Source organism: Priestia abyssalis (assembly GCF_002019595.1).
Taxonomy (GTDB): Bacteria; Bacillota; Bacilli; order Bacillales; family Bacillaceae_H; genus Bacillus_BA; species Bacillus_BA abyssalis.
In genome coordinates this window covers 389,143-850,515 of record NZ_KV917369.1, presented here as the reverse complement: position 1 = coordinate 850,515, position 461,373 = coordinate 389,143, and the positions used below count along the sequence as shown (strand labels likewise).

377 protein-coding genes, 17 tRNA genes, 4 rRNA genes, 14 pseudogenes, 2 riboswitches and 1 other annotated feature (1 of these 415 only partly in view) are annotated in these 461,373 nt (G+C 39.9%); of the genes and pseudogenes, 94 read left to right on the top strand and 318 right to left on the bottom strand.

From position 1 onward, the window contains the following. The 5 genes from BK575_RS03990 to xylA (BK575_RS03970) all read right to left on the bottom strand — a co-directional run. Positions 1-580 carry the 5' portion of an aldose epimerase family protein gene (locus tag BK575_RS03990; RefSeq protein WP_078408999.1) on the bottom strand. It extends 467 nt beyond the left edge of the window, so the window shows 580 of its 1,047 coding nt (coding positions 1-580); it begins with the start codon at positions 578-580; its stop codon lies off the left edge, out of view. 91 nt (positions 581-671) lie between these two features. Further along, complete coding sequence (fsa, locus tag BK575_RS03985; protein ID WP_078408998.1) at positions 672-1,316, bottom strand: fructose-6-phosphate aldolase; 645 nt, start codon at positions 1,314-1,316, stop codon at positions 672-674. Between the two features lie 67 nt (positions 1,317-1,383). Beyond that, positions 1,384-3,396 (bottom strand): transketolase, encoded by a 2,013-nt coding sequence (gene tkt / locus BK575_RS03980; protein ID WP_078408997.1) that lies wholly within the window; start codon positions 3,394-3,396, stop codon positions 1,384-1,386. Positions 3,397-3,443: 47 nt separating this feature from the next. After that, on the bottom strand, positions 3,444-4,943 hold the full coding sequence (xylB, locus tag BK575_RS03975) for a xylulokinase (RefSeq protein ID WP_078408996.1): 1,500 nt from the start codon (positions 4,941-4,943) through the stop codon (positions 3,444-3,446). A 260-nt stretch (positions 4,944-5,203) separates the two neighbouring features. After that, complete coding sequence (gene xylA / locus BK575_RS03970) at positions 5,204-6,541, bottom strand: xylose isomerase (protein ID WP_078408995.1); 1,338 nt, start codon at positions 6,539-6,541, stop codon at positions 5,204-5,206. 314 nt (positions 6,542-6,855) lie between these two features. Between xylA (BK575_RS03970) and xylR the strand changes: the two genes are divergently transcribed. Then, a complete protein-coding gene (xylR, locus tag BK575_RS03965) occupies positions 6,856-8,010 on the top strand; it encodes a transcriptional repressor XylR (protein WP_078408994.1) in 1,155 nt (384 codons plus the stop codon). A gap of 396 nt (positions 8,011-8,406) precedes the next feature. Here the strand turns inward: xylR and xynB are convergent, their stop codons facing one another. The 36 genes from xynB to BK575_RS28285 form a co-directional block, all read right to left on the bottom strand. Continuing rightward, on the bottom strand, positions 8,407-10,008 hold the full coding sequence (gene xynB, locus BK575_RS03960) for a xylan 1,4-beta-xylosidase (protein WP_078408993.1): 1,602 nt from the start codon (positions 10,006-10,008) through the stop codon (positions 8,407-8,409). Positions 10,009-10,064: 56 nt separating this feature from the next. Beyond that, complete coding sequence (locus tag BK575_RS03955) at positions 10,065-11,456, bottom strand: MFS transporter (protein WP_078408992.1); 1,392 nt, start codon at positions 11,454-11,456, stop codon at positions 10,065-10,067. A gap of 218 nt (positions 11,457-11,674) precedes the next feature. Continuing rightward, entirely contained in the window at positions 11,675-13,090 is a 1,416-nt protein-coding gene (gene xylE, locus BK575_RS03950) for a D-xylose transporter XylE (protein WP_078408991.1), read from the bottom strand. A gap of 390 nt (positions 13,091-13,480) precedes the next feature. After that, a complete protein-coding gene (xylA, locus tag BK575_RS03945; protein WP_078408990.1) occupies positions 13,481-14,818 on the bottom strand; it encodes a xylose isomerase in 1,338 nt (445 codons plus the stop codon). Positions 14,819-15,515: 697 nt separating this feature from the next. After that, the gene (locus BK575_RS03940) at positions 15,516-16,511 is read right to left on the bottom strand and encodes a Gfo/Idh/MocA family protein (RefSeq protein WP_078408989.1); all 996 of its coding nucleotides are present in this window, start codon (positions 16,509-16,511) and stop codon (positions 15,516-15,518) included. Between the two features lie 287 nt (positions 16,512-16,798). Continuing rightward, positions 16,799-17,782: an aldo/keto reductase gene (locus tag BK575_RS03935; protein ID WP_078414632.1), complete on the bottom strand. Its 984-nt coding sequence runs from the start codon at positions 17,780-17,782 to the stop codon at positions 16,799-16,801. A 14-nt stretch (positions 17,783-17,796) separates the two neighbouring features. Then, a complete protein-coding gene (locus BK575_RS03930; RefSeq protein WP_078408988.1) occupies positions 17,797-19,809 on the bottom strand; it encodes a YjhG/YagF family D-xylonate dehydratase in 2,013 nt (670 codons plus the stop codon). Between the two features lie 32 nt (positions 19,810-19,841). Beyond that, positions 19,842-21,308 (bottom strand): alpha-ketoglutaric semialdehyde dehydrogenase GucD, encoded by a 1,467-nt coding sequence (gucD, locus tag BK575_RS03925; RefSeq protein WP_078408987.1) that lies wholly within the window; start codon positions 21,306-21,308, stop codon positions 19,842-19,844. A gap of 104 nt (positions 21,309-21,412) precedes the next feature. Then, positions 21,413-22,315, bottom strand: coding sequence for a fumarylacetoacetate hydrolase family protein (locus BK575_RS03920; RefSeq protein WP_078408986.1), 903 nt, complete (start codon positions 22,313-22,315; stop codon positions 21,413-21,415). 133 nt (positions 22,316-22,448) lie between these two features. Then, positions 22,449-24,083, bottom strand: coding sequence for a glycoside hydrolase family 43 protein (locus BK575_RS03915; protein ID WP_078414631.1), 1,635 nt, complete (start codon positions 24,081-24,083; stop codon positions 22,449-22,451). A gap of 162 nt (positions 24,084-24,245) precedes the next feature. After that, positions 24,246-25,514 (bottom strand): ABC transporter substrate-binding protein, encoded by a 1,269-nt coding sequence (locus BK575_RS03910; RefSeq protein ID WP_078408985.1) that lies wholly within the window; start codon positions 25,512-25,514, stop codon positions 24,246-24,248. A 217-nt stretch (positions 25,515-25,731) separates the two neighbouring features. Further along, the gene (locus BK575_RS03905; protein ID WP_204524854.1) at positions 25,732-26,835 is read right to left on the bottom strand and encodes a Gfo/Idh/MocA family protein; all 1,104 of its coding nucleotides are present in this window, start codon (positions 26,833-26,835) and stop codon (positions 25,732-25,734) included. Between the two features lie 20 nt (positions 26,836-26,855). Beyond that, positions 26,856-27,479, bottom strand: a complete 624-nt coding sequence (locus BK575_RS03900) for a ThuA domain-containing protein (protein ID WP_139367964.1) — start codon at positions 27,477-27,479, stop codon at positions 26,856-26,858. Between the two features lie 66 nt (positions 27,480-27,545). After that, a complete protein-coding gene (locus BK575_RS03895) occupies positions 27,546-28,712 on the bottom strand; it encodes a Gfo/Idh/MocA family protein (protein ID WP_078414629.1) in 1,167 nt (388 codons plus the stop codon). Between the two features lie 23 nt (positions 28,713-28,735). Next, positions 28,736-29,704: a sugar phosphate isomerase/epimerase family protein gene (locus tag BK575_RS03890; RefSeq protein ID WP_078408984.1), complete on the bottom strand. Its 969-nt coding sequence runs from the start codon at positions 29,702-29,704 to the stop codon at positions 28,736-28,738. Between the two features lie 170 nt (positions 29,705-29,874). Then, on the bottom strand, positions 29,875-31,131 hold the full coding sequence (locus BK575_RS03885; RefSeq protein ID WP_078408983.1) for an ABC transporter substrate-binding protein: 1,257 nt from the start codon (positions 31,129-31,131) through the stop codon (positions 29,875-29,877). 45 nt (positions 31,132-31,176) lie between these two features. Next, the gene (locus BK575_RS03880) at positions 31,177-32,070 is read right to left on the bottom strand and encodes a carbohydrate ABC transporter permease (protein WP_078408982.1); all 894 of its coding nucleotides are present in this window, start codon (positions 32,068-32,070) and stop codon (positions 31,177-31,179) included. Between the two features lie 16 nt (positions 32,071-32,086). Continuing rightward, positions 32,087-32,974: a carbohydrate ABC transporter permease gene (locus BK575_RS03875; protein WP_204524853.1), complete on the bottom strand. Its 888-nt coding sequence runs from the start codon at positions 32,972-32,974 to the stop codon at positions 32,087-32,089. 593 nt (positions 32,975-33,567) lie between these two features. Beyond that, a complete protein-coding gene (locus BK575_RS03870) occupies positions 33,568-34,362 on the bottom strand; it encodes a response regulator transcription factor (RefSeq protein WP_078408980.1) in 795 nt (264 codons plus the stop codon). Between the two features lie 4 nt (positions 34,363-34,366). Further along, complete coding sequence (locus tag BK575_RS03865) at positions 34,367-36,094, bottom strand: cache domain-containing sensor histidine kinase (protein WP_139367963.1); 1,728 nt, start codon at positions 36,092-36,094, stop codon at positions 34,367-34,369. A 339-nt stretch (positions 36,095-36,433) separates the two neighbouring features. Beyond that, positions 36,434-38,395: an S-layer homology domain-containing protein gene (locus tag BK575_RS03860; RefSeq protein WP_139367962.1), complete on the bottom strand. Its 1,962-nt coding sequence runs from the start codon at positions 38,393-38,395 to the stop codon at positions 36,434-36,436. Positions 38,396-38,587: 192 nt separating this feature from the next. Further along, the gene (locus BK575_RS03855; RefSeq protein ID WP_078408977.1) at positions 38,588-41,464 is read right to left on the bottom strand and encodes an ATP-binding protein; all 2,877 of its coding nucleotides are present in this window, start codon (positions 41,462-41,464) and stop codon (positions 38,588-38,590) included. Continuing rightward, positions 41,457-41,825 carry a response regulator gene (locus tag BK575_RS03850; RefSeq protein WP_078408976.1) on the bottom strand — a complete coding sequence of 123 codons (369 nt, stop codon included), beginning with the start codon at positions 41,823-41,825 and terminating at the stop codon, positions 41,457-41,459. The genes BK575_RS03855 and BK575_RS03850 overlap by 8 nt, the downstream gene beginning before the upstream one ends. A gap of 46 nt (positions 41,826-41,871) precedes the next feature. Next, positions 41,872-45,126 (bottom strand): hypothetical protein, encoded by a 3,255-nt coding sequence (locus tag BK575_RS03845; protein ID WP_235867298.1) that lies wholly within the window; start codon positions 45,124-45,126, stop codon positions 41,872-41,874. Beyond that, positions 45,123-46,550 (bottom strand): glycosyltransferase family 2 protein, encoded by a 1,428-nt coding sequence (locus BK575_RS03840; RefSeq protein ID WP_078408975.1) that lies wholly within the window; start codon positions 46,548-46,550, stop codon positions 45,123-45,125. The genes BK575_RS03845 and BK575_RS03840 overlap by 4 nt, the downstream gene beginning before the upstream one ends. Next, positions 46,550-47,581 (bottom strand): HEAT repeat domain-containing protein, encoded by a 1,032-nt coding sequence (locus BK575_RS03835; RefSeq protein WP_078408974.1) that lies wholly within the window; start codon positions 47,579-47,581, stop codon positions 46,550-46,552. Before BK575_RS03835 ends, BK575_RS03840 begins: the two co-directional genes overlap by 1 nt. Before the next feature lie 2 nt (positions 47,582-47,583). Further along, entirely contained in the window at positions 47,584-49,224 is a 1,641-nt protein-coding gene (locus BK575_RS03830) for a GGDEF domain-containing response regulator (RefSeq protein ID WP_169907521.1), read from the bottom strand. Between the two features lie 206 nt (positions 49,225-49,430). Next, positions 49,431-50,147 (bottom strand): trehalose operon repressor, encoded by a 717-nt coding sequence (gene treR, locus BK575_RS03825; protein ID WP_078408972.1) that lies wholly within the window; start codon positions 50,145-50,147, stop codon positions 49,431-49,433. 195 nt (positions 50,148-50,342) lie between these two features. After that, on the bottom strand, positions 50,343-52,028 hold the full coding sequence (treC, locus tag BK575_RS03820) for an alpha,alpha-phosphotrehalase (RefSeq protein ID WP_078408971.1): 1,686 nt from the start codon (positions 52,026-52,028) through the stop codon (positions 50,343-50,345). 224 nt (positions 52,029-52,252) lie between these two features. After that, positions 52,253-53,656, bottom strand: a complete 1,404-nt coding sequence (treP, locus tag BK575_RS03815) for a PTS system trehalose-specific EIIBC component (RefSeq protein WP_078408970.1) — start codon at positions 53,654-53,656, stop codon at positions 52,253-52,255. A gap of 561 nt (positions 53,657-54,217) precedes the next feature. Beyond that, positions 54,218-54,352 (bottom strand): hypothetical protein, encoded by a 135-nt coding sequence (locus BK575_RS29260; protein ID WP_268877699.1) that lies wholly within the window; start codon positions 54,350-54,352, stop codon positions 54,218-54,220. Positions 54,353-54,654: 302 nt separating this feature from the next. Continuing rightward, on the bottom strand, positions 54,655-55,551 hold the full coding sequence (locus BK575_RS03810) for a helix-turn-helix domain-containing protein (protein ID WP_078408969.1): 897 nt from the start codon (positions 55,549-55,551) through the stop codon (positions 54,655-54,657). Positions 55,552-55,906: 355 nt separating this feature from the next. Further along, the gene (locus tag BK575_RS03805) at positions 55,907-57,109 is read right to left on the bottom strand and encodes an MFS transporter (RefSeq protein ID WP_078408968.1); all 1,203 of its coding nucleotides are present in this window, start codon (positions 57,107-57,109) and stop codon (positions 55,907-55,909) included. 415 nt (positions 57,110-57,524) lie between these two features. After that, positions 57,525-59,876 carry an immune inhibitor A domain-containing protein gene (locus BK575_RS03800; protein ID WP_078414627.1) on the bottom strand — a complete coding sequence of 784 codons (2,352 nt, stop codon included), beginning with the start codon at positions 59,874-59,876 and terminating at the stop codon, positions 57,525-57,527. A 518-nt stretch (positions 59,877-60,394) separates the two neighbouring features. Continuing rightward, complete coding sequence (locus tag BK575_RS03795) at positions 60,395-61,675, bottom strand: uracil/xanthine transporter (RefSeq protein ID WP_235867297.1); 1,281 nt, start codon at positions 61,673-61,675, stop codon at positions 60,395-60,397. Between the two features lie 278 nt (positions 61,676-61,953). Next, positions 61,954-62,103, bottom strand: coding sequence for a hypothetical protein (locus tag BK575_RS28285; RefSeq protein WP_169907518.1), 150 nt, complete (start codon positions 62,101-62,103; stop codon positions 61,954-61,956). Between the two features lie 384 nt (positions 62,104-62,487). Between BK575_RS28285 and mreBH the strand changes: the two genes are divergently transcribed. After that, on the top strand, positions 62,488-63,495 hold the full coding sequence (gene mreBH, locus BK575_RS03790; protein WP_078408967.1) for a rod-share determining protein MreBH: 1,008 nt from the start codon (positions 62,488-62,490) through the stop codon (positions 63,493-63,495). A 241-nt stretch (positions 63,496-63,736) separates the two neighbouring features. On the opposite strand, the gene BK575_RS03785 is transcribed toward mreBH, so the two are convergent. The 6 genes from BK575_RS03785 to BK575_RS03760 form a co-directional block, all read right to left on the bottom strand. Next, positions 63,737-64,612 (bottom strand): class II fructose-bisphosphate aldolase, encoded by an 876-nt coding sequence (locus BK575_RS03785; protein ID WP_078408966.1) that lies wholly within the window; start codon positions 64,610-64,612, stop codon positions 63,737-63,739. Positions 64,613-64,826: 214 nt separating this feature from the next. Continuing rightward, complete coding sequence (locus BK575_RS03780) at positions 64,827-65,828, bottom strand: LacI family DNA-binding transcriptional regulator (RefSeq protein WP_078414625.1); 1,002 nt, start codon at positions 65,826-65,828, stop codon at positions 64,827-64,829. Between the two features lie 247 nt (positions 65,829-66,075). Next, entirely contained in the window at positions 66,076-67,098 is a 1,023-nt protein-coding gene (locus BK575_RS03775; protein ID WP_078408965.1) for a Gfo/Idh/MocA family protein, read from the bottom strand. Between the two features lie 161 nt (positions 67,099-67,259). Beyond that, complete coding sequence (locus BK575_RS03770) at positions 67,260-68,219, bottom strand: sugar ABC transporter substrate-binding protein (RefSeq protein ID WP_078408964.1); 960 nt, start codon at positions 68,217-68,219, stop codon at positions 67,260-67,262. Between the two features lie 86 nt (positions 68,220-68,305). Then, positions 68,306-69,298, bottom strand: coding sequence for an ABC transporter permease (locus tag BK575_RS03765; RefSeq protein ID WP_078408963.1), 993 nt, complete (start codon positions 69,296-69,298; stop codon positions 68,306-68,308). 4 nt (positions 69,299-69,302) lie between these two features. Further along, entirely contained in the window at positions 69,303-70,808 is a 1,506-nt protein-coding gene (locus BK575_RS03760) for a sugar ABC transporter ATP-binding protein (protein WP_078408962.1), read from the bottom strand. Between the two features lie 514 nt (positions 70,809-71,322). On the opposite strand from BK575_RS03760, the gene BK575_RS03755 reads away from it, so the two are divergent. Continuing rightward, entirely contained in the window at positions 71,323-71,535 is a 213-nt protein-coding gene (locus BK575_RS03755; protein WP_407984365.1) for a YolD-like family protein, read from the top strand. Positions 71,536-71,775: 240 nt separating this feature from the next. On the opposite strand, the gene BK575_RS03750 is transcribed toward BK575_RS03755, so the two are convergent. From BK575_RS03750 to BK575_RS03670, 17 genes and pseudogenes are all read right to left on the bottom strand, one after another. Next, a complete protein-coding gene (locus BK575_RS03750; protein WP_169907516.1) occupies positions 71,776-72,726 on the bottom strand; it encodes a sugar ABC transporter substrate-binding protein in 951 nt (316 codons plus the stop codon). Between the two features lie 337 nt (positions 72,727-73,063). Next, positions 73,064-74,413, bottom strand: a complete 1,350-nt coding sequence (locus BK575_RS03745) for an MFS transporter (protein ID WP_078408959.1) — start codon at positions 74,411-74,413, stop codon at positions 73,064-73,066. 146 nt (positions 74,414-74,559) lie between these two features. Then, positions 74,560-74,787: pseudogene (locus BK575_RS27925) on the bottom strand (DDE-type integrase/transposase/recombinase); the annotation flags it as partial. A 7-nt stretch (positions 74,788-74,794) separates the two neighbouring features. After that, the gene (locus BK575_RS03740; RefSeq protein WP_078408958.1) at positions 74,795-75,307 is read right to left on the bottom strand and encodes an acyl-CoA thioesterase; all 513 of its coding nucleotides are present in this window, start codon (positions 75,305-75,307) and stop codon (positions 74,795-74,797) included. A gap of 343 nt (positions 75,308-75,650) precedes the next feature. Further along, the gene (locus BK575_RS03735) at positions 75,651-77,723 is read right to left on the bottom strand and encodes a (Fe-S)-binding protein (RefSeq protein WP_078408957.1); all 2,073 of its coding nucleotides are present in this window, start codon (positions 77,721-77,723) and stop codon (positions 75,651-75,653) included. A gap of 387 nt (positions 77,724-78,110) precedes the next feature. Continuing rightward, positions 78,111-79,103 carry an electron transfer flavoprotein subunit alpha/FixB family protein gene (locus tag BK575_RS03725; RefSeq protein WP_078408955.1) on the bottom strand — a complete coding sequence of 331 codons (993 nt, stop codon included), beginning with the start codon at positions 79,101-79,103 and terminating at the stop codon, positions 78,111-78,113. Positions 79,104-79,116: 13 nt separating this feature from the next. After that, on the bottom strand, positions 79,117-79,887 hold the full coding sequence (locus tag BK575_RS03720; RefSeq protein WP_078408954.1) for an electron transfer flavoprotein subunit beta/FixA family protein: 771 nt from the start codon (positions 79,885-79,887) through the stop codon (positions 79,117-79,119). A gap of 148 nt (positions 79,888-80,035) precedes the next feature. Then, on the bottom strand, positions 80,036-80,788 hold the full coding sequence (locus BK575_RS03715; RefSeq protein WP_078408953.1) for an SDR family NAD(P)-dependent oxidoreductase: 753 nt from the start codon (positions 80,786-80,788) through the stop codon (positions 80,036-80,038). Between the two features lie 51 nt (positions 80,789-80,839). Further along, on the bottom strand, positions 80,840-81,619 hold the full coding sequence (locus BK575_RS03710; protein ID WP_078408952.1) for an enoyl-CoA hydratase/isomerase family protein: 780 nt from the start codon (positions 81,617-81,619) through the stop codon (positions 80,840-80,842). A 14-nt stretch (positions 81,620-81,633) separates the two neighbouring features. Continuing rightward, positions 81,634-82,782, bottom strand: a complete 1,149-nt coding sequence (locus tag BK575_RS03705; protein ID WP_078408951.1) for an acyl-CoA dehydrogenase family protein — start codon at positions 82,780-82,782, stop codon at positions 81,634-81,636. Between the two features lie 16 nt (positions 82,783-82,798). After that, complete coding sequence (locus BK575_RS03700; RefSeq protein ID WP_235867456.1) at positions 82,799-83,611, bottom strand: 3-hydroxyacyl-CoA dehydrogenase NAD-binding domain-containing protein; 813 nt, start codon at positions 83,609-83,611, stop codon at positions 82,799-82,801. Between the two features lie 54 nt (positions 83,612-83,665). Further along, on the bottom strand, positions 83,666-84,859 hold the full coding sequence (locus tag BK575_RS03695; protein WP_078408949.1) for a thiolase family protein: 1,194 nt from the start codon (positions 84,857-84,859) through the stop codon (positions 83,666-83,668). A 60-nt stretch (positions 84,860-84,919) separates the two neighbouring features. Further along, entirely contained in the window at positions 84,920-85,669 is a 750-nt protein-coding gene (locus BK575_RS03690; protein WP_078408948.1) for an SDR family NAD(P)-dependent oxidoreductase, read from the bottom strand. Between the two features lie 169 nt (positions 85,670-85,838). Continuing rightward, entirely contained in the window at positions 85,839-87,476 is a 1,638-nt protein-coding gene (locus BK575_RS03685; RefSeq protein WP_078408947.1) for an AMP-binding protein, read from the bottom strand. An 18-nt stretch (positions 87,477-87,494) separates the two neighbouring features. Then, entirely contained in the window at positions 87,495-88,295 is an 801-nt protein-coding gene (menB, locus tag BK575_RS03680) for a 1,4-dihydroxy-2-naphthoyl-CoA synthase (protein ID WP_078414624.1), read from the bottom strand. A gap of 131 nt (positions 88,296-88,426) precedes the next feature. Next, complete coding sequence (locus BK575_RS03675; RefSeq protein WP_078408946.1) at positions 88,427-89,581, bottom strand: acyl-CoA dehydrogenase family protein; 1,155 nt, start codon at positions 89,579-89,581, stop codon at positions 88,427-88,429. A 619-nt stretch (positions 89,582-90,200) separates the two neighbouring features. Then, positions 90,201-90,815, bottom strand: a complete 615-nt coding sequence (locus tag BK575_RS03670) for a TetR/AcrR family transcriptional regulator (RefSeq protein ID WP_078408945.1) — start codon at positions 90,813-90,815, stop codon at positions 90,201-90,203. Between the two features lie 621 nt (positions 90,816-91,436). Between BK575_RS03670 and BK575_RS03665 the strand changes: the two genes are divergently transcribed. Further along, positions 91,437-91,862: a biotin/lipoyl attachment domain-containing protein gene (locus BK575_RS03665; RefSeq protein WP_078408944.1), complete on the top strand. Its 426-nt coding sequence runs from the start codon at positions 91,437-91,439 to the stop codon at positions 91,860-91,862. A gap of 577 nt (positions 91,863-92,439) precedes the next feature. Here the strand turns inward: BK575_RS03665 and BK575_RS03660 are convergent. From BK575_RS03660 to BK575_RS03500, 33 genes and pseudogenes are all read right to left on the bottom strand, one after another. Beyond that, on the bottom strand, positions 92,440-93,711 hold the full coding sequence (locus tag BK575_RS03660; RefSeq protein WP_078408943.1) for an MFS transporter: 1,272 nt from the start codon (positions 93,709-93,711) through the stop codon (positions 92,440-92,442). A 191-nt stretch (positions 93,712-93,902) separates the two neighbouring features. Then, complete coding sequence (locus tag BK575_RS03655) at positions 93,903-94,952, bottom strand: Gfo/Idh/MocA family oxidoreductase (RefSeq protein ID WP_078408942.1); 1,050 nt, start codon at positions 94,950-94,952, stop codon at positions 93,903-93,905. A gap of 62 nt (positions 94,953-95,014) precedes the next feature. Next, entirely contained in the window at positions 95,015-95,911 is an 897-nt protein-coding gene (gene iolE, locus BK575_RS03650; RefSeq protein WP_078408941.1) for a myo-inosose-2 dehydratase, read from the bottom strand. A 188-nt stretch (positions 95,912-96,099) separates the two neighbouring features. Further along, a complete protein-coding gene (gene iolD, locus BK575_RS03645; RefSeq protein WP_078408940.1) occupies positions 96,100-98,034 on the bottom strand; it encodes a 3D-(3,5/4)-trihydroxycyclohexane-1,2-dione acylhydrolase (decyclizing) in 1,935 nt (644 codons plus the stop codon). A 432-nt stretch (positions 98,035-98,466) separates the two neighbouring features. Then, positions 98,467-99,924, bottom strand: a complete 1,458-nt coding sequence (locus BK575_RS03640; protein WP_078408939.1) for a CoA-acylating methylmalonate-semialdehyde dehydrogenase — start codon at positions 99,922-99,924, stop codon at positions 98,467-98,469. A 109-nt stretch (positions 99,925-100,033) separates the two neighbouring features. Next, positions 100,034-101,044, bottom strand: a complete 1,011-nt coding sequence (iolC, locus tag BK575_RS03635; protein ID WP_078408938.1) for a 5-dehydro-2-deoxygluconokinase — start codon at positions 101,042-101,044, stop codon at positions 100,034-100,036. A 317-nt stretch (positions 101,045-101,361) separates the two neighbouring features. Next, entirely contained in the window at positions 101,362-102,363 is a 1,002-nt protein-coding gene (locus BK575_RS03630) for a LacI family DNA-binding transcriptional regulator (RefSeq protein WP_078408937.1), read from the bottom strand. A gap of 100 nt (positions 102,364-102,463) precedes the next feature. Continuing rightward, positions 102,464-103,273, bottom strand: coding sequence for a 5-deoxy-glucuronate isomerase (gene iolB, locus BK575_RS03625; RefSeq protein ID WP_078408936.1), 810 nt, complete (start codon positions 103,271-103,273; stop codon positions 102,464-102,466). Between the two features lie 29 nt (positions 103,274-103,302). Beyond that, positions 103,303-104,340, bottom strand: a complete 1,038-nt coding sequence (iolG, locus tag BK575_RS03620) for an inositol 2-dehydrogenase (RefSeq protein ID WP_078408935.1) — start codon at positions 104,338-104,340, stop codon at positions 103,303-103,305. Positions 104,341-104,534: 194 nt separating this feature from the next. Continuing rightward, positions 104,535-104,924: a tautomerase family protein gene (locus tag BK575_RS03615; protein WP_078408934.1), complete on the bottom strand. Its 390-nt coding sequence runs from the start codon at positions 104,922-104,924 to the stop codon at positions 104,535-104,537. A 260-nt stretch (positions 104,925-105,184) separates the two neighbouring features. Continuing rightward, positions 105,185-106,117: an aldo/keto reductase gene (locus tag BK575_RS03610; protein WP_078408933.1), complete on the bottom strand. Its 933-nt coding sequence runs from the start codon at positions 106,115-106,117 to the stop codon at positions 105,185-105,187. Between the two features lie 54 nt (positions 106,118-106,171). Then, positions 106,172-107,368, bottom strand: coding sequence for an MFS transporter (locus BK575_RS03605; protein ID WP_078408932.1), 1,197 nt, complete (start codon positions 107,366-107,368; stop codon positions 106,172-106,174). Positions 107,369-107,544: 176 nt separating this feature from the next. After that, entirely contained in the window at positions 107,545-108,399 is an 855-nt protein-coding gene (gene fba / locus BK575_RS03600; RefSeq protein WP_078408931.1) for a class II fructose-1,6-bisphosphate aldolase, read from the bottom strand. 34 nt (positions 108,400-108,433) lie between these two features. Further along, positions 108,434-109,279, bottom strand: coding sequence for a 2-keto-myo-inositol isomerase (iolI, locus tag BK575_RS03595; protein WP_078408930.1), 846 nt, complete (start codon positions 109,277-109,279; stop codon positions 108,434-108,436). A gap of 191 nt (positions 109,280-109,470) precedes the next feature. Further along, entirely contained in the window at positions 109,471-110,340 is an 870-nt protein-coding gene (locus BK575_RS03590) for a sugar phosphate isomerase/epimerase family protein (protein WP_078408929.1), read from the bottom strand. 88 nt (positions 110,341-110,428) lie between these two features. Beyond that, positions 110,429-111,469 carry a bifunctional inositol 2-dehydrogenase/D-chiro-inositol 1-dehydrogenase gene (locus tag BK575_RS03585; protein WP_078408928.1) on the bottom strand — a complete coding sequence of 347 codons (1,041 nt, stop codon included), beginning with the start codon at positions 111,467-111,469 and terminating at the stop codon, positions 110,429-110,431. Positions 111,470-111,518: 49 nt separating this feature from the next. Further along, entirely contained in the window at positions 111,519-112,937 is a 1,419-nt protein-coding gene (locus BK575_RS03580) for a sugar porter family MFS transporter (RefSeq protein ID WP_078414623.1), read from the bottom strand. A 26-nt stretch (positions 112,938-112,963) separates the two neighbouring features. Then, positions 112,964-113,857 carry a myo-inosose-2 dehydratase gene (gene iolE / locus BK575_RS03575; RefSeq protein WP_078408927.1) on the bottom strand — a complete coding sequence of 298 codons (894 nt, stop codon included), beginning with the start codon at positions 113,855-113,857 and terminating at the stop codon, positions 112,964-112,966. 16 nt (positions 113,858-113,873) lie between these two features. Then, a complete protein-coding gene (gene iolD / locus BK575_RS03570) occupies positions 113,874-115,787 on the bottom strand; it encodes a 3D-(3,5/4)-trihydroxycyclohexane-1,2-dione acylhydrolase (decyclizing) (RefSeq protein WP_078408926.1) in 1,914 nt (637 codons plus the stop codon). Then, a complete protein-coding gene (gene iolC, locus BK575_RS03565) occupies positions 115,787-116,782 on the bottom strand; it encodes a 5-dehydro-2-deoxygluconokinase (RefSeq protein WP_078408925.1) in 996 nt (331 codons plus the stop codon). The genes iolD (BK575_RS03570) and iolC (BK575_RS03565) overlap by 1 nt, the downstream gene beginning before the upstream one ends. Positions 116,783-116,810: 28 nt before the next feature. Next, positions 116,811-117,626 (bottom strand): 5-deoxy-glucuronate isomerase, encoded by an 816-nt coding sequence (iolB, locus tag BK575_RS03560; RefSeq protein ID WP_078408924.1) that lies wholly within the window; start codon positions 117,624-117,626, stop codon positions 116,811-116,813. A 184-nt stretch (positions 117,627-117,810) separates the two neighbouring features. After that, the gene (iolA, locus tag BK575_RS03555; protein WP_078408923.1) at positions 117,811-119,286 is read right to left on the bottom strand and encodes a methylmalonate-semialdehyde dehydrogenase; all 1,476 of its coding nucleotides are present in this window, start codon (positions 119,284-119,286) and stop codon (positions 117,811-117,813) included. Between the two features lie 504 nt (positions 119,287-119,790). Then, positions 119,791-120,813 carry a LacI family DNA-binding transcriptional regulator gene (locus BK575_RS03550; protein WP_078408922.1) on the bottom strand — a complete coding sequence of 341 codons (1,023 nt, stop codon included), beginning with the start codon at positions 120,811-120,813 and terminating at the stop codon, positions 119,791-119,793. Positions 120,814-121,204: 391 nt separating this feature from the next. Beyond that, positions 121,205-122,218: a LacI family DNA-binding transcriptional regulator gene (locus BK575_RS03545; RefSeq protein ID WP_078408921.1), complete on the bottom strand. Its 1,014-nt coding sequence runs from the start codon at positions 122,216-122,218 to the stop codon at positions 121,205-121,207. A 573-nt stretch (positions 122,219-122,791) separates the two neighbouring features. Further along, positions 122,792-123,670, bottom strand: coding sequence for an ABC transporter permease (locus tag BK575_RS03540; RefSeq protein WP_456238400.1), 879 nt, complete (start codon positions 123,668-123,670; stop codon positions 122,792-122,794). Between the two features lie 143 nt (positions 123,671-123,813). Continuing rightward, positions 123,814-125,280 (bottom strand): sugar ABC transporter ATP-binding protein, encoded by a 1,467-nt coding sequence (locus BK575_RS03535; protein WP_078414622.1) that lies wholly within the window; start codon positions 125,278-125,280, stop codon positions 123,814-123,816. A 134-nt stretch (positions 125,281-125,414) separates the two neighbouring features. Next, positions 125,415-126,386: a sugar ABC transporter substrate-binding protein gene (locus tag BK575_RS03530; RefSeq protein ID WP_078408919.1), complete on the bottom strand. Its 972-nt coding sequence runs from the start codon at positions 126,384-126,386 to the stop codon at positions 125,415-125,417. A 487-nt stretch (positions 126,387-126,873) separates the two neighbouring features. Next, entirely contained in the window at positions 126,874-128,835 is a 1,962-nt protein-coding gene (locus tag BK575_RS03525) for a phospholipase D-like domain-containing protein (protein WP_078408918.1), read from the bottom strand. 230 nt (positions 128,836-129,065) lie between these two features. After that, the gene (locus BK575_RS03520) at positions 129,066-129,608 is read right to left on the bottom strand and encodes a flavodoxin family protein (protein WP_204524891.1); all 543 of its coding nucleotides are present in this window, start codon (positions 129,606-129,608) and stop codon (positions 129,066-129,068) included. A gap of 179 nt (positions 129,609-129,787) precedes the next feature. Then, positions 129,788-130,480 (bottom strand): hypothetical protein, encoded by a 693-nt coding sequence (locus tag BK575_RS03515; protein WP_078408916.1) that lies wholly within the window; start codon positions 130,478-130,480, stop codon positions 129,788-129,790. A 226-nt stretch (positions 130,481-130,706) separates the two neighbouring features. Next, positions 130,707-131,168 (bottom strand): NUDIX domain-containing protein, encoded by a 462-nt coding sequence (locus BK575_RS03510; RefSeq protein WP_078408915.1) that lies wholly within the window; start codon positions 131,166-131,168, stop codon positions 130,707-130,709. Positions 131,169-131,180: 12 nt separating this feature from the next. Then, positions 131,181-132,113 carry a D-2-hydroxyacid dehydrogenase gene (locus BK575_RS03505; protein ID WP_078414621.1) on the bottom strand — a complete coding sequence of 311 codons (933 nt, stop codon included), beginning with the start codon at positions 132,111-132,113 and terminating at the stop codon, positions 131,181-131,183. Between the two features lie 252 nt (positions 132,114-132,365). Continuing rightward, positions 132,366-132,545, bottom strand: a pseudogene (locus tag BK575_RS03500) (MazG nucleotide pyrophosphohydrolase domain-containing protein); the annotation flags it as partial. Between the two features lie 147 nt (positions 132,546-132,692). On the opposite strand from BK575_RS03500, the gene BK575_RS03495 reads away from it, so the two are divergent. From BK575_RS03495 to BK575_RS03475, 5 genes are all read left to right on the top strand, one after another. After that, positions 132,693-133,388, top strand: coding sequence for a response regulator transcription factor (locus BK575_RS03495; protein WP_078414620.1), 696 nt, complete (start codon positions 132,693-132,695; stop codon positions 133,386-133,388). Then, complete coding sequence (locus tag BK575_RS03490; RefSeq protein WP_078408913.1) at positions 133,381-134,385, top strand: sensor histidine kinase; 1,005 nt, start codon at positions 133,381-133,383, stop codon at positions 134,383-134,385. Before BK575_RS03495 ends, BK575_RS03490 begins: the two co-directional genes overlap by 8 nt. 100 nt (positions 134,386-134,485) lie before the next feature. Then, positions 134,486-135,247 (top strand): ABC transporter ATP-binding protein, encoded by a 762-nt coding sequence (locus BK575_RS03485; RefSeq protein ID WP_078408912.1) that lies wholly within the window; start codon positions 134,486-134,488, stop codon positions 135,245-135,247. After that, positions 135,237-137,183: an FtsX-like permease family protein gene (locus tag BK575_RS03480; protein WP_078408911.1), complete on the top strand. Its 1,947-nt coding sequence runs from the start codon at positions 135,237-135,239 to the stop codon at positions 137,181-137,183. The genes BK575_RS03485 and BK575_RS03480 overlap by 11 nt, the downstream gene beginning before the upstream one ends. A gap of 358 nt (positions 137,184-137,541) precedes the next feature. Further along, positions 137,542-138,300, top strand: a complete 759-nt coding sequence (locus BK575_RS03475) for a TrmB family transcriptional regulator (RefSeq protein ID WP_078408910.1) — start codon at positions 137,542-137,544, stop codon at positions 138,298-138,300. Positions 138,301-138,450: 150 nt separating this feature from the next. Here the strand turns inward: BK575_RS03475 and fumC are convergent, their stop codons facing one another. From fumC to BK575_RS03455, 4 genes are all read right to left on the bottom strand, one after another. Beyond that, positions 138,451-139,839 carry a class II fumarate hydratase gene (fumC, locus tag BK575_RS03470; protein ID WP_078408909.1) on the bottom strand — a complete coding sequence of 463 codons (1,389 nt, stop codon included), beginning with the start codon at positions 139,837-139,839 and terminating at the stop codon, positions 138,451-138,453. Positions 139,840-140,232: 393 nt separating this feature from the next. Then, complete coding sequence (locus BK575_RS03465) at positions 140,233-140,430, bottom strand: IDEAL domain-containing protein (RefSeq protein WP_078408908.1); 198 nt, start codon at positions 140,428-140,430, stop codon at positions 140,233-140,235. A 68-nt stretch (positions 140,431-140,498) separates the two neighbouring features. Then, positions 140,499-140,843, bottom strand: a complete 345-nt coding sequence (locus BK575_RS03460; protein ID WP_078408907.1) for a hypothetical protein — start codon at positions 140,841-140,843, stop codon at positions 140,499-140,501. Positions 140,844-141,284: 441 nt separating this feature from the next. Next, positions 141,285-142,112, bottom strand: a complete 828-nt coding sequence (locus BK575_RS03455; RefSeq protein WP_078408906.1) for a DUF2935 domain-containing protein — start codon at positions 142,110-142,112, stop codon at positions 141,285-141,287. A 283-nt stretch (positions 142,113-142,395) separates the two neighbouring features. Between BK575_RS03455 and BK575_RS03450 the strand changes: the two genes are divergently transcribed. Then, positions 142,396-142,875, top strand: a complete 480-nt coding sequence (locus BK575_RS03450; protein WP_078408905.1) for a hypothetical protein — start codon at positions 142,396-142,398, stop codon at positions 142,873-142,875. Positions 142,876-142,945: 70 nt separating this feature from the next. Here BK575_RS03450 and BK575_RS03445 read toward each other — a convergent pair. The 31 genes from BK575_RS03445 to BK575_RS03295 form a co-directional block, all read right to left on the bottom strand. Beyond that, positions 142,946-143,016, bottom strand: a tRNA-Gly gene (locus BK575_RS03445). Between the two features lie 13 nt (positions 143,017-143,029). Further along, positions 143,030-143,105: transfer RNA gene (locus tag BK575_RS03440), tRNA-His, on the bottom strand. A 2-nt stretch (positions 143,106-143,107) separates the two neighbouring features. Continuing rightward, positions 143,108-143,192, bottom strand: a tRNA-Tyr gene (locus BK575_RS03435). Positions 143,193-143,235: 43 nt separating this feature from the next. Further along, positions 143,236-143,312: transfer RNA gene (locus BK575_RS03430), tRNA-Arg, on the bottom strand. 11 nt (positions 143,313-143,323) lie between these two features. After that, positions 143,324-143,408, bottom strand: a tRNA-Leu gene (locus BK575_RS03425). A 16-nt stretch (positions 143,409-143,424) separates the two neighbouring features. After that, a tRNA-Lys gene (locus BK575_RS03420) sits at positions 143,425-143,497 on the bottom strand. Positions 143,498-143,499: 2 nt separating this feature from the next. Further along, positions 143,500-143,574: transfer RNA gene (locus tag BK575_RS03415), tRNA-Gln, on the bottom strand. A 7-nt stretch (positions 143,575-143,581) separates the two neighbouring features. Beyond that, positions 143,582-143,657, bottom strand: a tRNA-Val gene (locus BK575_RS03410). Between the two features lie 7 nt (positions 143,658-143,664). Further along, positions 143,665-143,739 (bottom strand) — tRNA-Glu (locus BK575_RS03405). A 12-nt stretch (positions 143,740-143,751) separates the two neighbouring features. After that, positions 143,752-143,867 (bottom strand): 5S ribosomal RNA (gene rrf, locus BK575_RS03400). A gap of 521 nt (positions 143,868-144,388) precedes the next feature. Then, positions 144,389-144,862, bottom strand: coding sequence for a DinB family protein (locus tag BK575_RS03395; protein WP_078408904.1), 474 nt, complete (start codon positions 144,860-144,862; stop codon positions 144,389-144,391). A gap of 116 nt (positions 144,863-144,978) precedes the next feature. Beyond that, complete coding sequence (locus BK575_RS03390) at positions 144,979-145,617, bottom strand: FusB/FusC family EF-G-binding protein (protein WP_078408903.1); 639 nt, start codon at positions 145,615-145,617, stop codon at positions 144,979-144,981. 166 nt (positions 145,618-145,783) lie between these two features. Further along, positions 145,784-146,047: a CD3324 family protein gene (locus BK575_RS03385; RefSeq protein ID WP_078408902.1), complete on the bottom strand. Its 264-nt coding sequence runs from the start codon at positions 146,045-146,047 to the stop codon at positions 145,784-145,786. 295 nt (positions 146,048-146,342) lie between these two features. Then, positions 146,343-147,512 (bottom strand): glycerate kinase, encoded by a 1,170-nt coding sequence (locus tag BK575_RS03380; RefSeq protein ID WP_078408901.1) that lies wholly within the window; start codon positions 147,510-147,512, stop codon positions 146,343-146,345. A gap of 115 nt (positions 147,513-147,627) precedes the next feature. Then, the gene (locus BK575_RS03375) at positions 147,628-148,716 is read right to left on the bottom strand and encodes a CdaR family transcriptional regulator (protein WP_078408900.1); all 1,089 of its coding nucleotides are present in this window, start codon (positions 148,714-148,716) and stop codon (positions 147,628-147,630) included. Positions 148,717-148,915: 199 nt separating this feature from the next. Further along, positions 148,916-148,989 (bottom strand) — tRNA-Ile (locus tag BK575_RS03370). Between the two features lie 108 nt (positions 148,990-149,097). Further along, a tRNA-Gly gene (locus BK575_RS03365) sits at positions 149,098-149,171 on the bottom strand. A 20-nt stretch (positions 149,172-149,191) separates the two neighbouring features. Further along, a tRNA-Thr gene (locus tag BK575_RS03360) sits at positions 149,192-149,267 on the bottom strand. A 57-nt stretch (positions 149,268-149,324) separates the two neighbouring features. Further along, positions 149,325-149,400 (bottom strand) — tRNA-Ala (locus BK575_RS03355). 28 nt (positions 149,401-149,428) lie between these two features. Next, positions 149,429-149,505 (bottom strand) — tRNA-Arg (locus tag BK575_RS03350). A 137-nt stretch (positions 149,506-149,642) separates the two neighbouring features. Further along, positions 149,643-149,731, bottom strand: a tRNA-Leu gene (locus BK575_RS03345). A gap of 21 nt (positions 149,732-149,752) precedes the next feature. Then, a tRNA-Glu gene (locus BK575_RS03340) sits at positions 149,753-149,824 on the bottom strand. A gap of 10 nt (positions 149,825-149,834) precedes the next feature. Further along, positions 149,835-149,950, bottom strand: a 5S ribosomal RNA gene (gene rrf / locus BK575_RS03335). Positions 149,951-150,221: 271 nt separating this feature from the next. After that, a 23S ribosomal RNA gene (locus BK575_RS03330) occupies positions 150,222-153,153 on the bottom strand. Positions 153,154-153,520: 367 nt separating this feature from the next. Next, positions 153,521-155,070: ribosomal RNA gene (locus BK575_RS03325) — 16S ribosomal RNA — on the bottom strand. Together the 16S, 23S and 5S rRNA genes with 7 tRNA genes alongside form the textbook arrangement of a ribosomal RNA operon. A gap of 479 nt (positions 155,071-155,549) precedes the next feature. Beyond that, complete coding sequence (locus tag BK575_RS03320; RefSeq protein WP_078408899.1) at positions 155,550-156,248, bottom strand: GNAT family N-acetyltransferase; 699 nt, start codon at positions 156,246-156,248, stop codon at positions 155,550-155,552. Positions 156,249-156,326: 78 nt separating this feature from the next. After that, on the bottom strand, positions 156,327-157,745 hold the full coding sequence (gene nhaC, locus BK575_RS03315; RefSeq protein ID WP_078408898.1) for a Na+/H+ antiporter NhaC: 1,419 nt from the start codon (positions 157,743-157,745) through the stop codon (positions 156,327-156,329). Between the two features lie 150 nt (positions 157,746-157,895). Further along, positions 157,896-159,020: a M20 peptidase aminoacylase family protein gene (locus BK575_RS03310; RefSeq protein WP_078408897.1), complete on the bottom strand. Its 1,125-nt coding sequence runs from the start codon at positions 159,018-159,020 to the stop codon at positions 157,896-157,898. An 83-nt stretch (positions 159,021-159,103) separates the two neighbouring features. Beyond that, the gene (locus BK575_RS03305) at positions 159,104-160,234 is read right to left on the bottom strand and encodes a mandelate racemase/muconate lactonizing enzyme family protein (RefSeq protein ID WP_078408896.1); all 1,131 of its coding nucleotides are present in this window, start codon (positions 160,232-160,234) and stop codon (positions 159,104-159,106) included. A gap of 51 nt (positions 160,235-160,285) precedes the next feature. Beyond that, complete coding sequence (locus BK575_RS03300) at positions 160,286-161,644, bottom strand: hypothetical protein (RefSeq protein ID WP_078408895.1); 1,359 nt, start codon at positions 161,642-161,644, stop codon at positions 160,286-160,288. Between the two features lie 285 nt (positions 161,645-161,929). Continuing rightward, on the bottom strand, positions 161,930-163,102 hold the full coding sequence (locus BK575_RS03295; protein ID WP_078408894.1) for an MFS transporter: 1,173 nt from the start codon (positions 163,100-163,102) through the stop codon (positions 161,930-161,932). A gap of 285 nt (positions 163,103-163,387) precedes the next feature. Between BK575_RS03295 and BK575_RS03290 the strand changes: the two genes are divergently transcribed. Continuing rightward, complete coding sequence (locus BK575_RS03290; RefSeq protein WP_078408893.1) at positions 163,388-163,777, top strand: DUF4183 domain-containing protein; 390 nt, start codon at positions 163,388-163,390, stop codon at positions 163,775-163,777. Positions 163,778-163,872: 95 nt separating this feature from the next. Here BK575_RS03290 and BK575_RS03285 read toward each other — a convergent pair whose 3' ends face one another. After that, positions 163,873-164,280, bottom strand: a complete 408-nt coding sequence (locus BK575_RS03285; RefSeq protein WP_235867296.1) for a DUF4183 domain-containing protein — start codon at positions 164,278-164,280, stop codon at positions 163,873-163,875. 846 nt (positions 164,281-165,126) lie between these two features. On the opposite strand from BK575_RS03285, the gene BK575_RS03280 reads away from it, so the two are divergent. Both BK575_RS03280 and BK575_RS03275 read left to right on the top strand, forming a co-directional pair. Continuing rightward, entirely contained in the window at positions 165,127-166,047 is a 921-nt protein-coding gene (locus tag BK575_RS03280; RefSeq protein WP_078408892.1) for an ABC transporter ATP-binding protein, read from the top strand. Next, positions 166,040-166,810, top strand: coding sequence for an ABC transporter permease (locus BK575_RS03275; protein WP_078408891.1), 771 nt, complete (start codon positions 166,040-166,042; stop codon positions 166,808-166,810). Before BK575_RS03280 ends, BK575_RS03275 begins: the two co-directional genes overlap by 8 nt. A 77-nt stretch (positions 166,811-166,887) precedes the next feature. Here BK575_RS03275 and metA read toward each other — a convergent pair whose 3' ends face one another. From metA to BK575_RS03235, 8 genes and pseudogenes are all read right to left on the bottom strand, one after another. Then, positions 166,888-167,796 (bottom strand): homoserine O-acetyltransferase MetA, encoded by a 909-nt coding sequence (gene metA / locus BK575_RS03270; RefSeq protein ID WP_078408890.1) that lies wholly within the window; start codon positions 167,794-167,796, stop codon positions 166,888-166,890. Positions 167,797-167,885: 89 nt separating this feature from the next. Next, positions 167,886-168,000, bottom strand: a riboswitch (SAM riboswitch). Positions 168,001-168,195: 195 nt separating this feature from the next. Continuing rightward, entirely contained in the window at positions 168,196-168,477 is a 282-nt protein-coding gene (locus BK575_RS03265; protein WP_078408889.1) for a hypothetical protein, read from the bottom strand. Further along, positions 168,474-168,680: pseudogene (locus BK575_RS03260) on the bottom strand (SDR family oxidoreductase); the annotation flags it as partial. The pseudogene BK575_RS03260 and the gene BK575_RS03265, both read right to left, overlap by 4 nt. A 231-nt stretch (positions 168,681-168,911) precedes the next feature. Next, the gene (locus tag BK575_RS03255) at positions 168,912-170,372 is read right to left on the bottom strand and encodes a CoA-acylating methylmalonate-semialdehyde dehydrogenase (protein WP_078408888.1); all 1,461 of its coding nucleotides are present in this window, start codon (positions 170,370-170,372) and stop codon (positions 168,912-168,914) included. Between the two features lie 48 nt (positions 170,373-170,420). Beyond that, the gene (locus BK575_RS03250) at positions 170,421-171,773 is read right to left on the bottom strand and encodes a GntP family permease (protein ID WP_078408887.1); all 1,353 of its coding nucleotides are present in this window, start codon (positions 171,771-171,773) and stop codon (positions 170,421-170,423) included. 14 nt (positions 171,774-171,787) lie between these two features. Continuing rightward, a complete protein-coding gene (locus BK575_RS03245) occupies positions 171,788-172,990 on the bottom strand; it encodes an iron-containing alcohol dehydrogenase (RefSeq protein WP_078408886.1) in 1,203 nt (400 codons plus the stop codon). A 197-nt stretch (positions 172,991-173,187) separates the two neighbouring features. Continuing rightward, positions 173,188-174,993, bottom strand: coding sequence for a sigma-54-dependent Fis family transcriptional regulator (locus BK575_RS03240; protein ID WP_169907514.1), 1,806 nt, complete (start codon positions 174,991-174,993; stop codon positions 173,188-173,190). Positions 174,994-175,840: 847 nt separating this feature from the next. Continuing rightward, entirely contained in the window at positions 175,841-176,536 is a 696-nt protein-coding gene (locus BK575_RS03235) for a YjjG family noncanonical pyrimidine nucleotidase (RefSeq protein ID WP_078408885.1), read from the bottom strand. 276 nt (positions 176,537-176,812) lie between these two features. On the opposite strand from BK575_RS03235, the gene BK575_RS03230 reads away from it, so the two are divergent. Genes BK575_RS03230 through BK575_RS03220 form a run of 3 tightly spaced genes read left to right on the top strand, consistent with a single transcriptional unit; the run spans position 176,813 to position 178,153 of the window. Then, positions 176,813-177,154 carry a PadR family transcriptional regulator gene (locus BK575_RS03230; protein ID WP_078408884.1) on the top strand — a complete coding sequence of 114 codons (342 nt, stop codon included), beginning with the start codon at positions 176,813-176,815 and terminating at the stop codon, positions 177,152-177,154. After that, entirely contained in the window at positions 177,147-177,629 is a 483-nt protein-coding gene (locus tag BK575_RS03225; RefSeq protein WP_078408883.1) for a hypothetical protein, read from the top strand. The genes BK575_RS03230 and BK575_RS03225 overlap by 8 nt, the downstream gene beginning before the upstream one ends. Continuing rightward, positions 177,626-178,153 carry a permease gene (locus BK575_RS03220; protein ID WP_078408882.1) on the top strand — a complete coding sequence of 176 codons (528 nt, stop codon included), beginning with the start codon at positions 177,626-177,628 and terminating at the stop codon, positions 178,151-178,153. Before BK575_RS03225 ends, BK575_RS03220 begins: the two co-directional genes overlap by 4 nt. 617 nt (positions 178,154-178,770) lie before the next feature. Here BK575_RS03220 and BK575_RS03215 read toward each other — a convergent pair. The 4 genes from BK575_RS03215 to BK575_RS03200 all read right to left on the bottom strand — a co-directional run bounded on the left by BK575_RS03215 (position 178,771) and on the right by BK575_RS03200 (position 183,421). Continuing rightward, positions 178,771-179,403, bottom strand: a complete 633-nt coding sequence (locus BK575_RS03215) for a response regulator transcription factor (protein ID WP_078408881.1) — start codon at positions 179,401-179,403, stop codon at positions 178,771-178,773. After that, positions 179,396-180,442 (bottom strand): sensor histidine kinase, encoded by a 1,047-nt coding sequence (locus BK575_RS03210; RefSeq protein WP_078408880.1) that lies wholly within the window; start codon positions 180,440-180,442, stop codon positions 179,396-179,398. Before BK575_RS03210 ends, BK575_RS03215 begins: the two co-directional genes overlap by 8 nt. Continuing rightward, positions 180,439-181,179, bottom strand: a complete 741-nt coding sequence (gene liaF / locus BK575_RS03205) for a cell wall-active antibiotics response protein LiaF (protein ID WP_078408879.1) — start codon at positions 181,177-181,179, stop codon at positions 180,439-180,441. Before liaF ends, BK575_RS03210 begins: the two co-directional genes overlap by 4 nt. 394 nt (positions 181,180-181,573) lie before the next feature. Further along, a complete protein-coding gene (locus BK575_RS03200; RefSeq protein WP_204524851.1) occupies positions 181,574-183,421 on the bottom strand; it encodes a cation:proton antiporter in 1,848 nt (615 codons plus the stop codon). A 303-nt stretch (positions 183,422-183,724) separates the two neighbouring features. Here BK575_RS03200 and BK575_RS03195 point away from each other — a divergent pair, with 303 nt between their 5' ends. Together BK575_RS03195 and BK575_RS03190 are read left to right on the top strand one after the other, a co-directional pair. After that, a complete protein-coding gene (locus BK575_RS03195; protein WP_078408878.1) occupies positions 183,725-185,236 on the top strand; it encodes a glycine betaine uptake BCCT transporter in 1,512 nt (503 codons plus the stop codon). A 421-nt stretch (positions 185,237-185,657) separates the two neighbouring features. Then, positions 185,658-187,214, top strand: coding sequence for an ABC-F family ATP-binding cassette domain-containing protein (locus BK575_RS03190; RefSeq protein ID WP_078408877.1), 1,557 nt, complete (start codon positions 185,658-185,660; stop codon positions 187,212-187,214). Between the two features lie 75 nt (positions 187,215-187,289). Here BK575_RS03190 and BK575_RS03185 read toward each other — a convergent pair whose 3' ends face one another. Beyond that, the gene (locus tag BK575_RS03185) at positions 187,290-188,132 is read right to left on the bottom strand and encodes a MurR/RpiR family transcriptional regulator (RefSeq protein ID WP_078408876.1); all 843 of its coding nucleotides are present in this window, start codon (positions 188,130-188,132) and stop codon (positions 187,290-187,292) included. A gap of 283 nt (positions 188,133-188,415) precedes the next feature. Here BK575_RS03185 and BK575_RS03180 point away from each other — a divergent pair, with 283 nt between their 5' ends. Then, positions 188,416-189,759, top strand: a complete 1,344-nt coding sequence (locus tag BK575_RS03180; RefSeq protein WP_078408875.1) for a GntT/GntP/DsdX family permease — start codon at positions 188,416-188,418, stop codon at positions 189,757-189,759. Between the two features lie 560 nt (positions 189,760-190,319). On the opposite strand, the gene BK575_RS03175 is transcribed toward BK575_RS03180, so the two are convergent. Further along, positions 190,320-191,306, bottom strand: coding sequence for a YhdH/YhfP family quinone oxidoreductase (locus BK575_RS03175; RefSeq protein ID WP_078408874.1), 987 nt, complete (start codon positions 191,304-191,306; stop codon positions 190,320-190,322). A 104-nt stretch (positions 191,307-191,410) separates the two neighbouring features. Here BK575_RS03175 and BK575_RS03170 point away from each other — a divergent pair, with 104 nt between their 5' ends. Further along, entirely contained in the window at positions 191,411-191,830 is a 420-nt protein-coding gene (locus BK575_RS03170) for a MarR family winged helix-turn-helix transcriptional regulator (protein WP_078408873.1), read from the top strand. A gap of 262 nt (positions 191,831-192,092) precedes the next feature. Here BK575_RS03170 and BK575_RS03165 read toward each other — a convergent pair whose 3' ends face one another. The 4 genes from BK575_RS03165 to BK575_RS03150 all read right to left on the bottom strand — a co-directional run bounded on the left by BK575_RS03165 (position 192,093) and on the right by BK575_RS03150 (position 198,123). Beyond that, positions 192,093-194,045 carry an insertion element protein gene (locus BK575_RS03165; RefSeq protein ID WP_078408872.1) on the bottom strand — a complete coding sequence of 651 codons (1,953 nt, stop codon included), beginning with the start codon at positions 194,043-194,045 and terminating at the stop codon, positions 192,093-192,095. Then, positions 194,038-194,289, bottom strand: a complete 252-nt coding sequence (locus BK575_RS03160) for a hypothetical protein (RefSeq protein WP_078408871.1) — start codon at positions 194,287-194,289, stop codon at positions 194,038-194,040. The genes BK575_RS03165 and BK575_RS03160 overlap by 8 nt, the downstream gene beginning before the upstream one ends. Positions 194,290-194,630: 341 nt before the next feature. Continuing rightward, on the bottom strand, positions 194,631-197,306 hold the full coding sequence (gene ppdK / locus BK575_RS03155) for a pyruvate, phosphate dikinase (protein WP_078408870.1): 2,676 nt from the start codon (positions 197,304-197,306) through the stop codon (positions 194,631-194,633). Beyond that, a complete protein-coding gene (locus tag BK575_RS03150) occupies positions 197,299-198,123 on the bottom strand; it encodes a pyruvate, water dikinase regulatory protein (protein WP_078408869.1) in 825 nt (274 codons plus the stop codon). Before BK575_RS03150 ends, ppdK begins: the two co-directional genes overlap by 8 nt. Before the next feature lie 861 nt (positions 198,124-198,984). Here BK575_RS03150 and BK575_RS03145 point away from each other — a divergent pair. The 3 genes from BK575_RS03145 to BK575_RS03135 all read left to right on the top strand — a co-directional run bounded on the left by BK575_RS03145 (position 198,985) and on the right by BK575_RS03135 (position 201,263). Next, a complete protein-coding gene (locus BK575_RS03145; protein ID WP_078408868.1) occupies positions 198,985-199,164 on the top strand; it encodes a hypothetical protein in 180 nt (59 codons plus the stop codon). 204 nt (positions 199,165-199,368) lie between these two features. Then, complete coding sequence (locus tag BK575_RS03140; RefSeq protein ID WP_078408867.1) at positions 199,369-200,523, top strand: ParM/StbA family protein; 1,155 nt, start codon at positions 199,369-199,371, stop codon at positions 200,521-200,523. A 17-nt stretch (positions 200,524-200,540) separates the two neighbouring features. Next, the gene (locus BK575_RS03135; protein WP_078408866.1) at positions 200,541-201,263 is read left to right on the top strand and encodes a hypothetical protein; all 723 of its coding nucleotides are present in this window, start codon (positions 200,541-200,543) and stop codon (positions 201,261-201,263) included. A gap of 359 nt (positions 201,264-201,622) precedes the next feature. Here the strand turns inward: BK575_RS03135 and BK575_RS03130 are convergent, their stop codons facing one another. From BK575_RS03130 to glnH, 6 genes are all read right to left on the bottom strand, one after another. Further along, the gene (locus BK575_RS03130; protein WP_078408865.1) at positions 201,623-202,471 is read right to left on the bottom strand and encodes a MurR/RpiR family transcriptional regulator; all 849 of its coding nucleotides are present in this window, start codon (positions 202,469-202,471) and stop codon (positions 201,623-201,625) included. 128 nt (positions 202,472-202,599) lie between these two features. Then, complete coding sequence (locus tag BK575_RS03125; RefSeq protein ID WP_407984335.1) at positions 202,600-203,970, bottom strand: aspartate aminotransferase family protein; 1,371 nt, start codon at positions 203,968-203,970, stop codon at positions 202,600-202,602. A gap of 66 nt (positions 203,971-204,036) precedes the next feature. Beyond that, entirely contained in the window at positions 204,037-204,822 is a 786-nt protein-coding gene (locus tag BK575_RS03120) for a nitrilase-related carbon-nitrogen hydrolase (protein WP_078408863.1), read from the bottom strand. 23 nt (positions 204,823-204,845) lie between these two features. Beyond that, complete coding sequence (locus tag BK575_RS03115; protein ID WP_078408862.1) at positions 204,846-205,571, bottom strand: amino acid ABC transporter ATP-binding protein; 726 nt, start codon at positions 205,569-205,571, stop codon at positions 204,846-204,848. Further along, positions 205,568-206,236: an amino acid ABC transporter permease gene (locus tag BK575_RS03110; RefSeq protein ID WP_235867293.1), complete on the bottom strand. Its 669-nt coding sequence runs from the start codon at positions 206,234-206,236 to the stop codon at positions 205,568-205,570. Before BK575_RS03110 ends, BK575_RS03115 begins: the two co-directional genes overlap by 4 nt. A gap of 76 nt (positions 206,237-206,312) precedes the next feature. Continuing rightward, the gene (gene glnH / locus BK575_RS03105) at positions 206,313-207,134 is read right to left on the bottom strand and encodes a glutamine ABC transporter substrate-binding protein GlnH (RefSeq protein ID WP_078408860.1); all 822 of its coding nucleotides are present in this window, start codon (positions 207,132-207,134) and stop codon (positions 206,313-206,315) included. A gap of 1,838 nt (positions 207,135-208,972) precedes the next feature. Between glnH and BK575_RS03095 the strand changes: the two genes are divergently transcribed. Next, entirely contained in the window at positions 208,973-209,986 is a 1,014-nt protein-coding gene (locus BK575_RS03095; protein WP_078408858.1) for a DUF3231 family protein, read from the top strand. A 52-nt stretch (positions 209,987-210,038) separates the two neighbouring features. Then, positions 210,039-210,497 carry a hypothetical protein gene (locus BK575_RS03090; RefSeq protein ID WP_235867292.1) on the top strand — a complete coding sequence of 153 codons (459 nt, stop codon included), beginning with the start codon at positions 210,039-210,041 and terminating at the stop codon, positions 210,495-210,497. Positions 210,498-210,851: 354 nt separating this feature from the next. Here the strand turns inward: BK575_RS03090 and BK575_RS03085 are convergent, their stop codons facing one another. Both BK575_RS03085 and BK575_RS03080 read right to left on the bottom strand, forming a co-directional pair. Next, positions 210,852-211,463: a recombinase family protein gene (locus BK575_RS03085; protein WP_078408856.1), complete on the bottom strand. Its 612-nt coding sequence runs from the start codon at positions 211,461-211,463 to the stop codon at positions 210,852-210,854. A gap of 336 nt (positions 211,464-211,799) precedes the next feature. Beyond that, on the bottom strand, positions 211,800-213,368 hold the full coding sequence (locus tag BK575_RS03080) for a glycoside hydrolase family 32 protein (protein WP_407984334.1): 1,569 nt from the start codon (positions 213,366-213,368) through the stop codon (positions 211,800-211,802). 294 nt (positions 213,369-213,662) lie between these two features. Here BK575_RS03080 and BK575_RS03075 point away from each other — a divergent pair. Continuing rightward, a pseudogene (locus BK575_RS03075) lies at positions 213,663-213,863 on the top strand (IS6 family transposase); the annotation flags it as partial. A gap of 458 nt (positions 213,864-214,321) precedes the next feature. Here the strand turns inward: BK575_RS03075 and BK575_RS03070 are convergent. Beyond that, positions 214,322-215,755: pseudogene (locus BK575_RS03070) on the bottom strand (IS4 family transposase). Between the two features lie 367 nt (positions 215,756-216,122). Here BK575_RS03070 and BK575_RS03065 point away from each other — a divergent pair. Further along, positions 216,123-216,338, top strand: coding sequence for a hypothetical protein (locus BK575_RS03065; protein WP_078408855.1), 216 nt, complete (start codon positions 216,123-216,125; stop codon positions 216,336-216,338). Between the two features lie 8 nt (positions 216,339-216,346). On the opposite strand, the pseudogene BK575_RS03060 reads toward BK575_RS03065, so the two are convergent. From BK575_RS03060 to BK575_RS02990, 15 genes and pseudogenes are all read right to left on the bottom strand, one after another. Further along, positions 216,347-217,446 (bottom strand): annotated as a pseudogene (locus BK575_RS03060) (GerAB/ArcD/ProY family transporter). Positions 217,447-217,522: 76 nt separating this feature from the next. Then, positions 217,523-218,806, bottom strand: coding sequence for a Ger(x)C family spore germination protein (locus tag BK575_RS03055; RefSeq protein WP_078408853.1), 1,284 nt, complete (start codon positions 218,804-218,806; stop codon positions 217,523-217,525). 6 nt (positions 218,807-218,812) lie between these two features. Then, the gene (locus BK575_RS03050; protein WP_078408852.1) at positions 218,813-220,357 is read right to left on the bottom strand and encodes a spore germination protein; all 1,545 of its coding nucleotides are present in this window, start codon (positions 220,355-220,357) and stop codon (positions 218,813-218,815) included. Between the two features lie 374 nt (positions 220,358-220,731). Beyond that, positions 220,732-221,694 carry a sugar ABC transporter substrate-binding protein gene (locus BK575_RS03045; RefSeq protein WP_169907512.1) on the bottom strand — a complete coding sequence of 321 codons (963 nt, stop codon included), beginning with the start codon at positions 221,692-221,694 and terminating at the stop codon, positions 220,732-220,734. 445 nt (positions 221,695-222,139) lie between these two features. Further along, positions 222,140-222,406: a phosphocarrier protein HPr gene (locus tag BK575_RS03040; RefSeq protein WP_078408850.1), complete on the bottom strand. Its 267-nt coding sequence runs from the start codon at positions 222,404-222,406 to the stop codon at positions 222,140-222,142. A gap of 158 nt (positions 222,407-222,564) precedes the next feature. Further along, entirely contained in the window at positions 222,565-224,046 is a 1,482-nt protein-coding gene (pyk, locus tag BK575_RS03035; RefSeq protein ID WP_078408849.1) for a pyruvate kinase, read from the bottom strand. A gap of 65 nt (positions 224,047-224,111) precedes the next feature. Further along, positions 224,112-225,083 carry a carbohydrate kinase family protein gene (locus BK575_RS03030; protein ID WP_078408848.1) on the bottom strand — a complete coding sequence of 324 codons (972 nt, stop codon included), beginning with the start codon at positions 225,081-225,083 and terminating at the stop codon, positions 224,112-224,114. 229 nt (positions 225,084-225,312) lie between these two features. Next, positions 225,313-226,806, bottom strand: a complete 1,494-nt coding sequence (locus BK575_RS03025; protein ID WP_407984333.1) for a glycoside hydrolase family 32 protein — start codon at positions 226,804-226,806, stop codon at positions 225,313-225,315. 55 nt (positions 226,807-226,861) lie between these two features. Further along, a complete protein-coding gene (locus BK575_RS03020) occupies positions 226,862-228,118 on the bottom strand; it encodes an MFS transporter (protein WP_078408847.1) in 1,257 nt (418 codons plus the stop codon). A gap of 531 nt (positions 228,119-228,649) precedes the next feature. Further along, a complete protein-coding gene (locus BK575_RS03015) occupies positions 228,650-229,909 on the bottom strand; it encodes an ABC transporter substrate-binding protein (protein ID WP_169907509.1) in 1,260 nt (419 codons plus the stop codon). Positions 229,910-229,989: 80 nt separating this feature from the next. Further along, on the bottom strand, positions 229,990-231,201 hold the full coding sequence (locus BK575_RS03010; RefSeq protein WP_078408845.1) for a response regulator: 1,212 nt from the start codon (positions 231,199-231,201) through the stop codon (positions 229,990-229,992). Beyond that, on the bottom strand, positions 231,191-232,951 hold the full coding sequence (locus BK575_RS03005) for a cache domain-containing sensor histidine kinase (RefSeq protein ID WP_078408844.1): 1,761 nt from the start codon (positions 232,949-232,951) through the stop codon (positions 231,191-231,193). The genes BK575_RS03010 and BK575_RS03005 overlap by 11 nt, the downstream gene beginning before the upstream one ends. Positions 232,952-233,412: 461 nt before the next feature. After that, positions 233,413-234,246, bottom strand: a complete 834-nt coding sequence (locus BK575_RS03000; protein ID WP_078408843.1) for a carbohydrate ABC transporter permease — start codon at positions 234,244-234,246, stop codon at positions 233,413-233,415. Then, entirely contained in the window at positions 234,243-235,199 is a 957-nt protein-coding gene (locus BK575_RS02995) for a carbohydrate ABC transporter permease (RefSeq protein ID WP_078408842.1), read from the bottom strand. Before BK575_RS02995 ends, BK575_RS03000 begins: the two co-directional genes overlap by 4 nt. Before the next feature lie 55 nt (positions 235,200-235,254). After that, the gene (locus tag BK575_RS02990; RefSeq protein ID WP_078408841.1) at positions 235,255-236,640 is read right to left on the bottom strand and encodes an ABC transporter substrate-binding protein; all 1,386 of its coding nucleotides are present in this window, start codon (positions 236,638-236,640) and stop codon (positions 235,255-235,257) included. 334 nt (positions 236,641-236,974) lie between these two features. Between BK575_RS02990 and BK575_RS02985 the strand changes: the two are divergent. Next, a pseudogene (locus BK575_RS02985) lies at positions 236,975-237,256 on the top strand (IS6 family transposase); the annotation flags it as partial. An 88-nt stretch (positions 237,257-237,344) separates the two neighbouring features. Here BK575_RS02985 and tnpC read toward each other — a convergent pair. The 3 genes from tnpC to BK575_RS02970 form a co-directional block, all read right to left on the bottom strand. Continuing rightward, positions 237,345-238,940: an IS66 family transposase gene (gene tnpC, locus BK575_RS02980; RefSeq protein WP_078414614.1), complete on the bottom strand. Its 1,596-nt coding sequence runs from the start codon at positions 238,938-238,940 to the stop codon at positions 237,345-237,347. A gap of 90 nt (positions 238,941-239,030) precedes the next feature. Next, the gene (gene tnpB / locus BK575_RS02975) at positions 239,031-239,384 is read right to left on the bottom strand and encodes an IS66 family insertion sequence element accessory protein TnpB (protein ID WP_139367959.1); all 354 of its coding nucleotides are present in this window, start codon (positions 239,382-239,384) and stop codon (positions 239,031-239,033) included. After that, positions 239,381-239,575, bottom strand: coding sequence for a hypothetical protein (locus tag BK575_RS02970; protein WP_078408840.1), 195 nt, complete (start codon positions 239,573-239,575; stop codon positions 239,381-239,383). The genes tnpB and BK575_RS02970 overlap by 4 nt, the downstream gene beginning before the upstream one ends. A gap of 70 nt (positions 239,576-239,645) precedes the next feature. On the opposite strand from BK575_RS02970, the pseudogene BK575_RS02965 reads away from it, so the two are divergent. Both BK575_RS02965 and BK575_RS02955 read left to right on the top strand, forming a co-directional pair. Then, positions 239,646-240,098, top strand: a pseudogene (locus BK575_RS02965) (IS6 family transposase); the annotation flags it as partial. Positions 240,099-240,978: 880 nt separating this feature from the next. Further along, positions 240,979-241,161: a hypothetical protein gene (locus BK575_RS02955; protein ID WP_078408839.1), complete on the top strand. Its 183-nt coding sequence runs from the start codon at positions 240,979-240,981 to the stop codon at positions 241,159-241,161. Between the two features lie 124 nt (positions 241,162-241,285). Here the strand turns inward: BK575_RS02955 and BK575_RS02950 are convergent, their stop codons facing one another. The 4 genes from BK575_RS02950 to BK575_RS02940 form a co-directional block, all read right to left on the bottom strand. Continuing rightward, a complete protein-coding gene (locus BK575_RS02950; RefSeq protein WP_078408838.1) occupies positions 241,286-241,801 on the bottom strand; it encodes a DUF6843 domain-containing protein in 516 nt (171 codons plus the stop codon). A gap of 235 nt (positions 241,802-242,036) precedes the next feature. Next, positions 242,037-242,411, bottom strand: coding sequence for a hypothetical protein (locus BK575_RS02945; protein WP_078414613.1), 375 nt, complete (start codon positions 242,409-242,411; stop codon positions 242,037-242,039). Positions 242,412-242,614: 203 nt separating this feature from the next. Beyond that, positions 242,615-242,788: a hypothetical protein gene (locus tag BK575_RS28280; RefSeq protein ID WP_169907507.1), complete on the bottom strand. Its 174-nt coding sequence runs from the start codon at positions 242,786-242,788 to the stop codon at positions 242,615-242,617. 106 nt (positions 242,789-242,894) lie between these two features. Continuing rightward, entirely contained in the window at positions 242,895-243,101 is a 207-nt protein-coding gene (locus BK575_RS02940) for a DUF5316 family protein (RefSeq protein ID WP_078408837.1), read from the bottom strand. Positions 243,102-243,853: 752 nt separating this feature from the next. Here BK575_RS02940 and guaC (BK575_RS02935) point away from each other — a divergent pair. The 6 genes from guaC (BK575_RS02935) (at position 243,854) to BK575_RS28275 (ending at position 250,862) form a co-directional block, all read left to right on the top strand. Then, a complete protein-coding gene (guaC, locus tag BK575_RS02935; protein WP_078408836.1) occupies positions 243,854-244,843 on the top strand; it encodes a GMP reductase in 990 nt (329 codons plus the stop codon). Positions 244,844-245,067: 224 nt separating this feature from the next. Beyond that, positions 245,068-245,799 (top strand): GntR family transcriptional regulator, encoded by a 732-nt coding sequence (locus BK575_RS02930; protein WP_078408835.1) that lies wholly within the window; start codon positions 245,068-245,070, stop codon positions 245,797-245,799. Then, positions 245,792-247,333: a gluconokinase gene (gene gntK, locus BK575_RS02925; protein WP_078408834.1), complete on the top strand. Its 1,542-nt coding sequence runs from the start codon at positions 245,792-245,794 to the stop codon at positions 247,331-247,333. The genes BK575_RS02930 and gntK overlap by 8 nt, the downstream gene beginning before the upstream one ends. A 22-nt stretch (positions 247,334-247,355) precedes the next feature. After that, entirely contained in the window at positions 247,356-248,702 is a 1,347-nt protein-coding gene (locus BK575_RS02920; protein ID WP_078408833.1) for a GntP family permease, read from the top strand. A 195-nt stretch (positions 248,703-248,897) separates the two neighbouring features. After that, entirely contained in the window at positions 248,898-250,301 is a 1,404-nt protein-coding gene (gnd, locus tag BK575_RS02915) for a decarboxylating NADP(+)-dependent phosphogluconate dehydrogenase (protein WP_078408832.1), read from the top strand. Positions 250,302-250,718: 417 nt separating this feature from the next. Beyond that, on the top strand, positions 250,719-250,862 hold the full coding sequence (locus BK575_RS28275; RefSeq protein WP_169907505.1) for a hypothetical protein: 144 nt from the start codon (positions 250,719-250,721) through the stop codon (positions 250,860-250,862). Between the two features lie 258 nt (positions 250,863-251,120). Here BK575_RS28275 and sstT read toward each other — a convergent pair whose 3' ends face one another. Further along, positions 251,121-252,359: a serine/threonine transporter SstT gene (sstT, locus tag BK575_RS02910; RefSeq protein WP_078408831.1), complete on the bottom strand. Its 1,239-nt coding sequence runs from the start codon at positions 252,357-252,359 to the stop codon at positions 251,121-251,123. Positions 252,360-252,900: 541 nt separating this feature from the next. Here sstT and BK575_RS02905 point away from each other — a divergent pair. The 3 genes from BK575_RS02905 (at position 252,901) to ahpF (ending at position 255,974) form a co-directional block, all read left to right on the top strand. Next, entirely contained in the window at positions 252,901-253,173 is a 273-nt protein-coding gene (locus BK575_RS02905; RefSeq protein ID WP_078408830.1) for an HU family DNA-binding protein, read from the top strand. A 695-nt stretch (positions 253,174-253,868) separates the two neighbouring features. After that, a complete protein-coding gene (gene ahpC, locus BK575_RS02900; protein ID WP_078408829.1) occupies positions 253,869-254,432 on the top strand; it encodes an alkyl hydroperoxide reductase subunit C in 564 nt (187 codons plus the stop codon). 12 nt (positions 254,433-254,444) lie between these two features. Then, positions 254,445-255,974, top strand: coding sequence for an alkyl hydroperoxide reductase subunit F (ahpF, locus tag BK575_RS02895; protein WP_078408828.1), 1,530 nt, complete (start codon positions 254,445-254,447; stop codon positions 255,972-255,974). 410 nt (positions 255,975-256,384) lie between these two features. On the opposite strand, the gene BK575_RS02890 is transcribed toward ahpF, so the two are convergent. The 4 genes from BK575_RS02890 to BK575_RS02875 all read right to left on the bottom strand — a co-directional run bounded on the left by BK575_RS02890 (position 256,385) and on the right by BK575_RS02875 (position 260,309). Further along, positions 256,385-257,632, bottom strand: coding sequence for a DUF4153 domain-containing protein (locus BK575_RS02890; RefSeq protein WP_078408827.1), 1,248 nt, complete (start codon positions 257,630-257,632; stop codon positions 256,385-256,387). 48 nt (positions 257,633-257,680) lie between these two features. Then, positions 257,681-257,896 (bottom strand): helix-turn-helix domain-containing protein, encoded by a 216-nt coding sequence (locus BK575_RS02885; RefSeq protein ID WP_078408826.1) that lies wholly within the window; start codon positions 257,894-257,896, stop codon positions 257,681-257,683. An 11-nt stretch (positions 257,897-257,907) separates the two neighbouring features. Further along, positions 257,908-258,390 carry a DUF2975 domain-containing protein gene (locus BK575_RS02880; protein ID WP_078408825.1) on the bottom strand — a complete coding sequence of 161 codons (483 nt, stop codon included), beginning with the start codon at positions 258,388-258,390 and terminating at the stop codon, positions 257,908-257,910. Between the two features lie 401 nt (positions 258,391-258,791). Further along, positions 258,792-260,309, bottom strand: a complete 1,518-nt coding sequence (locus BK575_RS02875; RefSeq protein ID WP_078408824.1) for a malate:quinone oxidoreductase — start codon at positions 260,307-260,309, stop codon at positions 258,792-258,794. Between the two features lie 474 nt (positions 260,310-260,783). On the opposite strand from BK575_RS02875, the gene BK575_RS02870 reads away from it, so the two are divergent. Beyond that, positions 260,784-261,959, top strand: a complete 1,176-nt coding sequence (locus tag BK575_RS02870; RefSeq protein WP_078408823.1) for a sulfite reductase subunit alpha — start codon at positions 260,784-260,786, stop codon at positions 261,957-261,959. A 306-nt stretch (positions 261,960-262,265) separates the two neighbouring features. Here BK575_RS02870 and BK575_RS02865 read toward each other — a convergent pair whose 3' ends face one another. From BK575_RS02865 to BK575_RS02850, 4 genes are all read right to left on the bottom strand, one after another. After that, positions 262,266-263,753, bottom strand: a complete 1,488-nt coding sequence (locus BK575_RS02865) for a DHA2 family efflux MFS transporter permease subunit (RefSeq protein ID WP_235867291.1) — start codon at positions 263,751-263,753, stop codon at positions 262,266-262,268. A 519-nt stretch (positions 263,754-264,272) separates the two neighbouring features. After that, the gene (locus BK575_RS02860) at positions 264,273-264,839 is read right to left on the bottom strand and encodes a nitroreductase family protein (protein WP_078408822.1); all 567 of its coding nucleotides are present in this window, start codon (positions 264,837-264,839) and stop codon (positions 264,273-264,275) included. A gap of 128 nt (positions 264,840-264,967) precedes the next feature. Beyond that, complete coding sequence (locus tag BK575_RS02855) at positions 264,968-265,951, bottom strand: siderophore ABC transporter substrate-binding protein (protein ID WP_078408821.1); 984 nt, start codon at positions 265,949-265,951, stop codon at positions 264,968-264,970. A 941-nt stretch (positions 265,952-266,892) separates the two neighbouring features. Then, positions 266,893-268,044: an MFS transporter gene (locus BK575_RS02850; protein ID WP_078414611.1), complete on the bottom strand. Its 1,152-nt coding sequence runs from the start codon at positions 268,042-268,044 to the stop codon at positions 266,893-266,895. Between the two features lie 129 nt (positions 268,045-268,173). Here BK575_RS02850 and yeiL point away from each other — a divergent pair, with 129 nt between their 5' ends. Further along, the gene (gene yeiL / locus BK575_RS02845; RefSeq protein WP_078408820.1) at positions 268,174-268,836 is read left to right on the top strand and encodes a transcriptional regulator YeiL; all 663 of its coding nucleotides are present in this window, start codon (positions 268,174-268,176) and stop codon (positions 268,834-268,836) included. Between the two features lie 101 nt (positions 268,837-268,937). Here the strand turns inward: yeiL and BK575_RS02840 are convergent, their stop codons facing one another. The 9 genes from BK575_RS02840 to BK575_RS02800 form a co-directional block, all read right to left on the bottom strand. Then, positions 268,938-269,930, bottom strand: a complete 993-nt coding sequence (locus BK575_RS02840) for an electron transfer flavoprotein subunit alpha/FixB family protein (protein WP_078408819.1) — start codon at positions 269,928-269,930, stop codon at positions 268,938-268,940. 13 nt (positions 269,931-269,943) lie between these two features. Next, positions 269,944-270,714 carry an electron transfer flavoprotein subunit beta/FixA family protein gene (locus tag BK575_RS02835; RefSeq protein WP_078408818.1) on the bottom strand — a complete coding sequence of 257 codons (771 nt, stop codon included), beginning with the start codon at positions 270,712-270,714 and terminating at the stop codon, positions 269,944-269,946. A gap of 120 nt (positions 270,715-270,834) precedes the next feature. Then, the gene (locus BK575_RS02830) at positions 270,835-272,379 is read right to left on the bottom strand and encodes an acyl-CoA carboxylase subunit beta (RefSeq protein WP_078408817.1); all 1,545 of its coding nucleotides are present in this window, start codon (positions 272,377-272,379) and stop codon (positions 270,835-270,837) included. A 31-nt stretch (positions 272,380-272,410) separates the two neighbouring features. Further along, positions 272,411-273,193, bottom strand: coding sequence for an enoyl-CoA hydratase (locus BK575_RS02825; protein WP_078408816.1), 783 nt, complete (start codon positions 273,191-273,193; stop codon positions 272,411-272,413). A 27-nt stretch (positions 273,194-273,220) separates the two neighbouring features. Further along, complete coding sequence (locus BK575_RS02820; protein WP_078408815.1) at positions 273,221-274,123, bottom strand: hydroxymethylglutaryl-CoA lyase; 903 nt, start codon at positions 274,121-274,123, stop codon at positions 273,221-273,223. A 39-nt stretch (positions 274,124-274,162) separates the two neighbouring features. Further along, the gene (locus tag BK575_RS02815; RefSeq protein ID WP_078408814.1) at positions 274,163-274,375 is read right to left on the bottom strand and encodes an acetyl-CoA carboxylase biotin carboxyl carrier protein subunit; all 213 of its coding nucleotides are present in this window, start codon (positions 274,373-274,375) and stop codon (positions 274,163-274,165) included. Between the two features lie 11 nt (positions 274,376-274,386). Next, entirely contained in the window at positions 274,387-275,754 is a 1,368-nt protein-coding gene (locus BK575_RS02810) for an acetyl-CoA carboxylase biotin carboxylase subunit (RefSeq protein WP_078408813.1), read from the bottom strand. A 25-nt stretch (positions 275,755-275,779) separates the two neighbouring features. Then, the gene (locus BK575_RS02805) at positions 275,780-277,435 is read right to left on the bottom strand and encodes an AMP-binding protein (protein WP_078408812.1); all 1,656 of its coding nucleotides are present in this window, start codon (positions 277,433-277,435) and stop codon (positions 275,780-275,782) included. Between the two features lie 45 nt (positions 277,436-277,480). Beyond that, entirely contained in the window at positions 277,481-278,620 is a 1,140-nt protein-coding gene (locus tag BK575_RS02800; RefSeq protein ID WP_078408811.1) for an acyl-CoA dehydrogenase, read from the bottom strand. Between the two features lie 583 nt (positions 278,621-279,203). On the opposite strand from BK575_RS02800, the gene BK575_RS02795 reads away from it, so the two are divergent. After that, positions 279,204-281,015, top strand: a complete 1,812-nt coding sequence (locus BK575_RS02795) for a helix-turn-helix domain-containing protein (protein WP_169907503.1) — start codon at positions 279,204-279,206, stop codon at positions 281,013-281,015. Between the two features lie 377 nt (positions 281,016-281,392). On the opposite strand, the gene BK575_RS02790 is transcribed toward BK575_RS02795, so the two are convergent. The 3 genes from BK575_RS02790 to BK575_RS02780 all read right to left on the bottom strand — a co-directional run bounded on the left by BK575_RS02790 (position 281,393) and on the right by BK575_RS02780 (position 283,387). Next, positions 281,393-282,034: a PspA/IM30 family protein gene (locus tag BK575_RS02790; RefSeq protein ID WP_078408809.1), complete on the bottom strand. Its 642-nt coding sequence runs from the start codon at positions 282,032-282,034 to the stop codon at positions 281,393-281,395. Between the two features lie 167 nt (positions 282,035-282,201). Further along, positions 282,202-282,546, bottom strand: a complete 345-nt coding sequence (locus BK575_RS02785) for a lmo0954 family membrane protein (RefSeq protein ID WP_078408808.1) — start codon at positions 282,544-282,546, stop codon at positions 282,202-282,204. Positions 282,547-282,754: 208 nt separating this feature from the next. Continuing rightward, entirely contained in the window at positions 282,755-283,387 is a 633-nt protein-coding gene (locus tag BK575_RS02780) for a YczE/YyaS/YitT family protein (protein WP_078408807.1), read from the bottom strand. A gap of 420 nt (positions 283,388-283,807) precedes the next feature. On the opposite strand from BK575_RS02780, the gene yhfH reads away from it, so the two are divergent. After that, the gene (gene yhfH, locus BK575_RS02775; RefSeq protein ID WP_078408806.1) at positions 283,808-283,969 is read left to right on the top strand and encodes a protein YhfH; all 162 of its coding nucleotides are present in this window, start codon (positions 283,808-283,810) and stop codon (positions 283,967-283,969) included. 23 nt (positions 283,970-283,992) lie between these two features. Beyond that, complete coding sequence (locus tag BK575_RS02770; RefSeq protein ID WP_078408805.1) at positions 283,993-284,178, top strand: hypothetical protein; 186 nt, start codon at positions 283,993-283,995, stop codon at positions 284,176-284,178. A 315-nt stretch (positions 284,179-284,493) separates the two neighbouring features. On the opposite strand, the gene BK575_RS02765 is transcribed toward BK575_RS02770, so the two are convergent. From BK575_RS02765 to BK575_RS02685, 17 genes are all read right to left on the bottom strand, one after another. Beyond that, a complete protein-coding gene (locus BK575_RS02765; protein ID WP_078408804.1) occupies positions 284,494-285,201 on the bottom strand; it encodes a response regulator in 708 nt (235 codons plus the stop codon). Then, positions 285,182-286,804 carry an ATP-binding protein gene (locus BK575_RS02760; RefSeq protein WP_078408803.1) on the bottom strand — a complete coding sequence of 541 codons (1,623 nt, stop codon included), beginning with the start codon at positions 286,802-286,804 and terminating at the stop codon, positions 285,182-285,184. The genes BK575_RS02765 and BK575_RS02760 overlap by 20 nt, the downstream gene beginning before the upstream one ends. Positions 286,805-286,910: 106 nt before the next feature. Then, positions 286,911-288,437 carry a tripartite tricarboxylate transporter permease gene (locus tag BK575_RS02755; RefSeq protein ID WP_078408802.1) on the bottom strand — a complete coding sequence of 509 codons (1,527 nt, stop codon included), beginning with the start codon at positions 288,435-288,437 and terminating at the stop codon, positions 286,911-286,913. A 15-nt stretch (positions 288,438-288,452) separates the two neighbouring features. Next, positions 288,453-288,911, bottom strand: coding sequence for a tripartite tricarboxylate transporter TctB family protein (locus BK575_RS02750; protein ID WP_078408801.1), 459 nt, complete (start codon positions 288,909-288,911; stop codon positions 288,453-288,455). A 103-nt stretch (positions 288,912-289,014) separates the two neighbouring features. After that, positions 289,015-290,040: a Bug family tripartite tricarboxylate transporter substrate binding protein gene (locus BK575_RS02745; RefSeq protein ID WP_078408800.1), complete on the bottom strand. Its 1,026-nt coding sequence runs from the start codon at positions 290,038-290,040 to the stop codon at positions 289,015-289,017. 410 nt (positions 290,041-290,450) lie between these two features. Then, the gene (locus BK575_RS02740; protein ID WP_078408799.1) at positions 290,451-292,001 is read right to left on the bottom strand and encodes a BCCT family transporter; all 1,551 of its coding nucleotides are present in this window, start codon (positions 291,999-292,001) and stop codon (positions 290,451-290,453) included. Positions 292,002-292,418: 417 nt separating this feature from the next. Then, the gene (locus BK575_RS02735; RefSeq protein ID WP_078408798.1) at positions 292,419-293,852 is read right to left on the bottom strand and encodes an aldehyde dehydrogenase family protein; all 1,434 of its coding nucleotides are present in this window, start codon (positions 293,850-293,852) and stop codon (positions 292,419-292,421) included. A 55-nt stretch (positions 293,853-293,907) separates the two neighbouring features. Next, a complete protein-coding gene (locus BK575_RS02730; RefSeq protein WP_078408797.1) occupies positions 293,908-294,963 on the bottom strand; it encodes a homoserine dehydrogenase in 1,056 nt (351 codons plus the stop codon). Further along, positions 294,953-296,200 carry a M20 metallopeptidase family protein gene (locus tag BK575_RS02725; protein ID WP_078408796.1) on the bottom strand — a complete coding sequence of 416 codons (1,248 nt, stop codon included), beginning with the start codon at positions 296,198-296,200 and terminating at the stop codon, positions 294,953-294,955. Before BK575_RS02725 ends, BK575_RS02730 begins: the two co-directional genes overlap by 11 nt. 259 nt (positions 296,201-296,459) lie before the next feature. Beyond that, on the bottom strand, positions 296,460-297,662 hold the full coding sequence (locus tag BK575_RS02720; RefSeq protein WP_078408795.1) for a cystathionine gamma-synthase family protein: 1,203 nt from the start codon (positions 297,660-297,662) through the stop codon (positions 296,460-296,462). A 14-nt stretch (positions 297,663-297,676) separates the two neighbouring features. After that, positions 297,677-298,681 carry a cyclodeaminase gene (locus BK575_RS02715; RefSeq protein ID WP_078408794.1) on the bottom strand — a complete coding sequence of 335 codons (1,005 nt, stop codon included), beginning with the start codon at positions 298,679-298,681 and terminating at the stop codon, positions 297,677-297,679. A 29-nt stretch (positions 298,682-298,710) separates the two neighbouring features. Beyond that, the gene (locus BK575_RS02710; protein WP_078408793.1) at positions 298,711-299,895 is read right to left on the bottom strand and encodes a M24 family metallopeptidase; all 1,185 of its coding nucleotides are present in this window, start codon (positions 299,893-299,895) and stop codon (positions 298,711-298,713) included. Between the two features lie 461 nt (positions 299,896-300,356). Beyond that, positions 300,357-301,241: a pyridoxal 5'-phosphate synthase lyase subunit PdxS gene (gene pdxS / locus BK575_RS02705; protein ID WP_078408792.1), complete on the bottom strand. Its 885-nt coding sequence runs from the start codon at positions 301,239-301,241 to the stop codon at positions 300,357-300,359. A 23-nt stretch (positions 301,242-301,264) separates the two neighbouring features. Further along, a complete protein-coding gene (locus tag BK575_RS02700) occupies positions 301,265-302,974 on the bottom strand; it encodes a PucR family transcriptional regulator (protein WP_078408791.1) in 1,710 nt (569 codons plus the stop codon). Between the two features lie 203 nt (positions 302,975-303,177). Beyond that, a complete protein-coding gene (aspA, locus tag BK575_RS02695) occupies positions 303,178-304,614 on the bottom strand; it encodes an aspartate ammonia-lyase (protein WP_078408790.1) in 1,437 nt (478 codons plus the stop codon). A gap of 74 nt (positions 304,615-304,688) precedes the next feature. After that, complete coding sequence (gene eutB, locus BK575_RS02690; RefSeq protein WP_078408789.1) at positions 304,689-305,687, bottom strand: hydroxyectoine utilization dehydratase EutB; 999 nt, start codon at positions 305,685-305,687, stop codon at positions 304,689-304,691. 342 nt (positions 305,688-306,029) lie between these two features. Continuing rightward, positions 306,030-306,518 (bottom strand): Lrp/AsnC family transcriptional regulator, encoded by a 489-nt coding sequence (locus BK575_RS02685; protein ID WP_078408788.1) that lies wholly within the window; start codon positions 306,516-306,518, stop codon positions 306,030-306,032. A 257-nt stretch (positions 306,519-306,775) separates the two neighbouring features. Between BK575_RS02685 and BK575_RS02680 the strand changes: the two genes are divergently transcribed. Continuing rightward, positions 306,776-307,711 carry a DMT family transporter gene (locus BK575_RS02680; RefSeq protein ID WP_078408787.1) on the top strand — a complete coding sequence of 312 codons (936 nt, stop codon included), beginning with the start codon at positions 306,776-306,778 and terminating at the stop codon, positions 307,709-307,711. A gap of 126 nt (positions 307,712-307,837) precedes the next feature. On the opposite strand, the gene BK575_RS02675 is transcribed toward BK575_RS02680, so the two are convergent. The 20 genes from BK575_RS02675 to BK575_RS02580 form a co-directional block, all read right to left on the bottom strand. Beyond that, positions 307,838-308,101 (bottom strand): 4-oxalocrotonate tautomerase, encoded by a 264-nt coding sequence (locus BK575_RS02675; protein WP_078408786.1) that lies wholly within the window; start codon positions 308,099-308,101, stop codon positions 307,838-307,840. A 41-nt stretch (positions 308,102-308,142) separates the two neighbouring features. Beyond that, positions 308,143-308,931 carry a 2-keto-4-pentenoate hydratase gene (locus BK575_RS02670; RefSeq protein ID WP_078408785.1) on the bottom strand — a complete coding sequence of 263 codons (789 nt, stop codon included), beginning with the start codon at positions 308,929-308,931 and terminating at the stop codon, positions 308,143-308,145. Positions 308,932-308,933: 2 nt separating this feature from the next. Continuing rightward, entirely contained in the window at positions 308,934-309,959 is a 1,026-nt protein-coding gene (dmpG, locus tag BK575_RS02665) for a 4-hydroxy-2-oxovalerate aldolase (protein ID WP_078408784.1), read from the bottom strand. Then, the gene (locus tag BK575_RS02660) at positions 309,946-310,860 is read right to left on the bottom strand and encodes an acetaldehyde dehydrogenase (acetylating) (RefSeq protein WP_078408783.1); all 915 of its coding nucleotides are present in this window, start codon (positions 310,858-310,860) and stop codon (positions 309,946-309,948) included. Before BK575_RS02660 ends, dmpG begins: the two co-directional genes overlap by 14 nt. A 247-nt stretch (positions 310,861-311,107) precedes the next feature. After that, a complete protein-coding gene (locus tag BK575_RS02655; RefSeq protein WP_078408782.1) occupies positions 311,108-311,887 on the bottom strand; it encodes a 2-keto-4-pentenoate hydratase in 780 nt (259 codons plus the stop codon). A gap of 111 nt (positions 311,888-311,998) precedes the next feature. Next, positions 311,999-313,468: an aldehyde dehydrogenase gene (locus tag BK575_RS02650; protein WP_078408781.1), complete on the bottom strand. Its 1,470-nt coding sequence runs from the start codon at positions 313,466-313,468 to the stop codon at positions 311,999-312,001. Next, on the bottom strand, positions 313,465-313,938 hold the full coding sequence (locus BK575_RS02645) for a RidA family protein (RefSeq protein WP_078408780.1): 474 nt from the start codon (positions 313,936-313,938) through the stop codon (positions 313,465-313,467). Before BK575_RS02645 ends, BK575_RS02650 begins: the two co-directional genes overlap by 4 nt. Beyond that, positions 313,910-314,947, bottom strand: a complete 1,038-nt coding sequence (locus tag BK575_RS02640) for an amidohydrolase family protein (protein ID WP_078408779.1) — start codon at positions 314,945-314,947, stop codon at positions 313,910-313,912. The genes BK575_RS02645 and BK575_RS02640 overlap by 29 nt, the downstream gene beginning before the upstream one ends. Positions 314,948-315,074: 127 nt before the next feature. After that, positions 315,075-315,623: an FAD synthetase family protein gene (locus tag BK575_RS02635; protein ID WP_078408778.1), complete on the bottom strand. Its 549-nt coding sequence runs from the start codon at positions 315,621-315,623 to the stop codon at positions 315,075-315,077. A gap of 305 nt (positions 315,624-315,928) precedes the next feature. Beyond that, complete coding sequence (locus BK575_RS02630) at positions 315,929-316,675, bottom strand: IclR family transcriptional regulator (RefSeq protein ID WP_078408777.1); 747 nt, start codon at positions 316,673-316,675, stop codon at positions 315,929-315,931. A 54-nt stretch (positions 316,676-316,729) separates the two neighbouring features. Next, positions 316,730-318,208, bottom strand: a complete 1,479-nt coding sequence (locus BK575_RS02625) for a 4-hydroxyphenylacetate 3-hydroxylase family protein (protein ID WP_078408776.1) — start codon at positions 318,206-318,208, stop codon at positions 316,730-316,732. A 231-nt stretch (positions 318,209-318,439) separates the two neighbouring features. After that, positions 318,440-319,183: a sulfite exporter TauE/SafE family protein gene (locus BK575_RS02620; RefSeq protein ID WP_078408775.1), complete on the bottom strand. Its 744-nt coding sequence runs from the start codon at positions 319,181-319,183 to the stop codon at positions 318,440-318,442. A 455-nt stretch (positions 319,184-319,638) separates the two neighbouring features. Next, a complete protein-coding gene (locus BK575_RS02615) occupies positions 319,639-321,597 on the bottom strand; it encodes a TRAP transporter permease (protein WP_078408774.1) in 1,959 nt (652 codons plus the stop codon). Positions 321,598-321,620: 23 nt separating this feature from the next. Further along, positions 321,621-322,625 (bottom strand): TAXI family TRAP transporter solute-binding subunit, encoded by a 1,005-nt coding sequence (locus tag BK575_RS02610; RefSeq protein ID WP_078408773.1) that lies wholly within the window; start codon positions 322,623-322,625, stop codon positions 321,621-321,623. Positions 322,626-322,785: 160 nt separating this feature from the next. Continuing rightward, positions 322,786-324,165 carry a sigma-54-dependent transcriptional regulator gene (locus BK575_RS02605; protein WP_078408772.1) on the bottom strand — a complete coding sequence of 460 codons (1,380 nt, stop codon included), beginning with the start codon at positions 324,163-324,165 and terminating at the stop codon, positions 322,786-322,788. 1 nt (position 324,166) lies between these two features. After that, on the bottom strand, positions 324,167-326,185 hold the full coding sequence (locus BK575_RS02600) for a transporter substrate-binding domain-containing protein (protein ID WP_078408771.1): 2,019 nt from the start codon (positions 326,183-326,185) through the stop codon (positions 324,167-324,169). 264 nt (positions 326,186-326,449) lie between these two features. Beyond that, the gene (gene glaH, locus BK575_RS02595) at positions 326,450-327,388 is read right to left on the bottom strand and encodes a glutarate dioxygenase GlaH (RefSeq protein ID WP_078408770.1); all 939 of its coding nucleotides are present in this window, start codon (positions 327,386-327,388) and stop codon (positions 326,450-326,452) included. A gap of 313 nt (positions 327,389-327,701) precedes the next feature. Next, the gene (locus tag BK575_RS02590; protein ID WP_078408769.1) at positions 327,702-328,040 is read right to left on the bottom strand and encodes a DUF3870 domain-containing protein; all 339 of its coding nucleotides are present in this window, start codon (positions 328,038-328,040) and stop codon (positions 327,702-327,704) included. Between the two features lie 29 nt (positions 328,041-328,069). Then, complete coding sequence (lhgO, locus tag BK575_RS02585) at positions 328,070-329,284, bottom strand: L-2-hydroxyglutarate oxidase (protein ID WP_078408768.1); 1,215 nt, start codon at positions 329,282-329,284, stop codon at positions 328,070-328,072. A 16-nt stretch (positions 329,285-329,300) separates the two neighbouring features. Further along, positions 329,301-329,969, bottom strand: coding sequence for a GntR family transcriptional regulator (locus tag BK575_RS02580; RefSeq protein WP_078408767.1), 669 nt, complete (start codon positions 329,967-329,969; stop codon positions 329,301-329,303). A gap of 440 nt (positions 329,970-330,409) precedes the next feature. Between BK575_RS02580 and BK575_RS02575 the strand changes: the two genes are divergently transcribed. Further along, on the top strand, positions 330,410-331,627 hold the full coding sequence (locus BK575_RS02575) for an IS110 family RNA-guided transposase (RefSeq protein WP_078408766.1): 1,218 nt from the start codon (positions 330,410-330,412) through the stop codon (positions 331,625-331,627). Positions 331,628-331,955: 328 nt separating this feature from the next. Here the strand turns inward: BK575_RS02575 and BK575_RS02570 are convergent, their stop codons facing one another. Next, the gene (locus BK575_RS02570; protein WP_078408765.1) at positions 331,956-333,122 is read right to left on the bottom strand and encodes a M20 family metallopeptidase; all 1,167 of its coding nucleotides are present in this window, start codon (positions 333,120-333,122) and stop codon (positions 331,956-331,958) included. A gap of 224 nt (positions 333,123-333,346) precedes the next feature. Here BK575_RS02570 and BK575_RS02565 point away from each other — a divergent pair, with 224 nt between their 5' ends. Further along, positions 333,347-333,916: a 3D domain-containing protein gene (locus BK575_RS02565; RefSeq protein WP_078408764.1), complete on the top strand. Its 570-nt coding sequence runs from the start codon at positions 333,347-333,349 to the stop codon at positions 333,914-333,916. A 119-nt stretch (positions 333,917-334,035) separates the two neighbouring features. On the opposite strand, the gene BK575_RS02560 is transcribed toward BK575_RS02565, so the two are convergent. Further along, entirely contained in the window at positions 334,036-334,587 is a 552-nt protein-coding gene (locus BK575_RS02560) for an HD domain-containing protein (RefSeq protein ID WP_235867289.1), read from the bottom strand. Between the two features lie 48 nt (positions 334,588-334,635). Between BK575_RS02560 and BK575_RS28905 the strand changes: the two are divergent. Further along, a pseudogene (locus BK575_RS28905) lies at positions 334,636-334,794 on the top strand (D-serine ammonia-lyase); the annotation flags it as partial. A gap of 86 nt (positions 334,795-334,880) precedes the next feature. Here BK575_RS28905 and BK575_RS02550 read toward each other — a convergent pair. The 6 genes from BK575_RS02550 to BK575_RS02525 all read right to left on the bottom strand — a co-directional run bounded on the left by BK575_RS02550 (position 334,881) and on the right by BK575_RS02525 (position 343,290). Next, positions 334,881-336,098, bottom strand: coding sequence for an amidohydrolase (locus BK575_RS02550; RefSeq protein WP_078408762.1), 1,218 nt, complete (start codon positions 336,096-336,098; stop codon positions 334,881-334,883). 109 nt (positions 336,099-336,207) lie between these two features. Continuing rightward, positions 336,208-337,887: a M20/M25/M40 family metallo-hydrolase gene (locus BK575_RS02545; protein WP_078414609.1), complete on the bottom strand. Its 1,680-nt coding sequence runs from the start codon at positions 337,885-337,887 to the stop codon at positions 336,208-336,210. A 176-nt stretch (positions 337,888-338,063) separates the two neighbouring features. Then, a complete protein-coding gene (locus BK575_RS02540) occupies positions 338,064-338,801 on the bottom strand; it encodes an IclR family transcriptional regulator (RefSeq protein WP_078408761.1) in 738 nt (245 codons plus the stop codon). Between the two features lie 286 nt (positions 338,802-339,087). Then, the gene (locus BK575_RS02535; protein WP_078408760.1) at positions 339,088-341,637 is read right to left on the bottom strand and encodes an EAL domain-containing protein; all 2,550 of its coding nucleotides are present in this window, start codon (positions 341,635-341,637) and stop codon (positions 339,088-339,090) included. Between the two features lie 18 nt (positions 341,638-341,655). After that, positions 341,656-342,477 (bottom strand): 6-carboxytetrahydropterin synthase, encoded by an 822-nt coding sequence (locus tag BK575_RS02530; RefSeq protein ID WP_078408759.1) that lies wholly within the window; start codon positions 342,475-342,477, stop codon positions 341,656-341,658. A 132-nt stretch (positions 342,478-342,609) separates the two neighbouring features. Beyond that, positions 342,610-343,290, bottom strand: a complete 681-nt coding sequence (locus BK575_RS02525) for an SDR family oxidoreductase (protein WP_078408758.1) — start codon at positions 343,288-343,290, stop codon at positions 342,610-342,612. 549 nt (positions 343,291-343,839) lie between these two features. Here BK575_RS02525 and BK575_RS02520 point away from each other — a divergent pair. The 3 genes from BK575_RS02520 to BK575_RS02510 all read left to right on the top strand — a co-directional run bounded on the left by BK575_RS02520 (position 343,840) and on the right by BK575_RS02510 (position 346,109). After that, entirely contained in the window at positions 343,840-344,367 is a 528-nt protein-coding gene (locus tag BK575_RS02520) for a GNAT family N-acetyltransferase (RefSeq protein ID WP_407984332.1), read from the top strand. A 214-nt stretch (positions 344,368-344,581) separates the two neighbouring features. Next, entirely contained in the window at positions 344,582-345,049 is a 468-nt protein-coding gene (locus BK575_RS02515; protein ID WP_078408756.1) for a hypothetical protein, read from the top strand. A 295-nt stretch (positions 345,050-345,344) separates the two neighbouring features. After that, the gene (locus BK575_RS02510) at positions 345,345-346,109 is read left to right on the top strand and encodes a L,D-transpeptidase family protein (RefSeq protein ID WP_078408755.1); all 765 of its coding nucleotides are present in this window, start codon (positions 345,345-345,347) and stop codon (positions 346,107-346,109) included. Between the two features lie 185 nt (positions 346,110-346,294). Here the strand turns inward: BK575_RS02510 and cobA are convergent, their stop codons facing one another. The 3 genes from cobA to BK575_RS02495 form a co-directional block, all read right to left on the bottom strand. Continuing rightward, on the bottom strand, positions 346,295-347,752 hold the full coding sequence (cobA, locus tag BK575_RS02505; protein WP_235867288.1) for a uroporphyrinogen-III C-methyltransferase: 1,458 nt from the start codon (positions 347,750-347,752) through the stop codon (positions 346,295-346,297). 372 nt (positions 347,753-348,124) lie between these two features. Beyond that, positions 348,125-349,324 carry a 3D domain-containing protein gene (locus BK575_RS02500; RefSeq protein ID WP_078408753.1) on the bottom strand — a complete coding sequence of 400 codons (1,200 nt, stop codon included), beginning with the start codon at positions 349,322-349,324 and terminating at the stop codon, positions 348,125-348,127. A gap of 416 nt (positions 349,325-349,740) precedes the next feature. Further along, positions 349,741-352,515, bottom strand: a complete 2,775-nt coding sequence (locus BK575_RS02495) for a dynamin family protein (protein ID WP_078408752.1) — start codon at positions 352,513-352,515, stop codon at positions 349,741-349,743. A gap of 480 nt (positions 352,516-352,995) precedes the next feature. On the opposite strand from BK575_RS02495, the gene BK575_RS02490 reads away from it, so the two are divergent. Then, positions 352,996-353,334 (top strand): hypothetical protein, encoded by a 339-nt coding sequence (locus BK575_RS02490; protein WP_078408751.1) that lies wholly within the window; start codon positions 352,996-352,998, stop codon positions 353,332-353,334. Positions 353,335-353,737: 403 nt separating this feature from the next. Here BK575_RS02490 and BK575_RS02485 read toward each other — a convergent pair whose 3' ends face one another. After that, the gene (locus tag BK575_RS02485; protein ID WP_078408750.1) at positions 353,738-354,637 is read right to left on the bottom strand and encodes a hypothetical protein; all 900 of its coding nucleotides are present in this window, start codon (positions 354,635-354,637) and stop codon (positions 353,738-353,740) included. A gap of 260 nt (positions 354,638-354,897) precedes the next feature. Between BK575_RS02485 and BK575_RS02480 the strand changes: the two genes are divergently transcribed. The 3 genes from BK575_RS02480 to BK575_RS02470 all read left to right on the top strand — a co-directional run bounded on the left by BK575_RS02480 (position 354,898) and on the right by BK575_RS02470 (position 357,561). Beyond that, positions 354,898-355,524 carry an S-layer homology domain-containing protein gene (locus BK575_RS02480; RefSeq protein WP_078408749.1) on the top strand — a complete coding sequence of 209 codons (627 nt, stop codon included), beginning with the start codon at positions 354,898-354,900 and terminating at the stop codon, positions 355,522-355,524. A gap of 320 nt (positions 355,525-355,844) precedes the next feature. Beyond that, a riboswitch (purine riboswitch) is annotated at positions 355,845-355,944 on the top strand. 84 nt (positions 355,945-356,028) lie between these two features. Then, a complete protein-coding gene (gene guaC / locus BK575_RS02475) occupies positions 356,029-357,012 on the top strand; it encodes a GMP reductase (protein ID WP_078408748.1) in 984 nt (327 codons plus the stop codon). A gap of 108 nt (positions 357,013-357,120) precedes the next feature. Then, a complete protein-coding gene (locus BK575_RS02470) occupies positions 357,121-357,561 on the top strand; it encodes a cell wall hydrolase (RefSeq protein ID WP_078408747.1) in 441 nt (146 codons plus the stop codon). 67 nt (positions 357,562-357,628) lie between these two features. On the opposite strand, the pseudogene BK575_RS27915 reads toward BK575_RS02470, so the two are convergent. Continuing rightward, a pseudogene (locus BK575_RS27915) lies at positions 357,629-357,703 on the bottom strand (DUF4822 domain-containing protein); the annotation flags it as partial. 288 nt (positions 357,704-357,991) lie between these two features. Between BK575_RS27915 and BK575_RS02465 the strand changes: the two are divergent. From BK575_RS02465 to BK575_RS02445, 5 genes and pseudogenes are all read left to right on the top strand, one after another. Further along, positions 357,992-358,432 carry an aspartyl-phosphate phosphatase Spo0E family protein gene (locus tag BK575_RS02465; protein ID WP_078408746.1) on the top strand — a complete coding sequence of 147 codons (441 nt, stop codon included), beginning with the start codon at positions 357,992-357,994 and terminating at the stop codon, positions 358,430-358,432. 181 nt (positions 358,433-358,613) lie between these two features. Beyond that, positions 358,614-358,799: pseudogene (locus BK575_RS02460) on the top strand (HU family DNA-binding protein); the annotation flags it as partial. A 222-nt stretch (positions 358,800-359,021) separates the two neighbouring features. After that, entirely contained in the window at positions 359,022-360,131 is a 1,110-nt protein-coding gene (locus tag BK575_RS02455; protein WP_078408744.1) for a metallophosphoesterase, read from the top strand. Positions 360,132-360,516: 385 nt separating this feature from the next. After that, complete coding sequence (locus BK575_RS02450) at positions 360,517-360,696, top strand: sporulation protein Cse60 (protein WP_078408743.1); 180 nt, start codon at positions 360,517-360,519, stop codon at positions 360,694-360,696. 141 nt (positions 360,697-360,837) lie between these two features. After that, on the top strand, positions 360,838-361,959 hold the full coding sequence (locus BK575_RS02445) for an S-layer homology domain-containing protein (RefSeq protein ID WP_078408742.1): 1,122 nt from the start codon (positions 360,838-360,840) through the stop codon (positions 361,957-361,959). Between the two features lie 170 nt (positions 361,960-362,129). Here the strand turns inward: BK575_RS02445 and BK575_RS02440 are convergent, their stop codons facing one another. Beyond that, positions 362,130-362,495, bottom strand: coding sequence for a pepsin/retropepsin-like aspartic protease family protein (locus BK575_RS02440; protein ID WP_078408741.1), 366 nt, complete (start codon positions 362,493-362,495; stop codon positions 362,130-362,132). Positions 362,496-363,131: 636 nt separating this feature from the next. Between BK575_RS02440 and BK575_RS02435 the strand changes: the two genes are divergently transcribed. Then, positions 363,132-364,694 (top strand): alpha-amylase family glycosyl hydrolase, encoded by a 1,563-nt coding sequence (locus BK575_RS02435; protein ID WP_078408740.1) that lies wholly within the window; start codon positions 363,132-363,134, stop codon positions 364,692-364,694. Between the two features lie 373 nt (positions 364,695-365,067). On the opposite strand, the gene BK575_RS02430 is transcribed toward BK575_RS02435, so the two are convergent. From BK575_RS02430 to BK575_RS02415, 5 genes and pseudogenes are all read right to left on the bottom strand, one after another. Continuing rightward, the gene (locus BK575_RS02430) at positions 365,068-365,388 is read right to left on the bottom strand and encodes a MurR/RpiR family transcriptional regulator (RefSeq protein ID WP_078408739.1); all 321 of its coding nucleotides are present in this window, start codon (positions 365,386-365,388) and stop codon (positions 365,068-365,070) included. A gap of 174 nt (positions 365,389-365,562) precedes the next feature. Continuing rightward, positions 365,563-365,655 (bottom strand): annotated as a pseudogene (locus tag BK575_RS28900) (integrase); the annotation flags it as partial. Between the two features lie 99 nt (positions 365,656-365,754). Further along, entirely contained in the window at positions 365,755-367,230 is a 1,476-nt protein-coding gene (locus BK575_RS02425) for a DHA2 family efflux MFS transporter permease subunit (RefSeq protein WP_078408738.1), read from the bottom strand. Between the two features lie 222 nt (positions 367,231-367,452). Continuing rightward, positions 367,453-369,801, bottom strand: coding sequence for an RNA polymerase recycling motor HelD (gene helD, locus BK575_RS02420; protein WP_078408737.1), 2,349 nt, complete (start codon positions 369,799-369,801; stop codon positions 367,453-367,455). A 467-nt stretch (positions 369,802-370,268) separates the two neighbouring features. Then, entirely contained in the window at positions 370,269-370,790 is a 522-nt protein-coding gene (locus tag BK575_RS02415; RefSeq protein WP_078408736.1) for a YfiT family bacillithiol transferase, read from the bottom strand. A 507-nt stretch (positions 370,791-371,297) separates the two neighbouring features. Here BK575_RS02415 and BK575_RS02405 point away from each other — a divergent pair. Beyond that, entirely contained in the window at positions 371,298-371,795 is a 498-nt protein-coding gene (locus BK575_RS02405) for a DinB family protein (RefSeq protein ID WP_078408734.1), read from the top strand. Positions 371,796-371,936: 141 nt separating this feature from the next. Here the strand turns inward: BK575_RS02405 and BK575_RS02400 are convergent, their stop codons facing one another. The 4 genes from BK575_RS02400 to BK575_RS02390 form a co-directional block, all read right to left on the bottom strand. Then, positions 371,937-372,452, bottom strand: coding sequence for a GrpB family protein (locus tag BK575_RS02400; protein WP_078408733.1), 516 nt, complete (start codon positions 372,450-372,452; stop codon positions 371,937-371,939). A 262-nt stretch (positions 372,453-372,714) separates the two neighbouring features. After that, a complete protein-coding gene (locus tag BK575_RS28270; RefSeq protein ID WP_169907500.1) occupies positions 372,715-372,864 on the bottom strand; it encodes a hypothetical protein in 150 nt (49 codons plus the stop codon). 526 nt (positions 372,865-373,390) lie between these two features. Continuing rightward, a complete protein-coding gene (locus tag BK575_RS02395) occupies positions 373,391-373,603 on the bottom strand; it encodes a hypothetical protein (RefSeq protein WP_078408732.1) in 213 nt (70 codons plus the stop codon). After that, positions 373,596-374,423, bottom strand: a complete 828-nt coding sequence (locus tag BK575_RS02390; RefSeq protein WP_078408731.1) for a phage antirepressor — start codon at positions 374,421-374,423, stop codon at positions 373,596-373,598. The genes BK575_RS02395 and BK575_RS02390 overlap by 8 nt, the downstream gene beginning before the upstream one ends. A gap of 573 nt (positions 374,424-374,996) precedes the next feature. On the opposite strand from BK575_RS02390, the gene BK575_RS02385 reads away from it, so the two are divergent. From BK575_RS02385 to BK575_RS02360, 6 genes are all read left to right on the top strand, one after another. After that, a complete protein-coding gene (locus tag BK575_RS02385) occupies positions 374,997-375,575 on the top strand; it encodes a recombinase family protein (protein ID WP_078408730.1) in 579 nt (192 codons plus the stop codon). A 510-nt stretch (positions 375,576-376,085) separates the two neighbouring features. Then, positions 376,086-376,832, top strand: coding sequence for a sigma-70 RNA polymerase sigma factor region 4 domain-containing protein (locus BK575_RS02380; RefSeq protein WP_078408729.1), 747 nt, complete (start codon positions 376,086-376,088; stop codon positions 376,830-376,832). Between the two features lie 230 nt (positions 376,833-377,062). Next, positions 377,063-377,314 (top strand): hypothetical protein, encoded by a 252-nt coding sequence (locus tag BK575_RS02375; RefSeq protein WP_078408728.1) that lies wholly within the window; start codon positions 377,063-377,065, stop codon positions 377,312-377,314. Positions 377,315-377,320: 6 nt separating this feature from the next. Continuing rightward, positions 377,321-377,743, top strand: coding sequence for a hypothetical protein (locus BK575_RS02370; protein WP_078408727.1), 423 nt, complete (start codon positions 377,321-377,323; stop codon positions 377,741-377,743). Further along, positions 377,736-377,966 carry a hypothetical protein gene (locus BK575_RS02365; RefSeq protein ID WP_078408726.1) on the top strand — a complete coding sequence of 77 codons (231 nt, stop codon included), beginning with the start codon at positions 377,736-377,738 and terminating at the stop codon, positions 377,964-377,966. The genes BK575_RS02370 and BK575_RS02365 overlap by 8 nt, the downstream gene beginning before the upstream one ends. Positions 377,967-377,977: 11 nt before the next feature. Next, complete coding sequence (locus BK575_RS02360; protein ID WP_078408725.1) at positions 377,978-378,637, top strand: hypothetical protein; 660 nt, start codon at positions 377,978-377,980, stop codon at positions 378,635-378,637. 32 nt (positions 378,638-378,669) lie between these two features. Here the strand turns inward: BK575_RS02360 and BK575_RS02355 are convergent, their stop codons facing one another. The 9 genes from BK575_RS02355 to BK575_RS02315 form a co-directional block, all read right to left on the bottom strand. Next, the gene (locus BK575_RS02355; RefSeq protein ID WP_078408724.1) at positions 378,670-378,876 is read right to left on the bottom strand and encodes a hypothetical protein; all 207 of its coding nucleotides are present in this window, start codon (positions 378,874-378,876) and stop codon (positions 378,670-378,672) included. A 366-nt stretch (positions 378,877-379,242) separates the two neighbouring features. Then, complete coding sequence (locus BK575_RS02350) at positions 379,243-379,653, bottom strand: hypothetical protein (RefSeq protein WP_235867287.1); 411 nt, start codon at positions 379,651-379,653, stop codon at positions 379,243-379,245. Between the two features lie 23 nt (positions 379,654-379,676). Then, positions 379,677-380,237, bottom strand: coding sequence for a toll/interleukin-1 receptor domain-containing protein (locus tag BK575_RS02345; RefSeq protein WP_139367958.1), 561 nt, complete (start codon positions 380,235-380,237; stop codon positions 379,677-379,679). A 607-nt stretch (positions 380,238-380,844) separates the two neighbouring features. Next, positions 380,845-382,674, bottom strand: coding sequence for an ATP-binding protein (locus BK575_RS02340; RefSeq protein ID WP_169907498.1), 1,830 nt, complete (start codon positions 382,672-382,674; stop codon positions 380,845-380,847). 492 nt (positions 382,675-383,166) lie between these two features. Beyond that, on the bottom strand, positions 383,167-384,480 hold the full coding sequence (gene dcm / locus BK575_RS02335; RefSeq protein ID WP_078408722.1) for a DNA cytosine methyltransferase: 1,314 nt from the start codon (positions 384,478-384,480) through the stop codon (positions 383,167-383,169). Between the two features lie 15 nt (positions 384,481-384,495). Next, positions 384,496-385,521, bottom strand: coding sequence for a hypothetical protein (locus BK575_RS02330; protein ID WP_078408721.1), 1,026 nt, complete (start codon positions 385,519-385,521; stop codon positions 384,496-384,498). Positions 385,522-385,626: 105 nt separating this feature from the next. Beyond that, a complete protein-coding gene (locus BK575_RS02325; RefSeq protein WP_078408720.1) occupies positions 385,627-386,436 on the bottom strand; it encodes a hypothetical protein in 810 nt (269 codons plus the stop codon). Between the two features lie 215 nt (positions 386,437-386,651). Next, a complete protein-coding gene (locus BK575_RS02320) occupies positions 386,652-387,569 on the bottom strand; it encodes a tyrosine-type recombinase/integrase (protein ID WP_078408719.1) in 918 nt (305 codons plus the stop codon). A 123-nt stretch (positions 387,570-387,692) separates the two neighbouring features. Then, positions 387,693-387,765 (bottom strand) — tRNA-Val (locus BK575_RS02315). A 292-nt stretch (positions 387,766-388,057) separates the two neighbouring features. Between BK575_RS02315 and BK575_RS02310 the strand changes: the two genes are divergently transcribed. Next, positions 388,058-388,807: an arylamine N-acetyltransferase family protein gene (locus BK575_RS02310; protein ID WP_078408718.1), complete on the top strand. Its 750-nt coding sequence runs from the start codon at positions 388,058-388,060 to the stop codon at positions 388,805-388,807. A gap of 185 nt (positions 388,808-388,992) precedes the next feature. Then, complete coding sequence (locus BK575_RS02305) at positions 388,993-389,484, top strand: GNAT family N-acetyltransferase (RefSeq protein ID WP_169907495.1); 492 nt, start codon at positions 388,993-388,995, stop codon at positions 389,482-389,484. 146 nt (positions 389,485-389,630) lie between these two features. Here BK575_RS02305 and BK575_RS02300 read toward each other — a convergent pair whose 3' ends face one another. Further along, complete coding sequence (locus BK575_RS02300) at positions 389,631-390,164, bottom strand: phosphatidylglycerophosphatase A family protein (protein ID WP_078408716.1); 534 nt, start codon at positions 390,162-390,164, stop codon at positions 389,631-389,633. 346 nt (positions 390,165-390,510) lie between these two features. Here BK575_RS02300 and BK575_RS02295 point away from each other — a divergent pair, with 346 nt between their 5' ends. The 4 genes from BK575_RS02295 to BK575_RS02280 all read left to right on the top strand — a co-directional run bounded on the left by BK575_RS02295 (position 390,511) and on the right by BK575_RS02280 (position 393,267). After that, a complete protein-coding gene (locus BK575_RS02295; RefSeq protein WP_078408715.1) occupies positions 390,511-391,239 on the top strand; it encodes an alpha/beta hydrolase in 729 nt (242 codons plus the stop codon). 151 nt (positions 391,240-391,390) lie between these two features. Continuing rightward, positions 391,391-391,903, top strand: coding sequence for a YjcG family protein (locus BK575_RS02290; protein WP_078408714.1), 513 nt, complete (start codon positions 391,391-391,393; stop codon positions 391,901-391,903). A gap of 5 nt (positions 391,904-391,908) precedes the next feature. Beyond that, on the top strand, positions 391,909-392,334 hold the full coding sequence (locus tag BK575_RS02285; RefSeq protein ID WP_078408713.1) for a GNAT family N-acetyltransferase: 426 nt from the start codon (positions 391,909-391,911) through the stop codon (positions 392,332-392,334). Positions 392,335-392,592: 258 nt separating this feature from the next. Further along, positions 392,593-393,267 (top strand): DUF421 domain-containing protein, encoded by a 675-nt coding sequence (locus tag BK575_RS02280; protein WP_078408712.1) that lies wholly within the window; start codon positions 392,593-392,595, stop codon positions 393,265-393,267. 320 nt (positions 393,268-393,587) lie between these two features. On the opposite strand, the gene BK575_RS02275 is transcribed toward BK575_RS02280, so the two are convergent. After that, complete coding sequence (locus BK575_RS02275) at positions 393,588-393,863, bottom strand: hypothetical protein (protein ID WP_078408711.1); 276 nt, start codon at positions 393,861-393,863, stop codon at positions 393,588-393,590. Between the two features lie 265 nt (positions 393,864-394,128). Between BK575_RS02275 and BK575_RS02270 the strand changes: the two genes are divergently transcribed. Next, on the top strand, positions 394,129-396,468 hold the full coding sequence (locus tag BK575_RS02270) for an ATP-dependent helicase (protein ID WP_078414606.1): 2,340 nt from the start codon (positions 394,129-394,131) through the stop codon (positions 396,466-396,468). A 215-nt stretch (positions 396,469-396,683) separates the two neighbouring features. On the opposite strand, the gene BK575_RS02265 is transcribed toward BK575_RS02270, so the two are convergent. The 11 genes and pseudogenes from BK575_RS02265 to BK575_RS02215 all read right to left on the bottom strand — a co-directional run bounded on the left by BK575_RS02265 (position 396,684) and on the right by BK575_RS02215 (position 402,214). Further along, positions 396,684-396,938, bottom strand: a complete 255-nt coding sequence (locus BK575_RS02265; RefSeq protein ID WP_078408710.1) for a sporulation-specific transcription regulator SpoVIF — start codon at positions 396,936-396,938, stop codon at positions 396,684-396,686. Positions 396,939-397,110: 172 nt separating this feature from the next. After that, positions 397,111-397,191 (bottom strand): annotated as a pseudogene (locus BK575_RS28895) (YjcZ family sporulation protein); the annotation flags it as partial. Positions 397,192-397,363: 172 nt separating this feature from the next. Beyond that, positions 397,364-397,552, bottom strand: coding sequence for a hypothetical protein (locus BK575_RS02255; protein WP_139367957.1), 189 nt, complete (start codon positions 397,550-397,552; stop codon positions 397,364-397,366). A 141-nt stretch (positions 397,553-397,693) separates the two neighbouring features. Continuing rightward, positions 397,694-398,557: a DUF421 domain-containing protein gene (locus tag BK575_RS02250; protein WP_078408707.1), complete on the bottom strand. Its 864-nt coding sequence runs from the start codon at positions 398,555-398,557 to the stop codon at positions 397,694-397,696. Positions 398,558-398,575: 18 nt separating this feature from the next. Continuing rightward, positions 398,576-398,785, bottom strand: a complete 210-nt coding sequence (locus BK575_RS02245; protein WP_078408706.1) for a DUF1657 domain-containing protein — start codon at positions 398,783-398,785, stop codon at positions 398,576-398,578. A gap of 6 nt (positions 398,786-398,791) precedes the next feature. Further along, complete coding sequence (gene spoVAE / locus BK575_RS02240) at positions 398,792-399,148, bottom strand: stage V sporulation protein AE (protein ID WP_078408705.1); 357 nt, start codon at positions 399,146-399,148, stop codon at positions 398,792-398,794. Position 399,149: 1 nt separating this feature from the next. Continuing rightward, the gene (spoVAD, locus tag BK575_RS02235) at positions 399,150-400,160 is read right to left on the bottom strand and encodes a stage V sporulation protein AD (protein ID WP_078408704.1); all 1,011 of its coding nucleotides are present in this window, start codon (positions 400,158-400,160) and stop codon (positions 399,150-399,152) included. After that, entirely contained in the window at positions 400,160-400,633 is a 474-nt protein-coding gene (spoVAC, locus tag BK575_RS02230; RefSeq protein ID WP_028398426.1) for a stage V sporulation protein AC, read from the bottom strand. The genes spoVAD and spoVAC overlap by 1 nt, the downstream gene beginning before the upstream one ends. A gap of 12 nt (positions 400,634-400,645) precedes the next feature. Continuing rightward, entirely contained in the window at positions 400,646-401,086 is a 441-nt protein-coding gene (locus tag BK575_RS02225) for a hypothetical protein (RefSeq protein WP_078408703.1), read from the bottom strand. Between the two features lie 184 nt (positions 401,087-401,270). Continuing rightward, positions 401,271-401,465: a hypothetical protein gene (locus BK575_RS02220; protein ID WP_078408702.1), complete on the bottom strand. Its 195-nt coding sequence runs from the start codon at positions 401,463-401,465 to the stop codon at positions 401,271-401,273. 341 nt (positions 401,466-401,806) lie between these two features. Continuing rightward, the gene (locus BK575_RS02215; protein ID WP_078408701.1) at positions 401,807-402,214 is read right to left on the bottom strand and encodes a hypothetical protein; all 408 of its coding nucleotides are present in this window, start codon (positions 402,212-402,214) and stop codon (positions 401,807-401,809) included. Positions 402,215-402,470: 256 nt separating this feature from the next. Between BK575_RS02215 and BK575_RS02210 the strand changes: the two genes are divergently transcribed. Together BK575_RS02210 and BK575_RS02205 are read left to right on the top strand one after the other, a co-directional pair. Next, positions 402,471-403,181 carry a BMQ_0737 family morphogenetic spore coat protein gene (locus tag BK575_RS02210; protein ID WP_078408700.1) on the top strand — a complete coding sequence of 237 codons (711 nt, stop codon included), beginning with the start codon at positions 402,471-402,473 and terminating at the stop codon, positions 403,179-403,181. Between the two features lie 219 nt (positions 403,182-403,400). Beyond that, the gene (locus BK575_RS02205) at positions 403,401-404,210 is read left to right on the top strand and encodes an MICOS complex subunit MIC60 (protein WP_235867286.1); all 810 of its coding nucleotides are present in this window, start codon (positions 403,401-403,403) and stop codon (positions 404,208-404,210) included. 54 nt (positions 404,211-404,264) lie between these two features. Here the strand turns inward: BK575_RS02205 and BK575_RS02200 are convergent, their stop codons facing one another. The 4 genes from BK575_RS02200 to BK575_RS02185 form a co-directional block, all read right to left on the bottom strand. Then, positions 404,265-405,023 (bottom strand): PHP domain-containing protein, encoded by a 759-nt coding sequence (locus BK575_RS02200; protein WP_078408698.1) that lies wholly within the window; start codon positions 405,021-405,023, stop codon positions 404,265-404,267. Positions 405,024-405,254: 231 nt separating this feature from the next. Continuing rightward, positions 405,255-406,079 carry a dTDP-4-dehydrorhamnose reductase gene (gene rfbD, locus BK575_RS02195; protein ID WP_078408697.1) on the bottom strand — a complete coding sequence of 275 codons (825 nt, stop codon included), beginning with the start codon at positions 406,077-406,079 and terminating at the stop codon, positions 405,255-405,257. 65 nt (positions 406,080-406,144) lie between these two features. Continuing rightward, on the bottom strand, positions 406,145-406,480 hold the full coding sequence (locus BK575_RS02190) for a DUF1360 domain-containing protein (protein ID WP_078414605.1): 336 nt from the start codon (positions 406,478-406,480) through the stop codon (positions 406,145-406,147). Between the two features lie 398 nt (positions 406,481-406,878). Then, positions 406,879-407,349, bottom strand: coding sequence for a CotO family spore coat protein (locus tag BK575_RS02185; protein ID WP_078408696.1), 471 nt, complete (start codon positions 407,347-407,349; stop codon positions 406,879-406,881). A 411-nt stretch (positions 407,350-407,760) separates the two neighbouring features. Between BK575_RS02185 and BK575_RS02180 the strand changes: the two genes are divergently transcribed. From BK575_RS02180 to BK575_RS02160, 5 genes and pseudogenes are all read left to right on the top strand, one after another. Next, on the top strand, positions 407,761-408,690 hold the full coding sequence (locus BK575_RS02180; protein WP_078408695.1) for an EAL domain-containing protein: 930 nt from the start codon (positions 407,761-407,763) through the stop codon (positions 408,688-408,690). Positions 408,691-409,335: 645 nt separating this feature from the next. Then, on the top strand, positions 409,336-410,862 hold the full coding sequence (locus tag BK575_RS02175) for an NADH dehydrogenase subunit 5 (RefSeq protein WP_078408694.1): 1,527 nt from the start codon (positions 409,336-409,338) through the stop codon (positions 410,860-410,862). 15 nt (positions 410,863-410,877) lie between these two features. Then, positions 410,878-413,502, top strand: a complete 2,625-nt coding sequence (locus BK575_RS02170; RefSeq protein ID WP_078408693.1) for a DUF2309 domain-containing protein — start codon at positions 410,878-410,880, stop codon at positions 413,500-413,502. A gap of 76 nt (positions 413,503-413,578) precedes the next feature. After that, a pseudogene (locus BK575_RS02165) lies at positions 413,579-414,101 on the top strand (carbonic anhydrase); the annotation flags it as partial. 313 nt (positions 414,102-414,414) lie between these two features. Further along, positions 414,415-414,783, top strand: coding sequence for a Na-translocating system protein MpsC family protein (locus tag BK575_RS02160; RefSeq protein WP_078408692.1), 369 nt, complete (start codon positions 414,415-414,417; stop codon positions 414,781-414,783). A 375-nt stretch (positions 414,784-415,158) separates the two neighbouring features. Here BK575_RS02160 and fabI read toward each other — a convergent pair whose 3' ends face one another. The 3 genes from fabI to mgtE all read right to left on the bottom strand — a co-directional run bounded on the left by fabI (position 415,159) and on the right by mgtE (position 419,527). Continuing rightward, entirely contained in the window at positions 415,159-415,938 is a 780-nt protein-coding gene (gene fabI, locus BK575_RS02155; protein ID WP_078408691.1) for an enoyl-ACP reductase FabI, read from the bottom strand. A gap of 321 nt (positions 415,939-416,259) precedes the next feature. Beyond that, positions 416,260-418,119, bottom strand: coding sequence for a monovalent cation:proton antiporter family protein (locus BK575_RS02150; RefSeq protein WP_078408690.1), 1,860 nt, complete (start codon positions 418,117-418,119; stop codon positions 416,260-416,262). 34 nt (positions 418,120-418,153) lie between these two features. Then, a complete protein-coding gene (gene mgtE / locus BK575_RS02145) occupies positions 418,154-419,527 on the bottom strand; it encodes a magnesium transporter (RefSeq protein WP_078408689.1) in 1,374 nt (457 codons plus the stop codon). Between the two features lie 276 nt (positions 419,528-419,803). Between mgtE and prpE the strand changes: the two genes are divergently transcribed. After that, positions 419,804-420,547 (top strand): bis(5'-nucleosyl)-tetraphosphatase PrpE, encoded by a 744-nt coding sequence (gene prpE, locus BK575_RS02140; RefSeq protein WP_078408688.1) that lies wholly within the window; start codon positions 419,804-419,806, stop codon positions 420,545-420,547. A 68-nt stretch (positions 420,548-420,615) separates the two neighbouring features. Here the strand turns inward: prpE and BK575_RS02135 are convergent, their stop codons facing one another. The 4 genes from BK575_RS02135 to BK575_RS02120 all read right to left on the bottom strand — a co-directional run bounded on the left by BK575_RS02135 (position 420,616) and on the right by BK575_RS02120 (position 423,638). Next, positions 420,616-421,512: an RluA family pseudouridine synthase gene (locus BK575_RS02135; RefSeq protein WP_078408687.1), complete on the bottom strand. Its 897-nt coding sequence runs from the start codon at positions 421,510-421,512 to the stop codon at positions 420,616-420,618. Between the two features lie 148 nt (positions 421,513-421,660). Further along, positions 421,661-422,455: an NAD kinase gene (locus BK575_RS02130; RefSeq protein ID WP_028398414.1), complete on the bottom strand. Its 795-nt coding sequence runs from the start codon at positions 422,453-422,455 to the stop codon at positions 421,661-421,663. Positions 422,456-422,562: 107 nt separating this feature from the next. Beyond that, on the bottom strand, positions 422,563-423,195 hold the full coding sequence (locus tag BK575_RS02125) for a GTP diphosphokinase (RefSeq protein ID WP_028398413.1): 633 nt from the start codon (positions 423,193-423,195) through the stop codon (positions 422,563-422,565). Between the two features lie 53 nt (positions 423,196-423,248). Beyond that, complete coding sequence (locus BK575_RS02120; RefSeq protein WP_078408686.1) at positions 423,249-423,638, bottom strand: UPF0738 family protein; 390 nt, start codon at positions 423,636-423,638, stop codon at positions 423,249-423,251. 105 nt (positions 423,639-423,743) lie between these two features. Between BK575_RS02120 and BK575_RS02115 the strand changes: the two genes are divergently transcribed. The 4 genes from BK575_RS02115 to BK575_RS02100 all read left to right on the top strand — a co-directional run bounded on the left by BK575_RS02115 (position 423,744) and on the right by BK575_RS02100 (position 426,634). Next, entirely contained in the window at positions 423,744-424,334 is a 591-nt protein-coding gene (locus BK575_RS02115; protein ID WP_078408685.1) for a CYTH domain-containing protein, read from the top strand. 2 nt (positions 424,335-424,336) lie between these two features. After that, entirely contained in the window at positions 424,337-424,972 is a 636-nt protein-coding gene (locus BK575_RS02110; RefSeq protein WP_078408684.1) for a lytic transglycosylase domain-containing protein, read from the top strand. A gap of 376 nt (positions 424,973-425,348) precedes the next feature. Continuing rightward, the gene (locus BK575_RS02105) at positions 425,349-425,750 is read left to right on the top strand and encodes a globin domain-containing protein (protein ID WP_078408683.1); all 402 of its coding nucleotides are present in this window, start codon (positions 425,349-425,351) and stop codon (positions 425,748-425,750) included. A 38-nt stretch (positions 425,751-425,788) separates the two neighbouring features. Next, positions 425,789-426,634, top strand: coding sequence for a ClpXP adapter SpxH family protein (locus BK575_RS02100; protein WP_078414604.1), 846 nt, complete (start codon positions 425,789-425,791; stop codon positions 426,632-426,634). A gap of 593 nt (positions 426,635-427,227) precedes the next feature. On the opposite strand, the gene pepF is transcribed toward BK575_RS02100, so the two are convergent. From pepF to mecA, 4 genes are all read right to left on the bottom strand, one after another. Further along, positions 427,228-429,048 carry an oligoendopeptidase F gene (pepF, locus tag BK575_RS02095; protein ID WP_078408682.1) on the bottom strand — a complete coding sequence of 607 codons (1,821 nt, stop codon included), beginning with the start codon at positions 429,046-429,048 and terminating at the stop codon, positions 427,228-427,230. Positions 429,049-429,183: 135 nt separating this feature from the next. After that, entirely contained in the window at positions 429,184-430,368 is a 1,185-nt protein-coding gene (locus BK575_RS02090) for a competence protein CoiA (RefSeq protein ID WP_169907492.1), read from the bottom strand. Positions 430,369-430,514: 146 nt separating this feature from the next. Beyond that, positions 430,515-432,032 carry a cardiolipin synthase gene (cls, locus tag BK575_RS02085; protein WP_078408680.1) on the bottom strand — a complete coding sequence of 506 codons (1,518 nt, stop codon included), beginning with the start codon at positions 432,030-432,032 and terminating at the stop codon, positions 430,515-430,517. A gap of 218 nt (positions 432,033-432,250) precedes the next feature. After that, the gene (gene mecA, locus BK575_RS02080) at positions 432,251-432,925 is read right to left on the bottom strand and encodes an adaptor protein MecA (RefSeq protein WP_078408679.1); all 675 of its coding nucleotides are present in this window, start codon (positions 432,923-432,925) and stop codon (positions 432,251-432,253) included. A gap of 338 nt (positions 432,926-433,263) precedes the next feature. Here mecA and BK575_RS02075 point away from each other — a divergent pair, with 338 nt between their 5' ends. Together BK575_RS02075 and BK575_RS02070 are read left to right on the top strand one after the other, a co-directional pair. Beyond that, complete coding sequence (locus tag BK575_RS02075) at positions 433,264-433,938, top strand: TerC family protein (RefSeq protein ID WP_078408678.1); 675 nt, start codon at positions 433,264-433,266, stop codon at positions 433,936-433,938. Between the two features lie 146 nt (positions 433,939-434,084). After that, a complete protein-coding gene (locus BK575_RS02070; protein ID WP_078408677.1) occupies positions 434,085-435,632 on the top strand; it encodes an IS1182 family transposase in 1,548 nt (515 codons plus the stop codon). Between the two features lie 243 nt (positions 435,633-435,875). Here the strand turns inward: BK575_RS02070 and spxA are convergent, their stop codons facing one another. Next, positions 435,876-436,277, bottom strand: coding sequence for a transcriptional regulator SpxA (gene spxA / locus BK575_RS02065; RefSeq protein WP_078408676.1), 402 nt, complete (start codon positions 436,275-436,277; stop codon positions 435,876-435,878). 366 nt (positions 436,278-436,643) lie between these two features. Here spxA and BK575_RS02060 point away from each other — a divergent pair, with 366 nt between their 5' ends. Both BK575_RS02060 and BK575_RS02055 read left to right on the top strand, forming a co-directional pair. Further along, positions 436,644-437,852, top strand: coding sequence for an efflux RND transporter periplasmic adaptor subunit (locus BK575_RS02060; RefSeq protein WP_078408675.1), 1,209 nt, complete (start codon positions 436,644-436,646; stop codon positions 437,850-437,852). 3 nt (positions 437,853-437,855) lie between these two features. Next, positions 437,856-440,897: an efflux RND transporter permease subunit gene (locus tag BK575_RS02055; protein ID WP_078408674.1), complete on the top strand. Its 3,042-nt coding sequence runs from the start codon at positions 437,856-437,858 to the stop codon at positions 440,895-440,897. 132 nt (positions 440,898-441,029) lie between these two features. Here BK575_RS02055 and BK575_RS02050 read toward each other — a convergent pair whose 3' ends face one another. Continuing rightward, positions 441,030-441,605 carry a GNAT family N-acetyltransferase gene (locus tag BK575_RS02050; RefSeq protein WP_078408673.1) on the bottom strand — a complete coding sequence of 192 codons (576 nt, stop codon included), beginning with the start codon at positions 441,603-441,605 and terminating at the stop codon, positions 441,030-441,032. 317 nt (positions 441,606-441,922) lie between these two features. Here BK575_RS02050 and BK575_RS02045 point away from each other — a divergent pair, with 317 nt between their 5' ends. Further along, positions 441,923-442,105 (top strand): hypothetical protein, encoded by a 183-nt coding sequence (locus BK575_RS02045; protein ID WP_078408672.1) that lies wholly within the window; start codon positions 441,923-441,925, stop codon positions 442,103-442,105. Between the two features lie 190 nt (positions 442,106-442,295). On the opposite strand, the gene BK575_RS02040 is transcribed toward BK575_RS02045, so the two are convergent. The 6 genes from BK575_RS02040 to BK575_RS02015 all read right to left on the bottom strand — a co-directional run bounded on the left by BK575_RS02040 (position 442,296) and on the right by BK575_RS02015 (position 450,095). Further along, positions 442,296-444,053 (bottom strand): alkaline phosphatase D family protein, encoded by a 1,758-nt coding sequence (locus BK575_RS02040; protein ID WP_078408671.1) that lies wholly within the window; start codon positions 444,051-444,053, stop codon positions 442,296-442,298. 396 nt (positions 444,054-444,449) lie between these two features. Further along, entirely contained in the window at positions 444,450-445,388 is a 939-nt protein-coding gene (locus BK575_RS02035; protein WP_078408670.1) for an ABC transporter ATP-binding protein, read from the bottom strand. A gap of 1 nt (position 445,389) precedes the next feature. After that, a complete protein-coding gene (locus BK575_RS02030) occupies positions 445,390-446,457 on the bottom strand; it encodes an ABC transporter ATP-binding protein (protein ID WP_078408669.1) in 1,068 nt (355 codons plus the stop codon). 14 nt (positions 446,458-446,471) lie between these two features. Further along, on the bottom strand, positions 446,472-447,389 hold the full coding sequence (locus BK575_RS02025; RefSeq protein ID WP_078408668.1) for an ABC transporter permease: 918 nt from the start codon (positions 447,387-447,389) through the stop codon (positions 446,472-446,474). Between the two features lie 3 nt (positions 447,390-447,392). After that, entirely contained in the window at positions 447,393-448,328 is a 936-nt protein-coding gene (locus BK575_RS02020; RefSeq protein ID WP_078408667.1) for an ABC transporter permease, read from the bottom strand. A gap of 114 nt (positions 448,329-448,442) precedes the next feature. Continuing rightward, positions 448,443-450,095: a peptide ABC transporter substrate-binding protein gene (locus BK575_RS02015; RefSeq protein ID WP_078408666.1), complete on the bottom strand. Its 1,653-nt coding sequence runs from the start codon at positions 450,093-450,095 to the stop codon at positions 448,443-448,445. Positions 450,096-450,736: 641 nt separating this feature from the next. Continuing rightward, positions 450,737-450,964, top strand: a binding site (T-box leader). A gap of 64 nt (positions 450,965-451,028) precedes the next feature. Between BK575_RS02015 and trpS the strand changes: the two genes are divergently transcribed. Next, a complete protein-coding gene (trpS, locus tag BK575_RS02010) occupies positions 451,029-452,015 on the top strand; it encodes a tryptophan--tRNA ligase (RefSeq protein ID WP_078408665.1) in 987 nt (328 codons plus the stop codon). Between the two features lie 113 nt (positions 452,016-452,128). Here the strand turns inward: trpS and BK575_RS02005 are convergent, their stop codons facing one another. The 5 genes from BK575_RS02005 to BK575_RS01985 all read right to left on the bottom strand — a co-directional run bounded on the left by BK575_RS02005 (position 452,129) and on the right by BK575_RS01985 (position 456,749). Next, on the bottom strand, positions 452,129-452,878 hold the full coding sequence (locus BK575_RS02005; RefSeq protein WP_078408664.1) for a YjbA family protein: 750 nt from the start codon (positions 452,876-452,878) through the stop codon (positions 452,129-452,131). Between the two features lie 74 nt (positions 452,879-452,952). Beyond that, the gene (locus BK575_RS02000; RefSeq protein WP_078408663.1) at positions 452,953-453,174 is read right to left on the bottom strand and encodes a hypothetical protein; all 222 of its coding nucleotides are present in this window, start codon (positions 453,172-453,174) and stop codon (positions 452,953-452,955) included. A gap of 282 nt (positions 453,175-453,456) precedes the next feature. Further along, the gene (locus BK575_RS01995; protein ID WP_078408662.1) at positions 453,457-454,245 is read right to left on the bottom strand and encodes a DUF2268 domain-containing putative Zn-dependent protease; all 789 of its coding nucleotides are present in this window, start codon (positions 454,243-454,245) and stop codon (positions 453,457-453,459) included. Between the two features lie 230 nt (positions 454,246-454,475). Then, entirely contained in the window at positions 454,476-455,717 is a 1,242-nt protein-coding gene (fabF, locus tag BK575_RS01990) for a beta-ketoacyl-ACP synthase II (RefSeq protein ID WP_078408661.1), read from the bottom strand. Between the two features lie 99 nt (positions 455,718-455,816). Beyond that, positions 455,817-456,749, bottom strand: coding sequence for a beta-ketoacyl-ACP synthase III (locus tag BK575_RS01985; RefSeq protein ID WP_078408660.1), 933 nt, complete (start codon positions 456,747-456,749; stop codon positions 455,817-455,819). A gap of 195 nt (positions 456,750-456,944) precedes the next feature. Between BK575_RS01985 and BK575_RS01980 the strand changes: the two genes are divergently transcribed. Further along, entirely contained in the window at positions 456,945-457,163 is a 219-nt protein-coding gene (locus BK575_RS01980; protein ID WP_078408659.1) for a hypothetical protein, read from the top strand. A 322-nt stretch (positions 457,164-457,485) separates the two neighbouring features. On the opposite strand, the gene BK575_RS01975 is transcribed toward BK575_RS01980, so the two are convergent. The 5 genes from BK575_RS01975 to BK575_RS29255 all read right to left on the bottom strand — a co-directional run bounded on the left by BK575_RS01975 (position 457,486) and on the right by BK575_RS29255 (position 460,894). After that, the gene (locus BK575_RS01975; protein WP_028398384.1) at positions 457,486-457,677 is read right to left on the bottom strand and encodes a ComZ family protein; all 192 of its coding nucleotides are present in this window, start codon (positions 457,675-457,677) and stop codon (positions 457,486-457,488) included. Between the two features lie 76 nt (positions 457,678-457,753). Next, positions 457,754-458,707 carry a BMP family ABC transporter substrate-binding protein gene (locus tag BK575_RS01970; RefSeq protein ID WP_078408658.1) on the bottom strand — a complete coding sequence of 318 codons (954 nt, stop codon included), beginning with the start codon at positions 458,705-458,707 and terminating at the stop codon, positions 457,754-457,756. 277 nt (positions 458,708-458,984) lie between these two features. Then, a complete protein-coding gene (locus BK575_RS01965) occupies positions 458,985-459,872 on the bottom strand; it encodes an NAD-dependent epimerase/dehydratase family protein (protein ID WP_078408657.1) in 888 nt (295 codons plus the stop codon). Positions 459,873-459,933: 61 nt separating this feature from the next. Next, positions 459,934-460,668 (bottom strand): alpha/beta hydrolase, encoded by a 735-nt coding sequence (locus BK575_RS01960; protein ID WP_078408656.1) that lies wholly within the window; start codon positions 460,666-460,668, stop codon positions 459,934-459,936. A 97-nt stretch (positions 460,669-460,765) separates the two neighbouring features. Next, positions 460,766-460,894 (bottom strand): hypothetical protein, encoded by a 129-nt coding sequence (locus tag BK575_RS29255; RefSeq protein ID WP_268877698.1) that lies wholly within the window; start codon positions 460,892-460,894, stop codon positions 460,766-460,768. Positions 460,895-461,373: the final 479 nt, after the last annotated feature.

The window sequence follows — 461,373 nt, the reverse complement described above, 5'->3', positions numbered from 1 at the left end:
GTAAAACCGTTCTTTTAAGATTACCGCTTAAATTAAAATAAGAATGGTTTGTAAGATTGACAATTGTTTTTTTATCAGATTTAGCCCTATAGGAAATGATTAACTCATTTGCATTATTGATAGTGTATATGACAGTAACTTGAAGATTACCAGGAAAACCTTCTTCACCATCCGGGCTTGTATAAGAGAAAGTTATATTTATCTCATTTTCCTGGATTTCTATAGATGAATCCCAAATGGCATTATGAAAACCATGCGGTCCGCCATGAAGATTATTTATCCCATCATTCTTAGGCAATTCATATGAAACCCCATCTAACTCAAAGGATGCATTTTCAGTTCTTCCTGCCGTTCTTCCAATGATACAACCGAAATATGGTGAGTAATTTATGTACTCATCCATGGTGTCAAAGCCTAAAACGATATTTTCCAGATTCCCTTCGCGATCCCGCACATTAATTTTAGTAATAATACACCCATAGTCTATACAAGTTAATTCCATTCCATTATCGGTTTTTATGGTATACGATTTTACATTTCTCCCATTTAAAGAGCCAAAAACACCTTCTATAACTTCCATCAGTTTGCCCCTTTATATGAATATGTTAAATTTGTACTGCCTATCTGGAAGACTCTTTTCTCTGATATATAAAACCAACTTATCCTACGATTTAGCTATTTACTTTTGCCCAGTCAAACAAGAATTGTTCTATGCCGCTTTCTGTAAGCGGATGCTTTGTCATCTGTTCAACCACCGCATATGGCATTGTACCAATGTGAGCACCTGCTAATGCTGCTTGTTGTGCATGGAGAGGATGGCGAATGGAAGCCGCAATAATCTCTGTATCAATGTCATGCAGATCAAAAATCTTTCGAATGGTCTTAATTAACTCTATCCCATTATGCCCAATATCATCTAATCTGCCTAAAAAAGGCGAGACATAACTTGCTCCAGCGCGAGCTGCTAATAATGCCTGATTAGGTGAGAAGATTAATGTTACATTCGTCTTAATTCCCATTTTCGTAAATGCGCTAACAGCTTTTAAACCATCTGTCGTCATAGGAACTTTAATCGTAACATTTGGTGCAATTTTAGCTAATTCCTTCCCCTCTTCAATCATCTCTTCTGCATTCAGAGAAAGAACTTCAGCACTTACTGAGCCTTCAGTAATCGTACATATTTCCTTAATACGTTCTTTAAAATCTACCCCTTCTTTAGCTACCAAAGAAGGATTCGTCGTAACCCCTGATAAAACACCTAAATCATGTACTTTTTTTATATCTGATACATTAGCTGTGTCAATAAATATTTTCATTTTGTCTCCTCCACTTCCTGTCCTAATCGTTTCATTCGAATGACAAAAGCTTCATATTTAAACTTTCTTAGCGTTTATTAATGATCTGTTTCATTTTTGAGACAAGATTTTCTACCGTAAAACCATATTCCTCTAAAATTTTCTCACCTGGTGCAGATGCGCCAAATTGATCGATAGCTATTACTTCTCCCTCGTCTCCTACATATTTATTCCACCCAATTGAAGACCCCATCTCAACAGCTAAACGAGCTTTCATATTTGGAGGGATTATTTGGTTCTGATATTCTAAAGATTGTTTTTCAAAACGGTCCCAGCTAGGCATGCTAATAATAGATATAAAGATTCCCTCAGCTTCTAGCTGCTTTTGCGCTTCAATAGCCAATTGTACTTCTGAACCGGTCGCTAGAATAAGACCTTGAGCTTCTCCTTTTGCTTCAGAAATGACATACGCTCCCTTTTTTACACCATCATACGCTCGCTCAGCTGTTGGCACAATGGTCATTAGATCTTGTCGACTTAGCACTAGTACAGTAGGCTCATTTTTGCTTTCAATTGCTACCTTCCAAGCTGCTACTGTTTCATTTCCATCAGCAGGACGAATGATGCTTATATCAGGCATTGCTCTTAGTGAGGCTAGTTGCTCTACAGGCTCATGAGTAGGTCCATCCTCTCCCACAGCTACACTATCATGGGTGAAAACAAATGTAACAGGAAGTTTCATGAGGGCAGATAATCGAATTGCCGGGCGTAAATAATCGGAGAATACAAAGAATGTAGCTCCAAACGGTTTCACTCCTCCGTGTAACGCCATTCCATTCATGATAGCTCCCATTGCAAATTCTCGTACACCGAACCAAATATTTCTTCCACTGTAGTCATCACTGGTAAAATTCTTTTCGCCTTTTAACGTGGTTTTATTTGATGACGCTAAATCCGCTGAACCGCCAATGATAGCCGGTATCTTTTTAGCAAATGCATTCAACGCCTCTCCACCCGATGACCTTGAAGCAATTTTATCCACTCCAGCACGGTAAAAAGGTGCATCGCTTTCCCAGCCGACCGGTAACCTTCCATTAATAGCTGCCTCAAGTTTTTCCCCTAACTCTGGATATTCGCGATTATATTCTTCTACAACAATCTGCCAGCTTTCTTCAAGTTGTTGTCCTCTCATTTTTACCTGTTCAAAATAAACAGCGACTTCTTTAGGAACATGAAATTCTTCCGAAGCGGTCCATCCATAAAATTCCTTCGTAAGCTTTCCTTCTTCTGCACCTAATGGAGCCCCATGTGAAGCCGATTTCCCCGCTTTGTTTGGTGAACCATAACCAATCGTTGTTTTAACCTCAATAAGTGTCGGGCGCTCATCCTCTTTTGCCTTTTCTAACGCTTGGTTAATTTCATTGAAATTATTGCCATCTTCCACACGAAGATATTGCCATCCATAAGCTTTAAATCTATTTTCGGCGCTTTCCGAAAAAGATAAATGAAGATCCCCATCCAGAGAGATATCATTTGAATCGTACAAGACAACTAGACGCCCCAGCTTTAAATGCCCTGCCAATGACGCGGCTTCTGCTGAAACACCCTCCATTAAATCTCCATCTCCACAAACGCAATAAGTATAATGATCGATGATATTATAATCCTTACGATTAAACGTTTCTGCTAAGTGCCTTTCAGTCATCGCCATACCAACTGCCATAGCAACTCCTTGACCCAATGGTCCGGTCGTAGCATCTACCCCGGGAGTATGACCGTATTCGGGATGTCCAGGTGTTTTACTTCCCCATTGACGAAAGTTTTTTAAGTCCTCAATTGTTACGTCATAGCCAGTTAAGTGCAATAGGCTATATAATAGCGCCGAGCCATGTCCTGCTGATAAGACAAAACGGTCTCTATTAAACCACTTAGGATTATTAGGATTATGCTTCATATGATGACTAAATAATGACATAGCCATAGGTGCTGCTCCCATGGGCATTCCTGGATGACCCGAGTTAGCTTTTTCGACAGTATCGATTGACAGTGTTCGAATTGTATTAATCGCTAATTGTTCTATTGTTCGTTGATCTACTGACATAAAAATACATCCTTTCCAAACTGCATTCACTCTATCGTTTATTACGATTAGTTTTTTCGAAAACTCTTCAAACCTGCATTTAGATCCTTTGTTTGGGTGTAAACTTTCTTATATAAATCAAATAATGTTTGATATTTTTCAACATTTTGTTCCTTTGGATAAAATGTTGAAGCCTCACGAATAAACTGCTCTGCACATTCTTCGAGGGACCCAAACCATCCGCTGCCGAAGGCGGCCAGCATAGCGGCCCCCATGGCAGGGCCTTGTTCACTCTCCAGCTTCATCACTTTCGCATTGAAAATATCGGCTTGCATTTGGATCCAAGTTTCATTTTTAGCCCCTCCGCCAATGGAAATAACGGTATCAACTGATTTTCCTTCTTCCCGGAATAAGTTGATAGATTCATGCAAGGAGAATGTAATGCCTTCCATAACAGCCCTCACAAAATGCTCTCTTTTATGAGCTCCATCCATTCCGATAAAGCTTCCACGAATGACAGAATCGGCATGCGGCGTTCTTTCGCCCACCAAATAAGGAGTAAATAACAGTCCGTTCGCTCCGATTGGGACAGATTCCACACCTTGCAGCAGTTGGTCAAACGTTTCGTTTGGAGCGAACGTTTCTTTAAACCAGCTCAAGCTGTAGCCGGCAGCGAGCGTGACCCCCATCGTATAAAAAGCATCCTCTTTTCCATGGTTGAAAAAATGCACTTTTCCTTTAAAGTCTCTCTCTTTGTCTTCCTCGTAGGAAAGGATGACCCCTGATGTTCCGATACTGCATAATGTTTTTCCAGAAGAGAGAATACCCGCACCAATGGCTCCGCATGCATTATCAGCTCCGCCGGCAAATACTTTCGTATTCTCCGATAACCCGGTCTCCGCTGCAATACCTGGAAGCAACGTCCCTACACAATCATGGGATTCAACAAGCGGCGGACAAATATCTGCAGAAATGCCGAACCTCCGGCAAATATCACGGTCCCACTCCTTGCGTGTCACGTGTAAAAGCAAGGTTCCTGCCGCATCCGAAAATTCACTGTGAATGGCACCAGTCATCCGGAATCTGACATAGTCTTTAGGAAGCAGAAAAACAGCCGTTTTTTCAAAGATTTCAGGCTCATGTTCTTTCACCCATAAGATTTTGGGCAATGTAAAACCTTCCAAAACACGGTTTTTTGTCGCAGCCAGCAGTTGTTCGCCAAATTCCTCTGTCATCTTGATACATTGAGGCGTTGTTCTTGTATCATTCCAGAGAATCGCATTACGTAACACACGCTGTTCTTGATCGAGCAGCACTAATCCGTGCATTTGTCCAGAATAACTGATCCCTTCAATATCTCCGGCTTGAACGCCGGATTTAGAGACAAGTTCAGCTAACGCATGAATGGTTTGCTGTACCCAGTCCTCTGGGTTTTGCTCGCTATATCCCGCCTTCTCCTGAATAAGCGGATAACTTTTTGACACCTCTGCACAAACCTCGCCGTTTTGATTGACCAAAATCGTTTTAACCGCACTCGTTCCAAGGTCGATTCCAATCACATACTTCATTTTTTTCACTCCTTCATTTATAAAAATAGTCTCCCTTGCAAGTCTTCAATTAACTTGAAGACTTGTTTTTTATGTAAAGGAAGACTCTAATCATATATTGCTCAATAACTCGGCACATCTTCATTCAATCGAAAGACATCACAATCGGGGATCCAGACTACTTGAATTCACCTGGGCGGATCGCAAGGGGAGGTGTTATCCGCTTAGGCGTAAAGATTTTAACATGGGCGTTCTTTGCCCATGTTAAAATCTTTAGTCTATTAAACTTCTAAAAGGTATTGATTTAAGATGGCTTTCAATCGTTCTTGTCTGCCGGACTCGTTTTTAATGGAGTCATTGTTCATCGCATATTGCTCAAGTGTGCGGAAGTTGGCTCTTCCTTCCACAATATCCAGTCCGATTCCCTCTGTATAGCTGCGGTAACGGTTTTGAATCACATCTTCAAATACACGGTCTTCGATCAATTTATGTGCGACTTTCAATCCTTTTGCGAAGGCATCCATCCCCGCAACATGGGCATACACTAAATCTTCCGGCTCAAAGGAAGCTCTTCTGACCTTCGCATCGAAGTTTAATCCGCCGCTTCCTAATCCGCCGTTTTGCAGGATTTCGTACATCGCTAACGTCGTTGAGTATAAATCCGTTGGGAACTCATCCGTATCCCAGCCTAAAAGCGGATCACCCTGGTTGGCGTCAACGGATCCGAGAAGGCCGTTTACTCTTGCCGTCCGCAATTCATGTTCAAATGTATGCCCCGCTAACGTCGCATGGTTGGCTTCCAGGTTTAATTTGAAATGGTTCTCTAAGCCGTATTGTTTTAAAAAGGCAATCGTTGTCGCCGCATCTGTATCATATTGGTGAGTCGTCGGCTCTTTCGGCTTCGGTTCAATTAAAAACTGTCCTGTATAGCCGATTTCTTTCGCATAATCCACCGCCATATGCATAAATCTGGCCAGGTTATCAAGCTCCAGTTTTAGGTCAGTGTTTAATAAGGTTTCATACCCTTCACGGCCGCCCCAGAACACATAGTTCTCTGAGCCAAGTTCCTTCGCTGTTTCTAACCCTTTTTTCACTTGTGCCGCCGCATATGCAAACACATCCGCATTGCAGGAAGTCGCAGCGCCATGAACGAAACGCGGATTTGTAAACATATTGGCCGTGTTCCACAGTAATTTCACGTTGCTTGTTTTCATATAATCTTTAATCATCCCAACGATGACATCTAAATTTTGGTTCGTTTCTCTTAACGTGCTTCCTTCCGGTGCAATATCCCGGTCATGGAACGCAAAGAACGGAGCACCCAATTTTTCATACAGTTCAAAGGAAGCTTCTACCCTAGCTTTTGCCAAATCCATCCCTGTATAGCGATCCCACGGTCTTTTCATCGTAGCGGCACCGAATGGATCTGTCCCATCTGCCGTAAATGTATGCCAGTAAGCAATCGAAAAACGCAGCTGTTCTTTCATCGTTTTGCCGCCTACTACTTCTTCCGGGTTATAGTATTTAAATGCTAAAGGATTTTTAGAATCCTTTCCTTCATACGCCACTTTGTTTACGCTTCCAAAATAGTTACTTACACCAGTAAAAGATTGAGTCATGTTATTTCCTCCTTAATTTAGGTATGATGCTGAAATATTTAACTTACAAACTAAAATGAAATCATTCATATTCAAAAATAATCTATATCCAAACAACAAATGAACAAATCCTTAAGTTGGTTTGTTGTTCGGATAAACTAACTTGATTTCATCTTATAAAAAATAATCATTTTTTTCAATAGTTTTTTAAGATTTTTTAGGAGTTTTTAGTTATAATAAAAGGAAATATGCATTAATTGCCGCATTTTAAACGAATTTTTTTAGAAGAAAATGCAGCAACTTAATTCGAATATTATACAAAGGAAGTGGAGAAAGTGGATGTTGCTGATCAAACCTTGGTCAAGAAACTAAATCAAAAGTTACTATTAAATGAAATCCTTAAGAATTCACCTATCTCAAGGGCAAAATTATCTGAAATAACAGGATTGAATAAATCAACTGTTTCTTCACAGGTAAACTCGTTAATTGAAACAAATCTTGTGTTTGAAATAGGTCAAGGACAATCAAGCGGCGGAAGAAGGCCCGTCATGCTTGTTTTCAATAAATATGCCGGATATTCTGCAGGAATAGATATAGGCGTTGATTATATTAATGGCATTTTAACGGATCTGGAAGGGAATATAGTTCTTGATCAATACTATGACCTAGAAAATTCTTCTCCCGAAAGGATAAAAGACATTTTATTTACCATTATTAAGTACTTTATTAGTCATATGCCCGATTCTCCATACGGTCTGATTGGCATAGGTATATGTGTACCCGGACTAGTAGATAAAAATCAAAAAATTATTTTTACACCCAACGCCAACTGGAATGATATTGACTTAAAGTCTTTAGTCCAACAGGAGTTCAATGTACCTGTTTTTATTGAAAATGAAGCAAATGCAGGTGCGTATGGAGAAAAGGTATTTGGTGCTGCTAAAAATTACGACAATATCATCTATGTAAGTATCAGTACGGGAATAGGAGTCGGAATTATTATCAATAATGACTTGTACAGAGGGGTTAGCGGTTTTTCTGGTGAAATGGGACATATGACAATCGATTTCAACGGTCCAAAATGCAGCTGCGGCAACCGTGGATGCTGGGAGTTATACGCCTCTGAAAAGGCGTTGCTAAAATCTTTTCAGAACAAAGATCATAAGGTTTCATATCAAGAGATTATTGATCTCGCACATCAGAATGATGTTGAAACCTTAAATTCATTACAAAACTTCGGCTTCTATCTTGGGATAGGCTTGAGCAGTATTCTAAATACATTTAACCCGCAAGCCGCCATTTTAAGAAACAACATAATTGAATCACAGCCTATGGTTTTAAATTCAATTAGAAGTTCAGTCTCGTCCAGAATTTATTCTCAACTGGACAATAGCTATGAATTGTTACCATCTTCTTTAGGAAAGAATGCCCCGGCATTGGGAACATCGTCCATTGTTATTGAACATTTTCTAGATATAGTTCCAGCTTAAAAATATCATTTATGAACTGCACAACAAAAGGCCCTACCGTTGAAGGTAGGGCCTTTTGTTTTTTGTTAAAGTTATTCAAAAACCATGTTGTAGACTATATATTTTACTGTCTTAACTTCTTATTGCTAAGCATCGAGGTCTTTCCGAAAAAACTTTTATATCATATAAAAAAGGAGACTTCAACGAAAATAAAAGTCTCCTTTGCCATATTTATATAAGCCTTACTTATTTCCTAATATTTGATATAGGTCTGCGCTTTTCTGCTCTTCCGTCTAGAATAAGCTCTCAAAGGTTCTCGTATAAGCGGCTGGCAAGAACCCACAAGGGAGCTTGCCAGCCGCTTATACATAGATCACTCGGCACGGGCGTTTTTTCCCATGCCGAGTGATCTATGTATTATTTTTCCTTGTAGCTAAAATATTTAAAATCAGCCGGAATATTTTGACCGCTTGTATCCTGACACTGCATTCCCACAAAAGCTCCTGTGAAGAATCCTCCTCCACGAATATAATCATCTGATAATCTTTTGGACTCTAACATCCTCTCGATTTTGTGCCAATCTTTTTTGTTAAAAGAATAGGAGTAATAATATTTTTCATGTTCAATATTTACCCTTAAATAAACATATTGAATTTCAGAAGGAATGACAATTTTATCTTTTAATGGTTGTGAAAATGAAAAGTTATCACATATTGTTAAATCTAGAATACGTCCAAGATCTTCATCATGCGTGACTTGAAGAGCTGTCCAATTTTCAGTGTTGTAATAATTCACCAATCCCGCTGCTTGTTGGAAACTATCGGGGTAAAATTCAATAGCTGTTTCCGCTTCAAAATCGAGGCTTTGCCAACGTCTTGCTATAAATGCCTGGGTAAATGTGGATGTTAATGATTCATGACCGAATAAGCGTAAATGATTGAGTCTTTCCGTTAACGATCCTAATTCTTCCGTAAATGGGATCCGTAATGTTTGGAAATTAATATTTAATGTTGATTCTTCAAATTCATCAACTTCTGGATATGTCGCTGGAAACTTAGTTTCGGGAATGCTGGGTGCTTCTACCTCAAGGCTGCCTTCTTTTCCACCAACTACATAAGGCCATCCATCTTTCCACTCCAATTTTTGAATAGCTGTTTCTCTACCTAAAGGACAATATCCTCTTTGTTGAATAATGGACTCATCGTCGGGATGAATCGGACGTCCCGTTAAATGAGCTAAATACCATTCATCTGTATGTGTTTGAACAATGGATGCGTGGCCACACTTTTGCAGTGGATTTCTTGGGTCATGCCAAGACGTTAAAATTGGGTTATGCGGATGAATTTCATACGGGCCTTCAATATTTTTTGAACGAGCAATTGTAGCAGCATGCTCGAATCGTGTTCCACCTTCTGCCGTTAATAAATAGTAATAATCTCCGATATGATAAAGGTGAGGTGCTTCTGTTAGTTTGATATCCGTTCCTTTAAAAATGATTTTCGGCTTATCAATTAACTTTTTCTTCTCAGTACAATATTCCTGCATCACAATTCCCCCGAATGGATGTCGATCCATTCGCTGATCCCACAGCATATTTAATAAATACTTTCTTCCATCTGTATCATGGAATAAAGAAGCATCAAATCCAGAACTGTTTAATTTAATCGGCTCTCCCCAATCACCATCAACGGTTTCGCAAGTAACTAAATAGTTATGGCAATCTTTCCAAGCTCCATCCACAACCTTTACATCCGTGTATATGAGCCAAAACTTTCCATCACTATAGCTTAAGCAGGGTGCCCATACTCCTCCTGAATTAGGATTTCCTTTCATATCCAATTGTGAAACTCTCTGTAATGGATGTGCAACTAAATGCCAGTTCACTAAATCTTTTGAATGGTGTATTTGAACACCCGGAAACCATTCGAACGTAGATACAGCAATATAATAATCTTCACCTACTCTACATATACTCGGATCTGGATTGAAACCTTTAAGTACAGGATTGATAATCTTCACCTGAATTCCTCCTCAGATATGGTCATTTAATAGCTTTACAATATACTATCAATTTTCTAATTCCTAAATTCATCAATATTATCTAAATATACTTTATCTCTATTCTCTAATTCGCGTACTATTTTGGCGTATTTTTCTTCATCTAAATTGTAGAAATTAATATCAATGATAGCTAAAATAAGGAAAATAACAGGGACAACTGTTGTCGTAATTAAAATTCCTGTCAATGCCTCGGGAGTTTGTATCTGATTCGCAATATATCCAAATTTGTCCAATACGAGCCCTGGTACAATCCCGCCGAGTGCCATACCAAACTTAAAGAAGAATCCGATAATCGCATAAATCAATCCACCCATTCGTTTTCCTGTCTTATATTCCCCGTATTCAATTGTTTCGGGAATAAGCGCCCACATATACCCCCCGGCTGTAACACTTCCTGCAGCAGCAATTAAACGAAAGAGGAGTACAAGAAACACATTGCTAGGCGGTACCATTAGAAGGGCTAAAAGACCAATAATATTTAGTAATAATGCAAAATTTAATAATGTTTTCTTCCCCAGCCATTTATTAATTCTCGGTATAAACGGTAGAATGATTAAAGCAGGTAAACTTCCCAGCAAACCATACCACTTCACTAAGTCCTCTCTACCTACGTTATACGTAACGTAATAGATTCCAACAGAGTTACTTATTGAGTTGACACCAAAGATAATAATAAAGAAAATGCTTAACACAACTAATGGACGATTAACCCGAAATTGCTCAAAGATATCTAAGAATTTAATTTTCTCCTCAGACTTTTGCAGAGTTACCCGTTCCTTTGTACTTTTAAAACAAAATAGTAATAGACAGGCACCAATTATTCCTAAAATACTCATGGTTAGCTGCCAGCCAAGAGCTGCGTTTCCAGTAGTATCACGTAAATAAGTGGATAATAATGGAACAAAAAAAGCGACTATTAATCCGCCAAGATTCGCAAAAAACATACGAACAGATGTAATACTAACGACTTCCTGATTATTTCTCGTCATCGCAGAAGTTAATGCACCATATGGAACGTTTATAATTGTGTATGTAAGCGACAAGCCAACATACGTAATATATGCATATATTACTTTACCCATATCTGAAAGATCTGGTGTTGTAAAACAGAGTATTGCCAGTATTGCGAACGGAAATGCCCCGAATAAAAGATACGGTCTAAAACGTCCAAATCTGCTATTTGTTCTATCTACTATTGTTCCAATAAAAGGATCAGCAAGAGCGTCAATTATTCTAACAACTAAGAACATCGTACCAGCAGCTGCTGCCGATAAACCAAATACGTCAGTATAGAAAAATAAAAGATATGTGGAAACGGTTGCGTAAATCAAATTACATGCTAAATCCCCAGAAGCATAGCCAACTTTTTCAACCATGCTAACCCTCTTTAAATTTCCACTAGGCATCATCTTTCCTCCTTTATAAGACCATCACTACCCGCCTCAAAGGCGAGAGGAGACAAAGAAGCTTAGACCAGGGGTCAATCCCCATAATCTGGTTGCTGCTCCCAGCTCCTCCTACATGTCACTTTTTCTGTAAGAACCCGAACAAACTTACATCGCCGCATCGTGCGGTTCTAACTAACCATCAGCGTAGATGAACACCTCACTGATGGAAGTTTTCTTTATACTGCTTTATACTGGTCAACGCTAGGTTTTTTCCATGCATCTTCCATTTGCTCAAGGGTCTTTCCTTTCGTTTCAGGGACAAACTTCCAAACAAATACAGCTGAAAGTACACTCATTAGACCGTAGAAACCATAAGTTAAGCCACTGCTATATTCCATCATGATTGGATAGGTAGATGAAATCAAATAGTTAGCAGCCCATTGTGCAGCTACGGCAATAGCCACGGCTTGTCCACGAATTTTGTTAGGGAAAATTTCAGAAATCAATACCCAGCATATCGGGCCCCATGACAACATGAATGAAGCTGTGTATATAATAATGAAGATTAAAGTACTAATGCCAATAATATTTGAAAAGGCCAGCCCTGCTACACCAAACATCCCAATGGCCATACCAATGGAACCTATTATTAATAACGGTTTACGTCCCCACTTATCAACCGTCAAGATGGCAACAATCGTAAAGACAACATTGACTAATCCCATAACAATTGTTTGCAGCATGGAAGCATCTTTCGCAGCTCCCATACTTTCAAAAATGCGCGGGGCATAATACAAAGCAACGTTTATCCCAACAAATTGTTGAAATACTGAGAGCATAATTCCCACAATAATCACTAATTTTCCGTAAGCAAATAGCTTTTCGGAAGAAACATTTACTGTTATTGTTTGCTTAATTTCATTTAAGATAGAATTTGCTTCTGAAGAGCCATTAATTTTAGTAAGAACACTTAGCGCTTTATCATCTTGATTTGTTATTGCTAAGTATCGAGGTGTTTCTGGTACAAAAAGTAAAAATAGACCAAACAATAGAGCTGGAATGGCTTCCGAAGCAAACATATATCTCCAACCTATGTCATTTACCCACTCTAATGATTGTCCATTAGCAATGCCCCAGTTAACAAAGTAAACGACCAACATACCAAAAATGATCATAAATTGATTGAATGATACCAACCGGCCGCGAACATCCGCAGGCGCAATTTCTCCTATATACATCGGAACAACCGCTGAAGCCAAACCAACCCCAACTCCGCCTATAATTCGGTACAGGTTAAACATAATCAATAAAGCGATGGATGGCTCGCCTTTTGTGAAAAATAAAAACTCAGGATATGCAGAGCCTAAAGCTGATATGAAAAAAAGGACAGCTGCTGCGATAAGTGAATTCTTACGGCCAAATTTTGACGCGAAATAACCAGATATTAAGCCTCCAATGATACAACCGATTAATGCGCTTGAAATTGTTGCACCATGCGCTAACGCCCCTAAACCTAAAGGTTTAACTAAATAGGCTTCTATTGACTTTTCAGTCCCGGATATTACAGCAGTATCATACCCAAAAAGTAAGCCGCCAATCGCAGCTACAAGCGTAATGGAAAAAATATAAAGTGAGTTTCGATTTTGTTTCATAATTTATCAAGGACAGATTTCAGTAATAAATATAAAAGCGTTTTCAAAACAGCTTATAATCATTAATATAGTCAAAGATCATTTCTAACAACTTAATTCTTTGTAGTTTGGTTTTCTGAAATCTGTCCTTATCCTCCTTTCTATTTTGAGTGAATAAATTATTCTACTAAAAGACTTTTTAGTTACGGAAAAACTCATCAAGAAGCGGAAAATTTCCCCTCTCACTTCTACAAAAGGAATGGCCTACAGGCCTCCAATCCAACTCACGTGATTTTATGGAAAAGGCCCGTCACTGAATTCCTTGGCTTTGCTAAGTTTTCATGACGGGTCCGAGGGAAAGATTCCAATCGTATCTTTTTATTATGCTTTGGGTCTTTCCCCTTTAATCTTTTACACTTCTAAGATGTATTGATTTAAAATCGCTTTCAATCGCTCTTGTCTGCCGGACTCGTTTTTAATGGAGTCATTGTTCATCGCATATTGCTCAAGTGTGCGGAAGTTGGCTCTTCCTTCCACAATGTCCAGTCCGATTCCCTCTGTATAGCTGCGGTAACGGTTTTGAATCACATCTTCAAATACACGGTCTTCGATCAATTTATGTGCAACTTTCAATCCTTTTGCGAAGGCATCCATCCCCGCAACATGGGCATACACTAAATCTTCCGGCTCAAAGGAAGCTCTTCTGACCTTCGCATCGAAGTTTAATCCGCCGCTTCCTAATCCGCCGTTTTGCAGGATTTCGTACATCGCTAACGTCGTCGAGTATAAATCTGTCGGGAACTCATCCGTATCCCAGCCTAAAAGCGGATCACCCTGGTTGGCGTCAACGGATCCGAGAAGGCCGTTTACTCTTGCCGTCCGCAATTCATGTTCAAATGTATGCCCCGCTAACGTCGCATGGTTGGCTTCCAGGTTTAATTTGAAATGGTTCTCTAAGCCGTATTGTTTTAAAAAGGCAATCGTTGTCGCCGCATCTGTATCATATTGGTGAGTCGTCGGCTCTTTCGGCTTCGGTTCAATTAAAAACTGTCCTGTATAGCCGATTTCTTTCGCATAATCCACCGCCATATGCATAAATCTGGCCAGGTTATCAAGCTCCAGTTTTAGGTCAGTGTTTAATAAGGTTTCATACCCTTCACGGCCGCCCCAGAACACATAGTTCCCTGAGCCAAGTTCCTTCGCTGTTTCTAACCCTTTTTTCACTTGTGCCGCCGCATATGCAAACACATCCGCATTGCAGGAAGTCGCAGCGCCATGAACGAAACGCGGATTTGTAAACATATTGGCCGTGTTCCACAGTAATTTCACGTTGCTTGTTTTCATATAATCTTTAATCATCCCAACGATGACATCTAAATTTTGGTTCGTTTCTCTTAACGTGCTTCCTTCCGGTGCAATATCCCGGTCATGGAACGCAAAGAACGGAGCACCCAATTTTTCATACAGTTCAAAGGAAGCTTCGACTCTCGCTTTTGCCAGATCCATTCCTGTATAGCGATTCCACGGTCTTTGCATGGTTGCTGCACCGAATGGATCCGTCCCATCTGCCGTAAACGTATGCCAGTAAGCAATCGAAAAACGCAGCTGTTCTTTCATCGTTTTGCCGCCTACAACCTCTTCCGGGTTATAGTATTTAAACGCTAAAGGATTTTTCGAATCCTTTCCTTCATACGCCACTTTGTTTACGCTTCCAAAATAGTTTCTTACATCTGTATAAGATTGAGCCATGTTGTTTCCTCCTTCATTTAGATACGATATTGAAACATTTAACTTCTAAATTAAAATGAAATCATTCATATTGAAAAATAATCTATCTCCAAACAATAAACGAAGATTTTTGTTAGTTTGTTGTTTGGATAAACTAACTTGATTTCATCTTATAAAAAATAATCACTTTTTTCAATAGTTTTTTTAAAATTTTCAGGGAATTTTAGTTGTAAATATAAGGAACTGAGAATTATTCACTAAATTCCGAACGAATATTACCTAAAAAACGCCACAACTTAATTTGAAGGTTACACAAAGAAATTCCTAACAAACCAGAATCAATTCTCCTTCTCCAGGCTCTAAACTTACTTGAATCCCCTTGCTTCTCTTGATTTTCTAAACAATAAAAGTACGATTCAAATTAGAACAAGAAACCATCTGGCTTCAAGACGCTTTTTCAGAAAAGCGAAACCATTCTTTAACTCCATTGGAAATTCCGGCAACATTGAAAACAGCTGGTATTGGTGAAGAGCACTTTGGAGAAAGGCCTAAAAGAGGACCATCATATAACTTTGTTAAGTTATAATGATGCAGATGTAGTTCAGATTTTTATTGTAGCTAAGTGGGGAGATAAAACCTCGTTTACATCATTTGCAGCGAGGTTTTACCTTATTGAAAAAAATGCTTATAACGCATGAGTATAGGAATGCTGAATACCTTACAGATTGCATCCTTCATCCGCCTGGAAGACAAGTCCGATTTGTTTTCTTGCTTCGTCCATAAGTTCGGCAGTTATTAACGAGTTGGCATAGGAATTGATAGAAGATTCAAAGTTTCCATTTTGAATTAGTTCGATAAATTCTTTCGTCTCATAATACATCGCATTACTTGCCTGCGGCTCGGTAATATCTTCAACACGACCATCGTTGTAGCGTATTTCCACTTTTTCCGGGGTGTGAATTTTATCTATGATGATGCTGCCATTCTCCCCTTGAATTTCGGCTGGCAAATAAGAGTTTGTTATTTTTGAATACATGACAACCGCATCTTGTTCTTCATATTGAAAAAGAATGCTGCCTTCTCCGTCCGCTCCCGAATCAAGCAAGACTCCAGTTGCTTTGACCGTCTTCGGCTTTCCAAATAATACGACCATCGGGTAGATGCAATAAACCCCAATATCCATTAAAGAACCATTTGAAAGTGCCGGATTAAACGCATTCAAAACGATTCCTTCCTTATAGGCATCGTATCGGGAAGAATATTGACAATAGCTTGCAGCATATCGGCGAATAGTTCCTATTTTATGTAGATGATCCCGAATGCTTTTAAAGTTAGGAAGAAGTGTCGTTTTTAATGCCTCCATTAATAACACGTTGTTTGCTTTTGCAGCCGTAATCATTTCTTGCACTTCCGCTGCATTGGAAGCCATCGGTTTTTCGCATAAAACATGCTTGCCATGATTCATGTACATAATGGCCTGCTCGGCGTGAAAACAGTTCGGGCTGGCAATATAGACCGCATCGATTTCCTTGCTTTTGGCCATGCTTTCTAAATCTGTGAATGTCGTTTGAATATCGAACTTTGCTGCAAATTCTTTTGCCCGTTCTTCTGTCCGCGAATAAACAGCTGTTAAAGCAAAATCCTCTATCTCACTTGCTGCTTGAATGAATCTCTCTGTTATCCAGTTTGTTCCGATGACACCGAATCTGATCATGTATATGTATTCCTCCATTCAATAATGCCCCCGCATTAACGGGCAGTATGACCCCCATAGTATATCACTGATGGGATAGAACACTCCACGTTCAATATTGGGTTTCGTTCTGCAGCGAACTTTCTTTAGCCCCCCCTATCACCATGCCTCTCCTTGGCATTTTTATTAACCCATGATCGATAACATAAAAAATACTCCTTTAAGCGGGAGGGATTAAAGGAGTTTTGATTTTCCACGCCTAAAGGAGTTCCTGTTCATCACTTTCATTTACTATCCATGTGTGAAATTCAATACGCTCCCCGTATATACGGATGAATTTCATTTCTATAAAACTCGGTTAAGCGATCGATTTCTTCTGCACTATATGATGGAACCTCTATCGCTTGTAAATTGTCGTTTACTTGTTTCACTGTCTTAAAACCGGGAATAACACATGTTACCGAGTCATGATCGAGAATCCAGCGCAATGCGGCTCTTGTCATATTTCCTCTATTGCCGGCAATCCATTGGAGCTGTTCACTGAGTTCGACGCCTTTTTGAAATTCAAGGCCTGCAAATGTTTCTCCCACGTTAAACTGCTCCCCATTCCGGTTAAACGAGCGATGGTCATCCGCTTCAAAACTCGTTCGCTTGCTGAATTTCCCTGTTAATAATCCGCTCGCCAGAGGAACACGCGCTAATATACCAACTCCACGTTCCTGTGCTTCCAGGAATAGCTTTTCCAATGGTTTTTGTCTAAAAATATTAAATATTACTTGTAAAGCTTTTACGTTCGGGTTCGTAAGACAAAATAGCCCTTCTTCTACTGTTTCCACACTAACTCCATAGTAGCGAATTTTGCCTTCTTGCTGTAATTTATCGAGGACTTCAAAGACCTGCCCACTTTTTAGTATTTCTAAAGGCGGGCAGTGGATTTGGTAAAGATCAATACACTCCCTGTTTAAACGCTGCAAGCTTGCCTCACAATATGCGCGGACTGTTTCCTCTGAATATGTTTTGGAATCGTATATATCGCCTGTACGGCAGAACTTGGTAGCAATATGAATATCGTCTTCTTTTCCTTTTGTCGCTTTCGCCAATAATTCCTCGCTATGGCCATCCCCGTACACGTCTGCCGTATCAAAGAAATTGACTCCTGCTTCCATAGCCGTATGTAAGCCTCTTAAAGCCTCTTCATCATCTGTCTTTCCCCAAGAGCCTCCTATTGCCCACGTACCGAAACTTATTTCACTAACTTGTAATTCCGTGTTACCTAAACGGCGATATTTCAACTCATTTCCCCCTTTCATTTAACAGTCAAATTACCAGTATCCCCCTGAACTGCTTCGAATTGCAGTGCCTTTTTACCCACTTCTAATACTTTAATGATTTGATCGACATCATAGACGCTTCCTTTCCAGGTGCCACCGCTGACTGACTGCAATGCAGCCCACAAGCGGGTATCATCCGGTAAATCCGGATCTGGTTCTAAATCCGGATGCCGTTCTCGCTCTGCCAGAATCTTCGCGCCTTCTCCCGGAGTGAAGATTCGATTCTCTTCCCCAATAAAATGAAGACTTCCTTCCAGCTTATTGCGGTCTACTATGATTTCAATCACATCTCCAGTCCGCAGCTTGCCGACAGGACCGTCCGCTAATGCCTCAGGACCGATATGTCCTATACACGCACCCGTGGAAACCCCTGAAAATCGCGCATCCGTGATGAGAGAAACATATTTCCCGAACGATAAATGCTTTAGGGCTGAAGTCAGCTGATATGTTTCTTCCATTCCTGATCCGGAAGGGCCGCGCCCCATTACAACCATGATGTCTCCAGCTTCAATCTCTCCCTTTTTAATTGCAGAAATGGCTGCTTTTTCAGATGTAAAGACTTTCGCTTTGCCTGTGTGGCGATACACTCCGTCTTCATCCACAACAGCTGGATCAATCGCAGTAGATTTGATGACCGATCCCTCAGGGGCAATATTTCCAGTTGGGAACGTGACAGTAGACGTTAATCCGCGTGCTTTTGCTCGATCCGGATTCATAATGACATCATCAGGGTCTACTCCATCTGTTTGTTTGAGCCGGTTTCGAATTTCAGCCCGGCGTTCTGATGATTCCCACCAGTCTAATACAGTCCCCAGCTTTTCCCCGGTGACGGTAAGAACAGACTCTTCCAGCACGCCAAATCTGCGGAGATGCAGCATCACTTCCGGCACTCCGCCGGCCATGAATGCTCGAACAGTCGGATGATGTACTGGTCCATTAGGCAAAACGCTTACTAAGCGCGGCACTTCTCTATTAATACGGCTCCAATCCTGAACCGTCGGAATGTTTAACTTAGCGGCATGGGCAATGGCCGGAATATGGAGCAGCAAGTTCGTCGAGCCTCCGAAAGCAGCATGTACAACCATGGCATTTTTAATGGCGGCATCTGTTAAAATATCTCTCATCCGCAAGCCTTTCGATTCCATCGTAATCACCGCCCTGGCAGACTGACGGGCCATCTCCTCCCAAATCGGCTGACCGGATGGGGCTAAAGCGGAATGAGGCAAAGACATTCCTAAAGCCTCAGCTACCACTTGGGAAGTGGCCGCCGTTCCGAGAAACTGACATCCTCCTCCCGGTGTGGCGCAAGCTCTGCATCCTAAATCAGCAGCATCCTCTAAAGACAGTTCGTTTTGAGCATAACGGGCACCAATCGTTTGAATCTTTGCAGCATCTTCCCCATTGGTCGGCGGAAGAGTCACGCCGCCAGGAATAATAATGCAAGGCAAATCGTGCATCGCAGCCAGCGCAAGCATCGTAGCGGGGAGACCTTTATCACAAGTAGCCACACCAATAACAGCCTTGCGTGTTGGCAAGGAGCGAATTAGTCTGCGATAAACGATAGCGGCATCGTTACGGTAAGGGAAGGAGTCGAACATCCCTGTGGTTCCTTGAGACCTTCCATCACACGGGTCACTCACAAAACCGGCAAACGGTACGCCTCCTTTTTCCCTGATTTCTTCTGCAGCCGCCCTCATAAGCAATCCGACTTCCCAGTGCCCTGTGTGGTATCCCAACGCAATCGGGGTGCCATCTTCAGCGCGAATTCCTCCTTGGGTACTGAGAATAAGAACTTGTTTTCCCAACAATTCACCAGGGTTCCACCCCATGCCGACATTTTGGGTTAACCCAAACAAATCCCCGCTTGGAGAATTTAGCAGCATATCCGGCGTTAACGGAAGAGAACCGGAAGGACCGGGAGCATTTGACTGGACCCGGTACAACTCCTCCCTGTCTGCTCCCATAATATAAGTTAACTGCTCACTCATCGTATCCAGCTCCTCGCTTTTTATCTATCTTTTTATGACTTAACGAATACGGTCTTAATGGAAGTGAAAAATTCTTTTGCTGCCTCACCCTGCTCGCGGGAGTGTGAACTGGATTGCTTCATGCCGCCGAATGGAGCCTGCAGCTCTACTCCTGCGCTTTCTGCGTTAATGCGCACAAGGCCTGCATCCATGTCATTGATAAATGAAAGCATATGTCCGATATTCGTAGTGAAAATGGATGCACTTAGTCCATATTGAACATCGTTTGCAATCTCAAGAGCCTCTTTGATGGAATCTACCTTCATGAGGGCAATCACCGGACCAAAAATCTCTTCCTGGGCAATCGCCATGTCTGTGGTTACGTTTTCAAAAATTGTCGGCTGCACGTAAAATCCATGCTCGTAGTCACTCTCTTTCAATTGCTCCCCGCCTAAAAGAAGGGTCGCTCCTTCCTCTACTCCTTTTTCGATATAAGAAAGAACGGTTTTTAATTGATTATCATTCGCGCAAGGCCCCATCCAAATTCCTTCTGTTAAACCATCCCCAATGGTAATTTCGTTTGTTTTAGCCAATAGTTTTTCTTTGAATGCTTCATACACATCGCTTTGGACAATAACTCGGCTGGTAGCCGTACATTTTTGGCCTGTTGAACGGAACGCTCCACTGATGGTCGCTTCCACCGCTAAATCCAGATCAGCATCCGCTGCTACGATAACAGGGTTTTTACCTCCCATCTCCAGCTGGTATTTTGCCCCGCGGGCCAAAGCTGCCTGCCCGATTTTTTTGCCTACACCATTTGAGCCGGTGAACGTAATGCCGTTAATATCAGGGTGATCGGCAATTCCTTGTCCAATAACAGAACCTGAACCTGTCACCATATTGAGTACACCGGCAGGTAACTCGGCCTCTTCAAAGCACTCGACGATTTTAGCACATGTCACGGCCGTTTCTGTGGCCGGTTTAATCACTACAGTGTTTCCGTAAATCAAGGCAGGAGCCATTTTCCAAATCGGAATGGCCACCGGAAAGTTCCATGGTGTAATAACGCCCACTACCCCTAATGGAGTTCTTGTCGTGAACATGAGAGCTTCATTATCCGTAGCAGGAATAACGTCTCCCACTTTTCTCATTCCTTCACCAGCATAATAACGAAGAATGGCAATACCGCGGGTCGTTTCTCCTTTAGCTTCTGCTAACGTTTTGCCCATTTCACGAGTCGCGCACTCCGCAATTTCACCAAGACGCTTTTCCATCGCATTCGCCACATTGTAAAGATATTGTCCTCTCACCGCTCCTGTTAGCTTTTTCCATTCGATTTGTGCCTTTTTCGCAGCTGCAACTGCTAGATCTAAGTCCTCTTTGGAAGAGTTTTGAACATATCCAACGATTTCATTTTTATTGGCTGGATTTATACTCGCAATCACTTGATTGGTTGAAGAAGCCTCCCATTCTCCATTTATATAATTCATAAACGTTTTTGCTTCTGTTGTTACTGTCATTCTTATCCCATCCTTCTTTTAATTGTTCTTGTTAAAATATGGGGGAATCCGTCATATTGTAGATTCCCCCTTCAAGTAAATCAGCCATTTTATTAGCCAAAATGTTAGTTTACGGACAGTAATTGAATAGGTTGAGATTTTACTGGATTGTTAAGGACCCCTATTTGCGAAATTTCAATCTCAATTTCGTCTCCTTCTTCGAGTGTGAACTCATTTGGAGGCACGATGCATGTACCCGTTAGAAGAATCGTGCCATCAAACACTTCGTTATCTTTCACGAGATAAGAAACAAGCTCCTCGAACTTTCTTTTTAATTGTCCTGTGCTTGCCTCTCCTTGAACAGCAAGCTGGCCATCACGATAAATCTTGCATACGATTTGGAAGTCATAAGGATCTTTCACCGTTTCAGCTAAACGAATAGCAGGTCCAATCGAACAAGAATTTCTCCATATTTTCGCCTGCGGCAAATACAACGGATTTTCCCCTTCAATATCCCGGCAGCTCATGTCGTTGCCAATCGTATAACCTAGAATTTCTCCCTCTTTGTCAATGACCAGCCCAAGCTCCGGCTCCGGGATTTGCCAGACAGAATCGCTGCGCAAATAAACAGGGTCATTTGGCCCTACCGTGCGGGCAGAGGTAGATTTCAAGAAGATTTCAGGCCGTTCGGCATCATATACCTTATCATAGAAAGTCGTCGCATCCAGCTTTCCGCCTGTCGCCTCATAGTTTCTAGCATTCTTGCTTCTTTCGTATGTTACTCCAGACGCCCATACCTCTGGAGCATTAATCGGCGTAAAAAGATGCAATTCCTCTATCTTTTCCTCTATCGGAGAGGAAGCGGAAATGATGTCTGTCACTAACGTTAATGGTGTTGTTTGTTTTTGTTCAGCTATATGAACGAGTTCAAGAAAATCCTGATAAGGCAAAGCGTAGATTTGATTCTCATCTGTCACAGCAGCCAGGTTAGAATTCGATTGCTTATTTGAAAAACGAATAATTCGCATACAATAACCTCCTAAATTTCCCATTATATAAATCGATTTAGATAATTCGACGCATAAAAGTAAACACTATTCTGAATTCAATAGACCTAAGCGGCTGATACCCGTCTATTCCACTATCGCTATTCATCGGCTTCTACAAGTCTCCTAATACCGCTTTAGCTACTCCGGCTCCTGCAGCCTCCTTGTGATCCTTATCATTTTCCTTGTAAATAAAATAATCAAAGTCCGCATGCTTTTTTGTACCGCTTAAATCTTGAACACACATGCCTATAAAAGTCCCGGTAAATCGAATATAGTCGCTGCCTTCGTCTGAAAGATGACTGATGTCGATAGGAGTTCCAATCTTATGCCACTCGTCTTCATGAAGAGAGTAGAAGAATTGCAGCCACTCTCTTTCAATAACTGCCTTTAGCTTGCAGCATTCAGCACCGTCAATAGAAATATTCCTCTCCAATAATTCATCATATTGACCGCCTTTAGATTGAATGATTCCAAGGTACTTTCCAAGATTCTCATCGCGGCTGATATACAAATAGACATAATCTTCTGAATCATAATACAAAATAAGGCCTGCCATTTGCTGAAAGTGCTCGGGATCGAACTCCACCTCTGTCTCAGCTTCACAGTAAAAACTTTGTTGTCTCCGAGCTACCATGCTTTGTTTATGCAGTGAACTCATTGACTCTCTTCCTTTTAACCGCAAGTACCCGCGACGTTCAGTCAATGAAAGCCATGTTGGATCCGCAGGAAGTCTTAAGGTACTCCAATGAATATTTAATTCAGTATGTTCAAAATCATCTTTTTCAGGGACAGCTTCAAAAGGATAAGGTTCGATATCCGGTGCCTTGACCTCTACAAGCGGTTCTCTGCCTCCTCCTTCAATCCGCAGCCAGGAATCCTCTGTCCAGCAGCAGCGCTGAATGGCTGTTTCTCTCCCTAAATTGCAGTACTTGTCCTTAACGGGACGGCCGCATAAATGGGCTAAATACCACTCTCCAGTATGGGTTTCAACAAGACTCGCATGCCCCGCTTTTTGAAGCTCCAATTCAGGAGAGCGAGAGGATGTGAGAATGGGATTTTGCGGATCTACTTCATAAGGACCAAAAAGAGTTTTCGATCTTGCCATTGTTACCGCATGGTTATATTCAGTTCCTCCTTCTGCCGTCATTAAGTAGTAATATCCATTCGCTTTATACAAATGTGGTCCTTCTGTTAGTTTCAGTTCCGTACCTTTAAAAATCTTTCTTACTGGACCTATCAATTTTTGCTCTTCAATCGAAAACTCTTGAATGACAATTCCCGCAAATTTGTTCTTCCCTTTGCGATGATCCCAAAGCATATTCACAAGCCACTTTGACCCATCCTCATCATGAAAGAGTGACGGATCAAATCCGCTGCTGTTTAAGTAAATGGGCTCCGACCATGGTCCCATAATATCTTTGGCTGTTATAAGATAATTATGGGTATCCTTAAACGCACCCTGTCTGCTTTTCACGTCCGTGTAAATAAGATAAAAGGTACCGTCCGAATAGCTTAGACATGGGGCCCATACTCCTCCTGAATTGATATTTCCCTCCATATTTACTTGGGATATGCGGGTTAAAGGATAAGTTAACAATCGCCAGTTTACTAGATCCTTTGAATGGTGAATTTGTACGCCGGGAAACCATTCAAACGTAGATGTTGCTATGTAATAGTCCTCCCCTACTCTTAAAATAGAGGGATCGGGATTAAATCCAGGTAAGATTGGATTAGAAATCATTGTCATGCCAGTTCCTCCTCCATTTCCGTAAAGTTCCTTTTGAGAATTTGTTTGAGCTTGCATTAAAGGGGAAGTCCCCTATCTTCAGATTGAAGACTTAGATGCGGGACACTCCCCCAACATGATTCATTTATTGTAAAGAGCTGTGAATAAAGTGCTATAAATCTATCACTTTTGAATGCTTTCCAATTCCTTCTTCACGTTAACATCAGATTTTCCAACAATAGCAGAAGTGATATTCATAAACTGATCTGCACGTTTTGGATCAAGCTGTTGATCGTAGTAGCCAAAGAATCCTTGTGCATTTTCACTAATATATGTTAAATATTCGTACGCTAACGGATTCATATTTGATTGATCCAATTCAACGTTTGCCATTGCGCTCGTTACTCCAAGCTCCTCCGCTATCGGCTTTCTTTCTTCAGCACTACTTAAAAATTTAATCGCTTCGAATGCGGCATCTTGATCCGTTTTGGCTGATATTGCATAACCGTTTCCAAAACCGCCATGATAGATTTGTTGATCGCTGCTTCCGCCCTCTACTGCAGGAAATGGAACAAATCCGACTTTTTTGGCAAATGCCTCATCTTTCACAAATTCAGAAATCGCCCAGTCTCCTTGCAAATACATAGCCGCTTTTCCGCTTGTAAAAATAGATCCGGCAGCAGCATAGTCTAGTCCAAGAAATCCATTCACAAAGCCTTTTTTCTCGATTGCCAACTCTTTCAACTTTTCACCGGCTTCAACAAAACTTCCCTCTGCAAAATTTGTTTCACCCTTTTTCGCCTTGTCGAATGGCTCAGTGCCGCCGATTCGCTGTGCTAAATAAGCATACCAATGAAGAACCGGCCAGCGATCTTTCCCCGCTACTGTAATTGGAGTAATATTTTTCGCGTTTAGCTTATCAACCACTTCTAACAGCTCATCGTACGTCTTTGGCGGTGTTAACCCGTTCTTTTCAAAGATTTCCTTGTTATACCATAATGCAACGGAATTTAAAGAATACGGAATGCCATATGTCTTTCCATCAAATGTATACGCGTCCCAGCCTCCCGGAAGCATGTTGTCCTTAAAAGAAGCATCTTGATTGAGGTATTTTGTTATGTCCCCAACTGCCCCCGCATCCACTAATGTTTTAAATGTCTCTCCACTCCAGTAAGTAAATAAATCCGGCATTTTATTCCCTGCAAGGGCGACCTTCATTTTTGTTTTATATGCCTCATCTTCAAAGAACTCTGCTTTAATTTGGATATCTTTATGAGAAGCATTAAATTTTTCGATTGATTTCTCAACAAATGGCTTTCTGTCTGTTTCAACACTCCATAATGTAAGTTCCTTTACTCCTTCACCGCCGCTGTTAGAGGTAGTGGACTTGCCGCTGCTGCACCCGGCAATGAGAAATGTAAACATCAATAGTAATACAAAATACTTTTTCATCTTTGACTCTCCTTAACATATAGTTGTGTTTGAATTGAGAATAATAAATGATTTGCTTTCAACTAAACGGAACACAGCAGCTTTTAAACATCTCCTTCATCCCGTTTGTATACGGTTACAAAATATACTACCAATCTTTAAAGCATTTGTAATGAGACAATCATTAGCTGTAATAGTTCATCAATTAGAATCAATAGGGATATTTCTGAATCGTGTTTTACCTGATTTCCTCATACTGATTTTCCGCCGGCATTGGAGCAGGGCGTTTGCAAGTGCTTTGCATCATATAATGCCTGCCTTCACGTGCGGCGTCATGGAACCCATGCATCGCCTCTAATACATGATACGCCATATCGCCATGAGCTCGATGCTCGTCCCCTTCGGCGATGGCCCTTGCCAAATCGGCGATACCGATTCCGCGGTTATTATCCGTGTATCCGTGCGTGAACGAGATCTCCTCCCACTCCGTACTCCCGGCTTTGCGAAGCTTGACTGTACCACCGAAATGATTGGGGTCGGGCACAAGAAGCGTACCTTCGCTTCCGTGAATCTCAATATTCGGCAGCGTGCTGCCCGCCATTATGTCAAAGCTCGTAATCAGTGTGCCAACTGCCCCATTCTCAAAATCGATGATACCGGCAATATGTGTTGGTGTTTCCACCAAAATTCTCTTTCCTCGTTTCTTTTCACTTGTGATGGTGCGCTCTGGATACGAAATAACCGCAGACCCTGTCACACGCCGGATTGGACCGAGAAGTGTCACAAAGGCAGTTAAGTAATACGGTCCCATATCAAACATTGGACCGCCGCCAACTTCATAATAAAACTCCGGATCCGGGTGCCAGTGCTCATGTCCGCCGCAAAGCATAAATCCTGCAGCGGAAACCGGGGTGCCAATCGCCCCCTCGTCTATGAGCTTGCGGCATGTCTGAATGCCCCCTCCAAGAAAAGTCTCTGGCGCACTTGCCACACGCAGCCCTTTCTCCCTGGCAAGGCTTAAAATTTCCTGTCCTTCCTCACGGGTCACTGCCAGCGGTTTTTCAACATAAACATGCTTTCCGGCTTGAAGGATACTTTTACATACAAAAGCGTGTGCTTTGGGAATCGTTAAATTAACGGCAATCTCAATTTCAGGATCCGCAAGCATCTCATCCACCGTATAGGCTTTTTCCAAGCCGAATTCCTCTGCACGCATCTTTGCGCGTTCGACATCCAAATCGGCACAAGCCACCAGTTCAACCTCTGGATACTGCTTTAGATTGGTAAAATAAATGCTGCTAATATTACCGCAGCCTATAATCCCGACTTTACTTCTTTTCATGATTAACTCCTCCCCACTTATTAGCGAGCGGCCCATAAAAATCCGCGACGCATCATTTCCGTGACTTGAGGCATGGCTACAATGTCAGCTTGATGGCCGAGGCTATTGTAATACACCTTACCTTGCCCCCATGTTTTTGTCCAAACAACCGGCATTTTCACTTCATCGAAATTTGTGGTTGCATGAACTTTAACAGCAGGATCGATATGCATGTAATATTTCTCAGATTTCACCTCGAAATCGCCAATTCCTTTCGTAAGCAGATTCTCCAGGTCCGTCATGTTGACTTCATATAATACCCCGTCATTGCCAGGATGTGCTACCCATTGCCCTCCGACCATGTACTGGTATTCAACTTCATTGCGAAATGAATCTGCCATCCCGCCGTGGCAGCCGGCAATGCCGCAGCCCGCTTGTACTGTATCGAGCAACGGCCGCAGCTGTTCCTGCGTAATTGTTCCCATCGTCCAGACGGGGACAATCAAATCAAGAGCGGCCATCCTTTCCGCATCTGTAAACGAGTCTAATGTATCGGAAACCGTGACATCAAAGTTTTCTTCCCGCAATATACCTGCAAAAATCTGAGCAACAAGGTCTGGCTGATGACCATCCCATCCACCCCAAACAATTAATGCTTTTTTCATTGGTCTTCTCCTCACATTCTTTATAGACATTATCCCTAGTGCTGCACTCAAGATGCATAAACGTTCCTAAACCACTGTAGATGGCTCTGATTTTTTAAGCAAATCTGAGATCGAAACCCACTGTTTCGTTCGGGAAGATTGCTCGACAGCTTCCAGTACGGCCTGGTTTCTTACACCGTCGGTAAAGTTAGGCAGCGGGCTATAGCCTTTGTCCACGCCGTTTAGTAACTCCACGATCAGATTGATAAACGTATGTTCATATCCGATAATATGACCTGCCGGCCAATAAGCCCCCGCATAAGGATGGATTTCTTCTGTACAATTAATCGTTCGAAACCCCTGCAAACCCGGTTCATCATCATGAAAGTAAACTTGCAAGTTGTTCATATTCTCCATATCCCAACGGATCGAGCCTTTTTCGCCATTAATCTCAATGCGGTTGCCGTTTCGATTCCCGCCTGCAAAACGAGTTGCTTCAAACGTACCGATCGCACCGCTTTCAAACCGGGCGATGAAAACACTCACATCGTCTACATCAACTTCTCCCATTTTGTCACTAGTGGCTTTTCCGCTTAAACCGGAGCTGTCTTCTACAATCGGGCGCTGCTTAATGAACGTTTCTAATATACCGCTAACTTCTTTGAATTCACCGACTAAAAATCTTGCCAGATCAATGCTGTGAGCTGCCAGGTCGCCATGCGAGCCTGAGCCGCATACTTCTTTGCTCAAGCGCCAGACGAGAGGAAACTGCGGATCCATGATCCAGTCCTGCAAATATGTAGCTCTAACATGATAAATCTTGCCTAACCGTCCGCTTTCAATCAGTTTTTTCGCCAATTGAACTGCCGGAGCAAAACGGTAGTTGTGGTTGATCATGTGGATGACACCGTTTTTCTCAACTGCTTCTAACATACGCTTCGATTGCTCAAGTGTCATGGCCAGCGGTTTTTCACAAAACACATGCTTTCCTGCTTCAGCAGCCGCAATCGCAATTTCAGTATGGCTGTTATTAGGGGTCACAATATCAATTAAATCAATATCATCACGCTCAATTAATGCTCTCCAGTCTGTCTCATAGCTTCGCCAGCCCATCTTGGCTGCCGCTTCTTTTACAGCTTCTTCATTTCGGCCGCACACCGCCTGCAAAACAGGCTCAACATTTATTTCAAAATAGAACGATACATCTCTGTAGGCATGAGAATGAGCTTTTCCCATAAACTTGTAGCCGATCATCCCAATTCTTATTTGTTTTTTGTTTACGCCCACCACATCTCAACAGCTCCTTCTTTAATGATTTTGTCCCGTAAAAAAGCGACGGCTTTTCCAAATCCTTCTTCCACACTCATTAATCCATCTTCATGCTCAATGCTGATTGCTCCATCATAGCCGATGGTTTGAAGTGCACTCACGATTTCTCTCCACGTATCTTCGCCATGGCCGTAGCCGACTGTTCTAAAAATCCAGGAGCGGTTGGCAAGGTCGCTGTAACTCTTTGTATCCAGCACTCCATTTAACGGATTATTTTGCCCATCTACTTTTGTGTCCTTGGCATGGAAGTGATATAACGCATTTTCTTTTCCTAATGCCTTAATGCAGGCAACAGGATCCATTCCCTGCCAGAAGTAATGGCTCGGATCGAAGTTAGCCCCAATTTGCCCGCCGCATTCCGCTCTTAAGCGCAGCAATGTTTCCGTGTTATAGACCACAAAGCCTGGATGAGGTTCGATGGCAGCTCTTACGCCATGTTCCTTTAAAAACTCGTTCTGCTCTTTCCAATACGGAATGACCTTTTCATTCCACTGCCAGTTCACTACATCTGAAAAGTCATTTGGCCACGGACATGTGATCCATACAGGATGCAAAGAGTAGTCAGATTCACCCGGACACCCTGAAAACGTAACCACATTTTCAATTCCGAGCTTAGACGCCAATCGTACAGTATCCTGAAATGCTTGATGGTATTCGGCTGCGATGTTTTTGTTCGGATGCAGCGGATTTCCGTGACAGCTTAGCGCACTAATTTGAATTCCGCGGGAATCAAATGCCTGTTTAAATCGTTTTAACTTTTCTTTGTCATGTAAAAGTTCCGATGGCTTACAATGAGCATCTCCTACATAACCGCCTGTACCGATTTCCACTGTATCGAGACCGCTCTCTTTTATGTAATCCAATGCTTCCTCCAGCGGCTTTTTAGAAAATAAAACGGCAAACACACCAAGTTTCAAGAAAACCTCTCCTTTTTATTTTTATATGGAAATTGCTTTGCCAGGTTTTTATGACAGGTCCTTTCAGGTCGGGATGATTCTAGTCGTATGTTTAGGTAAAATTATATCCGCATTCTCTTCAACTGAATGGCATGGCGAGAATGCGGAAGTAGTTAATAGAATCATTGCTATTACTTTATAATCGTTCCTAATTCCTTCTTCACATCAACATCTGGCTTTCCAACAATCGCAGAAGTTACATTTAAAAACTGATCTGCACGTTTTGGATCAAGCTGTTGATCATAATAGCCAAAGAAACCTTTTGCATTTTCCCCAACATATGTCAAATATTCGTACACTAGCGGATTCATTTTCGCTGGATCTAACTCCACATCTTTCATTGCACTTGGAGTGCCGGCTTCCGTTATTTGTTGTCTTTGCTCAGCACTGCTTAAAAATTTGATTGCTTCATATGCTGCTTTTTGATCAGCTTTAGCCGAAATCGCATACCCGAATCCGAAGCCGCCGTGGAATATGTGTTCATCGTCATTTCCTCCTTCTACTTTAGGGAAGGGAATAAATCCTACTTTTTTCGTGAATGCTTCATCTTTTACAAAATCTGCAAGAGCCCAATCACCTTGCAAGTACATGGCCGCTTTTCCGCTCATAAACACCGATCCAGCTGCCGAATTGTCTATACCGAGAAATCCATTGACAAAACCTTTTTTCTCAATCGCCAATTCTTTTAATTTTTCACCCGCATCAACAAAGCTTGCTTCCGTAAAGTCCGTTTCGCCATTTTTTGCTTTTTCAAAAGGTTCGTTACCGCCAATTCGCTGTGCTACATAAGAGTACCAATGAAGTACCGGCCAACGATCCTTACCGGACACTGTAATCGGAGTGATGTTTTTCGCATTCAGCTTATCGATAACTTCCAATAGCTCGTCATATGTTTTGGGAGGTGTTAATCCGTTCTTTTCAAAGATTTCTTTGTTGTACCATAGCTGAACTGAACTTAGTGTGAGTGGAATGCCATATGTCTTTCCATCATAGCTGAATGTTTCTAATCCGCCTGGTAGTACCTTATTTTTAAATTCAGTATCTTGTTCAAGATGCTCAGTTAAATCTCCAACCACTCCCGCATCTACTAATGTTTCAAATGTTGCCCCGCTCCAGTAAGGAAATATATCCGGCAGTTTATTTCCTGCCATAGCTACTTTCATCTTCGTCTTGAATGCTTCATTTTCAATGAATTCCGCTTTAATGTGAATATCCTTATGGGAGCTATTGAATTCTTCAACTGATTTTTGGATTTGCTCTCTTTTTTCCGTTTCGAAGCTCCAAAATATTAATTCCTTCGCCCCATCGCTGGAGCTTGCAGGCTTTCCGCTGTTGCACCCGGCCAGGAATAACACAAACATTAATAGTAATACAAAATACTTTTTCATCTCTTATCCCCCTTTAGCCCATCGTTAGTTGACAATACCTTATGGTCAGCCTTTGACTGAACCGGCTACAACACCTTTTGTAATGTACTTTTGTAAAAACGCGTATAGGATGATGATTGGTGCGGTTGAAATAACAAGCGCTGCGCTTATGGTAGAATAGCTGGCACTAAAATTCCCCTTAAATGCCATAAGACCAAGCGGTAACGTTTTTAATGACTCATCTGAAGTCATGACAAGCGGGAAGATAAACTCATTAAAGATGTTAAAGAATGATAGAATTGTAACCGTTGCCAAAATTGGTTTGGCAAGCGGCAAATAAATACGAAAGAACAGTTGATAAATATTGCAGCCATCCATTACCGCCGCTTCCTCAAGTTCCTTTGGAATTTGAGTGAAAAAACCATATAATAAAAAGACTGCCATTGGAAGACCAAATCCGATGTATGGAAAAAACAGAGCCCAAAACGTATCGTAAAATCCGAATTTGTTTGCTATGTTAAAGATTGGAATAAGTGTACTCTGCACTGGAATCAGCATCGCCAAGAAGAACATACCGAGCAGAACTTTCGAACCTTTAAACGGACGAACAGCCAGGTAAAAGGCGATAAATGACGAAACAATCAACAAGCCGAGTACGGAGAAAACGGTAATATAGGTAGTATTAAAGAAGTAATCGCTGATCCCTTCATTCCATGCTTTTCCGAAGTTTTCAAAGTGCCACTCTGAAGGCAGCCCCCATGGATTGGCGAAATATTCACTATCGCTTTTAAATGAAGAAATCAGCATCCATACGAACGGGTAACCGGTGAACACTAAATGAACGAAGAGAATGAAGTAGATACTGAAACGAACAAGCGTCCTTTTAGTTAAACGTTTTTGTAAGTTTAAAAGGCCGGGTCTCTGAATCGGTTTAACAGTTTCGATCGGTGTACTTTTCACTTTTCTGCTCCTTTCTTTATTGGAATTGGGATGTACCTTTTCCTAACACCTTTGCCAAAATAAAGGCAATAACTAGTCCGAATACAAGCAAGAACGTTGAGATGGCACTTCCATATCCATAATCCATTAAAGTGAAGGCATTTTTCATCATATAGCTTGCCAGTACCTCACTCGAATTGTTTGGTCCGCCTCCTGTCATGATGTAAATAAGATCAAAGTATTTCAATGAATTAATTACACAGTTCAAAATCGTAAACGTGATAACGTGCCAGATGAGCGGAATGCGAATACGGAATAATATTTGCCATTCACTTGCCCCTTCAATTCGTGCTGATTCAAGCACTTCCTCCGGCACATTTTGCAGCGCTGCAAAGTAGACAATGACATAAAACCCGATAAACTGCCAGGCAACAACAGCAATAACTGATGCAAGCGCATATTTTTCCTCACCGAGCCAAGCATGAGTCCAATTCTCAAGACCTAATTTGATTAAAAAATTGTTAATCAATCCAAAATTAGGATCATAAATTTGTCCCCATAAAATTCCAAGTACCGCTGTCGAAAGCATGACAGGTGTAAAATAAACCGTTTTCAAAAAATTGGATCCTTTTAGTTTGTAACTAAGAAGAACAGCTAGAAACAATCCGACGGGAATCTGAATGAACAAGGCACCTAGTGTAAGCAGCGCAGAGTTTTTTAGTGAAGTCCAAACAATTTCATCTGCAAGGAGTCTTTTATAGTTTTCAAGACCGTTAAAAACTTTTGGGCTAATGGCATCCCATTCAAAAAAGCTGTAATAAATACTCATAATGATTGGGACAATAATAATAAATGAAAAAATTGCAAGAGCTGGTCCCATAAAGAACAATCCGCTTGTCCAACGCTGCAGTCCCGTTTCTCTCACCGACAACTCCCCCTTTTTTTTAGAATCAAAAGTCACGCATCCTGAGTGATTAGTTTTGATACAGCACTTATATCCCCCCATCTCCTCCTTCGTTGTATGCGTTTACAAACTTATAATATCAACATTTCCACAGTATGTAATTAGACTCTGATTGGCTAAAATAGCACATTCATTAGATGGTCAGAAAATTCAAATCATTCTAACTCCTTTTATTTGAATCTTCTCGCTAAACCGTATCTATCTCTTAAATTTCCTGCTGATTGCGAGTGCTTTCTATATAAATTCAACTTGATAACTCGATACTTCTCCATTCTATTGAGGCGAGTTCACAAACGGTTGTCTACATACAAATAGAAGACTCCTCTAAAAACAGCCTCCAAACTAAAATAAACCGTTACTAGAACCCTCGATCTTGAACGGTTCTTATAACGGTTCATTCCTTACAATTTCTATACAAATTCATTTTTTAACGGCACCATTGCTTTTCATCCTGTTTACGCTTTTCTATTCTTCTATCTTGAATATACTCACAAAGGTCTAGAACACTCGACATAGGTGCTCTTTGACCATGTTGAATGTTCTAGCTGGATATTTTACACTGATTTTCTTTTCTCTAAAAAACGATCGCGATATTGCTTTGGCGTCATACTTTCATTTTTTTTAAATATTTTGATAAAATAACTGGTTGTTTGATAGCCGATTTGTTCTGAAATTTCGTCAATCCCTAAATCCGTTATAATAAGCAGCTCTTTTGCCTTCTTGAGCCTCAACTTTGTAACAAAGTCGCTGAAAGTGATTCCTTTTTCTTGTTTAAATAAAACACTAAAGTAGCTTGAATTAAGATGAACATGCTGCGCTACGTCTTTAATTGCCAATGTTGTACGTAAATGATCATTAATGTATTTAATGGCGCTATCAATACTGAGATTACTCGATTTCTTTTGATCCGAGAAGAACTCCTGTATTTCTGGATCAATAAGAAGTTCACTTAATTTTGTCCTCTGTTTCTTTTTAGCTGTTTCCAGTGCCTTTTGAGCAGAAGCAATCAGTTTGTCCTGCTGAATGGGCTTTAATAAATAATCAACAGCCCCAAGCTGTAAACCTCTTTTTGCATATTCAAACTCTGCAAAGCCTGTCAATAAGATACTCGTCACGTCTTTATCTTCATTTCTCAATGCTTCCAGCAGCTCAATGCCTGTCATGACAGGCATTTGAATATCCGTCACCAATAAATCATAGTTACGCTCCCTCATGAGTTCGAAAGCCTGAAAGCCATTTTCAGCTACATCTACATCATACTGTCCTTTTGCCCATTTTTGCAGAGTAAGAGAAACTCCCATTCTTGCGTTACGTTCATCATCAACAATTAATATAGCAGGATGATTCATACTATCACCAGCTCCTTGATGGTATTCGTAAAATTACTGTGGTTCCTTTATTTAAAAGACTATCAATCTGTAAACCAAATTCTTGTCCAAAATGCAGTTGAAGAAGTTTATGAATATTAAATAAGCCGATTCCAGTTCCTTTTGCAATGGAATTCATGCTTGTTCCATTTTGCAGGCGTTTTTGAATTTCCTTTAGCCGCTCTCCTTCTACCCCAATACCATTATCTTTAACGATGATTTTAACAATTCCCTCTTCCTCTTTTACCGACAGCTTAACAATGCCGCCGTTGCTCTTTGGTTCAATGCCATGAGTGATCGCATTTTCTAAAATAGGTTGGATGGTTAGTTTGGGGATTTCACACATTGCTGCACGTTGGTCGAAATCTATATCGACTTGGAGACGTTCATCCCAGCGCATCCGCATAATATCAGCATATCGCTTTACCTGTTGCAACTCTTCTTCAATTGTTACGAAACCATCTTTCCGGTTTGGTTGAATGGCATATCGGAATAAATCAGCCAGCGTAACGACAAACTGTGCCAGCTTTTCTTCTTCTTTACTAATAAGCGACCAATAAAGCGAATCCAATGTATTAAATAAAAAGTGCGGGTTAATTTGTGAGTGAAGCGCCTTAATTTCACTTTTGCTTCTAATAATCTCCTTTTCATAAACAGCTTCTATCAAATAATTAATTTGTTTAACCATTTGATTATAGACGGTATTCAACTGGTTGATTTCATGATTAAAATAGTGGTCAGGATTCTCTGCAAGAATACCGCCTTTTGCTTGTTGCATTACCTTTGTCATTTTTTTGATCGAGGACGTAATAAATAAAGAAAGGTAATAAGACAATAATGCAAATAAAATGATGCTAAGAATGCTTGCCCATACTAGCACAGTCTGTAAAAAATCGATTCCTTCTGTTACCTCTTTTTTAGGAACTAAAAGAGCAAGTGTCCAATTCGTTTCTGCTACCCTTTTTTTTACTGTAATGTAATCTTTTTTCTTCTCTTGAATATCGCCAATTGATAAAAGAGGTTTGTTTTTTTCCTCTGTCGAAATATCCGTTTTTTCTGCATCGAGGAGATACATCGTACTTCCGTTCATTTCAGCTATATCTTTACGTGTAAATTCAATAAGGGAGGGCTTAACCCGGATCACTAAATAGCCGCCTTTTTGGTACTTCCTTTTCTCTAAGCGAATTTGCCGAACTGCCACTAAATAATCTGGATTTTCATGGTCGCGACCAATCCACACAAGATTCCCAGCCTTTACCTTTTCATCCGCTTCAGCAACATATGGTTTCCCAATCCTTTCCGTAATCGTTTTATTGACAACAGGGTAAATGCTGTTTGAAAGCGAAAACAATTCAATCTCCTCGATTGCTTGTGAATAGGCACTTGTATTGAGTAATACTTTGCGTATCGCGATTCTCTCATCAAAAGAAGGCTTTGAACCATTTAGTTCATCTATAAGCATCTCTTGGATACGATCATCTGTTGCAAGATGAAGGGTTAGCACATTGACCTCATTTAAAAGGGCCTCTAAACGCCCGCTCATTTGTGCAGCAATTTCATTAACATATTGTTCTGCATTTTCTTTTTGCAATTTTGAAAGCATTAAATAAGAAACACTAATCGTTAACGTCAATACAATAATCATGGCAACTATAAATCCAAAAAATATTTGCCCTCTCGTCCGGTCCATTCGTAGTTTTCTTAGTAGATTCAACACGGCCCTCACCTTTTGGCAGCACTTTTACACTAATGCCTTTATTCTATTTCTTTATACTTACTACTTATGTAACAACTGTAAATTTATTAAGCGTTTACAAAATATTCGTAGTTATTATTATATACATTGAAAGTAGTGCGTCTATACATTTACTATAAAAATATTCAAAATATTTAAAATGCGTTGAGTGAACAGATGCTTTTTCCCAAACTTTAGATATTGTTTAATTTTTATTTGCTATTTTCAAAGATATTTATAAAACGAAAAGCAGGCATTGCTCCATAAGAAAACGCCAACCCGTTTACGTTTGGCGTTTTCTATGTACATGCTGTACGCTTATTTTTGAAGCACCCGATATAAAAAGGCAGCGGCCTGCGCTCTTGTCACATGTTCGTTCGGAGCGAATGTGCCATCCGGTTTTCCGGTCGTGATTCCATTCGCCGCCAGGGCATCGATATACTCGGCAGCCCAATGGCCGGCTTTAATATCTTTGAATGGCTTTGTCGGATGGCCTTTCAATTTGAAGGCCGTTGATAATAATTTTGCCATTTGGGCTCGGGTTAACGGCTCATTCGGCTTGAAGGTACCGTCCTCATATCCCGACAGGATTCCTTGCTGTTTTAAAAAACGTACATACAGCAGGAATTCATGCTTAGCCGGCAAGTCGGTAAACACCGTTTCGTCTGTCACCTTGTCTTCCTTGAAGCCAAGTGCATTGGCCACAATCTTGGCGGCTTGTCCTCTTGTCACCTGTTTGTTTGGCTGGAATGTTCCATCAGGATAACCGTTCACATAGCCTTGTGAAGCGATTTGCTGGATTTCTCTGAAAGCCCAGTAAGACGGGGAAACGTCTGAAAACATCGCATCTTCTAGACTTGGTGTTTTTTCCCCTTTTATCCAATTTGCAAGATCTCCGATAAAGCCTTCCGGTACGTTCGCTGGGATGGCATATTCGGAAAAATTCGGCTCTCCTTCATAGTCGACAAGCAAATGGATTAAGTTAGGGTACAGTTTGTATGTAACATTTTCGCGCTCGGATAATGCCTCTTCCCAATTTTTCAGCTGGGACGGAGGCACTTGCAAGTCTTTCTCCCCCTGCATAATAAAAAGAGGGACATCTTGGGATGCAGCCAATTGTGCCGGTACATAGTCACGCAGCTCATACCACCAATAACCGTTCCCTATCTGAAACTCTTTCGGAATATTCTCTTTTGAATAAGACGGATTGTTAATAAGGGCAATTTGCTGTTCCCAAAATGCGAGATTCGCTTTTAACGCTTCTACCTGTTCAGCAGGCAAACCCTGTTTCTGCGCCCTTTCCACTGCCTGTTGCTGCTGCCATAGCATCAAGTCCTGAAATTTGCCGCTCGGTCCTGCGACGACAATTCCCCCGGCAATTTGTCTGCTTTTATCGGCTTGTAAAATGCGGGGAAGCGCGTATCCTCCCTGGCTGTGTCCCAATACATAGAGCTCATCTTGATTCACTTCGGGGACCGTGTTCAGCCGTTCAATTGCCTTGATCGCATCATTAATCGTTTCTCCTTCAATACTAAGCTTTTGATTCATTGCTGTTTTAATATGATGCTCCCGAGTTACCTTCTCATATCTCAGCACCGCAATGCCTTCGTTCGCCAGGCCGACGGCGATATCGCGAAATGGCTTCGTGGAATAAAGGGCTTCATCTTGATCATTCGGACCTGATCCATGAACGAGAACGACTGCCGGGAATGGTCCCTCTCCCTTTGGCAATGTTAACGTGCCAGGCAGGGCAAAATCCCCTTCTCCAATCTTCACATCTTTTTCCACGTAATTCTCTTTCTTTTCATATGAAGGCTCCTTATACTGGCTTGCAGGCGTATAATAGAAAGGAAGATAAAAATCGTCGATATAACCGTCCTTGTCAAAATTAATCGTGATCTCTACCGGAGATAGTTCTCCTTCATAGGTCATGACGACATTCGTATGAATACTATTCGTTTTCCGCTTGATTGACAATTGTTTTCCCAGTTTCCCAAAAGGAGCCGTTTTCGCCTGCCAAATGTTCGGCAGCATTTCAGCAGGAACCTGCTTTTTAAGAGTTTCATTTAATAGGGCATATGCCCCTTCCCAATTTTCTTTCGAAACCGCTGTCATAAATGTACTTGCCACTTGTTCGAAATTCATCGGCGCAATGGTGTTGGCCGGTTCTTCCGCCTGTACCATTAAATCGTTTGCTGCAGGCATCATGACACCGCTTGTCCCAATAGCAGCTGCCAGTACAACCGGTCCAACTTTCTTCCATTTCTTTTGTTTTTTCACTTTTTTCTCCCCTATCTCTAAAACAAGGAAATATTTTACACTTTTAATAATATAGTAGTTTTCCAATATGCACAATAAATAAGGAGGCCCGGATAAAGAACATCCGGGCCTCCTTATTTATTGTATATAAGATTCTTCACCGATTGAAAGTTTACGTTTCTATGAAAAGGCAAAGGTATTTTGACCCTTTCTTTATTCACTCTCGTTTTTCTCAGGATTCGGAACCATGATTTGGCCTTTTCGTTCGTTTTCCAATAACACTTGTAAAATATGATTGGACAGCTTGCTCGGCTGATACGGCTTCACTAAATAACCGTCTGCCCCTAAATGTTGCCCTTTTTCCTGTTCATCCAGGGCCGTCGAAATGAAAATCGGGATTTTTTCTGTCTTCGAATTTTCCTTGAGCTTTTTAATGACAGCCCAGCCATCTATGCTGTTATCAAGCAAAATATCAACGACGACTGCATCAGGGAGCTGCTCTATAATGGCCGAGACAGCTGTTTCTCCATCAGTAAAATGGCCCACATGGAAGTCATTATCTTTTAATTCTTCATAAAGCAGGTTTGCGAGGCTGCGATCGTCTTCAATGATGACGACATGGGCCTTATATTCCCTGTCAGTCGAATCAACTTGAGGAATCATGGATACATCTTCAACAAGCGGGAAGCTAACCGTAAACGTACTTCCATGCCCAAACTGTGACTGTACATGGATATCTCCATCGTGTGCCTTGACGATTTCTTTGACAATAGCAAGACCTAGACCCGTACCGCCGATTTTTCGACGGTCCGTGTTATCAATTCGATAGAATTTAGTGAACAAATGGGAAATGCTCTCTTCCGGAATGCCCAACCCTTCATCTATTACATCTACTTTTAAATGTGACTGCTCTTCTCTTATTCTTACAATGATCTTTCCGCCATTCGGCGAGTATTTAACCGCGTTGCTCAACAAATTATTAAATACCTGTGACAGCTTATCTTTATCACCTAATATCGTTAATTTTTTTGTTTGAACATCAACAATGAAATCATGGATATTCGTATTGATTTTGTTCATCGTCAGGACATCTTCCACAACGTTTTGAATAGAATAATAGTTTTTATTGTACGTTTGCTTTCCAGATTCCATTCGCTGTACGTCAAGAAAATCATTGATGAGCGCAGTTAGGCGCGATGCTTCCTGCGAGATCGTCATTAAATATTTCCGCTGCCTTTGAGGCGGAAGCTCTTTATTAAGCATCAGTTCTGTAAATCCTAACACACTGGAGAGCGGTGTTCTCAATTCATGGCTGACCGTGCTCACAAACTCTGATTTCATCTGATCGACTTCATATTGCTTCGTAATATCCCGATAGACAAAAATGGTTCCGAATTTGTGGTCCTCCCTATGCAGCGTTTCAGGGTACAGCTGAATAATTTGCGTGGACCCGTTTCTCAATTTAAAAATATATGATGCTTCTTGAGGCTGTTGGTGAATGGCTTTTCGAATAAACTCGATTAACCCTTCCGGCTCTTCGACTTTTTCTTGTATAAGTTCCACCCAGTCATCCGACGACTTTTGCAAGAGGGCTTCGCTCTCTTCTCCCATCATATCGCAAAGCGTTTCATTCACAAGCAAAATTCTTCCCTCTTCATCAAACAATTGAATCCCTTCATGAATCGTGTTCAAAATATCTTGGACGGTTTGACGACTATTCTCTGCTTCCTCATACATATGAAGCTTCTCCAGAGAAAGGGAAATTTGCTGGCAAAAGCCTGTATATTCTTCGATTTCTTTTTCCGCAAAGCCCTCTCCTGAACGGCTCACCATAATGACGGCCAGCAGTTCCTTGTCATCATGGACAATCGGAAGAATCAAATCATAATAATAGTAGGGATCGGTTACATATCCTCGCTCGCTTGATGAGCTCTCTCTTTTGATCATATATGGCTTCATCGACGTTTGCAGCTTGGCGATAATGCTGCTTTCATCCAGCGACTGTAAAAATTGATGTTCTTCTTTTTCGACCAGCCCATGACTCGCATAACTCTTTCCTTCATCCATGAGCACAATGATGCCTTTTGTCGCCTTCGTAAAATGCACCATGCTATCCATCACATTACCCAGCAGCTCGCATTTATTGAGCGTATTCGCAAGCGCACGGATAAATTGGTTACGGCGAAGAAGAGCCTCCTCGTTTTCTTTTGTTTTGGCAAAGGCTTGCTGCAACTTATCCTGCTGTTCATTCAATTCGTCTTGCTGGGCCAAAAGCTCTTCATTTTGCGCCATGAGCTCTTGCTCATTCTGCTGCAAATCTTGAATCATTTTCTCGAGAGAACGGGATAATGCCCCGATCTCATCATCCCTTTTCGTATAATCCAATGAATCGATATACGCTCCATGGCTTATTTGGGAAGCTGTAAACGCCAAGCCTTTTAACGGCAAAATTACTTGACGGATGACAGCAGTAAACAAAGCCAGCAGCACCAGTACCATCATACCCAAAAATAAAAAGAACATCGTTTGGGCAAACGTGGTCTTCTTTTCTTTTTCACTTAACGTTTGCTCATATTTTAACTGAAGTTTTTTATTTTCTTCTTCAAGCAATGCAAGAAAACTATTGACTTTGTCTGTTCCTCCCTCATCATCGGCTACCTTGTCAATCGCCGCTTCGTTCTTTTCTTTTTTATATTGGACTACTTTAGGAAAAGCATCATCAAAGTACCATTGCTTAAACGCCTGAAATTCATTGTAAAGCTGTTGTTCATCGGTTGTATCGATATGATTGAAAAATAATTTCAATTCATCTTCCAGCCTTCGCTCCTGTTCATTGACTTGAGCTATAAATGGGTCTTTGCCAAAAGCTAAGTAACCTCTCCCCTCAAATAAAGCACTATCGGCGATCTGCTCAATATTAAACAGCATCGCTTTATGGGTAGAAATATGGGAGAGCTTTTGATCATATTCATCCTTAATGTGAAGCTGATAACCGCGCAATACGGATATCCCCGCTACTAATATCACAATAAAGGCGACACCCATCCAAATGGATTTCCCTACGAAGCTCTTATTAATTTGTCTATTCACCTAATATCTCCCCTATTTTTTCTACTAAATAAAGAGGACTGAACGGTTTTGAAATAAAGTGGTCTGCCCCTGCCAGCAATACCCGGTCTTGGTCCACCTTTTGGCTCTTGGCCGAAAGCATCAAAATCTTTGTCTCTTTTCTTTCGGGATGCTGCCGGACTTTTTCAATGACTTCCAAGCCTGTCATTCGAGGCATCATATAATCGATGATGACTAAATCATAGTTATTCTGCTCGATTAATTCATACGCTTCTTCTCCATCACAAGCTTCATCAATTTCATAGCCTTCATCTTCTAACGTATCCACTACCAGCATACGCAGCACTTCTTCATCTTCTGCCAATAAAAGCCGTTTTGTCATTCTGGTTCTCCTTCGTTTTTCCTTCATGACTTATCATGAGATTAGTTTATTTATTTTTTAATACGGTATCTCGATACAGTTTTTGGACCGTGTAATAGGATTCCTTCAAACGCTCATGGTAGACCGGCTCTTCCCATGCCTTCCACTTGTATTGATACATTTGGCCAAGCGGCAAATAGCCGTTTTGTGCAGCCGGCATTGTATCCTGTATCGATGTTTGTCCCGAATCTGTTCCTTCATAGTGAATGACAGCAGCATGAAAGCTGCTTGTGTAATGCTGGCTTTTAAGGCCGCTTTTCCAGAGGTCTCCCATTACTTCATGTAAACTTGGATCCTTTACATTGAGAAGCAACCATGGCACACGCAGTTCAACGAAACCTTCTTCTTCGTTCACTTGAACATCCGCCAGGGAATTAAATTCCGGAAGCTTTGGGTTTCCGTTGCCAAATGTAAGTTTCCCCGTTTCATACGCATCAAATGGGACCGTTTTTCCATTAGGAAGGTCAAAGCCTTTATTCAATGCAAGACGAATCGGGTGATACTTGCCATTGTTTTTCTTGGAAGTATACGACTGGTGCTCAATTAATTTCAATACGTGACCATACTGATAGTAGAAATTGTCATAATAACTGTCTATGACAACCTGTGAGTCATCCTTCCCTCTTAACTGGATGACAAAATCAATTTCTGGATCGAACTTGAATGAGTCGCCGCCCGGTAAGGAAGACTGCCCCTGTCCTGAAATAGTGTCGAGCAAAATGTCTGTGTTTAGCTGTCCTGCTTTGATTTTACCTCGGTAATCGATTTTCATGTACACATAAGCAGCATCACTCGTCATTTCCAGTTGTTCCAACTTTCCGGCTGTACCCTTTTGTTTATAAACGTTTTTGTCATCAAGCTTTTCCCAGTCAAACGGCTGGCCGTCCACATAGATGGGCGAATGGAATTTGCCAGGGTCAAAGCTTAACAAACCGAAATGCTGCTCATTCGTCTGCATATTCGACCAAAACGGGCGGCGGTCCGGATTATCATAATCCATCGTGTTCCATGTTCGTTTAAACCACTCATCCTGCCATGTGAACATGAGGCCTCCTGCCATGTCCTCCTCTACGATGGAACGAAACAGCTTGGCGTTGATTTTTCCCTGCTCTTGCTCCGAATGCATCCCTTGATCCATTCCATATACGTTTTTATGCGTCAATCCCCTTGAAGCGGGGACGCCGAACTCCGCTACAAGCAGCGGCATGCGGTGTTCCTTTTTCATATCATGCAAATATCCAGCATAATTGTTTTTCTTTCCTTCATGATCCTCGTAGTTCACGTACTTCGATTCATAATTTAAGAAATCTGGATAATACGGGTAAAAATGATAGGAAGCAAACACTCCGGGATAAAATGAGTCCGTCGTATAAATGCGGTTCGGATCAATGGACACTATGTCTTCTTTTTCTAACGGTTCACTCGGATGTTCCAGTAAGTCCGTTGTCGGCCAGTTCACAAAGCTGATGGGGCGCTGCCACTTATACTTATCGGCTTCATACACGGCGAGTTCATCCATATGAGTTGCCAGCCAATGCTCAAATGGATTGGCTTGCCTCGTATAGATGTAACGCCCGTTATACTCCCCGATTTGCGCATTTTTTCGATTCGTTTCTAATACCGCTGTCGGATCCCACTCGATCCCGATCAGCCAGCCGAGGACATACTTGGAAATATCAGCTGTATACGTCCCGCCTGCATGGCCTGGAATTTTGGCAACCTCGGCATTGCCGTGCACAGCATCAATGATCCGCTTGATCTCACCGCTAAAGTCCTCCATCACTTCATTAGAAAAGGCATTCTCTGTCTTAACAAGCTTTTCTTCTGTCACCCAAACACCGTGAAATACATACAACGGTTTATCAGCCGTTTCGTTATATTCGTAGAGCGCCTCGTAAAAATGAGGAGGATGGAGCGTGTAGACACGAATCGCATTCGCATTCATCTCTCCGATTTTTTGGAACCAGCGCAAATATTCTGTTTTCGTAATGGCTGTTTCCCCTGAAAAATGACCAGGCTTGGCAATTCCCATGTTCACCCCTTTTATGAGAATGTCTTCCCATTTACCATTTTGATAGATTTGCAGATAGTCTTTTCCCGCTTTTCCGTTAAAGGTCATGCCATCTTTATTCATTGTCTCGACTTCGACGGAAGATGAAGGCTCATATTTAGAGGCTAAAATGTCTCTCATGACCGGCACATATGTGTCCCAATAAAAACGATCCTCTTGATTTTTCGAATCAAGCCGCAGCTTCTTCAGCGACGTAAATCCGACTGTTTGGTAAATGCCTGGAAGCTCTGCCTGATCCGCATAGTCACCGGCAAAATAGTATGTTTGAAATTGTCGGTTTTGATGGTGGACAATGGCAGGGAATGTTACAGGAATGCCATAGCTTTCAAGCAGCTGTTTCGCTTCCTGATTCACCTGAAATTCATAGCGGGCCAAAATTTCATTTTCTTGATTCGCCTTGACGACATCAAACCAATATTGATAAGGGGAATCATTCGCTTTCTTCCACCGTTCTTTTCCTTGTTTCGTTAGTTTGACAGTCATCTCTTTTTCAATTTGCTTATCCGGAATAACAAGAATATGATCTTGCTCGTTGACGAAAATGAGTCCTCCTCCTTTGAAGGTCCATTCTTGATCATACTGCTGACGGTAGCGGTCTTTTACCCAAACAGGCACTTCTCCGCTTTGCAGATCAGTGAACACTCTTCCAATCCAACCCGTCCATGTTAAATTGAGCATATCATACATTTTAGTACGAACATCTTCATTTGTCGGGTTGGCAAATGAGTTGAACTCGGCGATAAATGTTCCTCCCTGTTTTAATAGAGCAGAAAATATTGCATCGGCTTCTTCTGATGATAACCCGCCATACAATTGGTCAGAGCGTCTCCCATCTGTCTCTTTTTCGACATCCGCTTCATATATACCATATGTGTCCGCCAAATAAATGACGTCGTGCGGCTTTTCAAGAGACTTCACCACATCATCTGCCCGATACGTATTGTTGCCTGCGGGCTTGACGCCTTCATAGTCAGTTGACAAGCTATACCCCTTGCCGTTTCCTTTTTTATATTTCTCATGATTCAGCAGCCACATCAGTCCATTATGCTCCCGATATGTCTCATCGGGCACTGTTTTATCAATAATGAGCATATCCAGTTGTTTGTCCGGCTTTAGCTGCCACAGGAGAAAAGGACCTGTTAATAGGGCGAGAATGGCAAATAGAACAATAAAAAAATAACTTCTTTTCACGATGAACCTCCTGAAAGACCTTTTCGCTTCATCTCTCCCCACGTGTGTTTACGGCGCAGGAATTGGATGAATCCTTCCAATCGCCAAAAAACAGTAAGAGGACGGTACCAGAACGTTTCGGTTAAGGAATAGAAAAACAGGCGGATGACATCACTCACTTTCGGGTATCGCCGCATACTCCATTCTTCCAGCACTACCGCAAACATCGAGAAAACTGAACCGTAGAGGACAGACAACAGCAACAAAACAATACCGAACTCTATGTATACACCTCCCAAAAAGAGCGACAGAAAAAAGAATAGATATCCTCCCAATTCGACAAGCGGTCCAATCGCTTCAATAAACCAAAAATATGGCAAGGAGACGAATCCGATCGATCCATATTTTGGATTAAAGAGAAGTTTACGATGAGCAAGCAAACTTTCAAACAGCCCACGATGCCAGCGGCTTCGCTGGCGCCGCAAATAAGTCATGTCCTCCGGCGCTTCCGTCCAGCAAACAGGTTCCGGAATATAGACGATTTTCTTGGTTGCTTTTTTCTCTTTTATGAGCCGATGGAGGTGAACGACGAGTTCCATATCCTCGCCGACAGTGTCCCGCTTGTAACCGCCTGCTTCCAGCACCCAGCTTTTAGAGAAAACCCCAAATGCTCCTGACACAATAAGAAGCCAATTGCGATAGCTGAGTCCAATTCTTCCCATTAAAAAAGCACGCAAATATTCAATAACTTGAAGAACGACGAGCGGATTTTTGGATAATCCGATTTCAAGCATCTGCCCGCCTTCGATTTTGCAGCCATTCGCAATTCGGATACTGCCTCCAGAGGCAATGACTTCCCCATTTGAATCAACAATCGGTTTCATCACTTTCAAGAAAGCGTCCTGCTCTAAAATGGAATCTCCGTCCAGCGAGCAAAAATAAGGATAATTGGATAGGTTCAGCCCTGCATTGAGAGCGTCCGCCTTTCCGCCGTTTTCTTTATCGATAACATACAAGTTTTCGAATATTACAGACCGGTACACCCCGTGAACAGGCTGGGTTTGAATATTCGTTTGTACGGCCTTGCGTACTGCTTTCATGTTGAATTTCTCAATCATCACAGCCATCGTATTGTCTTTCGATCCGTCGTTAATGACAATGATTTCAAATTCGGGATAATGGATATTCAGCAATGAGCGAACACTGTCATAAATACCCGCCTCTTCATTATAGGCGGGCACCAAAATGGAAATCGGCTTTGTGGCCCCTTCTGTCATCAGCGCTTCATACATTTCGTATTTGTTTAGGTGCATTTCTTTGCGCAGCTGCCGGAAGGAGAATAAAAGCATCAAGCTATAAAAACAAATCATGAACACCATATATACGAATATAAACCAACCGAAAGCCTCAACAAATCTCAGCCAAGCTTGAATGAATAATTCCATTACGATATCCTCTCCAGCCATTCCAGTGCCATATCTTTTGCATATCGATCCTCCGTTTTTTCTGCAAACTCACGCAAAAGCTGCTTGGCCTGTTTGTATTTGTATAAGGAATGTCCCGCCTCATACCGCACTCTCCAAACGCGGTCTTCAATAAGCCGGTATAAGAGAGGAATTTCTCGTTCTGTACAAAGGCTGCCAATGATTTTAGCCGTCATAAGCCGCTCCTCCCATCTGGAGGAAAGGGCCGTTTCATGCAAAATGGACACATCGCTTATATACCCCAAAAAGGAGATGGCTTTTAATGCGCGAATTCTCTCTTCCCCTTCTTGTCCGCGGGCAACCTGCTCAAGCAGCGGCAAATAATCAAGACGCTTTTCAAAGCCGATTGTTTCAAGCACGGCGAACCGGTATCTTTCTTCCAGTTCATTGTAATGTGATACGATTTCTTGAAAATAACAAATCTCCAATTCTTGCAAAATCGCCCTTAATTCATAGACGGTCAGCGAACGAACATAATGTAATATAATCGGCAGAACGCGAGGGTCTTGAGAATGGGCCAATATGTTACATATCAAAAATATTTCTCGGTCTTCGATGCCTTTTTCCACTAAAAAAACAATATCATCATTTAATTGGGAGATTCGAAAATCCAGAATGCGGTACAGCGTGTTAAGGCGAATGCTTCCATTCCGATGAAAAAGCTGCTTTTTATAATAAGACAAAAAATAAGAGGTGATATATTCCGTCATCCTTGCTTTGACCTCTTCACCTTTAAACAGATCCAAAAAGTTGATAAGCAGCTTCTCCAATGCCATCCGCTCCAAGGTTGTTGCAGGGATAAGCTTCTTGCTCCACTTTCCGTTTTGCAGATAGATAAACAGCACTTGCTGCTTGTTTTTCATTATTTCAGCAATCCGTCTTTCCTTTTGACCGATTAATACCTTACGAATGATGAGATAACCGAGAAGCAAGAAAAGCAAGGTAACTAACAGAATCGTCAAAGACATCAGAAAGATCATTTCGTTTTTCATATTCACTGCATCCTTTGAATCAGCCCTTTAATTCGCGCTTCCAGCTCTGCTGTGCTGAACGGCTTTGTCATATAGTCATCCGCTCCAAGATTCAACGCTCTCACAATATCCGATTCCTGCTTCCTTGCCGTCAACATTAACACTGTGTAGCGGCGGGATTTAGGTAAAGAACGGATACGCTGCAATACTTCCAGCCCATCCATTTGCGGCATCACACCATCTAACAGGACGAGATAAGAATGCTCGGTTTGCGACCATGCATCTTGAAAAAATGAGCGGCCGCCATCAAAAAGTTGGATTTCCAATTCATGTTTTTCCAGGGAAAGTCCATTTAAAAAATAAGAGATCGATTCTCTCATAATCTCTGAATCATCAATAACTGCCACTTTCAATTTAGCGGGCTCATATTGTTCGAGCTCTTGTGTCACATAACACTCCACTTGCTTTCTGCCGTTTTTCTTTGCTTTATATAAAGCGGAGTCAGCAAATTGAACGGCCTTGGCCAAATGCATGTCTGTATCTCTTATTTCATAAAGCCCGGCTGAGAAAGTAATGGATAATTGCTGCTGATCGATCTGGATCGTCTGTGACGAAAAGTCTTGAAGCAGCTGTTCCATCAGTTCTTTCCCTTCATTCGCCTCAGTGTGGGGCAGCAATAAGAGAAACTCCTCCCCTCCATAACGGACGACCCGGTCTTCCGGGCGTGACCGCTCTTTTAAGAATTCTGCGAATCTAGATAAAACCGTATCACCTGCCACATGGCCATACGTATCATTGACACTCTTGAAATGGTCAATGTCCAAAATGGCGAGGCACAGCGGCTTGCTTGAAAGTTGATGCTCAGCTAACACACGTTCATATTCCATCGCTAAAAAGCGCCGATTATACACTTTAGTCAATTCATCCAATAAGAGAGACTCACCGATTAGTAGACGGCGATCCAGATGGCGTTTTAAGCGGACAAGAAATTCCTCCATATCGAAAGGCTTTCCGATAAAATCGTCGGCACCCATCTCAAAACTTTTGATTCTCGTTTCTTTTCGATCATCGACACTCATGACAATGGTAGAAACAAATCTCTTTTTGATTTGTGCTTGAAACTCTTCCATAATGGTCAATCCATTGTCATCCGAAACGAGAACATCCAATACTAAGCAATCTGGATTAAAATCGTAAAATAAAGAAAGGCCCTTGCGGACATCGGAAGCAACAAGAACTAAATATCCTTCTTGCTCCAATCGATCCTTTAAATAAATGAGCAAAGATATATCATCGTCCACAATTAAAATTAACGGAACATCTTTTCGTTTTACAACGGACTGTTCATCAATTTCCAAAGAAGATGGGTCTTTCTGAAGCATATAAGAAGATAACTCAAGCGCTAAAGGAAAAATAAAGTCAAGAGCTTCTTGCTTTGGCCAAACAGAACGAGTATCTTTCTCCACTTTATTCAGAAGCAAACTGGCTACCTGAGAAATGCGTCCCAGATTAATCACTCCTGACGTTCCTTTGACCGAGTGTAAAAATGTGTAGATTTCTTCTCTTACAACCTCTGCACTCTCCATATACTCCCAACTCTTGAGCTGTTGGTGTACATTGTCCAAGAGCTTGCTTTGGTATTTGGCTAAACGATTTTTCCCCATAAAAAATCTCCCTTTTTTCCATAACAGTAACTTAATCATTGCATATCTCTTTACCTAATTCAACGGCGGGTTCGACTAATTTCGACTCGTTCCCTATTCACCAAGAAGCAATACGTTAACATCCACATTCGAAACATGCATGGCTTTGTTAAGGACATGCTTGCCAAAACAAAAAGCATCTGCCTCCTCTTTGGCAGATGCTTTTCTCAATGACTTCTCCTCGCAAAATCGACGAAACGGAACTTATCGAGTCGATGTCTCGATTCCGTATATTCAAATAAGCTGGCATCTTCTAAATATACATAGTTTTTGACGACAACGATATGGTTATAATCTTTTAAATCCAAATACTTCCGGTCTTCTTCTGTCGGCTCATCCACAAAAATTTCTTTTTTCGCAAAGCTGATTTTTAGATCCATTTCCTGTTCAAGGTATTCATAAATGGAACCCTCACAAATTTCCCTTGTAAGAACGGGCACATGTTTTTTATTAAAAAAGTCCTTGTCCAAAATAATCCGCTCGCCATCTATTTCACGGGCCCGCAGCACTTTCCATACATGGTCTTTGTGTGTTACGTTAAGTTGCTGCTGCAAATAATCGTCCGGCTTGACCAAATCAAATTCGTACACAATGGTCTTCCATGGCTTCCCCATTTTTTGCGCCAATTCTTTAAAACTGACGAGGCCTGAAATCGGAAAATCAAATTTTGTCACATCCAGAACAAAAGAACCTTTTCCTTTTATTTTTTGGATATAACCGTTTTGGGACAACATCGTTAACGCTTTTCGGATCGTCTCGCGCGATGTATCGTATTGTTCCACCAGCTCATTTTCCGATGGCAATTTTGTGTTGGGCTTCAATCGGCCTGTTTGAATGTTCTCTGCCAGCTCATTATAAATCGCTAAATATTTATTCTCTCTCATCTTTATCATCACCGCATTTATTTGATCTTGTAAAAAAAGGGGCCCCAACGCATCTAAAATATAGACGTATCGGAACCCCCGCGTTTCTATTTATTTTACCGATAAAGTGAATCTTGTGCCAGTCAGATCTTATTCTCCTCTCATAAGGGGAATAAAATCTTCCGTTAGCAAAAAATGTTTTTTCACAATGAAAGGTTATTTTTTCAAATGATAGACAACCGATTCATATGGACGCAATGCTATCTTATGAATATCGCTGCCGGAGCGTTCATAGTTGGAAAGGATGAGCTCACTCTTATATCCCGCCGCATCCACTTCTATTGGCAATTCAAACGTCGTTTCTTTCCCGTAATAGTTATTCAAAACAAGAAGTTTTTCATTCTCGCCGTTACGAACATACGCAAAAATGTCAGGGTGTTCTGCAAGGATGAGCTGATAATCACCATCCGTGATAATATCGTACTGTTTGCGGAGCTGAATGAGTTTTTGATAATGGTAAAAAACCGAGTCAGTGTCTTTCAACGCCTTTTCTGCATTGATCTCCGGATAGTTGGCTGCTACATTGATCCATGGCGTCCCTGTTGTAAAACCGGCATTCCGTTCATCGTTCCACTGGACAGGCGTACGGGAGTTATCACGTGACTTTTGTTTTAAAATAGCCAAAATCTCTTCTTCGCTCATTCCTTGCTCCCGTTTGATGTTGTAAATGTTCAATGATTCAACATCACGATAATCTTCGATGCGTTCAAACTTCGGATTGGTCATACCGAATTCTTCTCCTTGATAAATATAAGGAGTTCCTTGCATCATATGAATGGAGGTCGCCAGCATTTTCGCCGATTCCACCCGGTACTTTCCATCATCGCCGTAACGGGATACAACTCGGGGCTGATCATGGTTGCACCAAAACAGCGCGTTCCAACCTCCGCCTTTATGCATTTCCGTTTGCCATGTCGACAAAATCCGTTTTAACGCCAGGAAATCAAAGTCAGCTATGGTCCATTTATCTCCGCTCACATAATCGACCTTCAAGTGATGGAAGTTAAAGGTCATGCTTAACTCATGACGTTCGGGATTTGAATAGTTGATGCAGTGATCAATCGTGGTAGACGACATTTCCCCGACCGTCATCGCATCATATTTGGAAAATACCTCACGGTTCGTTTCCCGCAAAAACTCATGCACTCTCGGGCCGTCCGTATAAAACTTTCGTCCGTCTCCCGGAGCCACTGAACCATCGTCGTCAGGAAAGCGCTGATCTTTGGAAATCAAATTGATGACATCCAGTCGGAATCCGTCCACTCCTTTTTCGAACCAGAAGTTCATCATTTCATATACTTTTTGACGGACTTCTTCGTTTTCCCAGTTTAAATCCGCCTGTGTGACATCAAACAGATGCAAGTAATACTGACCTGTTTTCTCATCATATTTCCATGCAGAACCGCCAAATTTCGATTCCCAGTTCGTTGGTTCGCTGCCATCTTCCTTTCCATCGCGCCAAATATAAAAGTCACGATACGGATTGTCCTTTGAAGAAGCTGCCTGCTTGAACCATTCGTGCTCTGTTGATGTATGGTTCACGACAATGTCCATGATGATTTTAATGCCGCGTTTGTGGGCTTCTTCCAATAAACGGTCGAAATCTTCCATCGTGCCGTACTCTTCATGAATATCATAATAATCGCTAATATCGTATCCATTGTCATGCTGCGGAGACTTATAGATTGGAGTCAGCCAAATGACATCAACACCCAATTCATTTAAATAATCCAGCTTTTCAATGATTCCTTGTAAATCCCCTACACCATTACCTTGTGTATCATTAAAGCTTTTCGGATAAATTTGATAGACAACTGCTTTTTTCCACCAAGGATGTTTCATCTCTTCCACCGCCATTTATTATTTAAGTAACTCAATTTATCATTAAAAAGCAAGATACGATACCACACTGAACAAGCTGTATGCTTTTTTGTTCGATGGTATCGTCTTGTTTATTCAATCTTACATCTGCCTTTTTTGACAGATGTTTTTCTTTCCCCCGCATCTCGGAAACCTGACTAACCATCCGCAGGGGATGAAAGATCCCCCAAGGATAGAAATTTTCTTTATTTTTCTTTACGCACTTTTCCAAGAAAAAGTGTTAACACGAATGGAACGATTAACACGATTGCCATGCCGATAAAGAATGATCCCCAGTTTTGCGGGAAGATAGATAAAAATCCAGGGAGACCGCCTACACCGATTGAAGGGGCTTTTACTCCTTGCATGGAAATGAACGCACCTGCAAGGGCTGAACCGATAATCGCTGAAATGAATGCAAAGCGGAAACGCAAGTTCACTCCGAACATCGCCGGCTCTGTAATCCCCAGATAAGCAGAAACAGCTGATGTTGCAGACAGACTCTTCAGTTTTTCATCTTTTAAGATAAGCATCATCGCTAATGCCGCTGTACCCTGAGCAATATTGGACAATGCGACCATCGGCCATAAGAATGTGCCTCCTGTACTCCCAATCAATTGTAAGTCAACCGCCAGGAACGTATGATGCATACCTGTAATAACAAGCGGTGCATAAAGGCCCCCATAAATCAATCCGCCTAAGATAGGTGCTACTTCGAAAATTCCTACAACCGCATCTGTAATAACACTACCGATTGTAAAGGTAATAGGACCAATCGCAATAAATGAGACAAAACCTGTTAATAATAAAGCAATCGGTGCTACAAGCAATAATTGAAATGCATCCGGAATCTTTTTCTTTAAAAAGATTTCAAGCTTCGCTAATACGTAAGACGCTAATAGAACCGGTAATACTTGGCCTTGATAACCTACTTTTTGAACTTCAAGACCGAATAGATTCCATGTTGGAATTTCTTCTGCCGCCCCGTAACCCCAGGCGTTTAAAAGGTCTGGATGAACGAGCATGAGACCAAGAACGATCCCGAGCAATGGATTGCCTCCAAATCGATTAACGGCTGACCATCCAATTAAACCAGGTAAAAATACGAATGCTGTATTCGCGATCAAGTTGACGATGCTTGCAAAGTCTTTCCATTGCGGATATACATCAACCAATGCTTTTTCATCAAAGAAAATGCCGGGACCCGTCAAAATGTTGTTGATCCCCATAAGTAAACCGGCCGTTACGATAGCTGGCAAAATGGGAATGAAGATATCAGCCAATGTTTTAATGGCACGCTGCAGCGGATTTAAATTTTGTGCCGCTGCATCTTTAATCTCTTGTTTTGTCGCCTGGCCAATTCCCGTCATGGCAACCATTTCGTTATATACTTTATCAACCGTTCCCTGGCCAATTACGACCTGGAACTGTCCATTTGTAGAGAATGACCCTTTTACAAGATCAATGCTTTCAAGCGCTTCTTTATCTACTTTACTCTCATCTTTTAAGGCAAAGCGAAGACGTGTTACGCAATGTGTAGCAGCTGCGATATTCTCTTTACCGCCGACAGCCTCAATAATTTGTTCTACAGATTGTTTGTTTACACTCATTTCTCTATCCTCCTGTTACCGTTTACAAATCTAGCAAAATAAACGGATTCTATTCCTCTCCAACAAACCGAGAACGGTTCCTGCTCGTCCATACTTTTTGTCAATATCTTAAATTTTATCCTTTAACTTCTTTAGTCCTTGATACCGCTTTCTTAAAAGACAATAAGTTATATTCGCTAAAACGTTCTCTTCCCGCCAACATGTATATACAAGCTGATGGTAGTTATAGATTAACCTGTATATACATGTTTGTCAACAAAAATCGACATGGCTTTAGAAATCCTTTTCCATTTCTCTTTTTCCCTATTTACATGCAAGAAAACAGGAATATCCCAAAGATTTGCATGTGCAAGACTTTGGAACATTTCCTTTACTAATAGCAGTCTAACTTTCAATTCACCAAAAATTTCCTATTAAGAGTAAAATGATTATGCAAATAAGTGTCATGGACACTAGAAAAATGCACAATCAAAAGAAAAAAGCGCGGTTAAGCAACCGCGCTTTTCTTTCAATAAAGGGCGTTATTTAATTAAAGAAGTGACCATGTTTCGTTCTCTCATCTTAATGCTGGTTCGGCAATCGTTGCTGCGGTTCTTCTTTCACCGCGTATATACTTAAATCAGCAGCAGAACCAACGGATGAAAAGCCCGCCAAAAGGGTTACTGCTAAACAAATACTTGTTAACCATTTTTTCATCTTCATCATCCTTTTCACTAATGTTTTCTTACTAATTGTTACTATTATAACTTGTCTTCTAAAATGATGTAGGAACGTTGTCACGTGTTCTATACGAAAAAACTGCATCAAATGAACGATAAACTTCTGTTTTGTTCCAAACATATAATTATAATAATATTCGGGAAGGATGGGTAGAATACCCATCCTTCCCGAATAGAAAGAGTGGGAGAACCCGTACGGGTTCTCCCACTCTTTCTATTATCTTATTCAAGTTATTTGGCATGGCCATTCTTTGGTCATGTCGAATTTTCTAAATCGATCTACATAGCATTGGTAGGCTTGCCTAATAATTTTTTCATGTGCTGTCTTACTAGTCCGGCAAATTTCTCGTTCTTTTCCAGTTCAAAAATGAAGATGGCTTTTTCTAAGTAGCTTGTTCCCTTCTCTTTTTGCCCCATTTTAATTAAATTGCAGCCGGATTGATAATGCAATTCTCCGAACAAGTAGAGAGACTCACAGCTGATGCATAGATGAATACCTCTCTCGCTGTACATCAACGATTCTCTATACTCTCCCATTTCTGTTAACGTCCGGGCCAATCCATACAAAATGCGAATTTTGATTTTTTCATCTTTGACTTGAGGCAAATATTTCAATTGGGCTAGCGCCATTCTGTAAATCTCTATCGCTTTTGTAAACTCTTTTTCTTCATCGTGAATGATCGCGATGCTGTTTAAAATTTCAATTTCCCGCTCTTTATAATAAGAATCTGACGATTGGGTAAGCTTAATGGCTTCATGAAGTTTGTCTAAGCACATCTCTTTGTTTTTATAAACATAATAATGGCATATCCCCTCATGCCACAATAAAAACTGTTTATTAGCAGGGGTTTGAAAAAGCGGACTATTACTTTCCCGCTGGATGATATGGGCAACTGCTTCATAATCTCTCTTTCGGATATATTGCCTGATCAAATGTTTCACTTCTTCTACATAATCAAGTCTTGGCGTTTCAATGCTATGAAAAAAATAATTCATGTCTACACCAAGGCGCTTTGAAATTTCATATAACGTAATGCTATAAGGATACTCATCCCCGTTTTCCAGCTTACTGATTTGGGCCTGCGTACAAATACCTTCCGCTAATTCTTTTTGTGACAACCCGACCAGTTTGCGCAGATCCCGAATAATGCTGCCGATGCGTACTTGCTGTTCCATCCTTCCTCTCTCCTCATCTGCATAATTTACCCCGTTCTAACGGACAGCATCCTCCACTGATTGAAGGTTTACTCTATATAATACTTTATACAAAGGTAGCTAAAGTTCCTTCTTCTTAGCCTCCATTCCTTGAAACACAAGAAAAGAGTGATGCATTTGCACACCACTCTTTTTGATTTGGGCTATCGGAATTTCTTCTATTTAAGCTTTTCTGTTCTTCTATCTTGAATAAACCCACAAAGGTTCTCGTATAAGCGGCTGCAAGGGTCCGTAAGGGATGTTGTCAGCCGCTTATGCGTAAATAACTGAACATGGATGTTTTTTTATCCATGTTCAGTTATTTATGTGGATTTATTTATTCAAGCTCTATCGCTTTCGTTTCTTTTCCTAATAATAAAACTGCCAAAGCCCCTATTACAATAGCGATACAAAAAATCACAAAAATAGTCGTAATCGATGTCTCCTGTGCAATAAGATACCCGACTAAAAGCGGTCCGAGAATACCGCCGATCCGGCCGAATGAGGCGGCCATCCCAGCCCCTGTTCCGCGAATTTTTGTCGGATACTGCTCCGGCGTGTAGGCATATAAACCGCCCCAGGCTCCCAAGTTGAAGAACGATAGGAAAATACCTGATGTGAGCAATAATGGCAGCGAATCCGCATTTCCGAAAAAATAGGCACTCACTGCGGTTCCGGTTAAATAAGTGATCAGTACAAACTTTCGTCCTGCCCGCTCAATCAGCCAAGCAGCGCTGAAATACCCTGGAAGCTGAGCGAGTGTCATGATCAAGACATATTGGAAACTTTTAATAAGACTGAAGCCCTTCATGACCATAACGCTCGGCAGCCATAAAAACATTCCGTAATAGGAAAAAACGACACAAAACCAAAGAACCCAAAGCATGATGGTTTCACGGCGATATGGTTTAGACCAGACATCAGCAATATTTTGAAACATTGACCTTTTTTCTGTTTGAACCGCTTCAAAGCGCGGTGAATCCGGTAAATTCCAGCGTAAATACAAGGCATAGAACGCCGGAATAGCACTCAACAGCAAGGCTGTTTGCCATCCGAATTTGGGAATAACGAAAAAGGAAATAAGTGCGGCAATCAACCAGCCTCCCGCCCAAAAACTCTCAAGCAGCACCACCACTTTCCCCCGGTCTTTGGCAGATACGGTTTCCGCAACCAATGTAGAGGCAACAGGCAGTTCTCCCCCAAGCCCCATTCCGATGAAAAAGCGGAGCAGTAAAAACATCGCAAGCGTTGTCGTGAAAGCTGATAATCCGCTTCCGATTGAAAACAATAACAGTGTCATAATAAAGACTTGTTTACGTCCGATTTTATCTGCCAACAAACCGAACAACAAGGCACCGACGGCCATTCCAATCGAGTTGACGCTTCCAATCCATCCCATTTGCTGCACGGATAAATTCCAATCTTTCTGCAGTGCAGCTATAATAAAGGACAACATTCCTACATCCATGGCATCAAACAGCCAGCCAAGCCCTGCAATGCCTAGCAGCTTCCGATTTGATATATTTTTAACTTTTGTCATTGGTAACCCCCTGATTTTACATATGTAAACTAAAAACTTGACACTTAACATATTATAAAGAGGCCTTGTTCACAATTCAATGTTTTTTTGACAGGTGTCAAGCTGTAAACTTGACTCGTTTTTCCCTATTGTTTTATTTTGACAAATTCTTCTCCTTTCTATTATTAAATTTTACAGGTTCCTTTACTTTCTCATCCTCTTTATGGGAATAAAAAAAAGAGGCTTTCCTATAAGCCTCTAATCCATCACAAAAACTGATTTGTACTATAATATTGTACTGAATAACTCGACACATACTCATTTAATCCAGAGACATCACAATCGGCAATTCAGACAACTTGAATCTGCCCTCGAAGGTAGAACATTTGACATGGCCGTTCTTTGGTCATGCCAAATGTTCTAAATCAATATATAGTTATTTACGTATCCAAACAGCACCTGCCGAGTTGTCCTTCGCTTCACCGACAACTTGGAATTTTAAGCCGTGGTTTGGAACAAGACGTCCCGCATCGTCGATATCTTGATCCATATAAGAACGAGAATCATCAAAAATGCTTATCCCCGGTAAACTCGTAAAATTGTAAATGCCTCGTACAGGATTGGAAACTGTAAACGCAGGTGTAGCATCCAATGAGAAAGCTGCATCCGCTACTTGATAGCGGGTGCTTTGCGTATATTTTCCTTCCGTATTCGCAACCGCTTCCGGATGGGCATCGACCACACCTAAAAACCCTTCACCCGGATGCATTCCGACCCAGTTGTCTGTAAAGCTTTCATCCCCGTACCATACGACTAATCCCGTATTGTACTTGGCACCGCGTGAATAGGCAAGAGATCGGTCAGCACCCGCATAGTTTCTCCACTCTAAATAGTAATAGTTATTTTTCATATACTTGCCGTTGGATACTTCAAATCCGTCAAGCTCGAATTGCGGCTCACCTTCTGCGTCATCGAAGAAGACCCTTTGTCCATCTACTGTCAGCTCTGCATCATCTAAGGCAAATCCATCCAACGCTAATCCGCCGTCTGTCACATATTCAAATACAAGCTTTACTTTTTGGCCTGCGAATTGGCTTAAATCATATGACTTGTCCACCCACTCGCTTTTTGAAGATTCAGCCCGTGCATCTCCGTCTGTATCATCATCACCAATTGTATCAATCAATGTCTTCTCCCCATTTTCTGTTACAGCGTTTACATATAAATAATCATACTCAAATTCAATATCGTAATACCCCTTGTAATTGAAAGTGGCACTCCTTGCATTCGTCAAGTCAAACTGAGGTGTCACAAGACTTGTATGGAGGTCGTCGCCTTTTGTGCTGTAATAATACTTTTGACCGAAACCAGACTTAATCCCGTCCACTGCTTTTTGCGGTAAATTCACTTTTACAACTCCTGGATTTTTTGACTTTGTTACACTTTGATCGATAAACGCCAATACCCCGGATTTTGTAATATCCTCATAATTGATTTCCGTCATATTAACCCAGTTGCCGCCCATGACCTTTTGGAAAAATTCTTTATTTTGCGGCGAAAAGCTGGATGGTGCCGTACCTGCTACTTTACCGTTCCAGCTGCCTCCGCTCATGATAGACCATGAAGCAACCGGTTCACCCTCTCCTGTGTACTGCGTATCATACTCATCCGGCAAACCCAGGTCATGGCCGAATTCATGCGCAAATACCCCGACAGCGCCATCTTCCGGCTGGATCGTGTAATCGTACGCAGCCATCTGACCGTCCCAATAGTTGACTTTCGCCTCTGTCCCTTCTACTTTATGGACACCATCGAGTGTCCAGCGGTGTGACCAAATCGCGTCATTGCCCAACTTACCGCCGCCAGCCTCTTGACCCGTGCCGGCATGAATAATCATTAAGTGATCCACTAAGCCGTCCGGCTCGTTTTGATTTCCATCTCCATCAATATCATATAAATCAAATTCATCATATTCGGCCAAGTCAATCCCCGATTCAACGGCTGCCTTCAATGCATCTTTCACCAGGTCACGAGGGCCCTTTGGATTTAAATTATCATGGCCGCCATTTGGATTATCGTCACCGTATTCTCTTGCCGTCCCGGGGACCGTCAGCCATTCAGAGACCTTCCCGTCGACCGTATAGCTTCCGCCTGACTGCTCTTCATAATATTGCTTGAAAGTCTGGATTTTTTCACCATTGAATAAAGTAAACTCTTCATCCCCGAACATTAATTTTTCATAATGCGCACTGCTAAAATCTTTCGCATACATATACCCTTCTTCTTGAACGACATTATTATGTTTAAAATCGGAAAATTCAGTTAATAAAACAAGTACTTTATCTGTACGAACTTCTCCGTTATAGCTTGCTTGTTTCGCCGAATCTACCTTAACGATGCCATTTGGCTTTCCTTTTTTTAAGTTCTTATGATTTTTATCTAACTGCTTTGCCCATTTTTCTTTTTGCTTCTTTAAAAGCTTCTTTGCTTTCTGATCCATTTTTTCATCATTATGATGATGTTCTGGAATTATATTTCCGTTCTTTTGTGCAATGTATTGTTTTACTGCTTTTTGAACAGCCTCAGCTGACGCATTTTTTGAAATAATGCCTCGTTCTTGCAGTGCCTTAGCAAGCCGTTCTTCCGGAATAATATTTGTATCAATTGGCGCAGACTCTACTGTGCTGTTTGAAGCTGTCTCAGCTTGTACAGGTGTCGATAAAGTTGAACCAAACAATAAGCTTCCTGCCAGTACAGATCCAGCTGTAACCCTGGCCAATCTGGACATTTCTTTTTTTCTTTTTTCTACAGAACGTCTTAGCTTTCTCATATATACCCCCAAAATAAGTAAGAATAAATATAATTTTCTGAATTCAGATATTGTATTTCGATTATAACTTACTATTTTTTTACAACAATAATCTGATTGACTTATTTTTTTGAAAAATTATCCTATGAAAATTAAAGATTATTAACGAAAGTTAATCGTATAACCATTACTAAATTCATAGTATTTATATAACTTCTGTTATGTAAATTGAACATTATTCTCGGCTATGCTTTTTTATAGTCGATAATTCACATCCCCTATGTAACAAACTATAAACCTTTATACCTATGTATATAGATTAATTTAGAAAGTTCGGCATGGCCAAAGGACAGCCACATCAAATTTTCTAGACCTAAACCTACAAAGGTTCTTATATAAACATTCGAGAAAAAACCGCTAGAGAGCTTCCCAATGCTTATGCGTAACGAAAGGGACACGGATACTCTGCCGTGTCCCTTTCGTTACGTGGATTTGATTTATTCATAGTTCGACCATTTTACCGCCTTCTCGCACAAGATGGCTAATAAAATCCCCATTAACAATCCATTGCTTATAAGAGGTCGAATGTATACAGATATATTACTGAATAGATTTGGAGATATATTCATTAAAGATATCCCCAATAAGGTTGGAAGTGCAATCCGATAAATTGTTTTGGAATTAAACACATATGTTTGAATACTGCGCAAAGCTGTTCCAAACAACTGCAAATAGGCGACAAATAACACCGCATTTCCGACTGTGACCGGCAATGTCGAAAACAAAGTCCCCAGTGCAGGCACAATACCAAGCATGACAAACAAAGCACCTCCAATGTAAAAGGGCTTTTTCTCCAAAATTCTTGTACTTTCCAAAAAGCCGATGGAAGAGGTAAACGGTGCATAAGGAACAAGACCGAATACAGCTGCAATACAAGTGAAAATCCCCGTAATGGTGAATGAATTTCGGTATTGGCGATTTTCTGTCACGGTTCCATGAAGCTTTTCCGATGCCCGAATGGAAGCTAATGTGTTACTCGCATTTAGCATCCCCGCCAAAAAAGCCGTGATGACGATTCCGAACTGAAGCTGCGGTTCTCCCCACGGAAAGAGCGAAAAGGTGAAGTGACTGCTGCTGACAGATTCTGCTGTTGGGAATAACCAAATATACAAAACCCATCCCACCACAATTCCAATTAAAATGGCAAAATTGCTGATTAACCCCTTGCCTTTTATACTGATGATGGTCACAAGAAGCACGATAGCCATAGAAAAAAGGCTGACCGGTAAATCCAGCTGGCCCTCTTCTGTCACCTTTAACATACCTTTAAAGAAAATAAGAATAAGCTGGATAGCTAACAATAACAAGTATACGCTCATTACCATGGGCGTAAAAATCCGTTGTAAAAGCGGAACTAAATTGAATACCCCGATGAGCGCAGTCGCTGCACCTGCCAGCAAAATCCCAAGCGCCAAGCCTCCGCCTACCTCCGCATATGTCATGCCGACAGAAGAAGCAGATGTACATAAACTAAGTATGAGCCCCCACCATATACCCGAGTGCCCTTCCAATAGGGGATAACGGTGTCCAATCCACCCTTGAAGCAAACAGGCGATTCCCGTGACGATAAACGAGCTCCGAACCGCGAACGCAATTTGCTCAGGCGGCAATTGAAACGCGTCCCCAATGGAAATGGGGACAACAACTGTATTGGCAAAAATGAAAAACAGCCACTGAATAGAAGCGAACATCGTGGCCGATGAAGATAATTTACTCACATTTTCTCCTTCTTTCTATCTATTAGGCCCTTTTCTTGAACATTGTTGCCTTTTGCTCAAGATAACATCCTTCCATTAAAATGCGACACCTTCATTATATATGAATCTCACTTAACCTTTTAAAATTTTTCATTCTTTTTTACTTTTTTCACTTTTCTATTCTTTTATCTTTAATTTTCCTTCTGCTCTAATTGTTTTTTATGTATATTCCACTTAATAACTCGACACATCTTCCTCTCATCAAAGGGTACCGCAATCGGTCATCCGGACAACTTGAATCATCCGCATAGGTCTAGAAAATTTGACATGACCGCCCTTTGATCATGCCGAATTTTCCAAATCGATCTATATAGTGCTTTAACTGTTTCATTCAAGTCAATCAGTTCATATAAGATGAAAAAAGCTGCAATTACTCCTAATATTCCCATTAAGTATTCCCCTTTGTTCGTTTGTTTTTTTACTTCTTCGACAAAAATCCCTTAAAACCCTGGACTTTTTTCACGGTTCATTCCTATCCTTTTTTATGTCAATCAGATTACTTTTTTTACATTGCCTATAACTTTCATGCCTTAGCGGCTTCTCCGTTCTCTCCTCTTGATTGGGTTCAACGCTCTTTATATAAGCATTCGACAAGCCGACATATGGCGGCTTTTTGAACCGGTTATACGCCGATCGTGTAACACGGATGCTTTCTCCGCGTTACACGATCGACGTATATTCCATATTTTGCACTATTCCCCTATCCGCAAAATTCGTCATAAACTATAGAATATCTATGTGAGACTGCAACTCTAAAGAAATTGGGTGAAAAGATGTTCTCAAACACTGAGATTGGAATTGATTTAGGGACAGCCAATGTCCTTGTCTATAGCAAAAATAAAGGTATTATTTTAAACGAGCCTTCAGTAGTGGCCATTGATACAGAAACGAAAAATGTATTGGCTGTAGGGGCCGAAGCGAAAAGCATGATTGGGAAAACTCCCGGCAGAATCGTCGCAATGCGTCCGTTAAAAAAAGGAGTTATCGCTGATTTTGATGTCACTACAAACATGCTGAAACATATTATGAAAAAAATTACGAAAACATCCGGGTTCTCTCTTCGTAAACCGACTGTTGTTGTTTGCACACCATCCGGTTCTACTACAGTAGAACGCCGTGCCATCCATGATGCAGTCAAAAACTGCGGGGCGAAAGAAGTCCACTTAATTGAAGAACCTGTAGCAGCTGCCATCGGGGCGGACTTGCCTGTAGAAGAGCCCGTAGCAAACGTCGTTGTAGATATCGGCGGAGGGACAACGGAAGTCGCGATTATTTCCTTCGGAGGAGTTGTTTCTTGCAATTCGATTCGCATCGGCGGAGATAATTTTGATGACGATATCGTCCAGCATATCCGCAAGAAGTACAATTTACTCATCGGGGAACGAACAGCCGAACAGATCAAAATGGAAATCGGCTATGCGCCTATTGAACATGAAGAAAAAACGATGGACGTACGCGGGCGTGATTTAGTAACAGGCTTACCAAAAACGATCAACGTCAATTCTTATGAAATTCAAGGTGCGATTAAAGAATCGCTCCTCCATGTGTTAGAAGCGATTCGCGCGACGCTCGAAGATTGTCCCGCTGAATTAAGCGGTGATATTGTGGACCGTGGTGTCATCATATGTGGAGGCGGTGCCTTATTAAACGGCATGCAAGAGTGGCTGAGTGAAGTAATCGTCGTTCCCGTTAATATCGCACCAAGTCCATTGGAAGCTGTGGCCATCGGAACAGGCCGTTCGTTAACCTTTATTGATAAAATTCAAAAAGCGCTGAAATAAAAAATCCACATAAAGAATGTAGCACGGGCAAAGAACACCCGTGCTACATTCTTTATGCATAAGAGATCGGGAAGCTTCTTCCCTGCCTCTTATACGAAGACCTTTGCGAGTAGGTCAAGATACAAGAAAAAAATCATAAACAGAATAAAAAAGCGATGAAGATGTTAAAAAATTAACAGGTTGCCCCTAAAAAGGAGAAACAAACTCTTTGGAGGCAACCCTTATTAACTTTTCTGCTTATTCAAGTTGTGTGAAAGAATTTCTCTTTTGATTGAACTCTGTTGCAGCTGCCGAATATTTGCATATGATGTTTCACATTTTCATACACTGCATGGATGGAATCTTGATGCAGCGCAAAATAATCGGCATAAGGCGCCGTTTCGACGGATTTGTTGACAGCATGAACAATATTATTAAAAGTAGCGGTGGCAACGTTAATTTTACGAATTCCTTTTTGAATACATGCTTTAAAGTCTTCAGCACTAATACCAGATCCTCCATGCAATACTAATGGAATATCGACTTGCTCATTAATTTCATGCAAACGATTTAGCCGTAAGTTTGGATCACCTTTATACATGCCATGTGCATTTCCAATCGCGATAGCTAACGCATCTATATTCGTTTCCTCTGCAAATCGTTTTGCTTCTTCCGTGCTAGTAAGCAGCATTTCAATATCTTCTGAGCCATCCTCACTGCCGCCGACTCTTCCAATTTCCGCTTCCACTGTTGCTCCATATTGTTTAGCGAGCTCGACCACTTCTTTTGTCTTTTGAATGTTTTCTTCCAGCGAATGGTGCGAGCCGTCATACATAACAGAGCTAAAGCCGATTTCTAACGTTTGTTTAATTTTCTCAAGAGTCATTCCATGATCAAAGTGAACTGCTACAGGAACGTTCGCCTCTTTTGCTGCAGCTACCATTAGCGGACCAATCATATGAAGCGGTGAATGATTGAGTCGAACTTCCGCAATTTGCAGAATTAAAGGAGATTGCAGCTCTTCAGCTGCTTTGATTGCTCCCATCACCATTTCCATATTCGCCACACTAAAAGCGCCCACTCCATAATTATCTCGTTCTGCTTTTGCTAAAATATCTTTCATCTTTACTAGTGCCATTAAATCCTCACCCTTTTCACTATTATATAAATACAATTTAAGTTTTTAACATAACCTTGGCCGTAATTCCTCTTTAGGATTTTGGGGTCTCTGCATCTTGAATAGGCTCTCAAAGGTTCTCAGATAAGCGGCTGACAAGAGCCCTTAATGTCGCTTGGCAGCCGCTTATGCGTAAATAATATGACATGGGCGCTTTTTGCCCATGTTAAATTATTTATGTGGATTTATATATATCTGTCGATTGACGGACAATTAACTCGGGAGAAAGAAGCAGACGCTCTTTATAGCTTTTAGGTTCTTTCATCTCCTCAATTAATAGATCCACCACCTTTGCGCCCATTTCCTTAATTGGCTGGGCAACCGTCGTGAGCATGGGGCTTGTATTGGTCGACAAGATGGTATTATCAAACCCAATGATTGACACATCTTGTGGAATGCTCAAACCCGCTTCCTTAGCTGCCTGTACAACTCCAATCGCCAATAAATCGTTGCAGGCAAAAATAGCGGTAGGTCTCTCTTTCAGCGAGAAAAGCTGTTTAGCACTTTCATAGCCTCTGGTCATCAATGCTTCTGTTTGAATCACATAGCCATCGCGTATCGGAATATTAGCCTCTTCCATCACATCCCTAAAGGCATCCAGACGGGGCTTGTTGCTTCGAACTCCTTCTGCAATAATGGCAATTTTTGTGTGACCCAGGGATAGCAAATACGAAGCAGCAAGGTATCCGCCTTTATAGTCATCAACTGTCACCGTATTAATCGACAGCCTCGGAATTTCTGACGCTACTAGAGTAATAGGGACTTCTTTTGCCACATCTTCCAGCAATCTCGCACACCGAAAAGCCGAGGCTACAATGAGGCCGTCTATTTGCTGGCGAACTAAAAGCGATAAATACCTTTCTTCCTTTTCTTTAAGGTTATCCGTACTGCACATCATTACGTTAAATCCCCGTTCATGGCTCTGATCTTCAATGCTTCTGGCAATTTCAGCGAAGAAAGGGTTTGAAATATCAGGAATCAGAAGACCAATGGTTTTTGTTTGTTTTCCTGTTAAGGCAGACGCTACTACACTGGGACGGTAGTTGAGCTTATCCATCGTTTGGAAGACCTTTTTTCTCGTTTTATCACTTATGCGCCCAGTATGATTAAGTACTTTTGACACAGTGGCAATTGAAACCCCTGCCTCTTTAGCGACATTATAGATAGTCGGTTTCACATAAAACCCCTCCTCTCTCATAAATTGCCCACCTCTTTTTGATGAAGAGAGAATGACCGAAAAGGGCAAAATACAACCCTTTTCGGTCATCCCCCTGCATTGCACCGTTATGAAAACCCAGGAAAACCAAGGAATTCAGTGAGGGACCTTGCAGTAAAAATCAGTTTTTTTGATTTATTAAGGGCTTATGAGACATCTCCATTCATAGCATCCGTTTGCTATTTTGATACTAATAATTTGCATTCTTTTATCTTTCTACTTGAACTGTGCTGCGTTCATAAGTTAAATCTTGTGTTACAGAAGAGTTATATAACGATTGATAACCCTTTTCGATATAGTGCATCACCTGCAAAGAATCCTTAACGGAGTAGTGAGGCTGCTGTCCATTAATGATGCAGTCATGCAAATGTTCAATTTGATTTAAGTATTGATCATCCTCGTATGCTTCGTACAAAACCGTTTGATTATTATGGTCTTTTACAATCACTTTCCCAAAACCATCAGGTGAAACGTCCGGGCGGAAAGATGATTCCACTAAAATCGTTCCCTTTGGACCAATTACTTCGTATCGATTGATGAATGGCAGTTCGACACTTGCTGTCACCTCAGCTGTACGCCCTTTTTCATCCGTAAAAATACAGGTCGATAATGTATCAACGTTATACTCCGGATGAATTTTACCTGCCATCGTTACTTTTGTTGGTTTCAGCCCTATAACCTGACTCATTGCATGGATGCCGTAGCAGCCTACATCACGCATCGCTCCGCCACCAAGCTCCGGTTTTAAGCGAATATCATTCGGATCTTCAAGCATCCAGGAAAAATGGGCCTTTACATGCTGATACTCTCCGATATAACCGGATTCTAATAATTCTCTCACACGCTGATGCTGCTTATGGAATTGATACATAAAAGCTTCCAGGAAGATCACGTTATTTTCCTGTACAGCGTTCTGAATGTCCTCCATTTCTGCAGCGCTAAGTGCAGCCGGCTTCTCAAGCAGAATATGTTTCCCCTTTTTCGCCGCTTTAATGGCCCATTCCGCGTGCAGCGCGTTAGGCAGCGGAATGTAAACCGCTTCAATGGCAGGATCGTCGAGCAATTGCTCATATTCTTTATAGATAGTCGGAATATTGAACCTTTCTGCGCGGCCCTCGCTTTTACTTGCAATCGCCGCTGCTTCAGCACGATCTGAACGTCTTAAAGCCGGTAAGAGCTGATCATAGGCGATATTTGCTGCACTCAAAATTCCCCACCGAATTTTTTTCATATTATCCTCTCCTTCTCTATACTGAAATCAGCCAAACTGCTGCTTCAGCATGAACTATTTGCAAATGAAACAGTTGCTGAACTGTTGGGAACAACCAGAAGCAGCCAGATGCTTTTCGAAAAAAGCTCCTGCTGCTTCCTATATTTTTAAAATCAGTCTTATTATTTAGAGATGCTTTGCAGGAAATCTAACTTCTCTTGCGCATTTTCCTTTGTAATCACATCAATTCCGCTGTCAATACGTCCTTCAATTTTTTCACCTTTCGCTGCTTTTACCGCATTTTCTACACCTTGGTATCCCATGTCATACGGACTTTGGGCAATGGTTCCTGCCAGCTTTCCATCTAGAATAGACTCAACAGCCTCAACCGTACCATCTGTACCGATTACCGGAATCGTTAATCCTTTTGCCTCAAGAGCGCGTAATACACCTATCGCCATGTCGTCATTTGCACTAAACACACCTTTTACATCCGGATTTTTTTGCAAAATATTTTCCATAACCGACATCGCTTTTGTTTTATCGCTGTCAGCCGGCTGTTCAGCTACCACTACCATTCCCGCTTCTTCTAACACTTCTTTTGCCCCTTTAATGCGCTGATCCATCGCTTCATTACCTAACGCACCTGCAAGCAATGCCACTTTATCCCCTTTTTGAAGCATGGAAGCCAGCAATTTACCGCCTTCTTGACCTGCAGTAAAGTTTTCCGTTCCGATAAAGGATGTTTTCCCTTCAAATTCAGCATCCGTATCAATTAATAGGACTGGAAGGTCGCTTTGGGTTGCTTGCTCCAATACAGGCACCACCGTATCTGGCTGTGATGGTGAAACAACAAGAGCGCTAGGAGCCTGGTTAAGAGAGTCCTCAATCATGTTTACCTGCTCCATAATTTGCGATTCAGCGGATGGACCTACAATCGTTACATCCACACCTAAGTCCTCTCCTGCCTTTTTGGCTCCGGCTTCAACGTACTTCCAATACGGGCTGCTCAATGTTTTTAACACAACGGCAACGCTCTCTTCTCCGCCTTCTCCCCCTGTTTTTTCTGAAGATCCCTGGCTGCATCCAACCGCCGATAATAATAAACCTGTTGTTGCTAATACCAATCCAAATTTTCTCATTCTTTTCTCCCCCTGTTTTCTCTATAAAATTTTCACTCAAAGAAAACGCTTAACCAAGACTCCATCATAATACTTTGAGTATTGCATTACCCCTTCTTGCTTTTTCTTTGACGAAGCACATCGACGTACACTGCAGCGATAATAACTAAACCGATCACCGTCATTTGGAAGTCAGCTGATACATTTAGAAGGTTCAGTCCGTTTCTTAATACCGCAATAATCATCGCACCGATCAATGTACCCCAGACTGTCCCAACACCGCCGAAGAAACTAGCCCCACCGATAATAACGGCAGCAATTGCATCCAGCTCATATGATAATCCTGCAAGCGGGAACGCTGAGTTTACTCGCCCTACCATCACTAAACCGGCAAGCCCTGCCATAAATCCGCTGATTGTATAAACGATGACTAATACGCGATTTACATTAATACCGGATAAGTGGGCTGCTTCTTTATTTCCGCCGATTGCATAAATGTATCGGCCTGTTTGCGTTCTTGTTAAGAAGATATGGAAAATGACATACATGACGATAACGAGCAAAAAGCTTACTGGAATTGGACCAACAAATTCTCTCCCTAGAAACTGAATCATGTATGGAAAACCTGCAATCGGTGCTGCTGCTGTAATGATAAGAGCTAGTCCCCTTGCAATGTTCATTGTTCCAAGCGTTGAAATAAACGGATGCGGTAAACGCAGTTTTGTTAACATAATGCCGTTTAGCCAGCCGAAGAAAGCCCCTACCAATAAACAAACGAGTATTCCAATGAATGGACTCATTCCCATATTGACGGTAACAACACCCATTAACATAATGGCTATGGCAAGAATCGATCCTACCGATAAGTCAATTCCGGCCGTTAAAATCGGCAATAGCATTCCTAATGCTAAAATAGCGTTAATCGATGATTGGCGAGCGATATTCATGATATTGTTAACCGTTAGAAATTTGTCTGATAAAACGGTAAGAATCACACTTAATAAGATTAAACCAATTAGAGCACCAAACTTTTCTAAATAATACCGTGCAGATTTACCCTCTTTTGTTGTTTTCGCTTTATCTACAATAACTTCAGCCATTTTTTCAACCTCCTGTAGCCGCTTTCATAATATTCTCTTGTGATGCTTCCGTACGAGACAGATCAGCTGTCAGCTTACCTTCACTCATAACAAGGATACGATCGCACATACCTAAGATTTCTGGTAAATCGGAAGAAATCATTAATACGATAGCTCCGTTTTCTACCAGCTGATTCATTAATCGATATACTTCAACCTTGGCTCCCACATCGATTCCCCTGGTCGGTTCATCAAAGATAAAGACTTTGGCTTGTGTGCAAAGCCATTTAGCAATAACAACCTTTTGCTGATTTCCTCCGCTCAGCTTACGTGCGTTTAACTCGATATTTCCCGGTCGAACCTTTAATTCTTTTATGTAGTCCTCCGCTGTATCTTTAATTCTCTTTAAGTTTATTAATCTGTTATTCTGGAAAGCTTTCATATTCGCCAGTGCAATATTGAAATCAAGCGGCTGATCCAGCAGCAGTCCTTCATTTTTACGATCCTCTGTGATAAAGGCAATCCCCGCATTAATCGCATCACGAGGGGTTTTAATATTGACTTCTTTTCCATCGATAAATATTTTTCCGCCTTCCTTCGGATCCGCTGCGAAAATGGCTCTGGCCAATTCCGTGCGCCCTGCTCCAACAAGTCCTGCAATCCCAACAATCTCACCGTAGCGAATATTAAAAGATAGTGAATGTTTGCTGTCTTTCACTTTCAGATTTTCTACGCGGAAGCCCTCACTGCCAAGCGTGAATGATTGCTTTGGATACTTCTCATCTAATGTGCGTCCTACCATTAGTTCTATCCACTTATCTGTGCTCGTTGTCTTTACTGGAAGGGTCTCGATTTTAAACCCATCACGTAAAATCGTAATTCGATCACCCATTCTTTTAATTTCTTCAAGACGGTGGGATATAAAAACAATGGCAATCCCTTTTTCTGTCAATCCTTCAACCGTCTGATACAGTTGTTCCACTTCCGCTCCACTTAAACTCGCTGTTGGTTCATCCATAATGATGAGTTTCGCATCCAATGTAAGCGCTTTAGCAATTTCGACTAATTGCTGCTGACCAATTCCTAATTCACCTAAATTGCGATCAGCCAACTCTGGACTCTGACCAAGCATTTTTAAGTAATGCTTAGCCTGTTCTTTCATTTGTGTGCGGTCTAGAGTGGATACTTTCCCGCCTTTCTTCAGCTCGCGTCCAAGAAAAATATTCTCGTACACTTTTAGCTGCGGGATAACGTTTAGCTCTTGATAAATCGTTGCAATACCCAAACTCATGGAATCTACAGGAGTGTTGATGTTGACAAGCTGGCCTTCCCAATAAATTTCACCTGCGTCTTTTTCATACGCACCTGTTAGGATTTTAATGAGTGTCGATTTTCCCGCCCCATTTTCCCCAAGCAGTACGTGCACTTCCCCTGGAACGACATCCAGATCAATTCCCTTTAAAACGTGGTTGTTTGAAAAGCTTTTCTTTATGCCTTTCATTAACAACAAACTTTTCTCTTCATTTTTCATTGATGGACTCCTTTCCCGCTTGAATAATATAAGCCCAATAAAAGGTAACTTTTGAGGTAAGCGCTTTCCTTATATTTTTAAATTATATAGAGGTTTTTAAGATTAAGCAATAGCATTTTCAAAAAAAATAAATTATTCTCAATATTTAAAAAATGTTATTTCACTCAATTTACAATCATATATCTTGGGTGTTATAACTATTGGAATGAATGATCATATTAAACTGTTCTAACCCGAATATCCTTGATTTTATAAAGGTAAGGCAAATAAAATGTTATTTTCTATTAGTGTTCTCCTTCAATACATCTCTTTCTATTTTTCTCTTTTAATATAATAAAAACGAAAAACCTCTATAGATTTCTTATTGACAAACAGAAAAATGTAAGCGTATACTTATTTAAAACCATAAGTTAAGCGCTTAACTTATTGACTGGTATTCATTCAATATTTTTATTGTTTATGCCTCAATTTGAAAACGCTCACTATATTGATATGGAACATTTACCAATGAAAAATTAATTACTACTTAGAAGGAGCAAACATAATGATTTTAAAAGAACTAACACAAAAACGCTTAGTGACCATTAACTATTACCAAGACGGGATATTACAAAAATGCAAGGGACGCATTTTTAAGCTTAACCTTGCTGAACAAACGGTCCTTTTAAAGGATCAACAACAGAAAACCTTCTCCATCCGTTTATCCAGGATTATGGAAATTGTTTAAAATCACTTTTCCTACAACGATGTATGATACAAGAATATATATCTATATAGATCGATTTAGAAAATTTGTCATGACCAAAGAACGGCCATGCCAAATTTTCTAGACCAAAGCGAATGGCCCCAATAAGTTTAACTCATGAAGAATAAATACATAGGTAACTATCTCTTGTGGTTGTAAACCAGTGAATTTCTGATGCTCCTTCCACAAGAATTAAAACAGATAATTCAAAAAAACTATTTTTCAATGCAATACTTCTTGTAGAAAATCTAACTTCTCTTTCGCATTATCCTCAGTTATAATGTCAATTCCACTATCAATCTTTTTTTGGATGTTGCCTCCTCTAATTGCTTTTTGTGCTTGTTCTACACTTAGATATCCCATATCATAAGGATTCTGCGCTACAGTAGCGCCTATCTTTCCTGCTTCAACGTATTCCACCATTTCTGTAAGACCATCTGTTCCGACGACAGGGATCTTTAATGCTTTTTCCTCTATTACTTTTAATTCCTCTAAGGCTACTCGATCGGTAGTGGCAACTACGCCTTTAAGATTTGGATAAGTCTGTAAGATCATTTCTATTACTGATTTCGGATTTCCAAAATGGTCGTACCCTGATTGTTCGATGACAATTTCGATTCCGGCATCTTCCAATACTTTCTCTGCACCAGTTTTTCGATCAATCATGACTGGATCATCTACTCTTCCAAGAATGATGGCTACTTGATCCCCTGGTTGCAGCATCGAACCTAATAACTTTCCTGCTGTTTTACCCAATGTAAGGTTATCCGTTCCGATATAAGCAGTTTGGTATTCCCATTTAGCGTCTGTAGTCGTAAGAAACACAGGAATGTTTTTGTGCTTGAATTCCATCAATACAGGATTGACAACCGACGGATAAGTGGGAGATACGATAAGTGCATCAGGATTTTGCTTTAGAACTTTTTTCAATAGATTAGGCTGATTCGTGATGGGATATAGAGAATCAGGAGCTATGACTTTCCCATCTATTCCAAAATCATGAAACGCTTTTTTTGCTCCTGACTCAAACGTTTTCCAATACTCTATATCTAACCTTTGTACAACGACTATAACTTTAGGCTTAACATCATCTTTAAGAAACCGAACTGCATGGCCTATCAAAGCTATAAGGAAAACTGTAAAAACTAATGGAATGATCCACCTCTTTTTCAATATGCATCCCTCCTATAATAAAATGGGTTCTCGTACAAAAAACTTAAGCTGATTGTAATTAATCTATCAAACTTGTACATACTGATACCACTAAAACAAAAAGGATGTGTTCGTGCCATATTGGGATTCAAGTCTTTTCAAGCAGCTACTTCTATTGTAAGTGGTATAGAAAACTTGCATATAATGAAAAAAGGACAGGTTCACCAACAGTAGGAGAAGTCTGCCCAAAATGAAGTTGAGTTTATACTAAGTTGTCTGGATTAGCTTCATAAAGAAGCAATTTAAAGGAAACAGGGAATCCATGTTTCTAATGAGTATTTTTTGCACCAGAACCCCATTACTTGATTGATCCGACTTTCTTTTGAGAAACTTCTGCCAATGGTATAGTCAAAGGAGCCTTTTCTCGTACAATAGCAACAGAGATAGCTGCAATAATTCCCGGGATAGCGAAAGCCATAAAATTAAGTTGTAATGGTAATTGTGCGCTTAGTAGAAATCCACCCATTATTGGACCTACAATACCGCCTATTCGCCCAACCCCAGAAGCCCATCCGAGTCCCGTAGAACGGATCGGCATTGGATAATATTGGGAAACATATGAATATAGAATAATTTGTGTTCCAATTGTTGTTGCCCCTGCAATTGCAACAAGAGTATAAAGAACAAACGTATTAGGGTGCGTTCCGAGTAAAGTTAAAGCGATTCCACCTACAATAAAGTAGAAGATTATAACTTTTTTCGTACTCCAACGGTCTGCTGCCCATCCTCCAATCAACGATCCTAATATGGCCCCAGCATTTAACACTAATAAGAACATTAAACTAGAGCCTAGGGCATAGCCTGCTTGAGCCATTAATTTCGGCAACCATGTATTCAATCCATAAACCATTAATAAACACATGAAAAAGGATACCCAAAATAAGAGAGTGCTTAAAGCTCGACCATCTTCAAATAATTTAGCTACTGTAATGCCCGTTTTTTTAGGAATAACCACTTCATAATGATCGTTTTTCTCAGGTGTGTAGGATGGATCTATTTTGGATAACAATTGACCAATTTCCTTCTTTTTATTCCTAGCTAAAAGAAACCCTAAAGACTCCGGAAGAAATTTGATAATAATTGGTAAAGCGAGTAAAGGAAGAGCGCCAACAAAAAAAACAGACTCCCAACCAAATCTAGGGATGAGGAAGATACCAAGCGCTGCCGCTATAATTCCGCCTACAGAATAACCGCACATCATAATCGTAACTAATCGGTTTTTGAGATGTTTCGGGGCATATTCAGTCATTAATGCTACTGTAATTGGTAGAACGCCCCCTAACCCTAAACCTGATATAAAACGATAGATACCGAATTCAGTAGGACTTTTGGCTAACCCGATTAAACCAGTGCATAAGCTAAATAGTAATACACATAGGATAATAACTTTTTTACGCCCAATCTTATCCGCCAGTGGTGCAAAAACAAAGGCACCGAACATCATACCTATAAGCGCATAGCTCCCTAAGGTACCTGCTTGAACCGCTGTTAATTGCCACTCTTCCATCAGAACAGATACGACCGATCCATAAATTACGAGGTCAAAACCATCACAAATAATAATAAAGGCACATAAAGCTACAACAAGACCATGAAAGCGATTAAAATTTGATTCATCGACGGTACGACTAATATTAATAGAACGCATTTTTCTCCTCCTACACTTTTATTAGCTTCTATAAAGCGCTTACAAATCTATCGCTTACAAATCTATATAGAAATAAAAATGTACCTTTTCAAAAGAAAACAATATATAGTAATTTGCTTGGTGCATTTTTATTGATATATATCATCCTTGAAGAAGCGCTTTACAGCCTTTATGTCTCTTGTTTCACGAGATAAAAATCAATCGTGTTTCCTTCGGAATCTACTGCACAATACAGATACATCATCTATTGACCTTTAACTTTGATATACGTTTCACCCACTCTCCATGAGTCATTAATTTGCTTAATAATGAAGACGAATTCTCTTACTCAACATAGGATCCTGTCGATGAACCCTGCGCATTATAGTTGTATAAGCTGTATCAATCCCAAGGGTGACGCGTTGTTAAATGCACCGCCCATTCCTTACTTTTTTGTTTTCTTTCTTTACGTATTCTTGCTCGCTCTGGTGCGGTTTCATGTAATTTTTTCTCTTCTTCTGTTTCCGGAATGACTTGTGGAACAGATGTTGGACGTTTATGTTGATCAAGTGCGACAAATGTTAAAAGGGCAGTCGCTGCCACTTTACGCTCACCGCTTTTTAAGTCTTCGGCAATAATTTTCACAAACACTTCCATGGATGATGTACCTGCCCATGTTACATACGATTCGAAACAGACCGCGTCTGTCGTTCGAACCGGATGTAAAAAATCAACCGAATCAGTTGAAGCCGTTACACAATCTCTTCGGCTATGCCGCAATGCGGAAATAGAGGCGACTTGGTCCAAATCACTCATTAACCGACCACCAAATAACGTATTATGACTGTTGACATCATTTGGGAATACACGACTTGTTCGCACTACTCGTGATTCTTTACAATATTTTGCTTCCATCCATATCTCTCCCTAAACCATGTAGATCTTTTAGCGTTCTTTTTTATTAATATATAGATCGATTTAGAAATTTCGACATGACCAAAGAACGGCCATGCCAAATTTTCTAGACCTAAGCGGCTGACACTCCCCTTGCGGGGGTGGCGCCATCCGCTTAGGTGTAAATCTTTGAGGGCAAATTCAAGTTGTCTGGATCACTGATTGTGATGCCTCTCGATTGAATGAAGATATGTCCAGCTATTAAGTGAAATATATAGATAAATTCATACATTAGTTATTGAAAATAGCACTATTAACTTTCATTTTACAGTTCATGAAGTTCCAGATTTCTCTCAAATGATTTTTATGCAATAATCGACTTTTCTAATATTTCTACAATATCCAGCGTCTGTACCTGTTCCTCCGCTTCCTTAGCTTTTACGCCATCACTCATCATTGTCAAACAATAAGGACAGTTGCTGCCAATCGTTGTTGGGTTTAATCGGAGAGCCTGTTCAGTTCGCTCAACATTGACACGTTTCCCTTGTGTTTCTTCCTGCCACATCATACCGCCACCAGCACCACAGCACATGGCATTTTCTTTATTCCGTTCCATCTCTAAAATTTTTACGCCAGGAATAGATTTAAGAATTTGGCGTGGGATATCATAGATGTTGTTATAGCGGCCAATATAGCAGGAATCATGATAAGCAATAGCTTCCTTGACTTCTTTCATTGGCTTAATGCGGCCTTCTTGGATCCACTTCCAAATCAGCTCAGTATGGTGATAAACCTCGGCTTCCAAACCAAATTCGGGATATTCATGTTTAAACGTGTTGTAAGCGTGGGGATCGATGGTTATAATTTTCCTCACACCATAAGCCTGAAAGTTAGCAATATTCTCCTGACATAATTGCTGGAATAAAAATTCATTCCCCATTCTGCGTGCCGTATCTCCAGAATTACGCTCTTCATTACCGAGAATGGCAAATCTGATACCAGCCACATTCATAATTTTAGCAAATGATTGCACAATCTTTTGACTTCGTTTATCAAAGGATCCCATGGATCCCACCCAAAACAGATATTCAAATTCTTCTACCTCATTTACGGTCGGAACTTCAATATCATCGCGTTCTTCACGCCACTTGATACGCTCTTTACGGTTAATCCCCCATGGATTGCTCTGCCGCTCAATGTTTTGAAAATAACGGGTAGCTTCGTGAGGCATATTGCCTTCGGTCATAACTAAATAACGTCTCATATCAATGATTTTATCCACATGTTCGTTAGCTACAGGGCACTGGTCTTCACAATTCCGGCATGTCGTACATGCCCATAATTCCTCCTCGGTAATCACATCGCCAATCAAATTTGGCACTTCAACCGTCGCCGCGCTTTCCTGAACAGCTGATTCAGCCGTTAATGAAGGGGATAATGCAGAAGATCCAAAAACAAATCCGGGCATCCACGGGTTACGAGAGGTAACGGCCGCTCCTTTATCTGTCAAATGATTCCTCATCTTCACGATGAGATCCATCGGAGATAACGTTTTTCCGGTTCCTGAAGCCGGACACATATTCGTACAACGACCACATTCCGCGCATGCGTACAGATCGATTAGCTGCTGCTGAGTAAAATCCTCAATTTTCCCGACACCAAATTCTTCAGCTTCTTCATCCTCGAAATCAATCTTCTTCAATTTCCCAACAGGGCCGCTTTTCTTAAAAAAGATATTGACCATGGCAAATAACTCATGAAATTGCTTTGACTGTGGTACAAACACCAAAAATGTGAACACAGTCAACATATGAATCCACCAAAATACGTAGAACAACACGGTTCCTACCGTTGTTCCGATGCCGGAAAACAACAACGCAATAGCACCAGAAAATGGAGCATATACGAGATTTGGTTCATGACTTAACATAATCGTTTCGAATCCCAATGTAAGCAGGATTGATAAAGTTAGAGTAGATAAGGCGATATAAACAAAGGCAGCTTTGCCATCACGCTTCCATTGCAATCGCTTTAACTTTTCACCATAACGGCGGTAAAAGCCATATATGACAGCCAACAGCATAAGGAACGTAGCCCACTCCTGGAGAAGGCTGAAATATTTATGTGCTTCACCAAAGGGAAATTCATAGCCTTTAATAAATCCTTTTATAATCAGCTCAATAAGTCCTACTTGGATGATAAAAAAGGTATAAAATAATACTAAGTGCATCAGACCGCTTTTCTTGTCTTTGAATAGTTTTGACTGACCGAAGCCGTTGATTAATACGAGATTAAGCCGCTCTTTAAGGTTTCGTTCAAACTCAGCTTTTTTGCCAAGCTTTATAAACAAATACCGAGTGTATACAAGATTGACAAACGAATATACTGCATATCCTGTCACGACTAGGAAAGCAAGGAAATTCAGCAATAATACCATCCTGTTCATCCTCCTCTGTCGAGTCTTAGTCAGTTTCCTTATATTCGGACCAAATAATAATAGAAACAATAATTAAATCTTCATGAAAACCACTAGGGAAATGTTCCATTTTTAGATTTAAGATTGTTTAGAAATACTAGATATGAAGCACTATGTCCCCTCCTGTGTTTTTTTTAAAGAGGGGACTGAAATAAACAACATATTGCAACTTACATATCCCGTAACTTGATATTTCACAGGAAACTAGTACTTTTTTAAATTCTTCCGTTAAAAGAGGAACGACTTCAAACAGATCTCCTACAATTCCATAATCCGTGTGTTCATTAACGTTAACATCGACATTTATGTCACTCCCTAGTTCAACTAGCATCTAATTTTTTATCCCTCTTATTTCATGACTTCCTCTTTTACATTCAGAACCTGTTTTAGTTCCTCTGTTAAGATTGGTACTACTTCAAATAAATCTCCCACAATCCCATAATCAGCTACATCAAAAATCGGTGCTTCGGGATCTTTATTAATGGCAACGATGACTTTAGAATTGGACATCCCTGCTAAATGCTGAATCGCACCTGAAATGCCACAAGCAATATAAAGGTCTGGTGTCACAACCTTTCCTGTTTGCCCGATTTGCAATGAGTAGTCACAGTATTCTGCATCACACGCTCCGCGCGATGCACCTACTGCACCGCCTAATACATTTGCAAGCTCTTGTAATGGTTCGAATCCTTCTTTACTTTTCACACCGCGGCCACCTGAAATAATTACTTTTGCCTCAGATAAATCCACACCCGTCGTTACTTTACGAACAACATTTGTTATGATAGTGCGAAGGTCTTTAATTTCGACATTGGCAAACGTAATATCCCCTGTTCTTGCTTCATCTTTCTCAAGCGGTGGAATATTATTCGGACGGATCGTAGCAAATATAATACCTTCTTTCACTTTCTTCTTTTCAAACGCCTTTCCTGAATAAATAGGTCTGGTAAATATGATTTCATCACCATCTTTTTCGACAGCAACAGCGTCTGAAATTAAACCAGTGTTACTCTTCATTGCAATACGTGGTGATAAATCTTTTCCAAGTGCTGTATGTCCTAAAATGATTCCTTCTGGTTTTTCTGAATCGATCACTTGTAATAGTGCTTGTTGATAAGCATCGGTTGTATAACTCTTAAGATCTTCATGATTAACGACAACAACACGATCTGTACCATAATGAAACAAATTGTTTACTAAGTGATTGACATTTTCACCCATAATAACACCAACAACTTCTCCTCCATCTGCAATCAATTTACCTGCTGCAATTGCTTCATAGGATACGTTACGTAATTCCCCATCACGAACTTCGCCCACTACCAATACTTTTTTTGCCATCATTATCCCTCCATTAAATGACTTTTGCTTCAGATATTAAAAGTGATACTAACTCTTTTACTTGACCAGAAACGTCCCCTTCCAGCACTTTTCCCGCTTGTTTGGCTGGCGGAAGAAACACTTGAACGGTCGTTGTCTTTGCTTCTACATCGTCCTCATCTACACCAAGGTCATCTAAATCGACCGTTTCAAGAGGCTTTTTCTTCGCCTTCATAATCCCCGGTAATGATGGGTAACGCGGCTCATTCAATCCCTGCTGCGCCGTAACAAGAACAGGAAGTGACACTTCAATGGTTTCTTCATCTCCTTCTACATCACGGACGATAGTTGCTTTCCCATCCGCCACTTCAAGATTAGTAATCGTTGTGATCTGTGGAATCCCCAATGATTCCGCAAGACGAGGACCAACTTGTCCGGAACCGCCATCTACCGCGACATTTCCTCCTAGAATGATGTCATAGTCCTGCTTTTTCAAATAAGCGGCAAGAAGTGCAGCTGTTGTAAAGGGATCAAGCTCCTCGACATCTTCACTATTGATCAAGACCGCTTGGTCTGCCCCCATCGCAAGAGCGGTACGAAGCTCTTTTTCCGCCTCTTCTTTCCCTACCGTGACGACCGTTACTTCACCGCCATGCTGATCACGAAGAACAATGGCTTCCTCAATGGCATATTCGTCGTAAGGGTTGATGATGAATTCAGCTCCCCCTTCATCAATTCTCCCATTGCTTATCGTAATCTTTTCCTCTGTATCAAACGTGCGCTTCATTATGACAAAAATGTTCATGTATTTTCCTCCTGTTCTTTAGTTTCAGTCAATCTATCTTTTAAAAGTGGGTTTTGCTAAAGTTTGGTGTTAATAATGTTGGTTAACCTATCACAAGTGATGCTCACTAGTACAGGGCCAATTCCCAGGGGTGGACGATAACTTCACCCTACCCCAACATACTATGCCCGCCATTTACCGAGATCACTTGTCCGGTAATCCAATCCGCCGATTCAGATAACAGAAATAAAATCATCCCCGTTACGTCATTCACTTTTCCAAGCCTCTTCAAAGGATATTGCTTCATAAGCTTATCCAATGTTGCTTCATTAAAGCCTAATGCGCCTTGATCAATCAGTCCAAGCGATACCGTGTTACATTGCACATTGTTTCTTCCAACATCCTGCGCCAATGACTTTAGAAAACTAATCGTTCCACTCCTGGCAGCGGCTGAAACAATGAAATGTCGATCCCCTGTCCTCGCTGAATCACCCACGATGTTGATGAACTTCCCTTGATTCTTCCCCATCATTTCAGGCATAAAGGTATGGACCAAATTCAATACCCCGTAAAAACAAACATCCACTTCCTTCTTCCATTCTTTCGGTTCATATTTAAAGAACGATTTCATTTGCGTCCAGCCGGCATTGTTCAAAATAAAGTCAACACTCCCAAATTCCTGATCAAGTGCTTCCTTCATCTGCCTGACATCCTCCAAACTAGCAATATCCCCTTGAACAAGGCTAACCTTCACACCATACTCGCTGATTTCCTGAGCTGTTTGCATAGCCGCCTCTTCAGATTCGTGATAGTGCAACGCAATATTCGCCCCTTCACCGGCAGCCGCCAATGCTATCCCTCGACCGATTCCTTTTGCCGCACCCGTAATCAGGATGTTTTTTCCTTTCAAACCGAGATCCATCTCATCATCCCCTCACGTACAGACCAAGTACAATACGCTCTCGTTCCCGCATTAATTTCCTGTAAAAGAAGGTTGTCTTTTTTCAAGAAAGGCTTGTGTTCCCTCTTCCTTATCATTCGTTCCGTATAAAACGGCTTGTGCTAAACTTTCAAACAGCAATGCCGTATCCATATCGACATCAAATCCCCGATTCACAACGAGCTTTGCCATTTGTACCGCAAGCGGTCCCTTTGCTAATATTCGTTCAGCCTTCTCCCTTACTGTACCCCACAACTCTTCCAAAGGTACGACATCAGAAACTAAACCAATCACTTTCGCCTCACTAGCAGTCATAAATTCTCCTGTTAAGATCATATTCATAGCCCTGCCCTTACCGACAATTCTTGCTAATCGCTGTGTTCCGCCTGCAGCAGGAATGACAGATAAGTTTAATTCCGGCAACCCAATTTTTGCATTTTCTGATGCGATTCGAATATCACAAGACATCGCCAGTTCACACCCTCCACCGAGTGCAAACCCATTAATTGCCGCGATCGTTGCCTTTTTACTATTTTCAATTCGACGATACACTTCAGACATACCGCGTGTTTTTAATGCATCCATTGAATTCCTTCTCATCACTTGGTTAATATCGGCTCCTGCTGCAAAGGACTTTTCCCCTACACCTGTAAAAACAATCACACCTATTTCCTTATCATTCTCTAACTCTTCTAAAGCCGACAGGATCTCAGTCACTGTTTGATCATTTAACGCATTTCGTACTTCAGGTCGATTTAGCTTGATGATGCCAATCTGGTCTTCTCTTTCAAGCAATATATTTTGATATGTCATATTGCACTCCTCCTTTATTGATAGTTCCGATGCATCTGGGCAGCGATAATATTTTTCTGAATTTCCGATGTTCCTTCGTAAATTCTTGTGATTCGTGCATCACGATAAAAACGTTCGATTGGATATTCTGATATATAACCAATCCCTCCATGAATTTGGACGGCTTTGTCCGCAACACGATTATACGTTTCTGAACCGAGTAATTTGACCATCGCCGCTTCTTTAATGACATTCATTTGCTGATCGACCATCCACGCAACACGATAGGTCATTGAACGAAGGGCTTCCGTATCCAACGCCATCTCAGCCAAATAATGTTGGATAATTTGTTGCTCGAAAATTGGTTTGCCAAACTGAATTCTCATATGAGCAAAATCAAGTGACATCTCAAGCAATTTATCGCAAGACCCCAAATTTCGCGCTGCCATTCCTGCGCGTCCATTCGCCAAGATTTTCAATGCATTCACATAACCTTGTCCCTCTTCACCCAATACGTTCTCAACTGGAACTTCACAATCTTCAAAGAAAACTTCTGATGAATGCGACCCATGAAGACCCATCTTCTTTTCAATTTTTCCTAGTTGAAATCCCGGGAAATCTTTTTCTACAATAAAGGAAGTAATCCCTTTCGGTCCTTTAGAAGGATCGGTTACAGCCATGACTGTAAAGATATCAGCGATTGGAGCATTCGTAATGTAATGCTTTGATCCGTTTAAAATATACTTGTCCCCTTTTCGAACCGCCGTCGTTTTGAGGTTGGTCGCATGGGAACCAGCACTCGGTTCCGTTAAAGCAAATGCACCGATTCTTTCACCTGATGCCATGTCCGGTAAATATTTGCGCTTTTGTGCTTCATTTCCCATCTCAACAATTCCAACGCCACCGATTCCCGTATGTCCACCAATGACTGTTGTATAGCCATTATGGGTTCTTCCCAACTCTTCAAGAACGGCACATTTTCCAACCATGCTAAGTCCTAACCCGCCATATTCTTCCGGAACGCTAAGAGCAAATAATCCCATTTCTTTCGATTTTTTCATAATACTCTCTGGAATTTCATTACTTTCTTCTATTAATAAGGCATGCGGATCTACTTCGTTATCGATAAATTCTCGAATTCCTTGTTTTAGAGACTTAATCTCATCAGATAGTTGAAAATTCATACTATACACGTTCCTCTCAGTTATATTTGTAAAATCCCTGGCCTGATTTTCGTCCTAAACGTCCTGCTTTTACATATTTCACAAGCAAAGGGGATGGGCGATATTTCTCTCCTAGACTGTAATAAAGGTACTCCATATTTCGAAGACGGCTGTCCAATCCAACGAGATCAGCCATTTCGAGCGGACCCATCGGGTGATTCAAGCCGAGTTTAATTGCTTTATCGATATCTTCTGCTGATGCCACGCCTTCCATTAGCATATTCATCGCTTCGTTTCCGATTACGCAATTCATGCGGCTCGTCACAAATCCAGGAAACTCATTCACTTCAACCGTTTCTTTTCCCATTTTTTCAGCAACTGATTTAATGACTTCTACCGTTGCATCTGACGTATCGATTCCGCGTATGATCTCAATTAATTTCATGCGATGGACTGGATTGAAAAAATGCATCGCCACAAATTGCTCCGGTCTTTTCGTTGATGCGCCGATTTCAGTCGGGCTCATCGTCGACGTATTCGTTGCCAAAATGGCTTCTGGTGGAGCCAATTCATTAATTTGCTTAAAAATATCAATTTTTAACTCCATCACTTCTAAGACTGCTTCAATCACTAAATCTGTATGCTCCACAGCTTCCTTCAGCTGAGTTGTATACGTAAGATTACGCTTGACAAGATCTCGTTGTTCACTCTGGATGTATCCTTTTTCAACGCTTGTATTTAAAAGAGATCCAATATACGCTCTTGCTTTTTCAATCGCTTGTTCTGAAATATCCTGCAGCGTCACTTCATATCCAGCCAATGCAGCGGTATACGCAATTCCGCGTCCCATTGTTCCACTACCGATTACAGCTATATGATTAACCAACTTTATTCATCCTCCCATCTACGCTTGGCAGTTCTCGACAATCGTTGTAATCCCTTGTCCGCCGCCAATGCACAATGTCACCAATCCATACTTCTCACCTCTTCGTTCCATCTCATGAAGAAGCTTCGTCGTGAGAATAGCTCCTGTCGCTCCTAACGGATGACCAAGCGCAATCGCACCTCCATTGACGTTAACTTTTGATAAATCTAGATTTAGTTCTCTCATAACCGCCAGTGCTTGTGCGGCAAAAGCTTCATTCAACTCAATTAAGCCGATGTCGGCCAATGTTAAACCAGCCTTTTCCAAAGCGATTTGAGTCGCCTTCACGGGGCCAATTCCCATGATTTCGGGTGATACACCCGATGCCGCTTGTGAAATAATTTTCGCTTTTGGCTTTACACCATACCTTTTTACGGCATCTTCTGACATGACCATAAGAGCGGATGCCCCATCATTTCGCCCGCTGCTGTTACCAGCAGTGACCGTTCCATTTTCTTTAAAAACCGCTTTTAAGGTGCTTAACTTTTCCAAACTCGTCAAACGAGGGTGTTCATCAACCGCAAAGGTTTTCACACTCTTACGTTCACGAACTTCATACGGGACAATTTCTTGTTCAAACCGACCGGCGGCTATCGCCTGACTAGCAAGTTCCTGGCTTCTTAATGCAAATTCATCTTGCTCTTCTCGAGAAATATCATATTGAACGGCTAAATTTTCTGCGGTTAGGCCCATCGTCAGATTTCCATATTCCTCGATTGGCTGCGAACGGGGTTGGCTTTCGGTATTGGAATCAATCAATTGAGTATTTCCTGTACCCACTCCATATCGTGCGTTCCGGATATAAAAAGGAGCCGAGCTCATGGATTCAGCTCCACCGGCGATCACAATATCCCCCAGTCCGCACATAATTAGTTGCGCAGCATTATTGATGGCCTGCAATGCGGAGCCACATTGTCTATGTACCGTGTACCCTGGAATATCAACAGGGAGTCCAGCTCGCAGCGAAGCTAAACGAGCAATATTCGGAGCATCTGCACTTTGTTTCACATGGCCGAGAATCACTTCATCGACTGCATTCTTCTCGATTCCAGTTCGTCCAACGATTTCTTCGATTACTTTTGCAGCAAGAAAATCCACTGGAACATCCTTTAATGTTCCGCCCATTTTCCCTACAGCCGTTCGAACAGAATCAACTATATATACAGGTTTCATGTTCCGCCTCCTACAACAAATTTGGATAGAACAGGGGAAGAAAACTCCCCTGTCAAACTATTAGACCATCGTTAATCCGCCATTGACGGAAAGAGTTTGCCCAGTTACATATGCCGCATCGTCAGAAATAAAGTAGGCAACCGCACCGGCGATATCATGCGGCTGGGCCAAACGACGGAATGGAATGGCTTTTTCCAAAGCCCCAGCAATTCCTTCGTTATAAGATCCAATTTCCTGGAATAAAGGCGTGTCGGCTGGACCAGGCGCAATGCAATTGACATTAAGTTTATAGCGAGCCATTTCTCTCGCTAATGTTTTCGTAAATGCAATCACGCCCCCCTTGGCAGCCGAGTATACCGCCTCACCGCTCGAACCAACTCTTGCGGCATCTGAAGCAACATTGACTACCTTCCCGTAACCATTCTCAATCATAATCGGCAAAATTTCTTTGCACGTATGAACTTGTCCAAGTAAATTGATGTCAATAATTCTCTTCCATGTACTCGGCTCACTTTTTAGAAACGGTTCTACTTTGTCCCAGCCTGCATTATTGACCAATATATCAATCTTTTTATAAATACTTACCGATTCCTCTACCGCCCTTTTCACACTTTCCAAATCCGTCACATCACAATAAACGGCAGCGGCTTCATACCCCTCTTTTTCAATTAAAGAAACCGTTTCTTGTGCATTATTAATATTGATATCAGCTACCAAAACTTTCATACCCCGGGAAGATAATGTCTTGGCGATTTCTCTGCCAATCCCGCTTCCTGCCCCTGTAATAAATGCTACTCGTTGAGTCATCATGCATTCCTCCGTTTTCTTTTTTATCTACCAGTCATTGTTTACTCACGTTTTTTAATTCAGTTTGTCGTAAGCGCTTACTAAAAACTTACTACTTCGCCACCTATTGCAAGCGCTTACTACGAACTTATACTTTACTGGTTTTCGAGAATATTTTTAGTCTGCTCTTCTCCTATACCTTGTTGCTTCTCTGCTCGTCTATCATTTCTCTAAGGAGAAATTTCTGAACTTTCCCACTTGCGGTACGTGGGAATTCTTCCATAATTTCAAGATGTTCTGGCCAGTACTGTTTTGCTACACCTTTTCCCTCTAGAAATTCCTTCAACAAATCCATGGTAAGCGGGGATTTACCCGGTTTCATACAGATGCATGCGCAAGCTTTTTCCTGAAGACGAGGATCCGGAACCGCAACGACCTGCACATCCGAAATATCTGGATGTTCGTACAACACATTTTCCACATAAGTGACTGGAATATTTTCACCACCGCGAATGATAATATCTTTATTTCGACCGGCAATTCGGATATATCCATCCTCATCCATCACTGCACGGTCTCCTGTAATGAACCATCCGTCCTGATGCTCAGCAATCGTTTCCTCTAAGCGCTTCAAATACCCGACAAACATGGCAGGACCTCTGGCAAGTAAATCGCCTTCTTCATTAGGAGCACATATCTCTCCTTCAAGATCGACTACTTTCACTTCCATTCCTGGAAAAGGGACACCGTCCGTACTCGTCAGCTTTTCGTCTGAATCTTCGAGCCGCGTCAAGGTCACCAGACCATCTTCGGTTTGTCCCCATCCTGACAATATTTTGAATGAGACTTTTTCGGCAGCTTCTTTTACGAGCTGTCTCGGAATCGGAGCTCCTAAGGCTACAAAAATACGTAACGAACTAATATTGTAATTCTCTATTCCATCCAATTGAACCGTATCTTGCAGGAATGGAGTGGCACCTGCAGTAAAAGTAATTCTCTCCTTCTCAACCAGTTCGATAAATCCTTTTGGATTCCAAATATCTTGATAAACACCTGTTCCTGCATAATGGGTCGGGAGACGTACCCCATATCCAAATCCAGTTTGATGAGCAAAAGTCGATGCTGTGAACATAACATCATCGGGAGTTAAGCGTAATCGGTCAATCCAGTAATCCGTTGAAACACAGAGAGTATTATGTGTGTGCATGACTCCCTTCGGGTTTCCCGTCGTTCCCGAAGTAAAAATAATTTCTGTCACATCATTCGGGTCATGGACAATTTCATCCAGTAAGGCTATATCCTTACGTTCTTCCCACGGCTCCTCAAGCAACGCCGAGAACGCTTTCATATTGCTTGGCACTTCTTCACCAACGACATAAACATGCTCCATCGAAGGCCATTGATGTCTGAGTCTCTCAATCATTGCCGGATAATCAAATCCCCGGAACTTATCGGGAACGACAATCATTTTAGATTCAGCCATACCTACCATATAGCCAATTTCCCGGTCACGATAAATGGGAACGAGGGGATTGCTGATAGCACCTATTCTAGTTACTGCATAATGAAGAATAATGAATTCATTCCAGTTAGGCAGTTGAAAAGAGATAACATCTCCCTTTCCCAACCCTAAATCCAATAGACCCAAAGCGACTCGATCAACCAGTTTGCCGAGCTGCCCATATGTATAGCGGCTCTTTTTATCAACAATCGCTACCTTTTCTGGATCCTTTGCTATCGCATCATTTAAATAATCTAAAATCGTTCGATTCGGCCAAATAGACTGGTATTTCTCCACATATTCTTGACTCAAAATCGTGCCTGATTTCACTAATTCCCATCCTCCTAATTACTTTCTAAATTTCTTGAAATCTACTGGCCTTTTTTCAAGAAAGGCATTCTTTCCTTCTTCTGACTCTTCTGTGTTGTAAAACATCGCTAAACTACTCATCGATAGCTGGGAAATCCCTTGGATGTTCGCACTGTCCGCATTAAAGGAGTATTTAAGCATTTTAAGCGCTGTCGGGCTCTTTTCAAGAATCTTTTCGGCCCACTCTTCAGCTGCTTGTTGTAACTGATCGGCAGGAACGATTTTGTTCACGAGTCCCATTTCTTTTGCTTCTTGTGCAGTATATTGTTCACATAAATACCAGATTTCCCGTGCTTTCTTTTCTCCGACAAGCCTAGCCAAATAAGCAGAACCGAACCCGGCATCATAGCTCCCTACCTTAGGACCACTTTGGCCGAACTTTGCCGTTTCAGAGGCAATCGTTAAATCACAAATAACATGAAGTACATGTCCGCCCCCTATCGCAAATCCATTAACCGCTGCAATGACTGGCTTTGGAATATTGCGGATCGTTTGATGCAGGTTCTCTACCTCCAGACCGATGCCGCCTCCTAAACCTCCGGAATAATCATATCCACCTTCGTCTCCTTTTTCTTTTTGATCACCCCCTACACAAAATGCCTTTTCCCCAGCTCCAGTTAAAATCACCACACCAATTCTGTTATCATCCCATGCATCGCGGAAAGACCAGATTAATTCCTGAATCGTTCTTGCCCGAAAAGCATTGTAGACTTTCGGCCGGTTAATCGTAATTTTCGCAATCCCATTTATTTTTTCATACAAAACATCTGTTAATTCCATCGCATTCGTTTTTTCATTTAAAAGATTCGTTAGTTCCATCGTAATTACACCTTCCATCTTTATAGTAGTTATAGGATTATTTGACTCATAAAGTTACTATCTACATTCTCCATACAATACATCCTGCTAGTTTAATAAGAGCGGAATTCTTTGCCGATTATATCTTTGGCAATAACCATCTGATTAGCTTGGGCTGTACCATCCCCAATTTCTAAACCAATTACGTCGCGTAAACGTTGTTCATGAGCCATTTCCTTCGTATAAGCATAATGACCATTCAACAATAAACATTCATGAATAGCTTCCATGCTGTATTTTGGACCTAACCACTTCACAGATGCTGACTCTTTCGTGTGCTTCAACCCTTGATCACGAAGCCAGAGTCCGCGATATGCCTGCCACTTCACAAGCTCTAATTGAGTATAATGAGTCACGATTGGGAATGAGACTCCTTGATACGTTGCTAACGGTTTCCCAAAAGAATGTCTCATTTTCACGTGCTCAATTGTCTCGTCAATACTCTGTGAGGCCGCTCCAATACATTGCAGCCCTATCAACAAGCGGCTAAGATCAAACCCATTCATCACTTGAGAAAACCCTTTGTTCTCGAGACCAATCAAGTTCTCCTCTGGAACTTCTACATCCGTTAAATAGATGGAACCCCTGCCAATTGGAATATTACCCATATCTTCGTATCCTTTACATTCAACCCCAGGAAGATCTGCAGGAACAATAAATGCACTAATTCCACGGTTACCCAATTCAGGATTTGTTTTTGCGAATATAATAAAGGCATCGCCGCATGTTGCTACGCTGATTCCTGACTTTTCTCCGTTAAGGACATACACGTTTCCTTTGCGTACAGCTGTTGACTTTATCCCGCCAGCATCCGTTCCAGCGGATGGCTCCGTAATGGCAATCCCGACAATCTTTTCACCGCTGGCGATCTTAGGCAGCCACTCCTGTTTTAACTCCTCATTTGCATGATTATTAATAATTTCGCCAATCAGTGCATTCAGCATGACCGCATAGGTAAGATTGAAGTCACCTCTACCAATCTCCTCTGCGGCAATTCCCGTCATTACGCAGTCGGCACCGCTGCCGCCATATTCAACCGGAATCCGCAGACCATTCACTCCCAACTCCCCAAGCTTCTTCCACAAATGCCTTGGAGTAATCCCTTCCCGATCCCACTTTGTATAATGGGGAAGCAGCTCATCCTTCGCAAATTCTTTCAATATCTTGCGAAAATGATCCTGTTCTTCTGTGAATGTAAAATTTAACAATGTAATTCCTCCCTTTGCCTATTTGTTTATACAAGTTTCGCGCCAACTTTTTCCCTGGTAAAATAGTGGTCCTTTTTTCGATATTCTTATTAAGAATAAAGACCGATGATTATATTGATGATCAATACATAGACCGATTGGTCTCATCAGGTTAAAAAAAACAATTGTATTAGGACTAAAAATTAATGATGTTGATAATAATCAACACACAGACCATTCGGTCTCACCAGACTAAAAAAAAGCAATTCTATTAAGAGTAAAAATCAATGATGCTGATGATAATCAATACACAGACCATTCGGTCTCATCAGGTTAAAAAAAAGCAATTCCATTAAGAGTAAAAATCAATGATGCTGATGATAATCAATACACAGACCAATCGGTCTCATCAGGTTAAAAAAAAGCAATTCTATTAAGAGTAAAAATCAATGATGCTAATGATAATCAGTGAACAGACCGATCGGTCTCATCGGGTTTATTTAATACTATAACACTAATACCATGAAGTCAATAGTTTTTGTTTTTAAAATAGTAGAGAAAAACTATAATAAAGTAGCTCACTAAAAATTGAGCAATTTTTTATCTAACAGCATCATTGAATCTTACATAAGGTTTGATTCTAAAAAAATGGGGAAAACTGATGATTCTTTTTTGCCTCATCTGTCATTATAGAATTTAATGTAAAATCAGCATAAACACTTGCAATTTCTTCACTGGAATATTGTCCATTAGGTTTATACCATTTATAAGTCCAATTCACCATACCGAAAATGGACATCCCAATAATAGGTACGGGTAGGTTTGGTCGAAACTCACCAGCCTGTATTCCGTCCTGAATGATTTCAAATATCATATTCCTATACTGGTCACGCTTCCTGCTGATTGTTTCAAAATATTCCTTCGATAAGTAACTACTGTCTTGATAAAATACAGTTTGATGAGGTTTATATAAATGGAAAATCTTTGCATACGATTTAATAATATGATATAGACGTTCTGTTGGTGTAACCCATTTTCCACAAGCTTCTTTAGCTTTATCTAAAGCATGGGTAATAAAAGTATCATGAATAATAAAAAGCAACTCATCCTTTGACTTGAAATTATGGTAAAATCCCCCTTTTGAAGTCCCGCTTTCCTCGATAATTTTGTTTACAGCTACTCCATGGTACCCATATTTTTCAAAAAGATGTAAGGCAGTTTCAATGATTCTATCTCGAACCGGTTTTTCAGTCATTTTTCTTCCTCCATTCTACCACCCATTATTGTATATGATTTTCTAGTTCTGATGCAAAAATAAATTTTGGGTAATACAGAAGCTGCTTGAATCCCTTTCTTCTGCATCATAAAGCTATTGGGAATAGTTTATGTATAAACTCTAATTGATTTTGGATTTATATATAAGTTGTTTGGAATTACATCATAATCTAGAATTAAACAAGCCGTATAGCCCGCCGTACCAAAAGCCATTTATTCTCTCTAAATTATAATCAAAATGAATCTCTTTTTTATAGCATATCAAAAAATGATGAAAAATTCAGAAAATTAAATTGACTTTTATACAAGATTTCTATACTATTATTAATAATCCTAGACTTTAAAAAGATTAATTATTGAGAGTTAAATTTAAAATTAGACTATATTTATAATAACTGAAAAATCCATGGGACTTCCATATAAAGGAGCCATCAGTGGAGAAAAGCCAGTTATATCGTTTGCTTTATAATGATATAACTGGCTTTTTGTTATACCACAAACTTCATGAAAGGAAGACCCATTCTTTTACCGATGTAGAATACGTGACTCATATTGTCTACGAAATAGAAAATAGATTTGAAAGATACAGGGAGGAACTATTATGGGCATTAAAGAGACACACTTATGGGTAAATGATTATTTAGATTTGTATCTTTATGCTGGAAGTATTGGTGATACATCTTGGCAGCAAAAGATCCTTGAAAAACTGCAAGATTCCTATAATAAAACGGATGATGTTCTAATGATTAAGCGTGACCTTCCCACATACGGTTGGTTAGATAACGAAATAGTAGTAAGTCCTTCTTATGGAACTATAGAAGAAATATTTATTGAGCCCAATCACAGAATATATGAATGGGAACCATTATTTATAATTAAAACTGAAAATGGCACGTTAGAACAATTGGCAGTAGGTATAAGTGGTATTATTAATACTATTAATGTAAAAAAAGGAGATTCTGTCTTGCCAGGTACAGTTTTAGTTCACATTAAAGCTGATCATTTCATTGTCGGAAACAACTATTGAACTACCCACCACTTAATTTTCTAACGAAAATTTGAAGTGGAGGATTCCTGCGAACACTAGTATATCCACCAGTTATGGAGCAGGCTCTGCCCGTAGTCCCTACGGGGAACACTTTTTAGAATCTTGTGCGTTGAACTCACCGCACGTTCTATTCTGCTTGGTTTTTGCTACTTCGATACATGCGGGGCGACTGAACGTTGAAGATTTTACGTGACAGACGTTTTTCCTGTCACAACCTTTATATCTTCAGTTTTCAAAGAACAACCTGTACAGGAAGATTACACCATAAGAACAAGTGTTTCACTACACAAAAAGGCGATTCATCTCCCACTTATTTTTGGGCTACGCCCTGCACAAAATGGAAGTGGGAGTCTTCTCGCCTAAAATGATAAAATATCGATATTAGGCGCTGTATCTTTTTTTAATAAATGAGCTGCGTCTTCTTTAGTATTGCCTTTTTTCCGAAGCTACAGAAATATAATTTCATGGGAGTTGAAGAACAATGACCGTAAAGAGGGTGACTCAAAAGGTATAAAAGTATACCTTTTGAGTCACCCTCCCTATAATAGTCTTTATTCTAGTTTGCTTGCCTTAATAATTCATCTTCTGTCGTTTCATCTACTGTTGGAAGCGTTAGAAATTTGGTTAAGAAAGCGCCAAGGAAATATAAACCTGCAAAAATCCACATTACGCCGCCTACCCCTAAGCTTCCGATAAATAAAGTGACAATTAATGGCCCTACAAAGGCAGCTAATCCAGATCCAAGGTTCAGGACAGACATGGCTGCCCCCTTATTGTCCGGGGCCAGGGAAGGTACCAACGCTGTAAGAGGCACATAACCGGCCATTGTAACGCCATAACAGCACGCTACTAATAACATCGTCCAATAGTTATGCCCCACCAATTGAGGTACATAATAAAAAGCAAGGGTAACGATTCCGCAGCCTACTCCGCCAAACCACATAATCGTGTTCTTCCAGCCCAGCTTATCTCCCACAATTCCAAAAATAATGTTAAAAACAATATTTACAAAGAAAAGTGTACCCCAAATTTTAAGCCATTCACTAACAGAAAAGCCGAACTTCGTCATATAGGTAGGTAAAAAGATAACAAAACCAAATTTAGCCGTTGAGTTAATAATCTTAACAACTCCGCCAATACCAACTTTGGGATTTTCAAAAGCGATGGTAACCCCCTTAAGCAATTCCTTCACTTTGCTGTCGCTTGCCGTTTTTTGCCCTTCAAACTTATCCTTGTTCACGATCAAAGCAAATATAGAACCTACAACAACAAATACCAAAGCGCTCCATAAAGTCGCAATTTCTCCAATAGCCGTCACTGCATAACTAGAATAAAATGCCCCAATTACGCTCAGTCCCAGTTCAAAGACAAACCAGAACCAGCCTACGGCTCTTCCCAACATATTTTGCGGAGTTCGATAAGAAACCCACACTAAAAATGAGTAAGCAAATAAAGGATACCCAAAACCTCTTAAGGCGTAACCCAGCAATAATATAGAATAGTTCATCTGTGGAATTCCGATAGCGATAAAAGCAATCGATCCTATGATAAAAGAAACCAAACCATATGTCATCGCTTTCCTTGGGCCCCAGTTTTGCACAAACACACCGGAAAACCAAGAAGAGACAGACACAGTAACCCCATAGACCGTAAATAAAAAAGCTGACTTTTCCATCGTCAAACCCTGCTCAACCAAATATGGCGACAGCCAGCCTTGCTCCAAACCGTCTCCAATCATAAAAACAATAATACCGATATAACCCCAAAATAGATTTGATGGAATCCCCATTTTATCTATGAATGGATACTTCGGATTGTAAGTATTCATTTCTCCACCACCTGTTTTATCCCTAGTCGCATATAGACTCGATGTAATTTCGACATTAGCGCTCGTTTTCCTGTCCTATGTAAATTTTCCCCTTCTTACATAAACTTCTCATATAAGCGGCTGCTAAACTTCATGCAGCCGCTTATGAGCAAATCGTTCGATATGATAGCCTCTTCTATGTTTCGATTGATTTACGTAGCTTTTACATAAGCCGGATGGGACTCGACTTTTATTAGCTGTCCTGTTTCAAATGACTCCTTGCAAGCGTATCCAAGAATCGTGGATTGAACTCCGTCATCTACCGTCACCTTTGGTTGGCGCTGATTCAAAATACATTGAATAAACTCTTCCACTTCCGTTAAATAGGCCTGCTCAAATCTTTCAATAAAACCTTCTGAGCATTCTTTTATGGCTCCCTGCTCTCCGAAGACGGTTACCATATTTTTTTCTGGTACGGTTCCAATGCGAAGCGAACCTTTTGTACCGATAATTTCTGTTTCAATATGGTATCCATGGGCACAGTTACGGCCAGCCACAAAGATTCCCATCGTATTATTTTGAAACTTCACAAGGGCTGCACCTGTTTCAGCATCATTCAAGTCAGCGATTTCAGGATAATCATATGCTCCTCCAATGGCCCACACGGAATCAGCTTCGGATTGCAAATACCATCTGGCAAGGTCAAGGTCATGGATGCCCATATCCAAAAACAAACCGCCGCTATAATTCTTTTTAGCAAAATTCATAAAGCCGGCCATTGCTTTGGCTGGATCGAAACCGTAACAACGAATTAAAACCGGTTCACCGATCGCCCCTTCTTCAATTTTTTGCTTGGCATATACATACGACTTATCGTAACGGCGCATAAATCCAACCATAAATACTTGGGAAGAATGTTTTTCAACCGCCTCTTTTACACGAATGACCTCATCTACATAAAGTCCAAGCGGTTTTTCAGTAAAGACGTGAAATCCTTGCTCCAATGCTTTTTCAATTTGTTCGCAGTGGAAGCCCGATGGCGAAGCGATGAAAATGGCGTCCAGTTCTTTATTCTCCAGCATTTCATCGTAATTGGTATAGCCGTAAGGAATTCCCCATTCTCTTTTTGCTTCTTCTACTTCTTCGTCACTAACGCTGCACACGGCATGCAATTCACAATGACGGATGCGAAATGCCAGATTTTCTGCATGTTGTCTGCCTAAACGGCCTAATCCTACAATCCCGACTCTCACTTTTTTCATTTATATATCCCCTCTCTATTATACAAACGTCCAACTTTATGTAAGGGCTTTCTTTCGATGTATTAAAGACCGCTTTTTTCTTTTATATATTGGCGTGCTTTTACGGCATATTCAAACGGATTCGCTAACGCAGGATCCTGTTCCGCCTCCACCACGAACCAGCCTTTATAGTCAGAATTGGATAATGTTAAGAAAATTTCGTCAAATCTAATTATACCATCTCCAGGCACTGTAAATGCGCCATCCTTAACCGCCTGTAAAAAGCTTAAATGATGCTCTTTTACTCGCTCTACGACTTCTCCGCGAATGTCTTTTAAATGGACATGCTGAATGCGGGATAAGTATTTTTTCAAAATATAGATTGGATCTTCTCCCGAGAATACAAGATGCCCTGTATCAAAAAGCAATGAAACGAGCTCGGGATCTGTCATCTCCATTAACTTTTCGATTTCGGCTGTTGTTTGGACCCCTGTTCCCATATGATGATGATAGACAATTTTCATATCCTTCTCTGCAGCCAATTGTCCAAGGTGATTTAGTCCTTCAGCAAGTTTCGTCCACTCTGTTTCTGTGAATACCGGCTTTTCTTTAAATAATGGGACATCCATTAATCCTTGAATGCTTCGCCCTTGTTCCGATACTACAATCACTTTCGCACCCATTTCATGCAAAAAATCCCGATGCTCAATGAAAGGCTGAACGGTTTCTTCCAAAGGCTTCGTTGTAAGAAACGCACTAAACCATGCACTGGCAATTTCCAAATTCCGCAATGCTAACGCTTTTTTCAATACCGCTGTATCTCGAGGATATTTATTGCCCACCTCGCTTCCTGCAAACCCAGCCAGCGCCATCTCGCTAATACATTGTTCGAATGTATTCTCTCCACCCAATTCCGGCATATCGTCATTTGTCCAAGCGATTGGCGCAATGCCAAGCTTGATCGCTTTTTCTCGAAACATCTCTCAATCTCTCCTCTATCTAATAATCGTAAAGGCTTTCATTTCCCCTAATAGGCTTATTGGAATTGCACTTACCAAATGAGCCTTCCCAGCAATGCTTTTTTGGGGAAAAGGGGGAGGAAAGGCTCATTTCGTAAGGTTTCCGGAACGGGGAAACCCGTTCCGGAAAAATAACTTAAATAACCGCTTTAATACCGTCTTGCTTTTTGTAAATTACTTTCTTTATCCCCATATGCTGCTTGTATCTTTTCACTCGAAGACACTTCTGCCACTCCTACATGCCACCACGATTCATAGCCGTTTGTCATCGTTTTAGGCAGCACTTTAATATCGATCAATGTCGACACGGTTTGTTTTTTCGCATCCTCGATCGCCGCTTTTAATTCTGAAATGGTCGAAACGCGGTATGTTTTCGCACCGTAACTAGCTGCGTTCGCTGCAAAATCAATTTTCATGATGTTCCCGTTTAATTGACCCGTCTCTTTATCACGGTAACGGAACTCTGTACCGAAGCTGCCCATGCCGTTGCCCATTTGCAAATTATTGATGCAGCCGAAACCAGAGTTATCAAAAAGAACGATATTGATTTTCTTTCCTTCTTGAATACTTGTTACCAACTCTGAGTGCAGCATTTGGTAGCTGCCATCCCCGACCATCGCATATACTTCTTTATCCGGCTCAGCCAGCTTCACTCCAAGCGCACCTGACACCTCGTAGCCCATACAAGAATAACCGTATTCCATATGATACGTGTTCGATTTGCGGGATACCCACATTCTCTGCAGGTCACCAGGCAGACTTCCGGCTGCCCCGATAATGACCGCATCTTCATCAATCAGTTTGTTCACTTCTCCAATGACTTCCGTTTGAGTTAGTTGTGTACCAAGTACTTCTGCGTACTCCGCTAACGCCTCATCAAGGTGACCAGCCACTTCAGGTGTAAAGTCTTGCTCTGCATATTTAATACTGTGCAGGCGCTCTACTTCAGTTTCCCACGCATCTTTAGCAGATGCGATTTCCGTTGTATAACCCGATTGGTAACGAACCGCATCCAACTCTCTGCTTAAGGCAATAAGAGCCTCCTTTGCATCCGCTACAACTTTTACCGCATCGAGCTTGCTTGCGTGAAACTCAGAAACATTGATCGTTAAGAAATCAACTTCTTCATTTTGGAATAGTTGTTTGGATGCGGTCGTAAAATCAGTAAATCGCGTTCCGATACCAATGACAAGGTCTGCTTCTTTCGCAATCTTGTTGGCTGCCATGTTGCCTGTGACACCAATGCCGCCAAGGTTGTAACGATGATTGCTTTCAATCGCACTCTTTCCGGCTTGCGTTTCTCCAAATGGGATGTGGAACGTTTCCGCCAATTGTTTTAAAGCTTCCGCCGCTTCCGAGTAACGTACACCGCCGCCGCAAACGATAATCGGTTTTTTCTTTCCTTTGATGAGCTCCACCGCATCTGCCAGGCTGGCTTTTGTCGGCACACGGCGCTCAATGCGGTGAACTCGTTTTTGGAAGAAATATTCCGGGAAATCCCACGCCTCTCCCTGGACATCTTGCGGCAGACAAACTGTAACAGCCCCTGTATCGGCCGGGTTCGTCAAGACGCGCATTGCATTGATCATCGCTGTCATTAATTGTTCCGGACGATTGACGCGGTCCCAGTATTTACTGACGGCACGAAACGCATCGTTCGTCGAAATCGATAAATCATGAGTATGTTCAATTTGCTGAAGGACAGGATCAGGCTGTCTTGTCGCAAACACATCACCAGGCAGCAGTAATACTGGAATGTTGTTGGCAGAAGCCGTTGCTGCAGCTGTCACCATATTGGCAGAACCAGGGCCAACCGAAGCAGTGCATACCATAATTTGTTTGCGGTGTTTTTGCTTCGCAAAAGCGACAGCCGCCTGAGCCATTCCCTGCTCGTTTCGTCCCTGAAATACTTTAAGCTCTCCCGCATCTTCTTCTAACGCCTGACCAAGTCCCACAACATTTCCGTGGCCAAAGATTGTAAAGATGCCTTTAATAAACTTTTGTTGTTTTCCGTCAAACTCTACATATTGTTGATTCAAAAACTTTATCAGCGCTTGCGCCGTCGTCATTCTGATTGTTTTCATTGCTTACCGCCGCCTTTCTATTTCCCTTTTTCTTGTCATGCTTTCTATTAAAAAACAGTAGATTAAGCGCTTACTTATTTATGTAAAAAAATTAAGATATAACTGAAGGAATAAAGAGTATTAATTCTCATCCTTCCTTTTCTACCTTAGTGAACCTACTAACTACTTTTGATTTACCCGGCCTTTTTGTATTTCCCGTTTAGATAAATTCATCAGGTTTGGCATATAAGCAGTGGGCAAGAAAACCGTAAGGGCTCTTGCCCACTGCTTATACGTAACTCACTCAGCACAGTTGCTTTTTCCATGCTAAATGAGTTATGTACATAATTTTCACTTAATCACTCGACATATTTCCCTCTCATCGAAAGGTCCCACAATCGGCCACCCGGACAACTTGAATCCTCCCTCAAAGGTTTAGAACATCGATCTAGATTACCAGCGAGTTGTCACCATTTTCTTTCTTGTATAGAACTCCACGCCATCTGTACCGTTCGCGTGAAGGTCGCCGTAGAAGGAATCTTTCCAGCCAGAGAACGGGAAGAATGCCATCGGTGCTGGAACGCCGACATTGACCCCTAACATACCAGAGTGGATCGTTTCACGGAACTGACGCACACTTCCGCCGTCTTTCGTATAAATGCAAGCACCGTTCGCAAAGCGTGAATTGTTCGCCACTTCAATTGCTTCTGACAAGTCTTTGACACGGATGACTGATAAAACCGGCGCAAAAATTTCATCTTGCCAAATTTTCATTTCTTGTGTGACTTCATCAAAAATAGTTGGCCCGACAAAGTACCCTTCTCCTTTTACAGCCGCATCCTCTCTTCCGTCACGAACAAGACGTGCCCCTTCTTGAACACCTGACTCAATATAGCTTAATGTACGTTCTTTATGGCCGTCGCGAATGACCGGTCCTAAAAATACGTTTTCATCCATACCGTTACCGATTTGCATGGTGTTGGCTTCTTCTACTAATCTTGCAATCAAGGCATCTGCCACATCTTCTTGAACCGTCACGACAGAAGCCGCCATGCAGCGCTCGCCGGCAGAACCGAATGCCGCCCCGATGATTTGGGATGTTGCCACATCAAGATCCGCATCATTTAAGACGATGGAATGGTTTTTCGCACCCGCCAATGCTTGAACACGTTTTAAGTTTTCTGAACCTTTTTTGTACACGTATTCCGCAACAGGCTGAGAACCTACGAATGAAATCGCTTTAACTAATTTGTGCTCAAGAAGACCGTTTACGACATCATGCGCACCATTGACAATGTTTAACACACCTTTTGGCAACCCTGCCTCTTCAAATAATTCAGCAAGACGAGCTGCTAAAAGCGGTGTACGCTCGGATGGCTTTAAGACAAAGGTATTGCCGCATGCAATCGCTAATGGGAACATCCAGCACGGAACCATCATTGGGAAGTTAAACGGTGTGATCCCCCCTACAACCCCGATCGGGTAACGATACATACCAGACTCAATGTTTGTCGCGATGTCAGGAAGCTGCTTGCCCATCATTAATGTTGGTGCCCCGGCTGCAAATTCTACACACTCGATGCCGCGCTGCACTTCGCCATAAGCTTCTTTGTAGCTTTTACCGTTTTCGATCGTTACTAATTTGGCCAGCTCATCCCAGTTATCGACTAACAATTGCTGATATTTAAAGAGAATGCGTGCACGTCTTGGGACCGCTACTTGTGACCATGTTTGGAATGCTTCGTCAGCTACTTGTACCGCTCTCTCTACATCTTCTCTTGTAGAAAGAGGAACGTATGCGATAATTTCGCCTGTTGCCGGATTATAAACAGGTTCCGTTTTTGTGCTGATTGCGTCTACCCATTCTCCGCCAATATAGTTTTTTACTGTTTTTACCGCTGTTTGTGTCATGGACATTCTCTCCCTTATGTTGTTTTGACTATTATCATCACTGAATTGAATCTTTTTATCCATAAATGAGATTACCGCCTCAATCAACGATTCTCTCATTCTCAGCTTCTTAACGGGCTGTTTCTAACACTTCTTCTGCTGTTTCCATGAAGCTTTTAATTTCCTCGACTGTCGGCATAGCGTCAGAGCAGCTATGCTTTGAAATAACGATCGAAGCAGATGCGCCGCCAAGTCTCATTGCCTCTTGAATCGGAAGCCCTTTCATTAACCCGTAAATGAAAGCTGACGCATAAGAATCGCCTGCACCGAATGTTTTTAATACGTTTGTTCTAAAAATGCCGCCTCGGTGAGATTGTCCATCTCTTGTGTAAGCGATTGACCCCTCACCGCCATGTTTAATGACCACAATTTTAGCGTGGTAGGAAAACCATCTTTCTGCCGTTACCTTGTCATCAGATTTCTCATAGTTCAAAAGTTTTTCCATCATGTCAAACTCTTCACGCGTTCCGATGATGACGTCGCATTTTTCTGCTGCTAAATTATAGTAAACGGCTGTCTCTGCCTCAGATTCCCACGTATAAGGGCGGTAGTCGATATCAAAGAAAACAACTACATCATGTTTTCTCGCATATTCCAATGCCATGAATACTGCTTCCCTCGAAGGGCTTTTCGCTAAAGCCGTTCCTGAGATTAAAAGAGCTTTTGACTGTTTAATATACTCTTCTGGGACTTCTGTCGGCTCAAGCTTTAGATCCGCTACATTGTCGCGATACATTAAAATGCTGCAATCTGTAGGACTTTTGATTTCTGTAAAAGCTAATCCTGTTACCGCACCTGTTCGATCTATGAAAATATTATCTGTATTAATACGGTTTTCATTTAAGTATTGGGTAATAAAACGGCCCATTTGATCATTGGATACTTTTCCGATAAAACCTGTCTTCAGTCCAAGACGTGACGTCCCAATTGCAATATTGGCAGGAGAACCTCCTACATATTTCGTAAACGTTTTTGTCTCCTCCATCGGGCGTTGTGTTTCATTGGCATTCAAATCGATGCATAAGCGTCCAACCGCTATGAAATCCAAGGGACGACCTTCTGCAAAAACGAGTGGATTCATCGAATAATCCTCCTTACTTTGATAAAGCGCTTTCTCAAACAGCTAAAAAAATAAGTATTACAAATAAAAGGAATCTAAAGCGCTGTTATAATTTTAAATCTCGAAAATAGGTTAAGCGCTTTCCTTGATTTTTATTATACATGATTGAAATGAAAACGCAAATCATTTTTTAATGTTTTTAGAATATTTTTTATCTTCTTCCAAATTCCTTCCGCTTGCTTACATATCAAAAAAAAACACCTGCCAAATTGACAAGTGCTTTCCTTTTATCCCGCATTAACGGGCAGTAAGGCCCCCACTGATGGAAGTTTCCTTTATTATAATGATAGTCGCGCCGTAGAGTTTCGTATAACCAATTCGGGAAGCATAAATACACGCTGCTTAGAAGATTGCTCGTTTTCAATTTCTTCAACTAATACTGTCATAGCTTGATTAGCCATCTCCTTGATCGGTTGGGATACACTTGTTAAAGAAGGATTCGCAATCTCCGCTAAAATAGTATTATCAAATCCTATAATAGAAAGTTCCTCCGGAATCTTGATGTCAAGCTTTCTCGCTGCTTCCATCGCCCCGATGGCAAGCAAATCGTTACAGGCGAAAATGGCTGTAGGACGATCCTTCTTTTTCAGGAGTTGCTGCGCAGCCGCTTCCCCATTTTTAACTGTTGCCTTTGTGGAGATAATATTGGACTCCATTATTTTCGCTTCAGCCTGTTTCATTGCTTCCTTATATCCTTGAATCCGGTAAGAGCTTCTTGATAAATCTTCTGCAATGACCCCAATGCGCTTGTGACCTAACGAAAGCAAATAGTTTGTTGCCTGAAGCCCGCCTTTATAATCATCCACTGAAACCGCATTCACACTTAGCGTCGGGATATCAACGGAAAATAACACGATGGGAATCTGTCTTTGCATCAATTGATCTAATAAATCGGCATCCTTAATATAAGTGGTGATAATTAAGCCATCTACTTGCTTTCGCATTAAAAGGGAGAGATAGAGCCTCGCCTTTTCATCTTTTCCATCCGTACTGCAGATGACTAGCCCAAAACCCAATTTTTGTGCATAATCTTCAAAGTTACGAGCAACTTCTGCAAAAAAAGGATTGGCAATATCGGGGACTAATAGGCCAATGGTTCCCGTTCTCTTGCTCGTTAGCGCAGAAGCGACCATACTCGGCTCGTAATGCAGCTGCTCCATGATTTCCTGAACTTTTTTTCTCGTCTTTTCACTTATGCGCCCCGTGTTATTGATGACTTTTGAAACAGTCGCAATAGACACTCCCGCTTTCTCCGCCACGTCGTAAATTGTCACCTTCATATTTATTCAAATCACCTTTTTATTTGTAATATTAATTATTATATCACAAAAAAAGGAACGGCTTAGGACGCCATTCCTTTTTTTATGATATAAATGAAGTCTATTTTACAGGCTGAAAAAGCCATTCATGGTCTGGATCATTATGGAATTTCCATGTACGCACCGGTCCTGCCATTACATTCAAATAATAAGATTCGTATCCCGGCGGAGCTGATACCGGATGATATCCTTCCGGCACGAGTACCACACTGCGGTTTGGAACAGCCAGAACTTCATCCAGCGAACGATCATCATTATATACCCGCTGAACAACGAAACCTTGGTTAGGGTTAATTTCATGATAGTATGTTTCTTCTAAATAAGACTCGGCAGGAAGGTTATTCTGGTCATGTTTATGCGGCGGATAGCTGGACCAGTTCCCCGCAGGCGTAAGCACTTCCACGACAAGCAAGCTGTCGGCCGCCTTTTGTTCCGGTAAAATGTTGTGAATTTTTCTAGACATATGACCTGATCCGCGATCCTCAACACCAACATCCTCCGGCGCGATTAAACGCGCTTTATGCGTTCCTTTTCCGGGAGCCAGGCAAACAGCCAGCTCAAGGTCCGTTAACGCTTCTACTGTGTAAAAATCGTCGTTCGGTACATAAACAGAATATGGAGGAATTTTTTCAAAAACAGACATGCGCTTTCCGATTTCTAAAAAAGCAGCATCATTCGTGCGAACTGACGCTTTTCCGCTTAATAAAACAAGACAAGCTTCCTGATCACCGGTTTTATTTGTTAGTACTTCCCCGCTCTTTAACGAGTAGAGTTCAAATCCTACATATTCCCATCCTGCACTTTCAGGTGTCACAGACAGAATTTTTCCTTGTTCATCACGTTCTTGTGGGCGTACAATTAATTTTGACATGCAGCGTCCCTCCTTTTTCGGTGATTTTCTTAGTTCAATATAACCTTATCCTCCACTAACTCTGTATGTTCAATCTTCACTGGGCGTCCTGTTTCAAAAGATTCTTTCGCTGCCTTTGCAATACGTTCCGCTTGAAGACCGTCATTTCCGCTGCAAACCACAGACTGATCTTCTAATAACGACTGTGCAAATTGTGATACTTCTTCAATATAGGCTTGCGTATAACGCTCAAGGAAGAAATATAACGGTTTATCCTTTACAACGCCTTCTGCAGTTGATACTTCAACCGTTGTTGGACGGCAATTATCAGCTGTTGCAGAGCCTTTTGCCCCAAACACTTCGACACGCTGATCGTAACCATAAACTGCTTGACGGCTATTATCAATTACGCCTAATGCACCGTTTGCAAATTTCAATGTCACAATAGCTGTATCGACATCTCCCGCTTCTGCAATAGCAGGGTTGATTAAGGTTGTTCCATGAGCAGAGACTTCCACAACCTCGCTGTTCATCACATAACGAGCCATGTCAAAATCGTGAATCATCATATCCATGAACAATCCGCCTGATGTTTGAACATACTCAATGCTTGGAGGCTGAGGATCCCTTGATGTAATTTTTAAAATATGCGGTTGACCGACTTCTCCCTGTTGGACAAGATTACGTACTTTTTTAAAGTTTGGATCAAAACGGCGGTTGAACCCTACTTGCAGTTTCACGCCTTCTTCTTTGACTGTATGTAACGCTTCAATGGTTTCCTCGACAGAGAAGCTCACTGGTTTTTCACAGAAAATATGCTTTTTCGCACGAGCTGCCTCTTTAATGATTTGGGCGTGCGTAGTAGTTGGTGAGCAAATAAAAACAGCGTCTATCTCTGGATCTGCTAATAAATCTTGATAGTTTGTCGTTAAAGTTGGAATCCCCTTGTCAGCAGCCCATTGCTGCAAATGATCGACCACTACATCCGAAACTGCCTTAATCGTGATTTCCGGAATTAATTTTAAATTATCTACATGTAATTTTCCGATACGTCCAGCTCCAATGATACCGACTGTAATCTTTTTCATATTCGCTATCCCCTTTAAGAAAAGTAAAGGAAAGCGCTTAACCTATTTTCATTATTAGTATACCTGATTTGAAAGCGCTTTTCAACATAAATAACAACATTATTCCGACTTATATTTTAAATAAATAACCGTGTAAAAAAAACCTGACATCCCCCAACTCACATTCAGTGAGGGACGCAGGTTCCTGTTTCATCTTATAGTTTTCCGTTTAAAAATTGGGCTTCTCCCATTCCAAAGCTCCAATCTGCATCTCCATTCGTCACAATCGACACCATAATATCATTTGGCTCGATTCCGCAGCTTTCTCCCAGCTCTTGAACAAGCAGCTGATAAAGCTTCTTCTTTTGTTCATCGGTTCTTTGCTTGCTGGTTACACTTATGACGACTAGATTGTTGCTTCTCTCAAAGCCTAAACCGGTATCTTGAATCATCATTTCATGAGCGGGATGCTGATGAACAATTTGATAACGGTCTCTTTCAGGTACGTCGAATGCTGCCACCATTGCCCGGTGTGCAGCGTCTAATAATTTTTTCAATGATTTCTCGTCTCGTCCTTCTATTACATCAAATCTAAGCAATGGCATAATAAATAACCTCCCAAGTTAGTATTTCATTAGATGGAATCTTTCAGCTCATTTATATAGTTCACTTAATAACTCCACACGTTTCATTCCATCGAAAGGGATTCACAATCGGGTATCCAGACCACTTGAATTCGCCCTCAAGGATTCACCTAAGCGGATGGCACTCCCCCAGCAAGAGGAGTGTCATCCGCTTAGGTCTAGAAAATTTACCATAACCGTTCTTTGGCCATGGTAAATTTTCTAAATCGATCTATATATAATTATCTGAAAATACGGTCGATTTCTTGAATCTCCTCGGCTGTTAATTGAACCTCCAATGTTTTCAGGTTGTTCAGCACCTGATCGGCTCTCTTTGCACCTGGAATCAAAACATCTATGGAATCGCGTGTTAAATACCAAGCGAGGGCCACATGAGCGACTTCTGTATTTTTAGCATCTGCAATTTTGCGTACTTGTTCTACCTTTTCTAAATTTTGTCTAAATACTTTTTTCTGGAAGTAAGGCAAGTCTGCACGCAAGTCATTGAATACCATGTCTTTGTTATACTTGCCGGCTAACAACCCCGATGCAAGCGGGAAATACGGAATAAAGGAAATATTGTGCTCTTTTGTATATGACAGCAACTCTTTCTCTGCCTCTCGCTGCAATAAGTTATATTCACCTTGGTACACATCGACGTAACCATCTTTATTTGCTTCTTTTAACTGCTCAATTGAAAAGTTGGATACACCGATCGCCCTGATTTTCCCTTCATCCTTTAATTGCTTTAAAGTACCGACTGCTTCATCTTTTTGTGTATCCTCATCAGGAAAGTGAATATAATACAAATCGATGTAATCGGTTTGCAGGCGTTTTAAACTGTTTTCAACCTCTTTCTTTAAAAAAGCGGGCGAATTGTCGAACACAACATCTTGACCGACAAATTTGTGGGCACCTTTTGTAGCAATAATCGCCTCTGAACGATTGCCTCTTTCTTTTAAAACCTCGCCGATTAATTCTTCTGATCGTTCCGGTCCATAGATAAAAGCCGTATCTAAAAAGTTGATGCCATGATCTAATGCTGTTCGAACGAGTTCTTTTCCAGCTTCTTCGTCCAAGTTCGGATAAAGATTATGACCGCCAACTGCATTGGTTCCAAGCCCGATAGGATTCACGACTAAATCTGTTCTTCCGATTCTTGTTTGTTTTGTCATTTTACATCCATCTCCTTCTTAAGTATGGTGATATCAAACCGATAAATCGATTAATCATCCACTCTCAACCTTGACCTTATAAGCTGTTTTACTTACACTTCGATTCCAAACGGTAATGAGAGAGACTGCGGCTATGCCCAATATGCCTGAAAAGTAAAAGCTTGCGGCAATGCCCGCATGTGAGTTCAAAATCCCTGCCAAAAACGGTCCTGCAAACATACCGATTGCATACAGTGCCTGATACGCTCCCATTGCAGTTGCTCTTTTCTCATGGGGAATGGATTCTATTGCCATCCCTAAAAGTAGCGGAAAAAGAAGTCCGAGTGCAAATCCGTTAAATCCCTGTACGACGCAGAGCCAGCCTTTTGTGTGGATAAACGGGGTTAAAAGCGTAAAAAATGCCGTTAGCCCAAATGCCAGTTTTAACGATTTCCACTGACCAAACATTGGAACAAATACTTTCCCTGCAAAAAGGGTGGCGATGGCATGAGGAATCATAAAGGAAAACACAATCAAGCTGATATCGCCAGCCTCTAATCCAATTTCCAGTACATACGCAGGCATGAATCCAAACATGGTGGTAAAAATAATGCTGTGTGCCAAAATAGATAGCAAGGAAATTTTTAACAACAAAGGCTCCTTCATAACAGATGTCAGCTCTTTCAGCTTCACGGGTTCCCTTTGAATCCCTTCTTTCGGTTCGAAAATAAAAAGGGAAAGCGCTATCCCTATTATACCGATAATTCCCCCTATCCAAAAGGGAGCGTGCCAGCCCCATTCATTTACAATATAACCGCTTACACTCATCCCTACCAATTGTGCTAAAACAACCACAAATGAAATACTGCCCATGGCACGGTGAATTTCCCGGTCCGTAAAATAACTGGAATACAGTACTGTAAAAACAACCCACGTTGCTGCAGCCAGACCTGCCAGGGAACGAGATAAAAGAATCCACCCTAAACTATCCGTTAAGGCAAACGCCAAACAACTAAATGCACTGACCGACATTCCAAATATAATGAACGGTTTTCTTAGTTTCATAAGATCCGAGAAAATTCCAATAGGAAGCCGAGATAGAAACTGCATCAGTCCATAGCTGCTCAGTACCACACCGATATACGTGTACTTACCTCCCATTGACTCCATATAAGGAGATAAGATGGGAACATAGATAAAAGGGCAAAACCAAAAAATGAAGGAAACAATTAAAAAAATGTACTTATTTCGATTGGCATGTAGGGTCTTCAAAGCATCACTTCCTATTTAGTTGTCGCCCCTTCATTTTATTGCCATTTCTTCCTTTTTGCAAAAAATAATTCCCAAAATACAAAATTTTCTTAATTATTCTATCAAAAAAAGGGCGTTTCTCTTCTTGTTGATAGTAAAAGGGTGCCTATCAATTACTTTTAAGACACCCTTTTTCATTACGCCTTACAGCTTGTTTTAAACTCTCTCATTTTGCTTTTGACCGTCGCTTTGATGGCCTCTTTACCAGGCGTAATAATAGCCCGCGGCTCATATACCTTCTCATCAGCGGCCAAAACTTCACGAATGGCCTGTGTCCACGCTTGTATGCATTCCGTATTAACATTAATTTTGGCGTGTCCGAGTTCAATGGCTTTTTGAATTTGATAATCAGGTATTCCAGAACCTCCATGAAGAACAAGCGGTACATTGGTCAATTCAGAAATTTGCTTCATTTCATTAAAGCCCAATTTAGGTTCCCCCTGATAAGGCCCATGAACCGAACCAAGAGCAGCCGCTAACGCATCAATCCCTGTCTCTTTTACGATTCGTAAACACTCATCGGGATTGGCATATTGAATTCCGCCAACCAATCCGTCTTCCATACCGCCGACTGTCCCAACTTCTGCTTCCACAGATACTTGCCTTGGATGTGCATAATCAACGACTTGTTTCGTCATGGCAATATTCTCGTCAATCGGATGATGGGAACCGTCAATCATAACGGATGTAAAGCCGGCATCAATCGCCTTTTTACAGCGTTCAACGTTCATCCCATGATCCAGGTGCAGCGCAACCGGAACGGTTATCTCCATTTCTTTTAGAAGACCTTTAACCATTGCTGCAATGGTCTTAAAGCCTCCCAAATGATCGACAAGCCGATCGGAAGCCGCTACTATGATAGGCGCCTGTTCCTCTTGGGCCGCCTGTAAAAATGCTTGTGCCGATTCCAAGTTATTGATATTATACTGGCCGACAGCGTAATTCCCTTCCTTCGCTTTAAGCAGCATCTCTTTCATCGATACTAAAGGCATTCGTATCGCCCCCTTTCATCAAAATATTGCCTGTTTATACAGGCTGTAAATCGTAATACTTAGATACGACTTTAAGTGTTGTTTCTTTTGCCGTTTTGATCGCTTCTTCCGCATCTAATTGATAATATTCCGGACGGAACAATTCAACTGAAACAACATCAGCGTACCCGATTTCCTTCAGTGTCGATAAAATGCTGTCTAAATCAATTGCCCCAAGTCCAGGCCATACTCGGTCTTCATCTGTCAAGAAGCCGATTGGAAAATCTTCTGTATCGTCGATATGTAAAATGAAGATTTTTGATCCATCCGCTTTTTTCAAATCTTCCAAGTCTGATCCCATTGCATGGAAATGGAAGCAGTCAAGTACTAATCCAACATTCTCACGGTCAACGGTTTCAACAATATCGTAAGCCTGGCCGAATGTATTAACTGTGCACTGTGGATGTCCAATAAACTCGACGGCAATTTTCACACCATATGGCTCTGCAATATCTGAAAGCTCTTTTAGCACTTCTACACAGCTGTTTTTAATATCTTGTTTCAATATTTTCTGTTCTGTTACGAGCGGCACCGCCACCACATATTTCACACCCAATTTCTTGGCTGCTTCCATCAGTCCTTTAAATTCATTGATCATTTCTTTATATCCAGCCTCATCCCGGTTATTGAAAAATACTAAAGCGTTGAATGCAAGCGGCTTAATATGATGTGTATTGAAAAATTCAGCTAAGTCATCAATGGACTTCTCCTTTAAATACTCAGGCAATTTATCCATTGTACGGATTTCAATATAGTCATACCCATGCTTATCGCAGTACTCTAAGTCTTTCACCAAATTTGAGTTTTCTAACGTCGTAGCCTGATTGAAACAAAGCTTCATCATAATCCCTCCACTATTTTTACTTTCTATCATTTTTTTATATCTATTATGGATGTGTACTCTCTCTGCGCCTTTCTGTTCTTTCATCCCGAATTTACGCTCAAAGGTTTACCTGAGCGGATGGTGCCGGGGCATCATCCGCTTAGGTCTAGTACAGTCAGCATGGCTGTTCTTTGGCCATGCTGACTGTACTAGATCGATATATTCAATCCTTCTCTAATGGATTTCAGTGTTACTTCGTTCGACCATTCCGGCTTATCAGGATAAGCAAATACTGAATTCGTGACGATTCCATCAAACTTCATTTCTCTTAATTTACGATATAATGCCTCAAAGTTTACTTCCCCTTCACCAGGGTTCAAATGCTGGTGAATGGTTACTTTTGCATTAGGAGGATTCACAATATAGCGTAATCCAAATGCGGCTTTATGATTGAGCGTATCGGCAATGAGAACATGGGCAAGTAAATCTCCTGCCTCTTCCAAGTGTTTCTCTACATCGCCAATGCCATCATCATAAAAGAATGCATGGGCAACAGAATAGACGAGCTTAATCCAATCTTTATCGAGTGCACGAATCATGCGGATGGCTTCTGTATTCAACTCAATAAAATCGTTCGGATGGGATTGCAAATTGAGTTTAATCCCTTCTTTTTCAAAAAGCGGCATGAGCTCTTCCATTGACTTCACAAAAGCCGCTTCACTGTCAACCGGACGGCTGATGTCGCCGGCAAATTCGCTGTTCATTAGATCTACTCCTAAGTCAGAAGTGATTTCAATACAACGTTTCCAATTTCTCACGGCAGCTTGACGTTCTTCTTCAACCGGTGAAGACCATTGTTGAACAGGAAGGACAGAAGAGATTTTAACACCGGCATCTAAACAATATCTTTTTAAATCTTTGATCAGCTGTTTATCAACCTTTGGATATTCATAAAACCAAATAAAATCTTTGCGCGGTGATAACTCCACATATTCATATCCTAATCTGGCAACTGCATCGATCGTATCTTTTAAATTTGTATTATCACGATAATGTGACGGATCATATGCTAAACGCAATGTAAACATCTCCTTTTTTGACTGTTTGGATTTAACCGATTAGAGGGGGATGAAGCTCCCCCACCAATGGAAGTTTCCTTTACCATTTTCAGACTGTTTCAACTGCTTCTTTTTCATTTTTATAAAAGTCGGGCTTTTCCGCCAATTCAACAGTCTCTTTTTCTCCTGTTTGCTGTGCTTTTACACAAGCATCCGCTGTCACTGCTGCAATATAGCCATCCCATGAAGTCGGACCGTTAGGCTCGCCTGTTTTTCTGATTGAATCCATGAAATCCTGTAACTCGATGTCATACGCATCAATGAAACGCTGCTTCCAATCCGTCAATATATTTGTACTTAGCTTCGCATCCTTACGAGTGACGATGCTAGGGAACTCTGGAAGATAGGCGACTCCTTCTTCACCGATGACTTCACATTGAATGTCATAACCGTATTTGCAATTTACAAATACTTCCGACGTGATGATAACTCCGCCCTTTGTCTCCAACGTGATAAGTTGCGGATCTTTCAAGTGTGCTAATGCACGGCTTGTTTTCTTTGGAAATGCTACTTGCACAGATTTGTAGTCATCATTGATCAACCAGTGCAGCACATCGATTTCGTGAATGAGCGTATCATTGATGGCCATGTCTGTCGTATAGCTCTCAGGAACATCCGGATTTCTGTGTACGCAGCGGATCATTAATGGTTCACCGATTTCATTGTTGTCAATCGCTTCTTTTAGTTGTACGTAACCGCTGTCATAACGACGCATAAATCCAACTTGGACTAAACGCTTGCCATGTTTCATTTCTGCTTCGACAATTCTCATGCATCCTTCTGCTGTTGTCGCTAAAGGTTTTTCACAGAATACATATTTTCCAGCTTCAATTGCAGCAAGCACGCTTTGTTCATGGGCAGGACCCCAGCTTGTTACAAGTACAGCCTCAACGTTTTTATCAGCTGCAAGCGCTTTATCATCCGGGTATACAACCGCATTTAAATCGAATTGTTCCACAACGCTTTTTGCCGCTTCCTGATTAACATCAGTTACAGCAACGATTTCCCCGCCCGATAAATTATTGGTAATTCTTTTAATATGCTCCCTGCCAATTGCACCTGTTCCGATAACACCAATTTTTAAAGTCATGATCATGTTCCTCCTCATTTATTTGTCTATTGCTGTATAGTCGTTGTATTTATTTTGCTTGAGCGTTCATTTCATCCGAATAACCTTGAGCATCCTTATCATGTTTACGGAATTCCTGCTCCAGCTGCTCAAGAGTGAGTCCTTTCGTTTCCGGCAAGCATTTCTTCACGAATGTAATCGCCCCAATCCCTAAGGCCACGAAAACGAAGAACGTTGTAGACAAGCCGACCTTATCGAGTAATATTGGGAATACCAAGCCAATTAAGCCGTTGACTACCCACAGGAACAATACTGTAACACCCATACCAAGACCTCTCAATCTTAGAGGGAATATCTCGGACAGCATGAGCCAAGTTACCGGTGAAATGGCTCCTTGTTGGAAAGCCAGGAACGTGACTGTCAAGGTTAGTACAATATATGGAAGTTCAGCAGACCCTTCAAGCGTAAGTGAGAATACCCCGATGAGAAGAAGTGTCGCCGTCGTTCCGATCAATCCTGTCATCAGCATCGGCCTGCGGCCAACCTTCCCAAGAAGCCAGATTCCCACAAATGTCGCCAATACCGAGATGACACCGTTGGCAATGTTACCGATAAGTGCCGCCTTTGTTTCGAATCCGGCATCTTTTAGTATTTGAGTACCATAGTACATAATCGAGTTCACACCTGTAATTTGCTGTACGACAGCAATTCCAATCCCAAGAAATAGAATGCGGCGTACCCATGGCACAGTCAAATCCTTATAGGTTGCCTGCTTCATTCCTGCTTCTTTGGCAAAAGTCCCCTTAATTTCGTTAAATTCCGATTCAGCACGTTTTCCTTCACGTATCTGTTGAAGGACACTCAAGGCATCCCCATTTTTCCCCTTTGATACAAGCCAGCGCGGACTTTCCGGCACTTTAAGCATACCAATGAAGAGGAAAATCGCCGGGAGCGCCGCAATGGCGAGCATGTAACGCCAAACATGATCGTTATCAGCCATTGTACTGCCTAGGATGGCGTTGATGACGAAGGCCAATAACTGCCCGCTGACAATCATCAATTCATTCTGGGTAACCATTCGGCCCCGGCTCTCTGCAGGTGACATTTCCGCTAAGTAAGTCGGAACCGTTACAGAGGCACCCCCTACGGCAAGCCCAAGCAAGAAACGAAAGATAATCATAACCGTCACGTTCGGAGCGAGGGTACACCCAAGTGTCGCAATAAAGAACAAGATTGAAAGGTAAAGGATATTCGTCCGGCGCCCATTATAATCTGACAGCCTTCCGCCAAACACTGCACCGATTGCAGCTCCAAACAGAAGGGAACTTGCTACAAGACCTTCCGTGAATGAGTTAAGGCCAAGTGCTTCAGACATAAAAGGCAAGGCACCGTTAATAACCCCTGTATCATAACCGAAGAGAAGCCCGCCGAATGTCGAGACTAAGATAATCGTACGCAAAAACGATGTTTGATTTCCCTGTTTACTCATGTCCATTTCTCCCTCCCTCTTCTTATTTAAGAAGAGATCAGTAATTTTTCATCTATATACTTCCTGGTCAATAAAGCATATTCCAACGGATGAGCTACAGATGGATCCTGTTCTGCTTCAATCACAATCCATCCCATGTAATGATGATTCAGCAGAGTTGTATAAGGTTCCTTAAAATCGATGCAGCCATCGCCGGGTACTGTAAACATGCCGGATAAGAAGGAGTTAAGGAATGATTTCCCTTCTTTCTTGCATTCATCCATCACTTCACTTCTAACATCCTTAAAGTGGACGTGCTTAATGCGGTCGATATGCTTATTTAATAACGTCATATAATCTCCGTCGGAAACGTAGATGTGGCCTGTATCATAAAGTAAATGTACATAGTTTGAATCGGTATTTTCCATTAGCCGGTCAATTTCGGCCAATGTTTGGACGCCTGTGCCCATATGATGATGGTAAACTAGTTTTAATCCATATTCCGCTGCTATTTTCCCTAATTGATTTAGTCCTTCACATAATGTTTCCCATTCGGCATCCGTAAAATCAGGTTTTTCAGCAAAGACATCTTTGTCTATTCCTTGAACACTGTAAGTCTGCTCCGATACGACCGCTACATCTGCATTGACTTCACTTAAATATTGGCAATGCTTATGGAAGGATTGGGCAGCCTCATCAATGCCGTCGCGAATGATAAAGCTGCTGAACCACTGACCTGCCACTTTTAAATTTCGAAGCTTCAATTCTTTATTCAATATTTTTGGTTCAGGGAAAAAGCCGCCTACTTCAGTCCCTTGAAAGCCGGCTACGACAATATCACTTAATAGGTGTGATAACGTGTTCTCTGCACCGATTTCAGGTATATCATCATTGCGCCAGCCGATAGGAGCGATACCCCATAAAATATTTTGATTGCTCATGATCATTCAACTCCTATTAATATTGCTTCGCCTTTTTCAGTTTTTCTTGTTTTAATTCGTATGCTTTTTGAATACCTTCTCGATCGGATACTTCAGGTACCCCAAGGTTCCACCAGCTGCCTTCATAGCCGTCTGTCATTGTTTTTGGAAGCACTTTCATTTCGATTAAAGTTGATTTATCTTGTTTTTTCGCATCTTCCAACGCGGCTTTTAATTCTTCTACGGTATTGGCACGATAAGCTTTCGCTCCGTATCCTTCTGCTACTTTTGCGTAATCAATATTCAAGATTTGGTTGTCATCCGTTCTGAATTCGCAGTAGTAGCTGCCGTTTCCGAAGTCCATTTGCAGATTGTTGATGCAGCCATAGCCGGAATTATCGAAAAGAAGGACATTGATTTTCTTATTGTATTGAATCGCTGTGATGAATTCGGAATGCAACATCAGGAAACTTCCGTCTCCCACGATCGTGTACACTTCTTTTGCTGGATCTGCCAGCTTCAATCCTAATGTGCCGGACACTTCATACCCCATGCATGAGTAGCCATATTCCAAATGGTACGTATTTGGCACTTCTGAATGCCATAAGCGCTGCAGGTCTCCCGGAAGCGAACCAGCTGCACAAATGATGATGCTGTCAGGATCAATCGTATCATTGATCGCAATCAATGCCGTCGTTTGGGCTAACTCCGTATTTAAAACGTCCGCGTATTCGTTTAATGTTTCTTGTGAAAAATGATGTTTAATTTCTGGAGTAAAGTTCTCTCGATTAAATACAACCTTACTTAAACGGTCCCGCTCAGCTAACCATCCTTCTTTTAGTTCCGTAATGGTATCGCCAAACTCGCTCTTATATCCTTCCAGCATTGGAATCAATTCCTCAAACGTCGATTTCGCATCGGCTACGACCGGGAAGGCATCTAGCTTATACGCTTGCATGCGGCTCACGTTGATGTTTAAGAACTTCGTTGTTTCGAAGTCAAAAATCGTTTTCGAAGAAGTCGCGAAGTCGGTAAATCTCGTCCCGACACCGATAATTAAGTCTGCCTGTTGTGCGGCTCTGTTAGCTGCCTGTGTTCCTGTGATGCCAAGCCCGCCCAAGTTATTTGGGAAGGAAGACTCCACCGTTGATTTTCCGGCTTGCGTTTCGACTAACGGAATGTTGTATTTTTGCGAAAACTCGATTAACGCCTCGCGCGCCTCTGAATATTTAGCACCGCCGCCCACTACGACGACCGGCTTTTTGCTTGCCTTGATTAATTCGGCCGCACCGTTTAATTCACGATCATTTGGTAATTTACGATCGATATAATGAACTCGCTTTTCAAAGAATTTCTCATCATAATCGAATGCTTCACCTTCGACATCCTGTGAAATGCAAATCGTTGCGGGACCCGCTTTTGCCGGATCTGTCATCACTTCAAATGCTCGAATTAACGCGGACATCAATTGCTCAGGACGAGTCACGCGATCCCAATATCTCGACACAGGCTGCAAGGCATCATTCGTTGTAATCGCAATACTGTGCTCTTGCTCCATTTGTTGTAAAACAGGATCAGGCTGGCGTGTCGCGTACGTATCAGCCGGAAGCAATAACACCGGAATGTTATTGGCAAGCGCTGTCCCCGCTGCCGTGACCAGGTTGGCGGAACCCGGTCCGCTCGAAGTCGTCACCGCATAGATTTTTTTACGAAGCATTTGTTTGCTGTAAGCAATGGCTGCATGGGCCATTCCCTGTTCGTTTTTCCCTTGAATCACTTTTAAATGACCGGCATCTTGTTCAAGTGCCTGGCCAATCCCCAATACATTCCCATGTCCGAAAATATTGAAAATTCCTTCTACAAATGGAGATTCCTGCCCATCAATACTGACGTACTGCTGATTCAGAAATTTAATCAGGGCTTGAGCCGTTGTCAATCTGATGGTTGCCATTAGCTGTTCACCTCTACCTGAGATCTTTCCTTAATCAATTGTTCGATTTCTTCGACGGTTGGCATCGCTTCCGAAGAACTGTGCTTGCTCACCACGATAGAAGCAGAGGCACTGCCGTATTTTAAAGCCGCTTCAATATCCTTTCCGCTGATCAAAGCGTATAAGAAGGCGGAAGCGTAAGAATCACCGGCACCGAACGTTTTTAATACCTTTGTGCGGTAGGCTTGTCCTTTGAACGTCTCTCCTGATTTCGTGTAGGCGTATGAACCTTCCACACCATGCTTGATCACGATCAATTCAGGAGAGTGGCTGAACAAGTAACGGATGGTATCTTCGTTTTTCCCGCCTTGTTTATGTTCCATCACATCGTATTCGTCACGAGTTCCGATCACCACGTCTGCCTGTTCCGCAACTAATGAACAATAAACGGCTGTTTCCTCAAGCGAATTCCATGAATACGGACGGTAGTCCAATTCAAACACTACTTTTACATCATGTTTCTTTGCTAAGCTGACCGCTTTCAGCACTGCTTCGCGGGATGGGCTTTTGGATAAAGCTGTACCCGAAACAAGCAGGATTTTAGATTGCTTGATGTACTCCTCATCGACTTCAGAAGGAGATAAATAAAGGTCGGCCACATCCTGACGGTACATTAAGATACCGCACTCTTCCGGACTCTTAATCTCTGTAAAAGCCAACCCTATTTTGTGTCCCTCTTGGTCTACGACCATGTTGGACGTGTCGATTCCAACACCGCGCATATACTGCTCGATAAAGCGCCCGTGCTGGTCATCGGAGATTTTGCCGATAAATCCTGCTTTTAAACCCAGTTTAGAGCTTCCGATAGCAATGTTCGCAGGCGAACCTCCCACATACTTGGTAAATGTCATCGTGTCTTCCATTGGACGGTTGTATTCTGTTGCATTTAAATCGATGCATGCACGGCCAACCGCAATGATGTCATATGTTCTTTCTTCATTAAATTCGTATCTCATTCTCGCTAACAGCTCCTTACATTTTTTATTAACGTTTTAAGATCCATTCATGATCCGGATCGTTGTAGAATTTCCAAATACGCGTCGGCCCCGCCATCACATTTAAGTAGTAAGATGTATACCCATCCGGTACACCAACCGGGTGATAGCCTGCCGGCACAAGTACAACGTCACCGTTTTCAACCGTCATCGTTTCATCGAGCGAGCGGTCATCGGTGTACACACGCTGGAAGACAAAGCCTTGCGGCGGATTCATTTCATGGTAGTAGGATTCTTCTAAAAAGGACTCTTCTGGCAAATTATCCTGATCGTGCTTATGCGGCGGATAGCTTGACCAGTTGCCGCTTTCCGTGTACACTTCCACCACAAGCAGGCTGTTAGCCGTTGGATCTGAATCCGGTAAAATATTGTGTACGCGCCGTTTATTGTTCAAAATCCCTCTATTTTCGACGCCGTTATCCGAAGCTTTGATTAGTTTAGTCGGCAATTGTTGATGAGAAGGTGAATAGCATAAGGCCACGCGAGCCTCACCGACTCCCTCGATTTCAAAGCTGCGGTCATTCGATACATACACACTGTCTGTCGGGATACGTTCGAATACGCTTTCACGAGTGCCGATATTGCTAAAGGTCTGTTCATGATCGGTCACATTGATTTTTCCTGTCAGAGCCACGATGCAGCATTCTTGCTTCTCCAATGATTCGGAGTATTTGGCATCTGACACTAAATCCAAGATTTTAAATCCGACATATTCTAATGGAGAGTTCCCTTCTGTTACTTCTTGAACAAGGGTAACGCCTTCGGAAAGTTCTCTTTTTTCTGGTTTTCGGAGCAATTGACTCATATGTACCTCCTTATTGTTACGCTGTAAGTATGTCACCTTTGCTGCCTTTAAGCTTCAGTTCAGGCTGCATAACCAAATCTATTTTATAAGCTGGCCTCTTATCTTCCTCAGAAAAGGTAAGAGGCCGGCTTGTTGAACGGTCTAGTGAAACCTATTAATCTAATAGGTAGATTAAAGTTATTTCTTACTCAAAAGTTGGTGCCACGTAACGTGCTGTCACGACTTTTTTACGTGTATAGAAATCAACGCTGTCTTTTCCATTCGCATGTAAAGTTCCATAGAATGATGACTTCCACCCGGAGAATGGGAAGAAGGCCATCGGAGCTGGTACACCAAGGTTAACCCCTAACATACCTGCATCAATGTTTTCGCGGAAGTAGCGGATCGATGCCGCATTCGTTGTAAAGATACAAGCACCATTCGCAAATTCCGATTGGTTCGCCACTTCAATGGCTTCTTTCAAGTTTTTGACGCGCATCACGGATAATACTGGGGCAAAGATTTCCTCTTTCCAGATGGTCATATCTGTTGTGACATCATCGAAAATCGTAGGGCCAATGAAGAAACCTTCATCTAATGCGCGTTCGCGGCCGTCACATACAACCGTTGCTCCCTCTTCAATTCCTTTTTCGATGTAGCCGATCGTACGCTTTTGGTTTTCTTCTCGGATGACCGGTCCAAGCAGCACACCGTCATCTAAACCGTTACCGATTTTAATATTGGCCGTTCTTTCTTTTAGCTTCGCTAAAAATTCGTCCGCGATTCCTTCTTCTACTGTGACAACGGAGCACGCCATGCAGCGCTCGCCCGCTGAACCAAATGCTGAAGCAATGATATCTGTGATCGTGCTGTCCAAGTCAGCATCATTTAAAACGATCGTATGGTTTTTAGCACCCGTTAACGCTTGAACGCGTTTTAAGTTTTCACTGCCTCGCTTGAACACATACTCGCCAACAGGCTTCGATCCAACAAATGAAATCGCTTTTACTTCAGGATGATCTAAGACACCGTTTACCACATCATGTGCACCGTGAACGACGTTGAATACACCTTTTGGAAGCCCTGCTTCTGTAAACAACTCTACTAATTTTTCCGTTAAAAGCGGAGTTCTTTCAGATGGTTTTAAAATAAAGCTATTTCCTAATGCAATCGCCATCGGGAACATCCAGCAAGGTACCATCATCGGGAAGTTGAAAGGTGCAATCCCGCCGACAACCCCGATTGGATAACGATAGTTTGTTGCTTCAACGTCTGTCGCGATGGAAGCTAGTGAATCTCCCATCATTAAAGAAGGGGCTCCTGCAGCAAATTCAACGTTCTCGATTCCACGCTGAACTTCACCTAATGCTTCTGTAAGACTTTTTCCATTTTCTAATGTGATCAGATGAGCCAATTCTTCTTTATGCTTTGTCAATAATTGCTGGTAGTTGAATAGAATTCTTGCGCGGCGCGGAACTGCAACGTTTTTCCATTTCTCAAATGCTTTTACCGCCGACTCGATGGCATAGTCCACATCTTCTTTTGTGGAGATCGGAACTTGAGCAATGACCTCTTTTGTAGCGGGATTATAGACATCTTCGTACTTGGTCGTTTTGCTTTCCACCCACTCACCATTTATGTAATTTTTTAGTTTTACTACTTTCGTTGCTGTTTGTGTCATGATTTCTGCCTCCTTGAAAAATATGTTCTAAAAAATTTAAGGACATACATAATCAACTTTCATTGCTAACAATCTCTTAAACTTCACTTCTAAATCGAAAGGACAGCGCTTACAACACTAACACATTGATTGACTTAAAACTTGAGACATGAAAAGGGATAAGGTTGCTTTAAGCGTTTTTGTGTCAACAAGGTGAAAAGTCCTTTATACCGCTGCCCATTCATAATGAAGAAAAAATAGGGTTATCGATTACCTTAAGTAGCAAAAAATATATGGAATCCTCTATTATGAATACCATTTTTATTCTCTGCATTTTGCATTTTAGCAGGAAAACGTATACAAACTTCTTTTTAGTTTTTCAACCTGGGGTTATCGATTACCTTAACTTGTTTTCATTCTATCTTATTCATTATGATATTTCAATGACTTTTTCAAAAAAAATTTATATTCAGACAAATTTCATGATAATAAGCCTATCTCTTTTTGAAAGAGAATGTTTTTGCCTTAACTGACCTTTCCTTTTTCTTTAGGCGATGTTGTAGAGCTTCGCATTATAAGCTCAGGGGATAGATGTACCCGTTGTTTAACTCTCTGATCATGCTCAATTTCTGCTATCAAAAGATCTATTACCTTTCTCCCCATTTCTTTAATAGGCATGGCAATAGAAGATAATTGCGGATTTACAATCTCACATATAAGTGTATTATCATAGCCAATAACGGAAAGCTCATCTGGAAGAATAAGCCCGCGTGCTTTTGCGGCTTGCATCGTCCCAACCGCCAATACATCATTACAGCCAAAAATCGCGGTCGGCCTCTGTTGCCTATCAAGTAATTTCCCTGCCTGCACTTCCGCTCCTTGAAAAGTGCCTGTACCATTACACATAACAACTAAGCCTTCATCAAACTCAATGCCGTTATCTGCTAGAGCCTGTTCATATCCCCGAATACGCTCTTTACAACTTGTGGCCTCCTCTGCAATAACACCAATTTTTCGGTGACCCAAGGACAGCAGGTGTTCCGTTGCTTGGTACCCGCCTAAATAATCATCGGCCGTTACACTGTCTACAAGAAGTTCCGGCCGTTCGTGCGCAATAAGTGCTACTGGAATATTCTCGTTAACCAATTGATTAAGAGCCGTTTTATTATTAAATTTAGAAGCTATAATGAACCCATCTACCTTTTTCTTCTTTAACACGGTAACATGGTTCGCTTCTTTATTCGGATCATTATCCGTGCTGCACATCACAATGCTGAATCCCAGCTCTTGTCCGCGTTCCTCTATATACTTTAAATATTGAGCATAAATGGGATTATCCATATGAGGAATTAAAAGAGCAATTGTAAACGTTCCTTTCCCTTTTAAAGCAGATGCCACCAGATTCGGCTGATAACTAAGATTGTTAACAACTTGGTTGACTTTTTTTCTTGTCTTATCGCTTATTTTTCCTTTGTTGTTAATGACCTTAGAGACGGTCGCTGTAGAAACTCCTGCTTCTCTTGCCACATCATTAATTGTAACCTTCATTCATTATCACTCTTTCAAGTTATTCTCACTTAATCAAATCTTTTATCAAGGTTCGTCCTGAAAACTTAACACAATAAAGGTTATCGATTACCTTCTAAATAATTTTTCTATATTATATCTGCTTAATCCTCCTGGTTCAATTACAAAATAAACTAGCATAACCTTTTTTGTCCTTTCAAAAAAAAAACATCCACAATCCGCTGAACAGCAAAAAACTTTCGAAAGATTCATTGATATCAAGTCTTCCGAAAGTTTTTACTATGAGATATTAATCCTGATCTTTTACGCTCCGAACATTACTGTCTGGAATTTAGGATGTATCTGTATGAAAGCAGACGGTAAAGGAAATGGACAGCTATTTATGCAGTGTAAAACGATTCTTCTAAATCCTTTATGTGAGTTGATTTAATGCTGAAGTGGAATGTCGAATCACAAGTTCTGGCAGTAGAGAAATACGCTGCTTCATATTATCTTTCTGTTCAATTTGCTGGATTAACAGCTCCATCGCCTGTCTTCCCATTTCTTGTATAGGCGGGGCGACAGAGGATAATTGAGGCTCTACAATCTCGCACATGACGGTATTATCAAATCCCATAATTGATAATTCATCAGGCAAGGTTATACCTAGCTCCTTTGCTGCCAGCATCGTTCCAATGGCCAGTATATCATTACAGCCAAAAATCGCCGTCGGTCTTTGTTCACGATCGAGCAGTTTTTTTGCATGCTGCTTTGCCCCTTCAATGGTTGGTTCCTTGATTGGAATGACAAGGCTTTCATCAACTTCGATTCCAGCATTCACCAGCGCTTTTTCGTACCCTCTTGTGCGTTCTGTTCCGCTTACGGTGGCTGCTTCTGCAATAATTCCAATTCTGCGGTGCCCCAGCGACAATAAATGTTCAGTGGCAATATAGCCTCCCAAATAGTCGTCCCCGGCAACACTGGCTACAGGAAGCTCAGGGCGCTGAAGCGAAAAAAATACGAGCGGAATTTCTTCCTCCATTAGTTGTTTTAGAGCTACTTCATTTTTAAAAATTGAAGCTATGATAAATCCATCAACATGTTTCTGTCTTAATAAGGCAATATGCTTGGCTTCTTTTTCAGGACTGCCTCCTGTACTGCACATGACGACGCTAAACCCATGCTCTTGCCCATACTCCTCTATATGTTTTAAGTATTCAGAATATACAGGGTTTGCCATATCAGGAATTAGCAGTGCGATGGTGTACGTGGACTTTCCCTTCATCGCTGAAGCCAATACATTGGGCTGATAATGAAGTTCCTCTATAATGGACAAAATTTTCTTTCTAGTCTTCTCGCTTATCCGTCCCTTATTGTTAATCACTTTAGAAACCGTAGTAGCAGATACCCCTGCTTCTCTCGCAATATCATAAATAGTTGGTTTCATCTCTCCACACTCTCTCACATGGCATATATTTTTAAGGTTAATGAAATGGCATATTCCTTCAAACCTCTCTTATTGTATATTATATCACAGTTATACTGCAGGTTTTAAGACGGGGGCTTGTAATTCTTTAGTGCAAACAAACGCTTCTCATTGCCTGGCAGGTGAGATTTCCCGCCGTTCTTTCTTCATTAATCATAAATCAGTGTGCCCCTTATGCTTTTATTGACTATATTAAAGCTTAGTGTTGATTTTTAGTGAAAAGCCCCGCCACGAAATCCCTCGACTTTACTGGGTTTTCATGACGGAGCCTCCTAGGAAGACGACTTCACGGAATCTCTCCCTGTCCTTTCAAGTCATTCTATTATTATATAGGTTCACATTAATTTTTTAACCTTTTCTATCGGACTTTCTTCTATGTAGGCCTTTCTGTTCTTCCACCCTGAATAAGCTCACAAAGGTTCTCGTATAAGCGGCTGGCAAGAACCCGCAAGGGAGCTTGTCAGCCGCTTATGCGTAAAGAATTTAACACGGGCGTTCTTTGCTCGTGTTAAATTCTTTATGTGGATTTATATATTAAGATTTTTTATTTTTACGAGAATCGATTAATACAGCACTTACAATAATGGCACCCTTTAAAATTTGCTGCCAGTAAGAAGATACACCCAATAAATCAAGACCATTATTCAACACACCGATAATAAGCGCGCCGATCATCGTGCCGGCAATCGTCCCAACGCCGCCGGCTAAGCTTGTTCCACCAATAACAGCCGCCGCAATGGCGTCTAATTCAAACATTACACCCATACTTGGCTGCCCTACACTAATTCTTGCAGTTAACATCATTCCGGCAATTGCTGCCAATAAACCTGCATATGTGTAAATCATAATTTTGTAACGGTCCACATTGATTCCGCAAATTCTCGCCGCTTGCTCATTTCCGCCAATCGCATACGTGTATTTACCGAATTTTGTTTTACTTAATAATAAATGTGAGATGATTCCCATCACTATAAACACAATAATTGGAAATGGAATGCCTGCAATCTCCCCTTTTCCAAGAAACATGAACGAGTCAGACAAATTAGGAATCGGTCTTCCATCACTATATAATAAGGCCAATCCTCTTGCCGCTGTCATCATCCCTAATGTCGCGATGAACGGGGGAATTTTTCCTTTCGCTGAAACTGCGCCATTGATAAAGCCGCATAGAGCACCAATCCCAAGACCGATTGCAATGGCTACAAACAAGGAGTCACCAGGGTGAGCGTAACTCGCCACGACGACCGAGACTAATGCAATAACGGAACCAGATGACAAGTCGATTCCCGTTGTAATAATGATCATCGTGACGCCCATTGCGACAATCCCAATGAATGAGATTTGGCGTACGACGTTCAATAAATTGTTTGCGTTAAGAAAAGCCGGGGAAAGAAAAGACATCACGACCACCATGGCAATTAAAATAAACAGAATTCCATATTTATTGAGTATTTGAGACCCTTTCTCTTTCCAAACGTTTTTATTCGCCTTACTGTTAATGGTTGTAACAGAACTGCCAACTGGATTGCTCATGTATAAACCTCCTTATGATTTCTTTAGCTATAGGCTACTTCCAGTATTTTTTCTTGGTCGGCTTCTTCTCTATTTAATTCGCCTTTTTTCTGTCCTTCATGCATGACGACCACCCGGTCGCTCATGCCCAATACTTCCGGCAATTCAGACGAAATCATGATGATCGCTTTTCCTTCTTGTGCCAATTTAGACATCAGCTTATGGATTTCCGATTTCGCCCCTACATCCACCCCTCTAGTCGGTTCATCTAGGATCAGGATGTCCGGATCATTCAGCAGCCATCTTGCCAGCAGCACCTTTTGCTGATTTCCACCGCTCAAATTCATAATGAGCTGATCGATATGAGGAGTTTTAATGTTTAATTTCTTTACCTGCTCTTTGCATGTCTTGTCCACTAATTTTTTATTGAGATATCCAAACGTTAAAAATTGATCAATACTTGAAATGATCATGTTTTCCCGAATCGAAATCGGAAGGAAGGCCCCCGTTAATTTACGGTCTTCCGTCAACAAGGCTACCTTATGTTTAATCGCATCTTTAGGAGATTTGATTTTTACTTTTTTACCATGAATGTAAACTTCTCCTGAATCAGGAGGATCAATGCCAAAAATGCTTTCAATGACCTCGGTTCTTCCTGATCCCATCAACCCTGCGATTCCTAAAATCTCCCCTTTTCTGACTTCAAAACTCACATTATGAAACTTTCCTTTTCTAGATAGGTTTTGGACGGATAAAGCCACTTCTCGAATGTCGGCTTCCTCTTTATGAAACACTTGTTTAATTTCTCGTCCCACCATCATTTGAATTAACGTGTCCTGGTCTAATTCATGGGCACCCTTTGTTCCTATATATTGACCGTCTCGAAAGACCGTAAGCTCGTCACAAATCTTGAAGATTTCATCCATCTTGTGTGAGATATAAATGATGGAAACACCTTTTGCCTGTAAGGAACGAATAATGCCAAATAATTGCTCCACTTCTTTTTCTGTAATCGCTGAGGTCGGTTCATCCATAATAATCAAATCGGCATTGTATGATACAGCGGTCGCGATTTCGACCATTTGCATATTCGCAATGCTCAAATCCTTCATCTTGGCAGTCGGATCGATATCCATATTCAATGTTTCGAATAACTTTCTGGCCTCTTCTACCATTTTCTTATCATTGACCCAGCCTGTTTTTCCGAATGAATATTCTCTTCCCAAAAAAATGTTTTCTGCCACCGTCATATACGGAACAGGACTCAATTCCTGATGGATCATGGAGATTCCTCTGTTTACCGCTTCTTTTGGGCCGGATATCTTTAATTCTTTTCCTTTAAACTTAATCGTTCCTTTATCAGGGGTATAGATGCCAAATATAATTTTCATTAGAGTGGATTTTCCGGCGCCATTTTCCCCCATCAGGCCATGAACGGATCCCTTTTTGATCTTTAATTGAATGTTATCCAACGCTTTTACTCCAGGAAATTCTTTTGTGATATTTTCCATCTCCAAAATATATTCTGTTCCCACTCAATCACCACCTAAAAGTTTTTCATACAGCACGGTTTTCGGTTTTACCGCTGGCTATAACGGAATAAAGAGGGCACAGAGTGTCCATACCTAGTCCCCCTTCTTCCAGCTTACTTTTCCCACTTTTTGATATACTCGTCTACATTTTCCTGTGTGACCAGTTCAAACGGAATGTTAATGAAGTTATTATCAAGCTTCTCGCCCTTTACTGCTTTCATGGCTGTTTCAATAGCACCTTTCCCTTGCCCGTACGCATCTTGGAAAGCGCTAACATTTAATTTCCCTTGCTTTACATACTCCAAAGCATCCATCGTACCATCAATCCCAGCGACAATAATATCGCCTCGTTTACCTGATTCCTCAAGAGCCATAATCGCTCCGATAGCCATTTCATCGTTATTCGCTACAACAGCGTCAATCTTATCACCGGCTTGAATCCAGTTTTCCATCACGGTCATTCCTTGAGATCTTTGATAGTCAGCAGTCTGCTCACGCACAATCTTCATATCCGGGTATTTTTTCAGAACGTCTTTATTTCCTTTCGTTCTTTTCACGACCGATTCTTGGCCTAAAGTGCCGTTCATGATCGCTACATTTCCTTTACCGCCCAATAACTCGGCCACTTTTTCCATTTGAATGGTACCTGCCTCAAGAGACTCAGAGCCAACGTAGGCATAAATTTTTTCCATCACGTCTTCTCCCGGCATCCTATTTACGACGACTACAGGAATGTCAGCCTCATTCGCTGCGTCTACCATCGGCTCTACCGCATCGGTCTCAACTGGATTAATAAGAATCGCGTCTACCCCTTGGGCAATCAATGTTTCAACTTGAGACATTTGCTTGCCGGCATCATTTTTGGCATCAACCATTGTTACTTCCACATCATCATGTTGGCTATCGTATTCTTTAATACCATCGTATAAATAAGACAACCATTTATCATCAAAAACCGGCATCGCTGCACCAATAACAATTTGATCTTTATCCTTGCCTGATGTTTCATTTGAACCGCACCCAGCCAATAAACTCATAGATAAAGCACAAACCATCAAACAACCCATCGCTTTTTTTAGTTTCATATGTAATCCCCCTTTAATTTTTTAAAACTTACCTTTTAGATAACGCTTACATTTTGTATCATATGGATGAATTTGAATCTTTTCATAGAAGCAAGTGGATAACATCTGTACATCGTGTCATTATCATGGAGTTAAAGACTTTCTTTGAGGAATCGGAGTAATCGATTGTCCAATTCGGTAAAAAAATAGATGAATTTCTATAAAATTCCTCATTATTTCCATTTAAAACCCTCCTTTTCTATACGAAAAACTGCTGTTAACTAAATTCACCCCTCTAATTATCTTTTTGGGTTATCGATTCCCCTATTAACTGTTTTTATTTTATCCTGTACTATATCAGATTGCAATATATTTTTTTAGAAAAAAATATATTTTCTGATAATTAATAAAAGACTCTGTGTTTCCTGCAAAAAATAAAACCTTTTCCAAGTCATATAGACCAAAAAAGGTTTTAATCAGCAAAAAGTGATTTATTGCTTATATTGCATTAATTTATCTGCCCGCCCGCATTTATATACCTTGCGTTGAACTCCTGCACAAATTGATTCACGATGCTTGTATCATGAATGATCAGCATGTTTTCATCATTGATGTTATTTCCGTTTTCACTCCAGTTTGTCGAACCTACAACGACTGTCGGATCACTGCTCGTGTCTGCATCAATAATCATCGTTTTGGCATGAAGCTTTCTTGTTTCAGCATCTTGATAAACTGGAGCTGGGTTCGCCCACCGTGTGTTTGGATTATTTACGCTTACTTGTGAAGCCGTACGCCCGGTCATGTCAACACTTGCTGACCACCATTGGTTCCAAAAGTCAGAGTCAAACACCCCTTTGACGTCAAAACCGGTCAGTTCGCCCTGCATGTCATTGTAGGAACCTTCCCACTTATATTTCAACTCGTCGACAAGCGCCTGATCACTCCAGGCAAAAATCGTAAAGTACGTGTTATACTGTGCTTCATTCTTCACCAATTCAGTCATTCTTCCAACTGCGTTGTCTCCTGCCGAAAAATAAACCTCCACTTTCTTTCCGCCAATTGTTACAACATGAGGAGTATTGTCCATTTTACGGGAACTGAAATTAGCTGTGACAGGGTTCGGCTCGTTCGTATTGCTTCCCCACATTTCTTCAAATTCCGTTTTATAAATGGAAGCAAGCTCAGGAGAATTCGTTTCAACGACATGCTGCTGATTTCCATCTAAAATACCTTGTTGCATATTCTCTTCAGATCCGTAAAGACCTGTCACCGTAAAATTCCAACTTCCCGTGAATATCCATTTTCCGTCGATAACCGCAAATTTATTATGCATTTGGGTGTCAGGCGAATAATAGCTGCTTTCTGCTTTTTCTTCTCCATCAACAAACATGTGCCCCGTCACTGTTTGGCTTCCGACTTGCACTGTTTCTGTTGGGATATCTGCCATATTAACAGGCAAACCATACGCTGTACGTTTCGCCCCATCTTCAATCGCAAACATCGGGGAGTCAGAGAAAACGCGAACATCATCAGCTGTTCCAATCACCATATCTTGCCCGCGAACCATTTTCTCCAAATACAGGCGCATCGTTTCGTACCGTTCGGCGTAATGGGGATCTCTTGCATCTTTCGCATCAGCCAGTACGCGCACTTCTAAACCTTGAGCCGCTTTCTCGATTAACTTGTCCACCACTTTTGGAAGATTCAGCTCATATGTCGCAAAATCGATGGATGTGGTTGCTTCATCAAGGCGCTTCAATAAGCGATTTTCCAAGTTCACATTGTAATTGGCTTCGTTTCCAGCTAAAGCATACTGCGTCAATGCGCTTTTATTAAAATAAATATTCATGGCTCCGGGAGCATCACTCACATTATGTAACTGTTCAGTCGTCGATGGTACGGATTTTACGACAGAATTAACAGCTTTAGGCGTGCCGTAACCTCCGCTGTAAACAGCCGTTGACGTCCCCCAATTTGTTGGGGAATTTCCATCGATGGATGAATCGATGCGTTCCATCGTACCTTTTGTTGTATTGTCTCCTGCATGCCAGCTATCGACACTATCTATCAAATTATTATTTTCATCATAAATCTGTAATGACTCTGCTTCATTCCCGAGCGTTCCACTGTAGATTTGATCCGCAGTCACATCACTTATCGTCTGGTCATCCGTTTTTTCCAGCAAGAAATAACCGTTAGCGGGAATGCTTCCTGACAACTGAATGGATGGAGAACCGTCTTGTGCCTTTAAAGTCCACCCTGTCATATTGATAGCTGTATTCGTATTGTTGTAAAGTTCGATCCACTCATCTGAATAAGAAGCGCTTGTCCCCATCCATGCAACTTCGTTGACGACAACATCCTTTACAGAAGCTGCTGTTGTCTCTTGCTGAAATCCGGGGGATAACAAGCTTACTCCCGCTATCGCGATAGAACAAAGTGCTGATAAAACTTTCCGTTGATTTCTCATGTTTGCCTTCTCCTCTTCCTGTTGGTTGCCATACCTTTTTATTATGTAATAGGAAAATCTTCAAAGAAATAGGCGCAACGGTACGTTTTTTCTAAATTATTTGTAAATAAAAACAAAACTATCGTCTTGTATTTTCTTTACAAAGTTCATATGTTCTTTAAAAATATTTACAAAAGAAATGGTTCACATTAAAAAAACGGGAAAGCTGTAAAAGCTGCCCGTTTACCTGCTTACGATTGAATGGAACGTAGTTGTTCACTTAACATGGCCGCTTGTGCCAACGCCTGCTGATCCTGCAAAATATCATCCGGCTGACTGCCTTTACCAATAATATAGCCAGCAAACTTCATACCCATGAAATCGAAAGTATATTGAAACTGCTGAATGAGAGGCAAAGCCTTAATTCGCGGATTATCTCCGCCTGTCACGATGACATAAGCCGTTTTCTTGCTCATTTCTTCCTTGAAACGGTAGCGGGTATCACGCAGGCTCTGTGACCAGCGATCCACAAAATTTTTCATCAAACCTGACATTCCATACCAGTATAAAGGGGTAACAAATACAAGAATGTCATGCTCCAGCACTTGTTCAACCGTTACATCATAGTCGTCATCAACCGGCTGAAAGCCCCCCTCTTCGTGCCGCTGATCGACAATTGGCTTAATGTTTCGGTCCCGTAAATATACATGTGTGACTTCCAAACCGTCAAACGCTGTTTCGGCCAGCTTCTCGGAATTTCCGTTTTGACGTGAGCTGCCATACAATGCCAGTATTTTCATATCCAAACTCCTTCACATTCAAAATTTTCTCCTGCCTTTTAAAGATACAATATTCAAATGTGATAAACAAAAGACCCAGCTCTCCAACCTATCTTCCTTATTTTCGTTTCGTTCCTGTTTTAAACAAATAAAAGGTTGAGTCATTGAAGTCTCAACCTTTTATCTTATAAGCACTACTCGCTTTTCCCCTCTTTTAGATGATGAAATCCGCCTTTCAAATAGAAACAATTCCACTTGTCAGAAAAAAGCCCCATCTCTTTCGCTTCGGCTGCATGGTTTGTTTTTATTTCTTTCATCAGCTCTTTTGTTGTTTTATTTTTCGTATCGATTCCGAGCTTTTCGGCAGCTTGAAATACTTTTTTCTCCCGTATTTCTTTCGCTACATCGCGAAGGTCTTTTCCTTCCGTTTCAATCCCCAACTCTTTTGCATCCGCTTTTACTTTTGTTTCGAACACTTCTTTCGCCACATCGCGGATGTCTTTTCCTTCTGTCTCAATCCCCAGTTCTTTTGCTTCTGCCTTCACTTTTGTTTCGAATACTTCTTTCGCTACATTACGAATATCTTTTCCTTCTGTTTCAATTCCCAATTCTTTTGCTTCTGCCTTTACTTTTGCTTCAAACACTTCTCTCGCTATCTGATGAATGTCTTTTCCTTCTGTCTCAATCCCCAATTCTTTTGCCTTCTCAAGAATCCGCTCAGAATTCAGTTTCATTTTGCCATGAAAAGGTTTTCCCTCTTCATGCTGTGCACCCTTTTCCGTTACCCCTGGTGCTTGGTCACTTTCAGTTGCAAAAACCGTATTTAGTCCAAGCCCTCCAAGTGATAAAACCCCTGCCATGACAAGTCCTAATACTTTTTTCTTCATGATGTTTTCCTCCTAACGTTTTCACCTTGTCCTGTGTACATGTCTTACTATGCCCAATAAATAGGGGAAAATAATGTAACAATAGGAAAAAAGGAAAGCTCTAAAAAAACTGAATACTTAAACTAACATATCAACCATTATTCCCACAGAAAGAGTTCGTGACTAAAAACTTCCTATAAAAAAAACAACTCCAAACATATTGCATGCTTGGAGCCGCCCTCTTTCGTTAATTAATATCTCCCAAATAGACAGGAAGCTTGGCATATCGATCCGGCACACGCATAAGAAGCGGGCGGATCGCAAGCGGATAGAAAGGAATGTCCATGATATCATCAAGTTCGATCCATTCTACCCCTATTTGCCTTTCATCCGGAACCGTCCCGATTCTGGCTTCATCGGCCGTTGATTTTAATTTACATTCAAACAGAAATTCAACTTGATGAAAATCCCGCTCACAGTCTAGTTTATGATGCTTCTCTATGTAATCCCGGACAAAACGAAGTTCACCGACTTCAACTTCAACACCTGCTTCCTCCTTGCATTCTCTCTTCAAATTTTCATGCAAGTTCTCTCCATGTTCCTGGCCTCCGCCCGGAAGTAGATAAAAAACGCCATTCTCTCCTTGCATTTTAATAGTCAGGATTTTTCCTTCATTGATTATGATTGCTTTTGCTGCGGTTCTAACCATTCTTATCGCTCCTTAATAGCCCTGTTTCGTTTTCACTTGATTGTAAAGGGGCTCATCGTTTTCAATCTTTGCAAGCGTGTCTAAAAAACACTCCACCGCTTCTTCCGGAGTAGTGACAGCTGATATATGGGGTGTGATGGTAATATCAGGATGCTTCCATAACGGTGATGTTTCCGGTAAAGGCTCCGTTTCAAACACATCCAAGACCGCCTGGCGAACCGTCTTCTTCTGCAGTGCTTCTAATAGAGCCAATTCATCGACCGTTGCGCCTCTCCCCACATTTATAAACCCGCTGTTATTCAGCTGGTCAAAAAAAGCATCATTAAATATTTTGTATGTTTGTTTTGTTAAAGGGAGCGTACTGATGACCCAATCTGCCTCCTTCAAAAGAAACGCCGCATTTTCCGTTTTCACGACCTGGTCAAAAAACGGAACACTCTCCCCGCTTCTCGACACGCCCGAAACCTTAATTCTAAACGTTGAAAGAACGCGGGCAATTTCCTGCCCGATTTCTCCTGTTCCGTAGATGACGATACGCTGAGAGTCAAGAAGTTTCGGCTCTTCCGGCTTCCACTGCCGTTGAGCTTTCATTTGTGCAAATGTATCATGCATTTGCATATCTCTTAATAGGTAGCTTAAACAATACTCCCCTATTCTTTGCCCGAATGAACAAACAGTTCGAGTCAATAAAACGGACTCATCCCATTCCCGTCCATATAAATATTTATCCACACCGGCTCCTGTTGAATGTACCCATTTCAAATTACCGAACTCAAAATGTTCGGTTGGATAAAAGCTTACATACACATCAGCCCACAAAACATCCTCTTGTGACACTTCCTCCTCCGCCACAAAGCGTATATTTTTAGACAAGTTCTTTTGTGTCAAAATCTTCTCCATCTCCTTATATAGATGGCCAGTTACTAAAATGTTTTCAATATTCAATGCTATCCCCCCATACATCATACATTCCATGGAAATAACTCCCTATATGAATCAGTTCCTCCTCAAACATACAATAATTAGCAACTTCCTTATAATTCCTCTTATTTTTCTTCATAACCCACACAATATAATTATGAAGGTAGCATTTATATCAGGCAACAATTTTAACACACCTAGAGAGGCTGATCGAGATGCATCCTTAATCGAAGAAAAAGGCCGATTTAAGTCGGTCTTTTTGTATGTCTTATTAACCTAATCATTAGAATAACGTTCTAACAGTTTCTTTTTATGTGACTCAAACACTTCTTCAAGAGAAATATTATACTTGTTTGCAATTACAATTAAATTACCTAATACATCTCCTAACTCTTCCGTTAACTCCTGTTTATGTTCTTCATAAGAGCCCCCTACTTCATTTGGCCTATCCCTGCCACAATGATGTTGAAAATCAACAGTAGAATTTAACATAGCCTATATAAAAAATGCCAAAGCCCTTAAACGCAATAACTATAAACCTGGCACTCATAAAGGATTTACTATACAATTTATTTATATAAAAGGGAAAATGTGGTGAATTCATTGTTTAAATTGTTGTTGATTGAAGATGATACAACTCTCTTTCATGAGATTAAAGATCGGTTAGCCAGTTGGTCTTATGAAATTTATGGGATTACTGATTTTAGTAGAGTCATTGAAGAATTTACAGTGGTAAAACCTGATTTAGTTATTATCGATATCCAATTGCCAAAATTTGATGGCTTTCATTGGTGTCGAATGATTCGATCCCATTCAAACGTTCCGATTATATTTTTATCATCGCGTGATCATCCTACTGATATGGTTATGTCTATGCAGCTTGGAGCTGATGATTTTATCCAAAAGCCATTTCATTTTGATGTGCTTATTGCGAAACTACAGGCGATTCTTCGACGTGTTTATAACTACAATACAGAACAAGTAAATCTGAAAACATGGTGCGGGGCAAAGGTGGATTACGAGAAAAATACGGTCACCAATGAGATCGGATCAATCGAACTAACAAAAAATGAAATTTTTATTTTAAAACTGCTTATTGAAAAGAAAAATAAAATTGTGAGTCGCGAACAATTAATGAATAGTTTATGGGATGATAAACGTTTCATAAGTGATAATACCTTAACGGTTAATGTAAATCGTTTGCGAAAGCGTCTCGATGAGCTTTGCTTAGGACGCTTTATCGAAACGAAAGTCGGACAAGGTTATATCGCTATTGAAGAGGTAAACATACATGATTAAAAAATATTTCATAGAAAGACTTAGCTGGATTCTTTTATTTTTTTTCCTCCATTCCCTTATCATCTTTATCGCTTATATTGATTCGTCGATTCCATTAAAGCCAATCATTTATATTGTCTTTTTATCAAGCAGCATCTTTTTGATTTTTTTGATGATCCGCTACAATAAAGAAACAAAATTCTATAAAAGCTTAGAAGAACGTGAAAACAATCTCGATGTAACAAGTGTAGCCGACCCAGAAAGCCCTTTCGAAAAAATTGTTGAAAAAAGTATCACTGACCAAGCAGAGCAGTTGAATCAAGTAGCTTCACAAAATCGAATAGCTTTAGAACAGGAGAAAGATGAACTATTGTCTTGGATTCATGAAGTTAAAACACCGTTAACTGCTATGCATTTAATGATTGAACGATTAAATGATGAAACAATGAAAGCTCATTTGACTTATGAATGGCTGCGGATTCATCTACTGCTTGATCAGCAGCTTCATCAAAAGCGTATATCGTTTATTGAAAATGATTTATTTATAGAAAATACAGATTTAACACCCTTAATTTTTAAAGAGATTAAAACATTACAATCATGGTGTATTCAAAAAGGGATTGGCTTTGACATTCAGTTAGGGATAACAGAAGTGCTTAGTGACGCCAAATGGCTGGCCTTTATCATCCGACAGCTTTTAACAAACGCGGTGAAATATAGTGAAGCATCCGATATCATCATTAAAAGCTATCAGCAAGATAAGCAAACGTGCTTAGAGGTGAAAGACTTTGGTCTAGGTATTGACCCAAAGGATTTACCGCGCATATTTGATAAAGGCTTTACATCAACGGCAAACCATCATGACAACTCTGCAACGGGCATGGGCTTATATTTAGCCAAAAAAGCGGCTAAGCCCTTATTCATACAATTACATGTTCACTCAAAACTGGATGCAGGAACAACCTTTACGTTAACCTTTCCAAAAAGAAATGAATTCGTGAATATGATAAGCATGTGACAAAAGTGTCACATGCTTTTGTTGTTTGTTCGGACAAACGAAGGAAAAGAATACCATCCCCTTTTATAATAAAGCTATCAAAGAAAAGGAGCCGATCGATATGACTATTTTAGAAGCAAATAAAATTCATAAAAGCTATGGCAATAAATTTAATAAACAAGAAGTTTTAAAGGGAATAGATATTAGTATTAAAAAAGGGGAATTTGTAAGTATCATGGGGGCATCAGGTTCAGGTAAAACAACATTGCTCAATGTTCTTTCGTCAATTGATAAGGTTAGTTACGGAACAATTAATATCGAAGGAAAAGAAATGACAAGTATGAAAGAAAAACAACTGGCTGAGTTCCGAAAAAGTCATTTAGGATTTATTTTCCAAGAATATAATTTATTAGACACGCTGACTGTTAAAGAAAATATCCTTTTACCGTTATCGATTACAAAAGTGTCCAAAAAAGAAGCTGATGAAAAATTTCATGCGTTAGCGTCCGAACTAGGTATTAATGAAATAAAAGATAAGTATCCAAATGAAATTTCCGGCGGCCAAAAACAACGGACCTCTGCAGCCCGAGCCTTTATTCATGAACCGAGCATTATTTTCGCTGATGAACCAACTGGTGCACTTGATTCAAAATCCGCTTCCGATTTATTAAACAAATTAAGCGAATTAAATCAAAGACGAAAAGCAACCATCATTATGGTCACTCATGATCCGGTTGCAGCAAGTTATTGTAGCAGGGTCATTTTTATTAAAGATGGACAAATTTATACACAATTAAATCAAGGAGAACAAGCAAGACAAATCTTCTTTAAAGATATCATGAAAACACAGGGCGTATTAGGCGGGGTACAATATGAACATTAATCAGCTCATTCTACGAAATTTGAAAAAAAATCTTAAAAATTATTACCTTTATGTTTTTGCCTTGATTTTTAGTGTTGCCCTTTATTTCGCCTTTGTTACATTGCAATATGACCCCTCAATGGATCAAGTAAAAGGATCTATTAAAGGTGGCGCTTCTATTCGAGCCGCTTCCATCTTACTTGTCGCGATTGTCTCGATTTTCCTTTTATATGCCAATAACATTTTTATTAAAAGACGCAGTAAAGAAATCGGCTTATTTCAATTAATAGGAATGACAAAGAGTAAAATCTTTCGCATCCTGAGTGCTGAGAACTTTATCCTTTATTTCGGTTCATTAATGATCGGAATCTTTATTGGTTTTTCCGTTTCAAAATTAATCATCATGGTTTTATTTAAAATTACAGGTGTTGATGCCATCGCAAAGCTTCATTTTTCTGTCCAAGCACTCATTCAAACACTTGTTGTTTTTTGTATCATCTATCTCTTTATCATGCTGATGAATTACGCATTTATAAAACGGCAAAGCATTTTATCTTTATTTAGGGTCCTTTCGTCGACAGAACAAAAAGTGAAAAAAATGTCCTTAATTGAAATCATCATCGGAATTATTGGAATTGTATTCATCGTTTCAGGCTACTATATTTCATCGAAATTATTTGATGGAGACTTTAGAACGATGACTGAATTATCCATTGCTATGATATTTATTCTTGCATCTGTTATCATCGGCACGTATCTTTTTTATAAAGGTTCCGTCAGCTTTATCTTTCATTTGATTAGGAAAAAGAAGGATGGTTATTTAAATATTAATGAGGTATTATCTCTTTCATCCATTATGTTTCGAATGAAATCGAATGCCTTATTATTAACTATTATTACAACCGTTTCCGCACTTGCGATTGGCTTATTATCCTTAAGTTATATCTCATACTACTCAGCTGAAAAAACAGCAGAAAACTATGTACCTGCAAATTTTTCAATGACGAATCTACAAGATGCTGAGCAGTTTAAAGATGCATTACATGCTAATAATATTAAATATAGTGAAGAAATGATCGATGTTATTTATGCAAATATCAATATAAAAAAAATATTGGATACGAATCTAGAGGGATTAAACTTTGATCCAGGCGTCATGGCCACTGCTGTTGTCAGTGATAAAGCAATTGAATCTATCGATCTGTCAAAAGATGAAACCCTTTTTACAGGTTATACGGATTTGCTGCAGAAGTTTATGACTTTGAAAGACTCTGGTCAAATCGAGTTGAAAGGAAAACATGAAGTCATACCACAAAAATATGTAGGCCTAAACAAGGAATACATTTTATCATGGTATTTCACGAATGGCGGTTCGCCAACAGCCATCGTGGACGAAACTATTTTTGAGCGATTAAAGAACGATATAGATCCAAAAATTCAAAAAGAATCCTTCGTTTATATCGGGATTGATATTACAGAAGAAGCAAATATTGAAAAAGCAAATAATCTTTTTAAAGAAGCAGGCTTTAATAGTAATAACTTACATCATTCACGCCTTGAAATGAGCAACAATCAGAAACAAAATATGGGCCTTATTATGTTTATCGTCGGCTTTTTAGGCTTAACCTTTCTCATTACATCAGGATGTATTCTTTATTTTAAACAAATGGATGAGAGTGAAGATGAAAGGTCAAACTATACTATTTTAAGAAAGCTCGGTTTCACACAAGGAGATTTATTAAAAGGCATTCGAGCAAAACAAATCTTTAATTTCGGAATTCCTTTAGTCATCGGGCTGCTTCATAGCTATTTTGCCGTTCAATCTGGGTGGTTCTTATTCGGAACAGAAATTTGGACACCGATGATTATTGTTATGGTACTCTACACCGCATTGTATTCCATTTTCGGAATACTATCTGTACTCTATTATAAAAAGGTAATTAAGGAAGCACTTTAATTCGAGTTGTTGTCATCGCCCGAAGTTTTTATATACATTCCACTTAATAGTTCGACACATCTTCATTCAATCGAGAGCCATCACAATCGGCGGCCCAAACAACTTGAATTTGCTCTCAAAGGTTCAGAAAATTTGGCATGGCCGTTCTTTGGCCATGTCGAATTTTCTAAATCGATCTATATATATCAAGTAGCTGATAACTGTAAAGCTCCATCTTTCCCGCTTTATTTTGACAATAGTAGAAATTTCCGCTATTTTAAAGGGAAAGTCATCATTATGTCCTATGTTTCAAAGGATTTAAAAATTTTACGATTTTTACCTTAATCTATAAGCTATTTGATTTTTTTTTGGAGGTTTTATGCTGCAAAAATTTGGTTTTTCACAATATGAAAGCAATGTATACGAAGTACTGGTTTCCAGCGGTGATCCGCTCGATGCGACAACGATTGTCAAATATTCGAATGTCCCGAAAGCAAAAATATATGAAGTCTTATCGCGAATGATTGACAAAGGAATGATCATGGATACGATATCCGAGAAGAAAAAACTTTATTCGGCCCTTCCTCTAGAAGTGGCTATCAAAAAATTGACACAAGAATTCCAGACAAATATTGATATCTTAAAAAACAACTCACAAAAGAGAACCTTTATGGATGATCGTGTGTGGACCTTAAAAGCGAATTCTTCCATTCTTGTTCAATTTGAAAAATTAATAGAAGAAGCGGAGCATTCCATCTTAATCTCAGCATGGAGTGATGATTTTACAGAGTATTTGTCCCTTTTAGAAGAAAAGGAAATGAGCGGTGTAAAGGTGGAAGGGCTTGTCATTGGCGAAATCCAATCAAATCTATCAAATATACATGTTCTTATTCCTTCTGAAAAACATCATTTACTCGAAAGATCACGGCTCATTGTAGTCGATGAAAAAGAAATCCTCTTTGCTGGCGTTGAAAATCAGCAATGGCAAGCGATGAAAACGATGTCGCAGCCGTTCGTAAAGTTTTTCACGGACTTTTTCTACCACGATCTCGCTTTGGCAAAAGTGACCGAGAAATTTTACAGTCAACTTATGGATGATGAAGAAATAAAAGAGCTTTTAATGAAATTGCGTTATTAAATGGGCATGGGTGTTTTACCCATGCCCATTTAATAACCATGCTTTTTTATCCTGTTTGTGCCCCTTCTGTTCTTCCAGCTTGAACCCACTTAAAAGGCCTCACATAGGAAGTAGGCAGTTTGTTGATTAAACCATACATCTAAATCTACTTCATTCTTTCGGTGCAATCATTTTCGCCGGATCTACAAATTGATCGAACTGTTCTGCCGTCAGCAGCCCTGTTTTCAATGCCGCTTCTTTCAGGGTGAGATTTTCTTTATGAGCAAGCTTGGCAATAGCTGCGGCATTTTCATAACCGATATGCGGATTCAATGCCGTCACCAGCATAAGCGAGTTTTGTAAATGGTGTTGAATGTTTGTTTGATTCGGCTCAATGCCTACCGCGCACTTATCATTGAATGTCTTTATTCCATCCGCTAACAGTCTTACCGATTGAAGAAAGTTATAAATAATGACAGGTTTAAACACGTTCAGCTCAAAATTCCCCTGGCTTGCAGCAAATCCAATCGCGGCATCATTGCCCATCACTTGCGTAACAATCATCGTCAACGCTTCGCTTTGCGTCGGATTTACTTTACCAGGCATAATGGAACTTCCGGGTTCATTGGCCGGAATCGAAATTTCTCCGATTCCGCTGCGCGGCCCACTCGCCAGCCAGCGCACATCATTGGCCATTTTCATCAAATCTGCCGCGAGTGCTTTTAACGCACCGTGTGTATACACGACTTCATCATGGCTTGTTAAGGCATGGAACTTATTCGGAGCTGAAATGAACGTTTTTCCCGTAAATTTGCTAATTTCTTTAGCCGCTAAGGCTCCAAATTCCGGATGAGCATTTATTCCTGTTCCGACAGCTGTGCCCCCAATGGCAATCTCCTTCATATATTGAACACTTTCCTGAATCATTCTCTCATCTTTTTCAAGCATACGGTGCCAGCCGCTTATTTCCTGTCCCAATGTTAAAGGAGTTGCGTCTTGCAGATGGGTGCGGCCAATTTTAATGATATCTTTGAATTGGTCAGATTTTTGCTGAAATGTCTCTTTCAGCTTAGTAATCGCTGGAAGTAATTCATTCTCGACAGCAATCACTCCCGCAATATGAAGAGCTGTTGGAAACGTATCATTTGAACTTTGTGACATATTGACATCATCATTCGGATGAAGATGCTCCTCGTTTCCTCCACTCTCCAGCAGTTGATTCCCGCGATTTGCGATAACTTCATTAACATTCATATTGGACTGTGTCCCGCTTCCCGTTTGCCATACAACGAGCGGGAAATGCCCATCCCATTTTCCCTCTAAAATCTCGTCTGCCGCTTGAACAATCGCACCCGCTTTCTCCTCGGATAACTTCCCAAGTTTTTGGTTGGTGAGTGCTGCGCTTTTCTTTAAAATGGCAAATGCCCGGATGATTTCTATCGGCATTGTTTCTGTTCCAATCGGAAAATTTTCGATGCTTCGCTGTGTTTGCGCCCCCCACAACTTATCTGCCGGTACATTTATTTCACCGATTGTATCCCTTTCAACCCTATATTCCATGATTTACCTCCCGTGTATGTTTTATTGGCACCACAATGACCTTTCCAACGATTTGTTGAATTAGATCCATTTCTTATAGTGCTCCTCTGCACTTCTAACTATATACCATGAAAAAAACAACAAGAAACGTGAGAATTCTATTTTGTTTCTTCACCCTCTTATGGTATGTACGCTTGTTTATAATCATCCTTAAAACACGGCACATATCTGTTAAGAAAAGGCACATAACGACAGTAAGCGACCTTGTTTCTCCTGATTAGAAAAACAAGGCCGCTCACATCATTTCTTCATTCATTTTTTTTACCCTTTCATCTGCCTTTATTGATTGTTTGTTTGGCCATTATGTTAAGTTTAACTCTCCTCCCCCAAATCATTGCTTTCCATAAAACTCTTTTAAGAAATATTTTTTAATTGCTCTGTTAATCGCAGGAACGCTTCTCTGTTACGATCTTGTAAAGACTGATCGATTTCTTTTTGAATTTGTCCTTTTCTAAAATCAAGAATTGCCTTTTTCAATATCCTTTCAGCAATCAGCGAATCCATTTCTTTTGGCTCGGAATGTTGAGATACTTGAGAAGTATAATTTTCCATAAAAAGTCAACTCCTTCTCCTTCTGGTTATTGCATATTTACTCTAAGTCAGTGATTTCAGACGCTCCTCTAAGCACTTGTTTTTAAATATGAAGATGAATGGTATGACCTTACTTTGCATTTAATGTAGGTTTGTGTTGTCTCGAATAAATCCGCTGCAAACAATGTGGCTCCATAGAATGTTTTCGCTTGATCCATTTCTCTGCTAACGATATAATCATAAACCATGGTTTCTACATCACTAACAAATGGTAAAATCCCGCGATTCGCCATAAAGATTTGATAAACTTCAATAATTAAAGATGAACTTTTATCAAGGCTTCTCTCCAATTGCTCTAATAGATATTCATTAAGAATAAATCCATTTTCCACCACATATTTCAACTCTTCTAAAAATGCTTTATTCTTATTCATTCCCTCATCACTCCTTCTTAATAGTAATATTTTACAACAAACAACCGGAAAATGAAAGCGTTTACAATAAAAAAAGATCCTAAAGAGATATCACTTTCTTTCTTAGTCTATATGTATTTCTATATTCGTTGGAGTTATATGTAGTATAGAAGGTTTTAAGGAATTCCTCTACGGAATTGTCAAAAGAGCTGACACGAAAAAACAAAAAGGTTTAGCTAGTTGTAGGATTTGCAAGGAAATCTGACAACGCAACTGTGCTATAGATGAAATAAATCAACTCAACAGGAAAAGCAAGCCCCAGAAACAGCTTGCTTTGTTTTAGACAAGAGAAGGAATCTTCATCAATACTTATCATCTTGTCTGTATTATTAATTAAAGGGTAATCTGTTTATTTCCTATACGTACTTTCTCTGTAAATATATACACTGTAAACATGCACGCTTAGGAATAAGACGGCCTTCTTAGAGAGCATTTACCAGCTTCTTTCTGTAATCGAGGAGCATAGTGACTTAACTTTTTAATAAAGTAACAGGTTTCAGGAAAATGATGTTCCAAAAATCGTAAAGTCGATTTGTTTAAAATTTTACTTTCCTTATATTTAATTACCATACTGGAGATAAACCGATTCATTTCTAAAGTTGTTTTTCCAACATCATACGCGAATTCTGTTTGGCGAGGAAACCCAGGCTCTTTGAAACGCAAATAACCTTTCAAGTGATGATTTTGTACAATAAAAATTTGATATTGGCTAATATAAGCCTCAGCTTGCCTAGTCGCAATTACTTCAATCGGATCAAGTAAATTTTTAAATAATACTGCATGCCCCAATTGATCTTCAAGCCATAAATCCATAAGATTTACTAAAGGAAGAATGGCAGGCTCTTTTCCTTGAACCAATTGTCTTAAAATTCGTAAGTATTCCTGATTTTCAGCTAACGTTCCATTTAAATATGTTGGAGATAAATTTAAATTGACTTTATTATCTATTCTAAGAGCTTGCATTTTACCCTCAAATTCAAAATAACCTTTCGCTGCCTCCCAAGCTCTCTTCGAAAAATAAATCATCATATCGTCTGTATGATTCACTGAGCGGGGAATGCCTCTTAACATAGCAATAAGATCATCAAATAAATTTACATACTGATGTGAAATGTTAACGTATTCACTTTCACTTGCAGACAGATGGTCTCTTATAAAGTAAGCGTGATCTTGTAAAATCTCTAACCAAAACAAATGCTCTTCCCATAAAGAAATCGTATTATTTGTCAAACACTTCCCCCCTTTTTCCTTTTTATCCCGTATTAACGGACAGTAAGAGCCCCACTGAAGGAAGGTTCCTTTATATAATTACGATAAGTTTAAGAAAGAAATGAATTCATTATGAAAATTTTCGCGGAAGAAAAAGCTGCAATAAAATATTTCCAGAAGTTTTCCCTTTCACTCAACTTTTATTCTCTTTAAGTAATGCTGCAAAACAATCTGTACATACTCTGATTAGAAATAGAGAAAATATACTTATTAAGATTAACCATAAGTAAAGGATGTTTATTAAATGAGACATATGAATAAATATATTATCTTAATGGCCTTATTACCTTGGCTATCGATCCTATTTATTGGTGAAAAGACGTTTAAAAGATTTCTTCCCGGAGCATTATTTATGTGTATATATGTTACTGCAGAAGGATTTTTAGCGGAAAAGAAAAAATGGTGGTGGTTCCCGTTCACGATAAAACCTAATGTACTGGGAGAATTGCCATTAATATTAGGGCCATTCTTAGTCGGATCAATTTGGATACTCAAATACACATTCGGTAAATTTAATTTGTATCTTTTAGTAAATATAGTGATTGATTCTATTTTTACGTACTTTGCGCTCAATTGGTTTAAAAAAATAGGATATGTTTCTCTCATTAGACTAACTAAATTTCAACTATCCCTTCTATTTTTAATAAAATCAGTTTTAATGTATGGATTTCAATTCATATATGAAAAGTGTTTTACTCAACAAATAACCAAAAAAGCGCATTGACTGTTTCAATGCGCTTTTTAGCAGGTTGTATAACAATATAGTATATTCCCAATCTTCGTTCCTTAATTGAAGCGGGTGATGAGAATCGAACTCACGACATCAGCTTGGAAGGCTGAGGTTTTACCATTAAACTACACCCGCATATTTCATTTCATGGGGCGATTGATGGGAATCGAACCCACGAATGCCAGAGCCACAATCTGGTGCGTTAACCACTTCGCCACAACCGCCATGGTGGAGGAGGACGGATTCGAACCGCCGAACCCTGAGGGAGCGGATTTACAGTCCGCCGCGTTTAGCCACTTCGCTACCCCTCCATTTATCTGAATAAAAGATGCTGCCAACAAGCTTCTTTATAAATGGCGCGCCCGACAGGAGTCGAACCCATAACCTTCTGATCCGTAGTCAGACGCTCTATCCAATTGAGCTACGGGCGCATATATGAAAATGGTACCGGTGGTCGGGGTCGAACCGACACTCCAGAAGGAACACGATTTTGAGTCGTGCGCGTCTGCCAATTCCGCCACACCGGCATGATAAATTAAATGATGAGCCATGAAGGACTCGAACCTTCGACCCTCTGATTAAAAGTCAGATGCTCTACCGACTGAGCTAATGGCTCTTTGGCTGGGCTAGCTGGATTCGAACCAACGCATGACGGAGTCAAAGTCCGTTGCCTTACCGCTTGGCTATAGCCCAATATGAATGGTGGAGGATGACGGGATCGAACCGCCGACCCCCTGCTTGTAAGGCAGGTGCTCTCCCAGCTGAGCTAATCCTCCACTATAATGGTGACCCGTACGGGATTCGAACCCGTGTTACCGCCGTGAAAGGGCGGTGTCTTAACCGCTTGACCAACGGGCCACATTTAAAAAAGCCTGGCAACGTCCTACTCTCACAGGGGGAAACCCCCAACTACCATCGGCGCTGAAGAGCTTAACTTCCGTGTTCGGCATGGGAACGGGTGTGACCTCTTCGCCATCATCACCAAGCCTACTGCATGAGTTTACATCTCTGCAGGCTTGCACTGAGGAATCTTTCTTCCTTGAATCCACTTGCAGACGCAAGTGCAGACAGAATATCAAAGGTTATTCCTTCAAAACTAGATAACGAGCTGCTAAGTTTCTCCGATAAGCAACTTTTAAATAATAACATTTCAAAAAATAAAAGTCAAATACTTTTTTAAATTCATCATATCGAAGCGACTCTTAATATTTTAATGATTTTTAATATAACCGTCAACTATTTTTATAAAATAATACGACACTCGTTTCTAAACATCATTTTACAATTTCAATACAAAAATGCCCCTCTCATCTAAATTGTACATAGAACAAGATGGTAAACAAAAAGCGTGAGACACTTTTCCGTTTCACGCTCTTCTTTATTGTTTGACTTATTGTTTGATACATTGTTTCCATTTACGATTTTAGAACTTCCTTTCTTTTCGAGCCAATCTTCGTTTTTAAATAAAAACCTAAAAAGTCAATTGGTTATATCCATAGATATTTGCTTATTTAGAAGAAATAGATTGATATAACCGCTTGATTGTTTCAATATGCAGTGCTTCATGATAAAAACTAAATAAAAACACTTCACCCACCGTGTAAAACTTAATGCCTAAACGATTTGTAAATGGAGTCGGCAGTTTTTCATCTAAGCGACCTTGAATAAAATCCCTAATTCTCTCTTTTTGTCCCGTCAATATCGCAGCAATCTCCGCAAATGATGGAGCCATCTCCTCCCATTCAGCTGGTTTGGTTCCAGCCCCAAAAAGCCGCTCATAATTTGTCGGAAGACCCATCTCCTCACCTAGAAGTCCAAAGACGAGTTTTTCCTGCACAAAGGCAATGTGACCAAAATTCCAACGAATATTGTTGTTAAAACCGTCCGGAATGATATCCGAAATCTCTTCTGGTATTTTTTCCATCGTTTGTTCAGTTATTTTTCGCACCGTTTCCATATGATGAATGATTGTTTGCTCCAAGAAAAAACATCCCCTTTCTATATCCTCTATATAATCATTTCTCGGCATTCACATTCATTTCCTTCTAAGCAGATAAAACACCCTTCCATCTTTTCGAATAGTGTTGAAATAGTGATTTATCTGCTTATCTGTACAATAAAATCGTTCATTTTATCCAGTGTCGTTAAATTATGATTACATTTTTGACTATCTTGGCAAATGTAGTTCCCTCTTTTAATAAATGTTCCTTTATCGGCTCCTTTTGATTCAGAAAGAAACATCCCCACTTCCTCATAGGCATTACATATAGCACAAATCCCCTTTTGATTACTATTTTCAAATGTACCGTGTAAACCTATAAGCTTATTTTGATGCCCAGCTACGATATATTTTTTATTTGAGCCTTTATCATACCAACCCAAGTATGAAATTTCTTTTAAATCCATATTCTCTAATGAAGGAACTTTTAATTTCTTTGCTTTAGGAAATAATTTTTTTAACGTTTGTTCGGTCACTTCTTTAAAAGGAATGACATACGGCTTTAATTGCGCTAGAAACTCTTCAGCCTGTGTTTTATCTTTGATTTCAAGAATTGGGTCTATTAACTGCTTCTTCTCATCGTTAAGGTCACCGAACAAATTGGATACTTTTTCTATAGCCATAGACTTTAATGCATTGATAACATCAATATCGTTAACGGTTGAATGTCCGTTTATTAGAGTTTGTGTTTGCACCTTAATAAAATTATACTGGTCACTCCTGATAAAAGGTTCCATCTTGATCACTCCTGTTCATGTATCACTTAAAACACCATTCCTTTTCACTTTAAAAGATCGACTTATTTTATTCAATGCAGAAAACGATTAGGAATCAAACTCCACATACAAAAAGCACTGATACTCTCTTCTGAAAGATCATCAGTGCTATCATGCCCGACCCTATCTATTTAGAATAAACAATTTTTTTAATCGTTTCTATTGAGAGGAAATGTTCTTCAGCTAATTGATCAATCGTCGTGCCGCTTTTAAATGCACGTTGAATAGAGGCATTTCTATCATCAATTAACTTTCTTCCTCCAGAACGCGTCCCCCATTTTCGATAAGTCTTTTTAGGTTTAGGAATATAGATTGTTTCTCCTTGAATATATTTTTGAATTTCCGCTATGAGGTTTTCGGGTAAAACAGTGGTTGCTTTTACATATTTCATTTCTGCCAGCCCCTTATTCTTTTATTAATAATAAAAATAAGGTGCAAAGCCTAATAAATCAGAAACGATAACGCTCATTTGGCGATTTTCTTTTCAATGAAAGTCCGCCCCATGCAAAGTATCGCCTTTCCAATACTAGGCTTTGCATGAGTCGCTGCAGACTCTGGCAATCTAATCTTATTTGCCATCACTTCACCTCCCTTCAGTTTTTTACACCAATCAATTTGGATATTTTATACAATCCAATTATGATTATAAAGTAAATTAACCCCCATTGTATACTGTTTATCCCGCATTAACGGGCAGTAAGTCCCCCAGCTTCCTTCATCCGAACAGCTTGAATCAATCGAAATAACTGACTGGTAGTAAAGCGTAAATTATCAAACGTAACTTTTGAATCCATCGCCTGCTCCAGGGACATCGGTGCGTTCATAATAGAGAAACAGGAGGTGATGCCAAGTCCATTTAAAGCAGACGCCTCTTCTGTAACACCACCGGCTAGTGCAATCACCGGTATATGATATCTATATGCCACTTGCGCTATACCCAAAGGTGCTTTCCCCATAGAAGTTTGCCCATCTAACTTCCCTTCGCCTGTAATAACAAAGTCGATACCTTGCATTTTATTTTCCACTTCAACAATATCTAAAATTAGCTCGATCCCGGACTGGAGCTGAGCCTGTAAAAAACCTGAAAATGCAGCCCCAAGTCCACCGGCAGCTCCCGCACCAACAATGTTATGGATATCCGTATTCATCTCATGCAGAACGACTTGTGCAAAGTTTTTAAGCCCTTTATCAAGTTCTTTTACCATCTCCATTGTTGCCCCTTTTTGAGGACCAAAAATATAAGCCGCTCCGTTTGGACCATAAAGAGGATTGTTCACATCACAAGCCACTTTGAACGTACAATCCTTCAAATTAGGATGTATATTCGTTACATCAATTTTGCAAATGTTTTGTAGTTCTCTCCCACCTAAGCCTACTTCCTTATTATGTTCATTTAAGAAACTGAAGCCTAGCGCTTGAAGCATCCCAACTCCTGCATCATTTGTGGCACTGCCGCCAAGTCCAATAACAAACTCGCGACACCCTTTATCTATTGCATTACAAATGAGTTCTCCAACCCCATATGTAGTAGTTACGGACGGATTACGTTTGTTGGAAGGAACAAGCGGTAAACCACATGCTGCTGCCACTTCAATCACAGCAATTTTTCCATCTCCTAATATGCCATATACAGCATCTACTTTTTCTGTCAGCGGCCCTGTGACTTCTTTTTGAATCAATTGTCCGTCTGTGGCCTGGACCAATGCTTCTACAGTACCTTCACCGCCATCTGCCAGCGGTAAAGTTGTAATTTGGGCATCATGATAAACATCTTTTATCCCTAAAGAAATGGCTTTACTTCCGTCTATAGAAGAAATACTTCCTTTAAATGAATCGATTGCAATTAAAACCTTCATTTCTTACCCCCCCCCTTATTTATCTTTGATTATAAGCGAAGTAAAATGCGGATGTAATGGACTACGCGCCAAAGGACTAACCTGTATTTTGTTTTCTATAACAAAAAACTCCAAACTAAAGAGTTTGAAGTAAAAGAGCAATATAAAGCTTAACGGAGTCATGATAATCTCTCGGATTTACTTTTGTTTTTTTCGCGATTTTTTCAAGACGATATTGTAAAGTATTTTTGTGGATAAACAGCTCCGCAGCTGTCTTTTTTAGAGAGAGATTATATTTATAATACGTATGCAGAAGTGTTATTTCTTCTTCTGAGAGCTCCCCGATTAATTTCGTAATATACTCTTCTCGTATATGCGGGTGCATACTTTCCATAATCATTTCTAAGTCAAGGCTGGCATACTCACATACAAATACTTGTTTTGAAAGAGCATATTTTAAAGCAAGCTTTGCGTGTTTATAGGACGTTGCGAGTTCTTCCAAAGCGCCGATACTGCCTATTCCAATTGAACAGCTTATGCTCAAGGAATCGAAATAAGCAGCAAATGACTTTATCACGCTTTTATACTGCGATTCATTGACAATAATGGCATATCGGTTTGGGAATAAATAAGTAAAAAGCTTAACCCCTTGCTTCAATAATATATCGTGCATGTGAGCAGGAAGAGAAGAGGGATTGTCCAGACCGTTTACATGAATGATACTGACAAACGCATTCTCTTCCAACTCATATTGAAAGTGCTGTAAGTGTTCCTTTAGAAAAGCATTCTCTTTTTCATTTTCAAAAATTAACATGCGTACAACAGAGGAGCGAAGTTCATCCAAAGAATGAACCTTGCCAGCTATCATTTGTTCTTTAATTAATACTTCTGTAATTTTTGTGAGCAAGAACCCCAATGATTTACATTCCTCAGGGTCACCAGATATACCGATAATCCCCAACATCTGTTGGTTTATCATTACGGGATAATTGATACCTTTTTTCGTGCCTTTGAATGCGTCATTTTCGGAAACTTCTACTATATTTCTCTTTTCTTTCACTCGGAAGGCTGCTTCATGAAAAGAACCAATTCGGCTTGAATCCGTACTCGCAATAATTTTTCCATCTAATTGGATGAAGTTGATATCCTTTCCAATAACTTCTTTAGCTGCATCTACAATCATTTGAGCTAACGAAGAACTAATCTCGAAATTTTCTTTCATCATTGTTTATTTCCTTTTTTATGGAGTATGTCTTTTTATTTTATCAATTGAGGAGTTCTTTTTCATCATAATCTAATCCACAGTTTTTGATTAGATTGTTATATAAAAAGTGAAGAACTGCCGGAATAATTGATAATAAAAGCAAAGAACGCATTGACTAATAGTCAATGCGTTCTTTGCTTTTTAAAACGAATATGTATAATGGGCCTAAATGGACTCGAACCATCGACCTCACGCTTATCAGGCGTGCGCTCTAACCAGCTGAGCTATAGGCCCGTATTTTCACCTGTCAAAATTTGAACAGCCGCCTTCGCTTGAAGCACAAGGATGTGCAAATGAAGACGTTGCAACAGGACGTTGCGTTCTTAGTCTTCGTTCTTTAATTGGAGCGGGTGATGAGAATCGAACTCACGACATCAGCTTGGAAGGCTGAGGTTTTACCATTAAACTACACCCGCGCTTTATTATTATTTATAAGTGGTGCCGGCGAGAGGACTTGAACCCCCAACCTACTGATTACAAGTCAGTTGCTCTACCAATTGAGCTACACCGGCAATTGCCATGATTCAACTGCGACTCCTAATTTTTCAGCCGCTCATGCTTTTTTATACTGGTGGAGCCTAGCGGGATCGAACCGCTGACCTCCTGCGTGCAAGGCAGGCGCTCTCCCAGCTGAGCTAAGGCCCCTTTATTCTCTAGTTTCTTCTTAATAATATGGCGCGCCCGACAGGAGTCGAACCCATAACCTTCTGATCCGTAGTCAGACGCTCTATCCAATTGAGCTACGGGCGCATATTTTATTCATTGTCTAGCTGCGAAAGCCAAACTATACGGCTGTTTCACTTCTTCCTGCGGAGTCAAAAAACGACTCCTTCTCAGAAGCTCCAACATCCTATCGGTTTAAGCGGGCTTTCTCCGCTTTTCTTAATTGGTGCCGAGGACCGGAATCGAACCGGTACGGTAGTCACCTACCGCAGGATTTTAAGTCCTGTGCGTCTGCCAGTTCCGCCACCCCGGCAATCTATTTATTTGATAAAGATGACCCGTACGGGATTCGAACCCGTGTTACCGCCGTGAAAGGGCGGTGTCTTAACCGCTTGACCAACGGGCCACATTTAAAAGCCTGGCAACGTCCTACTCTCACAGGGGGAAACCCCCAACTACCATCGGCGCTGAAGAGCTTAACTTCCGTGTTCGGCATGGGAACGGGTGTGACCTCTTCGCCATCATCACCAAGCCTACTGCATGAGTTTATATCTCTGCAGGCTTGCACTGAGGAATCTTTCTTCCTTGAATCCACTTGCAGACGCAAGTGCAGACAGAATATCAAAGGTTATTCCTTCAAAACTAGATAACGAGCTGCTGAGTATTGCTTTACTTTTCTTCATTGTCCAGCTACGGTTCCTAATCTTTCGGCCGTTTCACTTCTGCCCATGAAACCAAAAAGCGGTTTCCCGTTCAGAAGCTTCAACGTCTCTCAAAATTGAACAGTCGCCTTCGCTTTTCTTTAGGTTAAGTCCTCGATCGATTAGTATCAGTCAACTCCACATGTCGCCATGCTTCCATCTCTGACCTATCAACCTGATCATCTTTCAGGGATCTTACTAGCTTGACGCTATGGGAAATCTCATCTTGAGGGGGGCTTCATGCTTAGATGCTTTCAGCACTTATCCCGTCCGCACATAGCTACCCAGCGATGCCTTTGGCAAGACAACTGGTACACCAGCGGTGCGTCCATCCCGGTCCTCTCGTACTAAGGACAGCTCCTCTCAAATTTCCTGCGCCCGCGACGGATAGGGACCGAACTGTCTCACGACGTTCTGAACCCAGCTCGCGTACCGCTTTAATGGGCGAACAGCCCAACCCTTGGGACCGACTACAGCCCCAGGATGCGATGAGCCGACATCGAGGTGCCAAACCTCCCCGTCGATGTGGACTCTTGGGGGAGATAAGCCTGTTATCCCCGGGGTAGCTTTTATCCGTTGAGCGATGGCCCTTCCATGCGGAACCACCGGATCACTAAGCCCGACTTTCGTCCCTGCTCGACTTGTAGGTCTCGCAGTCAAGCTCCCTTGTGCCTTTACACTCTACGAATGATTTCCAACCATTCTGAGGGAACCTTTGGGCGCCTCCGTTACATTTTAGGAGGCGACCGCCCCAGTCAAACTGCCCACCTGACACTGTCTCCCACCCCGATGAGGGGTGCGGGTTAGAATTTCAATACAGCCAGGGTAGTATCCCACCGACGCCTCCACCGAAGCTAGCGCTCCGGCTTCCAAGGCTCCTACCTATCCTGTACAAGCTGTACCAAAATTCAATATCAGGCTACAGTAAAGCTCCACGGGGTCTTTCCGTCCTGTCGCGGGTAACCTGCATCTTCACAGGTACTATAATTTCACCGAGTCTCTCGTTGAGACAGTGCCCAGATCGTTACACCTTTCGTGCGGGTCGGAACTTACCCGACAAGGAATTTCGCTACCTTAGGACCGTTATAGTTACGGCCGCCGTTTACTGGGGCTTCGGTTCAAAGCTTCGCTTGCGCTAACCTCTCCCCTTAACCTTCCAGCACCGGGCAGGTGTCAGCCCCTATACTTCGCCTTACGGCTTCGCAGAGACCTGTGTTTTTGCTAAACAGTCGCCTGGGCCTATTCACTGCGGCTCTCTCGGGCTTGCACCCTATCAGAGCACCCCTTCTCCCGAAGTTACGGGGTCATTTTGCCGAGTTCCTTAACGAGAGTTCTCTCGAACACCTTAGGATTCTCTCCTCGCCTACCTGTGTCGGTTTGCGGTACGGGTACCTCCCACCTCGCTAGAGGCTTTTCTTGGCAGCGTGAAATCAGGAACTTCGGTACTCTATTTCCCTCGCCATCACAGCTCAGCCTTACGGTGAACGGATTTGCCTATTCACCAGCCTTACTGCTTGGACGCGCATATCCAACAGCGCGCTTACCCTATCCTTCTGCGTCCCCCCATTGCTCAAACGGTGGGGAGGTAGTACAGGAATATCAACCTGTTATCCATCGCCTACGCCTTTCGGCCTCGGCTTAGGTCCCGACTAACCCTGAGCGGACGAGCCTTCCTCAGGAAACCTTAGGCATACGGTGGACAAGATTCTCACTTGTCTTTCGCTACTCATACCGGCATTCTCACTTCTAAGCGCTCCACCAGTCCTTACGGTCTAGCTTCACCGCCCTTAGAACGCTCTCCTACCACTGACATCGCAGATGTCAATCCACAGCTTCGGTGATACGTTTAGCCCCGGTACATTTTCGGCGCAGAGTCACTCGACCAGTGAGCTATTACGCACTCTTTAAATGGTGGCTGCTTCTAAGCCAACATCCTGGTTGTCTAAGCAACTCCACATCCTTTTCCACTTAACGTATACTTTGGGACCTTAGCTGGTGGTCTGGGCTGTTTCCCTCTTGACTACGGATCTTATCACTCGCAGTCTGACTCCCAAGAATAAGTCATCGGCATTCGGAGTTTGACTGAATTCGGTAACCCGTTGGGGGCCCCTAGTCCAATCAGTGCTCTACCTCCGAGACTCTTATCTTGAGGCTAGCCCTAAAGCTATTTCGGAGAGAACCAGCTATCTCCAAGTTCGATTGGAATTTCTCCGCTACCCACACCTCATCCCCGCACTTTTCAACGTGCGTGGGTTCGGGCCTCCATCCAGTGTTACCTGGACTTCACCCTGGACATGGGTAGATCACCTGGTTTCGGGTCTACGACCACATACTCATTCGCCCTATTCAGACTCGCTTTCGCTGCGGCTCCGTCTCTTCAACTTAACCTTGCATGGGATCGTAACTCGCCGGTTCATTCTACAAAAGGCACGCCATCACCCGTTAACGGGCTCTGACTACTTGTAGGCACACGGTTTCAGGTTCTCTTTCACTCCCCTTCCGGGGTGCTTTTCACCTTTCCCTCACGGTACTGGTTCACTATCGGTCACTAGGGAGTATTTAGCCTTGGGAGATGGTCCTCCCAGCTTCCGACGGGATTTCACGTGTCCCGCCGTACTCAGGATCCACTCAAGAGGGAACGAAGTTTCAACTACAGGGTTGTTACCTTCTTTGACGGGCCTTTCCAGACCTCTTCGTCTACTCCGTTCCTTTGTAACTCCGTATAGAGTGTCCTACAACCCCAAGAGGCAAGCCTCTTGGTTTGGGCTAATTCCGTTTCGCTCGCCGCTACTCAGGAAATCGCAATTGCTTTCTCTTCCTCCGGGTACTTAGATGTTTCAGTTCCCCGGGTCTGCCATCAATATCCTATGTATTCAGATAAAGATACTGTTCCATTACGAACAGTGGGTTTCCCCATTCGGAAATCTCCGGATCAAAGCTCACTTACAGCTCCCCGAAGCATATCGGTGTTAGTCCCGTCCTTCATCGGCTCCTAGTGCCAAGGCATCCACCGTGCGCCCTTTCTAACTTAACCTTGCGGTAAAAGATTAGCGTCGAATTTCTTCGTTGGCTTCGTTTCTGCGCTGCTCACGTATATAAATACGCTGTGCTGCTCGAAACTTCGCCGCCTCGAACTTCTCGCTTCTCTTTTCCCTTTGTTCATTGACAAAGGATTTATGTTTAGAAAAGTTTTCACTTTCCTCAGCTATTACTGTTATCTAGTTTTCAAGGAACAAACATAGCAAGAGATAAAAAATATCTTATGCAAGATAAGATAAGTTATTCATCTCTATTTTGAGAGAATGAACTCTCAAAACTGAACAAAACGTTTCGTCAACGACTCTTCTGTCTAGCTGCGGCTCCTGAACAGTCGCCTTCGCTTTTCTTGTAAAAATCCTTAGAAAGGAGGTGATCCAGCCGCACCTTCCGATACGGCTACCTTGTTACGACTTCACCCCAATCATCTACCCCACCTTAGGCGGCTGGCTCCTTACGGTTACCTCACCGACTTCGGGTGTTGCAAACTCTCGTGGTGTGACGGGCGGTGTGTACAAGGCCCGGGAACGTATTCACCGCGGCATGCTGATCCGCGATTACTAGCGATTCCGGCTTCATGCAGGCGAGTTGCAGCCTGCAATCCGAACTGAGAACGGTTTTATGAGATTAGCTCCACCTCGCGGTCTTGCGACTCTTTGTACCGTCCATTGTAGCACGTGTGTAGCCCAGGTCATAAGGGGCATGATGATTTGACGTCATCCCCACCTTCCTCCGGTTTGTCACCGGCAGTCACCTTAGAGTGCCCAACTAAATGCTGGCAACTAAGATCAAGGGTTGCGCTCGTTGCGGGACTTAACCCAACATCTCACGACACGAGCTGACGACAACCATGCACCACCTGTCACTCTGTCCCCCGAAGGGGAACGCTCTATCTCTAGAGTTGTCAGAGGATGTCAAGACCTGGTAAGGTTCTTCGCGTTGCTTCGAATTAAACCACATGCTCCACCGCTTGTGCGGGCCCCCGTCAATTCCTTTGAGTTTCAGCCTTGCGGCCGTACTCCCCAGGCGGAGTGCTTAATGCGTTAGCTGCAGCACTAAGGGGCGGAAACCCCCTAACACTTAGCACTCATCGTTTACGGCGTGGACTACCAGGGTATCTAATCCTGTTTGCTCCCCACGCTTTCGCGCCTCAGCGTCAGTTACAGACCAGAAAGCCGCCTTCGCCACTGGTGTTCCTCCACATCTCTACGCATTTCACCGCTACACATGGAATTCCGCTTTCCTCTTCTGCACTCAAGTTCCCCAGTTTCCAATGACCCTCCACGGTTGAGCCGTGGGCTTTCACATCAGACTTAAGGAACCGCCTGCGCGCGCTTTACGCCCAATAATTCCGGACAACGCTTGCCACCTACGTATTACCGCGGCTGCTGGCACGTAGTTAGCCGTGGCTTTCTGGTTAGGTACCGTCAAGGTACCAGCAGTTACTCTGGTACTTGTTCTTCTCTAACAACAGAGCTTTACGACCCGAAGGCCTTCATCGCTCACGCGGCGTTGCTCCGTCAGACTTTCGTCCATTGCGGAAGATTCCCTACTGCTGCCTCCCGTAGGAGTCTGGGCCGTGTCTCAGTCCCAGTGTGGCCGATCACCCTCTCAGGTCGGCTACGCATCGTTGCCTTGGTGAGCCGTTACCTCACCAACTAGCTAATGCGCCGCGGGCCCATCTGTAAGTGATAGCCGAAGCCATCTTTCAACCAAGGACCATGTGGTCCTCGGTGTTATCCGGTATTAGCTCCGGTTTCCCGAAGTTATCCCAGTCTTACAGGCAGGTTGCCCACGTGTTACTCACCCGTCCGCCGCTGACTTCAGGGAGCAAGCTCCCATCTGTCCGCTCGACTTGCATGTATTAGGCACGCCGCCAGCGTTCGTCCTGAGCCAGGATCAAACTCTCCGAAGAAATGTTTGAACTAGCACATAGATGTGCTGACATCGACGTTGTCACAGAACGTGACGTTCTTAGTCGATGTTCCTTGCTTTAAAAATAGAATTAACGTTGACGTTTTTTGTTTTGTTCAGTTTTCAAAGTTCACCGTCGCCGATAAGCGACTTTTAATATGTTATCACTCAGAAAAACAAAAGTCAATAATTTATTTTTGTTTTTGTCGCATCGATGTGATGCTTTACTATATTAATATCATTGTAGATTAAAGTCAACTATTATTTTTAATCTTTTTCTATATATTCCATTTAATAACTCAACACGTTTCATTCCATCGAAAGGTATTCACAATCTGCCATCGGGACACCTTGAGTTCGCCCTCAAGGGTTTCCTAAGCGGATGGTGCCAACCCCGCAAGGGAGCTTGGCAGCCGCTTAGGTCTAGAAAATTTGGCATGGCCGCTCTTTGGTCATGTTGAATTTTCTAAATCAATCTATTTATTTTTTCCAATAATGAACAACATACACGCCATCACGGTTTTCCATCTGAAATCCGGACCATCCGTCGTTTAAAAGAGCTTGCTGTCCTGCTGTATCACTCATTTGAATGGTCACAATGTCTGTTCCCTGCTGCTGATCTTCATGAATTTTTTTCATAAATGTATAACGCAATAGACCGTCATATTTCTCTTTTAACGAGACGATTTCCATTCCTTGTTCAAATTTATCTTTTAAACTCGGAATATTAAATGGTGCGACTGTACAACAAACATAAACATACGGCTTGTCCATCTTTCTTAGTTCTTCCATTATGAGAACGGCCAGTTTTTTCTGCAGACCATTCCCTCGATAATCGGGATGTACATTTGATATTTCTTGATAAATAACATGGTGAAGTTCTTCTTCCATCAAGCCAAAATCCCGGCCCAAATGCCCCTCTTGATCGACTGGCGGCACAAGCAATGCTCGAAATGCTATCAGCTCTCCCTCTACAAAGGCCCCGATCATTAGTCCGTTTCCTTCTAATATATAGCGAAATTCCTCTAAAGTAAGAGGCTGCAATGTCGCCTTTTGTTCCAATGATTCAATGACCGATTCCTGCAATCTTAAAATTTGCTGCAAGTTTTCCAAAGCTAACAATCGAACACTGAACAACTGCCCGCCCTTTTCAAGCTTTCCTTCGTATATAATCTTCATGTATGTCCCCTCCTTCTGCTTTATCCCGCATTAACGGGCAGGAAGACCCCGTTGATAGAAGTCTTCTTTATTTAAAGATTAATCATTTACTGCCAGCTTTTCTTGTTCTAAAACAAGCTTTTCTGATTTTGGAAGTTTTGTAATAGTGATTCCGGTCAATGCATATATAATAGAAATTATTGGAACGACGAAATTCAACACTGCATATGGTGCATACTCAAATGCATGTACACCGAGCGTTCCTAATATAAATACTCCACATGTATTCCATGGAATAAACACAGATGTTAATGTTCCCCCATCTTCAAGTGCCCGAGATAAGTTTTTGGAATGAAGGCCCTGTTCTTTATACGCATTTGCATACATACGGGAAGGAATGACGACCGAAATGTATTGCTCAGAGCAAGTAGCATTCGTCGCAAAGCAAGAAATAATGGTTGATACAACGAGTCCTTTTGCTGTACGGGCAAGCTTTAAAATTTGCTTTACAATGGCTTCAAGCATTCCTGTATGCTCAAGAACCCCTCCAAATGTCATTGCGACAATCGTCATTGATACTGTATACATCATTGAATCTAATCCGCCGCGATTGAAGAGCCCATCAACCATGTCATTGCCTGTATCAATGACAAATCCGCTTTGTAACGCTCCGACAGCATCGGAAAAAGATCCCCCTTGAACAAACACATGGGAAAGAAAGCCGAGAAGAATTCCAACAATAAGTGCTGGAATGGCTGGAACCTTTTTCGCAACAAGTATTATAACAAGTAACGGAATGAGCAATAAAAAAGGTGAAATAACAAAGCTGTCTTTCAGAACATTAAGGGTTAGTTGAATATCAGCTGCATCAACTCCCTCTTTGCCAAATTCCCTTCCTAAAAATGCATATACCGCTAAAGTAATAATTAAGCCGGGAATTGTCGTATAGAGCATATGGCGAATATGAACAAAAAGGTTCGTATTCGTTAATCCTGATGCCAGGTTCGTCGTATCTGAAAGCGGTGACATTTTATCACCAAAATAAGCACCTGAAATGACAGCACCAGCAATCATCGGCGCAGGAATGCCCATGCTTAAGCCAATACCCATGCCTGCAACACCAATCGTTCCCATTGTAGACCAGGAACTTCCGATTGCAAGAGATACGACAGCACAAATAAGTGTAATCGATACTAAAAAGAGCGACGGTGTAATCATTTTTAATCCGTAATAAATCATCGTCGCCACAATTCCCCCGCCAATCCAAGCGCCAATCGTTAAACCGACGAGAATAATGATCACAACAGCAGGCAATGCAAGACGGATCCCCTTATACACCGCCTCTTCAATTTCAATCCACTTAAATCCTGCACGCCATGCTACTAGGGCAGCGGTCGTCGTTCCCACAATTAATGGAATGTGAGGCCCCTGTTCTAGAATAATAATGGTCACAGCCATTACTATAATCATAACGATGAGCGGAATGACGGCTAGCCAAAACGGCATTTCTTTTTTCATCTTAATCCCCCTAGTCTTTTGCATCTGCTCTCTTCTAAAAGATTGCTGCCTTTTACTTTTTTGAGAAAACGTTCCAAAAGCAGCAATCTTTATGAAAACAGCCTTCACATAGGAAACTCCCGCCCTTTACGAAGGCGAAAGTCTCCATTTCTATTTTTTATTTTCAGCCGAAAATGCACGCAAAACCGCTTCTTTTAAAATAAGGGTACCCGTCATGAGACAGCTTTTGTTAAATGTCATGTGAGGATGATGCAAACCCGGTGTTAAATCTGCTCCGAGCGCAAGCATACATGCTTTCAAGTGCGGACGCTCTATCGTATAGAAATGAAAATCATCACTTCCAGGCGTCACAACAGGATTCATGCAATATTCCTCCCCAAGAATAGAGATGATGCTCTCCTTCATGATCGTTTCTGCTTCAGAAGACACTTCAGCAGCCGGTGTATAATCAAGCCAGTTCCTGCTTAGCTCTACATCGTGAAATTCGCTTATCGCTTTGAGAGCATTTTCAACTTTTCGCTTCATATCTGCAAGAACTTGATTTGTTTGCGCGCGCAAATCAAGAGAGAAGGTCGCTTTTCCCGGAATAATATTGTAGCTGCTCGTCCCGGCATGAAAGCTTGTCATTTTAATAGATGAAGGAATAGCAGGCGGCATATGCATAGACCGTAAAAACTGTTGCAAAGAATAGCCAACTTCGATCGCATTCACCCCTAAATGCGGTCTCGCTCCATGGCTGTCCTCTCCAAGAATCATTCCTTCCATTGAAACAGTGGCTCCATGCTGTAAAGATGGAGCTGCAAAGCCAAAATTCACTTCTTCCTTAGGTCTCAGATGGACGCCAAATAAGTACACTGCGTCATCTACGGCACCCTTTTCTACCATTTTTAATGACCCGTTTCCTTTCTCTTCTGCGGGCTGAAAAATACAGCGAAGGGTTCCTCTCCACTCTTTTTGCCGCTCTTTCAGAAGAAGCAGCAAGCCAACGACAATCGTCATATGGGCATCATGACCGCAAGAGTGATTCGCTTTTATTTCACCGTTCACCTCTTGAAGAAGGGCATCCATGTCCGCTCGAACGGCAATGACCGGTTTGCCGCTGCCGATTTCAGCGACAAGACCCGGCATATCTTCGAAAGCCGTTACAGAAATGCCATGCTTCTTTAGTTTTTCGGCAAGATAGCGGGTTGTCTCGTATTCTTCAAAACTTAATTCCGGATGCTCATGAAGATGGTCAAATACGTCCATCATTTCTTTTTCAGTTGTTTGTAGCATTCATATGTGCCGCTATGTATGATTCCCCTTTGCTTTAGCGGCATATCCCCCCTTCTTCCCCATTTGCAGCCCTTCACAAATTGTTACCTTGCTGCCAATTCATCTTGACCAATACAATGATGAACAAAGGAAAGTTCTCTCAATGTATCCTCGTTCACTTCTAAGCCTAATCCCGGCTCTTCTTTCAAATTGACATAAGGAATGGCATATTCTAAATTGCCGACATCTTTGCTGAACAATAAAGGCCCTGTTAATTCTGTGCTTTCGATTACTCGCTTGGAAATGGCGAGATGATAGCCGGCCGCTGAACCAATAGATGATTCAACCATGGAACCGACTTGGCAAGAAAGTCCTGCCGATTCGGCAATTTTGGCAAGAGCAAGCGAAGGATAGATGCCGCCGCTTTTCATCAGCTTAATATTGATTTTGTCCGCTGCCTTATGCTGGATGATGCGCTGAAGATCAACAGGTGTCTGCACACTTTCATCCGCCATAATTGGAAGCCGCGTTAATTTTCTAAGCAAAGCCATTCCTTCAATGTCTTCTAAATACAGCGGCTGTTCGAGCCAGGAAAGCTGAAAAGATTCCAACACCGTCAGTGCCGTTTTTGCCTTTTCACACGTTTTCCAGCCTTGGTTTACATCGGCCCTAACAGGAACGTCATAGCCGATTCTGTCGCGTATTGCCTGAAGGCGGCGTAAATCGTCCTGCATATCATTGCCTATTTTTACTTTGATAGCGGAGTAGCCGGCCGCAACCGCATTTTCTGCTTCATCAGCCATGTTCTCCGGCTCATCAATGCTTAGCACTTTCGCATACGTTAATTTTTTATTTAACCGGCCTCCTAACAGATTGTATACAGGCTGTCCCGATGCTTTTCCCATTAAATCATAACAAGCAATATCAACTGCTGCTTTTGCTGCTGGGTTGCGGTATGTAACCGCATTCATTGTTTCGTGCAATTGTTCGATATTGAAAGGATTTTTCCCAATTACGGCAGGAAGAAGCTGATGCTGCAGCACGGCAAGCACCGTGTGGATAGACTCTCCCGTCACATGCTCATCACCAACAGCTTCTCCATACCCGACAATTCCGTTATCTGTCGTCAATTTTACAATGACAGACGGAATCGAATCATATGAGGCATAAGAAACAACAAAAGGTTTCTTTAGGGGTAAACGAATACCATATACTTCTGCTTTTGAAATAATCATAGCGACACCTCTTTTTTGTCGTTTTATTGTCGCTTATAATTATAAAAAAGATTAAAAGTTTTGTAAAGGCTGTTCTTTCAGAATATTCTTCACATCACTGTTCGGAACATACACCGCGCGTGCTCGTCCTTTATCAAATAATTTTTCTTCCCCAGAAATAAGCAAAAAGCCATGTTCATGAAAAATTTTAATGATTCGTTCGGCTGAACGCCTGGAAACATTGAGATAGTTGGCAAAATCATCTGCAGTAAAAAATTCCTCTGGATAAAAACGAAGAAAATCAATCATGCGCATTGTGTTTTTCAAGCTTGTCCCAAGAGTTTTTGACATATTTTTGATTAGATGATTGTCGTTTTTTATCATATGGGACTTAGACGATGTCTGGGTACTGGAAAAGAATGTTTCTGTCAGCTGCTTGTTCTCATCTAACTCACAGATGACCGCAGCTTGTAAGTCATGCTTTTTCGCTGCGTAAGCCAGCGCTTCTTGCGAATGAAGTTCCGCTTGTCCTAACGACCAGCCAAACCCGATACCAGCAAGGAGTCGATCTCCCTTAAAAACGAGTTTTTCAAAATCATTCAAGAGCCTTTCCTTTTTGGGTCTTCCTTCCATCATTCCTCTTGTCGTAATAATTTTCCACTCGTTTTCCGTCACGTTAAGCAGCCTTCCATTCAAACTTCTTGTAAATTGCTCCAGCTTGGACACTATGACGCTATAGGCACGCCGTTTATTCTCCTGCTTCACCTTGATTGACCATACCGCCACCTGTGATTGTTTCAAACGATTTTTTGCGATGATGGAAACAGCTTCATTCATTCCTTGTATAAAGGAATGGTGCGTTTGTATAACATACATGCTTGGGATGTTTTTCCGGCATAGTTCATCGTGAACAGCATGAATGCTCGTTAAACAAACATCCACTTTTCCAGCTTCATAGAGTTTCTTATGAAAATTCACAAACCCATCTATTTCAATCGAACGCTCTTTGACTTTATCCATCGTTTGAAAAATCCAAGGATAATCTAAAACATGCTTCATGCTGTCTTGTTCATTAAGGTGAATAAGAACAGAATGCAGCACTTCTTTATTGGGCAGATCAAGAGAAATTCGCTCGAACGGAACGTGATCATAATGAACAAGTCGGAATAGAGAGATGCTGATGCAAAGAGAGGTTAAACGAGCAACTGCAACAGGAATGCGCTCTTCCTGTATAATCTCTTTTGAATAAAAGTATGGAACACTGCCCGCCAGCAAGAACGCATCCACTTCCGCTTGACGGGATTGAATAATGACAGGAGCCTCCGAAGGTGTTTCATATATGTAAGGAATCATTGTTACATTACTAAAGTTACTTTCAATTGCTTTTATTTCTTTTTGAAAATGAGCTGAACCGATAATCCCAATTTTCATTTCAACCACTCCCTTGAAGAAGGCGATGAACATTTTCCTTTATCGCCACATCATTTTTTATAAATAAAGGTTGTTTTCGTAAACATACCACATTTACCCATCCCGTTCAAAACGCCATGTCAGTTGACGTTTGCCCATTGAGCTTTATTGAAGGACAATATTGATTGACACTATGATAAATAGTTATTTTGAACAAATAAGCAAAAAGAGAGACCTCAAAGCCGCATTAGACTTCCGAGTCCCTCCTTTTTCATTCATGTTACATAATCATTTTTTGAATTACAATTATTCATGTATAGCTTTTTCATGTACAGCAGTTGACGATCTAGTAATAGAATAAACGGCACATAATAAGGCCGCTAAAATAAACAGGACTCCAACCCATGAATTGTACATGACCGAGCTTTTTTCAATGACGAGACCACCAACGGCCGATCCGGCAGCAATTCCGATATGAGAAGCAGAGTTATTGATGCTGAGTTGGATATCGGCCGTTTTAGGAGCGATTTGAATAAGATAATTTTGCTGCGCCGGAGAAACCGACCAACTCAACGCACTCCATATAATCATCACGATTAAAAAGACCCAAAATGGTGCTTTTGTTGCAATTGGCATTAAAATCATCGCGATCGCAAACAATGGAATGATCGTCAACAGAGATCGTCCAATTCCAAGCTTGTCAGACGCGAAACCGCCCATTCCTCCCCCAACAACCGCGGCGAGACCGAACACAAAATACATGACGCTGATCATGGTTGCATCTAAATGCAAAGCAGACTGTAAAAACGGAGTGAAGTAGGCATATAACGTTAAATGCCCTGTGAGCATCAAAACTGAGATGAGCTGCGCACTTATGATTTTGGAGTTTCTTAGAGCTTTTAATTGTTCACGTAACGGAACGATCGGATTAGGCGGTGTTTCTTTCAAAAAGAGGAAAATACTCGCAGCCGCTACAACGGTCAAGGCCGAAATCAATACAAACGGAGCTCTCCAACCATATAGATTCCCCAGCATCATTCCAAGGGGTACACCCAATACAAGCGATCCGCTGACTCCCATATAAATCACGCCAATCGCTCTTCCTTTATATTCCGGCTTTACAAGATTTGAAGCAACAGTAACAGAAAGGACAATTAATAAAGAGGCAGTTGCCGCTGACACGATTCTCGAAAGCAGCAAGACGGTATAATTAGGACTGAACACAGCCATCAAATTTCCAATCAAGAAAAAGAATAATGTCCATAAATATAACTTTTTCCTCTCTACTTTTGCCGTTGCATTCAGCAAGATGGGAGATGAAATGGCAAAAGCTAAAGAGAACACAGAAATAAGCTGACCTGCCTTACTGATGGAAATATGCAAGTCAGCTGCAATTTGGTCAAGGATTCCCCCGATTATAAGCTCAACGATTCCAACAATGAACGCTGAAATGGCCAAGATGTAAACTCGAAAATTCATTGTATCATTACCTCCAATAAAGTTACTACCATTATAGTAACCTTCCGAAAATAAAACAAGAGGCTTTTTCTTTAAAGGTAGAACAAATTCTCTACATATAACTATCTCACTCTGCTCTTCTCATTATTCCTTATACCAACCCTTTCAATTACATTTTAATTGTCATCCTAAAATCTATAGAGCAAACAACAAGCTTTTATAAAAGTTAATTAGTTTGTCTATTACAAATATTCTTCCAAAAACATAAATTAATAGTACGATGTTCATGCTTTTTAAAGAAAGGAGATGATATTAATGCTACAACTTATGAAACTTCTCGTTACAGCTTCCACTACGACAAACGCTGTTCCAAACCCTGAGAAATTTTTCTATGTAACGACAGCCCCAACAATTGCTGGAAGTACATTAACAATAGATGCAGCTTCTTTTTTTCAAGATAACGGTACAGCAGCTACTGCCCTTCCTACATTAGCTACTAATAACAGTTATTTCAATGTCTACATTAACGGTGTTTTGCAAATGGAAGGAAATTCAATCTATACACCTGGAGCGACGGGTGTTGGATCACTTGCCTTCGCTGTACCTGCAGGTGGAGATCCAATATTACAAGACACACCTGTCGTATTAGAAGTAGTCAACTACGCTCCAACTTCAACTACAACTGTCGCAACATAAATCCAAAAAGTAGAGAGAGCTTATGTAATTCCCAGCTCTTTCTACTTTTTAATTTCTAAACCACTTTAATAACTTTATCCCAAGATTTTCTGTATCTATGATTCATAAATCATTATAAATTGGAGAATAATAGGCACTCCTTGCTTAGGGATATCCTGTGATGTTAAGACGAGAACACCTTCCTGAACCTGATAAAGAATGGGAGGTTGCAGCATAGCGTTTATAAATAAGTTTATATAAGACACAGAATTCGGATTAAGAATCCCTGTATTACCATATCCCGTTAATCCATCCTGATTTGTATAAATCCTTTTTACACCATCAGAGATGGTAACGTACTGCAAAGTATCTGCCTTTAAAAGCTTGGGTGCTATAGGCTTTCCTGGGTAAATATCGGGACACCCTTTTGGTGAAGCTGGCAGAACACACCTTCTCTTTTCATACAGTCTTTTTTTTACATATTGGTTGTACATACTATTAGAATTGACAATTTTTCTATTCATAACTACCCCTCCCTCCTCCTTTTTATCCAAAGATATTACTCATAATCCTATAATTTCATCTACACGATAAAAAGGAGCATAGAGAAACATATAGGATATCTTGCTGTATTATGTATTAATAGTAAATTCAAATTCACAAGATTTGTACCATCATAGAGCTTAATTATTTAACACATTTTTCACCTAAAAAATGGCCTCACACTTCTCTGTCTGCAACTCTAACTACATATTTTAGATGTTGTTAAACATTTACTACAAGAAACCCATTTATAATCAAAACCGATTTAAAAATGAGATAATATAGTGGTTTAAGCAATCAAAACAAAAGTAGGAGCTACTTGATCAGCCTCATTTAGAAATTACATAATAGTCTTCAATTAGCAATGGACGGTTATATATATATTCCACTTAATAATTCGACACATCTTCATTTCATCGAGGAGCATCACAATCGGAGAGCCAGACAACTTGAATTCGCCCTCAAGGGTTCACCTATGCGGATGGCGCCAACCCCGCAAGGGGGGGTGTCAGCCGCTTAGGTCTAGAAAATTCGGCGTGACCGTTCTTTGGTCATGTCGAATTTTCTAAATCGATCTATATAGAAAAAAAGCTATTTAAACTGGTAGTTTTAACGTTTTTTTGGTATTTGACCATACCCCAACTTTTTTAAATAGACTTCATATTATATAAGATAATGGTATCTAAAAGGAGATATACCCTCATATTGAACATAGTTATCACCTTTGTATTTTAGTCTATTTAATTAAAAGAGCGAATGACTTTTTGAGAGGTCTGTTTTTATGGAGTATAATAGAACATGATATTTAGCGATTAAGGAGTTTTTTGATGGAACACGCATTAGAAATTCGAAACGCAACAAAAAAAATTGGCAAGAAAATGATTATTGACGATGTATCCTTTAGCGTAAAAAAAGGAGAAGTATTTGGGCTGCTCGGTCCTAACGGAGCAGGCAAAACAACGATTATTCGTATGATTGTCGGCCTGATAAACATGACAAGCGGTGATATTTTCGTGAATGGACTGCATATAAAGAAGCAGTTTACCGAAGCGATGCATCATATTGGGGCGATTGTCGAGAACCCGGAGCTGTATAAATTTCTTACAGGCTATCAAAATCTTGTGCACTTTGCACGAATGCTGCCCGATGTAACAGCGGACAGAATAGATCAGGTCATTGAGTTGGTCAAGCTCGAAGACCGGATTGACGATGAAGTCAGAACGTACTCATTGGGGATGCGCCAACGGCTTGGCGTCGCCCAGGCACTGCTCCATAAACCATCTGTTCTCATTTTGGATGAACCGACAAATGGCCTTGATCCAGCAGGCATTAGAGAACTAAGAAGCTATCTCCATCATTTGACGGAAACGGAAGGAACGACCGTTATTGTCTCGAGCCATTTATTATCGGAAATGGAGTTAATGTGCGATCGGGTAGCCATCATTCAAGATGGACGGCTGCTCGATGTGAAAGCAGTGAGACAAATGGCCGAAAACTCGGAAAAGCGTCGCGTACAATTCGAAGTGGATGATTGCGCAAGGACATATGATCTCCTCGAGCAACTTGATACCGAATTGGCGATAGAGAAACTTGAAACCGGTTTTGAAACGAACCTTTCAAAAGAAGACATCGCGAATCTGAATCAAAAGCTTGTTCAATACGGCATTAAAGTATTTGAAATCAAATCGATGGAAAAAACGTTAGAGGAACGTTTTTTGGAAATGACGGGAGGAATCCATCATGAATAACCTCTTCTCCCTCGTCCAAAATGAAAATATGAAGATTTTCCTTCGGACTCGCACATTGTTTCTTATTGGCCTTATTGTCCTCATCAATTTCTTAACAGCCATCTTTATGAAAAACGTACTGCAACAGGCAGCCTCTTTAAGTACAATGTGGGACTTCACCTTATCAAGCGTCAATCTGTTGTGGGTTGTTCAAGTATTTGCGGTCATTATTGCTGGAGATATCGTCGCGAGTGAATTTTCATGGGGAACAATCAAGCTATTGCTCATCCGCCCTGCCACAAGGGCAAAGATTTTGTTTTCCAAATACATTGCGGTTCTCTTCTTTACATGGACGATTATGTTTGTCCTGTTTTTTTCCTCCCTTCTTTTTGGCTTGATTTTTTTCGGCCCAGGGGGAGGCGGCCTCTTTATGTTTGGGAAAGTGACAAGTACATATTGTCTGCAATTCATTGAAATTTTAATGATGGTCACATTTGCCTTTATGATCTCAACCGTCTTTCGCAGCAGTTCGTTATCCATTGGCCTCGCCATTTTCTTGACATTTATGGGAAAACCCATTGTGGACATTTTATATCATTTTAATTTCGAATGGGGGAAATACGTCTTATTCGCTAACACAGATCTGACTCCCTATTTCAGTGGGGGCGACCCGTTGTTTTCCGGCATGTCTCTCGGTTTTTCCATTTTAATGCTTCTCATCTATTTTACTCTATTCCAAACTCTTTCATGGCTTGTGTTCATGAAAAGGGATGTATCGGTATAAAACCATGCCAGCTGGTCATTGAAAAATCATCTGCCTTTTCGAAGGCAGATGATTTTTCTTTAGACATATTTTTTGGATTATCTCCATTCATAAGGTGTCTGCTGATAAACATAATAATTTAACCAGTTGGAAAATAATAGATGGGCATGTGATCTCCATCTATTCAGCGGTACATTCTTGGGGTTGTCATTCGGAAAATAGTGCTCTGGCATTGGAATTTCCATCCCTTTTTGTATATCCCTCTCGAACTCTTCAGCAAGAGTACTTGAATCATATTCCAGATGGCCCGTAATCATAATTTGTTTTCCGTTTTCAGCGCTGATGATAAAAGGCCCCGCTTCTTCCGATGCAGACAATAAGGTAAGAGCGGAACAGCGGTTGATTTCTTCGATGTCAACATCGGTATGTCTGGAATGAGGTGCCAAATACACATCATCAAATCCTCTTAATAGTTTTTCCTCCGGCTCTATCACTGTATGTGAATATACCCCTGATCGCTTTTGGGATAATGGATATTTCCCTATCCCAAAGTGATAATAGAGTGCGGCTTGAGATCCCCAACAAATATGCAGAGTGGAAGTGACATTACTTTTTGTCCATTCCATAATTTCCGTTAGTTCTTCCCAATAGATTACCTCTTCAAATCGCAAATGCTCGACTGGGGCACCGGTAATAATCATGCCATCGAATTTTTTGTCTTTGATTTCTGCAAACTCTTGATAAAACTGCTCTAAATGATATTGACTTGTATTTTTAGACTTGTATGTCGTAGTCTTTAAAAAAGAAACGTTGACTTGAAGCGACGTATTCCCCAACAATCTTAGCAGTTGTGCTTCTGTTTTCTCTTTTTCGGGCATTAGGTTTAAAATCAGTATGTTCAACGGTCGAATATCTTGACTTGCGGCACGATCTTCATCCATGATAAAGATTTTTTCTTTTTCAAGTATCTCTCTGGCAGGAAGAAGTTGTGGTATCTTGATTGGCAAAGAATCACCTCCTTATAATCGTTTCATGACCACAAAAAGAAAAAGCCTTCTTTAAAGAAGAAGACTTTTACATTCACACACAGCCATTCCTCTTATCTCTCAAGTTTTAAAAACTTGCTGGATTTAGCACCTTTCCAATGAATTTGCTCATTGGTGGTTGCTGAGGCGTCTTAGGGCCATACCCTCGACCTCTCTTGATAAGAAATCTATTTTATTCGATTTTTCATAACATTATATTAATTTATATTATTTAACGAGAAATAGCAACATTTTTTTACTATATAAATCATGGGTCGTGTATGTAACCATACACAACCCATGATTTACGTATAAGTTTCTTCAAGGCGGAAGAACAGAAAAGCAGGAATAGAATAAAGATTGATATAAAACGTAAAAAAATTAAGTAGTGGTCTTAATGCCTTGTAAATCAAGGTCTTTTTTCAGCCAGTATACGAGTTCTCGTTCGCGTGCTTCATTCATTGCTTGCGACTGTTCACGGTACCAATGGTAAAGTCCTTTTCCTGTTTTTTGTCCGTAGTTTCCTTTGTTAACCAATTCTCTCGTTTTGGAAAGTGATTCTTGATGGACGCTTAAGTCCTTAAATAAGTAGCTGGATATGGCAATCGAATGGCCCATTGTTCCCGCACCTAGTATTGCTAATCTCTCTATTGCTGGATTCATATAGCTGTCCACCCGCCGTCCACCTTAATCGTTTCTCCCGTAATGAAATTGGCCATATTTGAAGCAAGGAACAAAACGGCTCCCGTTACATCAGAAGGTTTAGGCATTTTACCTAAAAGAATACGGCTCATCACATCACGATAAAAATCTTGGTCGGCAAACATGTTCTTCGTAAAATCTGTTTCAATAAAAGTAAGAGCAACCGCATTGACCTTTTAATTCACTAAAATACGCCATCTGCGCCCCCTCTCCTTTACTGTTTTCTGTAAAAAGAGAGACACCGACCAAATACGCCGGTGTCACCATCTATCCATCTTTTTAACTAATTACAGCTTTTTTGTTCTCGTATCCTGAATCATCTAAAAAGAACTGCTTATGCATAAAACATTGGACATGAGTGATTTTTACCCATGTCCAATGTTTCATGTGGATTTTTAATAGCGGGCTGTTACCATTTTTTTGCGAGTATAAAACTCTACTCCATCACGTCCATTTGCATGAAGGTCGCCGTAGAAAGAGCTTTTGTAGCCCGAGAACGGGAAGAATGCCATCGGTGCAGGAACTCCGAGATTGATTCCAAGCATGCCTGCATCAATATCTTCACGGAATTGGCGAACAGCTTTCGCGCTGTCTGTATATAAGCAAGCACCATTCGCAAATTCTGATTGGTTCACGATGTCAATCGCTTCATCCAAACTTTCTGCACGTACGATTGAAAGAACAGGAGCAAAGATTTCGTCTTGCCAGATGGTCATACCTGGCTTCACTTGGTCAAAAATGGTCGGTCCGACAAAGTAGCCGCTGCCGTTTGTCGCAGCATCTTGACGGCCATCACGTACAAGAACTGCACCTTCCTTCTCACCGATTTCGATGTATTTAATCGTACGTTCTTTATGGGAATCACGAATAACCGGCCCGAGGAACACCCCTTCATCTAAACCATTGCCGATTTTGATTTCCTCTGCCGCCTTCTGTAAACGCGCCACCACTGCATCACCAATGTCGCCGACAGTGACTACCACGGCACAAGCCATGCAGCGCTCGCCTGCGGAACCGAAAGCCGCATTGATGATATTGGAAATTGTATTATCCAAATCCGCATCCGGCATGACGATGGAGTGATTTTTTGCTCCTGCTAATGCTTGCACACGCTTACCGTTAGCCGCTCCTGTTTTATATACATATTCCGCTACAGGCTGAGAACCGACAAATGATACAGCCTTAATGTCCCGATGCTCCAATATTCCATTCACGACATCATGTGCACCGTGAACGATATTCAATACGCCTTTTGGCAGTCCGGCTTCCGTAAATAGTTCCGCCAGACGATTAGCCAATAGCGGAGTGCGCTCAGACGGTTTTAAAATGAACGTATTTCCGCACGCGATCGCAAGCGGGAACATCCAACACGGTACCATCATCGGGAAGTTGAATGGTGTAATCCCTCCAACAACCCCGATCGGGTAACGATACATGCCGGATTCGACTCCTGTCGCAATGTCAGGGAGCTGACTGCCCATCATTAAAGTTGGAGCTCCTGCAGCAAATTCCACACACTCGATTCCTCTTTGTACTTCTCCATATGCTTCCTCATAACTTTTACCATTTTCTAATGTAACTAGTTTGGCTAATTCATCCCAGTTTTCAATAAGGAGCTGCTGATAACGGAATAAAATACGTGCACGGCGAGGCACTGCCGTTTTGCTCCATGTTTTGTAAGCTTCTTTAGCCACTTCTGCAGCATGGTCTAGATCTTCGCGACTGGAAATCGGAACATATGCCAATGCTTCACCTGTCGCTGGATTTGGAACGACTTCTGTTTTTCCGGACGCAGACTCAATCCATTCCCCGCCGATAAAGTTTTTTAACGTTTGAACTTTTGCTTCTGTTGTCATAATGAACATTCCCCTTTCAATTTAAAAAAATATAAGTTTAGTAATTTTTTAAAAGATTGAATATAAAACAACTGCCAACAATAAGGCAATCATCGGAATCACGACTGATAGGACGAAGATATGTTTGTACGTTCTCTTATGTGTTTCATTACATACGGCACGAATGGTTGTCACGATATAGCCGTTATGCGGAAGCGAATCTAAACCGCCGGACGCCAGCGTCGATATACGATGCATCGCTCCTGGGTCGAGGCCTTTTGCCATATAAATTGGAGCTAAAATCGGAAGTGCTATTCCTAATCCCCCAGATGCCGAGCCTGTCATTCCGCAAATGACCGTAACACCAATAGCCAATCCAAGGAATTCAGGTCCTGGAATACTTAAAAGGCCGTCTACTGCTACTTGGAACGCCGGAACCGTTTTCGCTACAGACCCGAAACCAACTACCGCACATGTATTGGCAACCGCAACAAGAGCATCTTGAGACCCGTTTGCGAGCGCTCCCCAAAACTTGCGGATAAATTTAGCGTTTAAGATCCAGCAAAGCGCAATCCCCATCATAAGGGAAGCTAAACCGGCAGCTGTAGGATCAATAAACTTGGATAAAATATTTAAAAGGACAATAACGCTGGCCAACGGAAGGATGGCAAATATTATATTTGGCAGTTGACGATTGGTCATTCCTTGACGCGCCTCCACCGTCGCGGCGATTTCATGGGCTACCTCGTCCGGAACAGCGGCAGAACCGTCAGCTTTTGGAGGCAACGAAAACACTTCTCCGTTTGCTTTCGCTTTCTCGACGACACGATTTAAATAAAAAGCACCGGAAATTGCGATTAGCACACCAATCAAGATTCCAATCCAGCCTCCTGCGGAAGGAGTTGTACCAAAGAATTCAGTCGGAATAATATTTTGAATTTCAGGTGAATACGGCGATGTCATCGTAAAGGCAACGGAACCAAACACCATCGCAGGCGGAATGAACCGATGCGGCGTATTTGATTGTCGGAACAATGAAACTGCAATAGGATACACGGAAAAACCGACGACAAATAAGCTTACTCCCCCGAATGTCATAATGGCGCAAGCCGCTACAACAGCCAGCACGGCATGCTTAGCACCGAATTTCTCTTTTACCCAGTTGGCTATGGAATCAGCGCAACCTGTATCCTCCATCACTTTACCGAATATAGCCCCTGCTAAAAAGATAAGGAACCAACTTGCAAAATACCCTGTGAAACCTTCCATATAATTCTTCATTAATGCCTCTTGCAAGTTCAGTCCCCCTGCTAGTGTTAACACTACTGAACTGGCAATAGCGGCGATAATAATGTTGATACCCCTCATAGTCATGTATATAAGCAACGCTAAAGAACCGATTAATCCTACCATCCCCAACATAATCCCTACCCCTTTCAGCTTGTAAACGACGTTTCTGTTTTCTCGCTAAAGTCGTATTCATAACAAACTTGGTAAAGCTGAACAATCTCTTCATGAGTAGGAACCCGAGGATTATTTCCTGGACTTCCACTCGCAATAGCATCTGTTGCCATTTTGGACAGAACCTTTTCAAATGGTGCTCTATCCACACCCCATGTCTTAAGATTGGGAATATTCAAATCAAGACATAGTTTCTTAATTTCTTTTACGGTTTCTGCTACTACTTCCCTGTCGGAAAGATCTCTTGTCTCAGGCTTCACTAGGCGGCCAATGACTGCCAACCGTCCCTGTGCTTCCCCTTTTGTGAATTCCAGTACTGCCGGAAGGAGCATGGCATTTGACACACCGTGCGGAACATGAAACATTGCGCCAATCGGCCGGGACATTCCATGTACTAACGTAACAGAAGCATTTGAAAATGCCATACCAGCCAACATTGAACCGAGTGCCATGTTATCCCTTGCCTCGATGTCCTTACCATCTTCATAAGCCTTTCGGATATTTTCTGTAATGAGCTCAATCGCTTTTAAAGCCAGTGTGTCCGTCACAGGTTGTGAGCGTTTGGAGATGAAGGCTTCAATTGCATGGCATAAAGCGTCTACCCCTGTAGCAGCCGTGACAGCCGACGGGCATGAAAGCGTAAGCATCGGATCAACGATTGCTGCAGCAGGCATCAACCCGGGCTGTTTAAGCATCATCTTAATATCATGTTTCGTATCAGTAATGACCGTCACCGCGGTCACTTCAGATCCTGTCCCTGCAGTAGTTGGAACAGCGATAAGCGGAAGGAGCTTTTTATCAAATGCTTTTTTCCCGCCATAATAGTCTCGAATATGTCCGCCATTGGTTACGAGAACTGCCACAGCTTTGGCCGTATCAATGCAGCTGCCGCCGCCGACTGCTGCAACGACATCGCAAGCCTCTTCCCGGCAAATGGCAAGGGCTTCGTCTACATGGACATCTGTCGGTTCAGAGTCGACACCCAAGTATTTGGCATAAGGAACACCCTTTTCTTGCAAATACTTTTCGCACAACTCTACATTTCCGATTTTATCCATAATTGGATCACTAATAATGAGTACCTTTTGTCCCAACTCTTTTGCCAGTTTCCCGATTTCAGCAAAAGAATCTTTTCCGTACAAAATATTGTTTGGCATGAGTAATTGATGAAAACTCATCTCTAACATCCCCCTTTGTTCATAAACTCATATTACATGTCCCCCACCCATATAATTATGCAAGTCTCATGCCAACTTATAATTGTAAGCGATTTCAATATTTTTTTGAATATAAAGACTTTTGGATGTCGGATAAATAGACATAAACCCGACACTTTTGTACAAAAACACTACAAATAACCGACAATACCTTTCTTTTAAACCAGCTCGTACTTTTTCATTTTTTCATAGAGAGTGGAACGATGAATCCCTAATTTTCGAGCAACAGCCGCTTTATTTCCTCGCTCCTCAATTAACGCTCTTTGAATAGCCGTTCTCTCTTCGTGGGCAACCACATCCCGCCAATTGCTTTGCCTGTTACTTTCCTTTTCTCCACTTCTATTTTCGGGGTTTTCTGTCATTTCTGGCTGCCGCTCCTTATAACCAAGGAATACTTCCGGTAAATGTCCCCGCTTTATAATAGGACCATCCACGAGACCCATGAGCATTTCCAGCGTATTGACGAGTTCTCTTATATTTCCCGGCCATGAATAATCCATAAAAGCATCCATCGCTTCTTTTGCAAACTCCTTTTTTTCGATTTGGAACTTCCGGCAGATTCTTTCCATATGATAAGAGGTTAGATAGGGGATATCGCTCTTTCTTTCCCGTAAAGAAGGAATGTGAATTCGAATGATATTAAGCCTAAAAAAGAGATCTTCTCTAAATTGTCCTTTCTTTACCATTTCCTCTAAGTTTTTATTCGTAGCGGCAATAATTCTTACGTCGACCTCCGTTTTCTTTAAGCCTCCTACTCTTTCTACCACTCTCTCTTCTAAAACTCTTAAAATCTTCGCTTGCATATAGAGAGGCATGTCCCCGATTTCATCCAAAAACAAGGTCCCCTGATGAGCCAATTCAACCTTTCCGATTTTCCCGCCTTTTTTAGCTCCTGTAAAAGACCCTTCCTCATATCCAAATAATTCCGCCTCCAGCAAATGCTCCGGAATAGCCGCACAGTTCACACTCACAAAATTCCCCTTGTTATAAAGACTCGCTCCATGAATCGATTTTGAGAAAACTTCCTTTCCCGTTCCGCTTTCCCCTGTAATCAAAACGGTGCTCGGTACCCGGGATGCCTTGGATGCTAACCGTTTGATTCTTAATATTTCAGGACTCCTTCCAACAATGCCGTCAAATGTAAATTCACTGACACGGGAAGACGGCTCTGAAACCGGCAAGCGACCTTTCGTATCGACGTTTCGTGACAGATCTTGAATTCTGTTCAGAATATGATAAATTTCAGAAACCCCTTGAAAAATAAGCATCCCTATAGCGCCTACCACTTTTCCATCCCGCCAAATGGGAATACGGTGGACAATCATATCTTGGCCCATTATATTTTGGATATAGCCTCTTTCCGGAATGCCGGTTTCCACCGTTACATGCAAATTTGTATTTTCGATAATTTCTGTTACATGTTTTCCGATGGCTTCTTCTCTTGTCACTCCGATAAACTGGCTGTAAGCTTTATTGAAATCACGGATGATTCCCTTTGAATCAATGACGACTACTCCCTCATATGCTGTGTCCAATACAATTTTCAATGTTTCAAGCATATGGTTTGCTTCTTCGAACTTTTCTTTTATTTCATGCATCTTCTTAGTGAGCGCTTTTATTTTATCCTCGCTTGTTAATATACCTGACAGTTTCTGCTCCTTGTCTATGACAGGTATAAAGCCATGAGAAAAATCATCTTCTATCTCTTCTATATATGAGGCTGCCGAAACACTCAAAGGGCTCACCTTCATAATTGTTCTTATTTTTATTTCTGGTACAGTATGATTGATTAAACTATTTATTATTTCATCCTTTGAAATAATCCCTGCCAGCCGGCCTGACGTATTCACAACAGGCAGGGCATGTAAGGAACTGCCTGAAAGCACCAATATCGCTTCTGCTAAGGTTTGGTCCTCCAATAGCATTATTGGATCTTTCGTCATCCAATCCTCTACTAATAACATTCTTCTACCTCCTTACAATGCAAGTGATTAGCTTCTCCGATAAGATGGAGCAAGCGCTTGCAAAAAAACATCATCAGCTCAACTCCCATCTGATGGAAAGTTTTCTTTATTGTACCATTACATGGACTTTAATGGGCTAAACAAAAAACGCTCCTTTTTTAGGAATAGAATGACCATTTGACTTTCTTCAACCACGAAAAACGTCATCGAAATCTCAAGCTGAACGGTTTCTCCATGGCTATTCATTGCAAAAAGGCTGACTGAAAGGCGATTTTTTATCAAGACCTAAATTGTAAAAAGTCATAAAAAATAAAAGGTGATACATATTAGACAGGTTTAATATGTATTACCCTTAACTTCTTGTTCGACTAAAGTGCCTTATTGTTGAAGATCATTAAAGTTTCTATTAGCTGGTTAGTTACAGAAGCCAGGTTAGCTTTTGGTTAAGGGATTTATTGAATGTAAGTTCTTATGTAAATTCATACATTCAAGAAAATGAAAAAGCCACCTAAATAGGCAGCTTTCGATTTGTTCCTAATTGAACTCCTCAGTTATTTCAACAAAAAACGCATTAATCCATCAACTCTTTACCTGTTATTTTTCCATCATCTAAACTGTTCTGTTAATTAATACCAATTATTTCAAAACATTTTGACTAAGACAATTAATTTTTCAATAAAAAAGACACTTACCTTATCACAGATAAGCGTCCGATTATAGAAGAGAATTAATATTATTTAGGCTATTGAAGGGAGCTCGTGCTTATCAAACTATAGCCCGAGTTCAACAAGGGAATAGAAATACTGAAGCAGCTATGCAATCTCTTGAACGGTTCGATCAAAATCTCTCAACTATCCATCATCCCTGTAATCTTTATGAGATCCGTCAACTCACGGATCTCATACGTCGGCTTAATTCCTATATTGTTTTCCTTAAGATGCGGATTGAACCAGCAGGTGTCAATCCCGTAATTTATCCCTCCCTGAATATCAGAGGTCAAAGAATCGCCCACGATCAACACTTTAGTTTTATCTGTAATCTGTAGTTTGGAAAACGCATAATCGAAAATACCCTTTTCGGGCTTCTGAAATCCAGCCTCTTCAGAAATAATAATATGTTCAAAAGTATTACAGAGAGGAGAGCTCCCAATTCTTGATGTCTGCACATCCGTGAATCCGTTTGTTATAATGGCCAGCCGACAGCCGGCAAGATTGTCACATAATTCTACGGCTCCCTGTACAAGATGTGTTTCCTTGCCCAAATATCCAAGATAAATACTGTTGAACGTATCTGCGTTGATTTCAAGCTCATGCGCAAGGAACAACCTCCTAAATCTCTCTACTCCCAGTTCTGATAGAGTAGTAAGCCCCTGTTCCAAACCTCTCCATAATCCCTTGCTAATCTCTTTATAGTTGGCTTCATATTCCGCCAAGCCCGTAGGCAATCCGAACTCTACAAAAGCTTTATGTAGTGCTTCTCTTTCCGACATACTGAAGTCAAATAATGTATCATCAACATCGAATAGTATGATTTCGTATTTCATAGTTACCTCCATTAATCATTATCAACCTAATTTAGAACTTATCTTCATTACTTTTCATAACAATAACATTGATGGACTCTCTTCCTCTAGCTCAATATGTCTTATTCCATAATCTAGTCCTAAACATAAAAAAGAGTACAATTCTTCACATTCTAATTTTTTTGTTATCACAGAGAAAAAAATTGACACAATACTGTTTACGACAGCATACTGTTATTAACAGTATTATGTTACCGAAAAAAATTTTTACATTAAAATTAGGAGGTTATATATTTCATGAAACATACAGGGAGACATACAGGTGCATTTCTTTTGCTGTTTTTAACAGAGGGAGATAACTATGGAGGGAAACTTCTGCAAAGATGTGAGGAAGAGCTTCCCATCAATCCAATTGATAGTGCCATATTATATCGCACACTAAAAAAGTTAGAGGAAGAAGGTGCTGTTGAGTCTTATCTGGATACATCTCATCGAGATAAACCGATAAGGATGTACAGAATCACTACAGTTGGAAAAAGAAAATTAGAAGATTTTCAAATAGATATTGAAGAAAAAATTAAAAATTTATCGTTTTTCCAAGAAAGATATAAAGAATGGAAGGTTCAAAATAATGATTAATGGAATTATTCTCTATACTATAGCCACTATTTATTTGGGTATTTCCTTCATAAAAGACAAACATAAAACAAAGGTAGCCTTATTAAGTTCATGGAAAATGTTTCGCAATGTTTTACCGGATTTATTAGCTATTATGCTTTTTGTTGGGCTAGCATTATCTTTATTGACACCGTCCCTTATTTCTTCAATTATTGGCGAAAATTCTGGCTTACTAGGCATCATTTATTCAACAATCATTGGCTCAATTGCTTTAGTTCCAAGCTTTATCGTCTTTCCTCTCGGGCATACATTAGTTCAAAATGGTGCTGCTCTTCCACAAGTAGCAGTATTAATGTCGACATTAATGTCTGTAGGACTTGCAACTTTATCTATGGAACAAAAAACTTTTGGACGAAGTTTTGCTTATGCACGAAATATATCTGCCATAATAATGTCTCTTCTATTTGCATTGATTATTTGGGTGGTGATGACATGACAAAACTAAAAAGATATCAGTTCTTTTTCATTTTATTATTAGGGCTTTTTCTTATTGCACTTACGGATCAAGCTATTGCTATGAAAACAGTTCAGTTAACTGGTAAAAGTATTTTGGATATGTTATTCCTACTTCCTCCTATATTCATATTAGTGGGATTATTGGATCAATGGGTAAAGAAAGAATCACTCATTCGATATATGGGTGAAAAATCAGGTATATATGGTGTCTTCTTCACCTTATTATTAGCAACAGTAGCTGCAGGCCCTCTTTATATAGCCTTTCCAATTGCAGTACTTTTATTGAAAAAAGGAGCCAGTGTCCGCTATATAGTGTTTTTCTTAGGCGCTTGGTCAACAGTAAAATTGCCAGTTCTAGTATATGAATTCACTTCGTTTGGTACTGCATTTACACTTATTCACATTTGTTTTGGCCTCGTGTTTTACTATTTAACAGGAATTCTTTTTGAAAAAATTTATGACCAACAAAAGTTGTTAAAGTATGATATAACTAAGGAAGTATAGATTTAGATCAATAAGTCTTTAAGCCCCTCAATTCCAGATTATTTTGTAGCTGTAGCTTTTAAATTGATAATACTCCATTAGGAGCCGGACTTTTTACGGAAAAATACTTGAGAAATAACGAGGGAAATCAGTTGAAAAAATCTTGAGAGTATTCGCTTGTCGCTGCTGGCCTTGGCTCCAGAATTACTCATGAATAACATCATTTTCTGTTAATGCTGCACCTACAACGGACTACTGTATGCAACAAAAGATTAGAGGATACGGTATGTACTATATCCTCTTTTTAATTCCCTTATTAAATAACCTGCTCTGATAGTAAAATCTTTCACAATCTCATCTATATTCAAAATAAATATCCAATTTTCTTTAAAGATTTTGTTCCATTATATGGTCCGTTTGTTGAATAACAAGATCCTTCTTTACCTCCTTCTGCAGGCTACGTCCCTTAACTAACAAACATACGTTTTTTATTATTAAATACACATTAGACCATACTTTCAATATATGATTATGCATTCCCATATGTATGAAAAAAGAGGATATATGCCCTTATATTAGACATAGTATCCTCTTCTAATTATAGTCTGGTTAAATGTTCTGCCTTCCAGTCAGTCTTCTTACTTCACCAACTCGTGCTTAAAGGCATAAATGACCGCTTGTGTTCGATCTTGCACTTCGAGTTTACTTAAAATATTACTGACATGTGTTTTCACCGTTTTTAAAGCGATAAACAATTCATCCGCAATTTCCTGATTGGTCTTCCCTTGCGCCATCAGCAGTAAAATCTCCATCTCGCGTGCGGTCAGCTGTTCATGAGGAAGCTGGACGTTTCCTTTACGCATTTTCATCATCATTTTCCCTGTTACTTCCGGCTCCAGCACAGATTGTCCATGATATGTTGCTCTAACCGCATTCGCAATTTCACTCGCTTTTGATGTTTTCAGCATATAGCTTGTTGCGCCCGCCTCCAGTGCGGGATATACTTTCTCATCATCCAAAAAGCTGGTGACAATAATGATCTTTGCCTCCGGCCAGCTTTCAATGATTTTCCTCGTCGCCTCAATCCCATCCATTCGTTTCATTACCAAATCCATTAAAATGATATCCGGGCGAAGCTCCAGGGCCATTCCGACCGCTTCGGTTCCATCTTCCGCCTCTCCTATTACTTCAATGTCAGGCTGGGCGGATAAATAGGAAGACACACCGATCCTTACCATTTCATGATCATCAACAAACAACACTTTAATCATCTTCTTCACCCTCTAAAGACACCATCGGTACTTTGACCTCAAGACGTGTTCCTTTATTTTTCACACTGACCATTTTCATTGTGCCGCCGATTTCAACCGCTCGTTCATACATATTTTGCAAGCCGTATGAACCTGCTTTTGTTGTCTCGACATCGAAACCGACCCCGTCATCCACCACCCGCAAAATGAGAAGGTCATCCCGCTTAATCAGCAAAACTTCCAGCGATGTGGCTTTCGAATGTCGAAGCGTATTAGAAACGGACTCTTGCAGAATACGGAATAAATGATCTTCAATTCCCTTATCCAAAGGCAGCGGTTCAATTTTCCATTTAATGTTCATCGGCACTTTTTGTGATAATTCGACCAGCAATTCCTGCATTCCTTCCTGAAGGGATTTCCCTTTCAGTGCAACAGGACGTAAATGAAGCAATAAAGCGCGCATCTCAAGCTGGGATTGATGGATCATTTCTTCCACCATTTTTAACTGCTTCGTTTCGCGGTCATCAGAAAGCGGCTTTCCTTCATTAATGGCCGACATAAGCATAGAAGCTGCAAATAATTGCTGGCTCACAGAATCATGCAGCTCCCTCGCCAGTCGATTGCGTTCCTGTGACACAATTTCTTGAATACGTTTTTCCTGGTCTTCCGCTTTTTCCGTTGCAAGCTTTTGAGACAGTTTCGCTTGTTCTGTGATTTGTTTTTGAATTTTTCCGGCTTTCTCCCAAATAATCTTCATTTCTTCAAACGCCAAAGCCTCAGGCACCTCAATTTGCCGGCCCTGTTCCAAGTCTTGCAGCCCGTCCGCAACCGAACGGAGTTGTTTACGCCATAAAAAGCCAGAGACCGCTCCAACTATCACCCCAATGACGATACAGATACTTGGCACAAAGATGATAAACGGCACATCCATGATTTCCTGCTCCCACAGCAATCCCCAATTCTCTAATGGAAACATAATGAAAGAAATACCTGAAACCGTCAAAAAAGTGACTAGAGACAACCCGGCACATATAAGAACTTGGCGCTGCAACGTATTCATATGCGCTTCACCTCTAAGTCACCCACAATCATAGACGTCACAATTTTGACTTTTTGTGCGTCCGTGTCATAATGAGGCGTTTGGAATTGAAGTACTTCGTTTATCACTTTTGCATGGTGGACATTTAAAATTTTAGCCGTCCCCATCCAAGTGGAATGATGGACACTGACCTCCACCTCGTACGGCACAAGAATTTGAATATTTCCAACCAAATTTCGGATAAAAATAATCGCTTCCCCTTTAGGAAGCACGGTATAGCTTAAATCAATGACCGTATCACCAATACCCGCCTGAATGTTCACATCGTTCCATTCATAAACATGTTCAGGAGTCTGCTGACGACCCATAAGTCGATTTTCAAATAGAGGGGTTTTCTTCAGCAGCTGTTCTCCATCACCGATCTCACTTTCTGTCTGTTCTCTTATGACGGGCTGAATGGACACAGGATTTTTCTTCGATTGGATAAATTGAATGACAAGGTGGACAAGAATAGCCAATAAAAAAAACTTGAATGTCATCATGCTTAGAATATTAATGAAAAAAGCTATTGCTCCAAACCAAACCAAAAGCTTCCCGGACCTGCGCGGTAATCGCTTCCGTCCAAAATATATGAAGCCAATCGATATAAGAAGGGAGAAAATGAGCCCTGAATTAAAAAAGGAAATTTCCAGCAGCAACAGAATAACGCCGATTAAAAGAATCCAGCTTACATAATCTGTTTTCACCCTATCCAACATACCGTCTCCTCCCTTCCACTAACATTTTCATATCACTTTTAAACTCAAGTGACCTGATTGAAGAACGCTCTCCAGCCTATCTATCATCTCTTTATTTACAAGGGATTTTACTATCCATTCATTAGTTGAAAATATCCCACAATATTTACAATCATTCCTTTTCAAACTGCCTCTTTTAGAATATCACGTTTATCTTAAGGAGGAGAATCTGTTTTCTTTCCCTTTATGCCTTTATCCTAAAATACAGGCGTTCCCCTATCCCCACGGATGGAAGTTTCCTTTATCTTACCTGAATATTCAAAGGTTTATAACGAGCGCAAGCTTTAATTCTTTCTAAGACCTGCGCCCTATAACGGGCAGTAAGATCCCCTCTCTTTTATGAACTTCAATGGATTTATTTTTGCCGTTCCTCTTCCTCCAGCTTTTCCTGTATCTTCTGTACTTCCTTTACCGGGGCGGTCAGGCTCACTACCGTATCTCCCGCTTCGCCTTGTAATTTTCCTTCCGATGTAAAGAACTCCAAGTGACCGGAAGATTTGATAATAAAGAGCAGTACTACACGATTATCGCGATCATGCAAATATTGGTCATAGGTGTATTGTTCCGTAATATTCGTCTTGCGGAATACATATCCGCTTTCCACCTTATCGCTCAATTCTTCCCATGATAGACCCTCTCTAAATAAAATTCTCCCTCCAATGCCAGGACCAATCTCTTCTAAATCATCGCCCTGTCTATGATGAAGGCTGAGTTGAAACGTATTGTTTCTTCCAAACTCAGGAATGAACGCTGCACAAACAAGCGCATTGTAGGAATCAACAGGAGTAGCCGCTATCAAATATTCATAAGGAGTCATCTCTAAATGATACTCCGTTTGCTCTGCTAAAATTTCTCCCCGATAAGAGGCAATGCCTTCTCTTCGTGCTTGGGCAAGACGATACCATGATGAATCAACAATCATAACAGGGATATCGAGCTGCTTCAATGTTTTAGCCAGCCCTGTGCTGAAAGGGCTGCCGCCTACAATGAGTACACCAGGATTTGTTCCAATGGATAAATCCAGCGTTTTTGCCAGCCATCCAAGAGAAAAACCATGTGCACAAACGGTCGCAAAGACAAGAGCAAACGTAAGGGATGTCAGCACTTGGGCATCTTCAAACCCCGACTCTTGCAGAACCCCTGAAAAATAACTTGAAACGGTTAAAGCGACAATTCCCCTAGGAGCAATCCAGCCGATCAGCGTTTTTTCTTGAACCGATAAATCTGTGCCAATGGTGGAAATCCAAATCGATAACGGCCGGACAACCAAAAGCATGAGCAGCACGAACAGGATAATTCTCCAGTCAAAAATCGTTAATAACGTTTCTACTGATAGCGAAGCCGTCAACATAACGAAAATGGCTGAGATAAGTAAAACGGAAATGTTCTCTTTAAAATGGCGCATATCGTTGATGGAAGCAATACGCATATTAGCAATGGTCATCCCCATCGCCGTAACAGCCAACAGCCCTGTTTCATGGGCAATTTCATCTGAAATCGTAAAACATCCGATGACGACCGCAAATACAACGGGAGATTTTAAGAATTCCGGAATATGCCCCCGTTCAAACATCCATCCTATTCCCCGACCGCATATCCACCCTAAAATGACAGCCAAAAAGGATGCGATAAAAAAGAAAAGAAGAGAGCCGATTGTCGCTTTTTCCAATACAAAAAATTTAATAATTTCAAAAGCAAAAATAGCGAGCAGTGCTCCAAATGGGTCTACCACAATCCCTTCCCATTTTAAAATGGCGGCCGGCCTCGGCTTTAATTTTGCCTGGCGCAAAAGCGGGAGAATAACAGTCGGACCTGTCACAATAAATAATCCCCCGATGACAAATGCGACAGCCCATGAAAGACCAGCTACATAATGGGCAGCAAGCGAACCCAGAATCCAGGCAAGGAACGCCCCAATGGTTATGATCCGAAAAACGGGGCGTTCCAGCCCGCGCACTTCACGGAAATCCAAATTTAAGCTTCCTTCAAATAAAATGATGGCAACAGCCATTGAAATAATAGGTTTAAATAATTCTCCAAATCCTTCTTGCGGATGGAGCATCCCAAGAAACGGCCCCGCCAGCAACCCGACTATGGACATAATGACAATTGCCGGCAAACGAAAACGCCACGCAAGCCATTGTGAACCAATCCCAAGGACTCCGATTAACATTAATTGAAATAATAGTGAATCCAGTCTCATTCCCACCTTTAGCTTATATACTTTTAGACAAACACTGAGAAATTGCGGAGATGAACTCTCCTTATCTATTCTATTCCTCAAAATCGCCCAAACTATGATTGGCTGATTTCTACATTTCTGTTTTCTTCTCTTATTTTCCAACCAAACAATACCACTGTTTTCCCTTTTTCCTTTGGAATCAAACGAAAGAAAACATATAACCTAAATGTAAAGAAAATGTAGGTTTATCCGAGCGGAAAGCAGGGAAATAGATATTATGTTACAATGGTATAGATTTGCTATTTATAGATAAAGGAGGAAATCATGAAGAAAAGTATAACACCTGTTTTTTGGATCGCACTTTCTATCTCTATTTTATTTGTTGCCTGGGGATGGGCAGCACCGCAAAACCTCATTAAAACCATGACTGAATTACAAGGAACTTTACTGGATCAATTCGGCTGGTTCTACCAATTCTCCGTCACATTCTTTTTTATTTTCGCTCTCATTCTTGCATTTAGCCGCTATGGGAAGATTAAACTCGGTAAGGACGAAGATAAACCGGAATTTAGTACGCCTACCTGGTTTGCCATGTTATTCAGCGCCGGAATGGGCATTGGCCTACTCTTTTACGGAGTATCTGAACCCGTTTCTCACTATGCTAACCCTCCATTCGGAGACAGCCAGACGGTTGAATCCGCTAAAATGGGGCTGCGTTACACCTACTTACACTGGGGCTTTCACGCCTGGGCCATTTATGCCGTTGTCGCATTAGCGCTCGCCTATTATAAATTCCGCAAAAACTTACCCGGACTTATGAGTGCCACATTATATCCGCTTTTAGGAGAAAAAGTGAAGGGGCCTATCGGTTATACAATTGATGTAATCGCCGTATTTGCAACTATTTTCGGTGTTGCCGCTTCATTAGGATTAGGGTCCGCTCAAATAAACAGTGGATTGAACTATTTATTTGGACTGCCAATCAATTTCTCCATTCAATTCATCATCATTCTCATTACAACAGCCGTGTTCATTCTTTCAGCTGGAACTGGCGTATCAAAAGGTATTAAGTATTTAAGTAATGCCAATATGATTTTGGCGGTTGTATTGTTTTTCTCATTTTTATTACTCGGCCCTACTCAGTTTGTGTTGGAAACGTTCTTGACCACTTTTGGCAGTTACGTTCAGAACCTTCCAAGCATGGGATTGCGCTTTGCCCCTTTTAACGCTGAGAATAATCAATGGGTTAAAGACTGGACCATTTTTTACTGGGCATGGTGGATTTCCTGGACGCCATTTGTCGGCACATTCATCGCTCGTGTATCAAAAGGGCGGACCGTACGCGAATTTATCATGGCTGTCGTCATTGTTCCAACACTCGTCTGTACTCTTTGGTTTGGTGTATTCGGCGGTACAGGGATTTATTATGACTTTGTTCAAGGGTTGGATGTCGCGAAACAAAGTTTTGAAACGTCCTTGTTTTTCATTTATAACCAGCTTCCATTCGGCGGTTTATTAACGGTTATATCTCTTGTTCTTATTTTCACTTTCTTTGTGACGTCAGCAGACTCAGCTACATTCGTTTTAGGAATGCAAACGACGAATGGAAACTTGAATCCATCTTTCCCTGTCAAATTCACTTGGGGCATTATTTTGGCAGCTATTGCGATTATCTTGATGAGATCGGGCGGTCTCCAAGGAATGCAGGCTACCATTATCGTCAGCGCCTTGCCTTTAGGTGTCTTTCTCCTCTTTATGGCTTACAGCCTATTGAAGGCTTTCAGGCAAGAAGTAAAACAAAAGCCGAAAAAAAAGCATACTAAAAACATTGCATAAGTACAAAGAAGAAGTGGACTTCTAGAGGGCCCCGTCATGGAAATCCAATTAGATGAAGGATTTCCATGACGGGGCTTTCTTGAACAGCAGGGACTTACGGGACATCCTCTTCTTTCCGTTTTATTTTTTATAACTATCACCATAGTAAAAAAACGCATCTACGTATTTAAACAAGCGAAAAATTATACGAACAGATCATTCTCTAAAATTGTTATATGAATAATTCTCCCTTTGGTGTTCCCATACATTTCACACATACTTTTGGCTATGGGTAAAATATCAAAAAGAATAGATAAATGAAAGAAACTGGGCCTTTAAGTTTGCCAACCATAGTTTTCTTGTACAAAACTTCAAATGATTACTTTATAATGGATTGAGGATTAATTTGAACAAATAGACGAAAGGTATAAGGTGGTCCACCATGAGTATATTAACAGTTAGCAATTTATCGCACGGTTATGGTGACCGTGAGATTTTAAATAACGTTTCCTTCCGTTTGCTAAAAGGAGAACACGTTGCTCTCGTGGGAGCTAATGGAGAAGGAAAATCAAGTTTCATGAACATCATCACAGGTAAATTGGTTCCCGATCAAGGAAAAATCGAATGGTCAAAAAAAGTTCGTGTAGGTTATTTGGATCAACATGCCGTCTTGGAAAAAGGAATGACTATTCGCGATGTTTTAAACAGCGCTTTTCAATACCTTTTTGATCTTGAAAATGAAATTAATGAGATTTATGCCAAAATGGCAGATGTAACTCCCGAAGAGATGGAAAAACTTCTCGAAGAAGTCGGAACGCTGCAAGATATATTAACAAATAATGATTTTTATATCATAGATGCGAAAGTAGATGAAACAGCTCGTGGCTTAGGGATAACTGATATTGGTTTAGACCGGGATGTAACCGACTTGAGCGGCGGACAAAGAACGAAAATTTTGCTTGCAAAACTATTACTGGAAAAGCCCGATATCCTTCTTCTCGATGAGCCAACCAACTATTTAGATGAACAACATATCGTATGGCTTAAACGATATTTACAGGAATATGAAAATGCGTTTATCCTCATTTCGCATGATATTCCATTCTTAAATGACGTAGTAAACTTGATTTATCACATCGAAAATCAAGAATTAAACCGTTACGTAGGGAATTATGACAACTTCCTTCAAATTTATGAAGTAAAAAAACAGCAGTTGGAGGCAGCTTACAAGCGTCAACAAGCTGAAATAGAGCAGCTTCAAGACTTTGTAAATCGAAATAAAGCAAGAGTGGCGACGCGAAACATGGCGATGTCTCGACAAAAGAAGCTGGATAAAATGGAAATCATCGAATTAGCACAAGAAAAGCCGAAACCGCAATTCGACTTTAAAGAAGGTCGAACATCAGGAAAATTGATTTTCGAAACGAAAGATTTAGTCATTGGCTATGATACACCTCTTTCCAAACCACTTAATTTAAAGATGGAAAGAGGGCAAAAAATTGCCTTGGTTGGAGCAAACGGAATTGGAAAAACGACACTTTTAAGAAGTATTTTAGGTGAAATCAAACCAATCTCAGGAATTGTCGAACGCGGAGATTATCAAGAAGTAGGGTATTTCGAACAAGAAATTAAAACATCGAATCAAAACACTTGCATTGATGAAGTTTGGAACGAGTTCCCTCATTTAAACCAAGCCGAGATACGTGCGGCGTTAGCTAGATGCGGACTCACCACAAAGCACATAGAGAGTAAAATTGCAGTCTTATCTGGGGGAGAGAAAGCGAAAGTACGCTTATGTAAATTAATCAACCGTGAAACCAATATCCTTGTACTGGACGAGCCGACCAACCATCTAGATGTAGATGCGAAAGACGAGTTAAAACGGGCGCTAAAAGCCTACAAAGGAAGCGTTCTTTTAATCTCCCATGAACCTGAATTCTACCATGATGTTGTGACCGATATTTGGAATTGTGAGTCTTGGACAACAAAATTAATATAAAATATTGAAAACGTCATGTAAAAGAAGTTGACCTAAAGAGCATAGTATATGTCTTTTAGGTCAACTTCTTATTCGTTATTGGAAAAAATTTTTAATTTTCTCGATTGCGTTTGTGCCTGTTGCTTTTTTGGCATTTATGACATTCATGTACAAAGAATCAATCAAGCTTAACTGCACAATTCGAGAAAACGTATCGTCTGTCCGCAGCTCTCTGTCGCTTGAAACAGTGTTCAGTACAAGGTCTGCTTTTTGGCTGAGCGGCGACCTTTTAAAGCTTGTAATGGCAATAATTTTAGCCCCCGTTTCTTTAACCGTTTCCAACAGACGCGTGACATCTTCACCTGTTCCATCTGTCGAGATAATGACAGCCGCATCTTTATCGGTTAACTGGGAAGCCGCCCTCACCTGCAAATAAGGATCTGTATAGGCAACCGTCGAAAGGCCGGATCCGATGAATTTATGGTGGGCGTCAAGAGCGACAATACCAGAAGCACCTATTCCGTAAAATTCGATACGTTCGGCAGCCAATATGAGATTGACCGCTTTTTTCAACGTTGAAAAATCCATCATTTGAATCGTATCCTTAAATGTCCGGATACTTGTATTGAAAATTTTTTCCGTTATGGCCCTTTCCTGATCCTGTTCTTGGATTTTTTCTTCTACCATTTCCCGAATGGGTGACGCAATTTCAGCGGCAATCGCTAATTTCATCGTTTGATATCCTTTAAACCCCATCCGTTTACAAAAGCGAAATACAGTAGAAGTCGCAACCCCTATATCCTCTGCCACTTGTGTAATGGATTGATACATCATCTTTTCCGGAAATTGAAGAATATAATCAGCAATTCTTTTTTCTGTTTCGCTCAAATCCGGATAATAAGATTGAATTCTCGTCAAACCATGCTGAGGCTGTTCCATTCCCCTTTCATCTCCCCTCGAAATCTCTTTGAATATAAGTATAACGAAATTTCACAAAAAGAAAAATATTTTCTTGAAAGCGATTGCAAAGAAAAAATTTTTTTGTATAATGAACGTAGCAAGAAAATATTTTCTTCGACAGAAAAATTCCATCTAGCTTATGTATCAGATACTTACCAAACACCCATGACCTTCAAGCGATACATATTTAGGTGCATAGGAATGACTCTCCGGCGTGCTGGGGAAAGATTAAAATATAGAAAAGAAATAAGGGGGAAAAACAATGTCAGGTTCAACACTCATTTTAGTCGCACTAGCAGGGATTTTTCTATTGCTATTTTTAGTGATTCGTACAAAGCTTCATGCTTTTGTCGCCCTGCTTCTTGTAAGCTTACTCGTCGGAATTGCCACGGGCATGCCGCTAAACGGCGTCATTGAATCGATGCAAACCGGCATGGGCGGTACACTCGGATTCGTCGCCGTTGTCGTCGGGTTGGGTGCCATGTTTGGTCAGATGCTTGAAGTTTCAGGAGGTGCTGAACGTCTTGCACAAACGTTAATTAAAAAATTCGGAGAAGATAAAGCCCAATGGGCATTGGGCTTTACTGGTTTCCTTGTTGCTATCCCTGTATTTTTCGATGTAGGCTTTATCATTTTAGTACCGATTGTTTACGGATTGGCAAAGAAAACAGGACGTTCCTTACTATACTACGGAATTCCGCTCTTGGCAGGGCTTGCTGTCACACACAGCTTCATCCCTCCGACTCCGGGACCGATTGCAGTAGCTGATTTAATTGGTGCAGATCTGGGATGGGTCATTTTATTCGGTACTCTTGCCGGTATTCCGTCCATGATTATCGCAGGACCGCTATTCGCAAAATACATTTCAAAGAAAATCCATGTTACTGTACCAGATTATATGAATATTGAAGAAAGAGAAGAAAATAGAGACCTTCCTAGCTTCGGTCTTATTGCCAGCATCATTCTTGTTCCGCTTGTGCTTATTCTTTTGAATACGATTTCAGGAGTGGTCTTGCCCGAAGGAAACGGATTGCGTACAGTCTTCACCTTCCTTGGACATCCGTTTGTCGCATTGATTATCGCTACTTTATTAGTATTCTACTTTTTGGGAACGAAACGCGGATATTCACGACAAGATGTACAGGTTATTGCAAACAAAGCACTTGAGCCTGCCGGTATCATTATTCTCGTAACAGGTGCAGGCGGTGTCTTCAAGCAAGTATTGATTGATTCAGGAGTCGGAAAAGTATTAGGAGACATGATGGCCGCTTCGCCGCTTCCTCCAATCGTTCTCGCTTTCTTGATTGCAAGTATCGTCCGTGTTGCCCAGGGATCGGCAACCGTAGCGATGGTAACGGCAGCCGGTTTAATTTCGCCGCTTATCACAACGCTTGGATTAGAAGGACCTATTTTAGGATTAATCGTTATTTCCATTGCAGCCGGTGCTACAATCGCTTCTCACGTAAACGATTCCGGTTTCTGGCTCGTAAACCGCTACTTCGGTTTGGATGTAAAAGATACCCTTCGTTCATGGACGGTTATGGAAACATTAATTTCCCTTGTCGGATTTATCGTTGTCTTTGTGATCAGCTTGTTTATCATGTGAAACAATGAAAAGCGCAATCGATTAGAAAGGTACCTCCCTCGAAAGCTTAACGATGAATATAACAGCATTGCGAAATGACAACGGAAATGTTTGGAATAATAGATACTTACTAAAAAACGGCACGGTTAAAAAACATAACGGGTTCGGTTTTGGAGTACAAAACACTAAAAAACAATGGAAATAGACCCTTAAATGGTTAGGAACTAACACTAGAAATGACATATAAATTAACAGTAAAAATAACACAATAAAAAGGAACTTGGATAATCAAGCTCCTTTTCCTATGATTTTAAATGTCATCTACTTAAACTAACGCTACCCGATAGTTTAAGTAGATTTGTTCACAAACTTCTATATATTTACACTTCATTTATTACAGGAATACTGCCCCATTAGTTGGATATAGATAACATTAATATTAATATTAAAACTGGTGAGCACTACTACTGTTCAATTTGTTAACTAATAAAAAGAACTGCAAATAAATCCAATAAATCCAGTTCTTTTTATTGCGATAAGTCTACCAAATAGTTACTTATCTTCGGAAAATTAACTGGTTTTTAATATTTTATAATTGTTCTTCCTAAATGCTGACCATTTTTAATCGTTTCAATTGTTTGTGGTAATTCGTTTAGTGTAAGCTCATTTATTAGAGTAGTTTGAGAAATATTCCATTCATCAGCTATTTTCTCCCAAATATAACCACGGTTATTAATTGGTACATTTACTGAATCAATTCCTAAAAGGTTAATCCCTCTAAGTATAAATGGCAAAACTGTTGATGTTAGTTTTATACCACCTGCATTTCCACACATACTCATACTTCCACCATAAGAAATTTGAGGAATTAATACAGAAGCAACTTCCCCACCAACAGTATCTAAGACAAAGTCAAACTTTTGTTTATTAAGTGGCTTATTTTGTTCTCCTAACTCACTTGCAAAAACAACATTGGTTGCTCCTAAAGATTTTGCTACCTCTTCCTGATGTTTTTTTCTAACCAATGCAGAGATATTTTTGTAGCCAATTTTAGCTAGAATTTGGATAGCAATACTACCTACTCCACCAGTTGAACCAGTGACTAATATCCTTGGATTGTTATTTATATCCATACCTTTCTCTTCTAGAGCTATGATGGAAAGTGCTGCTGTAAATCCTGCTGTTCCAAAAACCATCGCATCTTTAAGGGTTAAGTTAACTGGTAACGGAACAATCCAATCTGCGGGAACTCTAGCATATTCTGCAAACCCTCCTGTATGGCTCATCCCCATATCAAAGCCTGTAACAACAACTTCCTGTCCTTCTGTGTAGCGATTATCCGATGTATGAACAATAGTTCCACTTAAATCAATTCCAGGAATCATTGGATAATTCCGAATAACGCCTCCATTTTTTTGAACAGCCAGCATATCCTTATAGTTTATTGAAGAATATGCCACCTTAATTAAAACCTCACCGTCAGAAAGACTGTCAAGATTAACATTCTCTAATCCAAAATTTACTTGTTCCTGGTTTTCTTTTACAACAATCGCCTTAAATGAATTCATAATTATCCTCTCCTTTGCTTTGAACCAAAACATTTTTGCACCAAAAGTATTTCATAACAAAAACTAACATGATATTATAGGTATTGTCAAATGGAGGAGATAATATGGAATTAAAAGATTGTATGAATTTTTTACTAAGCGTAAGTCAGAATAAAGTTTTTAAATATTTTAGCAAGCTTCTAGAGGACTACGGAGTAACACCAGCTCAATATGGTGTGTTGAATTGTTTGTGGAAAGAAGGACAATTATCTCCTAAACAAATTGGAGAAATGGTATATTTGGAAGCCCCTACTGTATCAGGGATATTAGACAAAATGCAAAAAGCTGATTTGATAGAACGTTCGGTAGACCCAAAAAATCGTAGGAATGTTTTAGTAACTGCTACTCCAAAATCTCATGAAATTAGAGAGAAAGTTGAATCTGCAACAATTACCTTAAATAATAAGGTTCTTCAAAACTTATCAGATATTGAAAAAGACGAACTAAAAAAAGCATTAGAAACCATAATAAATGCTGATTTTTAATTCTTCATAATGATATAACCAAATACAATAAAATTCTTTCTTCTTACCAATGGATAAAATATTGAGAGAGTTAAAAATAAATTAATATCTCAACCTCACCATTTTATTTTGACGGGGTTGAGACGTTTTTTAAGTCCGTTTGATGTCATCACGTTGTTAAACTAAACTACTCGTTGAACAAGCTCATTCAGTTCTTATATATTTATTTTAACATAAAATTTCCATTTACCTTCAAAAAGATAGTCCACTTTCTTCAAGTGAACTATCTTAGATATATAATATTTTCCAAAGAAAATTCTTTGTCTGTTATACCTAATCGCTGTGCGGGAGTTTTGACGGTTGAGTTTTTACCTTCCTTAGTTTTGAAAGGTAAGCAAAAGTTGTGGTAAGTCCTTAGTATAGTCAATGCCATTTGAGCATATTTAGGATTAAAGTTTGAATAAATATAACTTTTTCCATCTCCACGAGCCTTAGTCAGAGGTCTTTCCAATATAGATAACCTTCTTCTGATGTGCTGAATAAATGAATTGGTTGCATTATCGTTAACATTCACGATTAGTTTTGCAACTTCTCTTGGTTCAAGGGAAGTTAGGTCTGTTGTGCAATCAACTGACCGAAATCCTCTATCAATTGATGCAAGTGGGTGTTCAATTGGGTTATCAGCATACTCATTATGGCTGCCTGAACCATCACTGACTTCCTTATGGAATGTATGGGTTTCAAATAGTTCTTTAAGATATAAGTAAGCTAATTTTCGCAAAGAGTTTGTTCCTACCTCATTTAAATCTCCCCATTCGAGTAAATCCTGTTTTGCTTGTTTGAACTCCTCATATGCCATTTTGCGAGATTTAGTTTTATCCGTTTGACATAAAAAATGATGACCGTCGGTAAGGCGAATTTCCTTGGAAAACACGCGATTGATTGAATTGATTAAGGATTTGTCATCATCTGTTACAAAACGCCATTCTGAAGCATTTACAAGCTGTTTTATCAGCCAAAAATGAGCAAAGTTAGTATAGGCGGCGTGAACGTGTAAACCATCAATGTACTTTTCTCTACGCTCGAATTTACGGAGTTCCTGATAGTATTCCGATTGTGATTGTGTATCCATTTTTGAAGGAGGTTGAGGAAAAAAAGAATATTCCCCGAACCTAGCGTTCCTCTTCGCAAATTCACTTAAATGGTCTTCTTTAAACAGCCGAGTATCCCGTTCCACATCACTTAGCGATATATCCCAATCATATGCTACATCACTTCTGAATACATATCGAGAAAAGACATCGGAAGTGATGATAACACTGGTGGGGAGTTGGAGTTCTTCAATTCCATTAAATTGAGAACCACCTTGTCCTTTCTTACGCACATTGTTTAGATGATATATCATTCTATCACTGTTTAACCACATCTCATCAAACTCAATATTTTTTAATGGGCGAGTTTCGTGTTTCTCTAAAAATTCTAAACACCTGCGGTAAAGTATCTCTAATTTGTCATAATAAGTGCCCCTTCCGATGCCAAGGATTTCACAAGTTCTAGTTACAGGGGTTCGGTTGAGAAGTAGCTTGGCGAACATTGGCATAACATCATTTCTCTTTTGATGGTAAGTTGTAGATTGCCTTTGATTTGGAAGTACATTAGTGAATTTATTGCATTCCTTACATTGGTATCGTTGTGAATTTGATTTGCTTTTTCCTCTTTTGTAAAAAGCCTTTGGTTCATTGAATGGGGTTAAGTCAGAATTCGAACATCCATCTTTATGAAACTCATATTCTGGCTCTATGTCTTTTACTGTTTCAATACGAACCAGTCTTTTAATTTCTTCTGCAACAGCCCAATCCGAAATAGTTAAAGTCCGAGTTTCTAACACAGCACCCATTTTCTTTAGTGGGTCTGGGTTACATATTAACGATTTTTCACCACCAGAAGTAGCTAACTTGTACCTACTCGGTTTCCCTTTAATGTCAAACTTTTTTTGAGGCAATCCATACCACTTACAATAGGGATTTACACAATGGTTAAACTGGAGTTGGTGAGTTTGACCATTCAATTCAAGCTCAACTGGTCTAAACAGCAACTCCCTATATTTAGTGCCGAATTGTTTTGGGGTGAGAGTATCATAATTCTTAATTCTAGCAGCAATCTCTTCATCAGATAAAGGGGGATGGATGATAACAGAGTTTTCATCTTTATCAGCTAAACGCTTTAACTTAACCAATTGCATCCTCCTTCACTAAATCCTCGATTTCAAGTTGTTTGATAATCCGTTTGTTGTTTCGCTTATTTTTTATCCACTCGATAAAATCTTCGTCGTCTAGTAAATTGATTAGTATTTTATCTACTACTTCGCTTTCTGTGTACTCCGTATATTCAGAATAATAATTAACTATTGCTCTTACACGTTCAGAAATCAGCCAATCTACATTATCGGAGTTGTTATTCTTAGGTTTAATAAATTTCATCTTTATATCACCTCAACGATTTTTAACATCCATTTTAACAAGCACTTTAGTTAAAAAATAACACCATTTTTAGCATACATTTCAGATTGTTGACAGTAGATATTGTCATTCTGTTAATTAGTATGCCATTTTGTATGTTATTTTATACGTTAATTATTGCAAAGCATTGATATGAAGGCAAAAGATAGAGGTCCAAATCATATGCGATTTGGACCTCTAATTTGTTTGTTATTTTAATTTTTGTACTTAAAAACCGAACCCGTTATAAAAAACAACCATGCCGTTTTTTGATTAGGCCAGAATAAAATAATCTGACCTAATCCTTCTGTTTTTCGTTTCCTTTACATTTGAGCCTGAAATTTATTTACGTCCTGTTTCTGTTCACTTTTAATCGCAGCTTGGGCGGCCGCAAGGCGTGCAAGCGGTACACGGTATGGTGAGCAGCTTACATAATCCAAGCCTGCATCATGGCAGAACTGTATCGAGCTCTTTTCTCCCCCATGTTCTCCGCAAACTCCCATCTTTAACCCTGGCTTTGTTTGTCTGCCAAGCTTTATGCCGGTTTCTATTAGCTTGCCTACACCTTCTTGATCAAGAGAGGCAAATGGATTTTCTGGCAGCACTTTGTTTTGAATATAGGCTTGAAGAAATTTTCCTTCTGCGTCATCACGACTATATCCGAACGTCGTTTGAGTTAAATCATTTGTTCCAAAGGAGAAAAAGTCTGCCTCCCCGGCAATTTGATCCGCTGTTAGGGCTGCTCTTGGAACTTCAATCATTGTCCCAATAAGGTAGTCGTCTTCCTGACCTGTTTCCTCCATCACTTGCAGTCCGGCATTGATGACCAATTGACGCATTTCTTTTAACTCATTGACATGACCAACTAAAGGAATCATAATCTCTGGTTTTACGTCTATTCCTTTCTCCTTTACGTTTGCAATGGCATAAAAAATGGCTTTTGCCTGCATCACGTAAATTTCAGGGTGAATCATTCCCAGTCGGCAGCCTCGATGGCCTAGCATTGGATTAAATTCATGCAACTGACGCACTTTTCTTAAGAGTTGCTCTTTATCCTTCAATTCTTTAAAATTCGACTCGGTCATCTGAAGCTTTGTCACTTCAACAAGCAGTTCTTCCTTATCTGGCAGGAACTCGTGCAAAGGCGGATCCAATAAACGAATGGTTACAGGGTTTCCCTGCATCGCTTCAAAAATTCCTTCAAAATCTTCCTGTTGCATCGGTAATAACTTGTTAAGAGCAGCTTCGCGCTCCTCATATGTTTCAGCAAGTATCATCTCTTGAACGATTGGAATTCGAGCTGCATCCATAAACATATGTTCCGTGCGGCACAACCCAATTCCACCGGCTCCAAACTCCAGCGCTTTTTTTGCATCTTCTGGATTGTCGGCATTTGCTCTGACGCCAAGCTTTCTCTCTCCATCTGCCCAAGCAAGCAGTAATTGAAACTCGTCCGAAAGCTGCGGCTCAATCATCGGCACTTCACCGAACATGATTTCACCAGTTGAACCGTCAATCGTAACTATATCACCTTGGTTGACGATTATATCTCCCACTTTAAACTGTTTCAATTTCAAATCAATATCCAATGATTCGCAGCCGCATATACAAGCTTTTCCCATCCCTCTGGCCACAACGGCTGCATGGCTTGTCATTCCTCCCCGGCTGGTGATGGTTGCCTGTGCAGCAACAATTCCATGAATATCATCAGGTGTTGTTTCCGGACGAACAAGAATAATGCGCTCGCCGTCTTTTGCCAATGCTTCCGCTTCATCCGCGTCAAACACCACTTTCCCTGTTGCGGCACCTGGAGAAGCCGGCAAGCCCTTCGTTAACGGCTTTCGTTCATATGAATCATCAATTCGACGATGGAGCAGCTGATTAAGCTGATCGGGATCTACGCGCAAAATCGCTTCTTTCTTGCCAATAATTTGTTCTTCCACTAATTCAACTGCTATTCTAATCGCTGCTTGAGCCGTTCTCTTACCAGTCCGTGTTTGAAGAATGAATAGTTTCCCTCGCTCGACCGTGAACTCGATATCCTGCATATCTTGATAATGTTTTTCAAGAAGGTGGCAAGTCTCAACGAACTGCTGATAGACTTCCGGCATTTCATTTCGGAGAGTTGCAATAGGATTGGGTGTACGAATGCCCGCTACCACATCCTCTCCTTGAGCATTTATCAAATATTCACCATACAGCTTAGATTCCCCTGTAGACGGGTTGCGTGTAAAAGCAACGCCAGTACCAGAGTCATTCCCCATATTTCCGAAGACCATGCTTTGAATGTTCACGGCTGTCCCAAGATGATCCGGAATTTTGTGAAGACGTCGATAGACAATCGCACGCTGGTTATTCCATGAATCAAAAACAGCCTTGATGGACAGGAACAATTGATCCTTTGGATTCTCGGGAAAAATACTTTTTGTATGCTTCTTGACAATCTCTTTGTATCCTTTAATGACTTCTTGCCAATTTTCTGCCGTCATTTCAGGATCTGAGGAATACCCCTTTTCTTCCCTGACTTCTTCTAAAAATTGCTCAAAATAAAAGCTATCGATATTGAGCACAACATTACTAAACATTTGAATGAACCTGCGGTAAGAATCATAAGCAAAGCGCGGATTTGTTGTAAGCCTTGCCATTCCTTCCACCGTTTCATCATTCATTCCAAGGTTTAAAACAGTATCCATCATCCCCGGCATCGAAAATACGGCACCTGAGCGGACAGAAACAAGGAGCGGATTTATTGGGTCCCCGAGTTTTTTACCTGTTTTTTCTTCAAGGTTATGAAGAGCATCTAATACTTGAAGTTCGATTTCTGTAGAAATAGATTTTCCTTCCTGATAATACGAATTACAAGCCTCTGTTGAAATGGTAAAACCGTAAGGAACAGGTAAACCAATTCGAGTCATTTCAGCGAGATTAGCTCCCTTTCCTCCTAAAAGTTCCTTTTTTTCACTGTTCCCCTCATCAAACATATAGACAAATTTATTCATGATGCCCAACCCCTTTCTTTTTTAATATGGTGAGTATCAATTCCGCCGTCTCTTCCACTGCCTTATTGGAAACATCAATGACCGGACAGCCTATGCGTCTCATAATATTCTCGGCATAATCCAATTCTTCAAGGATACGTTCTAAATTTGCATAATTGGCTTGAGTTGTTAACCCTAAGTTTTTTAACCGTTCCTTACGGATTTCATTCAGCTTATCTGGTGTGATCACTAAACCCACGCATTTATTTCTTGGAATATGAAACACTTCATTAGGAGGTGTTATTTCCGGCACTAACGGTACATTTGCCACCTTAAACCCCTTATGGGCCAAATACATGGAAAGCGGTGTCTTTGATGTCCGGGAAACCCCAATTAATACAATATCTGCACGGGTGATCCCCCGCAGATCACGCCCATCATCATATTTCACCGCGAACTCAATTGCCTCTACTCTTCGGAAATAGTCATCATCTAATTTCCTCATTAATTTTGGTTCGTATTTAGGAGTTTCATTAAATTTTTCAACAAACGCTTCCATAAGCGGATTCATTAAATCAACTGCAATGACTCCTTCTTCCCGTGCCTTTCGATCAAGGTATTCCTTTAAGGATGGGATAACAATCGTGTAAGCGATGATGGCGTTACTATATTTCGAGGCAACAATGACATTTTTTACATCTTCGCTGCTCTCTACATAGGAGACTTGTCGGATTTCAACATGTCCCCCATTAAATTGAGATGCCACTGCTTTTACAATCAACTCAGCCGTTTCGCCAACCGAGTCAGAAACTACATAGACAATTTTTTTCTTATTCACATCCAGTCTCCCTATTCCTTTAAGTTTTGTTCATTTAATCATTTCAGCTGCTATTGGACCAATAGTCATCAGGTCATCTGATATTTATGAAGAGACCATCTTATATGTACTTTATTCTCTTGCAGCAAATAATGAATCTACTTGACCATTAATCAATATACTTGCTGGACCAACCATGTTTCAGCATTGTCCTTGAAAAAGTAAAGAGTATCTCCCTCCAATCTTGATCCGCAACATGCCTGTATTTATAAAATAGATAAATAGGCTGTTGCTTTAATTTTTGTAATGGTTACTTGTCAGTGACTTGCTTAACGATGCTTGACTGCCTATATGTGTTATACTTTTTAATCCAGAAAACAAATATGTGACATACTATTTTATTAAATGTATATTACCATGGGTTGTAACTAGATACAATACCTTTTTTCTAAGCAATATCGTTTAAAAATTGGTTCTATCACAAAAACTCCCAAGCAATTGCGATTAATCTATAAATCTTGAGTATTCACATATACATCCTTTTTTGATCCAGCAGTATCCGTATAGTAAGGGTTAATAGACTGCCCGCCATCAACTTAAGTTTTTGTACCAGAACTAAAAATTAAACATTGATAAATTTGTAAACAGTGATTCAACATTTTTTGAATTTTTCGTGAACAACAGCTATTAACTATTTTAGCTATGCCATGTTAAAACATCCTTATATTCTATAAATCCAGAGATTTTTGATTGCCTAAAATCGGTGTTATGTTAACTAAGAATGCGCAAGGTATATACATTTATAACTATATGTATTCTACATATATATGTTATAATTATGATTGATTTTCAGTAAATTAGCTTAATATAAGGAGAATTTATATGAGCTTATTTAATTCCATTGCCCCAGCTGTTCAGGTAAAAGTATTTGGAAGTCAATATGAATTAAATAGTTGGCTAGAGCAACAGAAAGATACACAGATTATAGATATTAAATTTACATCTATGATTATTATTGATGAGTCTGTTATAAGAGATTGTTTCTTAGTAATCTATAAATAATAACTTAACACTCTTTTTAGAATAGTGGTCTTATAACCACTTTCTTTATTCCTTCTATCACTGTTAAATTAACTACTTGTGTATAGAGAAAAGGATATTAAGGTTCTAGTTTTCTAAAAGATTATATTTGAATCAGAACCTTTAGACAAATAAAGGAAAGAAATATATATTTGTTATCAGGAAAGAAGAAGGAGAGGAATAGTAATGGATATAAAACGTCAGAACGTTGATTTTGGTAATTCAATCTTTCAAACTCTGGTGGATGGCTATTATTTTGAGATTCCAACAAATGTAGTAGAAATAACAAAGGATAAAGCAGCCGGTCACTTTCCTTCAGCACTACATGAACCCGAATTACTTCTTCAAAGTTTGCTAATTTCAACTACAATTGACGGAGTAGAGAAGTATTATCTAGTAGGGGATGCAGCAGAAAAACAGGTGTTAGGAAACATACATATAAACAAGTTGCATGATAAAACTGAATCTGAAATTCCATATGTGATGTTCCTGGCTTCAATTGCTTATTACAGTGTACTAAAAGGAAAAGACAAAGAAGATAACAGAGTTAACATAAACTATTTCTCAACCATGCTTCCAATTTGGTTACTTAAGAAAACGAACAAGTTCAGTGAAGTGCAAAATAAAATGGCCTGCCGATTTGAAGGAGAGCACAAAGTTACTATATTGACTCCAGGATTAGAAAAAGTTGTAACCATACACGTTGAAACAAGCAAATGCCGTATTGAAAGTGAAGTTGCTCGTTGGGCTATTAAAAAAGATTTTGATTTACAAGATAGGGAGGAAGCAAATTCATTCAAAAATTTTGAAACCTTAATTGTGGATTTAGGTGGAGGAACCGTTGATCTTGCATTGCTTCCTGCTGAGCTTCAAGTTCCTAAGAGTAGGGATTCATTGAACTGCTTCACAGATATTTCGTATTTGAAACACATTGAAAAACTAAGAAGTGAAAAATTGCTCGAGTATTTTGATGATGTTCGTTCATTAGAAGAATTCATTATCAATAACATCGAAAAACCAAAAATGGAGCAAAGGGATGGAAACAGCGGTAAAAAAGTAGATCTCACAGAGCAAATCCATGAGTCACTAAGGGAATATACTCAAATTTTAATCACTAAGATTGAAAATACATTCCCATCACCGAAAGATAAGATCTATAAGTATGTTTATATTGGTGGGGTAGCTCCAATCCTTAAACGATTTATCCAAGAATTGATCGATAACATGTATGGGGAGGAAATTAGAGAAGAAAACCATATTTTCCTGCCGGATACAAGAAAATTAAATTTGTATGGACTTGAAATTCTAAGCAGACATGAAACAAATGCAGTTTACGCCTAAGAAGAGGAGGAGAACGTATGAGCAACCAAAATAAACGCCTCGATGAAGCGTTAGTTGATAGATTAGACAACGTGTATTCTCATCTAGGTGTTCAGATGGCTGCACCATTTTACATACTATCTAACGTTTTTCTTACAGTTGGTAATCTTTCAACGGATGTGGTCGGATTAATGAGCAAGAAAGCAAGCAATAAATATGAACGTGAAATGTTTGCTATAAGAACTTCTGAGATGCCTCCAGAGGTTTATTCATTTCTTGAGCAAAAAGCACAAGCAAATGAGTTGCGGGATTATGTAACGAAACTTGTTGAACAGGATTTACATAAACCAGACAAAGAAGAGTTCCGAGCGTTATTTGATTCATTTCGTGACGAGTTTTTAGGTGAGATTAACTTACTTAAAAAGGAACTTGCTTTACGTCCTGTAGCTGCTGATTATAATGGATTGAAATCTGCGCAAGCAAACGAGTTGCGGGATTATGTAACGAAACTTGTTGAGCAGGATTTGCGTAAACCAGACAAAGAAGAGTTCCGAGCGTTATTTGATTCATTTCGTAACGAGTTTTTAGGTGAGATTAACTTACTTAAAAAGGAACTTGCTTTACGTCCTGTAGCTGCTAATTATAATGAGTCGAGACCTGTTGTTGACCATGAAGAAGTTGATGATTTCAAAGAAGGTCAATTACTTGAAAGCGATCGAGTCACTGGAACAATTAAAGAAGTTATAGATGTAGATTTCTAAATAACTGCTTAATCAATGGACAAATAGAAAGCCTAGATTCCATGAGTAGGATCAGGCTTTTTTTCTTTCTATGATATTGTTAGCCTATTATTTAAAATAAAGAAGAGAAAATATTTCTTAGTTTCATAAAGTATACGTATAATTAGGATTATACGCATAATTGATGTGATTAAGTGTTGATGTTAACATGTTACTGTTTTAGTTTATATTTTCTATTTTCTTAAAATTGAATTATTTAAAATGATATATTTAAGACGCCTGGATAAAATTATCCGAGCGTCTTTACATCTTCAAATTAAAAATTGAGTGATTTCTACTTCGTAAATTACCTATTATTAAATTGACTCCTTCTTTAACTGCTATTCATGGAAAACATCAAAATAACCCCAAATATTTTCCAAGGAATCTAATCGTTTATAGAAGTCTTCCTTCTTTTCCTTTCCAACAAATATAATTAAAGCATTTATCAAACCTAAAGGTGCCACAAACGAGTCAATAAATGATGGCATTTGACTTACAGCAATAAGTGAAAGATCAGCGTGTGGAATAAGAGGAGATAGTAAGTTATCTGTTATTGCAATGGTTGTAGCTCCTCTTTCCTTTGCGTAAGAGAACATTTGTATCGTGCTGTTTGTATAGCGTGCAAAACTAATAGCAATAACAACATCTTCTTTATCCAAACCATACCACTTTTCAGATAGAGTCTCCACCGAGTGAATTAATTCGACATGATCCAATATCATATTTAGATAATATTGAAGAAAGACAGCTAATGACATGGCACTCCGATGGGCCACAATGTAAACTCTTCTTGCTTTTAATAAATGTTCTATGGATTTATGGAAATTATCTATATCTAACTTTTCCATAGTTAACTTGATATTTTCAATATCATTTTGGAAAATATCATAAACTCCTGCTTCTTTTCTATAAACTTTGTCTGATAGCTTTAGTCTTTCTGATGTCGTTAACTGTTGTTGAACAGAATTTTGCAGATATTGTTGAAGTTCAACATAGCCAGAATAACCAAGAAACGTAGCAAATCTTACAATGGTAGCATCACTGACACCAATAATTTTTGCTAACTTTTCTACAGTTAAAAAAGGAACTGTATTTTGATTCTCTAAGATATACTTGGCAATCCTTACGTGAGATTTACTCATTTGTCCAATTGAGGAGGCTATATGTTGATATACGTTTTTATTCATCTAAAAACCCTCCTTTCACCTTAAAATTTTATACTGAAGGCAGCAAAAAAGCTATATAGTTATTGGACCTTTTAATATGACAGGCTGCAGATAATCTCATCATACAGCCTTCAATTTTATTAAATTTATTATTTTAATACTCTTTTTAAAGCTTTATCATGGGCTTCAACAGTACGTTGAATATCTTCTAGTGTATGAACAACGGACAAAGAATAACGATTAAGAGGTTTTATATAAATTCCTAACTTTAGTAATTCATAATCTATTTTCTTTCTCAGCTTCGTGTCCACATAACTCATTTCACGGTAATTCTGAATCGTACCTTCTCCTAAAATAATATTAAAGATACTACCCATTCCGACGGTTTGCATCGTCACACCATGATTCCGATACACCTCTTCCAACCCTGAACGCAATGTTTGCGTATTCTCAAATAAAGCATTCATGGTACCTTCTTGTTCCAACACATTAATCGTTGCCAAACCTGCCGCCAACACAGTTGGATGACCATTGTATGTACCACTATGGAATAATCCATCTGTTTTATTGGCATTTTCAGCACCTGCTGTTAAAATATCGCGTGTTTCATTAGGAGCACTAATCATCATAATTTCACGTTTTCCACCAATCGCTCCTATAGGGAATCCTCCACCAAGGACTTTCCCTAAAGCGGTTAAATCAGGTTTAATTCCATAAACTTTTTGTGCTCCTCCAATGGATAATCGAAACCCTGTTTTTACTTCATCGAAAATCAAAAGGACCCCGAGCTCCTCTGTAATCCTACGAAGGCCAGTCATAAATTCTTGCTCAGCTGGAATAAACCCACCTTGAATTGGTTCTAAAATAACTCCAGCGACTTCAGTTGCATGCTTACGAAGAATTTTTTCGGTTGCTTCTAAGTCATTAAAAGGGAGAATAATAGTATTCTCTACGTAATAGTCAGGAATTCCTTGTGATTCTGGTACCGTATTAGGAGTAAGAGCATCACCTGCTTTTTCCATGTCAGGGTTTACACTTAAAAGAACCTGATCATATCCCCCATGATAATGCCCCTCAAACTTCGCTAATTTTGGTTTTCCTGTGTAAGCCATAGCTGTACGGATAGCCAGTAGTGTGGCTTCTAAGCCAGAGTTAGTATAACGAACCATGTCAATTCCTGGGTACAATTCAACAAGTTTTTCAGCCAATGCTGTTTCTGCACGATGAGGAGTTCCAAAGATTGTTGTTCCGCTTTCTTGCATTTGTTTCATAACTGCTTCAAACACTTTTTCATGTCCATGACCTAAAATTAGGGCACCATAGGATAATAAATAATCGACATATTCATTCCCATCCACATCGTATAATTTGCTGCCGTTTCCTTTTTCCATAAAAATAGGATGTGGAGCAATGTATTTGATATTCGCTGTCACACCGCCGGGAATAACTTCGCACGCCTTTTCAAATAATGACGCTGATTGTTTCATATTTTCCGAGATTAAAGACTCGTCTTTGATCATTTTCATTATCCTCCGATTTCATCGTGAAATAAACTCTTCATATCTTATTAAAAAATGAAGCAAATATTACATTTTGTTCCCAGGATATAAACTCATATCATATTCAGCCAAATAAGGAATTCTAGCTCTTGTTTCAGAGATTTTTGCAGCGTCCACTTCACCGATGATAATATCGTTGTCTTCTCTCAAGGCTTCACAAAGCACTTCGCCATCGGGTGCAACAAGCTTAGATTTCCCACAAGCCCCTTCTTTAACGGCATTGACTCCTAAAACATACACTGTATTATCTAAAGCACGCGCTGGCAGTTGGATATCCCATCGAGTTTCAGCGCCAAAGCTCCAAACAGAAGGGACAATAATGAGCTCTGCTCCCTGAAGTGCCAATATTCGGCTAGGCTCAGGAAATTCTATATCATAACAAATCAGCACTCCAATTTTCCCCAAAGAAGTTTGAACAACTTCATACTTTCTTTCTCCATTTGTAAAAATACCTTGTTCTCTTCCCCATAAGAATGACTTACGGTAGGTATAGAGAATTTCTCCGTTTGATTCTATAACAGCTAAAGAAATATAGAGATTGTCTTCTTCTTTCTCAATAAAAGGAACAACCATGACGATGTTATTTTCTTTTGCAGCAGATCGAAAAAGTTCAATTATCGATCCAGATAGAGATTCTCCAAAAGGTAAAAATTCCTCCTTTGATAAATAATAACCACTTGGCCACACTTCAGGTAAAACTGCCAACTGAGCTCCCATGTTAACCGCTTCTTCAACCATCTTTAAACTTGTTTGAATGTTTACTTCTAATTGATTAGGCACTGAGTGCATTTGAATTCCAGCCACTTTAAACACAATGAACACCTCAGACTTATTTTTTATAGGACTTTTCTTAAAAAGGATTGTGTACGTTCGTTTTTCGGGGTTAAGAATACGTCTTCTGGTTTTCCCTCTTCCATAATGATTCCTTGATCCATAAAAATGACTCGGTCACAAACCTCACGGGCAAATCCCATTTCATGAGTGACTACGACCATTGTCATGCCTTCTTTAGCCAATTCCTGCATAACAGTTAATACTTCCCCTACTAATTCAGGATCAAGTGCAGAAGTAGGTTCATCAAACAACATAATTTTCGGATTCATCGCTAAGGCACGAGCAATAGCAACACGCTGTTTTTGTCCACCCGATAATCGAGAAGGATATTCATCTGTTTTATGTTCAAGCCCTACTTTTCTCAATAATTCAATCCCTTTTGCTTTTGCTTCTTCCTTCGAAACTTTATTAACCTTCATAGGAGCAAGCATAATATTTTCAATTACTGTCATATGCGGAAATAAGTTAAATTGTTGAAAAACCATCCCTACTTCAGTTCTTACTTTGTTTATATCTATTTTAGAATCAGTTAAATTCACTCCATTGATTAGGACTTCTCCCGAAGTGACTTCTTCCAATAAATTAATGCAGCGCAGAAACGTACTTTTTCCAGAACCTGAAGGACCAATGATGGAAACAACTTCACTGTCATTAATCGTACAATCAATTCCCTTTAGAACATCTATGTTCCCGTAACTTTTGTGTAAACTATTGACTTCAATCGTCATTGTACATTCAATCTCCTTTCAACAAAGCGTAAAACCAATGAGATGGTTACTGTCATAATTAAATAGAGGAGAGCTACCATGGTGTAAATTTCAACAGCACGGAAATTGGATGAAACAACAATCGTTCCTTGTCTCGTTAATTCCCCTACACCAATAGCAGTAAGGAGAGATGTATCTTTAAGACTGATAATAAATTGATTGCCTAATGAAGGAAGCATATTTTTAAATGCTTGAGGCCATACAATATAGTAAAATGTCTTTAGCCGAGAAAGTCCTAGTGATCTACCAGCTTCTACTTGTCCTCGATCAACGGATTGAATAGATCCTCTAATAATTTCAGCGATATAAGCACTCGCATTAATAGCGATTGTTCCGATTCCTGCTACTAAAGGATCTATCTTTGTTCCAAGAATTAAAGGGATGGCGAAATAAATATATAATGCCTGAACCATGATGGGTGTCCCTCTAATTATTTCTACATAAAGCGTGGCTAAACTAAAAACAGCTTTGTTTTTCGCCGTTCTACCAATCCCTACTACTATAGCTATTAAGAAACCTATTAATATACCAGCTATTGATATAAGAATAGTAAACTTAACACCTTCTAACAAAATCGGCAATGCATCGATGGCATAGCTCCAATCTAATGTAAAACCACTGTTCACTGTCATTCCTCCTGCTTTTTATTGTAGTGAAAAATAGTGCAGTAAAGAGCTACTACACTATTTTCTTAAAATAATGTTATTGAGCAGGCTCTTCTCCAAACCATTTTTTATATAATTCGTCATAAGTTCCGTTTTCCATTACTGCACTAAGGGCAGCATCGATTTTATCTGTTAATTCACTACCTTTAGGGAAAGCAATGCCAAACTCTTGACCTTCTAATAAACCACCAACTGTTTTTACTTTTCCTTCTCCAGCTGTTTTGATGTAATAAAGAACGTTAGGAGAATCAAAAACTACAGCGTCAGCAGAACCTTTTTCAAGCTCCATGTAAGCCTGGTCAATGTTAGGGAATGGAACAACCTTACCAACACCTTCTATTTTCGTCGCATAATCAAAGCTGGCTGTCCCTTGCTTAGTTGCAATCACTTTCCCTTTTAAATCTTCAACACCATTAATATTTTTTTCATCTGCCCGAACAAGAATGGATGTTCCAGCATTGTAATAACCACGGCTAAAATCGATAACTTCTTTTCTTTCATCCTTAATCGTGATACCTGCAATGGCCATATCAAGATTTTGAGTTTGTAATGCAGGAATAATACCATTAAAATCCATCGGTTTTAATTCATATTCAATCCCTGCCTGTTCGGTAATTGCTTTTAATAAATCGATGTCAAATCCTACATACTCTCCGGTTTTTTCATCTAAATATTCAAAAGGCATATAACTTGTATCTGTACCAACTATTATCTTTTGTGGTGTACTTTCTTCTGTAGGTTCTACGGCAGTAGAAGAACTTTCACCACTTGATTCTTTGTTTGTTCCACATCCAGCTAGACTGCCAATGCATATTAATAATAATAATAAAAATCCATACCTTTTTAAAATATGCTTCATTTTATAATCCCCCTTGATTATTTTTTACTGAAAATTAATAATATTCTTTATATTTATTAGTTTGACATACAATGATAAATCCCTCCTATTTATGAAATAAAAATTTCAAATTAATAATTGATTTGAATAATTTATTTCATAATAGACCGAAAATATTCTAGAAACACGATTTATGTAAGGTCTTCTTACATATTTTCAGGTAAATTATAATTTTTATCTTAAACAGATGGTTACTGACTTTTGGTTTTCAATCTAGAGTTTCAAAGAAAAAACCTTAGAGTCTAAAGGCCTGTAACATTGCCAGAGAGCAATTGTAATGGTCTTACTCCAACTTCCTTTTTAATTCTCAACATGTATTATCAAAAAAACGTCACTATAGATGAGAGTCATGATTCTACTAGTCCTATTCTTTATGCTATTTCTTTCTAATGTTTAAGCAGATGGTTCAAAACAGCTATCACCTCACTCCCCCTGCTTTCCATCAATGTACACTTCTTTAAATTCGTCTTGAGTATTTGGTCTTCCAAAAGCTGTACCACTTTGCTGTGACTCTCTTTTTTTATCTTTCGTAATTTATCTGAAATTATATGTCACCTCTATCAGGGTCATTTGATTGTGTCGTCCTTAAAGGTATACCTTTACAAACAAAACCTGTGAAGCTATCAAACTCAGTAAAATCAAGTTTAAAAAGGTGGTGAAATTATTTTATAAACGTTTATATTTTTGACACACCTTTTTAAACGAAAGCAGTATAAGGGCCAGTTGTTGGTTCATAAAAAATATTGATTAAAACAGGCTCTTAAAATATTTCACGAGGGCGCTTTTTTAAGAAAGCTTTGGCCGATCTCTTTTTTTTATATCTTATTAAATTAGAGCCTTCCCGTTTACTTTAAGTAAAATTCTTCACAATCTACTTCGTAAGTCTGACTAGGAAAAGGCAATCCCTTATTTACAATAGTAAGATAGTTTAAAATTCTCTTTTACCTTTTAGTTCAAAAAGGTATTAGAACCAATACAATAAAAATGCCTTAGAAAAGAAATAAAGGAAAAATTGAAAGTTATTAAATCGAACCATTGTATAATATCTAAATTTCTTTGCAAAATATGTGATTGGGTATGCAAAGATAGCATGTGTAATTCCATTGAGTAAAATAAACCATTTAAAATTTCCGTGAGTCCACTTCAGAAACCACATTGAGATTGCTAAAAATGGACCAATTTCAAAGGGCAACTCCCCAAAAAGGAAGGATTTAGGTTTATTAAAGAAAACCCACCACCTTTGTTTCTTCCCATATCTTGCATGAAGCGTTTCTACGAAAAAAATAAGGATGGATGCGAGAAGAAATCTTTTTATGTTGCGTGACCCTAATAGGGGTAGTGTTAACCACGATAGTAAGACCATAGCAACATTAACTAATCTTTGAATTTTTATTGTCATAACTTTATCATTCCTTCCTCAAAGACTTGCTTCCCTTTTTCTTGTTAAAGTATCCAATAAACAACATCTATATGTGTAAGTATTTTTCAACAAAACTCCCCCGTTTGTTCAATAAAAAAGGTGGCACGACCTATTTGAGTAATGCCACCCGTTAGCCAACCATGAGGCTATGCCTCACCACAGAAAACGCAAAAAGATTATGTTCTTACATGGTTGAACAAGATAGAGCTATCATAAATCCAAATAAATTTCCCATAATATCTATTCTGTCAGACAAACTTCAGCCTCATTACATTTGGAATTACTAATGGAAATTCCAAATGATAATTTCATTTTTCATCGGAATACTTTTGTCTTTTTTTCTAATAATAAAGTTATCTGATTTGATGGAGGGGCTTACATGCAGAGAGATTTAAATTCAAGATTAACATCTTCTGAAATCGCGGTAATCTGGAGTAGTTATCAAAACAACAGTTTTGCTATTTGCATTCTGAAATATTTTTTAGCTAATGTTGAGGATCATGAGATAAAGTCGGTATTACAATTTGCACTAGATATATCAGTTAAGAATTTTAATTATAGTAAAGAAATTCTAAAAAACGACAATCAACCACTGCCAATTGGATTTACTGATGAGGATGTTAGCCCCAATGCCCCACGCTTATTTTCTGATTCGTTTTATTTATATTATCTTAAAAACATGTCAAAAGTTGGATTATCTATTTATGGTGTAGCCTTAGCAACTAGTGCTCACTCGGATGTCCGTGCTTTTCTAAATCAAGCAATACAATCTTCAATCGATTTATATAATAAAACAGCAGAAACGTTATTATCAAAGGGATTATTTGTAAGACCACCTTATGTTACAACACCCAATCATGTTGACTTTGTTGAAAAAAAGAGTTATTTAGGCGGAATACTAAATTTAACTCACAATAATAGACCTTTGAATGTTATAGAAATTACTCATATAGAAGCAAATGTTGAAACGAACTCCTTAGGTAAAGCTCTTTTGGGAGGTTTTGCTCAGGTTGCTAAGTCTAAAAAAGTTCGAAACTATTGTCTAGAAGGGAAGGAAATTGCTACAAAACATGTGCAAGTTTTTACTACTCTTTTAACTGATGATGACCTTCCATCACCAATGCCATGGGATTTGGAAGTAACGGATTCAACAGTATCGCCATTTTCTGATAAATTAATTATGTTTCATACATCTTTAATCATTGCATCAAGTATATCAAATTATGCAACTGCTTCAGCAGCTTCCTTAAGAACAGATATTGCAACTTCTTATGTTCGCCTAACAACAGAAGTTTCTCAATTTGCCAAAAATGGTGTCGACATAATGATTAAAAAGGCCTGGTTAGAACAGCCTCCCCAAATCCCAGACCATAAAAGGTTAGCAAAAGAGTAGTGTTAATACATAGTACATTAATAGTGAAATGATGGAAGTAGGTGTTAAAGATGTGGAAAAGAGTTCGACTGAAAAATTATTCTGGTCAATAGCGTTACCAGGATTTGGGCAGATTCTGAATCAAAGATATATAAAAGGTATAACCTTAATTCTATTAGAATTCTTGGTAAATATCCAAGCTAACTTTAACCTAGCAATCCTTTTAAGTTTTCAAGGGGATATTCCTTCTTCGATTGAAGTAACCAACTATCAGTGGCTTATGTTTTATCCATGCCTATACTTTTTTTCGATATGGGATGCTTTTAAAGATGCTGGTGGAGGAAAAGACCCATTTTCTTTTCTTCCATTCGTATTTGCAGCGTATTTTGTTACTATTGGTACAATTTATTCTGGAGAAATGACAATTTTTGGGGTATTGTTTGGACCAGTTTTTTTACCAATGATATTTGTCATCCCTGGTGTTTTTATAGGTTTAATTGTAAAAAAATACATTACATTCTTCGTAAAATAAGAACGCTATAATAAGATGAGAGCTTTAGCGTTCTTTTTTGACATGGCATTTATAATAAATGTTTTGAGAATGAGTTCCTCCGCAATATGGCCTGTTTGTTGAATAACGAATAAGACATAATTTATCTCCTTAAACTTTCTGTACACGGATTATTACCGACATACAGTGTTCAGAAAGTCACTATTTTCTGGACACATCAAGTTCATTATTAGTTTCGTAGATTTTTTCCTATAAATCTGTCCAAAAACTCTGTTCATAAATCTATGTTCAGATAATCCCCCTTTGTTGAAAAAGCATCTGCTTTAACCTAAGCAGATGCTAATTTTTTGACGAGTTTCTTCCCATTATATAGATTTATTTTTGTACTCCTTCTTCATACTCCCTGACAAGTTTATAAAAGGTCGTCTTTTTTAGACCTACTTCCTGCATAGCCTTCACAGCTGTCATCTCTCCTGCTTTCCATCGATGGTACACTTCCTTAAACTCATCTGTTACCTGAACTTTTGGCCGGCCAAAAGCTGCACCGTTTTGCAAAGCCATATCAATTCCTTCACGCTGCCGTTTTCGAATTCGATCTCGTTCTTCCTCTGCCATCCAAGACAGGATCTGTAGAACCAAATCCGCAATGAAGGTACCAAGACTGTCTTTAAATTGAGTAGTATCCAACAACGGCATATCCAAAACCACGATGTCCGCCTGAATATTTTTCGTAATGTCATTCCACTCATGAAGTATCTCTTCTTTGTTCCGTCCGAAACGATCGAGTGAATGAATGTAAAGGACATCCCCCTTACGAATGATGCGCTTCAATAATTGATACTGGACACGGTCAAAATCTTTTCCACTTTGTTTATCCGTAAAAATGTCCCGTTGGTCAACTCCCATTTTTTTCATGGCTTCAAGTTGTCGACCTTCATTTTGATCTTTACTGCTAACTCGTATGTATCCAAATTTCCGAACGTCCATTTTTTACTCCCTTTCCTGCTCATTCTATCTTTTATTCTATCAAAAACGTTTGGAAAAGTGATAGGAAAATCACGGACGTTCGTAAATTATTTTTATACTTAAACGAACGTAAAAAATATTCGTTTTTGGGCAAAAAATACCCGTTCGGAAAAGTGCACTTTTCCGAACGGGTATAATAACCATCCTCATGAAGAATCTAAAACAAATCATCTTTCATGAATGAAAAAAACAGGGGTAACCCTGTTACATTTTTTATAGTTCCTTAAATTCGGTTTTATTTATCTTTGCTTGGTGTTTTAGTTTCAATATTTATTTTCCTTATCTATATTTAACAAGCTATTTGTTTTTCTGCCAAATGGACTCTAACTTGTTCACTGTTAAAGAAATTAACAGTACATCTCCATTTTTTGCAAATAGCTCCAGACCTTCACTTGAGGGATCAGGAAAAATTTGATCTGTAATCACTATCTCACCATTATTTCCGAACACTTCAACAGATGAATGGTCCACAAAAATGTGTAATTTTATTCGATTATCTACAGGATGCAGCGTGGCCATATGCTTACCTGCAAATTGTTTATTAAATTGATCTTGTCCAGAATTAGTTCTGTCCACAAACAGCTGATTGCGTACTGCGTCATACCCGATAATGGTTTCTTCATTTTTTCCTTTTCTTACTTTAAAACCAAACTCGGAAGCAGAGCCTAATTCAAATTCAGCTGTAATTTCAATCGTTTTACCGCTTATATCTGAAAGCACATTTTTACCGGGGTTTATCCTTTTATTCTTCCATTTATATGGATTTTGCTCAATTCTCTGTAACTCTTTAACAGGAGTTTGAACCAGTTTAATTCCTTCTCCTGGAAATGTTTTTAACGTTAGTTCTCTAGGAAGAGACATGGCACCTCTCCACGGATGAGTCGGGATAGATTCAGCATATTCCCAATTGTTCATCCAGGCAATCCAAATCTCCCGGTTTTTTGTATTAAACCATGTTTGAGTCGCATAAAAGTCTTTGCCATAATCAACCCAGCGAATTTCATCAGGAGGATGGTCATTGACAAATTTTATGCCGTCAAATTCTCCAATAAAGTATTGTCCTCCAGAACCGCCCGCAACAGCTCCAGGATTGATATCAACCTGCAATACCCATTTGGTATTGTTCGGATCCCCATTCACAGGGAGTATAAATAATTCCGGGCACTCCCAAACCCCTCCATGAGCTCCTTCATTTTCTCCAAATTTACTCATGTATTTCCATTCCCTCAAATTCTTGGAAGAATAAAATCTTACATGATCGCCTGCAGCCAGGATCATTACCCACTTTTTCTCTTTCTCATACCAGATAACCTTTGGATCTCTAAAGTCTTTTATCCCTGGGTTCGGAAGAACTGGATTTCCCTTGTACTTAGTCCAGGTTTTTCCCTCATTCGTGCTATAGGCTATACTTTGTTGCTGAGTATCCCCCGCACTAGTATATATTGCAACCAAACCACCGGACTTTGCTTTAAATAGTCCACTTGTATTATGCTTGTCTACGACAATGCTACCGGAAAAGATCATTCCAAGCTTATCAGGCTTTAAGGCAACAGGGAGATGCTTCCAGTGGACAAGATCCTTGCTTACCGCATGTCCCCAACTCGTGTTCCCCCCCTTGTTACCATAAGGGTTATATTGATAAAACATATGATATTTTCCTTTATAAAAAACCAAACCATTGGGGTCATTCATCCAATTTTTTTCTGAAGTAAAATGAAATTGAGGACGGTATTTTTCTGAGTAATAACCAGTGGAATGGTCTTTCCATCTTGCATCGACTTTAATCCCATTCATACTAAAAAATGTTGTAAAAACCGCCAAAATTACTATAACAGCGACAATGCTATTCATTCTCAAAATCTTCATAATTTTACCTTCCTTTAAAAAGTGTTATTTCGAAACAAAAAAAACAAAACCGTTAACCCTCAAACAAAGTGTCAAGGCAGATAGCTATCTGTTTGTATTTAAATAAATTTTCTTCAAAAATAGGTTTAACTTTTAAATTAAATTTTATTAACACATGTTCGAGCCAGCTTTATTATTAGCTCATGTACGTAAAACGATTACAAACATGAGTATTAAAACTAAGGATAAACTTTATAGTGAGGAAATAAATTCCCCTTATTACTCTAAAAAGGTGTGATCGGTATGAAAAAATAAATTTTTTTCAAATGGAATCATTATCAGCGGTGTACATACGGTACAACTAAGTTTTCATGATTTGGTGGAAATGATCAAGGAACGTGGCTTATCCGTGGCTCACACAACGATTATGCGTTGGGTACATCCATATGGTCCACAATCCATCGTCATCTCAAACAAACGAATGACTCGTGGAGAGTAGATGACATCTATAATAAATAACTCTACTGGAACAAACAATCAAATAAAAACTTACTTCAGTAAGGGGTCCCGACGTCAAAACGCGGATATTATACGTTAAGACAAATATTGTAAAAAACGTGTGTTTTGGTCTATGAATCTTACCAAAAACGGTTATCAGAGTAGGGTTTCGGTTATTTGTTTTTGGTTTTACTTTCAGTGATAGAAAAACAAATCAAAAATAGCAATGAAAAATGTACTTTTAAATTAACCAAAAACGAGGGTTTATGGTGAAAAAAGTGCTTAGCATAGGAAAGTTAACATTTCATCTTCAAGAAAATATCTTAGCGTATAATATCCGCGAAATGTCGGCGCTACCCCATGCCCATCAAGCTAACGATGTAAATGACTAGGTACGAAATCATTCTTGTTTCAAAACGAGCGAGTGATGGAAAAGTAGGCATGCCAAAGAAGCCTATTAAAATACGATTTTTTTGCTAGGCAGCTTGTTGTCCATGTTTCACTGTCGTTTCGTACACAATCCCTAGAATATCAAAGACGGTCTTCTTTTTATATCGATGACATTTACGTCCATTTTTCTTAAGCGATCGATAGAGACGATGGAGAATCATGACAAGTTCATTTGGATCACCTGTTATGGCCCGAAATAATAACGGAAAGTAATCTTTAATCATATAAATCGCTTTATATTCGCTCGGCTCTTACTTCTTCTTTTCAAGTAGAAGTTGTCGCATCTGAAACATGGTGGAAGAACAAAGAAGAATGCCAATGAGTTGTCCATATAAATGGCACTCTAGGCGTTCTTTCTTGATGGTTTTACATTCATCGATTTCAAAGAAGGACTTCCATGTTTTAAATAAAATCTCAATCTGCCAGCGTAACGAATACAACGAGTGCACATAGGTTGTCGGTACTTCTTTGGGTAGTGTGTTCGTGATATAGACGTTGATCCCCATGAGCTGCTTACTTTTGTCCCTCATGACAATGCCTTTCTTTTTCTCGCGTACAGCTTGGTTTTTCAGACGTGTTTCGGTTTGATCATTGGTTAATCGATGAATGATGACACGTGTCGGTAATTTCTGAATCTGGCCAATGTAAGCTTCCAAAATTTCCATGGTCTCACCTGGTTCCAGTTCCTTCATGATGTGTGCCATATCGAGCTGAATATATTCCGTTTGCTTTTTCAATGTGCCATTTTTGAAATATTCTGGCTCAGGGTTCTTGATGTAAATGCGTGTATTTAGCTTTAACCGTGAGATATAGTAAGCTTCCTTCCCATGAATGGCTTGTAAATCTTGCAAGTCAAAATACCCTAGGTCACGCAGACATAAATCACCTGCCTCCACACTTTCTAAACAAGTCGTGCCATAGGTTTTGTCATTATTTTTCCCCGGCCCTAGCTGTACGTTTAAAAATTGTCCACTCAGTAAATCGTATTCCAATTGGATCTTCACACCAGCCGTATTACTACTTCCACCTGAACCTTGATAGTCAGTGGAGAAGGAATCAGGTAGCTGAAACACCGTCGCATCTAAAATCCGAATACGTTCGAAGGTAGATAGTATACGGGAAGATAGCGATTGTGTCGCACAGAGTTTCTGTGTTAAAAGTAAAGTAAAGACTTCTCGGAGGAAGGCGACAGCTGCTGGATTAAAGCGTTGATTCAGACCTTCTGGGCTCATGAGTACGCCCGTCGAAGCCTCTAACCGGCTACATAGTTGCGTAAGTGATGTACGAGCGACTTCTTGGCTGAACCAAACACAAAGGGCCATGAGTTCATCTGCTTGATACTTATTCGATCGCTGTACAAATCCAACTTGTCTAGCGATGTCTTGTAGGACTATGGGAGATAGAAGACGTTGTAATTCTTGTGAAAATAGATGTAATTCTTTAGAAAGCGAGAGATCCATGAAAAAGCGTCATCCTTTTCAAGTATTTTACTGAAAGGATAACGTTTTTTCATTTTGGGGGAAATTTATTTCTTTAGCTTGATGGGCATGCGGCGCTACCCCAGTAATAAAAAGCTTAACCTTAAAGTTCAATTTTCCAGTAAGGATATAGGTCATTAATTATATAATACTGTTCTTGATCCCTGTCATTAGCTTGATGGGAAGGCGGTCGCATCCTATTTATACCATTGAGTTCACATAAAACCTTAGCATAATGGCTAAATTATGTGGGAAAACTTTGTTCTTCATTCTTACTTGGACATCATCTTTCCTTCATATTTAACGAAAAGGTATTATTTGATATCTTTCCTTAAGGGGTATGATTTTTTTGAAAGTATTATTGATCTTTCTTCTATTGATTTTACTTATTCATCTCATTGACTTTACTTTTCAACTTTTAATTGGCCTCAAGGCGAACACTGCCATTGAAATTATTGTTAATCACTACCTGATGATGAATATAGCAGAATACATTATTTTGATTTGTTTACTCTTATTTTTCTTAATGACTGTCATTTATTCTTTTTATAAAAAAAGAGCGTAAATAGAACATTAGTGCGAACTAAAGCGCTTACGAATTAATGCTACTATCAATAACAGAAAGGGTATGATCACTGTTATTGGAACATGAACATAAGGAGGGAGCAATCCCGCCCCAATCTTGATATGTTCAGCAAAGTTGCCTGCAACTGTCAGTGATGCTAATAATATGATAATTCCGACGGGAAAAACAAGCGTTTTATGGTTCTTTACCTTAAACAGATCCGCTGTTCCAATGACGGTGGCATAAAAAAAATGCCAACCTTAAAGAAATCCCCGATAATAAGCGTCAGAAGAACAATAGGATCTAAGCGTTCAATAAATTCCATGAGACTTACTCTTCTAATGGTCTCAAATAAGGCGAAATTAGATCGGGTGAAAACATCAGCGCCAAGAACTGAAATATTCAGCATAATCGTAAAAGATAAGGTGACCGCACTAAAAAGAACAGCGGACAATCCTACTTTCATCACTGATCGTGGGTTATTTAAGTAAGGTAAAATCAAGGTAAAAGTCAGCATTTCCCCCCATGGTACGACGAACAAACTTGGAAACGAATCAGAGAGTACTCTTTTCAATCCATTTTCCATAATGGGAGATAACTGATTGAGAGCTACCTTGTTTGACAATAAAACTGAAATAATCCCCGTAATGCCTAACCCAAAAATGATCACAAAAGAAAGTTCGGCAACTCTCCCTAGAACTTCAATCCCAAGGCGCAAGACATAAATCATGGTAAGAATCATCATGACATGTATGATAAATAACGGTGTTTCAGTAAACATGGATGCTGTAAGCAACTCTCCATAATCACGAAGATCCCGTGCAGCCCCATGGATAAAATAAATAATGAAGGCTACTCCCAATAGCCAGCCAATCCATTTTCCTGCTATTTGTTGAGCATAAAGGATGAGGGAGAGATTGGGATAAAGCCGATATAGGGAACTATAGACCATAAATATCAGTGTTCCTCCGAAAAAACCACCAAGTAGAATGGCCAGCCAGGCATCTCGTTTTGCTTCCGCACCATAGCTGACTACGATGGATGTACCAAGGGCAAATAAAACGATAAGACAAAACATTTGCAACGCGTTAATCTTTCCATTTTCCATCGGAATCAACCTTCCTTTTTTGACTCACACATTCGCTGGTTTATCCAACTCTCTATAGATTCCAGGTTAGAAGATACTATTTGTTCTTAAGCGGTTGGTTACGCAGGCCGGAACGACGAATAGACACATCTGCCTTCACTTCAACTTCCATTTCACTAAAATGGTTTTTCCAATCCTTCCCCCATTTTTTCCACTGTTCTGGGTGAGAACGATGAATGGCAGCTCCAAAGCCAAAAACATCGCTTTGATGATTTTGGGCAACACGGATGGCAGCTTCAGCCTCTTTTTTAATTCTTTTTTCCACTTTCTCTTGGATCCTGGTAATTTCATGAGGATCTGCCAAATCAATGAAACACCCCGTTTCCCCTACGCTTGCCTCAGTTCTTATCATAACTTGAATTCTTGGTCTTCCATTTTTCATTTGTGAATGAATCTGAGCTTTTGAACGAATTATTTCAACACTAATACGATCTTCTTTATTTTTACACTTAACATTAACAACAGTGGTTTTAACTTTTCCCAGCACCCATAATAACCCCCGGGCTGAACGATCTTTTAGCCAGCCTTGGAGTTTTCCGCCGCGAAAAAGGGCAATAGCATCAGTTGCAATAACTGCCTTCGGTTCAATCTGTTTAATATTGTCAGCCTGTGCCGCTTGAGGACTTCCCATCACTTTTACACCACCGATAAACGGCTCTTTTCCTTCTGTTCCAATGGCTTTGATTATATCGTCAATATCGGCTCGAATAGTAAAGGCCGACCTCTTTTCAGTCATCTTACTTTTCTCTAACAGGCCATTAGACGGAATTTTTTCAATTGGCGTCATAATACTAAGAACAGTCTTTGCCTCCATTCCTTTGGCAATTAAGATGGTGGTTAGAGGACGCATTTCGTGATCTCTCTCGAAAATGTCCCAAAAATCCTTTAGCCCGTCTTTTGCCACATCTTCACTAAAAACAAACAAACGCGTATGGGGGAAAAACAATTGACTCGGTATTTTTTGAGAGGCTCCACGGACCGCTTCGAATAATGTTTTTCCCTTTTGTGAAATAATGGTTACAGGGGCTTGTTCACCTCCCCCTCCTCCTTGGACAGAAGATACCTGACGTGGGATAATAATTTGGAACGTAAAAAGATAAGTATCTTTATCTGGTACTTTATCTACCCCTACACTCGTAACCATGGCAATGTCACCTAATTCTTTTTGGTTCCAACACCCCGTAAGAAATACGATGACAAATAGAAAACACAAAAATATGGACATCACCTTCAACCAATTAAGTTTCATATCAATCAGCTCTTTACCAATACTCAGGACTTCGGTAATTGAATTCTCTTTTTTATGATTCGTGGTAAGCATTTTTTCCTAACGGTTCTCCTTACTGTCTTGGTCTAGAAGTGAAAATGGAAAACGAAGAACAGCATCCTTATGTCCTGCTAAATAAAAAGGAGCAAATGGAGATAAATAATGAACCCCGAATGACTGCAAGCTGCATAAATGGGCCGCCATGATTAAATATCCTAACGCGATTCCATAAAGCCCTGAAAAGGAAGCCAATATCATGAATATAAATCGAAGTATTCTAGTAGCGTTCGCCATACTGTATGAAGGAATGGCGAAGTTTGAAATAGCTGTCAGTGCAACGACAATAGTCATAGTAGGGGAAACAAGCCCTGCAGATACAGCTGCTTCACCAATGACTAAAGCGCCGGCAATGGAAATGGTTGGTCCAATCGCTCGAGGGATACGAATTCCAGCTTCCCGCAAAATTTCAAAAGTGAACTCTAATAGCAGTGCCTCAATAATAGCCGGATAAGGAACTCCTTCACGCTGGGCAATAAGACTGATTAAGAAATTTGTCGGGACAATTTCTTGATGATAAGTAATCAATGCAATATAAATTGGCGAGCTGAATATGGAAAAATGAAAAGCTATGTATCTTAATATCCTTATTAAACTGCTGATACCATAACGTAGAGTATAGTCTTCAGATGTTTTGAAGAACTCGGAAAATGCGCTGGGGACAAGGAGCGCAAACGGTGTTCCTTCTACGAAAATGGCTACTTTACCTTCTAATAAATTCCTAGATAACTGATCAGGTCTTTCCGTAGTAAATACGGTAGGAAATGGCGTAAGCGTTTTTTCCTCAATCAATTCTTCAATATGATTGGATTCCAAAATGGCATTGGTATCAATTTTCTCCAATCGCCGCTTAACTTTAGTCAGGGTTTGGTCTTTTGCGATGCCTTCTATATACATGATGGCTACATCCGTATTAGATATGTCACCCATTTTCATCTTTTCTACTCTTAGTTTTCCATTTTTAATCCGCCGACGAACCATCACCGTATTGGAGCTAATCGATTCAATAAAACCTTCTTTGGAACCCCTTACCACCGTCTGTGTGGTCGGTTCTGATATCGCTCTATAATCACTGCCCGTTGTACTAATGTTCAATGCATCATGATAACCGTCAAATAATATAATCGTATTTCCATCCAATAGTGACGAAATAACTTCTCCCCAATGACTAGTAACTTTTGTACTTCCGGTAGTTAAAGCCATTTCTTTTGTCAAATCAAAGGTGTTTTGGATATAAGATATATGATTGTTCTCTATTTCAACGAATTCAGATGATTCAGCTATTAAGGAATGAGAATGAGTAATGAATTCATTGACAAGTTCATCATCCGCTAAGCCTTCCATGTAAATCGCTGCCACTTCGACTTTCCTCGGTCTGCCGATTATGAACTTCCGAATAATTAAGTCAGCAGTGTTCCCCAATTCATGTTTAAGAATATGTAAGTTCTCTTGTAAATCGATATTTAGTTGACCTTCACTAAGGTGGGAATCAGTTGGATTAATGAAAGGGCCCTTTTTTCTGTTTTTGTAAGATTTCTTCCTAAACATATCCAGATAGTACACCCCCTTATCTCTGTTCTATTTTTTTACATTATTTCCGATTATATACTTGTCTCTCTATAAAGTATCTTGAGTAAAGGAAAGTTGACCATTTGCCCTTATTACTTACTAACCTTTATGGCGTTACAATACCTTCAGATAAAGTGTCTGTTAAGTGATTGCTTAAACCCGAAAACAGTTACTTTAATACGTTTACCAGGAATCATTTATAATACAGGGGAGACAGTGAGACTGGACATGATATAAACAAGATACATGATGTTTTTATAATCTCGCGCAAAAAAATCTATCGAACTTGGACACAGCTCCTAGGCCACTCAGATTCTGAGTGGCCTAGGAGCTGCATAAAAGTTTTTAACATCTTACTTCCCCAATCTTACATTTTCTTTCAAAAATTCCAATTTATCTTTCGCATTCTCTTTGATAATAATGTCAACCCCGCTATCAATCCTCTTTTCTATGAGTTCTCCCTTAACTATTTTCAATGCTTGTTCCACGCTTATATATCCCATATCATAAGGGTTCTGGGCCACTGTACCAGTTAAAGTTCCATCTCCTATTAACTCAACCAGTTCACTAATTCCATCTGCTCCTATGACTGGCATTTTATACCCATGGTCCTCAATGACCTCTAAAGCACTTAATGCCCTTACGTCATTTAAGGCAAATACACCTTTCGTATCAGGATGTTTTTGCAAAATCGTTGTCATTGCTTTTTTAACAGCCAAAGGTTCATTTTGTAACTTTAGTTTTTCTGTTACAATTTTGATTCCTACACCTTCTAAACTAAATGTAGCTCCTTTTATCCGTTCACTAAAAACCGGATGGACTAAATCACTATTAGAAAAGATAATGGCCACTTTATCTCCAGGCTGCAATTGAGATGCTAGTAACTCCCCTGCTTTTTGACCCAACTCAAAGTTATCAGTACCAATATAAGAAGTTTTATTTCCCCAAGGAGCATCTGTATCTACTAGCAATACGGGAATATTATTTTTGTCAAACTCCTTTAAAATAGGAATATTAGATGAAAGAAGCGGAGAGACAATTAATACATCCGGTTTTTCTCTAAGAACATTTTCTAATATACGGTCCTGTTCTTCTGCTAATCTATTACGGGTTGCGATAACTTTACCATCTATACCAAAATCTTGAAACCCCTTTTCTACCCCTGCTTTTACAATATTCCAATACTGTGTATTTAATTCTTTTAACACAACGACCACTTTAGGCTTATCATTTTCTTTAAGGAGCTTAACTGTACAGCCTATTAAGACAGTAAGAAGAAAAATACAAAACAATAGGATCATCCATCTCTTTTTCATTATTCGTCCTCCTCTCATGATGCTGTGGATAGATGGGTATTGAAAAGGAATCCAACAAAAAAAGTTAATAGCAAAGAAAGCTAATTGTAGAATGCTTATTTAGAATTCTACTAAAAAATTGTTTTCGAAAAGTTGTTACTTCATTTTGGACAGACATCCCCTGTTGACAAACCTGCCTCTTAGTCAACTAACCTTAAAAACTAACAAGGACACAATAAGTCCTGTCGAGACATATTGTGTCCAACTCAATATAAAAAGGGAGATCTTATTCTAATTTTTATGCTAACAGGATTCATCTCTCTGATCCTATAATCCGTTAAGTACTTTCTCATACGGAGTGACGGTTATGTTTGGGTAGGATGGTCGATATTTTGATACGATGTTCGCTGTTTAACTCTAGGTTTTATTTTATAAGTAAAAGACTCTGCTAAAATTTCTTTTGCCCTTATTTTGCTAAACCTTCTTTGTACATTGTATCTTCTAAAGCAGTAATGGCATTTGCTGCATCAGATCCATCAACAGTAATTTTGATAATAGCATCTTTCCGGATACCTAGAGACATAACACCCATGATTGATTTTAAGTTAACGGTTTTACCATTGTACTCTAAGTTAACATCAGCATTGAACTTGCTTGCTGCTTGTACTAATGTTGTCGCTGGACGAGCGTGAATTCCTGAATCTGCTACTACTGTGAATTGTTTTTCTACCATGTTTATCAATCTCCTACATCTAATTTGAAATATTTACAATGTTTTCTTCATTGGGGTCGATTGGACCTTGCTTTAAAATGTTTATTTTTTTCCTATCTATCGTAATCGTTTGTTATTTCTGATTTGCCTTTTATAATGCTAAATACCTATCAGTATTATCAGCTATTAACATACACTACCTTACCTTCAGCTGATTCATCGCCGACTTCGCTTCCTCTTGTAACCACGTTATCAACTACATGGACCTTCATCATGTTCGTTGTTCCAGCTTCACGAACAGGTACACCTGCACTGATTACCGTCACATCTCCGTGCTTAATAAACTTTTTCTCCACAGCAGCCTGAATCGCTTTCCCCATCATTTCATCGGTATTGTCAGGACTTTCGAATAAAATTGGATGTACTCCCCACACTAACCCCAATTGGTTAAGTACTCTCTTATGCGGAGTGACGGCAATGATAGGGCAGGATGGTCGATGCTTTGATACAATGTTCGCCGTATAACCACTCTCAGTTGGTGTTAAAATAGCCTTCGCATCCAAAGTTCGAGCCGTTACGGTTACAGCTTTTGCCATTGCATCAGTGATGGTCACCTGACCTTGGGATGTATGATTTACCTGCTCTTTATAGATCGGAGAAGACTCTGCTTTCCTTGCGATTCTGTCCATCATTTCAACAGATTCGACTGGATATTTACCAGCAGCTGTTTCGCCAGAAAGCATAATCGCATCAGTTCCATCAAAAATCGCGTTGGCCACATCGCTAGCCTCTGCTCTAGTCGGTCTTGGATTGTTCTGCATGGAATCAAGCATTTGCGTTGCGGTGATCACTGGCTTGCCCATTTCATTGCAAGCTGCGATCAACCTTTTCTGAACAAGGGGAACTTCCTCAGCAGGAATTTCTACTCCTAAGTCACCGCGGGCCACCATCAAGCCATCCGCAACCTCTAGAATGTCAGCCGCATTAGTAACGCCCTCTTCATTTTCAATCTTTGCAATAATCGAAATATCTACCCCATACTCCTCCAAAATCTTTCTGATTTGAAGAACGTCTGTTGCCTTTCGTACAAAAGAAGCAGCAATAAAATCGACGTTCATGCGGATTCCAAAGGTAATATCAGCAACGTCTTTTTCTGTGATGCCAGGGAGTTTTGTGGCTATTTTGGGTAAATTCACTCCTTTTTGATTTTTAAGAACACCACCATCTACTACGCGACAATGAATCTCCTTTCCGTTGACTGATTCAACATGTAGCTCGATAAGCCCGTCGTCCATTAAGATTTTCGCTCCAATGTAGATGTCCTCGGGAAGCCTATCATAGGTGATACTTACTCTTTCCTGATTTCCAATCATATCTTCCGTAGTCAGGATAAATGGATCTCCTGGTTTTAGGGTGATCCGTCCGTTCTCTAAAATACCTGTACGGATTTCCGGACCTTTCGTATCCAACAGGATCGCTATATTTCTCCCTAACTCTTTGGCACAAGCTCGAATTGCCTCGATTCGAACAGCATGCTCCTCATGCGATCCATGTGAAAAATTCAATCGGGCAACGTTCATACCAGCTAAGATTAACTTCTTTAATACTTCGGGTTTCTCACTAGCTGGACCAATGGTACAAACAATTTTCGTATTTCTCATTCAACTCATCACTCCTACATAGATAGACTTTCTGCCAAATGGGTAAGTAAACATATTAATTCAGTTTATCTGGTACTTAAAAAGTTTAAGATATGTTTCTTGGCAGGTATTGCAGGTATAGCCCCTTTTACAGATGCTGTAAGGGCTCCACTAGCATTCGCGAACTCTAAAATTTCTTTATGCCTTGCATTCAAGAATTGAGCCAAATTTGTCACTTGAACATCCTTTTCAAGTAATTTGTATAAAAACCCTCCGATAAAGGCATCTCCCGCCCCTGTTGTATCCGCAACCGTTACTTTAAATCCTGAAGAATGATAGTTCCCTTCTTTTGTATATAATTCGGCTCCTTTTGAACCTTTTGTATATACAACGGCTATCACATCTCCTACAAATAGGGATTGGATCGCTTCATTTACATCCGAAATACCTGTGATAAATTCTAACTCTTCATCAGAGACTTTAATAAGATGGGCAAGTGGCAAGAATGTTAGAACCGTCTCTCGACAGGCTGTTGGATTGTCCCAAAGAGAAAGGCGTATATTCGGATCAAAGCTAACAATGCCTCCACGTGACTTGGCTGCTTCAATTGCTTTTCGATGAGCGTATTTCATGGGACTTTCTACTAAATCCACTGAACAAAAATGAAGAATATCTCCTCTTGAGAACCAATCTGACTGTATCTCATGTTCCGTTAACAATAAATCTGCTGATGGATTACGATAGAATGAAAAATCACGCTCCCCGTCTTCTTTAACGGAAACAAAAGCCAGGGCTGTATTGGCTTCATTTGTACGCGATATTTTGTCTACCTCCACATCGCTTTGTTTTAGAATATCAATGAGAAAGTCTCCAAACGCATCGTTACCAAGCTTGGTGATGAGTGAGGACTTTCCCCCATACTTAGCGACAGCTGCGGCCACATTTGCCGGAGCTCCACCCGGTACTTTCTCAAAAGTTGGTACATTCTTGAGTTCCGTTCCTTTTTGTAGTGCAATAAAATCAATCAGTGCTTCCCCAATACAATATAACTTTCCCACACGTTCTACCTCATTTATAGTTTAATAAACGCTTTTCTCAGTTCAAATTACATATGATTTTAAGTTAAGATTAAGAAACCAAGGCTTTTTATCAAAGCACTTGGCTCGTTGTAACATTCGCACATTATTAAAAGGAAATAAATGGTGATACCTTTTCTGAACCTATCGCATGATATAACATACGGGTATAACTTTATCCGTGTTTAACAAGTTCTTGAAACAAACTACCTTATTCACGTTCTTTCCAAATATCTTTTAATTTCCAAACGTTTAAGTCCTTGATCTGAACACCCCCGTTTTTGGCATAGAATTGAAGACCTAAACTCGATGTCTGCGGATAAATTCGACTAGTCATTACGTTAAGACCATCATTAGCAAATACTTCCACAGATGAACGATCTAGATAAAGGTGCAATGTCAACGTATCTGATTTTAGTTCCACTTTACTTTTTCGAACTCCGCTTACTCCCTTACCCGACTTTTCACGATTAATAAATAATTTAGAAGATGTAACATCAAACCCCACAACGGTTTCCTCTGTTCCCTCTTCACTACATCTAAGTTTTAAACCAAACTCGTCTGCTGTCACATCTTTTAATGAAAAGTCTACCTTAATTTCAAGTAAATCTTCTCTTATTCCGGTATCAAAGCTTTCGCTATCGAGTTTATCAATGGACAAGTCAATGGATTTCTCACGGAGCAGTTCAAGTTCCGAAACAGGGTTCATGGCCATTTTCCCATCAGGAGTTAGGGAAAGTTCACGAGGCAATGTTAAAGCACCGGCCCAGCCATGCTCTTTTGTCGGCATCGGAGATTCCCACATATCCATCCAGCCGATGGCGATACGTCGGCCATGCTCATCAAGGAGCGTTTGAACAGCATAGAAATCATGTCCATAATCTAACTCTTGAAACTCACCACGCGAAAATTCGAGTGTATCATAATTGAAATCTCCCACAATATAACCTGTTTGGAACAGATTTTGATATTTCTCGCCATCCGCTTCTATTCCCTGCGGCGAAAATAACAGCACATGTTTCCCGCCGATTTCAAAGAAATCGGGGCACTCCCACATATAGCCTTCTGTTCCATCACTTTCAGCCAAAACACCAAGATACTCCCACTTTCTTAAATCTTTTGATTTATAAAGAACAACTTTTCCGATATCTTCTTTCCGAGTGCCTAGAACCATATACCAGTGATCCGCATGCTTCCACACTTTTGGGTCCCGGAAATGTCCGGATCCTTCTTCTGGATGCTTTGAAATAACCGGATTTACAGCTTCTTTTGTAAAATAAATACCATCAGTGCTTGTCGCAATGCATTGTGATTGATCAAGTATATCTTTTTCACGATCAACAAATATATTTCCTGTATAAATTAATGTTAGTATCCCATTATCATCAACCGCGCTGCCTGAAAAACAACCATCTTTTTCATATGCTTCAGTTGGAGCAAGAGCGATCGGCAAGTGTTCCCAGTGAACCAGGTCTTTACTTTTTACATGCCCCCAGTGCATCGGTCCCCAATTTTCATCATATGGGTGATGTTGATAAAATACATGGTACTCCCCTTTATACTGTATTAAACCGTTCGGATCATTAATCCAGTTTGCAGGCGCCATAATATGGTATCCCAGTCTGTAATCTGTGCGAATCTCCTTTGATTTCTCTTGAACAGCTGTATTTGCTTTTTCTGTTTGTTGTTGTAAGTTCATGTTCATTTCAGTCACCTAACCTTCAACTTTATTTTTGGCTTGTTCCTTTTAAAATAGAACATTATGCAATAGCACTGCGATCAGAATTGTCCGACACCGGTCCAACCTCATTTTCGTTCCTCTTCCACTTATTTGATAATAGGAAGATGGAAAGAAGCGTGAATGCAAGTACGATAGCTCCTAAAATCAAATAGCTTTTTGAGAATCCGATTATGTCATACATTTTCCCGGCAACTGGTGATAAGAAAGCTGCCCCGATTTGAGAAATGAATTGAAATCCAACTAAATACAATGTAGAAGATAGTCTATTATCAAAGTTAGAAGAAAAATATTTAAAAATAGCAATTAGCATAATCGGTAATTCAAGTGCATGCAGCATCTTCATGGATGAAATGAAGATTGGACCAGTTGCTATTCCGGAACCGATTATCCTTGCAGCCATAATAAATCCAGCTAGCAGAAGCGCTTTTTTAGGACCAATTTTATTTACGATGAACGGTGCAGCAAACATCATTCCAGCTTCTACAAAGACTTGAATGGAGTTTAAGTATCCATACATTTGATTTCCTTGTTCTTGCGTCGGGAACAAAGATGAATAGTAAACCGGGAACTGCTGGTCGTATACGGAGTAAATACAGCTTACTCCCAATACGTATACCATAAATGCCCAAAGCTCTTTCATTTTTAATAATGAGCCAACATCTTTCAGCTTTATAGAATCCGCTTTCTTTTGTTCTTCTGTTGTAATATCAACTTTTGTTAAAAGCAACATGAAAATTAAGCATAAACCAGAACCAGAAGCAATCCAAAAGTTGATGTTCGGATTAATATTGAATAATTGGCCCGCAAAGAATGTAGCACTTGCCCAACCTAGTGATCCCCACATTCTGGATTTGCCGTATTCAAAATCATACTTTCTGCCGATTTTTTCAATATACGATTCTACTGCGCCTACCCCTGCAAAGAAGGCTGCCCCTATATAGGCACCGCCCACGATAGCTCCCATAACAATGTTATATTGCAATAATGGACCATATACATAGATAAAGAAAGGACCAACCAGTGTTAGCAGTGCAACAATAACCCACAGTAATCGTTTCCTTAACCCAATTTTATCTGAAATGATTCCATATAATGGCTGAATGAGCAATGCTGCGATAGCGTTTACAGAAAAGATAATACCTGTTTTTGTACCGTCTAGATTCAATGTCTGGTTTAACCAAATAGGAAATAACGACATTGCAGAAGACCATGTGAAAAAGTAAAAGAAGAAAAATCCGCTTAATACCCAATAGTTATTTTTACTTTTATTAACCATAATCAACATCTCCTTATCGTCGCTTATTGCGCTCGCTTTTCGACTAATTTGGTACTCTTGTGCTCGGGTAAATTCTATTGTCTCCCAACAAAACAATATATAAAATCTCTCTTCAGAAAATCTCCTTCTAGGTTTTTCAAACATCTCCGTAAGAGCGCTACTTAGTGTTTATGATTAAAAATAGGCGGTATCCAAACAATTGGAATGAAAATGGACTACTTGTATTTATAAATCTTCTTACACATTTATTGTAACTTGAATAAAACGCTTTCAAAATGAGGTATTCTTTTTATTTATGTTTAAATTTTTAGGATAAAGCTGTTCCAATAAGGGCACAAAACAAGGTTCTCGGATATCCTCGCAAAATGGGCCTTCCTGTTACATAACTTAGAAGTAACCATTTTGGTGTAGAGGTTATTTTGTATGTAGATCTTTAATTAGTTTTTATTGCTTGCTAGTCAATCTCATTAGCAAAAAATAAGAGCGCCCAAAAAGAGATAAGAAGTTCTCCTCTTAGGTCGCCCTCAACTTTTATTCGGCCTGCCTGTAATTTGAAAACATTTTCTCTATATTCTCAAGATACGCACTTACATTACGATCGATAAAGAACTGTTGTGAATATTTTCTAAACTCATCCTCAGCAGCAGTTCCACCCAACCAATAGTGATTAGGCCAATTTACTACTCTTTCTTGCTTTACAAGTTGGTCTATAAGTTTCACTTCTTGTTTTTTCATTTGGACACCTTTAACTGCACTAATGCTGCCTTCATAATCCGAAAATTTTTGAGCATTCTCTGTTTCAACTATAAATGCTAAAAACCGTTTAGCTGCTTCAGGATATGGAGTATCGGCTGAGATCGCAAATCCTGCATCTACCCCCCCTAACACATTGTTCTTTTTAGAATCATTTGTAGCGGGGAAGGGGAAGATTCCATAGTTTAAATTTGAATTTAATTCTTCAAGATCGGGAAGAGCCCACGTTCCCATGATATACATGGCACCCTCCCCATTTGCAAATGCCTTTTTTACTTGGTCAGTATCTGCACTAAAGGAATCTCGCTGAACATAATTAAGAACTTGCAGCATTTTTTTCGAGATTCTCATCCATCTTTTATCATTAGTGATGTTTATATCCTCTTTATTCACTTTGTCCCAATATTTACTGTCAAACTCGTTTGCCACAAGATTTAAATTAAAGACACTAATTTGTACAGGATCTTTATTTGCCATTAAAATGGGCTGTTTGCCTGCTTTCTTAATCGTTTCCAATGTTTGAATAAATTTGTCCCATGTTCTAGGAATTTCTAAGTTCAGTTCTTCAAAGATATCTTTATTATAAATAATGCCTACAGCATTTTGTGATAAAGCCACCCCGTACATTCTGCCATTTACTAAGTAACGATTTTGAATCTCGGGTTGAATATTTCGAACAAATGCTTCATTTGTAAGGTCCAACAAATATCCTTTCTCTACACGTAATAGATAATCATATTCAATAGGGTACGTAACAAAAATATCTGGTATATCACCGCGGGCAATACGTGTTTTTAGAACAGTTGAGCCGTATGGTACGTATACATGCTCAATATCAATATCCGGATTTTCCTTTTCAAACTCTTCAATCAATTCTTCAAAAATTTTCGCTGTTTCTACTTTCCCATGAAAAAATTCAAGTTTCTTTTTTTCTTTTTCCTCTGAAGTGATGCTGTCTTTTCCACCTGAAGCGCAAGCGCTCAAGAACAGGCTAATCACTAGGAAGAAGCTTGTGAGCAGAACAGCACTTTTTTTCACTTCCACTCCCCCTTGATTCAGATGTATTTACCTATTTTGCCCTTATCGAGAATTTTAGAAGCTTGTTTTTTATCTATGAATCAAAAGATTCTCCCACTCCTTCGTGAGAGAATCTTTTCCGCCTTTTTTCGATATTGACTTGGAGTGAGGTTTACATACTTCTTAAAAACTTGACTGAAATAGCGCTGATCGGTATAACCGACCATGTTGGCAATCTCATACGTTTTTAAATCTGTCGTTTCTAACAGCAGGCAGGCATGGTTCATTCTTAATCTTGTTAAATAGTCTAAAAATGTGACACCTGTTTTTTGCTTAAATAATACGCTGAAGTGGCTAACACTTAATCCCACCTGCTCTGCGACCATATCTATGCCAATATTGTCAGTAAAGTGGTCTCTCAAAAACAGTTCGGCCTTTTTGATGAAAGCATCGGGCGTATTTTTTGATTTGTATTCATTTTTAATGTCTTCTTCCGTAACAATGTTCATTTTTAAAAAAGCACTTGTTTCTATATATTGTTTGGCTTGTTGATAAGAGAATGAAAGGCGGCTTAAACCTCTTACCCATTTCCCTATGGCAATGGTACAGTTGTTCTCGAACATTTCAGCTGCCTTATGAGCAGATTCCTCTACATAATCATACAGCCTCTCGCCATCACCTGTTACATTCACACAAACAATAAGGAAACGACTGTTTTCTAACCTAAATAAAAAGTTTTGAAAGGCCGCACCATCCTTTTCTTTTCCGCTCACCCAATGTTTAAGCATTTGTTCATTCTGCTCTGTGAAATGACGAAACTGCACGATCATGGCAGCATATGCTCCTTGTTCATCAATAAAAGTTTCATCACTATTTCCCAGAATTAACAACTCATAGATTTTATGCTTCTTTAACTCATAATCACTTTTTTCTTTTTCCTTCAATTGATCAACCATTCGACGAATACATGTTGTAAGCTCCTCATGATCAATAGGCTTTAATATATAATCGAACGCATGATACTGTAACCCTTCCCTGGCATATTCAAATTCATTGTATCCGCTTATCAATAACACCTCCGGCCTGACAGGAGAGGCATGTAATGCTTTTAATAATTCAATCCCACTCATCTCCGGCATGCAAATATCTGTTACAACAATATGGGGTTGATGTATTCTCACCAGTTCAAGAGCTTCATTTCCATCTTGAGCTGTTCCTGCTACCTCACACTCAAGAGCTTCCCAATTAATAATCTTTACTAAGCTTTTGACAATTAGTGACTCATCATCGGCAATAATTACTTTATACTTCATCTTCTTCACCCTTACGAAGCGGAAATGTTAATTTGATGGTCGTCCCTTCATTCTCTTTAGAACAAATGATCAAGCCAAATGGCTCACCATAATAAAGCTTTAAACGATTCTGAACATTCATGACACCATGACTCATTTGTTTACGGGCTTGCATTCCTTGATTGCGTTCGTTCAATATTTTAAGAACATCACGTCTTATTCCGATACCATTGTCTTCAATATAAAAATATCCTTTTCCCTTATCGATTCCTCCTGTAATGCGAATCACTGCATCTTGTTGTTTACGATCGAATGCGTGAATTAAAATATTTTCGACCAGAGGCTGTAAGACAAGTTTTAATATCCTATAATTGAATAAATCTTCATCTACACTTACTTCAAATGTAAATCCATCATTATAACGAACCTTTTGAATTTCCATATAGCTCATCACATGACGCATTTCATTTTGAACAGATACCTCATCGGAAGCATTAATGCTAATACGAAGAAGTTTGCCGAGATGAATCGTCATTTTACTGATATCTTGCTGGTCATTCAAAACAGCCAATGAATTAATAGATTCGAGCGTGTTATACAAGAAATGGGGGTTAATTTGATTTTGAAGAACTTGGAACTCGGCTTTTCTCTTTAATTCTTGCTCGCTTTTTATACGCTGCAGTAAGATAACGGTTTTTTCTACCATTTCATTAAAGCTTTTCGCTAAATGATTTAACTCTAAAAAATTGAACGATGGCATTCTTGCGGTCAAGTCACCATTTTCAACTCTTTTCATTTTGTTTAGAAACTCTGTAATGAAACTGACAATCCGATTTAAAAAAAAGAGATTGAACAAAACAGCAAAAACTAAAACAATCAAAACAAGTCCAAATGTTGTTTGACGAATATATTGAGTCTCATTTGAAATAGTATGCCATGGTTTAGTGGAAACGAGAAAATACTTGGTCGCGTCACGATCATTTAAAGTCCCGGAAATATAGGTAACCAAACTTTTTTCTCCGTCTAGATAATCAATGACAGTCCCATCTTCACCTGAAAGTATCTTGGAACGATTGGCAAGATTCATCGACCTGCCAATAAAACTCCGATTACGATGATATACAATTCTTCCTTCTTCATCGACAATCATTTCCTTGGAGTCACCTTTGTGAAGATTCATAAAAATATCATCAAAACGTTCAATTTTGATTTTCATAATCACATATCCGATATCCTCAAGCGTATCAACATCTCTAATGGCACGGCCATGAATATAGAACGGAGTATCTCCTGACATAAATATCTGATTATCAACTGGAGATAACCAAACTTCTCGTCCTTTTCCATTTACTATTCGATGGTAAAACTCTGTTTCTCGAAACTCTTCTAATGAGGGAATTGTACTTTTTCGAAAATGATAAACTTGCCCCCTTGTACTATAAAGGATAAGATCCTCTAGCCTTGATTGGGTATATAGCAATCCAGCCATTGATTGTCCGCTGCTGTAAAAATTAATAATAGACTGCTCTTGATTATACCTAAGGAAATTTTCAACTTCTTGGGAAGCTATTACATAATTTGAAAAAGAATTTACCTCTGACATCACCATCTGTAAATTTATATTGGTTGCCTTCAGAGTTTGTAATGTTTCTCTCCCCACTTTTTCTTTTAATGCTGAGGACGAAACTTGATATGAAACCACCCCGAGAACGATAATAGGCACCAGGATCAAAACTAGAAATGCAACCAATACCTTTTGCTGGAATTTCATTCTATACACCTTAACTCGTCATTTTTTTATATAGTAGTTTATCATTGAAGCATAAAAAGTTATAAACATATTCTTTACCACTTTGGGCATAATTATGTTGCAATCAATCCGACGGGAAATGAGGCTACTTTTTTCCATGTATGACGTTATAATAATCTGAATTACGAAAGATAAATATATAACCTTGAAATAATTCTTCCATTTCAAGTCCATGTTTTTTATGTCGTTTAGTCTCGTTTTTTCTTCCGTCGTAAATGTTTGTTATGAATGAGGAGATTTACTAAATTAATCCTAATGTCTTGGCCCCAAAACAAAGAACAAGTGAAGAGGCACTTGTTCTTTCGTATTTTACTTTTATCGATTTTAGGGGGAAAATGAAAAAGCGGTTTATTTGCTTACCATTTCTTTATGCTTTTGTATATAGACGTTTATTGTCTCTGACTTATTCTTATAATACCTCTTTATTTGATGCCACTTCGCATTGAACCTTCCACAATATATCTTTGAAAGACAATATAAAGTATAACGATTGGAATTGTAACAATGGTTAATGCAGCCATAATATGACTTGTAAATATATTATACTTATCACTAAAAACTGCGTTCAATGCAACTTGAATTGGCATTAAATCTGCATTTGAAAGTGCCATGACTGGCCATAGGAAATCGTTCCAGGAAGCTAAAAATGTTAAGATTCCTACTGTTACATACATGTTTAAACTCGAAGGTACAACGATACGGAAAAAACAGCCGATTTCACCCAAGCCATCAATCTTGGCAGATTCAATCAGTTCACCTGGAAAAGATAAAAAGTGTTGTCTAAATAAGAAGATATTCATCACATTTACCAAGAATGGAATTAAGTATCCTAGTACTGTATTAATTAACCCCATCTCGTTCACGACTAAAAATAACGGAAGAATGGTAGCCTCAATCGGTACAATCATTAATGCAATGATAATAATTAAGATTGAGTCCTTAAATGGAAATTCAAATCTTGCTAAGGCATACCCCGCTAACGAGTTGATTGTCAATCCGAAAATAACGGTTATAGACGCATAAATCAAACTGTTCAACAAGTTTCCAAAAATATTGTAAAAACCCAGCAACTCTGTATAAGATTTAAGTGATAAATCCGAAAATTTTGGAACTATTGCATAGATCGAACTAATATCCCTGTATATCACCTCATCAATTTTTAAAGAAGAAAGCATCATCCAAATGAGAGGAACAAGGAATTGCATCGCTACAACTATAGCCAACAAGTAAAATAGTATTTTCTTTAATAATTTCACTCTGCTTGCTCCTCCTTAAATAGTTTTTTAATCCCTATTGATAAGCCAACCAAGAACACCGTAAACACTAGGGTAATAGCACTTGCATAACCGATATTTCTATGACGGAAACCGTACTCATAGATATATTGCAGGATGGTCATCGTCGAATTATCCGCTCCCCCGCCAGTCATAACCATTGGTTGTACAATCAATTTAAATGCTTGGATGGTCGTTGTAATAACAAGAAACATCGTAATTGGTTTTAAAGCAGGTATGGTAATGTATAAAAACTTATGCCGCGTATTTGCTCCATCAATATCTGCTGCTTCATATAGACTAGGGTCAATATTCTTTAATCCAGCTAAGAAAATCATCATCTGATATCCACAACCAGACCAAGCTGATATCACAATAATCGACAACATCGCTTGACTAGGGCTTGTGAGAAAAGGTTGTTTTTCCAGACCTAAATTCATAAGAATTTGATTGATCAAACCCGATGTCGGGTTAAGCATCACTGTCCAAAGGATGGAAATAACGACTAAGGACAACACGGCTGGTGAAAAATAAGCTGCTCTAAAGAAACCATTGCCTTTAATCTTCTTATTCACAATCATGGCTAAACCAAGAGCCATTGAAAGTTGAAGAGGCACTACAAGCAATACAAACTGTAAGGTATTGAGGAAACTCGTTCTTAAAACCCCGTCAGTGAGCATTCTGCTAAAGTTATTCAAACCAATAAATTGTTTATCGTTAGGTTTCAATAAATAATAATCTGTAAAAGCATACGTAAATGCTAATACGATTGGCAGCACGAGAAAGAGTAACGCTAACACCATTGCAGGGGTTAAAAATCCAAATGCTGCTGTGACTTCACTTCGTTTATAGTGTCCATTTAGGTTTCTTACCTTTACAAACCGTTTAAGATTTAGTTTTCCCACCGATCGATTATAATTTAGATTACTCACCATTACACATCCTTTGTATAAAGAGGCGAGATGGGAACTCACCCCTTTATTTTATATCCTATTTTCCATATTTTTCAAACTCCAGATCAATTTTCTTGACGGCTTCATCCAAATATTTTTTAATTGTTTCTGAATCTGTTGTTTTATTTTGAGCGATCTTTAAGATGACATCTTTTGAAAAAGTTTCAGATAGGTATGGGTACCCTGGCGATACCGGGCGAGCCTTGTTTGTATTTTCAACTTGGTACTTTAACACTTTCCAAGCTTCATTGTAGTAAGGATTATCGGTTTCTGTATCAATAGCATCAATTGAATTAACTCTAGCTGGAATAGAACCATTTTTCTGATAGTATTCTTTGGCCGCTTCATCATTAGTAATCCACTCCATAACTCCTACAACCTGCTTAACCCGTTCTTCATCTTCAATTTGTCCATTTCTAACGAATGCCCAACTGCCTGATGGTGTGTATAAGCCATTATAGCCTTCATCCATCTTCGGATATCTAACAGTTCTAAACTTAAGGTTTGGATAATTACTCTTAATTTCGTTGACATACCAGAACCCGGCTACAGCTAATGCTGATTTACCACTGTGGAACGTTTTCTCAGATTCTGAAGCGTTTGCTAATGGTTCACCTTTAAACAATTGAGCAAATTTTGTTAAAGATTCAACACTCTTCTCACTGTTCAAAACGCCATCTACAGTAACACCGTCTTTATCTACAATATTCGTGTCATTACCCCATAATAATGGTGTAAAGTAATATGTTCCTAATTCATAGGCACCAGCGGTAATATCCGTTAAGAGCAAGCTAGTTGCAATTTCATAATCCTTATAAGCAGGGTCGCTTGTTGTCTTAGCAAATTCATCAATTTTTCTGGAAAGGTTCACAAATTCATCCCATTTCCAATCTTCATCAGGGCCTGGTACCATTGCTTTAACATCCTCTGGTAGAGCATTAATCATGTCTTCATTGTACATAACAGCAACACCGGAATCTGAGTAACCCATGGCATAAAATTTATTGTCTACAGTTCCTTGATCAATCATCGCATCAGTAAAGCCCTCTTTAAATCCTTCAGTCATATAGCCATCTAACTCACCAATTACTCCTGATTCTACGTATGCCGCCACGTCTGGGCCATCGAGTGTAAAGATATCAGGCATGTCGTTAGCAGTAATGGCTGCATTCAACTTGTCAATATAACCTGAACCGGCACCAGCTCTTGTAATATTTTTTATCTCAACCTGTAGCTTGTCCGGGTTTTCTGCATTGTAGCTCTTAACACGATCTGCAAACATTTTTCCCTCCGGATGATCTGCTGCTGCTTGTGTCCAAACGACAATCTTTTCGTCAGCCCCATTTGAAGACTGAGTTGAACTACAGCCTATTAATGAAGCTATTAAAACTAAACCTGAAACTAAAGAAACTATTTTTTTCATACTTTCGTAGAACCCCCCTTTGGTATCGCTTTCTTTTTTGTTCGAAGTTTAGATTGACCACAATATGCCTTTTCATATTACTGATCTTCTGTACTTCTGAGATTGATTATATATTTTATAAAACGCTTTCAAAATGAGGGATTCTTTTTATTTATGTTTAAATTTTTATGATAAGGTTTAGGATTCCCTTCACATCCAAACATTCATATTGGGAATATGCCAAGGGGTATGGTGCAAAAACGGGTTCTGGTGCAAAAATTTCAGCTGACTTGAAACTAATCTCTAAATCTTGGACATACTGATACTATTACTCTAAAAAAGGTGTGTGATCGGTATGGAAAAGGAAAATTTGTTCAAATGGAGGCACTATCAGCCTGATATTATTTTATTAACGGTAAGATGGTACCTACGGTACAACCTAAGTTTTCGTGATTTGGCGGAAATGATGGAGGAGCGAGGCCTGCCGATCGCTCATACAACCATTATGCGTTGGGTTCATCAGTATAGTCCTGAATTGGATAAACGAATCCGTCGTCATCTTAAGCCAACCAATGACTCATGGAGAGTGGACGAAACGTACATCAAAGTAAAAGGTCAATGGATGTATTTATATCGTAAGCCCGAAATAAAAAATAGCGCACCTTCACGGTACGCATGATAAATAGCCGTATTTTTATGATTTTTTATCGGAAATACGGCTTAATTTATTTTATATTACATGATGCTTGAATCATTTTTGACCAGGGCATGTACTGATCTAGAATTTCAGGGTTTTGATGGATGCCGATATTCGGCAGGTCCGTCAAAAGTCTCTTTATGTATTCGTAGAAATCCACACCGTTGCTTTTAGCGGTTTCTGCGATACTTAAACAGATAGCGTTCGCTTTTGCACCGGCTTCACTAACACTAAAGAGCCAATTTTTTCGACCAATGACATTAGGGCGGATGGCGTTTTCGGCTGGATTATTATCAATCTCAATGCGGCCATCGTTCAAGAATGCTTTAAGCCCATTTGCTCGGTTCAACGTATATTCAGCTGCCTTTGCGAGGGCATTTTTTCCGTAGAATGGTGATGTTTCAATCCAGTTAAGAAATTTGTCAACGATTAGCTTCGAGTATTTTTGGCGTTTTTTTCTGCGCTTGCTCGGAGACAAATGTTTAAATTTCCTTTCTAGTCGATATAATTCATCACAATACTTCACACCAACTTGGCCATTCTTACTGTCGGCTTTCAACCAATAACGACGAACATGTGCCCAACAATTTGCCAAGGTAATTCCGCCAATCTTATCGTAGGCAGAGTAACCATCACAAATAATTGTACCGGAATACCCCTCCGTGAAACTTTCAAGGACGGACCGAGCCCGTGATAAAGAGCTTTGAAATAGAATAATCAAGGGACCTTGGCTTGGCACACTTCGATATACCCAGTTATAGGCATTGGATTGACCAGATTTCCCATCAGAACGATGAATAATTTGGGAATACGTTTCGTCGACATGTAGAACAGATTTAAACATCATCAACTCTTTCATTCGTTCATAAATAGGTAGTAGCCAATCATGTGCTGCACGTATGACCCAATTAGAAAGATTTTTATCATTCGTATCTAGACCATAACGTGACCATTCCTTTACCTGGCAGTAAAGGGGTAAGTATTGCGCAAATTTATCATAGATGACTTTGGCAAGCACGCTAGGGCTTGCGATGCTACGTTGAATCGGTGGATGTGGTGCTTTTCCACGCTTAATTTGTGCGGATTGTGATGCATCACTTTTGCAGTTCCTACATTCGTAGGCATGTTCAATATGCTGTACTTTCATCATTTTTGCGGGAATAAATGTAGCTTCTTCACGGACAACCGTTCCGCCGATTTCAACCATTTGATGTTGACAACAGTCACAGATGGTATTGTCTGGATGATGATGGATCGCTTCTATTTCTACATCATCTCGCAATGAATCATTTCTCTTTTTCTTCTGGATGTTTCGAACAACAGTATAAGAAATCGTCTGTTGGCTTTGTTCTTCTGTGTGCTCAGAATCAGTAAAAGACGGGTCATCCTCAAATAAGGACACTTGCCCGTCGGGCGTATTGTATTTAGATTTTTCTGTTTTAGAGCCATATAAGAGTTTTGTTAAATGTTGAAGTTGTTGCGTCAACGATTCAATCTGTTTCAATGATTGATCCAACTTTTTCGATAACTCTTTATTTTGTTGATTCGAATGAGCTAATTGTTCTTCAAGCAGTCGAATTAATTTCTCATCTTTACTTTCGTTATTAAAAGAAGCGTTCGACACAACATTCACTACTTTCCGTTCAGTTTCGTTCCTCCTATTATAATCAGTTTGAATAGTGAAATAAAGATAAAAATACCAACTTGAACGATTTTAGAACGCGCCTTTTAGTGATGGTTGAATGGCTTTTGGCTGCTGAATGGATAACCCTTCAAGTAACCATCGGAGCTCCTGTTGTGAAAGATTACGTACTTCATTTTCATCTTTTGGCCATTGAAGTTTTCCACTATCTAAACGCTTATAAAGCATGGCGAAGCCATCTCCATCAAAATACAGACATTTGTAGCGATCTTTACTCCATCCTGAAAATAAGAAAATGGAATCGCCATATGGATCAAGTTCGAAAGAATCTTGAATCAGTGTGGCAAGCCCGTCTATGCCTTTTCGCATATCGGTCTTTCCGCAAATGATGTAGATATTTTTCACACTTGTATAATCGTATTTCACAGATGTTTCAACTCCCTCATAACGGTTTGGATAACGTGCTCACCTACGCCGCCATAGAAGGATATTTCCGCGTTTGCCGTTTTGATCGTGCAAATGCTTATTGAAGGATCTTTTGAAGAAGTGGATGATAAAGAATGTTGAGTAGCTGGGTGTAGTGTGACGGGGACAATCGTTAATTTTTGTTGTGGCATAAGACATGCACCTCCTTTGATTCATACATGTATCGTACCGGGAGGTGCTGCGTGTTTATATGCGTTGTTTGAATGGGGGCTTACTTTATATCGTGCGGTGGATTCCAAAGGAAATACGATCGATTTTTATCTGAGCAAGAATAGAAACGCAAAATCAGCCAAGTGCTTTTTCAAAAAAGCCTTAGCTTCTTGTCATTCTACAACACCTAGAGTGATTACCGTAGATAAGAATCCTGCTTATCCTGTAGCGATTCAACAGTTGAAAAACGAAAAAAAGATGCCGGAAGGCATCTAGATGAGGCAAATTCAATATTTGAACAATATCGTCGAACAAGATCACCGTTTTATCAAGAAGCGAGTACGTTCCATGTTAGGATTCAAATCCTTTCAGACCGCTAAGAAGATCCTTACAGGAATTGAAGTCATGCACATGATGAAAAAAGGACAGGTTCACCAACAACAGGTGAAGTCTGCCAAAAATGAAGTTGGATTCATACATAAGTTGCTTGGAATTGCATCATAATCTGTCATTAAACAGTCCATGTAGGTTCTATGTCTCTATCAAATAGTTTTTGCACCAGAACCAAAAAATCTGCAGCATCATCTGCTCACTTTGTACTTTACCTTTTAAAAGTGAAAAGAAAGTGAAAATCAAATTAGAGTTCAGTGAGAGATGTTAAAGATTCATGAAAACCCTTACAAATAATCAGATTTTTTAGAAAATTTATAATTTTTAGTATTTACAAGATTCCTAGTTTCATATATGATAAATACAAGCAACACACACTACCTCAAAAAGAAGGTGATACCAGTGAAGTAGCGAAAGGCAAAGTGTACCGAAACGTACATGGGACAAGTCTAATAACCGATTCAGCAAAGAAAAGGGTGAAGCCAATGACATAGGTAAGGCGAAGGCATATCATACATAGGCCGGGTAACCAACAGTAAACTAATGTTTAGAAGAACTCTCTAGCCATGGGGAGATCCTCCTAATCGAAAAACGACCGAAAGGATTCTACGTATAATGAGTGAAGAAATAGTGTAAGCGACCTTGTGATTCCGAAAAGGATGAACGAGGTCGCTTACTGTGTTTTTTCCTTTCTTCTTAACGTTCCAGGGCCCATTTCATGTCTTCCAGTTGTTGTTTATTACGAATGAGCTGCACATCCTTCACCTGATTCACCTCTCTACAACCTTCCTAACATCAACGTTTTGAATGTACGATTTTTTTGATACATCCGTTATACCATTGATTTTCGTCAAAATTGAGGAAATTCAACAAAACGAATGTGCGATTTTATAACAAATCATACATTCGGTGAAGACAAAAAAATATCCTTTGTTCAACTAAGGAGCAGGTTTAAAAAAAATGGTAAAATAAAGAAAAATGGTAGGGTGATTTTGTGATTGGTTTATTTTTCAGCTATTTTATTATCTTTTTTGTTATCGCGAGATTAGTTAGCTTATTAGGTAAAATTAAATGGATGCCTATAGCAAAAACAACCACAAAACGCGATGCTGTATTAGCTATAGTCTTTTCTTTGATTGTTGTTGCGATGGCTCAAATTGGAAAATATACTTCTTAAACCTTCTTCAACGGGGGCTAGAGTTTAACAACGGAGGTAGCTGCGGCATCTCCTTTTCTTATTGAACAAACAGGGCAGGTGTGCGGCCGTTAGTTAAAGAAAAATAAGAAAGGATTCTCCTTTCTTATTTTTCAAGTAACTCAATCAATTCTCCTTCGTAAGACGCTTCAAAACACATTGGATCGCTTTGAGGATCATCCCCTACAAAAAAACTAGAATGAAAATATTGTATAAACTCTCCATTTTCATTTACATCCCCAGTTCCGCCACCCGACGCTTCCGCAAAGATCGATTCATCTGATTTGAGTTCTTTTACACGATTTCCATCTTGATCGACATAATAATATTTAACATCGTGCCATCCCGAATGTTCCTCATAAGACCAGCCAAAATCCTGAGGAGAGGAGGTTTTTAAAATGCCGTTTTCAGGAATCCGATAAGTAATTTTGTTGTCTTGAATTTTTAAAGGCGGCTCATCCTTAAAATCGTAAAAAACACCTACACATCCCTTATATCCATCCGGTATCAAAAAGACTTCATCAGTCCCAGGCTTTTCTTTAAGAGCAAAGTACACGCTTATAACAATTACAACGACTAAAATGATTACAATCCCTAAAACAATAAAACCAAATTTCTTCATCTCTACCCCCTAAACAAATAAGCATAATACCTTAAGTGAACTGCTCATATTAATAGCTTTTATTCAACTCCGTTAGTTAACAAGAACCATTGACTTTTTCTGGCCACCATTTAATGAATGTAAGTTCTTATCTAAAATCATACTTTCAGTGAAGACAAAAAAATATCCTTTGTTCAACGAACGGGTTAGTTCAACAAGATTTAGCAATATTAAATAAAGAGGGCACCAGCCCTCTTTATTTAATATCCTTAATGAAGTCTTCTAACGAACCATATAACATGGATGCTTCCCATTCACCCATACCGTGTTCAGCAGTAAAAACAGGATAATTTTTATTACTTATATCTACAAATATTGGGTCTCCAAGGTCTTCATCGTAGCCTATAACAAACCAGCTTTCTTTCCAATCTCCTTCGTTATTTCCTACAAAAGAATTTCCTTCCTCATCTTCTCTATACCCTAGTTGTCCCTCTTCGAATTCATCTTTAGAAAACAGATGGAAAGAGGTGGAGATTATGTTTCCTTCCTCATCTTCAAGGTCTATTTCAACTTCGTTAATTTCGAGTGCTTCAAGTCTACTTAAAATCTTTTCCACATCTTGATTTAACAATTTTCCGTCCTCCTTTTGATACATAGTCCACCTTTAATTATACTTCATTCTTCAACGGAGGCTTTAATTTAATAAGAGCGATTGTCATCTATGGTCTTTTTTATGTAAGAAACTATACAAATTCGTACATTCGATAAAATAAAAAAACCGCCTAAATAGGCAGCTATACTTTTGGTTCTTCAAACTACGCACCCAGTTAGTGCTTAGGATGATTGTTGTTTTTCTTTCTTATCTCTGACAATGAGACCAGCAAATAAAAAGCATCCAAATCCTATAATTTTCATAGTTATATGTCCTATATTTCCCATTTGATCAATGGTTAATGAAAATAAAAAAGCTCCACATAAAATAAATAGAATAGCAAAGAACCATCTCAAATTATTAAACCCTCCTTCTATAAAGAAAGAATAGTCGGCTGTTTCTGTAGCCCAACCTTGTTAAACTCTTGCCACCTGTTTGTTGAAGAAGAGTAGCTTATCATTTTTATAAAAAATATATTAGCCCAGCAATGCCTAAGGAGATTACTCCTACAAGACCAGAGTACAACGCAATTTTGGTTCTGAAATTTCTATGTTTGACTGTTTCTGAATGAAAATTTGCCCTTTGTTGTTGTCCATCCGTCCAAGCTCCGATAAAAATACCCGATATAATAATACCGACTACACCAACGATAAGAAACAGCTGAATCATCTACATCCATCTCCTTCCATTCCTTAACAAATCTACGTTTTTACAACTAATTTTGTTTCATTAACGCAGATAAATTGCTCACTCCATAATAAATATTGCTTATCGAATTAACCTGCACCCGTTAGAATGTAAGTTCTTATGTAAGTTCTTATGTAATTTCGTACATTCGGTAAAATAAAAAATCCGCCTTCTTTAAAGCGACCTCTCCTCTCCTCTCCTCTCTTCTCCAATCCAAAGAGGTTGGGTATCTAAAAGACGCCCAACCTCTTTACGTGACATAATGCAGGATTCTCGGAAGCTAAATTCCTTATGCCCCCACTAAAGCATCCCAAATACGATAGAGCCAGTAAACACCGGCCCATATTCCTATAGTCAATGCTGCAAGTAATATCACCTTGTACATTTCCAAATCTTTTGGATTCATTTCTCATGCCCCCTGTCATAGTAAAGCGATAATCTATACTTTGATTTATTATAAATGAAACCTCTTATCTATGACTGAAGGTGACATAACAACCGATCTAAGCAATCAAAATCCCTTGAATTTCATAGAATTCAAGGGATTTTCCGTGCAATATAATCGTTCGTTTTTATTACAAGCAGAACAAAAGTCTACCTTACTGAAAGTGATACAAGATTACTTAATTTAAGTATGCCAACTATGATTTATGGGTATTAGCCAATACATTGAATAAAAGGACATCATTCAAAACACACTAAACCATTGATAGCCTTACTTGAGGAGGAGCGTAATGGAAAATGTGTTTGATTATGAAGATATTCAATTGATTCCAGCCAAAAGCGTGGTAAACAGCCGTTCTGAATGTGATACAACGGTAACCTTTGGCGATCGTACCTTTAAACTGCCTGTGGTGCCGGCAAATATGCAGACCATTATAGATGAAAAGATTGCCATTTACTTAGCGGAAAACGGTTATTTCTATATCATGCATCGCTTCGAACCAGATAAGCGGCTGTCTTTTATTAAAGATATGAGTGCACGCGGGTTATACTCCTCTATCAGTGTTGGAGTAAAAGAAGATGAGTATAAATTTATTCAGCAGTTAGCTGATGAACAGCTTTCACCGGAATACATTACGATTGATATTGCACACGGTCATTCCAATGCTGTTATCAAAATGATTCAACATATAAAAAAACACTTACCCGATAGTTTTGTGATTGCAGGAAATGTTGGAACTCCAGAAGCCGTACGAGAATTAGAGAATGCAGGTGCAGATGCCACAAAAGTAGGCATTGGGCCAGGAAAGGTATGTATCACGAAGATTAAGACTGGATTTGGAACCGGCGGCTGGCAATTAGCAGCACTTCGTTGGTGTGCAAAAGCTGCAAGTAAACCGATTATTGCTGACGGAGGTATTCGTACTCATGGTGATATTGCAAAATCCATCAGATTTGGGGCAGCTATGGTGATGATTGGTTCATTATTTGCAGGGCATGAAGAATCTCCGGGGAAAACCATTGAAGATAAGAAAGATGGAAAACTCTATAAAGAATACTTCGGCTCAGCTTCCGAATTTCAAAAAGGGGAAAGGAAAAATGTAGAAGGCAAAAAAATGTTAGTGGAGCACAAAGGTGCCTTAGCAGATACTCTGATAGAGATGGAGCAAGATCTTCAATCCTCTATTTCGTATGCCGGAGGAAACAAGCTCGAAGCCATCCGTCATGTAGACTATGTTATCGTAAAGAATTCAATCTTTAATGGCGATAGGATATATTAGCGTTCCCACTTTATTAAAGGAGCATCTGCTCACCGGCAGATGTTCCTTTAATAAAGTGTTTTTTCTATATAGAAGCATAGAACCTCAATATCCTTTTCATCTGTAAATTATGATAATACTCCCTATCAAAATTGTCCTTTTGGGGTAAAAGCGTTTACATTATTCGAAATGTAGAGTACAATACTTGTATACAAGTACACTTGAATTTATAAGAAGGTGAATTTATGGTTTATTCAAGAGAATTTCTCTATCCTGAAAAATGGCTTTTAAAAGCTTCCGCTGGTAATCGTGTAACATGTGAACTTAGAATGCGCATTATTTCCGGTATGATTGAGAGCGGTACCATTTTATCGGAAAATAAATTAGCTGCAGATTTCGCTGTGAGTCGTTCACCCGTTCGAGAAGCGTTAAAAGTACTGGCATCCGAACATATCATTCGATTAGAAAGAATGGGTGCCGTTGTGATTGGTTTAACTGAAAAAGAAATAGAAGAAATTTATGATGTACGCTTACTCATTGAAACGTTTGTATTTGAACGTCTTGTAAGAATGGACACTAATGAGTTAGTAAAGGAACTGAGCAAAATACTAGAAATGATGAAAGTCGCAATCAAATATAGTGATGCTGATGAGTTTTCCTATCATGATGTCTTGTTTCATGAAACGATTATCCGTGCAGTTAATCATTCATACATTCTGATGATCTGGAATAATTTAAAACCTGTTATGGAAAGCCTCATTCTTCTATCGATGCGCGGGCGTTTCACGGAAAAGTTCGATGACTTTACACGAATTGTGAAAAATCATGAACTGTATATTGAAGCGATCAAAGCAAAAGACAGGACCCTTATGATTGAGTCCTTACATCAAAACTTTGATGATGTTCAAGGCAAAGTAGAAGATCTATGGATGTCACAGCAAATGCTATCTAAAGGAGTAGAACGCAAAAATGACTAACTACATGTTAGGTATAGATATCGGTACCACAAGCACCAAAGCAGTTTTATTTAGCGAAAAAGGCGATGTCATTCAACAAGAAAATATTGGGTATCCGCTTTACACACCCGATATTTCGACAGCTGAACAAAACCCGGAAGAAATTTTCCAAGCTGTATTGCAAGCGGTTTCGAATATAACGAAACACCATCCAGATAAAAAACCATCGTTTATTTCATTTAGCAGTGCCATGCATAGCGTCATTGCCATGGACAAAAATGACCAGCCGCTTACGCCGTGTATCACTTGGGCAGATAATCGAAGTGAAGCATGGGCACATAAAATAAAAAATGAATGGAATGGGCATGAAGTCTATAAACGAACCGGAACACCGATTCACCCGATGTCACCATTAAGTAAAATCACGTGGATTGTGAATGAACATCGTGAAATCGCTGCCAAAACTAAAAAATATATCGGAATTAAAGAATATATCTTTAAACAGTTCTTTGATCAATATGTTGTAGATTATTCACTAGCTTCAGCAACGGGCATGATGAATCTCAAAGACTTGGATTGGGATAAAGAAGCATTACAGATTGCGGGCATAACTCGTGGAGAGCTATCTGAGCTCGTACCAACAACCAGCATATTTACCAATTGTGATCCAGATTTAGCTAAACAAATTGGCATCGATTCACAAACACCTTTTATCATCGGAGCTAGTGACGGAGTTCTTTCTAATTTAGGTGTAAATGCCATTAGACCCGGCGAGATTGCGGTGACGATTGGGACAAGCGGTGCCATTCGAACCATTATTGACCAGCCGCAAACGGACGAAAAAGGGCGAATCTTTTGCTATGCTTTAACAGAAAAACATTGGGTCATTGGGGGGCCGGTAAACAACGGCGGGATGGTTCTTCGCTGGATAAGGGATGAATTTGCGTCTTCGGAAGTAGAAACAGCCAAAAGGCTTGGTATCGATCCTTATGAAGTATTAACTAAGATTGCTGAGCGAGTAAGGCCAGGTGCTGATGGATTGTTGTTCCATCCATACCTTGCAGGTGAACGTGCTCCGTTATGGAACCCAGACGTGCGCGGCTCATTTTTCGGATTAACGATGTCACATAAAAAAGAACATATGATTCGAGCAGCCCTGGAAGGCGTTATTTATAATTTATACACCGTGTTTCTAGCATTAACTGAATGCATGGATGGTCCAGTAACCCGAATCCAGGCAACCGGAGGCTTTGCAAGGTCGGATGTTTGGCGTCAAATGATGTCTGATATATTCGAATCTGAAGTAGTGGTTCCAGAAAGCTACGAGAGTTCTTGTCTAGGTGCTTGTATTTTAGGTCTATATGCCACAGGGAAAATCGAATCTTTTGAAATCGTTTCCGAAATGATTGGCAGTACCTTTAAGCACGCACCGAAAGAAGACTCGGTTAAAGAGTATCGGGAGTTATTACCTATCTTTATTAACTTATCAAGAGTATTAGAAAACGACTATAAACGGATCGCAAATTATCAAAGAAGCTTAACAAAACACAACTAGATAACCGTTTGGAGGAATTAAAATGCCATTAATCATTGTAGCAATTGGGATTTTAGCATTATTGCTATTAATTATGGGCCTCAAATTAAATACCTTTATTTCACTGGTCGTTGTATCGTTCGGCGTTGCTTTAGCACTCGGAATGCCATTAGACCAGATTGTCAAAACCATTGAAGCTGGATTAGGCGGTACGCTTGGCCATTTAGCGTTAATTTTTGGACTTGGGGCAATGTTAGGTAAGTTAATCGCAGATTCCGGGGGAGCCCAACGAATTGCGATGACCCTCGTGAACAAATTTGGAGAAAAAAATATTCAATGGGCTGTTGTCTTTGCTTCATTCATTATCGGTGTCGCACTTTTCTTTGAAGTAGGATTAGTATTATTAATTCCAATCGTATTTGCGATTTCAAAAGAATTAAAGGTTTCTGTATTGTTTCTCGGGATTCCAATGGCAGCGGCATTATCTGTGACACACGGTTTCTTGCCGCCGCATCCAGGGCCAACCGTCATCGCTGGTGAATATGGCGCAAATATTGGTGAAGTATTACTTTATGGCTTTATCGTTTCCGTTCCAACTGTTATTTTAGCTGGACCTGTATTTACGAAAATTGCTAAAAAGCTTGTACCTGAATCATTTACCAAAACTGGTAATATCGCTTCTCTAGGTGAACAAAAAACATTTAAACTTGAAGATACGCCTGGATTCGGTATCAGTGTTTTTACCGCTTTACTTCCTGTTATTTTAATGTCAATCGCTACGATTATTACTTTATTACAAAAAACAATGGGATTTGAGGATAATAGTTTCCTAGCAGCCATCCGTTTTATTGGGGAAGCTGGTACCTCCATGTTGATCTCTCTATTAGCAGCTGTATACACAATGGGCTTAGCAAGAAAAATTCCAATCAAAACAGTAATGGAATCTTGTACAACAGCGATTACACATATTGGCATGATGCTCTTGATCATTGGGGGCGGCGGAGCCTTTAAACAAGTCTTAATCGATGGCGGTGTAGGTGACTACGTAGCTGAATTATTCAAAGGAACTTCCTTATCGCCAATCGTACTTGCCTGGCTGATTGCTGCAATCTTACGTATTTCTTTAGGGTCTGCCACGGTTGCCGCTTTAACAACTGCCGGTTTAGTGATTCCGATGTTAGGACAATCTGATGTTAACCTTGCTTTAGTTGTACTCGCAACGGGAGCAGGAAGTGTAATAGCCTCTCATGTTAACGATGCTGGTTTCTGGATGTTTAAAGAGTATTTTGGTTTAAGCATGAAAGAAACATTCGCAACATGGACATTGCTTGAGACGATTATTTCGGTAGCTGGATTAGCCTTTATCCTTTTACTAAGTTTATTCGTATAAGCTCGGTCCTGCCATTAGACGGGATTTCATTCATCATTCATATGCAATCTCTTCAAAGGGCTACCATCTAAAAAAGCCCTTACTACACACACTTAGTCTTTCAGACAGTAAATCCCCCACTTTTTCCCTTAGTCTCTTCCAAGGTCTAAGTGGGGTTTTTACTGTCTATTAATCTGAAATAAAGGAGCAGAAAAAATGTTTAATACAATTGGTGTCATTGGTTTAGGAGTAATGGGCAGCAATATCGCTTTAAATATGGCTAGCAAAAGAGAGCAAGTTGCGGTCTATAATTACACACGTGATTTAACTGATCAGCTTGTCCAAAAAAGTGAAGGACAGTCTATCCATCCATACTACGAAATTCAAGATTTTGTTCGGTCCTTACAAACCCCAAGGAAGATTTTCCTGATGGTTACAGCAGGCAGCCCAATCGATTCGGTGATCGGTTTATTAGTTCCTCATCTTGAGGCAGGCGATATCATCATGGACGGCGGCAATTCCCACTACGAAGATACGGAACGCAGATACGATGAATTGAAATCTAAAGGAATCGGTTATTTAGGAATTGGTATTTCCGGGGGCGAAGTCGGTGCTTTAAAAGGACCTTCTATCATGCCCGGCGGCGATAAAGACGTCTATGAAAAAGCAGCTCCTATCCTGACAAAAATAGCGGCTCAAGTGGAAAGCACCCCTTGCTGTGTTTATATTGGCCCAAGAGGAGCAGGACACTTTGTCAAAATGGTACATAACGGAATCGAGTATGCAGATATGCAATTAATCGCAGAAGCCTACACTTTTTTAAGAGAAAAGTTACGTTTATCCGTTAATGAAATTGCTGACATTTTTGAAACATGGAATCAAGGTGAACTAAAAAGTTATTTAATCCAAATTACCGCGGAGATTTTGAGGAAAAAAGATGAAGTAACCGGACTGCCGCTGATAGATATGATTCTCGATAAAGTCGGGCAAAAAGGCACTGGTAAATGGACAAGTATTCAAGCAATCAATAACGGGATTCCATCATCGATTATTACTGAGTCCTTGTTTGCCCGTTACCTATCCTCTCTAAAAGAAGAAAGGGTTTATGCGGAAAGTATTTTAGCCGGCCCAGAGATGGATCACCAGAGTCTAGATAAAGATTTGTGGATTGAGTATGTTAGACAGGCATTATATATGGGGAAAATTTGCGCATACGCTCAAGGATTCACACAGTATAAAATGACTTCTGACCTTCACGGCTGGAACTTACCTTTAAAGGATATTGCCCTGATTTTCCGTGATGGCTGCATCATTCGCGCCGAGTTTTTGAATATAATAAGCGAAGCCTATCAAGCAGAACCGAACCTGAGTAATTTATTGGTCGCCCCCTATTTCGCTAAAAAGGTTAAAGAGTACCAAATCGGACTGCGAAAAGTGATATGTGAAGGCATTCATTCCGGTATCTCATTTCCATGTTTAAGTGCTTCTCTCACTTATTACGATAGCTATCGGACAGGCACTTCAAATGCCAGCTTAGTGCAGGCCCAGCGTGACTACTTTGGTGCCCATACGTATGAACGAAAAGATATGGCAGGAGTCTTTCATACTAACTGGCAATGATTGAAAGTCCAGAGTATTGATACCTCTTAACCCCTCCTTATCTTTATAAACAAAAGCTAAGCTATACATCGCTTCATTGAATGAACTTGTATAGCTCAGCTTTTTTCCTATTATAAAAACCTCACCTACTTTTTTGTAGTGCTGGGGGAATCTTTTCTTCATCTACCTTTGATTCTTGTTGTACCTGAACCAATTTATTTAAGTTTTTGAATAAAATGTGAATTTTAAGAAAGATAAAAACAAATATAGATGAAAACAAGAGAAAAATGGAGATAATTTGAGGAAAATTCATATTTTATATATTTTTCTGCCTGTTGTTTCCGTTTTCATGGTGAATGTTTCCGTTTTCAGTATCTTTGCTTGAACTAACCGAAGAATGTAATAATGAAGACAACAAATTACAAGGGGGAAAATAAGATGGCAAAAATAGTCGCATTCATCACTAATACTGGAGAAAACAAAATGACAAAAATAGCCGCATTCATAGCTAACGCAATGGAAGTCTACGGAAAAGCAATGGATAGCTACGGCACAGCGATTATAAAAGTAAAAACAAAATAAAAGGATGGTTCTAATTGAAAATCTACATTGAACATAAAACCGATCCACTAACCGATTCTCAAAGATAAAAAAGAGAATCGGTTTTTTTGTTTGAGATTAACTCCAAGCGGCTAAGGCTCCATTTCCCCCTCAATGACATTTTAGACGCGATTTTAAGTGTTCGATAAATAACTATTCAATAAAAAACTGCCCCTCCAATAGTTAGTCGAATCTAACTATTGGAGGGGCAGTTCAATCGCAAATAAAAGAAATTCTCCTTTATACTGCTTTGCGGATATCTATTTTTTTTCCTTCTTTACGCCACTCTTTAAATTCAGCTGCTGCTGTAAAAAGTACATCTGTAGATGAGTTAAGGGCCGTTTCAAAAGAGTCTTGTAAAACACCAATGATAAAGCCTACTCCAACTACCTGCATCGCAACCTCAGCCGGGATTCCAAATAAGCTGCAAGCCAGAGGAATCAGTAATAACGATCCACCAGCAACCCCTGATGCACCACAAGCACTTACAGCTGACAGTACGCTGAGAATGATGGCTGTAGGGAGGTCCACTTGAATGCCAAGTGTATGAACCGCCGCAAGTGTCAAAACAGAAATCGTCACAGCAGCACCAGCCATATTGATGGTTGCCCCTAATGGAATCGATACTGAATAACTATCCTTATTTAAACCTAGATTTTCACACAATCTCATATTGACAGGAATATTGGAAGCTGAGCTTCGTGTAAAGAATGCTGTAATACCACTTTCCTTTAAGCACTTAAAAACAAGCGGGAAAGGGTTTTGACGGATAAATACGAACACAATGATCGGATTGATAACCAACGCAACAAAAACCATACAACCAATCAAAACGGCAAGTAATTTTCCGTAACCTAGTAACGACTCAATTCCATTTGTAGTAATAGACTCAAATACTAGGCCCATAATTCCTAATGGCGCAAACTTAATCACCCATGTAACCATTTTAGATACAGCATCTGAAAAATTCGAAATCAACGTTTTTGTTGTATCAGAGGCATTTTTTAAAGCCAAACCAAGGAGTACCGCCCAAGCTAAAATGCCGATGTAGTTCGCATTATAAATTGCTTTAACCGGGTTATCAACAACGTTCAGCAGTAATGTTTTGAGGACCTCTACCACACCGCCAGGAGCAGTGAAGCCCTCAGCACCCTCTGCAAGTGTTAAGCTTACAGGGAAAATAAAACTTACAATAACGGCCGTTAATCCAGCTAAAAAGGTTCCTGCAAGGTATAAGACAATAATGGATTTCATATTTGTTTGATGACCACTCTTATGTTGAGCAATGGCCGACATAACCAAGAAGAGTACCAGCACAGGTGCAATTGCTTTCAAAGCACCTACAAATAAAGAGCCAAAAATAACAACAGATTTTGCTGCTTCTGGAACCGCTACAGCCAGAATAATACCAACAATTAAACCTACAATGATTTGTTTTACCAGACTCAGTCGGCTCCACTTTTTCAGTATATTTTTCATAGATGTTCCCCCACTAGTTTAAGATAAAATTATAACATTACTATTTCTGTTTAATTATTTTTTCGACACATGGGTATTCCTTATTACATTCCACTCCATAAAGACAACTGTCCTTCTGATAAATAGTATTATAATGATTTTCTCGATATATTACAATATTATTTTCTCTATTAAAAAAAGTTTTAATTATTATAATATTCAAATAAATAAAAAGAGGGGGCAAAACAATATATACCGACATACTCTAAAATTTCAGGCTCCTTGACTCACACAATGATTATGTATTGGTTACATCCATATGGCCTGAATCAAATGGAAATTTTACAACCATTCTCCTTCAGTAAAAGGGGTTATTAGACAAGGAATCCTGCCTTTTTTGTTGAACTAACTCTTAAAGATATTTTTCTTAGTAAAATGAAGACTCCTATTTCTTTCAGAATAGATGTATATCAATCTGTCAAATTGGAAATCCTTCTAATGGATGTATTATGCTGTCATCTCTATATACTATCTAAAAAATAAAAAGATGAGGTGTTTGAACATGAATAAAACAGAACTGATCAATGCTGTCGCAACAAAAACTGAATTAACAAAGAAAGATGCTGCGAAAGCAGTGGATACGTTGTTTGAAACCATCTCTACTACGCTTGCAAAGGAAGAGAAAATTCAGTTGATCGGGTTTGGAACATTTGAAGTACGTGAACGTGCAGCCCGAACAGGCCGCAATCCGCAAACTGGTGAGGAAATGCAAATCCCTGCCTCTAAAGTTCCTGCTTTTAAACCAGGTAAAGAACTAAAAGAAGCCGTCAAGTAAGCAGTTAATAAAAAGCGCTAAGAAAGCCTCTTTGCTTCCTTAGCGCTTTTTATTTTGATATGGTTAGTCGCATTTTCAACTGGCCAAATTAGAAATTCTTATACTCTATTGAATCTAAGAGTGTTTTAATTGTCTAAAAATCAGTGTTATGTTAACTGAGTGTATCAAATTTAGACTCTGCTAAATTCCGTACTCTTCCCCTACTGCGAAACAGGAATCTCTCTAGTAATATCCGAAGGGGTTGTTAACCGTCTGAAACAGCAGCATCACTCCTATATTTTTCTACAATTTTCCAATTATATATTAAACAGCTTCAATAAAGAATAATCAATAGTGAAATCATTCATCCATAGCTACGGTCGCCTATATATATCGATTTAGAACCCTTGAAAGTAAATTCAAGTCGTCCGAGTCACCGATTGTAATGCCTCTTAATTGAATGAAGGTGAGTCGAGTTATTAAGTGGAATATATAGAACTAGACCACGCATTCTACATCTGCACCAACTACCAGCCATAATTGAGAATGATATTAAATCAACGTACGGTAAAGTTGTGCATTATTCTTGACAAACCAAATACTTTTATATAATAATTAATATCGAATTAGAATTATTATAGTTAACTGAACCTTTCAGTGGTATGTAGTAAACTATTCATAATTCTCAAAACCCACACTTAGGAGGAATATTTATTATGGCTTTAATTGGAAAAGAAGTACTACCATTCGCAGCAAAAGCGTTTCATAACGGTGAGTTTATCGATGTTACGGAAGCAAACTTCAAAGGTAAATGGAGTGTCGTTTGCTTTTACCCAGCAGATTTCACATTCGTATGCCCTACTGAACTTGAAGACCTGCAAAACCAATATGCAACTTTAAAAGATATGGGAGCTGAAGTATATTCCGTTTCCACTGATACACATTTTACACACAAAGCGTGGCATGATCACTCAGAAGCGATTGGCAAAATTGAATACGTGATGATCGGCGACCCTTCACAAAAAATCTCTCGCAACTTCGACGTACTAAACGAAGAAGAAGGTCTTGCTGATCGCGGTACATTCATCATCGATCCAGACGGTATCATCCAAACTGTTGAAATTAATGCAGGCGGCATCGGCCGTGATGCAAGCACAGTTGTTAGCAAGCTTAAGGCAGCACAATATGTTCGCAACAACCCAGGTGAAGTTTGCCCTGCTAAATGGCAAGAAGGCGCTGCAACACTGAAGCCAAGCCTTGACCTTGTAGGAAAAATTTAAGGAGCACAATCCATGATTCTAGATGCAGATATAAAAGCACAATTAGCCCAATATCTTCAAATGATGGAGGGCGATGTGCTGCTCAAAGTTAGTGCAGGATCCGATGACGTATCCCGTGACATGTTGGCATTAGTGGACGAATTAGCCACAATGTCGTCCCACATTAAGGTAGAAAAAACAGAATTAGAGAGAACACCGAGCTTTAGTGTAAACCGCATCAGCGAAGACACTGGGGTAACTTTTGCCGGTATCCCATTGGGTCATGAATTTACTTCATTAGTGTTGGCTCTCTTACAGGTGAGCGGAAGAGCTCCAAAGGTTGATCAGAAGGTCATTGATCAAGTGAAAAGCATGAAAGGTGACTATCACTTTGAATCTTACATCAGCCTGACTTGCCATAACTGCCCTGATGTTGTACAAGCACTGAACTTGATGAGCATTCTGAACCCTGGTATTTCACATACGATGATTGATGGTGCAGCGTTCAAGGAAGAAGTGGATAGCAAGGGCATCATGGCCGTGCCAACGGTGTTCCTCAATGGGGAATCGTTCGGCAGCGGTCGTATGTCCATTGAAGAAATCCTTGCCAAAATGGGGAGTACTCCGGACGCATCCGAGTTTGCTGACAAAGATCCATTCGATGTGCTTGTTGTCGGAGGCGGGCCAGCCGGTGCCAGTGCAGCTGTCTATGCAGCACGTAAAGGCATTCGTACAGGCATCGTTGCTGAACGCTTTGGCGGTCAGATCATGGACACCATGGGTATTGAGAACTTCATCAGTGTGAAATATACGGAAGGTCCTAAGCTCGCAGCAAGTCTTGAAGAACATGTCAAAGAGTATGACATTGATGTCATGAATTTACAGCGTGCCAAGCGTTTAGAAAAGAAGGATCTTATCGAAGTTGAACTCGAAAACGGTGCGGTTCTAAAAAGTAAAACTGTCATCCTTTCAACAGGTGCCCGCTGGCGCAATGTGGGTGTACCAGGCGAAGCAGAGTTCAAGAACAAAGGTGTAGCCTACTGCCCTCATTGTGACGGTCCATTATTTGCCGGAAAACACGTAGCCGTTATCGGCGGCGGTAATTCCGGTATTGAGGCGGCCATTGATCTCGCTGGTATTGTGAAGCATGTAACCGTTCTTGAATTCATGCCAGAGCTGAAAGCTGATGTTGTACTCCAAGATCGCCTTTACAGCCTGCCTAACGTAACGGTCCTAAAAAATGTTCAAACAAAAGAAATTACCGGTACTGATAAAGTGAACGGCATTTCTTATATGGACCGCGAGACGGAAGAAGTTCATCATATTGAATTGCAGGGTGTATTTGTCCAGATCGGCCTTGTGCCTAATACCGACTGGTTAGGTGAATCGATTGAACGTACCCGCATAGGTGAAATCGTAGTCGATAAACATGGTGCAACCAACATCCCTGGTGTATTCGCTGCAGGCGACTGTACCGATAACCCATATAAGCAAATCATTATTTCGATGGGATCAGGTGCAACGGCAGCCTTAGGGGCATTCGATTATCTCATCCGAAATTAATGTATGGACATGAGTAACATGTGCCGTTGATCAACTACTATACTGCGGTAACTTCTTCGTTACAGCAGCATAAACAATCCAGTATTTTATTTTCCAAAAGTCGCTGTGCTACCTGACGGGTGGTACAGCGACTTCAGTTTTTAACTGAGCCTTTAAGTTAAAAACTGTCCCACTTCCCCGAATTTATCAATTATGAGTAAGATTAGAATTATACGCATACTTCAAAGTTAAGTTCCACAATCTTGCCCTTATACATAAAAGAGCACTCTAATTTGAATACCCTCTTTTTAACTTTAGTAATGAAAAGAAGCCAAAACTATGCAACTCTGTATAAAAAGCTGCATAATATCGGCTCTAAGTGTTTTATACGTTATAGAAGATTAGCTTTTCGTTATATTAACAGAGCCTTTCTAATTAAAAATTATAGGAAAAGTAAATGTAACGAAAGCTGCCCAAAGTCCGTAGACCGGCAAATACTTAGTAACGGCATCTTGGATAGTTGAAGGTCCAGATTTATTTTGTAGAAAACGCATATAGGAGAGCATAATCCAAATTAGATTTGCCCAAATAAGTATGTTTACTCCTAAAACAGCAAGTCTATTAGGCGTAATCCCATAAGAAGAAAGTCTGAACACGATGGCTGACAAAGCCACACTATCAATGATTAGCGCAAGAACAATTAAGGCAAAATTTATATAATCTGAAATGTTCTTTTTCTCGTCTGAGTCGCTCTCGGTTATGGAAAATATGGTAACGGCCAATACACCAAGGAGTATTCCGTTGAAGGCTATCAAGAAATTGCGGTCCAAAAATGGATTTTTCCCGACCCATATCACCGTTATAAGATAGACCACCAATGTGACCAGGACAAGAGGACTAAAAATTTTAGCTATATATGGTGTAATATTCTTAGCAAGTTTAAGATTCATTGATACCAGGTATACAGCCACAATGGCGAGAGAAGCAGCACCAAATAAAACGACATTACTAAAATAGAAGTCTTCTATATCCAAGCCAACAAAGCTAAATAACTGCATGGTTAATGCTGCTAGCACCATTCCGCTAACTGCCATGCTGGCGTAGAGAATACAATATTCCAAATTAAATTTAATATAGGCTAATCTTGTACTGCCTTTTGAATAATCATTTCCTGTAAATGCAAGCCCTACCAATACCCACAAGAATATGGGAAGGTGTAAATAAGCGAGGATCGTACTGTCTTTATAATTTAATGGCAGCATATTAAGATAAAACCCGGAAATTAGGAACAACGCTGCAAGGGAATAAATAATACTTTTTTTCGGAGTATTATTGTAAACAAAATAGGCAGCAATAAAGGGAATGATACCAAAAGCCAGGTTAATTGGAGCAATTGCTTCCTGTTCGACAAAATGGAAAATGACCCTGGTGCTTATCCCGGCCAGAATGGCTAAAATGCCCATGAATAAGAAACCTTTTTGAAGCAAGGAAGATTTTTCAGTATTTGCCGTCTCCTTGAAATACAATCTTTCATACCAAACGCCAAGAACCTGAGAATCAGGATTTTGTTCCCATGCGTGTGAGAATGACTTTTTAAAAGCTTTCTGATCTTTTCTATACATTCTCTCCAACTCATGAGGGTTAGCAATATTTTCAATAATCAAATTGTTAATGTCCATAGTCATACCTCCCCTAATAATTGTTATATTAAGTTTCCTCCACAATGTTTAACTGTCTTCGTCACTTTTGTATTCTAAAATATCTCCAGGCTGACATTCTAAAGCCTTACAAATTGCCTCTAAAGTGGATAATCGAACCGCTTTTGCCTTTCCATTTTTCAATATAGAAAGGTTCGCCATTGTTATTCCAACCTTCTCCGAAAGTTCTGTTACGCTCATTTTCCTTTTTGCTAACATCACATCAATATTGATTATAATTGCCATTGTTATTCACCTCAGACCGTTAAATCATTTTCTGATTTGATATCAATTACTTCTTGTAAAAGTTTTTGGAGAACAGCCGCAAAGACTGCGATAACCATCGAAGCAAAAGGAACAACCAATCCGACAAAGATAACTCCTGGTGCGTCGTCTACTTCCGCAAAGATATAGAAGAGCGGCCAAACTAGCAGATGCAAAATACTGATTGTGATGGCACAGTATTTGATTTTCTTTAAAGCTTTTACAGATAAATCGGAGAAAGCTTTATCTTTGTCAATATAGCGTAAGAGTTTGAAAGCCTGATACAAAGCAAAGTAAAAAGGTATCGCCGATGCATCAAAAGCGATGAAAACGAGATATTTTATAAAAGCAAACCCTGGAAGCAATTTTGCTGCAAAATTCGCCATCTCAGGCACCAAAAAGATGCACAGAGCAAGAACTGGGATTCCTAAAAGAATAACAGCTATTTTTAAAAACAACGTTGTTACTTTTTCCATAAAAAGCACCTCACCTATTTATTCTGATTTTGATTTTAATACATGTTTTATCGTTTTACAATAAATTTTTATTAATTTAAATGATTTTTTTATTGTAGTTTTTGTTTTAAGCAAAAATAAAAAGCATTCCTCATTAAAAGAAATGCTCTATAACTTTAAACCATTAAATTTATAACTTGTACAGCTAACCCGTTACTTTAAGTATATTTCTTTACAATCTCATACCGATTAATTAGAATAAATATTCCATTTTGTTCAGAAGCCTTATTCCGTTAAATGGCCTTTTAGCGGAGTAACATGACAGGGGTTTTACAACATCAATAAGAGTAAAAAATTAGTTTTGCAACCTGTTTTATAAATTATGGAACAACCACTTTTTTCAATGATATTCTATTATTTACTCAACATCCAAAGAATTGACTATAGAGCGGTTCTTTTTCGCCTAGACCAAGCGTCTGCGTTGTTGAATTATGAATTCTTTGGAAGATTTCTGGATTTTCCACTAGTGATAGGCCATAAGAAGGAATCATTTCTTTTATTTTCGGTTCCCACTCTTTTATATGTTGCGGGAAGCATTTCTCTAATACCTCAAGCATAACGTGCACGGCAGTTGAAGCACCCGGAGAAGCGCCGAGCAATGCAGCGATCGAGCCATCAGCGGCGCTCACCACTTCTGTACCAAATTGAAGGGTTCCTTTGCCGCCGGCCTCCGTATCTTTGATCACTTGCACACGTTGGCCCGCTACCACTATGCCCCAATCCTCGCTTTTAGCGTTCGGGATAAACTCGCGTAATTCTTCCATGCGCTTTTCATTCGATAACGTCACTTGCTGGATTAGATATTTTGTCAATGCTATCTCTTTTACACCTGCCGCTAACATCGTGAAGACATTATTCGGTTTTACCGAACCGATCAAATCCAAATTTGAACCCGTTTTTAAGAACTTTGGCGAGAAGCCGGCAAACGGTCCAAACAGTAACGACTTTTGGTTATCGATATATCGTGTATCAAGATGCGGAACAGACATGGGAGGAGCACCAACTTTAGCTTTACCGTAAACTTTTGCGTGATGCTTCTCTACCACTTCCGGATTGTTGCAGACCATAAATAGTCCGCTTACCGGGAATCCTCCAATATGTTTTGACTCAGGAATACCGGTTTTTTGCAGTAAAGGCAGACTTCCGCCCCCACCGCCGATAAAGACGAATTTTGCCGTATGGTATTCGATTTTACCACTATCGATATCATGCACTTTCACTTCCCACGAACCGTCGCCAGTACGTTTAATATCCTCAACACTATGCTTGTAGTTGATCTTGACATTTTCACTCTTTAAGTGGTCAAACAACATGCGTGTTAAAGCACCAAAATTGACATCCGTTCCAGAGTCGATTTTGGTTGCCGCCATCGGTTCATTGGATGTACGGCCTTCCATGATAAGCGGAATCCATTCCTTTAGTTTTTCAGGGTCATCAGAAAATTCCATCCCTTGAAACAAGGGATTGTTTGAAAGCGCTTCAAAACGTTTTTTCAAAAATGCTACATTTTCTTCCCCTTGTACTAAACTCATATGAGGTATTGGCATGATAAAGTCCTGCGGATTACGAATCAGATTGCTGTTTACAAGATAAGACCAAAACTGTCTTGAAAGCTGAAACTGTTCATTAATTTTTATCGCTTTGCCAATATCTATCGATCCGTCCGATTTTTCACTTGTGTAGTTAAGCTCGCACAGTGCCGCATGCCCCGTTCCTGCATTATTCCATTCGTTAGAGCTTTCCTCTCCTGCGTTTGCAAGCTTCTCAAACACTGTAATTTTCCAGTCCGGTACTAATTCTTTTAACAGTGTTCCCAAAGTCGCACTCATGACTCCAGCACCAATTAAGATAACGTCTGTTTTAGTTTCTTGGTTGCTCATTATAACCTTCCTCATCCACTATATTTGCAAAAAAGAGTAGGCGCTCCTGCTTAGGTGTCACAAAAAGCAAGACACTACCTAGGAAAACATCTTTTCTGAATCAATTATAACCCAATAATAGCATATCACTATTTAATTACAACCCAAAAAAGTATAACACTTTTATATTAAAACGCAAAATAGCATAACACTATAGTTTATATAATAAAATATTTATTAACTATTATTATAATAGTTATAAGCTATATAGATCGATGTAGAAAATTTGGCATGGGCGTTTTTTGCTCATGCTAAATTCTTTATGTGGATTTATATAGTATAAGGCCGGTTGTTGGTTTATAAAAAATATTGATCAAAACAGGTTCTTAAATATTTGCACCAGAACCTTATGGCCATTGTGTGCCGAAAAACACACCTAATATCCCATTTTTGTGTTATCCTAGCTATATATACTATCTTTGGAGGTTAAGAGCTATGCAACATACTTTAGAAGATACTAAAAATGCCAAAAGTGAGACACTCCCATTTTCAAGGACCAATCCATTTCAAGCGAAGATTCTTAAAAATATTAATTTAAATGGAACAGGCTCTAGCAAGGAAACAAGGCATATTGAGTTATCATTACAAGGGTCAGGCCTTTCTTATGTCCCAGGTGATGCACTTGGCGTTATCCCATCAAATGATCCAGAGCTTGTGGCTTCTCTTATTAATGAAATGGAATGGGATGAAGAAGCAGCTGTAACCGTTAGTAAGCAAGGTGAGACACTGCCACTAAAGAAAGCGCTAACAACCTACTTTGAAATTACACTGCTGACGAAGAAGATTTTACAACAGGCAGCTGTATTCACAGAAAACGAAGAGCTGCAAAAGCTTGTGCTAGTTGAAAATGCAAAGCAGCTAAAGGAATATTGCTATGGGCGTGATTTGCTTGATATGTTACGTGATTTTGGTCCATGGGAAGCTTCTGCCCAAGAAATCGTCTCACTATTAAGAAAAATGACACCGCGTCTCTATTCTATTGCAAGCAGTATTACCGCTAATCCAGGTGAAGTTCATCTAACCATCGGTGCTGTACGCTACACGGCGCACGGACGCGATCGAAAAGGCGTTTGTTCTATTTTATGTGCAGAACGTGTTCAAGATGGAGATACGCTTCCAGTCTTTGTTCAAGCAAATAAACACTTTTATTTGCCAGAGTCTGGGGACAAAGATATTATTATGGTTGGACCTGGGACAGGCATTGCACCATTCCGTTCTTTTATCCAGGAACGATCAGTAAATAAAGCCACTGGCCGGTCATGGCTATTTTTTGGAGACCAGCATGCAGCGTCAGATTTCCTTTATCAAAGCGAGTTGGAAAAATATCAACAAGATGGGGTATTGACAAGACTTGATACTGCATTCTCCCGTGATACGGCTCAAAAAATTTATGTGCAACATAAAATGCTTGAACATAGCAAAGAATTGTTTGAATGGATTGAAAAAGGAGCTTATTTCTACGTTTGTGGGGATAAGGAACATATGGCGAAAGACGTCAACGAAGCGCTTATTACTGTTATTGAAAAAGAAGGCGCGATGGCCCGTGATGCAGCTGAAGCGTATCTTAAAGATATGCAGAAGCAAGGGCGTTATCAACGTGATGTGTATTAAAATGAAAACGTTTTAAATATATAGTTATATTGTTTTCAAAAAGTAACCCTTCGTTCCGGTTAGTACGGAGGGTTACTTTTTAATTGTCTTAGTGTCAAATTATATAAAAAGACTTGTACATGAGTGGCAGACATGAAAGCTTGGCTGCTCTCTTTTTTTATGTCTTATCAAATTAAAGCGCCCTTTAATTGAACAACAAATCAGCCATCCTGTTTCATTTTAAAGCTACTCACCATTGCTTCAGCTAATTTTTCAAGGAAGTTAATAACTGTCTTCAGCCCATCATGAAAATGAGTCAACTCTTTGTCAGTTCGCAGCACCCTTCTTAATTGTCAACCCCTTTTCTTGAGGAACGGACCGTTTTATAAATAATGAAACAATCCATGCGATAGCTACTAGTCCGAACGCAAGCAAGAACGCGCTTTTCATTCCAGCAATCATCGCTAGAATTTGTAATGTAGCCTCATCTTCCTTAATCAACGTATTTTCCATAAAACGAGTAGACCTATTGGTCATGATTGATACAAGCAATGCTGTCCCGACAGCGCCGGCCACCTGCTGAAGCGTGCTGATAATAGCCGTACCGTGTGGATATAACGAAGGTGGCAGTTCGTTCAAAGCGTTGGTCATGACCGGCATCATGACCATTGAAATCCCCAACATTAACAGCGTATTGAAAATCATAATCGTGCTGTAGGGGGTTGACAATGTGATAAAGGCAAATTGCCACAGCGTATTCGCGATCAACCCCAATCCGATAAGCGCCAGCCACTTGGCACCAAATTTATCAAATAATCGGCCTGTGATTGGTGACATTATCCCCATGACAATACCGCCTGGCAACATGATCAAACCTGCCTCCAATGGACTGTACCCTAACGCATTCTGGAGAAAAATTGGCAACAACATCATTGCAGAAAACATCGCCATCATGACAATCATCATAATCAGCGTCGACATTCTAAAAATGTTGTATTTAAATGTTCTTAAATCTAGCAACGGTTGTGAAATCGTCAATTGCCTCCAAGTAAAAAGGACTAAAGAAACAACGCCGATTGCAATTGGAATTAGAACTTCATTGCTCGACCAACCCCCATGCCCTTCACCGGAACTGCTAAATCCGTACACAATCCCCCCGAATCCTAAGGTTGAAAGTAGAAGCGATAGCGGATCAATCTTCGGATTAGTCGTCTCCGTCACGTTCTTGAGCTTCACATATGCAAATATAATAACAAACAATGCGATTGGCAGAACGCTGTAAAAGAGAACCCGCCAGCTGAAATGCTCAACAATGATCCCTGATAGAGTGGGTCCAATCGCGGGAGCAAAAGTAATGACAGTTCCAATTGTCCCCATTGCCGAACCTCTTTTTTCAATAGGAACGATGGAGAATACCACATTGGTTAGTAAAGGAAAGAGCAGTCCGGTCCCCGCCGCTTGAAGCAGCCTTCCGATTAAAAGCATTTCGATCCCTGGTGCGATAGCCGCTACAAATGTCCCCGCCGTAAACAAGCCCATAGCTCCAAGGAACAAGCTTCTTGTCGTGAACCGCTGAATTAAATAAGCGGTGACCGGTATAAGTACACCTATAACAAGGAGATATCCAGTAGTCAGCCATTGCGCTGTACTCGGTAAGATTCCAAAGTCATCCATAATTTTAGACAAGGCGACGTTAAGTAGCGTTTCATTCAAAATGGCTACAAACACACCTAGAATCATAATCATGACCAACAAAAAGTTGCCTCTGCTCCCGAATGTCCCTCCATTTTGAGTCGTTTCGTTTTGATTTTTCAAATTCTTTCTCCTTTCGATTTGCAAAATGCCTCATTAAAAATATTGTTGCATCAACGTTAAGAAAGTATCAACAATATTATCGTCAATTCAGAACATTTGGCGTGTCTGTGCATTTCTTATTCGTGCAATTTTTTGGTAATGTTGTTTATGATTAACCTAATTGCACCGTCTACTTCACAATAATGCTCAGTCGCTATACTGCACCTACCTTCCGTCCATATTCTTTTATACTTACTAACTAACAGAACAAACATTCGCATTAATATTACCACATAAATGAAGCTTCTGCCAATCAATGAAACCTATTACACGTGAGTTTTCATCAATGAAATATGACCTTTCCATGTTTGTTTAGTCAATAAATCCAGCTCAATACACAAAGAAAGAGTGCATTCTATATTAAAGAATCGCACCCTTTTCTTGAATAAACAATAAGCGCCTATTAGCTGGTTTTGAGGAATAAGGTTATCATATTTCTTATAGCCTTTATCTCCTTCTCATCAAAAAAGTACGCTAAAATTAAGCTTGATCGATAAATGTCATTAATTCAGCCGCGGATTTTCTCGGTTTAGGAGCTGGAATGCTTTCTGGATAGCCCACATGAAGGCTTCCTACTACCTTCTCCCCCGGTTCAATGCCTAACGCTTCACGAAAATCTGGTTGGTGCATCAAACCGTAGCTCTCCCATACCATTCCAACGCCGTGTTCCCATGCCAACAAACTGAAATTATGGATTAAACAACTAGTAGATGCATAGTCTTCCTCTCTTGTGCTAATGACTGGATGTTCCTTCATGATTACCACAACAAACATTGGAACTGACATCATTTTTTCGTAAATTTTCTTTCCTATTTCTTTAGCCTTGTCAGGGTTTTCGGCTCTCCTGCTTTTAAATTTAGCGGCAATCTCTGCAATGCGTTTGCGTCCTTCACCATGGACAATAACAAATCGCCACGGTTGGGTCATTTTATGATTGGGAACCCAGACCGCTGTATCCAATAATTCTTTCACAAGCTCTAAAGAAACTTCACGGTCTTGAAAACGATGAATCGACCGTCTTTCTTTAATAATTTGAGTTAATTCCATCTCTTTTTCCTCCATTATAAATCATTATATTTTGCTATATGAGTAAAACAAGCTACCTGACTTCGGCTTATTACTGAAATCAGGTAGCTTAATAGGAACTTCAAACAGGTATGAATAGAATGATTGTTTTACTTTGTGCCTTCTTCTACTTCCTTCACCATCTCTGCCACTGAAACTAAACCGCCGCCTGATAAGTACCAGAAATTAGGATCAAGGTAAACAATATTACCGTCTTTATATGCTTTCGTATTTTTCACCAACTCATTTTCCACTAGCTGTTTAGCAGAAGATTCGCCTTCGGCAACCGCTGTTCCTCGATCGATGACAAAAAGATAGTCAGGATTTTTTTCGGCGATATATTCAAATGAAACATTTTGGCCATGCGTAGATACTTCAATGTTTTTGTCTGCAGGAGCAAAACCGAATACATCGTGAATGATGCCGAATCGTGAACCTGCTCCATAAGCGCTGATGTTTCCTTCATTTGCCAAAATAATTAAAGCGTTCTTGCCGCTTGCCGATGCTGTTTCATTTAATTGTTGAGCAGCTTCTTCCACTTTTGTCAGTTCCTCTTTCACTGCATCTTCTTTACCGAAAATCTCTCCAAGGGTTGTCGCATTTTTCTTATATGATTCCATGTAATTGGCTGTATCTACACCCATGAAAATCGTTGGGGCGATTTTAGTGAACTCTTCATATGAGTCTTGCTGTCTTCCAGAAATAATAATAAGATCCGGTGCGATTTCACTAATCTTTTCAAAGTCCGGTTCTTTTAAACCGCCGACATTTTCATACTTTGAATCTTCATATTTTGAAAGGTATGAAGGGATGTTCGCTTGCGGTACTCCCGTTACCTCTACACCGAGCTTATCCAATGAATCTAATGTACCAAAATCAAATACAACTACCTTTTCAGGATTTTTAGGAACAACGGTTTCTCCTAATTGATGTTTAATTGTTAGTTCTTTCTCTTCCGTAGATGCTGTTTGCTCATTTGAACTCTGAGCCGTTTCTTCTTTTTCCGTTGAACTAGTTGTACTTTGAGTACCGCATGCAGCCGCTACAATGGCCAACACAAGGGTAAGTAAAAGTAAAGATAATTTCTTTCTCATTTCTTCCACCTCTAACACTTTCTTAAATTTTTATTATGTATTTAAATTGATGGTGCTGCAAAACTAGAATAGAAACTTTATAAGTTCGGTTTAAGATCATTTTCAATATGTAATGAATTGCAGTGTGAATGACAATCATTATAGGGCAGCCTTTCCATCCAGGAATGGAAAGGGACCTGATTATAAACCGTTCATCTGTTTTGCAACACCAGCAATATAAACCCTATTGGACGCTTGATTGAGTTACGCGAAATAAACATAAAAGAAACTTCCATCAATGGTGGGGGGTTCCTTCATCCCTGCTTGGACTTCTTCGATTTCTCTCAAGTCTTGAAATAAGGGCTCACTGCCCGTTAATGCGGGATAAATTTTCTGCTCATGGATCTTCTAATCAAGTGATATTGATTATCATTATCTAATAAATAAAATAAACCCTCCAGTAAGTGGAAGGTCAATGTTTTTTTTATTTAATGAGAATTTGATAAAGGAAACTTCCATCAGCCTGGGTTTTTCTTCATCCCCAAAAAGGCTGTTCATTTGAACGGCCTTTTCTTTTCGTTTAAATATTGTAACAAGGGCCTAATTCTGATTGTTTGGCCAGGGAATGATAAAGTCAAAGATATACTGTCAGAAATTATATAAGATAATTGCCAGAAATAGCATCTATTCTGATTATCTTTCTCTTGTCAACTTATTTTTTAATTTGGTCATAAGAGTTCACTATCCAGAAGAAGTTAAATGAAAAGTAGTTGAGATGAAGTTAGAGGGATGCTCAAATCGAATGATTATGGACACACTTAGTATTAAGGATTAAGAGAGTATTGACGCTGGCATCAATACGGGATGAACGCCCCTCCACCGATGGAAGTTTCCTTTATATATAAAAAGCACCCCTCCAATTGTTTGACCATCACTAACAATTGGAGGGGCAGCTCACTAAATTAATAATCATATTTCTTTCTTGTCGTCATTACTAAAAATATAGCTGGCAACGTACACACAATCATCGATAAAAAAGAGAGCGTTGGAGAAACTTCATATAAGAGTCCTCCTGCCAGTGTTAAGACAGCTGTACCCAAGCCCATAGCAAGCGCCGAATACATTCCTTGCGCGTTAGGAATTTGCTGTTTTGGCAAATTTCTAGTGATATAAAGAATAAATGCATAATGAGCTACTCCGAACGATAGCGCATGCAAGCTTTGTGATAACATGAACACCCATACATTTGGAAACAAAAATACAAGTAACCATCGCAGCGTCGATCCTGACGCCGCTAGTAATAATAAGGACGAGGGCTGCCATTTCTTAAACAAGTGATCAGCCTTCAAAAAATAAAAGATTTCAAACATAACGGCGATATTAATGATCATTCCAATATAATATTTCTTTACACCTAAATCTTGTAAGTAAATATAGCCATAATTATAGTAGGACGCGTGTGACCCTTGTAATAAAACGACGATCAGTAACACGATTGGGAAACTTTTAACCTGCCATAACCCCCGCATCGTAAGTGACTCTTTACGATTCTTCGCTGTCGGTTTCACTAACAGGACAGCGGGTGCCGGTAGTAAGCACATAAGCAGCAGGAAACAAAGTCCCGTTATCATACTCCCTAAAATTGCCTGCTCTCCAAAATAGCCTGTTATCATACTAATGATAAGCACTGAAACCACAAAGCCAATGGAGCCATACGAACGGCTTTTCCCGTAATGTACGCCCCCTTGCTGTACTAAAACACCCGCTGTCGATTCAAGAGCAGGAAGCAGAGCAGGAAAAATAATACTAAACACCATAGTCACAATAAACAGTCCGACAAATGACGAAGATGGTATATAAAGTATCGTCGCCGCCAGTGAACCAGCTGTCAAAACAAGAATAACGGTATGACTGCTCCAATACTTAGATATCAGCGGAAAAGCAAATAACGATGATACCCCCCGTGCTAATAATCCAAATCCCATAATGATACTCGCTTCCGTGACACTTAATCCTTTTGCCTGGACGAGCCAGCCCGTCCAATAAGGTAAAAAGATACCCCATGTCATAAAAAACACAAAAAAATTCTGTGACATCCAGCGTTGATGATTCATAATTGATTCCTTTGCATTAAAGGCTGCTTGGTGATGATTCATGATTGATCCCTCCGTATTTATTGCATCATAGCACGTAAATACATACAATAATATGAGATATCTCATATTTTTTAACTGGAGGAAAACATGCATTTCTTAGCTGAACCTTTGCGCAGTTCCTATATTGAAAAATACCCTATTCAATCCCTCTTCTCCTTTCCTATTATCCCGTATATCCAAGTTTGTCAGTTTGAACAAGGTGAATTTATCTTCAAAGAAGGCTCCTATCCTGAGTACATGTACTATCTCGTCGAGGGAAAGGCAAAACTATATACTACACAAAAAAACGGTAAAGTAGCACTTATCAATTTTTTACATGCTCCAACCTTCATGGGCGAAATTGAACTGTTAAATTCAGAACGCTATTCCAAAGGTATCCAAACAGCCACAAGAGCCGTTTGCCTTGCCATTCCTATTCATGCCTGTAAAGATAAGTTATTAACAGACGCCACTTTTTTAAAATATTTATGCATCTTTTTAAGTAAAAAGGCAACTATGCTCTCAGCCATGTATGTACAAAATCAAGCGTATCCACTTGTCAATCGTCTTGCCGCCTTTATACTTTTGTCAGCTGATCATGATTTTTACAAAGAAAAACATACGGAAGTGTGCGAATACTTAGGTGTCTCCTATCGCCATCTCCTTCACGTATTCGCACAATTATGCGAGGCAAACATTATTGAAAAACAATCAAGGGGCTACATCATTCGAGACAAAGAACACCTGCAAGAATTAGCCAAAGAGGTTTGAAAATAAAATGAAGAAATCCTTAGATTTATAGAACTTCTAAGGATTTTTTGCGTTTATAAAGTTTGGTTTTTTATGAACGATAAAATAACAACCATTCCAACTTATTTCATGACTTCCTCTTTCACATTCAGAACCTTTTTTAGTTCTTCTGTTAAGATCGGTACGACTTCAAATAGATCTCCAACGATTCCATAGTCTGCTGCTTCAAAAATAGGAGCTTCTGGATCTTTGTTAATCGCGACGATGACTTTTGAGTTAGACATCCCCGCTAAATGCTGAATGGCGCCGGAAATCCCAATCGCAAAGTATAAATCAGGTGTCACAACTTTTCCTGTTTGTCCAATCTGCAAGGAATAGTCACAATATTCTGCGTCGCATGCCCCGCGTGACGCCCCTACTGCGCCGCCCAATACATCAGCCAGCTCCTGTAATGGCTCAAACCCCTCTTTGTTCTTTACGCCGCGGCCGCCGGCGACAATGACTTTTGCCTCTGATAAATCCACACCGCCTGTTGCTTTACGGACAACATCTTTAATCACCGTACGGAGGTCTTTAATGTCAACTGTTATATTCGTAATCTCGCCTGTTCTGGCTTCTTCTTTCTCAAGCGGTGCAATATTGTTCGGTCGAATCGTCGCAAAAATAATGCCTTCCTTAACTTTCTTCTTCTCAAACGCCTTACCTGAGTAAATCGGTCTTGTAAACACCACTTCCTCTCCATCTTTTTCAATTGCAATGGCATCTGAAATTAGCCCTGCATTAAGCTTCATTGCAAGACGTGGTGATAAATCTTTTCCTATAGCTGTATGGCCAAGAATGAAACCTTCCGGGTGTTCCGCATCAATTACTTGAAGAAGCGCTTGTTGAAAGGCGTCTGTTGTGTAGCTCTTTAGATCTGCGTGGTTCACGACGATGACACGGTCCGCACCATATTGCAGCAAGCCATTTGCTAAATGATCAATTTTCTCTCCAAGAAGGACTCCGACCACTTCCCCGTCGCCTGCCACTTCCCTTCCTGCTGCGATTGCTTCAAATGAAACATTGCGTAACTCTCCGTCCCGAACTTCGCCAACTACCAGTATTTTTTTTGCCATGATTACCCCTCCATTAAATGACTTTAGCTTCAGACTTTAGCAGTGCTACTAGTTCTTTTACTTGACCAGTAGTATCTCCCGCAAGCACTTTCCCGGCTTGTTTGGCTGGTGGAAGAAACACTTGAACGATAGTTGTCTTCGCTTCCACATCGTCTTCATCTAAGTCAAGGTCATCTAGATCTAACGTTTCAAGAGACTTTTTCTTTGCCTTCATAATCCCTGGCAGTGACGGATACCGCGGCTCATTCAACCCTTGTTGTGCCGTAATAAGAACAGGCAGCGATACTTCGATGGTTTCTTCGTCTCCTTCAACATCACGGACGATGGTCGCTTTTCCATCGGTCACTTCAAGGTTTGTAATCGTTGTCACTTGTGGAATCCCCAAAATTTGCGCAACACGTGGTCCAACTTGTCCAGAACCTCCGTCAATCGCGACATTCCCTCCAAGAATAATGTCATACTCCTGCTTTCTCAAATAGGCAGCAAGAAGGGTCGCTGTTGTGAACTGGTCAAGCTCATCTACGTCTTCACTATCGATCCGTACCGCTTTATCCGCTCCCATCGCAAGGGCCGTACGAAGTTCTTTTTCCACCTCTTCTTCCCCAACGGTCACGACCGTTACTTCACCGCCATGCTCATCGCGAAGAACAATCGCTTCTTCAATCGCGTATTCATCATACGGATTAACAATATACTCGGCACCTTCTACGTTAATTTTACCGTCCTGTATGGAGATCTTTTCTTCTGTGTCAAAGGTTTGCTTTAACATGACAAAAATCTTCATTGGATTATTCCCCTTTTGCAAATGTTATTTTCACATCATCTTTTCTAAATCGATTTATATAGAAGCTTCGACTTGGCTGCTCTTTGACCATGTCGAAGCTTCCATGTGTATATAGAGAGGTTAAACCGGATATACCGGGTGCTTCCGCTCCGAGAAGACAATATCCTTTGATGAATACGCCTCAAATCGGTTTACTAACTCATCACGCAACGAATTTGCTGGAATGATTCCATCAACGATCATTTCGGAGGCTAGTCGGTAAATATCAATATCCTGCTTATATTCCTCCCGTTTTTGTTCAATGAAAGAGGCCCGTTCATTTTCCGGTAAACCGGCAATTTTGTTGGCGTACACGGCATTCACCGCAGCCTCCGGTCCCATGACTGCAATCTGAGCGGTCGGCAAGGCAAGACAACAATCCGGTTCAAACGCAGGACCGCACATGGCGTAGAGGCCTGCTCCGTATGCTTTACGGACGATTACAGAGATTTTCGGTACACTCGCTTCAGACATAGCGGAAATCATTTTCGCACCGTGGCGAATGATTCCTGCCCGTTCGACTTTCGTGCCAATCATAAAACCAGGGACATCCACAAGAAACAAAAGCGGGATATGAAACGCATCACAAAGGGTCATAAACTTCGCGGCCTTATCCGCCGTGTCGTGGAACAACACACCACCCTTAACCCTTGGCTGATTGGCAATGATACCGACCGGCTTTCCATCCATTCTAGCCAAACCCGTAATGAGTTCGCTGGCAAACAGCTTCTTGATTTCAAAGAATGACCCTTCGTCAATAATGCCATCGATCAAGTCATACATATTAAATGGAGTATTCTGATTGGATGGGATGAGCTCTTCCAGCGTTTTCTCCAAACGTTTTGGTGCCAACGCTTTCTGGATTGGCGGCTTTTCCGAAAAATTAGCAGGAAAATAAGAGAGATAGTCCCGGGCCATCGCAATGGCCTGGTCTTCACTTTTAGCCAGTACATCCCCGCATCCTGAAACGGAACAGTGCATGCGTGCGCCGCCCATCTCTTCCAACGTGACTTTTTCTCCAATTACCATTTCCGCCATCCTTGGGGACCCAAGGTACATCGATGCATTTTTATCGACCATGATGACAATGTCACAAAACGCGGGAATATAAGCTCCCCCTGCCGCAGACGGACCAAATAATAGACAAATCTGAGGGATTTTACCCGAAAGCTTGACCTGATTGTAAAAGATTCGGCCTGCCCCGCGGCGCCCAGGAAACATGTCTACTTGATCCGTAATGCGCGCCCCTGCAGAATCCACAAGGTAAATGAGCGGCACTCTCATTTTTTCAGCCGTTTCTTGAATCCGGATAATTTTCTCTACGGTCCGCGCTCCCCATGAACCGGCTTTTATGGTTGAATCATTCGCCATCACACAAACCACTTGCCCGTTGATTTTCCCCATTGCCGTCACGACTCCATCAGCCGGAAGGTCTTCCGCTAAGCAGTTGGCAAATAAGGCATCCTCCAGCTCTGAACCCTGATCAAACAATAGCTTTAGGCGATCACGAACAAACAGCTTACCCTGCTCTTGATTTTTCTGATGATATTTAGGGGCTCCTCCTTTTTGAATCCGTTCCATTCTTTCCTGTAACGTTTGCTGCATGGGCTTCACATCAACTGACATAGTGTTTCCCCCTCTATTAAACTAGTTTTTATTATTCTCCAACGAAAACGGGAGATCTTTTTTCTTTGAAAGCTTGTAGTCCTTCTAATCGATCCTTCGTCGGTATGGTTACTTCATAGGCATTCTGCTCAATGGAAAGTCCGGTGCTTAAATCTACATCAAACCCCTTGTCAATCGAGAACTTTGCCTGCATAACGGCAAGGGGACCATTTCGAACGATCTGATTAGCAATTTCTAATGCTTTTTCCAGCAGGGACTCAGCCGGCATTACATACTCGACTAACCCAATATCTCTCGCTTCCCCAGCATCAATCCGTCTGGCAGTGAAGATCAACTCTTTGGCTCTTCCCTTCCCGACTAATCTCGGCAAACGTTGTGTTCCGCCTGCTCCTGGAATGATTCCCAATGAAGTCTCTGTAAGACCGAACTTCGCTGTTTCTGAAGCAACTCGAATATCACAAGCCAATGCCAATTCCGTTCCCCCTCCAAAAGCGACTCCGTTCACGGCTGCAATGACCGGCTGTGGCAAAGCTTCTAATTGATTAATGTTTTCTCGAATCAAAGAAACGGTCTTACGTACCTGGCCCGTATCCATTCCTGCCCGTTCTTTTAAATCTGCCCCTGCGCAAAAGGCTTTCTCACCTGCCCCGGTGATCACCACGCAACGCACTGTTCGATCAAATTTACATGCAACAATCGCTTTTTGAAGTTCGTCCAACATTTGTAAAGATAACGAGTTGGCAGCTTCCGGACGATTTAAAGTAATAAGAGTAATTCCATTTTCCACTGTTGAGACTAACACAGCTTTCCCCATGTTCTTTCCCCTCCTATATACTCTGATCTATCCATCCAGACCGCAAACTTGAAGACTGCGGCTAGGTAAAGGCCTTCCTATCTTACCTTGAATAAAACGGGATGCGGCCATCAGCTTTTCCCTATTCACCCCTGTATGAATCCCCATATTGTGCAGCATATAAAGAAAATCATCTGTTGCCACATTGCCGGACGCACCGGGTGCATACGGGCATCCTCCCAATCCGCCAAGAGAGGCATCAAATGTCGTCATCCCCATGTCTAACGATACTAAGATGTTGGCCAAGGCGGTTCCACGAGTATCATGAAAGTGCAAAGCAAGTTTATCTGCAGGAAAACGCTTTAATAAGAGGTCTAACACCTCTTGTACTTGCTTCGGATTCGCCACACCGATCGTATCACCAAGAGATAACTCCCCAATTCCTATCTCAAACAATGTTTCCGATACCCTAATCACCTTTTCTATATCAACGATCCCTTCATAGGGACACCCGAATACGGTTGAAATATATCCTCGGGCAGACTTTCCTGCTTTGAGGGATTCTTGTACCACTTCTTTTAAAATAGGAAATGTATCTTCTATTGATTTGTTAATATTTTTTCGATTATGCGTTTCACTGGCTGACATAAACACAGCCGCTTCATCGATGTTGGCTTCCAACGCCCGCTCCAAACCCTGAAGATTGGGAACAAGGGCTGTATAGGTTACACCCGGCTCACGTGTAATACCTGCTGCCACTACCGCAGCATCGGAAAGGGCAGGAATCCATTTTGGATTGACAAAGGACGTAACCTCGATATGCTGCAGTCCGCTGCAAGACAGTTGGTTAATCCAAGCGATTTTGTCCTCTGTCGAAACAAACACCTTCTCGTTTTGTAATCCATCCCGCGGCCCTACTTCTTTTATCGTTACACTTGCTGGCCAATTCATCGTCATGTCTCCCTTCATCCCACCCAAAATCTTTTGGGGTTACTCCAACTCGACTAGTACATCTCCTTCATTCACAAAATCACCCTCATTGACTTTTACTTCTTTGACAGCACCGCCAAATTCCGCTGCAATTGGAATCTCCATTTTCATCGACTCTAAGATGGCCACATCCTGTCCTTCCTCTACGTGATCTCCTGTTTTAACGAGTATCTTCCATACATTTCCTGCCATACTTGATAATACTTGACTCATCTTAGTTCCTCCTATTTCACGCTGTTTGCGGTTCCTTGTTTTTCTTGTAAATATTTAGCCACAAAGCTGGTTGTCGTATTACCTGAACGGAATGCGGGATGTGCTGCTACTTCTTGCAGCATCGGAATATTTGTTTTAATTCCAGAGACCTGATAGTGGGCCAACGCATCTTGCAGACGATTAATCGCCTCATCGCGATCCTTTCCTTTTACAACAAGCTTCGCAATCATAGGGTCATAAAAAGGCGTAACAACCGATTGGCCGTGTACAGCTAATTCATGTCGAACTCCAGGACCTTCAGGTAATACTAATTCCGTAATGGTCCCCGGAGATGGAAAAAATGTTTTAGGATCCTCCGCATAGATTCTAACTTCAATCGCATGGCCCTCACGTTTAATATCAGCCTGCGTAAAGCCCAATGAATCACCCGCTGCAATTCGAAGCTGCTCTGCCACCAAATCCAATCCGGTAATCTCTTCCGTCACTGGATGTTCTACTTGTAATCTTGTATTCATTTCAAGGAAATAAAAATTTTTATCGGCATCTACTAAAAATTCGATTGTTCCAGCATTATGATAACCTAGTGACTTTGCAGCTTTAACCGCTGCTTCTCCCATCCTGGCACGAGTTTCATCATCAAGAAATGGTGAAGGAGCTTCCTCTACCACTTTCTGATGGCGACGCTGCACCGAGCATTCGCGCTCCCATAAATAAACAGTATCTCCAAATTTATCAGCCAAAATTTGAATCTCAATATGCCGTGGATTTTCTACATATTTCTCTACATACATAGCACCATCACCAAAAAAGTCTGTCGCTCGCTTTTGGTTCCCTCCAAACGCCTTTCGAATTTCATCTGCGCTGCGAACAACCTGCATCCCGATTCCGCCCCCGCCTGCTGAAGCTTTGAGCATAGCCGGGTAGCCCATGCGGTCGGCCACTTGCACTGCTTCCTCCGCATCCGCTAATGGATACGTTATACCAGGAACGACTGGAACACCGGCTTGTTCCATCGCTTTGCGTGATTCAATTTTGCTGCCCATGCGAGAAATAACTTCAGGAGAAGGACCGATGAATACAAGACCCTCTTCCTCGCAACGACGAGCAAATTCAGTATTCTCTGAGAGAAGACCATATCCTGGGTGGATGGCTTCAGCTTCGGATAATCGGGCAACTTCTAGAATTTTATCGATGTTTAAATAGCTCTCGGCTACTCGCGGACCTCCAATTAAATAGGCCTCATCTGCCATTTTGACATGCGGTGCCTCCATATCGGCTTCCGAGTATACCCCAACCGTAAAAATACCTAGTGACTTGCACGTCCGCATAACCCGAACTGCGATTTCTCCTCTATTAGCGACCAAAACCTTTTTAAACATACTTTTCCTCCCTTTATCCAATCTTTTAAATGAGAGTTTCCCTTTGCAAGTTCAGAATCCGATTTGCATCCTCACGAAGCCTAAATTTTTGGATTTTACCGGATGCAGTCATGGGAAAATCGGAACAAAACTCGATATAACGCGGGATTTTAAAGCGTGATATTTTCCCTTCACAATATTCCCGAACTTCCTCGGCAGTCGCGGTCATCCCTTCTTTTAAACGAATCCATGCCATCACTTCTTCTCCGTATTTCTCGTCCGGAACCCCAACAATCTGGACATCCAACACTTTCGGATGCGTGTAAAGGAACTCTTCAATCTCGCGGGGATAAATATTTTCACCTCCGCGTATGATCATATCTTTTAAACGGCCTGTAATTTTACAGTATCCGTTCTCGTCCATAACAGCCAGGTCCCCCGTATGCAGCCATCCATCTTGATCGATCGCGTCCTTCGTTGCTTCCGGGTTTTTGTAATAGCCTTTCATGACATGATAACCACGAGTACAAAGCTCGCCTTGGACCCCAAATGGAACCTCTTCGTTTGTTAATGGATCTACAATTTTGACTTCCACATTCGGTAAAGCACGACCGACGGTGCTTACCCTTAATTCAATTGGATCATTCGTTCGAGTTTGTGTAATGCCAGGAGAGGCTTCGGTCTGGCCGTAAACAATGGTAATTTCGCTTGCTCCCATCTTCTCTGTAACCGCCCTCATGACTTCGATCGGGCAAGGAGAACCTGCCATGATCCCTGTTCGTAAAGAAGATAAATCAAATTGATCAAAGTCTGGATGATTTAATTCGGCAATAAACATGGTAGGAACTCCGTGCAAAGCGGTGCATTTCTCGTTTTGTACGGCCTTTAGAACCGACAAAACATCGAAATCTTGAATCGGGACCATAGTTGCTCCAACACTTACACAAGCCATCGTGCCAAGTACGCAACCAAAACAGTGGAAAAAAGGCACCGGTATGCACATGCGATCCTCATAAGTCAAATTCATACACGTTGCTATATTGGCCGCATTGTTGACTAAGTTTGCATGAGTGAGCATGACACCTTTAGGGAATCCGGTTGTACCGGATGTGTATTGCATATTAATCACATCATCCGGGTCAAGAGAAGACATTCTTTCGTCTAATAGATGATTACTGACTTCTTCTCCCATTTCTAAAATGTCCGACCATAGGAACATCCCCGGATAGCGGGTTTCCCCCAGCACGATTACATTCTTTAAAAAAGGAAGTTTCTCTGATTGCAGACAACCGGGTGCGGATGTTTTTAACTCCGGAATGATTTCGTAGAGTGTTTCAATATAAGAAACCCCTCGATACGAGTCCATTAAAACTAACGTAGTAGAGTCAGACTGCTTTAATAAATATTCAAGTTCGGCGGCACGATAATTTGTATTTACCGTAACGAGAACAGCCCCCATCTTTCCCGTAGCGAATTGGGTCGTCACCCATTCCGGGTGATTAGAAGCCCAGATGGCTATATGATCACCCTTTTTAATACCTAACTTCATATAGCCCTTAGCTGCTTGTCTGCAAAGATGATCGAACTGTTTATAGGTATAGCGAATATTTCTGTCTGGATAGACAACGGCTTCGTGCTCAGGTCGCTCATTCGCTACTTGTTCCAGCAATTTTCCTAGCGTGATATGCATTACCTCACTCATACAGGAGATCCACCTCTTTAAAAGATAATATTCTGTACCTTTTTCTTAGCAGCCGATTTCACTTGCAATAACCATACGTTGTACTTCGGAAGTTCCTTCACCGATTTCTAAAAGTTTAGCGTCACGGAAGAACCGCTCCACTTGATACTCCTTCATATAGCCATAACCGCCGTGGATCTGTACGGCTTGATCGCAAACTCTCATACAAATTTCAGAAGCATATAATTTAGCCATCGCCGCTTCCTTTTTAAATGCTCGTCCTTGATCTTTTAACCATGCCGCTTTATAAACCATATTGCGGGCCAATTCAATATTCATAGCCATATCGGCCAATTTAAATTGAATGGCTTGAAATGCAGATATGCTTTTACCAAATTGTTTTCGTTCTTTTGCATACTGAAGCGATTTTTCATAAGCTCCTTGCGCAATGCCAACAGCCATCGCCCCAATTCCAATTCTTCCTCCATCAAGAGTAGCTAAAAATTGCTTAAACCCATTTCCTTCTACACCAAGGAGATTCCCTCTGGGAACGCTTACATTTTCCAACACTAACTCCGTTGTGTTCGAGGCGTGAAGGCCCATCTTTTCATAATTATCAATGACAGTAAATCCCGGAGCATCAGTAGGTACAATAAACGCACTAATCCCATTCGTTCCTTTTGAACGATCCGTTACAGCAGTGACCGCCACATTTTTAGCATAACTGGCATTCGTAATAAAACATTTAGAGCCGGAAAGCACCCATTGATTCCCGTCAAGAACTGCTGTCGTTTGTGTCCCTCCTGCGTCAGAACCAGCATTCGGTTCAGTCAAGCCAAAAGCTCCCAGGTACTCACCTGTACAAATTGGTGTTAAGTATTTCTCCTTTTGTTCATGTGTGCCAAATAAATGGATAGGTGCTCCCCCTAAAGAAATATGGGCAGAATAAGTAATTCCTGTCGATCCACAAACTCGACTTAACTCTTCAACAACGATTGCAAAGCTGATTGTATCTGCCTCACCGCCTCCATATTGTTCAGGAAAAGGAAGACCCATCATCCCCAACTCCGCTAATTTCTCAAATATCTCCTTTGGAAATTCACCTGTACGATCTCTCTGGTCTGCACCCGGCGCGACTTCAGCTTCCGCAAAGTCCCTAATCAATTTACGTATCATGGCTTGTTCTTTCGTTAAATCAAAATTCATTCATCTTCAATCCTTTCTTTTTTCACTTTTTGAAATCGATTGAGCGATTACGCTGCATTAGAAGAATAACAATACAAATCCAATATGATTACTTGGTTAAGAGGGAATTTATATCCCAAATTTTCTAATGAGAATCTAATGATGAACTTATTCGCTTGTTTTTTAAACTTTCTAACAATTCAATTATAACAACCAGAAAATGTTATACCATGTTCACCCTCATGAAAATTAACAGAAAAAATTTGTGGTTTTTACACAAAAAAATATTGTTGATATATATATATAGGTCCTATTTAATTTTTTAACATTCGCCATCGCTTCTTGCTCTATTTACGCCTTTCTGTTCTTCTATCTCGAATAAGCTCACAAAGGTTCTCGTATAAGCGGCTGACAAGAGCCCTTAATGTCGCTTGTCAGCCGCTTATGCGTAAATAATTTAACACGGGCGTTCTTTGTCCGTGTTAAATTATTTATGTGGATTTATATAGTTGCATATTTCTTTAAATCTATTAACATAGTTAATAAAGAAAGCGTTTTCTTCATATCAAAGAAAATCAAATGCCGATAGATAAGGATGATGAAAATGAAAGACACTTTAACTCACCGACAACTCCAATCTTTAATCCATGTTTCCAATGTAATAAATTCATCATTAGATATCGATACCATTATTGATTCAATTATGATTGAAACGATTTCTGCCGTAGATGCCGCGGGCGGCGGATCTTTATGGCTATATGATACTAATCAAAACTGTCTGATTGCTCAATCAGCTCAAGGCCTATTTTATCCGCAGATTTTTAGACAAATTAGACTAAAAGCTGGTGAATCAATGACTGGTATGACCTTCGCTGCCAGAAAAGGCCTTATTTTTCCTAATGAGGGAGAAATCAAAAAAGCTCTGACAACGTTATCCGCACATAATTATGATTTATTAAGAAGCTCTATTCCAAACAATTTTCATTTTACATCTGTCATTTGTTCTCCCATTCTGCTAAAAGGTGACTGCATTGGGGTTATTACTTTGGACTCTTTTCAACTATCTTTACACTTTAAACAAGAGGACATTAATCTTTTGGAAGCGATTTGCCATCAAGCTGCCATAGCTTTGGAGAAGTCCAGCCTTTATCAGGAAAAAGAGAGAACCGTATACAAGCTTTCCCATTCTATTGAGATACACCGGAATTTAGCCAATCTTGTTTTACAGGGGGAAGGCCTTCATTCAATCATTACATATATACATCAAACAATCGGTCAACACACTCTGCTATTTGATGATTTAGGCGAATTAATCGCTTCAGCCTATGATTCTTCCCTTTCCAATGATATTCTTAATTTTATTAAACAACAGGCTAAACATATCATCGGATCACTTGAAAATTCCCGCTCTGTTGCAGAAATTGAGATAGATGGAAAGCACTATCAATTAGTTGTATTATCCCTTGGACCAAAACCTAAATCTCTTGGTATATTAATCATCCTTTCCACCAAGCAAATGAGTGAATTGGATATCTCAGCTCTTGAACACGCCTGTACTGTCATTTCCCTTGAATTAGTCAAAGAACAGGCCATATTTGATACCCAACAAAGGCTGAAGGGAGAATTAGTCACTAAGCTTTTTTCAGGACAAATGGATGAAACGATTATTCAAAAAGCAAAGAATTTAAATTTTGACCCGACTCGAAACTATATCGCTCTCATTATTAATTTTGACAATATCTCAAATAAGCCAAAAAATCTTGAGGATAGTATGATGAGGAATATTATACAAATGTCTAATCAAGTATTCTTTGAAAAACATCTGCAAGGCATAGCAGTAAGGAATGACAATCAAATCGTAGTCCTTCTCTCCTTTCATTCAAAGGTATCTTCCTCTACTATTATCTCTCGAACAAAAGAGCTGGCGAAATGGTTTCAGCAGGAGATTGATGTAAAAAATGACAAAACAGATGTTGCCATTGGCATCGGAAGGGTTAAGAAAGGGTTGCTTCATGTTCATAGGTCATTGCAAGAAGCTGCACAGTGCTTAAAGTTTATACAAAACTATCATTTTGACAATAAGGTCATTAGTTATACAGATCTTGGTGTTCAGAGATTCATACTGCAAAATTCGGAAGAAGAATTGATTGATTTTATTCACGAAGTGTTAGGCCCCCTCATTGAATATGAACAATTGCGAAAAGGAGAACTCTTAACAACTCTTTTCGTTTATTTAGAACAGAATCAAAACGCGAAGAAAACTTCAGATGCCTTGCATGTCCATACGAACACCTTAAACTACCGCTTAAAACGAATTGAAGAAATTCTCTTAATAAACCTGACGGATAGTAAACAACTATTCAATATTCATTTAGCAATAAGTATATATCAGTATATAAAAAATAAAGTCAACTAACCATCAGTAGGGGGCTTCATCCCCTCTGATGGTTAGTTGACTTATCGGGCTTTTACGGGCAGTGATCCCCCACTTAAACATCTCCGACAACTAAAGAACGAAGTCTAAAAACGCAAGTCAATATCCACGTCTTCGCTAGCACATCTTGTGCGTCAGAAGCGGGGGGTCTTACTGCCCGTTAATGCGGGATAAATCTTCCTTACAAAATATATAAATTGATTTAGAAAATTCGACATGACCAAAGGATAGTCATGTCAAATTTCCTAAAAAAAATCCCTCCAACAATTCGTTGGAAGGCTAAATAGGTTATATTTAGGAATGTTGAAGGTTACATTTACTTTTATGGTTGCATGTATAATAAATTAGTTATGGTTTGATTAAGAGATGGAACGTGCTTCTTGCTTGCTCAATTCCTTTTCCAATTGGGCAATCCGTCCATCAATGGTATTGCGGTGGTAAGAGGAATTGACTTGATGTTCAAGACGGTCTAAATATGACTCCATTTCCTCAAAGCGAGTGAATGGTTTGGCAGAATAATTTGTATCCAGCACTTGATTCATACGGTGGTGGGCACGTGCGACATTCTCGCGCCCCATTAGTTCCATCCGTTTAATGTGCATATCTTTCAATTTGTGTTTCATTTCTTCGTATTTCTGCTCGAGTTCATCTAACTGCTTTGTTGCTTGTTGAAGCGATTCATTTAATTTGGCTGCACGCTCTTCGTATTGTGCCTGCTCATTTAACGCAAACTGATGCAATTCGCTTTCCCCCGCTTGTGAAGCAATCTCGGCTTGATGCTTGCGTTTCCCCGCCATTTCGCTTGCGTGGCGATATTCACGTGTGAATTCTTCTTTCAGTAAGTATTGACGTTCCACAAGCTTTCGTACTTTTTCCGTTTCCTGCTCACATTGACGTAAATATTGATTTAATAGAGCAATCGGATTTTTTTGTTCCTTTTGGTCTAATAGTTCATGAAAATCAGCAGCTACTGCATTTTTAATGCGTGTAAATAAATTCATTTTTCCTTCTCTCCTTTATTCAGATATTGTTCAAAAAATCCGGGAAACATGACGGTCGAATTTACTTGTACAGGAAGTACGGATCCGACGTTCTTCCCAGGACGCGGCGGTTCTTATCCGGGCGGCATCATCTGGCCTCTCCGCCCTTTTTAATCCTGCATTATTGATTAATTTCGTTTTAATTCCGCCCATTGTTTTTCAAAGTTTACAAACGGATCAGATTCTTCTTTTACAAGTTCTTTGTTTTCATTCCATTTCTTATAAATGACATACAGCACATAAGCTGCGACAAACCCTAAAATCGCCGGCACATTCGAAACGGAAGCCATAAGGGCAATGATTCCGATACCTGCCCATAACACTTTGCGAAAAGTCGTTTCTGCTTTTAAAAACTGTTTGGCAGTGAAATACAGAACCGCTAAACCGATTGCCAGTGCCACCATTGGAGCAAGGTTGGCGAATAGAACCACAGCCGCAATTCCTCCCAGTAAAAGCAAACCCAATTTTTTCATTCTCTTTTTCCTCCTTTCGTCTTTCCTATGTCTCTATCCTACCTGGATTTCAAAGAAGCTATAACGAGCCTGAGCTTTATTTTCATCTAAGACCTGAGGCGTACAGGTACACGGGACCTTATAAATGATAAAAAGAAAAAGGTGATTCAACGAAGGAAAACTCCTTTATGTTGAATCACCCTGCAGGATACATCGATTTCTTTTTAAATTAGGCAGCGACAGAATTTTGTCTTTGTTTCAACAAATAATGCAAAAGCGCTTTGCACTGCGGCAGCGACACTCCAATCATCGGACCTAAGAAGAAGGCGATGAAAATAGTCCCAATTCCAACAGGTCCTCCTAATAGCCAGCCAAAGAAAAATACGATGATTTCAGTTCCGTTTCGTACCCATTTAACGCTCCATCCCGTTTTTTCGACGATGATTAACATCAATCCGTCCCGGGGACCGGCTCCTAAACCCGGCGCAACATACAGCCCGATTCCATAGCCAATCACGATGACGCCGATGGTGAAAACTGCTGTTTTAACCCACATGCTTTCAGGATCGGGCAAAACGTAATTAAAAAAGTCAATAAACCCTCCTAATAGAAGCATATTTAATACCGCTCCTATTTTAGGGAGTGATTTCGTTACGAGCGATGTCATCAGCAATATGATAAACCCGGCGATGATGGCCCATGTTCCAATTGTCAACCCAAACTGTAAGAACAGCCCATAATGGAAGACATCCCACGGCCCGATGCCAAGGTCTTTCCCTTTAATGGTCAATGCAACTCCAAAAGCCAATACAATAAGCCCTAAAATAAAAAAAGACCAGCGAATGATGGTTTCTCTCTTCATCGTGATTCCCTTCTTTCACGTTTAAAAAATTATCCTTGAATACTATACCATATAAACGATCATAGAGTCAGAGATTCATCTCTATTTTAAATGTGAATTGCTTCCATAAACTTTATTATCCTTTTACCTTTCAACATGAGTAATACAGTTTCAATATGGAATATCTTGTTTTGATACCATTTATTCTCTTTTATCCATAAATATCCTGATTTATCTAAAACTGATGACAAAAACACACCTCTATTATATAATAACAATCAATAAATGATATCTGTTATAAAACACGATGAAAATATGATTGTAAAGGGCATTTCTGTAAACGTTTTACCATTTCACTTTAACTTTTATACGCATTTTGAGAAGCATTCAGCCAGCTTAATTTCAAACAATCAATGGGATGAAATTTAAAGGAGGGTTACTATGAGTACAAAAATAGTTATTAAACGAACAGTCCCTAACTACCTTCAGTTTTATAAAAATCTACCGCCGAAAAGTTGTGTTGATTGCGGCCATGTCGTTATCGAGCAGCATGAATCCTACTCGACTAAATGCGAACATTGCTTAAGTAAAGACCATGAATAGGAGAAAAATAGGAGGCGATTAATATGTCAAATTTGATTCTCAAGCATTACTTTCTCGAAGAAATTGAGAGAATTAGAATTGAAGATGCTTTATTGAATTGTCACTCAGAAAGGGAAGATGATTTCTTAGAAATGGACGACTGTGAAATCCTTGATTTATATCACAAGTATGTGAAAGGCCCTTCTCTTGCTGAGAATAGACAATTCTAATAGCTCATAATTTATTAAGAGGTTAGTGCCTTAATATCCTTTTATATCGTGGTTTTTATCTTACTGCCTGCTCTCAGCGCACCAAAAAAAAGGAGGAATGCAACCTTCTGTACATTCCCCCATATTATCTTAATAACTCGATACATCTTCATTCCATCGAGAGATATTCACAACCTTTGATTCAAACCACTTGAACCCCCTCTTAAAGGTCCACCTATGCGGATGGCGCCAACCCGATAAGGGGGTGGCAGCCGCTTAGGTCTAGAAAATTGGGGATGGCCGCTCTTTGGCCATCCCCAATTTTCTACATCGATCCTATATCAGTATATATACTCTCTCCGGCCGCCCTACAACCCCATATGACAAATCGGCCGCCACATCTCCTTTGGAGACGAGATACTCCAAATATCTTCTCGCAGTCGAACGGCTCGCTCCAATTTCCTTTCCTACTTCATCCGCCGTTAATCCGTCGGATCGTTTTCGAATAACGTCTGACACTTTTTCTAATGTTAACCGATCAATTCCTTTTGGCAGGTACGATATTTTCTCTTCAACTTTCCTACTTTTAAGCATTAGCTCATCTATTTTTTCTTGATTGACGGATTCTTTTTCAATAATCCACTTTTCTACTTTTTCACGATAGTTTTTATAGTTTGATAGCGTTTGTTCAAATCGCTGAAAAATAACTGGTTTAATGATATAATCAAATATCCCTTGACCAATCGCTTCCCTTACCGACTCCACTTCTTTTCCAGCGGTAATCATAATAACATCCGTCGAATGATGATGCTTAATATATCGAAGTAGATCCAGCCCATTCATATCCGGGAAATACATATCAAGCAATACTAGATCCGGACAGAGAATATCCAGTTGTTCTTTTGCTTCCTCTTCGTTCGTTGCAACCCCCACTACTTCATAGCCATGGATTTTTTCTATAAATCGGCGGTTAATTTCCGCGATGCGATGATCATCTTCTATAATTAACACTGATATCCATTGCTCAGTTTGTTTGTATACCATGATGCTCCCTCCGTTTCAGCTCTGCCCTATGTTTAGGAATTGCTACTGTAAATACCGTTCCTAAAGCAGCCCCCCGATCAAACGTAATATATCCCCCTAATCTTTCAATCGACTGCTTAACAAGCGCTAAACCAAAACCGCGATTTTCTTCCGATTTTGTGGAAAATCCCATTTCAAAAATGTTGTCTGCCTGTTCCTCGGATATACCAATCCCATTATCTTCTACTTCAATAATTAAGTCTTCTCCCAAATCTGTAAAAAACACTTTAACATCCCTGGTTGGTAAAGCGTTTTCAAAAGTAGCTTCCATCGCATTATCAATCAAATTACCGATAATTGTCACAAGAGAACTCCTGTCCACTGATTGTGGAACATCCTTAAAGCTGCTCTCGCGATCGATTTCCAATTGCACTTTCAATTCGCTTGCTCTATTGAATTTTCCAATCAATAATCCTCCAATCATTGGATCGGGGATTTCCTTCATAATAAATTGAAACAGGTTTTGATGAATATCGGACTCTCTTGTAATGAGTTCAATGGCTTCCTGATACGACTCTAATTGAATGAGTCCTGATATCATATACAACTTGTTCGAATACTCATGAGTCTGTGCTCTTAACGCTTCTGCATAACGCTTTACTTGAGAGAGTTCCTCTGTCAGCCTGTACAATTCAGACTTATTCCGGAAGCTTGCGACCGCTCCAATGACCTCTCCATCATGGCTGAGTACAGGGAGGCGATTGGCTACGACGATATTTTCAACTATCATCATCTCCTGGTCATATTCTGCCTGTCCTGTTCTAATCACTTCCAGCAAACGGGAGTTTGGCAGAATATCTAAAATTTTCCTCCCAAGTATCGGGTTTCCTTCCTCTAAATCAAGGAACTCCAGAGCCGTATGATTGATCATCGTAATATGTCCTTGTGCATTGACCGCAATGAGCCCTTCTCTAATGGATTCAAGGATGGCTTGTTTTTCCATATATAATCGGCCGATTTCCTTCGGCTTCAAACCAAACAGCGCCTTGTCGACACCATATGCAATCATCATGGCGCCAAAGGCTCCCACCATTAAAATTAAAAGAGCAAATAAAATGATTCTATTTCGATAAACATCCGTCGTTTCTTCAATATCACTTATTGAAAATCCAACGGACACGACACCAATCACTTGTTTTTCTTCATTAAAAACAGGGGCTTTTCCCCTTAAAGAAGGACCAAGCGAACCAATCGCTTCAGAAATAATGGACTTCCCTTTTAATACCTCCCCATTATCTCCCCCAACCATTTTTTTCCCTAGTCGTTCAGGAATCGGATGGGAATAACGAATGCCCTCTTTATTTCCTACTACAATAAATTCAGCTCCAGTCTTTTTGCGAATGTTTTCGGCAAACGGCTGGATAATTTGTGAAGGATCTGAACTGTCAAACCCCTTCTGCACTTCAGGGGTTGATGCAATGGTTTCCGCTAAGGTCAATGCCCTTTGTCCAATCTGTTCTTTTATCATTTTTACTTCCATATCATGAAAAATGGCTCCCATGATGATGACAACAGAAAATAAGAGCGATCCGATAAGCAAAATCAATTTATGATGTAATCTCAAAGTCGCTTTCCTCCTTCTCTCCTCTATTTTAATCTGAAAATTTGGTTTATTCAAAACAAAAAAAAGACACATGGCTCACTTTTTGTCAGCACGTGTCTTTTTTTAATTATCCTTCTACTGTCACGACTACTTTCTTCCCTCTTACTTTCATTAATACAGGTACTAAAATCCAGGCTGCCGCAATCAGTAAAAAGACCAGCGAGATCGGCTTTTCGATGAAAATCATAAAGTCGCCATTTGAAGCCGTTAAAGCTCTTCGCATATTATTCTCAATCATTGGCCCTAACACAAGCCCCAATACAAGAGGGGCAAGCGGATAATCATGTTTCGCCAGAAAATAGCCGGCCAATCCACATCCCATTAACAAAAGTAAATCAAAGGTGCTAACCTGTACGGCGTACACTCCGAAAACGGAAATCGCAACAATGATAGGAAGCAAGTATTTAGGCGGTGTTTGAATGATTTTCGCAAATACTTTCACAAGCGGCATGTTCAACACTAAAAGCATGACGTTGCCGATAAACATACTCGCAATCAGTCCCCATGCCACTTGTGGATGATCTTCAAATAATAATGGGCCCGGCTGGACATTGTACATGATTAGCGCTCCCATTAAAATCGCGGTTGTTCCCGATCCCGGGATTCCTAAAGTCAACAGCGGAATCATCGCTCCTCCTGATGCTGCATTGTTGGCAGATTCCGGTGCAGCAACCCCTTCGATTGCTCCTTGACCAAACTTAGAAGCATTTTTACTGATTTTCTTTTCCAAACTATAAGAGAAAAAGGAAGCGAGCGTCGCTCCTGCGCCCGGTAAAATTCCGATGAAGAAACCGAGCAGTGATCCGCGTAAAATAGGAGCGGAGCTGTCTTTTAAATCCTTTTTTGTTGGGAGAATACGGGTAATCTTATTCACTTCTCCATCATTTTGTTCTCTTTCTAAGATAGCTTTAAAAACCTCTCCCAATGCAAACAAACCTACCGCTACCGTTAAGAATTCTAATCCTTGGTAAAGAACCGGGATATCATACGTAAAACGGGCAACACCTGAGACATTATCCATGCCGATTGTAGCGAGCAGCAACCCAAACACCGTCATCATCAGCGCTTTAGTAGTGGAGTTTCCTGCCAAACCGCTCACGGCACATAGCCCTAAAATCATAAGAGCAAAATATTCGGCTGGACCAAACTTCAGTGCTACATCTGATAAAGGCTGAGCCAAGAAGACCAGGGCGATAATGGATACAATCGCAGCGACAAACGAACCGATTGCTGCAATCGATAAAGCCGCTCCCGCTCTTCCCTGTTTTGCCATTTGGTATCCGTCCAATGCTGTTACAACCGATGATGATTCCCCTGGTGTATTCAGCAAAATCGATGTTGTAGACCCTCCGTACATGGCTCCATAATATACACCCGCCAATAAAATAATCGAACTTGCAGCGGCTTCTTCAGGTCCGAGTCCGCTTGTTAACGTAGCCGTGACCGGAATCAGCAGCGCCACTCCGCTCATCGGTCCAATTCCAGGCAGTACTCCGACAGCTGTTCCAATTAATACCCCGAAAAATGCAAAAGCTAGATTGTACCATATAAAAGCCGTTTCAAAGCCATTCAACAAATAGTGAAGCGCTTCCATTCTTCTCCCTCCTCTCTATATCCCCAGCCAAATAGGAAAACCAGGTAACGAACCTTTCAGTACTTCGACAAAAAGAAAATAAATACCGTAAGAGAACACCCCTGAGATAACAATAGATGAAATCCATTTTCCTTTTTCCATCGTTTGAAACCCAATTAACAAAAATACAAATGTTCCAATAACATATCCGATATCTTCGAGGAAATAAGCATACGCTACAGCTGAAATAAAGATAATGAAAAAGCGTTTATAGTCATAAGAAACCTTCTCTTTTCCTTTTTGGACATATCTCAATGTTTCCACAAATAAACGAATGCTCAATAAAATTAAAATGATGCCAAGTCCCATCGGGAAAATATCTGGTCCAACATTACTCCCATATGCACTCTCTGAAATTTTCCGGCTCTCAAAAATGAAGCCTGCTCCGATAATTAAAAAAATAAAACTCGCATAGCGGTCAAACTGCTTGCTCATAGTCCACCCTCCTTTTGTCAACAGAATTATTTACTACCTGATAGAGCAGTATAGGTTCGCCCCAAAAGGGCAAGGCACTTTTGGGGTGAATTTATTTAACTCGTTATTTTTGCATACCAAGAGCTGTTAACAATTCTGTGATTAATTTTTCTTGCTCTTCTAAATAACTCTTAAACTCATCAGCATTTTTATATTCGCCTACCCAAGCGTTTGTCTCCAATTCTTTTTTCCATTCTTCACTTTCAGACAGCGCTTTTAACTTCTCGCTCCAGAATTTGAATGCTTCTTCTGACATGTCTTTTGGGCCGAACACTCCGCGCCAAATGATGAATTCAGCGTCGATGCCTTGCTCCTTCATTGTAGGAACCTCTTGCAGATCACCCGTTAAACGCTCTGGAGCAGAAACGGCCAACACTTTTATTTTCCCTGCCTTTACATACTCACCTACACTTGATGCATCTGTCGCAATTACATCTGCATTTCCTCCGAGTAAAGCTGCAATCGCTTCTCCGCCGCCGTCATACGATACGTATTTCATTTGTTTAGGGTCTACTCCCGCTTTGAATGCCGGCAGTACCGCTACTAAATGATCCATTGAACCAGGTGCAGAGCCGCCGGCAACGGTGAAGTTCTCTGGGTTCGCCTTTAAATCTTCCATTAAAGTTTTCAGGTCATTATACTTAGAATCCGCGGGTACGACGATGGCTCCATAATCCTTCAACAATTGAGCCAATGGAGTTGTATCTTTATATCCGTAAGGGCTGTTTCCTTCTTTCTTTAAATTATTAATAAGAATAGGCGGTGAATTGACGAACAATTTGTAATCATCCTTTGTATCCTTTGTTGCATATTCGGCCATGAATACAGCGCCGCCTCCTCCCGGTTTATTTTCAACAGTCATCGTTTGTTCGACCAGCTTTGTTTCAGCTGCCACTTTTGCCACGGATCTTGCTGTCTTATCCCAACCGCCGCCAGCTCCTGATGGTGCAACGACTACAATTGGTTTCTCAGGATACGAGCTCGTTTCAGCAGGCTTAGATGTTTCAGAGGCCCCTCCTCCACAGGCCGCTAAACCAAACGTCATTACTCCAGCCATCATTGTTAAAGCCCATCTCTTTTTTGTTTTCATTGTATTACCCCCTTGTTTTTTGAAAGCGTTTACTTCAATAACTGAATCATAGCAATCAATAGTCAGAATTTACACATTATTAAAATAAGAGAAATAAAACTCATAAAGAGGATTTTGTTCATTTTGCTCATGAGGATGACCTACAAGGGCAAAAACAAGCCCTTGTAGGTCATCCTCATAAAAGGCCCCGTCATGAAAATCCAGTAAATTCAAGGGATTTCGTGACGGAGCCTTTTATTAAAAATCATTTTTTACAATCTATTCGAGCCTTATGGGACAACCCCATGAACAAACAAAAACACTTCCCTAACTCGGAAAGTGTTTTTGTTTAGCGCTCTCATTTTTTGGTACTATATATGCCATGATAAGGCTGTATAGATAATATCTTCTGTATTTTATTCAATATCCTTCTACTGCGCTTTCTTTTGCAAACTAGAATGGTCAACCTCTTGTTCCGACTTCTTTCGTTCAAGATATAAGGATTTGAATAGGGAAATGCTTATGAAAATCATGATAACCGTAAATGGAAGCGCAGCAATTAATGCTACTGTTTGTACTGCTCCCAATCCACCGCTAACAATTAAAACAGCCGTAATTGCTGCTACCAATACACCCCAAATGGCTTTTACAGCATTTGATGGATTTTCATCTCCATCCGATGTCATGATTCCCAGTACATATACTGTCGAATCTGCTGATGTGACAAGGAAAATCATAATAAGCACAAGCATAAGGACAGATAGTACACCATAAAGCGGAAATTGCTGCAAGAAAACAAATATAGCGGTAGTAACATCTTTAGAAACAGCCTCCGCAAGCGCCGTATTCTGGAATAAATCCATATATAATCCGGTTCCGCCAAAGATGGCCATCCACATAAAGGCAATTACCGGAGGGATAATCAATACGCCAATCACAAACTCCCGAATGGTTCTTCCTCTTGAGATACGGGCAACAAATGAACCAACGAACGGAGACCACGTAATGACCCATGCCCAATAAAAAACGGTCCAGTCATGCACCCATGTATCACCTGAATAAGGTGTTAAATAAAAGGTCATTTCCACGAAATGATCAAGGTAATCGCCAACGGCAAGGACAAAGCTTTCTAAAATAAAAACAGTGGGCCCCTTGAACAGGAAAAACAGCATAAATCCGATAACCAGTACCATATTCGTGTTACTTAAAAACTTAATTCCTTTCTCAACTCCGGTGATTGCGGATAACATATAAAGCGCAAATAGGATACCGACAATCGCAACTGGCATCCATGCATGATCCGGAAAGGAAAATACATAGTTCAGCCCGGCATTAATTTGCAAAACACCCATGCCCAATGATGTAGCAACCCCTGTAACTGTCGCAATGACAGCGAGAATGTTCACGGTCTTCTTCAAAGAGCGGCGCCCCTTTTTAGGAGTCACACCCTCAAGAGTTTCACTAACGAGCAATTTGCTTTTTTTACGGAACTGAAAATAAGCAAGAGCTAGTCCAACGATTGTAAAAACGGACCACTGATGGATTCCCCAGTTAAAGAAAGAGTAACGCATCGCCACACGTGCTGCTTCTGCAGAGTTTGGTTCAATTCCAGGAAGAGGCGGGTTCGCAAAATGAGTTAGCGGTTCGGCAACTCCCCAAAAGACAATACCGGCACCGAACCCTGCGGCGAATAGCATACTAATCCATGCAAAGAAAGAAAACTCCGGCTTCTCATGCTCTTGTCCAAGTTTAATCTTGCCGTATTTACTGAAAGCAAGAAAGAGAAGCAAGGCAACAAATCCTGCAACGGATGCTAAATAAAACCATCCGAATGAATGATTTATAAAGCCCGAAATAGCAGAAGCATTTTTTGCAAGACTCTCAGGAGAGAGTGCTCCCCAAAGTGTAAAAAGTGTGACAATAACGGCTGACACTACGAAAACTGGATTATTATAAAATGTCCGTTCTTTGCTTTTCCTCAAATAAACCACCCTTTATTGGTTTTTATTCTCCATTTGCAACAGAAATTTTAAATGAACTCCATCATCTTGATACAGGTTCCCTGACTGGATATCCTTTCAAAGTAATTTGAATTTGATGAAAGGGCCTTTCTCTCTATTCAACCGCTTTTTCACCAAAGAGATATTTCTTGGTAAAATTTTCAAATTTTCAGATATTTTGATACATCTAGAAAGGGAAACGTCCCTCTATGGCGCCTTCCCTTTCTGTTTCTCTATTGATACTATATATATTCGACTTAAATAACTCGACACAGCTTCATTTGATCGAGAAACATTCACAATCGGTTATTTAGACCACTTGAATTGGTTCTCAAAGGTTAGAAAATTGGACATGGCTGTTCTTTGGTCATGTCCAATTTTCTAAATCGATCTATATAGTTACAAGTTAAAACAAACCACTTTCGGTTCTGTCATTTCATGGATTGCAAATTTGATGCCTTCTCGTCCTAAACCCGATTTTTTCATTCCGCCGAACGGCATCGCATCAATTCGGTAATCGCTGCTGTCATTAATCATGATACCACCCACATCCATTTTTCCAATCGCTTTGTGAGCTTTTCTGATATCATTCGTGAAAATTCCCGCTTGCAAACCATAATTAACATCATTCGACTTTTCAATGGCCGTGTCAAGATCGGCAACCGAATAAAGAAGAACAACCGGACCGAAGATTTCTTCTTTTGCAATCGTGCAGTCTTCTGGCACATTGGTTAAGACAGTCGGCGAGTAGAAAGCTCCATTGCGTTCTCCACCTGTTAATAGTGCAGCGCCTTTTCCAATCGCTTCATTGACCATTTTTTCAACCCGAATCGCTTCCTTTTCCGTAATAAGCGGCCCCATATCCGTTAGCTCAGATTGTTTGTCACCAACGCGATATTGTTTGGTACGCTCGACAAATGCCTTTTGAAAATTGTCCATAATGCTTTCTTGGATATAGATTCGCTGAACACCAAGGCAGTTTTGGCCGGCCGCCCAAAAAGCTCCGGAAACCGTTGATTCGACGGCATCTTCCAAATCTGCATCCTCCAATACAATAACAGGTGAATTGGAACCGAGCTCCATGCTGATTTTTTTCAAGCCTGCTTTACGAGTAATTTCTTCTCCCGCCTCAAGTCCACCGGTAAAGGAAATCATTCGAATGGCAGGATGTGTGACAAGCGTGTCACCAATTTCGCCTCCGTAACCTGTTATAACGGATAACACCTTTGGAGGAAGGGCAGCTTCTGAAAACGCTTCTGCAAGTAAAAGGGCGCTTAATGGCGTGACCGTTGCCGGTTTGACAATAATCGCATTGCCTGACGCAATTGCCGGCCCTACTTTATGTGCAACAAGGTTTAATGGATCATTGAAAGGTGTAATCGCACCAATAATGCCGATTGGAACCTGACGATAATATCCGACCCGATTCTCGCTTCCAGGCATTTGATCGAAAGGAATTGTTTCTCCGTGAATTCTTCTTGCTTCTTCTGCACTGATACGAAGCGTTTGAATACATCTTGTCACTTCTTTTGTCGCTTCACGGATGGTTTTGCTGCCTTCCCTTGCAATCGTTCGTGCATACTTCTCCTTGTTTGCCTCAATATAATCTGCAGCTTTATAAATGACAGCCATCCGTTCATGTACAGGCATCGCAGCAGCAATCTTTGCTCCTTCTTTCGCTTCTTCGATGCAAGTAAGCATATCTTCCGCTGAAGCCGCAGGAACTGTATCAATGATACTGTTATCCTGCGGATCACGAACTTTAATGACCCGATCACGACTTATCCACTGACCTGCAAAATACATCTTTCCACCAGCAACTTGTACTGTCATCAACATTACCGCCTCTCTATAAATGTGTGTTCAAAAAGGAGGACAACCTCTATAATTAAGTAGTTACTAGCTTTCTTTCGCGATTAATATTAATTAAATCGATTAAAAGAGAGAATCCCGTTTCAACTTTACCGGCACCCGCACCGCTTAATGTCACGGTCCCTAAAAGGTCGCATTCATACGTAATCGCATTAACAGCACCGTTGATTGATGCCAGCGGATCGGTCACATCAACTTTTTCTGGAGCAATTGAGGCAATCATTTCCCCGCCTTCTTTACGGGCTTTGGCCAATAGCTTCCAGCGCTTTCCTTCCGCTTTCGCTTCCTCAATATCTTTTAATGTGATGTCTTTGATTCCTTTGCATGATACCTCTTCTACTGTCAGGGGCGCGTTCATGACATAGTTTGATAAAATGACAATTTTGTATCTTGCATCATATCCTTCTACATCGCTTGTAGGATCTGCCTCTGCATAGCCAAGCTCCTGCGCCTCTTTCAATGCTTCTTCATATGACACGCCTTCGGTTTCCATTTTCGTTAAAATGTAATTGGTCGTGCCATTTAAAATACCGCGTATTTCTGTAATGTCATTCCCCGCAAGAGTCGCAATCGGCATGCGTAATGAAGGTGTCCCGCTCATGACCGTTCCTTCGAATCCCCAATAAACGCCATGTTTTTTGGCAACTTCAGAAAGCTCTTTGTACGCCAGCGCAACAGGTCCTTTGTTTGTCATGACCACATTTTTTCCGCTCTCGAATGCTGCTTTACAATGGTCGATTGCCGGCTGTCCTGTTTTGACGTCTGTATAGGAAACTTCAATAATCGTATCGGCGTTCGTTTCACGAATCGTTTTCAGGCTGTCCCATCCTGTTACAAGCCCCGGTGTTTTTGGATAGTTTTCGAGACTCCCTGTTTCTTTTAATACGTTTAAAACCGTATCGATATCCAGGCCGTTCGGATGATAAATAGACCCTTTCATTAAATCCGAAATCGCCACAATTTCAGATTCAAATCCTTCATCCTGCTTTAACGCTTCTTTTTTATCACGCAGGATTTCAGCTAATCCCTGCCCGACTACACCAAATCCAATAAATGCTAGTTTATGCGCCATTTGTTTGCACCTCCAAAGTTTTTTTATTCGGCAAAGTGACTTCCCCCGTTAAAAACTTTACCGCCGTTTGAGCAAGAATGGCTGCCCCGACCGGCAAACATGTTTCGTCAATATCAAATATCGGTGTATGTAAATCTCTTTGACTTCCATCTTTTTGTGCGCATCCGAGGAAGAACATGGAGCCTGGGAGTTTTTGTGTTACATAACCGAAATCTTCTCCGCCCAGCCCGAATGGACGTCTCGTAACCGTGAACTGCGGATACAGTTCTTCAATAGCTTCTATAATCCAGCTGTTTACAATAGCACTGTTGTTTAGGGCAGGCTCGCCTCTTTCGACCTCAAATGAATAACGGCCGCCTAAATTCTCCACTATTGAAAACGCTTTCTTTAATTCTGATGCTAATAAATTGCGAACTTCCGGTGTATAACTGCGCATCGTTCCGTCAATCGAGACTTCTGTCGGAATGATATTGCTTGCGGTTCCAGCATGTACTTGGCCAATCGTTACAACCGCCGCATCTAATGCAGAGACTCTGCGCGCCACAATGCCATGTAATGTCTGCATAACAGGTCCAAGCATCCAAATAGGATCGGTTCCAAGTTCCGGATAGGCCCCGTGTCCGCCCGTTCCATAAATTTTCCCTCTAAATACATCAACATTTGCCATGCTGTAGCCATCGTTCACTTGAACTTCCCCTACCGGAAGCCATGGGCACATGTGCAGGGCAATTGCCGCATCCACATCGTCATATGCACCTGCTTTCACCATATACGGAGATCCTGAAAGTCCGTTTTCATCCGTACTTTCCTCTGCCGGTTGAAAGATGAACTTAACGGTTCCTCTTAATTGACCCTTTTGAAAGGCATCTGCAAGAGTATGGGCAACGCCCAGCAAAATGGCCGTATGTGCATCATGGCCGCACGCATGCATGACACCCTCATTTTGTGAACAATAGCTTTCTTTATTTTCTTCTGTAATCGGCAAAGCATCGATATCGGCCCGAATCGCGATGGTCGGCCCTTCACCTGACGTCAATGTCCCGACAACACTCGTTTCTGTTCCAATTCCTATTTCAACTTTTATTCCATCTATGCTTCGTAACGCTTCAGCAACAAATCGAGAGGTCTCGAACTCCTGAAAGCTAAGTTCGGGATGCTGATGAAATGTGCGACGCCATTCAACTAGTTTATCAGACAGTTGATTTAGTTGTTCAACTACAGGATGATGGTTTGGCATCTACCGTTCCCTTCCTTCTATCAAACGATTCATGAATCTCTATTAACAAGCAATATAGCCCCCGCTTCCGACGCACAGGGTGTGCTAACGAAAACTTGTGAAGTTACACACGGATGCATGGGCAAAGACTTGATACTCTTAATCTTTGATTCTCACTCATCCCTTTTTTACTTTTCGCTTCTTAATAAGCGGGGGTAACTGCCTGTAAAAGTTCGATAAGATCAACTCCCCATCAGCGGGTGAGGAGAATTTCCTTTATTCATTGAACTTTCAAAGCATTTTCAGCGTAGCTGAATGCTTGCTCGAAATCTGCGATGATATCTTCAATCTCTTCAATCCCGCAAGAGATACGGATAAGCCCTTCGGGAATTCCTACTGCCGCACGTTCTTCCGGTGTACATTCCACGTGGCTTGTTGTACGAGCTGGTCCAACCGTTGTTTCAACGGCACCAAGGTTTGCAGCGCGGTGAGCATATTGTAATTTCGGAAGAAGCTCTCTTACCGTATCAACTCCGCCTTTAACCGCAAAGCTAAGCATGCCGCCAAAATCTTTCATTTGCTTTTTCGCAATCTCGTGATTTGGATGAGTTTCAAGCCCCGGGTAATAAACAGCTTCTACAATGTCTTTTGTTTGCAAATATTTTGCAAGAGCCATTGCATTTGCCGATTGCTGACGAACGCGAAGGTGAAGTGTCTTCATACCGCGTAAAGTCAAATAAGCTGCCATTGGATCCATTGTCGCTCCATTGATTTCACGGAAGTGATAAATTTTTTCAACAAGCTCATGTGAACCGCATACCACACCGCCTAATGCATCTGCATGACCGCCAAGGAATTTCGTTGCACTATGGATAACCAAGTCTACTCCAAATTGAAGCGGGTTTTGGTTGACCGGAGTTCCGAACGTATTATCAATCACGACAAGCGCCCCTGCTTCACGGCCCGCTTTTGCCATGCGCTCAATGTCCGTGATTTTAACCGTTGGATTTGTCGGTGTTTCCAAATATAAAATTTTGCATCCTTTCGCTACTTCTGCTTCAATTTGCTCATGGTTTCCTGTTTCACAAAGTGTCACTTCAATTTGCTGGCGAGGAAGGAATTCTGTAAAGATTTTGTTCGTTCCACCGTATGTATCTTTCATTGATACAATGCGATCGCCAGGAACTAGAAATGTGGATAATGTATTGCTGATAGCAGCCATTCCTGTTGAAAAGCTTGTTGCTGCTTCTGCGCCTTCAAGGATTTTTACTTTGTCTTCAAATGCTTGAACCGTCGGGTTTGTGTTACGCCCATAAATATGCCCTTTTTTCTTTCCGATCGCTACATCATACCACTCATCCATATCATCGTAATTGTAAGCGACGCTAAGAACGACCGGTACTTGTGTTGCCCCGTGAACTAAATATTCTTTTTCGCCTGCCCATACTGCTTTTGTACCTAATCTTGCGTTATTGTTTGTCATATGACCACTCCTCATTAGTTTTTTAGTGATAATGTTTTGTTTTCGACATTCAAGCCTAAATTGTGTTTCGTCATTTCGTTATAAGCAAACAGCGCAATCGCTGTGTCTTGAACCCCTGTTCCCGTCAAATCACAAACCGTAATTTGTTCATCATTCTCACGGCCGACTGCTTCTTTTGACGTTAGCTGACCGAGTTCAATAATGGATGAACCTTCTGTTAATACACCAAAATCAAGGGCATGATGCAGTTCTCCCAATCGTGCACATTGCGCTTTTGTATCGCATACGAGCTTATCGGCACGCGCTAATACTTCTGTCTCTAATTCTTGTTTATGCTCGGCGTCAGATCCCATTGCCGTAATGTGAAGGCCAGGATGAAGCCATTCCGCTTTAATAATCGGCTCTTTTGCCGGTGTTGTTGTAATGACAGTATCGCTGTTTCGTACAACCGCTTCAGCACTATCAACCACTTGGACTTCAAGCCCCAGTTCCGCCGACATGTCTTCTACATATTTCTTGGCACGATCGGCTGAACGAGCATATACTACTACTCTTTTAAAATCTCGCACGAGTTTCAATGCTCTTACCTGAAACCGTGCTTGGCTTCCTGCTCCAATCACACCGACCGTTTCAATGTTTTTCCGTGATAGATAGTTGGCCGCAATCGCTCCCGCCGCTGCTGTCCTTACTTCTGTTAAATAACCGTTATCCAACAGAAGAGCCTGCGGAATACCTGTTTTTGTACTGATTAACATCATTAATCCGTTGCCGCTTGGAAGGCCCAGCTTGTAATTATTAAAAAACCCGGAAGAAACTTTAATGGCAAACATGTCTTTTCCTTTGACATATGCTGTTTTTACATCCACTTCCCCGTTTTGATCGTGAACATCAACACGCATAATCGGCGGCATTTCCACTTCATTGTTTGCCAGTTTCGTAAATCCTTCTTCCACAATGGAGATGGCTTCCAGATTTAGCTGGACATGTTGTTTTAGTTCTTGTTCTGTAAAAATAAGCATGAAGTTGCTTCACCTCCTAGAATGAAAGATTACTTGATTAACGCACCATCTTTTATAAATAACTGTCTTGGAAGTGATGCAAATGTTTCACAGCCATTTTCCGTAACGTAGAATGACTCACTTGCTTCAAATCCGTATTGATCCAGCCAAATTCCAGGAATGAGGTGGAATGTCATGTTCGGCTGAAGAATCGTTTTGTCTCCTTTACGAATACTTGCTGTATGCTCGCCCCAATCTGGAGGATAATTAAGCCCCATTGCATAGCCTAGACGGGATTCTTTTACAATGCCGCTTTTTTCAATGGTCTTTCTCCATGTCTCTTCAATCTCTTCACAAGCAATACCGGGCTTAATCATATCAAGACAAGCATTTAGCCCTTCTACCACAACATCTGAAAGTGTTTGGATTTGATCTGAAGGCTTACCGATGTTAGCCGTTCTTGCAAGCGGTGAGTGATAGCGCTTATAGCAGCCAGCCAATTCCAAAATAACGGTATCTCCTTTTTTATAGCGCTCATCTGTCCATGTTAAGTGAGGAGTGGATGTTTTCTCACCTGATGGCAATAGCGGCATAATCGCTGGATAATCCCCGCCGAATTCTTCCGTTCCAGTGATTTGTGTATGGAAAATTTTCGCTGCAACATCACACTCACGAACACCTTCATCGATTAATTCAATTCCTGCCATCATCGCTTTTTCTACGATTTTAGCTGCCCGTTTCATATATTCAATCTCTGTATCTGACTTTACAATGCGCACCCAGTTTACGAGAAGGGTAGCATCTTTAAATGAGGCATTTGGCAACCCTTTCTGCAACTGCTGGTAACATTTTGCGGTGAAATAGTAGTTTTCCATTTCAACCCCAATTGAACGGTTGTCTTGGCCAATTTGCTTCAAGATGTCCGCTACAAAATCCATTGGATGTTTTGTGTCGGATTGGACATAATCATCCGGGTATGGAATGATGTTTTCGTGGTAAAGCCATGTCGTTACTTTAGCACCGTTTGCGTCCTGTCCCCGTCCGATCCAAATCGGTTGATCCTCGTCATTAATGATCACTAACATTTGATGTACATAAAAAGACCATCCATCATAACCAGATAAGTAATTCATATTGGCAGGATCTGTAATAAGTAATACGTCAATTCCTTGTGCAGCCATTCTTTCTTTCGTTTTGCGGATTCTCTCTTTATACTCTGCTGTCCCAAATGACATAGGAACAATCCCTCCTATTTCAACTCATTGTATTTTTAATTAATATTTAGAATATTTAATCTATGAGCTTATTATAGTGAAACATGAGAAAATCTATCATCTGCAAAAATGTATGAAGTTTCAAACAACTTTCTAGTCAAAATATATAAATGATGGACCATGGGTAAAAAGCGCCCATGATCCATCATTTATATATTAAGAGCTATGAACAGTCTAAAAGCGGTAATAAATGTTGAATAAGACTATATATCAACAAAAGACGGGTATGAATAATTTTCCATATCCGTCTCTTTTGTATGACTAATTTCTGCTCTTTCTATTCTTCCACCTAGAATAGGCCCAAAAAGGTTCACCTAAGCGTATGACGCCAACCCCGAAAGGGGTGGCGTCATACGCTTAGGTCCAGAAATATCGGCATGATCGCTCTTTGACCATGCCGATATTTCTGGATCGATATAAAATTACCAGCCGCGTTCCTGCATGCGCTGCGTGCTATGTAATGTAGAGATTTCAATGCCTTTCATGGCCGTTCCAAGACCTTTTGACAGATGGGCAATGAGCTCATAATCTTGGTAATGGGTTGTTGCTTCTACAATGGCTTTTGCATATTTTTCGGGATTTTCCGATTTAAAAATCCCAGAACCGACGAAGACACCATCAGCTCCAAGCTCCATCATCAAGGCGGCATCAGCAGGCGTTGCAACCCCGCCTGCCGCAAAGTTCACAACCGGAAGGCGACCGGATTCTTTTATTTGCAATAAAAGTTCGAATGGTGCCTGCAAGTTTTTCGCTTCTGTCATTAATTCATCTTCACTCATACTCGCAACTTTGCGAATTTGCGCTTGAATCAGACGCATATGACGGACTGCCTCGACAACATTCCCCGTTCCCGGCTCTCCTTTTGTCCGAAGCATCGATGCCCCTTCACCGACACGGCGAAGCGCTTCTCCAAGATTGCGGGCACCGCATACGAACGGAACTATATATTTCCGTTTATCAAGGTGATATTCTTCATCCGCAGGTGTCAGCACTTCACTTTCATCAATATAATCTACTCCCAGTGCTTCTAACACACGAGCTTCCACAATATGTCCAATACGCGCCTTTGCCATGACCGGAATGGATACTGCATTGATCACTTCCTCGACAATCGCTGGATCTGCCATACGTGCTACTCCACCCGCAGCACGAATATCTGCGGGCACACGTTCAAGGGCCATAACAGCCACCGCACCTGCTTCTTCTGCGATTTTCGCCTGTTCTGCATTGACAACGTCCATGATCACGCCGCCTTTTTGCATTTCTGCCATCCCACGTTTTACAATATCTGTCCCTACACTCTTCATAAGTTTTTCCCTCCAAATTTTTTCTATCTTTGTTTTACTATTTCTTCAGATAAACCCATTTTCCAAGTCTTAATACTTAAATCCAATAAAAACAAATCGTCCGGATCAATGAGAGAAAGCCCTGTCAGCGATTCAATCTTTCTTAGGCGATACAGCAGAGATTGTCTATGTAAATTCAATGACCTTGCTGTTTGGCTTACATTTCCATGACATTGATTATACGCACTAAATGTACCGATTAAATCCATATTACGCTGCTCATCGTATTCAACCAATGGTTCAATCGTTGACATAATAACTTCTTTCATATCTTTATTTTGCGCAAGACTTAAGAGCACCCGATCAACACGCGTATTCTCAAACAGCATGCGATGACCGCTTCCTTTTTTTCGTCTGCCGATATTTAAAGCGACTTCTGCGTTTTGATAGCTTTCACTAAATCCATCGACATCTTCACGGTAATTTCCGATTCCCCAAGATATGACGACTTCCGGGAGCAGATTGGTTAGGCGCCGTTCCACAAGATCTAAAAAATTGGCAGCGTTTTCATTGCTCTTATCTACGGAAATTTCAAGGAAGATCATCAACTTTTCTCCCTGATATGTCATCATGACTTCTCTTTTCAAAGATTGTGCCGCATAGAAAATTTCCTCTTCAATGTAGCGAATCATGTTGTCAAGCCAGTGCTCAAACGAGTCAGCATCTTGTTTCCTTTTTCGAAAAAGAGTTTTTAAGTTTTCTGGAAAGCCAACAATACAAATATACGGAAGCTTTAGATTATACCCTAACAATTTCGCTCTTGAATTTGCTTGATCCCAAGAAAGAAACTCTCCTTTTGCCAGCTCCTGTACAAAATCACTGCGCAGACGCATTTTCGTATCTTCAATCGCATTTTTACGTGAAAGCCAGAGGGCTATCGTTGTCGCTGAATGTTCCAATACATTGACTCGATATTGTGTTAAAAATGATTCTGCAGATGTATCAGGCGGCAATAGCACAAATAAATATCCTTGGGCATCCCCTAACACTTGTAGTACCGGCAGCTGGAGAATGAATCGATCTTCCAGTTCAATAATTTGAAACTTTTGAAACATCGGATCATGTGTTAGCACTGCTGCCTTTCTTGATGGGATCATGCCCTGTATCACATAGTCTTTCCATTTCTCTACCAAATTTGAATGATGACTGCTCTTTTCTTGAATCGTTCCCGTCCGATCTGTAATGACAATCGGACTTCCAACATGCCTTTCGATAAACTTGGAAATATGGCTCAGGTCGGTCTCTTGTAAAATTAACTTTAAAAGCTCCTGCTGTACTTTCTCTGATTTTTCCCGCTCTTTATAATCAATACCGTTTAATTCCCTCATGACGTCTTCAATGATATCGGCAAAGCGGACTTCCCATGGGATTTCGATGATCACCAAGCTTTTCTGCTCCGCTAATTCCATCACTTCTCTTGGAATATCATATATATAACGCCCTAAAGCAATCATAAGCGCTGACGCTTCTGATTCAGCAATATCTTGTACAAATTGTTTAAATAATTCGAGGTCATGACCGCATCCAATGGCCGTACTCAATACAACTTCATTTTTGCGAACAAAATTTTCGACCGGCATTTCCATCGCAGAAATCCATTGAACATGCCGCTCATCCAGTAACTGCTTCCCTGTTCTCACCCTTGCGTTTTTCATCACATCGAATTTTAAAACGTCCCCTATTGTTAACCTCATGTTGCCCCCCTCGACCGTTAAAAATTCAAACTATAAAAATAATACTATATATAGCAAAACACAAAAAATGGATATCGTCTACTATTTTTGCTATATTCAGATAATATTGATAGAAACAAAAAGTCTGATCGTACAATATGAGGGCAGTGACAACCTTCACTTGGAGAGGATTTCTTCTTTCCTCACGATGATAGAAAAATTATTCATTCTCTATCAAAAAGAGAAGCGCCAGAAATACCCGGTTTTGTCATCTCATAAGGATTTAAAATAAGATCCAGCTCTTCTTCTGTTAATACATCATATTGTAAGCATAACTCTCGAACAGGTTTCCCCTTTAAGATTGCTTCCCTGGCAATACGCGCTGCCACTTCATATCCGATATGGGGATTGACGGCCGTGATGATTCCGACACTCTTGTCCACGTATTCCTTCAATTGTTTTTCATTTGCCTCAATACCCGTGAGGCAATGGTCCGTAAAGGCACGGAATCCATTGTTCATGATGCTGATCGATTGAAGCAAGTTAAAGACAAGCACCGGCTCCATCACGTTTAATTCAAGCTGTCCCGCTTCGGAAGCGAGGCAAATGGTATGATCGTTGCCAATGACCTGAAAAGCTATTTGGTTAATCATCTCCGGCATGACGGGGTTTACTTTTCCCGGCATAATCGATGAGCCCGGCTGACGAGCCGGCAACGTAATTTCAGCGAGTCCAGCTCTCGGTCCCGATGCCATTAAACGGAGATCATTGGCGATTTTAGACATATTCATGGCACATACTTTCAGTGCTGCGGACACTTCTGTATATGCATCGGTATTCTGTGTCGCATCAACAAGATGCTCGGCTCCAACAAGCGGCAGGCCGCTAATATCCGCTAAATACTTGACTACATTTTCAATATAGCGGGGATCAGCATTTAATCCTGTGCCAACTGCTGTTGCTCCCATATTCACTTCGTATAAATGCTGCCGTGATTGCCGAATGCGTTTTATATCACGCTCTACTACACGGCTGTACGCTTCAAATTCTTGGCCAAGACGGATGGGCACTGCATCTTGAAGATGGGTTCGCCCCATTTTAATGACATGATCAAATTGCTGTGATTTTTTCTTCAGAACAGCCAGCATGTCTTGCATCGTATGCAATAAGCTTTCAATGGAAGTAAGAGTTGCGAGATGAATGGCCGTCGGGAACACATCGTTTGTAGATTGGGACATATTAACATGACTGTTTGGGCTTAAATGTTTATATTCCCCTTTTTCATGACCAAGTAATTCCAGGGCACGGTTAGCAATTAATTCATTTGCATTCATGTTCATGGAAGTGCCCGCACCGCCTTGAATCGGATCGACGATGAACTGCTCATGCCACCTTCCTTGGATGATTTCATCCGTTGCTGTGATAATGGCATTGCCTATTCCCTCATACAAGCGCTTTACATCCATATTTGCTAATGCTGCAGCTTTTTTTACCATAGCCAAAGCCTTAATTAACGATTCATGAATACGGTAGCCTGTAATCGGAAAGTTTTCGACTGCCCGCAACGTTTGGATGCCATAATACGCATCTTTCGGTACTTCTTTCGCCCCTAGGAAATCTTGTTCAATTCGTGCATCATTATTGTCATTAATAGCTGACATAATTCCCCCCCCCTATCTTCAATTGACTTATACGCAATGAACCTCTTTATTAATGGCCCATTCATTATGTCAATTCATAGATACTCTTGGATTAAGCGGGAGAGTACAGAAAGGTCAACATTATGTCCACTTATGATGACTGCAATAGCACCATCCTGATGAGGAATTTTCTTTCCTAAAACAGCCGCAATCCCCGTTGCTGCCGCTCCCTCCATAATCATGCGATGCTTATCCATCATAAATGCCATACTATAGCCAATCTCCTCTTCCGGTATAAGAATGGCCTTATCCATGTACTGCCGGGCCATTCGGAACGTATATTGATTGTCCAATCCGATTCCCCCGAGCAAACTATCAGCGAGCGTATCCTCTTCTTCAAGCTGCAATGGTTTTCCGGCCTTTAGACTTTCATACATCACAGCCGCACGTTCCATCGAAACACCAGTTACCCTGATATTAGAATCATTTGATTTCACTGCTAATCCGACTCCGGAAAGCAGCCCTCCTCCGGAAAGCGGTACGACGATATCAGTAAGATCGGGAACTTCCTCCAATATCTCTAACCCGATCGTTCCCTGACCCGCGATAACATGCGGATCATCAAAAGGCTGAATAACCGTCAACCCTCGCTCTTTCTCTAATTCATAACAACGTTCTCCCGCTTCATCCTGACTATCCCCATAAATTTCAAGTTGGGCTCCTAATCTTTTTAGTGAATCCACTTTCGCTTTTGGTACACGATTTGAAATACAGACTACCGCATCAATACCAAGCTTTTGCGCTACATAGGCAACAGCCATACCATGATTTCCAGTGGAGAATGTCGCAACGCCTCTTTTCTTTTCTTCTTCGCTCAAGCTTAAGATTTTATTGGCCGCCCCCCTTACTTTAAACGCTCCGATTTCATGGACATTCTCAAGCTTTAAATAAACAGGGCGCCCCACTCTTTCTGATAGAATAGAAGATTGAATCAATGGCGTTCTATTTATAATAGAAGCAATTCGTTTTCGCGCTTCCCATACATCACGGATTGTTACATCATGACCTTTCTTGGCAGATGAAATATAAGACAAATTCTCTCCCTCCCCGACGATAGACGATATAATGTATTCAATCAAAAATTTCTGTCCTCTGCTTTGGATTATATAGCATGAATTTTCTGATATCAATTGTCAAAAGTGGCTAGTAGAGGCAGAGGTTTTTCATACAGTTTTATAACGATTCATTGTAATAATTATGTGTGAATTCACGGAGAATCAAACAACCTGACCCTGTAGAATAAAGGACACAGGTTGTTTCGATGTTTTATAATGGCCCTATTTCAAAGATTTACACCAAAAGATTAAGAGGATTTATTAATCAGCACAAAAAGCAAGCACACGCAGATTACCGTGCTTGCTTTTCTTATTCTAAAATTATATCTTTTCTCCTCCCCATATTGGCAAAACTGTAGAATATTTAATTTCTCTTAATGCTAAACTAGTTTGAATCCTTGTGATTCCAAGCCTGTTTAATTTTCTAATGAAGTTCTCCAGTCCCTTCCGATCTTTGTTCGCTACTTTTAAAAAATAATCATGCTCTCCTGTTAGACAGTGACACTCCAATACTTCTGGCATAGATTCTAATGCCTTCTCCAAAACTTCGAGTTTCTCAGCTTGATGGATATTCGTGCTTATAAAAATAAAGCATAATAAATCAAATCCAAGCTTCTCTTGATTTAAGATGGCGACTTGCCGATCGATAAACCCTTCACTTTCCAAACGTTTTACCCTTGCATGTGTAGCAGGCGGAGACAAATTTACGCGCCGTGCGAGCTCCGCATTGCTTAACTGTACTTCTTTTTGCATTATATCTAATATTTGAATATCAACATCATCTAACACTTTGCTTGCGGCAGATTCCACGCAGATTCACTCCCCTTACAATTCTTCCAAAAACAGCACCTTTTCAACATGAAAATTGAATTTAATTCTCCAAATCTCAATAATCACTTTATATTATTCTGAATTTATTTTATTATACAAAATAATTAACTGTATAAGAAATAAAAATGTTAAAATTATTTACAAGTCAATAATATAGAATATTCTAAATGCTATTGTGCACAATGGCTTCAATCTTTTTCACTGCAACAGTGAAATATGAAAAGGAGCTACGTAATATGCCGATTTTTTATTTGTTATTAATGCTTTTAACAAGTTTATTATGGGGAGGAAATTTCGTCGTTGGAAAATCGCTTGTTGGCCACGCTTCTCCGATGACCTTGACGAGCTTACGATGGATGATTGCTGTTGCTTGTCTTTTACCAATTGTCTGGTGGAAAGAAAAAAAGATATTACCGCCTCGAGGTGCAATTCTTCCTTTATTTTTAATGGGAATAACAGGTGTTGTTCTATTCAATCTCTTTCAGTTTTGGGCATTAGAGCAAACATCCGCGACCAATGCTGGATTAATTTCAACATTAAATACGATTTCAATTGCTGTTTTTTCATCTTTATTCTTAAAAGAAAGAATGAATATACTACAAATGTTTTCGATGTTTCTTTCGCTTTTTGGCGTAATTCTTGTTCTTTCAAAAGGAAAGATCCACCTATTGCTTTCATTGCATTTTAATACAGGTGATCTGTGGATGATGACTGCTGTATGTATATGGGGGATATATTCCGTTTGCAGCAGATGGGCTACAACAAAGACATCACCCATGATGTCCACCTTATACTCTGGTATATTTGGACTTATCGTTCTTCTTCCATTTAACCTCTCTGATTTTACGGTTTCCAATATAGATGCTTCTTTCATACAATCCATTTTATATACGGGCGTTATTTCAACTGTAGCATGTATGGTGTTTTGGAATATTGGCGTACAAAAATTAGGTGCCACTACATCAGGTATTTTCTTAAATTTCAATCCGATTTTCACTGCCATTTTAGCGTTTTTATTACTAGGTGAGCAAATAACGTGGATACAAGGAATCGGGAGCGGTATCGTGATTATAGGATGTTATTTATTTGCACGCTTTAAAACAAACGCGATTTCAAAGCGGAAAGGTATCCATTTACAGCCTTCAAATGCAACTTTTATTCGTAATCACTAAAAATAGCACTTCTCCTGAGACGAGAAGTGCTATTTTTAATTTTTCGTTCAATTCTATGGATATAATGAAATAAAAAGAGAATCAGTGGACATAACCGTTTTTTATGGCTAATAATTTATGTAGATTTTAATCTCGCTGCATCAACTCCCGCTTCGTTTCCCCCCCGACTCCCCAATGTGTATCAGCAATTTCAGTCACTAATACCCTTACTTGTTCTGGTTTCACCTCAAAATTTTTAACCACTGCATCCGTCACATCCGCAATTAAACTTCTAATCTGTTCTTGGCCTCTGCCTTCCAACACTTGAATTTGAATAATCGGCATAAACAAACTCTCCAGTTCATTATTTTTATAAACAAACTCCTTATGCGCAACAAAATGGACATGAATGCTTTTTTAATCATGTCCATTTTATTATGTGGATTTAGATATTATTTGCAAGAAAACGATACGCTGCCCAAGCCGTCGAATTGAGCAACAATCGAATCGCCTGCTTCAAAGGCCACTGCCTCGGATAAGGCGCCGCTTAACACGATATCTCCTTTTTTCAAGCCTTCGTTTCGTTGACCAAGTTTATTGACCGCCCAAGCAACGGCAGCTGCAGGATGACCTAAAACAGCAGCGCCCGCTCCTACCGTCGCAACCTCTCCATTTTTGGACATAACCATTCCCACATTGGCTAAATCGAGCTCCTCCGGCTTCACCCACTTGCTTCCGACAACAAAACGTGCAGAAGAGCAATTATCCGCCACGACATCCGGAAGCGTAAATTTGAAATTCAAATAACGGCTGTCAATGATTTCAAGAGCCGGCGCGACATACTTAACCGCTTTTAATACATCTTCTGCCGTCACATCCGTTCCTTGAAGATCTTCTGCCATTAAGAATGCGATTTCCGGCTCTGCTTTCGGATGAATCAGCTGCTTACTTTCCATTGGCTCCCACTCAAATGCAAGCATATCATTTAATAAATAGCCATAGATCGCTTCATGTACGCCCATCATATCCTGCTTTGCTTTGCTCGTTAAACCGAGTTTCACTCCTGCCCGTTTCGCACCCTCTTTTATCTTGCGGTCAATAAGCTGCTGCTGCAGCTCATAAGCGTCTTCCATCGTCAAATCAGGGTAACGATCTGTCACTTTCGTTACTTCCCGGACCTCTTTCTCAGCAGAAAGGAGATAGTCCACAATTTCCATATCCGCACCTTTGGTCAATCTCATGTTCACACCCCCGACTTTACTTTAGCCAGCTCTGCTGCCACGTCTAAAATCATGTCTTCCTGTCCGCCCACGACTTTTCGTTTACCAAGTTCCATTAAAATATCGCGCGGATCCAGGTTGAATCGCTTCCCGGCCCGCTCTGCATGAAGCAAAAAGCTCGAATAGACACCGGCATACCCCATAACAAGGCTTCCTTTGCGGATTTCTTGAGAACCCGGTAAAATCGGTCCAACTACATCTTCAGCCAAATCCATCATCTTATATAAATCAATACCTATGTCTACTCCTATCCGATCAAGCACTGCAAGCAAAGCTTCCGTTTGGGTATTACCCGCACCCGCTCCAAGGCAGCGCACACTGCCGTCAATTCTTGTCGCTCCCTCTTCAATCGCAGCAAGAGTGTTGGCAACCGCTAACGATGAATTGTTATGCGCATGAAAGCCCACTTCAATATCAAGAGACCCGCGCAGTGCTCTGACACGTTTGCGAACTTCATGAGGCAAAAGCGCTCCCGCAGAATCAGTTATATAAACGCCTTGTGCCCCGTAGCTTTCCATTAGCTTTGCTTGTTCCACCAGCTTTTCTACTGGCGCAGAGTGTGCCATCATCAAAAAGCCGAATGTCTCCATTCCAAGCTCACGGGCCAGCTGAATATGCTGAGCCGATACATCCGCTTCCGTTACATGTGTCGCGACACGAACCAAACCCGCTCCAAGCTCGCGTGCCTGCTTTAGTTCATGGACCGTCCCGATGCCGGGAATTAAAAGAACGGCTACTGTTGATTGCTTACATTCCTCGACCGCTGCTTCAATAAGCTTCATTTCATCAACAAGGGATTTTCCGTACTGCAACGTAGAACCGCCTAATCCATCCCCATGACTTACTTCAATATAATGCATGCCTGCCTCGTCCAACGCTTTGGAGACATTTCGGACTTGTTCTTCTGTAAATTGGTGTCTGACTACGTGACTTCCATCCCTTAAACTAACTTCGGTGATTTTAATTGGCTTATCACTATTTCGTTTCATTCGTCACAGCCCTCTCTTTCTCTCCTTGTACAGCTGCATTCAGCATATGGCGAGCATAGTCTTCAGCGACTTTTGCCGCGGCAGCCGTCATGATATCCAAGTTCCCGGCGTAAGGAGGGAAATAGTCGCCTGCTCCCGTGACTTCCAAGAACACCGTTACTCGATTGCCGTCAAACAAAGGTTCTTGCTTTAAGCAGTAGCCCGGAACATATTCCTGAACTTTTTGGACCATATCGTAAATAGACTGGCGAATGGCTTCTTCATCCATTTGTTTTACTTCACAATACACCGTATCGCGCATCAAAATAGGGGGCTCGGCAGGGTTTAAAATAATGAGGGCCTTGCCGCGGTCAGCTCCGCCCACTTCCTCAATCCCTCTTCGTGTCGTAATTGTAAATTCATCAATATTCGCTCTTGTACCAGGACCGGCGCTTAGGCTGGCAATGGTCGCCACAATCTCCCCGTATGTAACATCTGCCACCTTATTGATTGCATGGACAATCGGAATGGTCGCCTGACCTCCGCATGTAATCATATTGACGTTTTCAGCATCAAGATTTTCTCCAAGGTTTACAGCCGGGCAAACAAACGGCCCTCTCGCTGCAGGAGTTAAATCAATTGCTATTTTACCCAAATCTCTTAAAATCTTCGCATGCCTTACATGCGCTTTTGCTGACGTCGCATCGAATACAATGTCTGCCAAATCCGGATTGTCAATAAGCGATTGTATTCCGTTGCTGAATGTTTGATAACCGGCCTTTTCGGCTCTTTTTAACCCATCCGATTCCGGGTCGATTCCAATCACTGCCGTTAACTCGATGACGTCACTGCGTTCGAGTTTGTACATTAAATCTGTTCCGATATTTCCTGAGCCCACAATTGCTGCTTTTATTTTCTTCATGCCTCTCCCACCTTCTTTCACTATTAGAGGTTGTTCAAAAAGTCCGGGAAAAATGACCGTCGAATTTCGGCGTCAGCTTTCTTTTCCGCTACTCACGTATTAACAACATACGCTCCGTTCCTTGGAAAAGAAAATCGCTTTTCCGGCGTGCGATGCAGAATCGTGAGAAGCTTTCCTTTATGCTCAAAGCTACGCTTCCTTGAACTTCTCGGTCCTTTTTGCCCTCCTTTTTGAACACACACTATCATCATTCAAATCGAACAGATACCGATCCAATTGAACCGAATTCAGCCGTCACCGTATCGCCGCAGGACACTTGGACCGCCGCTGATAAAGCTCCAGGTAAAATCAATTCTCCCGCTTTGAGCGAAATGTTGAATTCGGAAAGTTTATTCGCAAGCCATGCCACAGCATGAGCCGGATGGCCTAAAGCGGCTGCACCAGCACCTGTTGCAATCAACTCCTCATTTTTATAAAGAACCATACTGGCGCTGCGTAAATCAATTTGATCAATGGTTGACAACTTCTCGCCCACCACCACTTTGGCAGATGAGCCGTTGTCGGCAATCGTATCAACGAGTTTGATTTTCCAATCGGCAATACGGCTGTCAATGATTTCAATCGTCGGAACAACATATTTTGTTGCCATGAGTACATCTAAGTATGTCAAGTTAGGGCCTGTTAAATCTTCACCTAGAATGAACCCAATCTCCGCTTCGATTTTTGGTGCAAGCATGGAGTCAATTTTTACGGTCTCCCCGTTTTCCACCTTCATATCATCGAATAGGTGTCCGTAATCAGGCTCGTCGACTCCCAGCATATTCTGCATAGCCTTGCTTGTCAGTCCCACCTTTTTCCCGATGATCGTTCTTCCTTCTGCCAGCTTCTTTTTTACGACCGCCAGCTGGACGTGATAAGAATCGACAACAGATAATGTATCATAACGTTCTGTAATGGGAGCGATCGGCTGATTTGTCCGCTCCGCCTCCAAAAGCTCTTCCGCCAACTTTTCAATTAATATTTGCATCGTTTGACACCCCTTTTTTTGAGAATACAAGGATTGGCATATTAACCTAGCAAAGACTTAGAAACGTCGGCATGGCCGCTCTTTGGCTATGTCGACGCTTCGAGCTTCTAATTACAACTTCATTGTGACTGTTTTGGCTTCCGTATAAAATTCAAAGCTATGGCGGCCTCCCTCACGGCCGATTCCGCTTGCTTTTGCTCCGCCAAACGGCGTTCTTAAATCGCGGATGTACCAGCAATTAAGCCACAGCAACCCGGCATTCACTTCAGAAGCGACCCGTTGAGCACGTCTTAAGTCATTCGTCCAAACGACACCTGCCAAACCGTAAATTGAATCGTTTGCGATGCGAATGGCATCTTCCTCTGTTTTGAATGGAATGACAACAAGAACAGGTCCGAAAATTTCTTCCTGGGCCACACGCATTTTGTTGTTTACATCATAAAGAACGGTCGGCTCATAGAAATTCCCTTTTTCAAGACCTGCTACCCGCTTTCCTCCATGAGCCAATTTTGCTCCTTCCGCAAGACCGATTTGCACGTATTGATCGACTGTTTCTAAATGTCCCTTCGATACAAGAGCCCCCATATCCGTATTTTCATCCGTTGGATCGCCAACTTTAATGTTTTTGACAGCAGCTGTGAATTTTTCAAGGAATTGATCGTAAATGCTTTCCTGGACAAGTAAACGTGAGCCGGCCAAGCAAATTTCCCCTTGGTTACGGTAAATTGCCTCAATGGACCCTTTGACCGCTTCATCTAAATCCGCATCTTCAAAAACGATATTGGCAGACTTCCCTCCCAATTCCAAGGAAACAGGAATTAAGTTCTCTGCAGCGTTTCTCATGACTGTTTTACCGGTATTGCTTTCCCCGACAAATGAAATGCGGCGAACATGCGGGTGTGTTGTCATCGCCGTGCCGACCGTGCTTCCCGGACCTGTAATGATGTTTAATACACCTGGCGGCAATCCCGCTTCATTCGCGATTTCCCCGAGCATGACCGCACTTAACGGTGTATAGGATGCCGGCTTTACAACGACTGTGTTGCCAGAAGCCATGGCAGCCGACGCTTTCCACGTCATTTGCATGAACGGCAAGTTCCAAGGAATAATTAAGCTTGTGACACCAGCCGGTGCGTATTTGGCGTAGGACATGACATTGTGCTTATCATAATGTTCATGCACCATATATTTAGCCATTTCCGCAAAAAAGCGGAAATTTTGGGCAGCACGAGGGATATCAAAGCCACGGCTTTCTTTAATCGGCTTTCCGACATCAAGTGTTTCCACATAAGCTAATTCGTCGACTCTTTCCATAATTAAGTCAGACATTTTACAAAGAATATTTGATCTTTCCTCGACCGGCATTTTGCTCCATACACCGCTTTCGAATGTACGCTGCGCTGCATCGATTGCGCGTTTTGCATCCGCTTCACTTCCATCGGCAACCGAAGCAAGCTTGACATTTGCAGCTGGATTAATGGTATCGAACGTTTTGCCTGACAGGGCATCTACATATTCTCCATCAATAAAAAGCTTGGCATCTTTTACTTTTGCTTTTTCGACTAGTGCTTCTTTACTCACATTGCACCCTCCTCATCCTCAATTTCTAAAATCATTTCAATTTCAACAGCTGTATTGTTTGGCAATTGAGCCATCCCTACCGCAGACCGGCCATGCTTTCCTTTTTCTCCAAATACGTTTACGAGCAAATCAGATGCACCGTCCAGCACTTTAGGCTGGGCTGTAAAATCTTCCGTACTGTTTACAAACCCTAAAATTTTGACGATTCGTTTCACTTTGCTTAATCCGCCCAATTCATGGCTGACAGCACTTAATAAATTCAACATGGATTGTTGGGCAGCTTGATAGCCTTCTTCAACCGTCAAATCTCTTCCCAATTTCCCATGATATTGATCGACACCCTGTCCGGCCGTAAATAATAAATTCCCTGCCCGCACGCAGCTAACATAATTCCCTACAGCAGGACGCACAGGGGACAATAATAAGCCCAGTTCTTTCAATTTACTCTCCGGCGTTTGCACTGTTGGCATAGATAGCACCCCTTCTCTTCTTTTCAATATTCAAGAACTTGGCAGCATTGCCGCCGAGCATGTCCGATCTTTGCTGTTCGGTTAACTCGATTGTTTCATCAATCACTTTTCCAGGGTCGATTTCACGGAGCAAAAACGGATAATCAGAACCCATGAAAATTTTCTCGTGCCCGAAACGTTCAATCATGTACTTTATGTTTAATGGGTCGTAGTTTAATGAGTCAAAATAGAACTGCTTCGCATAGTAGCTTGGAGGATGTGTCGTCAACCGTAAATGCGGCCACACCTCCCATCCTTTATCTAGTCTCGGAAGAATGTACGGAAATGAGCCCCCTCCATGAGCAAAGCAAACTTTTAATCTAGGAAATTTCTCCATGATACCGCTCCATACTAATGTCGCTGCAGCAAGTGCCGTTTCACTTGGCATTCCCACCGTATACATGAAGTTATGATTCGGCATTCGATCACGGCCTAACGTTTCCCACGGGTGAATGAAAAGAGGTACTTCCCACTTCTCCGCCATTTTGAAAAATTCAATGAATGAAGGATCATCTAAATTTTTGCCGTTCACGTTCGTACCGATTTCAATTCCATGCAGCTGCAATTCATTCATACAGCGTTCCATTTCTTTTACAGCGGTTGGGCTGTCCTGCATCGGCACAGTACCTAATCCCACGAAGCGATCTGGATATTTGGCAACCGTCTCTGCGATAAAATCGTTTTGAATTCGGGCCATTTCCGCTGCATGCTGCGGTTCTGCCCAATACGAAAAGGTAACAGGAATCGGCGATAGAACTTGGATGTCTACTCCTTCACGATCCATGTCGGCTATGCGTTTTTCAGGGCACCACACTTGATCGGTTACATCACGGAAGTTCTTTCCGCCCACCATGATGGATGCACCGCACGTACACGTCCGTTCCAGTACCGGCCAGCGTTCTCCCCCATATTTCTCGGCAAAATCCGGAAAACTTTCCGGAATGATATGTGTATGAAAATCTATTCGCATGTCCCTTCCTCCAATTCTTTAGACATTGCATACTAAACGTGTTGTATGCCCTGATTTTTTATCCAGCTCTTTTCTAAAAGCTGGCTGTTTGTTGCTTTTAGCTGTAGGCAAGCAAAAGCTCGCTTGGTTATCTTGCCGATGAATGTTCAAGCGGCCATCCCAATAAGGAGATGGATTCTTGCCTTTCTCCCCGTGCCATTAGTTCACGAATTCTCGTAGAAGAAATTAACATTCCGCTTGAACAACACACCGGATCAATGACAGAGACTTGAAAATGCCGAGTAAGAAGGTGAATATCTCCTTCGCGTTTTTTTCCGAAGCGGAAATCCCTTCCGACTGTCACTTCCATCGGGTTTAACTGTTTTAACTCTTCCACAAAATGAATAGGATGCCGTTTTGTATATGATTCATCAAAAGACGCCACAACAGCATGATCAACTCCCAGCTCAGCCAGGCGGTACAGCTTTTCAGGAAGCGGCGTCAAAACCTGCACTCCTTGAAAATATGACCGCGGCGGCGGATCAAACGTATAAACGACACTTGGCACGTTAAGAGCTTTGCTTTTTTCAATCGTTTTACGGATGACCGTTTGATGCCCGAGATGAACTCCATCAAAAGCTCCTATCGCTATGACTGATCCCTGCAACAACGGCACTTTCGCCATATGTGTTTCCATTTGTATCCTCTCCTTCAAGATGCGAACCAGCCTCTGACTGAGACTGGGAATTAAGAAAAGTGCAAGCGCCTTATCAAGGAAGGCCGACTAAGATCGCCACGTTAATCACCAACGTCGGCATGACCCACATCCTGTGGGCCTCGGGAAATAGGGATTGATCCAGAAGGCGCTTTTTGCCTTATGAGAGCAATCATCTTTTCCACAACGAGCTAGGCGCTGAAGCTAGACAGTAAGAAAAGCGCAAGCGCCTTGGTTACGCAAACCTCTTTAGTAATCTGTCACTTCAATAATTGTAAGCGTTATCATTAAACGTCAATATAACCCAACTCTTTTGAAATTAAGTCCGCTGTATAAATGACGCCCTGAATAATCGCATTCCTCTCGCTTCCTTGCATGTAAGCGACTGGCCCTACCATATTAAGAGCTGCGACCGTTCTGCCAGTATAAGAACGAATAGGCGCTGCAATTCCATATAATCCAAGCTCATTCTCGTCATTGCTTGTAGAATAGCCTCTTTTCCTAATTTCCTTAAGCTCCATTTGCAACTTTTGAACATCCGTAATCGTGTTTTTCGACCGTCTCAATAACCCCTTTGCAATCGTGGGCTGTATTAAGGAAGGATTGTACGAAAGTAAAACTTTTCCCGTACTTGTGCAATAAGCGGGTTTTCTCGCCCCCACGTACGTAGAGACGGCAAGAGAGCCTTTAGATGTAACCTTTAATACGAAGACGACATCTCCTTGATCGAACATTCCAATATGGACTGTTCCGCTAAATTTCCTGACGAGCTCTTCCACTAACGGAATAGCCCCGCTGTAAATATCTTGCTGGAACATAACATGATTGCTCCATTCAAGCAACTTCCAACCTAGTCTGTACTTTTTTTTGTAGTCCTGTATGAGAATTCCCTCTTCACACAACGTACGGACTAGATGATGAACAGTACTCGGATTCATTTCCAGTTTTTCAGCAATCTCGGAATTTCCCAATACAGGTTCATCATTCGTAAAACAGTTTAGAATATTGCAAATTTTCTTGACGGATGCAATCACCTTTCCCCTCTCCTTTTCCCGTACGCCCTTATTCTATAATTGAACGAGTCGTCATTATCGATTAAGCAATGCCTCTGAATGACGTGCCCCGTTTAATGCTTCATCGACCATGGAGAACGAATGGTTCCGTTTATATTGATTATAAAAAATAGCCCGTTTACGAATCGGATCTCCCGTGTAATAGCGCTCATACTGCAGTAAGCGTTGGCCGAACGCCTCTCCGCATAAATCCCAAGCCAATTTGAACAAGCGAACACGTTCTTCTCCTGAAACCCCTGCACGCCCTGCATAATATTTATCAAAATCTCCGCGTAGTTCAGGATTTTCAAAATCTGCTCCTGTTGGAGACATCAGCAAGCCGCCTGCACCAATCGTCTGAAGTACCTCAATCGCACGCGGATACATTTTCGGCAGCAGGCCTCGAATCGTTTCAAGCGGAACTGGCGCCGGCATTACCTCACCGCTGTCCGTCACTTCGTACTCATATTCGGCAACACGGAGCAATGCACGAATTGTCTCAACGGATTGAACGAGCTCTCCAAGTTCGTGTTGAACATTTAAATAGGTATCTACCCCAATGGAATCCGCTATTTTACACGCAACTTCTGTTGCGAAAGCAAGCTTGACCCATCCCCTTACTCCTGATTGGTGAGCTGGCTGCTGGGCAATTCCCGTCTTAGGATAAAGAAGGTTTGCCGCCTCGACATTGTTATAAAGGAAAACGCGGTCCCAAGGTACAACGACATCATGAAACACCAATACGGCATCCATTTCTTCAAATCGTGATGCAAGGGGATGATCAAATAAGGAGCGTTTTCCATCTTGCATCGGTTCACGGCATAGAATTCGAAGGCCCGGTGTGTCAATTGGCAAAGCAAATGCTAAGGCATAACGCTCATCTCCAGGCTGGAAACCAGGGAATGAATAAACGATGACTTCATCCGTAATCGGGGCAAGTGTGGCAAGCATTTTTGCACCTCTTACAACAAGTCCTTCCGCTGTTTCTTCCACTGTACCTAAGTGTGTAAACATATCGTTTTGTTCATGGGATGCTTTACTCCGATCATTTTGCGGATTGATAATGGCATGCGTTAAAAACAAGTCGTTATCACGAATATAGCGATAATAATTGCGGATATTTTTCGACCATTCCGGGTTGTATTTATCCAAAAACCAAGAGTTGCTGGCCATGGATGTAACGACAACGTTCAGGAAATCCGGCGTTCTTCCCATGAGACCGAATGTTGCTTTAGCAAATACTTCAAATACCTCGCTACGTGCTTTTAAATCTTCTGCGGATCTTGGTACTAAAAAAGCGTTATTGATTCGTTCGCCCGTTTCCTCGCAAATATGTGTAATTCTATTTTGATATTCCGGATCATGCTGCATATCATACAGCTTCGCAATCTCTTGAATAGGTTGTTTGAATACAGGTTCATTCACTAAATCCACTACTTTTTTTCCTTTCAGCCACACTTCCGGCTGTCTAGATTTTAACGCTTCAATATAGTCGGCACCTGTTCGAATTCCCATGTCGCTCCCCCTAGTAAACAGAATATTTTAAAAACTCTATATGCTATATAATCAATTAAGAGGGACTTTTTTTCAACGAGGTTATTTCATAATGTGAAATGACCAATTTTTTTTTGAAGGGGCCGTCAAGTGAATCCAGTAAAATTAAGGATTTAGTAACAGGTCAGTAAAAAAATAATCTGGACGGCCTGCTTAGAACTTATGGAACAGCCATACACATATAGCCTCTTTCTAGATTACTAAAAGCAGAGCGGCCAATGCGGGCGTGGCGACCATGGTTACTTTCAAAAGATTTTTCGGCACTAAGTTTGTAAACTTCGCTCCAACATAAGCCCCTGTCATCGTTCCTATCAGCACTTGGAATAATAAGAAGAAATCCAAATACCCTTCCAGAACGTAGCCAACCCCTCCTCCTAGTGCGATGGGTATAATAACAAGCATGGTCGTACCTACTGATTGGCGAATCGATAACCCAAGAAGCGTGTATAGACCAACTTGAATAAACGGTGCGGACCCAATCCCCACAGTACCTGATACTGTGCCAAATAGAAGACCTAAGAAGGCTGCTTTTCCGATAAAAAACGAATGACTCTCTTCTTCCTTCTCGTCTTTACTGCTTTTGATGACAAATAAACGAACTAAAAGCAAAATAGAAGATAAAAATAACATTCCGGCTGTTAACCAAGGTAAAATATCGCTTGAAATCATAAAAGCAATTTTCGATCCTATAAAAGCTCCAAAGGCCCCGAACAATCCCGTTATTACCCCGGCTTTCATTGCCACATTTCCTTCTCTGTAATGGCTGAAAGCACCGGATAAACTCGTAAAAATCATGGCTGCAAGCGATGTTCCAAGCGCTTTGTAAATCGGAACTTTAAATAAAAGCATCAATACAGCAATAATAAAGCCCGCTCCTCCCGCTCCTACGAAACCGAGCAAGGCTCCTAGTGCAAACATAGTCAAGATGATAAGCAAATCATTTCCTCCATTCACTAAGTGCCGGCATTCTTTTAGGGAATGTCCTAAATTTGAAAACTTTCGATATTAGAATATCTTTCTCCTTCTTTTTAACAGACAAATTTCAACAGTATTCACCTTTATCATATCAAAGCTTGAATTCTATTTTCTTGAACTATATAGATCGATTTAGAAAATTCGACATGACCAAAGAACGACCATGCCAAAGTTTCTAGACCTAAGCGGCTGACACCCCCTCTTGCGGGGTTGGCGCCATCCGCATAGGTGAATCCCTTGAGAGCAAATTCAAGTTGTTTGGGGCACCGACGTTGATGTTTCTCGATTGAATGAAGATGTGTCGTGTTATTTATATAGATGGAGGATTATTTTACTTGTATTGCAATCAAGCAGTATAGGAAAATAATAAGGATAACCCAAAGGGCAAAATCAGCCATCTAGGTTATCCCCATTATTTACGCAGATAGTTTTTCATTCTGTTTAAATTTCCCTTTTCTTGACCACTGGTAGACTGCAACACCTATCAAGATGATGAGTCCGATGATATCGGTCACTGCTCCTGGAATGATTAGAGTTATTGATCCGACAAAACAGATAAGCGCCACTGGCAACTGCATATCGGTCAAGAAATAGCGCTCAATCGCTGCACTTAGGCCAAGTATGCCAATAATGGATGTAGCTGTAACTGAAATGACTTCAAGCGGCCCTGATACGTCCATCATAAGAAGCGATGGGGAAAAGACAAAAACGAATGGAATGATAAAACCAGACATCGCAAGTCTCATAGACTCAAAGCCTGTTTTAGTTGGGTTTCCTCCCGCTATCCCCGCTCCCGCAAAGGCTGCTAGTGCTACTGGCGGTGTGACATTGGCTAAAATACCAAAGTAGAATACAAACATATGCGTTAAAAACGGTGCAATCCCCAGTTCAAGAAGTGCAGGCGCAGCCATGGTCGATGTAATGATATACGTTGGAATTGATGGCAATCCCATTCCCATGATGATACAGGCTACCATTGTGAAAATAAGGGTTAACACGATTTCACCTTGCCCAAGTACAAGAATTGATTGTGTCAATTTCGGGCCAAGGCCCGTTAATGTACTAACTCCAACGATAATTCCAACAATCGCACAAGACATCGCAACACCGAGTGAGGAACGAATCCCTTCTTCCATCGCCTGAATAATTTCTCTTGGGCCCATTCGAGTCTCTTTATTAAACCAGCTGACAACAATGGAAAGAACAATCGCAACAAACGCTGCAAACAATGGTGTTTTTCCAGCCATTAATAAACCGATTAAAACAATGATCGGAATGAGCAAATGTCCGCCTTTTTTTAATGTTTCTAAGACATTTGGCAGTTCTTCCTTACTCAATCCGTGCAATCCCAGTTTCTTTGCTCGGAAATGAACGATGAAAATAATACCAAGGTAATAAAGCAAAGCTGGCAGGATTGCTGCTAAAGCGATTTGATTGTACGGCATTCCAAGAGTTTCAGCCATAATAAACGCAGTTGCCCCCATAACCGGCGGGAGAATTTGACCACCAACTGAGGCAGTAGCTTCGACAGCACCCGCAAATTCTGGTTTGTATCCAACGCGCTTCATTAACGGAATTGTAAATGCCCCTGTCGTTACGACATTGGCAAGTGCACTACCATTAATGGATCCGAGCAAACCACTTGAAATAACCGACACTTTTGCTGGACCACCAGATGTATGACCCGCTAATCCCATGGAGATATCCGTGAAAAATTTCCCCATTCCTGAACGATTTAAAAATGCACCAAACAAGATAAATAGAATGATATAGGAAGCAGAAACCGAGATCGCAATACCAAAAATCCCTTCTGTGGATAAATACATATATGTCACAATATCCTCGACATCTTTTCCCGAATGACGTAATAAACTAGGCGCGTATTGCCCGAAAAAGGCGTAAGCTAAAAAGAGTACGGCTAAAATGGTTAAAGCATTACCAGCTACACGTCTTCCGCCTTCTACAACAACAGCAATCAAGATAATTCCAAAGAAAATGTCAATTGTACTTGGCATGTAGACTGACATACGTATCGCAATATTTTCGTAATCAATGAACATATAGGCAGTTGTCGAAAGGGCTGCCAGCATCCAAAGGATATCGAACACACTCACCTTATCTTTTTTCTTCTTGAAAAAAGCTGGATATAAAATAAACACTAGTGCTGCAATCACAGCGGTATGAAGGGAACGGTGTCTAAGTGCATCGAGCGAACCGAAAAACGATGAGTATAAATGGTAACCTGCCAGACTAACACTCAAAACTAAGATGACCCAGCGCCAAAAGCCTTTATCGATTTTTTTTGTTCTTGATTCTGCATCATATTTCTCTAAGATAGCGGTTTCATTCATTTCCTTTTTTAATGTCTCTTGCATTTCTCACTCACCCCATTTGCTTATTAGTCTAAAACACCTTGTTCTTTAAAATATTTTTCTGCACCTGGATGAAGCGGTAATGGAAGTTCCTCTACGGCCTTTTGAAGATCAATATCTTTTGCAGAATTATGTGCAGCCTTCAGGGCATCCAAATGATCGAATAGTGTTTTTGTTAGTTCATACACAGCTTCATTAGGTAATTCCTTATTTGTAATTAGTAGATTGTTTACTTTTACTGTAGGAATTTCTTTACTGACTCCCGCGTATGTATCAGCTGGAATAGTACCCATTTCAAAAGCTGGATAGGCCTCTTTTAATTTCAATGTGAGTTCTTCTGGAACTGGAATGATTTCGACATCATCTGTTGCCGCAAGCTCCATGATTCCTGAGTTTGGATAGCCTGAAGATAAAAAGGCAACATCTGTCGTCCCATTTTTAATTCCTTCAATTCCTTCTGCAAACGACAAAAAGTCTGCGTTTACATCTTTATAAGTAAGACCAACGCCTTCTAGGATGCGTTTGGCCATAATTTCTGTCCCGCTGCCAAGTGCACCAACAGCCAAATCCTTGCCGCGAAGATCTTCAAGGGTCTTAATACCTGCTGATTTAACGGTAACAATTTGCATATAATTCGGATAAAGTGAGGCAACTGCTCGAATGTTTTTTATCGCCCCATACTTTTCGAAATTTCCATCGCCGAGGTATGCATCAGATACGGTGTCAGCCATTGCAAAGCCAAGTTCAGCTTTTCCTCGAGAAACCTTTGCGGTATTTTCAGCTGACGCACCGGTTGTTTGTGCACTTGCTTGTGCACCGATTTCTTCACCATAGATTTTTGCCATCGCATTTCCCATCTGAAAGTAGATTCCTGATGTTCCCCCAGTTAAAATGGTTAGCGTTTCACCTGAAAAATAGTGGCCTTCAGCTGCCTTGTTGTTAGCGCTTCCATTAACTTGCTGACTATTCCCGCAGCCACTAAGGATGAACATTAAAATAATCGAAATAAACACCCACTTTTTCTGAAACAAATGTACCACCTCTTTTTATTAGTTTCACTACTTAATATTGCAAGAATTATGCCAACATCCAGTCCTGTAAAACACAAGGTTTTCTTTTAGAAAAAATAAAAAAACGGCAAATAGTGCCGTTTTAGACCGGAAAAAAATGCCGCCCCGGCACTTTTTTCCTCTATTTGATCTCGACCTCTTCCCGATTCTGATTAAGCTTATTTCGTAAGTTACGCTCACTCATTCCGAGTAAGGATGCTGTTTTTCTCCGGTTGCCCCCACAATGAGTCAATACCGCTTGAATCAGCATTTTCTCTGCTTCCTTGAGCGTAGATGGAATTGGAATCTCAAGCACATGTCCGTTCTCTCCTTTGCTTGTGCCTTTTCTTAACGACTCAGGTTGGATAATCGGTAAGTCATCAGGTACAATCTGTCCATTTTTCGCCATTGCAACGGCATATTCAAGGATATTGGCAAGCTGCCTGATATTTCCTGGATACGAGTATTCTTGAAGCCACTCATTTGTATCCGGTGATAAAAGGGGGATGGGACGGTTCATTTCTTCGGCATATTTTTTTAAAAAATGCGGGATGAGTAATGTCAAATCTTCTTTCCGTTCCCTTAATGGCGGAAGCGGAAGTGGAATGACATTCAACCTAAAATACAAATCTTCACGAAAATCACCTTTGTCGATCATGTCCTGTAAACTCTGATTTGTAGCCGTAATAATCCGGATGTCTACTTTAATTGGTTCATTTGTCCCCAATGGTGTCACTTCTTTTTCTTGAAGAACGCGAAGCAGCTTTGCCTGCAAATGGATCGGCATTTCTCCGATTTCATCAAGAAAAAGCGTTCCGTTATGTGCAGCTTCCACCTTTCCCAAACGACTTGCAGCTGCACCGGTGAATGCCCCTTTTTTGTGACCAAATAATTCACTTTCAAGCAGTGCTTCCGGGATTGCTGCACAGTTTACAGCAATAAACGGACCTTTTTTTCGTTTACCATTGCGGTGGATTGCTCTTGCAACCAACTCTTTGCCTGTTCCACTTTCCCCCGTAATCAGCACACTTGAGTCAATATCTTTTACTTGATCAATAATGGAAAACACTCTTTCCATCGCTTTACTTTCACCAATGATTTGATCATATCCTCTTATTTTTTCGATTTGTTCACTTAGCTCACGAACCTGGTTATGCAAATTTTGATGTTCAAGTGATTTGTTAATAAGTAAAAGCAGCTCATCAAGTTCAGGGGGTTTGGTAATATAATGAAACGCCCCTCTTTTAATTGCTTCAACGGACGATTCAATCGTACCGTAAGCTGTCATCATGATAACAGACGTTGCCGGGCTGATCTCTTTGATGTGTACAAGGACGTCCAAACCATCGTATTTACCCAAACGCCAGTCAAGCAGAACGACATGAACATCTTTTTCCTGTAGGATCGCGTAGGCATCCTGTACATCTGTACATGCTTCTGTCTTAAAGTGATCATCTAATGCAAACCTTAAGGACGAACCGATGGCGGGTTCATCATCGATAATTAATACAAACGGTTTCATCTTACACATCCCCTTTTTTGACTGGTAGTTTTACTGTAAATTCCGAGCCGTTTTCAAGTGACTTGACATCCAGTCCGCCATTGTTTTCCTCCGCCCATTGATAGCAAAGCGATAACCCCAAACCGATCCCGGTTGTTTTCGTTGTGTAAAACGGTTCGAATAAACGTGCGAGAGCTTCTGGTTCAATCCCGCACCCAGTATCGGCGACTGTTATATAAGCATATTTGTCATCACTATACGCTGTGACAGTCATTACTTTTTCCTGACTATCTGCCATCGCATCAAGTCCATTTAACATAAAGTTAAGCAAAATCTGGCCAATTTGGTTTTGATCAGCAAATGCGTAAGCACGATCATCAACATCTAATACAAGCTTGACTGCATTTTTTCTTAATGTTGGCTCCATAATCGATACAATGGACTGTATACAGAGTGTTAACGCAAATATGTCCCGTTTTGCTTCATTTCGACGTGAATACCCTAGCAAACCCTCAACAATCTGATTCATCCGCTTCACCGATTCTGGTACATATTTGAGCATTTCATCACGAAATTCGGGGTTTTCATACTTTTTAGGCAGCATTTCCACAAACATTTTCAATGTTGTAAGCGGATTGCGAATTTCATGAGCAACACCTGCGACAAGCTGTCCAAGCGCCCCCATTTTTTCCTGAAGCGCAAGCTTTCTTTCTAACATTCTTTCTTCTGAACGATCGGCAAGTGTGATCAAATAGCCTTCCGAACGTAAATCTCTGCCGTTTAGCGGGATGATACGAAATAAAATTGAGCGATGCTTCCCACTGTCATCCTCAAATGATAACTCTTCTGAAAAAATCACTTCACTCTCCTTAGCAGCTGCAGCAGCCGATTCTTCATATGCCGCTAACACTTGTTTCATCTTAGGCAAAGACAAAATATCTTCTACACCAATAGGTCCTTCACCAGCTAAGTTTAAAATAGTACGTGCTCGTCTATTAATGCTTGTTAAGTTATTTTCATTATCAAATGTAATGAGACCAGAATAAATATGATTCAAAATATTTTCCTTGAATTGGTCAGCTTGTGACAATTCGATTTGTTGATCTTTTAGCTTCCTATTTACAAATTCCAACGCAGCTGTGCGTTTTCTCACTTCATCCTTTAGCTTCTTATTCCACAGATAAATAATAGACAGTGCAACAAGAATGAGAATGAGTAATATAACTAGTGCTGCAATCCAATTTCGGAGTTCTTTCAAACGCTGATCGGTAATACCGCTAAACCAGTGAGAATGTAACTCTAAATAGTCCCCATTCGCTTTCATTTCTGCAATCGAGGTATTTATGATTTGAAGAAGCTGCCTCTCGTTCGGATGGACAATCGCCGTAAATTCAGCCGAAGTACCAGTCAATCCATCAACCATCTCATACTGAGAATCTATATTATTTTGTTTGATATAATGAGCGGCCGTCCATTTATTTGTTAAAAGTGCATCAGCACGATTAGCCATTAAATGGGCAAAAGCGTCCCTAGTATTCAGAGCTGTAGTTACTTCGGCATCCCGAATGTTCATGATTAATGAAAGAGCTGTCGGATCCTCTTGTATTACAACAATTTTCTCGCGCAAATCTGTCAATGTACGAACAGATGAGGCATCTTTTTTTGGCAATACAACGGTATCCGTAACCATAAAATACGATTCTGAAAATAAAAATTGTCCACTCAAACGACTTGAATACTTCATTCCCATTACTGCGTCGATTTCACCCTTTTTTAAGGCTTCTATCGCCTTATAGGAGGCCATTGGAATAAACTCAAATGCAACATTCTCTTGCTTTGCAATTCGTTCGAACAATTCAACGCTGAAGCCAGTGAATTTTCCATCTTCGTTTACGTACGAGAACGGCGGCAAATATCGATCCCCAGCAATACGATAAACTTTTTTACGTTCGTTCGTACTTCCTTCCGCTGAGTATGTACTAAATAGACAAATAAAGAACGATAGAATAATAACAGGAATAGCTCTCCAAACCCTTCTCATGAAAGCGTTCTCCTTTTTTATTTACTATTGATATTTTATCACAACATTTATAATAGAAAGACAATTCCCATCATTTTCAGTCCATTGCGCTTAATAATTTGTGATTGAAGATGGTTAACTGGAGAGAAAGAATCGTGGGGGCTTACTGTCTGTTAAAGCGGGATAAATGAAAAAAGACAAACTTCATTTTCCAAACCGAAGCCAGGAAAATGAATTTGCCTTTTAATCAAATCTATCGTAACAATTTTTTACTTATTCATTTCATTATTGATTAAATCGTCCACGCTGACGAAGCAACTCACGATTCAAGTTTGGATCCACCTCGAAAGCAGCACGTCCGTGAAGCCAGAAAATATTATTAACAACCACTAAATCTCCAACAGGCAGTTCAAGTTCGATAACACTTTCATCATTTTCCATTGATTGAGAAAGATCTTTTAAATATTTGGCTTCTTCAATTGTTTCGGGATAAACAAACTGGTCAATAAAACAAATACCAGGTTTATTATTATGATTAAAGAAGGTTAAACGCTCTACCTCTTGGCTGACATTTTTACTTGATGGTGCTTTATATGTGAATTTACGGCTTGCCAGCGGGTGGTTCGCAAATCTATCAAGTTCTTTCCAATCATCTAAGTGCAATAATCTTGATTCACCCCCGCGTGCATTTTCTTCCACAATCTTCATCATTAACAGCCAGTCTGTTGGCTCATCTACAAACGTACCATCTGTATGCAGTGTAAATAAGCGATAGGCTTGGCGAAGGTAAGAATCACTGTTATCTGTATGTTTCACTGTAAAACGTGCATAATATTTTCCTGACATCGAATCAAAGTTTGATGTCCCCAGCAAATATGAAACAGCTGTTGAGAATAAGACATATTCATCTGTATCTTTCGTCACACCTTCTAAGCCAATCGTAAATCCTCCTGATTCGCGGTCATGGACGATACTTCGAAGTAATTCACCAAACTCTTCACCAACTTGATCTAATAATAGAGAAGAAACAATGAGACGGGTATAAGGCGTGTATTCTAAATGCTGAACAGAATAATCCTCTTGTTTAACAGCTTTCAGAAACCCTTCAATGGCGTCTTTCGCAAGTTCAATGTGATACAAACGGTCTGTTTGCGGATGAACTTTCACCTCATATTTTTCTGTTTTTGTTTCATACTTTCTTCTTTGCTTTTCGACAATACTCATAACTAAATTCCTCCCGTTTTGTGTAAGATAGTTGAAACTGGAAACCAAGAAAGATAAAAAGCCAGCTGCACAAGCTCCCTAATCATAAATAAGGGTTCACATGTACAACTGGCTTATATTCACTTCACCGCTCTATGCGAATAGAGTCACAGTGAATTAGCAGTTCATTATTATTTACGTTTCTTGTTTCCAATTATTTATAACTATCCACGATTCTGAAAGGGTCTTTTTCAAAAGGTGGAAATGTTAGAAATATTTTAATAATTTAATTATAACGCTTACATTATAAACTGTCAATCATTCTTTTTAGAAGTTATTTTACTTTATTCTTTTGTTCGTCATGAATTTGATGAAAATGAAGATCAAGATCCTTTAATGCTGCAATTAAAGCATTTGTTGCCTTCCCTCGGTAATATGTTTGGATTTCTTGAATAGCATCCTCTACACCGTCTTTTAAGCTTGTTCCTCTTAATACACGTCCAATAAATTCACGGCCGTGTTCTGTTGCCAATGTACAAGATGCTTCTAATATAACGCCGTATTTCACATCCACTTCAGCAGTAATCGTTAATGTTTCAAAGACGCTTTTTGCTGCCATTCCTTGCGGTAAACGAGCATGTCCTGCAATAAAAATAGTTTTTCCATTAAACATGATAAATCTTCCTCTCAAAGGACATAATATTAAATTATTACGGCTTCTTTTAAATGAGACTGCTCTGGTATTCTATTAACAACTTCCTTCCCTATTTCAATTGAAGCTGTAGCAGCCGGAGATGGAGCATTACATACATGAATGGTCCGTTTCCCCATAATAATATGGAAATCATCTACCATATTCCCATCGCTTTTTAATGCTTGTGCGCGAACGCCGGCAGGTGCAGGGATTAAATCCTCTTCCGTAATTTCAGGAATCAATTCCTGGAGGCTTTTCGTAAATTGCTTTTTGCTAAAAGAACGAACATATTCATCTAGCCCTTCCTTCGCAAACTTACCAGCCATTTTCCATAATCCAGGAAAGCTTAACGATTCCATTAAATCTTTTGCACTGAAATCGGTCTTTTTGTATCCCTCACGTTTAAAGCTTAACACAGCATTTGGACCTGCATCAACCTCTCCGCTAATCATTCGCGTAAAATGAACCCCTAAAAATGGGAACTTCGGATTTGGCACTGGATAGATTAAATGCTTAACTAAATAGCGTTTTTCTGGTACCAATTTATAATACTCGCCTCTAAACGGCAATATTTTCATATCTGTTTTATATCCTGCAGCGGTAGCTACACGATCACTGTGAAGACCGGCACAGTTGATTACGACATGAGCCGTTAAGGTTCCACGATTTGTCTCGATGGTCACTCGATCTGATTGCTCATACATTTTTTCTACTTTCGTATTTAAGTGAATTTCACCGCCATTTCGCTTAATAATTTCAGCAAATTTCTCACTAACTTGGCGATAATTAACAATACCGGCTTGCGGAACACGAATAGCCCCGAGCCCATTAACGTGCGGCTCAATTTCTTTTAATTCTTCTACACCGATTTTTTGAATAGCTAGTTCATTTTGAAGCCCTCGCTGATACAAATTTTCCAGGAGCGGTAATTCCTCTTTTTTTGTCGCGACAATCACTTTGCCGCAAATATCATGATCAATTCCATGCGTTTGACAAAATTCCGTCATCGATTTACTTCCTTGACGTGCAAAACGCGCTTTAAAGCTGCCTGGCTTATAATAGATACCGGAGTGAATGACTCCGCTGTTGTGACCTGTTTGATGTTCTGCGACAGCTGACTCTTTTTCAAGAACAGCTACTTTCGCGTTCGGAAAACGTTTATATAGTGCCATCCCCGTTGATAAACCGACAATTCCTCCACCTACTATTGCAAAATCATACATTTTACAACTCCCCTTTTTATTCTGGATTTTGGCTATTTAACTGCTCCATATAACGAATTAAATTATTTTTTGTTCGTAAAATATGGTATTCTACTGCCGCTCTTAGCTCAGCAGCATCACCGCGTAAAGCAGCTTCATACATCATTCTGTGCTCTCTTTGTGTTTCAGGATAATAATCAATCAGTAAACTTGGCGCGATTGGTGAAATACCAAGCATTTCAACCATTTTTTGAACCCGAGGCCACGGACAGCCTTTACGAAGTGTTTCATGAAATAATGCATTTAACTGAATATAAAGATCATTTGTTTCATCACATAACTGAAGTTCTTCCATTTGAGTTAAAATCGTTTTTAACTCATTTTTATCTTCTTCTGTTAAAAACGGCAGCGATTTTTCAACTGCAAGCCCTTCCAATAGTGAGCGCGTATGATAAATTTCCTCAATATGTTCTCGAGTAATGGGTGTGACGATTGCCCCTTTATGCGGAACCATTTCTACTAATCCTTCAATTTGAAGCTGCGTAAGCGCTTCTCTAATTGGCATTCGGCTAACATTTAATCGTTCAGCCCATTCCTCCTGAATAAGCCGATCTCCTTTTTTCAACGTCCCATTCAAAATCGCTTTCCTGAGGCTTGCCGTTACATAATTGACAACTGTTGATTTTTCTTTATTATTTTTATCCAATATACTACTCCTCCATTAAAGATTGGATACATTAAATATAATATATCAGTAAAAATAAGCATTTTCAACATAAAATCAAAAATAATTGTATCCAATTATAATTACAATTGGATACAATTATCTAAAAGCCGTTGCTTAGGCAGTCGGAAATCGAGGTTGTTTTTTTCATATCCAAGCTACACTTCTTATGCATAAATATAAAACATACTAAGATTAGTAGCACAGACCACGGCCATGGTCTGTGCTACTATTTTTTTATAGTAGAAGTGAAGAATAGGTCGACCCATCCTCAGGACCTTGAGTTCGTATTTTAAACTGGCCTACTTCACTTCCCTTATAAGAATCAGTTTCAGTATGTTGGATCCTGGAGATCGTGTATAAGAAAAGGGAATCGATAAGGTGATGTGAACGCTTCTACCGTAAAGTTAGGAGGAATGGATATGCCAAGTGTAATAGCTTTTGATGTTAGTATGGGGAAAAGTTATATGGTCATCTATAACGCTGACCGAGTTTGCATCTTTGAAGGAGAAATGCTTCATGAACGCTCCTTTTTTGAAAGACTATATAATCAAATCAAGGCCCTAATCCAAAAAGACGCACAGGCCCCTGATATCGTATTTGAGGCCACAGGTGTGTATTCTCGCCAACTAGAACGATTTTTCACGGAGTACGGCTTTCCGTATTGTTTACTTAATCCTTTGGAATCTAAGCTTCAAACAGCTTCCATGCGCATGCACAAAACAGACAAAAGCGACGCTCATCGTCTAGCCCAGACGCACTTTACGGCTACACGGCGCATCAAAAAGCCGCAGGAAGCTTATTATGACCAAATGCGTGCTCTTTCTCGCTACTATAAAGAACTGGATGAAGAACTGAGCCTGATTCGCAGCCGCATACACACGCTTCTGCAACTTACTTTTCCGGAAATGGAGTCCTTGTTTACCCAAAAATCAGAGTTGTTTTTGAATATTCTACAGTTGTTCCCACATCCTGATTGTGTGAGACACTTGTCTAAAACGGTGGTCCGTAATCGACTACTCACGAATACAGAGAAAAAACTAGCTCCTAAAACGGCAGAGAAAAAAGCCCTGCAACTGTTGGAAGCTGCACAAGACTCTTATCCGGCCGTAGACGCTGAGGATGTTCGCTGTGATCAATTAAGAGTCTATGCCAAGCGTCATTTAGCGATTTTAAGACAGCGTGAAGCGTTGATTAAGCAGATGGCCGAGCTTTCAAAAGAACGGAAAGACTATCAGGTGCTCATCAGTTTTCCCGGGATTGGCCCGAATACGGCTGTGAGGTTAATTGGAGAGATAGGAGATCTGACGCGTTTTGACAACCATAAACAGCTGAATGCCTATGCTGGAATTGACATCAGGCGCTTCCAGTCGGGAACCTTGTTTTATAAAGATAAAATCAACAAGCGCGGCAACAGTTATTTACGCAAAATACTCTATTTCACCATTCAAAACATGATCCGTCAGCGACGCTTTGGAGGCAATCATATTGTGGATTATTATGACAAATTAAAAACGCAACCTTATAACAAACGTCATAAAGTTGCGTCCATCGCCTGTGTGAATAAGTTGTTGAAGTCCCTCTTCCACCTTATTACACACGATCTGCATTACGATTACCAGTTGGCCGCTGGTAAGTAATGTTGAAACGATTATATCACATACATCCCTGGCTAAAAAAAAAAAGAAATAGCTGGGCTTATTAGCTGTGCCTAAAAATCCCCTTTTAAAAAGAAATCATAGAACTTACTAACAGTACTTTAATTTTTTAAAATCCCTTGACTAATCGTAAGAAAAGAGGATGGGTCAAAAGGGGAAAAAGAAACCCTTTTGACCCATCCTCCTGAAAGGCCCCTTCATGAAAACCCAGTAAAGCCAAGGAATTATTTGAAGGGGCCTTTCAGTAAAAATTAGTTTTTGTGTTTTACTAGAGGCTTATGAGACAGCCTCTTTCTTACGCTTATACTCTCTATTTATTTTTTTGAAATTCCTTCTTCACTTTTTCCAGCAATTCAGGGTTTGTCAGGATATCGTACCCTGTCAATGCCATGGCTTTCGCCCCTAAAATCATGGCCTCACGCCCTTGTTCGCTCATGGCTGCTTCTCTGAATTCATGGGTATGACAAGCATAGAATTCCGAACAAATTTGAATATATGGATGAATCGAAGGCACGACTTGGCTAACATTTCCCATATCCAATGAACCATGGTCTCCCTCATCATCATAAATTTCTTTGGGATTAACGCCCAGGGCGATTAAGTTACCCGTAAAAGCCCTAGAAAGCTCTTCGTTTGTTACCATATCATCATAAGAAAACTCATAGTTAGACACTTCCAGGCGCGCTCCAGTCGCTAAAGCCGCCGCTTCTGCGCATGCCTTCACCTTTTTCGCCACTTCATTAACATAGCTGCGGCTGCCAGCCCGAACATAAAATTGGGCGATGGCATAATCCGGGACAATATTAGCAGCTTTTCCACCTTCAGGTATGATTCCATGGATGCGAACATCTGATTTCACATGCTGTCTTAAGGCGTTTATACCATTAAAAGTTTGAATGACCGCATCCAATGCGTTAATCCCTTCATGAGGAGCAGCCGCAGCATGAGCAGCTTTACCGAAAAATTCAAATTGAATGGCATCCATGGCAAGGGACGTTCCACTTCGTTGATGACAATAATAAGGATGGACCATTAAAGCAACATCTAAATGATCCAATACACCCGTTTCTGCCATTGTCACCTTTCCGCCGCGCGTTTCTTCTGCTGGTGTTCCGTATACATATACTTTCCCCCCGCATTCATGCACAACGCTGCTTAGACCGATTCCTGCAGCAATCCCCATCGTGCCGATCAAATTATGTCCACATGCATGCCCCAAGTCAGGAAGAGCATCATACTCTGCCATAAATCCTATAGAAGGACCTGGTTTCCCGCTGTCATACACAGCCGTAAAAGCTGTCGGCAGCCCGCATGTACCAACTGTAATCGAAAATCCGTGTTTCTCCAGTGTTTCTGTTAAAACTTTGCATGCCTTTACTTCCTCATGGCCAAGCTCTGGATTTTCTCCTATAAATTTGCTGATTTCATAAAACTCTTGCTGAAGTTCATTAATTTTTAAAGAAATGATTTCTTTCATGTTCACGTCCCCTTTTCTAAGCAGTTACTTCCATTGTATCGAGCCAAAAGCGGAAAAGCCATAGGTTTATCCCGCATTAACAGGCAGCCCCCCCCACTGATGGAAGTTTCCTTTATATGAACCTTGTAAACGATTTGTAACATAAATAGAAACATAATGAAACATATTTGTTATATTAAACTGTTATTGTATATTTAAGAGTTTATTAAAAGGGGATTACAATCTTGAAAAAGTTTATTATATCAATGAGTACGGCTATTTTATTATCTTTCGGAGTGTCAAGTGCGGCGTCAGCCAATACATATCAAGTAAAAAACGGAGATACATTATGGAGTATCTCGAAAAAACATAACGTTACAGTGAATCAAATTAAAAGCTGGAACAAACTTTCTTCAGACCGTATTGTTCCTAAACAAATCCTGCATGTTTCCGCCCAAAAAACGGCAGCAAAAACAGCAGCAGCCCAAGCGAAACCAGCAGCAAAAGTACAAGGCGTTACTTTTACAAAAGAACTGACAGTAACTGCAACTGCATATACCGCTGATTGCAAAGGCTGCACCGGCATTACTGCAACTGGTTTAAATTTAAAGAAAAACCCGAACGCAAAAGCCATTTCGGTTGATCCTAAAGTCATTCCTTTAGGTACGAAAGTGTATGTAGAAGGTTACGGATACGCTGTTGCGGCAGATAAAGGAAGTGCCGTGAAAGGCAATAAAATCGACGTGTTTTTCTCATCAAAACAAAAAGCTCTGCAATGGGGCGTCAAAAAAATTAAAATCAAAATTGTCAAATAAGTACTAAATCGGCCGGCATACGAACCATGCCGGTCGATTTATTACCCAAAAAGAACCCACTCCCAAAAATCTTGTATTTTGGGAGTGGGTTCTTTTTGCAGAAAATTTTAATACATCTCCTATTTAAAAATATCTGCAATTAATTGTTTGTATTGAATACGAAGAACATCAATCTTTTCATTTTTTGGGCGTTTTCCTGTCGCTTCATAAACGGATTCATGATACCATTTTTGTTTTTCTCTTCCTCGGTTGAATTTCTCCCATACCTCTTCTCCGTTCTGTTGCCAATCAAAGAATAGCGTACGCAAATTATGTATTTTATCAGCTAACGTAATGACAAGTGTATCTTCATTCGCTTGTTTCAATGATTCAATCGTATGTGTTTTTCGTTCTTCCCAAGTTAATGTCTTGTCTGGTTCACTCACGGATAAAACAAGTGATGCAACGCTCTCTCCAAACTCATATTCAATGTCATCAAGTTCCGTATTTGTATCTTCTACCGTATCATGCAAAATTCCGGCCGCTATGACTTCTTCATCACAACCAATACTTTGCAAAAGAAAGCCGACAGAAACTGGATGAACAATATACGGAATATTTGTCCCCTTTCGGTATTGCCCCTCATGTGCAACAACAGCAAATTGAATCGCTTTATCGATCAACCCTTCCACACTCCTTTTCTCTTCGTATTTGTATTTTACCGCAAAAAATAATGAAGAAGAAAACAAGCTGAAATGGAACCCAATTGTTATTTCATAGATGACGAAAACTCCCACGACCTATTTTTAGGCTATGCAGCAGCCGCTTTCCGCCTTAAACAGCAATTGAATGATTTGAATATCACCGTAAATAAGGAACATCCGTTATTTGCCCACCTTATAATCCAAACTTTACACCACAGTTGTTTCTTATGATTCAAAAGTAACGGAACATGAATGTTTTTTATCCACGCTCCGTTATTTAGTCAAATGATTCCTTGTCCGAAAGATGGCGCCCCCTTATAAAATACTCTTCTTTTTGTTACCCCTCTCGCTACCGCTTCAGCGGAACAAGAAGCGTTCACCAAAATAAAGCTTGCTTCATCTCCGTTTTTCGGCCAAAGCTGGTGTCCTTCATCATCAAGCGAAAGTTTTCCTCCTGTCACAAAGATAAGTGATTTGGCCAGCAAACGTTCGCTGATCCAATTGAATCTCTCAGCCAATCTCCTTGCTTTCTCCAGCATGTCCCCCGTTCCAATCGGGAACCAATGGTCAGTAATACTGTCATTCCCTAAAGAAACCTGTATTCCATTTTCATAAAGAAGAGGAATCGGCGGGCCGGGCAAATCAATAGGAACAGCTGACGTCAAATCCATTTTCATTTCTTGAAAGAGATGGATCATTTCAGCCAGTTCCTTTTCGGGAATATCCCCTAATGCATAGCCGTGACTAATGGTAATTTTCCCTTCCAACCCTGCTTCTTTTCCTAACGCTGCCAATCTCTTCATTGTATATATACCAAGATGCCCACGATCATGGAGATGCAAATCAATGCCCGCGTCGAATTGCATCGCAATATCGACCATTGTATGCAGAGATTTCTCAATATCTTCATCAAACGTCGCTGGATCGACTCCCCCTACAAGATGAGCTCCGTTTCTCATCGCCTCTTTCATCAGCTCTGCACTATTGCTGCGCAGCAGTCCATGCTGTGGAAACGCGACGATTTCTCCGGAGAATTTGTCTGCGTAATTTTCGAGCGCACGTTTAGTCGCTTCAAGATTATGAAGCTCACTAACGGGTTCAATGTTACAATGCGTACGTACTTTTACCGCCCCATTTTCCCCTAGCAATGTAAGAATCTTTTCAGCTCTTTCTTGTGTGACTTCACGTAATTGCGGAAGTAATTTTTGCTCTTCCCTTACTCGTTTAAAACGATTCCCGATTGTAGGGGCTTTCCACTCTCCTCCAAAATATGTTTTGTCCAGATGTATATGCTTTTCTTCAAATGCAGGGAGAGCAAGTAATCCTTCTCCATCTATCACATTCGCTTCAAAGGGGAGCGGGACAGAGGCTGGTTGTATTTGCTCAAATTTTCCTTCTGCTACCAAAAGATGATACAGCTCCGTTTTCGTTGCGGTAATTTCTCCATCTTCATATTCATACCCTGTTTCCAGCCTTACATTTTTAATCCATTGACTCAACTCGAATCACTCCTTCCATTTACCTCCATCATATCTGATTATGAAGGGTATTAGTATCGAAAAAATGCCTGTCACTACCTGAAATATACAGGTGGCGGCAGACACATGGTCATACGCTTAACAGCATATTTTCTTCCTGTTCCAATAATTTAAGCGCGGTTTTGCGAATAAGTTCAGGGAGAACATGGAACGTATATGGTTTATATACTCTTTCAGTCCACTTATGTCCGTCTTTTCCGTAAACCCCCATGTTTACGGATGGAATATTCAAATCACGGATTCCTTTAATCGGCACGGGGTAAATCGATTCCCATTCAGGAAAATTATTGATTAATGAGCGAATTTCTTCATCCGTTTCATGCAGGGAAAGGAAACTGCCATCCGCTAAATACGGGAAGAATTTCTTCAAAGCAAATTGTTCACCCGTTTGCCGCTCCGCTTCTGCCAATACTTCTTTAATGGATTGAAGAAGTTTTGCATCCCGCTCATTTTCTTCATTTAAATAGTTATGAGGCAAATAAGGAGGAGCAAAGAAAATAATGACCCTTGGCTTTTTATCTGGATCGAGATTTTGCAGAGACTCTACGATTTGAAAACAAAGCTTTCTAGGCTCCATATGCCGATTGTCTTGCTGTACTTTTTTAGCCGTCTCCACAGCAGAAATCCCTTTATTCTCCAGTTCTGCTATAAAATCCGCCAAACTAGTAACCTCCATGTACCATGAAAGTTCCTTTCCAGGTAAACCGGTGCGTTTTAAAAATTCCTGATACTGCTTTAATAAGTGAAATTCCGCATCTGCACACGCTTCTCTTGTAATTTCCGTTAACTTATCCATCACTTCTTTAGCAGTTGATTCATAAAGAAAATAGTTGAAATATAAATAGCTGCTTGTCGCTGTCTGCACCGTATAAAATTCTTTATTGTCACGCTGCTGCAAACATGTTGGCGGAAGCGTTAATTCTCCTTCAATATTTTCTGCCAAATCCAAATTATTGTGGATGCGGCGTGTAATTTCTGCCGCGATGAAATTCGGATCGAGACTTGAAAGCGTATTACCGACATGAGACTCACGCCCATATATATAAAAGCTTGGAAGAATCTTACCTGCTGCCCCTGTATAAATATATCGGTGAGAATCTCCCTCATAGAGAGGCGTAATGAAATCATCATTGATAGCGGATACATAATTCAATCCGTGCTTCTCTTTTAACCTTTTCAATTCTGAAATGGCAGAAACGATGCCTTTATGCTGGCTTTCTTCGTCAGGATTGAGCATCAATAGAACATTACCTGTAAGCCCTTCCAAATTTTCAGTAAAGTACAATATATTCGCTATATGGACGGCTGCTCCGCTTTTCATATCAACAGATCCTCTTCCAAACAGCCAATCTCCTGATTGGGCATCTGCTTGTGCGTCCTGATCCAGCTCATATGTGGAAAAAAATGCTTCTAACACATCAGGATTTAATGCTTTCGACTTTAAATGACCGAAATCTTCGATTCCTACCGTATCAATATGAGAATGGAAAATGACGGTCTTACTGGATGCCTTTTTCCCTTTTACTAAAGCAAAGACATTTTTTCTTCCAGCTGGATCATTCGGTACAGCTTGTTCCCATACAAACTGTGGATTTTGTTGAAAATAAGGAAAGCTTTGAAGCACTTCTTTAATAGAATTGGCTATTTCCCCTTCTCCTTCCGTTCCATTAATGCTTTTGATTCCTACTAAATAACGCGTCAAAAACTCAGCCTGTTCAGGTATGTCCATTGTCCGAAGTTGTTGATACATCTCCATCATTCCCCACCCTCTTTTTTCCGTATAGCGGAAGTATTTTCTATTTTCATTTCTAATTAAAATATAATCCATTCAGAAATTTTTGTCATCCTTTTTTATGGCTGCTTTTTCAAAACAGCCATAAAAAAAGGAGACATGGTTGTTTAACCATATCTCCTTTTTAAATAAAATTAGAACTTCCCTATTCTCATAGATATTTCTTCGGCCGCTTGTTTGACTTTTTCAATTAAGAGAGGAAGGCGCTCCTGCGTAAAACGAAAACTTGGAGCATTGATACTGACTGAGGCAAACACTTTATTTGCGTAGCCAAAGACGGGTGCAGATACGGAAACGGTCCCTTCAGTCCGTTCGCCTTCACTAATGGCATATCCGGCTTCTTTAATCTCAGACATCTGCATTTGCACCGATTCCCGTTCATTTCCTGTTAAACCCAGCTTTCGAAGTATTTGTTCTCTTTCTTCTTCTTTTAAATAAGCCAAAATCGCTTTATTGGGCGCCCCTACATTTAAAGGACCCCGAGTGCCCACAGTCTCAGCTATTCGGACCTTTAATGGGCTGTCCACGATTTCAATCGTAATGCCATAGGTTCCGTCTTGAATGTTTAAGTAAATACTTTCTTCTACATCCAAAGCCAAATTTTCCATTACCGGACGAGCCGCTGTTCGAAAATCGATGCTGTCAAGAACTCGCAGCCCTATCTCCATCCAAATATATCCTGCTTTATAATGCTTTGTGCTCGGATTTTGCATCACAAGCCCATGGTCCATTAACGAACTCAGTAAGCGATGCATCGTACTTAACGGTAATTCTGTCCGTTCTGCTAACTCTGTGATGGACCAATCCATTTTATGCGGATCAGAGACTAAAATTTTAATGATATGCATGGCACGGTCGATTGATTGAACCATTTGTTTTTCTCCTATACCCGAAAAATAGTTATTGAATAATTATACTATTTATTTTCGAATATATACAACCATGGTTCCATTCTTTTCCCTATTACTCAGCCTTTTTCATGGAAGAGTCCGGTGTGGATGATCCCTTCCTTTTGTAAATGCGCTGAAAATAATCCTCCGTTACGGCTTTAACTTCTTTATTCAAGAATAAAAGCGCGATAACGTTCGGTACAACCAATAAAAAACCCCTCGTTTTCTTAGTCCGAGAAAACGAGGGGTTCCATTTTTTTTCGAAATTCTAATCCTTTATCTTTACTGCTACAGCCTCTTGGACTGATTGATACAGCAGATGGAATTCTTCTGATGTCAGCGGCTTACTGAACAAATAACCTTGTGCTTCATCACAATTTCGTTTCATTAAGAAATCCAATTGTTCTGCTGTCTCTACACCCTCCGCTATGACTTTTAGTTTCATGTTACGAGCCATTGCAATGATGGTAGAGCAAATCTCTGCGCTTTCTGATTCCTTTCCCTTAATATCACTAATAAAAGATCGGTCAATTTTTAAAGTATCGATTGGAAACTCTTTAAGATAGTTCAGTGAAGAATAACCTGTGCCAAAATCGTCCATTGCAATGTTAATGCCGATACTTTTAAGCTCATTAAGTTTTGTAATAACATATTCTTCATTATGCATGGCAATGCTTTCCGTAATTTCCAGTTCCAAATATTTGGGATCGAGTCCTGTTTCCTTCAAGATTTGAGTGACGTTCTCTACTAAATTTTTTTGTTGGAACTGACGCGCTGACAGGTTAACTGAAACTGTAATGGGTAAATGGCCTTTTTCACGCCATTGCATATTCTGTTCACAAGCTTTTCGCAAAATCCATTGGCCCATTTGTACAATTAAACCTGTTTCTTCAGCGATTGGAATAAAGTCAGCCGGAGATATCATTCCCAGTTCTGGATGCTTCCAGCGTACAAGTGCCTCACTTCCTACAATGTTGCCTGTTTTCAAGTCAATTTGTGGTTGATAGCACAACATTAACTCATCATATTCAAGTGCTTTCCTTAACCCTTTTTCCATCTGAACTCTTTTCAAAATAGACTGATTCATTTCAGGTGTAAAGAACTGAAAATTATTGCGTCCTTGTTCCTTAGCCCGATACATCGCTATATCAGCATTCTTCACAAGGGTTTCCGCATCCTGTCCATCTTCGGGATAAAAGCTAATACCTATACTTGGAGTCACAAATAGCTCATTCCCTTCAAAAATAAATGGTTCAGACAACTCTTCAAGAATTTTTTGGGCTTTTTGACCAGCAAATTCAGCGTTGCAATTCGTGAACAGTAATACAAACTCATCTCCCCCTACCCGGGAAACTACGTCACGCTCTGCCATGTTCTCTAAAATTCGCCCAGCGACGGCCTTTAGTAAATAATCACCGATGGAATGTCCAAACATATCGTTGATCAGCTTGAATCGATCCAAATCAAGGAACATAACGGTAATCGGTTGTTTATTGATCTCCGAAAAAGCCAACTCCCGATTGAAGCTGCGATTAAACGACCTCACATTAGGCAGCCCCGTTAAAAAGTCATGGTTTGCTTGATATTCAATTTCTGCATTTTTCTGCTCCAGTTCCTCTGTATAACTCTTTAAATTAAGGGACATCGTATTGACTTGCTGAGACAACACACCAAGCTCGTCATTTCGGTCAATTGCCAATTGTGCACCAAAATTTCCCTTTGCTATGTCACTTACTTTATTCAAGATTCGATTAACAGGCCGAACAATATAGACAGCTAAAAAATAGCTCATGCAAATCACTAGAAGGAGGATAAGGACAGATATTATCACATTATTGAATAACTGCTTCTTCAACACACTTTTGATGACCTCATAATCTGACACGACACCAATAACGTAAGGTTTCTCATCAGGGATAGGGATGAAGCTTTTCAATACTTTCTTATCCTCTATTTCCACTTCAAAGCTAACTGATTTTCCCGTCTTCGCTGCTTTGTTTACAGCAGCCACGTCCTTCTTTTTATCTTGATAGGAATACTGACCGAACGAAACCTCTTTGTTCACGTAATCAATATATTTCTGACCATCGGTTTCCGTATAGATCGGCGGCTTTCCAAACCTTTCAGGATTAAACCCTGTAATCTCTAAAATGACGCCCTGTTTCTCCAGAGCCTTTCTTACAATCGCTTCAGGCCCTACCTTATGCTGAAAGTCTATGATTTGATTATCCCTTGCATATGGATTAATAATATAGTTCGTCGTCCCATCATGATAATATCCCCACTTGTCTACATAGTCCGGGTCAGTATAGGATGTATTCAATGGTCCCGCCCAATAATTCGGAAGCTTTTGCCCTTCGGGAATGGTGACATTTTTATCTTTCAGAAGCTGCTGAAATGCAACAAACCAATATCCCCAATCCTTTGTACTCATTCCTATTTCCTTTGGGTCTGAAGATTTAGTTCCTTTTATATCATCTCCTATCTCCTGTAATAAAGTAATGTAAGAAACTCCAACCTTTTCCGCTACTTCTTTTAGTTGAGCATCTGTCACTTTCTCGGCATCCGGATCAAGTGCGTATTGAGCCGCAACAGCTGCTGTACGTAAATTTTCGCCAACTAGATCTTCAGCATACTTAGTACTGTACTGAGAATGTTCAATAGCTATTCCAACCACTTTTCCCAGCAATTCCATTTGTTCTTCCTGGTCTTTCCTTAGTAAATCCTCTGTAAAAATATAGTATAATACATTATTTAACACGAGAATTACTGTAACAACCAAAGCGATTATGTAGGATAATTTTTTTTTTAGTGACAACGTCCCATTCCACCTTAACTATATGGCTTTATAAGGACCAGAGTATTCAAAGTAGTTTTTCTCTGTTTCCCATAGACCGATTTTAGATAATCCCGACAAATGAGGCGAGAGCATTTCCCATATTACCTTGACCATATTGTCGGAAGTAGGATTGAGATTCTTGAATTCTTCCGTATCAAGGTTGAGGTGTTTATGATCAAACTTCTCTATAACGATTTTATTAACAATCTCATCTAATTCGGCGAGATTAATAACCATTCCTGTTACCTCATCCGGCTCCCCCGATACAGATACTTCAAGATAATAATTGTGACCATGCCCATAAGGGTTGTTACATTTGCCGAACAATGTTTTATTTTCTTCATCGCTTAACTGTTCGCTATGCAAGCGATGCGCTGAACAAAAATGATACTTTCTTGCTAACGTAACCATTGAATTTCTCCTCTTCTCCGAATATAGTGTGCTATTCTCATATAATCGAATTTTATATAATTCACAATCTGGCAGCTTTCCTTCCAAACGTCCCCATATATAACCGACCATATTTTCCGTTGTCGGTATTCGTTCATGAAAATAAGGGTGTTCATAATTGAGGAATTTACTATCAAACTCCTTTTCAATCAAATCTTTTACAACCTTATTAATTTCAGTTGTATTAATGACGATACCGGACTCTTCATTTATATGTCCCCTTACCATCACTTCCAATGTATAATCATGGCCATGGCCATTCGGGTTGCTGCATAAACCAAAAACCCTCTTGTTTTCCTCTTCGCTCCACCCTTCTTTCCGGTACAAATGAGCTGCAGAAAAATAGATTTTCCGAGATAAATAAATCATTTGTTCCCCTCCTTTTAAACTGTTAATTTAAATGATATATCCCCTCTCCCGCATTAACACCCATGTCAAGACTTGAGAGAAATCAAAGACATCTAAGGGATAAAGAAAAACTCCCACTGATGTAAGTTTCCTTTATAAAACTCCTTTTGGTGGAGTAAGGATCAGTTCATCGATCCGAACACTTAATGGAGTAGACGCAATAAAAGAAACGATACGGCCAACTTCCTTCACATCCAACATATCTTCAGGTGAGAAGGCATCTACGCCTTTCCATAAATCTGTATAGGTGGCACCTAAAAGAATGTTCGTTGTTAAAACTTTGTGTGGGTACCACTCTTCCGCCAACGTTTCTCCTAAACCGTTTAATGCATGCTTAGAAGCCGTATAAATTGCATTTTGAGGCAGAGGTTTTTTTGTTGTAATAGAAGAAATATTTATAATCCGTCCACCTTGTTCCTTCAATAAGGGGAATGCTTTTTGTGTACAAGAAAAAATACCAAATACATTTGTTTGAAAGAGGGAATCCCATTCATTCGAATCAGCATTTTCGAATGGTCCAGGGGAGCTGATTCCTGCATTATTAACTAATACATCTAATTTTCCATGTTTTTCATCAAGCATTTCAAACACTTTATGTATATCTTTTTCACATGTAAGATCTAGTTGCAGCGGAATAAGGATATCTTCACTTATCTCTTGAACATTAGCTCGACTTGTGGCATAAGTGATAAACCCGCTTTGAGCAAGTTTACAACTAACTGCTTTGCCTATTCCTCGTAAACCACCCACTACAAGAGCCACTTTCTTCTCCATTCTACATCCTCCTTGAATCTCATCGTTTCCTCTATCAATCTAATTTTCATACCAATTATTTGAAAGCTGTTTACATTTAATAAAAGAGTCACTCCATCTCCCCAAAAAGAGCTCTTTTACTATTTAATATAATGTTCCTTTATTCTATTTTTCGGTATATGCTCATCATATATAAGGCCCATTTTGTTTTCGTTCGGTTTTCAGTTATAAAGAACTAGTATTATTCAAATTTTTACCATGATTGATAGCTATTATTTTTACAAACTTATTTCTATATACATAAGCTCCTGTCATTCTGCATTTTTAATTACGGACCCGTCCCATGTAATAAAAATACATGAACCAACCCAATATGAGATTCTCTCTGTTCTACATATTAATTTACATAGTTGGGCTCTTGTATTTGCTCACTTTCCATTTTTCTGGTAGAATGAAAAACTGTGTGTGTTCGCCCAATATGAATAAATGAATAGATTACGTGATGATCCGGTTAAACACCGGCACTGATCTAACTTCGACAAAAACATAAGAGAAGGGAGTTTGGATAAAATGTCACTTAGCAGACTAAGAATGGAAGACGAGGAACAAAAAAGTCCGGTTGAATTAAAAAAGGACTTGGAGGACCTTGAGTTTCAGCTCTTTCGTATGCAGGACAATTTGAGAGAAATTGCTAAAGACGGCCAAGTCGTCGGAATTGAACAATCAAAAGAAGAGAAGTGGGTCATCGTTTCGGCAGTTGACGATGGAAATTTGTGCAAAATTATGCTGAATGACTGCGAAAAGGCCTATAAAGGAACGTGGGATTTTTCCATTCATGCCACTTACTCTGATGACAATCACATCCATATTGCAGATATAAAAGGACCTGCCAATAAAGGGTTCGGCTCTATTTGCATGAAATATTTAAAAGAGATTGCCAGAGAACAAAATATTCCTTACATTACAGGTGACATTGCCGAAAGAGATTGGAATCATGTCAACCGTCTCATTCACTTTTATGAAAAACATCATTTTTACGTAACGGTTGATCAAGAAACAAAATCTGGTGAAATTAAATGGAATGATTTATATCAGTAAGGCACAAGACAGCTTCCATGTCTTGTACATGCTTACTATGTCTTTACTTCATCGGAGTCATTCGATTTGATTTCTATTCCATCAGAAGATTCCTCACCTATTAGGTCATGAGTTCTCTCCTTTATAACTCTTCGTTGGCAACCATTGCTTCCTTTTGTAAAATGAATATAAGTGAACTAGTAAATTCAAAGGGTGTAACGGAGGCAAGCAGCGCATGAATGAGCTATGGAGAGAAAATAAAATTTCGACAATAAATAGTAAACACACTTGCAATTGCTGCGCTTCCATTACAGGACTGCAGCCATTGTCTCTGTGGGATAATCCGGAAGATACTCATTACTATTGTGATCAGCATATTAAAATAGCACAACAATTCCATGCGGTAAGAAAAGTTGCTTTTCTGGAATTCTATTCGATTGAAGAATATAGAAACAGCCTTCCAGAGCCTTTGGTCCAATTGTATAACGAATGGAGCGGCAATTTTCATCATGTTGAACAGGCGAAAGTGAACCAAGACGTTACACCATTGGAACAACGCATTGATCGATTTGAAGAAAAATGGCAAATCATAAAAGCCGGGAAGAGACTTCAAAGAATGCAAGCAGAACAAGAGAGAGAAGCTCTACAAAAAGAAAAATCGAAACCATTTTTTCAAAAGCTGTTAAAAAAGAAACATGACTAAGCTTCATCATATCTTCATTACCTTAAGGAGCATTCACAATCGCTGATCCAGACAACTGGAATCCGCCTCAAAAGTTCACCTAAGCGGATGGCGCCAACCCCAGGCGGCATCCGCTTAAATCTATAACTACATCATACAAAATATCCAAAGGCAGTTCTTCCTTCTTAGCCGCTCAGCATTCCTTTTTCTCATTTTTTACATTTATGTAACATTTTCGAAAAATATATTACTCGAAACAATCCCTTTCCGCATAGGATAGACCGTTGCAACAACAAGCGAAGGGGAGAAAAAGACAATGAAAAAATGGTTGATGCTTTTGACTTTAAGCTTTCTTGTGTTTTTTAGCATGGATATGTCCGCCGGTGCTGTATCAGGAAGCCAGTTCATTATCATTAACAAATCCAACAATCAGCTGGCTTACTATGAAAACAGTCAATTAAAAAAAGTATTTGCAGTCGCAACCGGCAAAAAACAATCATACACGCCGGAAGGAAAATTCAAAATCGTCAACAAGCTCGTCAACAGGCCCTATTACAAAGGGAAAATTCCTGGTGGTGATCCGCGCAATCCGCTCGGCAATCGCTGGCTCGGACTGAATGCAAGAGGTACTTGGGGTACCACATATGCCATTCACGGGAACAATAATCCAAGTTCCATCGGCAAATATGTAAGCAACGGTTGTATTCGGATGTACGACGAGGAAGTAGCATGGGTATTTAATCAAGTCAAAGTCGGGACACCTGTTATCATCACGACTTCCGGCAAATCGTTTGACGCCATCGCTATGGCTAATGGCTATAAAGTCACCGCCAGCAACATTACGCCTATACCTTCCAAACCAGCTTTCGGAAACGGGAAATTACTGATGAAAGGAAGCCGGGGGAGCGATGTAAAAGAGCTCCAGCTTCTGCTTACATCAAAAGGGTATGATACAAAAGGCATTGACGGCTTTTTTGGACCAAACACCGAAACGGCTGTTCAACAATTCCAAAAAGCCCGTAACTTAAAAGTAGATGGAGTAGCAGGCCCTGTTACCATGAAGGCACTGGGAATGAAATAACGGGATACATTGAAAAGGATAGATAAAAAAGGGAATTTCCCCTCTTTTATCTATCCTTTTCTTTCTAAACATCTTTCAGCTTCCAGATTTAAAGCCTTTATCTCAATAGCTCCATTTTTTGGTATAAAGCTGGGCACTTAAGCTCGTTTCCCTCAGATAAATCTAGTGATCATTTTCAATAAAAGTTACTCCCCTATTTCCTTTAAGCATTCAACCAGGGAATTTACGTTCCTCTCTTTCGGTACATAATCCACCGTTATACCTGCATCTTGTGCAGCCAGAGACGTTTTGCTTCCCATGCAAACAACCTTTATGTCCTCTATTAACTTATAAGCGTCTAAGCCGCAAGCTTTCAATCCTTCCATGAATGGCTTGACGGATGCACTGCTTGGAAAAATCAGTGTATCCAAATGGGCTTCCTCGAGCATTCTCAAAAAGACCGGCATAAATTGTCCATCTATTTGCTTTTCACCGGTCATCATTATATCGTACGCCTCACCATCGCCTTTATGCTGTAAATGGTGATTTTCTCCAACCAAAAGAAGGCTTCCCGGGTGTCCCATTTCATCTGCCCACTTCGCTAAGAGACCTCGCTCATTTAACACTTTCATCGATTTTTTTGAATGAACAAAGAAATCCGCTCGAATTCGGCGAAGGTCAATTCCATGGTTGAAAAGAATCGTAAAGAAGTCCATGGCGCTTTCCGGTGAAGCAAATAGAATGCTGTCGTAAGTATGAATATTTTCAATGATTTTCTTATCGATGTTAACCGCAGTCTTTTTCCATTTCGGAAATTCAATCACATCTGCACCGAGCCTCGTTAATTGCTCGGCCACCTTGCTTTCCGTTGTACTTGTACGCGCAAGCAAAATTTGCCTTCCAAAGAGCGGCTTTTTCTCAAACCAGCTGATTTGATCCCGAACGGAAACTACCTCTCCCACCAATGTGATGGCAGGGTTTGAAAATTGGATAGCTGCAACCTTTTCGACAATCGTTGCCAATGTGCCTTCTACTGTTTTTTGCCGTCCGTATGTTCCCCATTGAATAAGAATGACCGGTGTATCCGGCGCCTTTCCGTGCTTCATCAGATTTTCGCAAATATACGGAAGGTTGGACACCCCCATATAAAAAGCAATCGTATCTATACTATCCGCGAGCCCTTTCCATTTAAGTGAAGGCTTTCCGTCTTCTGATTTGTCATGAGCCGTAACAACAGCAAAAGATGTCCCGTACTCTCTATGTGTTACAGGGATACCGGCATATGTGGAAGCCGCAATGCCTGATGTAATGCCCGGCACGATTTCAAACGGGATATTATGTTCCGCAAGCGCGGCCGCTTCTTCCCCCCCCCTGCCGAAAACACCCGGATCACCGCCTTTTAAGCGTACCACTCTTTTTCCTTCCTTTGCTTTTGCCACTAGTAATTCGTTGATTCCCTCCTGCCTTAACGTATGACGATCCGGAAGTTTGCCGCAATAGATTAGTTCGCAATCAGCTGGTGCAAACTCCAGTAGTTTCGGGTTTGCAAGCCGATCATATAATATGACTTGCGCCTGTTGGATTGCTTCTTTTCCCTTTACAGTGATAAGCCGTACATCTCCCGGTCCCGCTCCGACCAAATAAACTGTTCCTTTCTCCATCATATCGTCATCCTTCCAATCGTATAGCATTTATTTGTTTCTGGGTTGTATGAAAATCCAGCAGTAATTTTTGATTCATTTAAGTCCATCAATAATAGTTGAAATCCATTTCGTCCTTTAACTGAGTTTATCTCTAAAAATGAAAAGAGGGAAGAGGGAAGAACTAAATCCTGTCATTCCGTGCAAAAATATAAATCCACATAAAGACCTTTTTCGTCCATTCAAGATGAGGAATCCCAAAATCCTAAAAGAGAGCCTGGACTAAGTTCATGTTAAAAACTTAAGTTGGATTTATAAAATAAAAAAACCATTAAAAAGCCTACAAAAAAGAGAGCTGACATTCAATTTTAATGTCAGCTCTCCTTCTTTCTCGCACTAATCTAAGATCACTACTTTAACTGCTCTTCTTCCCCATGATAACGCTTTTGCCTTTGTTGGCATTAATACATCAATCTTATGTCCCTTAATGGCACCGCCCGTATCCCCGGCAACGGCTATGCCATATCCTTCTACCCAAACTTTCTTTCCTAGCGGGATAACAGACGGATCCACCGCAATCAATTTCAAATCGGGATTATTTTTAATATTGTATCCCAACGCCGTCATATACCCATTTCCATCCGTCTCTTCATAACTGTATGCCGTCGCAATAACATACATCTCCTTGCCTTTGACGGTTCCTTCGGAAGCATTTTGTGAGGAGACAGGTTTATTGGCTGCCGTTGCTTTCGCCTGTTGGGCTAAACGAGCTTCCCTGGCCGCTTTCTCCCTTTCTGCCCGTTCCCTGGCCGCTTTTGCAGCCCGTGCTCTTGCTTCTTCTTGTTCTTTTTTAATCTTCTCTTGGACCGCTTTTAGCTGTGATTCCATACTGGCTTTTTCCTTTTCTGCCAACGCCATTTGTTGAACAACTTGGCTGTACCTTTCTTGCATGGCAGCCAAGGTTTGCTGCCTCTTTTGCAAGTTTTGGTCAAGCTCCGCTTGCTGCCCTGCGAGAACTCTTTCTTCTTTTTCTAGAATTTGTTCTTGCCGATCAATTTCTTTTTTATCTTCTTCGATTTGAAGAAGATCTTCCTGCTGTGCTCCTAAAATATCCTTATCGGCATTTATAAGCGTCGTCACAGCACTCGCACGCCGAATGAAATCAGCTAAACTATCAGATTCCAACACCATGCTGATCATGAGATTCGTATTATCATTATGTTGCAAAGCGACGAGCCGCTCCTTCATAATCCCTTTTCGAGCAAGAATTTTATCCTCCAGCATCACAATTTCTTCTTTTTTTTGCTCGATGAGACGATTCGTTACCTCAATGTTCTTCTGTGTTTTTTCCAGTGCTTCTTTATTTTTGGAAATGAAGGTATGTAAAGATTCCAACTCTTTTTGAATGTTTTTTATCTCTTGATGAACAGACTGTTTTTCTTTTGCTTTTTGTTCTACTAATTTTTCTTTTTGCTCAAGCTTCTGTTCGACATTATGCAGCGTTTCTTTGCTTGTTTGTGCCTGGACCGAGATTGTCCCCGAGATACCTAACACGCCTGTAAGTATCATGAGAATCATACGCCTAATTACTTGCATACGCTTCCCCCTTTCTCTATACATATAGTTATACCATGAAATATGTACCAACCATGTTACAAAAAGATTAAAAGTGTTTCAAAATACGACAAGTATACCTATCTAGCAGTGTCAATATGGTTAAAGAACAACCACATTGACACTGCTAGACTTCAGAGAGAATTCAAGATGTCTAGATAATCGGTTAATAGTATAATTGATCCTTATTTTCAACACTCCTTTATTATCGGAAGCTGTAATATGAGAATGAAGAAAAAGGAAGCACATAAAAAGAGACTGACTCAACAAGCACAGCCTTAGAGTCAGCCTCTGAAAGGGTCCGTCATGGAATCCGTGCCGGGTCCTTTCTGTTTAATTTATTTGATCCTTACAGGTCAAACCCTTTTATCCCTCAGTAGAAAACTGATTTAAGATCCCTATCTCTCCATAGAATGGATAGGTTCCACTTCTTCACTCGCCTTTACCATCAATTCATATTGACGCAGTCTCAGTTCAAAGATGGTTAACGGATCGTAATAAGTTTCAGGATTGGCTTTCATTTCGCTTAACATTTCTTCACTCTCTTCAATTTCCTGGCGAGCTGCCGATACCATCTCATTTAAAACCATAAACGGATTTTTAAAGAACAGATTGATATCGACCGTTAATGCCTTTTCAAACAAATCGAATTGCAAGAAAAACTTATTGATGACCGACGTTGTGACGTCTTCATAGCTTTCGTTCTCTAAATATTTTTTATATTGGTTATGAAGCAACTGTTTATTTTGAGGAAGAGCCCCCAAGAGCTTCCCGGCACTTTTCAATAAAAACTGTGCCGGCTTGAATCGAAGCAGAATATTCTCTTCTTCGATTTCGATTCTGCTTGTCATTCGGTTAGCATCTCTAAGCCAATCGTCCAACACTTTCAAATCGCATTCCAATATCATTTTCTTTTCTTCATAGATTCCATTAAACGTTTCGCTCATTTCTTCCAAATAGGTTTGAGCTTGAGTGAGTTCCTCATTGGATTGCTGGAGCCACCCTTGAATGGAACTGCAGAATTTAGGAACGATCTCTTCTTGTAAATACTGTTGAAGTCTTTCATTCATTTTTTTATTTAATTCAAGATGAAGATTTCTCACGTCGCTGTCCTCATTAACAAGATTCGAACAATTGTGCAGCAGCTTCGGAATATTCTCTGTCAGCTCCTTTTTCATCTCTTCTTTGATTGTATGATAAGACTTCGTAATCACCCGCGTTTTTTCCGCTTCTAAATCTCTAAGGTTATTAATAAAACCATTTAACCTCACTAGCATATCTTCATTCCGTTTAATCGACTCTACTAATCCATTTTCCACTTCTACTCTCTTTTTCAAAAGCTTTGTTAATGTTTCTCTTATGAAAAATAGAAGCTTGGCCGTACGCTCTTTCTCTAAGTTTATACCGCTGAGCTTAAAACTCGATTGCATGAACTGCCCAAGATCGTTCAGCTGCTGACGGATAGCATATATAGAGGAATAAGGTAGAATATTGGCATTCGGGAAATACGCATTTATTCTGGTCTTTATATCATCTACAAGTCTCATCGCATCTACATCATTATGCACTACATCCATTTTATTCAATAGAAAATGGATTGGGGTGTCCGGCACATGCTCTTGCAGTTGAAATAAAGCGTCACGCTCCTTATCAGTAAACGGTTCGTTTGCATCAAGCACGAATAATAAACCGTCCGCTAAAGGTAATTGCTTGAATGCTTCAGTTCGTTGAATGCTTTCTTTACTGAATCCAGGAGTATCAATAAACGAACACTTATTTTCATTTAAAAATCTGCATGGGAGCTTTAATTCGGCAAACGCTTCTTTTACTTTTGATCGACGACTGGTTGCGGCTATATCGACTAACTCCGCAAAATCCTGCACTACTCTTATTTCGGTGTCTGATATTTCATGGATTTGCTCATGGTCATCATGGCGTATCACAACAGCAGATGCTGAGGCCCCTACAATATTTTCTCCAAGGATGGAGTTTATAAAGGAAGATTTTCCGCTTCCCCGTGACCCAGCTATTAAAATATTCTTTCCATTCATATCGGCAAGATAATGAGCCCACCACCTGAATCGGTTCCCTACTTCCAGGTCATGAGCCTGAGCCCATTTCATAATGGAGTCACAAAGATCAAGACCATACTCTAGTCCCTGAATGTTACTATTAGTGTTGAAAATAAGGTTTTCAGCCTCTTTTACTACTGATGCATCCAGTGTAGCTGGAAAGATTTCACTCCACGCAAATACTGCAGCAGAGACAAATAATGCTTGAGATGAATCCGTTGCTCTTAACCAATTAGTTAAAAGAGCGGGAATTACACCGTGCAGTTCTTCAAGTAAATGTTGCCCCTCCATTAATTCACAATAAGTTTTCTCATAAAGAGCGGAAATTTCCGGCCAAACATGGCGCGTTTCCAATTCCACATTTAGTAAAATGCCATTAACCATCTTTATCCATGAAAGATACAGTTCTTGATGTTTATAGGTATGCCAAAGCGAGGAAATGACTCTTTCAAAATAGGATTCATCAACCTTATAAAACGTAAATAGCAATTGATTAAAATAGTCTGGTGTGAAATTTTTCGTGTATCCCTGATCAATATATGTATTGAGAACATCAAACCAGTTGAGCGATTCAGTTCGGATCGATTCATTAACGGCAAGTTCAACTGCACTATTCCAATCTTCTTGTTCTTCATAAAAGGCGCGGGCCAAGGTTGTCACATTCCGATAATCGGGATGGAAGGACACAGCTCGTTTGATTACTTCATAGGCAAGATCCGTTTTATCCTGTTCAAGATAAAGTGAAAATAATTGTAAAGCCACCTCAGCGGCAAGGGTTTCACTTTCTGTGTTTATGCTTGTATAAATTTCTTCGGCAACCGACAGCAAGCCCATTTCACAATAAGAATCCGCCATATTCTTTCGGGCCCATGATTCTAGCTCGCCATTAATATTCTCCCATTTAAAAATCGCCGCTTCGTAATCTTTATGATGATAATAAACTTCTCCTTGCGCGAAACGAATATAACTCAAATCATAAAGCTCTTTCTTTTGTTCCGCTAAATAAGCTTCTCCCAATATTTGAATGGGATGGTTCGTTTCATTTTCCTGTATAAATGATTCATAAAACGTTTTTTTGATTAATTGATTTTCTAAAGTCATACAAATCCTCCGTCATCTCTATAAAGATTGGATTGATCCTAAAATATCAGTATGTTGTAATCTTTCTTCGTATCATTCTAACAGAAATATTTCTGCAAAAAATTTCATTTTCTTTTCATTTTTTTGGGTGTCTCTCTGCAGCACGTTCTAAAAACATGCAAAATTACCCCATACCCATATTATTCTTTTGAAATGGAATCCTTTTGGGGGTTGCATTAAAATAAAAAACGCCTAAACAGCTTGAACTGCTTCTGCGTTCAACTGTTTAGGCGTCTTCACCTATGCATATCCACTTGGATCTTATTATAACATTTGGCTTTCAGAAAAGATAGTTTTTTAAGTGTGCAAACTTGAATATTTCCTTTAATCTATAGAATCGATTTAGAAAATCCGGCATGGTCCTCACTTCAATTTCTGAGCGAATAATGGACGAACTTCATGTCATAAAATGTATGAAATGAACTTCGAGGGGGAATAAGAATGGACAAAATCAAATTGCCTGCGGATGTAGCAAAAGCACTGGAACAGCTCATGGAAGAGTATGGTAAGGGATGGTCAAAAAACTATCCGGCGATAGGAAAAGCGGTGAAAAAAAACAAACCATACACAACCATTGTTAATTTCGTCAAAGCAAAAGAAGAAAATTATGAATTGCTTCAAGAAGCGACGTTCAATGGTTTTGAACATGATGCCACACCTAAAGAGCAGCTGAGAGAATATTATAATTCCCTAGAAGATAATGACGTACATAAAAACATCGTCAAGGACGTGCTGACTATTTTACGTACGACAGTGAAAGGGATTAATGACTCAATGTAGGAAATCAGTTCGTTCCGTACAACACAGAGTGGAGGAATCCGTGCAGAACCGATATAACTGACTGCTGTGTTTCAGTGGAATTAAGTGTGTTAGAAAATCTGACAAAAAAGTTGTACATCTACTTAAATCTAGATAATCTATAGATAGGTTCTTGTTGCAAGGTTGAAAATCCAACTCCATCTACTTTTCGACTCAGGAAGGCGCTCACTTTAACAGTGAGCGCCTTCTTGTCAGGAGGACACTTTTTTTTCGTACTTCGCTATTAAAACAATGTCAGCAGTTCTGCCAATATTGTAGTAAAATCTCTCGCTTAACGTTAACATATAGGTGTAGGCGATAGTATAGTTTCATGATCGAAATTCCCAACGAAAAGAAGACGCACCTCATTACGGGCGTCTTCTTTTCACTGCAATTTATACAATTCGTATTGAGAAGAACGAGGTGAGGCACCATAATCAGAACGCGGCTCATATTTACTTGAGATACGGATAACCCCTACACCTTCTGCTACATAAATATAACTCTCTGTGTATCCTTCCCAGTAACCGGAAAATTCTTTTTTAATCTCTATTACGTTGTTAAACGTGCCTGCAGGAGTTTTTATAGTCTTGGTTACAGAAGTAACCTTATACGAGGTGTCTGGCATTTCCGGATCCTGATAGAACGCGCCCCAGGTTTGATTAATTTTAAGAGGTAACTGAATAAACATAGACGCACTGCCAGGGGTGGGTATATGTTCTAGGTTCGATCTATAATGTGATTGAGCCATGTACTTTCCATTTTCCGAATAGTAAGTCCGAGTATACGGGTCTGTCACCAAACTCCATCGGTCCCATCCATACTGATAATCAACACCATCGTATTTCCATACTCTCTCGGACTCCTTAGTACCATTCGTACGATATGTGTATTTTTTCTTAGTATTCGGCTTTAGGCCACCTATAATGACTCTATTAGCTGGATTCTTAATTTGTTTTAACGTTTCTGTTGCCAAAACAGTATAACTAGTTGCAGCTTTTTGTACGTAAGTGTCTCCACCCAGTCCGTAATGGGACCTGGTAATCCCGTAAACCCCTAATTCTTGTCCTTTTTTCAAGGTACTAATAATATTGAGTTTCCCTTTACTGTCTTTCTGATATTTTGGAGTATCCCGAAGAACAGTAACTTTCCCTATCATTCCATCTTTATATTCAACAGCGCCCCACATTTGTTTGGATACAGCTAAAGTATTTAAGGAACTTGAAAATATAAAGACACATGATAAAAATAAAACAAACATCAGTTTAAACATCTTACTAAACATGGAATCTATCCCCTTTTCTAAAATTACAACATTTGAATAGTATTACAGATTTTGGTTAATGTAAATATATTAAAAGTACGTAAAATAAACGGAAGCTCCCGCCCTACCTGCTGAACCAGAAATTAAATCTAATGCAGGGGCAGCTAGAGCGTTTAGAGCGATCAATCGAACGTCTTGAACGTAAACGGGGATTGTTTTGATAAGTAAATCCCTCCGACCAAATGATATAATGATTGTATTCAAAACGGGGAGGATTACAGATGTTCAAAAAATGCTTAACTGCTATTCTAGCAACTACATTTTTATCAAGTGTTCTAAATTCAACGTCGACTACTGCAGCAACACCAACTTTCTCTGATGTTCCTGCAGACCACCAATTCGCAGAAGCAATCAACGCTTTAGCAGCCGTTGGCACTTTTATCGGTCAAGATGGGAAATTTGACATCTACGGTGAAGTAACTCGTCGTCAAGCAGTATTAGTATTCTCTCGCTTAATGGATGGCGAAGGTAAAATGGAGCCAGTATTCTCTGATGTTCCTGTAACTGACGAAGAATTAACAAAAGCTGCTTACGAAGTAAACTCGGCTGGCGTTATGACAGGTGCTAACGGGAAATTAATGCCTTACGCAAAATTAACTCGTCAACAACTGGCGAAAATCCTCGTTAAGCACTTCGATTTCAAACGTGTCGAAGGCTCTACAGTTGAAATCGACGACTTAGACAAAGCTCATGAGAGCCAACGCGAATATATCCAACTCTTAGCTGAAAACGGCATTACTGTAGTTGCTGATGGAAACTTCCGCCCAACTGAAACAGTAACACGCGGCCAATTCGCTGCATTTCTATATCGACCACAGCAGCATGCACTCTCCGACAAACCAATGTAATAGTAATCTATTTGAATTGCCGCTATGTCGGTTTTATTTTGCTGAGGACGAGGCACATATGCTTCGTCTTTTTCTTGTTAAACAAACGTTTATTTACTTTACTCGACAATGCATTTAATAAATATTTACAGTTCCTTAACAAACCGAATTTATAATTATCGAAGACAGGAGAGGTACCGATTGATTTAATTCCCTTCCCCTTTTTATAAAAAACATTTTTTTCGATAAAAATGTTCAAATCCCTTTTATTTTTCGATAAAAATCCGAACAATAAACGTTTACATATAATAAAAGTTCGTTTATAATCAAATTTGTGTTTAAATAAGTTATTTAACATCATTCGTATATTCTTAGAAATATGGTCTAAGAGTTTCTACTAGGAGCCTAAAAATCCTAACTACGAATGGGTGGAATTACTCTGCCCATTTATAGTTAGGATTTTTTTGTTACTTTAAGGTTTTGACGAACATTACTATTAAAATTATCCTTTTAGGAGTGTATATCATGGAAAATGTATTTGATTATGAAGATATTCAGTTAATTCCTGCTAAATGTGTGGTTAACAGCCGTTCTGAGTGTGATACCACTGTGACACTAGGAGGTCGTCAATTTAGACTTCCTGTTGTGCCAGCCAATATGCAAACAATCATTGATGAAAAGATAGCCCTTTATCTTGCTGAACATAATTATTTTTATATTATGCATCGCTTCGAACCAGAAAGACGGCGGTCATTTGTAGAGGATATGCAGGCAAAAGGTTTCTACGCTTCAATTAGTGTTGGAGTGAAAGAAGAAGAATATCAATTCATTGAAGATCTTGCAAAGGCAGAGCTTAGCCCTGAATTCATAACGATCGACATTGCACATGGTCATTCAAATGCTGTCATTAATATGATTCAGCATATAAAAAAATACCTACCCGAGAGCTTTGTCATTGCTGGTAATGTTGGTACTCCTCAAGCTGTGCGAGAACTTGAGAATGCCGGTGCTGATGCAACAAAAGTTGGGATTGGTCCTGGTAAAGTATGTATCACAAAAATTAAAACAGGATTCGGGACTGGAGGCTGGCAGTTGGCAGCACTTCGTTGGTGTGCAAAGGCAGCAAGTAAACCGATTATTGCCGATGGTGGAATACGAACACACGGTGATATAGCCAAATCAATCCGTTTCGGTGCATCGATGGTCATGATTGGCTCCCTTTTTGCCGGGCATGAAGAATCACCAGGAGAAACCATCGAAAAAGATGGAAAGTTTTTTAAAGAATATTTTGGCTCTGCTTCTGAATATCAAAAAGGTGAAAAGAAGAACGTAGAAGGTAAGAAAATGTACGTTGAGCATAAAGGTTCCTTACAGGATACGTTAACTGAAATGGAACAAGATCTTCAATCTTCTATTTCATATGCTGGCGGAACCACTTTAGACTCCATTCGTCACGTAGATTATGTTATTGTTAAAAACTCTATTTTTAATGGCGATAAAGTATATTAATTATTTCTGCTCTGGTTATCATTCCGTTGAACCTCCAAAACAAAACTGAACCGCCGTTAACATCTTTGTAGACTTTTCTTAATACAATTCTTTTAGAGGTGATGAAAAGTGGCAAGAGTAAAATATACCGACAATGACATTGCTTTAATGGCAAGGATGATGAGGGCAGAAGCGGAGGGTGAAGGGCGACTAGGGATGCTTATGGTTGGTAATGTAATTGTAAATCGACTAAAAGCTAATTGTTTAGATTTTAAAGATTTAAGATCAGTACCACAAGTGATTTTTCAAGTGCAAGGTGGAAATTATTCTTTTGAAGCAGTACAAAAAGGTAATGTTTTTTATAACCGAGCAAGAAGTGTAGAAAAAAGATTAGCCAAACAAACCTTAGACTATTGGAGAGAACATCCTTCCAAGTATGCTCTTTGGTATTTTAATCCGTATGCTCCATGTCCACCTACATGGTACGATCAACCAATTGCAGGACAATATAAACAACATTGTTATTATGAACCAAAGGCTAATACATGCGAAGGCGCTTATAGATGGTAAAACTCCAAAAAGGACTTCCTATTTAAAGGAAGTCCTTTTTTTAACATCTAATGGATAACGGTTCAAATCCAATAAAGTTTGCGTTCTCTTTTGTTAAGTCATGATGGTCTTTATCATAAACTTTCGTACCATGCCAATTTGTGCTACTATACTAACTCCAGTTCATTTATCAAACTAATACAATGCTTATTATGTGTTTCAAAAAAACATTCGATAATTGGACCTGATGTTTTTTTACTACACTAACGTTAGCAAAAAAGCTAACGTTTTTTATAATGCAACATTATTTTTTTTGAAATATTTTGACATCTTTTGTAGAAAGGGTATTCATTTTGCTTCATCTTGCTCATAATATCTTTATCTCTATCTCTATTATTGTCTTACCATACGGACTAGAGAATGAAAAATTGTTATAAGGAGAGAAGGTACAATGTCAACGGTAGTCAAGGTAGTAGATCAAACAGAAGACTTACCACAGTGTATTGTAAAAAAAAGAAAAGAATTGATTGATCTAGGTAGAAATTATGGGCTTTTAGATGAAAAAACAATCAAGTGTAGTCAAGAGCTTGACGAACTTATAAATTTGCATATGAAATCTCATTTTGGTCCAACTAACATGTTTTTAGATAATAAAGCCGGTTTACTTAAAATCAAATATTCATATGGTTATGATAAATTTAGTGATTTCAAATATGAGGAAAAAGCTGTTGCACTTGCAAGAAGTCATATTCGTTTCTTTTTTGCTCAATTGATTACTAATTTAGGCTTAGCAACCCTTGGAACTCGGACTACTTTAGCTCTAATGAGTACTGGAACGGCTGTAGGTTTTGATGGTCTTCAGGTTTATCGTAACTTTAATGATGAAAAGTAATCTATGAAAGATTTTTACTATATCCTTGATACCCTTATTTGCGTTTATTATTCCAAACTCTTGATTAATGGTAGATGTAGACTGAGGAAAATAATACGTCAAAAAAATAAAAAATTATGTTTGATAGCTTTATAAAAAGGGTAAATATAAGTATGCTGTAAAAGCTGTGGATGCGTTGTTTGAAACCATCTCTAATACACTCGCTAAGGAAGAAAAAATCCAGTTGGTCCGATTTGAAACGTTTGAAGTGCGTGAACGTGCAGCCCGAACAGGCCGTAACCCACAAACAGGCGAGGAAATGCAAACCCCTGCTACTAAAGCTCCTGCTTTTAAACCAGGTAAAGAACTAAAAGAAGCTGTCAAATAAGTAAGCAACAAAAAGTGCTAAGGAAGCCTCTCTGTTTCCTTAGCACTTTTTATTTCGAAGTTATTAATTGTCACGTTGGAACACCTTTAAATTCCCCTAAATTCTACCACCGCTAAATTAAGACTTTATAATTGAAATTTCTTGAATAGTGATGTAAGTTAATTTTGCTTGCTACAAATGACTCGACATGTAATTAGCATGATCATAGGAAGGAGCAAATAGATGACAAATCGTTCAACGATTCGATTCCTTATTTTTCTTTTCATTTATTCGGCCCTTACAATGTTCATCGGGTGGAATGGATGGGTTTGGCTTCATTTCGAGTTTGGATACGAGGGTTTTTGGTTATATGCTTTATCAGTTGCACTTTTATCGTATTCTTATATGATTGGTCGTTCCCTAACATTATTCGGCCTTTTTAGATGGTTAGGCTCCTATTGGTTTGGGGTTCTGCAGTTTTCTATAGTTATTCTACCCCTAGCTGATATTATTGCTTTAATTATGCTCGCAAGCGGTGTTTCTACATCTACTGCCATTACCTGGGTTGGTTTTTCTACTTTGGTCTTGTTTGTCTTATTTATTGCTTTCGGCACTTTTAACGCTTATAGCCCTACCGTACGAACCTACTCAATCGTGATTCCAAAGAATGCGAACCATCTCTCTAACTTGCGAATTGCGATGGCCTCGGATATGCATTTCGGAAACTTATCTGGCTTGTCTCATCTTCGGCGCATGGTCCAGAAAATCAATGAGTTAACCCCCGACATTATCCTATTTCCCGGCGATCTGGTTGACGATGATCCAGCACCGTTTATCCGTAAGAAAATGGGAGATATCATGAAACAATTAAGTGCTCCATTAGGTGTTTATGGTGTACTTGGTAATCATGATTATTACGGAGGATCTGTCCCCGAATTAATTAAGGAAATGGAGCGGATTGGTGTAAGAATATTACGTGACGAATCATTGAGGGTCGACAATTCTTTTTATCTTGTAGGACGCCACGATAAATCACAAAGAAATCGACATCCCTTAGAAGCTTTATTGACATCCGTTGACTTAAACCTACCGATTATTGTTATGGACCACCAGCCAACGGAATTAAAAGAAGCTGAGAAGCATGGAGTCGATTTAATTTTATCTGGCCATACCCATCGAGGACAAATGGTTCCGAACCATCTCCTCACCCGTCGATTATTTGAATTAGATTGGGGCTATCTTCAGAAAAACAAGCTTCATGCAATTGTATCTTCAGGATTTGGGTTTTGGGGCCCACCCCTTCGTATTGGAAGCCGTTCTGAGATTGTTCAAATTGATATAACTTTTTCTTAAGCAGAGAACCTTATTTCTTTGACCTATCCTCACTTATTACGAGTGTCTTCATATCTTACGGTGCTTAATAGGGAAGGATTCGTCCACTTTTTTACATCGTATATTTGAATGGCATTATGCCCACAATGATCTAGTTAAAAGACAAAAAGACCTAAAACAATATAAATAATCTTCTTCAACTGGGGTGTTAGTTGAAGATCAAACAAAAAAATATTACCGTGGAAAGCCATCAGATTCTATTAATCTCATGGCTTTTTTGATTGCTTCTAATCAATGTTATGCAAACTATATAATATATAACAATTAATAGATATATGTATTTTACACATATATGTTATAATATGATTGATTTTTAATTAATTGGCTTGATATAAGGAGAATTTATATGAGCTTATTTAATAATATTGCCTCAGCAGTTCAGGTAAAAGTATTTAGGAGTCAACATGAATTAAATCATTGGCTAGAGCTAATCAAAGATGTACAGATTATAGATATTAAATTTTCATCTGTTATTATTATTGATGAGTGTGTTATAAGGGATTGCTTCTTAGTAATCTATAAATAATAACTTAATACTCTTTTTATATGGTCTATTACTAAAGTTAAAAAATACACATTTCCATATTTTTCACTATATTATTGTTTATAGCATTCCTGTAAAATCTTACTGATAGTAAGAGATTTATAGAAGAGAGGGGTTAAACCATTGAAAGCACTACGTATTTTTTTAGCTTTACTTGTTTCATTTGGGCTTTTTTCTGCTTCACCAGCATTAGCGGCAGAAAAATCCATCGATCTGTATTATATGGATGATGTGGATTATGAACACTGGGCGTATGAAGAATTGGAGCGCTTCTTATACGCGGATATCATTGATGGATATGCAGAAACAGAGACATACGAGGAAGATGGAGAAGAATATGAATATACATACGTTTCCATCAAACCGGAAAACACCATCACTCGTGCCCAATTCACGAAAATGCTAGTCAACGCGATGAATTTATCAGTAGGCGACACAGTAAAGTCGTTTCCTGACGTCAAACCGTCAGATTGGTATTACGAGTATGTCAACATTGCCAGCAGCCGTGGCATCGTCACCGGGAAAACGGACGGCTACTTCCAACCGAATGACAAAATTACCCGTGATCAAATGGCGGTCATGATTTACCGTGCGTTCCAGCCGACAGTTGATTTTTCAGCAACAGGAAAAGCATTCCAAGATGTACCAGAGGGTAATTTTGCCTATGAAGCGGTTGTAAAAACATCTGCTGTCGGCATCATCAAGGGATACGGAGACGTCTTCAAACCGCGCAATAATGCAACCCGTGCTCAAGCCGTCGTGATGATCGACCGCGCCTTGCATCAAGAGCCCGGAACGGATGAAGATAAACTTGAGATCATTCAAATCGTTGATCGTAACATCAAGGATGAGATGAAATTCACCGAACAACAAGACCTTGAGGCTTTAAAAGCCCTTTATCGTGAAACGACAATGGGTTACCATCTAGCTTATTCACTTGATGGTTTAGATATGGTAAACGAGTTTGAAGAATTGGATGTCACATTCACGATGGAACCAGTAGGTGAACATTCAAGCAGTGTCGTTTCCGTGAATAAGCGTTTAGCTCAAGTCCGCGTTGACAACTTACGCTATGAAGTATCCATGACAGCTCCAAACATGTCTTTTAACATGACAATAGACTTGTCAGGAACAGCCTACTTAAAGAAAAACGACGATGGTAAATGGAAAATTTATAACATCGTTTTTGATGAAGAGAACCTTGGACAGGATTGGGAAGAAGAAGTAGCAACTGCGATTAACTAAGAGTTTAAAAAAAGCTAGCTGTTTAAGTTTCCGCATAATTTGTTACTTATAGAAAATCGCTTTTTCTATTACTCTCACATTGTAGAACGATACAATGTTTCTTTTCTACTGAAAAAGCATCCTCCTCTTTTTTAGGACGGATGCTCTTTTTCGTTTTCTGAAAGAAAGATTTAGGAGTTCTTTGTATAAAGTGATGGATTATCTAAATCAATAATAGCTTTGGTTTTAAGTAAAAAGTCAAGACCTATGATACCATCTAATTCAAACCCATAGTTCATCGCACCAATTTCTGTTTCAAATTCTCTTACTTTTAACGAGCCAATGCTTAACTCGTCGAGGATTTTAGAGTAGACAAATTCGGAATCTCCTACATCTCGAACACGATAAATCGTGTCATGTTCTTCCGGCAGTATACCAATGGAGATAAGAGTAAACCATCCTCTATTTTCAATGGAATCATATTCGGCGTACTCCTGACCATGTTTTTTCGATGATGTTTGGCTGTTCACGGTTTGTGTGCAATACGTACAATTCACGGGCCGGATTTTCTTTATGCAAGTCTTGATAATCTTTCATGGCTTGCGATGGTTCACTATATGTGTCAATAGGAGTAATTTTTTTTAGAATACGCTCACTTTCATCGTTCGTGTATGCCTCAATGGCTTCAATAAGTACTCATCGATTGGGAAAAGCTTCCCTAAATTCTTCCCATTTCATATTAGACCACCACATTTTCTTTCTTTTATTTTATTGTACCATTTATCACTCCAAGCTAGTCGACCATACCTCTTCATATTCTTTACTAACTAATTCAGTGTTATGTTAACTATATAACTGATTAGTTTTTCGACCTTTCGTTATTATATTGCTTATCCATACTATCAATTTACGTGTGTCAATATCAATGATCTTAGTAACTTATTGTAACTTTGTTGTTAGCTTGGAACTTTAAGTCAGTTATATATGAATCTATTAGCCTACTGTTCTTTATTGTACCAAGGATAATGGTCACTTTTATTTAGTAGGTTGTCTTATCAGTTCCTAGGTATAATGATTCAAAATATTTTTAATATTTGAAAAGATTTTCTTTTGATGATATATTTCAATTGTTACCAAAAATATGCAATCGTTTGCAAAATGCGCAATCGTTTGCAAAGAAAGGGAGATGGAATATGAAAGTAAGAAAATGGTCTGCTATAGCATTATCATTACCACTAGCTATTAGTTTATCAACTGGAGTAAACGCTGAAAAGGTACATAACAATAAAGTGAAAGAAGACAATAAAAATGGTGTATTCTATGAAATCTATGTCAATTCTTTTTATGATTCAAACGGTGACGGTCACGGAGATTTGAAAGGGGTTACAAAGAAGCTGGATTACTTGAATGATGGAAACAATAAAACGTTTAATGATCTTCAAGTAAATGGCATATGGATGATGCCGATTAATGTCTCTCCTAGTTATCATAAATACGATGTGACAGATTACTATAATATTGATCCTCAATACGGAAGTTTAAAAGATTTTCGTAAACTAATGAAAGAAGCAGATAAGCGTAACATTAAAGTGATTATGGATCTTGTTGTTAACCATACAAGCAGCGAGCATCCATGGTTTGTGGATGCAGTTGAAAATGAAAATAGTAAATATCGAGATTACTATATCTGGGCCGACGAAAATACAGACTTAAATGAAAAAGGTTCATGGGGGCAGCAAGTTTGGCACAAAGCACCGAACGGTGAATACTTTTATGGAACGTTTTGGAGTGGTATGCCAGACTTAAATTTTGATAATCCTAAAGTACGTGATGAAATGATTAAAATCGGGAAGTTTTGGCTTAACCAAGGAGTCGACGGCTTCCGTTTAGATGCAGCTCTGCATATTTTTAAAGGTGAAACACCAGAAGGCGCGAAGAAAAATATTGAATGGTGGAATGAATTCAGCGATGCGATGAAAGAAGCGGATCCAAATGCGTATTTAGTCGGTGAAGTATGGGATCAACCTGAGGTTGTTGCCCCTTACTACCAATCACTGGACTCTCTTTTTAATTTCGACTTAGCAGATAAAATTGTTAACTCTTTAAAAAGTGGTAAAGATCAAGGAATAGCTGGAGCTGCATCGGCGACGGATGAATTATTTAAAACGTATAATCCAAATAAAATTGACGGAACGTTTTTAACAAATCATGACCAAAACCGGGTAATGAGTGAATTAAATGGTGATGTGAACAAAGCAAAGTCAGCAGCTTCTATTCTACTGACACTCCCTGGTAACCCATTCATTTATTATGGGGAAGAAATTGGCATGACAGGTCAAAAACCAGATGAGTTTATTCGCGAACCGTTCCGCTGGTATGAAGGTGATGGAAAAGGACAAACGAGCTGGGAAACGCCGGTATATAACGTTGGTCATAATGGCATGTCAGTTGAAACACAAGATAAACAAAACGATTCCCTTTTGAACCATTATCGTGAAATGATTCGTGTTCGTCAACAACATGACGAGCTTGTGAAAGGAAATTTAGAGTCTGTACAAGCGAACAACTCTCAGGTCGTTGCATATAGCCGATCTTATAAAAATAAATCGATCCAAGTGTATCATAATATTTCAAGCAAACCGATTACATTAACTATTTCTCACAGAGGAAAACTTATTTTCGCTAGTGAAAAAGGAGCGAAAAAAGAAAAATCAACGTTAGTAATCCCAGCAAATACAACAGTGTTAGTAAAATAAAAGAGTAAAAAAAGAGCATAAAAAATTGATACTATCCCTTTTAAATAGACAGTCCAGATAAAGATCCAGACTGTTATTTGAGAGGGATTTTTATAAAGATTTTCATAGTATTCCTTATTAAAGCTGTCTAATATTTTAAACTAAGAGAGGATTCTTTTTTATCATCTCTATAAATTATGCACATAGTTGAGGTACTTAAGTGTTGATGTTAACATATTATTGTTTCGGTTTATATTTTCTTAAAATTCAATTATTTAAAATGATGACGCCTGGATAAAATTATCGGAGCGTCTTTACATCTTCAAATTAAAAATTGGGTGATTTCTGCTTCGTAAATTAACTATTATTAAATTGACTCCTTCTTTAACTATTGCTATTCATGGAAAACATCAAAATAACTCCAAATATTTTCCAAGGAATCTAATCGTTTATAGAAGTCTTCCTTCTTTGCCTTTCCAACAAATATAATTAAAGCATTTATCAAACTTAAAGGTGCCACAAACGAGTCAATAAATGATGGCATTTGACTTACAGCAGTAAGTGAAAGATCAGCGTGTGGAATAAGAGGAGATAATAAGTTATCTGTTATTGCAATGGTTGTAGCTCCTCTTTCCTTTGCGTAAGAGAACATTTGTATCGTGCTGTTTGTATAGCTTGCAAAACTAATAGCAATAACAACATCTTCTTTATCCAAACCATACCATTTTTCAGATTATGAGAAATTTGATTATTGATTGTATCAAGGAGTAATCTTTTTAAATTATCTCTTGTGTGATCTAGGGTATCTTGTTTAGACATACTCACTCCACCTTGTCCTGTTGATTATATCAATACGGTCTTTTAGGCTTTATCAATTAAACTCGCCGTTACCACATTTTGGACATTTCAATTTAGCAGCAGGATTCTTCGGAATATAGCCTTCTTCATGTGTCCATTTGAATAGTGATTTAATGCAACGGACTATGAGAACCCTTGAAATACAAGAAAAAAAGGACGCTTTCTTTACTCAAGAAAAGCGTCCGATCAACTTATTATATAGAAAAGAGCATCCGTTTTCTTTTTAATGTCCTGCCATCATTGCAGCATTCGCGTCCTTTGTTTCCTCATCTGGTGAATGTTCAGGCTGTTGCTTTGGTCTACTAAGGATAATACCTAGAAGTGCGCCAGCTAATGCAATCCCTGCAGCTAGAAGGAACGTGTCACCATAGGCAGAAACGGCTGCTTCAATTGGGTCAGCAGTTTCTGTCATATGATCCGTAATCCTTGACGTCAGAAACCCAGTCATCCCTGCTACCGCAAACGAAACCATTACTTGTTGAGCCGCTGTTGTTAATGGTGTGACACGACTCACAAGATGTCTTGGAGCGGATTGAAGAACATGGGTATTAATTGCCATCATGGAAAGACCCATTCCTGCCCCCATCATTACTAAACATGTAATGATAAATCCAGTAGTTGTATCCATAGAAATTTGTGAAAGCATAAATAGAGCTCCAGTAATAATAGACAAGCCTGTTATGGCTAACGGACGAGCACCTATTTTATCATATAAACGCCCACCGATTGGCATCATAACACCTGATGCTAGAGCTTGAGGTAGTAGAATTAAACCAGTATCTAAAGCACCGTAACCTCTTACAGTTTGTAAAAATAACGGGACAATAATCATCACCCCAAATAAAGCAATTTGGGAAATCCATGCAACCACAATCCCTTTTCTAAAGTCAGATGATCCAAACACTCTCAGCTCCAATAAAGGCTGCTTTTGACGAAGTTCGACGATAATGAATAGAACGAGAGCAACTCCACCTACAATTAATCCGGTAAGAGTTTCCGTTGAAGACCAGCTTTTACCCCCTTCACTCACTCCATAAGCCAGACTTGCGAATGCGATAGGTGCTAATATGATTCCTAAAAAATCAAGGGATGGAACGGACTTGCGTTCAATTTTCGGCAAAAATTTCACTCCAACCAAAATTGCAATAATACCGATTGGCAAATTAATAAGGAAAATCCAGTGCCAAGTAACGTATTCTACAAGATATCCTGCTAAAACAGGCCCTAGCGCAGGTGCTAATAGCATCGGAACCCCAAGTGTTCCCATTACAGCCCCTATTTTATCCGGAGGAGCAAGTCGGAAAATAATGGCCATTCCTATTGGTGCTACCATTCCTCCCCCCAGCCCTTGAATAACCCGATAGAGGATAAGCTGCTCAGGGTTTCGTGCAACAGAACATAGAACGGAACCAAGTGTAAACAAGGTGATCGTAATTAAAAATATCTTTTTTGCCCCAAATCGGTCCGACATCCAACCAGCTAAAGGAATGACAGCTGATAATGCAAGCGTATAACCTGTTATGGACCATTGCATGGTCGAAACATCAGATTTAAAATCTTCCACAATTCCAGGCAAGGCAACATTCATCGCTGTACTATCAAGAATTACCATTATCATACCAACAATAACAGCTAGTAGTGGTCCTATGATGGTTTTAATGGAAAATGCTTCATTTTTATTTTCTGTTTTTACTGACATATGAAATCCTTCTCCTTTTCTAAATTATTTATTTTTCAAAACAGGATTCGTTGCGAAAGTTTTTCGCTACAACCCAAAAGTTTCTTTCATGCCATTTTCGTGTACAAAGAAACAAATGATTCGCATATATAACTTCACTTCAGTATCTGGAATCATGTTATCTTCTTTTGAATGGCCATTAAAATTGGGCTTTTTTTAATTTAATAATGACAAAACCACATTTCAGTCCTTTGTTAAGCTCAGAAGTAAACTCTCCGGCGCAACATCGCGCAAAAAGGGGCTCGGTTCGCCTACACTGTATAGTTGCAAGTGATGCATAGCCCGGGTGCAGGCGGTGTAAAACAATCTACGCAGGCTTTCATCTCCGTAACTTTTAGCTGATGCGTCATAAATAATAACCGCGTCGAATTCGATACCTTTGGCCAAATACGCCGGTATGACGACAACGCCTTGCTCGTATTCAATCGATCCGCTCTTCACAAGCTTAATTTCTTCGATGCCGCTCAAGGAATCATATGCAGCGGTGCTTTCCGCAGCAGATTTGCATATAACCGCTATTGTGCTATACTGCCGTTTCCGTAAGTCTGCAACTTTGGATGCTATGGAGCGATGCAATTCAGCGCGATTGGACAGTTGCGTCAATATAGGCTTCTCGTCATCACGTTCAAAAGCGGTAATCCGTTCGCCGTCAGGTACAAGTCCGCGTGTAAATTCGACGATCGGTCTTGTGGATCTGTAACTGCAGGTCAAGTTGATCGCAACCGTTTCATCCGGACCATATAAGCCAGTAAGCGTGTGGAAATCGACCATTTCGCTAGCATGGGCGAATATTGCTTGGTTAAAGTCACCGAGCACGGTCATTCTTGCCGAAGGGAATAAACGTTTCAAAAACTCGAATTGAAACGGAGAATAATCTTGCGCCTCGTCTACAATTACATGTTTGATCGAGCTGTTCGTCTGAAAGCCTTGAATCAGCTCTTTCATAAATAAAAACGGAGTAGCATCTTCGTAAAATAATTTACCTTCGTCCAGCATTTTCACAGTCGATAGGCAAATATCCGGCCACTCCTCGGGTACTTCTCGGTCCATCCACTGTTTGATCTGGACGGGATCGGTAAAAAACTTCCTGTATATTCCCTTAATATTGACGAACCGAAACGCCTTGATCCGTTTTCGCAAATGTCTTAACTTCTGGCGAACAATCAAGCGGGCTAACGCTTCAGGCTCGATTTCATAATCATAAATCGACTCTCCGTTAAAGCCGCGTTTTTCCGCTAAGTAGGTATATGCCTTATGGTAATCCTCATTGCTAAGCAGTTCGATTTCCTCCTGTACCCATGGCTTAGTCCGTTCGAGCTTCTCGGCTTCATCTATTTGCTTAATTAGCCAATCCTTCAATTTTTCAAGTCTGCTATGAAAGCGAAGCGAGGTGTCGCTGCTATAAAACTTTTCTGCGATTTGTTTAGCAGTAACAATTGTCTTTCCTCTAAAGATAATCCCTTTGAAGACCATTCCGGATAATTCCAGCGACTCCCTGTATGATTTGATTGCCTCAAAAAAACGGGTGGTAGCCTTGAATCGGATGCTCGCAATCCTTGTTCCGTATAATGGGTTATCCACTGCAGTCAAAACATATTCCAATTGATCGTAAGGATTCTCAACTTGAAACTCACTTTTCAGCCGATGATCCAAGTATTCCTGGAATGTGGCCTGTTGCATATTCTCTTCACCGAGTTCTGGCAACACATTGGAAACGTAACGATTAAACATCGAATTAGGCGAAAAAAGAATGATTTGATCTGCATTCAGCATATCTCGATATTTATAGAGTAAATAAGCTATCCGCTGCAGGGCAGCCGATGTCTTACCGCTGCCAGCAGCGCCGTGTACAATGAGCATCCGCCCTCGATCGTGCCGAATGATCCGGTTTTGCTCCTGCTGAATGGTGGCTACTATATTGTGCATATGTTTGTCAGTACCTTTACCAAGCACCTGCTGTAAAATCTCGTCACCAATGGTGAGACTGGTATCGAACATAGATTGGATAATGCCGCCGCGGATGAGATATTGCCACTTTTTCTCCAGCATGCCATGGATGGCACCTCCAGGTGTAGCATACTTGGCGGGACCAGGCTGGTAGTCGTAGTAGACACTCGAGACCGGGGCCCTCCAGTCGTAAATAAGGAAATTTTCTCCGCTTGTATCCGTGAGCGTAGAGATTCCAATATAGATTCGTTCCGCAGTTGAAGTTCCTTCTTCAATGAAATCAATTCGACCAAAATAGGGCACCTCTTGCATACGCCGCAGCGCAGATAATCTCTTGGGTGCATGTCTATGGGTGCTTTGGCTTATGGACAGAGCTTGAGCCTCTTGTCTCAAGCCGATGATCGTCTCAAGGTAATCGTCGAAGGTATCAATATTAATCTTTACTTCATCCCAAAAGTGTTTGCGGATATTCACAACTTCCATCCGACGCCTGGAAGTTTCGTCCTCCAATCTATTGGTTTGCTCTGTAATTGTCTCTAATACGCTGTCCACTCGTTCTTGCTCCTGGCGAAATTCCATGTTCATATCAAACACTCCTTAAAAAAATAAAAATTGGGGTTGACTGAAAAGGATTTTATGATGTATAATTAAAATAGGGATAATTTATACATAAAATAAAACGTTAGTGTGTATCTATATAAATTTACCATAGTATCTCATTTTTATCAATGTATTTACATGACCAACGCTATGATGGATCATAATTGTTGCAAGAAAAAACCTATTTGACAAGTCAAATTACTCACAAAAAATGATATCTAAATATACGATCATTTAGTGGTAGCGTCAGGAACCGCATATTTACAACATTAAGGAAATTCCAATATTAAAAAGCCCAATTTCTTATCATTAATGATAAGAAATTGGGCTTTTTTTCTTTACTCCATTAAAGCACCCTTTAATGGAGTAACAATTATTTTTTGGGATTTGGATGAGTAGATAAAAAAGTTTTCTATTAAACTTTTCGAGTAAATATATAGTAATTTATTTAATTACCAACCTAGTCGATTCCGAAGAGAAGTAATATGCGCAACATGATGTTGCCCATGCCAAGCATAGATCCCAATATTAATACTTAACTTAACAACACCTGATTCTGGGTGTTCGAAAGTCTTCTCTAGTTCATTTTGTTTCATAGAATGCAACAGACAAACCCATCTACTATGTAAAGCTTCTATTAGTTTTAATGAAACATCTACTGGTAACTTCGAATCAGGGAGCTCCGCCCATTTCCCTTCCTCATACAGTTTAATGGTAGGGTTGTTTTCTGTGAGAGCCAACTTAAAACGGGTGTAGCTATTTAAATGGCTGTCAGCAATGTGATGGACCACTTGACGAATGGTCCATCCTTCAGAGCGATAAGCTGTATCTAACTGCTCATCACTTAACCCACTTACAGCTTCTTTTAATTCAAATGGAAGATTTTCAATCTCTTTTATCCACCTCTCTAATACTTCTGTTGTTGCAGTCTCCTCTTCATAATTAAATTTTCCAATAGGATAACGTAAATCCATTCAAACAACTCCTTTCTAAATTATTAGTAGCAGCATTATACATGGGTTATATAACATCTATAAAATAAAGCATTGCTCTTATTTATCACAAACTTTATTATTCATATCGATTCATATTTATACCTTCTTCAATTAAATGGATCCATACGCTGAAAAGACGCGTTCCTAAATAAAGCGCCCGTTCGTGGAAGATCGCTGAAGCTTCTATTAGCTGGGTTAATGCAGGAAGGCATTTCAAAAAAAAACTTTGCTATATTCAAGAGGAGTTCACCTATGTCAGGATTATCGTTAGTAACAAAATATCAACAGCCCCTTAAAAAAATTCCTGCAATTATATTTTACCACATTTTAGAAATTCAAAGTCGAAATGTTATTTTACATAACCACCCTTCCAGAAAGTTGTTATTTCTTCTTTATACTATCAATTATTCATTCTTTTACTTTAAAAATTCTAAAAGCGTTATTAATAAAATACAATATTAATTGAAAAAGGAGGAAGGCTAACCAATGAATGTGATCGATCTTTTGCTTTATGAATTAGACCACACCTACAATCAAGATGATTGGTACTCACCGATAAAACTAGCACTTACTGACCTGACTGTAGAGCAAGCAACATGGAAGCTTGATAATGGAGGTATGAATTCCATTTGGGAAATCTCTGCCCACTTACTATATTATAAAGAGCGTTTGTTATTTAGATTACAAGGAAAGAAAGTAGAATACGCATCAAACAATCAAGATACATTTGCGTTTGAAGGAAATTCTCAAGCAGATTGGAATGCTCTCGTAAACAAGATACATGAAGTTAACCAAAGTTTAAGTGAGCAAATTAAAAACTTGAGTGAAACAGATTTAGAGAAAGGTACATCTAAGTTTTCCCTTTTGAAACATATTAATGGTGTCATACGTCATGATGCTCATCATGCTGGACAAATCATCATGATTCGAAAATTGCAAGGTGCATGGCCTGTTCATCAGGAAAATGCGGATTTACAACGTTAAGAAAATCTAAATATAAAAGAGCCTAATTTCTCGGTGTTATAAGCTAGAAATTAGGCTTTAGTTACTTTATAAAAGAGCCCATTTATAGCATAGCTAACGGCTTTACTTAAAATAATTTTCACTTTTAATGAAATGGTGATCCTATCTATTTTTATACCAATGAAGTGCCTTTTTTTCTAGTTCTTTAACAAACTCATCCTTGCCATCCATATAAGCTTCAATATCGTTAGGAAATTCCCTAGCAAGATTTTCTTTTAATTCCCCATACTGTTGTGCCTCATTAGGATAGTTTCGAAGATAGTCTCTTACTGCTAAATGCCGGTCAACTTCCTCGTCGTTATCAAACTGAAATATATGTACGTGATGAGTTCTATTGTCCCCACCTTTTCGGAAATATCTCCTTTCTTTGATGCCATACTCCCCTAAAGGCTCGTACCCAAGAGCCATCATCTCATGATTAAACGAATTAATTTTTTCAATATTCTTTACCAGAGGCATAATATCAATAATAGGCTTAGCTTTTATTCCAGGAACCGAAGTACTACCAAAATGATGAATTTCGACTATTTCACTACCGAAAACCTCTTTTAACTTTTTAGCTTCATTTTTAAATTTCTCAATCCACTGTTTATTATATTCAGTAACAATAACATTCATCAAACACTCGACCTCCGTTCTTGAAATTAGTTATTAGATTATAATAACATATTGAAATTCCATGTAACCTTATTCAACATAATGTCTCGATTGCTGAAAATCTATATTTATAATTAGGTCACCAAAATTAAGAAGGAAACTCCGGTTCCCCCATTCGTAATAAGAAGCGAATGAATAGTTCGACCATTTTCAATGGAGTGTTTACGGTTTATGGCGAAAATCCGGTCGTTTGGAAATCTTCCGCTTTGAACCTGTGACCTTCCTATATCACCTTTTCTCTCAACGTGAAGGTGATATAACCGCGAATAACGTCTTTACCAATCTCTTTTGTATCAAGTGGATGGACTTTTCTTCGTACTGTTCGGTGGTCGCTCTTAACGTTCTTCCCTTTCAATCTGTTCGTTTTAGGCATAAAAAATAGGCGCCCCCCTATCCGTTAAATTTGGAATAGAAGAACGCCTAAAATAGACCGTTATACAGTTTTGTGGTAGTCCGCAATCTAGTCGTATAAGTCAATGTTTCAAGTCACGAAAAAACCACGCTTGAACCGTTGTCAAACGTGGCTTTACGCTTAGTATATGATTCCGACTGGGTTCGAACCAGCGACCTCTACCCTGTCAAGGTGGTACAGTCAGAATCTTTATGTATCAATGGGTCAATCAACATTTAAACTGGTTGACCACTTCACGTTCATTTATAATTATCTTCATTATAATGTGGTTATAATTCCCTGTAAAGTAGTCAAATTTATTTTGACTTTACTAAAAGAAGAGTATCACCACGTGGATCGCACTATCTTTACATCTTTTTATTTTATATACGCTTTATACATCAATAACCATTCATGTTATAGTGTCTTAACTGAAACAAACCGTTATTTGACTGAATAGAAAAGATGCTACCGATAGGCAGCACCCTTTCCTTCTTAGTATTATATATCAATAAACGCCATACCCGACCGACTGTGTTTGAAATTTCACGTATTCTTCGAGTTGTCGAATATACCTTCTCAATTCATCATACTCATAATCGTTATTTTCTATCGCCTGTTTCAAAAATTTAATTTCTATTTCTAACGCTTGATTTAATTTTCTTAAGCGTTTGTTTTCCTTTATCAGCTTTTCACTAGCAGAAATAGTTACATTACACATTAGTTAATACTTCCCCCTCTTCTCTATCGATTATTGGAACTATGCCATTCTTTTTTAAAATGTCATGAATAAACAAACGCCCCTTCTGCGTCCATCGCATTTGTGTTTTAGTGAAGTCACCCTGTTTAATATGAATAGTTTTACTATCAACATATCCATTACCTTGATGCTTCTTGGTTAATATCCAGCGTTTACCCTGTTTATATTGGACACCTTTACTTCTCAATAACTCATTCAACTGTTGTGCTGTTAAATCGTAATCCTGTGCAATTTCTGTAATAGTCATAGTGCCTTTTGAATCTAGAATCGTGTCATAATACGTTATCTTAGGCTGACTTTCTGCAATTACCATTTCCATAACGTCGTTTTCCTCTGAAAGCTTTTTAACTTGCTGTTCAACTTCTTTACGCTTTTGCTGTTCTTCTTTTAATTGTGTTGCCAGTCGTATCAATAAATCAGGATTGCTTACCATGGCATCGATTGTTGCTGGTGTCATATATGCACCGTGCTTACGGATAGAAGGAAGTACTTCTTCAGCAATCCAATCAGTAAATTTTTCAGCTTCTTTTTTACGTGACTTAAATACAAGTTTATATAAACCAGCTTCACTCACTATCAAAGCGTTAGTTTTATAATTTGAACCAGTATCGGTTAAAACGATACTGGTTTTGAAGTTAGGTTTTAAACTAGAAGTTGCATCAGATACATTTCTGATTTCCAAAATATCGCACACATCTTTAGCTACAAACCATACTTCCCCATCTTTTACAACTGTACGTACTTCCTGCAACCCATAATTGAATAACTGTAATTCTGACATTTTAACCTCTCCTTTGATGTAATGTGTTTACACAAAAGTAACGAGTAAATTTTTAATTTCAGACAGCAGCTGGAATGGGTAAATAAAAAAACACTGAAATTAATCAGCGTTTCTTCTTACTTTTTCATATTTATCAGCAAGACGTAGCACTAGTTTATTATCTCTGATAAAAATTGTTTCTGCATTAATTTCAGTTACATCTGAATTTCCAAGCTTATAGATTATTTTTACGAAGATATGGTAACACCTAAAAAAATTAAAAAATAAATAAGTAGCCGGAACTAACAACAGATTATCTTTTTCTGGCCATGGCCGAGATTACAATTTTGATATGAAATTTGTTTTCAGCCCTTTTGGCGAATCCACAGGGGAGGTATCCCCCGTATGGGGGGGCTTCCATATCCTCCTTATCATTTTGATTATTAATATTCAAAAATTCTCTACCCATCATCTGTTATCCTTGCCTTTATCAGTGTCATAACTTAAAAGTATTGACACTGTTTTTAAAGTCCAGTATTATCAAGGTATCAATTGGTGTCATAACTCATATTCAAAAGTGAAGGTGGAAAAACAATGATTTATGGATACGCAAGGGTAAGTACATACGGACAGGCTAAGGACGGTAACAGCTTAAAAGACCAGCTACGAATTTTGGAAGGCTATAACTGTAATGAGATAGTACAGGAAGCCTTCACAGGGAAAACTATGGACAGACCAGCATTTAATGAATTAGTTGCAAAACTCCAAGCTGGCGACACGCTGATTGTTACTAAACTTGACCGCTTCGCTAGAACACTTATTGAAGGTGAGAAAATCGTTTCTGAATTGATTGATAGAGGTGTTAAAGTCATCATAGACAATATGGGAATAATTTTAGACAATACTTCCAACAACAAACTAATGAGACAAGTATTTTTTGCTTTTGCTGAATATGAAAGGAATATGATTGTAGAACGTACCCAAGCAGGAAAAGCCATTGCTAAGCAACGTGAGGATTTTAGAGAAGGCAGACCTAACAAGTACAGTAAGAAGCAGATAGATCACGCTTTGGAACTGTTAGAAACTCATTCATACAAACAAGTTGAGGAAATTACAGGAATATCGAAAAGTACCCTGATTAGGGCTAAAAAGAAGGTACAAGGGGTTAACTGATAGCGGTTAACCTCTTTTTTATTTTGTTAAAATCCGTGGCCCCTGGTAATGAAGTCATCTTCTGCCCACTTCATGACATTATCCAATTGCTTGAAGTATTGATACTACTGCATTTTAGTGTAAAAAGATTTTTTGTATCCTGACATTTTCCTGCCCTTTCTTGTATTACACCAGCTACCCACTGTTTAATGCCGACAAAGGGAAACTATGTCTGATACTGATACTGATACTGATACTGATACTGATACTAAAGCTAGTACTGACATTAGTACTGATACAGTTAAAATTCTTTACCGCCCTTTTCAACTTTCTTTACTACACCTGAAAAGCAAGCATATCTCATTATTTATGACTTTATATTGTTTTCTTTAATGTCTGTTTGTCATAGTTATCCCGTTATTTATGTGAGTGTATATAGTGTGTTCCTTAATGAACACTCGTATTTATAAACGACAACTATACACCATTTGTAACAAGATTCCTGAAAAAAATAACGGATGGTGAAAGAAATTGATAAAAACGGAAAACAGTAAACTGATAAAGAGGGTAACATTCAATGATTATGTACAGATGGTTTATAACCAAAAATTAAAGAAAATCAGGTGTAGTAAGGATAGGGATAAAATCATCTCTTTGGAATATCTATATATTGACTACTACACTAAGAAGATTCCTATTGATGATTTATTTGAACCCAACGCCTGTAAAAGTGAGGATGAAACGAATAAGCCTGAAATCATAAAAGAATTGATTCAAATCTTATCATACGTATTTTACAATCCCAAAAAGTATAGTACTCGGATTTCAAAGGATGACTTCATATCTGTTGCTTATGAAAAAGCTTGGCAAACTATTATTAACTACAGCTATAAGGATAAGTATTTCTTGTATCAACGGCTAAAACTTAATACTAGAAACGCTTGTATTGATTTACTTCGTAATGAAGGATTAACCAAGGATAGAAATAGTCACACTAACACCGAATTTCATCGTGCTACCATCTTAAACTCTTATAGTGAAGAAAAAGATGCGTTTGACTTAGAAAACAGCATCATCTTGCGTATCTCTTTAGAACAAGCTGTTAAAACACTAGATGAAGAAGAAATGAAAGTGTATAACCTTTTCTTGAATAGTGACAATATCGAAAAATTAACACTTGATGATATATGTCTTTCTACAGGTCTGAAATATCGCCAGCAAGCTAAACGGATTGTTGGAAGAATCCAATCTAAATTATTACAGTTTTGTGAACACTGAAAAATCTTGTAGTATTTTCGGCTTCCTGAACGTGGTTAAAGGTGACAAGGCCGATCTCATTCGGCTACGGACTTTGTGCGTGCAAAGAGAGTTAAGGTAAGTTTTTTGTTTAAAGCCATTCTTTAGATGATTACGGGTGCTTTCAAGTGAACGGCAACAGGCTTTCCCCTGTTGCCGTTTTATTTTTTATTTAGTCGGCTGTGGCCGGATGAAACTGGGGTGATTTAACGATGAATAACCAAAAAGATGTGTTGGAACTGCTAGACAGCCCGACTATCTCGGCCCTATTGAAAATCTATGATATTCAGTACTCTGCCCTGGCATTTAAGTTTCACTGCAGCAAACAGAATATCGTCTATCTGATGAAACATGATGCCTTTAAGGACTATCAACGTCAGCTTATATATGAATTGTTTAAAAGCTACGGAATGGAAGATTTAGAACTGTTTTTAATACATCATTTGTTGCATAAAAAGGGGTGAAAATAATTGATTCTGATAGATGAGTTAATCCAAGAACTGACGGATATTTCAAGCGAGTGGAACGTTGGAGATATCAGTACTGAAGAAAGAAACTTAAAGATTGATTTACTGGTGAAGCAGTTGGATCAGTTCCAACTTAACTTTGGCCACGATTCACTTCAAAATTTGAACCCCCACATTCATAACGTGTTTACCAGCCTTCTAAACAAACATAAAAGCAAAGCTGTCGTTAACTTAACCAGCTTAAAACAAGCGGATGACAAACGTAAATACAACCGTATAGCACGGATATTGATTGAAAGGAAACTTTATTTTCCGGCCTTACACAGAACGATATACCGCAGTATCAAAGGTTATGCGGACAGAGACGGAAGATACTACGTAGAAGAATTTCAAGTTTTTACTTTAGGGAGTGATGACAATGAGTAAAGAAAGATTAGAGTACGTCAAAGAGTATTATCAGAAACAAAAACACGTGACGGTACAACTCCCGTCTGCCATTCGAGTAAACGGAAATAAGACGATTGCCACAAAATTCAACGGCCACCGTTGCGGATATAAATTCGTTGATGGTATCGTTAAAAATGTTAAACGAGAAGATGTTTATACATTACAACTGCTTTATCCTGATTTAATCGTCATTGAAGAATAGGAGTGACTAACATGATTAAAGATAAGGTTTTAAAGTTCATGGCTGAATATACCGACAAAGTGAATGAAATTCAGGAACGGATCACTGCCGGAACTGAACGTGTTAAAACGTTGAAAATGGAGATTGAATATATCAAAGGCAAGGAGTTGCCTGAAGCTGTAGAACGTAGGGTGATGACTGGTGACAGTAGTCATGAAAATAAACTGCGTAAATCATTGGAGAAGGTAGAAAAGGAATATCAGCAACTTCAAGAGGAAATCATCGTCCTTCAAAACGTGCTTCAGCGTTATAAAGTGACAGCTGCAGATGAAGCAACGAAGTTAGAAAGCTTATTTCGTGATGAATACCAGTTGCAAGAACAAAAATGTTACAGCCGTCTTATGAACGTTAAATATGAATATGTCCAAGCGATGATTAAAGAAGGTGAAGCCCTTCGAGAACTCAAAGATGTTGATGTGATGTTACAGCAGATACAATACAATGCTGGACGTAGAAACGGTGTATACACCAATTTGGACGTAAAGACTGCACCTATACCGAATCATAAGGACAGATTTAATAACGTCTATCTTCAGCTATCCCTAGATGAAATTAAGCGACTGGTGGCCGGAACATACAAGCCGGATGAATTGGAATACTTAAAGAAGTTCGCTAATAAAAAAGACTTGTAGCCTACTGGCCTAATAGCTGGTAGGCTTTCTTTTTAAGAAAAATCCTCCCGATATATTCTAATTCCCTTTCGCAAACATTCTTCTTTAATTTTTATAATTAATCGTCTTGCTTGTTTTTCGTCATTTTCAAAGTAGAATTTGTGTGCTTGATTTAGTAAATCACGTAAGTCCTCTGGTAGATCACTCTGTTTCAACAAATACATATCATCGTCAATTTTAGGATTAATTCTTTGAGTCATGATAAACCCCCTCACCACCTTATTTTACAGTTTAGAGTACCATTATGACAGCTTTTTGGATTTATTAAAAACAAAAAAGCCAACTATCCCCCATGATAGTCAGCCTTTTTGTTCAAGTACTCGGTTAGAAAGAAAAGTAATCACATATATCATAACAAAAAGTTCCTTTTACAATAAGACAAACCGCATGAAGTTAACTAAATCTTTATAATTTATTTCCAACTAGCTAACGAAACTGACTCCCCCACTTACTTTTTAGCTTTAACTAATGTTCTAACTAACACAACTGCAACACCCACAAGAATCCAACTGTACAAATTACTTAAAAACTGCACATTAGCATCGTATACTTATTTTCACATGTTTCTACAAATTAGGTAAAACCAATATTGCAATAAGGATAACTATGATAAGTGGAATATAAAAAAATAGTAGTGTTGTTGAAAAACAAACACCAACCCATGAACTAACATCATTTATATAAGGTGAAGTATTCATCGAATAATCAATATTAGCTTCTTCTTTGCATCTTACATCGTCATACAGCTTTCTAAATAATCTTTCTTGATGTAGAAAAAAACCATCCAAAAACCAGAAACAGACAACTGGAATATAGGCAATTAATAAATATTTAGCATCCATCTCTTTTGTATTTGCAAAGGCAAAGATACCAACAATAATAGTTACAGACCATCCTTTTAGTAAAAAAGAATTTTGGGCCATTCGTGTTATAACATTCTGAATAAATTCAAGATGTTTAATTTTATTTTCGTTCAAGTTCTCTCCCTCCAAATCATGGTTTAACCTAGAGTAGCACCATCCATCCAGCTATGTAAACTAACGTAGTTACCCTTATCATCATATACATATAGACTGGCACTAGTGCTACCTATATCTTTAACATAAGGATACAAACCTACATATTCAGTACCTTTGTATTCATATTCCGTTCCACTTTTTACTAATGGTAAAACAGCAACCTTTCCTTCTCTTCCATCAAAGTAACCTAATTCCCACGGCATCCATTTAGAATTAACATAGTTTTCAGTTATTGCATATAATAAACATTTGCTTTGGCCCATTCGTCCTTTTAACTTGTTTGCAGTTTCCTTGGTAACATCTGATCTGTCAAGTTCTTCATCGTCTATCCAGTCAATATACACCTTATACCCCAACGAGATAAAAAATGTTCTTAAGCCTAAGATTAATTCCCTATCCATATATGCATGGGAAAGAAAGATATCAAACATATTAAATTTTGCTTGTTCTGATAGAATCTCACTTTTTTTTGTAAAAAAGCCTTTTTGTGCCAGTTCTATTTTTCCTAATTGCCTAATGCGTTGTTCTGTAATTAACGGCATACTATAGTCCCCCTATCATTCAAAGGTTTTAGGTCTTTATTCTACTTTTATATATACCAAAACCCTATATATCGTTCTTCACTCCCTAAATCCTGTCCTAATTTTAAGTCAACCATACTTTTAAATTCAACAAAAAAGAAGTATCCAACTATAGTCATAAATACCTTACTGGAAGAAAGTAAACATTTTTGATTACGTCGTTATAAAATAAATTGCACTTAAAACCATTCGGATACTCATAAATGTTAGGGGGGAATAATTAATTCTTATATCCTTATACCTCTAAAATTCAACTTCTTCATGGTAAGAATGACTGCCTCCTTACTTGATACCAAAAGACGGAGAGAACAAATATCAGCAGCAATATGAACTAAACCTTTATTCACCTTCCCATAAAGCATTAAATAAGTCTCTCCAACATCTAACCCTAAATCTCTTCATACAAACGTCATAAAAGTATCGTTGTAATAACATTTCACAAGGTTAGTAAATTGGGCTTGTACTCGTTCACTGATAAAGGAAGCATCTAAACTTAATAAATTGTATAAAGCAATACCCCTTGCTTTTGTTCCGTTACTGGAATGATTAACAAGGGGTTTTATATTTTCTATGAATTTGATACTGATTCTAGACAGAAATTTGAAATTGTTTCTAACCAATGTTCAATTTCTTTTTGACCATCCATTTCACAAATTTGTTCATACGTCATTAATTTAACTACTTCATTATTCAGTAGTTTCTTTATTGTACCTTCATTAGGTTCTATCAATGATGAAATTAACTTTGGTACATCACATTCTGGTGTAAAAACAATATCAACATCCAATACTGCTTTAATCGCCGCAGGATGTATATAATTTTCCATTTCTCTCTTTTGAGTGATGAATGCCACTGAACCATCTCCACGTGCATTAATCTTATCACACCACTTTTGATATTTTGGTGGTATCTTCTCATCACGGTCATAGATATGAACTTCAGGTATACCCAATGCCTTCAAATATTGGTTTTCTACCCATCCCTTTAATGTACTTCCACCTGAAGGTAACACCAAAATTTTACTACTCCCACTTAAACTAATAACAGCTTGATTATGACGACTAATTATTTCACTCAATGTTTTTAAACATTCTACATCATGTACGCCTTCTACAAAAACTGCTACCTTTACATTCTCATCAATTGGTGGCGGTAAAACACCTAAAGCCTCTGCAATTTCATTTATTACAAAGTCACCTTCAGCAGCATTTTGAACCTCTTTGCCTGATGTACCTTCTTTAATGTATCTTAGGGATTCAGTTGGAAGTAAACCAGCAAATCCGGGAACATGTGTTGTTAAAATTACTTGTGTCTTATCGTTTTGAGAGAGTGCTTTTAAGGCATCAGCTAACAATATTTGATTGCTAGGATGTTGTGCAGTTTCGGGTTCTTCAATAGCGTATATCACACTCCTACTTCCTGATTCCGATAACTTTCGTTCTGCTTCAGCCCTAAAAAAGTTAAGCAAGATTAACCTTCTTACGCCACTTCCTCTTTTATTAATAGGTATATCATTATCACCATCTAATGACATTTTAAACACTTTATCCCACTTAGGTTCTTCAGCGAAATGTGGCGTTAATTGCTTTGCCAATGTTTCATCCATATCTTTCAACTTTTCTACTGTGTTAGCCGCAACCTCTAATGCTTTTCTTTTAACAGTTTCTTTTATTTTGGTTAATTCTTCTTCAACTGTTGTTAATGCTTCCTTTATAGCTAATTTCATTGGGTCTTGTACTTCTGAATCTCCATCTAAGCTTGGCCTATCTGATTGAAAAAGAGAATACATAGGTAATTGATGTTTCAATTTCTCCCACACAGATTTTGCATCACCTTTTGTAACAGGAATCTCCCTTAATTCTAGCTTTAAATCTTCAAACGATTTGTAAATTGCCTGACGCATACTAACATTTGAACGGAGATCAATACCTGTCTCTTCAATGCCTAGATCTGTAATTCTTCTCTTTAATTGTGCATTGGTTAAATCCAGTAGATCAGAAGCCGAATGTTCAGAAGGGTAATTGGCAACTAAGAAAACTTCGTGTGGTACAGTCTTTTTACTGCAATCAAATACTTTATGTACTTCTAGTTGATTTTGTTCATTAAGAAGATACTCTTGCTGTAAAGTAGTAATTGCAGTTGTATCAATACTAATAGGGTTCGTAGGTAAATCTGAAAATACACATCCTATCCTTACTTTAGTATCTGTACTTTGAACACATAAGTCATCTTGTCCAATCTTAACTATCTCATTGTTAAAGAATATTTCCAACGCTTCAAGAATAGTTGATTTCCCTATATCATTTTTACCGATAAAGGCTGTCAAGTCATCCATATCAACTGAAACTCTCTCTTTGTACGACCTGAAATTTTCTAATATAACCTTTTCTAATTTCAATATACACTCCCCCAAATTACCTATAATTTCCTCTATATCTACAAATTACCACAAAAAGTAACCATGTTCTACATTTAATTTCCAAATTTGGCCACTCATTTGCTTTATCTGGAAATCTATGTTTCATTGTTTTAGGGTTGTAAATATCAAAGAAAAAACTTAAACAAGAAAAGGTAGAAGTTACAATGAAAAAAGAATTGAATTAAGAATCGGATACACATATAGAGTTATTATAGATCATTGCAGTCAAAGCAATTGACGGTATTACTTACAATGAGATTATAGAACTTAAAAATTTGCATAATACTAATACGAGACTAGAGTATTTCAGCAAAATCAAAGAAAAGTATATTATCGAACTTACTATGTTGGGATTTACTGACAATATTACACGGATGCCGAAAAGTGTGTATTCTTCTGCATACGCTGTATGCTTCACCAAATACCATACTAAAACAAGAAAAGCACCCCAAAAAGGATGCTTCTTTAGATTTAAGATTTGGTAACTTCTTTCTTCACATTAAAATGTTTATCAAAAAACTCAATATTATTACTAACCAAATCAGAGATCACTTTTTCTATAACGGGAACTGAAACTGAATTACCAAACTGTTTATAAGCAAATTTATCATTAGGGTGACATTTAAAGTAATCTGGAAATCCCTGTAACCTTGCACACTCCCTAGGAGTTATGCGTCGTGGAATATTATTTTGCACAATTCCTAATCTATGTGAGTCAGCAGAGGTCAATGTAATGGAAATACTATCAGGATCAAGAAATTTAAAGACTTCAAAGGACATATTTCCTGCTACCGGATTATATTTCTTTTCACCATCATCACTTATATATCCCTTTTCAAGCAGTGAATCAATTATTTCTTGTAAATTTGGTACATCGAAGAAAGTTCGAATTTGATTTATTGTAAGTCTTTTCCCATCTTGTTCAGTACCAAACACTTTCTTTCTTCTATTTGCAATTAAAGCATTCATAAATTCAATTTCTTCCTGGCTACAATCCCCTTTGAGACCTAGTTCCCAAGAGTGAATTGATTTTCCATTTCTATAATCAATTAACCTATAACCGTGCAGTGAATTAAATTCATTACCAACGACTTTAGATAACATATTTATAAATTTATCCGTACACTTATATTTTTCCATCACTTCTTTATCAGTTTCAAGAATATTCTTAACGGTAAGATGATTATATTTATCTTCATTAAAAAGTGACAGTTGCTTCTTTTTAAATTCATGGGAGTCTGAAGAACCAGTATCACTTTCAAGCGATAAATTAGGATACTTATTTAATAAACCAACAATATAAATCCTAACCCTATTTTGCGGAATCCCAAAATTGCTACTATTCAATACTAAATAGTTTACTTTATAATTTAGTGCTTCTAACTTTTCAATTATGGTAGAAAGGGTTCTTCCTTTATCATGAGATACCAATCCACGGACATTTTCTAAAAGAAAGCCCGTAGGTCTGTATTTTTCAAGCAGCCTTTCAATTTCGAAAAATAGAGTTCCTCTAGTATCACCAAATCCCCTTTGTTTACCAGCATACGAAAAAGGCTGACAAGGGAAACCAGCTAAAAGGAAATCAAAATCATCTATCTCGTCTATAAAATGAATATCACCTTCTGGTGTTTCATTAAAATTTAACTGATATGTTTCACAAGCATTTTTATCAATTTCACTAGATAGTACACACTTAGTTTCAATTCCAAAGTTCTTCATTGCATTTTCAAAACCTAAGCGTATACCCCCGATACCTGCAAATAAATCAACAAATTTAATTACCATAACATCTCCAATCCCTTACGGTAAATTAGTTTCTATGAAATCAATTAATACTGTAAGTTCCTCTTCTGTAAATGCAACGGTACACTGGCTATTCTCACAAATAGTAGTAATTGCACTTCTTCTTTGAAAGTTCCCTGCACCATCAATTATATAAGCAATAAAATTACCACTTGAGGTGACAAGTTCATATCTAGACTCTGCTTGTCCGGCTTTTCTTTCAATCGTACTATTGGTAGTTACTTGAAAACTAATTTCTACTGCAACTGCCTTTTGATTCTTAGATACTACTACATCAAATGTTGTTTCAGTACGACCAGCATTGTGAGTCACCCCAGGAATATGGCCATTGCTAACAACTGAATATTCATCAGATAATTTGTCCTTCAGAAAGGTTATTACATAATTTTGTGCAATTTGTCCTAAAGAATTTGCGGCTGCACCACCAGTAATTCTACTTACATGAATATATCTTTGTCTAATAAATTCATCTAATTCTTCCTTTTTTCCCAAGAGGTTACTTATCATACATTTACTTAAGTTTTCAGAAGTAATCTCGCTTTCTGCATTGGAACCATATAATAATATCATAATAACGTCTTTTGTTAAATCATCTAGAGATTTTTCCTGTAATAAACCCGAACCATCAATGAAAAGTTTTTTATTGTTTAACTTATTAGCACAAGGTAAGGCTTTAAATGTATATTCGTATAAAGTTTCTTTCCAATAATATTTAAAATCACTTCCATCAGGAAATATACTTGTAAAATTGTCATTAATTCTTTGAAGCATTTCACCGCTAACGTCAGATAGGACAACTAGATGTTTTAAAAATAGATTAGCAGGAAAATTGGCAGATTCAATAATAGAAAAAATTTGTTCAGGCTGAGAATCAGCTAAATTTAAAATGGATACAAAACGATCTTGTGTTTCAATTAACTTTGGAATAATGCTTGTAGATGCTTCGAGTGCAGTTAATTCGCTTGGCCACCATAAAGATGCTTTAGAGTATAATTCTGTGTATGTTCTATTGTATTTTTCCATCTAAAAATTCCCCTTTTACTAAAAATAACATTTAAGGTAATCATACAATATAATTGCTATCTTTTGTAAAAGAGATATAAAAAAATTACGTATGCAATATAACTCTTATTTATCTATATAATTCCACCAGGTATTAAACATTTCAGTCCAATATGTCTTTTTAAACTGCCTATTTAAAATACCGAAAAAGAAGCCATAAATGTTTTTGACCTTACTAAATTTTATTTTTCTAACCAACACTTTGAAAGCTTTAATTGCCGTATTAACAATGTCACTAGTAACTTTATTTTTCTTTGCAGAAATAGTTACTAACTTCCAAAACTCTTCAATTTTTTTTGCATCATTAAAAAAGTTTCTAACAAGATCAGTAAACTGTACAGGAACTTTTTCACTCACAAAAGATACATCCAGAATTACTTCGTGTTCATTTACATTACCTGCTTCATTACGTTTAATTTTATTTTGGTTGTTAGTTTTAGAAAGGTTGTCAGTTTGTGGTTGGTTCAATTTTTTGCTTTCAGATGGTTCGGAACACGGTTCAAAAGATGGTTCAACACGTAATTGAAAACGATTGAACACATATACATTACTCGATTTAGAACCATTTTTCCGTACTGTATCATGTACCAATAACAAACCTAATTCTTTAGCTTTTGCAATCATACGTTTAAAAGTGCTTCTTGAAATTCCAACACCATTATCTTCATGGGTAGCTGAAACAACTGTTCCAATTTTCGCATTACATACACCAGCAACCTTTGCGGAAAAACGAATAAGGCGTTTTAAAGCAACCAGTTCTGACTTTGTAAACTGACCTTTAACTTCAATCATCCACTGTTCGATGTTGTTATTAAAATCTTTTATATCTCTAAATTGTGATAGTTGCTTAAAGTTTTCAATGTTTCCTGACTGCATTGTGTAGTTCTCCCCCAAATATCAACGGAAACACCGCAGTTAACTCATCCTTCAAAAAAAGGCAATACTTAATAAGCCTTGCATCATCTATTTTTTTTCGATAAAATGAAGGTTGACTATACGGTTGTCCGTATTTAGTTTGAAATTCTATTTGCAGATTCTTGGTCACGTGCTGGTAACACGTGGCTTTTTTCTTTTTAAATAAGCTTTTTTGATTAAATCTCTAACGTGTTTAGTGGATTGAATCTATCATTCTGTTCTTTCAAATCATTTCCCCACATAGCAGCATAGCGTTCTGTTACTGAGATAGATGAATGTCTCAGTAAACGTTGAACAGCAAATGTACTCATTCCTGATTGAATACAACGCTGACAAAATGTATGTCTAAAAGTATGGCTAGATAATCTTACATCTCTAAAGTTCATGATTTTTGCTAGTCGTTTAAATACATTCTGTACTGCATTTGGTGTTAGCTTCTTATTGTAACGATTCGTAAATACATAGTCATTTAAGTTCTCAATGCCAAAAAACTGTTCACAATACACCTTATAGGCAGACAATTCCTTTACTAATTTTCCTGTAATGGGAATTGTTTCGTATGTACGGGATTTTCCATAAATACTCATTGAATTGTTTTTAAAATCAATATCAGTCCAACGTAAATTACACATTTCTGATAATCTAATCCCACTAGAAATCAAGCAAACAATAATGGAATAATCTCTATACGCATAAAATGCTTTTTCACGTTGTTTAATCCGTTTGTAATAATTCAGCATTTGTTTAATGTGATAATCTGAAAACACTTCAATCTTTATATCTTCTTTAGCACGTTGGATTTTTATAGCAGGGTTCTTTTCTATTACCTCAATCTCAATCATGTAGTTTAAAAAGGCCTTTACCCTTTGAAGTTTGGAATTGGTTGTTGTAGCGTTGTTACCTTTTTTCTGATAGTGGAGTAGAAATTTCTTAATTACATTAGGGGTAATATCTTGGACATTTACAATTTCGTTGTCGTTACAAAAACTCTGGAACTGTTTAAGAATTTCTTTGTAACTTGAAATTGTAGTAGGAGATAAATTTTTAAATTCTCGGTCATCTAAAAAGTCTTGAACAGCAAATTTTAATAACATAAAAAAGACCACCTCACCTTAAATTAGTGAAGTGGTCTTCCTTGATTGTAGTAATTATCACTACAACCATTGTACAGTACCAAGTTTAAAAACACCGTTCAACCCTTGATACAATTGGTATAATGATTCCGACTGGGTTCGAACCAGCGACCTCTACCCTGTCAAGGTAGCGCTCTCCCAGCTGAGCTACGGAATCGTGATGTGATGTTGTGTAACTGTTTTTATTATATTCTTCAATACTATTCTTGTCAACTACCTTTTTATATACATTCCACTTAATAACTCGACACATCTTTATCCTATTGGAAGACTTTCACAATCGGTTATTTAGATAACTCGAATATGCCCTTAAAGGTCTAGAAAATTTGACATGACCGCCTTCTGGTCATGTCAAATTTTCTAAATCGATCTATATAGTTCTTTAAAATAGTAAATAGTCTCTTGTATTTGCTAAACTGTTTTTAAGGAATGCTGGAGGTGAAAAAGCCATGGATAAAGCGGCTTATTTGAATCGTTTTGCTGCGGAAAAGGAAAAAGAAGCAACACTTGACTATTTATACCATCTGCAAGAACAGCACATGCTTCATATCCCCTTTGAAAATTTGGATGTTATTTATCAAACTCCTATCCTTTTAGACGTTCAGCGCTTTTATCAAAAGATCGTAGAGCATCGTCGAGGGGGATTTTGCTATGAACTGAACGGATTGTTTTGCTGGCTGTTGGAACAGCTTGGATTTGATGCCCATTTAATTTCTGCAACAGTTCAAAAGGAAAACGGGTCATGGGCACTTCAAGACAGTCATGCCACCCTCCTCGTTCATCTCGATAAGCGGACGTATCTTGTGGATGTGGGATTTGGGGATTCTGTCCGCAAGCCGATTCCGCTTACAGGCGAAACCGTTGAGGATGTGCGCAGCGTCTATCGTGTTAAGCAGCTTGATAGCATGACGTATGACTTACAAAAGCAAGAAAAATCATGGAAAACGAAATACCGTTTTACGACAGACAAGAAAAAACTCGAACAATTTGCCCCGATGTGTGAGTTCAATCAAACATCTCCCGACTCTCCGTTTACAAAGACGAACTTAACGACGATCGCGACAAAAACGGGAAGAATCACGCTGTCAGGGACCACTTTAATCACGACAAACGACCAAGGCAAACAGAAAATGGAAGTGCAAAGCGATGAAATTCCCGCTTTGCTGGAAAAATACTTTCAAATTAATCTAACACAGTAAGCCTGGCCATACAGCCAGGTTTACTGTTTCTGAAAAGATAATGCGGCGGGGGTCCTACTCCCATGACAATAAACTGTTGTGTTCATTTTTATCATGATTGGCTGCCCGTTAATAAGCGATAAAAACCTTTCAAAGAAATATTGCATATAATGAAGGAACACTAATTTTTTAGGCGGGGTATGCGAATGAAAATTATATATCGTAAAGCAACCGTTTATGACTATACCGGAATTTCACTTATATTGAGCGAATCTGACGAGCTTCATTCAAATGCAATTCCGGATATGTTTCCTCCCGGCCACCCATCCATGTCTCCCTACAAGTTTCAATCGTATCTTTCAAGTCCTTATCACGTCATCATTGTAGCAGAATTGAACGGTTTAATCGTCGGCTATTCATTTGTTGAACTCCTCTATGCAACGTACCCCTTTGAAGAGGAAGAACGATGTACGGCCTTTATTGACTATTTTGGAGTAAAAAAGGCTTATCATCAGTTCGGGATCGGTGCAGGATTGTTTGAACAAACAAAGAAATGGGCCCTTAAGCAAAAAGCCTTTGCGCTGCAGCTGAATGTATGGGAATTCAACGAGAAAGCCATTCGGTTTTATGAAAAACAAGGCATGAGCTCTATCAGCCGTCTTATGCAATTAAAACTAAAAGAGAGGATAACGAAATAGAGCAAAAAGCAACTCTATTTCGTTATCCTCCCTAAAAGACCCGTCGTGAAAACCAAAATTTCAGTGACGGGCCTTTTATTAAATATCGTTTTTCGATCCGATTTTCACTCTATTCATACCATTCTGGTTTGTCGGCTTTACTATATTTAAACTACTTCCTCTTCTTCAGCAGCCTCCATCTCATCACGGTAGCGATGGGCAATCCGGCTTGCAGCGCATGCTGCAACGCTGGCGACTAAATCATCGAGAAACGTATGGACACAATTTTCCTTCTTCTCATTTAATTGATGGATAATGCCGATTTTACACTTGTCTAGGTGACCAAATGTTGTTACCGCGATACTTCCGTATGTCAAAACGGCTCCAAGCGCAATCGTTTCATCCACTCCAAATAGTCCCTCATCTTGATCTACAATGGATTGCAAAGGTTCGGACAGCTTTTTTTGCTCTGCCAGCTTGTCCAGTTCGATGCCTACTAGGAGCGCATGCTGAATCTCTCGTTTTTGCAATACACGCTCAACGCTTTGGGCACACTCATTCACCGTTAACCCTTCATTATAAGGGGCTTGCATTTCATAGACGATTTCTGCAATATCCAAAATGGATACACCGCGCTCCTCCAGCGCCAAAAACGTCGCTTTCGTTACATCCTTGCTCGGCACAAATGTTTTGCTGCTCATTTCCCTCTCCCCTTCTCACTTCTTCTTATTTATAGAATGACATATCTCATTTCCTATGCCAACCATTGCCTGTTTCTTTTAACAAAAAATTAAAAGGCCATTAACAGTTTCTATACAATATCCCGCTCCTGAAAAATGAGGTTGTAGCAGAGCCTTATTTCAATTGAATAAGCTTTATTAAAAAACAATATTAATTTTTATCATTTTAGACTCCTTCATCCGAAATGCCACTAATAAGAAAATGACCCTTTTCATCCATGTGTGAAATAGGAGAATTTTCAGACAGACATTTTCTTTCACAATATGGTAAAATGTAGATAACGCTTTCAAAGATGAGGTGATTTACTTGAACAGAAAAGTGGGACAAACCGAAGAACTCTCTTTGTATAGTGAAGAACTGCAGGAAGATATATCCTTGCTGATCTATTTACCCGCTTCTTTTTCACCGCTCTACAAATATTCATTACTGATTGCTCAAGATGGACAAGATTATTATAGGTTTGGAAGGATTCCCCGTCTTGTTGAGGAACTATTAGGCGAGAACATAATTCACAACACCATCTTTTGCGGAATTCCTTACTCTTCTGTTGCAGAACGCAGAAAGAAATACCATCCCGATGGTGAACAGCATGAAGCGTACATTCGTTTTTTAGCGCATGAGCTTGTACCTTTTTTAGACGAGCGTTATCCAACGCTTCAAATGGGGCACTCACGTGTGTTAGCAGGTGATTCTCTCGCCGGGACTGCTTCCCTTCTTACCGCTCTTACATATCCTCATACATTCGGAAAAGTCATTATGCAATCGCCATTTGTAAATGATGCGGTGCTGCATAAAGTCTCATCTTTTGAGCAGCCTTCACTGCTTGAGTTCTATCACGTGATTGGCCAAGACGAAACGAATGTTCAGATGACAGACGGGAAATTTTCCGATTTTCTAACACCTAACCGAAAACTTCACGCTTTACTAACAGAAAGGAAGTTTCAAACCTTTTACGAAGAATTTTCCGGAGATCATAAGTGGAAATATTGGCAGCCTGATTTAAAACGAGCACTAACACAAATGCTGCATATATAACATTTATGGACATCCACTGTCTTGTCCAGATTTACGTGCTAATCATGTTCCGCTTTTTATCTGCATGAGCGGCATAGGATTTATCACATATGTTTTTTTGAAAATTTGTTATAATTAGTTCAATCCACATATCCACCGAGGAGGACAAACAATGAAATATGGAGTTGTTATATTTCCATCAAAAACATTGCAAGATGCTGCAAATTCGTACCGAAAACGATACGATACACATTATGCGTTGATTGCTCCACATCTTACTGTAAAGGAAACTTTCGAAGCATCAGAAAACGAAATCAAGGAAATTTCTCAAGAATTAGAGAGAGTGGCAAACACAACAGAGCCCTTTAACTTGAATGTAACAAAAGTGAGCTCATTTTCCCCCGTCAATAATGTTCTATATTTTAAAGTAGAAAAAAATGAAGCGTTGGAAGATTTATATGAGCGACTTCATACAGGTAGCTTATCACAAGAATCTCCATATGCTTTCGTACCCCATATCACCATCGGTCAAGGACTTTCCGATGATGAACATCTTGATGTATACAGCCAATTAAAACTTGTCGATGTATCCCATTCAGAAATAGTGGATCGTTTCCATTTGATGTATCAATTGGATAATGATACATGGACCGTTTATGAAACATTTCGTTTTGGAAAGGAATAAAAAAATTGAACATTAAACAAACATCAAATGAACAAGAACTCCAGGATGCTTTTTATGTTCGTAAACAAGTATTTGTCGAAGAGCAGCAAGTTCCTCTTGAAGAGGAAATCGATCAATATGAAGATGAAGCCGTACACGTTGTGCTATACGATGCAAAAGAGCCGGTCGGGGCAGGACGCTTCCGTATCGTAGATGGTTACGGAAAGGTAGAACGCATTTGTGTCATGCCTTCCCACCGAAAAAGCGGTGCAGGTAAAATCATCATGATGGAAATGGAGCATATCGCCCTCCAGCATGGAATGGATAAACTCAAGTTAAACGCCCAAACGCATGCCGAAGGCTTTTATCAAAAACTCGGCTATGAAACCGTATCGGGTGAGTTTTTAGATGCCGGCATCCCCCATGTCACGATGGTTAAAACATTATCTTAAAGTATGTGTCTTCATCTGACAAAAGTTTTCATAACACTAAACGTTACGCTCATAGAAAATATTGGATAAATATAGGGTGAATATGGGTCTTTTACGGCTTGAGGCATAGTCGTGCAGAGCCCATTAAAGCAGGATAAACTGTAAAGAAAGAGACACGAAAATTTTTCGTGTCTCTTTTTCTTTGGACAGATTTGCATTCATAAAATGATCCATTCCGTACAAAGCTATATAGTAATTACGTCGTTTAGGAGAATGCATATGGATTTTTTACGTATAGCGCTCGAATTGTTCGTAGGCTTTTTCAGCCTGTTTTTTTTGACTAGGCTCCTTGGAAAAATGACGATTACCCAAATCACAACATTCGACTTTATTTCGGCCCTTGTTCTCGGTGAACTTGTCGGAAACGCTCTTTATGACCATGAAATCGGTTTGACCGAAATTTTATTTGCCGTAGCTTTTTGGGGGATACTGATCTTTTCAACCGAAATCATTACACAGAAGAATATTCGGATTCGGGGCTTTTTGGAGGGAAAACCGTCCCTTATCATCCATAAAGGAAAAATTCAATATGACGAACTGAAGAAAAATCATTTGGACATTGACCAACTCCAGCATTTGCTTCGAGCGAAAGACGCGTTTTCCTTACGGGAAGTGGAATATGCCATTTTAGAAACGAATGGTACGGTAAGCGTCTTGAAAAAGGCAGAGTACGCAACGCCTACAAGAGCCGATCATAATATGTCAAATAAGCCGCCCGCTTTGCCCATCACTTTCATTAGTGACGGCCGGCTTTTAAAAGAAAATTTAACCATGAGCGGACTCAATGAAACATGGCTTCAAGAAGAGCTGCACAAAAAAGGTATCCGGCACTACTCCCAAGTTTTATATGCCGAGTGGGAAGATGGAAATTCCCTGCATGTGGAAACATATTAAACGGCTCTGATTTCCCTATAAATTAAACTGTTAATGAGCAGCAATTACATAAAATGCCGCTCACTCATCTAGTAATCACGTTCCATATATACATGATCACTAGATGAATGAGCGGTTATCCTATTTGTAGTAATAGCTTTCATTTCTTTTTCATCACCTGTGCTTCCACTTCGATGTGAAACAGCACTTTTGGTTCATGTAGATGAATATAGCCGCTATTGATGATATAGGCCAAGCCATATTGTTGTATCAGCTGCATTGTGACTGCCTTCTTTCCTTTATTCCCCTTCTGTCATTTGTCAATGGAGAGAATAAATTATTTAAATCACTTCGTTAATTAAGCGCCCTTTTCCCGTTAGCTGCGCAAACATCTCTTCTACTTTCTCCCGTGTGTAAGCTGTTCTCTTCGGTGTGGTCTTCTGGACGTTCATTTCTCGTTCTTCAGTAAACTCAAAAGGGGTGTCTGGATTATTCAATTTTCCTTCTATTCTTGGTTTCATCACTTTTGTCAACTTTTGATATTGGTGTTTAACAGGAATGGTACGATTAGCATATTGAATATATTGCTCATGATGAATCGGCAAGATATAACCCATGTTTTTTCCTCCTCCATGCTTTCTTCACTTTTATTTACCCTTTATAGATTGACTAATAACAATGGTCCGGGTCTTTTACTATAAGATACGTTTTGATATGATAGTTTTTGACTGTTGTACAAACTTTTTTTACGGTGAAGATAGGGAAAACCGTTTTCATATATCTTATTTTTTTTAAGCAGTAGCTGAGCGTGACTATATCACTCGAAGCAGAGAAGCTGCCAGCCATTAAAGCTGGATAAAGGAAAGGAGGAGGATACTATTGCTGGAACATGCAGTACACAAAGGAAAAAAGATTCATTTATCCCGCCTTTCACGCGAAAAATACCAATTGATTTATGAGGCTTGTTTGCGTCAGGAAGTAACATGTCAGCATTGCGGCCAACCTGTCAGACTATATCTTGGCATTGAACAGCCTCCCCATTTTTATCATGCAGCGGCTCCGCACAGCCGTGCAGCCTGCGAAGAAACAGAAGCTGCTGCCTCCTTGCAGACGGATAAAGGGGAAGAAAAGAAGGAGGAACAGACGATACAAAATGGGTTTCGGATACCTAAATCACGCCCTATTGAGGCTCAGTTGCCCGAAAATTCCATTACCTGGAAGAATTCCACATCCGTTGATTTTCTCCCTCCTTTTAAAAAACGTATTATTACGACAACAAGCGACAACGATGCTTATACTCACTCTCTGAAGGAAAAAGGGATTGTGCTGGATGCCTATCAATGGGATGCGGTCACGACAACTGAAGGCCCCCTTCTCATTTTGGCAGGAGCGGGGAGCGGTAAAACCCGAGTGCTGACAGCCCGGACAGCCTATATGATCCAGGAGAAAAAAATTGACCCTCGCTCTATTATGCTTGTCACATTTACAGCGAAAGCCGCAAAAGAAATGAAACAACGCTTGCTTCATTATCCATTCATGTCGTCAGCTGTTGTTCAAAAACTTATTTCCGGTACCTTTCATAGTATTTTTTATAAAATGATTGCCCATTTTCAGCCGCAGGCCTGGAATATGGACAGGCTTCTCAAATGGGAATGGCAAAAAGAACAAATCGTGAAAGAAGCCGGACGAGAGCTTCTTTTAGATGAGCGTGAATTTGCTTACGACCAGGCCTTGCAGCAAATCAGCTATTGGAAAAATACGTTGACCGCTGTGCCAGACGTGCGTCCTGCAAGTCAATGGGAAGAACGGGTTCACTACCTGTATAAACATTATGAAACGAAAAAACAAAAAGGAAATCTGTTTGACTTTGATGATATGCTGTATGGGTGCTATGTTATGTTAAAGGAAAACCCTTCTCTTCTTGCACGTTACCAAGAAAGATTGCGTTATTTTCTAATAGATGAATTTCAGGATATTAACAAAGTCCAATATGAAATCATGAAAATGCTGAGTGCAGGTTCTGCTAACTTATGTGCTGTCGGTGATGACGATCAATCCATTTATGCGTTCCGCGGAAGTAATCCTTCCTTTATTTTGAACTTTAAAGATGACTTTCCCGGTACAAAAACGGTGACTTTGAGCGAAAATTATCGTTCCTCTCATAATATTGTCGCGTCTGCCAATAAAGTCATTGCTCTCAATAAAGAAAGATATGAAAAAAAGATGTTCGCCCAGTTCGATAACAACGTCTATCCAACCATGTTTTTTCCTTATGATGAAGAAGAAGAGGCAACCATGATTGTGACAGATATAAAAGAAAAAATTCAACAAGGCGCGCAGCCTTCTGATTTTTCCATTCTATATCGGACCCATTCTTCATCGCAGGCTGTATTCGAACGATTAACGCAGTCCAACCTGCCATTTATGGTGGAACAAGATACAGAATCTTTCTACCAACGTCGTATCGTCCGAAGTATGCTCGGATTTTTGCGCCTAAGTATAAATCCCAATGATACAAAAGCGATGCAGGATTTGCTCATGTCGTTATTTTTGAAACAATCCGCTTTGAATGATGTGAAAGCTTTCAGCATTTTGAATGACGTTTCCCTTGTCAAAGCCTTAGCTTTTTTAGAAAATTTGCAGCCGTTTCAGCAAAAAAAGCTAAAGAAAATTGTACCGCTCTTCGATTCACTCAAGACGCTATCACCGCTTGCCGCTCTTGAGATGATCGAAAAAGATATGGGATTTGAAGAATTTGTCAAAAAGCGTGGAAATGAAGGAAATATAATGGAAAAAGGCTCCGACGACGTGCGAGATTTAAAAGTCGTAGCTCGAAAATTCCAGACGGTTTCTGAATTAATCGAGCATGCAGACCATATGACCGCCATGAATAAAGAGATGAAGCAGCTCAGCAAACAGTTTCATGACAGTGTCCAGCTTTCGACCATTCATCGGGCGAAAGGATTGGAATATAAATATGTATATGTGTTAAGCGGCGTGGACGGCGGGATCCCTCATGACTACGCCCTCGATTCTTATCGAAACGGAGAAGAGGGAGCTCTTGAAGAAGAACGGCGTCTCCTATATGTGGCTATGACCCGTGCCCAGTATTCGCTGTACTTATCAGTCCCGCAAACACGACGCGGTAAAACGGCTTACCCGTCTCGCTTTATCAAGCCGTTCTTGACAAAGACTACCAAATATTCTCTTGTTGAAACATAAAGTGAAGCTTCATTCAGTGAGAGCTTACTGTCCGTTCGTCCTGGATAAAAGGTTCTTAACACTATAATCGAATTTAAAAAGCCATCAGTTGACTGATGGCTTTTTAAATTCGATCAAATGGGCCGTGCAGCCAAACAATCGTTTTTCCACCATTCTAATGCAAGGTTCATTTGATAAATTCTAAGAAAGCGTCTAAAAAGACGCTTTCTTAGAATTTATTTGTTGTTTAACATTTTCGCAATCGTTCCAAAGTCGATTGAATCGCCATTATTTGTGATTGCTTTCACAATTTTATCTTTTTTATCTTTTGTTACCGGTTTATTGGCAATTTGAGATACCCGGTCGACAATATTACGAACAGTTTTTTCATCTTTGAAGTTGGCATTTTGCAAAGAACCTGCGAGCTCCATCAAATCTTTCATATTGACACCCGTTTTTTTCTCAATGTTTTTAAATAAATTATTATCCATGATGACACCCTCCTTTTTTGCTTATATATGGTATGTGTCCATCTCTAAACTGGTGATTCCTTTGCCCATATTTTCTTTCTTCCCGCTTGTCTAAGAAAAAAAAAAGTACGAGTGCCAAACACTCGTACTTTATTTCGCGTCCTATCTTTCAGGAGGGAATCATTTGAGGGTATTAGCAGCAGAAAGCTGCACCAACGATGATTAATAAGATGAATAATACTACGATTAACGCGAAACCGCCGCCGTAGCCGCCACCGTAGCCGCCACCGTATCCATATCCGCAACATCCGTAACCCATGCTTTTGCACCTCCTCTTTCCTTGTTCTCTAATACAATATGAAACCGGAACGAAAAACGTATGGGCTATTTTCATAATTTCTTTTGCGTATTTTCTCTATCCATTGGTTAAGTTTAGAAACAATTCTTTACGATGAATGAAATGGATCCTCCAAATCCATTTTATCTAATAGCTCAATGCCCTTTTCTTGATTTATCCCTTGCTCTATTTGTTTAGAGATGCGTTGAAAGTTTTTTTCTTCACGCTCCATCCGTTCCCGGTGCCTACCCATTATATGGGTTTCAAAAAATTTTTCGAGTTCTTCATCAAAAGCCAATCTCCTCACCACCCTTTTTTGTATTGTATTCCTGTGTATAACTGCCAGTGCCTGCACTGCAAGGAAAGGCTTCAGCAAAATACCTTTTACCTCCGAAATCCAATAGAAGCCTTGTTTCGTCAATCTGACGAAACAAGGCTTCTATTGAGGCTGACTTAAAAATGGATGTAAACGTTCAATCAGCTTTTTTACTTTCCGTGCTTGCAATTCAAAGGCGAAGCTTCGCTCTCCTTTGAATTGCAGCGTGAGCCACTCTAGTTCTGCTTCACATTTTTTTAAGGCTGTTAGCAGAAGCTGACGATCCGTTACAGGCGGAAGAGGCAGCCGGTCATCATATAAATCAAGAAACAGTTCACCCTTACTATCGATTTGAGCTAAAAAGACTTCACTGATTTCATAGCCTTTTTGCTCAATTTTTGATTTCAGCCACTGCCTTGTGTACCCGGACATCCTCAGTGGTTCATCTAAAATAACGCCATCCATGATGACCGTTTGCGGTTCTTTCTCACGAGTATATTTCGTAAATAGTTGTTCGACGGTTACAGGCTGCTTTTCCGTTTTCAATAAAACGCTTATATCCCCATTCGCTTCTAATGTAGCGAACTCTACATCTGCCAAACGAAAAACATCCTTTTTCCGAAGCTGTTCGAGCAATTCATCTGTCGTATATTTTTCACGTTTGAGATTTTTCTCCAGAACCCGTCCTCCTTGAATGAATACAGTCGAATTCCCTTCTATAAAATCACGGAATCCCTTACTTCTAAGCGAAATTTGAGCAATAATGATCGGTGTGAGTACCCATATTAAAATACTCGTCAGACCGTTTACTATATTCAATTCAATGTCCATCGACAGCGTACCGGCAATGTCCCCAACGGTAATCCCTACAATGTACTCAAAGAAAGACAGCTTGGATAGTTGCTTCTTCCCTAATAATTTCGTCACAACAAATAATCCGATAATAATTGAAATAGAACGTATTGCAATTTGAATCCATTCTGCCATTCTGTAGACTCCTTCTATTTAATGAAAACGACTGCCGTTTGTTAGCTCATGCTCAAGCTCCTGGAGCTGTTTTCTCAGCTCTTCTACTACTTCTTCCGTTTCCGTCACAGCTTCACGAAAAACGCTTTGTACTTCTTCTTCAGTTACCTGTAAAGCATACTCCTGAAGCATAGCATGAATATTTTTCGCGTTTACGAAACATTGTTTAACTTGTAGAAATAAGGTCATGTCCGTTCATCCTTTCGGCTTGAATAGTGCGGCCCCTATAAAACCGAACACGATGGCTGCAGAAATTCCTGAGCTTGTCACCTCGAACATGCCCGTGAGTACTCCAACGACTCCATGCTTATCCGCTTCCTGTAAAGCACCGTGAACAAGTGAATTTCCAAAGCTTGTAATCGGGATTGTCATCCCTGCCCCCGCGAAAGCGATAAGCGGCTCATATAGATCAAATCCATCTAAAATTGCTCCCGCTACGACAAGGGCACTAAGGGTATGAGCAGGTGTCAATTTAAATACGTCCATTAAAACCTGTCCAATCACACAGATGATTCCGCCAACGACAAACGCCCAAAAAAACATCGCTGCCATGTTACATCCCCCCTGCTTCGATTGATACGGCATGTGCAATGCACGGAATCGTTTCTTGCTGCTGAAAGGTGAGCGGCGACAGTAAAGCCCCCGTTGCAACAACTAGTAAACGTTGAATCTTTCCTTTTTTCATTTCGTTCAACAAATGTCCATATAATACGGTAGCGGAACAGCCGGGACCGCTCGCACCCGATAATACTGGCTGTCCTTCTCTATAAATCATGAGTCCACAGTCGTTATATCGGTCTTCACTCAGCGAATATCCTTTTTCTTTTAAAAGCTCCAGTGAAACCTCCCGTCCGATTTTACCCAAATCCCCTGTTACGATAAGATCGTAGTAATCGGATGTTATTCCTCGATCTTTTAAATGGGCAATGATCGTATCAACCGCTGCCGGCGCCATTGCCCCTCCCATATTAAAAGGATCCGACAATCCCATATCGATGACCCGCCCGATTGTTGCGCTCGTCACAACGGGGCCCATTCCTTTTTGAGCAACGATTGCCACTCCTGCCCCCGTAACGGTCCACTGAGCTGTTGGAGGCTTTTGGCCGCCATATTCAGTTGGATAACGAAACTGCTTTTCTACGGCAGCATTATGACTGGAGGCACCGGTTATTACATAATTGGCTCCTTGATAATTCACAAGGAAAGATGCCAGGGCAAGACCTTCCATAGAAGTTGAGCATGCCCCAAAAAGCCCGATATAAGGAATTTGATTCGTTCTTGCAGCAAAACTCGAAGGAGTGATTTGATTGATTAAATCTCCCGCCAGAAAAAACTGCATATCCTCTTTTTGAAGGGAGGCTTTTGTTAAAGCCCTGTCTACTGCATCTTCTAACAATACACGATGTGCTTTCTCATACGAGTCCTGCTCAATCCATAAATCTTCATGTAAAACATCAAAATCATCTGCCAAATTCCCATTTGCCTCAAACGGACCGCCTACTGTTCCTGTTGAAATAATGACCGGCTTTTGCTGAAATATCCACGTTTGCTGTCCTTTTAACATTACAACCCGCCCCATTGAATAAGAATCGTTTTAATCAACCCTACTATAAAAGCACTAAATACCCCAAACAAAATAACAGAACCTGCCATTTTAAACATATTTCCTCCCACTCCTAGCACAAACCCTTCCGTTCTATGTTCAATAGCTGCCGAAATCACGGCATTTCCGAACCCGGTTACAGGAACAGCACTGCCCGCGCCTGCAAACTGGGCAAGGCGGTCATATACCCCAAATCCCGTTAAAAGCATGGAAATAAATATCATTGTGGCCACAGTTGGATGCCCGACCGTTAGCTCCGTAAAATTAAAGAAATACATGTACGTGTAAGATATGGCTTGCCCGATGATACAAATGAAGCCGCCCACTAAAAAAGCACGTATACAGTTTTTTAGAACGGGACGCTTCGTTTCTAATTTCTGCTCTAATTCTTGATATTGTTTTTGTGTAGGTGAAAATTGGTTATCTTTATTCATGCTTCTACCTCTTTACGCTTGTTCGTCTTTTAATTTTTTTAAGCTTAAAATTTTTTCTTTCATCTCTTTTTCGGATAAGTTTTTTTCATTTTTGGCAAGCTTTTGTGTTTCCCAAAAGATTTTTAAATCTCCAGATGAGATGACTTCATAGGAGGAAAATTTTTTTTCCAAAGCTTTTTGTATTTTTCCTTCAATTTGTTTAGAGCGAAAGCGATCAAAATGGGAAATCTGATAAGCAACTAGTAAATGACCCTTTCCCTCAACCGCCACTACATCCTTAATTTGCGAAAAAGAATTTTTCATTTTTTTTTCTGCTGCCGTTTCTACTTGCTGATCCCTTTCATGGGAAGAGCTTGTATGTACTATATTCGGTGAATCCATGCCCCTTGCTTCCTGCTGACATCCCGCTGCCAGCAAAGACGCCAATATTAATCCTGCTATTCGTTTGATCATACAAAAACGCACCCTTTTCTTTAAATAATGATTCTTCTTTTATGTTGTGCATTGTCTGTCATTTTATGAGCAGCCCGAGCGGGCAAAAAAGCAAAATTTCGGTGTTCCTGCCACAAAGTGCGACAAATTTTTATTGGCAGGCACAAAAAAGAATCAGGATTTCGTTGTGAAATCCTGATTCTTTTTAACGCTTTGGTAATTTTGACCCGCATCCACAACCGCCAAGTGAAGATTTTTTCGTAGAAGGTGTAGGATAAGGGTGGTAAACCGTTGGGCGTGATGTCACTTGATGAGAGTGATTCATTGCGGTTTTCGGAAATTTGCCGTTAGATGTTCTAGAAGAAGCTGGATACCCTTGATAAGAACCGGAATAATGCATATCAGTTCCACCTCTTTTCTGTAAAGGAGACTTTTCACTAGTGATTTTTTCTTCATTCCCACCGATGATTCATTGACTATCCAATTTTACGGACATTGCTGCTTAAATAAAGAAACGAAGACCATCGCGTGACTCCTTTAGGATTTTAATGCCCGTTAATGCGGGCTTAATAAAAACTCCATTTAGGAGGGAAATTTGTACTATCCATCATATTCTAAAACTAATAAGCTTGTGCTCAACTATCAGCATTTGACTAAAGAAACTCCTATCAGCGGGAGGAACCTTCATATCGAAGGTTTTACTCTCTGCTAAAACGGGGATGGGGATTCATTTTGAAAAGATTAATCCTCATCAATCGCATTTTGTTCATGAAGCACTCTCATAAACCACGCATCGCTGGACGTTCGGTTCTTTTTGTTTTGACGATGTGCCTGAAAATAAGGGGATTCAGCCGGTTTTTCCTGCTTTTTCTCTGCACTTCCTTTTTTAAGTGCAGGAGGATGCTGCTTTTTGTCTTTAATGGACGATACATCATTAATAAACGATTTTAAAACATCAATCTGTTCTAAGAGTTGATTTTTTTCGTGCTTATGTCTTTGTTTTAATTCCTTGACTTCCTCTTCGAGTTCTTCTTCTCTCCATTCTCTCTGTTGAAATTCCAGGTATCTTTCTCTATAAAAGGAAAGCTGGGATTTTAAAGTGGAGATGTACTTTTTCAAGTTCTCTTCACTAATTTTTTTGTCACTCATATGCCTCACTCCTCCCGTATTCTACCAATAGTTTATGAAGGAATTTTTCGGCTGTGACCGATAACCGTTCTCCAATAGCTGAATATCATATGACTGAGCTTCTTCCTTTTTCTTTAATGCCCTCCGTTCATAGGCGAAGATGAAGAAATTCCGCTCCTGTCACGGCACACAAATAATAGTCATTCATACAATATATTAGTCCGATACCCAGATTCAGGGCTCAGAATAAGGACAATTAAGATTAGGAGGTAACACTATGCGTGATTCAGAAAAACTTTGTATCCGCGTGCCTAAAGTTTATGATTGGGTCAACCGTCAAGTTGATTTACCTTTAATAAGCTTTACAGGTCACAAAGGTTTGGCTAAGTTAAAATTTGATTGTGAGGACACTCCAGGTACAAAAGACGATCCATGCTGCGTCCTTGGAAGAAACACAATCACAAGATGTTTTTTAAGTGACTCTGAAGGAAATCCGATTGAGTCTCTCAATTCCGATGCAGTGGAAATCAAAGAAATTGTGCAGCCGGACGGCCGTTTAAGCGTCACATCCACACTGCCAAATGGCGACAGAGTAACTCTTCAAAAAGTAAAAGTATTGGTAAAAGGATTCTTTGTCATTGAAGTTTCCAATATGCAAGGTGACGTTTGCATCTCAGCACCTCAGCCGTTTGCAGTCGCTCAAACATTCTTCTTATGTGCCCCTCCAGGAACTGATGTAGTTGGCCATATTACATTCTTTGAATGTGACGCACACTTAATCTGTGAGAATAATGAATTCCAACAATTAGATGTATCCTTAACATTCTGCTTAGATGTACAAATGGAAGCAACAGTAAAAATTGAAGTGGATGCACGCTTCTGCCGTCCTCGCCAAGAACTTCCTATTAACACTTGCAATGTTGGTAACCAACTTCCTCCACAATGTCCAGATGTTTTTCCTGGAGAGACTAACCACCACGATTGCTAAACCTTCCACTTATAGAGGAGAACTTTCTCCTCTATTTTTTATTAATCTTTTTTGCAATTTATGTATGTACACCTATATTTTTTTCACACCTCCACCGTATCCACGATCATCGGCTCCTATAAACCTCCAGGAGAAATCATGATTCATGAGTGCTTCCATCAATGAGGGCATTACAATCCTTTGTTTCTCATACATATAAGTGAACGGAAAGGAGCGTGTATGATGAAAAATAATTCCCATCCTTCGTCCGACAGCGTTCTTCAGTTAAGACAAAAACTCATTCACTATAAATCAGAGGTTAATCATTATGAACAAAAAATAAAGCAATATGAGAGGGCCTTGCAGCAGGAAAAAGAAAATACAGACTTTTGGAAAGAAAAACATGCCTCCATGATCAATCACTGGGAGAAGGAGAATTCTGCTGAAGAATTTGAACGGAAGATTAATATGTTAACAAACGAACTAGCTGAACAAAAACTCTTGAACGAGCATCTTAAGAACAAACTCTCGCAACAAGAATCAATCGTAAAAGTAGAAGAAAAACGCATGTCCAAACACGACCTTATCAGTTTTTTTATGTATTCAGTCATTAGCCCTCATAACAAAGAGGAAGATACGGTCATTGTAGGAAACGTCATTATAAAAAATCAAACATCCATTCCGCTGCATTCTCCAACCCTTTGCCTGAAAATTCTACCGCCTTTAAGCGCCAATTTGAGCGGAAAAATCATGAGCCCCGACAAGAAGAGCGCTGAATCGTTTTATATACAAGAAACTGAATCTGAGCAATGGGAATATGCTCATCCAAATTGGAAAGAAAAAATCAGAAAGGAAGGAGAATATTGGTTAAAACCCGTTCAAACCACCATACTTAAACCTGACAGCTTCCTATCGTTTGATTCCTTCCAACTCGGAATCCGGCCTGATGCTAATCTTTCTTCCTTCTTGTTGGAAGGCTATTTCTATACAAAGGAATGGCAGGAGGGTGTTCCCTTTTTAAACAAAATCGTGATTAATTTTTCCGGATAAATAAAGGCACATGGATAAAAAACATCCATGTGCCTTTATTTATATGGATTAAAGTTATCCGTGAAAATCTGAGCCCCCCGAATAAAATAAGTTATAGTGGAGAGCACATTTCATGTACCTGCGTTCATGGTCTATATTATGAAGAGGATGGTATACCTCGATTCCGTCAAATCCCATTTCCAGCAGCTCTTCTATCATATCTTGATTCGAAATGACAGCCGGATGGGCGAGCACGGCTACTCCCTTGCTTCCTTGTATCAGCTCGATTCCCTCTTTTGGTGTTAGTGCCATCTTCTCCACACTGCATGTTTTCCCGTCTCCCAGGTATAGATCAAAGACCGTCTTTATATCTTTTACATAGCCTTTTGCCACGACTGCTTTGGCAATATGAGGTCTCCCTATAGTACCCCCCTTGCTGAATTCATGAACATCTTCCATCGTAATATTCATGCCAAGCTGCTGAAATTTTTCTACAATGATTGAAGCTCTGTGTTCGCGATGATGCCTTATTTGTTTCAGTACATTTTCTAAATGCGTTGTTGCTGTCAAACCGTACCCTAAAATATCAATGCGCTGCCCTTGATAATACGTTGTCAGCTCAATGCCTGGTATGACATGTATGCCTATTCTTTTCCCTTCAGCCATCGCTTCTTCTATTCCAGCCATGGTATCATGATCCGTAATCGCAATCGTCCTCTTACCTAATTGCTTCATTTTATTGACCACTTCTTTTGGAGATAAGGCTCCATCGGAAGCTGTTGTATGCATATGCAAATCATAAGCCCCATCTTTAACTACTTGTCGAATGTCCATAGCATTCTCCCTTCAACCATTTCTTCTATCATTTCTATTGCTGCTCTTACTGCCGTTCAAACAGGCAGCAAGACTTTAGTGATAATTGTTCTGCTTTATCTTTCATTTTAAAGGAAGAAGCTGGTTCGAGAAAGAAGCTGGTTCAAGAAAGAATTTTTTATCGTCATTAAATAATGACAGCCCAAACTGACAGCGTGTTGGCCGCTTATGCCCATCTATTCACGTGGATTTTTACAGCACGGCTTGAACATACTCGCGCAAAGCCTCTTGCCATGAACGCATAGAGAAATCTTTACTTTTCCCTAAAGCAGAGTAGCCTGGCCTTTTAGCCAAGCATTCTTCCTTTCCCGAGGAAACAGGACTGACAAGTACCGGATCCGCACCTGCTTCTTGATAAATTTGTTTGGCTAACTCATACAAACTGCAGCTTCCTTCGTTAACCAGATGGTAGGTGCCGTAAGAATGTTTCGAAATTTTTACCAGCGCTTCCACAAAGTCTTTCATACTAGTTGGTGAACTGAATTCACTGTTGCTTACTTGAATTTCTTTTTTCTTTTTTGCATTTTCAATCATCCTGTTAACAAAATTCGGACTACAACTTCCATAAAGCCAGGATGTACGTATAATATAGCTTTTAGAATGAATAAGCTGTACAAAACGTTCTCCCAGGCGCTTGCTTTCTCCATAAATATTGATTGGATTCGGTTTGTCCTCTTCCAAATAAGGTGATTGCTTCATCCCGTCAAAAACATAGTCCGTGCTTATATAAATAAGATCAGCTAAACAATTTTGAGCTGCCTTGGCTATATTCAACGTGCCAAAACTGTTGATTTCAAACGCTTTTTCATATTCCTGTTCACATGCATCCACGTCCGTATAGGCGGCGCAATGGAAAATACAATGGGGATTCCATTTTGTTAATATCTCTTCTATTTGCCCTTTGTTCGTTATATCCAATTCTGCCTTTGTAAGTGCACACACTTCATCGTATTTTTCCAAACGTGGAATAAGCTCTTTTGCCAGCCGTCCGTTTGCTCCAGTTACTATGATAGTCATGCTTTTCCCCTGCCTTCACATCTTGGTGTTTTTTGATGCCAAGATTTTAAACATGTAACCCTGCCTTACTTCAAGAAGGATTCGAGAAAACCTGCCATTCCTGCAACAGCAAGAATGATAATAACAGGTAAAGCCAATTGTGGTATATATACATAACCAAGATAAAGAATAACAGAACTCCATATCCCCGTACACCAGTAACAGCTAAGCAGTTCTCCAATCCACTTTCGGACTCCTGTCCCTTTCACATGCAAATAAGTTCCAATACTGCCATCTTCTTGGGTCTCTTCTATCACTTCATGAAACGGTTTACGCAAAAACCAAGTAATTTTGTCAAATACGATAAGCCTTGTTAAACGAAATACCGCCATCACAAGCATTACTAAATGCAGCCATGTTATATTCACTTGCACACCATCCTTTAATTTTAGCCATGTTAAAGTCTAGTGACGAAAGTGTGCGAAATAGTAATTTCACACGAATAATCCAAAAATCTTAAAAATCAACACCTTTCTTTAACAAAGCCTAATTTGGAAAACCGAGTGAAAAAGGATGATCGTCGCCCGGGTTGCTATACCATATGTTTTCAATCCTTTTTGCGAAACTCGTTCGTTGAATTTCTTTATACTTTCTTATTGGCAATAAAAAAGCTAACGCAATGTGGAACATCGTGTCAGCTTTTTATCCCCCATCGTGCGAGCCTAACTAACCATCAGAGGGGGATGAAGAAAAACCCCCTCTGATGGAAGTTTCCTTTATAGGGTTTTAGTATTTTTTTGTTGTTCGGCTTTAAATCATTTTAAATTTTTATAATTGAAATTTGGGTAACCGATTGAAGCGGGATCGAAATAGGATCTTTATGCGGCGGAATGATAAACGCTAACTCTTCGCGGGTCACTTCTGTAATGGTTCCCCGATAAACTTTTTCTTTCGTTGTTACCTCACACACAGGCTGGGACATATGCTTAGGAAACTGCACTAAAAAGGACGCTTTTTCTTCAATCGTCATCTCTTGAAACATTTTATTCGCTTTCTTTGGCTCTTCTCTTTTCGGTTCCTCGTCTTTCAACGGAGAAATCAAGGAAAAGGTCGGTTCCTCTTTCGGTTCTGGTTGTTTGTTCGCCTCTTTTGCTTCTCCTGCTTCTTGTTGACTTTCTTGCAAGCTTGAGCTAAAAAAATGCTGCATTGAATTTTTCGTCTTTTTAATATTCGGCTGTACAATATACATTAACGGGGCATTTGCTTCCGTTTTTGTTTTTCCATTTTTCATTGAAGCATCCCTCCATTGATCAAATAAAACTCTCTTAAAAATGTATGCCCGCACCCAAGTAAACTTGTTCTTTTTTTTTGCTTCAACTTTTTACTCCATTTATTTCTTCACCCCGCAGATTTTTATTGACTCTTATGCTATGTTATGTGGTTCTGTTCTTTCATCTTGAATAAGCCCACAAGGGTTCTTCATTAAGCGGTTGGTAAGAACCCGCAAGGGAGTTTGCCAACCGCTTATGCATAACAAAACGGACATGAGCGTTCTTTTGCCCATGTCCGTTTTGTTATGTGGATTTATATAACTTTTACAATTGAATTAAATTAGCTTAATAATCTTATGATAATTTGGAATTACCGTTTTCGAGAATATTCGACACAGATGTGAGTATATGAAGAAGAAAGGAATTTTCTAATGGATATGATTGTTACTGAGGAGGAGACGCTATCAGAAAGACAAGTCTTCCATTCCATTCTTAAGGATAAAAGAATTCAAACATTGTTTCAGCCCATTATTTCTTTACACAATGGCTGCCCTCATGGATATGAAGCACTGTCGAGAGGACCTGCAGGCACTGTTTTTCATTCACCGCTTCAATTGTTTTCCTACGCTGAAAAGGAAGGCTGTCTGTATCTCTTGGAAAAAATTTCAAGGGAGCACGCCCTCAAAGCTGCTACACCTTTATTAGCCGATAATGAAAAAATTTTCATTAACATCAGTGCACAAGTCATTTACGATTCAAATTTTACACCTGGCCACACTCTTTCGCTATTGAGTGAATACGGGTTCTCTCCGGAACAAGTAGTGTTTGAAATTACAGAACGAAGCGCTATTCATGACTTTGACGCTTTTAGAGAAGTTCTCTATCACTATCGAAAACAAGGTTTTAAAATTGCCATTGATGATGCGGGAGCCGGGTATTCGTCCCTTCAGGCCATTACAGAACTGATGCCTGACTATATTAAAGTAGATCGCTCCCTTATTCAACATATCGATAAAAAAGAAGTGAAGCAAAATATTGTGGAGGCCTTCGTAACATTCGCCAAGAAAACAAATGCAGCACTGATTGCGGAAGGAATTGAAACAAAAGAGGAACTAAAGAAAGTCATCTCCCTTGGCATTCACTATGCCCAGGGATTTATATTGAGCCGGCCAAGCAACCCCATTCAGCAAGTGCCTTACGATGTCGTTCACACTATCCAGTCAGCCGCTTTTCAGCAACATTCAAGAAAAAAGATTACGATTACAGAGCATGATGACCTCATCATTTTGAAAGATGGAAATCCTATTCTGGAAACGAACGCCAAAAATATCTTAACTGCTTACCAGCAGTTATACCGCTAAGAGAAGGCTAAAGTGTCTGTAATCAAAGGGGTAGCGTCAGGAAATCCCTGTTTACAACGCTAAGCAAATTTTCCTGACAATTTCCCCGATTTTAACTCGGAAGGGAACTAATAATCACCTTCTTATTCCATTAAGGGCCAGTCCATCGAAATAATAAATGGGTGCTTTTTTGTTGACAAGTTTTAAGATTTAGCATATTTTATAATTAACTTAATAATCGGCAGATGTTTATTTTCACCTTTTTTAAAAAATTAGGCCTTTAGCATTCTTTTAATATTTAATATTGACTGGATGAAAAAGTATCCTAAATAAAAAAGGGAGAGTAACATAAATCGATCTATTCCATACTCAAGGGACTAAATTAAAGTTAAACCAATATTTTCTTTAGAAGGAAATTAAAACATAAAATAAATGACCTATAAAAAGGTAGCTCTTCAAAAAACTTCGCATGAAGTTAGTTGAAGTGAAGCCGACAATTTTCAAGATTCAATGATTTAAAATCATCATTGAATTATTGAAGTTGTCGGCTTTTTTTATTAAAAAATAACATTTAACCAATAAAAGAAATAAATAATCTAGAAATAAAATCACCTTCATTAAAAGGATGTTTTGTACGTCAATGTCATAAAAAAGGGAGAATTTGAAATGTTAATTTCGCTGAGTTTGTCATCATTGTTAACATTATTTTTTATTATGCTTATTGCTGCTGGGCTAAGTGGACTATTGTTTTTACATCCACGAGTACCCTTGAATTTTGTTCGCATTCATATTTGTATCGTAGCTTTACCGCCTTTGGTTTCCTTAGTGGCTCTTGCTAATACTAGTGTGAATGGAAATGTTGGTCCTTGGTCCTTGGATTCCTTAGCTTGGTTAATGACTTTCTTTGTTCTTGCAATTGGTTTAATCATTCAGCGTTTTTCTGCACGTTACTTAATGGGAGATCGCCATTATCGCAAATATTTCACCCTTTTCACATTCACTACAGGCGTTGCTTCAATTGCATGGTTAAGTGGTGATCTCCGCTTAATGGCTATATTTTGGGGAGCAACTCTCGTCGGCTTAACCTTACTTATAAGACTAAATCGTGGATGGAAGGTAGCTGGCGAAGCTGCCAAGGTTGCTGGTCGCTTATTTACATTAAGTTGGTTTTCATTATTATTCGCCGTAATTTGGCTTTTTCAAGTTACAGGTCAATGGCAGTTATCATTGGCTCTAACGAATGAAAGTTTAGCTCAACTTGGCGCATGGGAGAGAACAGGGATTAATTTATTGATTGTATTAGCAGTAATCATTCCAGCAGCTCAGTGGCCTTTCCAAAGATGGTTAATTGAGTCTGTTGTTGCGCCGACTCCTGTTTCTGCGATTATGCACGCAGGTTTAGTAAATGCAGGCGGAATTATGCTGGCGCGATTTTCACCTCTTTTTAATGGTGATATCGCTTCAATTATGTTACTTATTTTTGCAAGCATTTCTGTATTAATTGGATCTGGAATTAGTTTAGTCCAGGTTGACTATAAACGTCAGTTAGTAGGTTCGACGATTGGACAGATGGGGTTTATGCTCATTCAGTGTGCATTAGGTGCGTATACAGCAGCCATTATTCATCTTATCTTACATGGTTTGTTCAAAGCTGCGCTGTTTTTACAGGCTGGTTCGGCAGTACGTCGTTTCGAAGCACCGACCCGCGTGAACGAAAGGTCATCATCTTTATGGGTTATGGCTGGTCGGATTTTAAGCTTAGCTGTAGGAGTTGCTTTTTGGTTCATGACTCCAGGAGAAGGGTATCACTTAATTAGTGCGCTAATCTTAGGGTGGTCATTATCCGTTTCTTGGACGCAGCTCGTTGCTTTTGGAGAAGGGAGAATGGGTCGAATTGCCGGCTTATCATTTTTAGGAGGAGCTGCCATCGTTTATTTTCTCATTCATAACCTTTTCTATAAGTGGCTGCATACAAGCATTTTTCAAAGTGTTCAAAGTGTTCAACCGCCAATGCCAGTTGTCATCATTGTCGTATGTCTCTTACTAGTTGGTAGTGTTATAGGTACGTGGGCTGCTCGTAATCGTTCTTCTGTATCCTTCGCAGTACTTTATCTTTGGTTAGTGCGATTAGGTGAAGCAAAACCAAAGTCAGTAGAGAGTCATCCAAACTACCTTAAACAATACTTATCATAAAGGAGGTCATCAGTGATGGGGGTAACATCTGTATTAACGAAAGAAAATGTAAAAAAGAAAGATACAGATATTAATTTTCAAGAAAGTGATATTAACGTTTTAATTGAATCTGCCAGCCAAGTGATTGCACCACTTTGGCCTATTTCTACATTTGCAGCACGTAACCCATGGATGGGACTTGAAAAGCAATCTTTTGACCAGGTTGCAGATTGGTTAAAAAATACTCGTGATGTTGATATATACCCTAGTGCGTCTATGATCCTTTCAGCAAAGAGTAAAGGTGAGATTGATGAAGCTTTTGTGAAAATGAGGCTACAGCCCTGGCTTGATTCACAGTCCTTTAATATCCCCAGGGACGCGGCAGAGAGATTTTGTCATGCTGCCTTAAAATTAGATCCATTACCTTCTAATCTTTTATCATCACAGAAACTGGAGAAATTGGTAGATAAATTTAGTGGGCTGAATACGGATAGCATCGACAATTCTTCCATGCAACCAATCAGTTCGCATATAGAGAATCAAGATGGTGTAAAGTTAGTCAATATTCTTGATCACCATGTCATCAAGTGGTGTAAATTATATCTTGATGACTCTCAGGCAGGTTGGACAATGCCAAATCGTGAGGAAGGATTCTATCGTGCTTGGCAGCGACTCATTCAATATGATCCGGCACTTAGTAAAAAACAGCGTCAACGTTTAAAAGGTTGGCCGCAAGATGCGCATACGGCGTTAAAAGAAGCGTTATCCGCACTGGAAATCCCTGAATCAGAGATACAGCCTTATCTTGAAGGTCATTTACTTTCCTTACCTGGTTGGGCAGGAATGATGCTTTGGCGCTCTCAACAATCGAGCCGTGAACAAGCTCTCCTAACAGAATATTTGGCAGTTCGAATTTCCATGGAGTGGGCGCTTATAAAGCCTTATTTACCTTTGAACAATCAACAATCGGAGCAAAACATTTCGATTATCCCTCTTTTAGCATCGTGGATTCATTGGGGAGGGCTTACAATCGAAGAATGGTCACAGCTGTCAGCTGCTGAACAAAACGAATATTTATCATTTGCCTACAGCTTTGATGAGAAGCTTCGCAGGAAACTTTGGTTAGAAGCTTGGGAACAAACACACGCAGATCAATTAAGTGAGAATATACTCTCTAAACAACGTGAGAACAACGGTAAAAAAACAGCATTAGCTCAATTAGCATTCTGCATTGATGTACGATCAGAGCCCTTTCGTCGTCAGCTTGAAAAAGAAGGTCCGTTTGAAACAATTGGAATTGCCGGCTTCTTTGGATTACCGATTGCAATTAGTGAACTTGGCAGTAATCACAGTCATCCTTCCCTGCCGGTTATACTGAAACCTCAGCATAAAATAAAAGAGTCAGCAGATGAAAATGAACTGAAATTATATCAGCAGCGGAAGCAGACAGTTCATTCCTTAAGCAATACATTTAAAAAGATGAAACAGAATGTACTTGCGAGCTTACTTTTACCTGAGCTAAGTGGACCTTGGCTTAGTCTCCAAATGGCAGCACGAAGCTTTGTGCCAAGAAGTGCAGATCGTTTCCTTCGTAACCTTCGTGATACTTGGTTACGCAAGCCGAATACAACACTCTCGCTTCATCATGATCATCATACTGAAGCGGAGATACCTATTGGTTTTTCTGAAGAAGAAAAAGTGAATTATGCGCGCCAAGCTCTGAAAATGATGGGGTTAACAAAGAATTTCGCACCATTAATCGTCATATGCGGACATGGTAGTCAAAGCAGCAACAATCCTTATGCTGCAGCTCTTGAATGTGGTGCGTGCGGTGGGGCGGCAGGTGGATTCAACGCTAGGGTTTTAGCTGCATTATGCAACCTTCCAGAGGTAAGAGAGAAACTTTCTTCTGAAGGAATTAACATTCCTGAAGACACTGTTTTCGCAGCCGCTGAGCATAAAACAACAGTGGATGAATTACAGTGGATGTATGTTCCTGAACTTTCCGAAGCGGCACAAGAAGCATTTGATCGTATCGAAGCGGTTATGCCGAAAGTGAGTCACCATGCAAATGCAGAGCGTCTCGCTCAATTACCGAATTTCGAAAAGGAACTTAAAAATCTGAAAACTGAGGCACACCGATTTGCGGAAGATTGGAGTGAGATACGTCCGGAATGGGGATTAGCTCGTAATGCCGCTTTTATTATCGGCCAACGTGAACTAACTCAGGATTGTGACTTGGAAGGTAGAGCCTTCCTTCATAATTATGATTGGAATCAGGATGAAAGTGGTGACCTCCTAGCTAACATCATTGCAGGCCCAGGAACGGTGGCCCAATGGATTAATCTTCAATACTACGCTTCAACGGTAGCACCACATTATTATGGCAGCGGAAATAAAGCAACTCAAACCGTTACAGCAGGTCTCGGTGTTATGCAGGGGAATGCAAGTGACTTGTTAGCCGGACTACCTTGGCAATCCGTGATGCAATCAGATCACGAAGCTTATCATGCTCCTCTTCGTTTGCTGATTGTCATCCAAGCACCTAGCGAATTTGTAGAACGGTTATTAAAAAATAATTCAGCATTTCGAGAAAAGGTTCAAAATGGATGGGTTCGACTTGCTAGTGTTGATCCAGAAGGACGTTGGGAAAACTGGTAACTGCAAAAATAAACATTTATCAAATAATTTGTTACTCAATTAGAAAACTCATAAAAATAAAGAAAGGGTGTACGATATGAATTTAGATAAACCTAAAAAAGTATTATTTTTAACGGACATGGAAAACGGGTTAGAGCCTATCTTACAAGAAGTGACTAATATTCAAACAGAAAACATGCTGACTATACAAAACTATGGTATCGATATCTCACATCCTTATGGAGATATAATGAGGTCTGTTATCATTGCTATTTATCAGGAAAATGTCAAGGAGATTTTTGTTGTAGGAACAAAAGATAAGAGGACTGCCGCAGTTAATGTACTAACTCAACTTGAATCAATGAAAGATAAAATACAAACATTAGACTATCTTTTTCAAAATTGTATGCCTGAATTTTCAGGTGGTACGGTTGAAGAATGGCTAAATGGAAATGAAAATATCATTGACAGTATCGAAAAAAGTGTTGATGTTATTCGTCACCATCCTTTAGTACCGTCTTATGTTAAAGTTTGTGGCTTAATAGTTAATAATAAGGATGGAAAATCCTCAATTTTGGAGGTTCCTACTAATAAAACAGCGTCAAACCTTACCTGATCATACTTTCATTTTGAAACGGGAGGGGAAGTTAACTTCTATGCACCCATACATGGGAAAAGGCAGTTCTATCCACAATGCCCGGGAAACAGCGGGCAATTGTCTAACCTTTAAAAAAGTTCTTAAATGTTTCTATAGAAGTCCTAATAAGATCAATACAGACCTGTTAGGAACTTTTTCTGGAGAGATAGCTTTGCTCCCTTAGAAACTCTCTTAAAAAAGCAAGAATGGGAATGGATGAACTTGGTCTCCCTTTTGGAATTGCTAGTGCAGGAAGTAATAGACTAATTTTTTGTTCTATGGGGGATGTATAGTTTATGAAAATATCTAAAGGTTCTTATGAATCGGAAATAAGTAAGGCAATTACTCAATGGGAAAAAGACTTTCTTGGACGTGGGTCTGTATCTGTTAAAACAGATATATTACGGGATATGATAATTGTGAATTTACAAGGTATTTTAACACCAGCTGAATATACCGTTTGTGAAACAAAAGAGGGACTGTTAACTATAAAAAAAACTCGTTCGGAATTAGTTGAATCAGGTATAGAAGATCTTAAGAATATTATATTAACTATAACTGGGGAAAAAGTGAAAAGCTTTCATACTGATATAAGCTCCCGTACTGGTGAACGAATAATGGTATTTAAATTATTTAATGATCTTGAGAAAAATCTTTTTATGTAAAAAATAAGTGGAAGTGTTTATCAGCTTTCTCTTCTTTTGTTTACAGTTATTGCACAGTACAAAGATACTTTGTTCTTTTTGCTCATTATGAAGTTTATTAAAGGATGATAATACCTCTTAATTGGTTATCCTCCTCCTTCAACTACTAGGCAGTAACGGAAAAAGTCCAATTTCTCATTAATACTGAGAAATTGGACTTTTTAATATTGTGACTTCCTTAACGTTGTAAATCCGCATTTTCCTGACGGTCTCCCTCAAAGCATAAGACGAACGCTTTTGAAGATCCTTTTTCCTTCAGAAACGCTTGGCCGGATTCAAAGGACGATGGGTACTGGAGCCATGCAATAAAAAAACTCCCAAAATTGGGAGTTTTTTTTAGCGGGCCATAATATGGAAGCCGGAATCGACATGGATATTTTCACCTGTAATGCCGCGGGCAAGGTCACTGAATAAGAATACGGCCGTGTCGCCCACTTCTTCAGGAGTCGTTGTACGACGAAGAGGTGAACTCTCTTCAATTTCTTTTAAGATAGAGTTGAAATCGCTGATTCCTTTCGCAGAAAGGGTACGAATTGGTCCAGCAGAAATCGAATTAACACGAATTCCGTATTTCCCTAAATCTGCGGCTAAATATTTAACGCTCGCATCAAGAGAAGCTTTCGCTACACCCATGACATTATAGTTTTGAACAACACGCTCACCGCCAAGGTATGTTAGCGTAACAATGCTGCCGCCCTCTGCCATTAAGTCCTTGCTTGCTTTGGCCACAGCTGTTAAAGAATATGAACTGATGTTATGGGCAAGTAAAAAGCCGTCGCGAGTAGTGTTCATGTACTCACCCTGTAATTCTTCCTTATGCGCAAATGCGATACAGTGAGCGATTCCATGGATTACGCCCACTTCCTCTTTAATTTGCGCAAAGCATTTTTCTACTTCCTCATCATTTGTTACATCGCAAGGAAGAACTAGAGAATCATTGCGATCCAGACTTTCCGCAAGCTCTCGGACGCTGTTTTCCAAACGTTCGCCAGCATATGTAAAGATTAAACGCGCTCCTGCTTCATGAAGAGAGCGGGCAATCCCCCAAGCAATACTGCGTTTATTGGCTACTCCCATTACCACATACGTACGGTTTTCCAAGGATAAAGCTTTCATTTTTGTATCCTCCTATTTAACACAAGTTATTAGTACCTAGTCTTAAAACTAGTATATCATATTCTACCTAGCACTTGTAAAGATAAATTCGCTCTCCCTTTCTATATCCCTTTAAAAAGCGACGTTAAATCTTATGATAGTAAACCTGTTCACACCGTCTAAGAACTAGAGGCTGTCCCATCAGTCTTCATTAGACGACTAAAACTGGTTTTTAATGAAAGACCCCGTCACGAAATCCTGATTTTACTGGACTTTTGCAACGGGGCCTTTCATTAGGATGACTAAAAAGGGTTGTTTTTACCCTGTTTAGTCATCCTCTTGTTAACATTCTTCACAGAATTCAAGAGCTCTTCTTAATTCATTCACATATTCCAATGAACCGGTCACAATTAGTTTATCTCCCAGCTGCAGTTCCGTATCGCCGTGCGGGACAATGGAATCTTTGCCACGGAAAATACGGACGAAAATCACATCTCCCGTAAATGGGAAATTTCGTAACGATAAACCATTATATTTACTGTTTTCCAAATCAATCTCATAAAGAGCGTTATCTTGATTCGTTAAAATGTTAATCACTCTTGGCGATTCAATCAATGCTTTCATTAATGCTTTCGTCGATAACAGCACGGAAAATACTTCTATGCCTGCTTCTCTTAATTTTTCTTCCAGTTCCGGTGTCTCTAAGCGTGCAATGACACGTTCAATCCCGTGTTCCTTGGCAGCAAGAGCGATGTCAGCATTACGTTCTTCGCTGCCTGATGTAATGACTAACACATCCGTGTCAAAAGCGCCTTTCTCTTTTAAGACATCCAGATCATAATTATCAATTTCTTCAATATGAAAAACAGGATTGGCAATCACTTCATCCATTTTCTCTTGCTTTGGATGATAAATCGTATAGTCATATAACTCTTCATTCAGTTCACGGACAACAGGTAATGTAAACTGGTTTGCCCCGATGAATTTGACTGTAATTTTCGTTTCCTCCACTGCTTTTTTAGGAAACAGCTTCTTAAAGAAAATGGGAGTAAAAATACATGTAATAATTGCGACAAGAATTAACGCACCTGACATTTGAGCATCGATTACCCCGACCTTTTCGCCGATGGTAGCCGCAGCAATCACAAGCGATAAAGTCGACGTTAATAAAAACCCTGAAGCCAGTACGGTTTTCGTATCATACCAAATACGTAAAATGAAAATCGGAACAATTTTGGATAGTAATAAGGCAATCAATAGTAAAGGCATTAAGACAATTACTTTTGCATCTGTAAATAATGACCATACGTCAAGCTTGACCCCTACCATTACAAAGAAGATAGGAATTAAAAACCCGTACCCGAATGAATCCAGCTTATGCACCAAATCTTGGTTCGGTGATAAAAGAGAAACGAGTACTCCAGCTAAAAAGGCCCCTAAAATGTTTTCCGCCCCAATTGATTCGGATACAGCCACTAATACGATGATAAGTGTAAAAACAGCCCTCGTGCCGATTTGAATTGTCCCTTTGGACATTGTTTCCAGGAATGAACGGTGCTGAAACAATTTTCCAATAAAATAAAAGACAATTCCCGCACCAAACAACACAAGAAGCAGCCATGTGTTTCCCCCGTGTTTATCATAAATGGATACAAATACAGCAAGCAGCACCATCGTGACAAGGTCTGCAATCACAGCCACCAGCAAGATGATTTGTCCAATGTTCGTTTTCATAATTTGTGCGTCTTTTAAGGTTGGGACAACGACTCCTAAAGAAATCGTTGAAATGATTAATGTCATTAAGAAGGCATTTTCAATAAATCCTGTCCAAACGAATATATACGATAAAAATAAGGAAAGAAAAAAGATGGCCGCAAACACCAGAAGCGATGCAACGAATGTATTCGGTACTTCTTTTCCGCTTGGCAGTTTTTCTTTTTTCTTATTCCCCGCAAAAGCTGAAAAATCGATTTCCAGTCCACTTAAAAACATAAGGAAAATAAATCCGAGAGTCGACAATGTTTCTAACCACATATCCTGTTCGACGAGATCCAAGCCGCTTTTCCCGATAATCAGCCCCATAATAATCTCCGCTACAACAACAGGAATGACCCTTAGCCTAAAGCGATGAAGCAGAATGGGCGTCAAAAAGGCAACAATAATCACAATCAGCAAGGATGTTACCGAAGCTTGATGTTCCATATAAAGTCCTCCTTTCTTTAATACATAAACATAATTATTGTAAATAACCCATGAATAATGTAGCCAAGCCAAAATAAATTAAAATACTGATAATATCATTAATGGTCGTAATAAAAGGGCCCGATGCAACAGCAGGATCAATTTTCAACCGATGCATAATAAGAGGCACGAGTGCCCCGGCAAGCGTGGCGACAATCAAAGTAGCAAAAATGGAAGTTCCCACGAGCACACCCAAAAAAATTTCTCCTTGCCATACATAGACGACAATCGTCACGAGTATACCGCATATACCGCCTGTAATCAGGCCTGTGCCCGCTTCTCTTATAATCAGTTTCCACTTGCTCTCGTTTTCCACGTCCCCTGTTGCCAAACCGCGGACAGCCACAGCCAGGGCCTGTGTGCCCGTATTTCCTGCCATTCCGGCAATGAGCGGAATGAAGACAGCTAAAATAGCGACCTGATTCAGCGTATCTTCAAATCTCCCAATAAGGCTTGCCGTAAACATTCCTAAAAACAGCAAAATGACAAGCCAAGGCAGTCGCTTGCGTGCCGCACTGAATGGGCCTTTATCCAGTGTATCAACATCACTGACCGCCGCAAATTTCGAATAGTCATCTGAAGCTTCTTCATCGATTACGTCAATTACATCATCTACGGTAATAATTCCGAGCAAGTGATATTGAAAATCGACAACCGGTAAAGCTAAGAAGTTGTAGTCTCTCATTTTTTTCGCTACCTCTTCTTGGTCCTCCGCAACAGACGCTGAAACCACTCGGTTATACATGATGTCGGCTATCATCACTTCGTCATCTGAGACGATGAGATCACGAAGGGACACGACGCCTACAAGCTTTCTTTCATCATCAATTACGTATATATAGTAAATGGTCTCCGCTTCCGGCGCTTCTCTCTTTAAAATGTGCATCGCCGACCGTACTGTTTGATTTGCCTTGATGGCAATAAACTCCGTTGTCATGATACTGCCGGCTGTGTACTCTTCATAGTGAAGCAATTCTTTGATTTCTTGTGCAGCCTCGTTATTCATAATCGTTAAATAACTAGCGACTTGCTCTTTATCAAGTTCGTTCAGGACATCGACCGCATCATCGGCATACATATGTGAAAGCATGTCAGCAGCAAAGGTTGGATGCATGGCCGATAATAACTGCTGATATTCGTCCTCCGGCACTTCCAGCGTCTCAAAAATATAGGCTACTTCAGCAGCAGATAAAAAACGATAAAGCTGAAGTCTTTGCTCCTCTTCCAATTCAGCATAAAACTTAGCCTGATCGTAAGATGGAAGAACGAGAAATTCTCCCCGAAACTCATCGATTTTTTGTTCTTCCAACAACTGAAGCAAGGTCTTCTCGGTTGATTCCCACCATTCTTTTTCATCAGAACGGCCCATTTTCTCCCCCCTTTCCGATTGGAAACTCATTTAACTTTATTATGAACCAGAAGGAAAATGCAACTAATATCCTTCAATCTTAACGAACATGTAAAAATCTGCCGGACTAATTGTAACCATTTTGTCATTGCAGTTGATATAATGAGAAGCAATACGGTAACAATACTTAAAGGCGACGGCTTTTGGCATTTCCTAGATCCATTCGCCTGTTTCAACATCCTTCTATAGTTTACACAAATAGCCCGCTATTTTATTTTGTTGAAAGGACGGATTTAGATGAAATTCGATATCATTGGAGACATTCACGGATGCCACAAAGAGTTTGTACAACTAACAAAAAAACTGGGATACTCTTGGGAACAGGGGCTGCCAAAACATCCAAATGGCCGACAGCTAGTATTTGTAGGAGATTTAACAGATAGAGGGCCGCGTTCTTTAGAAGTCATTCGTATCGTACATAAGCTTGTCATCCAAGAGAAGGAGGCTCATTACTGCCCTGGAAATCATTGTAATAAGTTATACCGCTTTTTTCTTGGAAACAAAGTCCAAATTTCTCACGGATTAGAAACAACAGTTGCAGAATATGAGGATCTTTCCTCCGCCGATCGAACAGCCATTCGTCATCAATTCATGGAATTATATGAAAGTGCGCCCCTTTATTTACAGCTTGATAACAATAAAGTCATTGTCGCTCATGCCGGCATTCGCGAAGATTACATCGGAAAGTTCAATCAAAAGGTTAAAACATTTGTTTTTTATGGGGACATTACAGGGGAAACCCATCCGGACGGATCACCGGTTCGCCGCGACTGGGCACAGCATTACAAAGGGAAATCCCTTATTGTTTACGGACATACTCCTGTCAAAGAGCCTCGGAAAATAAACAGTACGATAAACATTGATACAGGAGCGGTATTCGGCGGGAAATTGACCGCCTTTTGTTACCCGGAACAGGAAATCGTGTCCGTTTCATCTTCCATGCCTTATGTCCCGGAAAAGTTTCGTTCATTTGATGATTAATATGTTCCCGGCAATATAAGACGGCAGAAAAGTTTAAGGTGATTCAAACGGGATTATAACCGTTTGAATCACCTTATTTGGACAAGACGCTTCATATCCTCCGGAATATCAGCCCTAAAAGAAAAGGCTTTTCGAAGAATAGGGTGATAAAAATTCAGCTCATGACTATGAAGAGCCTGGCGTTCAATTTTGTTCCTGCTTCCCCCATACAATTCATCTCCTAAGAGAGGATGGCCTAAATATGATAAATGAACGCGAATTTGATGAGTACGGCCGGTTTCCAGCTTTAATTGGACATATGTACAATCATCCAAGCGCTCCAGTACTTCATAATGAGTAACCGCATGCTGCCCATCTGAACGGACTTCCCGTTCAATAATGCTTTCGCTTTTTCGTCCGATTGGTGCATCAATGGTTCCATTATCAACAGGAAGAATTCCGTGAACGAGTGCCCGATAAGTCCGATGAATGTTATGATTTCTTTGTTCTTTCGAAAATAAATGATGAACATATCGATGTTTGGCAACAATTAAAAGTCCCGATGTGTCACGGTCAAGCCGACTCACTAAATGAATGGTCGAAGCAATATGTTGATTTTCATAATAATGAAGCAGCGCATGGCTCAATGATCCAGTTGGATGTTCACGTGACGGAATACTTGATAAAAAGGATGGTTTGTTAATGACTAATATGTACTCATCCTCATACACAATATCAAGAGAGATATTTTCTGCCGCTAACCCTTCGCTCGGTACTTCAGGAGGAAATAAAACAGTTAATACATCCCCTCGTTCCAGAGGATAACGGACGGTTACATGCTCACCATTTACTAAAATATCTCCGCCATTAAACTTAATATCCGTTAAGGCTGTTTTAGAAATGTCGTGCTCTTTTAAAAACTCCCGTACTAAACGTCCGGAGTCTTTTTCACTTACAGTCCATGTCAATGTAAACTGTTCACTCATTCTTTTCTTTCCTTTCATTTAAAGCTTCGTTAAACAATGATGTTGGATTTTCAATATTTTGCAGGGATGAGTCAAAAACAGCTTGAATACAGTTTTCCATTCCCCTTTAGGAAACGAGGCCGACAAGTATATCTGTCGGCCTCGTTCCTTAGTCAGAAACGAATGAATCTCTTACCCGTTGCCAAAACGGAAATGCACGGAAGCGGGCAAATCGGATTTTTTCATCTGCAACACGAAATTGAATGGATTTAACATCCTTATGTAAAAGAGTAAGATGATCAATTGTAATCTGATAGTCCACATCATTGATTGGTTTCAACATACATGTATGATGCGACGGCAAAATGAGCGGGGAACCGATTGTTCGGAACACTCGATTGTTAATCGACGCCATCTCCGCAATTTGAAAAGCTTCCAATGAAGGATGCAAGATGGCTCCTCCGAGAGATTTGTTATACGCTGTACTTCCTGAAGGAGTCGAAATACATAATCCATCTCCCCGGAACGTTTCAAACAATTGTCCCTTTATTTCTAAATTCATGACAAGTGAACCTTCTACACTCTTCACTGTACATTCATTCAAAGCTAAATAACGCGATTCGCGATTGCCGTTTATATAACGGATAATAACTTCCAATAAAGGATATTCCACCACTTGATACGGAGTTTTCGCAATCGCGATGACCATTTTTTCAATTTCCTCCGGAACCCAGTCCGCATAAAAACCTAAATGGCCTGTATGTACTCCAATGAAAGCCGTTTTATCTAGACGATTCCGATAACGATGAAACGCATACAGAAGTGTCCCGTCGCCTCCCACAGAGATAACGATGTCCGGCTGATTCTCATCATATTCCAGTTGAAAATCCAGTAAATAGGTACGCATCTTTTGCATTAGCATGTTAGAAGTTTGATCACCTTTTGACGTAATGGCAAATTTCATTTCTTCACCCCATCCCATTTCTTTCCTTACCCCTGCCTTTCAATCCTGAAACGCTGGCTGCTCGGAATGTACCGTTGCAGAATTAGCACTATGATGTTTTCTTTCGTCTATTCTTCTGCATTTTCTTGCTTACGTAAGAAAATAACTTGCGCTTCCTGAATCTCGCCTCGAATTTGAGACATTTCTTCATCTAATCGAAAGGCTGCTTCCGCTGCACGATGAAGCCTTTCTTTAATCTCTTCAGGAAAATTTCCGCTGTATTTATAATTTAAAGAATGTTCAATCGTGGCCCAAAAATTCATGGCTAATGTACGGATTTGAATTTCGATTAGGATTTTTTTCTCACCGTTAATGGTCTGAACAGGATAGCGGATAACCACATGATACGAACGATAACCGCTCGCCTTTTTTTGGGTAATATAATCCCTTTCTTCTACAATTTCAAAATCCGTTCGCTGGCGAAGCATTTTCACAACCGTTTTAATGTCATCAACGAATTGACACATCATTCGTAAGCCGCCTATATCTTGCATCTCTTCTTCCAGCTTATCAAGAGGGATTCCTTTTCTTGCCGCTTTATCTAAAATGCTTGGAATCGGTTTTACCCTGCCTGTGACAAATTCAACTGGTGAATTTGTTGACTGCATTTCAAATTGTGAGCGCATCCCTTTCAATTTCACCTTCAGCTCTTCTACTGCCTGTTTATAAGGAGCCAAAAATAAATCCCAATGCTGTACCATTGCTAATATGTCCCCCAATCTGCCAATACTAACAAAACGAATCTGCTCTTTTTTTATGATTCGTCCTCACGAGCTAAAAAAATCTCTTCCACCGCCGAGACCATTTTCTCTCCGTAGTTAGCGTTTCCTTCAATGTTCTCGATTAAATAACGAAGCTCATCTAAAAAACTTTCCAATTGTAAAGTGTGATTATTCAGTTTTAGATATACGCCGTACTCACGATCAAGGGCCTCCTTTAAATGAGACCAATTCTTTTCAGGTACACTCACGTAAACAAATTGATCGTTAACGTCGATAATATAGATAAATGATAGATTATCGGAATCTGTAATCATTTGGGCGGCATCGCGGATTTCCTGAATCTCTGCCTCAAATGGTTGTGCAGCTAAATATAAATGCTCCTGTTCGATATAACTTTCTATCACTTCAATTCGTTTTTTCATATATAAACTCCTCCCAGCAATCCAATTCGTTTTTTATTTTAACATAAGGACGGGGTATGGGATAATAGGAACAACACATACTTAATAGAAGAAAGGACAAGCTTTATGAAACAAGAATTAGAAATTGAGTTTAAAAATTTACTGACAGAAGAAGAATTTCACAGGCTCGCCTCTCATTTTTCCGTAAAAGAGGACGATTTCATTACACAAGAAAATCATTATTTTGATACACCTGAGTTTTCTTTAAAAAATCATGGGACTGCCCTAAGAATTCGGAAAAAGAAAGAGATATATACGCTGACATTAAAGCAGCCCTATAATGACGGGTTGCTGGAATCCCATCAGTCTCTGTCTACTCAAGAAGCGGCCACGCTGTTAGACGGTGACGCAGCGATAACAGGCGAAATCGCAGGCCTCATTCAACAGCTTGGTATCGATGTCACTCGGCTCGTTCATTTCGGAACATTGGCAACCAAACGGTCACAACTTCCATATAAAGATGGACTTCTTGTGTTAGACCATAGTTTCTATTTAAATAAGGATGATTATGAATTGGAATTTGAAGCCGCTGATTTCCACGTTGGCAAACAGCAATTTAACGATTTGCTTGAACAATTCTGTATTCCGATTCGGCATACAGAAAATAAAATCCGACGATTTTACCAATTGAAATACTCACAAATAAGCGAGGAATAAGCATGGACGTTCAATCTTTGAAAACCTTACTTGAATTACAAGCTCTTCGCAGCTTTTCAGGGACACCTGTTTCCCCTTCCAATGCGAATACATCAATGTTTCAAGAAGTGCTGCAGCAGCTCCTTACCGATCAGGAAGAGCCTGTAAAGAAAGCAAATATCCAGCCTCTTTCTTCATATTCTTCCTTCCTCCCCTTTAAAACAGGAGCAGTAATGAGCAAAACGGCACAGCCAACTCCACCCGCAGTTCCTGTTTCACAGGGGTCCAGTATGGAAGGGATGATTGAAAAAACAGCTCAAGCATATAATTTAGATCCTAAATTGCTTAAATCTGTCATCCGTCATGAATCGAATTTTAATCCGAAAGCAAAAAGTCAGGCAGGGGCCATGGGACTTATGCAGCTAATGCCGAGTACCGCCCGTTATCTCGGTGTAACAGACCCATATGATCCTATGCAAAATATTAGCGGAGGAGCAAAATATTTGCGGCAGATGCTTGATAAATATGACGGTAACCTCTCCTTGGCACTTGCGGCTTATAATGCCGGCCCAGGCAACGTTGATAAATACGGAGGAATTCCTCCTTTCAAAGAAACGCAGCGGTATGTTCAAAAAATTACCAATACCTATTTAACATAACATGACAATCTTCCTTTTGATTCTTATGCTTGCTGCACGCAAAGATTCAAAAGGTTTTTTTGATTGAGAAACGCTGACCATACATATCCTAACAAGGGATATCCGTTCTTTCTCCAGCCTGAAAATAAAGAAACCTTTTAGTGAGAAGCGGCTCTAAAAGATGGACGAGCTAAGCTGATGTCACAACACGACCTATTCTTGTTTGGAAGCGAAAATTGTACCATTGGTTGGAGCGAAAGAAAAGTGAGCAAGCGAATAGTTTGAGATATTACCATGGCGTTGATACAATAAAGGAAACTTTATTCAGCAAGGGTCTTATTACCCGTTAAAGATAAGAACTGTTTTCGCGAACAATAGGTTTAAAGGAGTTATCGACATGACGAATCAAATGTATACGCCCTATGATGCGATTGGTGAGAAGATGTTAACAAGGCTTGTAGATGCGTTTTATAAACGAGTAGGAAATCATCCTGAACTTATCCCGATTTTTCCGCCTGACTTAACAGAAACGGCTCGCAAACAAAAGCAATTTTTGACTCAATACCTGGGAGGTCCGTCTCTCTATACAGAAGAGCATGGGCATCCGATGATGCGCGCCCGGCACTTGCCATTTCCTATTACACCATCAAGAGCTAAAGCATGGCTGAATTGTATGAGTGAAGCTATGGACGAAGTGGGACTTGAAGGAGAACTTCGCACCCAATTTTTCCAACGTCTTGTATTAACTGCCCAGCACATGATCAATACACCGGAAGATACCGACGAGGAAGGAAACTAACCTTGAGTGTTCAAGATTTCTCTAACCCTTCTTACTCTCTGTCACAGCTCTGTCAGGGTTCGAATAAGAAACCGTTGGAAATTTATTTTTTCATCGACCCTTTATGTCCTGAGTGCTGGGCACTTGAACCAATTGTAAAGAAACTTCAAATTGAGTATGGACAATTTTTCACTTTAAAACATGTGCTGAGTGGACGTTTAACAACTTTAAATACAAGACCAAAGCAACAATTTGAAGATATGGCGCGTGTATGGGAACGAACAGCAAGTCGTTCAGGAATGTCTTGCGATGGAAATCTATGGCTGGAAAATCCGATTTCCTCTCCGTATGCAGCCTCCATTGCGATCAAAGCAGCGGGATTGCAAGGGAAGCGGCAAGGCCTTCGCTTTTTACGAAAAGTACAAGAAGTCGTCTTTTTAGAAAAGCAAAATATTTCAGATGAAAATGTACTAATGCAATGTGCACAAGAAATAGGATTAGATATAGCTGAGTTCCATAAAGATTTGCGCTCTGAAAGTGCCGCAAAAGCGTTTCAGTGTGATGGAAAAATCACAGGAGAAATGGATGTGCAAGAAATTCCGACTCTCGTGTTCTTTAATGAAGATGTGGAAGAGGAAGGAATTAAAGTGACGGGATGCTACCCATATGAGATGTATGTACAAATTCTTCATGAAATGTTGGGATATCAGCCCTCTCCTTCATCGTTGCCCCCTTTAAATATGTTTTTACAGTATTTTAAGTTCGTAGCGACAACAGAAGTAGCCGTCGTCTACGACGTTTCGACAAAAGATGCGGAACGGGAGCTGAAAAAAATGCAGCTGCAGCAAAAAGTTGAACAGGTGCCTGTTAAATACGGAACGTTTTGGAAGTATATTGAGAGCTAATAAACAAAAAAGACCCGGAAATCCGGGTCTTTTTTGTTTGTCTTAAGACAACAAGGGGATGGGAGAAATTTTTCACGGTCAAACAAAGGGGTATATGTTTGTTTGTGATAAACTTCACGTTAATAATATAGCAAATTATGTCGAGTTTTGACAAGTGATTTCCCCTAAATTCACAAATTCGACAAATAAAATCCATTTCAAGGAAAAAGATGAGGGGGTAGCTTCGTACCATTACTTTTTCAAAAGGGTACCCCAAGCTTGGAATTTAAAGAAAAAACCATTTAATATTCGCATATATATTTAGAAATAAACCAAAGAAGAAAGGTTTTGAATCCATGCACAACATTTTACTGTTAATAGGAATCATGGCAATTATCGGCTCTTTCTTATTTTATTTTTTATCACTAATGAATTTAGCGCCTATTTTCATTGCTGCTCCCCTTCTTTTTTTATCCATTTTGGCCACCCTCTGGATTTTAAATATTCGTAACCAATTTAAAGGATTTTAAAGAAAAGTGGAGGCGACTGTTTAAACAGTACCTCCTGTCTAGCAAAAAGATGCTGCAAAACCATGGTTTTGCAGCATCTTTTTGTTATAGAGAAGCTAATAATTGTTCCATTTCCGTTAACTTTTGTTCAAAAACAGCAAGTGCTTCTTCAATTGGCTGTGATGTCGCCATATCCACACCTGCTTTTTTCAGTACATTAATCGGATAATCAGAGCTTCCTGCCTTTAAGAAACCGATATAACGTGCAACCGCCGGCTCCCCTTCTTCTAAAATCTGTTTGCTTAGCGCCGCTGCAGCACTGAAGCCTGTTGCATATTGATAAACATAATAGTTGTAATAGAAATGTGGAATGCGCGCCCACTCTAAACCGATTTCTTCATCAATGTGAAGACCGTCGCCAAAATATTTTTTATTTAACTCATAATAAGCATTCGTTAATAATTCCGGCGTTAAAGGTTCACCATTTTGGGCACGGACATGAATGTCGTGCTCAAATTCAGCAAACATTGTTTGACGGAACACAGTGCCTCGGAACCCTTCTAAATAATGATTTAATAAGTATAAACGTTTTTTCGGATCCTCAATCGTTTTTAAAAGATAATCATTCAACAAGGCTTCGTTGCATGTAGAAGCCACTTCTGCGACAAAAATCGAATAATCGCCGTACGGGTATGGTTGTGTTTTACGCGTATAATAGCTGTGCACAGAATGACCGAACTCATGTGCCAATGTAAACAGGTTATTCACATTGTTCTGCCAGTTCATTAAGATATACGGATTTGTCCCATATGTTCCGGAAGAATAGGCTCCGCTTCGCTTTCCTTTGTTTTCATGAATATCTACCCAACGATTTTCAAATCCGTCGCGTAATACATTTAAATAATCCTCTCCAAGCGGCTTCAGCCCTTCTAAGATGTACTCTTTTGCTTCTTCGTACGTCACTTCCATTTTCACATCTTTTACAAGCGGCGTATACAAATCATACATATGAAGCTCATCGAGTCCCAGCACTTTTTTACGCAGCTCCACATATCGATGAAGTAGATGCAAATTCTCATTTACCGTTTTAACAAGATTATCGTACACTTCTTCTGGAATGTTGTTATTGCTTAAAGCAGCATGGCGCGCTGAATCATAATGACGTACACGAGCATTAAAATTATCTTTTTTAACTGTACCGCTTAATGTACTTGCAAATGTATTTTTAAATTGTCCATATGTTTTATACACTGCCTTAAACGCTTCCTCGCGTACGCGACGGTCTTCACTCTCTAAAAAGCGAATATATCGTCCATGTGTAATCTCTACCTCATCGCCATTTTCATCTTTAATGGATGGAAACTCCAAGTCAGCATTGTTTAACATCCCAAACGTATTGCTGGAAGCCCCTAGTACTTCAGAAGCTTGCGCTAACAGCCCTTCTTCTTCAGCAGACAATACATGCGGGCGCTGGCGGTTCACCTCATCTAACGCATGTTCATATAACTTCAGCCCTTCTTTTTCCTGTAAAAAACCCTTGAGCTGTTGCTCATCAATGGATAATAGCTCCGGCGTCACAAATGAAAGCGAGCTCGCAACCTGGGTATATAATGTTTTAATCCGATCGTTTAAACCTTGATACAATGAATTGGTCGTATCCTGATCATAGCGCATATGGGCGTATGTATATAAAATGCTCGCTTTTCTCGTTAATTCATCTTGTGTTTGAAGCGCTTCATATAATGAATTGGCAGATTCGCCAAGCTTCCCCTGATATTTAGCCATATTCGGAATAAGAGCTTTTACTTCTTCAAACTCTTTTTCCCACGCATCGTCCGTGGTAAAGATATCTTCTAATTTCCATGTATCTTCAACTTTAATCTCACTGCGGGCAGGCAGTTTTTTTACAGCAGACTGTTCAGCCATTGTTCTTCCCTCCAATAGTCGTTTGTTACATACATTCGATTTCCATCAGGCTAATCCTTTTTATTCTATGAGGTTATGGAAAAAGCATTCAAAGAATGCTTTTTCCAATCGTAATAATTTTTTAATCATTTGTCATTACATTTGCTTTAACTTGTTTAACAGCTCCGTATCCTCTATAAAAGCATCGCTTGTTGTTTTCGGAAGCGTATAGCACCGCAGCAGCTCATAGCGCCCCATTTCCACCCTTTTCAGTATTTTTAAGGAGCACAATACTTCTATATACTCGTGAAGTGCCCTATAAGGCTCCCTGACTGGATTAAGGAAAAATTGGCGAAGACTAATTTCTTTTTGCCTTATTCGCTTTGAAAAAGAAAACACGATTTCATTCCATGTTACAGTATTGCCAATTGTTCGCTTGGAGAATAAATCAATCAGCACATATGCTTGCCAGATACACGCAGGTGTTTCGATTTCATAAAGCAACGGATGGGGAATTCCTGCCTCTGCGGGAAAGTGAGAAGGGGGAATACATTTTTCGTATAAGGTTCTTAAAAAACTTTCGTATTGCTTATTTCGATAGAGCATGTATGAAAGCCTCCATCTTTTCTTTTTTCTGTTCCACGCATAAAAAAGAGCAGAGAAGCGTTCTCTTCCTTTTGGAAAAAAATGCGAAAGGTTAACATATGGAAGGGGAATAATTTTCGGAGCGGCAAAAACTATCTTGGTGGAAAAGGGGTAAATATGCTGAAGTTGAATGAGATGTTGTTCAAGAGAAGAATAATATAGAAGAAATGGGGCATGAGGCAGGTCGGTACGAAGGAAATTCCATTCGAAAGGAGATAACTCATGGAGATAAGAAGAAATCCGTTTATATCTCTTTGCTCCCAAAATCCAAATTGGAGTATATCCTTCCCTTTCGTACGTTCTTGTTCTCTTACAAAGAATTTGATCGGACAGCGCGGCACACTGAAACTCGATGGGAAACTCCCTTGTATTTGTTTTCACTAATAAATCAGGCCGTTGACGGATGGATAACAAATATGGCTCAAGCTCGGTTCTATATTGTTTTTGAAGAACTGTGAAGAGCTGCTGTTTGCCAAGAAGATGGTACTCGCTCTCTCCTTCAAACTCCCCCTCACACGCCATCGTGCTGCAGTGAGAAAAATGTGGAATGTTTTTATTCCCCACCTTCAGCTTTACTTCTTCTTCACAGATGGGACAATAAAATTTCTCCTTCCCTCTTATTTGGCGAAGCCTTTGCCTTGATGGATAAGAAAGAATTGATACAAGTTCACCTTTTACATTTTGTGCTATCAGCAATTCCATTCACTCCTTTCATTTTGTTCTTCCTGATAATTCGCTATTTTCATTGCATTTCCTGTTAATCATATTAGATGAAAATGTCGATTTCGACGTTTTTTCATCTTTCCTCTAAAAAAGTCCGGATGAACCCCATCCGGACTTTTTTAGAGCAATGGAGACAACAACCTAGAAGTTGATTCAAACAATCGATGCAAAATGGAGCGCTGTTCAAAACCTTCTAAATGAATAGGTGCCGAGTCCTCCAAATCCTGCATATATTCATATACAAGCTTTTGAGTGCTGGATGTACGGTACAAAAAGGCATTAACCTCGAAGTTTAAGTGAAAGCTTCTCATATCCATATTAGCGGTGCCAATAGAGGCCAATTCTTTGTCAACAATCACAATTTTACTATGCATGAAGCCTTTTTCGTATTCATATATTTTGACCCCAGCTTGCAGTAACTCAGGAAAATAAGAACGAGAGGCATAGAACACAATCCGTTTGTCCGGCCGCTTTGGCACGAGAAGTCGAACATCGATTCCGCTTAACGCTGCAACCTTCAGAGCTGTAAAAATATCTTCATCTGGAATAAAATACGGTGATGCAATCCAAATGGACTCTTTAGCGGATGTAATCAAGGAAAAAAACAAATGCTTAATCACTTGCCACTCCCGATCTGGCCCTCCAGCAATCAGTTGAACGCCCCCGCAGTCTACTCCGTTTATATCTTGTAAATCGGGTGATAAATAGGCAGATGTCAACAATGTCTCTCCCGTCATGTAATACCAATCCTGAAGAAAAATGAGTTGCAGGGAACGAACCGCTTCTCCTTCCACTTTTAGATGGGTATCACGCCAAAACCCGAAATAACGGCTATGCCCTAAATACTCATCACCAATATTCAATCCCCCCACAAAGCCAATGTTTCCATCAATGACTATAATTTTACGATGATTGCGGAAATTCATCGTATCATTGAAAAAAGGAAGGCGAACGGGTAAAAAGGGGACCATCTCCACTCCCGCTTCACATAACTCTTCAATATAACGCTTTGATAATTTCCAGCTGCCCACTGCATCGTACAAAAATCGGACATAAACCCCTTCTTTCACTTTTTGTATGAGCTTTTCTTTAATTTGCTGCCCGAGGTTATCGTTACGGACAATGTAATATTCCAAATGAATATGATGTTTGGCATACTGAAGAGCATCCAATATAGCCGTATACGTTTCATCACCATTTGTCAGTGCCTGTGTTTCAGATGCAAATGAGATCGGTGTTTTTCCTAAGCGATGGGCGAGGTAGAAAAGATGGCGCTGATGTTCTCCCATTTGTTCCAAATGCTCATCCCGAACTTCTTGTGCTCCTTCCACTTTTAATAAGACTTGCTCATCAAGCTTGGCTTTCTTCTCAAACAATCGTTTCTTTCGAATGTTTCTGCCAAAAAAAAGATAAAAGAAGAAGCCTAAAACGGGAAAGCTTCCCAGCACAACAAGCCATGTCAATGTCTGAGTGGGATGACGATTTTCTAGTGAAATCATAAGACCGATTAATATCACACTAATGGTCATTAAAATGCTGAGGGCTCCCAGCCATTTACCATTCCAATGATCCTTTGTAATAAATAAAAGCAAAATAAATCCTGATGCAAATAATAATAACTGTAATCGGTTTTTCAAAGTCGATTCACCTATCTCTAAATTCTTTCCATCAATACGGGTTAAAGAAACAAGCTTCTTACGCTACGCTCCCTTCCCTTTAATCTCTCCATATCTTATTCCTATTCACTCCCGAATTCCATTTTATTTAAAGATTATATTAATTTTATGTTAACCTCGACGCACCGAAAACAAAGCTGACGACAAATAAAAACCGATTTCATAGTCGAAATCGGTTTTTATCGCTGGGAAAAATATTGTTTAACTTGCTTTAGTGCCTGCTGTTCCATGATTTGATTCCCGTATTCTTGGAGACGATGAATCGTGACAGGGGACTCATTTCCATATTCAAGCAAAACACTTAAAATATTATCTAAATCATGAACCATCTCATGTTCTTCCAAAAACTCCACATATAAATAATAACGTCCCTCAAACGAGTAAAGCTGATTCATGACGTCCTCAAGTTCCAGCCGGTGACTAAGGGAAATTACGTCTTCAAAGTCACGGAAACGAATGACAAATTGAAGAGAGTCGTCTTCAGATTCCAGCTCTTCATCCTCTTTGCCTTGATTGAACTGCTGATCCAGCATCGATTCAATTCGTTCATCGACAGGAATATCAATCTTCCTGTCTTCTCCAATTGGCACCTCAAACTTCTGCCCGTCTTTTGAAAGCTGAGCTTTCGTGACGATTACTTCAATTCCTTTTTCAAGTGCCTGCACTTGTATCCAAAGCGGTCCTTCTACCGCAAATTCTTCTTCTTGATGAATTTCGTCCATCATTTCCCAAAACAGCTCTTCGCTGCGCTCACGATTGAACCAAATCTCGTTTCGATCAAAGCCACGATCTTCTATGTCAATATAGGAGACATAAAATTTCACGGTATTATCGTTAATGCGCTCAATATCCATTAAACTCTCTCCCTTCTCTAAAGTCGGTTAAGGTAATGTGATCACAAGGGCTGTGGATATTACCTCTACTGCTGAAGGGACTACGCTACCCTCATGTGTAAGCAATATTATACTCACTTTACCCAAAAGTAAAGTAATATACTCACCTGATACGAAACCCCTAAGATTTCTTTGTACCTTGTACTTACATTTTATGATAAAATTCATAAGAAGGGAAATAAAAAAATCGGTTTTTTTGAAAAACCAACATCTGTCATTTCCAAAATAATCTTGTCTATATTCGCATATTCTTAAAATGAATATAAGTTTAGACTGTGATATCTTAGGGGGATTCTACATTGGATTTAGAACTACTATCTGCCGTCCTGCTTATTGTGGGAATTGATATCGTGCTCGGAGGAGATAACGCCATTGTCATCGCGCTCGCCAGCCGCAACCTCCCTGAGCAGCAACGCAACAAAGCAATTTTTTTAGGGACAGGCTTAGCTATTGTCGTTCGTATTGTTCTGACTGTTTTAGCCGTGTATTTGTTAACCATTCCTTATTTGCAGCTAGTAGGCGGACTTTTGCTTATTATGATCGCATTTAAATTGCTTGTTGATGAAGAAGATGATACGGCCAACATTAAAGCTGGGACTACACTTGGTGCAGCCGTCAAAACCATTGTTTTTGCCGATATTGTAATGGGTCTTGATAATGTTATCGCTGTAGCCGGCGCAGCACATGGGAATATTTTTCTTGTCGTGCTGGGATTAATTGTTTCTGTTCCTATCATTGTTTGGGGAAGTAAAATCATTTTACATTTCATAGAACGATTTCCTTCTCTTGTATACATCGGAGCAGGAATTTTAGGATATACAGCCGGGAAAATGATCACTCATGAAAAGCGATTATTTTTCTTGCTCGAGCAATATCCTTCACTTTCTTATATTGTACCAGTTGTAACCGTTATTCTTGTGTTAGCGAGCGGCTATATCGTCAATCGCGTACGCATCAAAGAAAGTTACCGCTAAAAAATACGAGGGTGTCCCAAAAGGTAGCGCACAGCGCTAACCTTTTGGGACACCCCTGTTTTTTTATGTAAAAAAACAAAAAGAATCGCCTGTTTTTGATATACTGTAGTCACCACAACAAACAACACATCAAAGGAGCGATTCTTATGTTTCAACAGTATAACACAAACCAACTCATTCTTCCATTAGATATTGAAGTATTGATTCCCCCACATCACGCCGGCCGAGTGGTCGACCATGCGATTGAACAAATGGACATGAACCTGTTCTTGTCGCAATATCCTGGAGGCGGCCGTCCTCCTTTTCACCCCAAACTGATGGTAAAAATCATCGTTTATGCCTACATTAAGGGAATCTATTCCTCCCGAAAAATAGCGGAACAGTTAGAAGAAAACATCTATTTTATGTGGTTAGCTGGCCATCAAAAGCCCAATTTCCGCACCATCAACCGTTTCCGTTCCGAGCGTATGAAAGACATTATCTATGAAACCTTCTTCTCGATTGTGGATTTACTTCATCAGGAAGGAATGGTGAAGCTGGAAGATTACTTTGTGGACGGAACCAAAATTGAAGCCAACGCAAACCGATATACGTTCACATGGAAAAAAGCCACAGAACGGTATGATCAACAACTGAATGAGAAATTCCGGCAGCTGGTGGCGCACATTGAAGAGACGACCGAAGAAGACGAGCAGGCCGAACCACTCTCCACGCCGGAACAGGAGACACCGATTACGTCTGAAAGGATTGCAGAAACGATTGAAAAGCTGGAGAATCGACTTCAACAGAAACCGAAGGACCGCACACTCAAGAAAGTAAAACGCCAGCTTGAACAAGACCTTCTTCCCCGGAAACAGAAGTACGAAGAACAAACGCGAATCCTCGGTGAACGGAACAGCTATTCGAAGACGGACCACGATGCGACCTTCATGCGTATGAAGGAGGATCCTATGAAAAACGGACAACTGAAGCCTGGCTACAATGTACAGATCGGAACGGAAGAGCAGTTCATCACCGGATTCAGCCTTCACCAAAAAGCTGGAGATACGACTTGCCTCATTCCTCATTTGAACGTATTGAAAAAGTACCATCGTCCAAAACCGAAAGCCTTGACGGCCGACTCAGGATACGGAAGTGAAGAAAACTACGCGTATTGCGAAACCGAACACATCAAGGCGTATGTCAAATACAACACATTGGATAAGGAACAAACGAAAGCATGGAAAGAACAAGTCAGCCGTTTAGAAAATATGACATATGATGAAGAATTGGACGAGTGGATTTGTGCGAACGACAAACGGTTGATGTTTCAATATGAAAGTCGACAGAAAACAGACAATGGCTATGAAACCATCAAACGAACGTACCTTTGTACCGAGTGTCCAGGTTGCCCTTTTCAATCAGCTTGTGCCAAGGATAAGGAAACGAAAAGCATTCAAGTGTCCATGAACAATCAAAGGCAGCGAAAAGAGGTGTGCGAACGGCTTTCATCGGAAGAAGGCTCCCAGAAGTATCGGAAGCGAAAAATCGAAGTGGAACCTGTCTTTGGACAAATCAAACACAATCAGGGATTCAAGCGATTCTCATTAAGAGGCCTTTCCAAAAATACGGTGGAATGGGGTCTTATTTGCGTTGCCCATAATCTCAAAAAATGGGCCACACAAATAAAAATAAAGCAAAAAATGGCCGGATAAAGAGAAGGAAATCCCTTCAAATGAACGGATTTATCCAATTATAACCAAATCATTACACCAAAAAGAAAAGCTGGGTCAAAAAAGTCGTTAATCAACGACCTTTTGACCCAGCTTCATATTTTTTAACTGAAAGGGCGAAGAAGTCTAAAGACTTCTTCGCCCTTTCAGTTTATATAAAAAAACTTCTCATTCTTGGATTTTTCGGCCATCCGTAAGAATTATTCATTATGAATGAATCCTATATTAATTTGCATTTACTAAGCGCTGCGCTTCACGCAATTGGAACGTACGCACTCTACGCGGTAAGAAGCGGCGAATTTCATCTTCATTATATCCAACTTGAAGGCGCTTTTCATCAATGATAATCGGGCGGCGTAAAAGTCCCGGATTTTGTTGAATGAGTTCATATAAATCTTGAAGCGGCATCATATCAAGTTGAATATCTAATTTCTGGAATGTTTTAGAGCGAGTAGAAATAATCTCGTCTGTTCCATCTTCCGTCATGCGTAAGATTTCTTTAATCTCATCAATTGACAGAGGTTCTGAAAAAATATTTCGTTCTGTATATGAAATGTCATTTTCTTCCAACCATGCTTTTGCTTTACGACAAGAAGTACAACTAGGAGATGTATACAAAGTTACCATTTAAACCTTCACTCCTCTTTTAAAATAAGGTTACTAACATATCAAAAATAGCTACAGCGGCTTTGGCTGCTGTATACTACAATATGTGCTCGTTATTGCGAATGAAAATCGATATTAGTTTATAATAAGTTTTAAAAAGTAATATCTATTGCGTATTATACTACAAAAACCATCGGAATGATATATTTTTCTAAAAGTCAGAAAAGAATTATTTCTGACTTCTTAGGTAATAATTTCTCAATATTTTTGTACCACGGTTATACTACGAATAAACCTCTTATTTTGTTTCAAAAAAATATTATTTTTTTTATTTATAAGATATGTAGCCAAGACTAAGTACACGAACACAACAACGGGGTGAAATTCATGCAGAAATCCATCAAATTACTTGCTGTGCTTCTTTTCCTCACCGCTTGCGGACCAAAGGAGATTACAACAGAAGACCTTGAGAACAAAGCAGTTTCCGTTAAAACAGAGGAAGTTCAAACAAAAGACTTAAGCAATACCGTTGAACTTTCAGGGGTTGCTGTACCCGCCAAACAAATCCCCCTTTTTTCTCCCGCTCCTTTGACGGTGAAAAAGGTTCACAGAAATCTAGGAGATACCGTCAGACAAGGAGAATTGTTGCTTTCCCTCGATGAGAGCGAAGCAATAAAGCAGCTCGAAAGTGCCAAAAAAACGGCTTCCTCCATAAATGAAGCAGTAACAAAGGCCGAATCAGCAGCCGCATCTTCTAATGAAAGCGCAGAAAGTCTTCAGCAAGCAAAAGAAGAGCTGAATTCTGCACTTACAAAAGCAAAACAACAGTTAAATCAAATACAGGATGACAGCGTTCCGCCTTCTGATGTCGTAAAAGACAGTCTCGAAATCGTATTAAAACAAGCCGCATTGGCCCAACAAACCCTTACACAGTTTCAATCTGCCCAATCCATGCTTCCCCAATTGAAACAACAGCAGCAGCAGGCAGCCGAAGCGGTTAAACAAGCGGAAAAACTGGTCCAAGCTACAAGAATTACTTCTCCTATCGATGGAGTCGTATCAGAAATAACAGTAGTAGAAAAGGCGGTTACTCCTCCAAATGCACCTGTCATGACAGTCATTGATCAAAGTCAAATTGAAGCCGCTTTTCAAATCAACAGTTATGTCGTCTCCCAGCTAAAAAAGGGAAATCAAAGTACCGTTACATTTGACGGAGTAGAACAGTCGTTTCAAGCACAGATCAGCAATATTTCACCGACAGCTAATCCACAAACGGGATTATTTACGGTGCAAATTCCCATTCCAAATGAAAAACAGCTTGTTAAAGGAGGAATGAAGGCAACCGCAACCGTCATCGTCGATTCCTTAAAAGATGTATTGGTCATTCCTGCCAAAGCCGTTTTATATGAAGAGAATAACCCTTTCGTATTTATTGATAAAGAAGGAAAAGCCGTTAAAACACCCGTTTCTTTAGGAGTTCAAAATGAAGGAAATGTTCAAGTTCTCCAGGGAGTCACAAAAGGAGATAAAATTGTCGTCGATGGAAAAGAACAATTAAACAACGGAGATTCGCTTCGTGAAAGAAAGAGTGAATAAGATATGAACATTGTTAAACTTTCTGTCATTCGACCGATCGCAATGGGAATGGTTATCATACTTATACTGATTCTAGGAGGAGTCAGCGTCAAAAATATGCCGGTTGACTTATTCCCTGAACTCACCTTTCCAGTCGCTGCCGTAACGGCTACTTATGATGGAGCGGGCCCTAGAGAAGTTGAGAACTTGCTTGCAAAGCCGCTGGAAAATGCGATGGGTACCATTCCAAATGTAGAGAGTGTCACCTCCATCTCGAGAAACGGCGGCTTGCTTATTCTCGTTTCTTTCAATTGGGGAACCGATATGGATTTTGCTACCTTAAAAATGCGAGAAAAAATTGATGCCGTGAGAGACTTTTTGCCTTCTGAAGCACCTGCACCTCGGGTCATGCGTTTCGATCCAAGCGACTTGCCGATTATGCAGCTTGCCATTACCGCTGAAAATGAGGAGTTTTCCACATTAAAAAGAATGGTGGAAGAAGATATTAAACCCCGTTTAGACGGAGTTGAAGGGGTAGCTTCCGTATCAATAGAAGGCGGCGCGAATAAAGAGGTACAAGTAAATCTGGATCCTGAAAAGCTGGCATCTTATGGTTTAACCATCCAGCAGCTCCAGCAGATTATCGGTTCTGAAAACATTAACTTGCCTGCTGGAAACATTGAAGATCAAAATCAGAATTTGCCTATTAGGGTGGCAGGTCAATTTGAATCGATTGACGATATCGCTTTATTGCCGATTCCAACCAACTCCGGTGTATTAGTATTGAAAAACATCGCTGATATCCAAGAAGCATATGAAGAAACAACCCAATTAAGCTATTTAAACGGGAAGAATGCCATCGGTATTTCAATTTTAAAACAATCAGGCTCCAATACTGTAACAGTCGCAGAGGATATTGAAAAAAAACTTAACGAACTTGATGAATTACTGCCCAAGAACGTAAAAATGGAACTGATTTTCGATCAAAGTCAATTCATTAATCAATCCATCTCAGCCGTCTCCTCTAACATGCTTATCGGAAGCGGACTGGCGGCAGGAATTTTATTTTTATTCTTACGAAACCTTCGAAGCACTCTTATCATTGGTTTTGCCATCCCTTTATCCATTGTGACAACATTTGTCTTTATGTATTTCAGCGGGCAAACTTTAAACTTGCTTACCCTTGGAGGACTAGCATTAGGAATTGGTATGATGGTTGACAACGCTATCGTCATTTTAGAAAATATTTATCGCTCACAGCATCTCGGTATGTCCCTAAAAAAAGCTGCTATTCAGGGAACGAGAGAAGTCGGGACCGCAATTATTGCCTCGACATTAACAACAGTCATTGTCTTCTTGCCGATTGTATTCGTCGAAGGCTTGGCTGCGCAGCTCTTTAAACCGCTGGCCCTTGTCATCTCTTTCTCGCTTCTCGCTTCTTTATTTACGGCGCTCATTATCGTACCGCTGCTGTCATCGCTTTTTCTAAAAGTACAGGAAGAAAAAGAATCGTCAGGACAATTATTTTCTTCTATTTTGCGAAAATACACTGCCCTGCTTGTAATCGTATTGGCACATCCGAAAAAAACGATTCTTATCATCGTGACTGCCTTAGCTTTGTCGCTTACAGGAATTCCTTTCATCGGTACTGAATTTTTACCGGCACAGGACCAGAGCTTTGTATCCATTACAGCCAAACTGCCCGAAGGAAGCTCTTTAGATGCCACCTATGAAAAAACGGAAGAGATCAATAGTAAAATTAAAGATATTACTGAAATCGATTTAATTTACGTCAAAGTAGGAGGCGCCGCTAATTTTTCATACGGAGCCGGCTCCCAAACAAATCAAGCTAATTACAGCATTTTGCTCAAACAAGTCGGTGAACGCTCCCGCTCAGACTTAGAAGTAGCAGAAGACATTCGAGATAGGCTAAAAGATGTTCCCAACATTGGAGTGAGTGTTTCGGCCAGTGATTCAGGATTTTCTACAGACCCGATTTCACTTAGTATTACAGGCCCTGACTTGCAGGTCCTTGAACAAATTGCCAATGAGACAGTAACTCTCATTTCTGACATCGAAGGAGTTCGTGAACCAAAATCAAACTATGAAACAGGAAACCCTGAGATTGTGGTCGATATTGACCGTGAAAAAGCGGCCTCATATGGCATTGGAAGTGCCCAAATTGCTTCGGCCATTAATGATGCAACGAAAGGAGTCGTCGCCAGCAGACTGGCACGTAACGGAGAAGAGCTGGATATTCGTCTTGTTGTAGAAAGCCGTTTTACTTCTTCTCTTTCTGATTTGGAAAGTCTGCTCATTAAATCTCCTGCTGGAGCGAATATTCCATTGCAAGCCGTTGCCCATATTTCAAGAGGACAGGGTCCTTCCCAAATTGTCAGAACGGACAGGCTCCGTGAGATTACCGTCAGGGCTGATATTCTTAACCGCGATTTAGGAACGATAACAGATGAAATTGAAGAAACGTTAAAAGACCATATTTCTCTTCCGAACAATCAATACAAAATTTCATTCGGCGGACAAAACGAACAAATGAACGATGCTTTTTATAAATTGTCCCTTGCTCTCGCTCTTGCCGTTGTCCTTGTTTATATGGTGATGGCTGGTCAATTCGAATCCTTTTTCTATCCATTCATCATTATGTTCTCTGTTCCCTTGACCGTTATTGGTGTGGTTTTAGGATTACTAGTGACAGGCAAACCGCTTGGAGTTGGTTCACTCGTCGGCCTTCTCATTTTAACGGGAATTGTTGTAAATAATGCCATTGTATTAATTGACTATCTGCAACAATTAAAAAAAGAAGGATACGAGCTGAAAGAATCCATTTTACTGGCGGGTCCAACAAGGCTCCGTCCCATCTTAATGACAACATTAACGACCATTCTCGGCCTTATTCCGTTAACGCTTGGATTTGGGGAAGGAACTGAAATTCAGCAGCCTATGGCGATTGTCATTGTCTTTGGGTTAAGCTTTGCGACCATCATTACTCTCGTCTTTATTCCAGCTGTCTATTATCTATTTGAAAAGAGAATGACCGAACAGGGATAAAAAAACATCTCTGTTCGGTCATTCTCCTGCAAGGTCCCGTCATGAAAACCGAGTAAAATTGAGAATTCAGTGACGGGGCCTTCAATAAAAAATAATTTTTGCAAGCTGTTTAAAACTTATGGGGTTACTGCTTTAAATATCCGCGAGTATATCGCCTTCATCACGATTTTGATCAAGGGTCAATACTTCATCAGCGGGTTGATAGGACTCTCCGTACCATTTTTTATCTTTATAGGTGTGAATCATCTCGTACGTTCTTTTCATTCCCTCAAAGATATTTTCTTCGCTTTCTTCTGTCGGCGACCAATACAAAATTTCCATTTGATTGATTTCGTTCGTGGCCAGCGACCGGCGGCGATAGCCAATGGACTGGGCATGTTCAAACCCTTCCCGTTTATAAAAACGCAATCTTTTTTCCGTATCACTGTCTTCATAATTCACCGGTTCCACTTCTAAAATAATCGCTTTGCCTTTCTTCTTTAATTTTTCGATTAATTGATGACCAAGTCCCTGTCCTCTTGATTTATTGGATACAAATAAATAATCGATGAATACGAAATCGTCCAGTTCCACATACATTAACACATGGTGCCGCCCTTCATCTTTATGATAAATATCTCCCCGTTCTTTTAAAAGCGCTTCAATATGCTCTTTTGACTTCATTTCTTCAATGGGAAAATATTGACTTAGTTTTTCATACCAATTCATTGATGGCCTCCTTAAATAAGTGATGTTGAAAGAGGTTTATCCCGCATTAATGGTGAGTAAGACCCCCACTGATGGAAGTTTCCTTTATAAAAAATCTGTTTCCTATTTACTATTTCCTATCTCGTTTTTCCTCACGCACAGTCTTTATTTTTTCTTTCCCCCTCGCGAATAAATTTAAACCCCATTTCTAAAAAACAAATAACCAACCCCTTTTTTTACCAGCTCATTTCATCTAAAATAAGGATAAAGGGACAATTTATTCAGCAGTCATCTTAATCCCGGTAGCTCGGGTTAAACAAAGAAATGGAGCTGAGAAAATGGGCGCATTCGCATTCGATTTTGTTCTGTTATCCACCTTTATTATCGGAATCACCGCACTAATGGGAGTCATATTGAACGGTATCGGAGAAAACTTGTTTGGCGGCAAAGAAAAGAATAAATTTTTCAACCGTTCTGCCCGAACACAGACAGGATGGAAGCAAGTAGGCGGAAAAAAATAAATCCACATAAATAATTGGGACAGAGGCAAAGACACCCCTGTCCCAATTATTTATGCATAAGCGGTTGACCTTTGTGAGCTTTTCAAAATGCAAGAATAAAAAGCCATGAACAAGATAAACAGAGATGACGATAAAAAAACTAACGTGGATCCATATAAAGGAACCTTTAATCAGTAGAAAGGTATCCTTTTTAATTGTTTACTTTTTCACGCTTCTTCTCCATTTGCTTTTCGTGGGCACGTCCATGGGCACGGTGACGGTCTTCTTCTACTTCCTTCGAAATTTTCACACCTTGCGGAACTGCATTTGACGTTACTTTTTTCAGCCCCATGCCGTCTTTTTCACAAACAAATGAAGCTCTCGTCGAAACGGTTGCACCCGGTTCTGTCACAAATGGCACGACACGATAATCCGCTCGCCATTGTTCCGGAGTTACGGTACAGCGGACATAACCTCGGTAATCGTTAAAGAATTTAATATTGGGATTTTGTGCTAGTATACGGTCAGTATCTGCTCTCTTATCAGCTCCATTTCCGCCGGATGTAATGGAAGTCCCCACAAACTCCGCCCCAATGATTTTAGAGCTTGGATTATTAAAATCCGTCATTATGTTTGATGCCCAGCTTGCATGAACATCTCCTGTAAGAACAATCATGTTATTGATGTTCTTACTGCTAGCAAAGTCCGTGATACGCTGGCGCGCGGCCGGATAACCGTCCCAAGAATCCATACTGTATGTTGGTGCCGTGTCTGTTCCAAATTTTCGCTGAGCAAAGAAAATTTGCTGTGCGAGTACGTTCCAGTGAGACTTTGAATTACCAAGGTTACCAAGCAGCCATGCTTCCTGTTCCTTCCCAAGAGTTGTACGGTTTGGATTCAAAGATTCTGCTGTATGGGCTTTCGTCCCGTCCCCATTTGCCTGATCATCACGGTATTGGCGCGTATCAAGTACATAAAAAGAAGCTAAATTACCGTAAGAGAAACTGCGGTATAATTGCATGTCCGCACCGTGCGGCAAAGATGTTCTGCGAAGCGGCATATGCTCATAATAAGCTTGATAGGCGGCTGTACGGCGTTTGATAAATTCTTCAACAGACTGGCCTTTTTCAGGGATTACATTAGCATAATTGTTTTCGACTTCATGGTCGTCCCATGTTACTACCCACGGAAATGCAGCATGGGCAGCTTTCAAGTTCGCATCTGAACGGTATTGCGCATGACGGTTTCGATAATCTTCCAGCGTAACGATCTCCGGACCGCTATGAGTACGAACATTACCAGTTGAAGCAACATATTCATTCGGTCCGTACTCGTAAATATAGTCACCTAGATGGAAGACCAGATCAAGTTCCTCTTTGGCCATATGTTCATAAGCCGTATAATAGCCGTGTTCATATTGTTGACAGGAAGCAAAGGCGAATGTCATGCTGGAAACACTTGAACCGCTTGCAGGAAGTGTTTTCGTTCTTCCTACAGGGCTTAGCTCATGGCCGCTTTTAAAACGGTAATAGTAAATTTGATTAGCCTCTAACCCCTCGACCTCCACATGAACTGAATGGGCGAGTTCCGGTCTTGCTAACTCCGTTCCTCGTTTCACAATTCGACGGAAATGCTCATCTTTCGCGATTTCCCATTTGACTGGTATTGTTTGCTGAGGCATTCCGCCGCCATTGAGCGGATCAGGAGCTAACCTTGTCCACAATACAACACTGTCAGAAAGCGGATCTCCTGAAGCAACACCAAGTGTAAACGGATAGTTTTGAAATTTTGGGGCAGCATTCACCTCAAATGCCCCTACACCCATTGACTGAGCAATCGTCAATCCAAGTGAAAGGCCGGCAATTTTACCGGCTCCTTGAAGGAAGCTGCGGCGATTAAATTCACTGTTATAAAAACTGTCATTATTCAATTTCTTCATCCATCCGTCTAACGAGTTTTCATTAACCATCACTATTTCCCCTCTCCGATATAAGAACATGGAATTCACGGTTCATTATAGAGACTATTTGTTAACAGTTTGTAAATAAATGTAAAGGTCATGATAAGAGAAAAAAAGACATATGGTAGTTTTTTAATAGGACTTTAAAATGGTAGGAAAATGTAATTTTTAGGAGGATATAGTAGATAAATGGGTCGATGAAAGTCTACGATCATCTGAATATTGATAAAACAAACTATAATTAGTGGTTCTTCTGTCCTGATTTTTTTTACATTTCTTTTAAAGAAAATTAACAAAAACTAAACGTGTTGGCTTTAGGCATAAAAAGTATTTATAGAAACACATCGCCTGCAAATTCTGTTATAGACATAAAAAAAAACGACCTCCTGCGAGATCGTTTTTCTTTTATTTACGATTGTTGACCTTGTACTGTGCAAACTCAGCTTCCGAGCATGCGACAAAATGTCCTGGTTTCACTTCACGTAACATCGGTTCTTCTGTACCATAGTTATGAACGCTAGGGTCATAAACTTGACGGACACGAGTACGCTCTGAATCAGGGTCCGGCTGTGGAATAGCTGAAAGCAGCGCTTTTGTATAAGGATGAATCGGATTTCGATATAATTCGTCACTCGGGGCAAGCTCAACAATGCGACCGCGATACATAACGCCAATTCGGTCACTAATGTATTTGACCATCGATAAATCATGGGCAATAAACAAATAAGTTAATCCTCGTTCACGCTGCAAGTTTTTCATTAGATTCACAACCTGGGCTTGAATCGATACGTCAAGTGCCGAAATCGGCTCATCCGCAATAATGAAGTCTGGCTGTACGGCTAACGCACGGGCAATTCCGATACGTTGACGCTGCCCCCCTGAAAACTCGTGCGGATAGCGGTTTGCATGTTCACGGTTTAAACCGACCGTCTCTAAAAGCTCATATACTCGGTTCATGCGCTCTTCTTTCGATTTCGCCAATCCGTGAATATCAATTCCCTCTGCGATAATATCTGCTACCGTCATACGGGGATTAAGAGACGCATAAGGGTCTTGAAAAATCATTTGCATTTTGCGATTGAATTTTTTACGCTCCGCTTTCGATTTTTTACCATGAACGTTTTCACCGTCAAAAATGACCTCACCCGATGTAGCATTATATAAACCAATAATAGTACGTCCTGTTGTCGATTTACCACAACCTGATTCTCCTACAAGTCCAAGAGTTTCTCCTTTGAAGATGTCGAAGGTCAGACCATCTACGGCTTTAATAACACTCCCTTTTCCTGTATCAAAGTGTTGTTTAAGGTTTTTGATTTCTAGCAACTTTTGCTCTGCTACCATTTTACTCACCGTCCTTTATTAACACAGGCTTCGCATAAGAATTAGCCAGCTGGCGCATACGGCGTTTTACCGATTCCGGCGGCTCTACCTTTGGGGCATCCGGATGGAGCAGCCATGTTTTCGCATAATGCGTATCAGATACTTTAAACATCGGCGGCTCTTGCTCAAAGTCTATTTTCATGGCGTAAGGATTCCTGGGAGCAAATGCATCTCCTTTAGGCGGATTTGTCAAATCCGGCGGTGAGCCAGGGATGGCTGCAAGTTCTTCTTGTGTATCATTCTCTAAGCTCGGCATGGATGCCAACAGTCCCCACGTATATGGATGCTGAGGATTATAGAAAATTTCGTCCACTGTTCCCATCTCGACAATTTGGCCTGCATACATAACAGCTACACGATCTGCCACGTTGGCCACAACACCTAAGTCATGGGTAATAAAAATGATGGATGTACCCATTTTTTGTTGAAGTTCCTTCATCAATTCCAAAATTTGCGCTTGAATGGTCACATCCAGTGCTGTTGTCGGCTCGTCCGCAATTAACAGCCTTGGATTAGAAGCAAGCGCGATGGCAATCATGACACGCTGCCTCATCCCGCCTGAAAATTCATGAGGAAATTGATTTACACGTTTTTCAGGCATTGGAATTCCTACTAGCTTTAATAGTTCAATCGCCCGTTCTTTCGCTTGTGCTTTCGACATGTTTTGATGCTTAATCAACACTTCCATGATTTGCTGTCCAACCTTCATCGTCGGATTTAACGATGTCATCGGGTCCTGGAAAATCATTCCAATTTCTCCCCCGCGAATTTGTTCCATTTCTTTATCCGTTTTTTGCACGAGGTTTTGACCGTTAAAGATGATTTCCCCGTTCGTAATTTTACCTGGCGGCATGGGAATCAATCTCATAATGGTTTGGGAGGTTACACTTTTACCTGACCCCGACTCCCCTACAATGGCAAGTGTTTCGCCTTTATTCAGGTGAAAGTTCACGCCGCGAACAGCCTTGACTTCTCCAGCATATGTCTGAAATGCTACTTCCAAATCATTTACCTCTAATAAACGTTCCATCTCTTCTCACTCCCTTATTTGCGTAATCTTGGATCTAGTGCGTCACGTAAACCGTCACCGATTACGTTGAATGCGAAAATAGTTAAACAGATAAATGTAGCCGGGAAGAATAAGCGCCATGGATAATATTGCAAGGCTGGCAATCCTTCAGATGCCATCGTTCCCCAACTTGCCAATGGTGCTGGTACACCCAAACCTAAGTAGCTCAAGAAAGCCTCTGTAAAAATAGCCGATGGAATCGTTAATGTCATGGTAACTAAGATAGGCCCCATCGCATTTGGAATTAAATGTTTAAATAAAATGCGCTTCGTATCTGCCCCCAACGTTTGAGAAGCTAATACATATTCCTGGCCTTTCAACTGTAAAACTTGTCCGCGCACAATACGCGCCATGTTAATCCAACCCGTAATGGTCATCGCCAAAATCATGGTTCCTAACCCTTGGTCTAATACTACCATCAATAAAATAACGAGCAATAAGTACGGTACACCCCATAAAATATCAGCAAAGCGCATCATCGCTTCATCTGTACGACCGCCGCGGTAGCCGGCGATACTGCCCCAAATGACTCCGATCACTAGATCGATCAGTGCGGCTGATAAACCAATAAATAATGAAATTCGCGCCCCGATCCATGTACGGGTAAAGACATCGCGCCCCAATTCATCTGTTCCGAACCAGTGTTCACTAGACGGTGCCTGGTTTGTACTCATTAAATCATTCGTTGCATAATCATATTTTGTCATCATCGGTCCAAAAGCAGCCATGAATAGAAGGAGGACGAGCAACACAACCCCAAACATCGCTAATTTATTTTTACGAAAACGAAGAGATACATCTTTCCAAAATGAAAGACTAGGCTTCGAGATTTTTTCTGCTTCACTTAAATCAACCGTAGCAGGCTGAAACATATCTTTTGGAATTTGCTGCATTGTTTACTCTCCTTTCTTTCCGCCTGTCAGCTTGATTCGCGGATCGATAAGTCCGTATGCGATATCAACGAGAAGGATACATAAAAGTAATAAAATACTGTAAAACACCGTTACACCCATAATTGTCGTATAATCGCGGTTTGAGATACTTGTGACAAAGTGAGATCCAAGTCCCGGGATACCGAAGATTTTTTCGATAACGAAACTTCCCGTCAATACTCCCGCAGCGAGCGGTCCTAAATATGATACAACCGGCAGCATTGCATTTCGAATGGCATGCTTTACCGTAATGACCGGTTTACTTAATCCTTTCGCTTTTGCTGTCTTGATATAGTCATTACTCAATACCTCAAGCATGCTTGAACGTGTTAAACGAGCGATAAAAGCCATTGGTGTAGAAGCTAAAGCTAAAGCAGGCAAAAATGTATGCGCCCATGATTCCCAGCGTGCAACCGGAAACATTCCAAGTTTCATTGCTAAAAAATATTGGAGAACTGTTGCCATAATGAAGCTTGGTACAGAGATTCCGAGAACCGCAATAACCATGGCCGTGTAGTCCTGCCATTTATTATGATTCAGTGCAGCAATGACTCCCAGCAATACCCCAAACGCCAATGCTAAGAAAATGGCCTCCATTCCAAGAGTAAAAGATACTGGAAATCCGCTGTTAATTAAGTCATTTACCGTTTGTCCTTTATATTTAAAAGATGGACCGAAATCCCATTGCGCAATAGACGTTAAATAGTCTACATATTGCATGTACCATGGTTGATCTAGTCCGTAATATGCGTTTAAGTTTTTCTCAATCTCCGGAGGCAATTGCTTCTCAGATGTAAAAGGTCCCCCTGGAGCAGCTCTCATTAAGAAAAACGTTGCTGTAATAATTAAGAAAAGAGATAGAAACATATACAGCAAACGCTTGCCGATATACTTAAGCACACGTAACACCTCCATAATTTAACAAATAGATCTTATCAGAAAGAAAAGTATATGGAGAATCCCCATATACCTTTCCGTTGTGATAGCTTATTTGTTTTACACCATCTTTAAATTTTACTCAAAGTGAGCCCATTTAAATTGAGCATCGCCAAGACCGGATACTTGTACATCTTTTAAGTTGTCTACTTGTACCCAAGTGTTTGTGTAGAAGTAAATTGGAGCAATCGGCATTTCATCCATTAAGATTGCTTCCGCTTGTTTTAACATTTCCTCACGTTTTTCAACATCTTGCTCCTTGGCAGAATCAAGTAACAATTGTTTGTACTCTGGGTTTTCCCAGTTTGTATCATTATTTCCGCCTTCTTTATCACGGTAAAGCTCTAGGAAGTTGATCGGATCATTGAAATCACCTAACCAACCCATACGGCCGATTTGGTAATCGCCGCGATGTAATTTTTCAATGTACACTGCCCATTCAGCGTTATCAAGGTCTACTTTTACGCCTAAGTTTTCTTTCCACATGTTTTGAATAGCTTGTGCAATTTTCGCATGCTTATCATCTGTATTGTAAGAAAGCTTGATAGCCGGTAATTCAGATACATCTTTTAAGCCCATTTCTTCTAGACCTTTTTGAAGGTATTCTTTTGCTTTCTCTACATCATTATCTTTGAAGTAACCTTTTTCATTTTCTTCAAACATTGTCGGTGGTACAGCAGCCATTGCCGGGATGACGCCATCTTTTGTGATGTTTTCTGTAATCCCTTTACGGTTGATTGCATATGCTAACGCTTTACGGATGTTCACGTTGTCTAACGGTTTTTGCTCTGTATTAAATTTGTACCAGTAAGTACCTGCGATTGCTTGAATTTGAAGTTTACCAGAATCTTTTAATTGTGGAATCGCTTCAACCGGTAATTGACCTGTTGGCATACCTGCCCAGTCTAAGTCGCCGCTTTCGAACATGGATAATTCAGTGTTGTTGTCATTTACCATGTACATGTCGATTTTTTCCAGCTTTACAGCATCTTTATCCCAATACGTATCGTTTTTCTCTAATACGATTTTGTTGCTGTGATCCCAAGTGGTCATTTTGAACGGACCGTTGGATGTATAGTTTTCACCCGCATTTGTATGCCACTTGTCATTTGCTTCCGCAATTTTGCTGTTAACAGGCAAATATGTGTAGAACGCTGTTAACTCTAAAAAATAAGGAGTCGGGTTTTCAAGCTGTACTTCTAACGTTTTTTCATCAATCGCTTTAACTCCTACTTGGTCAACTGGAACTTTACCTTCATTTGCAGCTTGACCATTTTTCAAATAATAAAGCTGATATGAATATTGAGATTCATGAGCTGGATCTAATACCCATTTCCACGCATATTCAAAATCCTTTGCGATAACTGGATCACCATTCGTCCAAGTAGCATCTTTACGGATTTTGAATGTATATGTCTTGCCGTCTTCACTTACTTGCACATCTTCTGCCATTGCATTTTCAGGTTTATCATCTTGTCCGATACGAGTTAACCCTTCAAATGTTTGACGCAATACGCCGCCTGATACTGAATCATTCGCAAGTCCTGGATGTAATGAGAATGGCTCAGTTTTGATGTTTACGCGAAGTTCTTGTTTAACTGCTCCTCCTTCATCTTTGCTTCCAGCATCTTTTCCGTCTTTGCTTGCAGAATCATTGTTGAAACCGCATGCTGACAAGAAAAGAGAAAAGACAAGAAGCAAGCTGAACATAACAGATAATCTTTTCTTCATTTTTTTCCCCCCACATGATTAGTTTGTCAATAAATAAATCCCCACTTTTACTCAAATAATATTCCTCTTTAACAATTTCCGAATTGATAGAAATGACTGTATTAATAGAATTATCTAACTTTTTCAGTCAGTCATAAACTAAAGATGAGTGTAAAGAGATCATCCTCTACACTTGATTCGACCACGAATATGTTCTCTCTGCTTTTTGTACATATGTATCAAATGTAGAAAATATCTTTTGAATAAATAAACTAAAAACAGAGTCTTTTTCTATTTTTCTGAAAAATTAAAGGAATGTAAATTATTTGTGAAAATTTATTTATTACTGTTTATTATAAATAGTTTAAAAATTTATTGCAATATTAATTTATTAAGTTTACTTTGTGAAAAAACCTAAAAAATTATGTCTTTTTATCTATTCTATTTGAACAATAATCATTTATTATTATATAATGGAAGCGGTTTCTAAAAATAAATGTCGTATTTTGTCGAATACAAAAATATATTTTCTCTATATATTAATGATTCAATGGAATAATGTTACAATCAAAAAAATATATTTTTTCTGTATATTGATACTTTCATACAGCTATGTTGCATTTTGATTTCAGCGCGTTATAATAGCATTTAGATACCATCATATTGAAGCAAAGAAAAAGAAGAGTACATATGACGATGACTTTTCAGAGAGTTTGTGGCTGGTGTGAACAAACATTCATCCGTATGGAATGGGCTTTGGAGCTTTCAAGTCAAATGCTTGAACGTATTTTCGGCGTTAACGAATATCATGCTTCCTTCAGCATGATCAGAGCGATTTTGAGAAAACCTCAAAATAACTAGGGTGGCAACGCGGTCCATTCGTCCCTAATTTTATTAGACGACGAATGGGCTTTTTTGTTTTTCAAAAGATTTAAAACGAAAGGATGATTATTTATGAAAACTATCTTCTCCGGCATTCAACCGAGCGGTACCATTACACTTGGAAACTATATTGGGGCATTGAAGCAGTTTGTAGAATTGCAAAATGATTACCATTGTTACTTCTGTATTGTCGATGAGCATGCCATTACGGTTCCGCAAGACCGCTTGCAGCTTCGCAAAAACATTCGCAGCTTGGCTGCCCTGTATATCGCGGTGGGCATCGATCCGACCAAATCAACTCTCTTTATCCAATCAGAAGTTCCAGCGCATACGGAGGCCGGCTGGTTGCTTCAGTGTGTGTCATATATCGGAGAGCTTGAGCGCATGACACAATTTAAAGACAAATCAGCAGGAAAAGAAGCCGTTTCAGCAGGATTATTAACATACCCACCGTTAATGGCAGCCGATATTTTATTATACGGGACAGATATCGTTCCTGTTGGAGAAGACCAAAAACAACATCTCGAACTAACCCGCGATTTAGCTGAGCGTTTCAATAAAAAATATAACGACATTTTCACGATTCCTGAAGTACGTATTCCAAAAGTTGGGGCTCGTATCATGTCATTACAAGATCCGCATAAAAAGATGAGCAAATCTGATCCAAATCAAAAAGCATTCATTACAATGCTTGATGATGCCAGAACAATCGAAAAGAAAATTAAGAGTGCCGTGACGGATTCAGAAGGAATCGTCCGTTTTGATAAAGAAAACAAGGCAGGCATTTCTAATTTAATGGGTATATACTCGATTTTAGGAAACAAAACAATTGAAGAGATTGAAGCAATGTATGAAGGAAAAGGCTATGGAGATTTCAAAACCGATACTGCAGAAATTGTGGTAAAAGCCCTTTCACCGATTCAAGAAACATATTATGAATTAATTGAATCGACAAAGCTTGATGATATTTTGGATGAAGGTGCAGAGCGTGCCAACCAAACGGCCAATAAAATGCTTCGTAAAATGAAAAACGCGATGGGACTTGGACGTAAAAAATAATAAGTAGAACTTTTATCATCTCCAAGAAGGCCGCGTCATGAAAATCTTGGAAAACCAAGGGGGTATGGGACAGCCAAATCTAAAAAGACGAGCGGGTTCATCCGCTCGTCTTTTTAATTCACTTTTGATTCTTGTTCCATTTCCCATAATTTTTCGAAGAAAGGCTGTCCCTTTATTAAGTTTTCGCATAAAGACATATGCTTCTCAGACCACCCTTCTTTCGTATCCTCATATAAATTCTTCCATACTTCTTCAAACGACATTTGCTGGGTTTGTTCATACCGGCTCGGGTTCCATTCTGTATACCAGTAACGGACTTGTGCAACATTTTTCGATGTATGAAGCTGATCCAGAGCCATAAACAACAGTTGCTTTAACTGACGTTCTTTCCTCGTTAAGCCTCTCATCGTGTTTGGAGACGGCGATAAAATATGATGCTCTTTTTTCTCAAGTTCATGCTGATCAAATTCATATTCAATCACATCTTGTTCCTGAATCATTTCGTACACAAGCTGTTCTTGGCGCGGAATTAACCGGCTTTTACGAATAGGAATTTGATAGCCCATCGTATCAACTGCTATAATTCCTTGACCATCTGTTACAACAAAACAATACTCCAGCTGAATTCTCTCATGATTTTTCCGAATGTATGCTTTTTGGAACACATCGTTTAGTAATGGTTGAGGTAACTCGGATAAATCATTTTCAATGTAGTGAAACAACAGTGGGTGTACTTTCAATAAAGGAACTTGGTCAAGCAATTCGACACAATCATCTTTACGCCATTCATGGAAACTGCATACATTATAACCATTTTCCTCACCTTCAAACCAATTGACCCATACATCATGAAGATATAGCATTTTTACCCCTCACTTACTAACTGTTTATTAACAATCAGTATAGGCATATAAAGGTAATTTTATTCCAAATCATGTTAATTGTACTTATCTTTTCTCGTCGGCGGTGATGTATAAATGGCTAAGTATAAAAAAAATAATCCTAACAATGACAAATAGCATTCAGGTCTTGTTTTAATATAATGAAAATATTCTTCATAAGTATATCCTGCAGTCAGTAAATTCAAATAAGCAATAACACTGACTCCGCCCACTACAGCGAATCCAAATCCTGTTAACAACAGAAATAATCGAATCAACTGCCTTCAAACCCCATCATCTTTCATCTCTCCCTTGCCACCCTTGTCCCACTCATTTCTAAATTATATGAAACTATACAGCGCCCATATTCCCCCCCCCCATATAATTTACCGACTATCTTTAAACCTCCTCTTCTCCCTTTATCTCGTGTGTCGGGACACAAGATTTTTTTACTTGATTGGAGTCTGCGTATCCCTACTCTCACAAATGAAAAACACCAATATGGTTGTTCCCTGATCATATCGGTGTTTCTAACCTTCATATATCTTCAAACTGCCTTTTTATCTTTTAAATCCGGAATTAGCTGCTATTTCTTGACTGCTAATATGCATTAGTTTTGCAGAGGATAAACGATTTGATTTTGTATAGTCTGTAACAAGGTGGTATCCGGCGTTATATCCGACCATCTTAGGGTACCATCTCATTCCATAAAGCAACTCATCATGTGTTCTTTCTTCTTTTTTGACATGCCGGTTCGGATAGATGTACTTCTCCCAGAATTGCATAGCCCGCTCCCGACTGTAGTATTTTGTCCAAGGAGCAAGATAGGCTTCCCCCACTTGTTCTTTAACGGCATGTTCAGCCAACCCTTCCATTACTAATGTATCAAGAAGAGTCAAATCCTCTTCTTTTTTTCTCATAGCCTTCAGCCGGCAAATATGATGATACTCATGTGTTAAAATGGCAAACAGTTCGGCCTCTTCTATATCTTCCCTTGCAAATAAAAACAGTTTATCTGAAAATGCTACTCCCGATTTTCCATTAAACTCTCTTTGGATTTGGCGATTCCTTGAATCTGACGGAAATAGCAAAACAGGAATATCAGGCCCATTCCACAACCTTTGAAGTTTTTTAAAGTGAGGATTGATTTTCTTCCATAAATTTTTTTTTACAAACGCTTCAATTTGTTCTTGCGGTTCTCCGCCTATTCGAAACATTCCATGACTAATCAGTAAGCGAGTCATTTCCTTTGAGGAAAATTCCGAAAAATAAACCGCCAACTTTTCCTCGAATGAACGAGGATCCTTAAGCATATGAGTTAACCATTCATTTGTGGAAATAACAGGCATATAATCTTCCTTTCTCAAAGATCCTTTTTTCTATCATATGCCACCTCATTCTGCAATTTCCTCATAAAGCACAACTGTATCTGAAAGAAAGGATTTATGGGCTTAATGAGAAATACAAAAAACTGGTTCAAATGAATGAAAAACATTCCTTTGAACCAGTTTTGTTTAATCCAGCCTTCATGTTAATTTTCATGTTCTTAGTATTTTAATTCATTCGAATCAAATAGCATTTACTGTTCATATTTCTTTAAGATAATCGTAGCGTTATGACCACCAAAACCGAGTGAATTACTGAGGACTGCCTTTACTTCTTGTTTACGTGCTTTATTTGGAACATAATCTAAATCACACTCCAGATCTGGTGTTTCATAATGAATGGTTGGCGGAATGATTCCCTCTTCAATTGCTTTTATGCTGAAGATAGCTTCTACACCACCTGCTGCACCGAGCAAGTGACCGGTCATAGACTTGGTTGAGCTGATCGCTACCTTGTAAGCATGCTCGCCGAATACTTCTTTAATAGCCATGGTTTCATATTTATCATTATATTCTGTACTCGTACCATGAGCATTAATATAGTCAATGTCACTCGGCTGCATTCCTGCATCATTGATGGCCTGACGCATCGCACGCACACCGCCTTCACCACCCGGCGCTGGAGCTGTAATATGATGGGCATCACCTGTCGCACCGTAACCGACGATTTCAGCATAGATTTTCGCTCCGCGTGCAAGGGCATGTTCTAACTCTTCTAACACAAGAATACCTGCACCTTCTCCTATGATGAAACCATCACGGTTTTGATCAAACGGACGACAAGCCGTTTCCGGATCAGGATTTGTAGATAAAGCTTTGTTCGCACAGAAACCTGCAACAGACATTTTCGTAATTGGCGCTTCTGTTCCTCCTGTCACCATTACATCCGCATCTCCGCGCTGGATTACCTTAAAAGCGTCACCAATAGAGTTTGTTCCTGTCGCACACGCTGTAACGGTACAAGAGTTCATCCCTTTTGCTCCTAAAGCAATGGATACTTGCCCCGTTGCCATATCTGGAATCAGCATCGGTACGAAAAACGGACTGACACGGCGATATCCTTTTTCCTGAAATATTTCATACTGTTGTTCAAAGGTTTCCATGCCCCCGATACCAGAACCAATCCACACGCCAACACGCGGTGCGATTTCGTCTGTAATTTCAAGTTGTGCATCTTTGACGGCCATTAGCGAAGCCGCTACTGCATATTGTGTAAAACGATCCATTTTCCGTGCTTCTTTTTTATCAAAATAATTTTCAGGCTGAAAATCCTTTAATTGTGCCGCTACCTTCGCCGGGTATTCATCGGCATTCAGCCTTGTTAACGGACCAATTCCGGAAACACCGGCAATGGCATTTGACCAAGCTGTTTCAACGTCATTTCCTATCGGGGTTACTGCCCCTAATCCTGTTACAACTACACGCTTTTTTTCCATGCTGTCTACATCTCCTTTATTTGAATTGTCTAAGTATAAGTAAATAAGGAAATTCTTCCTCAGCAGAAACCTCACTGCCCATTCATACTAGATAAATGATTATTTACCCCAGCGAATGGCAATTGCTCCCCATGTTAGTCCGCCGCCAAAACCAACCATTACAATGACGTCATCTTCTTTTATCTTTCCATTCTCCAGCTCTTCCACCATTGAGATAGGAATCGAGGCTGCAGAAGTGTTTCCATATGATTGAATGGTTTTTGACATTTTCTCTTCAGGAAGCTCCAAACGCTGCCTTGCCGCTTCCATAATACGAATATTGGCTTGATGGGGAATGAGGAAATCTACATCCTCTTTAGATAATCCCGCTTTTTCAATGACATTAACACTGGATTCTCCCATTTGACGAACAGCAAACTTAAATACTTCTCGCCCATTCATTGCAATGTATTCATCTTGATAAAGATATTTCCCACCTGTTCCATCTGCACCGAGCTCAAATGATAATATACCTCGCCCTTCGCTCACGGCTCCCATGACAACTGCTCCCGCTCCATCTCCGAACAATACAGCCGTATTACGATCTTCCCAGTTAACAATGTTAGACAGCTTTTCGACTCCAACCACAAGTACATACTGATACGCACCCGTTTCAATGAACTGCTTTGCTGTAATCATACCGTACATGAATCCAGCACATGCCGCGCTTACATCAAAAGCTGCCGCTTTTTTCGCTCCAAGCTTTTCTTGAATCATACAAGATGCTGAGGGGAACGGATAATCAGGAGTAACGGTCGATACAATAATCAAATCAAGATCTTCAGGCCGCAAACCGGCATCCTTCAACGCCTTCTGTGCCGCTTCATAGCCCATATCTGCCGTTCCCACATCATCTGATGCAATCCGCCGTTCCTCAATCCCTGTTCTTGTACGAATCCATTCATCAGACGTATCCATTATTTTTTCTAAATCAGCATTCGTTACAATCTTTTCCGGCAAATAACGGCCGACTCCGATTATACCTGCGTTCATACTAGCATCTCCTTTATTTGAAGATTAAATCTCTTTATATATTCTATTATCAATTATTATGACTTGGTACTAATTTTAAGGTATTTTTTTTTATTTGTCTAGGTGTTTGTCTTATTCACCTTCCCATCTTTTTCATATAGTAGTATTATCGGAAGGATAAATTTAGTCACTTTTAATCAAGCTGGGGTGAATACGTTGCAAGAAAGGGAAAACCGTTTTAATCAGTTAATGTTTGGTTCTTCTCGAAAAAGAGAACAGAAAGAAGATGGCTTTTCGGAATCATCGTTAGCAAACGTGGATTGGAATCAGCTTATGAGTCAATGTCAAGAAATTGCTGTTTCTCTCCAAAGTTTAAAGCCTGTTATTAAGGAGCTGTCTCCTTTGCTTGATCTTTTCCAAAAGAAAGCTAAATAAAAAAAGCTATCTCATACTTGGATGAGATAGCTTTTTTTGTTGACCTTCCTTTGACCAAGGCGCTTACGCTTTTCTTGTTGTCCAGCTCCAGCGCCTAGTTCGCTGTGGAAATGATGATTGCTCTCATAAGGCAAAAAGCGCCTTATGGATCAATCCCTATTTCCTTCGCGAGCTGACCAAGGCGCTTACGCTTTTCTTGTTGTCCAGCTCCAGCGCCTAGCTCGCTGTGGAAATGATGATTGCTCTCATAAGGCAAAAAGCGCCTTATGGGTCAATCCCTATTTCCTTCACGAGCTGACCAAGGCGCTTACGCTTTTCTTAGTTATTGATTCGTTTCTTTTAACGCGTCTTCTTTGCCTAGCTCATATGCATCAGACATAACTTTTGTTAACAAAGCCATCACGGGCTGCATATGTTCCATGTTTAATTCAATTCCCGTTTGGTCGAGCAATTGCTTCGCTTCCGGCAAGTATTTCATTGCGATTTGCATAAATTGCATGTTCGGTTGTTCCATTTTGCCTAACCCCTTTTCAGATAATTTTTGCAATCAATATCATATCATATTTTCTTGTTATTCACCTATTTCAGGGCTAAAAATCTTGATTAGGAAGCTTACCGCTTTCTTTATAGGTTTCAATGGACTCTTCCAGCTTTTCTTGATATACCTTATCCACTAAAGGGCTGAATTCTCCCATAGAGATGACTCCATCCTGAAAATCGTAAAATAGGTTTCCTCCCTGGAGTCCCCCCACATTATATTCATTCGCTACCAACTCATACAGTTGATCTACATGTTGCACTGTACTTGTCAAGACTGTATTTTCTCCTAAATCAGACTGTTCCGATACAAACCCTATGGCATATAATCCCTTTTCCTTCAATCGTTCAATTAACGGAACATTGAATCCATCTCCAGCAGGGTAGACCACATCTACTCCGGCTGCTGTCATTTCTTCCAAAAAGACAAGGGCTGTTTCTACATCATCCCAATGTTTAACAAACCGGACTTTTACATCAACCTCAGAATTCTCATACAGCGCCCCTTCAAAGAAGCCATTGACTTCAGGCTGCCATTCAAACGCAGAGATGACTCCCACCTTATTCGTTTCAGTCATCTTTCCTGCTACCATGCCTCCAAAAAAGCCCATCGCATGTGCTTCAAAATTTAAACTGGTCACATTGTTTGCTTTTGCATCTCCATTAAAACAAACAAAGTGAATATGTGGATACTCCTCACCTATATTATTAAAATACTGTGCATATTCATCGCCATGACCGAATATTAAATTCACGCCACGTTCGTTAAACTCCTTTACAGCCTTCCTGACAACTTCTTCTGAATCCATATGTTCTTTATAGAATACATCGTTTCCAAAGGAAGATTGTATGCCCAGCAGACCTGTATAGCCCTTTGTCCCCCATACTTGATCATTAATAGTTTCAGGAACTAACAGACCGACGTTTTTTAATTCTCCCTTCATAGGTTGTCCACAACCAGATAAAAGAAGGAGAATAAAAACGAATAACCAAATCGGCTTATTCATTTTCATTTTGTCTCGTTGCCAAAACTTCATAAAAATCCATAAAAACATTTAATGTAGAACGTTTTATGTCGAGCAGCTCTTCCTCTTTTATATACGAGCGAGTACCGAGGCTCATTTTTATCATGTTGCAAGTTTTGACAAACGATGTCCCCCCTTAGGCCTCTTATATTTGTGAGAAACTTTACGCGGCAACTCACGAAGGCGTTTCCTGACCCTTTATTATGCCTTTTTTAATTTTACCTTGCTAATTCCTTTTTTGTAAAAGAAAAATTTCCCTTTACCGAAAACGATACCGTGACAGTATTTGTCTTGTATGAATCTTTTGTCTTCTAATACCCTCTTCAATTCCTGTATGAGAGGAAAAACTTCCCGCTTTTTTGTTTATTTCAATGCTTCTCATCGGTTCATAAGAAATTTGAAGCAACTGTGCTCCCTGTTCCCATTCATTCATTTTGCCACTGAAGAAATGAATAATGGAAGAAGGAGAATACTTCCCATAATTAGCAAGAGATTGTACAACATCGTCAATAAACAGTACATCTCTTCTGTCTTCCTCAATAGAAATGACAGAGTGATTTTTTATGACATGTTGAACGCATGCCTGCTGATAAGATGCTGCCAAAGGCTGCCATGGTCCATACACAGTTGGAATACGAATAATAACATGCGGCAGTTTTTCAGTTGAAAACTTGTTTACCATTTTTTCAAGGTGTAGAAATAATCTCCCTTCACTATGGTCAGGTTCAGGTATCACATCTTCGCTGGTTATTACTTGGTGACTTCCGAACACTCTCATCGAGGAAGCAAAAATCAGCTTTGTTTTTGACTGAAGGCAATAAGAAATACATTTAATGAGCACTTGATGTGCCTGCTTCATTTTTTCTCGAAAAAATGAAGCATCCTGAAAATCTCCTTGATCGAAATACGTAAAATAAATGACATCGAATTGGTCTGTTGGATCAAATAACGACTCCCTGTCTTCAACCTTGTTAACTGTAAAGTTTGAGCTTCTCCCCAAAAACATCTCCATTTCATCTTGGAGCATCATTTCCTTCTCGTGAGCTTGATGTGTATAGCCTGTTACCTCCATTCCTTCTTTTAAAAAATGATCACATAAGCAAAATCCCACAAATCGATTAGCTCCGATCACCGCTACCTTTTCCATTGTTATTGTCCCCCGTCAAAATAAAATAGCCTCTTAGATATGTATAATCAAAGAGGCACTCTTATAACACTTTTTGATTTTCTTCAAAGAAATGTACAAGTGATCGTTCAAATAAAAATTGCTTTTCCGGCAGATAAAGAGAGAGAGAGAGAGGCGCTCCCAACCTTTGACGATGTTCCTCATAATGTTTGCTGTGAAGAATTGGATAATGGCTCATATTATTTGTCATCGCCCATATTTTCAAAGAAATTACGGACTGATAGTCTGTTAGCTTTGGTAATCCTTTAATCCACTCATCAATCAAACTTTCTTCTATCCCGTAAGCTTGTTTAATTTCTTTTACAAGCCGCTTATAGAAAAACTTATTTTGTTTTTCTTGTTCCCAATATGCTTGAAAATCAAGGCATGGATTTAAAAATGCGGCACATCGAAAGCAATCTTCATTATTCTCTATCAATTTTAGTGCCAGCAGTGCTCCCATTCCTTCAGCTAAGAGATGAATCTGTTTATTCAAAATCTCTTGCTTCATGATTAAGTGATAAAGCTGTTTCGCTAACCGCAACGCTTTATCGCTCCCCCAGTGACGGCCGTATAAATTAGAATAAAATACTGTATACCCTTTGTCCAAGAGAGACTGTATAAGCTGCCTTCTCCCCGTGTGCTGAATCCATAAGCTTGTAGACCCCTCTACAAAATGTTCCTTGTCCCCCAACACTAACACTCCAAAACCATTGGGGCGGTTGGGAAGATGAACGACATTCCATTGGTTATCCAAACTAAAAAAGCGGGCATTCATCCAATAAGTCCTCCGATTCTTAAAATACATCTTTTACGGATAATAGCAGTGTATGACCGAAAAGAAAAAAAGAAAGGGGGAATGCCCATTTTTCACACTATTTCTCCCCCTCTTTTTTTTCCTTTGCTGCTTTTAGCCTTTCTAACGTCTCCATTCCTAAATCAGTTAAATTAGAAAGATCCTGATCCAATAATAAATCCAGTTCGTTCACCTCTTCTTTATTCATCCCTTCTCACCGCCCTATATCTCTTTTTCTTTATAACTGTTTTATCTCGCATTAACAGGTAGTAAGCCCCCCACTGATGGAAGTTTCCTTTATCATTTTATGCAAATTTCTCTTTAACTTTCACTGCTCATGCATTTTATTACAATCATTTTATCCTGCTTTATTAGATATTAATCCCTTTCTAGATAAAAGTTTCCGTTATTCGATATATTGCTTTTTACTACGGCATTCATAAGCTTTTTTATCTGTCCTTATTTCGAGAAAATCTCATGTGGAACTAACATATGACAACAAATAGACATTTATTAAGAAGTACTATTATGATAAAATAGAAGCAAACTGTAATTAAGCTAAGATACGAGGAGATCATGATGAATTCGGAAACGAAGGTAAAAGGCGATGCCTTTGTTACAGTACCTTTTGTTTATATAACCGTACAACTTCATAGGTTTTCGCTGGCGTATTTTGTGCAATGGAGG

What these genes read in the sequence shown, in the direction of transcription:
- BK575_RS02600 (WP_078408771.1), bottom strand. Translation starts at nt 326,185, where the DNA reads ATGAGAAGGGTTTGGAGAGCTATTCCTGTTATTATTCTATCGTTCTTT.
- BK575_RS02385 (WP_078408730.1), top strand. Translation starts at nt 374,997, where the DNA reads ATGATTTATGGATACGCAAGGGTAAGTACATACGGACAGGCTAAGGAC.
- BK575_RS03460 (WP_078408907.1), bottom strand. Translation starts at nt 140,843, where the DNA reads ATGAATAAGAATAAAGCATTTTTAGAAGAGTTGAAATATGTGGTGGAA.
- BK575_RS02045 (WP_078408672.1), top strand. Translation starts at nt 441,923, where the DNA reads ATGGGCGCATTCGCATTCGATTTTGTTCTGTTATCCACCTTTATTATC.
- BK575_RS03700 (WP_235867456.1), bottom strand. Translation starts at nt 83,611, where the DNA reads ATGGGACGCGGAATTGCGTATACCGCTGCATTGGCTGGATATGAAGTG.
- BK575_RS02115 (WP_078408685.1), top strand. Translation starts at nt 423,744, where the DNA reads ATGAAACAAGAATTAGAAATTGAGTTTAAAAATTTACTGACAGAAGAA.
- BK575_RS02825 (WP_078408816.1), bottom strand. Translation starts at nt 273,193, where the DNA reads ATGGGGAAAGCTGTGTTAGTCTCAACAGTGGAAAATGGAATTACTCTT.
- BK575_RS03250 (WP_078408887.1), bottom strand. Translation starts at nt 171,773, where the DNA reads ATGTTGGGGATGGTAGGATTAATCGGTTCTTTAGCGTTGCTTATATAC.
- BK575_RS03550 (WP_078408922.1), bottom strand. Translation starts at nt 120,813, where the DNA reads ATGAAGGTTACAATTAATGATGTGGCAAGAGAAGCAGGAGTTTCTACA.
- BK575_RS03810 (WP_078408969.1), bottom strand. Translation starts at nt 55,551, where the DNA reads ATGGAACAGCAAGTACGCATCGGCAGCATTATTCGGGATCTGCGCAAA.
- BK575_RS02305 (WP_169907495.1), top strand. Translation starts at nt 388,993, where the DNA reads ATGAAAATTATATATCGTAAAGCAACCGTTTATGACTATACCGGAATT.
- BK575_RS03725 (WP_078408955.1), bottom strand. Translation starts at nt 79,103, where the DNA reads ATGGCAAAAAAAGTATTGGTAGTGGGCGAAGTTCGTGATGGGGAATTA.
- BK575_RS02015 (WP_078408666.1), bottom strand. Translation starts at nt 450,095, where the DNA reads ATGAAGAAAAGATTATCTGTTATGTTCAGCTTGCTTCTTGTCTTTTCT.
- BK575_RS02755 (WP_078408802.1), bottom strand. Translation starts at nt 288,437, where the DNA reads ATGGAAGCGCTTCACTATTTGTTGAATGGCTTTGAAACGGCTTTTATA.
- BK575_RS01995 (WP_078408662.1), bottom strand. Translation starts at nt 454,245, where the DNA reads ATGCCTGTTATTTCCACAAATGAATGGTTAACTCATATGCTTAAGGAT.
- BK575_RS02820 (WP_078408815.1), bottom strand. Translation starts at nt 274,123, where the DNA reads ATGAATTGGCCAGCAAGTGTAACGATAAAAGAAGTAGGGCCGCGGGAT.
- BK575_RS02905 (WP_078408830.1), top strand. Translation starts at nt 252,901, where the DNA reads ATGAATAAAACAGAACTGATCAATGCTGTCGCAACAAAAACTGAATTA.
- BK575_RS02795 (WP_169907503.1), top strand. Translation starts at nt 279,204, where the DNA reads ATGAAAGACACTTTAACTCACCGACAACTCCAATCTTTAATCCATGTT.
- mgtE (WP_078408689.1), bottom strand. Translation starts at nt 419,527, where the DNA reads ATGGGCCGTTCTGATGAAAAAGAATGGTGGGAATCAACCGAGAAGACC.
- mecA (WP_078408679.1), bottom strand. Translation starts at nt 432,925, where the DNA reads ATGGATATTGAGCGCATTAACGATAATACCGTGAAATTTTATGTCTCC.
- BK575_RS02880 (WP_078408825.1), bottom strand. Translation starts at nt 258,390, where the DNA reads ATGGAAAAAGTAACAACGTTGTTTTTAAAAATAGCTGTTATTCTTTTA.
- BK575_RS02645 (WP_078408780.1), bottom strand. Translation starts at nt 313,938, where the DNA reads ATGCCAACAGTGCAAACGCCGGAGAGTAAATTGAAAGAACTGGGCTTA.
- BK575_RS02120 (WP_078408686.1), bottom strand. Translation starts at nt 423,638, where the DNA reads ATGAAAAAACGAATTGAAGTGATAGAAAGTTATATCGAACAGGAGCAT.
- BK575_RS02940 (WP_078408837.1), bottom strand. Translation starts at nt 243,101, where the DNA reads ATGATTCAGCTGTTTCTTATCGTTGGTGTAGTCGGTATTATTATATCG.
- BK575_RS02540 (WP_078408761.1), bottom strand. Translation starts at nt 338,801, where the DNA reads ATGGTTCAATCAATCGACCGTGCCATGCATATCATTAAAATTTTAGTC.
- BK575_RS02730 (WP_078408797.1), bottom strand. Translation starts at nt 294,963, where the DNA reads ATGGCGCATAAACTAGCATTTATTGGATTTGGTGTAGTCGGGCAGGGA.
- BK575_RS03235 (WP_078408885.1), bottom strand. Translation starts at nt 176,536, where the DNA reads ATGAAATACGAAATCATACTATTCGATGTTGATGATACATTATTTGAC.
- BK575_RS03585 (WP_078408928.1), bottom strand. Translation starts at nt 111,469, where the DNA reads ATGACTTTAAAAATTGGTGTTATCGGAACAGGTGCAATTGGCAGGGAG.
- BK575_RS02790 (WP_078408809.1), bottom strand. Translation starts at nt 282,034, where the DNA reads ATGAATTTATTTACACGCATTAAAAATGCAGTAGCTGCTGATTTTCAT.
- spoVAD (WP_078408704.1), bottom strand. Translation starts at nt 400,160, where the DNA reads ATGTTAAAAGGACAGCAAACGTGGATATTTCAGCAAAAGCCGGTCATT.
- rfbD (WP_078408697.1), bottom strand. Translation starts at nt 406,079, where the DNA reads ATGACTATCATAGTAACTGGAGCAAACGGACGGCTGGCAAAAGAGCTT.
- glaH (WP_078408770.1), bottom strand. Translation starts at nt 327,388, where the DNA reads ATGAGTATTGTCGAAAAGCAAAGAAGAAAGTATGAAACAAAAACAGAA.
- BK575_RS03705 (WP_078408951.1), bottom strand. Translation starts at nt 82,782, where the DNA reads ATGAATTTTCAACTATCTGATGAGATTAAGTCTCTAAAACAAGGAATT.
- BK575_RS03040 (WP_078408850.1), bottom strand. Translation starts at nt 222,406, where the DNA reads ATGGTAGAAAAACAATTCACAGTAGTAGCAGATTCAGGAATTCACGCT.
- prpE (WP_078408688.1), top strand. Translation starts at nt 419,804, where the DNA reads ATGAAATTCGATATCATTGGAGACATTCACGGATGCCACAAAGAGTTT.
- BK575_RS03610 (WP_078408933.1), bottom strand. Translation starts at nt 106,117, where the DNA reads ATGACAAAACAAACAAGAATCGGAAGAACAGATTTAGTCGTGAATCCT.
- BK575_RS03785 (WP_078408966.1), bottom strand. Translation starts at nt 64,612, where the DNA reads ATGGCACTAGTAAAGATGAAAGATATTTTAGCAAAAGCAGAACGAGAT.
- BK575_RS02030 (WP_078408669.1), bottom strand. Translation starts at nt 446,457, where the DNA reads ATGGAACGTTTATTAGAGGTAAATGATTTGGAAGTAGCATTTCAGACA.
- BK575_RS28285 (WP_169907518.1), bottom strand. Translation starts at nt 62,103, where the DNA reads ATGGGAATATTAGGAGTAATTGCAGCTTTTTTCATCTTATATGAACTG.
- BK575_RS02035 (WP_078408670.1), bottom strand. Translation starts at nt 445,388, where the DNA reads ATGGTAGCAGAGCAAAAGTTGCTAGAAATCAAAAACCTTAAACAACAC.
- BK575_RS01970 (WP_078408658.1), bottom strand. Translation starts at nt 458,707, where the DNA reads ATGAATAAGCCGATTTGGTTATTCGTTTTTATTCTCCTTCTTTTATCT.
- BK575_RS03920 (WP_078408986.1), bottom strand. Translation starts at nt 22,315, where the DNA reads ATGCGAATTATTCGTTTTTCAAATAAGCAATCGAATTCTAACCTGGCT.
- BK575_RS03715 (WP_078408953.1), bottom strand. Translation starts at nt 80,788, where the DNA reads ATGGATCTCGGTTTGAAAGGAAAAAACATCCTGATTACGGGTGCGGCA.
- BK575_RS03775 (WP_078408965.1), bottom strand. Translation starts at nt 67,098, where the DNA reads ATGAAAAAAATTCGGTGGGGAATTTTGAGTGCAGCAAATATCGCCTAT.
- BK575_RS02265 (WP_078408710.1), bottom strand. Translation starts at nt 396,938, where the DNA reads ATGGATAATAATTTATTTAAAAACATTGAGAAAAAAACGGGTGTCAAT.
- BK575_RS03740 (WP_078408958.1), bottom strand. Translation starts at nt 75,307, where the DNA reads ATGGAAGCAAAATATTGTAAAGAATCACGAGTAGTGCGAACAAGTCGT.
- BK575_RS29255 (WP_268877698.1), bottom strand. Translation starts at nt 460,894, where the DNA reads ATGAATAAAGAAGAGGTGAACGAACTGGATTTATTATTGGATCAGGAT.
- BK575_RS02125 (WP_028398413.1), bottom strand. Translation starts at nt 423,195, where the DNA reads ATGGTACAGCATTGGGATTTATTTTTGGCTCCTTATAAACAGGCAGTA.
- BK575_RS03710 (WP_078408952.1), bottom strand. Translation starts at nt 81,619, where the DNA reads ATGACATATCAAAATATATTGCTTGAAAGAGAAGACCAGATTGGCATC.
- BK575_RS03745 (WP_078408959.1), bottom strand. Translation starts at nt 74,413, where the DNA reads ATGCGTTCTATTAATATTAGTCGTACCGTCGATGAATCAAATTTTAAT.
- BK575_RS02170 (WP_078408693.1), top strand. Translation starts at nt 410,878, where the DNA reads ATGGGGGTAACATCTGTATTAACGAAAGAAAATGTAAAAAAGAAAGAT.
- BK575_RS02890 (WP_078408827.1), bottom strand. Translation starts at nt 257,632, where the DNA reads ATGGACATTAACAATTTGATTATTGAAAATATTGCTAACCCTCATGAG.
- xylE (WP_078408991.1), bottom strand. Translation starts at nt 13,090, where the DNA reads ATGAAACAAAATCGAAACTCACTTTATATTTTTTCCATTACGCTTGTA.
- BK575_RS03085 (WP_078408856.1), bottom strand. Translation starts at nt 211,463, where the DNA reads ATGGACGTTCGGAAATTTGGATACATACGAGTTAGCAGTAAAGATCAA.
- BK575_RS02970 (WP_078408840.1), bottom strand. Translation starts at nt 239,575, where the DNA reads ATGCCACAACAAAAATTAACGATTGTCCCCGTCACACTACACCCAGCT.
- BK575_RS02450 (WP_078408743.1), top strand. Translation starts at nt 360,517, where the DNA reads ATGAGCTTATTTAATAATATTGCCTCAGCAGTTCAGGTAAAAGTATTT.
- BK575_RS02025 (WP_078408668.1), bottom strand. Translation starts at nt 447,389, where the DNA reads ATGCAGCAAATTCCAAAAGATATGTTTCAGCCTGCTACGGTTGATTTA.
- BK575_RS03305 (WP_078408896.1), bottom strand. Translation starts at nt 160,234, where the DNA reads ATGATTATTTCAAAAGCAGAAGTATATGGTATTCGTTTACCCCTAAAG.
- BK575_RS02750 (WP_078408801.1), bottom strand. Translation starts at nt 288,911, where the DNA reads ATGAGCAAGCAGTTTGACCGCTATGCGAGTTTTATTTTTTTAATTATC.
- BK575_RS03215 (WP_078408881.1), bottom strand. Translation starts at nt 179,403, where the DNA reads ATGATTAAAGTGTTGTTTGTTGATGATCATGAAATGGTAAGGATCGGT.
- glnH (WP_078408860.1), bottom strand. Translation starts at nt 207,134, where the DNA reads ATGAAGCATATTTTAAAAAGGTATGGATTTTTATTATTATTATTAATA.
- BK575_RS02780 (WP_078408807.1), bottom strand. Translation starts at nt 283,387, where the DNA reads ATGAAGAGAGAAACCATCATTCGCTGGTCTTTTTTTATTTTAGGGCTT.
- BK575_RS02275 (WP_078408711.1), bottom strand. Translation starts at nt 393,863, where the DNA reads ATGGGTTATATCTTGCCGATTCATCATGAGCAATATATTCAATATGCT.
- guaC (WP_078408748.1), top strand. Translation starts at nt 356,029, where the DNA reads ATGGAAAATGTATTTGATTATGAAGATATTCAGTTAATTCCTGCTAAA.
- BK575_RS02995 (WP_078408842.1), bottom strand. Translation starts at nt 235,199, where the DNA reads ATGGTGAGTAATCTAAATTATAATCGATCGGTGGGAAAACTAAATCTT.
- BK575_RS02745 (WP_078408800.1), bottom strand. Translation starts at nt 290,040, where the DNA reads ATGAAAACAAAAAAGAGATGGGCTTTAACAATGATGGCTGGAGTAATG.
- BK575_RS02405 (WP_078408734.1), top strand. Translation starts at nt 371,298, where the DNA reads ATGAATGTGATCGATCTTTTGCTTTATGAATTAGACCACACCTACAAT.
- BK575_RS02215 (WP_078408701.1), bottom strand. Translation starts at nt 402,214, where the DNA reads ATGAGTGACAAAAAAATTAGTGAAGAGAACTTGAAAAAGTACATCTCC.
- BK575_RS02055 (WP_078408674.1), top strand. Translation starts at nt 437,856, where the DNA reads ATGAACATTGTTAAACTTTCTGTCATTCGACCGATCGCAATGGGAATG.
- BK575_RS02680 (WP_078408787.1), top strand. Translation starts at nt 306,776, where the DNA reads ATGCCGATTTTTTATTTGTTATTAATGCTTTTAACAAGTTTATTATGG.
- BK575_RS03195 (WP_078408878.1), top strand. Translation starts at nt 183,725, where the DNA reads ATGAAGAAAAGTATAACACCTGTTTTTTGGATCGCACTTTCTATCTCT.
- fabF (WP_078408661.1), bottom strand. Translation starts at nt 455,717, where the DNA reads ATGGAAAAAAAGCGTGTAGTTGTAACAGGATTAGGGGCAGTAACCCCG.
- BK575_RS02815 (WP_078408814.1), bottom strand. Translation starts at nt 274,375, where the DNA reads ATGAGTCAAGTATTATCAAGTATGGCAGGAAATGTATGGAAGATACTC.
- BK575_RS02735 (WP_078408798.1), bottom strand. Translation starts at nt 293,852, where the DNA reads ATGACAGTACAAGTTGCTGGTGGAAAGATGTATTTTGCAGGTCAGTGG.
- gntK (WP_078408834.1), top strand. Translation starts at nt 245,792, where the DNA reads ATGACTAACTACATGTTAGGTATAGATATCGGTACCACAAGCACCAAA.
- BK575_RS03540 (WP_456238400.1), bottom strand. Translation starts at nt 123,670, where the DNA reads ATGGTGGTCGTGATGTCTTTTCTTTCCCCGGCTTTTCTTAACGCAAAC.
- BK575_RS02060 (WP_078408675.1), top strand. Translation starts at nt 436,644, where the DNA reads ATGCAGAAATCCATCAAATTACTTGCTGTGCTTCTTTTCCTCACCGCT.
- BK575_RS02435 (WP_078408740.1), top strand. Translation starts at nt 363,132, where the DNA reads ATGAAAGTAAGAAAATGGTCTGCTATAGCATTATCATTACCACTAGCT.
- ppdK (WP_078408870.1), bottom strand. Translation starts at nt 197,306, where the DNA reads ATGAATAAATTTGTCTATATGTTTGATGAGGGGAACAGTGAAAAAAAG.
- BK575_RS02635 (WP_078408778.1), bottom strand. Translation starts at nt 315,623, where the DNA reads ATGGAAACACATATGGCGAAAGTGCCGTTGTTGCAGGGATCAGTCATA.
- BK575_RS03640 (WP_078408939.1), bottom strand. Translation starts at nt 99,924, where the DNA reads ATGACACAAACAGCGGTAAAAACAGTAAAAAACTATATTGGCGGAGAA.
- BK575_RS02330 (WP_078408721.1), bottom strand. Translation starts at nt 385,521, where the DNA reads ATGGAAAAATACAATAGAACATACACAGAATTATACTCTAAAGCATCT.
- BK575_RS02855 (WP_078408821.1), bottom strand. Translation starts at nt 265,951, where the DNA reads ATGAGAAAGAAATTATCTTTACTTTTACTTACCCTTGTGTTGGCCATT.
- BK575_RS29260 (WP_268877699.1), bottom strand. Translation starts at nt 54,352, where the DNA reads ATGAAAAAATGGTTAACAAGTATTTGTTTAGCAGTAACCCTTTTGGCG.
- trpS (WP_078408665.1), top strand. Translation starts at nt 451,029, where the DNA reads ATGAAAACTATCTTCTCCGGCATTCAACCGAGCGGTACCATTACACTT.
- BK575_RS02530 (WP_078408759.1), bottom strand. Translation starts at nt 342,477, where the DNA reads ATGATTTATTTATCTCGGAAAATCTATTTTTCTGCAGCTCATTTGTAC.
- BK575_RS03170 (WP_078408873.1), top strand. Translation starts at nt 191,411, where the DNA reads ATGGAATTAAAAGATTGTATGAATTTTTTACTAAGCGTAAGTCAGAAT.
- iolA (WP_078408923.1), bottom strand. Translation starts at nt 119,286, where the DNA reads ATGACACAAACAGCAACGAAAGTAGTAAAACTAAAAAATTACATAAAT.
- BK575_RS02210 (WP_078408700.1), top strand. Translation starts at nt 402,471, where the DNA reads ATGCGTGATTCAGAAAAACTTTGTATCCGCGTGCCTAAAGTTTATGAT.
- BK575_RS03390 (WP_078408903.1), bottom strand. Translation starts at nt 145,617, where the DNA reads ATGGAACCTTTTATCAGGAGTGACCAGTATAATTTTATTAAGGTGCAA.
- BK575_RS02710 (WP_078408793.1), bottom strand. Translation starts at nt 299,895, where the DNA reads ATGTCATTTGGGACAGCAGAGTATAAAGAGAGAATCCGCAAAACGAAA.
- BK575_RS03490 (WP_078408913.1), top strand. Translation starts at nt 133,381, where the DNA reads ATGATTAAAAAATATTTCATAGAAAGACTTAGCTGGATTCTTTTATTT.
- BK575_RS02720 (WP_078408795.1), bottom strand. Translation starts at nt 297,662, where the DNA reads ATGACAAACAATAACGCAAGATTAGGTACAAAAGCAGTATGGGCAGGC.
- BK575_RS03050 (WP_078408852.1), bottom strand. Translation starts at nt 220,357, where the DNA reads ATGTTTAGGAAGAAATCTTACAAAAACAGAAAAAAGGGCCCTTTCATT.
- iolC (WP_078408925.1), bottom strand. Translation starts at nt 116,782, where the DNA reads ATGAGATACGAATTTAATGAAGAAAGAACATATGACATCATTGCGGTT.
- spxA (WP_078408676.1), bottom strand. Translation starts at nt 436,277, where the DNA reads ATGGTAACTTTGTATACATCTCCTAGTTGTACTTCTTGTCGTAAAGCA.
- treC (WP_078408971.1), bottom strand. Translation starts at nt 52,028, where the DNA reads ATGAAACATCCTTGGTGGAAAAAAGCAGTTGTCTATCAAATTTATCCG.
- BK575_RS03005 (WP_078408844.1), bottom strand. Translation starts at nt 232,951, where the DNA reads ATGAAATTCCAGCAAAAGGTATTGGTTGCATTTCTAGTTTTGATCCTG.
- fsa (WP_078408998.1), bottom strand. Translation starts at nt 1,316, where the DNA reads ATGAAAATATTTATTGACACAGCTAATGTATCAGATATAAAAAAAGTA.
- BK575_RS02345 (WP_139367958.1), bottom strand. Translation starts at nt 380,237, where the DNA reads ATGCCGTTAATTACAGAACAACGCATTAGGCAATTAGGAAAAATAGAA.
- fabI (WP_078408691.1), bottom strand. Translation starts at nt 415,938, where the DNA reads ATGAAAGCTTTATCCTTGGAAAACCGTACGTATGTGGTAATGGGAGTA.
- BK575_RS02185 (WP_078408696.1), bottom strand. Translation starts at nt 407,349, where the DNA reads ATGAAAAATGGAAAAACAAAAACGGAAGCAAATGCCCCGTTAATGTAT.
- BK575_RS02400 (WP_078408733.1), bottom strand. Translation starts at nt 372,452, where the DNA reads ATGAATGTTATTGTTACTGAATATAATAAACAGTGGATTGAGAAATTT.
- BK575_RS03805 (WP_078408968.1), bottom strand. Translation starts at nt 57,109, where the DNA reads ATGACAAAAGTTAAAAATATATCAAATCGGAAGCTGCTAGGCATTGCA.
- ahpC (WP_078408829.1), top strand. Translation starts at nt 253,869, where the DNA reads ATGGCTTTAATTGGAAAAGAAGTACTACCATTCGCAGCAAAAGCGTTT.
- BK575_RS03115 (WP_078408862.1), bottom strand. Translation starts at nt 205,571, where the DNA reads ATGACGATTGAAGTCAATAGTTTACACAAAAGTTACGGGAACATAGAT.
- BK575_RS03835 (WP_078408974.1), bottom strand. Translation starts at nt 47,581, where the DNA reads ATGAAAAACGAAATGATCTTTCTGATGTCTTTGACGATTCTGTTAGTT.
- BK575_RS02225 (WP_078408703.1), bottom strand. Translation starts at nt 401,086, where the DNA reads ATGATCAAACGAATAGCAGGATTAATATTGGCGTCTTTGCTGGCAGCG.
- BK575_RS02545 (WP_078414609.1), bottom strand. Translation starts at nt 337,887, where the DNA reads ATGTATCAACAACTTCGGACAATGGACATACCTGAACAGGCTGAGTTT.
- BK575_RS02850 (WP_078414611.1), bottom strand. Translation starts at nt 268,044, where the DNA reads ATGAATCATCAACGCTGGATGTCACAGAATTTTTTTGTGTTTTTTATG.
- BK575_RS03580 (WP_078414623.1), bottom strand. Translation starts at nt 112,937, where the DNA reads ATGAGTAAACAGGGAAATCAAACATCGTTTTTGCGTACGATTATCTTA.
- BK575_RS02605 (WP_078408772.1), bottom strand. Translation starts at nt 324,165, where the DNA reads ATGAAACCGTTTGTATTAATTATCGATGATGAACCCGCCATCGGTTCG.
- BK575_RS02360 (WP_078408725.1), top strand. Translation starts at nt 377,978, where the DNA reads ATGATTAAAGATAAGGTTTTAAAGTTCATGGCTGAATATACCGACAAA.
- BK575_RS02830 (WP_078408817.1), bottom strand. Translation starts at nt 272,379, where the DNA reads ATGTCAGTTGATGTGAAGCCCATGCAGCAAACGTTACAGGAAAGAATG.
- BK575_RS03915 (WP_078414631.1), bottom strand. Translation starts at nt 24,083, where the DNA reads ATGACAATGATTTCTAATCCAATCTTACCTGGATTTAATCCCGATCCC.
- iolG (WP_078408935.1), bottom strand. Translation starts at nt 104,340, where the DNA reads ATGAAAAAGATTACAGTCGGTATCATTGGAGCTGGACGTATCGGAAAA.
- BK575_RS02875 (WP_078408824.1), bottom strand. Translation starts at nt 260,309, where the DNA reads ATGAGCAACCAAGAAACTAAAACAGACGTTATCTTAATTGGTGCTGGA.
- BK575_RS03530 (WP_078408919.1), bottom strand. Translation starts at nt 126,386, where the DNA reads ATGAAACTAAAAAAAGCGATGGGTTGTTTGATGGTTTGTGCTTTATCT.
- BK575_RS03285 (WP_235867296.1), bottom strand. Translation starts at nt 164,280, where the DNA reads ATGAATAGAAAAATTGTCAATTCTAATAGTATGTACAACCAATATGTA.
- iolC (WP_078408938.1), bottom strand. Translation starts at nt 101,044, where the DNA reads ATGAATCCACTCGTTTTTGCAGAAGGTCGTCCCTTGGATTTCATAGCG.
- BK575_RS02920 (WP_078408833.1), top strand. Translation starts at nt 247,356, where the DNA reads ATGCCATTAATCATTGTAGCAATTGGGATTTTAGCATTATTGCTATTA.
- BK575_RS03230 (WP_078408884.1), top strand. Translation starts at nt 176,813, where the DNA reads ATGAAACATACAGGGAGACATACAGGTGCATTTCTTTTGCTGTTTTTA.
- BK575_RS03480 (WP_078408911.1), top strand. Translation starts at nt 135,237, where the DNA reads ATGAACATTAATCAGCTCATTCTACGAAATTTGAAAAAAAATCTTAAA.
- BK575_RS02480 (WP_078408749.1), top strand. Translation starts at nt 354,898, where the DNA reads ATGTTCAAAAAATGCTTAACTGCTATTCTAGCAACTACATTTTTATCA.
- BK575_RS03525 (WP_078408918.1), bottom strand. Translation starts at nt 128,835, where the DNA reads ATGAGAAATCAACGGAAAGTTTTATCAGCACTTTGTTCTATCGCGATA.
- BK575_RS03245 (WP_078408886.1), bottom strand. Translation starts at nt 172,990, where the DNA reads ATGAGTTTTCATCAATTACTCATGCCAAACAATATTTTGTACGGAAAA.
- nhaC (WP_078408898.1), bottom strand. Translation starts at nt 157,745, where the DNA reads ATGAAAAAAGAAATGCCGTTTTGGCTAGCCGTCATTCCGCTCATCGTT.
- treP (WP_078408970.1), bottom strand. Translation starts at nt 53,656, where the DNA reads ATGAGTGTAAACAAACAATCTGTAGAACAAATTATTGAGGCTGTCGGC.
- BK575_RS03885 (WP_078408983.1), bottom strand. Translation starts at nt 31,131, where the DNA reads ATGAAAAAGTATTTTGTATTACTATTAATGTTTGTGTTATTCCTGGCC.
- BK575_RS02200 (WP_078408698.1), bottom strand. Translation starts at nt 405,023, where the DNA reads ATGGACATTCGACAAGTAGTTAAAGATGGGGCTTATGATTTGCATATG.
- BK575_RS02395 (WP_078408732.1), bottom strand. Translation starts at nt 373,603, where the DNA reads ATGTGTAATGTAACTATTTCTGCTAGTGAAAAGCTGATAAAGGAAAAC.
- BK575_RS02700 (WP_078408791.1), bottom strand. Translation starts at nt 302,974, where the DNA reads ATGAGGTTAACAATAGGGGACGTTTTAAAATTCGATGTGATGAAAAAC.
- BK575_RS02950 (WP_078408838.1), bottom strand. Translation starts at nt 241,801, where the DNA reads ATGAAGAAATTTGGTTTTATTGTTTTAGGGATTGTAATCATTTTAGTC.
- BK575_RS02835 (WP_078408818.1), bottom strand. Translation starts at nt 270,714, where the DNA reads ATGAAGATTTTTGTCATGTTAAAGCAAACCTTTGACACAGAAGAAAAG.
- BK575_RS02810 (WP_078408813.1), bottom strand. Translation starts at nt 275,754, where the DNA reads ATGTTTAAAAAGGTTTTGGTCGCTAATAGAGGAGAAATCGCAGTTCGG.
- BK575_RS03310 (WP_078408897.1), bottom strand. Translation starts at nt 159,020, where the DNA reads ATGCTACAAACAACTGAAAAAGAAATGATGGACGTATTTGACCATCTT.
- BK575_RS02130 (WP_028398414.1), bottom strand. Translation starts at nt 422,455, where the DNA reads ATGAAATTTGCCATTACGTCAAAAGGTGATCAAACTTCTAACATGCTA.
- BK575_RS02310 (WP_078408718.1), top strand. Translation starts at nt 388,058, where the DNA reads ATGGATAAAGCGGCTTATTTGAATCGTTTTGCTGCGGAAAAGGAAAAA.
- BK575_RS02040 (WP_078408671.1), bottom strand. Translation starts at nt 444,053, where the DNA reads ATGGTTAATGAAAACTCGTTAGACGGATGGATGAAGAAATTGAATAAT.
- BK575_RS03255 (WP_078408888.1), bottom strand. Translation starts at nt 170,372, where the DNA reads ATGACAACAGAAGCAAAAGTTCAAACGTTAAAAAACTTTATCGGCGGG.
- BK575_RS03545 (WP_078408921.1), bottom strand. Translation starts at nt 122,218, where the DNA reads ATGAAACCAACTATTTATGATATTGCGAGAGAAGCAGGGGTATCTGCT.
- BK575_RS03295 (WP_078408894.1), bottom strand. Translation starts at nt 163,102, where the DNA reads ATGAATTTTCGAGTTTACATCTTGGCCATTTCAGCGTTCATTGTTGGA.
- tkt (WP_078408997.1), bottom strand. Translation starts at nt 3,396, where the DNA reads ATGTCAGTAGATCAACGAACAATAGAACAATTAGCGATTAATACAATT.
- BK575_RS02490 (WP_078408751.1), top strand. Translation starts at nt 352,996, where the DNA reads ATGGACAAAATCAAATTGCCTGCGGATGTAGCAAAAGCACTGGAACAG.
- yeiL (WP_078408820.1), top strand. Translation starts at nt 268,174, where the DNA reads ATGCATTTCTTAGCTGAACCTTTGCGCAGTTCCTATATTGAAAAATAC.
- BK575_RS02670 (WP_078408785.1), bottom strand. Translation starts at nt 308,931, where the DNA reads ATGAGATTGACCAAAGGTGCGGATATGGAAATTGTGGACTATCTCCTT.
- BK575_RS03080 (WP_407984334.1), bottom strand. Translation starts at nt 213,368, where the DNA reads ATGAAGATTTTGAGAATGAATAGCATTGTCGCTGTTATAGTAATTTTG.
- BK575_RS03375 (WP_078408900.1), bottom strand. Translation starts at nt 148,716, where the DNA reads ATGATGAAAGAAAATTTCGAGATTAGTTCTTCGTTAGCTCAAATGATT.
- BK575_RS02525 (WP_078408758.1), bottom strand. Translation starts at nt 343,290, where the DNA reads ATGGAGAAGAAAGTGGCTCTTGTAGTGGGTGGTTTACGAGGAATAGGC.
- BK575_RS02520 (WP_407984332.1), top strand. Translation starts at nt 343,840, where the DNA reads ATGTCACTTAGCAGACTAAGAATGGAAGACGAGGAACAAAAAAGTCCG.
- BK575_RS02160 (WP_078408692.1), top strand. Translation starts at nt 414,415, where the DNA reads ATGAAAATATCTAAAGGTTCTTATGAATCGGAAATAAGTAAGGCAATT.
- BK575_RS02250 (WP_078408707.1), bottom strand. Translation starts at nt 398,557, where the DNA reads ATGGCAGAATGGATTCAAATTGCAATACGTTCTATTTCAATTATTATC.
- BK575_RS02290 (WP_078408714.1), top strand. Translation starts at nt 391,391, where the DNA reads ATGAAATATGGAGTTGTTATATTTCCATCAAAAACATTGCAAGATGCT.
- sstT (WP_078408831.1), bottom strand. Translation starts at nt 252,359, where the DNA reads ATGAAAAATATACTGAAAAAGTGGAGCCGACTGAGTCTGGTAAAACAA.
- BK575_RS03135 (WP_078408866.1), top strand. Translation starts at nt 200,541, where the DNA reads ATGAGCAACCAAAATAAACGCCTCGATGAAGCGTTAGTTGATAGATTA.
- BK575_RS03380 (WP_078408901.1), bottom strand. Translation starts at nt 147,512, where the DNA reads ATGAAGGTTTTAATTGCAATCGATTCATTTAAAGGAAGTATTTCTTCT.
- BK575_RS03020 (WP_078408847.1), bottom strand. Translation starts at nt 228,118, where the DNA reads ATGGTTAATAAAAGTAAAAATAACTATTGGGTATTAAGCGGATTTTTC.
- liaF (WP_078408879.1), bottom strand. Translation starts at nt 181,179, where the DNA reads ATGTTGGATAGGGTGAAAACAGATTATGTAAGCTGGATTCTTTTAATC.
- BK575_RS02495 (WP_078408752.1), bottom strand. Translation starts at nt 352,515, where the DNA reads ATGACTTTAGAAAATCAATTAATCAAAAAAACGTTTTATGAATCATTT.
- BK575_RS03200 (WP_204524851.1), bottom strand. Translation starts at nt 183,421, where the DNA reads ATGAGACTGGATTCACTATTATTTCAATTAATGTTAATCGGAGTCCTT.
- xylA (WP_078408990.1), bottom strand. Translation starts at nt 14,818, where the DNA reads ATGGCTCAATCTTATACAGATGTAAGAAACTATTTTGGAAGCGTAAAC.
- guaC (WP_078408836.1), top strand. Translation starts at nt 243,854, where the DNA reads ATGGAAAATGTGTTTGATTATGAAGATATTCAATTGATTCCAGCCAAA.
- BK575_RS03265 (WP_078408889.1), bottom strand. Translation starts at nt 168,477, where the DNA reads ATGAATCCAGCAATAGAGAGATTAGCAATACTAGGTGCGGGAACAATG.
- BK575_RS03535 (WP_078414622.1), bottom strand. Translation starts at nt 125,280, where the DNA reads ATGGAAAATATCACAAAAGAATTTCCTGGAGTAAAAGCGTTGGATAAC.
- BK575_RS02465 (WP_078408746.1), top strand. Translation starts at nt 357,992, where the DNA reads ATGTCAACGGTAGTCAAGGTAGTAGATCAAACAGAAGACTTACCACAG.
- BK575_RS02500 (WP_078408753.1), bottom strand. Translation starts at nt 349,324, where the DNA reads ATGCAAGTAATTAGGCGTATGATTCTCATGATACTTACAGGCGTGTTA.
- BK575_RS02885 (WP_078408826.1), bottom strand. Translation starts at nt 257,896, where the DNA reads ATGGCAATTATAATCAATATTGATGTGATGTTAGCAAAAAGGAAAATG.
- BK575_RS03210 (WP_078408880.1), bottom strand. Translation starts at nt 180,442, where the DNA reads ATGAATACGTTGCAGCGCCAAGTTCTTATATGTGCCGGGTTGTCTCTA.
- treR (WP_078408972.1), bottom strand. Translation starts at nt 50,147, where the DNA reads ATGAGAGAGAATAAATATTTAGCGATTTATAATGAGCTGGCAGAGAAC.
- pepF (WP_078408682.1), bottom strand. Translation starts at nt 429,048, where the DNA reads ATGGCTGAACAGTCTGCTGTAAAAAAACTGCCTGCCCGCAGTGAGATT.
- BK575_RS03760 (WP_078408962.1), bottom strand. Translation starts at nt 70,808, where the DNA reads ATGAAAAATGAAGAGAAAAGTTTGTTGTTAATGAAAGGCATAAAGAAA.
- BK575_RS03955 (WP_078408992.1), bottom strand. Translation starts at nt 11,456, where the DNA reads ATGCCTAGTGGAAATTTAAAGAGGGTTAGCATGGTTGAAAAAGTTGGC.
- BK575_RS03630 (WP_078408937.1), bottom strand. Translation starts at nt 102,363, where the DNA reads ATGAAGGTGACAATTTACGACGTGGCGGAGAAAGCGGGAGTGTCTATT.
- BK575_RS03900 (WP_139367964.1), bottom strand. Translation starts at nt 27,479, where the DNA reads ATGAAAAAAGCATTAATTGTTTGGGGTGGATGGGATGGTCATCAGCCA.
- iolD (WP_078408926.1), bottom strand. Translation starts at nt 115,787, where the DNA reads ATGGCAACCATCAGATTGACAACGGCTCAAGCCCTGATTAAATTTCTG.
- BK575_RS03025 (WP_407984333.1), bottom strand. Translation starts at nt 226,806, where the DNA reads ATGAACATGAACTTACAACAACAAACAGAAAAAGCAAATACAGCTGTT.
- BK575_RS03140 (WP_078408867.1), top strand. Translation starts at nt 199,369, where the DNA reads ATGGATATAAAACGTCAGAACGTTGATTTTGGTAATTCAATCTTTCAA.
- BK575_RS03095 (WP_078408858.1), top strand. Translation starts at nt 208,973, where the DNA reads ATGCAGAGAGATTTAAATTCAAGATTAACATCTTCTGAAATCGCGGTA.
- BK575_RS03475 (WP_078408910.1), top strand. Translation starts at nt 137,542, where the DNA reads ATGCTGCAAAAATTTGGTTTTTCACAATATGAAAGCAATGTATACGAA.
- ahpF (WP_078408828.1), top strand. Translation starts at nt 254,445, where the DNA reads ATGATTCTAGATGCAGATATAAAAGCACAATTAGCCCAATATCTTCAA.
- BK575_RS03010 (WP_078408845.1), bottom strand. Translation starts at nt 231,201, where the DNA reads ATGAAGTATAAAGTAATTATTGCCGATGATGAGTCACTAATTGTCAAA.
- BK575_RS03225 (WP_078408883.1), top strand. Translation starts at nt 177,147, where the DNA reads ATGATTAATGGAATTATTCTCTATACTATAGCCACTATTTATTTGGGT.
- pdxS (WP_078408792.1), bottom strand. Translation starts at nt 301,241, where the DNA reads ATGAAGAGTGTAGGGACAGATATTGTAAAACGTGGGATGGCAGAAATG.
- BK575_RS02840 (WP_078408819.1), bottom strand. Translation starts at nt 269,930, where the DNA reads ATGGCAAAAAAAATACTGGTAGTTGGCGAAGTTCGGGACGGAGAGTTA.
- BK575_RS02785 (WP_078408808.1), bottom strand. Translation starts at nt 282,546, where the DNA reads ATGAAAAAATTGGGTTTGCTTTTACTGGGAGGAATTGCGGCTGTGGTT.
- BK575_RS02005 (WP_078408664.1), bottom strand. Translation starts at nt 452,878, where the DNA reads ATGCTATATCTTCATGATGTATGGGTCAATTGGTTTGAAGGTGAGGAA.
- BK575_RS02050 (WP_078408673.1), bottom strand. Translation starts at nt 441,605, where the DNA reads ATGAATTGGTATGAAAAACTAAGTCAATATTTTCCCATTGAAGAAATG.
- BK575_RS03125 (WP_407984335.1), bottom strand. Translation starts at nt 203,970, where the DNA reads ATGATCAAAGACGAGTCTTTAATCTCGGAAAATATGAAACAATCAGCG.
- BK575_RS28270 (WP_169907500.1), bottom strand. Translation starts at nt 372,864, where the DNA reads ATGCCTAAAACGAACAGATTGAAAGGGAAGAACGTTAAGAGCGACCAC.
- BK575_RS02150 (WP_078408690.1), bottom strand. Translation starts at nt 418,119, where the DNA reads ATGGAACATCAAGCTTCGGTAACATCCTTGCTGATTGTGATTATTGTT.
- BK575_RS03185 (WP_078408876.1), bottom strand. Translation starts at nt 188,132, where the DNA reads ATGGAACAGCCTCAGCATGGTTTGACGAGAATTCAATCTTATTATCCG.
- BK575_RS02575 (WP_078408766.1), top strand. Translation starts at nt 330,410, where the DNA reads ATGCCAAGTGTAATAGCTTTTGATGTTAGTATGGGGAAAAGTTATATG.
- xylB (WP_078408996.1), bottom strand. Translation starts at nt 4,943, where the DNA reads ATGAAGTATGTGATTGGAATCGACCTTGGAACGAGTGCGGTTAAAACG.
- BK575_RS02930 (WP_078408835.1), top strand. Translation starts at nt 245,068, where the DNA reads ATGGTTTATTCAAGAGAATTTCTCTATCCTGAAAAATGGCTTTTAAAA.
- BK575_RS02615 (WP_078408774.1), bottom strand. Translation starts at nt 321,597, where the DNA reads ATGCAAGAGACATTAAAAAAGGAAATGAATGAAACCGCTATCTTAGAG.
- helD (WP_078408737.1), bottom strand. Translation starts at nt 369,801, where the DNA reads ATGAACATGGAATTTCGCCAGGAGCAAGAACGAGTGGACAGCGTATTA.
- iolE (WP_078408941.1), bottom strand. Translation starts at nt 95,911, where the DNA reads ATGTTTCGAGAAAAAGCGATCAAGCTTGGCATTGCGCCAATCGCTTGG.
- BK575_RS02510 (WP_078408755.1), top strand. Translation starts at nt 345,345, where the DNA reads ATGAAAAAATGGTTGATGCTTTTGACTTTAAGCTTTCTTGTGTTTTTT.
- BK575_RS03465 (WP_078408908.1), bottom strand. Translation starts at nt 140,430, where the DNA reads ATGGAAAATTATACTTCTCAAGTATCTCAACATTCCGAGCCAAAAGAA.
- xylA (WP_078408995.1), bottom strand. Translation starts at nt 6,541, where the DNA reads ATGACTCAATCTTTTACTGGTGTAAGTAACTATTTTGGAAGCGTAAAC.
- cobA (WP_235867288.1), bottom strand. Translation starts at nt 347,752, where the DNA reads ATGATGGAGAAAGGAACAGTTTATTTGGTCGGAGCGGGACCGGGAGAT.
- spoVAE (WP_078408705.1), bottom strand. Translation starts at nt 399,148, where the DNA reads ATGGCAGCGATGTTTTTTTGGGCGTTTGTCGTTGGCGGAATCATCTGT.
- BK575_RS03695 (WP_078408949.1), bottom strand. Translation starts at nt 84,859, where the DNA reads ATGAAACCTGTATATATAGTTGATTCTGTTCGAACGGCTGTAGGGAAA.
- BK575_RS02455 (WP_078408744.1), top strand. Translation starts at nt 359,022, where the DNA reads ATGACAAATCGTTCAACGATTCGATTCCTTATTTTTCTTTTCATTTAT.
- BK575_RS02870 (WP_078408823.1), top strand. Translation starts at nt 260,784, where the DNA reads ATGCAACATACTTTAGAAGATACTAAAAATGCCAAAAGTGAGACACTC.
- BK575_RS02425 (WP_078408738.1), bottom strand. Translation starts at nt 367,230, where the DNA reads ATGTCAGTAAAAACAGAAAATAAAAATGAAGCATTTTCCATTAAAACC.
- BK575_RS03300 (WP_078408895.1), bottom strand. Translation starts at nt 161,644, where the DNA reads ATGAAAATTGGGATTATCGGTTCAGCTCATTTTCAAAAAGAAATAAAA.
- BK575_RS03770 (WP_078408964.1), bottom strand. Translation starts at nt 68,219, where the DNA reads ATGAGAAAATTTGGATTGGTATTAGCAACAACAGGTTTATTATTATCG.
- BK575_RS02280 (WP_078408712.1), top strand. Translation starts at nt 392,593, where the DNA reads ATGGATTTTTTACGTATAGCGCTCGAATTGTTCGTAGGCTTTTTCAGC.
- BK575_RS02135 (WP_078408687.1), bottom strand. Translation starts at nt 421,512, where the DNA reads ATGAGTGAACAGTTTACATTGACATGGACTGTAAGTGAAAAAGACTCC.
- BK575_RS03910 (WP_078408985.1), bottom strand. Translation starts at nt 25,514, where the DNA reads ATGAAAAAGTATTTTGTATTACTATTGATGTTTACATTTCTCATTGCC.
- BK575_RS03870 (WP_078408980.1), bottom strand. Translation starts at nt 34,362, where the DNA reads ATGAATCATCCTGCTATATTAATTGTTGATGATGAACGTAACGCAAGA.
- mreBH (WP_078408967.1), top strand. Translation starts at nt 62,488, where the DNA reads ATGTTCTCAAACACTGAGATTGGAATTGATTTAGGGACAGCCAATGTC.
- yhfH (WP_078408806.1), top strand. Translation starts at nt 283,808, where the DNA reads ATGAGTACAAAAATAGTTATTAAACGAACAGTCCCTAACTACCTTCAG.
- BK575_RS02175 (WP_078408694.1), top strand. Translation starts at nt 409,336, where the DNA reads ATGTTAATTTCGCTGAGTTTGTCATCATTGTTAACATTATTTTTTATT.
- BK575_RS03840 (WP_078408975.1), bottom strand. Translation starts at nt 46,550, where the DNA reads ATGGAATTATTCATTCAAGCTTGGCTGAGATTTGTTGAGGCTTTCGGT.
- BK575_RS02765 (WP_078408804.1), bottom strand. Translation starts at nt 285,201, where the DNA reads ATGGTATACAAACAAACTGAGCAATGGATATCAGTGTTAATTATAGAA.
- BK575_RS02485 (WP_078408750.1), bottom strand. Translation starts at nt 354,637, where the DNA reads ATGTTTAGTAAGATGTTTAAACTGATGTTTGTTTTATTTTTATCATGT.
- gnd (WP_078408832.1), top strand. Translation starts at nt 248,898, where the DNA reads ATGTTTAATACAATTGGTGTCATTGGTTTAGGAGTAATGGGCAGCAAT.
- BK575_RS02990 (WP_078408841.1), bottom strand. Translation starts at nt 236,640, where the DNA reads ATGAAAAAAATAGTTTCTTTAGTTTCAGGTTTAGTTTTAATAGCTTCA.
- BK575_RS02325 (WP_078408720.1), bottom strand. Translation starts at nt 386,436, where the DNA reads ATGCAGTCAGGAAACATTGAAAACTTTAAGCAACTATCACAATTTAGA.
- BK575_RS02805 (WP_078408812.1), bottom strand. Translation starts at nt 277,435, where the DNA reads ATGAGTGAGGTAATGCATATCACGCTAGGAAAATTGCTGGAACAAGTA.
- BK575_RS03850 (WP_078408976.1), bottom strand. Translation starts at nt 41,825, where the DNA reads ATGACAAAACGGCTTTTATTGGCAGAAGATGAAGAAGTGCTGCGTATG.
- BK575_RS02640 (WP_078408779.1), bottom strand. Translation starts at nt 314,947, where the DNA reads ATGCGAATAGATTTTCATACACATATCATTCCGGAAAGTTTTCCGGAT.
- BK575_RS28275 (WP_169907505.1), top strand. Translation starts at nt 250,719, where the DNA reads ATGGCAAAAATAGTCGCATTCATCACTAATACTGGAGAAAACAAAATG.
- BK575_RS03190 (WP_078408877.1), top strand. Translation starts at nt 185,658, where the DNA reads ATGAGTATATTAACAGTTAGCAATTTATCGCACGGTTATGGTGACCGT.
- BK575_RS03930 (WP_078408988.1), bottom strand. Translation starts at nt 19,809, where the DNA reads ATGAGTGAGCAGTTAACTTATATTATGGGAGCAGACAGGGAGGAGTTG.
- BK575_RS02725 (WP_078408796.1), bottom strand. Translation starts at nt 296,200, where the DNA reads ATGCCAAACCATCATCCTGTAGTTGAACAACTAAATCAACTGTCTGAT.
- iolB (WP_078408936.1), bottom strand. Translation starts at nt 103,273, where the DNA reads ATGTCAAAATTAATTGTACGCCCACAAGAACGTGATGAACAAGGAAAA.
- BK575_RS02715 (WP_078408794.1), bottom strand. Translation starts at nt 298,681, where the DNA reads ATGCTTATTTTTACAGAACAAGAACTAAAACAACATGTCCAGCTAAAT.
- BK575_RS03130 (WP_078408865.1), bottom strand. Translation starts at nt 202,471, where the DNA reads ATGAATAAAAACGTATATCAACATATAGCCTCCTCAATTGGACAAATG.
- BK575_RS03320 (WP_078408899.1), bottom strand. Translation starts at nt 156,248, where the DNA reads ATGAAGATTATATACGAAGGAAAGCTTGAAAAGGGCGGGCAGTTGTTC.
- BK575_RS01985 (WP_078408660.1), bottom strand. Translation starts at nt 456,749, where the DNA reads ATGAACGCAGGTATAATCGGAGTCGGCCGTTATTTGCCGGAAAAGATT.
- BK575_RS03275 (WP_078408891.1), top strand. Translation starts at nt 166,040, where the DNA reads ATGAATAACCTCTTCTCCCTCGTCCAAAATGAAAATATGAAGATTTTC.
- BK575_RS02415 (WP_078408736.1), bottom strand. Translation starts at nt 370,790, where the DNA reads ATGGATTTACGTTATCCTATTGGAAAATTTAATTATGAAGAGGAGACT.
- BK575_RS03720 (WP_078408954.1), bottom strand. Translation starts at nt 79,887, where the DNA reads ATGAACATTTTTGTCATAATGAAGCGCACGTTTGATACAGAGGAAAAG.
- BK575_RS03800 (WP_078414627.1), bottom strand. Translation starts at nt 59,876, where the DNA reads ATGTCCAGATTGGCCAGGGTTACAGCTGGATCTGTACTGGCAGGAAGC.
- fba (WP_078408931.1), bottom strand. Translation starts at nt 108,399, where the DNA reads ATGCCTTTAGTATCGATGAAAGAGATGCTGCTTAAAGCGAAGGAAGGG.
- BK575_RS02355 (WP_078408724.1), bottom strand. Translation starts at nt 378,876, where the DNA reads ATGACTCAAAGAATTAATCCTAAAATTGACGATGATATGTATTTGTTG.
- gucD (WP_078408987.1), bottom strand. Translation starts at nt 21,308, where the DNA reads ATGACAGTAACAACAGAAGCAAAAACGTTTATGAATTATATAAATGGA.
- BK575_RS03280 (WP_078408892.1), top strand. Translation starts at nt 165,127, where the DNA reads ATGGAACACGCATTAGAAATTCGAAACGCAACAAAAAAAATTGGCAAG.
- BK575_RS02515 (WP_078408756.1), top strand. Translation starts at nt 344,582, where the DNA reads ATGAATGAGCTATGGAGAGAAAATAAAATTTCGACAATAAATAGTAAA.
- BK575_RS03180 (WP_078408875.1), top strand. Translation starts at nt 188,416, where the DNA reads ATGTCAGGTTCAACACTCATTTTAGTCGCACTAGCAGGGATTTTTCTA.
- BK575_RS02110 (WP_078408684.1), top strand. Translation starts at nt 424,337, where the DNA reads ATGGACGTTCAATCTTTGAAAACCTTACTTGAATTACAAGCTCTTCGC.
- BK575_RS03665 (WP_078408944.1), top strand. Translation starts at nt 91,437, where the DNA reads ATGGGCATTAAAGAGACACACTTATGGGTAAATGATTATTTAGATTTG.
- BK575_RS02300 (WP_078408716.1), bottom strand. Translation starts at nt 390,164, where the DNA reads ATGAGCAGCAAAACATTTGTGCCGAGCAAGGATGTAACGAAAGCGACG.
- dmpG (WP_078408784.1), bottom strand. Translation starts at nt 309,959, where the DNA reads ATGAAACGAAATAGTGATAAGCCAATTAAAATCACCGAAGTTAGTTTA.
- lhgO (WP_078408768.1), bottom strand. Translation starts at nt 329,284, where the DNA reads ATGTATGATTTTGCAATAGTAGGTGGAGGAATTGTCGGTTTATCAACG.
- BK575_RS03055 (WP_078408853.1), bottom strand. Translation starts at nt 218,806, where the DNA reads ATGCTTACCACGAATCATAAAAAAGAGAATTCAATTACCGAAGTCCTG.
- BK575_RS01960 (WP_078408656.1), bottom strand. Translation starts at nt 460,668, where the DNA reads ATGAATGCCCGCTTTTTTAGTTTGGATAACCAATGGAATGTCGTTCAT.
- BK575_RS02220 (WP_078408702.1), bottom strand. Translation starts at nt 401,465, where the DNA reads ATGCATTATTCCGGTTCTTATCAAGGGTATCCAGCTTCTTCTAGAACA.
- menB (WP_078414624.1), bottom strand. Translation starts at nt 88,295, where the DNA reads ATGGAATTAACAGATGTTTTGTATGAAAAAATAAATGGGATTGCGAAA.
- BK575_RS03385 (WP_078408902.1), bottom strand. Translation starts at nt 146,047, where the DNA reads ATGAAATATGTAAAAGCAACCACTGTTTTACCCGAAAACCTCATAGCG.
- BK575_RS03830 (WP_169907521.1), bottom strand. Translation starts at nt 49,224, where the DNA reads ATGGGGAAAAATCGTTTAGCCAAATACCAAAGCAAGCTCTTGGACAAT.
- BK575_RS02320 (WP_078408719.1), bottom strand. Translation starts at nt 387,569, where the DNA reads ATGTTATTAAAATTTGCTGTTCAAGACTTTTTAGATGACCGAGAATTT.
- BK575_RS03220 (WP_078408882.1), top strand. Translation starts at nt 177,626, where the DNA reads ATGACAAAACTAAAAAGATATCAGTTCTTTTTCATTTTATTATTAGGG.
- BK575_RS03290 (WP_078408893.1), top strand. Translation starts at nt 163,388, where the DNA reads ATGATATTAATGCTACAACTTATGAAACTTCTCGTTACAGCTTCCACT.
- BK575_RS01975 (WP_028398384.1), bottom strand. Translation starts at nt 457,677, where the DNA reads ATGGAACAACCGAACATGCAATTTATGCAAATCGCAATGAAATACTTG.
- iolE (WP_078408927.1), bottom strand. Translation starts at nt 113,857, where the DNA reads ATGAGCAATCAAAATATTTTATGGGGTATCGCTCCTATCGGCTGGCGC.
- BK575_RS02245 (WP_078408706.1), bottom strand. Translation starts at nt 398,785, where the DNA reads ATGACCTTATTTCTACAAGTTAAACAATGTTTCGTAAACGCGAAAAAT.
- BK575_RS03045 (WP_169907512.1), bottom strand. Translation starts at nt 221,694, where the DNA reads ATGAAAAAGAGATGGATGATCCTATTGTTTTGTATTTTTCTTCTTACT.
- aspA (WP_078408790.1), bottom strand. Translation starts at nt 304,614, where the DNA reads ATGTCAGCTATTAATGACAATAATGATGCACGAATTGAACAAGATTTC.
- BK575_RS02770 (WP_078408805.1), top strand. Translation starts at nt 283,993, where the DNA reads ATGTCAAATTTGATTCTCAAGCATTACTTTCTCGAAGAAATTGAGAGA.
- dcm (WP_078408722.1), bottom strand. Translation starts at nt 384,480, where the DNA reads ATGGTAATTAAATTTGTTGATTTATTTGCAGGTATCGGGGGTATACGC.
- iolB (WP_078408924.1), bottom strand. Translation starts at nt 117,626, where the DNA reads ATGAGTCAATTGCTCCGAAAACCAGAAAAAAGAGAACTTTCCGAAGGC.
- BK575_RS02375 (WP_078408728.1), top strand. Translation starts at nt 377,063, where the DNA reads ATGAATAACCAAAAAGATGTGTTGGAACTGCTAGACAGCCCGACTATC.
- BK575_RS03895 (WP_078414629.1), bottom strand. Translation starts at nt 28,712, where the DNA reads ATGATCGGCTACAAGTTTATGGGAAAAGCTCATTCTCATGCCTACAGA.
- BK575_RS03735 (WP_078408957.1), bottom strand. Translation starts at nt 77,723, where the DNA reads ATGGTATTATTGCTGAATTTCCTTGCTTTCCTAGTCGTGACAGGATAT.
- BK575_RS03485 (WP_078408912.1), top strand. Translation starts at nt 134,486, where the DNA reads ATGACTATTTTAGAAGCAAATAAAATTCATAAAAGCTATGGCAATAAA.
- BK575_RS02180 (WP_078408695.1), top strand. Translation starts at nt 407,761, where the DNA reads ATGGATATGATTGTTACTGAGGAGGAGACGCTATCAGAAAGACAAGTC.
- BK575_RS02590 (WP_078408769.1), bottom strand. Translation starts at nt 328,040, where the DNA reads ATGTTTAATGGAAAAACTATTTTTATTGCAGGACATGCTCGTTTACCG.
- BK575_RS02205 (WP_235867286.1), top strand. Translation starts at nt 403,401, where the DNA reads ATGATGAAAAATAATTCCCATCCTTCGTCCGACAGCGTTCTTCAGTTA.
- BK575_RS02655 (WP_078408782.1), bottom strand. Translation starts at nt 311,887, where the DNA reads ATGCAAATATTAATTGAAAAGTTGGCGGAAGAGCTTTTGGAGGCGGAG.
- BK575_RS02625 (WP_078408776.1), bottom strand. Translation starts at nt 318,208, where the DNA reads ATGGGAATTCGAACAGGTGCCGACTATATTGAAGCGTTAAAATCTAGA.
- BK575_RS03670 (WP_078408945.1), bottom strand. Translation starts at nt 90,815, where the DNA reads ATGACTGAAAAACCGGTTCGAGATAGAATCATTGAAACTGCCTTACAT.
- BK575_RS03160 (WP_078408871.1), bottom strand. Translation starts at nt 194,289, where the DNA reads ATGAAATTTATTAAACCTAAGAATAACAACTCCGATAATGTAGATTGG.
- BK575_RS03655 (WP_078408942.1), bottom strand. Translation starts at nt 94,952, where the DNA reads ATGAAAAAAGTGAGAGTCGGGATTGTAGGATTAGGCCGTTTAGGCAGA.
- spoVAC (WP_028398426.1), bottom strand. Translation starts at nt 400,633, where the DNA reads ATGAATAAAGATAACCAATTTTCACCTACACAAAAACAATATCAAGAA.
- BK575_RS03145 (WP_078408868.1), top strand. Translation starts at nt 198,985, where the DNA reads ATGAGCTTATTTAATTCCATTGCCCCAGCTGTTCAGGTAAAAGTATTT.
- BK575_RS03515 (WP_078408916.1), bottom strand. Translation starts at nt 130,480, where the DNA reads ATGAAGAAAAAAGTATTAGGACTTGTCATGGCAGGGGTTTTATCACTT.
- BK575_RS03450 (WP_078408905.1), top strand. Translation starts at nt 142,396, where the DNA reads ATGAGACATATGAATAAATATATTATCTTAATGGCCTTATTACCTTGG.
- BK575_RS02800 (WP_078408811.1), bottom strand. Translation starts at nt 278,620, where the DNA reads ATGAATTTTGATTTAACGAAAGAACAAGCCATGATACGTAAATTGATT.
- iolD (WP_078408940.1), bottom strand. Translation starts at nt 98,034, where the DNA reads ATGAAAACAATCAGAATGACGACGGCGCAAGCGCTGATAAAGTTTTTG.
- BK575_RS02365 (WP_078408726.1), top strand. Translation starts at nt 377,736, where the DNA reads ATGAGTAAAGAAAGATTAGAGTACGTCAAAGAGTATTATCAGAAACAA.
- BK575_RS02860 (WP_078408822.1), bottom strand. Translation starts at nt 264,839, where the DNA reads ATGGAATTAACTCAAATTATTAAAGAAAGACGGTCGATTCATCGTTTT.
- BK575_RS02390 (WP_078408731.1), bottom strand. Translation starts at nt 374,423, where the DNA reads ATGTCAGAATTACAGTTATTCAATTATGGGTTGCAGGAAGTACGTACA.
- BK575_RS02570 (WP_078408765.1), bottom strand. Translation starts at nt 333,122, where the DNA reads ATGAAAGAAATCATTTCTTTAAAAATTAATGAACTTCAGCAAGAGTTT.
- BK575_RS03175 (WP_078408874.1), bottom strand. Translation starts at nt 191,306, where the DNA reads ATGAATTCATTTAAGGCGATTGTTGTAAAAGAAAACCAGGAACAAGTA.
- BK575_RS03510 (WP_078408915.1), bottom strand. Translation starts at nt 131,168, where the DNA reads ATGGTTAGAACCGCAGCAAAAGCAATCATAATCAATGAAGGAAAAATC.
- BK575_RS02660 (WP_078408783.1), bottom strand. Translation starts at nt 310,860, where the DNA reads ATGAAGAAAATAAAAGCAGCAATTGTGGGCTCAGGAAATATCGGAACA.
- BK575_RS02105 (WP_078408683.1), top strand. Translation starts at nt 425,349, where the DNA reads ATGACGAATCAAATGTATACGCCCTATGATGCGATTGGTGAGAAGATG.
- BK575_RS03615 (WP_078408934.1), bottom strand. Translation starts at nt 104,924, where the DNA reads ATGCCATTGCTTAGATTTGATGTAATAGAAGGACGAGACGAGAAATCA.
- fumC (WP_078408909.1), bottom strand. Translation starts at nt 139,839, where the DNA reads ATGGAATATAGGGTTGAAAGGGATACAATCGGTGAAATAAATGTACCG.
- BK575_RS03905 (WP_204524854.1), bottom strand. Translation starts at nt 26,835, where the DNA reads ATGAAAAGAAGTAAAGTCGGGATTATAGGCTGCGGTAATATTAGCAGC.
- BK575_RS03940 (WP_078408989.1), bottom strand. Translation starts at nt 16,511, where the DNA reads ATGATCAGATTCGGTGTCATCGGAACAAACTGGATAACAGAGAGATTC.
- iolI (WP_078408930.1), bottom strand. Translation starts at nt 109,279, where the DNA reads ATGAAGCTTTGTTTCAATCAGGCTACGACGTTAGAAAACTCAAATTTG.
- pyk (WP_078408849.1), bottom strand. Translation starts at nt 224,046, where the DNA reads ATGAGAAATACGAAAATTGTTTGTACCATTGGTCCAGCTAGTGAGAAA.
- BK575_RS02070 (WP_078408677.1), top strand. Translation starts at nt 434,085, where the DNA reads ATGTTTCAACAGTATAACACAAACCAACTCATTCTTCCATTAGATATT.
- BK575_RS03660 (WP_078408943.1), bottom strand. Translation starts at nt 93,711, where the DNA reads ATGAATACTTACAATCCGAAGTATCCATTCATAGATAAAATGGGGATT.
- BK575_RS03765 (WP_078408963.1), bottom strand. Translation starts at nt 69,298, where the DNA reads ATGGCTGAAGTTATTGTAGATAAAGCGAAAACAACAAAAGAGGGTAAA.
- BK575_RS03240 (WP_169907514.1), bottom strand. Translation starts at nt 174,993, where the DNA reads ATGTTATTAGTAGAGGATTGGATGACGAAAGATCCAATAATGCTATTG.
- BK575_RS03690 (WP_078408948.1), bottom strand. Translation starts at nt 85,669, where the DNA reads ATGATGACTCAACGAGTAGCATTTATTACAGGGGCAGGAAGCGGGATT.
- BK575_RS01965 (WP_078408657.1), bottom strand. Translation starts at nt 459,872, where the DNA reads ATGGAAAAGGTAGCGGTGATCGGAGCTAATCGATTTGTGGGATTTTGC.